General features: G+C 46.0%; 381 protein-coding genes, 5 tRNA genes and 18 pseudogenes (2 of these 404 cut by a window edge). 195 read left to right on the plus strand and 209 right to left on the minus strand.

Going from position 1 to position 461,373, the window contains the following annotated elements; translation table 11 throughout:
• On the minus strand, nt 1-103 hold the start of the coding sequence (locus ACSF8X_RS19905; protein WP_047880685.1) for a hypothetical protein. 122 nt of this gene lie to the left of the window's left edge; 103 of the gene's 225 nt are visible here — the first part of the coding sequence; it begins with the start codon at nt 101-103; the stop codon falls past the left edge of the window.
• Nucleotides 104-198: 95 nt separating this feature from the next.
• Nucleotides 199-939, minus strand: a complete 741-nt coding sequence (gene pdsO / locus ACSF8X_RS19910; protein WP_047880686.1) for a sortase-associated OmpA-like protein PdsO — start codon at nt 937-939, stop codon at nt 199-201.
• 220 nt (nt 940-1,159) lie between these two features.
• Between pdsO and pdsR the strand changes: the two genes are divergently transcribed.
• The 3 genes from pdsR to ACSF8X_RS19925 all read left to right on the plus strand — a co-directional run bounded on the left by pdsR (nt 1,160) and on the right by ACSF8X_RS19925 (nt 5,231).
• Nucleotides 1,160-1,846, plus strand: a complete 687-nt coding sequence (gene pdsR / locus ACSF8X_RS19915; RefSeq protein ID WP_500851205.1) for a proteobacterial dedicated sortase system response regulator — start codon at nt 1,160-1,162, stop codon at nt 1,844-1,846.
• 49 nt (nt 1,847-1,895) lie between these two features.
• Nucleotides 1,896-4,043: a proteobacterial dedicated sortase system histidine kinase gene (gene pdsS, locus ACSF8X_RS19920; RefSeq protein WP_500851206.1), complete on the plus strand. Its 2,148-nt coding sequence runs from the start codon at nt 1,896-1,898 to the stop codon at nt 4,041-4,043.
• 546 nt (nt 4,044-4,589) lie between these two features.
• Entirely contained in the window at nt 4,590-5,231 is a 642-nt protein-coding gene (locus ACSF8X_RS19925; RefSeq protein ID WP_500851207.1) for a hypothetical protein, read from the plus strand.
• Nucleotides 5,232-5,584: 353 nt separating this feature from the next.
• Here the strand turns inward: ACSF8X_RS19925 and ACSF8X_RS19930 are convergent, their stop codons facing one another.
• The 5 genes from ACSF8X_RS19930 to ACSF8X_RS19950 all read right to left on the minus strand — a co-directional run bounded on the left by ACSF8X_RS19930 (nt 5,585) and on the right by ACSF8X_RS19950 (nt 9,709).
• Complete coding sequence (locus tag ACSF8X_RS19930; RefSeq protein WP_500851208.1) at nt 5,585-6,574, minus strand: hypothetical protein; 990 nt, start codon at nt 6,572-6,574, stop codon at nt 5,585-5,587.
• 174 nt (nt 6,575-6,748) lie between these two features.
• A complete protein-coding gene (locus ACSF8X_RS19935; protein ID WP_500851209.1) occupies nt 6,749-6,940 on the minus strand; it encodes a hypothetical protein in 192 nt (63 codons plus the stop codon).
• Nucleotides 6,941-7,152: 212 nt separating this feature from the next.
• Entirely contained in the window at nt 7,153-7,455 is a 303-nt protein-coding gene (locus ACSF8X_RS19940) for a hypothetical protein (RefSeq protein WP_500851210.1), read from the minus strand.
• Nucleotides 7,456-7,574: 119 nt separating this feature from the next.
• Entirely contained in the window at nt 7,575-8,729 is a 1,155-nt protein-coding gene (gene gcvT / locus ACSF8X_RS19945) for a glycine cleavage system aminomethyltransferase GcvT (protein WP_500851211.1), read from the minus strand.
• Between the two features lie 344 nt (nt 8,730-9,073).
• Nucleotides 9,074-9,709 carry a helix-turn-helix domain-containing protein gene (locus ACSF8X_RS19950; RefSeq protein WP_047880691.1) on the minus strand — a complete coding sequence of 212 codons (636 nt, stop codon included), beginning with the start codon at nt 9,707-9,709 and terminating at the stop codon, nt 9,074-9,076.
• Nucleotides 9,710-10,285: 576 nt separating this feature from the next.
• Here ACSF8X_RS19950 and gcvH point away from each other — a divergent pair.
• The 4 genes from gcvH to ACSF8X_RS19970 all read left to right on the plus strand — a co-directional run bounded on the left by gcvH (nt 10,286) and on the right by ACSF8X_RS19970 (nt 14,976).
• Nucleotides 10,286-10,666: a glycine cleavage system protein GcvH gene (gene gcvH / locus ACSF8X_RS19955; protein WP_047880692.1), complete on the plus strand. Its 381-nt coding sequence runs from the start codon at nt 10,286-10,288 to the stop codon at nt 10,664-10,666.
• 103 nt (nt 10,667-10,769) lie between these two features.
• A complete protein-coding gene (gcvP, locus tag ACSF8X_RS19960) occupies nt 10,770-13,655 on the plus strand; it encodes an aminomethyl-transferring glycine dehydrogenase (protein WP_500851212.1) in 2,886 nt (961 codons plus the stop codon).
• Nucleotides 13,656-13,936: 281 nt separating this feature from the next.
• On the plus strand, nt 13,937-14,464 hold the full coding sequence (locus ACSF8X_RS19965; protein ID WP_500851213.1) for an ATP-binding protein: 528 nt from the start codon (nt 13,937-13,939) through the stop codon (nt 14,462-14,464).
• A 161-nt stretch (nt 14,465-14,625) separates the two neighbouring features.
• Complete coding sequence (locus tag ACSF8X_RS19970; RefSeq protein ID WP_038969909.1) at nt 14,626-14,976, plus strand: hypothetical protein; 351 nt, start codon at nt 14,626-14,628, stop codon at nt 14,974-14,976.
• A gap of 33 nt (nt 14,977-15,009) precedes the next feature.
• Here the strand turns inward: ACSF8X_RS19970 and ACSF8X_RS19975 are convergent.
• Nucleotides 15,010-15,225 (minus strand): annotated as a pseudogene (locus ACSF8X_RS19975) (transposase); the annotation flags it as partial.
• Between the two features lie 916 nt (nt 15,226-16,141).
• The gene (locus ACSF8X_RS19980) at nt 16,142-17,098 is read right to left on the minus strand and encodes an IS110 family RNA-guided transposase (RefSeq protein ID WP_500851214.1); all 957 of its coding nucleotides are present in this window, start codon (nt 17,096-17,098) and stop codon (nt 16,142-16,144) included.
• Nucleotides 17,099-17,410: 312 nt separating this feature from the next.
• Between ACSF8X_RS19980 and ACSF8X_RS19985 the strand changes: the two genes are divergently transcribed.
• The gene (locus ACSF8X_RS19985; protein ID WP_025507157.1) at nt 17,411-17,833 is read left to right on the plus strand and encodes an SMI1/KNR4 family protein; all 423 of its coding nucleotides are present in this window, start codon (nt 17,411-17,413) and stop codon (nt 17,831-17,833) included.
• 366 nt (nt 17,834-18,199) lie between these two features.
• Here ACSF8X_RS19985 and ACSF8X_RS19990 read toward each other — a convergent pair.
• Nucleotides 18,200-18,385, minus strand: a pseudogene (locus ACSF8X_RS19990) (IS110 family transposase); the annotation flags it as partial.
• 379 nt (nt 18,386-18,764) lie between these two features.
• Here ACSF8X_RS19990 and ACSF8X_RS19995 point away from each other — a divergent pair.
• On the plus strand, nt 18,765-19,109 hold the full coding sequence (locus ACSF8X_RS19995) for a hypothetical protein (RefSeq protein WP_500851215.1): 345 nt from the start codon (nt 18,765-18,767) through the stop codon (nt 19,107-19,109).
• A gap of 238 nt (nt 19,110-19,347) precedes the next feature.
• On the opposite strand, the gene ACSF8X_RS20000 is transcribed toward ACSF8X_RS19995, so the two are convergent.
• Nucleotides 19,348-19,503 carry a hypothetical protein gene (locus ACSF8X_RS20000; protein ID WP_500851216.1) on the minus strand — a complete coding sequence of 52 codons (156 nt, stop codon included), beginning with the start codon at nt 19,501-19,503 and terminating at the stop codon, nt 19,348-19,350.
• A 107-nt stretch (nt 19,504-19,610) separates the two neighbouring features.
• On the opposite strand from ACSF8X_RS20000, the gene ACSF8X_RS20005 reads away from it, so the two are divergent.
• Complete coding sequence (locus ACSF8X_RS20005; protein ID WP_500851217.1) at nt 19,611-20,240, plus strand: hypothetical protein; 630 nt, start codon at nt 19,611-19,613, stop codon at nt 20,238-20,240.
• A gap of 445 nt (nt 20,241-20,685) precedes the next feature.
• On the opposite strand, the gene ACSF8X_RS20010 is transcribed toward ACSF8X_RS20005, so the two are convergent.
• Together ACSF8X_RS20010 and ACSF8X_RS20015 are read right to left on the minus strand one after the other, a co-directional pair.
• Nucleotides 20,686-21,729, minus strand: a complete 1,044-nt coding sequence (locus tag ACSF8X_RS20010; protein WP_500849947.1) for an IS110 family RNA-guided transposase — start codon at nt 21,727-21,729, stop codon at nt 20,686-20,688.
• A 447-nt stretch (nt 21,730-22,176) separates the two neighbouring features.
• Nucleotides 22,177-23,193 (minus strand): annotated as a pseudogene (locus ACSF8X_RS20015) (IS110 family RNA-guided transposase).
• Between the two features lie 67 nt (nt 23,194-23,260).
• Here ACSF8X_RS20015 and ACSF8X_RS20020 point away from each other — a divergent pair.
• Nucleotides 23,261-23,617 (plus strand): immunity protein Imm33 domain-containing protein, encoded by a 357-nt coding sequence (locus tag ACSF8X_RS20020; RefSeq protein WP_500851218.1) that lies wholly within the window; start codon nt 23,261-23,263, stop codon nt 23,615-23,617.
• Between the two features lie 22 nt (nt 23,618-23,639).
• Here ACSF8X_RS20020 and ACSF8X_RS20025 read toward each other — a convergent pair.
• Nucleotides 23,640-23,852, minus strand: a pseudogene (locus ACSF8X_RS20025) (IS110 family transposase); the annotation flags it as partial.
• Between the two features lie 578 nt (nt 23,853-24,430).
• Here ACSF8X_RS20025 and ACSF8X_RS20030 point away from each other — a divergent pair.
• On the plus strand, nt 24,431-24,799 hold the full coding sequence (locus ACSF8X_RS20030; protein WP_500851219.1) for a hypothetical protein: 369 nt from the start codon (nt 24,431-24,433) through the stop codon (nt 24,797-24,799).
• Between the two features lie 325 nt (nt 24,800-25,124).
• Here ACSF8X_RS20030 and ACSF8X_RS20035 read toward each other — a convergent pair.
• Nucleotides 25,125-26,140, minus strand: a pseudogene (locus tag ACSF8X_RS20035) (IS110 family RNA-guided transposase).
• Between the two features lie 217 nt (nt 26,141-26,357).
• Here ACSF8X_RS20035 and ACSF8X_RS20040 point away from each other — a divergent pair.
• The 10 genes and pseudogenes from ACSF8X_RS20040 (at nt 26,358) to ACSF8X_RS20085 (ending at nt 33,312) form a co-directional block, all read left to right on the plus strand.
• On the plus strand, nt 26,358-26,816 hold the full coding sequence (locus ACSF8X_RS20040; RefSeq protein ID WP_500851220.1) for a DUF2778 domain-containing protein: 459 nt from the start codon (nt 26,358-26,360) through the stop codon (nt 26,814-26,816).
• 357 nt (nt 26,817-27,173) lie between these two features.
• On the plus strand, nt 27,174-27,503 hold the full coding sequence (locus tag ACSF8X_RS20045) for a hypothetical protein (protein WP_500851221.1): 330 nt from the start codon (nt 27,174-27,176) through the stop codon (nt 27,501-27,503).
• Nucleotides 27,504-28,030: 527 nt separating this feature from the next.
• Complete coding sequence (locus tag ACSF8X_RS20050) at nt 28,031-28,810, plus strand: hypothetical protein (RefSeq protein ID WP_500851222.1); 780 nt, start codon at nt 28,031-28,033, stop codon at nt 28,808-28,810.
• A gap of 503 nt (nt 28,811-29,313) precedes the next feature.
• Nucleotides 29,314-29,466: pseudogene (locus tag ACSF8X_RS20055) on the plus strand (hypothetical protein); the annotation flags it as partial.
• 45 nt (nt 29,467-29,511) lie between these two features.
• Nucleotides 29,512-29,799 (plus strand): response regulator transcription factor, encoded by a 288-nt coding sequence (locus tag ACSF8X_RS20060; protein ID WP_500851223.1) that lies wholly within the window; start codon nt 29,512-29,514, stop codon nt 29,797-29,799.
• Nucleotides 29,796-30,257, plus strand: coding sequence for a CsgE family curli-type amyloid fiber assembly protein (locus tag ACSF8X_RS20065; protein WP_500851224.1), 462 nt, complete (start codon nt 29,796-29,798; stop codon nt 30,255-30,257). Before ACSF8X_RS20060 ends, ACSF8X_RS20065 begins: the two co-directional genes overlap by 4 nt.
• 10 nt (nt 30,258-30,267) lie before the next feature.
• Complete coding sequence (locus tag ACSF8X_RS20070) at nt 30,268-30,672, plus strand: curli assembly protein CsgF (protein WP_500851225.1); 405 nt, start codon at nt 30,268-30,270, stop codon at nt 30,670-30,672.
• A 12-nt stretch (nt 30,673-30,684) separates the two neighbouring features.
• Entirely contained in the window at nt 30,685-31,521 is an 837-nt protein-coding gene (locus ACSF8X_RS20075; RefSeq protein WP_500851226.1) for a CsgG/HfaB family protein, read from the plus strand.
• Nucleotides 31,522-31,900: 379 nt separating this feature from the next.
• Nucleotides 31,901-32,461, plus strand: coding sequence for a hypothetical protein (locus ACSF8X_RS20080; protein ID WP_500851227.1), 561 nt, complete (start codon nt 31,901-31,903; stop codon nt 32,459-32,461).
• 20 nt (nt 32,462-32,481) lie between these two features.
• Complete coding sequence (locus ACSF8X_RS20085) at nt 32,482-33,312, plus strand: hypothetical protein (protein ID WP_500851228.1); 831 nt, start codon at nt 32,482-32,484, stop codon at nt 33,310-33,312.
• A gap of 240 nt (nt 33,313-33,552) precedes the next feature.
• Here the strand turns inward: ACSF8X_RS20085 and ACSF8X_RS20090 are convergent, their stop codons facing one another.
• Nucleotides 33,553-34,503 carry a LysR family transcriptional regulator gene (locus tag ACSF8X_RS20090; protein WP_500851229.1) on the minus strand — a complete coding sequence of 317 codons (951 nt, stop codon included), beginning with the start codon at nt 34,501-34,503 and terminating at the stop codon, nt 33,553-33,555.
• 145 nt (nt 34,504-34,648) lie between these two features.
• Between ACSF8X_RS20090 and ACSF8X_RS20095 the strand changes: the two genes are divergently transcribed.
• Entirely contained in the window at nt 34,649-35,461 is an 813-nt protein-coding gene (locus tag ACSF8X_RS20095) for an enoyl-CoA hydratase/isomerase family protein (RefSeq protein ID WP_500851230.1), read from the plus strand.
• Between the two features lie 177 nt (nt 35,462-35,638).
• On the opposite strand, the gene ACSF8X_RS20100 is transcribed toward ACSF8X_RS20095, so the two are convergent.
• Both ACSF8X_RS20100 and rihA read right to left on the minus strand, forming a co-directional pair.
• Nucleotides 35,639-36,076: a hypothetical protein gene (locus ACSF8X_RS20100; protein WP_500851231.1), complete on the minus strand. Its 438-nt coding sequence runs from the start codon at nt 36,074-36,076 to the stop codon at nt 35,639-35,641.
• 247 nt (nt 36,077-36,323) lie between these two features.
• Nucleotides 36,324-37,262 carry a pyrimidine-specific ribonucleoside hydrolase RihA gene (gene rihA / locus ACSF8X_RS20105; RefSeq protein ID WP_500851232.1) on the minus strand — a complete coding sequence of 313 codons (939 nt, stop codon included), beginning with the start codon at nt 37,260-37,262 and terminating at the stop codon, nt 36,324-36,326.
• Nucleotides 37,263-37,497: 235 nt separating this feature from the next.
• Between rihA and ACSF8X_RS20110 the strand changes: the two genes are divergently transcribed.
• Nucleotides 37,498-38,772 carry a mechanosensitive ion channel family protein gene (locus ACSF8X_RS20110; protein WP_500851233.1) on the plus strand — a complete coding sequence of 425 codons (1,275 nt, stop codon included), beginning with the start codon at nt 37,498-37,500 and terminating at the stop codon, nt 38,770-38,772.
• Nucleotides 38,773-39,371: 599 nt separating this feature from the next.
• Here the strand turns inward: ACSF8X_RS20110 and ACSF8X_RS20115 are convergent.
• The 4 genes from ACSF8X_RS20115 to ACSF8X_RS20130 all read right to left on the minus strand — a co-directional run bounded on the left by ACSF8X_RS20115 (nt 39,372) and on the right by ACSF8X_RS20130 (nt 42,264).
• On the minus strand, nt 39,372-40,463 hold the full coding sequence (locus ACSF8X_RS20115; RefSeq protein ID WP_047880169.1) for an NADH:flavin oxidoreductase: 1,092 nt from the start codon (nt 40,461-40,463) through the stop codon (nt 39,372-39,374).
• 222 nt (nt 40,464-40,685) lie between these two features.
• On the minus strand, nt 40,686-41,432 hold the full coding sequence (locus ACSF8X_RS20120) for an HAD-IIB family hydrolase (protein WP_500851234.1): 747 nt from the start codon (nt 41,430-41,432) through the stop codon (nt 40,686-40,688).
• 139 nt (nt 41,433-41,571) lie between these two features.
• Complete coding sequence (locus ACSF8X_RS20125) at nt 41,572-41,904, minus strand: PBPRA1643 family SWIM/SEC-C metal-binding motif protein (protein ID WP_047880167.1); 333 nt, start codon at nt 41,902-41,904, stop codon at nt 41,572-41,574.
• A 171-nt stretch (nt 41,905-42,075) separates the two neighbouring features.
• Entirely contained in the window at nt 42,076-42,264 is a 189-nt protein-coding gene (locus tag ACSF8X_RS20130; protein WP_500851235.1) for a GNAT family N-acetyltransferase, read from the minus strand.
• Between the two features lie 227 nt (nt 42,265-42,491).
• Between ACSF8X_RS20130 and ACSF8X_RS20135 the strand changes: the two genes are divergently transcribed.
• Together ACSF8X_RS20135 and ACSF8X_RS20140 are read left to right on the plus strand one after the other, a co-directional pair.
• On the plus strand, nt 42,492-42,953 hold the full coding sequence (locus tag ACSF8X_RS20135; RefSeq protein WP_500851236.1) for a hypothetical protein: 462 nt from the start codon (nt 42,492-42,494) through the stop codon (nt 42,951-42,953).
• A 162-nt stretch (nt 42,954-43,115) separates the two neighbouring features.
• Nucleotides 43,116-43,367 (plus strand): hypothetical protein, encoded by a 252-nt coding sequence (locus ACSF8X_RS20140; protein ID WP_047880165.1) that lies wholly within the window; start codon nt 43,116-43,118, stop codon nt 43,365-43,367.
• Between the two features lie 55 nt (nt 43,368-43,422).
• On the opposite strand, the gene ACSF8X_RS20145 is transcribed toward ACSF8X_RS20140, so the two are convergent.
• From ACSF8X_RS20145 to ACSF8X_RS20155, 3 genes are all read right to left on the minus strand, one after another.
• Nucleotides 43,423-44,652 (minus strand): DEAD/DEAH box helicase, encoded by a 1,230-nt coding sequence (locus ACSF8X_RS20145; RefSeq protein ID WP_500851237.1) that lies wholly within the window; start codon nt 44,650-44,652, stop codon nt 43,423-43,425.
• An 86-nt stretch (nt 44,653-44,738) separates the two neighbouring features.
• Nucleotides 44,739-45,170: a hypothetical protein gene (locus ACSF8X_RS20150; protein ID WP_500851238.1), complete on the minus strand. Its 432-nt coding sequence runs from the start codon at nt 45,168-45,170 to the stop codon at nt 44,739-44,741.
• Between the two features lie 118 nt (nt 45,171-45,288).
• Nucleotides 45,289-45,465: a DUF3012 domain-containing protein gene (locus tag ACSF8X_RS20155; RefSeq protein WP_338048476.1), complete on the minus strand. Its 177-nt coding sequence runs from the start codon at nt 45,463-45,465 to the stop codon at nt 45,289-45,291.
• 351 nt (nt 45,466-45,816) lie between these two features.
• Between ACSF8X_RS20155 and ACSF8X_RS20160 the strand changes: the two genes are divergently transcribed.
• Together ACSF8X_RS20160 and ACSF8X_RS20165 are read left to right on the plus strand one after the other, a co-directional pair.
• A complete protein-coding gene (locus tag ACSF8X_RS20160; RefSeq protein WP_500851239.1) occupies nt 45,817-46,095 on the plus strand; it encodes a hypothetical protein in 279 nt (92 codons plus the stop codon).
• Nucleotides 46,096-46,262: 167 nt separating this feature from the next.
• Nucleotides 46,263-47,255, plus strand: a complete 993-nt coding sequence (locus ACSF8X_RS20165) for a helix-turn-helix transcriptional regulator (RefSeq protein WP_500851240.1) — start codon at nt 46,263-46,265, stop codon at nt 47,253-47,255.
• Nucleotides 47,256-47,313: 58 nt separating this feature from the next.
• Here the strand turns inward: ACSF8X_RS20165 and ACSF8X_RS20170 are convergent, their stop codons facing one another.
• Entirely contained in the window at nt 47,314-48,588 is a 1,275-nt protein-coding gene (locus ACSF8X_RS20170) for a metal-dependent hydrolase family protein (RefSeq protein ID WP_047878187.1), read from the minus strand.
• Nucleotides 48,589-48,640: 52 nt separating this feature from the next.
• The gene (locus ACSF8X_RS20175; protein ID WP_047878188.1) at nt 48,641-50,098 is read right to left on the minus strand and encodes a pyridoxal phosphate-dependent decarboxylase family protein; all 1,458 of its coding nucleotides are present in this window, start codon (nt 50,096-50,098) and stop codon (nt 48,641-48,643) included.
• 199 nt (nt 50,099-50,297) lie between these two features.
• Between ACSF8X_RS20175 and ACSF8X_RS20180 the strand changes: the two genes are divergently transcribed.
• Together ACSF8X_RS20180 and ACSF8X_RS20185 are read left to right on the plus strand one after the other, a co-directional pair.
• Nucleotides 50,298-50,663, plus strand: coding sequence for a VOC family protein (locus ACSF8X_RS20180; protein ID WP_500851241.1), 366 nt, complete (start codon nt 50,298-50,300; stop codon nt 50,661-50,663).
• Nucleotides 50,660-51,217, plus strand: a complete 558-nt coding sequence (locus ACSF8X_RS20185; protein WP_500851242.1) for a hypothetical protein — start codon at nt 50,660-50,662, stop codon at nt 51,215-51,217. Before ACSF8X_RS20180 ends, ACSF8X_RS20185 begins: the two co-directional genes overlap by 4 nt.
• Before the next feature lie 48 nt (nt 51,218-51,265).
• On the opposite strand, the gene ACSF8X_RS20190 is transcribed toward ACSF8X_RS20185, so the two are convergent.
• The 4 genes from ACSF8X_RS20190 to ACSF8X_RS20205 all read right to left on the minus strand — a co-directional run bounded on the left by ACSF8X_RS20190 (nt 51,266) and on the right by ACSF8X_RS20205 (nt 54,434).
• Complete coding sequence (locus ACSF8X_RS20190) at nt 51,266-52,906, minus strand: methyl-accepting chemotaxis protein (RefSeq protein WP_500851243.1); 1,641 nt, start codon at nt 52,904-52,906, stop codon at nt 51,266-51,268.
• A gap of 276 nt (nt 52,907-53,182) precedes the next feature.
• Entirely contained in the window at nt 53,183-53,545 is a 363-nt protein-coding gene (locus ACSF8X_RS20195) for a RidA family protein (RefSeq protein ID WP_047878192.1), read from the minus strand.
• 93 nt (nt 53,546-53,638) lie between these two features.
• On the minus strand, nt 53,639-53,887 hold the full coding sequence (locus ACSF8X_RS20200; protein WP_047878193.1) for a hypothetical protein: 249 nt from the start codon (nt 53,885-53,887) through the stop codon (nt 53,639-53,641).
• Nucleotides 53,888-53,972: 85 nt separating this feature from the next.
• A complete protein-coding gene (locus ACSF8X_RS20205) occupies nt 53,973-54,434 on the minus strand; it encodes an acyl-CoA thioesterase (RefSeq protein ID WP_500851244.1) in 462 nt (153 codons plus the stop codon).
• 306 nt (nt 54,435-54,740) lie between these two features.
• Here ACSF8X_RS20205 and ACSF8X_RS20210 point away from each other — a divergent pair, with 306 nt between their 5' ends.
• The 3 genes from ACSF8X_RS20210 (at nt 54,741) to ACSF8X_RS20220 (ending at nt 57,335) form a co-directional block, all read left to right on the plus strand.
• Nucleotides 54,741-55,811, plus strand: a complete 1,071-nt coding sequence (locus ACSF8X_RS20210; protein WP_047878195.1) for a US12 family protein — start codon at nt 54,741-54,743, stop codon at nt 55,809-55,811.
• Between the two features lie 185 nt (nt 55,812-55,996).
• Nucleotides 55,997-56,494, plus strand: coding sequence for a copper chaperone PCu(A)C (locus ACSF8X_RS20215; RefSeq protein ID WP_047878196.1), 498 nt, complete (start codon nt 55,997-55,999; stop codon nt 56,492-56,494).
• Between the two features lie 58 nt (nt 56,495-56,552).
• Complete coding sequence (locus ACSF8X_RS20220) at nt 56,553-57,335, plus strand: MBL fold metallo-hydrolase (protein WP_500851245.1); 783 nt, start codon at nt 56,553-56,555, stop codon at nt 57,333-57,335.
• 28 nt (nt 57,336-57,363) lie between these two features.
• Here the strand turns inward: ACSF8X_RS20220 and ACSF8X_RS20225 are convergent, their stop codons facing one another.
• From ACSF8X_RS20225 to ACSF8X_RS20250, 6 genes are all read right to left on the minus strand, one after another.
• Complete coding sequence (locus tag ACSF8X_RS20225; RefSeq protein WP_500851246.1) at nt 57,364-58,707, minus strand: sigma-54-dependent transcriptional regulator; 1,344 nt, start codon at nt 58,705-58,707, stop codon at nt 57,364-57,366.
• Nucleotides 58,708-59,004: 297 nt separating this feature from the next.
• Nucleotides 59,005-59,514 (minus strand): hypothetical protein, encoded by a 510-nt coding sequence (locus ACSF8X_RS20230; RefSeq protein WP_047878199.1) that lies wholly within the window; start codon nt 59,512-59,514, stop codon nt 59,005-59,007.
• 8 nt (nt 59,515-59,522) lie between these two features.
• Nucleotides 59,523-60,197: a C39 family peptidase gene (locus ACSF8X_RS20235; protein WP_047878200.1), complete on the minus strand. Its 675-nt coding sequence runs from the start codon at nt 60,195-60,197 to the stop codon at nt 59,523-59,525.
• 147 nt (nt 60,198-60,344) lie between these two features.
• Nucleotides 60,345-60,926 (minus strand): hypothetical protein, encoded by a 582-nt coding sequence (locus ACSF8X_RS20240; RefSeq protein ID WP_047878201.1) that lies wholly within the window; start codon nt 60,924-60,926, stop codon nt 60,345-60,347.
• Between the two features lie 181 nt (nt 60,927-61,107).
• Nucleotides 61,108-61,443, minus strand: coding sequence for a hypothetical protein (locus ACSF8X_RS20245; protein ID WP_047878202.1), 336 nt, complete (start codon nt 61,441-61,443; stop codon nt 61,108-61,110).
• A 44-nt stretch (nt 61,444-61,487) separates the two neighbouring features.
• Nucleotides 61,488-62,078 carry a hypothetical protein gene (locus ACSF8X_RS20250; RefSeq protein WP_047878203.1) on the minus strand — a complete coding sequence of 197 codons (591 nt, stop codon included), beginning with the start codon at nt 62,076-62,078 and terminating at the stop codon, nt 61,488-61,490.
• Nucleotides 62,079-62,492: 414 nt separating this feature from the next.
• Here ACSF8X_RS20250 and ACSF8X_RS20255 point away from each other — a divergent pair, with 414 nt between their 5' ends.
• From ACSF8X_RS20255 to ACSF8X_RS20265, 3 genes are all read left to right on the plus strand, one after another.
• A complete protein-coding gene (locus ACSF8X_RS20255) occupies nt 62,493-63,518 on the plus strand; it encodes a transporter (RefSeq protein WP_240478272.1) in 1,026 nt (341 codons plus the stop codon).
• 109 nt (nt 63,519-63,627) lie between these two features.
• The gene (locus ACSF8X_RS20260; protein ID WP_047878204.1) at nt 63,628-64,014 is read left to right on the plus strand and encodes a DUF2750 domain-containing protein; all 387 of its coding nucleotides are present in this window, start codon (nt 63,628-63,630) and stop codon (nt 64,012-64,014) included.
• Nucleotides 64,015-64,105: 91 nt separating this feature from the next.
• Entirely contained in the window at nt 64,106-64,465 is a 360-nt protein-coding gene (locus tag ACSF8X_RS20265) for a HopJ type III effector protein (RefSeq protein WP_047878205.1), read from the plus strand.
• A gap of 67 nt (nt 64,466-64,532) precedes the next feature.
• On the opposite strand, the gene ACSF8X_RS20270 is transcribed toward ACSF8X_RS20265, so the two are convergent.
• Nucleotides 64,533-64,865 carry a hypothetical protein gene (locus ACSF8X_RS20270; protein WP_500851247.1) on the minus strand — a complete coding sequence of 111 codons (333 nt, stop codon included), beginning with the start codon at nt 64,863-64,865 and terminating at the stop codon, nt 64,533-64,535.
• Nucleotides 64,866-65,161: 296 nt separating this feature from the next.
• Between ACSF8X_RS20270 and ACSF8X_RS20275 the strand changes: the two genes are divergently transcribed.
• The 3 genes from ACSF8X_RS20275 (at nt 65,162) to ACSF8X_RS20285 (ending at nt 67,443) form a co-directional block, all read left to right on the plus strand.
• On the plus strand, nt 65,162-65,953 hold the full coding sequence (locus tag ACSF8X_RS20275; RefSeq protein ID WP_047878207.1) for a nucleotidyltransferase family protein: 792 nt from the start codon (nt 65,162-65,164) through the stop codon (nt 65,951-65,953).
• Between the two features lie 269 nt (nt 65,954-66,222).
• A complete protein-coding gene (locus tag ACSF8X_RS20280; protein WP_500851248.1) occupies nt 66,223-67,008 on the plus strand; it encodes a RelA/SpoT domain-containing protein in 786 nt (261 codons plus the stop codon).
• Between the two features lie 168 nt (nt 67,009-67,176).
• Nucleotides 67,177-67,443: a Rho-binding antiterminator gene (locus ACSF8X_RS20285; RefSeq protein ID WP_500851249.1), complete on the plus strand. Its 267-nt coding sequence runs from the start codon at nt 67,177-67,179 to the stop codon at nt 67,441-67,443.
• A gap of 104 nt (nt 67,444-67,547) precedes the next feature.
• Here ACSF8X_RS20285 and ACSF8X_RS20290 read toward each other — a convergent pair whose 3' ends face one another.
• The 3 genes from ACSF8X_RS20290 to mrcB all read right to left on the minus strand — a co-directional run bounded on the left by ACSF8X_RS20290 (nt 67,548) and on the right by mrcB (nt 72,373).
• Nucleotides 67,548-68,834 carry an L-cysteine desulfidase family protein gene (locus ACSF8X_RS20290; RefSeq protein WP_047878210.1) on the minus strand — a complete coding sequence of 429 codons (1,287 nt, stop codon included), beginning with the start codon at nt 68,832-68,834 and terminating at the stop codon, nt 67,548-67,550.
• A 489-nt stretch (nt 68,835-69,323) separates the two neighbouring features.
• Nucleotides 69,324-69,863 carry an NUDIX hydrolase gene (locus tag ACSF8X_RS20295; RefSeq protein WP_047878211.1) on the minus strand — a complete coding sequence of 180 codons (540 nt, stop codon included), beginning with the start codon at nt 69,861-69,863 and terminating at the stop codon, nt 69,324-69,326.
• Between the two features lie 122 nt (nt 69,864-69,985).
• Nucleotides 69,986-72,373 (minus strand): penicillin-binding protein 1B, encoded by a 2,388-nt coding sequence (mrcB, locus tag ACSF8X_RS20300; protein ID WP_500852133.1) that lies wholly within the window; start codon nt 72,371-72,373, stop codon nt 69,986-69,988.
• A gap of 256 nt (nt 72,374-72,629) precedes the next feature.
• On the opposite strand from mrcB, the gene ACSF8X_RS20305 reads away from it, so the two are divergent.
• Entirely contained in the window at nt 72,630-73,109 is a 480-nt protein-coding gene (locus ACSF8X_RS20305; protein ID WP_500851250.1) for an exoribonuclease R, read from the plus strand.
• 47 nt (nt 73,110-73,156) lie between these two features.
• Here the strand turns inward: ACSF8X_RS20305 and ACSF8X_RS20310 are convergent, their stop codons facing one another.
• From ACSF8X_RS20310 to ACSF8X_RS20320, 3 genes are all read right to left on the minus strand, one after another.
• Complete coding sequence (locus ACSF8X_RS20310; RefSeq protein ID WP_500851251.1) at nt 73,157-74,860, minus strand: phospho-sugar mutase; 1,704 nt, start codon at nt 74,858-74,860, stop codon at nt 73,157-73,159.
• Nucleotides 74,861-75,105: 245 nt separating this feature from the next.
• Nucleotides 75,106-77,052 carry a DEAD/DEAH box helicase gene (locus ACSF8X_RS20315; protein ID WP_500851252.1) on the minus strand — a complete coding sequence of 649 codons (1,947 nt, stop codon included), beginning with the start codon at nt 77,050-77,052 and terminating at the stop codon, nt 75,106-75,108.
• Between the two features lie 297 nt (nt 77,053-77,349).
• Nucleotides 77,350-79,107, minus strand: a complete 1,758-nt coding sequence (locus tag ACSF8X_RS20320; RefSeq protein ID WP_500851253.1) for a sensor domain-containing diguanylate cyclase — start codon at nt 79,105-79,107, stop codon at nt 77,350-77,352.
• 347 nt (nt 79,108-79,454) lie between these two features.
• Here ACSF8X_RS20320 and ACSF8X_RS20325 point away from each other — a divergent pair, with 347 nt between their 5' ends.
• Together ACSF8X_RS20325 and ACSF8X_RS20330 are read left to right on the plus strand one after the other, a co-directional pair.
• On the plus strand, nt 79,455-81,476 hold the full coding sequence (locus tag ACSF8X_RS20325; protein ID WP_500851254.1) for an exoribonuclease II: 2,022 nt from the start codon (nt 79,455-79,457) through the stop codon (nt 81,474-81,476).
• A gap of 82 nt (nt 81,477-81,558) precedes the next feature.
• Nucleotides 81,559-82,113, plus strand: coding sequence for a DUF1415 domain-containing protein (locus tag ACSF8X_RS20330; protein ID WP_047878216.1), 555 nt, complete (start codon nt 81,559-81,561; stop codon nt 82,111-82,113).
• 478 nt (nt 82,114-82,591) lie between these two features.
• Here ACSF8X_RS20330 and malG read toward each other — a convergent pair whose 3' ends face one another.
• The 3 genes from malG to malE (ACSF8X_RS20345) form a co-directional block, all read right to left on the minus strand.
• Nucleotides 82,592-83,482 (minus strand): maltose ABC transporter permease MalG, encoded by an 891-nt coding sequence (gene malG, locus ACSF8X_RS20335; RefSeq protein ID WP_047878217.1) that lies wholly within the window; start codon nt 83,480-83,482, stop codon nt 82,592-82,594.
• Between the two features lie 11 nt (nt 83,483-83,493).
• Nucleotides 83,494-85,077 (minus strand): maltose ABC transporter permease MalF, encoded by a 1,584-nt coding sequence (malF, locus tag ACSF8X_RS20340; protein ID WP_500851255.1) that lies wholly within the window; start codon nt 85,075-85,077, stop codon nt 83,494-83,496.
• A 75-nt stretch (nt 85,078-85,152) separates the two neighbouring features.
• Nucleotides 85,153-86,334: a maltose/maltodextrin ABC transporter substrate-binding protein MalE gene (malE, locus tag ACSF8X_RS20345; protein ID WP_047878219.1), complete on the minus strand. Its 1,182-nt coding sequence runs from the start codon at nt 86,332-86,334 to the stop codon at nt 85,153-85,155.
• 618 nt (nt 86,335-86,952) lie between these two features.
• Here malE (ACSF8X_RS20345) and malK point away from each other — a divergent pair.
• The 4 genes from malK (at nt 86,953) to ACSF8X_RS20365 (ending at nt 90,585) form a co-directional block, all read left to right on the plus strand.
• Nucleotides 86,953-88,062, plus strand: a complete 1,110-nt coding sequence (gene malK / locus ACSF8X_RS20350; RefSeq protein ID WP_047878220.1) for a maltose/maltodextrin ABC transporter ATP-binding protein MalK — start codon at nt 86,953-86,955, stop codon at nt 88,060-88,062.
• A gap of 73 nt (nt 88,063-88,135) precedes the next feature.
• Nucleotides 88,136-89,059, plus strand: coding sequence for an alpha/beta hydrolase (locus tag ACSF8X_RS20355; protein ID WP_500851256.1), 924 nt, complete (start codon nt 88,136-88,138; stop codon nt 89,057-89,059).
• Between the two features lie 60 nt (nt 89,060-89,119).
• On the plus strand, nt 89,120-89,305 hold the full coding sequence (locus ACSF8X_RS20360) for a hypothetical protein (protein ID WP_047878221.1): 186 nt from the start codon (nt 89,120-89,122) through the stop codon (nt 89,303-89,305).
• A gap of 197 nt (nt 89,306-89,502) precedes the next feature.
• Nucleotides 89,503-90,585 (plus strand): aspartate/glutamate racemase family protein, encoded by a 1,083-nt coding sequence (locus ACSF8X_RS20365; protein ID WP_500851257.1) that lies wholly within the window; start codon nt 89,503-89,505, stop codon nt 90,583-90,585.
• 91 nt (nt 90,586-90,676) lie between these two features.
• On the opposite strand, the gene ACSF8X_RS20370 is transcribed toward ACSF8X_RS20365, so the two are convergent.
• From ACSF8X_RS20370 to ACSF8X_RS20385, 4 genes are all read right to left on the minus strand, one after another.
• Nucleotides 90,677-92,197: a DUF1254 domain-containing protein gene (locus tag ACSF8X_RS20370; RefSeq protein WP_500851258.1), complete on the minus strand. Its 1,521-nt coding sequence runs from the start codon at nt 92,195-92,197 to the stop codon at nt 90,677-90,679.
• A gap of 162 nt (nt 92,198-92,359) precedes the next feature.
• Nucleotides 92,360-95,188: an amylo-alpha-1,6-glucosidase gene (locus ACSF8X_RS20375; protein WP_500851259.1), complete on the minus strand. Its 2,829-nt coding sequence runs from the start codon at nt 95,186-95,188 to the stop codon at nt 92,360-92,362.
• Nucleotides 95,189-95,266: 78 nt separating this feature from the next.
• A complete protein-coding gene (gene malE, locus ACSF8X_RS20380; RefSeq protein WP_047878225.1) occupies nt 95,267-96,448 on the minus strand; it encodes a maltose/maltodextrin ABC transporter substrate-binding protein MalE in 1,182 nt (393 codons plus the stop codon).
• A gap of 143 nt (nt 96,449-96,591) precedes the next feature.
• Complete coding sequence (locus ACSF8X_RS20385) at nt 96,592-97,761, minus strand: potassium/proton antiporter (protein ID WP_240478274.1); 1,170 nt, start codon at nt 97,759-97,761, stop codon at nt 96,592-96,594.
• 527 nt (nt 97,762-98,288) lie between these two features.
• On the opposite strand from ACSF8X_RS20385, the gene ACSF8X_RS20390 reads away from it, so the two are divergent.
• On the plus strand, nt 98,289-99,338 hold the full coding sequence (locus ACSF8X_RS20390; protein ID WP_500851260.1) for a GGDEF domain-containing protein: 1,050 nt from the start codon (nt 98,289-98,291) through the stop codon (nt 99,336-99,338).
• A gap of 35 nt (nt 99,339-99,373) precedes the next feature.
• Nucleotides 99,374-101,401: a sensor domain-containing phosphodiesterase gene (locus ACSF8X_RS20395; protein ID WP_500851261.1), complete on the plus strand. Its 2,028-nt coding sequence runs from the start codon at nt 99,374-99,376 to the stop codon at nt 101,399-101,401.
• Between the two features lie 56 nt (nt 101,402-101,457).
• Here the strand turns inward: ACSF8X_RS20395 and ACSF8X_RS20400 are convergent, their stop codons facing one another.
• From ACSF8X_RS20400 to ACSF8X_RS20410, 3 genes are all read right to left on the minus strand, one after another.
• Complete coding sequence (locus tag ACSF8X_RS20400; RefSeq protein WP_500851262.1) at nt 101,458-103,242, minus strand: alpha-amylase family glycosyl hydrolase; 1,785 nt, start codon at nt 103,240-103,242, stop codon at nt 101,458-101,460.
• Between the two features lie 92 nt (nt 103,243-103,334).
• Complete coding sequence (locus ACSF8X_RS20405) at nt 103,335-104,258, minus strand: MalM family protein (RefSeq protein ID WP_047878229.1); 924 nt, start codon at nt 104,256-104,258, stop codon at nt 103,335-103,337.
• A 128-nt stretch (nt 104,259-104,386) separates the two neighbouring features.
• Nucleotides 104,387-105,712 carry a carbohydrate porin gene (locus tag ACSF8X_RS20410; RefSeq protein WP_047878230.1) on the minus strand — a complete coding sequence of 442 codons (1,326 nt, stop codon included), beginning with the start codon at nt 105,710-105,712 and terminating at the stop codon, nt 104,387-104,389.
• 371 nt (nt 105,713-106,083) lie between these two features.
• On the opposite strand from ACSF8X_RS20410, the gene glgX reads away from it, so the two are divergent.
• The gene (glgX, locus tag ACSF8X_RS20415) at nt 106,084-108,054 is read left to right on the plus strand and encodes a glycogen debranching protein GlgX (protein ID WP_500851263.1); all 1,971 of its coding nucleotides are present in this window, start codon (nt 106,084-106,086) and stop codon (nt 108,052-108,054) included.
• A gap of 36 nt (nt 108,055-108,090) precedes the next feature.
• Here the strand turns inward: glgX and ACSF8X_RS20420 are convergent, their stop codons facing one another.
• The 3 genes from ACSF8X_RS20420 to ACSF8X_RS20430 form a co-directional block, all read right to left on the minus strand.
• Nucleotides 108,091-108,867, minus strand: coding sequence for a helix-turn-helix transcriptional regulator (locus tag ACSF8X_RS20420; protein WP_500851264.1), 777 nt, complete (start codon nt 108,865-108,867; stop codon nt 108,091-108,093).
• Between the two features lie 16 nt (nt 108,868-108,883).
• A complete protein-coding gene (locus tag ACSF8X_RS20425) occupies nt 108,884-109,414 on the minus strand; it encodes a YbhB/YbcL family Raf kinase inhibitor-like protein (RefSeq protein WP_500851265.1) in 531 nt (176 codons plus the stop codon).
• 140 nt (nt 109,415-109,554) lie between these two features.
• Nucleotides 109,555-110,088 (minus strand): dihydrofolate reductase family protein, encoded by a 534-nt coding sequence (locus ACSF8X_RS20430; RefSeq protein WP_500851266.1) that lies wholly within the window; start codon nt 110,086-110,088, stop codon nt 109,555-109,557.
• Nucleotides 110,089-110,209: 121 nt separating this feature from the next.
• Here ACSF8X_RS20430 and ACSF8X_RS20435 point away from each other — a divergent pair, with 121 nt between their 5' ends.
• On the plus strand, nt 110,210-110,833 hold the full coding sequence (locus ACSF8X_RS20435) for a TetR/AcrR family transcriptional regulator (RefSeq protein WP_500851267.1): 624 nt from the start codon (nt 110,210-110,212) through the stop codon (nt 110,831-110,833).
• 68 nt (nt 110,834-110,901) lie between these two features.
• On the opposite strand, the gene ACSF8X_RS20440 is transcribed toward ACSF8X_RS20435, so the two are convergent.
• The gene (locus ACSF8X_RS20440) at nt 110,902-112,539 is read right to left on the minus strand and encodes a glycoside hydrolase family 13 protein (protein ID WP_500852134.1); all 1,638 of its coding nucleotides are present in this window, start codon (nt 112,537-112,539) and stop codon (nt 110,902-110,904) included.
• A 206-nt stretch (nt 112,540-112,745) separates the two neighbouring features.
• Between ACSF8X_RS20440 and ACSF8X_RS20445 the strand changes: the two genes are divergently transcribed.
• Nucleotides 112,746-113,651, plus strand: coding sequence for a LysR family transcriptional regulator (locus ACSF8X_RS20445; protein WP_500851268.1), 906 nt, complete (start codon nt 112,746-112,748; stop codon nt 113,649-113,651).
• On the opposite strand, the gene hppD is transcribed toward ACSF8X_RS20445, so the two are convergent.
• Nucleotides 113,648-114,715 carry a 4-hydroxyphenylpyruvate dioxygenase gene (gene hppD, locus ACSF8X_RS20450; RefSeq protein WP_500852135.1) on the minus strand — a complete coding sequence of 356 codons (1,068 nt, stop codon included), beginning with the start codon at nt 114,713-114,715 and terminating at the stop codon, nt 113,648-113,650. The two genes, ACSF8X_RS20445 and hppD, sit on opposite strands and share 4 nt — an antisense overlap.
• A gap of 317 nt (nt 114,716-115,032) precedes the next feature.
• Here hppD and ACSF8X_RS20455 point away from each other — a divergent pair, with 317 nt between their 5' ends.
• Nucleotides 115,033-116,016, plus strand: a complete 984-nt coding sequence (locus tag ACSF8X_RS20455; protein ID WP_047878237.1) for a CHAD domain-containing protein — start codon at nt 115,033-115,035, stop codon at nt 116,014-116,016.
• 19 nt (nt 116,017-116,035) lie between these two features.
• Here the strand turns inward: ACSF8X_RS20455 and ACSF8X_RS20460 are convergent, their stop codons facing one another.
• Both ACSF8X_RS20460 and ACSF8X_RS20465 read right to left on the minus strand, forming a co-directional pair.
• Nucleotides 116,036-116,515 (minus strand): glutathione peroxidase, encoded by a 480-nt coding sequence (locus ACSF8X_RS20460; protein ID WP_500851269.1) that lies wholly within the window; start codon nt 116,513-116,515, stop codon nt 116,036-116,038.
• 280 nt (nt 116,516-116,795) lie between these two features.
• The gene (locus ACSF8X_RS20465; RefSeq protein ID WP_500851270.1) at nt 116,796-117,293 is read right to left on the minus strand and encodes a hypothetical protein; all 498 of its coding nucleotides are present in this window, start codon (nt 117,291-117,293) and stop codon (nt 116,796-116,798) included.
• A 566-nt stretch (nt 117,294-117,859) separates the two neighbouring features.
• Here ACSF8X_RS20465 and ACSF8X_RS20470 point away from each other — a divergent pair.
• Nucleotides 117,860-118,414, plus strand: coding sequence for a hypothetical protein (locus ACSF8X_RS20470; RefSeq protein ID WP_500851271.1), 555 nt, complete (start codon nt 117,860-117,862; stop codon nt 118,412-118,414).
• 288 nt (nt 118,415-118,702) lie between these two features.
• Here ACSF8X_RS20470 and ACSF8X_RS20475 read toward each other — a convergent pair whose 3' ends face one another.
• The 4 genes from ACSF8X_RS20475 to ACSF8X_RS20490 all read right to left on the minus strand — a co-directional run bounded on the left by ACSF8X_RS20475 (nt 118,703) and on the right by ACSF8X_RS20490 (nt 122,283).
• The gene (locus tag ACSF8X_RS20475; RefSeq protein ID WP_500851272.1) at nt 118,703-118,975 is read right to left on the minus strand and encodes a hypothetical protein; all 273 of its coding nucleotides are present in this window, start codon (nt 118,973-118,975) and stop codon (nt 118,703-118,705) included.
• Between the two features lie 281 nt (nt 118,976-119,256).
• Nucleotides 119,257-120,021 carry a beta cell expansion factor BefA gene (gene befA / locus ACSF8X_RS20480; protein WP_047878242.1) on the minus strand — a complete coding sequence of 255 codons (765 nt, stop codon included), beginning with the start codon at nt 120,019-120,021 and terminating at the stop codon, nt 119,257-119,259.
• A 185-nt stretch (nt 120,022-120,206) separates the two neighbouring features.
• Nucleotides 120,207-120,737, minus strand: a complete 531-nt coding sequence (mog, locus tag ACSF8X_RS20485; protein ID WP_047878243.1) for a molybdopterin adenylyltransferase — start codon at nt 120,735-120,737, stop codon at nt 120,207-120,209.
• 94 nt (nt 120,738-120,831) lie between these two features.
• A complete protein-coding gene (locus tag ACSF8X_RS20490) occupies nt 120,832-122,283 on the minus strand; it encodes an NAD-dependent succinate-semialdehyde dehydrogenase (protein WP_500851273.1) in 1,452 nt (483 codons plus the stop codon).
• Nucleotides 122,284-122,576: 293 nt separating this feature from the next.
• Here ACSF8X_RS20490 and ACSF8X_RS20495 point away from each other — a divergent pair, with 293 nt between their 5' ends.
• From ACSF8X_RS20495 to ACSF8X_RS20520, 6 genes and pseudogenes are all read left to right on the plus strand, one after another.
• The gene (locus ACSF8X_RS20495) at nt 122,577-123,497 is read left to right on the plus strand and encodes a M14 family metallopeptidase (RefSeq protein ID WP_500851274.1); all 921 of its coding nucleotides are present in this window, start codon (nt 122,577-122,579) and stop codon (nt 123,495-123,497) included.
• 201 nt (nt 123,498-123,698) lie between these two features.
• Nucleotides 123,699-125,201, plus strand: a complete 1,503-nt coding sequence (locus tag ACSF8X_RS20500) for a hypothetical protein (protein WP_500851275.1) — start codon at nt 123,699-123,701, stop codon at nt 125,199-125,201.
• Nucleotides 125,202-125,279: 78 nt separating this feature from the next.
• Entirely contained in the window at nt 125,280-126,572 is a 1,293-nt protein-coding gene (locus ACSF8X_RS20505) for an alpha/beta fold hydrolase (protein WP_500851276.1), read from the plus strand.
• Between the two features lie 259 nt (nt 126,573-126,831).
• Nucleotides 126,832-128,700: an ATP-dependent zinc protease family protein gene (locus ACSF8X_RS20510; RefSeq protein ID WP_500851277.1), complete on the plus strand. Its 1,869-nt coding sequence runs from the start codon at nt 126,832-126,834 to the stop codon at nt 128,698-128,700.
• Between the two features lie 223 nt (nt 128,701-128,923).
• The gene (locus ACSF8X_RS20515) at nt 128,924-129,097 is read left to right on the plus strand and encodes a hypothetical protein (RefSeq protein WP_169753891.1); all 174 of its coding nucleotides are present in this window, start codon (nt 128,924-128,926) and stop codon (nt 129,095-129,097) included.
• 288 nt (nt 129,098-129,385) lie between these two features.
• A pseudogene (locus tag ACSF8X_RS20520) lies at nt 129,386-130,145 on the plus strand (TerC family protein).
• An 81-nt stretch (nt 130,146-130,226) separates the two neighbouring features.
• Here ACSF8X_RS20520 and ACSF8X_RS20525 read toward each other — a convergent pair.
• The 3 genes from ACSF8X_RS20525 to ACSF8X_RS20535 form a co-directional block, all read right to left on the minus strand.
• Nucleotides 130,227-130,745: an Hcp family type VI secretion system effector gene (locus tag ACSF8X_RS20525; RefSeq protein WP_047878249.1), complete on the minus strand. Its 519-nt coding sequence runs from the start codon at nt 130,743-130,745 to the stop codon at nt 130,227-130,229.
• 203 nt (nt 130,746-130,948) lie between these two features.
• On the minus strand, nt 130,949-131,212 hold the full coding sequence (locus ACSF8X_RS20530; protein WP_053062410.1) for a hypothetical protein: 264 nt from the start codon (nt 131,210-131,212) through the stop codon (nt 130,949-130,951).
• 172 nt (nt 131,213-131,384) lie between these two features.
• Nucleotides 131,385-133,007, minus strand: coding sequence for a DUF4145 domain-containing protein (locus tag ACSF8X_RS20535; RefSeq protein WP_500851278.1), 1,623 nt, complete (start codon nt 133,005-133,007; stop codon nt 131,385-131,387).
• Between the two features lie 206 nt (nt 133,008-133,213).
• Here ACSF8X_RS20535 and ACSF8X_RS20540 point away from each other — a divergent pair, with 206 nt between their 5' ends.
• Nucleotides 133,214-133,846 (plus strand): winged helix-turn-helix domain-containing protein, encoded by a 633-nt coding sequence (locus ACSF8X_RS20540; RefSeq protein WP_500851279.1) that lies wholly within the window; start codon nt 133,214-133,216, stop codon nt 133,844-133,846.
• A 421-nt stretch (nt 133,847-134,267) separates the two neighbouring features.
• On the opposite strand, the gene ACSF8X_RS20545 is transcribed toward ACSF8X_RS20540, so the two are convergent.
• Both ACSF8X_RS20545 and csm6 read right to left on the minus strand, forming a co-directional pair.
• Nucleotides 134,268-134,438, minus strand: a complete 171-nt coding sequence (locus ACSF8X_RS20545) for a hypothetical protein (RefSeq protein WP_500851280.1) — start codon at nt 134,436-134,438, stop codon at nt 134,268-134,270.
• A 71-nt stretch (nt 134,439-134,509) separates the two neighbouring features.
• Entirely contained in the window at nt 134,510-135,625 is a 1,116-nt protein-coding gene (gene csm6 / locus ACSF8X_RS20550) for a CRISPR-associated ring nuclease Csm6 (protein WP_500851281.1), read from the minus strand.
• A 626-nt stretch (nt 135,626-136,251) separates the two neighbouring features.
• Between csm6 and ACSF8X_RS20555 the strand changes: the two genes are divergently transcribed.
• From ACSF8X_RS20555 to ACSF8X_RS20570, 4 genes are read left to right on the plus strand one after another with little or no spacing between them, the layout of a single operon-like run.
• Nucleotides 136,252-136,578, plus strand: coding sequence for a c-type cytochrome (locus tag ACSF8X_RS20555; RefSeq protein WP_500852136.1), 327 nt, complete (start codon nt 136,252-136,254; stop codon nt 136,576-136,578).
• Nucleotides 136,579-136,589: 11 nt separating this feature from the next.
• Nucleotides 136,590-137,999, plus strand: a complete 1,410-nt coding sequence (gene ccoN, locus ACSF8X_RS20560; RefSeq protein WP_047878252.1) for a cytochrome-c oxidase, cbb3-type subunit I — start codon at nt 136,590-136,592, stop codon at nt 137,997-137,999.
• Nucleotides 138,000-138,003: 4 nt separating this feature from the next.
• The gene (gene ccoO, locus ACSF8X_RS20565; RefSeq protein WP_047878253.1) at nt 138,004-138,612 is read left to right on the plus strand and encodes a cytochrome-c oxidase, cbb3-type subunit II; all 609 of its coding nucleotides are present in this window, start codon (nt 138,004-138,006) and stop codon (nt 138,610-138,612) included.
• Entirely contained in the window at nt 138,612-140,768 is a 2,157-nt protein-coding gene (locus ACSF8X_RS20570) for a c-type cytochrome (protein WP_500851282.1), read from the plus strand. Before ccoO ends, ACSF8X_RS20570 begins: the two co-directional genes overlap by 1 nt.
• An 81-nt stretch (nt 140,769-140,849) precedes the next feature.
• Here ACSF8X_RS20570 and ACSF8X_RS20575 read toward each other — a convergent pair whose 3' ends face one another.
• The 3 genes from ACSF8X_RS20575 to ACSF8X_RS20585 are packed head-to-tail and all read right to left on the minus strand — an operon-like array spanning nt 140,850 to nt 142,892.
• On the minus strand, nt 140,850-141,350 hold the full coding sequence (locus tag ACSF8X_RS20575; protein WP_500851283.1) for an opioid growth factor receptor-related protein: 501 nt from the start codon (nt 141,348-141,350) through the stop codon (nt 140,850-140,852).
• 28 nt (nt 141,351-141,378) lie between these two features.
• The gene (locus ACSF8X_RS20580) at nt 141,379-141,594 is read right to left on the minus strand and encodes a hypothetical protein (protein WP_047878256.1); all 216 of its coding nucleotides are present in this window, start codon (nt 141,592-141,594) and stop codon (nt 141,379-141,381) included.
• A 35-nt stretch (nt 141,595-141,629) separates the two neighbouring features.
• Complete coding sequence (locus ACSF8X_RS20585; RefSeq protein ID WP_500851284.1) at nt 141,630-142,892, minus strand: ADP-ribosylglycohydrolase family protein; 1,263 nt, start codon at nt 142,890-142,892, stop codon at nt 141,630-141,632.
• Nucleotides 142,893-143,262: 370 nt separating this feature from the next.
• Here ACSF8X_RS20585 and ylqF point away from each other — a divergent pair, with 370 nt between their 5' ends.
• The 4 genes from ylqF (at nt 143,263) to ACSF8X_RS20605 (ending at nt 147,598) form a co-directional block, all read left to right on the plus strand.
• Nucleotides 143,263-144,210: a ribosome biogenesis GTPase YlqF gene (gene ylqF, locus ACSF8X_RS20590; protein ID WP_047878257.1), complete on the plus strand. Its 948-nt coding sequence runs from the start codon at nt 143,263-143,265 to the stop codon at nt 144,208-144,210.
• 263 nt (nt 144,211-144,473) lie between these two features.
• Nucleotides 144,474-144,896 (plus strand): hypothetical protein, encoded by a 423-nt coding sequence (locus tag ACSF8X_RS20595; protein WP_047878258.1) that lies wholly within the window; start codon nt 144,474-144,476, stop codon nt 144,894-144,896.
• A 117-nt stretch (nt 144,897-145,013) separates the two neighbouring features.
• Nucleotides 145,014-147,077 carry a protein-disulfide reductase DsbD family protein gene (locus tag ACSF8X_RS20600; protein ID WP_500852137.1) on the plus strand — a complete coding sequence of 688 codons (2,064 nt, stop codon included), beginning with the start codon at nt 145,014-145,016 and terminating at the stop codon, nt 147,075-147,077.
• The gene (locus ACSF8X_RS20605; protein WP_500851285.1) at nt 147,077-147,598 is read left to right on the plus strand and encodes a protein disulfide oxidoreductase; all 522 of its coding nucleotides are present in this window, start codon (nt 147,077-147,079) and stop codon (nt 147,596-147,598) included. The genes ACSF8X_RS20600 and ACSF8X_RS20605 overlap by 1 nt, the downstream gene beginning before the upstream one ends.
• An 84-nt stretch (nt 147,599-147,682) precedes the next feature.
• Here ACSF8X_RS20605 and ACSF8X_RS20610 read toward each other — a convergent pair whose 3' ends face one another.
• From ACSF8X_RS20610 to ACSF8X_RS20620, 3 genes are all read right to left on the minus strand, one after another.
• Nucleotides 147,683-148,195, minus strand: coding sequence for an aminoacyl-tRNA deacylase (locus ACSF8X_RS20610; protein ID WP_240478275.1), 513 nt, complete (start codon nt 148,193-148,195; stop codon nt 147,683-147,685).
• A gap of 123 nt (nt 148,196-148,318) precedes the next feature.
• Entirely contained in the window at nt 148,319-148,837 is a 519-nt protein-coding gene (locus tag ACSF8X_RS20615) for an NlpC/P60 family protein (protein WP_500851286.1), read from the minus strand.
• 385 nt (nt 148,838-149,222) lie between these two features.
• Nucleotides 149,223-150,884, minus strand: a complete 1,662-nt coding sequence (locus ACSF8X_RS20620; protein ID WP_500851287.1) for an amidohydrolase — start codon at nt 150,882-150,884, stop codon at nt 149,223-149,225.
• Between the two features lie 368 nt (nt 150,885-151,252).
• On the opposite strand from ACSF8X_RS20620, the gene ACSF8X_RS20625 reads away from it, so the two are divergent.
• Nucleotides 151,253-152,011, plus strand: coding sequence for a 1-acylglycerol-3-phosphate O-acyltransferase (locus tag ACSF8X_RS20625; protein ID WP_500851288.1), 759 nt, complete (start codon nt 151,253-151,255; stop codon nt 152,009-152,011).
• A gap of 52 nt (nt 152,012-152,063) precedes the next feature.
• On the opposite strand, the gene ACSF8X_RS20630 is transcribed toward ACSF8X_RS20625, so the two are convergent.
• From ACSF8X_RS20630 to ACSF8X_RS20645, 4 genes are all read right to left on the minus strand, one after another.
• Nucleotides 152,064-152,936, minus strand: coding sequence for an alpha/beta hydrolase (locus ACSF8X_RS20630; RefSeq protein ID WP_500851289.1), 873 nt, complete (start codon nt 152,934-152,936; stop codon nt 152,064-152,066).
• Nucleotides 152,937-153,014: 78 nt separating this feature from the next.
• Nucleotides 153,015-153,605, minus strand: a complete 591-nt coding sequence (locus tag ACSF8X_RS20635; RefSeq protein WP_500852138.1) for a TetR/AcrR family transcriptional regulator — start codon at nt 153,603-153,605, stop codon at nt 153,015-153,017.
• Nucleotides 153,606-153,708: 103 nt separating this feature from the next.
• Nucleotides 153,709-153,930, minus strand: coding sequence for a hypothetical protein (locus tag ACSF8X_RS20640; RefSeq protein WP_240478276.1), 222 nt, complete (start codon nt 153,928-153,930; stop codon nt 153,709-153,711).
• Between the two features lie 226 nt (nt 153,931-154,156).
• Nucleotides 154,157-154,510 (minus strand): DUF2750 domain-containing protein, encoded by a 354-nt coding sequence (locus tag ACSF8X_RS20645; RefSeq protein WP_047878267.1) that lies wholly within the window; start codon nt 154,508-154,510, stop codon nt 154,157-154,159.
• Nucleotides 154,511-154,667: 157 nt separating this feature from the next.
• Here ACSF8X_RS20645 and ACSF8X_RS20650 point away from each other — a divergent pair, with 157 nt between their 5' ends.
• The 4 genes from ACSF8X_RS20650 to ACSF8X_RS20665 all read left to right on the plus strand — a co-directional run bounded on the left by ACSF8X_RS20650 (nt 154,668) and on the right by ACSF8X_RS20665 (nt 157,720).
• Complete coding sequence (locus ACSF8X_RS20650; protein WP_047878268.1) at nt 154,668-155,264, plus strand: class I SAM-dependent methyltransferase; 597 nt, start codon at nt 154,668-154,670, stop codon at nt 155,262-155,264.
• 156 nt (nt 155,265-155,420) lie between these two features.
• Nucleotides 155,421-156,317, plus strand: coding sequence for an EamA family transporter RarD (rarD, locus tag ACSF8X_RS20655; protein ID WP_047878269.1), 897 nt, complete (start codon nt 155,421-155,423; stop codon nt 156,315-156,317).
• A gap of 189 nt (nt 156,318-156,506) precedes the next feature.
• Nucleotides 156,507-156,938, plus strand: coding sequence for a globin (locus ACSF8X_RS20660; protein ID WP_047878270.1), 432 nt, complete (start codon nt 156,507-156,509; stop codon nt 156,936-156,938).
• A 23-nt stretch (nt 156,939-156,961) separates the two neighbouring features.
• Nucleotides 156,962-157,720, plus strand: coding sequence for a ceramidase domain-containing protein (locus tag ACSF8X_RS20665; RefSeq protein ID WP_500851290.1), 759 nt, complete (start codon nt 156,962-156,964; stop codon nt 157,718-157,720).
• 52 nt (nt 157,721-157,772) lie between these two features.
• Here ACSF8X_RS20665 and ACSF8X_RS20670 read toward each other — a convergent pair whose 3' ends face one another.
• The 4 genes from ACSF8X_RS20670 to nrdD all read right to left on the minus strand — a co-directional run bounded on the left by ACSF8X_RS20670 (nt 157,773) and on the right by nrdD (nt 163,174).
• Nucleotides 157,773-158,042: a DUF2960 domain-containing protein gene (locus ACSF8X_RS20670; RefSeq protein WP_047878272.1), complete on the minus strand. Its 270-nt coding sequence runs from the start codon at nt 158,040-158,042 to the stop codon at nt 157,773-157,775.
• A 38-nt stretch (nt 158,043-158,080) separates the two neighbouring features.
• Nucleotides 158,081-160,057 carry an EAL domain-containing protein gene (locus tag ACSF8X_RS20675; protein ID WP_500851291.1) on the minus strand — a complete coding sequence of 659 codons (1,977 nt, stop codon included), beginning with the start codon at nt 160,055-160,057 and terminating at the stop codon, nt 158,081-158,083.
• A 454-nt stretch (nt 160,058-160,511) separates the two neighbouring features.
• Entirely contained in the window at nt 160,512-160,979 is a 468-nt protein-coding gene (gene nrdG / locus ACSF8X_RS20680) for an anaerobic ribonucleoside-triphosphate reductase-activating protein (protein WP_500851292.1), read from the minus strand.
• 68 nt (nt 160,980-161,047) lie between these two features.
• Nucleotides 161,048-163,174, minus strand: coding sequence for an anaerobic ribonucleoside-triphosphate reductase (gene nrdD, locus ACSF8X_RS20685; protein WP_047878275.1), 2,127 nt, complete (start codon nt 163,172-163,174; stop codon nt 161,048-161,050).
• A 313-nt stretch (nt 163,175-163,487) separates the two neighbouring features.
• On the opposite strand from nrdD, the gene ACSF8X_RS20690 reads away from it, so the two are divergent.
• Together ACSF8X_RS20690 and ACSF8X_RS20695 are read left to right on the plus strand one after the other, a co-directional pair.
• The gene (locus ACSF8X_RS20690) at nt 163,488-164,651 is read left to right on the plus strand and encodes a GGDEF domain-containing protein (RefSeq protein ID WP_500851293.1); all 1,164 of its coding nucleotides are present in this window, start codon (nt 163,488-163,490) and stop codon (nt 164,649-164,651) included.
• A gap of 157 nt (nt 164,652-164,808) precedes the next feature.
• Nucleotides 164,809-166,260, plus strand: coding sequence for an MltF family protein (locus tag ACSF8X_RS20695; protein ID WP_047878297.1), 1,452 nt, complete (start codon nt 164,809-164,811; stop codon nt 166,258-166,260).
• Nucleotides 166,261-166,320: 60 nt separating this feature from the next.
• Here ACSF8X_RS20695 and glgA read toward each other — a convergent pair whose 3' ends face one another.
• Both glgA and glgC read right to left on the minus strand, forming a co-directional pair.
• On the minus strand, nt 166,321-167,850 hold the full coding sequence (glgA, locus tag ACSF8X_RS20700) for a glycogen synthase GlgA (protein WP_047878278.1): 1,530 nt from the start codon (nt 167,848-167,850) through the stop codon (nt 166,321-166,323).
• Entirely contained in the window at nt 167,840-169,057 is a 1,218-nt protein-coding gene (gene glgC / locus ACSF8X_RS20705) for a glucose-1-phosphate adenylyltransferase (protein WP_500851294.1), read from the minus strand. Before glgC ends, glgA begins: the two co-directional genes overlap by 11 nt.
• A 376-nt stretch (nt 169,058-169,433) precedes the next feature.
• Here glgC and ACSF8X_RS20710 point away from each other — a divergent pair, with 376 nt between their 5' ends.
• Nucleotides 169,434-170,798, plus strand: coding sequence for an alpha-amylase family glycosyl hydrolase (locus ACSF8X_RS20710; protein WP_500852139.1), 1,365 nt, complete (start codon nt 169,434-169,436; stop codon nt 170,796-170,798).
• Nucleotides 170,799-170,906: 108 nt separating this feature from the next.
• Here ACSF8X_RS20710 and ACSF8X_RS20715 read toward each other — a convergent pair whose 3' ends face one another.
• Nucleotides 170,907-171,182, minus strand: coding sequence for a PepSY domain-containing protein (locus tag ACSF8X_RS20715; RefSeq protein WP_047878281.1), 276 nt, complete (start codon nt 171,180-171,182; stop codon nt 170,907-170,909).
• A gap of 301 nt (nt 171,183-171,483) precedes the next feature.
• On the opposite strand from ACSF8X_RS20715, the gene ACSF8X_RS20720 reads away from it, so the two are divergent.
• Nucleotides 171,484-172,875 (plus strand): class II fumarate hydratase, encoded by a 1,392-nt coding sequence (locus ACSF8X_RS20720; RefSeq protein WP_500851295.1) that lies wholly within the window; start codon nt 171,484-171,486, stop codon nt 172,873-172,875.
• A 39-nt stretch (nt 172,876-172,914) separates the two neighbouring features.
• On the opposite strand, the gene ACSF8X_RS20725 is transcribed toward ACSF8X_RS20720, so the two are convergent.
• Nucleotides 172,915-173,754: an EAL domain-containing protein gene (locus ACSF8X_RS20725; RefSeq protein ID WP_053062412.1), complete on the minus strand. Its 840-nt coding sequence runs from the start codon at nt 173,752-173,754 to the stop codon at nt 172,915-172,917.
• A gap of 329 nt (nt 173,755-174,083) precedes the next feature.
• Here ACSF8X_RS20725 and ACSF8X_RS20730 point away from each other — a divergent pair, with 329 nt between their 5' ends.
• Nucleotides 174,084-175,763 (plus strand): RluA family pseudouridine synthase, encoded by a 1,680-nt coding sequence (locus tag ACSF8X_RS20730; protein ID WP_500851296.1) that lies wholly within the window; start codon nt 174,084-174,086, stop codon nt 175,761-175,763.
• Between the two features lie 106 nt (nt 175,764-175,869).
• On the opposite strand, the gene ACSF8X_RS20735 is transcribed toward ACSF8X_RS20730, so the two are convergent.
• Nucleotides 175,870-176,409 (minus strand): hypothetical protein, encoded by a 540-nt coding sequence (locus ACSF8X_RS20735; RefSeq protein WP_047880371.1) that lies wholly within the window; start codon nt 176,407-176,409, stop codon nt 175,870-175,872.
• A 367-nt stretch (nt 176,410-176,776) separates the two neighbouring features.
• On the opposite strand from ACSF8X_RS20735, the gene ACSF8X_RS20740 reads away from it, so the two are divergent.
• A complete protein-coding gene (locus ACSF8X_RS20740) occupies nt 176,777-177,343 on the plus strand; it encodes a type II secretion system protein (protein WP_500851297.1) in 567 nt (188 codons plus the stop codon).
• Between the two features lie 175 nt (nt 177,344-177,518).
• Entirely contained in the window at nt 177,519-178,400 is an 882-nt protein-coding gene (locus tag ACSF8X_RS20745) for a patatin-like phospholipase family protein (protein ID WP_047880373.1), read from the plus strand.
• A 136-nt stretch (nt 178,401-178,536) separates the two neighbouring features.
• On the opposite strand, the gene ACSF8X_RS20750 is transcribed toward ACSF8X_RS20745, so the two are convergent.
• Nucleotides 178,537-178,995 (minus strand): dCMP deaminase family protein, encoded by a 459-nt coding sequence (locus ACSF8X_RS20750; RefSeq protein WP_047880374.1) that lies wholly within the window; start codon nt 178,993-178,995, stop codon nt 178,537-178,539.
• Nucleotides 178,996-179,202: 207 nt separating this feature from the next.
• Here ACSF8X_RS20750 and ACSF8X_RS20755 point away from each other — a divergent pair, with 207 nt between their 5' ends.
• Nucleotides 179,203-179,880 (plus strand): type 1 glutamine amidotransferase domain-containing protein, encoded by a 678-nt coding sequence (locus ACSF8X_RS20755; RefSeq protein ID WP_500851298.1) that lies wholly within the window; start codon nt 179,203-179,205, stop codon nt 179,878-179,880.
• Between the two features lie 34 nt (nt 179,881-179,914).
• Nucleotides 179,915-180,355, plus strand: a complete 441-nt coding sequence (locus ACSF8X_RS20760; protein ID WP_500851299.1) for a VOC family protein — start codon at nt 179,915-179,917, stop codon at nt 180,353-180,355.
• Nucleotides 180,356-180,419: 64 nt separating this feature from the next.
• Here ACSF8X_RS20760 and ACSF8X_RS20765 read toward each other — a convergent pair whose 3' ends face one another.
• The 4 genes from ACSF8X_RS20765 to ACSF8X_RS20780 form a co-directional block, all read right to left on the minus strand.
• On the minus strand, nt 180,420-181,628 hold the full coding sequence (locus ACSF8X_RS20765) for a hypothetical protein (RefSeq protein WP_500851300.1): 1,209 nt from the start codon (nt 181,626-181,628) through the stop codon (nt 180,420-180,422).
• A gap of 9 nt (nt 181,629-181,637) precedes the next feature.
• A complete protein-coding gene (locus ACSF8X_RS20770) occupies nt 181,638-182,393 on the minus strand; it encodes an outer membrane lipoprotein-sorting protein (RefSeq protein ID WP_500852140.1) in 756 nt (251 codons plus the stop codon).
• A 114-nt stretch (nt 182,394-182,507) separates the two neighbouring features.
• Nucleotides 182,508-184,835 (minus strand): efflux RND transporter permease subunit, encoded by a 2,328-nt coding sequence (locus ACSF8X_RS20775; RefSeq protein ID WP_500851301.1) that lies wholly within the window; start codon nt 184,833-184,835, stop codon nt 182,508-182,510.
• Nucleotides 184,836-185,317: 482 nt separating this feature from the next.
• Nucleotides 185,318-186,091, minus strand: a complete 774-nt coding sequence (locus ACSF8X_RS20780; RefSeq protein WP_500851302.1) for a TetR/AcrR family transcriptional regulator — start codon at nt 186,089-186,091, stop codon at nt 185,318-185,320.
• Between the two features lie 266 nt (nt 186,092-186,357).
• Between ACSF8X_RS20780 and ACSF8X_RS20785 the strand changes: the two genes are divergently transcribed.
• The 5 genes from ACSF8X_RS20785 to ACSF8X_RS20805 are packed head-to-tail and all read left to right on the plus strand — an operon-like array spanning nt 186,358 to nt 193,685.
• Entirely contained in the window at nt 186,358-186,879 is a 522-nt protein-coding gene (locus ACSF8X_RS20785; RefSeq protein WP_500851303.1) for a hypothetical protein, read from the plus strand.
• 2 nt (nt 186,880-186,881) lie between these two features.
• Nucleotides 186,882-189,128, plus strand: a complete 2,247-nt coding sequence (gene bcsA, locus ACSF8X_RS20790; RefSeq protein ID WP_500851304.1) for a UDP-forming cellulose synthase catalytic subunit — start codon at nt 186,882-186,884, stop codon at nt 189,126-189,128.
• Between the two features lie 8 nt (nt 189,129-189,136).
• Nucleotides 189,137-191,215: a cellulose biosynthesis cyclic di-GMP-binding regulatory protein BcsB gene (locus ACSF8X_RS20795; protein WP_500851305.1), complete on the plus strand. Its 2,079-nt coding sequence runs from the start codon at nt 189,137-189,139 to the stop codon at nt 191,213-191,215.
• Nucleotides 191,212-192,237 carry a family 8 glycosyl hydrolase gene (locus tag ACSF8X_RS20800; protein WP_500851306.1) on the plus strand — a complete coding sequence of 342 codons (1,026 nt, stop codon included), beginning with the start codon at nt 191,212-191,214 and terminating at the stop codon, nt 192,235-192,237. Before ACSF8X_RS20795 ends, ACSF8X_RS20800 begins: the two co-directional genes overlap by 4 nt.
• Nucleotides 192,234-193,685, plus strand: coding sequence for a tetratricopeptide repeat protein (locus tag ACSF8X_RS20805; protein ID WP_500851307.1), 1,452 nt, complete (start codon nt 192,234-192,236; stop codon nt 193,683-193,685). The genes ACSF8X_RS20800 and ACSF8X_RS20805 overlap by 4 nt, the downstream gene beginning before the upstream one ends.
• Before the next feature lie 87 nt (nt 193,686-193,772).
• On the opposite strand, the gene ACSF8X_RS20810 is transcribed toward ACSF8X_RS20805, so the two are convergent.
• Nucleotides 193,773-194,699 (minus strand): aldo/keto reductase, encoded by a 927-nt coding sequence (locus tag ACSF8X_RS20810; protein ID WP_047880431.1) that lies wholly within the window; start codon nt 194,697-194,699, stop codon nt 193,773-193,775.
• A 316-nt stretch (nt 194,700-195,015) separates the two neighbouring features.
• Between ACSF8X_RS20810 and ACSF8X_RS20815 the strand changes: the two genes are divergently transcribed.
• From ACSF8X_RS20815 to ACSF8X_RS20825, 3 genes are all read left to right on the plus strand, one after another.
• A complete protein-coding gene (locus ACSF8X_RS20815) occupies nt 195,016-195,387 on the plus strand; it encodes a zf-TFIIB domain-containing protein (protein ID WP_500851308.1) in 372 nt (123 codons plus the stop codon).
• A gap of 280 nt (nt 195,388-195,667) precedes the next feature.
• Complete coding sequence (locus ACSF8X_RS20820) at nt 195,668-195,898, plus strand: hypothetical protein (RefSeq protein ID WP_047880385.1); 231 nt, start codon at nt 195,668-195,670, stop codon at nt 195,896-195,898.
• A gap of 139 nt (nt 195,899-196,037) precedes the next feature.
• Nucleotides 196,038-196,520 carry a GNAT family N-acetyltransferase gene (locus tag ACSF8X_RS20825; RefSeq protein ID WP_500851309.1) on the plus strand — a complete coding sequence of 161 codons (483 nt, stop codon included), beginning with the start codon at nt 196,038-196,040 and terminating at the stop codon, nt 196,518-196,520.
• A gap of 107 nt (nt 196,521-196,627) precedes the next feature.
• On the opposite strand, the gene ACSF8X_RS20830 is transcribed toward ACSF8X_RS20825, so the two are convergent.
• Entirely contained in the window at nt 196,628-197,272 is a 645-nt protein-coding gene (locus ACSF8X_RS20830; protein WP_500851310.1) for a CatB-related O-acetyltransferase, read from the minus strand.
• Nucleotides 197,273-198,318: 1,046 nt separating this feature from the next.
• Here ACSF8X_RS20830 and ACSF8X_RS20835 point away from each other — a divergent pair.
• On the plus strand, nt 198,319-198,615 hold the full coding sequence (locus ACSF8X_RS20835; RefSeq protein ID WP_500851311.1) for a hypothetical protein: 297 nt from the start codon (nt 198,319-198,321) through the stop codon (nt 198,613-198,615).
• A 695-nt stretch (nt 198,616-199,310) separates the two neighbouring features.
• On the opposite strand, the gene ACSF8X_RS20840 is transcribed toward ACSF8X_RS20835, so the two are convergent.
• The 3 genes from ACSF8X_RS20840 to dmeF form a co-directional block, all read right to left on the minus strand.
• Entirely contained in the window at nt 199,311-199,460 is a 150-nt protein-coding gene (locus tag ACSF8X_RS20840; protein WP_240478356.1) for an AAA family ATPase, read from the minus strand.
• Between the two features lie 211 nt (nt 199,461-199,671).
• The gene (locus ACSF8X_RS20845; protein WP_047880389.1) at nt 199,672-200,088 is read right to left on the minus strand and encodes a MarR family winged helix-turn-helix transcriptional regulator; all 417 of its coding nucleotides are present in this window, start codon (nt 200,086-200,088) and stop codon (nt 199,672-199,674) included.
• The gene (gene dmeF / locus ACSF8X_RS20850; RefSeq protein WP_500851312.1) at nt 200,076-201,023 is read right to left on the minus strand and encodes a CDF family Co(II)/Ni(II) efflux transporter DmeF; all 948 of its coding nucleotides are present in this window, start codon (nt 201,021-201,023) and stop codon (nt 200,076-200,078) included. Before dmeF ends, ACSF8X_RS20845 begins: the two co-directional genes overlap by 13 nt.
• Nucleotides 201,024-201,247: 224 nt before the next feature.
• Between dmeF and ACSF8X_RS20855 the strand changes: the two genes are divergently transcribed.
• Complete coding sequence (locus ACSF8X_RS20855; protein ID WP_047880391.1) at nt 201,248-202,336, plus strand: linear amide C-N hydrolase; 1,089 nt, start codon at nt 201,248-201,250, stop codon at nt 202,334-202,336.
• A 72-nt stretch (nt 202,337-202,408) separates the two neighbouring features.
• Here ACSF8X_RS20855 and ACSF8X_RS20860 read toward each other — a convergent pair whose 3' ends face one another.
• Complete coding sequence (locus ACSF8X_RS20860) at nt 202,409-203,023, minus strand: GNAT family N-acetyltransferase (protein WP_047880392.1); 615 nt, start codon at nt 203,021-203,023, stop codon at nt 202,409-202,411.
• A 422-nt stretch (nt 203,024-203,445) separates the two neighbouring features.
• Between ACSF8X_RS20860 and ACSF8X_RS20865 the strand changes: the two genes are divergently transcribed.
• Nucleotides 203,446-205,362: a BCCT family transporter gene (locus ACSF8X_RS20865; protein WP_047880393.1), complete on the plus strand. Its 1,917-nt coding sequence runs from the start codon at nt 203,446-203,448 to the stop codon at nt 205,360-205,362.
• A gap of 251 nt (nt 205,363-205,613) precedes the next feature.
• On the plus strand, nt 205,614-206,390 hold the full coding sequence (locus ACSF8X_RS20870) for an alpha/beta fold hydrolase (RefSeq protein ID WP_500851313.1): 777 nt from the start codon (nt 205,614-205,616) through the stop codon (nt 206,388-206,390).
• Between the two features lie 72 nt (nt 206,391-206,462).
• Here the strand turns inward: ACSF8X_RS20870 and ACSF8X_RS20875 are convergent, their stop codons facing one another.
• On the minus strand, nt 206,463-207,197 hold the full coding sequence (locus tag ACSF8X_RS20875) for a beta-ketoacyl-ACP reductase (protein WP_047880433.1): 735 nt from the start codon (nt 207,195-207,197) through the stop codon (nt 206,463-206,465).
• A gap of 301 nt (nt 207,198-207,498) precedes the next feature.
• Here ACSF8X_RS20875 and ACSF8X_RS20880 point away from each other — a divergent pair, with 301 nt between their 5' ends.
• Both ACSF8X_RS20880 and ACSF8X_RS20885 read left to right on the plus strand, forming a co-directional pair.
• Complete coding sequence (locus ACSF8X_RS20880; protein WP_047880395.1) at nt 207,499-208,485, plus strand: LysR family transcriptional regulator; 987 nt, start codon at nt 207,499-207,501, stop codon at nt 208,483-208,485.
• On the plus strand, nt 208,439-209,389 hold the full coding sequence (locus tag ACSF8X_RS20885; RefSeq protein WP_047880396.1) for an alpha/beta hydrolase: 951 nt from the start codon (nt 208,439-208,441) through the stop codon (nt 209,387-209,389). Before ACSF8X_RS20880 ends, ACSF8X_RS20885 begins: the two co-directional genes overlap by 47 nt.
• Here ACSF8X_RS20885 and astB read toward each other — a convergent pair whose 3' ends face one another.
• Entirely contained in the window at nt 209,390-210,727 is a 1,338-nt protein-coding gene (astB, locus tag ACSF8X_RS20890; protein ID WP_500851314.1) for an N-succinylarginine dihydrolase, read from the minus strand. It lies immediately after the preceding gene.
• A gap of 865 nt (nt 210,728-211,592) precedes the next feature.
• Between astB and ACSF8X_RS20895 the strand changes: the two genes are divergently transcribed.
• Nucleotides 211,593-212,507 carry an alpha/beta hydrolase gene (locus tag ACSF8X_RS20895; protein ID WP_500851315.1) on the plus strand — a complete coding sequence of 305 codons (915 nt, stop codon included), beginning with the start codon at nt 211,593-211,595 and terminating at the stop codon, nt 212,505-212,507.
• A 93-nt stretch (nt 212,508-212,600) separates the two neighbouring features.
• Here ACSF8X_RS20895 and ACSF8X_RS20900 read toward each other — a convergent pair whose 3' ends face one another.
• From ACSF8X_RS20900 to ACSF8X_RS20915, 4 genes are all read right to left on the minus strand, one after another.
• Nucleotides 212,601-212,984, minus strand: a complete 384-nt coding sequence (locus ACSF8X_RS20900; RefSeq protein WP_500851316.1) for a hypothetical protein — start codon at nt 212,982-212,984, stop codon at nt 212,601-212,603.
• A 187-nt stretch (nt 212,985-213,171) separates the two neighbouring features.
• Complete coding sequence (locus ACSF8X_RS20905; protein ID WP_500851317.1) at nt 213,172-214,329, minus strand: chemotaxis protein; 1,158 nt, start codon at nt 214,327-214,329, stop codon at nt 213,172-213,174.
• Nucleotides 214,330-214,515: 186 nt separating this feature from the next.
• Nucleotides 214,516-215,439 (minus strand): cation diffusion facilitator family transporter, encoded by a 924-nt coding sequence (locus tag ACSF8X_RS20910; RefSeq protein WP_047880402.1) that lies wholly within the window; start codon nt 215,437-215,439, stop codon nt 214,516-214,518.
• A gap of 159 nt (nt 215,440-215,598) precedes the next feature.
• Nucleotides 215,599-216,159 (minus strand): DNA-3-methyladenine glycosylase I, encoded by a 561-nt coding sequence (locus ACSF8X_RS20915; protein WP_500852141.1) that lies wholly within the window; start codon nt 216,157-216,159, stop codon nt 215,599-215,601.
• 372 nt (nt 216,160-216,531) lie between these two features.
• Between ACSF8X_RS20915 and ACSF8X_RS20920 the strand changes: the two genes are divergently transcribed.
• Nucleotides 216,532-216,816, plus strand: a complete 285-nt coding sequence (locus ACSF8X_RS20920; protein WP_500851318.1) for a hypothetical protein — start codon at nt 216,532-216,534, stop codon at nt 216,814-216,816.
• Nucleotides 216,817-216,967: 151 nt separating this feature from the next.
• Here the strand turns inward: ACSF8X_RS20920 and ACSF8X_RS20925 are convergent, their stop codons facing one another.
• Nucleotides 216,968-217,363 carry a hypothetical protein gene (locus ACSF8X_RS20925; RefSeq protein ID WP_205626105.1) on the minus strand — a complete coding sequence of 132 codons (396 nt, stop codon included), beginning with the start codon at nt 217,361-217,363 and terminating at the stop codon, nt 216,968-216,970.
• A 46-nt stretch (nt 217,364-217,409) separates the two neighbouring features.
• On the opposite strand from ACSF8X_RS20925, the gene ACSF8X_RS20930 reads away from it, so the two are divergent.
• Nucleotides 217,410-218,063, plus strand: a complete 654-nt coding sequence (locus ACSF8X_RS20930; protein WP_500851319.1) for an HD domain-containing protein — start codon at nt 217,410-217,412, stop codon at nt 218,061-218,063.
• 50 nt (nt 218,064-218,113) lie between these two features.
• Here the strand turns inward: ACSF8X_RS20930 and ACSF8X_RS20935 are convergent, their stop codons facing one another.
• The 4 genes from ACSF8X_RS20935 to ACSF8X_RS20950 all read right to left on the minus strand — a co-directional run bounded on the left by ACSF8X_RS20935 (nt 218,114) and on the right by ACSF8X_RS20950 (nt 223,083).
• Entirely contained in the window at nt 218,114-219,304 is a 1,191-nt protein-coding gene (locus tag ACSF8X_RS20935) for a cystathionine beta-lyase (RefSeq protein ID WP_500851320.1), read from the minus strand.
• A 255-nt stretch (nt 219,305-219,559) separates the two neighbouring features.
• On the minus strand, nt 219,560-220,456 hold the full coding sequence (gene secF / locus ACSF8X_RS20940; RefSeq protein WP_500851321.1) for a protein translocase subunit SecF: 897 nt from the start codon (nt 220,454-220,456) through the stop codon (nt 219,560-219,562).
• Between the two features lie 2 nt (nt 220,457-220,458).
• The gene (gene secD, locus ACSF8X_RS20945; RefSeq protein WP_047880407.1) at nt 220,459-222,279 is read right to left on the minus strand and encodes a protein translocase subunit SecD; all 1,821 of its coding nucleotides are present in this window, start codon (nt 222,277-222,279) and stop codon (nt 220,459-220,461) included.
• Nucleotides 222,280-222,438: 159 nt separating this feature from the next.
• Complete coding sequence (locus tag ACSF8X_RS20950) at nt 222,439-223,083, minus strand: hypothetical protein (protein WP_500851322.1); 645 nt, start codon at nt 223,081-223,083, stop codon at nt 222,439-222,441.
• A 148-nt stretch (nt 223,084-223,231) separates the two neighbouring features.
• On the opposite strand from ACSF8X_RS20950, the gene ACSF8X_RS20955 reads away from it, so the two are divergent.
• Nucleotides 223,232-224,113: an NAD(P)-dependent oxidoreductase gene (locus ACSF8X_RS20955; protein ID WP_047880408.1), complete on the plus strand. Its 882-nt coding sequence runs from the start codon at nt 223,232-223,234 to the stop codon at nt 224,111-224,113.
• A gap of 695 nt (nt 224,114-224,808) precedes the next feature.
• Here the strand turns inward: ACSF8X_RS20955 and ACSF8X_RS20960 are convergent.
• The 3 genes from ACSF8X_RS20960 to ACSF8X_RS20970 form a co-directional block, all read right to left on the minus strand.
• Entirely contained in the window at nt 224,809-226,017 is a 1,209-nt protein-coding gene (locus ACSF8X_RS20960) for a NupC/NupG family nucleoside CNT transporter (RefSeq protein WP_047880409.1), read from the minus strand.
• Between the two features lie 605 nt (nt 226,018-226,622).
• Nucleotides 226,623-228,578, minus strand: coding sequence for a monovalent cation:proton antiporter-2 (CPA2) family protein (locus ACSF8X_RS20965; protein ID WP_500851323.1), 1,956 nt, complete (start codon nt 228,576-228,578; stop codon nt 226,623-226,625).
• A 2-nt stretch (nt 228,579-228,580) separates the two neighbouring features.
• Complete coding sequence (locus ACSF8X_RS20970; protein ID WP_047880411.1) at nt 228,581-229,201, minus strand: NAD(P)H-dependent oxidoreductase; 621 nt, start codon at nt 229,199-229,201, stop codon at nt 228,581-228,583.
• Between the two features lie 323 nt (nt 229,202-229,524).
• On the opposite strand from ACSF8X_RS20970, the gene ACSF8X_RS20975 reads away from it, so the two are divergent.
• The 3 genes from ACSF8X_RS20975 to ACSF8X_RS20985 all read left to right on the plus strand — a co-directional run bounded on the left by ACSF8X_RS20975 (nt 229,525) and on the right by ACSF8X_RS20985 (nt 231,506).
• Nucleotides 229,525-230,142, plus strand: a complete 618-nt coding sequence (locus ACSF8X_RS20975; RefSeq protein ID WP_053062559.1) for a hypothetical protein — start codon at nt 229,525-229,527, stop codon at nt 230,140-230,142.
• 304 nt (nt 230,143-230,446) lie between these two features.
• Entirely contained in the window at nt 230,447-230,692 is a 246-nt protein-coding gene (locus tag ACSF8X_RS20980; protein WP_500851324.1) for a hypothetical protein, read from the plus strand.
• Between the two features lie 262 nt (nt 230,693-230,954).
• Entirely contained in the window at nt 230,955-231,506 is a 552-nt protein-coding gene (locus tag ACSF8X_RS20985; protein ID WP_500851325.1) for a GNAT family N-acetyltransferase, read from the plus strand.
• A gap of 76 nt (nt 231,507-231,582) precedes the next feature.
• On the opposite strand, the gene ACSF8X_RS20990 is transcribed toward ACSF8X_RS20985, so the two are convergent.
• The gene (locus ACSF8X_RS20990; protein WP_500851326.1) at nt 231,583-232,077 is read right to left on the minus strand and encodes a GNAT family N-acetyltransferase; all 495 of its coding nucleotides are present in this window, start codon (nt 232,075-232,077) and stop codon (nt 231,583-231,585) included.
• A gap of 512 nt (nt 232,078-232,589) precedes the next feature.
• Here ACSF8X_RS20990 and ACSF8X_RS20995 point away from each other — a divergent pair.
• On the plus strand, nt 232,590-232,898 hold the full coding sequence (locus tag ACSF8X_RS20995) for a hypothetical protein (RefSeq protein ID WP_047880438.1): 309 nt from the start codon (nt 232,590-232,592) through the stop codon (nt 232,896-232,898).
• A 49-nt stretch (nt 232,899-232,947) separates the two neighbouring features.
• Here ACSF8X_RS20995 and ACSF8X_RS21000 read toward each other — a convergent pair whose 3' ends face one another.
• Complete coding sequence (locus tag ACSF8X_RS21000) at nt 232,948-233,439, minus strand: hypothetical protein (protein WP_500851327.1); 492 nt, start codon at nt 233,437-233,439, stop codon at nt 232,948-232,950.
• Nucleotides 233,440-233,631: 192 nt separating this feature from the next.
• On the opposite strand from ACSF8X_RS21000, the gene ovoA reads away from it, so the two are divergent.
• The 6 genes from ovoA (at nt 233,632) to ACSF8X_RS21030 (ending at nt 239,007) form a co-directional block, all read left to right on the plus strand.
• The gene (ovoA, locus tag ACSF8X_RS21005; protein ID WP_500851328.1) at nt 233,632-235,764 is read left to right on the plus strand and encodes a 5-histidylcysteine sulfoxide synthase; all 2,133 of its coding nucleotides are present in this window, start codon (nt 233,632-233,634) and stop codon (nt 235,762-235,764) included.
• Nucleotides 235,765-235,977: 213 nt separating this feature from the next.
• Nucleotides 235,978-236,217 carry a cysteine-rich CWC family protein gene (locus ACSF8X_RS21010; protein ID WP_420835135.1) on the plus strand — a complete coding sequence of 80 codons (240 nt, stop codon included), beginning with the start codon at nt 235,978-235,980 and terminating at the stop codon, nt 236,215-236,217.
• Nucleotides 236,218-236,356: 139 nt separating this feature from the next.
• A complete protein-coding gene (locus tag ACSF8X_RS21015; RefSeq protein WP_500851329.1) occupies nt 236,357-236,695 on the plus strand; it encodes a hypothetical protein in 339 nt (112 codons plus the stop codon).
• Between the two features lie 116 nt (nt 236,696-236,811).
• Nucleotides 236,812-237,261 (plus strand): META domain-containing protein, encoded by a 450-nt coding sequence (locus ACSF8X_RS21020; protein WP_047880418.1) that lies wholly within the window; start codon nt 236,812-236,814, stop codon nt 237,259-237,261.
• A 105-nt stretch (nt 237,262-237,366) separates the two neighbouring features.
• The gene (locus tag ACSF8X_RS21025; RefSeq protein WP_500851330.1) at nt 237,367-238,404 is read left to right on the plus strand and encodes a hypothetical protein; all 1,038 of its coding nucleotides are present in this window, start codon (nt 237,367-237,369) and stop codon (nt 238,402-238,404) included.
• 123 nt (nt 238,405-238,527) lie between these two features.
• Nucleotides 238,528-239,007 carry a CreA family protein gene (locus tag ACSF8X_RS21030; protein WP_500851331.1) on the plus strand — a complete coding sequence of 160 codons (480 nt, stop codon included), beginning with the start codon at nt 238,528-238,530 and terminating at the stop codon, nt 239,005-239,007.
• Nucleotides 239,008-239,055: 48 nt separating this feature from the next.
• Here ACSF8X_RS21030 and ACSF8X_RS21035 read toward each other — a convergent pair whose 3' ends face one another.
• From ACSF8X_RS21035 to creD, 8 genes and pseudogenes are all read right to left on the minus strand, one after another.
• Entirely contained in the window at nt 239,056-240,225 is a 1,170-nt protein-coding gene (locus ACSF8X_RS21035) for an ABC transporter permease (RefSeq protein WP_500851332.1), read from the minus strand.
• Nucleotides 240,222-240,728, minus strand: coding sequence for an ABC transporter permease (locus ACSF8X_RS21040; protein ID WP_500851333.1), 507 nt, complete (start codon nt 240,726-240,728; stop codon nt 240,222-240,224). Before ACSF8X_RS21040 ends, ACSF8X_RS21035 begins: the two co-directional genes overlap by 4 nt.
• Nucleotides 240,729-240,822: 94 nt before the next feature.
• Nucleotides 240,823-241,452 (minus strand): annotated as a pseudogene (locus ACSF8X_RS21045) (ABC transporter permease); the annotation flags it as partial.
• 17 nt (nt 241,453-241,469) lie between these two features.
• Complete coding sequence (locus ACSF8X_RS21050) at nt 241,470-242,459, minus strand: HlyD family secretion protein (RefSeq protein WP_500851334.1); 990 nt, start codon at nt 242,457-242,459, stop codon at nt 241,470-241,472.
• Entirely contained in the window at nt 242,456-243,910 is a 1,455-nt protein-coding gene (locus ACSF8X_RS21055; RefSeq protein WP_500851335.1) for a TolC family protein, read from the minus strand. Before ACSF8X_RS21055 ends, ACSF8X_RS21050 begins: the two co-directional genes overlap by 4 nt.
• Before the next feature lie 166 nt (nt 243,911-244,076).
• Nucleotides 244,077-244,310, minus strand: a complete 234-nt coding sequence (locus ACSF8X_RS21060; protein ID WP_500851336.1) for a hypothetical protein — start codon at nt 244,308-244,310, stop codon at nt 244,077-244,079.
• Nucleotides 244,311-244,416: 106 nt separating this feature from the next.
• Nucleotides 244,417-244,857, minus strand: a complete 441-nt coding sequence (locus ACSF8X_RS21065; protein ID WP_500851337.1) for a ribosomal maturation YjgA family protein — start codon at nt 244,855-244,857, stop codon at nt 244,417-244,419.
• Nucleotides 244,844-246,193, minus strand: a complete 1,350-nt coding sequence (gene creD, locus ACSF8X_RS21070; RefSeq protein WP_500851338.1) for a cell envelope integrity protein CreD — start codon at nt 246,191-246,193, stop codon at nt 244,844-244,846. Before creD ends, ACSF8X_RS21065 begins: the two co-directional genes overlap by 14 nt.
• 296 nt (nt 246,194-246,489) lie before the next feature.
• Here creD and ACSF8X_RS21075 point away from each other — a divergent pair, with 296 nt between their 5' ends.
• The 3 genes from ACSF8X_RS21075 (at nt 246,490) to ACSF8X_RS21085 (ending at nt 250,376) form a co-directional block, all read left to right on the plus strand.
• On the plus strand, nt 246,490-248,925 hold the full coding sequence (locus tag ACSF8X_RS21075; protein ID WP_500851339.1) for a M9 family metallopeptidase: 2,436 nt from the start codon (nt 246,490-246,492) through the stop codon (nt 248,923-248,925).
• Between the two features lie 462 nt (nt 248,926-249,387).
• The gene (locus tag ACSF8X_RS21080) at nt 249,388-249,660 is read left to right on the plus strand and encodes a hypothetical protein (protein ID WP_500851340.1); all 273 of its coding nucleotides are present in this window, start codon (nt 249,388-249,390) and stop codon (nt 249,658-249,660) included.
• A 395-nt stretch (nt 249,661-250,055) separates the two neighbouring features.
• Nucleotides 250,056-250,376, plus strand: a complete 321-nt coding sequence (locus tag ACSF8X_RS21085; RefSeq protein WP_500851341.1) for a hypothetical protein — start codon at nt 250,056-250,058, stop codon at nt 250,374-250,376.
• Nucleotides 250,377-250,489: 113 nt separating this feature from the next.
• Here the strand turns inward: ACSF8X_RS21085 and ACSF8X_RS21090 are convergent, their stop codons facing one another.
• Nucleotides 250,490-251,677: an IS4 family transposase gene (locus ACSF8X_RS21090; protein WP_500851342.1), complete on the minus strand. Its 1,188-nt coding sequence runs from the start codon at nt 251,675-251,677 to the stop codon at nt 250,490-250,492.
• Between the two features lie 421 nt (nt 251,678-252,098).
• Between ACSF8X_RS21090 and ACSF8X_RS21095 the strand changes: the two genes are divergently transcribed.
• Nucleotides 252,099-252,596, plus strand: coding sequence for a hypothetical protein (locus ACSF8X_RS21095; RefSeq protein ID WP_500851343.1), 498 nt, complete (start codon nt 252,099-252,101; stop codon nt 252,594-252,596).
• Between the two features lie 22 nt (nt 252,597-252,618).
• On the opposite strand, the pseudogene ACSF8X_RS21100 reads toward ACSF8X_RS21095, so the two are convergent.
• Nucleotides 252,619-252,759 (minus strand): annotated as a pseudogene (locus ACSF8X_RS21100) (IS110 family transposase); the annotation flags it as partial.
• Nucleotides 252,760-252,793: 34 nt separating this feature from the next.
• Nucleotides 252,794-253,240: an IS110 family transposase gene (locus tag ACSF8X_RS21105; protein ID WP_500851344.1), complete on the minus strand. Its 447-nt coding sequence runs from the start codon at nt 253,238-253,240 to the stop codon at nt 252,794-252,796.
• Between the two features lie 113 nt (nt 253,241-253,353).
• On the opposite strand from ACSF8X_RS21105, the gene ACSF8X_RS21110 reads away from it, so the two are divergent.
• Nucleotides 253,354-254,190, plus strand: coding sequence for a DUF6157 family protein (locus ACSF8X_RS21110; RefSeq protein ID WP_500851345.1), 837 nt, complete (start codon nt 253,354-253,356; stop codon nt 254,188-254,190).
• A gap of 331 nt (nt 254,191-254,521) precedes the next feature.
• Here ACSF8X_RS21110 and ACSF8X_RS21115 read toward each other — a convergent pair.
• From ACSF8X_RS21115 to ACSF8X_RS21125, 3 genes and pseudogenes are all read right to left on the minus strand, one after another.
• A pseudogene (locus ACSF8X_RS21115) lies at nt 254,522-254,707 on the minus strand (IS110 family transposase); the annotation flags it as partial.
• A 454-nt stretch (nt 254,708-255,161) separates the two neighbouring features.
• The gene (locus ACSF8X_RS21120; RefSeq protein ID WP_500851346.1) at nt 255,162-256,298 is read right to left on the minus strand and encodes an Abi family protein; all 1,137 of its coding nucleotides are present in this window, start codon (nt 256,296-256,298) and stop codon (nt 255,162-255,164) included.
• A 232-nt stretch (nt 256,299-256,530) separates the two neighbouring features.
• Nucleotides 256,531-256,662: pseudogene (locus ACSF8X_RS21125) on the minus strand (IS4 family transposase); the annotation flags it as partial.
• Between the two features lie 472 nt (nt 256,663-257,134).
• On the opposite strand from ACSF8X_RS21125, the gene ACSF8X_RS21130 reads away from it, so the two are divergent.
• The 3 genes from ACSF8X_RS21130 (at nt 257,135) to ACSF8X_RS21140 (ending at nt 259,457) form a co-directional block, all read left to right on the plus strand.
• Nucleotides 257,135-258,064, plus strand: coding sequence for a GIY-YIG nuclease family protein (locus ACSF8X_RS21130; RefSeq protein ID WP_500851347.1), 930 nt, complete (start codon nt 257,135-257,137; stop codon nt 258,062-258,064).
• 135 nt (nt 258,065-258,199) lie between these two features.
• Entirely contained in the window at nt 258,200-258,631 is a 432-nt protein-coding gene (locus tag ACSF8X_RS21135) for a hypothetical protein (RefSeq protein ID WP_500851348.1), read from the plus strand.
• A gap of 121 nt (nt 258,632-258,752) precedes the next feature.
• Nucleotides 258,753-259,457 (plus strand): potassium channel family protein, encoded by a 705-nt coding sequence (locus tag ACSF8X_RS21140; protein ID WP_500851349.1) that lies wholly within the window; start codon nt 258,753-258,755, stop codon nt 259,455-259,457.
• A 28-nt stretch (nt 259,458-259,485) separates the two neighbouring features.
• Here ACSF8X_RS21140 and ACSF8X_RS21145 read toward each other — a convergent pair.
• A pseudogene (locus tag ACSF8X_RS21145) lies at nt 259,486-259,728 on the minus strand (IS110 family transposase); the annotation flags it as partial.
• Between the two features lie 522 nt (nt 259,729-260,250).
• Here ACSF8X_RS21145 and ACSF8X_RS21150 point away from each other — a divergent pair.
• Nucleotides 260,251-260,874 (plus strand): hypothetical protein, encoded by a 624-nt coding sequence (locus ACSF8X_RS21150; protein WP_500851350.1) that lies wholly within the window; start codon nt 260,251-260,253, stop codon nt 260,872-260,874.
• Between the two features lie 364 nt (nt 260,875-261,238).
• Here ACSF8X_RS21150 and ACSF8X_RS21155 read toward each other — a convergent pair.
• Nucleotides 261,239-261,379, minus strand: a pseudogene (locus ACSF8X_RS21155) (IS4 family transposase); the annotation flags it as partial.
• 134 nt (nt 261,380-261,513) lie between these two features.
• Between ACSF8X_RS21155 and ACSF8X_RS21160 the strand changes: the two are divergent.
• From ACSF8X_RS21160 to ACSF8X_RS21180, 5 genes are all read left to right on the plus strand, one after another.
• A complete protein-coding gene (locus ACSF8X_RS21160) occupies nt 261,514-262,473 on the plus strand; it encodes a DUF6602 domain-containing protein (protein ID WP_500851351.1) in 960 nt (319 codons plus the stop codon).
• Nucleotides 262,474-263,120: 647 nt separating this feature from the next.
• A complete protein-coding gene (locus tag ACSF8X_RS21165; protein WP_500851352.1) occupies nt 263,121-263,495 on the plus strand; it encodes a hypothetical protein in 375 nt (124 codons plus the stop codon).
• 150 nt (nt 263,496-263,645) lie between these two features.
• Entirely contained in the window at nt 263,646-264,125 is a 480-nt protein-coding gene (locus tag ACSF8X_RS21170) for a hypothetical protein (protein ID WP_500851353.1), read from the plus strand.
• A 124-nt stretch (nt 264,126-264,249) separates the two neighbouring features.
• Nucleotides 264,250-264,582: a hypothetical protein gene (locus tag ACSF8X_RS21175; RefSeq protein WP_500851354.1), complete on the plus strand. Its 333-nt coding sequence runs from the start codon at nt 264,250-264,252 to the stop codon at nt 264,580-264,582.
• A gap of 555 nt (nt 264,583-265,137) precedes the next feature.
• On the plus strand, nt 265,138-265,659 hold the full coding sequence (locus tag ACSF8X_RS21180) for a hypothetical protein (RefSeq protein ID WP_500851355.1): 522 nt from the start codon (nt 265,138-265,140) through the stop codon (nt 265,657-265,659).
• Here ACSF8X_RS21180 and ACSF8X_RS21185 read toward each other — a convergent pair.
• A pseudogene (locus tag ACSF8X_RS21185) lies at nt 265,659-265,781 on the minus strand (IS4 family transposase); the annotation flags it as partial. The gene ACSF8X_RS21180 and the pseudogene ACSF8X_RS21185 overlap by 1 nt on opposite strands.
• Before the next feature lie 116 nt (nt 265,782-265,897).
• Between ACSF8X_RS21185 and ACSF8X_RS21190 the strand changes: the two are divergent.
• The gene (locus tag ACSF8X_RS21190) at nt 265,898-266,365 is read left to right on the plus strand and encodes an RDD family protein (protein ID WP_047878924.1); all 468 of its coding nucleotides are present in this window, start codon (nt 265,898-265,900) and stop codon (nt 266,363-266,365) included.
• A 366-nt stretch (nt 266,366-266,731) separates the two neighbouring features.
• A complete protein-coding gene (locus ACSF8X_RS21195) occupies nt 266,732-267,145 on the plus strand; it encodes a hypothetical protein (protein ID WP_500851356.1) in 414 nt (137 codons plus the stop codon).
• 186 nt (nt 267,146-267,331) lie between these two features.
• Here the strand turns inward: ACSF8X_RS21195 and ACSF8X_RS21200 are convergent.
• Nucleotides 267,332-267,558 (minus strand): annotated as a pseudogene (locus ACSF8X_RS21200) (IS110 family transposase); the annotation flags it as partial.
• A gap of 116 nt (nt 267,559-267,674) precedes the next feature.
• Between ACSF8X_RS21200 and ACSF8X_RS21205 the strand changes: the two are divergent.
• The 7 genes from ACSF8X_RS21205 (at nt 267,675) to ACSF8X_RS21235 (ending at nt 272,655) form a co-directional block, all read left to right on the plus strand.
• Entirely contained in the window at nt 267,675-268,253 is a 579-nt protein-coding gene (locus ACSF8X_RS21205; protein WP_047878926.1) for a DUF4272 domain-containing protein, read from the plus strand.
• 128 nt (nt 268,254-268,381) lie between these two features.
• Nucleotides 268,382-269,095, plus strand: coding sequence for a hypothetical protein (locus ACSF8X_RS21210; RefSeq protein WP_500851357.1), 714 nt, complete (start codon nt 268,382-268,384; stop codon nt 269,093-269,095).
• A gap of 123 nt (nt 269,096-269,218) precedes the next feature.
• Complete coding sequence (locus ACSF8X_RS21215) at nt 269,219-269,653, plus strand: hypothetical protein (protein ID WP_500851358.1); 435 nt, start codon at nt 269,219-269,221, stop codon at nt 269,651-269,653.
• A 73-nt stretch (nt 269,654-269,726) separates the two neighbouring features.
• Nucleotides 269,727-270,053 carry an immunity protein PIM1 family protein gene (locus ACSF8X_RS21220; protein ID WP_500851359.1) on the plus strand — a complete coding sequence of 109 codons (327 nt, stop codon included), beginning with the start codon at nt 269,727-269,729 and terminating at the stop codon, nt 270,051-270,053.
• A 645-nt stretch (nt 270,054-270,698) separates the two neighbouring features.
• On the plus strand, nt 270,699-271,079 hold the full coding sequence (locus ACSF8X_RS21225; protein WP_047878930.1) for a DUF7668 domain-containing protein: 381 nt from the start codon (nt 270,699-270,701) through the stop codon (nt 271,077-271,079).
• Between the two features lie 212 nt (nt 271,080-271,291).
• Nucleotides 271,292-271,774, plus strand: a complete 483-nt coding sequence (locus ACSF8X_RS21230; protein WP_500851360.1) for a P-loop nucleotide/nucleoside kinase family protein — start codon at nt 271,292-271,294, stop codon at nt 271,772-271,774.
• Nucleotides 271,775-272,133: 359 nt separating this feature from the next.
• Entirely contained in the window at nt 272,134-272,655 is a 522-nt protein-coding gene (locus ACSF8X_RS21235; RefSeq protein WP_047878932.1) for a DUF4823 domain-containing protein, read from the plus strand.
• A gap of 122 nt (nt 272,656-272,777) precedes the next feature.
• Here ACSF8X_RS21235 and creC read toward each other — a convergent pair whose 3' ends face one another.
• Together creC and ACSF8X_RS21245 are read right to left on the minus strand one after the other, a co-directional pair.
• Complete coding sequence (gene creC, locus ACSF8X_RS21240) at nt 272,778-274,220, minus strand: two-component system sensor histidine kinase CreC (RefSeq protein ID WP_500851361.1); 1,443 nt, start codon at nt 274,218-274,220, stop codon at nt 272,778-272,780.
• Nucleotides 274,220-274,921 (minus strand): response regulator, encoded by a 702-nt coding sequence (locus ACSF8X_RS21245; RefSeq protein WP_500851362.1) that lies wholly within the window; start codon nt 274,919-274,921, stop codon nt 274,220-274,222. Before ACSF8X_RS21245 ends, creC begins: the two co-directional genes overlap by 1 nt.
• Before the next feature lie 220 nt (nt 274,922-275,141).
• Here ACSF8X_RS21245 and ACSF8X_RS21250 point away from each other — a divergent pair, with 220 nt between their 5' ends.
• Nucleotides 275,142-276,314, plus strand: coding sequence for a cation:proton antiporter domain-containing protein (locus ACSF8X_RS21250; RefSeq protein WP_047878935.1), 1,173 nt, complete (start codon nt 275,142-275,144; stop codon nt 276,312-276,314).
• A 22-nt stretch (nt 276,315-276,336) separates the two neighbouring features.
• On the opposite strand, the gene ACSF8X_RS21255 is transcribed toward ACSF8X_RS21250, so the two are convergent.
• The 3 genes from ACSF8X_RS21255 to ACSF8X_RS21265 form a co-directional block, all read right to left on the minus strand.
• On the minus strand, nt 276,337-276,981 hold the full coding sequence (locus ACSF8X_RS21255) for a hypothetical protein (protein WP_157037821.1): 645 nt from the start codon (nt 276,979-276,981) through the stop codon (nt 276,337-276,339).
• Between the two features lie 242 nt (nt 276,982-277,223).
• The gene (locus ACSF8X_RS21260) at nt 277,224-278,447 is read right to left on the minus strand and encodes an HlyD family secretion protein (protein WP_500851363.1); all 1,224 of its coding nucleotides are present in this window, start codon (nt 278,445-278,447) and stop codon (nt 277,224-277,226) included.
• Nucleotides 278,440-278,829, minus strand: coding sequence for an MFS transporter (locus ACSF8X_RS21265; protein WP_500851364.1), 390 nt, complete (start codon nt 278,827-278,829; stop codon nt 278,440-278,442). The genes ACSF8X_RS21260 and ACSF8X_RS21265 overlap by 8 nt, the downstream gene beginning before the upstream one ends.
• Before the next feature lie 169 nt (nt 278,830-278,998).
• Between ACSF8X_RS21265 and ACSF8X_RS21270 the strand changes: the two genes are divergently transcribed.
• Nucleotides 278,999-280,030, plus strand: a complete 1,032-nt coding sequence (locus tag ACSF8X_RS21270; RefSeq protein ID WP_047878938.1) for an AraC family transcriptional regulator — start codon at nt 278,999-279,001, stop codon at nt 280,028-280,030.
• Nucleotides 280,031-280,046: 16 nt separating this feature from the next.
• On the opposite strand, the gene ACSF8X_RS21275 is transcribed toward ACSF8X_RS21270, so the two are convergent.
• The 4 genes from ACSF8X_RS21275 to ACSF8X_RS21290 form a co-directional block, all read right to left on the minus strand.
• Nucleotides 280,047-280,526, minus strand: coding sequence for a hypothetical protein (locus ACSF8X_RS21275; protein ID WP_500851365.1), 480 nt, complete (start codon nt 280,524-280,526; stop codon nt 280,047-280,049).
• A gap of 193 nt (nt 280,527-280,719) precedes the next feature.
• Nucleotides 280,720-281,229 (minus strand): porin family protein, encoded by a 510-nt coding sequence (locus ACSF8X_RS21280; RefSeq protein ID WP_047878940.1) that lies wholly within the window; start codon nt 281,227-281,229, stop codon nt 280,720-280,722.
• Between the two features lie 369 nt (nt 281,230-281,598).
• Nucleotides 281,599-282,168, minus strand: coding sequence for a porin family protein (locus ACSF8X_RS21285; protein ID WP_047878941.1), 570 nt, complete (start codon nt 282,166-282,168; stop codon nt 281,599-281,601).
• A 161-nt stretch (nt 282,169-282,329) separates the two neighbouring features.
• A complete protein-coding gene (locus ACSF8X_RS21290) occupies nt 282,330-283,229 on the minus strand; it encodes an AraC family transcriptional regulator (protein ID WP_500851366.1) in 900 nt (299 codons plus the stop codon).
• A gap of 195 nt (nt 283,230-283,424) precedes the next feature.
• Between ACSF8X_RS21290 and ACSF8X_RS21295 the strand changes: the two genes are divergently transcribed.
• Complete coding sequence (locus ACSF8X_RS21295) at nt 283,425-284,576, plus strand: iron-containing alcohol dehydrogenase (RefSeq protein ID WP_500851367.1); 1,152 nt, start codon at nt 283,425-283,427, stop codon at nt 284,574-284,576.
• A gap of 151 nt (nt 284,577-284,727) precedes the next feature.
• Here ACSF8X_RS21295 and ACSF8X_RS21300 read toward each other — a convergent pair.
• Nucleotides 284,728-285,339 (minus strand): annotated as a pseudogene (locus ACSF8X_RS21300) (murein L,D-transpeptidase catalytic domain family protein); the annotation flags it as partial.
• 605 nt (nt 285,340-285,944) lie between these two features.
• On the opposite strand from ACSF8X_RS21300, the gene ACSF8X_RS21305 reads away from it, so the two are divergent.
• Nucleotides 285,945-286,643 carry a helix-turn-helix transcriptional regulator gene (locus ACSF8X_RS21305; protein ID WP_240478296.1) on the plus strand — a complete coding sequence of 233 codons (699 nt, stop codon included), beginning with the start codon at nt 285,945-285,947 and terminating at the stop codon, nt 286,641-286,643.
• Nucleotides 286,644-286,800: 157 nt separating this feature from the next.
• Complete coding sequence (locus ACSF8X_RS21310) at nt 286,801-287,463, plus strand: hypothetical protein (protein WP_500851368.1); 663 nt, start codon at nt 286,801-286,803, stop codon at nt 287,461-287,463.
• A 41-nt stretch (nt 287,464-287,504) separates the two neighbouring features.
• Here ACSF8X_RS21310 and ACSF8X_RS21315 read toward each other — a convergent pair whose 3' ends face one another.
• The 4 genes from ACSF8X_RS21315 to ACSF8X_RS21330 form a co-directional block, all read right to left on the minus strand.
• Entirely contained in the window at nt 287,505-288,215 is a 711-nt protein-coding gene (locus tag ACSF8X_RS21315) for an aspartate/glutamate racemase family protein (RefSeq protein ID WP_157037823.1), read from the minus strand.
• Nucleotides 288,212-289,456 (minus strand): S-methyl thiohydantoin desulfurase domain-containing protein, encoded by a 1,245-nt coding sequence (locus tag ACSF8X_RS21320; protein ID WP_500851369.1) that lies wholly within the window; start codon nt 289,454-289,456, stop codon nt 288,212-288,214. The genes ACSF8X_RS21315 and ACSF8X_RS21320 overlap by 4 nt, the downstream gene beginning before the upstream one ends.
• Nucleotides 289,457-289,572: 116 nt before the next feature.
• Entirely contained in the window at nt 289,573-292,386 is a 2,814-nt protein-coding gene (locus ACSF8X_RS21325; RefSeq protein WP_500851370.1) for a hypothetical protein, read from the minus strand.
• Nucleotides 292,387-292,790: 404 nt separating this feature from the next.
• Complete coding sequence (locus ACSF8X_RS21330; RefSeq protein WP_500851371.1) at nt 292,791-293,669, minus strand: LysR family transcriptional regulator; 879 nt, start codon at nt 293,667-293,669, stop codon at nt 292,791-292,793.
• Nucleotides 293,670-293,868: 199 nt separating this feature from the next.
• Here ACSF8X_RS21330 and ACSF8X_RS21335 point away from each other — a divergent pair, with 199 nt between their 5' ends.
• The 5 genes from ACSF8X_RS21335 (at nt 293,869) to ACSF8X_RS21355 (ending at nt 299,426) form a co-directional block, all read left to right on the plus strand.
• Nucleotides 293,869-294,084 (plus strand): DUF1656 domain-containing protein, encoded by a 216-nt coding sequence (locus ACSF8X_RS21335; protein ID WP_053062451.1) that lies wholly within the window; start codon nt 293,869-293,871, stop codon nt 294,082-294,084.
• Between the two features lie 21 nt (nt 294,085-294,105).
• Entirely contained in the window at nt 294,106-294,999 is an 894-nt protein-coding gene (locus tag ACSF8X_RS21340; RefSeq protein ID WP_047878948.1) for an HlyD family secretion protein, read from the plus strand.
• Nucleotides 295,000-295,016: 17 nt separating this feature from the next.
• A complete protein-coding gene (locus tag ACSF8X_RS21345; RefSeq protein WP_500851372.1) occupies nt 295,017-297,209 on the plus strand; it encodes an FUSC family protein in 2,193 nt (730 codons plus the stop codon).
• A 176-nt stretch (nt 297,210-297,385) separates the two neighbouring features.
• Nucleotides 297,386-298,195, plus strand: coding sequence for a sugar-phosphatase (gene yidA, locus ACSF8X_RS21350; RefSeq protein ID WP_047878949.1), 810 nt, complete (start codon nt 297,386-297,388; stop codon nt 298,193-298,195).
• Between the two features lie 334 nt (nt 298,196-298,529).
• Nucleotides 298,530-299,426 (plus strand): hypothetical protein, encoded by an 897-nt coding sequence (locus ACSF8X_RS21355; protein WP_500851373.1) that lies wholly within the window; start codon nt 298,530-298,532, stop codon nt 299,424-299,426.
• Between the two features lie 38 nt (nt 299,427-299,464).
• On the opposite strand, the gene ACSF8X_RS21360 is transcribed toward ACSF8X_RS21355, so the two are convergent.
• The 5 genes from ACSF8X_RS21360 to ACSF8X_RS21380 all read right to left on the minus strand — a co-directional run bounded on the left by ACSF8X_RS21360 (nt 299,465) and on the right by ACSF8X_RS21380 (nt 305,589).
• On the minus strand, nt 299,465-300,352 hold the full coding sequence (locus tag ACSF8X_RS21360; protein ID WP_500851374.1) for a SphA family protein: 888 nt from the start codon (nt 300,350-300,352) through the stop codon (nt 299,465-299,467).
• 215 nt (nt 300,353-300,567) lie between these two features.
• Nucleotides 300,568-301,794: a sodium/glutamate symporter gene (gene gltS / locus ACSF8X_RS21365; protein WP_500852142.1), complete on the minus strand. Its 1,227-nt coding sequence runs from the start codon at nt 301,792-301,794 to the stop codon at nt 300,568-300,570.
• Nucleotides 301,795-302,013: 219 nt separating this feature from the next.
• Entirely contained in the window at nt 302,014-304,116 is a 2,103-nt protein-coding gene (locus ACSF8X_RS21370) for a methyl-accepting chemotaxis protein (protein ID WP_500851375.1), read from the minus strand.
• Complete coding sequence (locus ACSF8X_RS21375; protein ID WP_500851376.1) at nt 304,113-305,156, minus strand: SGNH/GDSL hydrolase family protein; 1,044 nt, start codon at nt 305,154-305,156, stop codon at nt 304,113-304,115. Before ACSF8X_RS21375 ends, ACSF8X_RS21370 begins: the two co-directional genes overlap by 4 nt.
• A gap of 88 nt (nt 305,157-305,244) precedes the next feature.
• Entirely contained in the window at nt 305,245-305,589 is a 345-nt protein-coding gene (locus tag ACSF8X_RS21380) for a hypothetical protein (protein WP_500851377.1), read from the minus strand.
• A 366-nt stretch (nt 305,590-305,955) separates the two neighbouring features.
• On the opposite strand from ACSF8X_RS21380, the pseudogene ACSF8X_RS21385 reads away from it, so the two are divergent.
• The 3 genes and pseudogenes from ACSF8X_RS21385 to ACSF8X_RS21395 all read left to right on the plus strand — a co-directional run bounded on the left by ACSF8X_RS21385 (nt 305,956) and on the right by ACSF8X_RS21395 (nt 308,159).
• Nucleotides 305,956-307,134: pseudogene (locus tag ACSF8X_RS21385) on the plus strand (IS3 family transposase).
• Between the two features lie 101 nt (nt 307,135-307,235).
• A pseudogene (locus ACSF8X_RS21390) lies at nt 307,236-308,018 on the plus strand (IS5 family transposase).
• 15 nt (nt 308,019-308,033) lie between these two features.
• Nucleotides 308,034-308,159: a transposase gene (locus tag ACSF8X_RS21395; RefSeq protein ID WP_500851378.1), complete on the plus strand. Its 126-nt coding sequence runs from the start codon at nt 308,034-308,036 to the stop codon at nt 308,157-308,159.
• A 256-nt stretch (nt 308,160-308,415) separates the two neighbouring features.
• Here ACSF8X_RS21395 and ACSF8X_RS21400 read toward each other — a convergent pair whose 3' ends face one another.
• The 4 genes from ACSF8X_RS21400 to ACSF8X_RS21415 all read right to left on the minus strand — a co-directional run bounded on the left by ACSF8X_RS21400 (nt 308,416) and on the right by ACSF8X_RS21415 (nt 322,582).
• Nucleotides 308,416-308,568, minus strand: coding sequence for a hypothetical protein (locus tag ACSF8X_RS21400; protein ID WP_500851379.1), 153 nt, complete (start codon nt 308,566-308,568; stop codon nt 308,416-308,418).
• A gap of 261 nt (nt 308,569-308,829) precedes the next feature.
• On the minus strand, nt 308,830-309,969 hold the full coding sequence (locus tag ACSF8X_RS21405; protein ID WP_500851380.1) for a lipase family protein: 1,140 nt from the start codon (nt 309,967-309,969) through the stop codon (nt 308,830-308,832).
• A 5-nt stretch (nt 309,970-309,974) separates the two neighbouring features.
• Nucleotides 309,975-310,430, minus strand: a complete 456-nt coding sequence (locus tag ACSF8X_RS21410; protein ID WP_500851381.1) for a DUF6795 domain-containing protein — start codon at nt 310,428-310,430, stop codon at nt 309,975-309,977.
• A 332-nt stretch (nt 310,431-310,762) separates the two neighbouring features.
• Nucleotides 310,763-322,582: a retention module-containing protein gene (locus tag ACSF8X_RS21415; protein ID WP_500851382.1), complete on the minus strand. Its 11,820-nt coding sequence runs from the start codon at nt 322,580-322,582 to the stop codon at nt 310,763-310,765.
• Nucleotides 322,583-322,894: 312 nt separating this feature from the next.
• Here ACSF8X_RS21415 and ACSF8X_RS21420 point away from each other — a divergent pair, with 312 nt between their 5' ends.
• The 9 genes from ACSF8X_RS21420 to ACSF8X_RS21460 all read left to right on the plus strand — a co-directional run bounded on the left by ACSF8X_RS21420 (nt 322,895) and on the right by ACSF8X_RS21460 (nt 333,983).
• Nucleotides 322,895-324,310: an HlyD family type I secretion periplasmic adaptor subunit gene (locus tag ACSF8X_RS21420; RefSeq protein WP_500851383.1), complete on the plus strand. Its 1,416-nt coding sequence runs from the start codon at nt 322,895-322,897 to the stop codon at nt 324,308-324,310.
• 3 nt (nt 324,311-324,313) lie between these two features.
• On the plus strand, nt 324,314-325,654 hold the full coding sequence (locus ACSF8X_RS21425; RefSeq protein WP_500851384.1) for a TolC family outer membrane protein: 1,341 nt from the start codon (nt 324,314-324,316) through the stop codon (nt 325,652-325,654).
• Between the two features lie 11 nt (nt 325,655-325,665).
• Complete coding sequence (locus ACSF8X_RS21430; protein ID WP_500851385.1) at nt 325,666-326,292, plus strand: OmpA family protein; 627 nt, start codon at nt 325,666-325,668, stop codon at nt 326,290-326,292.
• Nucleotides 326,293-326,301: 9 nt separating this feature from the next.
• Nucleotides 326,302-326,982, plus strand: a complete 681-nt coding sequence (locus tag ACSF8X_RS21435; protein WP_500851386.1) for a transglutaminase-like cysteine peptidase — start codon at nt 326,302-326,304, stop codon at nt 326,980-326,982.
• Between the two features lie 10 nt (nt 326,983-326,992).
• The gene (locus ACSF8X_RS21440) at nt 326,993-329,047 is read left to right on the plus strand and encodes a bifunctional diguanylate cyclase/phosphodiesterase (protein ID WP_500851387.1); all 2,055 of its coding nucleotides are present in this window, start codon (nt 326,993-326,995) and stop codon (nt 329,045-329,047) included.
• Nucleotides 329,040-331,274: an ATP-binding cassette domain-containing protein gene (locus tag ACSF8X_RS21445; RefSeq protein WP_500851388.1), complete on the plus strand. Its 2,235-nt coding sequence runs from the start codon at nt 329,040-329,042 to the stop codon at nt 331,272-331,274. Before ACSF8X_RS21440 ends, ACSF8X_RS21445 begins: the two co-directional genes overlap by 8 nt.
• A gap of 290 nt (nt 331,275-331,564) precedes the next feature.
• Nucleotides 331,565-332,617 (plus strand): PTS fructose transporter subunit EIIC, encoded by a 1,053-nt coding sequence (locus tag ACSF8X_RS21450; protein ID WP_047878961.1) that lies wholly within the window; start codon nt 331,565-331,567, stop codon nt 332,615-332,617.
• 63 nt (nt 332,618-332,680) lie between these two features.
• The gene (locus tag ACSF8X_RS21455) at nt 332,681-332,995 is read left to right on the plus strand and encodes a PTS fructose-like transporter subunit IIB (RefSeq protein WP_047878962.1); all 315 of its coding nucleotides are present in this window, start codon (nt 332,681-332,683) and stop codon (nt 332,993-332,995) included.
• A gap of 160 nt (nt 332,996-333,155) precedes the next feature.
• Nucleotides 333,156-333,983 carry an AraC family transcriptional regulator gene (locus tag ACSF8X_RS21460; RefSeq protein WP_500851389.1) on the plus strand — a complete coding sequence of 276 codons (828 nt, stop codon included), beginning with the start codon at nt 333,156-333,158 and terminating at the stop codon, nt 333,981-333,983.
• A gap of 100 nt (nt 333,984-334,083) precedes the next feature.
• Here ACSF8X_RS21460 and ACSF8X_RS21465 read toward each other — a convergent pair whose 3' ends face one another.
• Nucleotides 334,084-334,332 (minus strand): DUF3297 family protein, encoded by a 249-nt coding sequence (locus ACSF8X_RS21465; protein WP_047878964.1) that lies wholly within the window; start codon nt 334,330-334,332, stop codon nt 334,084-334,086.
• A gap of 124 nt (nt 334,333-334,456) precedes the next feature.
• Entirely contained in the window at nt 334,457-334,975 is a 519-nt protein-coding gene (locus tag ACSF8X_RS21470) for a cysteine hydrolase family protein (RefSeq protein ID WP_500851390.1), read from the minus strand.
• Between the two features lie 125 nt (nt 334,976-335,100).
• Here ACSF8X_RS21470 and ACSF8X_RS21475 point away from each other — a divergent pair, with 125 nt between their 5' ends.
• Nucleotides 335,101-336,027, plus strand: a complete 927-nt coding sequence (locus tag ACSF8X_RS21475) for a GlxA family transcriptional regulator (protein WP_500851391.1) — start codon at nt 335,101-335,103, stop codon at nt 336,025-336,027.
• A gap of 84 nt (nt 336,028-336,111) precedes the next feature.
• On the opposite strand, the gene ACSF8X_RS21480 is transcribed toward ACSF8X_RS21475, so the two are convergent.
• Nucleotides 336,112-336,537: a hypothetical protein gene (locus ACSF8X_RS21480; protein WP_047878967.1), complete on the minus strand. Its 426-nt coding sequence runs from the start codon at nt 336,535-336,537 to the stop codon at nt 336,112-336,114.
• Between the two features lie 249 nt (nt 336,538-336,786).
• Between ACSF8X_RS21480 and ACSF8X_RS21485 the strand changes: the two genes are divergently transcribed.
• Complete coding sequence (locus ACSF8X_RS21485; protein WP_500851392.1) at nt 336,787-337,320, plus strand: peroxiredoxin-like family protein; 534 nt, start codon at nt 336,787-336,789, stop codon at nt 337,318-337,320.
• A gap of 107 nt (nt 337,321-337,427) precedes the next feature.
• Here ACSF8X_RS21485 and ptsP read toward each other — a convergent pair whose 3' ends face one another.
• A complete protein-coding gene (gene ptsP, locus ACSF8X_RS21490; protein ID WP_500851393.1) occupies nt 337,428-339,911 on the minus strand; it encodes a phosphoenolpyruvate--protein phosphotransferase in 2,484 nt (827 codons plus the stop codon).
• Nucleotides 339,912-339,916: 5 nt separating this feature from the next.
• Entirely contained in the window at nt 339,917-340,213 is a 297-nt protein-coding gene (locus ACSF8X_RS21495) for a PTS fructose transporter subunit IIB (protein WP_047879027.1), read from the minus strand.
• Nucleotides 340,214-340,587: 374 nt separating this feature from the next.
• On the opposite strand from ACSF8X_RS21495, the gene ACSF8X_RS21500 reads away from it, so the two are divergent.
• Entirely contained in the window at nt 340,588-341,175 is a 588-nt protein-coding gene (locus ACSF8X_RS21500) for a DUF1471 domain-containing protein (protein WP_500851394.1), read from the plus strand.
• 38 nt (nt 341,176-341,213) lie between these two features.
• Here the strand turns inward: ACSF8X_RS21500 and ACSF8X_RS21505 are convergent, their stop codons facing one another.
• Together ACSF8X_RS21505 and ACSF8X_RS21510 are read right to left on the minus strand one after the other, a co-directional pair.
• Complete coding sequence (locus ACSF8X_RS21505; protein WP_500851395.1) at nt 341,214-341,984, minus strand: ABC transporter permease; 771 nt, start codon at nt 341,982-341,984, stop codon at nt 341,214-341,216.
• Entirely contained in the window at nt 341,977-342,621 is a 645-nt protein-coding gene (locus ACSF8X_RS21510) for an ABC transporter ATP-binding protein (RefSeq protein ID WP_047878970.1), read from the minus strand. The genes ACSF8X_RS21505 and ACSF8X_RS21510 overlap by 8 nt, the downstream gene beginning before the upstream one ends.
• 308 nt (nt 342,622-342,929) lie before the next feature.
• On the opposite strand from ACSF8X_RS21510, the gene ACSF8X_RS21515 reads away from it, so the two are divergent.
• On the plus strand, nt 342,930-346,892 hold the full coding sequence (locus ACSF8X_RS21515; protein ID WP_500851396.1) for an AsmA family protein: 3,963 nt from the start codon (nt 342,930-342,932) through the stop codon (nt 346,890-346,892).
• 86 nt (nt 346,893-346,978) lie between these two features.
• On the opposite strand, the gene ACSF8X_RS21520 is transcribed toward ACSF8X_RS21515, so the two are convergent.
• Nucleotides 346,979-347,611, minus strand: coding sequence for a LysE family translocator (locus ACSF8X_RS21520; RefSeq protein ID WP_500851397.1), 633 nt, complete (start codon nt 347,609-347,611; stop codon nt 346,979-346,981).
• A 259-nt stretch (nt 347,612-347,870) separates the two neighbouring features.
• On the opposite strand from ACSF8X_RS21520, the gene ACSF8X_RS21525 reads away from it, so the two are divergent.
• Nucleotides 347,871-349,103 carry a GGDEF domain-containing response regulator gene (locus ACSF8X_RS21525; RefSeq protein WP_047878973.1) on the plus strand — a complete coding sequence of 411 codons (1,233 nt, stop codon included), beginning with the start codon at nt 347,871-347,873 and terminating at the stop codon, nt 349,101-349,103.
• Between the two features lie 193 nt (nt 349,104-349,296).
• A complete protein-coding gene (locus tag ACSF8X_RS21530) occupies nt 349,297-351,144 on the plus strand; it encodes an ABC transporter ATP-binding protein (RefSeq protein WP_500851398.1) in 1,848 nt (615 codons plus the stop codon).
• 103 nt (nt 351,145-351,247) lie between these two features.
• Here the strand turns inward: ACSF8X_RS21530 and ACSF8X_RS21535 are convergent, their stop codons facing one another.
• From ACSF8X_RS21535 to ACSF8X_RS21550, 4 genes are all read right to left on the minus strand, one after another.
• Nucleotides 351,248-352,840: a radical SAM protein gene (locus ACSF8X_RS21535; protein ID WP_500851399.1), complete on the minus strand. Its 1,593-nt coding sequence runs from the start codon at nt 352,838-352,840 to the stop codon at nt 351,248-351,250.
• Nucleotides 352,841-353,134: 294 nt separating this feature from the next.
• Entirely contained in the window at nt 353,135-354,172 is a 1,038-nt protein-coding gene (locus ACSF8X_RS21540) for an oxidoreductase (RefSeq protein WP_500852143.1), read from the minus strand.
• 50 nt (nt 354,173-354,222) lie between these two features.
• Nucleotides 354,223-354,498 (minus strand): hypothetical protein, encoded by a 276-nt coding sequence (locus ACSF8X_RS21545; protein ID WP_047878975.1) that lies wholly within the window; start codon nt 354,496-354,498, stop codon nt 354,223-354,225.
• A gap of 92 nt (nt 354,499-354,590) precedes the next feature.
• Nucleotides 354,591-355,772, minus strand: coding sequence for a hypothetical protein (locus ACSF8X_RS21550; protein WP_500851400.1), 1,182 nt, complete (start codon nt 355,770-355,772; stop codon nt 354,591-354,593).
• 223 nt (nt 355,773-355,995) lie between these two features.
• On the opposite strand from ACSF8X_RS21550, the gene ACSF8X_RS21555 reads away from it, so the two are divergent.
• Entirely contained in the window at nt 355,996-358,866 is a 2,871-nt protein-coding gene (locus ACSF8X_RS21555; RefSeq protein WP_500851401.1) for an AMP-binding protein, read from the plus strand.
• A gap of 25 nt (nt 358,867-358,891) precedes the next feature.
• Here the strand turns inward: ACSF8X_RS21555 and ACSF8X_RS21560 are convergent, their stop codons facing one another.
• Nucleotides 358,892-359,620, minus strand: coding sequence for a COG3650 family protein (locus ACSF8X_RS21560; RefSeq protein WP_500851402.1), 729 nt, complete (start codon nt 359,618-359,620; stop codon nt 358,892-358,894).
• Nucleotides 359,621-360,105: 485 nt separating this feature from the next.
• On the opposite strand from ACSF8X_RS21560, the gene ACSF8X_RS21565 reads away from it, so the two are divergent.
• Entirely contained in the window at nt 360,106-360,309 is a 204-nt protein-coding gene (locus ACSF8X_RS21565) for a hypothetical protein (protein WP_047878980.1), read from the plus strand.
• 155 nt (nt 360,310-360,464) lie between these two features.
• Here ACSF8X_RS21565 and ACSF8X_RS21570 read toward each other — a convergent pair whose 3' ends face one another.
• From ACSF8X_RS21570 to ACSF8X_RS21580, 3 genes are all read right to left on the minus strand, one after another.
• On the minus strand, nt 360,465-361,121 hold the full coding sequence (locus ACSF8X_RS21570) for a Qnr family pentapeptide repeat protein (protein WP_047878981.1): 657 nt from the start codon (nt 361,119-361,121) through the stop codon (nt 360,465-360,467).
• 48 nt (nt 361,122-361,169) lie between these two features.
• Nucleotides 361,170-362,474 carry a dicarboxylate/amino acid:cation symporter gene (locus ACSF8X_RS21575; protein ID WP_500851403.1) on the minus strand — a complete coding sequence of 435 codons (1,305 nt, stop codon included), beginning with the start codon at nt 362,472-362,474 and terminating at the stop codon, nt 361,170-361,172.
• A gap of 69 nt (nt 362,475-362,543) precedes the next feature.
• The gene (locus ACSF8X_RS21580) at nt 362,544-363,761 is read right to left on the minus strand and encodes an NAD(P)/FAD-dependent oxidoreductase (RefSeq protein ID WP_500851404.1); all 1,218 of its coding nucleotides are present in this window, start codon (nt 363,759-363,761) and stop codon (nt 362,544-362,546) included.
• 380 nt (nt 363,762-364,141) lie between these two features.
• On the opposite strand from ACSF8X_RS21580, the gene ACSF8X_RS21585 reads away from it, so the two are divergent.
• Nucleotides 364,142-365,932, plus strand: a complete 1,791-nt coding sequence (locus tag ACSF8X_RS21585) for a chitinase (RefSeq protein ID WP_047878984.1) — start codon at nt 364,142-364,144, stop codon at nt 365,930-365,932.
• 105 nt (nt 365,933-366,037) lie between these two features.
• On the opposite strand, the gene ACSF8X_RS21590 is transcribed toward ACSF8X_RS21585, so the two are convergent.
• Entirely contained in the window at nt 366,038-366,622 is a 585-nt protein-coding gene (locus ACSF8X_RS21590; RefSeq protein WP_500851405.1) for a hypothetical protein, read from the minus strand.
• 179 nt (nt 366,623-366,801) lie between these two features.
• Between ACSF8X_RS21590 and ACSF8X_RS21595 the strand changes: the two genes are divergently transcribed.
• From ACSF8X_RS21595 to ACSF8X_RS21605, 3 genes are all read left to right on the plus strand, one after another.
• Nucleotides 366,802-369,072 (plus strand): marine proteobacterial sortase target protein, encoded by a 2,271-nt coding sequence (locus tag ACSF8X_RS21595; RefSeq protein ID WP_500851406.1) that lies wholly within the window; start codon nt 366,802-366,804, stop codon nt 369,070-369,072.
• Nucleotides 369,073-369,168: 96 nt separating this feature from the next.
• Nucleotides 369,169-369,816, plus strand: a complete 648-nt coding sequence (locus ACSF8X_RS21600) for a class GN sortase (protein WP_500851407.1) — start codon at nt 369,169-369,171, stop codon at nt 369,814-369,816.
• A 171-nt stretch (nt 369,817-369,987) separates the two neighbouring features.
• Entirely contained in the window at nt 369,988-370,527 is a 540-nt protein-coding gene (locus ACSF8X_RS21605) for a hypothetical protein (RefSeq protein ID WP_500851408.1), read from the plus strand.
• Nucleotides 370,528-370,563: 36 nt separating this feature from the next.
• Here the strand turns inward: ACSF8X_RS21605 and ACSF8X_RS21610 are convergent, their stop codons facing one another.
• Entirely contained in the window at nt 370,564-371,502 is a 939-nt protein-coding gene (locus tag ACSF8X_RS21610; protein WP_500851409.1) for a LysR family transcriptional regulator, read from the minus strand.
• 76 nt (nt 371,503-371,578) lie between these two features.
• Between ACSF8X_RS21610 and ACSF8X_RS21615 the strand changes: the two genes are divergently transcribed.
• The 7 genes from ACSF8X_RS21615 to ACSF8X_RS21645 all read left to right on the plus strand — a co-directional run bounded on the left by ACSF8X_RS21615 (nt 371,579) and on the right by ACSF8X_RS21645 (nt 381,986).
• The gene (locus ACSF8X_RS21615; RefSeq protein ID WP_500851410.1) at nt 371,579-371,896 is read left to right on the plus strand and encodes a thiol-disulfide oxidoreductase DCC family protein; all 318 of its coding nucleotides are present in this window, start codon (nt 371,579-371,581) and stop codon (nt 371,894-371,896) included.
• Nucleotides 371,897-372,181: 285 nt separating this feature from the next.
• Complete coding sequence (locus ACSF8X_RS21620; protein ID WP_500851411.1) at nt 372,182-374,173, plus strand: peptidase U32 family protein; 1,992 nt, start codon at nt 372,182-372,184, stop codon at nt 374,171-374,173.
• Between the two features lie 274 nt (nt 374,174-374,447).
• A complete protein-coding gene (gene sigZ / locus ACSF8X_RS21625) occupies nt 374,448-374,999 on the plus strand; it encodes an RNA polymerase sigma factor SigZ (RefSeq protein WP_500851412.1) in 552 nt (183 codons plus the stop codon).
• A 229-nt stretch (nt 375,000-375,228) separates the two neighbouring features.
• On the plus strand, nt 375,229-376,827 hold the full coding sequence (gshA, locus tag ACSF8X_RS21630) for a glutamate--cysteine ligase (RefSeq protein ID WP_500851413.1): 1,599 nt from the start codon (nt 375,229-375,231) through the stop codon (nt 376,825-376,827).
• A gap of 6 nt (nt 376,828-376,833) precedes the next feature.
• A complete protein-coding gene (locus ACSF8X_RS21635) occupies nt 376,834-378,621 on the plus strand; it encodes an ABC transporter ATP-binding protein (protein ID WP_500851414.1) in 1,788 nt (595 codons plus the stop codon).
• Nucleotides 378,614-380,437, plus strand: coding sequence for an ABC transporter ATP-binding protein (locus ACSF8X_RS21640; protein WP_500851415.1), 1,824 nt, complete (start codon nt 378,614-378,616; stop codon nt 380,435-380,437). The genes ACSF8X_RS21635 and ACSF8X_RS21640 overlap by 8 nt, the downstream gene beginning before the upstream one ends.
• Before the next feature lie 76 nt (nt 380,438-380,513).
• Complete coding sequence (locus tag ACSF8X_RS21645) at nt 380,514-381,986, plus strand: glutathione synthase (RefSeq protein ID WP_500852144.1); 1,473 nt, start codon at nt 380,514-380,516, stop codon at nt 381,984-381,986.
• A gap of 89 nt (nt 381,987-382,075) precedes the next feature.
• On the opposite strand, the gene ACSF8X_RS21650 is transcribed toward ACSF8X_RS21645, so the two are convergent.
• The 3 genes from ACSF8X_RS21650 to ACSF8X_RS21660 form a co-directional block, all read right to left on the minus strand.
• Nucleotides 382,076-383,716 carry a methyl-accepting chemotaxis protein gene (locus tag ACSF8X_RS21650; RefSeq protein WP_500851416.1) on the minus strand — a complete coding sequence of 547 codons (1,641 nt, stop codon included), beginning with the start codon at nt 383,714-383,716 and terminating at the stop codon, nt 382,076-382,078.
• A gap of 513 nt (nt 383,717-384,229) precedes the next feature.
• Nucleotides 384,230-385,420 (minus strand): MFS transporter, encoded by a 1,191-nt coding sequence (locus ACSF8X_RS21655; protein WP_500851417.1) that lies wholly within the window; start codon nt 385,418-385,420, stop codon nt 384,230-384,232.
• A gap of 542 nt (nt 385,421-385,962) precedes the next feature.
• Nucleotides 385,963-386,053 (minus strand) — tRNA-Ser (locus ACSF8X_RS21660).
• Between the two features lie 316 nt (nt 386,054-386,369).
• Between ACSF8X_RS21660 and ACSF8X_RS21665 the strand changes: the two genes are divergently transcribed.
• Nucleotides 386,370-386,840: a Dps family protein gene (locus tag ACSF8X_RS21665; protein WP_047878997.1), complete on the plus strand. Its 471-nt coding sequence runs from the start codon at nt 386,370-386,372 to the stop codon at nt 386,838-386,840.
• A 307-nt stretch (nt 386,841-387,147) separates the two neighbouring features.
• On the plus strand, nt 387,148-387,870 hold the full coding sequence (locus ACSF8X_RS21670; RefSeq protein WP_047878998.1) for a YebC/PmpR family DNA-binding transcriptional regulator: 723 nt from the start codon (nt 387,148-387,150) through the stop codon (nt 387,868-387,870).
• Nucleotides 387,871-388,220: 350 nt separating this feature from the next.
• Here the strand turns inward: ACSF8X_RS21670 and ACSF8X_RS21675 are convergent, their stop codons facing one another.
• From ACSF8X_RS21675 to ACSF8X_RS21690, 4 genes are all read right to left on the minus strand, one after another.
• A complete protein-coding gene (locus ACSF8X_RS21675; protein WP_047878999.1) occupies nt 388,221-388,445 on the minus strand; it encodes a hypothetical protein in 225 nt (74 codons plus the stop codon).
• Between the two features lie 133 nt (nt 388,446-388,578).
• Nucleotides 388,579-390,195, minus strand: coding sequence for a cache domain-containing protein (locus ACSF8X_RS21680; protein ID WP_500851419.1), 1,617 nt, complete (start codon nt 390,193-390,195; stop codon nt 388,579-388,581).
• Between the two features lie 143 nt (nt 390,196-390,338).
• Nucleotides 390,339-390,749, minus strand: a complete 411-nt coding sequence (locus ACSF8X_RS21685; protein ID WP_047879032.1) for a VF530 family protein — start codon at nt 390,747-390,749, stop codon at nt 390,339-390,341.
• Nucleotides 390,750-390,876: 127 nt separating this feature from the next.
• A tRNA-Ser gene (locus tag ACSF8X_RS21690) sits at nt 390,877-390,967 on the minus strand.
• Nucleotides 390,968-391,277: 310 nt separating this feature from the next.
• Here ACSF8X_RS21690 and ACSF8X_RS21695 point away from each other — a divergent pair.
• Nucleotides 391,278-391,469 (plus strand): hypothetical protein, encoded by a 192-nt coding sequence (locus ACSF8X_RS21695; RefSeq protein WP_047879001.1) that lies wholly within the window; start codon nt 391,278-391,280, stop codon nt 391,467-391,469.
• A 116-nt stretch (nt 391,470-391,585) separates the two neighbouring features.
• Here the strand turns inward: ACSF8X_RS21695 and ACSF8X_RS21700 are convergent.
• Nucleotides 391,586-391,676: transfer RNA gene (locus tag ACSF8X_RS21700), tRNA-Ser, on the minus strand.
• Nucleotides 391,677-391,848: 172 nt separating this feature from the next.
• Here ACSF8X_RS21700 and ACSF8X_RS21705 point away from each other — a divergent pair.
• A complete protein-coding gene (locus ACSF8X_RS21705) occupies nt 391,849-392,184 on the plus strand; it encodes a hypothetical protein (protein WP_047879002.1) in 336 nt (111 codons plus the stop codon).
• A 68-nt stretch (nt 392,185-392,252) separates the two neighbouring features.
• Here ACSF8X_RS21705 and ACSF8X_RS21710 read toward each other — a convergent pair whose 3' ends face one another.
• Nucleotides 392,253-393,167: a DUF808 domain-containing protein gene (locus tag ACSF8X_RS21710; protein WP_047879003.1), complete on the minus strand. Its 915-nt coding sequence runs from the start codon at nt 393,165-393,167 to the stop codon at nt 392,253-392,255.
• 408 nt (nt 393,168-393,575) lie between these two features.
• Between ACSF8X_RS21710 and ACSF8X_RS21715 the strand changes: the two genes are divergently transcribed.
• Nucleotides 393,576-393,752, plus strand: a complete 177-nt coding sequence (locus ACSF8X_RS21715; protein ID WP_500851420.1) for a hypothetical protein — start codon at nt 393,576-393,578, stop codon at nt 393,750-393,752.
• A gap of 69 nt (nt 393,753-393,821) precedes the next feature.
• Here the strand turns inward: ACSF8X_RS21715 and ACSF8X_RS21720 are convergent, their stop codons facing one another.
• The gene (locus tag ACSF8X_RS21720) at nt 393,822-394,289 is read right to left on the minus strand and encodes a GNAT family N-acetyltransferase (RefSeq protein ID WP_500851421.1); all 468 of its coding nucleotides are present in this window, start codon (nt 394,287-394,289) and stop codon (nt 393,822-393,824) included.
• 321 nt (nt 394,290-394,610) lie between these two features.
• Between ACSF8X_RS21720 and ACSF8X_RS21725 the strand changes: the two genes are divergently transcribed.
• Both ACSF8X_RS21725 and ACSF8X_RS21730 read left to right on the plus strand, forming a co-directional pair.
• A complete protein-coding gene (locus tag ACSF8X_RS21725; RefSeq protein WP_500851422.1) occupies nt 394,611-395,558 on the plus strand; it encodes a DMT family transporter in 948 nt (315 codons plus the stop codon).
• Between the two features lie 99 nt (nt 395,559-395,657).
• On the plus strand, nt 395,658-396,986 hold the full coding sequence (locus ACSF8X_RS21730) for an MFS transporter (protein WP_500851423.1): 1,329 nt from the start codon (nt 395,658-395,660) through the stop codon (nt 396,984-396,986).
• Between the two features lie 83 nt (nt 396,987-397,069).
• On the opposite strand, the gene ACSF8X_RS21735 is transcribed toward ACSF8X_RS21730, so the two are convergent.
• Nucleotides 397,070-397,897, minus strand: a complete 828-nt coding sequence (locus tag ACSF8X_RS21735; protein ID WP_500851424.1) for an AraC family transcriptional regulator — start codon at nt 397,895-397,897, stop codon at nt 397,070-397,072.
• Between the two features lie 601 nt (nt 397,898-398,498).
• Between ACSF8X_RS21735 and artP the strand changes: the two genes are divergently transcribed.
• From artP to ACSF8X_RS21760, 5 genes are all read left to right on the plus strand, one after another.
• Nucleotides 398,499-399,227 (plus strand): arginine ABC transporter ATP-binding protein ArtP, encoded by a 729-nt coding sequence (gene artP / locus ACSF8X_RS21740; RefSeq protein WP_500851425.1) that lies wholly within the window; start codon nt 398,499-398,501, stop codon nt 399,225-399,227.
• A 72-nt stretch (nt 399,228-399,299) separates the two neighbouring features.
• The gene (locus tag ACSF8X_RS21745; protein WP_500851426.1) at nt 399,300-400,052 is read left to right on the plus strand and encodes an arginine ABC transporter substrate-binding protein; all 753 of its coding nucleotides are present in this window, start codon (nt 399,300-399,302) and stop codon (nt 400,050-400,052) included.
• A gap of 7 nt (nt 400,053-400,059) precedes the next feature.
• Nucleotides 400,060-400,734, plus strand: a complete 675-nt coding sequence (gene artQ, locus ACSF8X_RS21750) for an arginine ABC transporter permease ArtQ (protein WP_500851427.1) — start codon at nt 400,060-400,062, stop codon at nt 400,732-400,734.
• A complete protein-coding gene (artM, locus tag ACSF8X_RS21755; protein WP_157037829.1) occupies nt 400,728-401,408 on the plus strand; it encodes an arginine ABC transporter permease ArtM in 681 nt (226 codons plus the stop codon). The genes artQ and artM overlap by 7 nt, the downstream gene beginning before the upstream one ends.
• Nucleotides 401,409-401,595: 187 nt before the next feature.
• Nucleotides 401,596-402,498 (plus strand): helix-turn-helix domain-containing protein, encoded by a 903-nt coding sequence (locus tag ACSF8X_RS21760; RefSeq protein WP_500851428.1) that lies wholly within the window; start codon nt 401,596-401,598, stop codon nt 402,496-402,498.
• Nucleotides 402,499-403,044: 546 nt separating this feature from the next.
• On the opposite strand, the gene ACSF8X_RS21765 is transcribed toward ACSF8X_RS21760, so the two are convergent.
• The 17 genes from ACSF8X_RS21765 to ACSF8X_RS21845 all read right to left on the minus strand — a co-directional run bounded on the left by ACSF8X_RS21765 (nt 403,045) and on the right by ACSF8X_RS21845 (nt 444,435).
• Nucleotides 403,045-404,277 carry a serine/threonine protein kinase gene (locus ACSF8X_RS21765; protein ID WP_500851429.1) on the minus strand — a complete coding sequence of 411 codons (1,233 nt, stop codon included), beginning with the start codon at nt 404,275-404,277 and terminating at the stop codon, nt 403,045-403,047.
• Nucleotides 404,278-404,657: 380 nt separating this feature from the next.
• Nucleotides 404,658-406,793, minus strand: coding sequence for a UvrD-helicase domain-containing protein (locus tag ACSF8X_RS21770; RefSeq protein ID WP_500851430.1), 2,136 nt, complete (start codon nt 406,791-406,793; stop codon nt 404,658-404,660).
• A 5-nt stretch (nt 406,794-406,798) separates the two neighbouring features.
• Nucleotides 406,799-413,209 carry a DEAD/DEAH box helicase gene (locus tag ACSF8X_RS21775; RefSeq protein WP_500851431.1) on the minus strand — a complete coding sequence of 2,137 codons (6,411 nt, stop codon included), beginning with the start codon at nt 413,207-413,209 and terminating at the stop codon, nt 406,799-406,801.
• Nucleotides 413,210-413,701: 492 nt separating this feature from the next.
• On the minus strand, nt 413,702-414,847 hold the full coding sequence (locus ACSF8X_RS21780) for an HNH endonuclease (protein ID WP_500851432.1): 1,146 nt from the start codon (nt 414,845-414,847) through the stop codon (nt 413,702-413,704).
• Between the two features lie 3 nt (nt 414,848-414,850).
• Nucleotides 414,851-415,558 carry an OmpA/MotB family protein gene (locus tag ACSF8X_RS21785; RefSeq protein WP_500851433.1) on the minus strand — a complete coding sequence of 236 codons (708 nt, stop codon included), beginning with the start codon at nt 415,556-415,558 and terminating at the stop codon, nt 414,851-414,853.
• A gap of 2 nt (nt 415,559-415,560) precedes the next feature.
• Nucleotides 415,561-419,001, minus strand: coding sequence for an apolipoprotein A-IV repeat region-like domain-containing protein (locus tag ACSF8X_RS21790; protein WP_500851434.1), 3,441 nt, complete (start codon nt 418,999-419,001; stop codon nt 415,561-415,563).
• A gap of 554 nt (nt 419,002-419,555) precedes the next feature.
• Nucleotides 419,556-420,035, minus strand: coding sequence for a hypothetical protein (locus tag ACSF8X_RS21795; protein WP_500851435.1), 480 nt, complete (start codon nt 420,033-420,035; stop codon nt 419,556-419,558).
• A gap of 28 nt (nt 420,036-420,063) precedes the next feature.
• Complete coding sequence (locus ACSF8X_RS21800) at nt 420,064-420,255, minus strand: hypothetical protein (protein WP_500851436.1); 192 nt, start codon at nt 420,253-420,255, stop codon at nt 420,064-420,066.
• A 431-nt stretch (nt 420,256-420,686) separates the two neighbouring features.
• Complete coding sequence (locus ACSF8X_RS21805; RefSeq protein ID WP_500851437.1) at nt 420,687-423,632, minus strand: ATP-binding domain-containing protein; 2,946 nt, start codon at nt 423,630-423,632, stop codon at nt 420,687-420,689.
• Nucleotides 423,633-423,750: 118 nt separating this feature from the next.
• Entirely contained in the window at nt 423,751-428,760 is a 5,010-nt protein-coding gene (locus tag ACSF8X_RS21810; protein ID WP_500851438.1) for an Eco57I restriction-modification methylase domain-containing protein, read from the minus strand.
• A 1-nt stretch (nt 428,761) separates the two neighbouring features.
• Nucleotides 428,762-431,644 carry an SNF2-related protein gene (locus ACSF8X_RS21815; RefSeq protein ID WP_500851439.1) on the minus strand — a complete coding sequence of 961 codons (2,883 nt, stop codon included), beginning with the start codon at nt 431,642-431,644 and terminating at the stop codon, nt 428,762-428,764.
• A 125-nt stretch (nt 431,645-431,769) separates the two neighbouring features.
• Nucleotides 431,770-438,183: a DEAD/DEAH box helicase gene (locus tag ACSF8X_RS21820; protein ID WP_500851440.1), complete on the minus strand. Its 6,414-nt coding sequence runs from the start codon at nt 438,181-438,183 to the stop codon at nt 431,770-431,772.
• Complete coding sequence (locus ACSF8X_RS21825) at nt 438,184-441,498, minus strand: STY4851/ECs_5259 family protein (RefSeq protein ID WP_500851441.1); 3,315 nt, start codon at nt 441,496-441,498, stop codon at nt 438,184-438,186. It lies immediately after the preceding gene.
• Nucleotides 441,499-441,627: 129 nt separating this feature from the next.
• Nucleotides 441,628-443,127 (minus strand): sigma-54 interaction domain-containing protein, encoded by a 1,500-nt coding sequence (locus ACSF8X_RS21830; protein ID WP_500851442.1) that lies wholly within the window; start codon nt 443,125-443,127, stop codon nt 441,628-441,630.
• Nucleotides 443,128-443,222: 95 nt separating this feature from the next.
• Nucleotides 443,223-443,816 (minus strand): hypothetical protein, encoded by a 594-nt coding sequence (locus tag ACSF8X_RS21835; protein WP_500851443.1) that lies wholly within the window; start codon nt 443,814-443,816, stop codon nt 443,223-443,225.
• 410 nt (nt 443,817-444,226) lie between these two features.
• Nucleotides 444,227-444,303: transfer RNA gene (locus ACSF8X_RS21840), tRNA-Asp, on the minus strand.
• Nucleotides 444,304-444,344: 41 nt separating this feature from the next.
• Nucleotides 444,345-444,435, minus strand: a tRNA-Ser gene (locus tag ACSF8X_RS21845).
• Between the two features lie 741 nt (nt 444,436-445,176).
• Between ACSF8X_RS21845 and ACSF8X_RS21850 the strand changes: the two genes are divergently transcribed.
• Nucleotides 445,177-445,374, plus strand: a complete 198-nt coding sequence (locus ACSF8X_RS21850; protein ID WP_047880808.1) for a hypothetical protein — start codon at nt 445,177-445,179, stop codon at nt 445,372-445,374.
• Between the two features lie 130 nt (nt 445,375-445,504).
• The gene (trxC, locus tag ACSF8X_RS21855; RefSeq protein WP_500851444.1) at nt 445,505-445,939 is read left to right on the plus strand and encodes a thioredoxin TrxC; all 435 of its coding nucleotides are present in this window, start codon (nt 445,505-445,507) and stop codon (nt 445,937-445,939) included.
• 61 nt (nt 445,940-446,000) lie between these two features.
• Here trxC and ACSF8X_RS21860 read toward each other — a convergent pair whose 3' ends face one another.
• A complete protein-coding gene (locus ACSF8X_RS21860; RefSeq protein ID WP_500851445.1) occupies nt 446,001-446,531 on the minus strand; it encodes a copper resistance protein NlpE in 531 nt (176 codons plus the stop codon).
• Between the two features lie 785 nt (nt 446,532-447,316).
• Here ACSF8X_RS21860 and ACSF8X_RS21865 point away from each other — a divergent pair.
• Nucleotides 447,317-447,517, plus strand: coding sequence for a cold-shock protein (locus ACSF8X_RS21865; RefSeq protein ID WP_047880811.1), 201 nt, complete (start codon nt 447,317-447,319; stop codon nt 447,515-447,517).
• Between the two features lie 798 nt (nt 447,518-448,315).
• Nucleotides 448,316-449,635, plus strand: a complete 1,320-nt coding sequence (locus ACSF8X_RS21870) for a peptidoglycan DD-metalloendopeptidase family protein (protein ID WP_500851446.1) — start codon at nt 448,316-448,318, stop codon at nt 449,633-449,635.
• Nucleotides 449,636-449,771: 136 nt separating this feature from the next.
• Here ACSF8X_RS21870 and ACSF8X_RS21875 read toward each other — a convergent pair whose 3' ends face one another.
• The 5 genes from ACSF8X_RS21875 to ACSF8X_RS21895 form a co-directional block, all read right to left on the minus strand.
• Nucleotides 449,772-451,166: a glycoside hydrolase family 1 protein gene (locus ACSF8X_RS21875; protein ID WP_047880847.1), complete on the minus strand. Its 1,395-nt coding sequence runs from the start codon at nt 451,164-451,166 to the stop codon at nt 449,772-449,774.
• A 150-nt stretch (nt 451,167-451,316) separates the two neighbouring features.
• The gene (locus ACSF8X_RS21880) at nt 451,317-452,447 is read right to left on the minus strand and encodes an ABC transporter permease (RefSeq protein WP_500851447.1); all 1,131 of its coding nucleotides are present in this window, start codon (nt 452,445-452,447) and stop codon (nt 451,317-451,319) included.
• Nucleotides 452,444-453,178 (minus strand): ABC transporter ATP-binding protein, encoded by a 735-nt coding sequence (locus ACSF8X_RS21885; protein ID WP_500851448.1) that lies wholly within the window; start codon nt 453,176-453,178, stop codon nt 452,444-452,446. Before ACSF8X_RS21885 ends, ACSF8X_RS21880 begins: the two co-directional genes overlap by 4 nt.
• On the minus strand, nt 453,175-454,704 hold the full coding sequence (locus ACSF8X_RS21890) for an alpha/beta fold hydrolase (RefSeq protein WP_500851449.1): 1,530 nt from the start codon (nt 454,702-454,704) through the stop codon (nt 453,175-453,177). Before ACSF8X_RS21890 ends, ACSF8X_RS21885 begins: the two co-directional genes overlap by 4 nt.
• A gap of 176 nt (nt 454,705-454,880) precedes the next feature.
• Nucleotides 454,881-456,647 (minus strand): SgrR family transcriptional regulator, encoded by a 1,767-nt coding sequence (locus ACSF8X_RS21895; protein ID WP_500851450.1) that lies wholly within the window; start codon nt 456,645-456,647, stop codon nt 454,881-454,883.
• Between the two features lie 187 nt (nt 456,648-456,834).
• Here ACSF8X_RS21895 and ACSF8X_RS21900 point away from each other — a divergent pair, with 187 nt between their 5' ends.
• The 5 genes from ACSF8X_RS21900 to ACSF8X_RS21920 all read left to right on the plus strand — a co-directional run.
• Nucleotides 456,835-457,047: a hypothetical protein gene (locus tag ACSF8X_RS21900; protein WP_500851451.1), complete on the plus strand. Its 213-nt coding sequence runs from the start codon at nt 456,835-456,837 to the stop codon at nt 457,045-457,047.
• The gene (locus ACSF8X_RS21905; RefSeq protein ID WP_500851452.1) at nt 457,037-457,423 is read left to right on the plus strand and encodes a VOC family protein; all 387 of its coding nucleotides are present in this window, start codon (nt 457,037-457,039) and stop codon (nt 457,421-457,423) included. Before ACSF8X_RS21900 ends, ACSF8X_RS21905 begins: the two co-directional genes overlap by 11 nt.
• A 408-nt stretch (nt 457,424-457,831) precedes the next feature.
• Entirely contained in the window at nt 457,832-459,745 is a 1,914-nt protein-coding gene (locus ACSF8X_RS21910; protein WP_500851453.1) for a methyl-accepting chemotaxis protein, read from the plus strand.
• 255 nt (nt 459,746-460,000) lie between these two features.
• Nucleotides 460,001-460,384 carry a lactoylglutathione lyase gene (gene gloA / locus ACSF8X_RS21915; protein ID WP_500851454.1) on the plus strand — a complete coding sequence of 128 codons (384 nt, stop codon included), beginning with the start codon at nt 460,001-460,003 and terminating at the stop codon, nt 460,382-460,384.
• 12 nt (nt 460,385-460,396) lie between these two features.
• Nucleotides 460,397-461,373: the 5' portion of an alkene reductase gene (locus ACSF8X_RS21920; RefSeq protein ID WP_500851455.1), read on the plus strand. 124 nt of this gene lie beyond the right edge of the window; only the first 977 of its 1,101 coding nucleotides appear in the window; the start codon lies at nt 460,397-460,399; its stop codon lies beyond the right edge, outside the window.

Consider the following 461,373-nt stretch of genomic DNA (forward strand, 5'->3'; position numbering starts at 1 on the left):
CATCGCCCTTCAATGAAATTTGCATGGTCATCATCACGGCTAATATTAGTGACATACCCCAGGTAAAGGCCCCCTCAGGGGCCAGCTTGCTTGCCTGTTCCATATTTTCAAACCCTTCTCTTCAAGTTTGCGCTGCCATGCCTATGCGCAGCGCTAACCATAAATTTGACAACAGTGCTACCTACAATGGATTAATGATTAATTGCTTTGCTGCGCAGTCTGAACATGGCCAGACAAGCTACGAAGTGTTACGCGGCGGTCAAAGAAATCACTTTCAAAATTCTGCTCACCAGCCAGCGGCTGCTTATCACCAAAGGCACCGGTAGTTAGTTGATCAGCCGGTACACCCTGCTGTTCCAAGTAGTTGCGCACAGCGGCAACTCGACGCTCTGAAAGAGTAAGGTTTTTATCAACACTACCGCGACGGTCGGCAAATCCAGCCAGCTCCCAGCGAATCGCCGGTGAATGCTTCATAATTTCCGCAACCTCATCAAGCTGTGACTGGAACATAGGTTCAATAGCTTCAGAGCCCGTACGGAAATGCACATTCATTTCCAGTGCAAGTTCAATATCGCGTTGCTCATTGAGCAATTCGTAGCGCTCTTGTTCCAAGCGGGCAATTTCAAGTTGAGCCTGATTATATTTCTGGCTAATACGTTCTAGTTCCTGGTTGCGTGCGGTCACTTCTACCAATTCTTCGTCTTGGGCCTTAATGTAGTCGTCCTGACCGATTGCCGTACCGACAATCCCGCCGACCATCGCGCCGACCACCGCACCTAGCGGACCGCCGACAGCGGCACCCACGGCTGCACCAGAACCAATACCCACTAGTTGCTCTTGCTGGCCAACCTTATAGCTATCATCGTTTGACGCTGCGTTTGCCAAAGGAGAGATAAGTAGGCTTGTTGCGATAAGTGTAGAAATTAGCTGCTTTTTCATTTTGTGTTCCTCATCGATATTGTTTGTTGTATTGGCTGTCTGCCGTTTCGATGAGGTAATTAAACCAAGTCTTTCTGGCAATGCTGAGGACAAAAAAAGGCAATGTAGTGATCAATTGTGGCAAAAAAATGGCAATTACCCTATTTGCCCCACTCCCCCTTTCCAGCTACCTAAATTGCTGTATAGTCGCGATATATAGCCATATAACGACACTATCATTATGAAAAAAATTGCCATTGTTGAAGACGAAACCGCGATCCGCGAAAACTACATCGATGTCCTAACCAAACAAGGCTACCACGTGGTCGGCTACGATAATCGCCCTGACGCCCAGGCAGCCTTCCAACAGCAGATCCCCGATTTGGCGATCATAGATATTGGTCTGAAAGACGAAATCGACGGTGGTTTCACCCTTTGCCAATCTTTGCGCGCTCTATCGGCCACCGTGCCAATCATCTTCCTAACCGCCCGTGATAGTGATTTTGATACCGTGTGTGGTTTGCGTATGGGTGCCGACGACTACCTGACCAAAGATATCAGCCTACCGCACCTCGTTGCCCGAATTGCGGCACTATTTCGCCGTAGTGACCTGATGTCGACCCCGACCGAAAAAGATACCTTGCTCGAACGCGGCCCTTTAACTATCGACCGGAACAAAATGCAGGTTTTCTGGAACCAGAACCTCATCGATCTCACTGTGACTGAATTTTGGATGGTCTACGCCCTCGCCAAGCGACCAGGGCATGTAAAAAGCCGCCACGACTTAATGGACGAAGCGCAAGTTGTGGTTGATGACAGTACGATTACCTCCCATATCAAACGTATCCGGAAAAAATTCATTCAATTCGACGCCGAATTTGATTGCATCAACACCGTTTATGGCATGGGCTACCGCTGGGGGGCATAACTTGGCATCTATCACTCGTCACAAACTACGCTTTGGCATCAGGAGCAAAATGATCCTGATTGCCTGCCTGCTGTTTACCCTGCCGTGGTTTGGCTACAACTATGTGCTGGAAATGGAAAAACTGCTGCGTCAGGGGCAGGAGCAGACCCTGATCGGTACAACGCGGGCGGTTGCAACGGCACTCAACGAGCGTCCGAACCTCTTTAGCGCCCAAGCGAGTTTCCTTCGCTCGGTCGAAAAAGGGCGAGATCTTTATGCCTACGAGCTCTCTACTCCTATCACACTCGATGGCGAGCTCAATGATTGGGCCGACTATGATGGCCAATTGCTCGACTATGGCAGCGATTACATTCAATTCAGTCGCCTGCCCTACAACAGCAATACCCTGACATTTCGCCATGTCGTCGGTAAATACGACGGCTACCTATACGCGGCTTTTGATGTGACCGACCCCCGACTGGTATATCGCCGCAAGGACTCAAGCCGAGTTGATCGCAATGATCACCTGATCATAGGTATGACCTCACCGAAAGGTGAGTTTCATCGTTATGCCATTGCCCCCTACGAAAGCGGCTGGATTAACGCATGGCAAATTGTAGACGATGGCGATACAACCATCCCTCTCTCTCAGGATCACCTCGTTCTTGAAAGCAAAATCCACGGTTTCTGGCGCGCCACAGATAAAGGGTACAATGTTGAGCTACGTATACCGCTGGATATGCTGGGTAACAAATTGGGCTTTGCCTTTTATGACGTCAATAGCCGTACCAACCGGGATATCGACACCATCATAGGGACATCCAATACTAGCCGCGCCAACAAGCTAGGGACGATTCTCGTCCCCTCGCCTGAAATCGAACAGATCCTCAAAGGGATAGGCCACACCAGTTCACGGATCTGGGTTATCGACCGCCACCAGCGGGTGCTGGCACAAACCGGCAATATTCAGCAATCCAATGGTGTTTGGTCATCATCGGTGAAATATGGCGATAACAATGATTCGTGGTGGGCAAAACTCGAAGAAAGCGTACTACACCCTCTGTACTACCGTTATTTGCTCAGCGAGCCCCAACCCTTCCATGACGATCTCAAAGATGCGGCCAAAGTGGATGGTGTCCATATTATTCAGGCGCTCAAAGGACGAGGCTACTCATATTGGCGTCAATCCGATGATGGCAAGGCAGTGATCTTGGCGGCAGCCTACCCAATCTGGCTAGACAATAAAGTGATGGGAGCGGTTGTTGCCGAAGAATCCACCGTCGGTATTCAAACCCTCAAAAACCGGGCAATGGAAAAGCTGCTCAATGCCATGCTGGCGATTATTATCGTCGGTACGCTGACCCTGTTTCTGTTTGCGTCGAAAATATCAGGGCGGATCCGCCGTCTGCGTGACGAGGCCGAGCAGGCTATCGACAGTCAGGGGCGCATTTGCCAAGCCATTACACCGCTCAAGCAGCACGATGAAATCGGAGACTTGAGCCGGAGCATGGCGGATATGGTCAACCGACTCGGTCAGTACAACCATTATCTCGAGAATCTGTCCTCGCGCCTCTCCCACGAATTGCGCACCCCCGTTGCAGTGGTACGCTCGTCGCTTGAAAACTTGTCCATGCACAACCTAGATGCAGAGTCTGAACGCTATATCGACCGCGCCCAAGAAGGCGTCCAGCGTCTGAGCACGATTCTTTCCAGCATGACCGAAGCAACGCGGATAGAACAAAGCCTGCAAAGTGCCGACAAAGAAACCTTCCCTTTCAACGAATTGGTCGAAGGCTGTATGCACGGTTACCAGCTTGCCTATCCGGAGCAAGCCTTTACCGTGAAAACAACCAAAACGATGATCCACGGAGCGCCAGATCACCTTGCCCAACTGCTCGACAAACTGATAGCCAACTCAGTAGATTTCAGCGAAAGCGGCACGCCCGTCGAAGTGACATTAAGCAAGCTCCAACGAACAGCCTTCCTAACCATTCGTAATACCGGGCCATTGCTGCCCGACGAAATGGCTGGGCAGCTGCTCAATTCAATGGTCTCAGTCAGGGAGCAAGAGAACAAAGGCAAGCCACACCTTGGCCTTGGTCTTTATATCGCGCGCTTAATTACAGAGTTCCATGAGGGGAGAATCACGATCACCAACCGTCAGGACAAACGAGGCGTAGAGGTGATTATCGCGCTGCCTTGCCAAGGTGAAGAATAGAGCATAAACCCCAGTAAAATTTTGGCAGGACAAGACGACAATGCCAGACATACTGGCAAAAAGGGGATAAAAAACAATAAAGTTACAGTAACGGAGTGAAGCACTATCGCAGTGCTTTGCTCCATTTACTCACGCCATAACCGCCGCTGAAAAAAGTCCAACGGCCGCAAATATAGCCACAATAATTAATACAACTTCGAAAACCCCATCTCGCATAGACGCTACTCTTCTCAACAACAACACAATACGGCAATTGCAGACCAACGTCGTAACTACCTCTCATCCAATATACGCCCGGAGGCTAAATCCAAGCTGAACAATTTCCATGAGGGAAAACACTGTAAAACCTGATAATTATCACAGAATAGAGCGTTCTAATGCTAAGCAGCGTACGAAATTTCCAGACTAGATCCATACAAATGCATAAAGATATTGTATCGCGCCTAAAATTTCCGGATAAACACAAGCTCTAATACAATAGTCAGACTAAAAACACTCATTAATTACGTTGGAAAATGATTCAATAACCAAAAGGATATGAGCGAAATGAAAAAGTGGCAGCTAACCACGGCAGCCTGTTGCCTCGTTGTATCATGCCAACTCCACAGCGAGCCTTTTCCGCTCAACCAATATAATGCTCTTCAGATACTCGCCAATTTCCATGTCAGTACCGCCGAACTCCCTGTTTCGCTACCTGAAAACCCTGTTACTCTAAATGGCGAAGATCTCAACGATAATCAAATACGCGATGATTTCGAGCGGGCCTTGCTGGAACAATACTCTCAGCCAGAATATGTTGCCCTTGCCTTACTTGCTGCTCAGCAATGGAAAACATTACTGCGCGGAAACCGCATCGATAACGATAAGCCCTTTTCGCCATATTTTGCGATTACTTTGCTTCAACAACTTGAAGCTATTGATACCTGCTATACCAACCTGACTAAAACCCACCCTAACCTGATATCGCCACAGCAATTTTATTTCAACAGCGCTGTACGTAAACAACAACAAACCAAACAACTTGCCGAACTAAAATCAACCGCAGCCAAATTACCGAGCCTTTATCAATACGGGCAATCACAGCGTAAAGCCAGACCATGCTATGTTTTCGGTGAATTGTTAGACGTTGTCTTACCTACTGAGTATGAAGAACTAGACACAGCTCGCTCTTCTCCGAAGGTCATTTAGAGTCGATTAAAATAGGCATTTTTTCAAACGATGAGCCCACAAGTCATATACAGCACACCGCACAATACTCTGCCTTCTTTGCCTCCGAATTAATATGCCTCGGAAGCAATTTGGCCAACGGTGGTAGTATTCAACTATCCATCAATCTGTTCGCTGACTTTTTTGTACTTCCCTCATGTCCGTTTACTCTCTCGTAAACGGACATGAAGGATTAAATGCCAAGCAAGGAGTTATATTTGGCTCTTATGATGAATAACTATTATCTAAATACAACTGCAGCTTTTTGAAATATGAACGACTTATTTCTAAACTCTCTACAGTACTCATCGCGAGTATGACAACAGACGTTTCTTTTAATCTTTAGTGAATGCACCTTCAACTGACCAGCCAGCGGTATAGATGATACTTCTAGACGGCCTCTTCTGTTGTTGAGTATGCTTGTCGATAATCACCTCATCCGCTTTCACTTTACGATACACGTAAGTTGATTGAGTACCTAGACCAATCGAAACTAATCCACGACGTGACTCAATCATCGAGTGAATAGCATCCTTTTTATCCTTTGCTTCCCTTTCCTTTACCATTTGCTGCACATGTTCCTGCGCTTTCCTTTCTATCTCTAATCTGTTCCTAATCTGTCGCTCACGCCGTTCTTTCTTCCTCTGATACGCGTCGGTAGGTTCACATCGACATAACGAATACCCATGCTTGCACTCATTGATTGCCCACGTTCCGCCCTGTGGGTAAGCAGCTTTCATCTTACGGAGAGCAAGCTTCAAATTATGACGAGTAAACGGCGCTCGTCGGTTACGTAGCTTCAAGTAAATGCTTTGATGCCCTTCTGTATCCCTGATACAAAAGTCAACCCTGATCTGATTGAGCACTTTAGGGTTTTCAATGTACATCTTACGACCACAACTGCGAGTTACAATACGGATAATCTTCATATCGCGGATAACTTGCGGGATAGCTTCGTAGCATGGGAACCACTGCTTAAACTTGCTAATACTATTATTCTTTGTCGCAAGGCATCGAGCCAATGCATAATATGCCAATGGAATAAACGTTTCATCAGTATGAATTGTTTTATCAATCCCTTTAGCCTTAAATAGGTTATTATGGAACTCAGACTGAATGGCATAAATCTTATCTGCTTCTGCCCAGTCAGATCTCACTAGATCATATCGTTTAATCATGTTTGCCATGATTGCATTAAGTTGCTTAATACGCCGCGCTTCAATAACAATCAAGTCGCGAACATGGACAAGATTAGAACGCTCTCGCTCAGTCGGATTCATCTTCAACAATGCGCAGACTACGGATTCAATCAATTGGTTGATCATTTGGGGGGATTCCATTTATTCAGGATTTCCAATAGTGTTCCTCTTTCACTTTTCTTTTGAATTCAGAAATTTTTATAGTGAAGTCAAACTTCATCTATCCACATTGGCTCACCTTTAATTTTAACGCTCATTGGGGCATCAATTTTAGCTTATCGTAACCGAATTTATTATCGATCACATAATAAACTGTACACCATTCATTATGCTTATGATGTTCTTTAAATCCACCACATCCAGTAAAATATCATTATCGCTGCGGTAGCACTGATTAACGATTAAAATAACGCTATCTGTTACCGCTTCGATGGCCGCTTGTTCTGCATTGTTTCCCCAGCCAAGCTCTTCAGCTGGGTGGTTAATATTCAATGGCTCTCCATTACAAAACCGCCATTTAGAATTTGGGTGGCTAATGTCTACTGAGTTAGTGGCTATTCATACCTAACGGGTGATTATTTATTGGTGCGGGGAAGACTTTCGATTTTCCCCACATTTCATAAGTAAACTCTCAAGGTTTTTGGGATTCTTGCAGTACCTACCTTTGATAACCTTGATGCAAATTATAGCTCAACCGTTATGACCTATTTAGAGAGGTTCTTAGCCTCTTTAACATTATCATCCGCGGCTTCAGACGGTGGCGACTGCCAGATCTCTTCCGTTAAGCTATTGGTCTGCGCCATCAATTCCTCTTCCTTCTGGGCTATAGCTCGATACTGGGACTCGCACACGGCATGGGTAATGTCATCATCACCAAACTGGCTGGTACACCGGGTCATATATTCATCAAACGGCATTAATACAGACTCGGAAAATACCGGGGCTATCGCAGAACAGACAAACAAGCTAACCCCCAATGTACTGTTCACTATGATTTTATGCTGCATACTTACTCCCCTCTCTTTATACCCAGTAAAGTCACCACACCACTTTTTTGCCACTGCGAAAATGAGAAAAGGAGCCAATCGGCTCCTTTTCTTCGTTGTTATTAACGTCTGTGGAACAATCACTTACCACGGAAATAGTTTTGCGGTACGAAAGGCATCTTCTCCACAACCATCGGCAGTTTCTTACCACGCACCTCCGCAAAGACCTCTGTACCGATAGAAGAAAAGTCACTCTGCACATAGGCCATTGCAACAGGCTGCCCCTTGGTTGGACCAAAGGTTCCGCTGGTCACCACGCCAATCTCATTATTGTCAGCATCGAACAAGCGGCTTCCTTCACGCACAGGCGCTTTCGATAACCCCAGCAAACCAACCCGCTTACGGGCAACATCCTTGGTTTTGATCTGATCCAAAATGACATCGGCACCGGGGAAGCCACCAGCTCGCTCGCCATCGGCACGGCGCGGCTTGCTGATCCCCCATAACAGGCTGGCCTCAACTGGTGTCGTCGTCGTATCAATATCATGGCCATACAAGCACAAGCCACATTCGAGCCGCAGTGAATCGCGCGCCCCCAAACCAATCCACTCTACCTCTTCCTGACTAAGCAACTGACGGGCAAGCCTCTCAGCATCTGCAGCCGGAACCGAAATCTCGTAGCCGTCCTCACCGGTATACCCCGAGCGACTCACTAGGCACTCCACGCCCAACAATTCAATGCCCGCAGCATCCATAAATACCATTTGCCCAACGGCGGGATTCAGTTTTGCCAGTACCTCAGCAGCCTTGGGCCCCTGCAAGGCCAGCAGAGCGCGATCCTCTATCACCTCAAGCGTAACATCATTAGGCAAGCTGGCCTGAATATGGGCGATATCCTGATCCTTGCAGGCGGCATTCACAACAACAAAGAGATGATCACCAAAGTTGGTCACCATCAGATCATCCAAGATCCCGCCTTGATCATTGGTGAAAAATGCATAGCGCTGCTTGCCTACAGGAAGGTCGATAATATCAACCGGAACCAATGCCTCCAGAGCCTTAGCCGCATTGGCACCGTGCAGCCTGAGCTGCCCCATGTGGGAAACATCGAATAACCCCGCCGCTTGGCGGCAGTGAATGTGCTCCTTGCGTACACCCAATGCATATTGCACGGGCATATCGTACCCGGCGAACGGGACCATTTTTGCCCCCATTTCAACATGAAGGGCATGAAGCGGTGTGAGCAGTAATTCTTGAGACGGGCTTTCATTTAAAGACAGTTCATTTACGGACATGCTTACGTTTCTCCATACACCGCCATTGCCCGGCCAGCACAGGTTGCACCAGCGGGTTAACGGTTCATTCCTCAACCTATTGTAATTACTATGTTAAACATGAATGACTGTAATAAACAAAGTTTCTTTTAGGGATTGCTGCCGATGATCACACATTCCCGACCCCGCCGAAAATCACAAAAATTTTACATTAAAGCCAAATATCGCGAGGCTTCGAGACCCTGTCAGACTGAGCGCGTATTACCTATTGTTAAAAATACCTCACCAAATAGCAGGCTGATAACAACCACCCAGTCCGCGAGGCAGACACGCACAAACCGGCAAGCACCTTCTGATAATCAGGCTCAAGATGCCGTCACCCAAAGTATCAACGCATCATGGACACTATTTGATATCAGCATATGGCCCATATTGGCGTCGTAGTAGACAGAATCCCCTTCCAGCAAAACAACCGGTTCGTAAAACTCCGAATAAAAGACAATCTCACCATCGAGCACCAGCAAAAACTCCTCACCGTCATGCCTGATCCAGTCAGGATAATCTTCAAGACTACGCGCCCTGACACGGGACTTAAACGGCATCATTTTTTTATTGGTCAACTGGGTGGCTAACAGTTCATGTTCATAGGTTGTGGTTGGGTGCGCCTTGCCCTGTCCTCGGCGGGTGATATCCCGCCGACCGGTTGCCGCAATTTGCTTTGGCGGCTCAAAAAGCTGTGGAATATCAACCTCTAACCCTAACGCTAACTTCTGCATCGCCTGAAAGGTTGGTGATATCTGCTCGTTTTCAATCTTTGACAGGGTGGAGCGCGCCAGACCGGTTCGCTTGCTGGCTTCCTCCAGTGTCAGGCCACTGGCAATCCGAATTTCCTTGAGCCTTTTCCCCAGCTGCAACGGTTCTATTTTGCTGTTTTTATCAGCATCCTGCGCTTTGACGACACTCATCGACGGATAAATATCAACTGGCTGTTCATCACTCATACCACCCATCCTTGGTTGTGCTTTGTACGGTCATACTGACATAGCCAAGAGGAAACCGTAATACCACCCCTGTGAAAACTATGACCAAATTAGCATATTTGAAATTTTATCTATAATCGGAAACAAGCCCACTTCTTCATCATATTTGTGAGGCATAGCCGCGACCACGATTAACGAAAGATTTACTATCAAACTCAACATCGACACCTTACCGCCCATGCCTTTGGCAACATTTGCAACAATAAAAACACACAGCAACAATTGTAATGTTTAACGAAAAGTTGCACGGATTTTAGAGTTACGGGTGACAAAAGGCAAACGTTTGCGTAAGCTTGGTGGCATTAAAGTACACATTGTTCCACTATTGGAAATTTTTGTGTGATGGGATATTTATAGAACCACATGTTAACCAGTTGTTGGGTTGAAAGCCGCCATACCCTACTGACTGCAAATGGTAACTGATTGACATTCTCATAAATTACACAAAGCACACATAGGCTATTTCACCGCTGCCAAAGCAAGATTGCCGGTGGCAAAACAACAAAATCTGCGAAAAGATTGCGCAAGGAGTTTTACATGGAAAATACACTGAAGTTCACTGATAGCCACGAGTGGGTTCGCGACAATGGTGACGGAACCATCACCATGGGGATTTCCGCCCACGCTCAAGGGCTACTTGGTGATGTTGTATTTGTTGATCTTCCAGAAGTGGGCGACGCTACCGAGGCTGGCGAATCATTCTCTTTAGTGGAATCGGTAAAGGCCGCCTCAGACATTTATGCCCCTGTCACCGGTGAAATTATCGAGATTAACGAAGAGTTGGAAGAGAGCCCAGAACTCGTTAACGAAGAACCTTACGAAGGCGGCTGGATTGCCCGCATCAAAGTGACCGATGCCGAAGAGCTCGGCAACCTGATCGGCGGCGAACAGTACCTAGCCTCTTTAGAAGAAGACTAAGCATACTTCCGGGTCATCGCGCCCGGAAGTTTTATCGCTCTCGCCTCCCCTTCGCTATTGCATCATGCTCTGTGCAATAGCGAGAACAGTTCAGGACAGAACCATGACCGATATGACATTTCTAAAAGCACTGTGTGATGACAAGGAATTTACCGCCCGTCACAACGGCCCGAACTCACAACAACAACAAACCATGCTCGAGGCTATTGGCGTTGCCAGCCTAGACAGGTTGATTGATGAAACCGTGCCTGCCTCGATCCGCCTTCAGGCCCCGATGCAGCTTGATCTGCCGCAAAGTGAAGCGGATATGCTCGCCTCGCTCAAAGCCATTGCCCAAAAAAATGTGATCAACCGTAGCTTTATCGGTCAGGGTTACTACAACACCTATACGCCCAATGTCATTCTTCGCAATGTGTTGGAAAATCCGGGCTGGTACACGGCCTACACCCCTTACCAACCTGAGATCTCGCAAGGCCGACTTGAGTCTCTGCTCAACTATCAGCAGGCGGTGATGGATCTGACCGGGATGGAGCTAGCCAACGCCTCATTGCTTGACGAGGCTACCGCCGCAGCCGAAGCTATGACCCTGTGCCAGCGTGCCAGCAAGAACAAGAGCAACGCATTTTTCCTCTCCGAGGATCTACACCCGCAAACCATCGATGTGGTACGCACCCGTGCCCACTTTATCGGAATCGAACTGATCACCGGAAAACTGGACGATATCGACAACCATGATGTATTCGGTGCTCTGGTTCAATACCCGGGAACGACCGGTAATATCACCGATCTCAGCGCCATTATCGAAAAAGCCCACGCAAAAAAAGCCCTTGTCGCCGTAGCATCTGACCTGCTGGCTCTTACCCTGCTCAAATCACCGGGGGAAATGGGGGCAGACGTCGTTATCGGTTCGGCCCAACGCTTTGGTGTGCCGATGGGATTTGGCGGCCCGCATGCCGGTTTCATGGCAACCAAAGACAAGCACAAGCGCACCATGCCCGGCCGAGTGATCGGTGTCTCCAAAGACAAACGGGGCAATCAGGCACTGCGCATGGCCATGCAAACCCGCGAACAGCATATTCGCCGCGAAAAAGCGACATCCAACATCTGTACCGCCCAGACGCTGCTGGCCAACATGGCTGCTTTCTATGCCCTGTACCACGGCCCTGAAGGTTTGCGCAAAATTGCCCGCCGGGTCCACCACCTCACCGCAATTTTGGCCGCTGGCCTGCGCAATTCAGGTATTGAGCTTGCCAACGACAGCTTCTTCGATACCCTGACCCTAAACACCGGCAAGAAAACCGCCGACTATTACCAGCAAGCCCTTGATGCCGGCATCAACCTGCGCAAGTTTGCCAACGGCAGCCAACTGGGGATCAGTATCGACGAAACCACCAAGATCGACGATATCGAAGATTTGCTGGCGATATTCGCCGGCCAGACACTCAAAGCCTCAATGTTCAGCGACGATATTGCCAGTGACGAGTTTGCCGCCATTCCGACTGACTGCCGCCGCACCAGTACATATCTCACCCATCCCGTATTTAGCCGTTACCACAGTGAAACGCAGATGATGCGTTACATGAAACAGCTTGAGAATAAGGACTACTCGCTCACCCACGGTATGATCCCACTGGGAAGCTGCACCATGAAGCTAAATGCGGCAGCCGAGATGATCCCAATTACTTGGCCTGAATTCGGAGCCCTGCACCCCTTCGCCCCGGCAGAGCAGGCTCTGGGCTATGCCGAACTGGCCGAGAAACTCTCAGCTATGCTGTGTGAAATTACCGGTTATGATGCCTTCTCGCTCCAGCCTAACTCGGGCGCCCAAGGCGAATACACTGGCCTTGTCGCCATCCAGCGTTACCATGAAGCCAACGGCGACGGCCACCGTAACGTCTGCCTGATCCCGAGCTCGGCCCACGGCACCAACCCCGCCTCGGCCGCGATGGTATCGATGAAAGTCGTGGTCGTAGGCTGTGATAATCAAGGCAATATTGATCTTGATGATCTCAAACTCAAAATCGACCAGCACCGCGACAACCTTTCGTGCATCATGATCACCTATCCGTCTACTCACGGTGTTTATGAGGAAACCGTGCAGCAGGTATGCGAACTGGTCCATCAGGCAGGTGGTCAAGTCTACCTTGACGGTGCCAACATGAACGCCCAAGTGGGATTGACCAACCCGGGCTTTATCGGCTCGGATGTCTCCCACCTCAACCTGCACAAGACCTTCTGTATTCCGCATGGCGGCGGTGGCCCGGGCATGGGGCCTATCGGGGTTAAATCACACCTTGCACCGTTTGTTCCGGGCCATGTTCAAAGCAGCACCGGAGAACAGCCACAATATGCCGTATCCGGTGCCGAACTTGGGTCGGCATCCATCTTGCCGATCTCTTACGCCTATATCGCGATGATGGGCAATGCTGGGCTAACCGAGGCAACCAAACTGGCCATCCTCAACGCCAACTATGTGATGGAGCGCCTACGCCCGCACTACCCCGTCCTTTACCGAGGCCGCAACGGGTGGATCGCCCACGAGTGCATCATCGATATTCGTCCTCTCAAGGAAGCCTCTGGCATTTCAGAGGAAGACGTCGCCAAGCGCTTGATGGACTACGGCTTCCATGCCCCAACCATGTCATTCCCGGTCGCAGGCACCTTGATGATTGAGCCAACCGAATCGGAAGATTTGGCCGAGCTTGACCGCTTCTGCGAGGCGATGATTGCCATCCGCCATGAAATCGCCCGCGTGCAGGACGGCGAGTGGGATCTAAAAGACAACCCGCTGGTTAACGCCCCGCATACTCAGGCTGATTTGATGGATGCAGAATGGAACCGCAGCTACAGCCGCGAACTGGCCTGCTACCCGTCATCCCATACCAAAGCCGCCAAATACTGGCCGAGCGTCAACCGTGTCGACAACGTCTTCGGCGATCGCAACTTGGTATGCTCATGCCCGGGGATTGAAAACTATATAGATGGGTGAGGTTTTTCGCCCAGCATTTTGAAACTCAAATAACGTAACTTAAATAGACAAACTTCGGTTTGTCTATTTTTTTGTAATCATCTGTCCCTTCAATTTGTACCTCTTCGATGACACAGCCAGACAACAAAAAAACATAAGCAATAATGATTTCATGCAACCAGTTGACTTAAAAGGATACTGATAAGAAAATCATGCGCAATTAAGCGTGTATTAGGCTGGGGAAAGCGAGCATGCTGTTTAATACACTGTTATGCGATTAGGCACAACTGGGAGATAGTTGTATGAAGTTAGTATGGTTGCATGGAGCGCCAGCAGCAGGAAAGTTAACGGTAGCTAAGGAGCTCGCTGAGCACTTTGGGTACAAGTTGTTTCACAACCATTTGACAGTCGATTTGAGTCTATCAATCTATGATGAGTTTGGTGATAAAGACTTTTTCGAATTCACGAACCAAATTCGTAGAACGACACTCGCGAAAGCCCAAGAAATAGGTGTGCCCCATCTAGTGATGACCTATATGACTTGCTATGAAAGTGACTCCGTGGAAATCAACAAATATCTAGAGTTCTTTGATGACAGCGGTATTGAAGTGTATCCAATTCACTTGAGCCCAAGTCATGACATAATTCGAAAGCGTTCTCAGTCTGAAGAGAGGGTCAACTCTTACAAGCTTTCATGCCCTCAAACGATGGACAAGTTGCTAACTGATATGAAGTTCATTGGTATTAAACACGAAAACACGATCTCAATCGACAACTCAAACTTGCCTGCACATCAGGTGGCTGAAAGAATTGTGGCTTATGTGGGATAGAATCGCATAACAATAAATTTAAGAGTGATTCACAACGCTTGGCGCCCTTACTTCAAGTCAGTTTAGTGGTTATGGCACAATGCGTTAGGTAAGGTGTTAGCGTTGTTCACACCTTAATTTGGCGTTAGCACTCTGGGCGGTAGTTTAACAAAAGGATTGTTATGAACTTTCAAGAAATGTCAGAGCAGGAAATATTAGATATTGCAAATCCTATCATGGACAATTTGATGGAAGCATCCACGAATATTGACCATGAGCGACACGTCCGAGACTTTAACAAGCGGATGCTCAAAATAGTTACCCGAGATTACCTCAATGAAGTCTGTGTAAAATATCAGGCTGAAAAGGGTTTCTTTGCAGATAGAGAGTTAGTTGCCGTGTTTAGGCGACCAGACTCAGCAGCAATAGTTTGGAAACAATATTACACGAAAGCACCCGGTGAACATGTAGCAGAGCTAGTTATAGTTTATGAGGATGGGCGGTTTTTGGTAGACCACGCAATGGTTTTCTAAAAGAGTGCTAACAAACGACTATGGCGTCAATAGCTAATTTCTGGCTATGTTTTCGTTCCACATGACGCCATCTCGAATCATCGAATTTAAGATCACAACCATTTTCCTTACACACGCAATAATGGCGACTTTTTTCGGTTTTCCTGCATCTAAAAGTCGCTGGTAAGTAGCTTTAAAAACAGGGTTACACTGTATCGCAGACATCATAGCCATGTAGAGCACGGTGCGTACTTGTGCTCGTCCCCCCCGCTCGACAAGCCCTTTACACCAGAGGCTGAGGCGATCGGTCTTATTGCCGATATTGGTAATGGCGGCACGAGCACCGTGAACCACAGCAAGGGGATGAGGTCGAAATGCAGGTGTACTTCCACTAAGCACTAACGACTGAGCAACGAAAATCCACTCATAACAAAACTGGGCATGACACTGCCCGGCTTTTTATTTCCAATAAAATCAATTACCTACCAAGCTCAACTATTGAAAGCCTACGATGACGTAAAACCATTCACTGTATGTATAAACAGTTATAATGAAGTCGCTAAAAATGGCCAGCATTGACCTGCTAATAAAGAGACCAAAAATGCTCGCTTTTCCCACAATAGATAGAGATAACGCATTGATATAAAATTGAATTAATACTTCCACTTGGTATTAACGAGGTCTCATTAATACCGAATGCTTACTTTATCCAAGCGAAAAACAGCCATTAAGCAACGATGATTTTATGCAACCTATTGACTTAAAAGGATACTGATAAGAAAATCATGCGCAATTAAGCGTGTATTAGGCAGGGGAAAGCGAGCATGCTGTTTAATACACTGTTAGGAATATAGAAGTTTTGTACGTATTGGTAGTTACTACCAAGTTGAACCAAAAAGGAAAGTAGTATGGATCCAATGGATAAAATCTGTGATGGTTGTGAACAGATGATGTGTAATTGCACTTGTTCTTACTGTGAGGATTGTGAAGAAAAAGAGAATGACTGCACGTGTCCGCATTGTGAGTTTTGTGAAGAGAAAGAGGAACAATGCACATGTACACGTTGTAATAAGTGTGAAGAAAAAGAGGATGAATGTAGTTGCGATATTTGCGATGAATGTTCTGAAAAAGAATTTGAGTGTACGTGTGAGTAAAAATTCCTAACAAACGACTATGGCGTCAATAGCTAATTTCTGGCTATGTTTTCGTTCCACATGACGCCATCTCGAAGCATCGAATTTAAGATCACAACCATCTTCCTTACACACGCAATAATGGCGACTTTTTTCGGTTTCCCAGCATCTAAAAGTCGCTGGTAAGTAGCTTTAAAAACAGGGTTACACTGCATCGCAGACATCATAGCCATGTAGAGCACGGTGCGTACTTGTGCTCGTCCCCCCTGAATGACTCGCTTGCCTTTATAGCGTCCACTTTCTCGATTGATGGGGGCAACGCCAATGAGTGCAGCGGCTTGTTTGTTGGTAATAAACCCAAGCTCAGGAACGTTGCTAATGATGGATGCAGCTGCGACTTTTCCGATGCCGGGAACGCTCTGCAGAAGACGATTTTTGTTTTGATACTCAGGGCATGATTCAATAAGAAATAGGATTTTTTGCTCAGTTTTTTCTATCTGATTTTTAAAGGTCGTGAGCACAGGTTTGATGGTGCTCACAAGATGTTTGGGAAGTGATTGTAATCGGTTTTTCTCCATGGTTTGCATGGTCAGCAGTTGATGACGGCGAGCGACTAAATCACTCATTAAACGCATATTTTCAGGTTTCAGTTGCGTCAGATTAGGTTGAATGGCCTCGCTATAGTGAGCAATGAGTCTAGCATCTAATTTGTCTGTTTTAGCTCGCTGACCAATGGCTCCGGCGAACCGTTTTATATGTATGGGGTTAGCAATAACAAAGGGAAGTTTTGCTTCTGAACAAGCAATGATGAACGGCATTTCAAGACGTCCAGTTGCTTCGACTACAACGCGCTGTGGGACATATTGTTTGATTGTTTTGATGGCCTCTTTGATACCTTTCTCGTCGTTGTTAACAGTAAAAAAGATATCAAGTGGGCGAATGAAAATGTCTAGTTGTGACTTACCTGTATCAACACCGACATGAATGTTTTGATGTGTGCTTGTATTCATAATAAGCTAACTCTTGCTTGCGAAATGCGGGTTCGAGACCCAGTCGACTATTCGAGGTTGATGCTTGGAGTCCTATGCGGCGTTCATGTTTGTTATCGGTCTCTCGATAGAGGAGCCAGCGTTCAAACGAACTGCCGCATAAGAAGCTTTAGTTGCAGCTAAAGCTTGGGTCTCACATTACCCAAATGACAAGCTTATTATCCATACAAACGCTTCAAGACGGATTCGTAAACGCGTGCCATTTTCGCTTCGCTTAAATGATGGCACACGTTTACTCACCACTTAAGCGGGCGTTAACTGCTTGGAGGAATAATGAGATTAGAGCTTCCGGATTTTTTAATTGAAGTGATGGGCTCTCGTATGTACCAAATTGAAGTTGGTAGCTTTTCGCTCAAACAGAAGTCTGACTCTTATGGCAATCATCTAGAGACAGAGTTAGGTCAATTATGTTCATCTAAAGATGAGGTTCTGCGTTGTACTGAAGCTCTAAAAAGTGATTTTGTACCTGATGGTTATTATGGCAGCTCTGAGTTAAGTGGTTATCCTGGTGAGATTCGCGACATTACAGACTTTTCTAAGATAGTCTGTTTTGGCTATTCATCTGATGGCGCACCTTTTTGTTTAGATTTTCGCGACGGTTGTGAACCATCCATAATTTGGTGGGACGACGTCTATTGGCGGCGTATTTCTCCAAATTTTAAGTGTTTTATAGAGCTCTTTAAGGTACGCAGTTAACAATCTGTTTAAGAGTGATTCGCAACGCGTGGCATTTTTACTATGCGTTGAGTTTAGTGTTTAAGGTGGTTGCAGAAGCATCGGTATTGCGCTGCTCACACCTTAACAGGGCTACATGGACTCCCCCGGTTGTCAACAACAGCTGCCGAGAAGATAAGGTTTGGGACTGCCGCTCTACATTCGGTCTGTTTATTGGCTTATTTGCCATGACCCTGATGACACTACGCGGTTGCGGTTCCTCATTCGTTAGAAGGCATCTGACGTGCCCGCCGCATTATCAGGTTTTCCCGCAAGTGGTCTTAACCCTATTTCATCATTGGCTATTGCATTGACCCGGTGAAGGTGTGTTGCTCTTATGCTTGGTGATTAAACAGCGACTTGGTATTCCGTATCGTTGCGCAGTAGCGACCAGATAATACGGGCGTTCTTGGCCGCGAGTGCCACAATCGCCCGTTTTAGCCCCCGCCTCTCGACAAGCCCTTTGCACCAGAGGCTGAGGCGATCGGTCTTATTGCCGATATTGGTAATGGCGGCCCGAGCACCATGAACCACAGCAAGGGGATGATGTCGAAATGCAGGTGTACTACCACTAAGCACTAACGACTGAGCAACGAAAATCCACTCATAACAAAGCTTGGCATGACACTGTCCGGCTTTCTATTTCGAAAAAAATCAATCCTCTACCCTACTCCACCTCTTGAAAAGCCTAGCAATAACCCGCTAAAAATGACCAGCTAATAACGAGACCCCAAATGCTCGCTTTACCCAAGCGAAAACAGCCATTAAGCAACGATAATTTTATGCAAGTTATTGACTTAAAAGGATACTGATAAGAAAATCATGCGCAATTAAGCGTGTATTAGGCTGGGGGAAAGCGAGCATCCTGTTTAATACACTGTTATGTGCAGTTCAATGATAAGAGGCTCTACACTTGAATTATGAATTTCCAGATGAGTTAGATTTTTTTGAAAGAGGCTTTGGCTGCTCTGAAGAGTACAGTCATGATGAGGGCCTATTCTCATTTATCATGCAATACGATAATGGAGATAGCTTAATCTTTACTCATTCACCATTTTATAACTGTTCCGTAAGCGTAAAATTGGTACAGGATAACGTGGTTGTTTTTAATGTATTTAAAGAAAATGTTTCTTCAATCGCTTTCCAAACATGGGGTTCAGAAAAAGTTTTAAGAGTTTATTTCTCTAAAGACGCAGAGAATAATGACTTTCTTGTGTATTTTAGCCCAAAACCAAGGCTACGTTACTCTGAGTTTTGAGCTTGCACATAACACATATGAGCCTTTGGGGTGTCAAGGGGTAAAGCAAACCCTCTTGGCTTCGTAGCAGCCAATATTATCGAACAACAAAGCTGTCTACTTCGCTCTGTCGATTATCGTCGCTTACGACAAACACATATTAAGGGTCTCTTACTGCGGTCTCTCCGCTACCTGCTAGTTTCACGCAGGGCCAGACTGGGCGTCCCCCTAGCCATACATCGATTAACCCGACCAGGCTCTATTCAAAGAGAATAGCAAGCTGTAAGTTGGCAAAGAACGTGAGTACATTTCCTCGAGATATTGTTTTGAGGATCAGGGTGTTGCCATTGGCATCCTCACCATGGATACTGAAAGGATGTTTGGCTAAATCAATGCCATAGATAGAAGGTGACATGGTGGCCTCCGAACGTTTTCTTACTCAGACTCACCAAGTGTGGCAAAGTCTGGATGAGGGGGAGTCCATGTCATTCGTTATGCAAATATAAGCGCAGAGGTAATTATATGGATTTATATGGAGTAGAAACTCGAATAGTCGTAAATAATAATAAGAAAAAGTTTAAAAAGTTAAAGCCCGTTTTTGACGAGTGGTTGAAGCTAAACCGTGACTATATTGAACTTACAGAAAGTAATGACAACCTCTATTGGTATAACGAACGCTCTAATATTAGCGCTATTGCTGGAGCTGTATGGCGGAGAGGTGGGTTCGCTCAAGAAGAGTTTTCTTCTGAGAAGGGCCCAGAGTCCGAGAGAAAAATGGGCAGGATAGATCTGTATTTCCATTTTCAAGGGCAAGATGTACTCTGTGAAGCCAAGCACTTGTTTCTGTACTTACCCGAAAATAATAGGAAGTGTCTAAAAACAAAGATCGAGAGTAACCTTAATTTAGCTTTCGATGACTTGGAAACTACGACTGCTGCCACTGGTTACGAAGACATCGGATTGGCCCTATCTTTTGTTGTACCTTATTTTGTTGATGGGAATGAGATAGATGAAACTGAATCTGAATTAGATGAAACTCTTAAAAGTTTAGACTGTTCATTTTATATTTCTTTTAAAACAACAATGAAAGATATAGTGAATGAAAATAATGGTGTCTATAACTCAGTAATTCTTGTGGGAAAATTCGCCTAACACATATGAGCCTTTGGGGTGTCAAGGGGTAAAGCAGTCCCCCTTGGCTGCGTAGCAGCCAATATAATCGAACAACAAAGCTGTCTACTTCGCTCTGTCGATTATCGTCGCTTACGACAAACACATATTGAGGGTCTCTTACTGCGGTCTCACCGCTGCCTGCTAGTTTTACGCAGGGCCACTAGACATTCATCAGTTAACCCGAGCAGGCACTATTCAAAGAGAATGGCTGCTTCCGCGCCAGTTAGTTTCAGGCTCGGCTCAGGTGTAAGCAACTTTGTTGTTCGTATTGATGCGCAACAATGGGATGGCTAATCAAAGCAAAGGGGCTTGAACAACCAATGCACAGCAGATCCAGTGAAGGCTGAGATGCCTAGTAGAATGGATTCAGCAGCGTGCTAACTATCAGCACCAGTTAGACTAACAGCTCATCCCATTGTGCGACTTATTCGGGTAAAAATCGTCGGTCATCAAACACAGTTTTGTTCCTCAGCATGAAGTAGACGCAACGACCCAGTTTATGTGCCAGTACCGAGAGTGCTTTTGCTTTACTCATACGTTTCTGCAGGCTGTTTAGATACCGACGTGCTTTGTCGTTCCCTCGAAGATAAAGAACAGCGGCTTCTGAGAATGCCCATTTAAGATGTGCGTTACCGATTTTATTACCGCTGGTGCCATAGGTTTTACCTGCTGACTGGGCCTTGCATTTCACGAGTCGTGCATATGAGGCGAATTGTTGTACGGTTGGGAAACGCTCGATATGGCCGATTTCATACAGAATGGTTAGCGCAAGAATGCGACCGATACCAGGTACGGTCTGTAAAAGGTGGTAATCCTGTGCGTTGTGCTGTTTCGCGTTCATCTCGATAAAGTGTTCGAGGCTTGCAAGCTCCTTGGTGTAGAAGGCAATGATGTTAAGATCTAAGTCGATATTTCTATTGACTGATGCTTGATCAAAGCGTTGACGAACTTCATCTCTTGCATAAGGGTAACGAAGTTGCAGGTTAGGTGATGGTTGGTTGTACTGGGTAAAAGTGTTTGATACATGGGCTTTGAGGTCGGCACCATGTCTGACGATTTTAGATCGGCGCCGAAGTAAGTCGCGTGTTGCACGCATCGCTTTGGGATAGACATAAGCGATGGGAAAATTACCGCCCCTTAACAAGGCGGCAATTTTATAAGCGTCTATACGGTCGTTTTTTGTTTTTCCACCGTGTATGGCTTTCATATAGAGCGCATGCCCAAGAACAAAATCAACCGCGTAGTCCAGACAGAGATCGCTAACCCAGTACCAGCAGTGCATGCATTCAACACCAACAACTATTCGGTCTTGGTATGGCTGCAGGATATCGAGCAATTCATCTGGGTCAGCGTTAATTTTTTTATGCAGTACCTTATTGCCGGTGGAATCGAGGATACAGACATAAAGAATGCGAGCATGAAGATCAATGCCACAGTAAAAGTCATGCTGTTGGTTATAAAATCTCATAGAGTCTTCTCCGGTTTGGTTTGTCGCCTACCAGCATAGTCAGAGATGGCTATGCTGGCGGAGAGGGCTCAATGAGTATCAATAAATTTAAGAGTGATTCACAACGCTTGGCGCTTTCACTTCAAGCCAGTTTAGTGTTTATGGCACAATGCTTTAGGTAAGGTGTTAGCGTTGTTCATACCTTAATTTGGCCACATGGACTCCCCCAGTTGTCAACAACAGCTGCCGATAAGATAAGGTTTGGGACTGCCGCTCTACATTCGGTCTGTTTATTGGCTTATTTGCCATGAACCCTGATGACACTACGCGGTTGCGGTTCCTCATTCGTTAGAAGGCATCTGACGTGCCCGTCGCATTATCAGGTTTTCCCGCAAGTGGTCTTAACCCTATTTCATCATTGGCTATTGCATTGACCCGGTAAAGGTGTATTGCTCTTACGCTTGGTGATTAAACAGCGACTTGGTATTCCGTATCATTGCGCAGTAGCGACCAGATAATACGGGCGTTCTTGGCCGCGAGTGCCACAATCGCCCGTTTTAGGCCCCGCCTCTCGACAAGCCCTTTGCACCAGAGGCTGAGGCGATCGGTCTTGTTGCCGATATTGGTAATGGCGGCACGAGCACCGTGAACCAGTAACGTTCTTAGGTACTTATCGCCTTTTTTGGTGATCCGCCCGAGCCTCGGTTTACCGCCGGTGGAATACTGGGTAGGCACTAACCCAAGCCAAGCGGCAAAGTCACGGCCTTTGTCGAACTGCTAGCCCTTGCCGATGCTGGCGATAACGGCCGTCGCCGTGATTGGTCCAACACCTGCAATCTTCATGATTTTTTGTGCATTGTTGCTGTGGTTTACCAACATATCAAAGCAGTGTTCTTAGTCAGCAATGCGTTGGTTGATAGAGAGCAGGTGATCATAGCAGTCGGCTAAGATTGCACGGGCTAAATCCGGTAGTTGATTCTCGGCGTCTTCCAGTACGTGTCCGATATTTGCTTGCAGTGCATGGCGGCCTTTGGGGGCGATGATACCGAACTCAGCCATGACAGCCCGAATCTGGTTAAGGAGTGCTGTGCGTTCATGAACCCAGTTGTCGCGGGCTCGGTGGAGCATCAATATGGATTGTTGCTCGGCGGATTTGATTTTAACGAAGCGCGTTGAAGGACGGGTGACAGCCACACAAATGGCAACTGCATCATTGAGGTCGTTCTTGGCACCCGTCCTGAAAGGCGCCACATATTTAGAGGCCATGATTTTGGCGGTATGGCCGAGCTTGGTTAATTCCCGCGCCCAGTAATGGGAACTACCACAGGCTTCCATTCCGACAATGGCAGGCGGCAAGTTGGCAAAGAAAGTGAGTACCTTTGCTCGAGATATTGTTTTGTGAATCAGGGTGTTGCCTTTGCTATCCTCACCGTGGATACTGAAGGAATGTTTGGCTAAATCAATGCCATAAATAGAAAGTGTCATGGTGGCCTCCGAACGTTTTCTTACTCAGACTCACCAAGTGTGGCAGAGTCTTGATGAGGGGGAGTCCATGTCATTCGTTATGCGTCAGGAGGAAGAGTTGGATAATCAGTTTAAAGATTTAGCAAAGGAACATCCGGAAGCCGGTAGCAAACTAGGAATTGCACTCTCTACCTTAAGTCAGGTTCCTATTAATGGTATGAGAGTCGCTCCCGAAAATGGTACTAATGGTTGGTATATCTGGTGCGGTGAAGAGTTATCTTCAAACGCAGACTTCTTTGACCCGCTACATGTTGAGCATATAGTTAAATACCTACCTCAAGTGCAAGCTTATCTTGGTTTGCCTCCTGGCTACCGTTTCCTAATAGATAACAATGGCTACGAAGATATCTGGTATGACAGCAGCTTGTTGGAAGGAAACGCATAACAAACGACTATGGCGTCAATAGCTAATTTCTGGCTATGTTTTCGTTCCACATGACGCCATCTCGAAGCATCGAATTTAAGATCACAACCATTTTCCTTACACACGCAATAATGGCGACTTTTTTCGGTTTTCCTGCATTTAAAAGTCGCCGGTAAATAGCTTTAAAAACAGGGTTACACTGCATCGCAGACATCATAGCCATGTAGAGCACAGTACATACCTGTGCTCGTCCCCCCGCTCGACAAGCCCTTTGCACCAGAGGCTGAGGCGATCGGTCTTATTGCCGATATTGGTAATGGCGGCTTGTGAACCACAGCAAGGGGATGAGGTCGAAATGCAGGTGTACTACCACTAAGCACTAACGACTGAGCAACGAAAATCCACTCATAACAAAGCTGGGCATGACACTGTCCGGCTTTTTATTTCACCCAAAATCAATCCCCTACCCAGCTCAACTATTGAGAGCCTGCGATGACGTAAAAACCATTCACTGTATGTATAAACGGTTATAATGAAGTCGCTAAAAATGGCCAACATTGACCTGCTAGTAAATAGACCCCAAATGCTCACCCCCACAACACATATATAAGGCATTGATATAAAATTGAATTAATACTTCCACTTGGTATTAACGAGGTCTCATTAATACCGAATGCTCGCTTTACCCAAGCGAAAAACAGCCACTAAGCAACAATGATTTCATGCAACCTATTGACTTAAAAGAATACTGATAAGAAAATCATGCGCAATTAAGCATGTATTAGGCTGGGGAAAGCGAGCATGCTGTTTAATACACTGTTATATGGAAGAAGAATGATGAACTCTGAGGGCTGGCCCGACATATCGTATTTTCATGAAGGAACTAAACGGGCAAAGGTATTCAAAGAGTCAACTGAAGTTATCGATAGGAAAAACTTTAAAATTCTGTGTCGCTCCAAGTCAGATGGGAGCTACTGGTGTCTCGACGAAGCTGACAAGTATCAAACTAGGTTCCTCATTCGGATCTATAACGTTGATAACTGGGACAGTATTAATTCCGTTCCTCAGGAGAAACAGCTATTAATAGACAATCGTGGTGGCTTCTCCTCGTCAAAGTGTATGTGGCTGGGCTGCGAAGACCAAGCAATTAAGGAAAGTGCTTTTTGTGTGCATCATACCTACGATATGGGCGTTAGAGAGTAATTCCATATAACAAGCGCATCAAATATCGCCCCTGCGGGGGCTAGACTCACAAGACACGCTCGCCGTTTATGCGGGCCACATGGACTCCCCCGGTTGTCAACAACAGCTGCCGATAAGATAAGGTTTGGGACTGCCGCTCTACATTCGGTCTATTTGCTGGCTTATTTGCCATGACACTACGCGGTTGCGGTTCCTCATTCGTTAGAAGGCATCTGACGTGCCCGCCGCATTATCAGGTTTTCCCGCAAGAGGTCTTAACCCTATTTCATCATTGGCTATTGCATTGACCCGGTGAAGGTGTGTTGCCCTTTGTTACGCTTGGTGATTAGACCGCGACTTGGTATTCCGTATCGTTGCGCAGTAGCAACCAGATAATACGGGCGTTCTTGGCCACGAGTGCCACAATCGCCCGTTTTAAACCCCGCCTCTCGACAAGCCCTTTGCACCAGAGGCTGAGACGATCGGTCTTGTTGCCGATATTGGTAATGGCGGCACGAGCACCGTGAACCAGTAACGTTCTTAGGTATTTATCGCCTTTTTTGGTGATCCGCCCGAGCCTCGGTTTACCGCCGGTGGAATACTGGGTAGGCACTAACCCAAGCCAAGCGGCAAAGTCACGGCCTTTGTCGAACTGCTAGCCCTTGCCGATGCTGGCGATAACGGCCGTCGCCGTGATTGGTCCAACACCTGCAATCTTCATGATTTTTTGTGCATTGTTGCTGTGGTTTACCAACATATCAAAGCAGCGTTCTTGGTCAGCAATGCGTTGGTTGATAGAGAGCAGGTGATCATAGCAGTCGGCTAAGATTGCACGGGCTAAATCCGGTAGTTGATTCTCGGCATCTTCCAGTACGTGTCCGATATTCGCTTGCAGTGCATGGCGACCTTGGGGGCGATGATACCGAACTCAGCCATGACAGCCCGAATCGGGTTAAGGAGTGCTATGCGTTCATGAACCCAGTTGCCGCGGGCCCGATGGAGCATCAATATGGATTGTTGCTCGGCGGATTTGATTTTAACGAAGCGCGTTGAAGGACGGGTGACAGCCACACAAATGGCAACCGCATAATTGAGGTCGTTTTTGGCTCCCGTCCTGAAAGGCGCCACATATTTGGAGGCCATGATTTTAGCGGTATGGCCGAGCTTGGTTAATTCCCGCACCCAGTAACGGGAACTGCCGCAGGCTTCCATTCCGACAATGGCAGGAGGCAAGTTGGCAAAGAATGTAAGTACTTTTGCTCGAGATATTGTTTTGTGGATCAGGGTGTTGCCATTGGCATCCTCGCCGTGGATACTGAAGGAATGTTTGGCTAAATCAATGCCATAGATAGAAAGCGACATGGCGGCCTCCGAACGTTTTCTTACTCAGACTCACCAAGTGTGGCAGAGTCTGTATGAGGGGGAGTCCATGTCATTCGTTAGCAATACAAATGGCATGAAAGTGATATGTCTATTATTATTTAATTATTAGATGTAGTACGAATAAATTTATTTTATAAGTTTGTTTTGAGCTTAATAAATATATTCTCCTTAATTTTCGCTAAATTATGGAGTAATTATGCTTGAGTTTACATTTGTTCTTAACGGCAAAGAGTTGAGCTCGTTGACCACAGGTTCTTCATCATTCCCTGCATTTTCTGGATTTGGTGCTGATAAAAATAAGAAAATCTCACAATGTAAATCTAGTAGTGGACCAATTCCGGCTGGCACATATTATATATTTGATAGACAGTCAGGTGGTCTACTTGGTCCATTGCGAGACTTTTTTTCGGGTAAAGACCAATGGTTTGCACTGTATGCAGCGGATAGCAAGATGGATGACGAGTTGCTTTGTATAAAAGTAAAAAGAGGGCAGTTTCGCTTACATCCGAAGGGGCCTCTAGGTATCAGTCAAGGGTGCATAGTCGTCGATAATCCTAAAGATTTTGCAACAATTCGTAGTATGTTAAAAAACACATCAACGATAAAGGTTCCCGGGCTTGAGCTGGAAACATATGGGCGGGTAATTGTTAAATGAAAACTATGTTTATTAAATCGATACTGGTTATTGTAGCAACGATTATTACTTCTTTTCTATGGTTACAGTATCCAACATTATTTCCAAGTGTCTCTGAACAAAACGCAATTTTTTTAGTGCAATATTTTGAAACTAGCAATGGAGAGGATCTCGCTGATCTTGAAATGTATCTAGTTTTTGGCTTTTCATTTATAGTTGCGCTTGTTTGTATGCTAGTTGTTACATTGAGTCAGAAATTGCTAACAAAAACATCAAGGTGACGCGTTACACTCGGCGGTTTTGGTATGGAGTCTGGTGCGCTTGGTAAGTTTATCGTGGCGCACCTTATGTCAGCGTTATATGCTTGGGTGAAAAATCATGGAACATAATGAAATACATTGGCACGATTGTGAGTTGCTGTTGATGATTGAAGTACCGTCACAAAATGAATTGATATTAAGAGTTATGTACCCAGTAGATTGGGAAAATGACGTATATGAAGAGACTGATATTGTATTCAGTGGATTCCATTCTCTAAATATCAACGAAATTCCTTTTGAAGGTAATCCAACATTCTTAGGGCTAGAGTCTGTGAAAAGAGTAGATAGTGACTTGTTCAAATCGAGTTGGTTCAAGTTCAACTTAAATACAAATGCTGGTATTCGAGTGATCGAAGCCAAAAGTGTACGCCTTAGAGAACGTATATAACAAACGACTATGGCGTCAATAGCTAATTTCTGGCTATGTTTTCGTTCCACATGACGCCATCTCGATCACATATTTCATTTATAACCGACATCTGGTCGCCTAGGTGAGTAAATACCAACGAACTGTCTTGAAAGTAGTAACTTATTAATTTCATCCTTGCTAATACTTAACAGCCACACTACTATTAACCCATCCATATATCACACTAGTGAATCAAACTCGCCACACGCCAAATATTTGCAGTGAAGTCACTTTAATGATGGTTTTATTATCCAACCACTGACAGTCAAATAAACTAAGACAGCTTGAAAGCTCTATTAATAGTGTCATCTTGAATCAATAAAAATTAATGTGATATTGCTTCACAAGGCATGCGCCAAACGAACATTATCGCCTGACAACATTTTGCAGCAATCTCTCAATATTGAAATCACACATTTTAAAAACATTGCCTAATCAGTGGTTTTCACGCATTTTTTAGATCAGATTCTCCAATAAAAATAATCAACCAAAATAAAGGTGTGATCATGAAAACCAATAAGTCACTTACAGCCTTATTTATTGCTTCCGCACTATCGCTCGGTTTGGCTCAACCAACTCTGGCTCACGAATATACGCTTTCCGCACAAGATGCCGAGCGTTACGGCATCACGGTACCAACAATTAAAGTAAATTATGATGTTCTTCCCTACCAACATATTTTGTATGGTTTCCAGCTACATGTCGAATTAGAGGGAGCAACGTTAAACACGACGAACGTAAACACGCTGCGTGATGCAACTACCCTATCCACTCACAATGTTGTTCGTCCTTATCGCGCAAGCGCAAATACCATCAGCTATCGTATTTCTGGTGAATTAGATCATCGCGCAGTAAATTTCATTGATTTCACCCTCGACAAGAGCGTACTTTCAACAGACCATGATTTGACTATTCGTATTCCTGTAGAAATTGATGTCACTCCGCCAGATACACCACATTCGCAGGCCAACCAAATCGCAACCCTAAATGTAGCCAGTGTTCAAGCCGACGATTTTCTTATCGACTCGAATCGTACGCTGTATAAGATCACGCTGAAAGAAGGTGAGTTCTTGCCTGGCTGTTCAGACCCTATCGCACACAGCATTCTGCGTACCAGCAATATCGATGGCATGGTGCGGATCTGGAAGAAGACCAACAATACGGTCGAGTTTATTGTCGAAGGTGGGTACCACACTCCAATCGTAGGCAATTGGAACTTTGAGCTTGAGCCAAATACCACAACCTTGAACAAGACCCTGTATATTAGTACCCCAGTTCATCACTAAGCATTGCTCCTTGCCATAAATAAAGCACTCGTTCGCGAGTGCTTTTCTTGTTCCTCATTCTCATAACCTATTCACCTATTTGTAAAATGAGACACAATATCCAACAAATTACCAGTCTCAATTATGCGAATATGTTAGTAATTTTCTTTTTTAATATCACTTTTTTGTCACAGTCAAAATAATGACTAATTTATTCTATTATTTTCAGTTACTTATAAAAAAATCTAAATGTAACTTTTTTGCTGCCTTGATGTTTGCTTTTCTTGTTCTAAATTTAAGAATATAAAAACAGTTTGACATGCTAGTAAAAAGGAAAAAACGATGTCCAGCAGTCAATTTCAGCACATTTTTTTCATATGTGATTCAAGTCTTCAATCTTGTCTGTTTAAGGATTTTCTGGAGAAAGTCCTCAATGAAGTATTGAAATATTAACATTTGACAAATTCATCTCTGCCAACTATTGCATACAAAACCAGTCGCTAGTTATTATTGATTATACGTATATCAATGAAAGCAAGCATCAGTCCTATTATCGATATGTAACTGAACACAGATTAGAGACTAAAGAGGTATTAATAAACACCCCTATTGATACAAATCACAAAACATTATTAGGGTGGCCCAATATCACTGGTGTTTTTTACTCTAATAACAACTTAGAAATAGTTCAAAAAGGGATGAAGTGTATACTCGATGGAGAAATGTGGTTAAGTAGAAGCTTAAGCCAGAAAGTTATCCTGTCATATCGTCAGCGATCACAATATAAATTCAATATCAAACCACATACCAATCTGACGATAAGAGAAAAAGAAATATTAGATTTGCTGATACTTGGTGAATCTAATGAACAAATTGCCGCTAGCCTATTTGTCAGCGAAAATACCGTAAAATCTCACCTGCATAATGTTTTTAAAAAGATTAATGCTAAGAACAGGGTTCAGGCATTTATGTGGGCAAAGAATAATTACTACAATGACATGCCGATATGAATAAGTCTTCTCTATCTGTTGCCTTAGCAGCTTTGCTCTTCTCTAGTATCAGTTTTGCTAATGACAATAAACCATTAGAAAACGGTCCACCGCTAGAGAGTAGAGATGGCTTAGAGTCACTCGATAGCTTAACTGAAATAGACGGTATAATAATAGATAGAACACTAACCCATCTGGGTGAACAATTTTATTCTCTGTTCTCTCAAAAAATGAGTGATAAGTTTGAGAATTTAGCAGAAAACCTAACTGTGAAAGAAAGGCCAACAGCACTGAGCGGCAGTATCATAAGCGTATATCATCGCCAGAATTTGATATACCGAACAGCCATCTCACCAGGTCGTTCGCAAATAGAGCAAAAAGTCGATGACACAATTAGCGCCATCAGTACTTATGTTGTTCGCTGGAAAATTGAACGCTACCTGAAAGATACATTTGACGTCGATCATGATGAGATTTAAGGGACCGATCATGAAAAGAAAAATTATCTGTACTCTGGGCATTGCCTGTTTCAGTATTAGTGCGATAGCAACTGAGCTGACATACCGCCCCATAAACCCTAGTTTTGGAGGAAATCCTCTTAATAGTAGCCACCTACTAGGTATCGCTAATGCGATTAACGACCATAAAAACCCCGATTCGAGCAGTATTCTTGATGAACAGTCGGATCTAGATAGGCTTGCGGCTAGCCTAGAATCTCGATTAATCAGCCAGCTATTGTCAGATGTGGGTAATGGTAATACAGGCCAACTGTCAACGGATGACTTCTTGCTGAACATCGTTGATAACAATGGCGAGTTAACCATCCAAATTACCGATAAAGAAACCGGTGAATCTTCAACTATCCAAGTTAGTGGCTTAGTGCCAGATTTATAAAGGAGTACAGTAATGAAAATTACATTCGCAGTTCTGTTCTCATTTATATTAACTGGCTGTTCACTTTCCATGGACACACCAGATATAGATGAAAAGCCAAATTTAATGTCTCGTGGCGCAACTTATAATGATTTAGTCAGCTTACCTTTGCCTCGCGGTAAGGTTTACGTTTCTGTCTATGACTTCAGGGACCAAAGCGGCCAATATAAACCGCAGCCTAACAGTAACTTTTCAACCGCCGTTCCACAGGGTGCCGCAGCGCTACTGATGACATCGCTTTTAGATTCTAAATGGTTTATTCCCCTAGAACGTGAAGGGCTACAAAACTTACTGACAGAGCGGAAGATTATTAGGGCAGCGCAAAAGAAAGATGAAATCGTAGCTAATCATGGTAATGACCTCCCCTCTCTTGAATCAGCTAACATCATGTTTGAAGGGGGGATTGTAGCCTACGATACTAATATCAAAACAGGTGGTGCTGGGGCTCGATACCTCGGTATCGGTGCATCGGGGCAATTTCGGGCTGATCAAGTCACAGTTAATGTCAGAGCTGTTGATGTCAGAAGCGGAAGGATCTTGCTCAGCGTCACCACCAGCAAGACAATCTATTCCCAAGAGGTCCAGACCGGTGTATTCAAATTCATCGACTACAAAGATTTGCTGGAAGCCGAATTAGGTTACACCACCAACGAACCCGTCAATGTCGCCGTTATGTCCGCAATAGACGCCGCTGTTGTACATGTTATCGTCGACGGTATTCAAAATGGGCTCTGGACAACATTACGTGAAGAAGATCTCAACCACCCTATCCTTCAACAGTATATGGAAAGCACCCAGCCCATTATCTAATTCTTATTAAGTTAAGGTCCCACCTTTTGCCCTCCTTGGAGGGCCTTTTCATTTTTAATCTCTGTTAATACATCCAAAATTATGGCCAAAGCTCAAGAACAATCACATGAGCTAAAAAATTTCTCTACTGTTTTTTAATGGATGCTAATAATACACCAAACCAATACACACCTGTTGCAATAACCATTTGCATATGCTCTATCTAAACTTAAGTTTATCTATTCACACTTTTATCATTATTTAGAATGAGCTCTCAATAGTGATAATTAATTCAATAACATTAATCCGCCTTATATAATTTCAATCGATCGTTTAGTGAGAATCCTGTTTCAAAAGCGATAATTAATTTACAAAATAAAGCAACAAAGACGGATGTGTGATGAAACAGTTAAACAAGGCAGTAATCATATACATTGGTCTGTTTGGTTTTCAAAGCCAAGTAAATTCAAGTGACCTTGCGCTAAACGAATTGGGACATATTAACGAAGTTAGTTACGGATTTGATAATTATTCCTACATCAAAATCAACAACGGTAATGATGGACTAGCCACAATTATCCAACAAAGTTTTAGCAATGGTGGAAACAATAAGGCAGCAATTTCTCAATCTGGAAATGAAAACAAAGCAATTATTGAACAGCAAGGTGCGTTAAACAAGGCTGTAATCCAACAAGATGGTAATTACAATCTTGCATATATTTCTGAGACAGGTATTGATAACACCGGGCTCATTTTACAAGCCGGCGATAATAACAAAGCCGCCTTGGTTCAGAAAGGTAATAGTAATAAGGGAGAAATAAGTCAATACGGAAATGACAATACCGCATTAATTGTACAAAAAAGTAATGTTAGAAGTTATTACTCTGAAATAACCCAAACAGGTAACAACCAAACTCATGTAATCATCAACGGTATGAATCGAAATATCGTTATTGAATAATCACGTTTAAGGATAATATAATGAAAAAGTTAGCAATGATTATCGCAGCAAGTATGGCTTCAGGTTCAGCAATGGCTAGCCATTCAGTTTTTCAAAACGCTGCTGGATATACTGACAATAAATCTCACATTGAAGTAACCCGTGATAGTGATTACAATACCGTTGATGTATACCAGTTTTCAATCCCAACAGATGCAGACAACCGTTCTAAGGTCCTTATCGATAAAGATTCAAATCGAAACACCGTTCATGTTTTCCAAGCAGGGAAGAAGAACACTTCTATAGCTGATGTTGATAATGAGTCAAACGACAATATGCTTCATGTAAAACAGAAAGGTTACAAAAACTACTCGTTTGCTGAATCCGATGAGTATTCAGACCGTAATAAAATCACAAATGAACAATATGGTCGATTTAACAAAGCCATTAGTGAAATTGATGATGGTTCAGATGACAACAACATCCACGTTAAGCAAGATGGCAATCATAACTATAGTCATGCTGACATTGATGAAAATGCGGATCATAACACCATTGGTTTAACTCAAGAAGGTAATGGCAACGATTCCGATATCTTTATTGATTACGGTGACAGCAACCATGTTTATGGCCTTTCTAAAGGCAATGATAACGTGATTGATGTTGATATCTTGGGTGGTGGTGCCGATTATAACTATGTAGATATCAAGCAATACAGTGATGACTCTAAAGCTCAGGTTCTAATTGACGATAATGGCTATGGTTATACAGCTCATAACAAAGTGTACATCACTCAAACAGCTGAAGATTACTCTTATGTCGAAGTAAACAATAGCTCAAATGGCAATATGATTAACAACTTACAATTTTAACATTACTTGCAATACTATCTTTGGCAAGCGGCATCAGCCGCTTGCTTTTTTAATCTCCACTTACTGACACCCGAATCGCCTTGATTTTTCGGTAATAGCCATTTGCTTCTCAATTTTCTCAACAAAGTCATCCAAGCCCCCAAATGGATGCGCACTACCACAGCCGACTTTGACATTTGTTCGTGAGCGCGGTTGGGGGGTGAGACGCACTGTCCATCTCATCTCTATGCATACAAACTGCTACTTAGCATGGCCATACATCTCGTCGAAATGAGGGATATTCTTTTCCCAAATTGGCGTACCTTCACCGACTATCGACTTGAGGGTATCAATGAATAGCTTGGTCTTGATAGGCGCGTCCCGGTGCGGGTATACAGCATAGAAAGTTCCAAAATCATCAATATTCAACTGAGTCATAATGGGAACGAGTTTACCCTGCATCACTTCACCCTGAATCATCTGCGCGGTGATCACAGCAAGCGTATTACCACCTGCAGCGCTGCGGGCCAACATTTCAACATCATTGACTTTATAGGCCACATTTAATTGGAAATACTGCTGCCCGCCCTTTTCATCTTGGTAACCAAACTTATCAAACAGCAGCCCCGGAGCGGCATAAATGGTTGCAGGCAGAGATTCAAGCTTATCTATACTGTCAACCGGACCATGCTTTGCCAAGAACTCGGGGGCTGCAACAATCAATAATCGGCTACGGGCAATTTTTCTGGTGATTAAACTCGAGTTCTTCGGCTTCCCAATACGAAAACCGATATCGAATCCCTCTTGAACCATATCGACCATGCGGTCTTCCAGACAGAGTTCGAATTCAACATCTGGATATTGTTGCTGGAATAACGATATCGCATCTTGCACATATTGACGTCCAAACATCGTCGAACTGGTAATGCGCAAAATACCCCGTGGCTCTGCATGGTAGTTCTGTGCCAATCGCTGAGTATCATTCAGCAGTGTACGTAATGCTCTGGCCTGACTAACCATCTCCGCTCCTGCCGCTGTTAGAGAGAGCGAGCGCGTTGTACGATTTAGCAAACGTACGCCCAACTCACTTTCTAATCGGCTAATCTGTTTCGATATAACCGAACGGTCGACATTCTTCTGCTCAGAGACTTTAGTAAAAGAACCACGTTCAACCACATCAAGTAGTAGCAATAAACGACTAGATAAATCCATACAAAACCATTGTTGCTTTTTTAGCACCAATTATATGTCAATTAGATTATTTTTCTTCTCTTATTACATATCTATAGTAGCAACACACAACGGGGAGAGAGCCTTCTCAATAACAAGTAAACCCATACCGATTAAGGAAACAGCCATGAAAACACTGTCTATTACTCAACAAAATGGTATCGCAACCGTCGAAATCAACAACCCGCCTGTTAATGTATTAACTATCGACTTAATTAATGAAATCAATGCATTCGTACTTTCACTACAAGATGATCGTGATATCAAAGTCGTGGTGTTCAAGTCGCAGCATGAGTCCTTTTTCTTGGCTCATCTGGACTTGAATGTAATCAACGGCACACAAGGTGGCCAAGCGGCATCGATCGAGTTCAACCACATGATTGCCAATATCAAGGCAATGAAACAAGTCTCGGTCGCAGTAGTTGACGGCGTAGCACGTGGTGGCGGCAATGAATTTGTAATGGCGTGTGATTTAGCTTATGGCACCGAAAACGCGGCATTTGCTCAGCCTGAAATTCATGTCAACATCCCCACGGGCGGTCAAGGCGCGGTGCAATTTGCTCGACGTATGGGCAAAAACAAAGCGCTGCAAGCATTACTGCTAGGCAATGACTTTACATCACAGCAAGCAGAGCAACTGAATATCATCACTCAGTTTGTCCCCCAAGCCGAAATGGAAACATTCCTTACAGCAACATTAGGCGTAATTAGCCAGTTAGAAGTGCGCGATATCATGATGTACAAGGCGATCATCGCAGCTTCAATCAAAGATGAAAATGCTGGTGCGGAACTGGAACTGCGTTACTTCCTAGAACGTGCGAAAGAACAAAAAACTGCATCAATCATTGAGGCTTTTATGAAACACGGCGGCCAAACTAAACGAGAAGCAAAAGACATTCAGGGTATTTTTGTCGATACCGCAACAGAACTCCATCAATAAAATAAGAGCCAAGCGAGATCCTATGTCTAGCTTGGCTCCTATCTGCCTGTCATTGTTGACCAAATGGCTGACTAGCTGAGTGATAGCACTCAAACCTATTTCACGAATACATTCAAGCACACTGCGGCAGAACATCGAAATAATCACAAAGAAAACGTAATTTATTGAATTCCTATGCTAGTTTGCACTTTTATACTCATCCATCGTCAACCAAATCTGCGTGCTTCCCAAGTTACTGCCATGCCCGCCGATTAAAATACGTTCACCGAAAGAGAACGGTAGCTGAGTGTTCATATTTATGGTCGAATAAGGGCCATCATCTTTGCTGTTTTGAAACTGAGCGTGAATTTCGATATCCACTAAAAATTTACCCTCTGGTAGCTCAGGCGACGGCTCAATATGTAATGAACTCGGGTTATCATTTAATCCAGTAACCGGAAACTCAGCGTAATCCGCCATATCAACAACAATATTATAGTTTTTTTGCTGTTCGCTATGAGTACGCATAATTTCAAGCGTAGCTTGGTAAGCGGGTTGATCTGCCCTTTCAAAGTGCACCTTGTCATTACACAATGCAGCAGTTGAAAACAACATCAAAAAATAGAATGGCCTCATTCTCAAATACTACCTCATAGCACCCACCATCGGGCACTTTATCGAAACAGGGTATACCAAGCACAATTTAGCAGATAGCAACAACTTGAAGTTATGAGACTGAGTTTAAGAAATTAAACGATAAACATAGGGTAAGTAAACATTGGAGCAATAAACACCATGGCAATTGTTAGCTCTATACTGCCGATATAAAAATAGACAAGCATGCTTGTCTATTTTTATCAGAACCTTACCGATAAGGTAAAATTTACTCGCTATAATGCTGCAAGCACTCCACCAGCAAATCAACAAAACCTTCACGGTCGACATCAAATAACACAGTGGCATTTTCTGGGTTACCCGATACTTGGTAGCGATCCACCACGGTCATCCCTTGGGTCAATTTGCCTTCGGTTTCAATCCCTACCCAGCAATCTTTACTGGTAAACAACTCAGGCTTAAGTAACCAGGCTATCGTGCATGGGTCATGAAGCGGTGCCCCTTCCAATCCCCATTTGGGATCACGGTGGTAAATCATGAAAAAGTCGAGTAGCTCAGCCACCACATCAGAAATGGGGTTACCGATATCCCGTACGCGATCAATATCCTCATCAAGGATCTGAGCTCGGTGTGTCACATCCAACCCGCACATGGTAATAGGTACGCCCGAATTAAATACAACATCGGCAGCTTGCGGATCGACAAAAATATTAAACTCGGCAGCCGGAGACCAGTTACCGGTTTCCGCACCGCCACCCATTAGCACGATTCGCTCGATGTTATCAGTAAGCTCACGGTGCGTGGCCAACAAAAGAGCTATATTAGTCAACGGTCCTGTAGGTACAAGCGTAACTGGCTGATCACTTTCGCGAATAATACGCGCCATCAATTCAACGGCATGCTCAGAGACTGCATCAAAGCCGGGATCTGGCAATTTCGGGCCATCCAACCCGCTTTCACCATGAACATTATCAGCAATGATCAGTTCGCGACACAGCGGTTTTAGTGCACCGCCCGCGACAGGAATATCAGTTCGTCCAAGCAGGGTCAAAATGCGCAATGCATTGTTGAGGGTTTTCTCTGGGGTCTGATTGCCAGCACTGGTTGTAACGGCCTTGATATCAAATTCCGACGATGCGCAGGCAAGGATCAGAGCAATAGCATCATCATGGCCAGGATCACAATCAATAATTATTGGACGATTCATTGGGTACTCCTTGTTTTTATAAAAATATTCTATCGCGAATAAATCATCCAAAATGTGAATATGACCAGATAACCACAGTGCAAGAATAAGACCTACTTAGCATTTCTTTGATACAAGCAAACAAATTTGCCAAGCCTCCATTGCATCAGCCATATTTTGAAGAAGCTAGAATGGGCTGCCATGCTTAAGAAATGGCCTCCTTAATCTGTACCGCAACCGACGAGAGGATTAACATTTGCTAGAAAAACAAGTCCGTCATTATTTTTCTGAAAAACTGGGTACCGTCGGGATCAGCAGCGATCCCTATGGGCTGGAAATGACCAGTGTCTTCATTCTGGCCAGTTTTATCACCGCGGGCTTGAGTTACCTTGTTATGCACCATTTGATCGTGCGTACCGTAAACAATGTACTGCAGAAAACCAATCAGCCGCTGAGGGAGAGCCTATCCAAATATAATGTATTCGGAAAACTCTCGTTACTTGTTCCCTTCATGGTACTCGATGTCTTTATCCCCCTCGCCATTGGCCATTACGCCTTGCTCTCCAAAATTGTTGATCGCGTACTGAGTATCATCATTCTAAGCATCATTATCTGGATGATCTTCGCCTTGCTCGATGCGCTCAATGACATTGCCGGTAAAAAAGGCATTACCCGCAAAATGCCCATCAAGAGCTTTGTCCAGCTCATCAAATTATTCACTTTTTTTGTGGGCGTAGTGGTTTCAATGTCAATTCTGGCCAATGAGTCCCCGCTGATCTTCTTATCTGGTCTGGGGGTTGCGACCGGCTTTGTCATGTTGGTTTTCAAAGACACGATACTGGGATTTGTTGCCGGTATTCAACTATCAGCTAACCAGATGATCAGCCTGAACGACTGGATTCAGATGGACTCTCACGGCGTTAACGGGGCGGTTGAAGAAATATCCCTGACCACCATAAAAGTCAGGAATTTCGATAACACCGTCAGCATGCTGCCCGCCTATGCGCTCGTTCAGAATGCCTTCATCAACTGGCAAGGGATGTCAGACTCCGGAGGCCGCCGGATCATGCGTTCGGTGAATATTGACGTTACATCTGTTCGCTTTATGGACGATGACGAGATCGAGTCACTCAAGAACATTCGTATTTTGCGTCAGCACATCTTTGAGAAAATCCGTGAAATCAATGACTACAACGAGACACTCGATGACGAGAAGGACCCGGGAAACATCCGAAAAATGACCAATATAGGGATGTTCAGAGCCTATTTGAACGCTTATCTCCGTGCCAATAAAGACATTCACCAATATATGCTAATCATGGTTCGTCAACTGCAACCTACCGCACAGGGGCTTCCGATACAAGTCTATGCTTTTACCTGCAATACCGACTGGACTTACTACGAAGGTGTACAAGCCGACCTATTCGATCACATTTATTCAATCATGCCGCTGTTTGGCCTGCGCCCATACCAACAATTCACCAGTCATGATGCCGCTTGTATGATGAGTGTTGATACAAAAAGTACATAATAAGGGAATTACTAGACATACGAGATACTTGCTATCTTTAATAATTACACAACTGATATGCGAGCAACTACAAATTCACGAGTTAGAGGACTTGCCACCTATAAAACAGGAATTAGAATAAAACATTCCCTACAATCAGTGCTTAATATGAAATCCACCCTATTGAAAATAGCAACTTCGACTCTATCACTATTGTTAGGTTTATTAATTTATTTTTCTATTTACCCTTCAATTCTTCCTAACGATATAGCAATTAAACATGGTATAGAGCCATCCTTCGTCGATCCAAGATTACTATGGGCATTAATCATTGCGACACCAGTCCTTCTTTGCACTCAACAAAAATATAAATTGCTCAACATTATAGGATGGGGATTACTCACCTTCTTGTTAGTGTCATTAGCCTTACAATAAACCACTTCTTCACATTACATATGAATTCCCGATAATTGAGTACATATATAAATCACATTAGTCTAAAAAATAAAAAACAATGAGAAATGGTGTTAAAAAGGCCATGCGAACACAGCCTCCTATTATATCTGTCCAGCACTCGCACTATTTATAACTCTAAGACACGAGTACTCATCACAAAAGTATCAGCGTTTTTTATACACCACGCAGAAATTGCCGCGTTTTGTGCGACATTTTGAGCATCTTTCGCAATCAACAGGGGCTTGGCTGCCTTCTTTCCAGCGCTTGACCAAATGCGGTTCAGCAAGCAATGGCCGAGACAGCGCAAAGAACTGAATCTGGGTCTTATGTGCAATCTCTTCTATGGCACAAATATCACTCAACCCACCAACAGTGATAATCGGCACATTCACTTCCTGGCTAACCACATCGCCGTACTCATGGAAGTAACCTTCTTGTTGCAGCGTATAGCCGTCAAACGATTCCCCCACCAGCGTGCTGGCATTGCCATGGATATTGCCGGAAATAATAATGGCATCAACACCAATGTCTGCCAGCTTTTGGCAAATCAACCGCGTTTCAGCGAAAGTCAGCCCGCCATCAAAGAACTCGGATGCGGTTAGCTTTACCAATACCGGATAATCATCACCAACAACATTGCGGATAGCGGCATAGATCTCAAGCAGAAAACGCATCCGGTTGTCTAGACTTCCGCCATACTGATCGTCACGGCGGTTGTAATACGGGCTTAGGAACTGATTGATCAAATAGGTATGTGCCGCATGAATTTCAACGCCATCAAAACCCGATGCCTTGGCTCGGCGGCTCGCCTGAGCAAAAGCATCAACGATGTAGTCGATCTCTTCTTGGGTCATCGCTTTGCCTTGCGTTTTGGTGCCACGCTCCGGCACATCGCTTGGTGCGAAAATAACACGTTCACCAACGTTGTAAGTAGTTTTAGTACCGCCATAAGCCAACTGCATGACAATTTTAGAGTCGTGGCCATGCACCAAGTCCGTCAGCTTCTGATATTCTTCAATAAAAGAATCATTGTACATACCCATCATGCCGGCATTGGGCTTCTCTTCTTCGACAATATTCGCATAACCGGTCACGATCAGGCCGACTTCACCTTTCGCCAACTCTTCGTAGACAGCATAGAGTTTGTCTGTCATATGGCCATCTTCTGTTGCCATATTTTCCCACGTTGCGCTTCGTACAAAGCGGTTTTTTAGTGCCATGCTGCCAATACGGGCTGCTGAAAACAAAGTGCTCAAGTCCTGTCCTCTTTTATCATTTTTTTAGGTGTGGCTCATCAGCGTATTAAAAACAAAAAAAACAGCCATACGATAAGCATGGCTGTTTTTTATGCATACGTGATTTACAGCGGCGCACATTACCCGCGATAGCGAGGCAGATCCTTAATCTGGATTAAACTATTGTCACTTTACTCATTCAATATTGGCTAGGTTCAGCGCCCAGCAAGCATTGAGCCCTATCTAAGCACGTCCTTTGCCGTCCCCTGCCATATGCTGCCAATGTTTCAGGCCTTCCAACACCCCTTCTGCATGGGTGGCATGACTTGTGTAGACATTATCGAGATCTGACAAGTGGGCCACTTCCGGATAATGATTGGCAACCAAAATGGCATTGATACCGCTAATCGTCAGCATGGCGGTATCATTGGCGGAATCGCCAGCCACGCAAACCTCCCCCGGCAGCAGGCCGTGCTTATTCATGAGGTGGTGAATCGCCGCCGCTTTGTTGACCCCTTTCGGGGTGACATCCAAGAACCAGTCATGGGAATAGGTCAGATCAACATGAATCGCGTTCTGCTCTAGTACTGCCGCTACCGTTGCGTACTGCTGTTGACTGAGTTTCCCCTCAAACGTGATTTTATAGTCCCCTTGGTGCCGACTATTGATGGCCCCCAGAAAACCCACCTCTTCGAGCACATCTTGAATAACAGGCTTATTCCAGACCGACTGTAACTGATCGCGCCAGAGTACATCTAACACACAATCATGACCGTGGTGAATCTGGGTACCCACATCACTGATAATGGAATGCGGACGGGGGTAGTTATCCTCTTTCAACCCGAGACTGATAGAAGGGAAAGTTCTTCCTGTGGCAATAACAAAGCGCAAGTTCGGCTGTTCGTGCACATAATCAGCAAATTTACCGATACCACTCGCAGCACCACCATGAAGCGTACCGTCGAAATCACATACCAGCATTTTGATCATTAGCTTACCTACTGTCGAAAACTTTCTTTTATCATACGAGTTTGCTTACCCACAAAACGTGCGCAATCTAGACAATAGGTAATTTTGACGGCTACAAAAAAACCGCCATCAGGCGGTTTTCAATAAAAACGTTATACCATTAAGCACAACATTTTTTGTATTTCTTGCCGCTGCCGCAAGAGCATGGATCGTTACGGTTTGGGGTTTTCTCAAACGTCATCGTCTTTGGTTTGTGCAAAACGCCATCTAGCTCCACTGTATTTTCTTCTTGGTTTGCATCAACAACAATGTTCGCAACAAGATTATGCTCAGCAACCAAGGCTTCAATCTCAGCTTTGCGCTCGTCGCTGTTGACCACAACGTTGATTGGCGCTTCTTCAGTGCCAGCCTTCACCACACGCTTCACGTTGTAGCCAGACATCACATGGTTTTGCCGAGTTTCGATGCGGCCTTTGTAAAACATTTTAGACATTGGAGACTCATTAACAGTTGGTATTACAAATAATAGGTCGGTGATTATACTCATCTACGACAATTTATACATACCCAAGTTACCTCAAGCTGCCGGGGGAATGCTACAAAGCCGCCAAACAATAACGCCACCATTCCAGAGAGCGTCAAGCCTAACTCCCACATCCTGAACTCACACGGTAACTGGCGACGTAAGAATAACCCCGCCGACAATTTCGCCGTTCTTTACCGCAACCAAGGTATTATTCGAAAATGAAAAAAACAACCGCATCAGAAAAGGAAAGGCTATATTCATCACGGCTTTCATCGCCTTTTTTTCATCTGCTTTCATCTGGCGTATTTCAATATCCTGATTGGGCACTGCTACTCCTTAGTTATCCATCCGTCACCCATCGTGCAGTCTACATACCCATGCTATTTTTACGTCAAAAAAAGAATAATTCTCCGACCCAACTATCAATAATAATTCCATGCCCCCGTTAACCATCACCAATAGGTTTTCGAGGCGAATCAAATTTTTTTATATTGCAATTAGCTGATATATATTCAAAACTTGCTCCTACGCTATTTCCGTTAAGAGATACCACTATGAGCCAAATAGAGTCCCCTATCGAATCCAACAACGACATAATCGAAGAACAAAAATCACCAACTAAAATATATTCCCCCAACCAAGTTGCCTGCGGCACACTGGGTGGACCTGTCGGACTTGTCTATTTTCTGTATGCCAATTTCCAGACCCTAAACCAAGAAGAAATGAAAAAGAAGACCCTGCTCTGGGGAGCGATTTTCATTGCCATTCTTGTCTTTTGCCTGCCATTTATTCCAGAAGAGATCCCAAGTTCTGCATTCACTGCGGTCTATATTGTTTTGGGGAAAATGACCGCTGAAAATTACCAGATGAAGAAAGAAGACATCATTGCATCTGAAGACTACGAGTTCCACTCCAACTGGCGAGTATTCGGCTTGTCTATTCTTTGCCTAATCGGGAGTATCGTTGTTATCTTTATTCCATTATTCATCATGGCTATGGCAGGGATCATCGCTTAACTATGCCGCTATTCTCGCCGGAGATAACAATGGCTCTATATACGAGTCTATAAGCTATCCTTAAAACTGGCTTGTTTTAGAGCAGTTGAAGGCCGTCAGATTCCATTCAAGCGATAAGCTCGGTAAAGTAGGCACATCACAGCATATTAAAGTGAGAGCACGATGAATTTTGATAACAACATTATCGACAACCTAGAGGAACTTGAAGCGTTTCTGCTGTCGGTAGAAAGTGGTGGCCTTGGCCTAAGTAATGTTGCTGGTGTAGCTTTGGCAACCAGCAATGCTGATGGCCGACCTTTTATTGCCGTTCTTGATGACAAACACCAACTGCTGCTTGGCCGCTGGGTCTCTCAAGAAGTTTATGAAAACGGCAAAGACATGGTTCGTCATGGCCCTAAGAAAAAAATGCACTAATTTTCTGCATTAACACAAACGCCACAGTTCAATACTGTGGCGTTTGTCTTTTCAATTAGCGTTTGTTCTTCTTAACCTGAAACTGCTTGGCACTCGTCTTGCGTGCAGTCCGGCGATTCGCTTGCTTGTCACGCTTCGGTCGCTTACTTTCACCTGTCGACGGTTTGTCCGTAACAGGAAACCCCGCTAGTGCTTGTAATTGCAGCTCACGGTTTACCATTTGGCGAATTGCCGCCAAATACTCGCTCTCACCATGACAAACAAGCGAAACGGCCAAACCATTCTCACCGGCACGTGCCGTTCGGCCAACACGGTGAACATACACAGACGGATTGGCTGGCAGTTCAAAGTTCACAACCACAGGCAAGCGCTCTACGTGGATCCCTCTGGCAAGCAAATCGGTCGCAATAAGTACCTGAACCTTCTTGTCTTTGAAATCAGCAAGGACTTGCTCCCGCTCACCCTGAGATTTATCGCCGTGCAGGGCTGCTACCGAAATACCAGCCTTGGTTAATTTTTTGCACAGAGCATCAGCATTATCACGGGCGCCGATAAACACCAATACCTGCTCCCACCCTTGTTGCTCGATAAGGGTAATAAGGGCCTGTGTCTTGCTGCCTTTGTTCACCAAATATAGGCGTTCTTCAATTTGCTCTACCACGCTATTGGCAACATGTGCTTTAACTACAGCAGGCTTATGCAGAACATTCGCCACGATTTGCTCTAATTGCTCAGGTAAGGTCGCAGAAAACATCAATGACTGGCGCTTTGCGGGAAGCAGCGCAAGAATACGCTGAACATCAGGCCAAAAGCCCATCTCCAACAAGCGATCCGCCTCGTCAAAAACAAGTTTGTCGATTCCGTCCGTTTCAATTGCGCCATCATTGAGCAAATCCAGCAGACGCCCCGGTGTCGCAACTAAAATTTCCGGTTTCGCCGATAACAACTCAAGCTGTTCGGCCTTATCGACGCCGCCGCACAATGCCATAACGCGCAGATTCATATTGTGCGCAACGCTTGCCAATGCCGCTGAAACCTGAATCGCCAACTCTCGGGTCGGCACCATAACAACGGCCCGGTGCATACCGGCATTCAATGCCGCCGATTCAAGCAATGGAAGGCCATAGGCAAAGGTCTTGCCTGTTCCTGTCTGCGCCAGCGCCAGCACGTCGTTGTTAGCTAAAATGGCCGGGATGGCCAGTGTTTGGATCTCTGTCGGCGTTTTGAATTGGCTTGGCAGCGCAGCTACGAGCTTCGCGCTCAAATTTAGCGAAGAAAAAGGCATAGTGTCATATCATCAATGTTCGGGGGCGCTAGGATACGACATTCGCTGCGCAAGGTTAATGGATTTGTCGCCCAGAGCACTTAATATCATGTGATCGTTTTTTCTATATACCATGTTCCATGGCATGGGGCATTGGTCACCTTCCACTCCCCTTCGATGCGATCACCGATAACATTGCCGGTAAAACGATACCCCCAGCGTGGATTGTCAGCGTAGATATCCAATTTACCCTGTGCCGAAACCCAGCCTTTCAATTGTGTATTGTTATACATTAAACGAAACGTCACGTTGCCTTCTTTGATCGTGCCGACAATACGAGTCTGCAGGCAGATTTTATCCCCGCTCACATCAATACGGCGGCCTACCCAATCACCATCAAACACCTTACCAACGGCAAATGATGGCCCACTTGGTGGCGGAACTTGCGCCATTGATACACGTTCGGAACCCGTTGTGCCCTGCATAACAAACATCACCGCCACCAGCCCTACAACCGACAGTAATAGAAACTTGACCATGACACACTCCCTTGTCTTTAAATGTCGTTCATAATCCTTAAATCAATGACTCTGAATGCCGCATCTTACGGTCACTTAGATATAAGGCAGCATGTTGCCATACTGCCTTATACAATCATTAGTTGCTCGAGCGGAAAATACAATTTTTTGCATATTCAGCGGCATCATTAGCAGACCAGTCCCCTTTCGCCTTTTTATCCATCTCCTCACACCACTCAGGGCTTCCTACTTCCGGCGAGCATCCTGTCATACCAATCAGAGCAGTGAACAAACACACATAAACCCACTTCATCATTAGCTTTCTCCATCATTGTCAACATCACTAAACGCCCTCTGTGCTTATGTCTACACGAATGTATTGGCTTTCCATCAAAGTGTAGATTGGCTGACATAATGGCGGCATCACAAGGTCGTTTGTGCATAGTCGTATTCTGGCAAAATTACTGGCTCCGCAGGATGAAAAATACTAATACCGTTGATTGAGAAATAGACATGAATCCCAGCTTCAGAAAATCAGCAGTCATTCTCATGCTAATGACAGCCCTATCGATGGATTCACCCTCTTGGCACTCAATGATAAATATCCCACTCCCAGAGTTTTTATACTTCTTACCAACCAGCCACCACCTATCTTGCGAGAAGCGAAATGAAATCAATCATCACCAAAGTGAAACAGTTCCTTTTAACGCCATACGGTAAGGCTTACTTGGTTTTCATCACTCTCACGAAACTCTACTTGGTGTATAAGTGGGCGCTTAACCACGTAAAATCATTCAGTGCGGATCTATTCGAATTAATGGGCGCATCTGTGATTGTTGGTGAGTCTATCGGCACACTGAGCTTCACGGCTATCTGTGGCTATTTCACCCTCACTACCATAATCAACATATTCCGCTCTACGCCTAAATCTGTTGTGCCGTCTTAATAGCTAATAGATCGTCGCTATGCCTTATAAAAGCCGCATCAGTGCGGCTTTTTTTGTGGTTGAAGAAACAGCCGCCCTTCAGGAATATATGCTACGCTGATCCCCAAGATACTTTCTATTCCTGTCCCTATGGCAATAAACACAGCCGTACGACGATGAGCCAGACAATGCAACCAGGTCAACTGATCCCGCTAATCAAAACCGTCCATGCCGCAACCTTTATTGAGTTACTTAGGAATTTCGAAACAGATATCTACCCGCTCCTGAAAACGGCCGGATTACCTGATGATATTTTGCGCGGCAAGCATGAATTCATCCCCGAAAAACCAGTAAAACACCTACTGGGGCTTATGGCCGAGCGTGCTGAACCCGAACGCTACGGCGATTTGCTGAGAACCCTGATTCAAACCTACTTTATTCCCAAAATGCTACGGCATCTAACGAACCCACAAACCTTAGGGGAAGCCATTTTCCAGTTAAAAACGGCTATTCGCCATGATTCACCCTCGGCCAGTATTGACCTTGAGTATTTCAATCATGTGCCTTGGTTCTGTCGCTACAAGCAAAACGACCATTCCACCGGGTTCCTATGGGCTGAAATATTCTCGATCCTATTCCTCATTGAATTTATTCGCATGGCAGGTGAATGCGACTGGCAGCCCGCCTCTATCGCCATCCAATCAGATGATGCAGGCATTCTGGCGGCGGTGATTAACTGCCCCGAAACGGTTCTTTACGCCAAACGCCGTCTTTCCGCCGTCGAACTTTCCGAATCACTGCTCAACTCACCGTTCAACCTTCCGGCACGATTTGACAATATTCAGCAAGTGCCCCCCCACCAACCCAATTTTATCGAGAGTTTATATCTGGCACTGACCCCTTATCTCGGGCAGCAATCATTCACTATCGAACAAGCTGCGGAACTGATGAATACCAGTGTCCGCACATTGCAGCGACGCCTCTCAGACGAAGGCACCACCTTCAAACAGGTCAGGGAAAACATCATGCTAACCACCGCCTGCCAAATGATGGAAGATAAGCAATTCTCCCTCACTGATATCGCCACCGAGCTGGGCTATGCGGATATCGCCCATTTTTCACGTGCATTCAAGAAACTGACCGGATTTCCGCCGCGAATCTACCGCCAGCGATTTTTATAACCGACATAGCAAAAAGCCAGTCGATTGACTGGCTTTAATGATGTTAGCTCGGTGGCCCTTAGCTTAAGCGGGTATCCTTATAGACTTGCCCCCCTTTGATAACCACCTTTATATTCTCCGCATTGGCGAGAATATCGAGATCCTCGACAGGGTTACCCTGCACAAACAGCATATCAGCGTATGCCCCTTCGCGTAGTACCCCAATCTCGCCTTCCGGATATGGGTCGAGCAAACCTGACATCTTAAGCAGCTCCCCTGCATCTGAAGTGGCCTGCTTCAAGCCACGCAGCGAGCCAAAATATTTCTTGCGTGCTGAAAACTCAGCATTTTGGCGCGCATGTACCTCGGGCGTTCCAATAAGATCAGTACCAAACGCACATTTCAGACCATACTTTTCTACCAACTCTGCCTGCTTGAGCAACCCCTTGCCGACCCGCTCCGTCTTTTGATAAAGAATTTCGCTATCCAGCGGGATTTGACGGTGGGCGATCATCTCGGCGGTCGCATACTGCGGCACCACCCATACCTCTTTGTCCAAGCACATCCGGGCAATATCATCATCCATAAAGGTCGCATGTTCGAGAGACTTAACCCCTTCCTCAATGGCAATTTTCATCGCCGGCCCGGCATGGATATGGCTACATACGTAGGAACCGTAGTTCGTTACCGTCTCGACAATCGCACGCAACTCCTCGCGGGTGTACTGAATTGTATCAAGCGGATCGAATAGCGAAGACGCACCACCACCGCCAAATACCTTGATATGCGATGCACCCATAAAGATTTGATCACGCGTCCGCTTAAGGCACTCCGGCACACCGTCCGCCAAAATCAAATGCCCCTGACGCATAAAGCTGGAATCTTCAATCCCTTGGTTGAACACCGAACGCTGGGCTCGGTTCTGACGATAATCAGCATGGCCGCAAGTTTGCGAAATCGCACCATAACTTGGGTAAATGCGAGGGCCAGGCACAAAGTCACTGTCGATACTCTGCTTGAGACCATAGCAATTGCTACCCACATCGCGCACCGTGGTAAAACCGCGCTCAAGCATTTGCTTGGCGATTACGGTGGAACGAATTGCCACTTCCTCTGCTGTCATTTTATCCAGCGCCAAAAACGTATCAGACATGGCAATGTGGGTATGCGCATCAATAAGGCCGGGGATCACCGTATAACCCGTAGCATCAATCACCTTATCGTACGCAACCGCAGGATCCTGCTGTTGAGCGATCGACTGGATCCTGCCGTCCTCAATACCGATATAGCAATCAACCGTCAGCGTCTCGCTGATCCCATCAAACAAAGAGACATTCTTAATCAATACTTTCATTGTCTTCTCACTTTTCAGGTGAAATCAATTTATTCAACAGTACGCAACCGACTCAAATCACCGCCGATGCGCAAGCGGCATCAATTTTTTCCAATTCAATATGATAGGCCTCGATAATCTTCTCAGCCGATGCATCAATATCAGCCACAGTGGTATGGCAGTTAAGCACCGAGAAAAGCATGGTTTTCAGCCCCTTGTACCCAGATGTAGACGGATAACAAAAACCTTCTTGCTGTAAACGATGGACAATGCGTGCCGTCAGCACATTGCGAAACTCATCATCGCCTTTACCGAACTGAGCTGAGAATCGATTCGAGACCACATCGTTTAGGATGGTAATGCCGTCAACATTGCGTAGACGGTCGGCCATACGACGGGCCAAATCACAACAGGTATCCAGGTGGTCTTCTATTCCCTGCCTGCCAAGGGCCTTAATCGCCGCGTAAACCGGCACTCCACGGGCACGGCGCGACGCCGCGATACCAAAGTTAATGGCGTTGCGATCCGGCTTGGCAATGGCATCTGTCAAATAGGCCCCCATACTGTTGCCCCCCATCGCCTCAGCCAACAGGCTCGCATCACGCACAATTACCACGCCACTGTCATAAGGCATGTTGAACCACTTATGACCATCGGTATCCCATGAGTCGGCTTTTTCAATTCCTTTTAGCATCGGCTTTTGCTTTTCGCTCGCCGCCGACCACAAGCCTATCGCGCCATCGACATGCAGCCAGGCATTCGGGTGACGACTGACACAAGCGGACAACTCCTCGAACGGATCATAGGCCCCCGAATCAATACAGCCTGCCTGAGCACAAACCAATGTCGGGCCATCACATTGTGCAAGCACGTCCGAAATGGCATCAGGAATAATCCGTAGATTCTTGTCTGTCGGGATAGTCTTGATATCGCACTCGCCCATGCCAATCATCCACAACGCTCGCTTGATCGTTGAGTGGATCTGGTCACTCACCACCACGTTGATCCGTGGGGCGTCATAGAGTCCTTTTTTGGCGACATCCCAACCCGCCCGTTTCAGCAATGCATTGCGGGCAGTAATCAAGGCGGTATAAATCGCCTCCTGGGCGCCAGATGTAAAGCCTACGCCCGCAGTGTGCGGCAAGCCTAGCAATTCAAGTAACCACTCGGCGGCAGTTTCCTCGGCAACGGATGTCGCCGGGCTAGACACATAATATGGAACATTCTGATCCCAAGCGCTCACCAGCCAGTCAGCTGCAAGCGAAACCGGAAAACTACCGCCGATCGCGTATCCGAAATAACGCGGGCCACCTGACCCAATCAGACCCTGTTCGATATTCTCAGCCAATTCATCGATCACCAACTTGGCATCACTCGGTGTTTGCGGCAACGGGCCCCCAAGACGCGAACGCAATTCATCACTGCCGATCTGCTTGTCGATTGGTCGCTCTGGTAGCGATTCCAAATAGTCCACTGCGTGACCCATAGACGAATTGAGTAGTTCTCGATATTGGGTAAATTGATGGCTCATGACGTACCTCACTAACAATGAAAGTTACCGTCTAAATTAATGATTCTCTCCTCAATTACTTACCATTTCACGCCAATCCAACGCTAAAGTTTTGCGAGTTAATTCATCGTTTTGAACGAGCAAATGACCATTTTGTAGTGCTGATAGTGTTTATTGGGCATTATTCAAAGGGGTTCATACGGGTTACACGGAAGTCGAAATGGAATTTACTCAAACAGGCATTATTCTAAAAACGGAAAAGTACAATCACTGCGTCCGTTTCTATTCCAAAATACTCGGTCTTTGCCTTGTATCTGAAAAAATTGAAGGTGAGTTCAGAATGTCTGAATTCAACTTTGGGGGAAGTTACCTGTTAATTGAAACCGGTGGTAAGGCAAGCCTTGAAGAAAAAAGCTCGACCGAAAATCCTACCGTATTAAGATTTGATATTCCTGATGCCAATATTGCTATTGCATATTTGCAAAATCATGGGGTTCAAACAGCATATTACACCTATGATTGGGCCAATATCATTATCATCATTGACCCAGATGGTAACCGTATTGAGTTAAAGGAAACAAAATGATCGGTTACCAACGAGACCAGTTAACGCTTCTTCTGTTAATGAATATAATATTAACAACCACATTACTGCCTATTGTGTGGGTATTTAGCAAGCAAACCCGCTATGAGTTCTACTTAACAAAACTATCTAACTGGCTGCGTATCGCCGGTTTATATCGGTTAGCGATATATTTTAGCAATAAGGTATTTAAAAAGACAAAATCACAAGATAATAAATTCTGGGCGACTCACGCTCTAGCAATATCGTATCAATATGCTGGTGATCTAATTTTGGCAAAATGCTACTTCTATGCCGCTCGCGAAGATGCCAATGAATACCAAATGGGATTAAGCTACTATTATCATGGTAAGTTTATGGTCGAAATCGGTGAACTAGATCTGGCTCAAGACTATTTCCGGCAAACCATAAGATTATGCTCAAATAACAACAATGATAATTTGCTCAAACAAACTCAAAGAGCACTAACAGGGCTTCACGAACTACAACAAACACTAAACCATCCTTATGTACACGGCGAAAACACACCTAACTCGATAGCACATAATGATACCTAAAAAAATAGTGAGCCATTATGGCTCACTATCTAGGGTGCGTCCCTCAACTCAGTATTTAAACAGGCTCACAACGTCTTTAAGCTGATCCGCCTTGCCTTTTAACTGGTTGACCTCCAAGACAGAACAGCGGGTCGATTCCTTGTTTTCATCGGCCTTCTCACTCAAAGAGGTCACATTCAAAGCCAAATCTTCAGAGGCTTTGGCCTGCTCATTCACCAAAAGAGTGATTTCAGCCATCCCATCACTGACTTTGCTTATGTTCGTCTTGAAGTTTTCCAGTGACTCATTAGCCTGATCGGCAAAACGCGTGCTTTCATCTACACCAATCACTGCATGATGCATCATATCTGAGGCATCTTTAGTATCCGTTTGGATAGACGCAATCATCGTCCCGATCTCAATTGTTGCCGTTGCCGTTCGCTCTGACAACTTCCTAACTTCGTCGGCAACAACGGCAAAACCCCGCCCTTGATCACCGGCACGAGCAGCTTCGATCGCGGCATTAAGCGCCAACAAATTGGTTTGGTCTGCAATATCCTTGATCACCTCAACAATCGAGTGAATATCCTCAGCCTGCTGATCCAACTTTGCCAATTTATCAGTCATAATTAATGCTTCTTGCTGAACAGCTTTGATACTGTTTAGTGCAAGATTAATTGTTTTGACTGTACTCTCGGTCAAATCACCAAATTGTGACATTTCTCCACTAGCAGCCACAACGATCCCGGACACACTCTGTGAACTGGCAGATAATTCCTCAACAGCCGTTGCACCAGCGCGAACATCATGTGCTTGAGCGTCGTAACGGTCAGACACCTCCTCCATCAAATGTTCAAGTTCGGTACAATTATTGTTTACACTATTAACCGCTGTGTCGATATCTGTGATCTTCACCTGCAAGGCAGCCATGAATGTATTGAATGCCTTGGCCATCATGCCAATTTCATCACCGCTTCGAATACTCAAACGGCGCGTTAAGTCCCAATTGCCATTCGCTAAAGATGTTAATGTATCATTCAGCACATATACCGGATGAGTTATCTTGCGGCTAAACCACGCTGCAATAATAATTGATACTAATAGAAGAATTACAGCAAGAATCAGAGTATTAGTTATAACTCTTTTTTTCATATTAGCGATTGCAGCAATCGAAACATCGGCACCGATTACGTGTAACTCACCGTTCGAATTCCTAAACGGAATAAATATAGACCTGAAAACACCAAATTCTCCTTGGTATTCTTCATATTGAATCTGAGATGTTTCAAATGCTTTACGCATCATTGCTGGTACAATTTCGTACTCTTTATGATACCAATTTTTATAATCTCCGCGACCAATTTCATCCGGTGATTTATTAACAGATGTATAATAAACCCGACCATTCTTCATATAAACTGAGTAGATATAGTCCAAACCAACTTTTTGGTTAAAATCAGTCAGTACCGACACAATACGATCATAATCATCAGCATGGTCGTTATTCATGCTTAAGAAGTCATCACCAATTATAGCTTGAGCCGCATAAGCCGACGTACGTAACTCAGAGTCATATGCTGAATAAGCTCGTTTCACTAATGTATTATAAGAGATTACGGATAACACACTAATAATCAATATTGCAACGAATAAAAAACAACCTGTAAGTTTGAATTGAAGAGAACGATTATAAAAAAGCATAGAATTCATGTTTATATTTATTGATATGATTAATTATACGTCCGTTTTTATAAAATGAAAGGTATTCAGGCCTTGATGCATACCAAACAGGTTTTATATTTCCTTTCCGTAATACAATAGCAACTCAAAGCGTATATTTGCTTCGCCTTATTAATAATATAAACACCTTTACAAACAAATTGAAAACACCCAAACCCCAAAATACAAAAAGAGCAACCATTCAATTACAAGTTGCTCTTTAGGTATGTATCAGGTTATTTATCCCAATGTGATATATTTGGGCTGTTACTTATATTTATCGCCAGCAGCAGCTACAAATGCCATTTCGACAAGATAATCAGGATCCGCTAGCTCGGCTTTAACACAAGCACGGCTCGGAGCACAACCTTCAGGAAAGAAGGCATCCCAAATTTCATTTAATGCATCGAAATTGGCAAAATCAGTAACATAAATAGTTACCGACAAAATTCGCGATTTATCGCTATCAATCTTTGCCAAATTTGCTTCAGCCTGAGCAAGGATTTGTTCTGTCTGTCCTTTGATATCCGCTGAGGTATCGGTATCTGCCACTTCAACAAAATGTGCAATACCATTAAATACCGTGATATCAGACCAACGCTTACAAGGGTTAATACGGTGAATAGTCATAACTGCTCTCGGTTAGTGATTTAACCGCGTTATTTTAATAAAAAAACACCTTGTCACACAGTTTTTTCTCCTGCAACGCGGTGTTTGCTGCTGCTAATAAATCGCTTTGTCCGGATCAACTTCACCATATAGGGTATTGCACACATCCCCCAATGCGGGTTCTAAGTAATCTCGTATAGCATCAATGGAATCAGCCTGCCACATACACTGGCAGCATTTCTGGTAGTCATTAACGATGGTGGAACATAATCTCATCCCAGCGGGGGCTTCGCTGATGGCTACATCTGCCTTACGCCAGAATCTTGCAGGATCTGTTATCTCATGCTCAATCACTATATACATGTGCATCGCCCCTTGAGATTCGTATCATGACATCTCACTACACCAGTCTCACTGACTCGACAATATAAGGATACAATCAGCAAAGTTACGATGTCAGGTCTGTCGTGTCCTGACACACCAAATCTGGCTGAAGTTTCTCAATCTGTCCGCGTAATGTGTGACTTATTTCTGCCTTTCTGTGAGTGTTGAAATCAAACATCACTATATCCGCTTGCCCATACGTTGTAATTTGCTGCTGCTGGCGGCTTACAATAATGTACTCCATCGTAAAACGGTCTTTATCCAAAGCGCTGACCCGACTTCCAACCAGTAAGGTGTCCGGATAGGTTACCGGCAAACGATAACGGCTCTGAGTACCACTAAGAACGGGTCCAACACGGCTTTCCTTCAACTCTTCCATTAAACCAATATGGGTGAAATAATCTAACCGTGCCGTTTCAAAATAGCGAAAGTAAACAACGTTATTAACATGCTGCAATGCGTCCATCTCACCCCATGCTACGGGAATTTCTGTGATCACAGGGTATCCATCCAACAAGCTATCCATATTCGCCTCCTTGCCTTTTACTGAATTCTTAAACGTTTGTTTGAATATTAGTCCATAATTCGCACTCCCCCAAACACCCCATTATATTAAATGACTAGCACATTGATGATGTAACACACAGGTCAGCGTCTACTTTTTAAACACAAATGAAAGCCATGTGTAAATTTTCAACGTTAAACAACAATAAACTTGATTTTATAAAGGATTACGTAGGCTTTTGCGGTATTCTAGCAGCCCAATTTTATCCTGATGCCCAATGGCGGCGTCAGGAAAACCAAACAGGCGCCGAAGGGCCACATACACACTATGCTTTACGACAATAATCTTCCAATCCGCTATCCGAAAGGTAATTTCGCCATGGCGACGGTGTACAGTTTCACCGGCGCATCAATTCTGGCCTCTATCATTTTTTCCCTATTGCTGTTTTTGTCTATTGACGAAGACCCAATGATGCAAATCCTGTTCGGCGGACTCGCCGTTATTTTCGAATTAGGCAAATTTTTTGCCTGGTACGAATTTGGCGAACGTCGTGCACGCCGCAATTACACCGGTGCTTTTTCTGCATTTGCCTTTTATGCCGTATTAGCAGCAATCTCTATTGGTGGTTCGGTTGGCGGTATCAACAGCGCAACGAATCAGGCGCAAAGTCATGTCAATGTTCAGCAGAGCAAGATCAACAACTACAACATGCAAATTGAGGCGATTGAAGATCAAATCAAACTCAACAACGTCGCCGCTGAGAAATATATCCAAATGGAGCGTATCGCTACTGGTGTGACCCGTATCCAGAAAGAAAATGACAAACTGCGCGAACAACAAATGGCGTTGGCAGCAGAGCGCGACAGTCTACCGGTTGTCAGCCAAGGCTCTGTGATCGGCCTGATCGACAGCTTGGCTAAATCACTGCACATTAAGACCCAAACCGCCCAACTCGGCTTGGTGATTTTCCTTTCTGTTTTGCTGGATTTCTTTGCGGCTTTCTTTGTTGGGCTAATTGGTGAAGAGCTGCGTTTTCGCAACCAATTCAAAAACAACAATACGATTACCATCGATAGCTTTGCTAATTGTGAACCGAAAGAACCAGAGTTACTGACTCATTACTACCAAGGGTCTGATGAAGAGTTCTCAGCCGGTGATGAGCAGGCAATGACAAAACAAGCACCTGAACCTGTCGAGCCTAAAAGCCTCTATGAACAGGCTATCGATGCACTAAGCCAAAACAAGGTTAATTGCACCAAACGTGCTGTTACCCAATATCTGAAAGTAACCAACGAAGACGTCGATGAGCTATTCAAGCGCTTTATGGATGAAGGTATTGTCAGCAAGAAACCGAATAACCACTACCAATGGCACGGCGTAGCTACTTCTGAAAGCTAACATTTCGCATCACAGACAAAAAGCCAGAGTCGTACTCTGGCTTTTTTTTTGATGTTACGCAGTGAATCTTTATCACAAACAAGCAAACAAACCATTAACAATTAATTTAATTTCGCTTGATTGCTGATATCATTTTGATATTGGCACACATACCCATCAAGAATATATAAATTGAGAATAAACTCATGAAGATACTGAAAACGTCGATTCTTTCAAGCCTATTGCTACTTTCTGCAACTGTATCAGCACATGAATATAATGCAGGTTCACTGACCATTGACCATCCGTGGTCCAAACAAGTACCGCCATCATCATCCGTCGCAGCCGCCTTTTTTGATATTGAAAACCACACGAATAAAAACGATGAGTTGATTGCGGCTAGTTCTCCAATAGCAAAAACAACCGAACTACATGCTCATATACATCAAGACGGCATGATGAAAATGCGCGAAGTGCCTGCGATAACAATACCCGCCAATGGCAAAGAATCACTCAAACCCGGCGGTTTCCACATTATGTTTTTCGAATTGGCAGAAGTACCGAAACTAGGTGAAACCTTCCCGCTGACATTGACCTTCAAACATGCCGGCGAAGTAGAAGTAAATGTCAAAGTAGAAAAAGCAACATTCACTCCTAATAGTAATAAACAACCAGCAATGAACAGTGAACATGCACATCACTAAGATGATCCTGTGACAATACATCAGGCCGCGCTGCGGCCTGTTTGGGGAGATTGCCGCTATGCTCGCTCTTCACCAGATCCAAGGTTATATCCAAACAATCTATCTCGCTGAATATCAACACGGGCTACTTCTTCTCGATAGCGGCTGTTATGCTGACGTACCCACCATATGCAACTTCATTGAGACGCAACTCAAACGGCCAGTACATGATTTAAAGCTCACCGTAGTTACCCACATGCACCCTGATCATGCCGGGGGAGCAGCCAAATTACGGCAAGTAACCGGCTGTAGCATCGCCATGTGCCGTATCAAAAAACACTGGTATCAAGGAATAGACGGTAAATTAATGTTCCTAACCGATATTCTATTAGCTAAATGGGTCGCCAAACGACTCAAGCGTCCAACAAAGCGGCTGTTGTTCTCCCCGTGGCTCAAGGCGGATTTTCTACTAGACGACAATGAATATCTCCCCTATTTTCCTGACTGGAAAGTCCTCTTTACCCAGGGCCATACCGATAGAGACTTATCACTTTACCACCTGCCACTAAATCGCATCTATGTAGCAGATCTTATGGTCAAAGTTAAAGAGCACTATATTCCGCCTTATCCTATCTTTCATCCCACCCGCTACCGAGCATCTTTAGAACGTATCTTTCATCTAGCGCCTTCATCATTGTTACTCGCTCACGGGGGAGAAATAAGGCCCAGCCAATCAATCCAAACTCATATCCTGACACTGATCCCACACAAGCCAATAACCCATTGGCATTCAGTCAAGAGTAAGCTCTTCAAGGTATACCACACTCTCTTGGCTTCAAATAAAAAAAGCCCTCTGTCATAGAGGGCTTTACGTTACGTCGTCACTTCAATTAATCACGGGCGTAACCGTTATTGTAATGCCGAACGTCCGGCACAATATTATGCTTATTCAACAAACGATACATGGTTGCGCGTGACACCCCCAGATCCTTAGCCGCCGAGGCAACTTGACCGCGATGGGTTTCCAACACCGCCACCAAAACATCCTTCTCAGCTTCATCTTTAATATTACGCAAGCTTTGTTTCAGATTCGCTTTGCTCGGCAGATCAAAGTGCTCCGCCCTCACCTCATTACCTTCCGCTAGCAAGGCCGCTCGTTTAACCTGATTAATCAGTTCACGCACATTACCCGGCCAGCTATAACGAAGCAGCAACTGTTTTGAATCCTCAGAAAATGTCGATGCCATCGTGCTATATTCACGCGCAAATTTCGTCAAGAAGGTTTCAGCCAAAAGGAAAATGTCAGACCCCCTTTCGCGCAGAGTCGGAACCTTAATATGAAAAACATTCAAGCGGTAGAACAGCTCCTTACTGAAATCACCGTTGGCAACAGCAGCTTCTAGATCTGCACTTGAAGAGGCAATGATGCGTATATCCGCCATATCCTCTTCTTCAATGCCTTCCATGGTTGGTGCTGTGAGGTACCCCAACAACACTTCCTGAAGCTCTTTTGACAATTCGTCCACATTGTCGAGCATCAAGGTTCCATTGAACCGCGCCCCATCCTCTTGACGATAGGAGCCATCAAGCAATGCCATTTGCTCATCATGACGGTTCAGCGCAGCACAGTTTACACAAACAAATTGGGTATTCTTACGTTTAGACAAATTATGAACAGATTTAGCAATCAGTTCTTTGCCCGTTCCATTTTCCCCTGTTAAAAACACATTGACCTCGGTCATTGCTACCCGACGGACCATATCTCGTAGTTGCTTGATTGATTTAGATTCGCCAAAAAGTCCCATATCGTGCTTAGACGTTATTTCAACCCAAGAACTGGCTTCAATCTGCAACATACCAAGCTGATGCCCTATCGTCGACAACAGATGGCTTCCCGGAACGGGAACAGAGAAATAATCGATACAGAAATTATTAATAAATTGACAAATAGCATCTGTATTTAATTGCTCTTTCTTTATAATTGCTATCCACTTAACTTGTTTGGTTTTATTTGCACGCAAAGAAATACTATTCAAACTAAAATCGTTATTACTTAAATCAACAACACAAATACATGGGCTATACTCCTCGAGAATTGAATCTACAGTCCGTAAATCATAACAACAATGGGTTTTCCAACCTGATTGTTCCAAGAGCGCAATCCAAGGTTCGTAGTTACAACCAATTGCAACCAAACGACCGTCAATTGTTTTGTTTTGACTTTGAGCCACCATCTAAGTCACCTTCTGTCAATTTATACTTATTATCGATGTATTAAAAATATAGAAGAGCTTTAACTATTTTGCAGCGTATCAACAGTAAGAAACCTTATATAAATCTAGTACATTTTAACTAAACATATAATATAAATATAATTATCAATGACTTATGAAAATCAAAATAGTTATATAAATACTGAACTTTTCATCGTCACTTAAAATTCTAACAAAACAAAAAAGCACTACATAACATGTAGTGCTTTCAAAAAGACAAAAAAGTTACATTTAAACAATTTTTATTCTGCAACAGGTTTAATAACCACTGAAAAAGATCGCATTCTCTAATCGGTTATTAAATAAGTTTTGCTGGTTGAAACTCTTGATGTCCGCCTCAATATCTAATACCGTCTGCGTACTAATATGCGTATTATCAGCCGAGTTTTGGACCACATAACCGGAAACATCACTACTTGGTGTCCCCGTGACAATATTATTATCACCTATACTAACCACTTGAAGTGGATCTGAGTGATCATAGGTTCTACTTCCATCCTTGCTCTGTAATATACCATTATTGAATGTAAAATCAGCAATATGGGTAGACAGAACTGTTTCGCCATTAATTGCTGTATTTATGGATAATCCAATACTGATGATATTATTATCTAAAGATACAAAACCACCCCGCATAGATGACATTTCATCATCTGACAAACTTGTCAGACCCAAATTATCAACACCTATAAAATTAATAGATGCTTGTGCAATTATTGCTGTACTACTTATTGCTGAAGCGATCAATACACGAGTGAACTTTCTCATACAAGCCTCTAATATTCATTCGCACCAGGCAGAGTAATACTGAATGTTGACAGTGAATCTCTAACAACAGCCTCTGACGATGGTGAGGGGGTATATATATTATAGTTATCATCGGTAATAAAACTCTTCCTGCCAACTTTGGCCTGATTCTTTACCAACAATACTGCCCCTTTATAATATGATTTAAAATCTTCAATAGGCATAGTCAGCGTCCCTCTAGAAGGGTCACCAAGTATGACATTCTTACTATTCATACCTTTAATTACAACAAAGTGCATATATCCATCAAAATTTACAATTGTTATTGCAGGTATACGAATTTTGTTAAATTTTTCAAGTGGGATATTATAACCATCTGCATCCAACCCTACAGATATTAGGTATTTTTTCATATCCAACATTGAAAAACCTTGTTTTTCTATTTTATCTTTGTCTCCATTTTTGAACATATATTCAAAAATAACATTTTCATGAGCTTCTATTCCGTAGTGAAATTGTAGTAATGAAGCAACAGCAGCAGATCCACAACTAAAGTCATATTGCTGCCGAAACACATCACCGAATAATTGCTCTTGATAGCTTTTAACCTCAACATTAAACCCGCCGCGATTCGGAAAATAATCAAGAGCGAATACATTCCCCGAAACAACGAGGCTAAGAAGCATCACTATATTTATCTTCATGCGCTTTGCTGCCTTATTGAGATAACAATTAACCTATCTAATTCAAGATTAAGCCATCAAAGACCACTTGCTTTATCATTTTCGATACATTAACCCAAACACTGATCTATACACCGAAAAGAAGAAAGGGCCTTTCGGCCCTTTATCTTAGTAACCACCAGTACCTGGCGATACACCTGAGCCAACAAGCGCTGCGTTTGTACTTGTACTTTGCTGAACCATTGAGTTATTACCCACGTTCTGACCAGCAATGCTGATACCTGATGCAGAATTGTAAGCCATGCCCATGGTGTTACTGTGATCGACCATCACATCACCAGAACTACCTTTACAACATGCTCCACCATAAGTCACTTCTGTATCCATCACAGTGCCATAGATAACACTTGAGGCGATGTAGTCATTAATTTCTTTATCAATGTCAACATCAATCGACTTATCCCAGCTTGAGTTATTTTCTTTGTGTTTTTCATAAGTATTGCCGACATTTTTCATCAGCAATTTATCATCGTCGTAGTAGTAATCTTTCTTATAATCAACGCTTTTCTCGTAATTCAGCTCTTTTTCGACGCTAACTGTTTTGTTCTTGCTACCTTCAATCGTTAGGTCACCGTCGTAATCATCATAGCCGCCGTAACCACCACCATAACCGCCACCATAACCCCCATTTGCAAATGCCATTGGTGATGCAATCATTGCTGCTAACAGCATAACTTTTGTATTACGCATAATATTACTCCAAACTGTTGTTTTTTAATTATATTCACAATTCTACTATCAATAATTCTTACTATATCGAGGAATTAGCAAAAATCGAATGAAGAACTGTTATGCCCTGCGAAATCCAATAATAATAAATTATACATTTATAAGTTCAGTTATTATTTATCATCAATAGATAGACTAACAATCACTTCAATGTCAGATTTACAACGGTTGCATTTTGTATCAACACATTATTACCTGTGTTTTGAACGATATTAAACACACCTGATGAGTTACTTAATGAACCAGCATCAATTATATTATCACCAGTAGTATTGTTATATGCTGAGTTACTTGCAACATCACCTTGCATATCTGAACTCGCATGGATATTATCGAGCTTTAACTCATATTCACCACCTCGAGACACAGATAGAGTATCATCCGAAAGTGTTTGCGAGCTTGCTAGAATATCCAACTCATCGGCAGCTATACTACAAACGCTGAATAAAGAAGCTGCAACCAGTGTTAAATATTTCATGGTATCCTCCTGAGGGCTGATGACCAGCCCTCAGTAATAATAAATTATTGACCGGCTAACATCGCATTGGTACTTGCACTTTGTTGAACAAGTGAATTATTACCTGCATTCTGACCGGCGATATTAATACCCGATGCCCCAGAGAATGCACCTGTCATGTCGTTATGATGAGTAACTTGCAATGAAGATGGTGCTGACGGACCGTAACCACCACCTTTTTTACCGTAGTAACCACCACCATTACCCTCGCAGCAACCTGCACCATAGGAAACTTTACTGTATGACACTACACCATCAAGATCTGATGAGGCCATGTTAGTAGTATGAGTCAAATCAATATCCCAATCTTGACTATAATCATGATGGCTATTGTCAACATACTCATGTTTCTTGGTATTATTGACGTTCTTCATTTTCAAAGTATCGTCATCAGAGTAATAGCTTTTTTCAACATTGTAATCTTTATCAATATTCTTAGTTAACGTTTTATCAATGTCTTTATTATATGAGTCAGTAATTGTTTTATCGTTTCCATCATCATAACCGTATGGGTTATATGGGTCGTAATATGAATTTGCCAGCGCCAATGGAGAAGCGATAACTGCTACTAATAGTGCGATATTTGTTTTACGCATGATCTTACTCCAAATGTATTGAGTTCTTTTTTTATAATCACTCGCACGTTTCCGGCGAGATACCTTAACTATAGCGATGGCAAGTTTTATTCATGTATTATTTTTAATAAAAAGAAGACAGGAAAATAAAAATAATTCTGGCTCGTAATATGCCGTGAAATACATTTCAAATAATGAGTAACTGTCTCATTTTTTTAAAACATAGAATCACTCATTAAATATCAATTTTAATACCCCATCTCAATAATTAATCAGCCGGGCACGTGTTCTCAACATTAAGACGTTGATTGATATTCTCACGATACCATTCATTCTCATAGCGACTATGATTTTCTTATTAGAAAAACAAGCTGTGTCATTACTCATCCGGTGTTATGTAATGGCTTTTTGGGAAATAGACTAAGTGAGGGTACCGTGAATAGTTACTATAACTGTGGCCTGATTACGCTGCTTACCCTATTGGCAGGGCCAGTAGCGGCAGATGATTCATCGAATGCCAATGAAAAGCCCCGGGTGGTACAAACTGTCGCCGACCTACTTGATCCTGACCTACCCGGCGTTCTTACCCCCAAAGGCTCTTTTGTTCTAGACAGTAGCTTTTCGTTTACCCAGAACTCATCCAATACCGTTTCTGTTATTGGTTATACCGTACTGCCATCTTTACTGGTTGGCTTAATTCAAGCTAGTGACACGGATCGTACGACCCTAACCCTTGGCCTTAGTGGGCGCTACGGAATCACAAACCGCCTAGAAGTTGAGGCCCGAGTACCATGGGTATACCGCTATGATTCTATCTCTAGCCGAAACTTCAATGGAGATGGTAGCGAGGAGCCAGAAACACGTACCTTTAGTGACAATGATCTCGGCGATATTGAAGCTGCATTCAAATACCAAATCAACATGCTAGAAGCCCCGTATTGGATTGCAGGATTGAGGTTTAAAACCACCACCGGCAGTTCACCTTACGAAGTTTCAGCAAATGACCAACTCGATCTCGAAGAGCTACCAACTGGTTCTGGCTTTCCTAGTATTGAACCGAGTGTCACGATGATCATGCCTATCGATCCTGCTGTTATTTATGCCAGCCTAAGCTACATCTGGAATATAGAAGACGATGTCACCATCACTGATAGCAACGACAACACGAGCAACAGAACGATTGATTTAGGGGATACCATTGGCTTAAGTGCAGGCATGGGCTTTGCCGTAAATTCTAAATTTTCATTTAGCTTGGGATTGAGCCACAAGACTATACTAAAGTCGAAAATCGATGGCAGTACCGCTCCTGACGCCAAACTACTTCAGTTGGATTCAATCTCAATGGGGGCCAATTACGCCATAAACCGTGAAACCACGCTAAATGTCGGTGTCAGTGCGGGCCTAACAGCCGATGCACCTGATTTCCAGCTCACCGTCAGAATCCCCTATACCCTCAAATAACGTCGCTATCGACCTCCCTGCCCATCTTGGGCAGGGATAACTCAATGACTAAAGTCTAATTTTCCTCTATGCTATGACGCTATTACTATGTGTCACAGGAAAACAAGTTATGTCCGCGCCATTAACACAGTCACAAATCGATGACATTCTGGCTCTTGATGCAGAAAAGCGCTTTAAATATCTGGTTAAAGAGGTGGTTTCTAACCGTGAAATCTGGATTTTGACCGATGAGCACGGCTGCGTAATGCTCAATACCGACGAAGAAGACGGCGTACCTGTATGGCCGAATAAAGAATTCGCAGAGCTATGGGCAACAGGTGAGTGGGAAGAGTGTAAAGCCGAAGCCATCTCACTTAACAAGTGGCACAGCCGCTGGACGTATGGACTGGAAGATGACGAACTAGCTGTAGTCATTTTCCCAGACCAAAGCGAAGAAGGTTTGGTTATTTCACCTGAAGAGCTTGATTTTGAACTCAAGCAACAGGCTCGTAAGTAACAGGTCCTAACATAGCGATACTAACAAAGGGGGGAGCATATCTCCCCTTTTACCCATACCAAAGTCAATACTTTGCACAGGAGAAAGTGCCATGGAGGCGTTACTCAAGCAATTGAAACACACACCCGAAGTGGTTAGTTTCGAACAGGTAATGGCTATTATCAACGAGCATTACCACTACCAAGCAACTGATTTTAGCAATGGATTAGGCAGGGAGACCCTGCACAACCTTGCCGGTATAAATGAAGGATCATGCCGAATTTTTGCTTTTGCCAATTTGCATCAGCTATCAGAGGCAGAAACACTAGCATGCTTTGGTGATTATTACCGTAAAGATGTGCTACCCCACCCTGATCGCAACGACCATAAAAATATTCGCCTTTTCATGAAATACGGTTGGCAAGGTATTCGATTTAACACGCTTCCCCTAACAGAAAAAAAATACGCATAAGACAGTAGGGGGGCCGTCTCTTCTTAAGGGCTTAAGGGCGAGTTATATTCGCCCTAATCAGCGAAATTTACTTCAAAGCCGTTTGGCACACATTACATTTCTTCGGCGGAGCCGTGAAAAATGGGCTGCGATTAGGGCTGGCGCAAGACGGGCAGAACTTTGTGGATCGAATCGTTAGCACGGTTAACGGCACCATAAAGAGCGCTATCCCAACCATATATACAATCGGAGGCTGCATATAGGCAATCACACTCGCAATGGCCATATTGCTTCCCGTCGTGAAATACGGCCATAACTTACGCTTCTTATCCGCATCTGTGCCCCTATGAAAGAGCATATAGCTTACCACTGTCATTAAAAGCCAAGCTGCTCCCAGCATGATCAACGCATCTTGTTGCATGAGTAACCTTTATTCCTTTGTTGATGAATAGACTCGAGCTGGCTCAAGTTGCTATATCCTACCATTAAATAATCAATTCAAAATATTGGCTTGGTGATCAGCCTCACATTGAAAACCTCAACGATGGGAAGGCGGTCACAACCTCACTGATTTATAGGTATTTTTCGCCTTTATTCATATTGAAATTCCCCCTTTCGCCCAGATATCTTAAGTGTCAGAGAGCGCTGGCGGAATGTGTTGTTAGCTTGTGCTCTTCATTTTGCTACTACTGTATGTGGCATGATTAAGGAGTTTTAATGATCCCTAAATCACTGTTTAGAACATGCTTTGTTCTACTATGTGTACTCGGACGTGGCCCTGTTGCCAATGCATCAATTCCGCAGTTTACTGATTCAGATATTGAACATCCTTCACCAATTCAAGGAAGTAAAGACAAATTCCAGCACTCTCTTAGCGGTCTCTACGCCATCCCATCTGCTGCCGCCCATGAACTCAAACAACCCTATGCTGATTTCGATACCCTCTACAGCAAAGGTGAAGTTGCTCAAGCTGAACTCAAACAGCTTCTAACGCAAATTAGCCTACATACCGACACCAAACCTATTTTGCCGGGGATTAAATCCAAGCAGCGAGCAAAATTCAAAGTGGATACCGAACTCAACGGGCATGCCGATAAACTCACGGATCTTGCTCGTGGTAGCCTTATCGCTAAAGATATTCCATCGCTAATTGACGCATTCGAATTACTCGGCCATGAAGCGACAATTATAGAAACAAAAAACCGCTTCAAATCTCCGGCGCCATCAGGCTACCGTGACCTGAAAGTTCTGATTTCACTTACCAATAGCCAAATCATTGCAGAAGTACAGCTTCACCTTGAAACCATCGCGGAGATCAAGAATGGACCTGAACATGAAATCTACGAGACCATTCAGCAACTTGAGCGCTTGGCCATTGCAGAAGAACGTGAACTCAACGAGTTTGAGTTGGCGAGGATCAAACAGCTCCGAAGCACATCTCTAACTATGTACCAGCATGCTTGGCATCACTACCTACAACCAAGTGGCCTTACCGCCCAGGCAAGTTAGCCAGTCAATCATTAGGGGAGCATAAGCTCCCCTTCTTTTAATAAAGCCAATGGATTTTACTGTCAAACGTGCTCAATATCGCATTTATGCACATTATCCAAATCCCCTAAAGACCATAAGCAGTTAATTCATCTGGCGTTCAGATAACTCTGGTAGTCTTGCTGCCATAGACAACACAACCTCTACGACTCTTTTTACTGCTGCTTATAACGCATGCGATTACCGTTTACGTAGAGAGCCTACATATAGGTTCCCCTAGGAGTTGTTTAATGGATCTGAAATCGGTACTTCGTACTTGCTTTGTCCTGTTCTTGCTTAGCCGTGGTACGGCTATTGCAGCACCATCGACATCGAATTGTGCAAGGCTCGATTATGAAATATCGCCAAAGCAAGCTGAAGCAAGCAAACAGTCTTTTCAGCGTAGCTTAAGCGGTCTATACAGTATCAATAGCTGGCGACAGGCTAATATTATGCAGCCATATGCGCACATCGATCAGCTATATCAAGTTGCCCCTAAGGCCCAACTTGAGCTGGCTACCTTGGTAAAGGAAGTCGGCATGATTTCTAAGACCACGACGGTATTGCCTGACGTTAAGTCCAAAGATCGTGCAGAGGCGAAAATCGCCAGCGAGCTTAACGGAGACGCATCAAAAATTACAGATTTGGCACGAGCATCCATTGTTGCGGATAACATTCCCGAGTTGGTTCAGGCTTTCGAGCTAATTGGTAAAGAGAGCCAAATTGTTGCGGTAAAAAACCGCTTCAAGCAGCCGAATGCTTCTGGCTACCGTGATTTGAAAGTGCTGGTAGAGCTGCCGGAAAGCAAAATGATTGCTGAAATTCAGTTGCACCTCGATGCCATCTCTACCGTGAAAAATGGTGATGAGCACGCGATCTACGAAGAAATCCAAAAGATCGAACGAAATGCGACCGATCAAAGCCGCGAGCTAAGCGAATTTGAAGTAGCGCAAATAAACAAACTGCGCACCACATCGAAAACGCTGTATCACAATGCATGGCAGAAATACCTGCAACCTAACCGCATTGCCGTTTAACCTTCCCCCTAAGGCCGCCTGTTTATATCCGCAGCGGCCTTCTTTTTCCATCACCGTACCCGTTGTTCATCGTAAAATTGCTATAAAGCAACGACTCACACTCTGTTGCTTGCAATATAGGCACTCTGGGCATATCTTCTGAGAAAGGTCTTAATAAGGACAGCGGCAATGCAAGAAGAAGAGTATCAACCAATCCCTTGCGGAAACTATGACTATATTGAACTTGCCTGTGTATACCACTATGACGTACTTATTACCTGTATCGATCATAGTGTCTATCAGGGGATCTGTATGGATACACAAGCCCGGGCCGATAAATCTGAATGGCTACTGTTAAAACACGGTGAAGATATTCTTCCTATCCGAATGGATCATCTGGAGAGTATGAAAGTTTTGAGCCCCGGCGCACAGTTTAGCGAGGTGCAATTTAACTAGCGCAATGTATATCTTCTTCAGATAGCAAAAAGGGCACGCTAGGTGCCCCTTCATTGTCTGGTTAACCGCCAATATGGCTTAGCAACTATCTAAGCGGTTCAGTCTTACTTCTGGACCATAATTTCAAGAATCTGTACATCCGTTTGAGTCATTGCACCGTTTGCCAATGCAGACATATTACGGATAGTCGCATCCACATCGTCGGCCACAATTCCTTCGTTGCCTGTAACGCGGATACCATCGAGTGCCATCAGGGCTGCCTTAATTGCGGCGCTGGCCGAAGAAGACACTTTCATTGCACAACTTGTTTTGGCGCCGTCGCAGATGATACCGGTAATATCACCAATCATGCTGCAAATTGCATTGCTGATATGATTGAACTGGCCGCCAAGAAGCCATGTCATCCCTGCTACCGCTCCCATCGACGCCGTTGTCGCACCACAAAGGGCAGATAGCTTGTTTTGGTAACTCTTGATATAAATGGCCATTAGATGAGACATCATCAGCGCACGTAATACCGTTTCGCGGTCAGCCTTAATGTGTTCAGCCACTACGACCACTGGCATTGTCGCGGCAATCCCCTGATTACCCGAACCTGAATTACTCATCGCCGGTTTCATTGCACCATCCATTCGGGCATCTGAAGCCGCGGATGTACGACGCAAGATATCCGTCATCAACCCACCAGAGATCAAGCCACGATCCACATTGCGCTGGAACGTCGCACCAATTTGCAACCCATACTTGCCTGTCAGCCCTTCTTGAGACAAGGCTTCATTCAGCTCGTAGGCCTGAGAGATAAACTCAATATCAGCAAGAGGTGCATGCAAGGCGAAATCATAAATATCCTGCGCCGTCGCCTCATCAAATACGTTGATCTCCGGCTCGCTCACTGATTTCTCTGCCAGCTCGGCAGAAAAACGGATTTCACCATTGACGGAAACAGAGACAACCTGTGTATGAGAATCAGCAATAATCACGGTAGCAGAATGCTCGCCGGCACCTACTGTGACCTTGGCAAAAAGGATATTGGGCACCTGTGCCACGCCAACCGACACCGCTTTGGCATCAAGCATCTGCTTGGCTCTAACGACATCTTCTTGGGTGATAGATTTCAGCACTTCCAGTCCGGCATCGGGATCGCCAGCCAATGCACCCACGGCAGCAGCGACAGGCAAACCAACCATGCCCGTTCCCGGTACGCCTACCCCCATACCATTTTTCATTAGGTTAGGTGAAACATGCACATCAATATATGCAGGCTTACATTGCAGTTCGCGCGTTGCTATCGCAGCGGCAAGCGCAACAGACACAGGCTCTGTACAACCTAATGCAGGTACAACTTCGCGTTTTACAGTATCGATAAATCCAGACCAGAGGTGCTTTTTCATTGCTATCAACCTATACAATTTGCAGGGGCTGGCTACTAGAAGACAAAATGAGAAAGCAGTAGCCATGTTATTGTTATGGCTGCTAATTTACACCATCATCAGGAGTATATTTTGCTCAAAAATCCTATCAGAAAACGAATTTATAGAAAATTTTTCTCTAAACGCTCAAAAATGATAACTAGATTCTTCCTCAACTGTCATATCACAAATCATCAGAGTTAACAGATTGATTAAACAACCGAAATCGCTGTCAAACCATACCAATTCCACTCTGAACAAAATAATCAGCTAACCCGACTGTCATTTTCCACTGCTACTCCCTCTGTGCTCACACAGACTCTAAAAGTACCATGGTTGGAAGTAACTCCCTTACGACGAATGAGTTAGATGAGTTCGCAAGTACGGTGAGACCCAAAAAGGAAAGGAAAAAGCAAAGAGAAAGTAAATATAAAAGACAACAGCAGCACTTGGCTGCTGTTTTCAGGAATTTTATGCAACTGACTGCTGCGTTTCAGGCAGCAATTCACTGACAATGCGTTTTAACAAAAAGGTTTCGCGCTCAATCGACATCCCTTTTTTCTCGCTGTTTGCCATTGTATGTTCATTGTGGGCAATAGCATCGAAGATATTAATCCACACCGGTTTCATACCGTTGTTGACCTCGTAATCCTCAAGCTTAGTTTCACCCAACTCAGGATCAATGACACAAACAAAGCAGTAGGACTCCATGTGCATAATGTCGAAATCCGTTTTATACCAAGGACGATATTCCTCATACATACCGAATTCTTCAATATCACGAATATTACGGGCGCCCGTCTCTTCTTCCAGTTCACGAATCAAACCGGCAACTGCATCTTCCCCTTCATCAATACCACCGCCTGGCAGTGTGTAGTCATGATAGCGCTCGGTGTATAGCATCAGAATGTCGGTCCCGTTTAGGATAATGCCTCGAGCCGCTTTTCGATGAAACATCGTCCCATCAAGGTTCGCCAAATCAGGATGCACAGTTGATTTCAATAAACGCATAGCCGGTTTGTCTCTTCTTACCTACAACAAAGCGGTGAATTGTAGCGATCCATTTAGGTTCGCGCAATTCACCGCTCAATATTCGTCTTGTTCCATCTCCTACACGGAAGGAACCACCTCTTTTACCAAGTAAACAATCGCTTGAAGAAGTTTTCCACCTTGTCCGCACACCCCTGCTTTAGGTTTCCATTGGGATCCCATGCTGGTAGGTGTGTTTGGCCAACGCAGCTTTGCGACAGCACGCCGTACTTATTCTGGTAATAGTCAAAATCAGTGATCTGGGCAGGCTTACGCAACACCAAGGGCTCCGGGTCTCGGTGCTGGATATAGTCGGCATACAAGTGCAATGGGCCAGAAGAACCGGTCAGCTTCACCGCCTTGTTATCATCACGCCCCATCCAGATGGTAACAACTTCCCTGCCGTCAATACCCACATACCAGCTATCGCGGCCTTTGTCGGATGTACCGGTTTTTCCCGCAAGTCGGGAAGACGGCAAGACATTGTTCAAGTAACGCCCGGTCCCCTCAGAGACAACGCGCTGCAAACTGTACATTGTCAGCCAGGCAGCCTGCTCAGACACTTGCTGCGACGATACAGGCAGACTCTGATACAGTACGTTGTCGTCCTTATCAACCACCGCGCTCAATGCTGTCAAATCGCTCCTACGGCCTTCATTGGCAATTGTCTGATACATCTGCGTCACTTCAACCGGGGTCAGGGTAAATGCCCCCAGCAACATTGATGGTAGCTCCGGAATTTCATTCTTATCGATACCAAGGTGATCCATGGTATCTATGACCTTATCCAGACCCACGGCCATCCCCAGATTCACCGTCGGAATATTGTATGATTTCGCCAAAGCCCGATAGAGCGGCACTTCACCACGGAATTTTCGATCATAGTTACGCGGTGACCAACTCTTCCCCTTATCATCCCGCAATGTTAGCGGACGATCTGTCAAACTCGTTGCCAATGAAAAACGTTTCGGCATCTCCAAGGCCGACAGATACACAGCAGGTTTAACCACCGACCCGATCTGACGCTTAGCATCCACAGCACGGTTAAAGCCATCGAAACCCGGTTTGGCACCGCCCACCATGGCACGAATTTCACCCGTTGTGCGGTCAGCAATCACCACCGCAGTTTCCAACTCGTTACCCGCACGTGATTCTAGCGTCGGTATCACTTTATTGACCGACTTTTCAATCATGGCCTGTGATCGAGGATCCAATGTGGTAAACAAACGCAAGCCCTGCCCCGGCTTGTAATCCTCTACCTTCTCGCTCAGTTCGCGCTCAAGCTGGCCAAAATAGGCAGGCTGCTTGTTGGCAATGATCCCCTTCGCCTGTAAATCCAACGGTTTGTTAATCGCCACCGAGTATTGCTTTTCATCCAACACCCCATTGTCAGCCATCAACTTCAACACCAGATCGCGACGGTTTTTCGCACGCTCAGGATAACGCCATGGATTATAGTAAGAAGGGCCTTTTACCAAACCAACCAGCAAGGCCAGCTGATCGGTCCGCAGCTCCGACAAAGGCAAACCAAAATAAAAGCGAGCACCCAAGGCAAAACCATGTACAGCATCACGCCCACTTTGGCCTAGGTAGATTTGGTTTAAGTAGGCATCCAAAATCTGATCCTTGCTGTAACGATAATCAAGGATCAAAGCCATATAGGCCTCTCGGAATTTACGCCACAAGCTGCGCTCACTCGTTAGAAACAGGTTTTTCGCTAATTGCTGCGTCAAGGTACTGCCACCTTGTACGGTACGACCCGCTTTGACGTTAGCAACAAAAGCACGAATGATCGCGGTCGGCGACACCCCGTCATGTTCGTAGAAATCACGATCCTCAGTAACAATTAAGGCATCGATCAGCGCTTCGGGCATCTCCGCTTTGGCTTGATAGATCCGCTGCTCGTCTGACTGTGCCTCAAGCATACCAAGTAGCTTAGGCTCTACCGCAAAGATCCCCAGTTCACGGTTAGAATCCGCGTCGCTAATCTTACGTACTTTAGCGTAGTCAAAAGTCACGACCACATGGCGTGCCGGTTGTTCACCGTCACGAAAATCAAACGGACGCCGAATAAATTCAACCTTCAGGCGGCTGGTACTGTATTCCCCGGGTTTAGAGGGTGATTTGACCTTGCGGTAATTAAGCACCTCAAGCTCTTGAACAAGATCGTCATAGAGCACAGGCGACCCAGGTTCAAGCGTTAGCTCTCGCGCATAGACAACAGACGGCAACTGCCATAACTGCCCCTCGAACTTTGCTGAGATTTCATCGTTGATATCGAATCCCATCTTGACCAAACCCGCACTGGCCAGCAATGTTCCGCCTAGCAAAGAGTACTTGACCCACTTGCCAATACGGCTTGGCTTCTTCAAGGTGTTTGCGGAAGACGAAGTAGGTGCTTCGTTATTTTGGGCCGATGTCGGTTGCCCTGCGGATACTGCTTCCTGCTGATTCGCACCGGAGTTATTAGGATCATGCTGATTACTCGGCATCTGTTGCTTGGCCATAATTCACCGTAGGTCTTATATCAATCATTCGCATTGCGAGCGAGGACCTCGTCGATACGAGGCAGATAGCAGCATAAAGCGGCAAGGCGCAAGACATTACCCCATGCCGATAACCCGATTGTCATGGTTTTGTCAAAGCCAGAGTCACCTCACACTACTAGTATTTACTTTCAATTTCTTACACAATAGCGCCCAAACGACATCAAATGATTGCAAGATCCACGCACTGAGAAGCAAAACTATGGAACGAGATTACACACTAGAATGCCTGATGACGATGCCGCGTCACGAGCTGGAGGAATTCAGCCTTCGAATCGTCAACCGCATGGTTCCAGAAGACGTAATGAAAGAACTCTTCAATTTTGAAGAGGAAGAAGTCAGCAGCCAAGAGCGTATGCTATCGGCACAATTTGATGCCATGCTCCGCATGAATGCTATCGCATTGGGTGAGGTCCGTAATATGTTTGCCGAATCGGACAATGCCGAGCAAAATATCGAGCGTATGTCTCGATTACTGCTATGGCATTTTTACGCTATGTCATTCAATTTGGAAGAAGCTATTTCTCTTGAAGACCATTGCGCGCAAGTCGACAACATTCTAGCTAACCCACCTAAAGATACTTTCGGTTGGGTGAAGACACTCACCGAACTGCTTCATACATACGCCTCGATGCATGAAGGCACTGACGAAGCAGCGGCACATTCCGAGGCCAACCAATAAAACAAAAAGCCGATGGATTAACCATCGGCTTTTTTTCATACCAAGAATTAGAGTGAAGCCTGATGTTTGTCAATCAGCGACGCCATTGCCTCCTGCGCGCGCTGCTGTACATGCTTGATACTATCCTCATGGCTCATAGCCTCAACGACCTCGTAGTAACATTTCAGCTTGGGCTCCGTACCAGAAGGCCGTACAACAACCCGCGACTCGTCATCGAGATAATAAATCAACACATCACTAGATGGCAGATCGATATCCTCAGTGCGACCATCGGCAAAGCGGCGGACTCCCAGCTTCAAATCTTCCGTCATCTCCACAGCCCGACCCGCAATACATAGCGGAGGATCAGCTCGCAGCTGATCGCCAACAGAGGCTGCCCCCGGTGCTAGCGCAATGCTACGCTGCTCATTGAGATAATAACCATGTTCACGGTAAATGGACTCAAGTCGATCCCAGACAGTATGCCCATTGGCAGCAAGTTCTGCCGTCATTTGTGCAAAAGCAACTAGCGCCGACAATCCGTCTTTATCCCAAACGGTGTTGCCAACGGTATAGCCCAGTGCTTCCTCATAAGCGAAAAGGAACTGCTGCTCTTGGGTCTGTTGCTCCATGGCCACATTGGTCAGCCATTTGAATCCGGTCAATGTCTTATAAAAACCAGCCTCCAAAGCCGTCGCGATCTTCTCAAGCAAGCTAGAAGACACGATTGTCGTGCCAACCAACTGCTGCTCAGGTACCGAGTGGGTCAACAAATAATGACCGAGTAACACTCCCACCTGATCACCTGTCAGCATCTTGTACTCACCGTCTTCGGTTCGCACGGCAACGGCAAAGCGGTCTGCATCAGGATCATTGGCACAAGCCAATATCGCACCATGGGCTGACGCTTCTGCGATAACCATATCCATCGCCCCCGGTTCTTCGGGGTTAGGGAAATTAACGGTCGGGAATCGGCCATCAGGCTCACGCTGGGCAGCCACACTATACACATGAGCAAATCCTGCATCAGCTAACAAGGTTTCTGCCATGTCCGCTCCGACACCATGCATCGCTGTATAGGCAAGGCTAATATTGGCCGGCTCTGTATGGTTTGCCAAATAAGGGCTGTTATTCTGCGCTTTACGATACGCGGTAAAATAATCGTCATTGAGCCATGTAAGTAAGCCTAGGCGCTCAGCATCTTCAAGGCTATTCACCGGCAACACTTCTTGTGATGCAAGATCTATTTGTTCTGCAATACCCGAGTCATGTGGCGGGATAATTTGCGCACCATTGCCCCAATAAACTTTAAAGCCATTGTAAGCCGGTGGGTTATGGCTTGCTGTCACCACAACTGCAGCAGCAGCATTAAAATGGTGAACCCCGAAAGCAACGACAGGCGTTGGTGCAACCTTAGCGGTTAGGTAAACGTTAATGCCTAGAGCCGTCAGCATGCTTGCCGTATCCTGGGCAAACTGACGTGAGTCAGGGCGACCGTCATAACCGATGACAACCCCCCTAGATGCCGCACTATTGACCGTATCAAGCAAATAGCGTCCCAGTCCGATCGCTGTTTCCTGAATCACGAGCCTATTCATTCGGTTAGGGCCCGCACCCACGATTCCCCTCAACCCAGCAGTACCAAAGGCAAGCCGAGTTGAGAATCGGTCCTCAATCTCTTGTTTATTATTATCATCAAGAAGTTGTTGAAGCTCCTGACGAGTAACTGGATCAGGATCTCGAGCCAGCCAAGTTGATACATCAGTAATCATTGCGGAACGTCCTTTCTTTAAAACTGCAACTAGTATAGACAACAGCCTTCTCCAAGCGACTTCAATCTAAGAGATTCCACCAATGGGCCTCTGAAACTCAGTCTATGGATGGCCGCTATACTACTGTACGTTACCAACAACTTACATGATAATAATTATCAATACCATCAATATTAACGGTTTACGTTTCTTTTGGACAAAAAAAATCCAGCCCTAAGGCTGGATTTTCTAAATCAATCGAAAAATTAATCTTCGAAACGAGGCTTACGATCGCGGCGTGGGCCACCGTGGTTACGCTCACCACGGAAAGTGCCACGGTTGTCACCGCCACGGTTGCGGTCGAAACGACGCTCGCCACCTTCACGGTTACCATCACGATTGCCATCGCGGTTGCCGTCACGGTTACCACGGTAACCACCACGGTTGCCATCACGATTACCGTCACGGTTGCCACGGAAACCACCACGGTTACCGTCACGGTTGCCATCACGGCCTCCACGGCGGTGCTCACGAAGTACGTCATCTTCAACAACAACAGCTTTAACTTCGTTCTGACGGATGCGTAGCTTCTTAAGCTGTGCAGCAACGTCTTCTGGCATCTTCTTAGGAAGCTGAACATAAGTGTGCTCAGGAGCCAGCTTGATAGCACCGATGCTATCTTTGTTCAGGCCTAGTTCGTTAGCGATTGCGCCTACGATATCTTTAACCTGTACACCTTGCTCACGGCCAACCTGTAGCTGGTATGTATCCCAGTCAGCAGTGTTGAAAGTACGACGCTCACGACGCTCACCACGTTCGCCACGCTCACCGCGGTCATCACGACGACGGTCACGACGCTGCTTATCACGCTCGATCGCAGCAACCATTGGGTCTGGACCTTTGTAGAACAACGGACGGTTGCCCTGCTGGCGCTGAAGAAGCATCGCAGCTAGAGTCTGAGTGTCCACTTCGATAGTTTCCTGAAGCTTCTCGATCAGCTCAACAAATGCTTCAAGGCTGCTTTCTTCTTTCTGAGCAGCAAGCTCTAGACCTAGGCGGTTCAAGCGTGCTTCTGCAACAGCATCACGAAGTGGAAGTTGGATCTCTTCCATGCGAGATTTAGTCACGCGCTCGATAGTACGCAGCATGCGGATCTGGTTAGTACGAACAAGTAGGATCGCCTTACCATCACGACCAGCACGACCGGTACGACCGATACGGTGGATGTATGATTCTACGTCGAATGGGATATCGTAGTTAAATACGTGTGTAATACGTGGCACATCAAGACCACGAGCAACAACGTCTGTCGCAACTAGGATATCAATCACGCCACGTTTGATATGATCAACGGTACGCTCACGTAGTGACTGAGGAATATCACCGTGAAGAGCTGCAGCTTTGAAACCACGAGCAGATAGCCAATCAGCCAGACGCTCAGTATCCTGACGAGTACGTACGAATACGATAGACGCATCAGTATCTTCAGTTTCAAGAAGACGCATCATTGCTTCGTCTTTCTCTACACCTTTAACAACCCAGAACTGCTGCTCAACCTGAGCAACTGTACGGTTTTCACCAGCAACGTCGATGCGAGCAGGGTCACGAAGGAAACGGTCAACGATCTCTTTAACCATTGGAGGCATAGTTGCAGAGAAAAGAACACGCTGAGCAGACTCAGGAGCCTGTTCCATGATCCAAGTTACATCGTCAACGAAGCCCATCTTCAGCATTTCGTCAGCTTCATCAAGAACGAAAGTGTGTACTTCGTCAAGGTGCAGACGGTCGCGAGTGATAAGGTCCTTAACACGGCCAGGAGTACCAACAACAATGTGAGCACCTGACTTAAGTGCGCGCATCTGATCAACGATTGATGCACCACCGTAGATTTCAAGTACCTTAAGACCGTTAACGTTCTGGCCTAGGTTCTTGATTTCTGCCGCAACCTGAATCGCTAGCTCACGAGTAGGCGCCATAACGATCGCCTGAGGCTTATGCTGGTTCAGGTTTAGTTTGTTAAGTAGAGGTAGAGAGAATGCTGCTGTCTTACCAGTACCTGTCTGAGCTTTACCCAGCGCATCAGTACCAGTTAGAAGTAGAGGAATTGACGCCGCCTGAATTGGAGTCGGCGCAACAAAGCCCATTGAGTCAAGTGCGGATAGTAGTGAGTCAGCCAGTTCTAGCTGGCGAAATTCTGTAACAGATTCTTGCATTGGGATCCCAATAAATAATCTAACTAAAAACGGGGCCCCTACTGCTATATAAGGTTCTGCAACAGCAACCACAAGCACGGGCCTCGACATATGAGGCGCGCATTGTGCGCCATTACTTGATAAAAAGCCAGAAAAAATTGAGCGAGGTCACAAATTAACTTTCAAGGACTTATTATTTATACAAATAGCTTAATCAACTAGCCTAGCTCTCTAATTTATAAATATATTTTACCAATAAATAGAAAAATATGACATTTAGTTTATGAATTATAATGCAAACAAACAGGCAGCCAACGACTAAAAGCGGTTCAACGTCAGATCACAACATGTTACCTGAGCTCGCCCTTGTGCTTTTGCGCGATACAGTGCAGCGTCAGCACCTTTGATCAGCACGCAGGAATGTTCTGATTGTGCCATTTCAGCACTCCATTTTTCATATTCTCCCGGTTCAGGCCTATGCGATGAATTTACAGTCGCCTTGCTCGGCCGAATCACACAGCACCCTGCACTTATGGTCACTATGCCCGCATCACTTGCCTTATGTTCTATGGCCAATGCGGCCACCCCATCAACCATTGACTGTGCGAAAGCCACCAGCTGTTCCATCGACATGCCCGGTACGACACAGACAAACTCTTCACCACCATAACGCGACAATACTGCATTTTTATAAGGTTGAATTTGCGATTTGAACAAAGCCGCAATTTTCTTCAAACATGTATCACCATGAAGGTGACCATAGCTATCATTGAAAGCCTTGAAATGATCAACATCTAACATCACCAGCCCAAGCATTGAATTGTCGGCTTCTGCAGCGCGCCAAAGCCGCTTGTACGACAGGTCAAAGAAACGCCGATTTGCCACACCTGTCAGCCCGTCTTGCATCGACCAACGCTCAAATTTATGGTTGGCACGCTCAAGGGCCTTGTTTGATGCCAACAGTTCTTCCGTGCGGCGCATGACCCTCTCTTCCAACTGCTGGTTGAGCTGTTTCAATTCTTCGTACTGACGACGAATCACAATTTGTTGCCCAAGAGATGCACCAAACAACTTGAAAATCTCTTTCTGGTGTTCGGTAATTGGCCTTCGGTTGATCAGGTTGTCCGCCGCTATCCAGCCAATACAGCAATCGCCATTCCACATAGCAATCATTGCATTCCACCCGGTCCCAACCTGCTCTGTACCGTAATAGAGCGGCGCATCTTCTTTCACCACCACATAATCTTTCCGACTCAAGGCTTCATTGACCAAAGGGTGATCCGGAATCGCACTGCAGAACGAACGGCGGCACACCAAATTACCTTCTGGATCCGTTCCAAACGTCCCACGCATTTCATTTTTATCAAAATCGATCAGAAACACAGCCATACGATCAATACCGAGCTTCTCACGACCCAACTTCACAGCAGTTTGATAAAAATCATCATTTGTCTCAGCTTTGGCCAAGCACAAAGTCACCGTATGCAAATTCTTGAGCAGCTCGAGATAATGGTTCAATGACTCATTGCGGAGTGCTAGCTCTGCCTCAACATCACGACGACTTTGATGCTGCTGGAGAACCTCCTGCATCAAAATACGGGCGCTAACATCCGAAGCCAGTACCATCAGCAGATCTTCAACTTCTTGCTTTCTAGCTTCCAGCTCACCCAGCTCAAATGTCTCGGCACAGATATAGCCCACAGCCCTATCATGCATCCGAATCGGCAAGACTAACTGATACCATTGTTCAAAATGCTCAGGCGACACATTTTTATAAGAGTGATTGATAGGGGTACAGATAAACCGCCCACCGTCCCTCGCCTGTCGAAGAGAGAGCAATGGCACCCCTTTATATTCATCAAGACTTAATGTGGGGCAGTAAAATCTAAAATCCGTCCCTGTTCCGCTTGCTATGATGCGCGTCTCATTTTGCTGCTCGATCAACAAGGTCATCTTTTGCAGGTGGAATTCTTCTTGAATCGTTTCCAACAGTACTTGACACCATTGTTCCATATTGGATTGTCGAACTAACTTGTCGACTAACAGTTCAAGAATACTGTTTTTTTTATTGTTCATTCTCTACCTAGCCAGGTCCCGTAGATAAGCCTTGTTTTATTCATCTAAACAAAGGCTAAAAAAACACGCTGATATCCCATCGGGAAAACATGTTGTTCACGCTATATACCTCCCCTTATATCTTATTGCCCGACTCTTTGCTCGCGAGCAGTTTCTATATTTTGATCAAAGTAATAGCTATAACCACATCATGAGGGACTAATTTCGCAAAGTGCAACAAGTATCACACATCAAACTGTGCAACATTACCTAGTGGGTACGCATTTTTATCTCATCATCTGCTGATGCTTGGTTTTAGCGACTGAAATCTTTATAGTGTCAGGGTCAATAACCTGAGACCGGGCATAATGTTTCAAGATAATCCTTTACTCGCACAGCTAAAAAAACAGATCCAAGAAACCCTGCCAAAGAAAGAAGGCAGCATCAAAGCAACGGACCGTGGCTTTGGCTTCTTGGAAGTGGACAATAAAGAAAGCATCTTCATTCCACCAAACTACATGAAAAACGTCATGCACGGCGACCGTGTCATGGCAGTTATCCGTACCGAAAAAGAACGTGAAGTTGCCGAGCCACAAGAGCTACTGGAGCAGTTCATCACACGCTTTATCGGTCGCGTTAAACTTATTCGTGATCGTCTGCATGTTGTGCCTGATCATCCACAGCTAAAGGACGCAATCAAGGCTCGCCCAGTCAAAGGCCTGAATCCTGAATTGCTAAAAGAAGGCGATTGGGTTGTCGCTCATATGACCCGCCACCCTCTTGTCGGTGACAACAAAACGTTTTTCTGTGAAATCCGCGAAAAAATCACTGACAGCAACGATAAGATTGCACCGTGGTGGGTAACGCTTGCACGTCATGACCTGCCAAACGCAGAGCCAGCACCGCAGGAAAACTGGTCGATGCTTGATGAAGGCCTTGAGCGTCAAGATCTCACAGCTCTGCCTTTCATTACGATTGATGGCGAATCAACCAAAGATATGGATGACGCCCTGTACACGGTAGTGAACGATGATGGCAGCTTTGAGCTGACCGTCGCGATTGCCGATCCAACCTCCTATATTGCCGTTGGCGATAAGATGGATGACGAGGCTCGTCAGCGTGGTTTCACGATCTACCTACCTGGCCGTAATATTCCAATGCTTCCTCGTGAACTCAGCGATGAGCTATGTTCTCTTATGGAAGACGAAACACGCCCAGCTATTTGCTGCCGCGTAACCGTGGATCAAAACGGCGTTATCAGCGATGACATCACCTTCTTCGCAGCATGGATCAAATCACAAGGCCGTCTTGCTTACGACAACGTTTCAGATTTACTTGAAAATGGCCATTGCGATAATTGGACACCAAGCGATGTTATCCTTGAACAGGTAAAAGCACTACAGAGCTTTGCTAATGCACGTAGTGACTGGCGTTCAAAGAATGCTGTCGTCTTCCCAGACCGCCCAGACTACCGCTTCGAACTCAGCGAAGATAACGATGTCATCGCTATCCATACTGATCCGCGTCGTACAGCTAACCGCATGATCGAAGAAGCGATGATCACTGCCAACATCTGTGCGGGGCGCGCGCTGAAAGAAAAATTCGGGCTGGGTGTCTACAACTACCACAACGGTTTCAATCCAGAGAAAATTGATGCCGCAATGGACTTCCTCAAAGACGCAGAAGCGCCGTTTGAGAAAGAGCAACTGCTGACGCTTGAAGGCTTCAGTGCTTTGCGCCGTTGGTTGAACTCTCTAGATTCAACCTACCTAGACAACCGTCTGCGTAAGTTCCAGGCGTACAGTGAAGTCGGCAATACACCAGCCCCACACTTTGCGATGGGTCTTGATGTTTACGCGACGTGGACATCACCGATTCGTAAATACGGCGATATGATCAACCACCGCTTGCTAAAAGCACTGATCACTGGCCAAGAGCCTTCACAAAAGCCGGATGACAGCGTAGGCGAAGAGATTGCGGGACATCGCCGTAGCCACCGCATGGCAGAACGCGACGTGGCAGACTGGCTATACGTTCGCCTGCTGAAAGATGCGGTGAAAGCAGAAACGGTATTTACGGCTGAAATCTTTGATATCAACCGTGCGGGTATGCGTGTTCGCCTGCTTGAGAACGGTGCGGCCGCGTTTATTCCGGCTCCGCTGATCCTTGACAACAAAACGCGCATCGAATGCAACGGTGACCTTGGCATTATCAACATCGACAAAGTGAAAGAATACCAACTGGGTGATCACTTTGAAGTAGTATTGGCCGAGGTACGTGATGCTACACGCCAGCTTGTTGCCAAACCGGTGAAGCAGTTCCCTGCCCCAGAAGCAGAGAATAAGCCTGAGCAAGAAGCACCGGTGACTTCTGAAGACAATGCCGCTTAAGCGACCGTCTTCAATACGCTAAACTCTAAGGGCCAGCAATGCTGGCCCTTCTTTTATTCATAACTATAAGTAACTGTCAGCTATGTCAAAAACCTGCCCCATCACGGCTGCTAAAGCCACTGAGCAATGGCTCGAAGATGTCGTCATCGGACTGAACCTTTGTCCTTTTGCGGCTAAACCGCAGCGCAACCAGCAAATCAAAATCCACGTCAGCCAATCGAACGACGAAGCAACGCTGCTTGAGGAAATCTACGGACAACTGCGCGAACTCGATGAAACGCCTGTTACAGAGCTGGAAACAACGCTGGTTGTCACTCCCTATCTTTTCAAGGCATTTGACGACTACAACCAGTTTCTCGACCTTGTGGATGCACTGCTCATTCAATGCGGTTACGAAGGAACATATCAGGTCGCTAGCTTCCACCCTGATTATTACTTTGCAGGAACACATCCCGATGATGCAGAAAACCTAACCAACCGCTCACCGTATCCTGTTTTCCACCTGATCCGTGAAGCCAGCATGGAAAAAGTTCTCAAGCACTACCCAGATCCAGAAGGGATACCAGAACGAAATATAGCTCGAGTAGAATCTCTTACTCCGCAAGAAATTAAGCAACTGTTTCCTTTTCTGAAATAACCTTTGCTACTCATAACTTATTTTTGTTATGACATAAAAAAACCCGAGCATAATGTTCGGGTTTTGTTACCAATAAACCTACTTATAAAAATAAAAAGTAAGCCCAGCTATGCAGTAACGCCAATAAATCAAGCTCATCAACTTCCTAACAGATCGGCGGCCAAACCAACGTTAAGATCAGAGCTAGGGAGATGCTTGCAAGTGAGAACAAGCATATTTTTCTTATTTATAAAACACTCAAGATGCTTTATACACATTATCTTATCAGTCCTTGAATATAAGTAAAGACTACACTCGTTAATTTACCCAATAAAATAAACACTTGTGTACTGATAAATAAAGACATTATGCAACTTAACGACGGATATTATTAACTAGCTAAAATATACCCCAATGATATATATCAAAGTCAATTCACAAAAACAAAAAAAAGCCTGCATATGCAGGCTTTTCACTTATTGATTGGAATCGTAAATTATTAACCCTTCACGCCACCAGACGTCAAGCCGCCCACCAAAAACTTCTGGGCCAGCAAGAATACGGTCGTAATTGGAATGGCAGACAATACAGCGGCAGCGGCAAAATCACCCCATAGGTAGTTCTGCGGGTACAGATACTGCTGCATACCTACGGCCAACGTATAATTATTGACATCCGTCAGAAGCAGCGACGCTACAGGCACCTCTGTCACAACACCGATAAACGACAGGATAAAGACAACGGCTAGGATTGGCACAGATAGCGGCAGCAGCACTAAACGGAATGCCTGCCATGGTGTCGCGCCATCAAGCGCAGCCGCTTCTTCCAAAGATCCATCAATCGTTTCGAAGTAACCTTTGATTGTCCATACATGTAGCGCGATACCGCCAATATACGAGAAGATCAAGCCACCGTGCGTATTAAGCCCTAAGAACGGGATATACTGGCCAAGACGATCGAACAATGCATATAGGGCAACCAGTCCTAGTACCGCAGGGAACATCTGAAAAATCATCATCCCCTTCAGGATCACACTCTTGCCTTTAAAACGAAAACGGGCAAAGGCATAAGCACTGGTTGTTGATAGCGCAACGATAATAACCGACGTAATACCTGCAACTTTCACTGTATTCCAAAGCCACAGCAGCACAGGGAATGGCGGAGGTGTCACACTGCCATCACTGTTGGTGACCGAAAACCCTAGCGCAAGACGCCAGTGGTCAAGGGTCGGATTGCTAGGAATCAATTCACCGCTGGCAAAGTTACCTTCACGTAGCGAGATAGCAACGATCATCAGTAGCGGGAAGATTGTCGCCGCAAGGAACAGGCAAAGTCCGATATGCGTTGCCCAAACCCGGTACTTCAAAGATTTTGGTTGAACCATTGGCATGACGTCTCTCCTTAGTCCTGCTCAAGTGCTGTTTTGGTAAATTTAAGATTAAGCAGTGCCATACCGCCGACCAGCAAGAAGATAATGGTCGCAATCGCACCCGCCAGACCGAAGTCCTGGCCGCCGCCGCCTTCAAAGGCAATACGGTAGGTGTAGCTAACCAGCAAATCGGTGTAGCCTGCCGGCTCTGATGTACCGACCATATTAGGACCACCGGATGTTAGAAGCTGAATCATTACGAAGTTGTTGAAGTTAAATGCAAAGCTAGCAATCAACAGTGGCGTTAGTGGCTTGGCTAGCATAGGTAACGTAATGGTAAAGAAATTCTGAATCGGGCCGGCACCATCAATCGCAGAGGCTTCATACAGATCATCAGGAATGGATTTCAACAAGCCCATGCAGAGGATCATCATATAAGGGAAGCCCAGCCACGTATTTACAATGACCACCATCACTCGGGCCATAATAGGATCTGAGAACCACGATGGCTTAATTCCAAACACACCTTCTAGCAGCATGTTTATCTCACCAAAACTCTGGTTGAACAGACCTTTGAAGATAAGAATGGAAATAAATGACGGTACAGCATAAGGCAGGATAAGTAGCACTCGGTAAATACCACTTCCCTTCAGTGGTTCCCACTGCACGATACAGGCCAGTACCATACCCACAGCCAGAGTCAATGATACAGCCAAGAAAGCAAATACAACCGTCCAGATAAAGATGCCAAAGAAAGGTTCTTTGATACCGTCATCGGTCATCACACGTTCAAAGTTCTTACCGCCAACGCCCACAACAAACCCAGGAGAAATTGGCTTATCGATAAATTTGCCATCAGCATCAACAGGCTGGTAGAAACCAATTTCCATGTTTGGCTTATAAAGCTGCTCGGTACGGTTGTTGTACAGTGACTCGCCATCTTGCTGAAGCGTAAACAGCGGCATTTCTGCAGCAAATTTACGTAGACCGCTCATACGGATCTCTTCACCGCTTGGCATGGCCAACTCAACCTTGTTCAAGTTGCTGCGGTTAGCAATAATGGTTTTGATGATCTCTTTTTGCCCTTTCACTGCACCAACTGAATGCAACTTCATCGCCACATCAGAAGGTGGATTGGACAAATCGAACACATCTGATGCCAGTAGCCCGCCATCTGCCTTAATGATCAACTGGTGGCCATTGTCGACTTTGTAAAGATCAAAGCCATAGCTAGAGCCCGACAAAAATGTCCTTTGCTGTAGCACCGACTGGGCTCGCTCAATTGACAATTGGTTATTCGCACTGTAGTTAGTAAAGGCCAGTCCAACAGTATAAATCAGAGGGAAAATAACGAAGACAAGCATCCCGGCGATACCTGGATAGATATAGCGGTGCTCGTACGTTTTGTTACTACCGAAAATGTAAAGAGCCAGTGCTGTTAGAATAACGGTAAGAAGCGCAAAAGGTATTTCCCCTTGTGCATACATCAACACAGTAGCATAACCGTTAACAGTACCGATCATGCCGAGTAGCGACCATTTCAGCCACTTTCGATAATTTAATTTTGGGCTTTCCTTTGCGGTTTCCAAAAGCCCTGCACCTTGAACTGACTGCATCTCAGCACCTTGCTAGCAAAAAGACAATGAAGTGTGAAGGGAGGCATCCCCCTCCCTTCGGGTGTACTTATTTAATTATTTAAGCATTTGTTTCGCAGCTGAATCCAACGCGTCATTCACGCTCTGGCGACCGTCAACGATATTCTGGATTGCATTACCTTGCGCATACCAGAATGCTGTCATTTGAGGGATGTTTGGCATGATCTCGCCGTTCATCGCGTTGTTCATTGTCGCCGCGATACGTGAGTCCTTGTCCAGTTTCTGCTGGTAAGATTTCAAAGCAACAGCACCTAGAGGCTTGTCGGCATCAACCTTCGCCAGACCTTCATCCGTCAGCAGGTAGTTTTCAATAAACTCAACTGCCAAATCACGGTTAGGAGAAACAGCACTGATACCAGCCGTCAACACGCCGACGAAAGGCTTAGATGGGTTACCATTGAGCTTAGGCAGCAGAGTAACGCCATAGTTAATGCCAGACTTTTCAATGTTGCTCCAAGACCATGGACCATTGATTGTCATTGCCACATTGCCTTTGTTGAACTCAGACTCAGAGATGCTGTAGTCCATGTCAGCAGAAATCACTTTCTGGTCAACAAGCTGCTTAATGAAAGTCATACCGTGCTTAGCACCGGTATTGTTGATGCCCACATCTTTTGCATCATAGCCATTGGCGGTGTACTTGAATGCATAACCGCCATCGGCAGTAATTAGCGGCCAAGTGAAGAACGGTTCGCGCAGATTCCACATGATGGCTTTCTTACCATCTTTTTGCAGTTTCTTATCCAGCGCCGCAACGTCTTCCCAGTTGGTTGGAGGCGTTGGAACGAGGTCTTTGTTATAAATCAGAGAAAGTGCTTCAACAGCAACAGGGTAGCCAACATACTTACCATCATACTTCACCGCATCCCACGTAAAATCGATGATCTTGTCTTTCATCTCAGGCGATGGGTTGATTTCTGACAGAAGGCCAGCCTTAGCATAACCGCCAAAACGGTCGTGAGCCCAAAATACGATATCCGGGCCATCGCCAGCAGCAGCAACCTGAGGGAAACGCTCAGCCAGGTTGTCAGGGAACGCAACCGTTACCTTAACGCCAGTGTCAGCTTCAAATTGCTTACCCACTTCTGCCAAACCGTTGTACCCCTTATCACCATTAATCCAAATGGTAAGTTGGCCTTCTTCAATGGCCGCGTGGGCACTGAATGAACCAAGAGCTGCTAGGGTACATAATGCGACGGTGCTGAGGACTTTCTTCATTATTAACATCCTTCATGATTGTTATGTGGTTTGCGTAACGACTGTAATGCAACGCAATTTTCAGGGTGTATCTTCCACCAGGGCTACGCATCTAGCATCCTCCTGCTGACTACGCCCCCAGCCACAAAGACTCAAAACCGTGATCTCCATCGTCGGAGCAAGTGACGGAGATCTAATAATGAAGCACAGTTGTGATACGGCGCACATGGTAATTGGATTAATCCGTGTGTTCAGCCCCCCAAATTTCAAAGTGTGATCTGGGCACTCCTCCCCCCCTCATCCCCCCAACAAATTTATTCATAAGGAGGATGTTTTGCCGCTGTCGCTAGGCAAAAATAACACCATACCCAATGGGTAGTTGAAGATGCTTTTTACTGTTCTGCTTTATGTGCAGTATCCACAGTAGCCACTTTTATTAGACGACAGCACCGTACTTTTTCTTGGGGAAGTAAATAGTGCGGATTAAGTCGAGGTAGCAGCTTCGTTATCATGAATAATGATGCTGCTACCCGTTTTTTTGTCATCATATCTTCAGCACAATGAATTCTTTACCGACAAGGCCCAGAACGCATAAGATCCGGCCTTGCTGGCAACAACAAACTTAGAGGAATAGGCTCGATGGCGAGTGTTACTTTACGAAATGTATGTAAAGCATATGGAGAGAACCTGATTTCCAAAAACGTTGATCTCGATATTGCCGAAGGCGAATTCGTGGTCTTCGTAGGGCCATCAGGCTGTGGTAAGTCTACGCTTCTACGTTGTATTGCAGGTCTAGAAGATATCACCTCAGGTGATCTTTATATCGGCGAGCAGCGCATGAACGATGTACCACCATCGGAACGCGGTGTCGGCATGGTATTCCAATCGTACGCACTCTACCCTCACCTTAACCTGTTTGACAACATGTCCTTTGGTATGAAGCTTGCCAAAGCAGACAAGGGCGAAATTAAGAAGCGTGTTGACCACGCGGCAGAGATCCTGCAGCTAGGCCACCTGCTAGACCGTAAGCCTAAGGCTCTGTCTGGTGGTCAGCGCCAACGCGTTGCCATCGGCCGTACGTTGGTATCCCAACCAAATGTCTTCCTGCTCGACGAACCGCTGTCCAACCTTGATGCGGCACTTCGTGTACAGATGCGTATCGAAATTGCCAAACTGCACAAGCAACTCGGCTGTACCATGATTTACGTTACCCATGATCAGGTTGAAGCAATGACCATGGCACAAAAAATCGTGGTGCTAGATGGCGGGTACGTTTCGCAGGTGGGTAAGCCACTTGAACTCTACCACTACCCGCAAAACCGCTTCGTTGCCGGTTTCATTGGCTCACCGAAAATGAACTTCATGAGTGTGTTCATCGAACAGGTTGAAGACGAGCGTGTTATGGTTCAAATGGCCAATGGACATGCCTTCTGGATCCCTGTTGATGGCAAAACCGTTACCAAGGGCGACCGCATGTCAATGGGCATCCGTCCCGAACACCTCGTTTCGGCAGAAGAAGGCGACGCCGTTGTTGAAGGTACAGTACAAGTTGTTGAAAAGCTGGGTTATGAAACTCAAACCTACCTGCAGCTTGATCAAATGGATGCTGATTTCATCTACCGTCGTCCTGATACTTTGGATGTTGAAGCGGGTGACAAGTTCAAAGTGGGCATCCCTGCCCATCGATGCCACCTGTTCCATCGCGATGGGGCTGCGTGTCGCCGCCTGTATCAAGAACCAGGCGTATAATAAATCACACTCGTATTCCCAAAGGCGCTGTTTTCAGCGCCTTTTTTATATTCAAGCAACGACGATACCCTCCATGACTATTGACCCTCGCACCAAACGCTATGATCCTTCGCGCATGATCATCATGAATGATTTTGTGATCCCCCAATTAAACCGCAAGCGCACTATTCGTATTTACTTACCCGATGGCTACGAACAATCACAAAACCACTATCCCGTAATTTATATGCATGACGGCCAAAATGTTTTCGAGCCATCACTTTGCATCAGCGGTATGAGCTGGCAGGCAGGAGAGAGTATTGACGCCGTCCAGCGGGAAACCTCATTCTCTGGCGCAATTATCGTTGCGGTTGACTGCAGCGGCGAACGTGAGGCCTTTGGCCGCAGGGATGAATACTCACCTTGGCCTTATCACCCAGAGCCAGAGCTTACAAACTGGGAGCAAAGTGCCATTCCTCAAGGTGGCGATGGAGAGAAATACTGCCAGTTTATTGTTGATACCCTGAAGCCTTTCATCGACAACCAATACCGGACATTGCCACAACGAGAATATACCAGTATCGCGGGGAGCTCTATGGGCGGGCTAATCAGCCTGTATGCCCTGCTGCGTTATCCATCGATTTTTGCCAATGCCGGCGTGTTTTCACCTGCTTTTTGGTTTGCCAGTCAGGCCATTCGCCAATTCATTCACGATACCCCCGTCGAGCACCCCGTCAACATCTACATGGATATCGGAACGGCAGAGAGCAGCGACCACAACATAAGCATATTCCCCCATATTTATCAAAAACACGCCGCTGCCATTGCCAACCAGCTTTCTTCACACAGCCCGAAGATTAACTGCCAGTTCCACATCATTGCCGATGCTATCCACAGTGAATCAGCCTGGGCGCTTCGCTTTCCTGCAATGCTGGCGTTCTTCTTCCCCGGCATATCGCACGATTCCCTCCAAGAGCTGGATTCGAGTATCTTTCATTCCTACACTGAAAAAGGGTGATCGTTTCAGCCGTGGGTAACGTAGATTAATCGGCTCTTTCTCGAAATGGAGGATCATACAATGAGCAGCCATGACAGAATTGAAGACATTGAACAGCGTATTGATATGGCTTACCAAGAGGGTGACTTCCAGCAAGCCAAAGCTCTTGAAGCTAAACTCCGACGATTAAGGGGGGCAAGCAACAACAATTACGATCAATGTGAACCGTATTCACTCGAAGGCAGGGTCTATATGGATGACGACTAAGTACCCAGTATGACTCTCTCATTCCCCCTACCTCAATGAAGGTAGGGGGACTGCTCTCTCTTCCTATTCAAAAGTGTGATCCTCTTCAGCCATTCGATTTACTGTATAAATCTACATCTGGAATCAGAATCCAAATCAAAGAAAGCATAAAATTTCACTAATACACTGCCCACAGGACATAATAAAAAGGAACTACAATGGGCGCTACCCATTCACCACGCATCGGGATCATTGGTGGACTAGGCAATGAAGCCATGGTCGACCTGTTGAAAAAAATTCAGACTGTTACCCACGATACGCCACCAGCATTCATTGCCTTTGGCAATTCACGTCTGGCCTATAAACCGGAAGAAGTCGGCAAGCACTGGCAACCAGAGGATCTGCCAGAACAGCGACGGGTTGATACCGCCCGCTACACGCTTCGGCTCATGCAGCACCTCGGTGTCGATTCGCTAGGGTTAGCCTGTAACTGTGCACATTCTCTGTTCAGAGAATTACTGCAAGACATCCCCCTGCCGTTTGTTGACATGCTCAAGCAGACTGCAACCACCCTAGAGGGAACATCAAGCAACGTCCTTGTCATGGGGGTTGATAGCCTAATACATTCGGGCCTCTACCAAAGCGCGTTGACCGAAAAAGGCGTGACCTCCACCAGCACCAATCCAGAAAACCAAAAAAAGGTCATGGCCGCCATATATGACCCGGAGTTTGGTATCAAGACAGCCAAAATCACCGAACAGGCTGAACGCCTGTTGTGTGAGGTTATTACCGACGAATGCACTCGTCAGCAATGCAAGCTGGTTGTATTAGGATGCACAGAACTCCCGCTCGCCCTTACCTCAGAGAGTTGCCAACGCTTCAAACAAAATGGCTGGATTCCACAAAATATCGACGTCATTGATGCCTCCAGCGTACTAGCACAGGCTTTGGTGGATGCTATCTCGCCGCAGAATTCAGAAAACGAGGGTAACGGTCTAGCCCAACCGCTCAGCCTCTTTGCAGGAAATAACCTTGACTGGTTCCCACCATTAACCTTCAAAGTTAACAGTCTAGAGCAAGCCATCGATATACAGCAGGCCATTTTTGACTCTTGCTGTGACTACCTTGCCAAGCAAGGCAAAGGCATCACAGGTAGTTATTGGCACCTTCCGACCCTATTCTTCAGCCAGACAGAAACGGATATAGAGCAATCACTCTCAGAATTAGGCATTACCGCACATTCCGGTGGTTGCCAACTTTCTGAGCTAATGGACAACGTGCTTCCGGCATTTTATTCATAGCCAATTACCGTATCCATAATAGGCAAAAGCCGGTCTTTTTATCGACCGGCTTTATATACCCCAAATCGCTCGTTTTAGTTAACGACAGACCTTATTTCACTTCTGTTATATCACTAGGCTTCCAGCTACCGTCATACCAATGTTCAAGCGGGCCATACATCCTTAAGATGGCAAACCACCCTTTTTCGGGTACCGTCTGGATCCAGTTCGCGTCCTTTCCGTCAGGCGCGGTAGGACCAAAGTACAGGTCAACCGAACCATCAGGGTTTTCGATCATTTTGTCACGCTGGTCATTCTTGCTTGGGAACGGCTGGCTCGTTTGGAGTTCTGACCGGGTCTGCGTATCGTAGACAACCACCGACCAGAAGTTCTTCGCAGGAACGTTTGCCGGTATAGTCAGTCTATAATTTTTACTGCCCTCAAAGAACTCACCCTCACCCGTCTTGTCTACAATGGCATATTGCGAGCCTTTACCTACCATTTTTAGCGCCATTGCGGGAGTATTGACCGTGGCCATGTAAAAGAAATATGTTCTGGCATCTAAATTTCGCCCCCCGTTCCCCCCATCAATTAACCATTGATAATCTTTGCCGATAAATGCCGTTTTCCAGTTACGGTCATCCCAGATATATGCATTTTCGGTCCGGGGATTGAACATCAGCGCTCGCGCAGTCGCGTTACCGATCGCCGCCCCTTCTTTGAGGATCTTCCGCATCCGGTCATCCGGCTCAAACGGTTTGCCTTTCTGAATACCAATTGTCGCAATTAACCCGCGCAGTTCAGGGTCAATAAATTCAACCGGCTCTTTATCAATAACAACCTTAATCTCATCGTAAAAATGCTCGTCATTGGCATGAATGGTATTAAATGACTTGCCACTCCCGGAAACGAAGGTCATCTTTGGCGGGTTGTCTTTCTTGGCTAATGGGTAAATCTTCAGCCCCGAGTGATAGGCATCCACCGCGGCATCCGTCTTGCCATCTTTCAAAAATCCACGGGCAATAAACCAATTTACATAGCTGGTGGACCGAGACACATGGTATCCCTCAGGTATATCCCCCTCATAGTTGGGAGGAAGAATCAGATACTTACCACCTTTTCCACGATCTGGCCCTACAACCCCCATGTCAGTTACAAACCGAAAGAAGGCATCATTGACCGTTGTCGGCCCCATCCCCGGGGGGATTTCCACCACTGTCGGCCCATCTTTTTCAAGATCAAGAAAGGCTGATGCATACACCGTATCCGTGTTGCCGGTCAGAAACAGGGGATTGGAATCCATTAAGTTATCGAACAACATCACCTGATGGGACTGTTTCACCCCCATCTTCTGATGCCCGATCCGTAACGCTTCTAACGATGCCATGGGAATCGCATTCAGGAAAACTTCCGTCGCGCGCATTGTATCCAGATTATCGTACAACCGCTCCATGGTCTGCTGGCTAGGTACACCGTCTTTGAAGTGCAGAACACCGAGGTGGGTTTCAACCTTATCCGGCGTCATAATGCTGGCTGGAATCTCGGTGTTATACACGCTATTCGCTGCAAGTACGGATGAAGAAACCAATATACCTGTCAGCAAAGCAACATATTTCAGTTTGGCCTTTAACATTTGCATTCTCCACGTGACGGTCATATCCAAGCAACCTCAAGAGGCTAAAGGTTGTACAAAACCACCTTATCTAACGTTAGAAATCAATATTGAGTTTCGCGATTATCAAATATAAAAAAACCTGCCAAAGCAGGTTTTTTTATATTGGGGTTCAAACAATACTCAGTCCACTGCGCTTTCCAAGCCTGCAGACTGTATCGCCTCTTGCAGAACATGGCGTCCAGCTAGCATTTCATGCTGACGATGGTAATCCGGTTGGGCAAAGGTCAATTCACCAATCTCAGCAACAAAACTGGCCTGAACACAATCTAACGGTACTTCCACACCGTCAACCGTTGCATAAATTGCCTCGGGATCAAATACCACCACCGCCGGAAGTTGCTGTGGTGCCAGTTCGAGTTGGTGCTTAGACTTATTCGCTGCCGTCAGTACGACACAAATCCCCACGTCATCAGACTTCAGGTAACTCAACTGATAAGTCTGTTTGCCATTACAATATTGGTACTGAAGATTCAACTGATTATTCCTACCAAAACGCAATTCGGCTTGCACCTCATGCCATGCTGACGGCATGCATGGCGATAGCGTCACCTTTCGTTCAAGCAACTGCGGTGAGAAACCCAAATAGTCCTGATAGCCATTACGGGTGAATTCAGAAACTGACCATGCCTGAGCATAAGTCCCTGACGTCGTGCGCTCTCCATCACTATTGAGGAACGCATCGAGGTTCTCGCTCATTGTTCCACGATGGCCAATATGCAAAATCTGATCGGCCAAGTTTTGGGTTAGTTGATAAGCAAAATCTGAATAGCCGTAGCGGATCAGGCTAGACACCGTGAACCCTGCATTCCAACCCCAAATCGTGCCATTATGATAGGCCGCATCCTTATGGTATTCCTCACGATTAGCATGGAATGGGTGGAAGATCGGATCATCTTGTGCCAATGATGTGATTCCCCATGGGAACAGCAAGCTGGACACGGCATGTTTCACTACCTTGGCACCCAGCTGACGATCCAACAGGCTGCCGTCAAACGGTACTGTTAGCGTCATTAATTGATTAGAACGGTTTTGTAGATCCCTGCGGCCATCGTCATACAGGCGATCTGCCAATACCTGCTGGCCTTGATCCCAGAACAACAACTCAAAGCTCTGCTTCACCCGCTCGGCCATTTTCAGATAACGTTCCGCATTCGCGGGATCTGCATTCAACCTCGCCAACTCAACGGCAACCAATAGACTGGTATACCAAAGCGCCTGAATATCATTGGCTCTGTTACCTCGGGCAGACCATGGGATACGCCCTTCCAACTTGGCATCCATCCAGGTATCTGGATCGCGGTGGGTCATCAATCCGTAACTATCAAGATAGTATTTTTCAATACCATCGATGTACGTCTGAACAACTGGGTAAATCGCCTTAGCATAGTCGATATCACCGCTGTAGCGTAGATAATCCCAAACTTCTCGAACCATCCACGGTGTACCATCGGTCGTGTTGTAAATCATATTGGTCAGGCTGGTCACACGATTCGGGATCCGGCCATAATTCACACTCGATTCATCCACCAACTGCATGGCGGAAAAGTTGTCGATAATTGCCTTGGCGTCATGAAAGTCCCCATTGACCAAAGTAATTCCCGGTAAAGCGATGAACGAATCACGCCCCCAACAATCTTTAAACCAAGGCAGTCCAGCCCAAATCCCCATTCCATACTCATGGGAAACAAATACCTTTCCTGCAGCCTTTGCCCACATCAGTGCGCGGTTGTATTCGAGATCTGACGTCCACAAATAAGAATGGGTCAGCATATTGTAGACTTGCTGCTGGTGGCAAATAACCCCATCAAGCTCGACTAACTGCCTGGCTTGCGCCTCAGCATCGGCTTGCGTCTCAGCAAAGGCCAAATAAAGCGTAAAACTGGTCTCTTTGGATTTGGTGCACAAGTATGGCTTAACGTGGTGGCCACTCAGAAAAACCGTATCTTTCAGCTCAGGCCGTTTTGTGAAGGTCATCTCTTCAAAATTAAACGGCTTGTCAGCACACAAGGCAATAAACGATGGTGTTCCCGGCTGGCGCAATTCTGGTGATAACGCATAAACCACACCGTATTCAAACAAGCTAACCGTTGAAGCATCAATGGCCAAATTCAACTGTGGAAGGATCGCAAGCTCAGCCGGAGTCGAGCTAGTTACCTGTATTGCAGCACTTCTGCGACCACTGCGCTCACCGGAAATCAGCATCATGGTTTCGGTAGCCTGAGAACCACCCTGACAATATGAATGCGTCACACCATACGGCAGCAAATCCGCGTGACTAGCCTGCTCTTTGTTGTTCAGACAGCCATCAACAAAAGAGGCATAAGTGCCCAAATACCATCCCTGCTTGTGGCGGTATTTTCCTGCGGCAACAAAGGCATGAGTTCGGCCATCATAATAACCATCAATATTGTCGCCAAATACATAAGGGACACTCTGGGTATTGCGAATGGCCAGTTTTTCAAATAATACCTCTGGCTCAAGGACATTTCGTCCTTTGCCCACCAGCTTATCGCTCCCCCCCCTCACATTGAAATCGGCACGAAAAGGCGATCTGGTCGGCTCGCAATCATCCATATCCCCGCCTTGAGTCAAGGTCAGTTCATACTTCTTGCCATGCACGGAAAACGCTAAGGTGTACAAGCCTGTTTCTGGTGCATCAAAAACTAAATCATTTCCGATCCCTTTCGCCGGAATTAAACGCTGCATTTCACCAAGGTAACAATTTACTGCCTTGTACTTATCAGCAGCAAAACACAGTGCTTCTGTTCCCTGCTGATCAGAAATTTTGAAATTGTGGCTGTCAGCCGACAGGCACACTACTGCTTGATATACGCCTTCACCAACATAAACCATTGGTGTGTCGTCACCCCACCCATTGAACGTACCTTTTACATAAAGGCTTTCTTTAAACGGTGACGTACTGCATTTACCCATTGTTGTCTTATCCATATAACGATAAACCTAGAAACAACAATGCGCAGCTCCTCGTTGGATACTGCGCATTATTCATTTACTGCTAATAATTCATTAGCGAATTTGTGACGCAGCGGTATCCAGAGCTTCTTTTACCGTTTGACGCCCCAATAGGGCATTTTCAATAGCGGCACCTTCGGCAAACCAATAGGCTGTCATCTGTGGGATATTTGGCATAATCTCGCCATTCTCAGCATTGGTCATGGTTGCCGCAATACGGCTATCTTTTTCAAGCTTCTGCTGGAAAGATTTCAGCGTCACTGCGCCCAATGGTTTATCGTCATTTACCTGCTTCAGACCATTATCTGTAATCAAATAGTTTTCAAGAAACTCAACAGCCAAGTCTTTATTTGGGCTGGCCGCATTAATACCGGCACTCAATACCCCGACAAATGGGTTGGACTTGCCGCCATCCAACGTTGGGAAAACCGCAACGCCATAGTTAATACCTGATTTTTCTAGGTTGCCCCAAGACCACGGACCATTGATTGTCATGGCAACGTTGCCTTTATTAAACTCGGCTTCCGATACGGCATAATCCATATCTGGATTTACCACCCCTTTCTTGGCCAAATCAGCAAGGAAGGTCAAGCCAGCCACTCCCGCATCATTGTTAATACCAATTTGGTTTGGATCAAAACCTGTCGGGGTTTTCTTAAAGGCGTAACCACCATTGGCTGAAATCATCGGCCATGTAAAATAGGCATTCTTAACATCCCACATGATGGCTTTCTTGCCTTTGGCTGCCATTTGCTTCTCAATGGCATATAACTCTTCCCATGTTTTTGGAGGCTCAGGCAATAAGTCTTTGTTATAAATCAGTGAGGGAGATTCAAGCGCGATTGGGTAGCCTACCAACTTACCTTCATAAGTAACGGCATCCCATGAGAAATCCACCAATTTATTTTTGAATTCATCAGAAGGCTTCACTTCCATCAGCAAGCCAGATTTGGCATAACCGCCAAAACGGTCATGAGCCCAAAAAATAATATCAGGGCCGCCGCCTGTTGGCGCGACTTGCTGAAATTTTGCCTCTAACGATTCAGGGTACTGAACATTAACCTTGATCCCAGTGTCTTCCTCAAACTGGCGACCGACCTCAGCCAAGCCTTCATAACCCTTATCACCATTAATCCATACAAGGATCTCACCTTCTTGCATAGCAGACGCAGACATAGGCAGCATCATGGCCGCAGTTAAAGAGCACAGAGCAAAAGTTTTCATTACACGTTTCATGGCTTCATTCCATTGTTATTTTAACTTTGAAACCACCTTACCTCCCCCCCTGCAGTGATGAGCATCCTCCTCCCCCCTACGCCCCACCCTCTTTATATCGGCACTGTGAATCAGACCACATTTAGTGGCAAAAAAATAAACAATCACTTTTCGACAAGATTGAGCCATCTAGCCATTGGTTCAAGTGCCCACCCTTGTACCAACACAGAGATCAGAACAATGAAAAACACCATATGCATCATCGAATTCGCACCTTCCACCCCAGCAGAAGCTGGGATCAATGCAAAAACAATCGGCGTAGCACCTTTCAGACCGATACTAGAAATAAACACTTTTTTCTGCCAGCTAGTGCGTCTAAATGGTAAGTAACTGATGAATACCGCTAACGGACGAGCAATCACAATAAGCGCCGCCGCGGGTAGTAATGCAGCTTGTAAGTCAGCGACAAGATCTCGCGGAAAAAACTGTAATCCAAGAATAATGAACATCAATGCCTGAGCAAGCCAAGACAAACTGTTAAAGAAATGCTTACTGATCTCCTTTCCGCGCAATAGCTCATTGCCAATAATCACACCCGCCACATATGACGCGACCAGAATATTACCTCCGGCCAATTCACTACCGTAAGCAGCAATAAAGAAGCATGACAATATGAAAACGGGAATCAGGCCATATTCTTCCAGCTTGATTCGATTGAGCAAATAGACGCAGCACTTACCAATGCCATAGCCAAACACCAACCCGACTAGGATTTGTTGTGCAAGCTCAACTGCAATCATATTTGCAGAGACTATCTGCTCAGAACTTAACAGCATCTCTGTCAAGATCCCCACCAACAACAGCGCGACCGGATCGTTAGTCGCAGATTCAAACTCAAGCACTGTATCAGTACTTTCCTTTAGCTTTAATTTTTTAGATTCAAGAATGGAAAATACAGCCGCAGCATCGGTTGATGATACGACAGCGGCAAATAACAAGCAGCTCAGTACATTAAAGTCTGTAATAAAATGTAAAATTACCCCGAGAATGATAGTGGTCAGCAGCACTCCCACTGTTGAGAGCATTCCCCCCTCTTTATAAGCAATGCGTATACTCGCTAATGAAGTATTTAAACCACCAACAAAAACAATAATATTCAGTGCCAACGTGCCTACAAACGATGTGACCGCAAGATTGTCATAAACAAAATCAAATTCACCATTTCCAAACAGTAAACCCACACCCATAAAAATCAATAATGAAGGTAGCCCTAACGTCTTTGACGGCTTATGCAACAAAATTCCGACAGCGATCAACACCGCCATTCCTAACATAATCATTCCGCTACTCAATCGACTTCCCTCTTGTTAATGGTTGGCAACACCTCAAATATAACACACCAAATCAACACAATCGGTTAACACAAACTGACCAATCAACAAAATAAAAAGAAAAAACACATACCTACCAGACATGCTGCATTCCTTGTCGCACTTTGAAAAGCACATCAAGAAATCTTATTTTTCACTACAATTTGATTTTTTAATTGACGAACATACAAAAAATTATACACTTCTACTCCCGAAATCCGTGTATAACAACAATGAAAAAAACAATAAGTCAGTGTTTTGAAAGATGGGAATTATTCTCATTTTTTAAAGTCAGTCTATTTTCTCTTTTGACTATCTCAATGTTTTACCAGGGTTTTAATATTTATCATATTGAGCGTCTACACAATGAGATAATCAGTAATTATTCACAGCTTTATTCTATAAGCCGTAGATTCTCTACATATTACAACAATACAGACACCATACCTCTGACAAAAGGTCTACATAAAAGAAACAATGTCAGTATCATTGTGAGTAAAGATACGAATGTAAAAGTGCTCTCAACAGGAATCAATAAATTAAAATCTGAATTAAAGACTATAATTCCTAATAGCCTTTGGACGATTGCTGTTTTTGAAAACCCAGCTTATTACAGCCATTATGATCCTTTACGTCCAAGCTATCATAGTTTCTTTGATAGCTATGATCTCAACTCTGTTATGACGAGAATTGTTGAAAAAGAAAACTTAAGCAAAAGCTATCAAAATTTCTATGGATGTAATTTAAAAATCACAGATTCATATACAGAACAAGAAACAGGAGAAAGGATAAGAACTATCTACTATCCTGTATTCAACAATAAAAACCTTAACTCACTATTGGCGATTGATATAAAAGAAGAACATATCAAGAATATGATAAATCGCTATAATTTAAAGCATCATACAACAATAAACAATGGACAAAGCAATAATGTTTACCACTCAACATTCTTATTACCATGCTCAGATAGCAGCCCTGTTAAAATAGGTATTAGCTATATTGATGTTCTAGAGAAAAGCTTTATTCCATCTGTTTTTGTTTCAGTATTAATCACTATTGCTTCATTAATTGCTAAGCAACGTGATCAGTCTTTCAAACGGGATAGAATGACTAATTTTTATCGTCGTGACTACTATGAATCACGACTGAAAAAAATGCGTTCATTCTCAATGCTTATTATAGATATCGACCATTTTAAAACAGTGAATGATACCTATGGACACAGAAAAGGTGATGAGGTTATTACACAGATAACTCGAATCATCAATCAACAAATTAGAAATGATGACATAGCCATTCGCTGGGGTGGCGAAGAGTTTATTATTATATTCCAGAATATGACGCCAACAGTTTTACAAGAAAAAGCGGAATGTATCCGAGAGAGCATTGCAAAAAATAAAATTGCAGGACTTTCTGTCACAATATCAATCGGTGGCATACATAGCACCAATACAACATTCAGCAATGCCTATAAGCATGCTGACTCTGCTCTTTATGAATCTAAACACCGCGGACGCGATAAGGTAACCATTGCATGATTAGCTATTTCCTATCGATTAAACAAAAAACGATTTTGGATAAGTTATTCTATCTGTTTTTTGCATATATAATGGTTCTTTTTAGTTTCCACCTCAGCCATTTCTCCCACGGCTTGCTATCACAAGTCCAACTTTTGTCGATCACCTCAGGGGTGATCATTGCTGCGACATACCTATATGGCCGCACGGGAATCATTGGTATCTTTCTTGGGCTGCTGACCTACTATACCTTTATCAAAGCCTCTCATAACGGGGTCGGCTACCTGTATAGCCTAGTGATCACGTCCTTGCTGATCATCTCATTGTCGCTGATCGAAAAGCTTCGCAACCATCACTACATTACTCGATTGATTTTTAGTTTCTATGTGTTTATCACACCAGGGTTTTGCTCGCTTGCCTTAGCGATATTTACCCCTCATAGCTTCAATACCGCACAAGCTCTCAACCTATTTTTGACTGACTCTATTGGTATATTGCTAACCGCCCCTGTCATTGGCTTATTCTTGATTGCCTTGAACAAACATAAAGAACCAAGGAGTCTTCTCCGCGAGTTCAGTCATATTTCAAAAAGCAACTTTATCTACAAATCACTGATTGTTTTGGCTATTTTCTTTGTTTTACTAAATAAGGAAAATATTACCTATTCCTACATGACTTATTTGTTTTTGCTGCCATTGGTTATTATGGCTGCCTTTAACTTCTCAGAATTGACTCAAATACTATTGATTGTCATTGGATATAGCTTACTGATTAAAAATGATGTTACAGCAGATCTATTACTGCTAAACACCAAGTTAACTATCTTCTTTATGTTCTCTTTGATTGTCTACATCATGCTGGACTTCAAGGTGTCCCTACGCAAAGAAACCGAGCGATTTACTAAAAACCTCTACTTTGATAATCAGAGTAATTTTGGGACATTCCAAAAGCTTGATGACGATACGTTACACCGTCGTGATTTCGTTGTTGCAGCTATCGATCTTAGCCCGATCTTTAAATATCCTTTAATTAAAAGGGATAAGATCCTTCGCCAAATAGCAAGCTATATCAATAAATCGACCAATTTCTACGATCAAAGTTATGTGCTCTATGATGTCGCGGCACTGGTTATTTTGCTCGAGAACAACTTACGCGCAATTGGACGATTAGATAAACTGTCAGAAATGCTTAATGCTTCATTAGAAGCCGACCATGTGAATTTTCATATCGATAAAATTTTCTTCTGCCGATGCAAGAAAGGAAACCGAATAAAGCAGACCATTAACCAGATTCATATGAATTTACGTTTAGCCGAACGTAACAATTCACATACTATGGTTGACTGTGATCATAGCCGATACACTAACTATATTACGTTACTTGATAATTTTAATCCTAGCCATATTCAGATCTTACGCCAAAACTATCAAGGTCTCGCTCATGATCGTACGTCTTGCTTTGAGTTATTGTCTCGCTTTACCGTCAAAGGAAAGCCACTCAATACAGAGACCATGTTTTTTTGCGCCCAAAAGCTCGGTCATATGGAAATGCTGGAAAAGGCCATTGTCCGAAAGATGTTTGAGTATATTCAACAGCTTCCGATTGACAGCTTTGACTATGGTGCCATCAACCTATCACCCGATTTTCTGAGCTCAGATCTCTCTATCGATACACTGCTACATATTGCGCATGAACTCAACGTACCATTGGACAAAATATGTATTGAAATCGTAGAGTCAGGCTCAATCAATGATTTCGATGCACTGATGAAGAACCTACTAAGACTGAAGCATGCCGGTTTCAAAATTGCGCTTGACGACTTCGGTGCTGGGCATTCCACCTATAAGCAATTGCTCAATATGCCTATAGATACAGTGAAAATTGACGGTTCACTAATTAAAGACTGCCATAATGATCCAATAAAGCAGACGATTATCGAAAACTTACGCGCGATTACTACACTGTCTAAGATCAAGCTTGTCGCCGAGTGTGTCGAAACTGAAGAGGAACAACAGTGGCTCCAACAAATCGGCGTTGACTATCTGCAAGGTTACCTTATTCATCGGCCATCCCTTTCATCCTAATACGTCAAAGCGCAGCCCAACGGCTGCGCTTTGTCTATGATAATCATCACGAGATCTTAGCGATCCAGAATCACAACCGAGCTCCCAAAAGGCGGTAGAGATAAAGCCAAACAGCCTATACCTGCTTCAACTTTTAACATGACCGTTTTGTTGCCATTAAGTGCATCCTGACAACTATATTCTCCATCATCCAATTTCCACTCGGCAATCACGCCTTCTGGCAAGACGACCGGCAAACTCTCTTTGCTATCCGGATCAAAGTTTGCCACAACAACCATCAGCTGCTCTTGACTATAGCGAGCAAACGCAAACAAATTACCCTCATACCCCCTACCTTGCTGACGATTAGCTGTCTGCAACTCGACATAATGCCCTGCTGCGGCGGGACTCATCACTGACAAGTTAAGCAGGCACTGATAATACGACCGCAAATCACGCTCTGCATCTGTCAACAGCCCACCATCAAATGCACCATGATTCATCCATCGTTGATGGCTCGGTACGCCAATATAATCAAATATCGATGTTCTTGACGGCTTACCAAAACCCGCATCTTCCGCGCCAGGCTCACCAACTTCCTGACCGAAATAGACCATCGTCGGCGAAGTGCTTAGCAAGGTTGAAACCACCATCGCCGGCTTGCCTTTTTCCGCACAGCCAGCAAATTCTGGGCTCGCCACACGCTGCTCATCATGGTTGTCCAAAAAGTGCAGCATATGATGTTCAATATCCTGCATACCGGCCTGAACATCGACAATGGCATCGGTACTCTGTTTACCCTGAATGATATCTTTGAGCGTATCGTACAGATCCACCTTGTCATAGAGGTAGTCCATTTTGCCTAAGCGAATATAATCTCGATACAAATGAGGTTGATACACTTCTGCCATCAGAAAAGTATCCGGATTCACATGCTTGATAGCAGAGTTCATATAACTCCAGAACTCAACCGGCACCATTTCCGCCATATCATAGCGAAAACCATCAACGCCTTTAGCCAGCCAGTACAAAGCAATATCGCGAAATTTCTGCCATGAATCGGGGACCGATTGCGTCAACCAAAACGCATAGTGTTCTTGATGCGTGCGTTCCTCATAGCCAATAGGAAGTTCCGCGAAATCCTTGCTACCATCAGGCCTGATCCCATAGTTTACCTTGACGGTTTCATACCAATCGTCAAATTTGGGTTTTGCCAGACGCGAACCGTTGCCGGTCCACTTCGCCGGGTATTCCACGTATGGGTCAACCATCATCGGATGCGTCTCACCGCCCAATGGCAAATAACCATTTTCGAAATCAGGCAGTTCAAACGCCTTTCCAGGGATATAGTAAAAATTATTGTCGCGGTGGTAGGCGACCGACGTATCATCCCCATCACCGAAATCAACAACGCCCTCAGGGTTAGTCACCCCTTTATAGCGCCGCGCAACATGGTTTGGCACAATATCAATTATTACCTTCAACCCGTTGGCATGGCTTCGCTCAACCAGAGACTGGAACTCCTCCAAACGGTTAGCCGGGTCAACCGCCAAATCAGGATTGACGTTATAGTAATCTTTCACTGCGTAAGGAGAGCCCGCACGACCTTTTATCACACTCGGGTGATCACTAGCGATCCCGTATGCTTCATAATCAGCGACCAGCGCATGATGAGGTACACCGGTATACCAGATATGGGTCACACCCAGTTTTTTTATTTCACTCAAGGCCTTATTAGTAAAATCATTGAATTTACCAACGCCATTTTCCTGCAACGTTCCCCATGCCTTATTATTCGTTTCCGTATTACCAAACAAACGGGTAAACACTTGGTAAACGACAAATTTTTTCTTCTGCTGCATTATTTCCATCATCATGATCGGCTGGCCACTTCCCATATAACGACTGTGACAAAAAAGGGTGGGCACTGCCCACCCTGTATACCCAAACTACCTTATTTTTGAATCAATTTAATGAAAGTGTTTTCTGCCGTCGCAGAGCCTGCACGTTTAGCTTCTTCCATTAATTTCAGCGCTCGTTGAATATCCTTTTTCTCAACAGCCAACTGAATTTGATTGTTATAAAACGCTTCTGTTTCCGGCAACATTGCTGGACTATTTACAGCTGACGACTGTTGTACTGCCGTATTACTCAACACCATGCTGGCTGCAGGAACTGTAGCTACAGCTTCAACGGATTCGGCAGTCTCTACCGGTTGGGATACCGCCTTCTGAGGCACCGTTGTATGAGAACGGTACGAACGTAGAGCGAGTGGTTTGAGATCGAGTTCCAAGCTACCAAACTTTTGGTGCTGAATCGTCGGATCCGTCACCATCGGACGAGCCAAGCCCAGCTCTTCGGCCCGAACTCTTTCTGGATGTGGGATCTGAATTGAACCTTCTCGGTACGCCAGTGGCGAGTACACAACTAAATAAGGCGTCGTCGCTTGATTCATATCAAAACTCTTCCGATAGCTAGACAGACGCAGCATATCCGAAGGCTTCACCTCAAAATCACTCAACTCATAACTATCAACAACTTGGAATGTCGGGCTAAGGAGTAGCACTTTCGGTGCAAATACCCCCGTGCTCCGCATCCAACTTTTAAGTTCAACCCGCATCCGCTCAACGTTTTCAGGCAGAACAAACCCGGTAAAATAGCTCTTACCCTCGGCAAAGTTCCCTACTTGTGAATATTCATCAACAGCAAAATCAATACTGTCACCATTCATCGGAATCCATGCAAATTCACTGAATGTCTCGCAGCACGCTGGCTGGGTGATTGTGACATTTTTAACTGCCTGTTCAGCTGGGGAGGCTGCGCATCCGGCAAGAGATGCGATAAGCAGTGCTGCTAGCGTAGTTTTAATTATTTTCATATTCTCTCCGTTCCCTATTGTGGGCTTATTCGAGCTATCGCTATACCCATATTCCCTCATTATTTATCGCTATGGAAACATGGGTATAGCCAAAAGGCAGCCCGAAGGCTGCCTTGAGATAGAGCGATTTAGAACCAAATTTCAGCATGAACACCGAATACGAACTGGTCTTTCTCCCCCGCTTCCGTGATACCGATGGCACCGGCTGCGGCTTCATCGCTAGTACCAACCCAAGTCACGTAAGGCTTAAGCTGTGGACGGCCGAAGTAATCAGCATTAACAGTAAAAACTGACGCTGCTTCAAGGGTGTAGAAGTCAGTTGCGCTATCCTTACGGCCCCATTGGTTGCCGTTTAGATCTTCAACAGCCCAAGAGCCTGTAAATTCCCAGCGGAAGTTATCGTTTACCTTGTATGTTGGGCGAGCTGCGAAAATATAGCGAGTCACTTCATCGGTACCATTGCCAGTTAGACCCCAATCCATATCTTTTGGTGCCCAGTAGGTCAATTCAGTACCCATCTGCCAGTTATCGCTAATATTCAACACACCGTAAGTAGTGAAGAACAAAGACTTAGAATCTTCTAGCCAAGCACCGCTCCAGCCACCGAAGTTCACACCACGGTTAGTACCTAGACCTTCGCCGTAAGCAATCGCTGTTTGTGACCAACCATCAAGGCCGTAGTAGTCGCGGTTGTAAGTAACAGACACACCGAAACCGCTATCTGCATCATTGGGTGCCAGCGCTTCATCGGCACGGGTCATTAGCTTAGCATCGAAATCGAAGCTGCCGCCCAGAGCTTTCACGCCGTAGTAGTAAAGGTCTAAAGAAGAAACTGTGGTACGCTCACCATCTACTGGACGATCTTCAGATGCAAATCCAGCTTCAGGATCCGCAGCGACAATCGCGATACCCGTCTTATGGCCAGAGTCTAGGTTCATCTCGAAACCCGCACCCATACCGGAAGATTGCTTCCAGAATTCACCCGTTAGAATACCCGCCGCACGGTTCAAGAAGCGACGACCAGCCCAGATTTCAGTACCTTCGCCAAGGTAAGGTAGATTGCCAAGAGCAACGTATGCCTCTTTTATTTCAAGCTGTGCTTTCGTGTTTGCCTTCTCTGCACCGGAAGAGGTGTAGTAGAAAGAGTCGCCATTGCCATATTCGGTACGCGTTACGAAATCACTGTACACACCGTTTGCAAACTCCGTGTGCTTCTTCAGTACAAATTCAATCTGGTTGGCGCTCTTACCTGAAGTACCTGCGGTACGGTAGTCAGGCTTGCCCAGCTCAGAGTCAAATGACTGTAAGTCTTCGTTGAAACGGAAGTTCATAGAGCCGTAGCCGTGGACTTCCCAACCATCGGTCAGGATATCAGTGGCAGATTCAGCAGCTACGTTGTATGAAGTTAGCGCGGTAAGTAGAGCCGCTGCTACAGGTACTAACTTGTGTTTCATAGGAATGTCCCTTTTTATATTTTTATGCCGACTGCTCTCTAGCAATCTTTCGGAACTCATATTCAGGGCAGATACAGTTTCACACATCCTCCCGACTGAGGGATGAGACAGGAGGATGATTGGGGCGTAGGAAATAGGGATGAGAAAACTTTCGTGATACGCCTCACGGACTATAGGCGTAATAGTGTAAGAAAATTACAAAACACAGCATAAAAACACGAGTGCTATCACCTATTTCTCCCCATAGTGAAATAATATAATTTTTTGGTGATATTTAATTTTTACCAAAAAAAATCATTCCTTGACTCGCTGAAAAATAGCGTTTTAATAACAGTTCGAAATGAATAAAATTCATCAATGAGACGTACAGAATGTTCGCTAAATTAGCCCGCCCCTTTCCGCTTGGGGCTACATTATGTGATCAGGGTTGTAATTTTTCTATTTACCACCCAGAAAACAAGCCATTAAAACTTGTTTTATTCAAAAAAAATAATAAACCTCATATTATTGAACTACAGAACAACTATCAAAATATCTATTACACTTTTGTCCCAGATATTAAAGCAGGGCAAGTTTACGGCTATTATATTAAAGACAAAGGCGAAGAACGCCTTATTCTTGATCCCTACGCTCAGGCACTGGACACCATCGCCCACTACACACCGCCGTTCACCGCTGAGCAAAGCTGGAAATTTGCCAAATCGGTCGTCGTCGATCACAGCTTTGACTGGCAAGGCATTCCTGCCCCGCATATTCGCCACGAAGAAACCATTGTCTTTGAGACCCATGTAAAAGGTTTCAGCAAGCAGCACCCTGAACAACCACACCATTTATCCGGAAGTTACCTCGGACTGTGTCAGCCATCGATGGTGGCGTTTTTCAAAAAACATGGGATAAACTGCCTGCAATTGTTGCCTATCACCTCATGCATGTCGGAGCCACATCTGCTCAAGATGAATAAGGTGAACTTCTGGGGCTATAACAGCCTGTGCTTTATGGCACCGGAACCTCGCTATGCAAGCCAAGATGCCGTAACCGAGTTAAAAACCATGGTACGCGAACTCCACCGCCACGGTATCGAGGTCATCATGGATATCGTCTTCAACCATACCGCCGAGGGCGGAGAAGGCGGCCCCCATTTCCATTTCAAGTCTCTGGATAAAAACTATTACCAACTGGATTCCAACAAGAATTTCAAGAACTATACCGGCTGTGGCAACACGGTTAATCTCGTCCACCAGCCAAGCCTAAATATTGTCTTGGACACCCTGCGCAATTGGGTTACTCATTATCATATCGACGGTTTCCGGTTTGACTTAGCATCAACGCTAGGCAGGTATGGTGACCGCTTTAATACTGAGGCGGCCTTCTTCAAGGCTATTGCCCAAGACCCCGTACTACGTGAGGTGAAACTCATCGCAGAACCATGGGATATTGGCCCTGATGGTTATCAGCTTGGCAGCTTCCCTCGGGGTTGGAATGAGTGCAATGACAAATATCGCGATACCGTAAAGAGTTACTGGCTCTGCAAGGAAAACAACATTAAGGAGTTCGCAACCCGGATTATGGGCTCGCGAGATTTGTTCAGTGCCGGAAAGTGGCCAGACAAACTCCCGGTCAACTTCATTAGCTATCATGATGGTTTTACCCTGCAGGACTTAGTCTCCTATAATCGCAAGCACAACTATGCCAACGGCGAGAACAACCGTGACGGTCATGGTGACAACCGATCCAATAACCACGGAGCAGAAGGCAGGACTGAAAACTATGCTGTACTTTGCCGCCGTGAACGGATGAAACGTAACTTAATGGCAACCCTGCTGTTTAGTTTCGGTATCCCCCATGTACTTGCAGTAGATCTGCTCTCCCATAGCCAAGGGGGCAATAACAATGCTTACTGTCAAGACAACGAAATCAGCTGGGCCAACTGGGCGTTAACCAAAGAGGGGGATGAATTCCTAACTTGGATCAGTATGATGATCCACAAACGCCAAACCATTATGCCCGAATTTATCAAGGCCTTTAGCGGCCACGACAGAGGGCGTCACCGAGTGATCTGGAAACGCTCTGACGGCCATAATATGACCGGAGAGGATTGGCAGGGTATAGAAGCCTTCGCCTTGATGCTAGGGCTCGATAAGGATGGCGATGAATTATTGTTCCTGTTCAACAATTCAACCATTCCCACACGCTACCGCCTGCCGGTAGGAAATAAATGGGATATTGTCTGTGATACATCAGAGTCTCAGCACAATTGCCGCCAAGCACAAACAAGTTACATGCAAAGCGCACTGTCGATGACCATTCTGCATCGCCGCGGTACGGCCTTGAACCAACCTTAGCCCTCCAAGGATAGCCGTCGGTGTAAAATCCGACGGTTACAGCGTTTTCCTGTACTGAGTTGGAGTAAGACCAAATTGCTGTTTAAAACGGGCAGAAAAGCGCGCTTCTGATTGGTAACCACAGGCCATCGCAACATCCAACTGGTTTGGGGATTGCTGGAGCAATGTCAGGGCATACCCCATCCTCACTTCCGCCAATACTTTTCGAAAACTGGTTCCTTCGGCCGATAGTTTTCGGATCAACGTTGCACGGCTCATGGACAAGTGCTCGGCGACCAACTCAACTTTATGTTCATCTCCAGGGTTTACACTTAGATAACGCGACACCCGCTCCCACAATGTCTGCGGCTCACCAGGAAACAGTAAATGAAGTATACCGGCATGCCTTAGCTCGGCATAAAATGCATATAAGAACTGTCGCTGGGTCTCGAGCGAAAAGTGCTTCTCTTGCATCGCAAACAAAATATCAAAACAATATGCCAGTTGCTCGGTAACGGTTGCCCGAGGTTCTTGGGCCTGCGATGCCGCACCTGCCATACTTTCCCGTACCCATTCTTGAGGTGGCGCCTCAAAAAAAGTCAGGGTTTTAGAGTGAAATGCGGCCTGTTCCGGAACGTTAACGAAAGTAAGGTACTGACAGGCAGGGATCATTAGCCACTCAGCGGAGGTATACTTCAATGCACTCTCGCGCCACCAGAGTTGTTTCATCCCATTCTGAACCCAGATAACGGTTGGCGAATGCATCAGTACATTTCGCAAAGATTGCTTACTGAGCCCCCGAAACTGACCTGACTGTACCAATACTTTCGCCATCGTTATCACTGTTACCTTATTCGTTAACGTAGGTCGCTGTCAGCGTTGCTTTATCCAATGCTTTACTGTTCAGCATAAAACCGACGAGCGCATTTGAAGCCCCTTTAGGCAAATCCAATTTAGCCATAGGCAATGCCCACACCGTAAACTGATAACGGTGCATGCCATCACCCTTCGGTGGGCATACGCCACCAAAACCTTTTACGCCATAGTCATTATGAAGCTCCGTAGCACCGGGAATCTTCGGTGACTCGCCACGCTTTAGGCTCTGCTGCGAAGCAGGAATATCAATCGCCATCCAGTGCCACCAACCGCTTCCTGTAGGCGCATCAGGATCATAGGCCGTAATTGCGAAGCTCTTAGTGCCTTCGGGAGCACCGCTCCAACTCAGTTGTGGCGATAGGTTATCCCCAGAGCAACCAAAACCATTGTACGCATAGGTATCCGCCATGCGGGAACCTTCTTGAATATCTTTACTGGTCAAGGTCATCGCCGAGCTGGTAAATGAAACAACGGCAAGTAGAGGTAACAAATATTTTGCTTTCATCAGGATTCTCCTTAGTTAGTCGAACCAAGTGTAATTTGAAATAACGCCACATTATTACCTCAATAGCTCATATTGACTCAATTTGAACTTAATTTGAGACTTTCTGCAATGCGCATAATAAATGCACTGAATAATGTCACCTAACGCTGACGTATGTAGTGACTCTGTACAATGGCTTCAAGGAAAATATCGCTTCCTGCCAATTTGAAATTCTGTGATTTTGCCAACTCCCCGAACAACGGCGCTCCGCCCCCGAGCAGTACGGGGATCGTAGTCAGGATCATCTCATCTATCAAATCATCGTGGAGAAACTGCTGAATAGTTATCCCGCCATCAATATACAGTTCAGCAAACCCTCTTTGGTTAAGAGTTGTCACAACCTGTTGCAAAGGCCCTCTTACCAACTCAATTTTATCTTCATAACCCGCAGGCACTTGAGTTAAGGTATTACTGAGGACAAAGACAGGCTTGGCATATGGCCACTCACAATCAAAACCCGCAACGGTCTCAAAAGTATTTCGCCCCATAACCAGAGCATCAACCCGCTCCATCAACGGGCCAAACCCCATATCCACGTGTTCAGGGTTCGGTACGGCATGCAACCAGTCCAAACCACCATTCTTATCGGCAATATAACCGTCTAGACTCGTTGCGATAAATACGATATTCGCCATCTTTCTCTCCAATTCGACCAAATGCAGTACCGCTATACTGGCGCCTTGCATCTTGGCGCTTGTTTGTCATAAAATAAATTCTACACTGTAGAATTTATTTAAAGTCTAATGAGAGAGCAGGATGAGTGTCAAGGATAAAAAACGCGGTCGGCCAAGCCGCAAAACATCAACCCTAAGTGAGGCACGAATCATCGATACAGCCAAATCATTGCTATTGGCCGATGGGAAAATACCCAGCATCCGAAAGCTCGCCACAGCCTTGGATGTCGATGCAATGGCGATCTACCACTATTTCAACAGCAAAAATGCCCTACTTGTGGCGATAACCAGTTCATTGGTAGATAGCATTTACCAACCAGGCAGCACCTCCCCAATAACCATTGACAATTGGCAACAGGAGCTACATACCCTCTCTGCCAGCTATCTATCCCTGCTAACCCGCTATCCGGGCTTGCTGCATACTTTCCTTTCTATGGATGCCAGCAGTCCAGCGGCCATCTTTGCCGACAGATATGGGTTAACGATTGCCCCCCTAGCGCTTTCCGCAGAACAAACCAAGTATGGTCTGGACTTGCTGGCCGATTATTTACACGGCTTTGCGTTTGCCATGGAATGCACGGCAACAGTACCCTCAAATTCTTCCACCCCTACCCAATTAATACCGATGCCAGATATGATCACCGGGCCATTACAGCTCTATTGTGCGGGCTTGCTTCATATCGCAGCCGATAACCAGCAGCCATAAAAAAACCGACCTAGATGGTCGGTTTTTCATGGAAATGATGGAGGTCTCAATACTAGACTGGCTCGTATTTATGCTGGCAACAACACCGCAAACGACTCATAGGGCTTCAGTGTTACCTGTGTCGGCAGGTAAGTATGAGCCTCATAGTTATGAATAACAGGCTCAACCTCAACACCGCACAAATGTGCAGGCATATCAATGTCTACAGCCTCGCCACTGAAATTACTCAACACCAGCAGACGTTGGGCATCATCGCAGCGCAGGTAACCAAATACTTTTTCATGCTCTTCAAACACGGGCTGGAAGTCACCGTACACAATCACGGGCATTGATTTGCGCAATGCGATCAGTTTTTGATAATGGTAGAAAACCGAATCCTTATCTTCTAGAGCCTGAGCAACGTTGATCTGCGGGTAATTCGGGTTGGTACTGATCCATGGCTGAACCGCAGAGAACCCGCCGTTATCTGAGCTATCCCACTGCATTGGCGTACGGCCGTTATCACGGCTGTTTTCATGCACTGCTGCCAACATCGCATCAGGAGAAACACCGTTTGCAGTACGTTCTTTGTAGAAGTTCAGCGTTTCAATATCACGGTAATCTTCAATGCTATCAAAGGCCACATTGGTCATCCCAATCTCTTCCCCTTGATAGACGTAAGGCGTACCTTTCATCATATGCAGGGTCGTTGCCAGCATTTTGGCAGACTCAACCCGGTACTGCCCCTCACAACCATACTTAGAGACAATTCGCGGCAAGTCATGGTTATTCCAGAACAGGGAGTTCCAACCTTCATCTGCCAGTTCAACCTGCCACTTGGTCAACACTCGCTTCAGTGCAGGCAAATCAAGCGGAATAGGCGTCCATTTGTCACCATTCTTCCATGTCAGGCTAATGTGCTCAAACTGGAACACCATCGAGAATTCTTCGCGCTCAGGATTACTGTAGAGCTTGGCTATTTCCGGGGTCGCATCCCATGTCTCACCAACCGTCAGTACATCTTTGTCGCCGAACGTCGCCCTGTTCATCTGCTGAATCAGCGGATGCAAGCGCGGTCCGTTCCCCGTAATCTTGTTATCGATCTCCTTACCGATCAAATCAATAACATCCAAACGGAAACCACCTATCCCCTTGTCAATCCACCAGTTCATCATCTTATGAACTTCTTCCTGAACTTTCGGGTTTTCCCAGTTCAAATCTGGCTGACGCTTCGAGAAAATATGGAAGTAGTACTCGCCGGTTTGCTCATCAAACTCCCATGCGCTTCCACCAAATACCGAGCCCATTTCATCGGGCACGCTGCCGTCCGCGTTGGGTTTTCGCCAAATGTAGTAATCACGGTATGGGTTGTCCTTAGATTTGCGGGCTTCTTTGAACCACGGGTGCTCATCAGACGTATGGTTGACAACCAGATCCATAATGATACGGATATCACGCTGCTTAGCCTGTTCCAGCAGTTCGTCCATATCTGCCATTGTGCCGAATTCAGGCGCAATGTCTTGGTAATCAGAAATATCGTAACCGTTATCATCCATCGGCGATTTGTATACAGGTGATAGCCACACAACGTTTACGCCAAGCGTCTTGAGGTAATCAAGTTTGCTAATGATCCCTCGAAGATCACCCATCCCATCATTATTGCTATCGCAAAAACTACGGGGATAAACCTGATATACAACGGCGTCATGCCACCACTTCGGAGCCATCTTCATGCTATTACCTTCGGCATTTGATATTTAGATTACCGATATCTTATTGCGCCAACCTGCCATTTAAAAATACAGAGCCCGTCAACAACCATAGATAAAACCTATATCAAACGAAAATTAGACGATCGAAATCACATCTTTCAACCTATTACTTTTGCTATGATTTTCACAATTTGTGATTCAACGCATATTCCGTGATTACGATGGACAAACACTACCGTCAATTTTTGACCATTGCCGATACCGGCAACATCAGCCTTGCCGCCGAGCAAATGGGGCTCAGCCAGCCGACACTCACCAACAACATGAAAAAACTAGAATCAACACTCGGAGTACCGCTGTTTATTCGCAAATCAAAAGGGGTAACGCTAACCGAATATGGCCTCGTGGTGCAGGAGCAGATGCAGGCCATGATGCGCCGTCATGACACCATGCTAGATACGCTATCTGATCTCAAAGCACGCAAGACCAGAAAAATAAAAATGGGTACCGGTGATGCCTGGTGGGAGATCTTTGTCCGCCACGTTGTGCAGCAGTACAGCTGCGATCATGGTGGAATATCGTTGCAGATTGAATTCGGTAATCACCTGAAATTAATGGATATGCTGCTTCACGGCCATATCGATCTGTTTGTTGGCCATGAAATCGATGGACTATCACGCCGCTGTCAGGTGAGTTTTACTCCCCTGCTTCAGGATGAAGAAGCCCTCTTTGTCCATCGGACTCACCCTTTGCTCCTAAGTACGCAGTCACACCAAGATACATCGCTATACCCTTTGCTGTTGGTTACACCAGATCAAGATACCCACCAACATCTGCTGGAAAACCCCCTGCCCAAACAACAAGAAAAAGAGCGCAAACAGATATCTGAACGGATTGTATTCGAAATTCACTCACTGAGTGCAAGCCTTGATCTTCTAGCAACCAGCAAGGCCATCATGCCGTACAGCAGCACCATGACATCTTACTTCAAACAGTTTGATATTGTACCGCTGCCACTTTCTGCCCCAGCACAAAGAGGTAATGTCGGGATCTATCACTTGACCGACCCACTGCCCGCACACGTACAGGCATTTAAAACACTGATGTCGGAATATATGACGAGTTAATCAACCTTGATCACACCTCGGCGAATTTGATCCAGCTCGATCGACTCAAACAGCGCTTGGAAATTACCTTCCCCAAAACCCTGGTTGCCCTTGCGCTGGATAATCTCGAAAAAAACCGGACCAATCACAGTATCGGTAAATATCTGGAGCAAAATGCCGGACTCATCACCATCGATAAGGATCTTATGACTTTGCATTGAAGCGATATCTTCGTTGTGCTCGGGAATTCTCTGGTTAATCGCTTCATAGTAGGTATCTGGCGTATCCATAAAGGTGACCCCCGACGACTTCAAGGCCGCGACCGTTGCAAAAATATCATCGGTGCTCAAAGCGATATGCTGAATACCCTCACCGTTATATTGCCTGAGAAACTCAGCAATTTGAGACTGATCATCACAAGACTCATTGATCGGAATTCGGATCTTCCCACACGGTGCCGTCATAGCTCGCGAAACTAAACCTGTCGCCTTACCTTTAATGTCGAAATAGCGAATCTCTCGGAAATTGGCAATACGCTCATAAAACCTCGCCCACAAATCCATATTCCCTTGCTTAACATTATGGGTCAGGTGGTCTATCTCTTTCAGACCGGCGTCGGCTTGTGCCAGTTCATTGATAGCATCGGGATAATAATCAAAGTCAACCTCGTAAATATCATGGTTCCCATAGCGATCAACTAGATAAATCAGGGATTCTCCTATCCCGTATATTGCCGGTATATTAAGTTCCATCGGCCCTGCTTGTGGCGCACAGGCTGTCGCCCCCTGCTCTACGGCATACGCCAGAGCTCGGGTAGAATCCTGCACCCGAAAAGCCATCGCATTGACACTGGCACCGTGTATTCCGGCAAATCCTTCGGCTTGCGAGTGTGACTCGCCATTTACAATAAAATTGATATCCCCCTGCCGGTACAACCACACCGCCTTGTGCTTATGCTTGGCTATTTCGGCAAAACCCATCTGTTTGAAGAGCGTTTTCAGCGCATCGAGCCCTTCATTGGTCGGTGCGGTATACTCGACGAACTCGAAACCATCTGTACCTAGTGGATTTCCAACCATACCCATATCCGCCGTTATGTTTGTACCCAAACTATTTTTAGCCTAAGCAGATTCCAGCCAGCTTGAGAAACGGTTCTCAGCAAAAACGACGCGCTAATGTAAAGCATGATCGTAACATCAACTTGCCAGCCATATAAATTCGCGGCTAATCACAGGATATGTCTACGCATTTTCAATGAATTAAGTCTAAACTTTTTAAGGTGCAATTTGGCAAGATTCAGAGCGAGTTCGACACGTTTAATACCGGTTCGCAGGCAAAGGAGTCCTTTGCTCGAACATCAGACTCGGCCCATTCCCGTTATTTATGTCACCAGAGGTACCGAATGTCTGTAACAAAACGCGACCAACTTAAACTGCCCCAACGAAAAAAAACAAAAATCGCATTAACACCGTCTTCCGAAATCTACCTTCCCACCTTTGACTACCTAACAAATGAGTTTCAACATGCCCGCAACCATGAACGAGGCATAATCCGCAACGATGACGACGAATTTATCCATCAATATCGAGTCGCGCTAAGAAAATGCAGAGCATTAATCAGCCTGCTCAAACCACTGCTATTCGAACAGCAACAAGAGATGCTGAAAAATGAACTAAAGACGCTAATGCAATACACCAATACCATCCGGGATCTTGATGTTTTTCTAGCGAAAATGGACGAATACTTTTTTATACTCGACCACCAGCACCACAACGGCCTAACCCGATTTTTCGACCAACTTCAAGTGAAGCGAAATGCCGAGCACAAACAACTTAAAGAGTGGCTAAAGTCAGATAATTACAAGCAACAATGTCAATTGGTAAGCGGCCTACTCAATGAAATGGAGCTCCGTCAAACGGATTCAGGACGACAGCATTCAGAGATCATCGGATACAATACGCTATGGACGCACTACAAACGGCTCGAGCGCCAATGCAATAAAATAAACAACCATGCAGACGATGCGACGCTCCATGAACTGCGCATCCAATGTAAAAAATTTCGCTATCTTCTCGAGTTTTTCAGCCCCATTCTGCCCAATCGAACTAGCAAACACCAAATTGAGCAATTAAAACAACTACAAGATGAACTCGGAAACTTCAATGACAGTGCGGTGCAACTTGCTTTTTTTAAACTGTTTCTCAAACACCATGACTGCAGCCGCCATCAAAAACGGGCTATTGGTGAATTAATAAGGCTTACAGAAATTATCCATTGCAATGCAAAAAAAGCGACCCTGAAGAAACTATTTGATTTTCGACACCCCGACAAACTGGCGTTGTATGGGACACTCAACCAAGATATAAAGTTATCGCCAAGTCAATAACTTGGCGATAGCTGGCTCGTTAGCGTAGCGCTCGAACCACATCGTTTTCCAATGCCTCGGGAGATTTAGTCGGTGCAAACCGTTTAAGAGGCTTACCGTCCCGACCAATCATAAACTTAGTAAAATTCCACTTCACTTTGCTACCCAGCATACCGGGCAACGCCTTTGTCAAATACGCGAAAATAGGGTGACTGTTTGGCCCATTCACATCAATTTTTTCGAACATCGGGAAATCAACCCCATAATTAAGCTGGCAAACCTGCTCAATTTGTTCATTATCCCCGGGCTCCTGCCCACCAAACTGGTTGCAAGGAAAACCAAGTACCACCAAACCTTGATCTTGGTACTTCTCATACAATGCCTGCAACCCTTTATACTGCGGGGTGAACCCACATTCACTGGCTGTATTGACGACCAATACCACCTTTCCTGCGAAGTCTTCCATCGTAATCTCTTCGCCGTTGATTTTCCTTGCACTGAAGTGATAAAAATCTGACATAGCTTTCTCCGTTATTTGCTTTTCATCAGGGATACAGATTCACCATCATCCAGTGTAAAGAATTTTTTTAGAATCAGCTCACCAATTTTCTCGTGCCAGTTATCATTCAATACCCCATAACACTGATATTGACCCTCAAACCACAAAAATTGATCATCTTATAAAAGCTAACCTCTACCGTCTCAAGAACATAACACAGCACTAAAAAAGGCTAAGCATGCCTTGTACACGCTTAGCCCAAACAACTTATCTGTTGTATTACATCAAACAGAAAAATGATTTACTTTGATTCTTTAGAGTAATAAATATCGTACATTAGCTCTTTGTTATCAGGGGTACCTAAAACCATTTCACCAGATGAAATATTGAAAATATATTGTTGCTTTACCTCTGGGACCTCACCAGTCCAATCTGGCCAACTCTCCGGCGAAACATTGAGAGTAAGATGGTAAGCCTCTTTGCCATCTGATGTTTTAACTTTATCTCCGATGGTATAATCACCAAACCATTTATCGCTTTTTTCCAGCGCAACAGTACAAGCCTGATCATCATAGGATGACATAACTTGCGTATATTCACGGCCTGAAAAATCAAAGCTATCTTGTACATAACTGATGAAATTGCCGTTCTCATCAGTTAACGAATGACAATTGCTAACCCATAATCCTTGAAGATCTTTATGAATTACATTGCCACTTCCATTATTACCAGAATCATCGCTATTACATGCAGATAACAACAACACTAAGGCTACACTGCATATTTTCTTCATTTTCATCTTATTCCTTACTACGAAAATAATAACAACTCATATCATTTCAACTCGAATGAAAAAGACATCAATATCTAATTCACCGATACACAAAGCAACCTTGAATTTTAATTCAAGGCAAGTTCTCTCTATTCAAATCAAGATGCAATCTAAATGATTAATGCATTAAAATTCTAAGTTTTACTCCTGTTTGATATCGTTCAAACAGCAAGTGCAATCAAAACTTAAGAAATTAAATGACATTTGAAAGTAATAACATTTCTCAACGACTGGCATTTTGCGAGAAAATAACACGCTGTTTTTTATTTTTCCGTGATAGAGGACATAAAATGTATTTTAATACTCTTCTGTTACCAATTATTTTTACCGTTTGTTGCACTCTGAAAAGCTTCTCCCCCACTTTTTACACAAGCACAACCCCTCCTGATTGTCGGCCTCTGTGCATATTGTTGGGCATAACGTCTTCCATCTTGTCACCTGCACCTTGATATAAAACCAATATATTCTCGCTGAAACAAAATTTTTGAGTTAGCTTGGGTATACTAGCGATTGACAAAAAATCAGAGCCAGAGATGAAAACACTACAGCAGGTACTTGAAGACAGCGGCCTTGCCGAACTGCCATTAACCGAAAAATCCAATGACTACATCGCTCAATTCATTGCGCAGCGAGAAGACTTTTTCCAACGAGTCTGCCGCGAAAAAGCCGATAAATGCCCATATGGACTCAGCCTCGGATTAATGACGCAAATGATACATGCCGCCCTCGAAAACTATCAGGTAACGCACACGAAAACCGCAGAGCTTCGCACTCTCATTACCGATCATGTCGGAGATGTGCATGCTGCAAAATTTACGACGATGAATGATGTAGAGATTCAAACCCTTGCTACAGTATGGCTTATGGTACAAGGGGCCAATGGGATTGACTTTAGCTACGCCAACGAACAGGCTGAGATGCTATGTTCCGTACTGGACAAGCAGTCTCCAACTACCGGAGATAACCCAATACGCAGTCAACTCATGCAAGCATATTATATTGGTGTTGAACATTTACGACCGGAATATCAGCCGACATCATTATTAGCTAGCTTATCTAACAAAGTAAAAGCATTATTCAACACCTGATGCTGCATTCCCAATGCGATCTAAGAGGCAAGACTATACATAATAAAGACAGGTCTCCTCGCGAGTAGTTCAGCATATTCAGAAGCATATACATTGAAATAACGTGGCGATAAGTGCTTACCACCAAACCTATTTCACATTATGACTACATGTTTTACAAAATCGATCATTGATCACATTTTAACCAAGAAGTATGATTCACACACTTCAAATATGTTGTTCCTTATTGATCGATTGCAACGCCTGTCACGGATCTGATAGGCGCTTTTTTTTCCGAACCACACCCACCTACTGCCACTTACCCCGCATCATAATCGCGCCTAACGACGTGAAAAAAATTCCGACAATAGTGATATGCTGGTATTTTTTTTTGAAATCATCAAGATGCTGGTCGACATGGAAATTCGGTAGAACTTCATGCCTCGCGGCATCAAAAAAACCACCCACATCCATGGCTATTTGGCTATGGCCAAACAAGCTTCCTAAAGCCACTGCGCCCACCAGCAGTGAAGCACATCCCAAAATTAAAGTGACAAACCCCCACGTCCTTTTGGCATCCATTGCCCCGCCTCACCCTCAGATTAACAAAACATTATTCACCATAGCCGTGAAACAACATCTGTTTACAAGAGTTGCCTTTACCCGCGACGATGAACTGCCTGAATAATATTTTATAAAATAAGGATTTTCCCAGCGGAAACCATTAATGAGAGAAGTATGAACAAGCGCGGTGAATAGAAACGCTATTCTTGGTAGGCATCTAATTTTTCAGAGTTTTATTGAGGTACGCCTCAAAACTACCGAAACTGCTGGTAGCAGTCCCGGTAGGCCTATTACCGAATTCAGTGGGTAAGCTCTTCATCTACCCAATATTTCGAACCCGATATATTCATATCTAGCAATAACCCTTTTTCGTCCAACTGGTAAATAGCCATTCCACCGTTGTATTTTGCGCTCAATTCAGCACTTTCTGTTCCAGCAACAACCCCTACCTCCGAGGTGGCCTCCCAGCCCTGGGTAACGAAACCATCGAATGCGGCCTTGTCTTCAAACAAAATCACTTGCTGATAAAACTTGCCGCCGAACCCGGCAGCCAATCCAGCGCCGAACATCTTCATATATGTATGCTTGCTTGTCTGGCGATTGACCGCCACACCAGCACCTTGGTTTGTATGAAGCAACAAAGAAAACTTCCGTGAATCAAACACGGCATAACCATAAGCCTGATCGAAAAGTAATTTCGCTGAAGGTTGATCATTAAACAAACGGATCAATGCCGTATCCGCCATTGTATCAAGCGCCATCCTGGCTTCTGCCGGGGTTTCAGGCTCCAGCATTTCATTGAGTTTTTTGTCTGCCACGGCAAGCCACTCTTTTCCTTTCTCGGCAGATTTATCCGTCCATTCTCCGGCTGTATTGAGGGCATCATCGCCCCACTTCGCGACACTCTCCCAAGTTTCCTTTGAAAAATCAGAAACCTGATCCCACACTTCCTTGGAGCTGTCACTCACCGCCTTTCCAAGATCAGACGCACTCTTCTTGATCTCATCCCAACCTGCTTGAGCTGGGGCAACCGCGAGCATAAGCATTACGGCAATGGTTTTCATTTTCACAACACTATCCTCAAGCTATATATCCATGTTTCCTTAGATATTAGGGTATATTCTTCGCTGATCTCAAGATTAAGGGTTCAAGGATCTTTAAGATAACGTGAGAAACCGGCACAAAAAAACCGGTCTTCGACCGGCTTTTAATGTATAACATCATCAAGAATAACGCAGTGACTGCCGCATTACTTCTTAGGGCGGAAAGGCTTAATAACTTCTTCGTTGCATTCCAAGTATGGCCCTTCCATCAGGTCAATACAGTAAGGAATCGCAGGGAATACCGCATCAAGACACTCACGGATCGACTTCGGCTTACCCGGAAGGTTTACAATCAGGCTGTCGCCACGCAAACCTGCTGTTTGGCGAGACAAAATCGCCGTCGGCACAAACTTCAGCGACTCTGCACGCATTAGCTCGCCAAAACCCGGCATCATACGATCACAAACCGCTTCAGTCGCTTCAGGTGTTACATCACGTTTTGCAGGGCCTGTGCCGCCAGTTGTAACAATCAAGCTACAATCTAATTCATCGGCCATCTTGATCAACGTTGCTTCAATTACATCCTGCTCATCAGGGATCACTTCATAAACCGGCTCCCACTCAGAAACAAGGTAATCATTCAGGGTCTCGATAATCGCCTTGCCTGAAATATCTTCGTAAACACCTGCACTGGCGCGGTCGCTTACTGTGACAATACCGATTTTTGCTTTAGTCATTGATGGTTCCTTACTGAGCCATGTTTATTTATCAACGCAAGTTTAAGAAATTATGCTCGTTATTTAAAGTTCTATACCAATAGTTAGCACCGATTCAGAACAGGCCGCCCATCAAGGTATATTTGGTTTCCAGGTAGTCATCCAAGCCCTGTCGAGCCCCTTCCCGACCCAGCCCCGAACTCTTCACACCACCAAATGGCGCAACTTCGGTGGAAATCAGTCCTTCGTTGATACCGACCATACCGTACTCTAGCGATTCGCTAAAGCGAAATGCCCGAGCCAGATCCCGAGTGTAAGCATAAGCCGCCAAGCCTGATTCCGTATGATTGGCACGTCCGATAACATCTTCGTCATCATCAAACCGGAACAAAGCTGCAACGGGACCAAATGTCTCTTCTGTTGCAATCAACATATCGTCATTCGCTTCAAGCAAAACATGCGGCGCAATAAACAGGCTTCCTTCATTCCGAGGCTCACCATGCGCAATGACAGCGCCTTTCGCCACCGCATCATCAACATGATTCTGAACTTTGCTTGCGGCAGCCTCATTGATCAACGGGCCTATCGTCACATCAGGCGCAAACCCATCGCCCACTTTTAGCTGGCTTACCCGCTCTACCAATAACTGGCTGAACGCGTCATAGACACTGTTTTGTACATAGATTCTGTTTGCACAAACGCAGGTCTGGCCGGCATTACGGAACTTGGCAATCATCACGCCGTTAACAGCGGCTTCCAAGTCAGCATCGTCACACACGATAAATGGCGCGTTACCGCCAAGCTCCAGTGCAAGTTTCTTAACGGTATCGGCCGATTGCGCCATCAACAATTTGCCGACGGCCGTTGAACCGGTGAAGGATATTTTACGCACCACCGCACTTTCTGTAAGGGCAGAGCCAATAGCAGCAGCATCGCCCGTCAGAACACTGAACAGCCCTTGGGGAATACCGGCTCTCTCAGCCAATTCGGCTAACGCCAATGCCGTCAGCGGTGTTTCAGGCGCGGGTTTGAGGACAACTGCGCACCCAGCAGCGAAGGCCGGGCCGCATTTGCGGGTGATCATAGCCGCCGGAAAATTCCATGGAGTAATCGCCCCCACAACACCAACTGGCACTTTTGATACCAAGATCCGCGCATCCTCCTTATGACTCGGGATCATCTCGCCGTATGCACGTTTGGCCTCTTCGGCAAACCATTCGATAAAGCTAGCCGCATAAGCAATCTCGCCTTTGGCTTCGGCAAATGGCTTACCCTGCTCGCTGGTCAATAGTGCTGCCAGATCATCACTATGCTCGGTAACCAACTCAAACCAGCGCCGTAAGACCTGCGAACGGTGTTTGGCCGTTTTCTTTTGCCATTGCTTTTGTACCAATTCCGCCGTATGAATAGCAGAGAGCGCCTCATCCCGGCCGAGTACAGGCACACTGGCAATCACTTTACCCGTAGACGGGTTAACCACCGGACTAGTCTGCCCATTCAGGGCCTCGCTCCACTTACCACCAACGTAGCATGCCTGTTTCAATAATTTCGGATCTTTTAATTTCATGATGACACTACTCCTAACCACTCTGACAGGACATACCCTCGAGGCATGCAAAATGAATCAGATCAGAGGATATACGCTCAACTTGATGAATAACAGGTATTGATAAACAAGTGCCTATCTCATAACCAACCTCTTCATCCTGAACGTATTTGTGAGAGTGAATACTTATGGTTATTTCACACTGGCACGGAACGGCAATGCGCTGAGAACACCCTGCATCATAAGGCAACTTGGGTATATAATGCTGCAATCTCAAGCTACCTCAGCTTGACAGTACACAGAGAAGGAATCCCATGAAGAGCTCACACCACTACTCTATCGGCACACCGGGCCAACCTTGGGGGGACGAAGAACGTGCCCAATGGCTAGCACAAACTACCATCAAACGCTCTTACCGTGATGATGTGATCAGCAAGATTGAAAAACTGGCTGCACGCTTCGACGTCAGCCAATATGGCCAGCTCAGCTACGATGAGAAGCGCTATCCGCTATTTGTCATCAAATCTCGCCAATGGGATGCCAGCAAGCCCACGGTACTGATCACCGGTGGCGTACATGGTTATGAAACCAGCGGTGTGCACGGCGCTCTCCAATTTATGGACACCGAAGCAGAAAACTACCAGACGCATTTCAATATTGTCACTGCGCCGTGTGTGAGTCCTTGGGGTTATGAAACTATCAATCGCTGGAATCCCAATGCCATTGATCCTAACCGCTCATTCTACGAAGACAGCCCAAGTGAAGAAGCCGCCCAAGTGATGGCTATGGTGGCTGGGCTAAGCACTGACATTCTTGTTCATATCGACCTGCACGAAACAACAGATACCGATGAAGAGGAGTTCCGCCCAGCTCTTGCAGCACGAGACGGCGAACCATACATTGAGGACAGCGTACCAGATGGTTTCTACACTGTCGGGGACACGGAAAACCCTCAGCCAGCATTCCAAAAGGCAATCATCGATTCGGTACGCCGCGTAACTCATATTGCCCCACCGGATCAGGATGGCAATATCATTGGTAGCCCTGTCACCCAAGAAGGGGTCATCAACTACCCACTGGTAGAGCTGAGTCTGTGCAACGGCCTATCTGCTTGCGTATACGGGACAACCACAGAAGTCTACCCAGACAGTGAGCGAGTCACGCCGCAAGAATGCAATGATGCCCAAGTTGCTGCTATTACCGGTGCATTGAACTATGTGATCGCACAGCGCTGATCGTTGCCTTCCCTCAAAACCGCATGGTGACTCCGTGCGGTTTATTTTCCTCCTCTCACAACCGCTCTACACGCCGCCCTTGCCACAACCTCATTACAAACCCACAAAAAGACTCACAATGAAACAACAAGTTGGTTATAGTGTGGCTATCAAATTCGTATTTCGTTCAGGATAGTTTCCGCTCACAGATAGGATATCTCTATGGCATGGGCTATTTCGCCTACGACTCTCCGCTTAATGATCTGCTTAGCTACCCGCTCAGCCTTCATTTTCGCTTTGTCCCTGCTAATAACAGCATGTGCTTCCCATCCCCCAGTGGTTCTTCATGGCAATACGGTATTAGAACAATGCCACCAGCAGCTATCCCGTTTTAAACAGGAGGTAAAGCGCCAAGGCGTTAACGATGTTCAATATACCGAACACCCCCATTTTCCCTACTTGTCGTTCGACCGGTTTAGCCAATCGATTCTCAATCATGTAAGCACGACGCGTGACCGCCACCAGTGGCTGGCATATACATCCCGCCTTGCCGCACTCCAACGAAAAAGCGAATTTCAAAACCTGAAGGTCAATCCTGGCTTTCAACTTGCAAAGTTAGATAAGTGCGCCGCAAAACTCACTCAGGAAACAAGCGACAACCCACAGTTATGGCTCGAACTCACCGCGCATGCCCCACACATTGCATCCAATTACCAACCATGGATGAAAGCCTTCGGCTTCTACCCTGTAGCAAGCCACTTGGCACTGCCAGCAATAAACCAAGAGCGATACCGAATTCTAGGCCATTTCGACCAGCCACCCGCATTCCCCACCACGCACTATCTGCTCGGCGACAACATGCAACCGCAGTTGCCACAACAAACTATACGCCGCTGGTTTGAAAACGCACGCCATGAAAGCAGCCTATTCTGGCCGCAACTCTCTGCGGATCAGATACGCAGTCTTCATGCCCATTACGCCCCTTTGGTAAGCATCGCCACCCAGTCCCGCGATGACCGCCCCGGCCGAGTCACAATGGATGTTCACTCAACACCAACCGTTGATACCGCCAAACCCTCCGTCTATTGGGATCACAGCTACACCGAATTTTACGGACAAACCTATCTCCAGCTACATTACAGCCTTTGGTTTCCTCGCCGAACACCTACCCGCCCACTTGATCCTTACGCGGGCCCATTCGATGCTCTGCTGCTTCGGCTGACCCTTGATCATCAAGGTAACCCCATGATCTTCGATAGCATCCACCACTGTGGCTGCTACCACATGGTGTTTGCCCTCAACAACACTCTTTCCCCCAAGCCACCCTTGAAAAACATCGAACCGCCTATCCAAAAAATACGTGTCAGGCCCGATAACAAGAAGAGGCTCCATATCAATCTCACCGAAGGGGAGCACATGATAGCTGGCGTCGAGTGGGGCAACACCGAATTGCAACAGGCTCGTCCCCTTTCGCCGCTGTCATACCATGAATTAAGAAGTATACCAACCACCGACAACCAGCATCACAGCCTATTCAATTCTCAAGGTTTGGTTGGCAATAGCGAACGGTTGGAACGACTCTACCTCTGGCCGTTTGGCGTTCTCTCTGCAGGTGCTATGCGTCAGAAGGGACACCATGCCATCACATTTATCGGCGAGCGGCACTTTGATGAACCCAATATGTTCGAGTCCTTTTTCCTGCCTCCGCAGACAGGAAAACCGTGACGTAAAACCTAAAATTTCAACATGCTAAAAACAGGCCAGCAATATAATATGCATGTTTTGCCAAAATGGAGACACACTATGGATGCCCGCTTTACTGATGGGAATACGGTGTATTGCCAGCACCGCTTCGAACTTCCTCTCGATCACAACCACCCTGACAGTGGCAGCATCACCCTGTTTGCCCGGGAAGTTGTGGATATCAAACGCCAAGACGAAGACCTGCCTTGGTTGGTTTACCTTCAGGGCGGCCCGGGCTTCCCCTCGCCACGACCAGAAGGTCAAAGCGGATGGCTAAAACGCGCACTACAACAATACCGAGTGCTGTTACTCGACCAACGCGGTACCGGAAACAGCTCCCCAGTCACCCACCAGACCCTTGCCCATATGGACGGGAAACTACAGGCTGACTACCTGAAGCACTTCCGTGCCGACAATATCGTGCGCGATGCAGAAGCCATACGCCAACAACTCGGAGTGACGTCATGGGCATTGTTGGGCCAAAGCTTCGGGGGATTCTGTGCCCTGACATACTTGTCTTTCTACCCTCAGAGCCTGAGCCGGGTTTACATGACCGGTGGCGTACCACCTATTCACGGCCACCCCGATAAGGTTTACCAAGCAACTTACCAACGAGTCTGGGACAAAAACCAAGCCTTCTTTGCACATTTCCCGCAAGCACAGATGCACTGCCGAAAAATCGCCGACTATCTGATCGATAATGACGTAAGACTCCCTAACGGCCAGCGCTTTACCGTAGAACAATTCCAACTTATCGGCATCAACCTGGGCCGCAGCCACGCCCATTTACCGATGTACTATTTGCTTGAAAGTGCCTTTGTCACCTGCAACGGCAAAGAGACTCTCAGCTACGGCTTTCTCAACGCCATGCTGGCAGAACAGGCGTATCAAACTAATCCTATCTATGCCATCTTGCACGAATCGATCTACTGCCAGCAGGAAGCATCCCTATGGTCAGCCCAACGGGTACGAGAACAATACCCTGTGTTCAACTACCAAAAAGGAGCACCATTCTACTTCACCGGGGAAATGGTCTACCCGTGGATGTTTGAGCAACTTGATTGCCTAAAACCGCTCAAACACGCCGCCGAACAACTTGCCGAAGAAACAGACTGGCCGGCCCTGTACGATGCAGATACCCTGTCACGCAATCAGGTACCCGTTAGCTGTGCCGTCTATGCCGAAGACATGTATGTAGAAATGAACTACTCATTAGAAACATTGCAAGGGATCCCGAACAGCAAAGCCTGGCTCACCAACGAATATGAGCACAACGGCCTGCGCGAAGACGGCGAGCGGATCCTCGACAAACTCATTGCCCAAGCAGACTATATTGCCAATACCACACGATAGCACTCTATAACATCACGATAAAACGCCGTCAGTTGTACGTCGCCAGTTAATCATATCGCTGGCGACCATTCTGGCGACCATTCCTCCTACAGCGTTATCTCATTTTCAAGCAAACCGCACACATTGCCGCTGCGAGACGGTCTCTGTTGCAATAATTAACTTAATCACTACTAAATAGTGAACAACTAACCCACCACGCGATACATCAAGCGAGTACACTTGAATAACAGCAAAACACTTAGGATGGTTGGCTATCATTATGTCTTCACGTTTATTTTTCGCCGCCTTGCTGGCCCTTATCAGCACATCACTTCCGGTTCATGCCGCCAATGCACAGTTCGAACAAGTCTTTGCCAGTCGTCAAACCGTTGAGAAAAAGATCGTTCTAGGCCGAATCGAGTTCGTTACCCTACCCGGAATCACTGAACTTAGCGGCATCGCATTACCCGCTAAAATTGATACAGGGGCAGATTCCACCTCTATTCACGCCACGAATATTAAAATCACGGCAACAGATCCTGAATTCGATGGTTTATCTGGCGAGGCATTACTGAATGCCATTGCTAGCCACTATGATGCCCTCAACACTACCGCTCTTCGAGATCGTGACGACAAAACCAATATTATGGTGACTTTTGATCTGACCAATCCCATTGACGGAGACACAATCACGCTGACCAAACCACTGTTTCGCCTGGCGATGATAAAAAGCCGTGGGGATGGCCACCTTGCCCGCCCCGTAATCAAACTCAAGTTGGATATTGCCGGCACCACTGTCGACACCGAGGTCAACTTGGCCAACCGCAGCCGCTTTTCCTATCCCATCTTGGTAGGAAAAACCTTTCTAAAGCAAACCGCTTGGGTGGATGCCGGATTTAACTATCTTCAGGCGCAGCACAATGCCAAACTGATCGGCAGCAAAGAGCAAGCGAAAATCAACGATATCCCTGTCAATGTCAGCATCTCGTTCAAAAATCGCTACAGCATCCTTCATGCTAAAAAGGTTAAAATCGATAAGCACAAGCAGACGGTGACCTTTCAACTGACTGGTCGCAATAAACAGTCCCAATCATTAACCTTGCCTATAGACAGGATGCTAACATTCAAAGACGGCCAGCGACCGCTTGTATATGTTCCCGTAACAATGGACAACCACACTTATCCTATTCAGGCTTACCTACGCGATCGAAGCAAATACAGCAGCCAGCTAAGACTGGGGACAGAAGCTCTCAGCCAACACTTCATGGTCCATTTAGGCAAGCAAAATCTCTCCGAGAAACCTTTAGAACTAGCTATTTCAGCAGCCAAGGAAAAATCGACCTTACAGATCAGTGCTCAAGAAAACCTAACTATAGATGGTAGTCAGTATCAAGCCATCCCCTCTACGACTATCAAGACACCGCTATTGAATGTTAACCGCATCGACGAGAAGCGTAATGAATTCGGTGAACAGGTCAGCTACCGAACTACAGATATTCACGGTCGGGTAAAGAACATAGAAAAACCCCTAAAGCACAAGCTACGTATTGGTAAAGAGATCCGTCCAGTCGTCGGTGCTGAAATAAAGCTGCCAGATAATCTGCTTCTGAAAGATATCGCCTTGTCAGCGGAACACGAGCACACGGGCTATAGTGAATTTGAAATTAGTCCCGAATTGATCCCGGGAAAAATTATTATCAACACCCGCACAACATACCTGCTCGAAAAAACAAAGCCGGTCAAAGCAGGTTACATTGAGCAAGTGAAACTAGCAGGAATGAGCTTCCCAGCCAAATTGGATACCGGGGCCGATATCAGCTCCATTCATGCCACCGACATCAAACCTTTCGATAAAGATGGTGAAAAATGGGTGACATTTACCTACCGAAATACCCAAGGTGACACGCACACGTTCACGAAAAAGGTGCTCAAGGAAATGCGGATCAAGGCGCGAGAAGGTGAAGCCTCAAAAGTAAGGTTAGTCGTGCCGTTAACCGTGCAGCTCGGCAAACTAAAGTACGAGGTGGCCGTCAACCTACGGGATCGCAGCCGTTTCAAATACAGTATGATTCTGGGACAGAACTTCCTCCAACACAACATCATCGTCAGCAGCGACAAACAATACATCCTCACCCAGTCAGGCCGTTAATGCTCTCCTAGGAAAGAGGGGCGATTACTCTCCTCTTTCCCCTCGAATCGCTTAATTTCATGCTCGGATAGCTTATTTAGCGATCCAAACGATCAACAACCAAAGATCAAGGAATAACCTCGCAGCATCCTTTCCAGATCAAACTTTTGATGATTAAACCAACACCCTCGCAACATTTGGCTAGGCTTAAAGTGAAGATCAGTAGATAGACCGGAGGCAAGCTATGGACTTCTATGACAAAATGCATCTTCGCGGCAAAGCCGAAGAGGATCTCTTTTTCGCACGCCTCGACAAAATCCTGATTGATGCAATGCACGAAAAACAGGCCAAAGAGCAAGCCCATCAAGATCATGGGCACTTGCCTGAACAACCATTTGAGAGTACTGACAACAACTAACCCACACTTTCCCTTTGTGCTCTGACAATGTGTTGCAAAATACGCCGATTGAATCATCCATCGGCGATGGTTGTTCTTTACAGTTTGTTACACTTCCCCCTATTGCTGAAATACGTGTCTGATGGTCTACTCAAGCCATCTAAGCAATAGAAGGCAATATACATTAATGGACGACCCCTTCAGTCGAACGACTATTTTTACTCCCTTTACTCATGGCTCTGTTTCAGACCATTCTTCTCATGATTTACCCACTGTTATTGCGGCAGCCTCATTCTCAGAGGTGACCCAATGATTGAGTTATTTCTCCAGCCTGAAACATGGTTTATTTTTGCAACACTGTTCACCCTTGAGATTGTCCTTGGAGTAGACAATGTCGTATTTATCTCCGTGCTGTGTGAACGCCTACCCGAGCACCAACGTAAATTTGCCCGCAATTTAGGTATCGCCCTTGCGGTCATTGCCCGAATCGGCTTGGTATTTTCAATTAGCTGGGTTATGTCGCTAACTCAACCACTGTTGAGTCTGGGTGAGTTCGCCTTTACTGGCAGGGAATTGATCATGATTGCCGGGGGGGGCATTCCTCTTGGCCAAAAGCCTCAAGGAACTATGGATTTGGCTGACCGCTTCCGACACTGCGCATGCCAGCAAAGTGAGAGCAAGCATTACCTTAATTTTGCTTCAAATTGTTGCTGTCGATGCGGTTTTCTCTATGGACTCTGTCATCACTGCGGTTGGACTGACGGATGATGTTCCGGTAATGGTTGCGGCGATTCTTTCCTCTGCCGTAGTCATGGTATTGTGCGCCGAGAAAATCAACGATGCGGTCATGCGCTATCCCGGGCTCAAAACGCTCGCCCTGCTGTTCTTGGTACTGCTAGGAGTTATGTTGATGGCTGAAGGTTTCGCCATCCACTTCAACAAAGGTTATGTCTATTTCGCCATGGCTTTCGGTTTAGTAATGGAATGTTGTCACATTAAGCTCAACAGCAAAATCAACAAACCAGCCATCAAACCGATACAGCCTCGCCTTGCACCTGCGCAATACTAAGCCGAAAAAGCAACCTCCCAGCATTCGCTGGGAGGTAAAGCATCAATCACGATTAGGCTGCACCCGACAGGGTGAATAAAATCAAGCCTCAAGCGGCGCTCGCCAGTCATCAGCGCCCGATGTGCCAGACACAGTATGTTCCCAATCAATCTTACGATAAGCCATAGATACCTCTATAAGCTGAGTAAAATCAGATTTCATAGGATCCTGACAATGAGGCATTTGACAGTCGATATCAACGATAGTGGCATCTGTCAGCGTCGTGGTAAAGAAGTGTTCTTGCTTACCTTCTACGGATGTACGGTACCAGCGCAATTGTACGTTCGGTAACATTTCACCCGATGCAAGCGCGTTATACATCAACGGGATAGATTTATTCAGCGCCACCGTAAACTTAAATGGCTTATGAACACGCTGGCCTGCAGGCTGCCCTGATTGCGGATCCGTCGGCACGGTAACAATATGATCAAACGCCTGCACCAGCATCTCGTCTTCATGGCCTTCCACATAAATGTTACCGACAGAATCAGCAGTGAATGAACCCGCAGTGATATTGCCCTGAGTGCGGCCCTGAATAGATATATAGCAAGGAGTTGGCATTGTAATATCCTTTTTCAATGGAATAGTTGCGAAATTGCACCATCAATAACGCGAAAACCATGCCAACCACCGATAACAATACAAGCAATTGATTTTATTTAATTTAATAAAAATAGACACTGAGTAACACAACCATAAGAAGCAACTTATTGCCCGCCTCAAGCAATAAGTTGCCCAATAAGCAATATCTTGCCCAGTAACACTTAATCCCCGTAAGGGGCAAAGTTAATGCCATAACCATAGGCATCATTTTGAGCTGCTTGCTTTGGCTCGGTTTTATATACTCTTAAGTCACCACGCACATCGCAACCAGCATCTCGTCCAATTTCAGACACCATATCGAAAATCTGCTCTTCGGTTTCTACCCAAAGGTTCACCGACATAAACACACGCCCGTTACGGCAATCAAAATGCCGATCCAAATTATGCGCAACACCTTCTGTAATCACGGTGAAATGCGAAAACATCGATACCTCCCTGTCAAAATGTATGCCTAAGTACTCTCATACTTTAATCGACCAAGGTATTCACTTTCCACATCGATATATTAAATTGAGGCAGAACCCTCTGTTTAATGCAAAAAAAACGAGCCAGCTTTAACTGACCCGTTTTTCCTCAATCACATAATCAACCAAGGCTTTACTTTCGACGGCTTTTTTGGGCAAGTTTCCGCTTATTCTTTGCTTTTGCCTTTTCTTCCGCGGACTTCGTTCGCATGCGGCCACCGGTTACAAATCCAGTCTTTTTGAGCAGTGCTTTACCCTCACTGGAATTTATATATGCACGCGCTTCGCTGTGACCTGCATCAGCCGATTGTTGCAACAACAAGTGCAGCGGTTCAGGAATCGCAACATTACGGTTTTGTTTAAACGCCTCAATAGCTTTCATCGCCATTGAAAACTGAACCTGTGCAAGATCATCCCCTGAAGCAACTGTCGAAGCGACATAACGGTAAATTTTGCGTAACTCGTCATAGTGACCTTGGGCGGCACAAACTGCATCGAAAAGCTCACGCTGATAAAAAATGCAATCAGGTAAGTCTGAATAGCTCGCCACCATTTGCTTAACCATCTCATCAGGCGACAACTCCTTGTTACCCCAGCCATTTCCCTGCTGAATAGCAACAATAAACTCAATGCCTGGGGCACGTTTAGCGACAGCAGTAATCACCGCACTGCGCAAGGCCTTGACTGCCCCCTCACACTCTGGCGTTTGCCGTAGGCTCTGCAATTTCTCAAACGCATCAAGAGTAAACGCAGCCACTTGATTGACTTCAAGCCCTTTAGCAAGCCACGTTAAGTAACGAGACTTATCACGCTGGCTATCACGTTTTTGCAAACAGCACAGCGCCTCATGAAGGCCTTTATCCGCAGCCTGCTCAATCAATTGCCAACCACGAGTCTGCTCACTATTCTGCTGAAGGTAGAGACCAAAAGCCAAGGCAGCCTGCCCGTCATCATCATGCTCAAGAGCTTTTTTAAAACACATTTTCGCATCTCGGGCTGATGTTTCAGGCAACTTACCGGAAGCGTAACTCTTGGCCAATAGCAACCAAGACTGAGGTTGACCTTGACTGTGTGCCTTTTCCAACCAGTAGGCAAGATCGCGTTGCCAATCAGCATAAATAGTTTTAGACCACCATTTATTCGCCCCTGTCTCTACCTTGCTAGCTAACTGCTCGTAAAAATGCTCAGCCAAGGCATAGCTCGCATCACGCTGGCCAGACAGAGCTTGCTCGACCAGTTCAGATAATGCAGACTCCGCAGGTTTTATCCACTCAGATGTAGGAGCAACCTCAGAGCCCCCTAGTTTACTGGCAAGGTATTTCGCCACATCATGCAAATCACGCATCAAATTTTCCATGCGCGACGCTGAAACACTCAACTTTGCAACAAAGTGGCCATTGATTTCCGTTAAGTGCACTGACCGGTTGCCCGCCTCACGCAGTGTGTGCATAACGTCAATCACCCAAGACTCAACCTTTCCGGATGTCTCCAGCATATTGATTTTGTTACGTAACTCTCCATGAACAGGCGGACGTAGCCGCAAATATTTCCCCAATTCATGGCAAGCTAACTCAACAAACAATCGCATTTTGGCCAAACTTGCCTGACTATCGCTATACAGGTACTTTTCTGCCTGTACCGCTTGCTGATAGAGCTCTATAAACTCATAGCGCAAAAAGTCAAAGTTGCCCGTTGCCATTTTTTCATGCGAATAATCATTAGCCATCATATTGAAGTTACACACCATACGAACCATCACATACTCTTATCTTCCAATATTGTCGTAATCATAATGATTATAATGTTAGCCATGCACTTTATAAGCTTGCGAACATCAACTTATATTGAGTAGATCATGGCAATCTAAATCCTCACAAGCGATAGTATTTTACCTTGCCTAGAATATCTTCACCGTTTACAATATCAGCCCAATTTTATACCTAGTAAGAATTTAAATGTCTGATGAAAACAGATTCTAAAACACTTATCATTGGTAATTACTGCTGGAGTGTTGGTTCTCGCGCTTTATACCATAAGAAAGATTTAGATAATGGAGTTACAAAAGAATCTTTGACGTTAACTCAAAAGCAATATGATTTACTTCTTTGTTTGTATAATGCTCACCCTGTAACAATGGATAAAGAGTCTATTGTTAATGCGATTTGGGGTTCTAGACCTATCTCGGCTGAAAGTTTACCGCAAATTATTACTCGCACACGCCAAATACTCGAAGATAATGATAAATCTATTATTGTTAACAAACCAGGTGTAGGCTATATGCTTAATTTTTCAACTTATGAAAATGTTGAAAAATGCATTATAGATGAGGCGAGTAAAGCAGAAACACACGAAAACGAGACTAAGACAAAAAATCCCTTGTGGCGCATTGTTTTCACTGTACTAATCATAATGACGATTTTTCAATCATGGCGATTAGGTTCGGCAATTCATTATAAAAACCTCTACATGGATATGATATTTAACACGCCATACCCATACACCGAGAAAAAACCAAACAGCAAAGACATAATAGTAACATTAGATAAACATGAATGTATTTATACCCAAGGAAAACAATTACTTTCCTGTAAATAAAATATTTTTATTAATAATATTGATCGCTGTTAACATTTGCATTTATATTGCAACGCAATCTCAGTCATCACGATGGATTGGTACTGTTGAAATACCATCTCATCATTGGTTTGTTAACACAAATCAATTTATGAACACACTAGATTCAAATGCTACTTATTTTTCATTAAAAGATCGCCTCACTGAAGGTAAGAGTATTCATTTTCATTATGATTTTGAAAGAATAGGTGACAATAAAATTTTAGTCATCAATGAAAAAATGCAAACTAAAATACGTAGAAATCGTAGTTACTATTTAGACGACCAATGCAGCTTAATGTTTAGCGGTCGTGATAAGATGACCGTATATAATGTTGCTCTTAAATGTAAATATTAACATATGGGAATTGGATGGCCGTACTATTCCGGCCTACCATGTTGTTCAATCTAAATAAATGTTATTTACATAATTTACAGAAGATGTGTTTTCATTTCTTTTATGCTTACGTTCCACTGATAGCATTTCTGTTAAAAATCGTTTTTTAACAGAATGCAAATGCAAATCGTGCTGTTTTTTTATCTCAATCCGTAATTTAGTTTTATTATCAGCCACAGCTGATTCTCCTAACACTTTGAATGCTGTTTACTATGCTTGATGAAAAATTCACATTAACAACGATGTAATTACAAGTCAGTCACAGTGATATCTTGCGAGATCCAGTACTCATTTCCCCCCTTCACCCGCTTTGACTGAATTTGTACTTTTTCATAAACCTCTACGGGCAGTGCTTTTCTTAATTTACCATTAATTACACTACGAATAGGTTGAATGAACTCTTTTTCCATCGGCTTCAGTCCAGACAAGTTCTTATCTCGCCAATCCATCTCATCACATAGACCAAAGGTTTTATAAACTCGCTGGTCACCTTTCATTAAGCTATATGTAGATAAAAATGCCATACTTGGTTCAATACTGTCGATAAAACATCGGTCTACGAGAACCTTTTTCTGATTCTCTCGAGAAATATACTGGTACAACGCTAACTCTTTCGCAGTCAGTTTGATATCAACCCCCAACACTGAAAGGGTTAGTGCATTGTTAGATAACTGCACAGAGGCAACCTGATCAGCGGCATTCATCCGGGCAACTGTTTTGGTAAACGATGCTTCTTCTATCTGACTAATCAGATCATCTTCGAACTTCTTACGCATACGAACAAAAGGAATTTCCGCCAATGTAACCACTGCATCCTTGGTGTTTAACAGGCTATAGTCCGTTTTACCGACAATAAAATTGTCTGTTTTCGTCGGGTAATAAAAATCGGGGACAAATTCAAATTGATCATTAACAAAGACGTGGCTCAGCGAATCTTGTTCACGACCAAGCAAAGACATCGCATAGCCCATATAGAACGCCATCGTTTTGCGGCCCCCTGCAATTGATGCATGGATAGCGGTATTCGCATCCGCCGTCAACTCTGCCACCTTACGGGTGATAAAATTCGCCATGTAAGACTGGTCTTCTTCCCCCTTGGCATCAAAAACAGGTTTGCCCTGCTCGTCTTCAATCAGCCAAATATGGCTTTCATCAAACTTAACGGCAGGCATGCCGTACTCATCATATAGCGCCTGCAGATGCCCACGCGTGAACAAGCCATCGACAAGCATATGTTTAGCATTTTCAGTTGTGATTACGTAGAGTTCGTCTGGATACGTTTTACCCTGAGTGTATAGCGCATATAAGGTCTCTGTGATGACCTGAGGCGTTGCACCTGTTGTACAGAGAAGAATATTTTTCATTATTGTTAGTACCTTGATATAAACCAGTTGTCAGGGATTTACCGTCAATCTGGTATCCCATACCACACCAACGTAATCATTTTGATTCTTACACCAAACCAAATCAATGACACAATCATACTACTCAAAAGCAGTAGATGCTAGTTCATAAGCTTGTGAAAATTCAATTTACTGCTCACCCTGGTATAAGTTGTGCCGAAGCCGAAACTCGTTTTGAAAAAGCGAGGATATGTCAAATAAGTCCGGCAAAAGAGTACTAACAGGCATAGAGAAACTAAACTTACAAACAGCTGATATTAAATCTCACTCATAATATGAAATTGACATCCTCTCAAAACAGCCATTCCTAAATACTTTAAACATCAAAGCTTTACTAATTCACAATTACTAAACGCTATCTTTCACCAAAGACATTTCCCATGAAAAAACAAATGCTTAATTGATTATATTTTTTGTAATTGACCTATAATCAAAATTTTCGCTGCCCCATAACAGCCCCAAACCACCTCCCGCCCCCTATGGCAATCTCCACCCACCGCAAACTCCCAAACCAACGCTATACTTTCTTTTCATCTGCACTCTTTATCATCCAATGGAGGTATCGCGTGATCAAACATTTGGCAAAGGTGGTTCCTCTCGTTGCTGTATTTGTCTGTGGCGGTGCTCTTTCCCCGTTCGCCAACGCCGACGACCAGTTTGAAATAGGCAAAGAAAAAGCCAAAGTGTGTATGACTTGCCATGGCGAGAACGGTATTTCCAGCATCGAGTCCTACCCTAACCTCCGCGGCCAAAAGATGACCTACCTCATCACTTCTTTAAAGAGCTATCAATCCCGTGAACGTTCCGGCGGATTGGCCGTTCTGATGCACCAGCAGGCAGATGCTCTGTCTGAGCAAGATATGGAAGATATTTCCTATTACTACTCAAAACTGGGTTCAGACAATTCAAACTAAGTGGTGGCTTCATGACTGAGATATCGGCGCAGTACAACGTGAAAATAGTGAAATATTTCGTTGTTGCCGCTATGGCATGGGCTGTCATCGGAATGACCATCGGGGTGATTCTTGCCGCGCAGCTTTATTGGCCGGTTTTGAATTTCGACTCCCAATATATCCAGTTCGGTAGACTAAGGCCGCTGCACACATCAGGGGTAATTTACGGCTTTGTCGTCAATATGCTGATGGGCACATCACTCTACATTGCTCAGCGAACCGGTAAATGCGAGCTGTTCAACCAAAGCCTTGCATGGATGGTGTTCTGGGGCTGGCAACTAATCCTGCTACTGGCAGTTATCAGCCTGCCGTTGGGTTATACCACCTCAAAAGAATACGCCGAGCTAGAATGGCCCATCGATCTGCTTATTGTACTGGTATGGGTTCTTTATGCCGTTTTGTTTTTTGGTACTCTGGCTAAACGCACGACCAAGCATATTTTTGTTGCCAACTGGTTTTTCGCCGCCTTCATCATCGTGATCGCGATGATCTTTGTCGTCAACAACCTTGCCCTTCCCGCCTATTTCATGAAGTCCTACTCTGTTTTCGCGGGAGCGCAAGATGCCATCGTACAATGGTGGTGGGGACATAATGCCGTCGGTTTTTTGCTGACCGCCGGTCTTATTGGCATGAACTACTATTTTATTCCCAAAGCTGCCGACCGACCGATTTACTCCTACCGCCTTTCTATCATTCATTTCTGGGGGCTCGTCGGCTTTTATACCTGGGCCGGGACTCACCATCTCATTTACTCTTCCGTGCCGGTCTGGGTGCAGAATATCGGGATAGTCATGTCTCTGATCCTCTGGCTACCGTCTTGGGGAGGCGCATTCAATAGCGCAATGACCTTGCTACAAAACAAGCAGAAGCTCAAAACAGACTACATCATGCTGTTTTTCTTCTCGGCAATTATCTACTACTGCTTGGCAACGTTCGAGGGCCCACTTTTAGCTATCCGCTGGTTCAATATGATTGCCCACAACTCCGAATGGGTCATTGGCCATGTCCACTCCGGCGCGCTTGGCTGGGTAGGTATGTCAGGCATTGCAATGTTCTACTATTTTATCCCCCGCCTGTGGGGCAAAGAACAGCTATGGTCTAGCAGGCTCATAAAATGGCATTTTTGGTTGGCCCATGCTGGCGTGTTGCTCTACGCCGTTGCATTGTGGATCGCGGGAATCGGCGAAGGCTACATGTGGCTGGCGCAGAGCGATAACGGTGAGCTGATATACAGTTTTGTCGAGGCCATGAACTTCAAAGCCCCTTGGCTGTTCCTTCGCTTTGTTGCCGGTGTCCTGTTTGTTCTCGGACTAGTACTGATGGTTGTCAATCTTGTCAAAACCGTGCGAAGCCCAGCGGTTTTAATGGCCAAGGAGGCATAAGTCTATGAGTGCCGATTTTACCAAATCCGTCTTCATTCTGATCATCACCACCATTGCCGTCGCCGCGTTTTCACTGTTGGTATGGGTTGTCCCTAACCTGATGGAGAGCGATAAATTACGCGCCCAAAGCCAAGCCAAGCCGCTAACGGCCATCGAAGTAGCCGGACGGGATATTTACATCAGTGAAGGTTGCCATGTTTGCCATACCCAAATGGTACGACCGCTTGATCCGGAGGTTAAGCGCAACGGACGTCCAAACCAAGAATCTGATGATATTTATGAATTCCCCAACCTATGGGGTTCAAAACGTACCGGCCCGGATCTCACCAATCTAGGCCGTAAATACTCCGACCAATGGCATGCCATTCACCTGATCAACCCTCGACAAGTCGTTCCTACCTCAATCATGCCTGCTTATCCGTGGTTGTTTGAACAAGCACTAACCGGCGATGAAATTGAAGACAAAATGGAAGCACTTCGCACTCTCGGCGTCCCCTACAGTGACGAAGATATTGCCAATGCCCGATTGCAAGTCAGAGGGAAATCCAAAGGCGAGGCTTTGATCCGTTATTTGCAAAGCTTAGGTGTTGATACATCAGAGGGGGCATACTAATGAGCATGTTCTGGAACCTGTGGGCAATAATCCTCACCCTCATCTTCCTCGCTTTGATGCTATACGTCATCGTGAAATACTGGCGTTCGAATCACACCGCGAGTGAAAAGACCGTCATCGGTACTTTTGATGATATTAAAGAGACAGATGCTCCACCACCCAGATTACTTTTCACGGCATTCTTTATCGCCTTCGTTCTGTCTGCGGGTTATTTGCTCCTGTATCCGGGCCTTGGTAATTGGAAAGGCTTAATTGATTGGCAGCAAAGTGATGACAAACTCAGTAGACCAACCACCAGCTTGGACGATCAATTTGAAAGCATCAACGATACTGGACTACTCAATCTGGCCAAGCACCCGGATATTGTCGCATCAGGACAAATTCTGTTTCAGACCCATTGTGCAGCTTGCCACCGTAGCAACGCCCAGGGTGCCAAGCATTTCCCAAATCTCATCGATAATGTCTGGCTCTACGGCAGTTCGGACGAAGCCATCATCCACTCTATAGAACTGGGGCGAAACGGAGCAATGCCGGGCTGGGTTGATGTCCTCAACCCGGATCAAATCGCAAAAATGTCCTACTATCTGGCCTCGCTCAACCAGCGTCATACCGATGTCCCTCCAGTCAAGGTGGAACTGGGCAAAAACTTATTTATGCAATACTGCGCCTCTTGTCACGGTGACGGTACCATCGCTAATCAAGCAACAGGAGTGCCCATGCTCTCTGATGCCGTTTGGCTTCATGGCGGCAGCATCAAAGAGATCCAACATACTATCCGCAATGGGATCAACAATGTGATGCCCGCCTTCGGCAAACAGCTAGCCTATAACGAAATTCTGGCGCTAGGTGCATTTATCACCAAAGCGCGTCTGGATGAAGACGCCAAACTTGCCAAACTCGATAAGGACGCTGTTAAACGCGGTGAGTACCTTGCCCATGCCGGTGACTGTGTGGCCTGCCACAGTGCGGAAGGGGGACAACCTTTTGCTGGCGGACTTCCCTTTGTCACCCCCTTTGGCACTGTATACTCAACCAACATAACCCCCCATGTCAGCGAAGGGATCGGCAACTACAGCTACGATGATTTCAAGGCGGCTTTGGTGGACGGCAAAGGCCAGCACGGTTATTTGTATCCTGCCATGCCCTATACCTCCTACCAGTATGTCACCGAACAGGATATGAAAGATCTGTGGGAGTATATGCAATCCATCACTGCGGTATCACGCCGCAATGATCAAAACCAAATGATGTTTCCCTCTAATATCCGGCTAGGGCTGCTTGGCTGGAATTTGGTCTTTATGGATACCGCACCATTAGATTTAACCTTGCCTTCCCAGCTAAATGGCAAAGTTAATGATGTCGAAAAATGGCAACGGGGGAAGTATCTGGTGGTGGGGTTCGGGCATTGCTCTGAGTGCCACAGCCCACGAAATATCGCACAGGCAATAATCAGTGAGCGAATTTTCCAAGGTAACATTATCGATGGCTGGAATGCGCCTGATATCACTGTCACCGAACTCTATACCGACGGTTGGGATCTCTCCTCCCTCACCGATTTCCTGCATACCGGCCACTCTAGCAAAGGGTCTGCGTTTGCTGGCATGGCCGATGTTATCAAAAACAGCCTGAGCCTAATGGACCGCAGCGATATCGAAGCGATGTCCTATTACTTGCTTGCTGGTGACACCCATAATTTTTTGGCCGATGGCGCAATACGCCTCAAACCATCAGGCTTTACTGAGGATGCCTACCAAAAGGCTATCTATACCACTTACAACCAGACCTGTGGTGCTTGCCACGGTGAAGACGGCAAAGGCCGACCACCGATCGCCCCAACCCTTTACAACAACGGTATCATCATGCACCGCGATCCATTTAATACTATCGCTGTTACCATCCGAGGCCTACAACCAACCTATCTCGATAAAGACCGAAACTTTATGCCAATGGCCAGCTTCGAGGATATCCTATCAGATCAAACGCTTGCTGATTTAATCACTTTCGTGCGCCTCTACCTTGGTGCACGAGAAGAACCGGTAACAGCCGAGCAGGTCAAAACCGTCCGTGAGAAACTGGAGAAAGCTGGTTACACCGGAGGCCTGCATACCACACCGTACATGTACGAACAGCGCGATCCTGGGGTGGATGTGGAATAACGGGTATTCTGTTAGATCCCAATCAGAGTACAGCACACTAAAAACGCCTGTGATAACAGGCGTTTTTGTAAGCCAATTGCTCTATTGTCGTAATGCGTGATACCAAAAATCCATCGTTTTACTTGATACTGTGCCATGCTTTTCAGCTTCATTAACACAAGCCCTACAGAACGACGCTGCAACATTGTGATTGCCCAATAAAGACAAACTTCGGATTATCCGGCTAATACGTAATTGATTATGATTGTTCGGCTTAAGCCATTCATGACTTTGAGGCGCTAACTCCCCAGTAACATGAACCATCTCGCCATTGCGCGCCATGCCATAGTATTCCAACATCATATCCAGTGCTTGCAAATGGCGATTACGCAAATCGATATGATCTGAAAATGCCATACGATCTTCGTCTGTCACCAATGGCGCATGACGATTAAATTTATGCCCCTCGTCCATCGGAAACAACATCTGAATATACTTATGATCATGCTCTAACCAAAAATGGTTATGAGCTAGTAATTCATTAATGTACCGACCAAATACATCGGGCACTTCGTTGCGGAAAAAACGGGTGATAACACTCATAAACGAATAAAACCAATGATGAATAAGTCTAGCAATCCTTTATTTTCCACACGCCATTTTTCACAACTAGGGCTGAATGATATACCTTATGTTGGCATTTTGGGCATACCGATGAAGAACACTTATCAATATACTCTTCATCGAAATCATCCAGATCTAAATTCACCGAACCACGCATCCAATCTTGGTATATTGTTCCGCACTTTTCACACACAACTTCAATATCTTCAATTGGCATACTCATGCTTATTTTCCTTTTCTTTTATTTAATAGCCCAATTTAAGCAACTAATTCTTCTAATCTATCAAGGCAGGCACTTACGGCACCGTTGGCAACCGAGTCTTCTATCAAACCATCCATAAATCGCTCCCGTCGAACCAAGCTAATGAGCCAGCACAGTGACTGCCGCATTGTTGCGTCGGCAAACCATACTGAAGGAGGGAGATCGTCATACCAAGGCTTACTTGCAAAAATCTCATCGTAATTAATTTGGTCTATCATCAAATCATAGTGATACACCAGTCCATAAATATTAACCCGACCAACGTCACCCAAGTCGATTTGACGCTTCACCTCACTAATAAACCCCTTGATATGCGCTCGTTTGGGGCGACGCATTAGCCACAACGCGATATCTTCAATATGATGTCGCCATGCTAATTTCTGCCGCCAATGCACGGGGATGGCCGCTCCGCCATAATAGGCGCCCGCCAACTGCCCATAAATAGCAGCCGTAGTATCGGCATCCTCACCCAAATTAGCCGCAAGCAAGGCGCCTTGCTCAAAACTCGTGCTGTGGGCAAAGCACCATAGCGCCGCTTCCAAAGAGGCAACCACAAAACCAGAACCATGAATGCCATCACGCGTTTTATCGATATAGCTCCCTTGCGCGATATGACGGATGTCTGAATGACAGTCCGGCCTCAATGCCAAATAATCCGCCAATGCATGCTCTAAAAACATCTGCGGGCTTTGTTCATCCGCGGTATTAAGCAATCGGTGAATAAGCATAGTCATTAACTCACACGCTTGAACACAACGACTTTCACCATGTGTTGTACGGCTACTTTCCGCCGCCGCTTCCATCGCCACCGATACGCACTGATCCCGATAAAACAAGGCCAAAGGTGCGATGCGCATCAAACTACCATTTCCGGCACTGTACTCATCCGTGACGCCACTGTATGCCTTACCGGTCACTTGATGCCTTACAAGCGCATTACGTACTGTATTGCCAATATCAAAACAGCGCCCCGTACATGAGTTCTCACCGTGCTGGTACCAGCGGGTATAACGCTCTAGCTGATCCTTGAGGTCATTGCCCCCCTTCTCGATCAAACTATCCGCAAGGCATAGCATCATCGCCGTGTCATCTGTCCATTCGCCGGGGTTTAATCCAAAAGGGCCACCACCGACAATATCGGTCAAAGGGCTATAGCTATCCTTGGGTTTAAACTCCAACGTCGTCCCCAAAGCATCACCACATGCCAGCCCAAGAAGCGCACCTCGCCCTGCCAATAACATCTTTTCTTCTTTTAGCATCTTGCCATTCCAAGCCAAAATCTCTCATCAATGCTGGCGACAAATGACACAGCACTATACTCACCACTGAATAGTCCAGCTCAGATAATAGTAATACTCATTTTGAGTACATGGGATTTAATAAGCTTACGATTTATGGCTCCCATCAATAATTTTATCCCCCTCCGCTGAATACATAATCATCATCATAGCCCTGTAAAAAAGCCGATCACCGCCAAAACATTTTATGTATCACACCCAGTAGGTTACACTTCACAACAAGTCTGCAAGTTACGGCAAAGCCACGGCTATCGTTTTCTTGCCCTATTTGAATTCCGCCAGCTACGCATTGGTTAACCCCATGTGGGCGAGCAAGCATAGAGTTTTACCCATGAGTAACACAATCCAGTGGTTTCCGGGCCACATGCACAAAGCCCGTAAAGAGATCGAAGAAGTCCTGCCGAAAATCGATGTGATCATCGAGGTACTGGATGCCCGCATTCCGTTCAGCAGTGAAAACCCGCTGATCAAAACCTTCCGTGAAAAGAACAACAAGCCCGTTGTGAAGGTATTGAATAAACGTGATCTGGCTGATCCTGAAATGACCCAACTGTGGATCGAGCACCTTGAGAAAGAGCAAGGTGTAAAAGCAATGGCTATCACCACGGAAAACATCAACGAAGTCCACAAGATCACCGAGCTTTGTCGCAAACTGGCCCCTAACCGCGAAGAAATGGGCAAAAACATTCGCACCATGATCATGGGGATCCCTAACGTCGGTAAATCCACCATCATCAATACCCTAGCTGGCCGTGCAGTTGCTGTAACCGGTAACCAGCCAGCGGTAACACGTCAGCAGCAGCGCATTAACCTGCAAAACGGTATCGTGCTGTCGGATACCCCGGGAATTTTGTGGCCGAAAGTGGAAAACCCACACAGTGGTTTCCGCCTTGCCGCTACCGGTGCCGTCAAAGACACGGCAATGGACTACATCGATGTCGCATTCTTTACTGTTGAATATCTGGCACAGGCATACCCTGAACTGCTGAAAGCACGTTACGATATCGACGAAATGCCAGAATCCGAAATCGAAATGATGGAAGAAATTGGCCGTAAGCGCGGCTGTCTGAAATCTGGCGGCCGCGTGGATCTGCACAAAGCGTCCGAGATCCTAATCAACGAACTGCGTAACGGCACTCTTGGCAATATCACGATGGAACGCCCAGAAATGATCACCCAAGAACTTATCGATGTAGCTATTGAAGCCGAGCGCAAGGCCGAGGAAAAAGCCAAAGTAAAAGAAGAACGCCGCAAGCGTTACCTTCGCAACAAACGTTAATTGGTTGTCTATCCATTGCCTATCAAGCCACACTATCCAGTGTGGCTTTTCTTTAGCTAATAACGTACAGCCTGAGTGTGAAATTTTTATTTATAACAATCGCTTCTCATAAAATAACACTTTTCTTTCAAGCTTTTTTCGGCTCTATCTCTGATCACCAATTTACAGTGGTCGACATAAAAAGATAAGATTCAAGAAACTTATCAGCACACTGCTGGTCTGTATATAGCCTGTAACCATTACTCCTCCGCCAAGAGCCATAAATGCAACTGAACAGACAACATATCAACAATACCAAAATCACCCTATGTCTGGTGCTGTTTGTGGTATTGCTCTGTTCAGGACAACATGCCGGTATACTGCAAAGCTGTAGTGATATGATGGCCCAAAACAGCGCCGAGCCCCCTGTTTTCAATTCTGCTCTGCCATCAGGAAGCGCAGCAACCCCACTTGCTGACATTACCTCGAAAGCACATGAAAACACCGAGGATGGCTCAGGCTGTTCACTGGCGGAAAAACTGCTTCAGCATCATCAGCAGCAAGTTTCCCAAGCTATTGTCTGCTCAATGCTCCTGCTGCTGGTTATTGCGATCATAGCAAGCCCTGCCCTGTCGTTTCCAATCACCACCGAGCCCATAGCCCCCTCACGACGGCGACACTTAACCTTGTGTGTCTTCAGAGAATAAAAAGCAACGCCCCTCGACTCAGTACCATATGCTTTCTCAGTGAGAAGGCCCGCTATTGCTTTTTTCGGAGATACTCCATTGAACACATCGAACCACTGGCGATTAACGCTTTCCGCCATGATCATTATTTTGGTCGGCCTGCTGCTACCACTGGCCACCCAAGCCGCGACATATTCTACTGGTTGGTTGCAAAACCCGGATCATCCGCCCATCCAGCTAAGGTACATGCTTACCGGTCAACACGATACTAAGACAAAAACAGTAGAAGCCCTGCTCGAAGTCAAGCTAGAGGGTGACTGGAAAACCTACTGGCGCAGCCCCGGCGAAGGCGGTGTCGCCCCTTCTATCAATTGGGACCTATCCACCAACTTGAACCATGCTGACTGGTTCTGGCCAATGCCAGAACGCCATCATTTCCTTGGTGTGGAAACCCTTGGCTACAAGCACCGTATTATATTCCCAATGACACTGCACATTGATGATATGGCAAAGCCTGTTTTTCTATCGGGCAAACTCACCATGTCATCGTGTACCAATATTTGCGTGCTAACCCACTACGACATCTCGCTCGGTTTCCAACCCAGCCAACTCACGCTGGATGAGCCGGCCATGCACCTCTACAACCAGGGCATGGGGCAAGTGCCCAAGGCACAACCTAGTGTCAACGTTGAGGCCCTGTCATGGGACGCCAACGCGCAAGAGCTCACTATCGTCGCCAACAACCAACTTGGTTGGCATGCTCCTGATCTATTCGTCGACGCCAACGACAAAGAAATGGGATCCGTCTCATTCCAAACCCCAAGCATCACGGTTGATGGTCAGCAACTGCTGGCAACAATGAAAGCCAGTAGTTGGTTCGGTATTCCGGACTTACTCGGCAAATCGTTAAATATCACTTTCAGCGACAACGGATTTAGCGCAGAGGAAACCGCTGTTGCCAATGATCTACCTGTCACGCAGGAACATTCAAGCACTCTGGCAGAAACCATCGCTCTGGCACTGTTGGGCGGCCTCATCCTCAATATTATGCCGTGTGTACTGCCGGTTCTTGGTATGAAACTAAGCAGTGTTATCGCCGTTCAAGGATTGGCAAGGCGCCAGATACGCCTGCAATTTATCGCTTCAGCAGCCGGTATCCTGTTTTCGTTTTGGCTTCTCGCTGCATTTCTCGCCCTGCTAAAAATATCCGGGCAGGCACTTGGCTGGGGCATCCAGTTTCAAAGCCCATATTTTATCGGGGCAATGGTCATGGTGACTGCGGTATTTGCAGCCAACATGTTAGGGTTATTCGAAATAAGCCTGCCTAGCCGCTCTACGACTTGGCTGGCAAGCAAAGGCGATAATTCCTATCTTGGGCACTTCATCCAAGGCATGTTCGCCACCCTACTGGCAACCCCTTGCAGCGCACCATTTCTCGGCACGGCAGTTGCCGCTGCCCTGGGGGCAAATATCCTCACCCTGTTTGCGATCTTCACCGCACTGGCCATCGGCATGGCGTCCCCTTGGCTGATCATCGCCCTATTTCCGAGCCTAGCCAAGCAACTTCCCAAGCCCGGCAAGTGGATGGACTATGTCAAAACCCTGTTCGGAGTGATGATGTTAGCCTCTAGCGTATGGCTGCTCAGTCTGTTGGGTAACTTTATCGGGACTTCATCTGTCGTGCTTTTGTCTATCACCCTTGCTACGACCCTGCTATGGCAGCTAGGCAGGAAGAGAGGAAGACAATCGGCAGTTCTGGCCTTGAGCGGATTGATTCTTGTTTCTGGCAGCGGCCTTATCGCAAGTAGTTTGATTACCGACCAATGGGCAAAGCCCCTACCTCAGGATCATGCATGGCAACCGCTCGATATCGATTCGATACACCAAGCGGTCAATGCCGGTAAAACCGTCTTTGTCGATGTCACTGCCGACTGGTGCATCACCTGCAAGGTCAATAAAGTCAGTGTATTACTTCAAGATCCCGTCTTTTCGGCACTGGCGGACGACAATATCATCCGCATGCGAGGGGACTGGACCAAACCGTCCCCTTATGTCACCCAATATTTACGCGCCAATGGCCGGTACGGTGTGCCGTTCAATATCGTCTACGGGCCATCCGCCCCACAAGGGATCGCCCTGCCGGAACTTCTTACCAAGGAATCGGTAACCGACGCACTCAAACAGGCACAAGGAAAGCAATAATGGCCACTAAGACTCGCAGCGCTAGAAAGATACGGAATTGGCTGGGCGAAGCCATAAAAATACTGGTGTTCATCATGGTACTCACCACCGGACTCGACTATTGGCGGGGTAAAGATATCGCCACAGGCATCCCCCCGCAAATGGAAGGCAAAACGACCACCGGTGAATTCATTGACGTTACAGCCCTCAGCCAACAGCAGCCTGTTGTGTTGTATTTCTGGGCAACATGGTGCCCAATATGCAAATTTGTCAGCCCTGGGGTCAATTGGCTGAGCGAGGACGTTACTACGGTTTCTGTGGCATCGACATCGGGCGATGACCGTACGCTCAATGCCTACCGTCGCCACCATGACTTTCAATTTCCCGTCATCAACGACCAAGCAGGGCATCTCACCCAGCAATGGGGGATCAATGTGTTTCCTACCGTTGTTATTCTTTACCAAGGTGAAATAAAAAGCCTTACAACGGGCTTTACCACCCCTATGGGGATTTGGCTAAGAACCCAGTTAGCATACCTCTAAAAAAATAAGCCCGCCCCTGAAACCAAGGGCGGGCTATTCGTATTCTCACTCACTTGTCGGAAGGTCGCGACCGGTCAATTCTCGTCACTCCCACTCCCAATGGCGTCCATCATGGGCTTGGGTAAACAACATCCGAAATCCGCTAATTTCCTTGTGATCAATATCATTCATCAACTTGTTAAATTGCGTCTTATCGATATGGATCAGGTTTTCATGGTCACCCGACTCAATATAGAGATCGTCTTGAGCGAACAGCATCTCATCCACCAGCATATTCACCCCATACGCCTGACCTAATGGCGGCACGGCGCCGGGCTCACAATCTTGGAATACCTTACTCAATTCATGCTCACCAATAAGATAAAACGGCCGTCCCATCATTCGACTGACCTTGTCAATCAATACCCGTCGATTTGACGGAACAACGGCCATCAACAACTCGCCCTTCTGATCCTTAAGCATAACGGCTTTGGCTACCTGCGCAGTAGGTACATGTGCCGATACCGCTGAGCTAAACGATGTATCCGTGTGCCGATGGTGTGTCACATCAAAATCGATATTGTGGCTATTGAGAAACTGCCCAACTGTCAATGCCATACCCATAGATCACCTCCTAGTTAGCTCGGCAGATACAATACCGCCGACTAAATGGGTATACCTAGTATGAACAAAGATGGGCGATCTCGCGAATACTCAAAACCACGACAAAATTTGAATATATTAAAGCCGGCGTGCCTGCCAATAAACACTCCGCCAGTAAGGATTTTTCAAGCTTGAAATAATGACTCCCTGAGAAGTAGAGGCATGAAGAAATTGTGCATCCCCCAGATAAATACCCACATGACGCAACGATCGCCCTGTTTTGAAAAAGACCAAATCACCATGCTTTAGCTTATCAATCGCGACCCATTGCCCTTGTTTGGACTGAGCCTCAGTCGTTCGCGGCAAATCATGCTTGAAAAGTTCAAGTACTCCTTTTTGAACAAATGCAGAGCAATCGATCCCTGCCCTGGTCGTTCCCCCCAAACGATAAGGAGCTCCACGCCAATAACGATAGAAATTATCTAAATTTGCACGTCCCTCCAAAGGTACGCTCAAGGGAATAAAATCATAGCGTTTCGCAGTGACAGCTTGTGAAGAGAGATCCGTGGCATTCTGAGATGAGTTATCGGGCGTCGATGAACAACCGGCTAGCAACACGGTGACTATAATGGGGGAAAATCTTCTTATCACTGTCAATACCTGCTCCAGTACTCACCTGCCGGCCTCAATGCTCAGACATTTTTGTGGTACTTTTATTCCTAAAAGGGATAGTAGCAACCATTCAAAATCACAGCCAGTACTGAGAAGAATTTTGACATTCACTGATGGAAAATCATTCAAAAAAAATGGCTGACCATCGCACCGGTCAGCCATGAAACTCCACACAACAGAAGAGATAGAAACTCGTATTCACAAAAAAGGGCAAACAAACGAGTTTATCTATCGGGTCTATTTATCGCCTTATTACGTTATTATATCCAGTTGTTTTTATTACCAATAATAACATGTGCGAACCACTTCACGCATTTTTTGAAAGCCCCAAATAGAAGTGGTTAATTCAGCCCAAACCTAAACTGAACGCCTAGCCTCGATTCTCATCACGATAAGTAATTTCACCTTGCAACATAGTCATCAACACCTTTACCGATGCAATATCTTCAACTGCCAGCTTACTCAAATCTTGCTCTAGCAAAATCAAATCTGCTGACTTACCCAACACGATACTGCCTGTAATAGCATCAATCCCTAATGCCTTGGCCGGTTCAATGGTATAACTGTCTATCGCTTTATTTACTGAAGCAATACCAAGCTGGTTATCAAGCATTGCTTCACTGATCCGGCGCAACGGCATAACCTGTTCATTACCATAGCTTTCACTACTGAGTGAAACACTCACTCCTGCCGCATGCAAACGTCGCAATGATACCGGTCTTAGCCCCTGTTCGATCAAATTATCCCTAATCACCGGAATTTCATGGTGCTCCGCTTCGTAAAAAGTCGTCGCAACATCCAAACGTGACAGCATACGTTCGGAATCAGGATGAATAAACTTCATATTGCTAAGGGTATACCGGCTGTCGTTATTCATATTCCTGACATTCTCCAGCGAATATAAAACCGCTTTTATTGCCTCATCCCCTTCTGCATGGAAAAATGCACCATAGCCAATTTCACTCAAACGCAGCAACCAGGCATTAAGCTCGGTAGGGGAGAAATAAAACAGCCCACTCGCCTCGCCGTTCAGATAAGGAGGCTGATAACGCCCAGACACCCTCGCCGTTTTAAGACCATAATTTCCATCAACTTGAACACTTACCTGATTGATGATAAGTCTGGATGTGAGTTCATTACGGAAAATCAACCTCAATCCTTCTAACTGCTCGTTAATAGCTTTATATGGCGATAGACGTGGCCGAACCGATACCCTTATTTTCAGTACGCCCTCATCATCGAGATGCTTCCAAAAGTTAATTCCCCCATAAAGCCAGAAATTCCCCGCATCACCAAGAGTTGTTACCCCATTGCTTTCCAGCGGCACTACCGACATTACATATTCTTCACTTAGACCACACAGGTGAACCCTGTGCGACCGCCACGCCTGCTCCATTGTCAACTCAGCCATCGCTCCAAGCATAACCCCAGTTGGCTCGTTGTTGTGATCTCGCAGTATCTTTCCGCCGACAGGGTCGATGCTGTAGTTATTAATCATCATCAACTCAAAAGCTTTCGTGTTCGCCCAGACCAACGATGAATGCGGCTCTGCAATCACGACTGGAACATCCGGAAAATACCGATCAAGCCACTGCCGCGGCGAATACGGCGAGAGATCCTTAAACAACAAGCCGGCACCATGCCCAATAAGCCACTGCCCCTCCTCGAGTTTATCGACGACTTCACGGCAGACTTCTCGACCAAGCTCTCCTTTTTCAGGTTCTAACAAACAGGCAAAGCGAGAAAACACCACATTATCAAGCAGGTGTCCGTGCAACTCGATAAACCCCGGATAGAGTGCTCGGCCATGCGCCCGGATATGTTGCGTATCATCTCCAATCAATGGCTGGGCATTGGCCATTGACCCCAAATAGGCAATTTTCCCTTGTTTTATCCCTACCACAGTTCCTGCAGGATGCTTATAAACCGAGCCTCCCGATATCAGTATATCGAGCGCTTGAGCTGAGGCCGCCAAAGGGGCAGATGTGGTTAACATCACCAATAGTACCCACATCATTAATCGTTTATTCATATCTTCTCGTCGAATAGTCCATAACTATACCCAAGCAACCTCAAGCAACTCGTTGCAGCGAAAATGCAGTGCTTACTCAACAAAGCGAAGCTTATCGACTTGATACCTCTTTCTTGCCAAAACAATGCAGAAATAACCAAGAAAACTCACCTAATAAAACCTCCCCGCAGGAAAGGAAGCGCTATTTAGCCCTTACTTTTGAGTATTTTATAATAGACAAAGCGCATACTGAACAAATGCCGCATTTTTTATAGTATTCCGTGCGCACTGTTAACAAAACGCAACAAAGCGGCATATTTCAACTGGTCATACAACTTAATTAATCCCATAATGGTCATAGTTTTGACTTAGCAAGCAAAGGAGTTAGCGTGCTTTCCATTATTCGTGTCGTTATGGCAGCAATCTTCATCATCTTCACAACACTCTTTGCATCCCTATATTGCTGCCTATTCAAACCCCGAAACCCCAGTCATGTTTATGTATTTTGCCGCTGGTTCAACCAACTCCATAAACTTGTCGGCCTTGAGCTTATCCACCGCGGAAAAGAGCGAGTCACAGGCGTTCCCAAAGCCGTCTATATATCAAACCACCAAAATATTTTTGATTTCGTCACCTCACCGGGCATGCTGATGCCCCGCACCGTCTCGATTGGCAAAAAGAGTCTGTTATGGATACCGTTCTTTGGCCAACTCTACTGGATAACCGGCAACATTTTAATTGACCGAGAAAACAAGTCCAAAGCACGCAACACGATTCAGCAAGTCGTAGAAGCTATCCACAAGCGCGATCTGTCAGTATGGATGTACCCCGAAGGCACTCGCAGCAAAGGCAGGGGTTTGCTTCCGTTCAAGACTGGGGCATTTCGAATGGCCATTGAGGCAGGCGTGCCTATTGTTCCCGTCTGCGTTAGTTCTATCCACCAAAAAATCGACCTCTCACGCCGCAACAATGGAATCGTTATCGCTGAAATGATGGATCCTATTGATGTATCTGGCTATAAAATCAACGAGGCGCGCGAACTTGCCGATAAATGCCATGAACTCATGGCGGCTAAAATTGCAGAACTCGATAGGGAAGTTGCAGAACGCGAACAACAACTGTCCTCTCCCCAAGCGGACGTTGCGTAATTTACTCGCCATGAATACAATAAAGGCTTGCAGATGCAAGCCTTTATTGTTGTTAACCCACCAATGGCAAAGGGGTTATCTGCTCGGCTAACCCGTCAAATGCCTGCATCAATGGCTCACTTTGCATGATCCTCCCATGCCCCAATCCCTCCGTTGCCACCAAGGTAACATGAGGCAACGCGGCCGCCTCTTCTGACAAGGAAAATGAAGCAAAGCGATCACCACGATCATGCACAATAACGACAGGAGCACGATGCCTTTTCAACTGCTGCTGCGGATCAATATCCGCTAGCGGGTAACCATACTCATCAGCAACTTCGCTGACGACCTCATCAAACAGGCGCATTGAATAACCAGACTTCTCAACCGAAATAAGCAAATTCTCGGTGTAGTTCAGCACAGGTGCCACCAACAGAATGGGCTTACCGGCAAGTTGAGGGTGACGACTTTCCAAGACCATTGCAGATCCCATACTATGGGCAACCACACCAGTGATATCAGGCTCCTGATCCAACACACAATTTAGCGCCGCAATAAAACCGGGCAAATGGGCATGACTGCCGGCGCTTTCACCATGAGCTATGTTGTCGAAAGCCAATGCGGTATAACCGAGCTTTGCAATATGGGCCATCAGGGTAAAAAACTGGCTAGATGCCCCTGACCAACCATGACACAACAGCCAAACCGGCCCTCGCCCCAAGCGATAGGTCATTAATTTTCCTTCGGTGGTCTCAATACTTGCTTTAACCAATCCCTCTGGTTCAACCACACCACGATCAAAACGATCAGGCGTCAAAAACAGATTACGAGCCACTTTGCGGGCATGTGATGGCGCAAGGCGGTGATGCAGCCTTGTCACCCAATTAATGACCTTTCGTTGGTATTTCTGGCCCTGCCCCTGTTTAAAATAAATCTTGCTGCTCATTACTTTACCTTTTTGCCAACAAAATAGAACGAGCGTGCTTTTTTTGTTGTATTAAACATTCTTTAACGACGCATACAATTAGTTGCGCCAACTTGCCAATAACTCGTCAATCCCCAGCCAAAAGCGCCGATGTTCTCCACACTCTAAGTCCAGGGAGCGGAATAAATGACTGCTCAAGTAGACCCCGTACAAACGATAGACACATTGCCAGCTATCCAAATCTGGCGAAAACTCACCTCGCACTATCGCTTTTTCAATCTGCCGTTGTAAATAATCCAACCAGCGTCGAGTCAAGCCGATCAACCCTTGCTGAATCACATCATGCGTCTCTTGTTTGTCCTTCCAAGCATCAAGAAACATACAGCTACCTTGAAATGAGTTATTCCAAGCCAACCAATACTGACACAGTAGGCGGATTTTCTGCTCAATACTCTCAGGGGAGGCTTGCCGTGCGGGTTGAATCACTCTAGCCACAAACTGCTCCCCCGCATATTCCAGCACCGCTAATTGGAGGTTTTCTTTGGCATTAAAGTGGGAAAATAAACCACTTTTCGACATCCCAGATGCTTTGGCCAACTGGCCTATTGTCAGGCTATCAAATCCGTCTACACTCGCTATATCAAAAGCAGTCTTTAAAATATGCTCGCGGGTAAGTTCTCTTTTGCCCATGACGTCAACCGAGGTAATGATCTTGGCTCTATTTTTAGCACGATCGTACTTTTTCATCCAGTAGCAATTTATCAATTGATGAATCAACTATGCTGCTAAGCCGCTAACGCTCAGAAAAACGGAACAGGCTATCAACTCGATGCGGGCAACGGCCGACTTGCTCAACCATCTCTTCTGCTTGCTTAAGCGAGTCATAACTACATGGCACACCATAGGTATCTGTTAATGGGTACTCATTACCTTCTGCATCTATAAAATTAATAGCCCAGCCCGCACTTAGAAAGTCATGGACTAAACGCGCTTCGACTATTGTATTGTTTGCCATCAGTTGGCGACATTCCGATAACACCATAGCTTACCTCACATTGCAGCCCTGCATATCAATACCTCGGCATACCTGTACTGGCCATCGACTTATTCAGGTTGCCGTTTCTGATAATGATCATTATAGCAAGCCGCCACGATGCTCACGAACTCTCGTAAAGCCAGAATACCTGTACAAAAAAAGCTGCCAATATGGCAGCTTTTTCTACAGGGTACGCTGTGGCTAATTACAGGTACATTTTTGCCACATCAGCAGGCTCTTTTTCTACGCCTTCAAGTTGGTTGTTCCAGTTCAGGCCAACCAGTACACCGTCCTCAGAAAGCGTGATCATCCAATCTTCAACAAATACATCAAGAGGGATCTCAACCGCACTAAACTCTGCCCACTCATCAGCACAATGCTCGCTAGCATCTTCTTGAGCTGACCAGAATGGCATCACTTCTGAGTTTTCAAATTCACTAGAGTCAACAGAAAGCCAATCACCTTCCTCGTTGCAAAGGCCCCATACAGTCAGAGTCTCTTTGGTTTCGGTTACAAACAATTCACAGTTTGCATTAATGTCAGCAGTTAACTTAGTCATGAATATCTCTCTTACATCGTCAGAATGACGCATTCAATAGGTCTATCATGATATCAACATTTTCAAACAGACTGTATCAATTTATCCACTCTGCTTGGGGTTCTCCGCATCTTGTATATACTTGAAAAAGCAACACACCCACAGAGAGGCCTTTGCTATGGCAACAGTTGACTGGCTGTCACACCTTAACAACCATACCCTACTTGCCCCTCGTTCCCACCTCATTGAAGCCCATGAGTTCCTCGGAGGCTCCGGTGAGGGAAAAGTTGCTGTCGATTGTGCCTGTGGCTCCGGGCGAGACACCTTATACCTGCTTGAAAAAGGCTACCATGTCTATGCCTTTGACAATGATGTCACTCGCCTTGAGAGCCTTTGTGAACATCCGCTTTCCGGCGCAAACTCACGCCTTGTACTATCTGTCAGCGCTTTTGCTGATTTTGTTTTCCCAAGAGCACATCTGATCAACGCCAGCGCTTGTCTATTTTTCACAACCCCAACAGACTTCGCTGTTTTGTGGCAGAATGTTTATAAAAGCCTTTACAAAGACAGTATTTTTTGCGGACATTTCCTTGGTAGCGAAACTCTCGAACCCGGAGAAAAACTCCCGATCCTCACTCACAGCCAACAACAACTGGAGCAGTTATTCAGCCAGTACTACATTATCTCGTGGAAGAAAAAACAGGAATTCTCAGCCAATTTAACAGGCAAAAAACGGCTCTGGCTTGTGCACACCATCATTGCTATCAAGAAGTAATATCAAGGCTGATTCCATTCCCCTACCAATCTTTGTTTTGCCGTACAAATCTCTTTTGCTCTGCATGAAATCCGTGTCAAAATAACACCAACCTGCACATTTCTCTCGCAGGCATCCCTTTTATATCATTTACATTTAACTTGGTCTTAGTTGTCGATGCAAAGTCACCGTGCTGGCAATGCCCTAGCTGCGTTTTCATTCGTGCTATGGGGCATTTTGCCTTTGTATTACCAGTTCCTGCCACAGGCGAACGTCAACGATTTGCTGGCGTTACGGATTTTGTTTTCTGTCCCCTTCATGCTATTGGCCATGATGATACTCCGCCGGCCATTGCCTGCTCTGTCAGTTATTTGGCAAGACAAGCGCTCTTTGAGCATGTCAGCTGTGGCTGGCTTACTCATGTGCGTATCATGGTATGCCTTTACCTGGGCGATGACCCACGGACAAGTACTGGCCGCCAGCCTTGGTTTTTTCATCAACCCTATCTTCGCTATTGCTCTGGGGGTCTTTTTCCTAAAAGAACGTCTTAGCCAAGCTCAGAAAATTGCGGTTATTTTGGCTATCGCCGGTATTGCCTACCAAGTTTGGCACTACGGCACGCTACCTTGGCTTGCCTTAATCATGGGAAGCTTCTTTGCACTCTACGGACTCGCCAAAAAACATATCCGCTATGATGCATTGACATCCGTTACCCTAGAAGCGGCAATACTGTCTCCTTTTGCGCTGCTATTTATGGCCTATGGCGGTCTGTCCGGTACCAGTACCGCACTCAACAGCGACTGGCAAACATTACTGCTTTACATCGGATCCGCCCCTGTCACTCTGGCTCCGCTTATTTTCTTCGCTTTGGCAATCCAACGTACCAGCCTAACTATGGTGGGCCTGATGCAGTATATCGAACCTTCAATACAATTTTTGTTGGCCGTATTCTTATTTGGCGAAGTCTTCGATCAAACTAAAGCAATCAGCTTCAGTTTCATTTGGCTGGGGCTTTTACTATGCAGCCTCGAGGCGATCAGCCATAGCTTCAAGCGCCCTCGGCTCAGCGTTTAGTTCCTAATGCGACCTGCTCCTCAATCAGCAGGTCGCACTGCCTTCTTCCGCTTTACTCCTTATCTCTTTTTCGTCTCTTGATATAGCCGAACTGGTGTTGTGCGCACTATCACTCTCTTCGCACAGGAAATTGCATCTATTCCATAAAATTCCATACTTATTTTTATAAGTTGCTAATGGAGAATGAAAATGGATTTTCATCAGATATTCAATGACAGCTATCAGCGCTGTCAGCGCCACCCCCAATTTTTCCAGATCTTTTACCGCAACTTCTGGCAACAAGAAGAGCGGTTCCAGAAGATGTTCGAAAATGTAGACATGACACGCCAGATAAAAATGCTCAAACTATCAATACTGATGATTATGCTGGCATCTACTTCCGAAGAGGCGAAGGACAATATCCGCCGATATGCACGCCGTCATGGTCCAGACGGTATTGGAGCGCAACCTGAAGACTTTGATATTTGGATTGACAGCCTACTTAAAGCAGTCAAGGAATGTGATACCCATTACAACAGCGACATCGACAAAGCCTGGCGAACGTGTTTCAAAACCGGCATGGAAATAATGAAACAAGAAACCCAACTGGCTCACACGGGTAAAATAACCCAACAGCACTAGATCTATACACCGGGGGGGAGAGGGTGAATCCACATGCTCATTGGCAACAATGGCTCTTAATAACCAGCGCCATTTCTCTAGCAGTACTGGCATTGATTTTTTCGCCGATTCATCAGAGCGGCAATTTCTATGCCTATGCAGATCAGCGCGCCTATCTTTCCATCCCAAATTTCTGGAATGTCATCACCAACCTCCCCTTCTTGTGGGTCGGGTGGCTCGGTATCATGACCGCAAGCCGACGCAATGCCTCCAATACGCCTGAACGCTATAAGGGTTACACACTCTTTTACTGGGGGCTTATCGGCACCTTTGTCGGTTCAAGTCTCTACCATTTAGTACCGGGGCCCTTCACCCTGATGCTGGATCGCATTCCCATCACGATCAGTTTTATCAGCCTCTACTGCGTGGTACTTGCTGAATATATCTCACCAACCATAGGCAAAAAGCTACTGCTCCCCTTACTTGCCTATGGCGTTATATCAGTAGGATACTGGTACATCACCGATCTGGGTCCAGAGAAAGGCAATATGGCGGCTTATGTGCTGGTTCAGGTTATCCCTATCGTTCATCTCCCATTGATATTATGGTGCTATTCGGATCGGTATGGCCACAGCAGACTGTATGCCCTCGCACTAATATTATATCTCCTCGCAAAATGGACCGAATCCAGCGACGAGATACTTTATGACCTTCTCGGCTTCAGCGGGCATAGCCTCAAGCACCTATTTGCAGCGTTGGGTGGGTACTGTATTTATTTAAACTGGCGGCCTAAATTGCAATAAGCACTATAAAAACAACAAAGCCCTGCAATGCAGGGCTTTGTTAATACCGCGATCAGTCGTATTTCTTACCGACACCACGATTTTCTTTCTTGGCAAGGGTGATTTTACCGAAGCCTAATTTCTTGAAATGATTATCACGGTAATCACGAACCGCTTTGCTACCACTAGAAACCGCTTCAACTTGCTGTTCCATCTTAAGGAAAGCAGTCAGGTCAATACCCTCAGCCGCAGCAACGGCCTCATGAATCGTACGATACTGTGAATAGGAAAACGTTATGGTTTTCTCTTCTTGCTTGTAGGTATAGATAATAGTGCGGGACATAACGCCTCCATCATTGAAAACCGGAGAATGTACCCTGTTTATGCTTGAGAGGGAAGCCTATCGCCATTATCGAAGACAATTCCGTTCTGCAGCAACTCGGCAAGCGGCATTGGCTTATGATAATAAAAGCCCTGAACCACCTGGATCCCGCGTTCCCGGATAAAAATCAATTCATCTTCCGTTTCTATCCCCTCGACCACTATGTCTGCATTAGTGATATTGCCAAGCTGCACCACAACCTCAAACAGACCTTTCCCTCGCTCCGTGTTCAAGTTTGTCACCAAGCTCCTGTCAATTTTAATCTTGTCAAAATCAAAACGGGATAAATACGCCAACGACGAATAGCCTGTACCGAAATCATCCAATGCCACTAATATTCCCAATTCCTTAATCTCATTGATGATCTCGGCAATTCTCTTCTCATCACGAATCAACAGCTCTTCCGTGACCTCGATTTCCACTTGATGGTAGTTCAACCCGCTGCTTTTAACTGCGGCTTTCAACGACTTAACAAAACCCTTCTTGAGCATGGTGTCAGCCGAAATATTAATAGACAAATTAATATGCTGAGAATCAGGCAGCTTCGCAATGTCTGATACGGCACGCTCTACCACCCATGAATCAAGCTCGGGCATCAGCCCCAACTGACCAAACGCATACAAAAAAGAAGGAGACCGCAACTTACCATCATCACTAATATGACGAATCAGTGCTTCAACCGCGACCACCTGACCCGTGTGAATATCAACCTGTGGCTGATAATAAAGAATAAAAGACCCACTTCGGTATAAACCTTCAACTTCTTTTTGTGCGCTTATATTAAGCTGCATCGACGGAATAAAGCTCGTTAGCTTGGAGCTGCCTTCTATGCTATCGCTAGAAAAGAAACGATTATTGATCACTGAGGATAAGTCTAACCCGACAGAATGCCGATCCATGATCTTAAAAAACGGATAATAAATAACCATCCCCAACACAATCAAAATAAATTGGAATACTGCAACCGACCATGATTCGCCCGATGCAAAATAACCATTCACTATCGGCGGCATCAACCAGCTATGCACCTCGCTTAAAGGGGCAATATACCCCATACTCGTTGCACCGTATGCCAGCACAAAGCTCAGCAGGGGCGTCAGCAAAAAAGGGATCATCATGACAGGGTTAAAAATAATAGGCACCCCGAACAGAATAGGTTCATTGATATTGAAAATACTCAAAATCAACACGGTTTTAGCTAAAAGCCTATACCCTTTACTCTTGGCAAAAAAGAGCATACAAAACACCAAACTAATCGTGTTGCCACTGCCCCCCATACCAGTAAAGAAATCATAAAAATTTGTACTGATAATATTGAGATCCGTCCCAAAATTCTTCCAGTCAGCCATGTTGGCCGTGCTGATCTCAAATAACTCGGTTTTGTACATATGAAGCACATTGTGGCCATTTACCCCAACGCTCCACAACAACCCGCGGAGAAACTCATAAATCAAACCATCAGTAAAGGATGTAGGGTCAAGTCTTGGCAACAAAATATACGGCTGAATGTAATAACTAAAACATGTAGCAACAATTTGGCAGACAACCAACAAGGTAGCGAGCGTGACGATACTGATGGTGATAATATTGACGGAGTGATCGGCAACACTATGTTCCCCGCGGACCTTGAACAAAGGAAATTTATTCAACCGCGCAATAATAAAGCAAGTCGCATAGGCCGAAAACAGCGATAACGCGAAATTATCAGGCAAAGGGATGACCGGTGACAACAATCCCCACTGCTGGGAAACAATGAGAAATGCGACCAAAGAACAAGATATCGCTGCGGCTTTAGGTAACCTCTGAAGCGTTGAATAATAAGTAGCAAGATAGATATTAAGCAGAATTGGAAACATATGCCCTGTCATCTGACCGACATAACCAATTGTCAAACCCGTTGAGGTATAACCCAACTTTTCAGCAAGAAATGCAATAAGGTTGAAAAATGCAGCAATAAGCGCGACTGGCAACGCCATAATGAATACATTACTCATTGCCACAAGATACTGATTCGAAGATAGCCTAGAAAAAAGTGAACTCAAATCCTAATTCCATTACTTGATGATGGCTCACTAAATACCCACATATTAGTAATAATATTACTCAGTCGCACAATCAATTAACCCGTGTTTATCATCACTTGAATATCATAAAAAGCAAGGAGAAAAATTAATCATTACAACATGCGTCATTAATTTGACTGTTTCTCTGAAAATTTCATCTTCGAGTTACTTATTCCAGTGATAACACATTAACCTATCACCAAAATATGGAGCTATTAGCATAAGCAGACCACTCACCCTCTGGGTATGAGATAGAAGTAAGTGAATACAACAGAAGAAAAGAGGAGATAAAGAAGAGAAAGGAAATAAGGCTCACTCGTCATTCAAGCAAGCCAAAAAGGAAATGCCGAACAGTTGCGACTGCAACTCACAGCTTAAAGGTATGGATAATCTGGTTTGAGCTCCCTCGCCACAGTAGCTCCGGATCATACAGATCTTGCTCGAACTTACCGTCAATCAAGGTATCAACGTACGCCACCACTGCTTTTTGGGCGTCCGTTAAATTAGTCAGCTCGTACCCTGTCCACATCCAAATGTCTTTGCCCTCGCACTCTTCGCGCACTCGCTTTACCAACTTGAGTATCGCCTCTACGTTGGCGGGATGTAACGGGTCACCACCTGACAGCGACAGCCCACGACGCTTAATCCGGGTATCGTTCAGATCCGCAATAATCTGGTCTTCCAGTTCCTGGGTAAAAGGATGCCCAGAGGTAGGATTGAGGGTCGATTTGTTATAGCAGCCACGGCAATTATGTTCGCAGCCTGATACAAACAGGGTACAACGCGTACCGGGACCGTTCACTACATCTACTTGGTGGTATTTGTGATAATGCATGCCTTTACTCCAAAACAAAAAGTGCCGAACAAAATCGGCACTTTGCAGTCGTCTAACCCGTGGTGTGATCACATGTGTTTCACACGACGTTTAACTTCTTCTTGCTTACCGAAGTTAAACGGACGCGCATCTGGGCTGCCTAGGTAGCCACATACGCGACGTGTCACTGAGACTTTCTTCGAGTCATGGTTGCCGCATTTAGGACAGGTGAAACCTTTGCTGGTACAGTCAAATTCACCGGTAAAACCACAGTCGTAGCATTCATCAATCGGTGTATTGGTGCCGTAGTAAGGAACGCGGCTATAGCTGTAATCCCAGACGTTCTCTAGCGCTTCTACGTTGCGCTGCATGTTCGGGAACTCGCCGTAACAGATGAAACCGCCACTTGCCAATTCAGGGTATGGCATTTCGAAATCAATCTTATCGTACGGGTTCACCTTCTTCTCCACATCAAGGTGGTAGCTGTTGGTGTAGTAACCCTTGTCAGTCACATGATCCAGCACACCGAATGCCTTGGTATCCAATGCACAGAAACGTGTGCATAGGTTTTCAGACGGCGTGCTGTACAGGCTATAGCCCCAACCGGTTTCTGATTTCCATTCCTCTACAGCATCTTTCAGGCGTTTAACAATGGCAATACCTTTCTGGCGCAGTTCTTCGCTGTCATAAATATGCTCACCGTTAGCACCATACAAGGCATTGATAGTTTCATGGATACCGATGTAACCCATAGAAATTGAAGCTCGGCCATTTTTGAAGATATCCAGCACTTCATCTTCTGGGTTCAGACGTACACCCAATGCACCTTCTGTATACAGGATCGGTGCTACACGAGCTTTCACGCCACGCAAGCGGTCAATACGTGTTTCCAATGCACGGCGAACCAGTTTCATACGGGCATCAAGGATCTCGAAGAACGTCGCTTCATCACCTTTTGCTTCAATCGCAATGCGCGGCAGGTTCAAACTCACCACACCCAGGTTGTTGCGGCCTTCATGTACTTCCTTGCCATTTTCATCAGTCCAACGGCCCAAGAAGCTGCGGCACCCCATAGGTGCCTTGAAAGACCCTGTAACTTCAACCACTTTGTCGTAGTTAAGGATATCTGGGTACATACGCTTAGACGCACACTCAAGCGCAAGCTGCTTCATATCGTAGTTCGGATCCGATGGCTTGTGGTTTACGCCATCTCGGATTGAGAACAACAACTTAGGGAAAACAGCCGTTTTCTTGTTTTTACCCAAACCTTCGATACGGTTTTGGAAAATCGATTTCTGAATTAGCTTCGACTCCCAGCTGGTACCCAAACCGAAATTCACGCTCAAGAATGGCGTTTGACCATTGCTAGAGAACAGCGTGTTGATCTCATATTCCAATGACTGGAATGCGTCATACACTTCTTTCTCTGTCAGTTTCTGCGCATACGCCTCTGGGTTTGGCACTTCCCACTCTTTGGCTGTCGCCAAATGCTTACGGTGGCTGGCTGTTACATACGGAGCCAACACCTCATCCAAACGGTTCAGCGTTGTACCACCGTATGTATGGCTGGCAACCTGCGCCACGATTTGCGCAGTTACCGCCGTCGCGGTCTGAATCGACTTCGGTGTATCAATTTCCGCATTACCCATACGGAAACCGTTAGTCAGCATATTTTCCAAGTCAACGATCATACAGTTGAACATTGGGAAGAATGGCGAGTAATCCAAATCATGGTAGTGGATTTCACCGCTTTCGTGCGCCTGTACAATATCACGAGGCAACATATGATGCTTCGCGTAATGCTTAGACACAATACCCGCCAGCAAGTCACGCTGGGTTGGAATTACCTTACTATCCTTGTTAGCGTTTTCATTGAGTAGGTCGGCATTGCTCTGCTCTACCAGACCGGTGATTTCCGCGCTCAAGGCACTTGCCTTTTCACGCTGAATATCACGATCATGTCGGTATTCAATATACGCCCGAGCAACCGCCTTGTGTGGACCTGTCATTAGATGATTTTCTACTGCATCTTGAATCGCGTGAATCTCCACTTCGTCGTGGTCAGCAAACTGCGACAGTACCTGCTCGGCCACTGACTCAGCATAGCTTTCTTCCATCACTTCTACAGATACGGCCGCGCTCAATACCGCCTCTTTAATACGCTTGGTATCAAATGGAAAACGGCATCCATCACGCTTAATCACAACAGGTTTCACACACGACTCCTACAAAATGACACTGTCACTAAACCACTATATATAGGGTTCAGTAAACAGGCAGAAACAATATGTGGGGTATTAGGCGAGAAATCGCAAAAGAAAACTTTGATCTAGATCAGATTTTAAATAAGAGCGAACAGGTTGCAACCGATGTTTTTGCCAATGTCTCAATTTGAAAAAATTCATCTAAAACCACCTTTCAAAGTCAACACTTTTATTGCATAAGATCACGAAAGAAACTCAAAATAACACTTGCTTTATGAGGGTCATATACACTAGGGTCAGAACAAATTTTCGAACCGATAGTGATATGGCTTTTCATTCCAGAAACGAACGAATCAACTACCGTGCTCAACAACTTTTGTACCAAGCTGCCCGCTGGGTTTCATGGTTATCACTCATGCTGCTTTTCTTTATGCTCACCAGCCTTTGGCTAAATAGCATTGAAGAAAGTCCTCCGTATATGCTCACCAGCTACCTGCTGTACGGTAGTCAGACACTCCTTGCAATTGGTGGCCTGCGATTATTTTCCGACCATACCCCACGGCCGCCGCCAAATTCACGAGCAGACAACGGGAAAAACAAGCTCATTCTTTTCGCCACCCTGTTTGGGTTAAGCTGGACAGCTTCAATCTTCCATCTCGCTTGGTTGGGTAATATCTTTACCAATGCGGAGATCCTCGCCGATCTCATCATAATGATGGCGCTTCTTGGCTTCTTTGCGTCTAAATCTGCAACATACATTGTTATTATCCCCGTACTCCTCGCCAGCACCTATGCCACCCTAAACCAAGGCGACGGCAGTGTTCTGCTTCCTGTACAAAAACTCATTGCAACCATACTTATTGTGTTCAGTGGCCGGCGTATCCTCTACCACTGGTTTATCAGCAATGTGAACAAAGAGCATGACAAACAGCTACTGATCGACCAGCTCGATCAGCTCGTCACCCGAGATCAACTTACCGGTATCCATAATCGACGCTTTTTTGAATATGAATTAGAAAAGGTGTTTTATATCAGCAAGCGGGACAACCAGCCGATGGCCTTGCTAATCATCGATATTGATCACTTTAAGCAATACAACGACACGTTTGGCCACCCTCAAGGTGATACCTGCCTAAAACAAGTAGCTACGATTTTAGAGGCGGCACTATTGCGCAAAAGTGATTCCGTTTCGCGGTATGGCGGCGAGGAATTTATCGTTATCTTGCCAAATACAGCCCCCGACGGCGCTTTGGCTGTCGCGCACCGCATCCACCAGCACATCGCAATGGCATCGATACCCCACCCAGCCAGTCAGACTGACGCCTTCGTCACGGTAAGTATTGGTTATGCCTCGATGAACGATGAAAAGATCAGTGCCAAGCTCCTTGAACGTGCAGATCTCAACCTCTATACAGCCAAACAAAGAGGTCGAAACCAGAGTGTCGGAGAAATTCAGGCAGAACCCAGACAGTACAGCCATGCACTATGAGAGATCTCGCTGTCATATTGACCTTACATGGCTTACCGTGCCCACCTCAATGGCGGGCGGGAGTTCATCCGTGCTGAGATAACATGAAATAACACACTCGTTCTGCTTCCTGCATATGGGTATATACTTGGTTAATTGTCGGCTGGGTAACCTGTTTATGCATCACGTTAGACGTTATCACTTTATCTTCGCCCTGTTTGCTAGCCTCTTTGCTTCTGGTGTCGGCAATGCTTTTGAGATCGCCACCATCCCCGAAGATAAATATACCGGTGATTTCAGCGTTATGCAGGATGTAGGTGTTATAAGGATATTAGTCGCCGCTGATCTCGGCTTCTATTACTTGGATAACGGCCAACCCAAAGGGATGGTTTCTGAGATGTTACTGCTGTTCGAAAAGTACCTACTAGAAACCACCAAACAACGGTTTCGGCTCCAGATCATTCCACTCCACCGTGATCAACTATTACCGGCCCTGCTCAACGGCGTCGGTGATATTGCTGCCGCCAACCTGACCGAAACAAAACGCCGCAAGAGAGTCGTCGACTTTAGCGTGCCAATATTGACAGATATCAGTGAATATTTCGTCACCCATACCTCTCATCCTCGAATACGTCATATTGAACAATTGTCAGAAAAGAGTGTCTGGGTCAGGGCGAGTTCTAGCTACTACCAAAGCGTACGCAAAATCAACCATCAACTTGAAAAGATCGACAAAGAGCCCATGTACGTACACTTTCTCGAGGAAACGTTGCAAGACTACGAGTTGTTGCAAATGATCCAGCAAGGCTTGATCCCCATGACTGTCATGGATTCTCACAAAGCAGAATTTTGGGATCTCGTTACCGACAATTTGCAGATCCATACCGAATTCCCTCTCCGAAAAAATGCCAGTATCGGCTGGAGCTTTCGCAAAGACAGTCCCCACCTAGCCAAGATCGTCAACGGGTTTATCGAAAAAAATCGCCGAGGCACCCTCAATGGCAATGTCATTTTCAACCGCTACCTCAATAGTAAGGCATGGTTCCAGAAGGTTGTCAGTCCCTCCAATATCAAGAAGTTCAAGTCGCTTGAAGACCGGTTTATCCACTATGGCGATATGTACAATATCAATTGGCTGATCATCGCAGCCCAAGCCTTTCAGGAATCACAGTTCGACCAGTCCAAGCGCTCCCATGCCGGTGCCGTCGGCATCATGCAAGTGCTTCCCTCTACAGCACGAGAGCCCTACATTAATGTTCGCAACATAGGCAAAATTGACAATAATATCCATGCTGGCGTCAAATATATGGACTACATACGGGAAAAATACGTGGCTGATGATGAAACCGACGAGTTAAACCAGCTTTATTTTGCCCTTGCCAGTTACAATGCCGGCCCCAATCGAATAAGAAGGATCAGAGGAGAAGCCGAAGAACGAGGCTACGATCCGACTAAATGGTTCAACAACGTGGAAATTCTTGTCAGAGAGCAAGTCGGTATGGAACCAATTACCTATGTCGGCAACATCAATCGCTACTTCACCATCTACAAGCAGATCTTTTCATTACAAAACGCCGCAGGGCAACGCAGCGCAAAAACACCTAACTTGAGGTTTCTACTAAGCCGCTAACGCCGCAACAAAAAAAGCCCTCTGTTACAACAGAAGGCTTATCGTTCGTCTTCGCTATCGCTAGCTGCTAAGTGCTGCCTGATTCGCCGACACCTTTCCCAAGGCCGTATCCTCTTCGCCGTTGTACATCCGGACATACTGCTCTGCAACATCTTGCCATTCAAAACGGCTCGCCATCGCATTTTGCTGCAATCGCTTAATTTCCTGAGGATTCTGGCAATATAGCAACAAGCTGCGCTGAAGCTTAATCAGCAACGCTTCAGGCGTTGGAGCCTTAAAGATAAAACCAGTTGCAACTTGAGGTGTCTGATCATAATCGATCACCGTATCCACCAGACCGCCGACGGCTCGGACAATAGGCAATGTACCATAAGCCAAGCTATAAATTTGATTCAAGCCACATGGTTCAAACTCAGAAGGCATCAAGAAGAAATCCGACCCAGCTTCGACACTATGAGCTAGCGGGTTATTGTACCCTTCAACAAAAGCCAGTTTCTCGGCATACTCCTCGCTCACATCACGCAGTGATTTCGCCAATACCGGATCACCACTTCCCAGAATAACAACCTGTACATTGTTAACCAGAAAATCGCGCAAGATGGGTAATAGATAGTGAATGCCTTTTTGCTCTGTCAGACGACAGACCATCCCGTATACGGGAACATCAACCACTGGCAAACCAACCTGCTGTTGAAGATCGCGTTTACACGCCTTCTTCCCCCTTGCCAAACTGACTTTGCTCGCCTTGAAGTTCTGCTTGATATACGGATCCGTTTCAGGATTCCAATCACCATAATCACAACCATTAACGATACCATAGAGATCAGCCGCGCGTTGCTGGAAATCAGCAGCCATACCGTGCGAACCCAATTCCGTTAACAGCTCGGCGGCATAATTGGGACTGACAGCATTCACTTTGTCTGCATATGCAACCCCAGCTTTCAGCATACTGATATGCGAATGATCCTGCTCAAGCTGAAGATAGCGGCGCTGAATCAATTCAGGGATCAGGCTATATTGGTCATAATTAAAGACCCCTTTGAATACCGCGTTGTGAATCGTAATCACACTCTTGGCCTCTGCAAAGAAAGCGCTATTGGCATAACGGGTTCTAAGCAAGAAAGGCACTAACCCCGTATGCCAATCATTACAATGGACAACATCTGGCTGGAAGGCCACTTTCTCACATAAATCCAGCGCCGCAGCACTGAAAAACGCGAAACGCTCGCCGTTATCTTGATAACCAACATTTTCTTCGGCATACAGTGCCGGACGATCAAAATAAACCGGGGCATCAACACTATAAACCGTAACATCGCCGCTATGGAGTTGATGAACTCGGTAATCCACACTTTTAGGCTGAGTTTCAACACACAAGGTGGTTTCCAGCAATTGGACCGATTCAGCGCTCTCTTTGATCTGGCGGTAAAACGGCACAACGATACGTACGTCATGCCCTTGTGCTTTTAGCGCGGCAGGCAAAGACTTCGCCACATCCGCCAAGCCCCCTGTTTTCACCAACCCATCAACTTCTGAAGCAACAAAAAGGATTTTCAGAGGGTTAGAAGTCGATTTTTTCTTAGTAACCAATTTTCGCTCCTTTCGGTATCACGACAATTCCATCGTCTGACACATGGTACTTCTTGCGGTCTTCTTCCAAATTCTCACCAATCACGGTGCCTGGAGCTATCTGCACATTCTTGTCGATAATCGCACGACGTATAGAGCAATTTGCCCCAATCTTCACATCACCTAAAATGATTGATTCCGTTATCGTAGTGCAGTGATCCACATTGGTACGGAAACCCAACACTGACTTATGTACACGGGCGCCTCGAATATAGCTCCCTGCCGAAATCATACAGTTATTGATATCAACCTTACACTCATCACTATCAAGCACTGTCGCTGGTGGCAATGGCGGATAATAGGTATGCAACTGCCACTGGCTGTTATACAAAGAAAATGGTGCATCTTCGGCCAGCAAGTCCATATGGGCCTGCCAGTATGACTCTATCGTACCGACATCACGCCAGTAACCCGCAGATTTCTCACCAGGAATCACATTAGTCGTAAAGTCGTAGACAAACACTTTGCCCTGTGGGAACAGTTTAGGAATAATGTCCTTGCCGAAGTCATGGCTAGATGACTCGTTCAATGCGTCTTCTTCCAACTCTTTACACAGCACATCGGTTTCAAAAATATAATTGCCCATTGAAACCAATGCAGATTCGGGATCACCTGGGATGGCTTTAGGATTGGCTGGTTTTTCTTCGAAGCCCACCATACAACCCTGTTCATCGACTTCAATAACACCAAACGCACTCGCTTCGCTCAATGGCATACGCAGTGCGGCTACAGTTAGGTGGGCCTGTTTTTCAATGTGAAAATCAAGCATCTGCTTCACATCCATTTTATAGATATGATCACTACCAAAAATACACACCTGATCCGGTTCTTCTAGCTCGACAAACCGTAAATTCTGATAAATCGCATCAGCAGTGCCGTCATACCAACGTTTACCCATCCTCATCTGAGCGGGTATTGGATCGATAAAACGCCCCGTAATCCCCGAAACGTTCCAGCCTTTCTTCATATGCAAATACAAAGATTGCGACTTGAACTGGGTTAACACGTAAATTTTCATCAAATCCGCATTAAGAAAATTGTTCAACGCGAAATCAATGAGACGGTAACTGCCACCAAATGGCACTGCAGGCTTCGTACGCGTATCTGTTAATGGACGTAAGCGTGACCCTTCGCCACCTGCCAAAATCATTCCTAAAACACCAGCCATGGTGTACCTCCGTGTTAATAAGCAACCGTAGACATATATATCATATGAGCATGCCTATTGAGAATGCCCCAAGCAGAAAAAATGTTGATTTTTTTCGAAAATAACCACAATAACAAATAACTCAAATAGCATCAGGGCATACAAGCAAACAATTGCCGCCAGGCGGTAACATTGATGGGTAACTGGTAACATCGCTACCACTGGTAATTTATCACCCCATCACACATTAACTCCCCCCACCACAGAAAAGAGGCGTGACTCTCTCCTCCCTCAGTCTACTCCCCCAAATGGTCACCAAGAGATGAATACTTTTGCACCGCCAATCGCTAGACTCCAACCGTTCAAACTAAGGAGAGTTCTCGTGACACACCCAGCCATGACTAACCATCAATCACCTGCAACCAACGTGATTCTTCATGCTTTTGACTGGCCTTACGGCGATATCGCCAAACATGCCGCAGCTATTGCCCGAGCTGGATTCAAGGCGGTATTGGTTTCTCCACCGATGAAATCCCACAAGAGCGACCGAGGCACGCCTTGGTGGCAACGCTATCAACCTCAAGATTACCGCGTCATCGACAACCAGCTAGGAAATACCGATGACTTCAAGGCAATGATCCAATCGCTAAACCAGAATGGACTGCACACCTATGCCGATGTTGTATTCAACCATATGGCCAATGAATCATCGATCCGGGATGATCTTTCCTACCCATCATCAGCAACCATTGCCGAGTACCAAGCACAGGCAGATTACGTTGAAAAAATAAAACTCTACGGTGATTTATCCCAACCGATTTTCACTAAGTCCGATTTTGTCACCGCGTTCCCGATCAAAAACTGGCGAAGCCCGTGGGAAGTTCAGCATGGACGTATTAGTGGGGGGAATACCGACCCGGGGTTGCCTACGCTAAGAACGAATGACAATGTAGTAAAACAACAACAAAATTACCTAAACGCCCTAATGCAATTAGGCATAAAAGGCGTGCGGATCGATGCTGCAAAACACTTAACTATCGATCACATTAATAGACTATGGGGTAACCAGATTCCTGACGGGCTGCATATTTTTGGCGAGATCATTACTGATGGTGGAGCAAGCAAAGAAGAGTACAACCTCTTTCTTGCCCCCTATTTACAACATACCCCCCTCGGAGCCTATGACTTTCCTTTATTCCACACCATTTACAATGTGCTAGAAAACAAAGCACCAATGGCCGATCTGAGCAATCCATATTCGGTGGGTGAAGCGCTCGCGTATGACAGAGCAATAACCTTCGCGATCACTCACGATATCCCCAATAACGCAGTGTTTCTTGAACAAGTCATGTCAGAAACAAACGAATACCTCGCCTACAGCTACATTCTGGGCCGTGACGGAGGGGTACCGCTGATATACAGCGACCTAAACACCAGCAATATCGTTAACAGCCAAGGTAATCCACGATGGCAAAACAGTTGGCAGAACCCTGCTCTACAGGGAATGATCGCCTTCCACAACAGAATGCATGGGTTGCCGATGGCAATCATGGAGGTGGGTATCGACCACTTGGTATTCAGCCGTGGCGATGAAGGGATTGTCGCTATCAACCGTGGTGATATCGCGCTCAAGATAACGTTGCCCGAAGGGCAATACTACGAATTTATATCAGGTACGCCGTTAATGGTAACGAATACAACAGGCAGTGTAGTGCTGGCAGCCAAACAAGCAATGATGCTATGCCGCTCCCCACACCACTAAAGGCAAAGCCGTGGTAGGCCTATTTATTCAGTAACCACGGCTTTCTTATTGATACTTCCGACCCGGTTCAAACAGAGGCCTCTGCTGGATATACAAAGGATGTAGAGGTCAGTCACGCTCAACCGATAGAATTCTACCGCTAAACAAATCTAACTCTACCTCCACACGCATCCCATCAGGATTTCGCGCCTCAATCTCTATCTCATGGTCATCTTGTTCAACTTTGATTTTACGAAAATCATAATACCCCTCGGCCTGCAACATACGCATCGCCTTAGGTACAGTCAGTGCTGGCGCTGACGGCGGCTCAACCGGATCAGCGTGAGCAGACATTGCCATGATTGACCCCATCACCAGTCCCATAATGGCTATATTACTTTTCATGGCTGCTCCTGCATTTCCCAAAACATATCGCTATCATATCAGAACAAGCAAACTATCCCTTGCACGACAAGATTAACGTGAAGGCAGTCACGATACTATTCTTACCCGTACATCATACTGAGATAAAACTCTCATTTTCAGCATAATACCTGTTCGAATAAGTATCTGGCCTATCCGCGAGAATTAAAACAACAAGACAGGGTACTTAATTACCGATCCCTTTACCGCAACGTGTCCCACAGCGCAAACTGGCAGGGTTTCCACTAAGATATTTCTATCAGCCAGCCTTAGAGACAAGAACATGCCGTCACGTTACCGGACAGAAAAAGACAGCATGGGCGAGATCCAAGTCCCGACCGATGCGCTTTACCAAGCACAAACACAACGTGCAATAGAAAACTTCCCGCTCAGTGGCATTCCTCTCCCAACACGGTTTATCCATGCCGTCACCTACATAAAACAGGCTGCCGCTCGAACAAACATGGATCTCGGACTTATTGATAATATCAAGGGACACGCCATTATCGACAGTTGCCAGTCAATCTTAGAGGGCCAGTACTGCGACCAATTTCCCGTCGATGTCTTCCAAACCGGTTCTGGTACAAGCACCAATATGAATGTCAACGAAGTCATCGCAACCTTGGCAAATAGGATCGCCCCACTCGCAATCAGTGCCAACGACGATGTCAATATGAGCCAGAGCAGTAACGATGTGATTCCCACAGCAATCCAAGTGAGTGCCACATTGGCATGCCACCAGTGCTTAATCCCCGCCTTAGAACACTGCAAGACAGTAATCGCCAATAAAATCGCGGCTAATCAAGAAAAAGTAAAAACAGGCCGAACACACCTGATGGATGCAATGCCGATCACCTTCGCCCAAGAACTCGAAGGCTGGTTTACACAACTCGACAAAGCCCAATTGGGGATTTGCCACAGCCTTGAAACGCTACGCGGCCTTGGTCAAGGCGGTACTGCGGTAGGTACAGGCATCAATGCGTCACCTGAATTTGCCATCAATTTTGCCAACAATATTTCTGTTTCGACTGAGATTGAATTTCATGTCAGTGACAGTTTTTTTTATACTATCAGCAGCCAAGACGCCGCGGTTTCCCTATCGGGGCAACTCAAAACAACCGCTGTCGCGCTGATGAAAATATCCAATGATTTACGCTGGATGAACTCAGGGCCACTGGCTGGGCTTGCCGATATCCAATTACCGGCGCTACAGCCAGGTTCATCCATTATGCCTGGCAAAGTGAATCCCGTGATCCCCGAAGCCACCGCTATGGTTGCCGCACAGGTTATCGGCAACGACGCAACAATCACCGTAGCAGGCCAATCGGGTAATTTTCAGCTTAATGTCATGCTACCCGTCATTGCCTATAATCTACTGCAAAGCATTGAGTTATTGTCCAATGCCTTGACCACTCTCGCCGACAAGGCCATTGCTGGTTTCACCGTGAACGATGCGCATATTCAGCATTCACTATCCAAAAATCCAATTCTGGTTACAGCGCTTAATCCAATTATTGGTTACTTGAAAGCAGCAGAGATTGCTAAAAAGGCATATAGAGAACATAGAGACATTCTCGATGTAGCAGAAGAGGAAACGACATTGAGCAAAGAAGAGTTGCTAGCATTGCTCAATCCCAAAATGCTTACACAAGGAGGTGTGATTGGGAAAAAGTAACCCTACTCAGAAAATAGCCGCAACTAAAATCGTGAAGCATTACACCGCAGACAAAGCAAACTTAATCGCCAGATTGACAAACAGCTGTTGCTCTGAGTCTTCAGCTACTGTGTCCACGACAGCCGGACGACCAATATAATACCCCTGAAGGTAATCCGCCTCTAACGCTTGCGCGTTAGCGAAATCGACCGCATCTTCAACCCCCTCAATAAGTACCTTAATACCCATGCTCTTCGCCAGAACAATGGCATCTAATAAAGGGGCTTTCCTTCCCAAGCGATACTGTTGCAACAACGAACGATCTGTTTTCATGATATTAGGGCAAAGCGCTCTGACCCGCTGCTCTGACGACCCATCCACCCCATAGTCATCGATAGCCAGCTTTAAACCCGCAGCTTTCAGAGTGCCTGTCGCCACGGCTAATTGCTCGTCGCTGTCATAATGATGCTCCAATATCTCGAAATAAACATGACCCGCAGGGATACCCAATTGCTGAATACGAGGAATAAGCACTGAATTCGTCGAATTTTGGTGTTCACTGTCCATCAACGCCGATGGCGTCATGTTTAGGAACAGGTATGATGAAGGGTAAAGGGTGGCAAAATTCCTAAGGTGAATTACTCTGGCCAAACGATCAATATTTATCATATCCGGTGACGGAGGCCGGTATGATTTGAAAACCTGCCCAGTATCAAGAACACGGCCAGTTTTGTCTTCTAGACGTAATAATGCTTCATAGCCAAATAACTCCCCTTTTCGAGTTACAATAGGCTGAAATGCACTTTTTAAATCATATTGAAGATAATTAGCTTGGTGTCCAAATTCTGTATGCACTAAATATCTTTCAAGCTCCTCTCGTGTCCTTAATATTTTGCTCACTGGTTGAAATCCATTAACACAGGTATTTCAACCATAACGGGATAATTTTTGTTATAAATAAAGTAAATTCAACATTACAATTCAAGTCACACTTTTATAATGCTATTGCGTAAAATTAATTCATTATATCGACGCAAAATGGCTTATTAACATTTATCTTAACCATCACAGCGTCAATTTTCCGACTATCTCAGCGATGCCCTCTACATGATTGCCACAACCGCTCCTTCTCGGCAGTGACTAGTGCGATCAAGATCAAATAAAGGTAGAATGCCCCGTCTGCCTCACGGCATCCCCATTAGCAACTAACCGGTAAACGTCACACTATCATGCACTCGCCAGAACATTGCTTTACCCCGTTCAAAGCCTCTCTTGAGAATATTGAACTACCTGAACGTTTCACTTTTCCGTTCTACTACGAACCTCATCCGATCAGCCTGCTGGCAGCCCAAGAATTGCAGCAACATCTGCAGACACAAACAGACTGGGAGCACAACTTTGGCCTAGAGGGAAAGACTGAAACCGCTATCGGAAAAATGTTTGGGGTGCTTGTAGTAAAAAATAAACTCGGCGAATTAGGTTACTTGTCTGCGTTTTCAGGGAAAATGGCCGATAAAAATCTGTTGCCTGGCTTCGTCCCCCCTGTTTTTGACATGCTAAGAGAAGGCAGCTTCTTCCTTGATGGGCAGGATAAGATCAATATGATCAATGCCCAGATCAAAGCCCTAGAAGCCGATCCTCTGCGTAGCCAATTAATGGCCAACGTGAAAGAAACACGTCATCAGGCAGAGACGTCACTCGCCACACACCGAAGCATGATGGTAGAAAACCGCAAAAATCGCAAAATGCAACGCGCGGCCAGTGCCGAGATGAGTGTAGATGATCGCAATGAACTGAAAAAGCAGCTGAGCCAACAGAGTGTGGTGGAAAAATTGCAACTACGCGATCTAAAACTGCATTGGGAAGCAGAGCTTGCCAGAGTCACTGCTGAGCTAGATGCACTCGAAAATAACATTACCCCTCTGAAACAAGAGCGCAAGACCCTATCGGCCACCTTGCAGAAGCAGTTATTCGCCCAGTATCGCTTCCTCAACATTCGCGGTGAAGAAAAAGACCTTCGTGAACTGTTTGCCAATACCACCGCCGTTATCCCACCAGCGGGGGCCGGCGAGTGCGCTGCACCGAAACTGCTGCACTACGCATTCAAGTTCGGGTTCGAACCCATTGCACTGGCCGAATTCTGGTGGGGATCCTCACCTAAATCAGAAATTCGCCGCCACCAGCATTACTATCCTGCCTGTCAGGGGAAATGCCAGCCTATTCTAAGTCATATGCTAGAAGGTATGCAGGTTGATGAAAACCCACTACTGACCAATCCAGCAGAAGGTAAACAGGTAGAAATTATCTACCAAGACGAAGACATGGCCGTCGTCAACAAACCAGCCGAATTTCTCTCAGTGCCGGGCAAAACCATTGAAGACTCGGTATACCTGCGCATGAAGCAGCATTTCCCGCAAGCGACTGGGCCTCTGATTGTCCACCGTCTGGATATGTCCACATCCGGCCTGATGGTAATAGCTATTACCAAACGCGCCAACAAAAGCCTCCAACGGCAATTTATCCAACGTACCGTCCAAAAGCGCTACTGTGCCCTGATTGATGGCGTTCTCGAGCAAGACTCCGGGATCATCAACTTACCGATGCGAGGCGATCTTGATGACCGCCCTCGCCAGCTAGTATGTTTCGAGCACGGAAAGCCAGCCGAAACCAAATGGGAAGTCATTGCCCGCACAGAGACCCACACCAAAGTTCACCTGTATCCGAAAACAGGCCGAACCCACCAACTTCGAGTACACTGTGCCCACCATCAGGGCTTGAATATGCCTATCATCGGTGATGATCTCTACGGGGTTAAGGCCAATCGACTGCACCTGCATGCCGAAACCCTTGAGCTTGAGCATCCTATTACCCATGAGCCAATGCGTTTCAGCGTCGAGGCTGATTTTTAACAACAGCCTCCCTGGCGAACCTTAATATAGAAGAAACCACCAACAAAAAAGCCCCGCCTAAATCTGCTTCAGGCGGGGCTTTTTTCTTTAATTTGGCGAGAAACTACTAGGCTGCAGCCGTTTCAGTTTCTTCTTTCTTATTTGTCAGTAACTTATAAGACATAATGCCGATAACTAACGCTTTGATGATCATCATCTGCGGGTTACCGTAGTAACCGACCATGCCAACAAAACCAGAGATAAGCATCAATACGCGATACTTACGCAAACATGTCATATACATGGCTACCAGAATCACGGCTAAATCAGCAAACTGGAAACCGACCGTCAAACTCGGTTCGGCAATAAAAGATGACACCGCTGTATAAAAGATATAACCGATCCCGACAGTCATCATCGCCGCAAGCACAAACAGTAACTCACGCGATACATTCATGAAATCCTTGGCATATCGGTAAGCATTAATACTCGCGACAGAAAGATTCAGAATCACCTTTGCGTGCCATCCCATCAATACCGCCCAAACGATATCATTCGCTGATGAGCCAAATGCGGCAAAGCGAGTCGCCTTCATGCTATTGAAAATAGTCAAGGAAATATAGAAAGCAACACTGCTCCAACCCAATGCTTCTGTAATAAGTTCCATTACGTAAACCTGTCGGAAAAAAGATGTGCCAGATAGTAATGGTGAAAGCGCTCTGGTACAAGCAACAATTCATCTCCCTAGCCACTCTTTACCAGCAGTAAATCCCGCGAAATACCCAAGCAACATAACCGCCATCCGTATCACCCTGCCACCTTGACGTTGGAATTATGACACCATCACATTTCATCACAGCGCACCTCCCCAAATAAACCTCAATGAGTCACCGCAAACCCAAAAATACACACCTGAATAGCCCGCGACGTCAAAAAAACATCACAAAGAATATAATATTTCACATTACCCCTATTGCATCAGGTAGATACCTTGGACGTATAATGCATCAACAAAACAGAATCCGGGAAACGTCATGAAAAGCAAAGGTTTTACTTTAATCGAATTAGTCGTTGTCATCGTCCTCATCGGTATTCTTGCCGTCGTTGCAGCACCGCGCTTCTTGAATATTCAAAATGATACACGCACTGAAGTCTTGAAAAATTTGGCGGGCTCAATCATGTCTGCTACGGGCTCGGCCTACGGTAAATTGGCAATAGACGGTTTAGAGCACTACTCATATGTCTCCAACCGCCCAATCACTGACGGCAACGGCATTCAAGCCGACATTCCCATTGCTGGCTGTGAGATTGGCGCATCCGGATATTGCGTCTTCCGCTACGGGTATGCCGATGCCGATCCAATGACCATCAGCAACCTTGTCAAAGGCGTTGAATTCCGACGTGGCGACGGCGGCGATTTCGCCTCTATATATGGTCACCTACCGGGTGAGCAGCACATGTCATACATCACGTTCAAAGACAACATCAAAGACCTGGGCGATCAGATGGAAGAACTGAAAACCAACCAGTGCTATATCAAATATGCGTCAGCACGAGAAGACGGGGATCTTCCAACCATTGAGGTGGTACCGTGTAGCTGATTCCCCCATCTTCCACAGGATTCAACGTACATCTTATTTTAAATTGCGAATACCCCAAGCTGCCTTCGGGTGGCTTGGTTGTTTGGTTTTGCTTATCGCTACAATAAGAAAAATCGAATACAAAAAAGAAAACCAGCAGCGTATTCTTACCTGATGATAATGACATGGGGATAATATGAAGATTGAAAACAGCCGGGCATTGATTGTAGAAGGCGGAGCCATGCGCGGCATCTTTGCCAGCGGTGTACTCGATGCCTTCATGGATGCCAATTTCCAACCCTACGATTTTGCCATCGGTGTATCGGCTGGCGCATCTAACTTATTAGGCTACATCGCCAACCAGCCAGGACGCAGCTACCACGTCATTACCGAGCTGGCTACCCAAAAGAAATTTTTCAGCCCTGCCCGTTTTATCAAAGGCGGCGATCTTGTTGACATTCAATGGTTATGGACCGAGGCAAATAAACAATTTCCCATCGACCAAACCGATGTCTTCCACTCGATCCCGTTTTGGGCAACCGTCACAGATGTTCGAACCGGCAAAGCCAATTACCACAGGATCAGCCCGGCGAATATCCAAGATGCAATGATCGCAACAGCCGCATTACCCATTGCCTTTAAGCACCCACCATGCTTTTCTGGCGGCTGCTATACAGATGGTGGTGTTGCCGACTCTATACCGGTAAAAGAAGCGTATCGCCGAGGTGCACGTGATATTACCGTCATTTTGTCGCACCCCCTCAATTACCAAATGCCGAAGGCTCGGCATCCGTGGCTCATCAACAAGCTGCTGACACCTTATCCCAAAATCGCTGATGCGATGGCCCACCGGGCCGATAACTACAATGCATCACTGGCGTTTATCCGCAATCCACCAGAAGGGACGATTGTCAGAGTTATTGCCCCACCAGATATGTTTTCAGTCAAACGGCTAACGATGGATACCAAACAACTCAACGAGGGTTATATCATGGGAATGGAAGCTGGCAGGCAGCACATCGCCGCCCTGTCTGGCAAACATGGGCTGTCAGACGAAAATTGCCACTTCTGCCTATAAGCCACGCCCGCTAGCCAATGATTCTCACAGATAAAACAAAGGCCACTATGGTAGTGGCCTTTGTCAGTATCTATGTACTAGGAACCGTCACAAGCAAAGAAAATGCTTACGATCTCCTCACTTCACCAAGGATCATCTAGTCTTTGGGGATCGTACTAAGCGCATCAAGCGGCAACCAATTCACCGTTACGCCAGCCTGCTGGAACATTTCCTCACTGATTTGAATTTTTTCACCCCAGCGAGACAAAAAATCTTCCGTTTGTTCAGGGCAATGCACGGTCGCAATACCTGTCTGGATAATTTTCGCAGCACAGTTCGGGCAAGGGAAATGCGTTACCCAAATATCACACCCAGCTAAATCACGCTTGGCAAACAAAATCGCATTCTCTTCGGCATGCAATGTTTTGAGATATTTCATATCGCGATCATCTGTCGCGGCGCTATCGGATATACCATGTGGGTAACCATTGAAACCCACCGACACAATACGGTTCCCCTGAGTAATGACCGCCCCTACCTGAGTGGATGGGTCTTTACTCCAAGAGCCCACCAACTCGGCCATTTGAAAAAAGCGCACAGCCCACTTAGATATCATCTTTTTTACCTATTGTTATTTATTTATGCCATTTTGCATAACTTCCTGCCTTCCCTCAACCCCCTATACTCAATCACCGCTTGTAAAATCGAGGAATCACGACCTAACCCAGACGATGGTCTATCCTTTCGTATAGCCTGAACACCTTGACGGCACACCGCCAATAAGAGCGCGGAGCCGCCAACAATCACGTATCGAGAGGAGCCCATGGTCAAAGCATTACTCGTTCTAACCAGCCACGGTGCAATGGGAGAAACCGGTACCCAGACCGGTTTCTGGTTATCCGAACTCACCCATCCCTACTTCGCTTTGCGAGATCAAGGCATTCCTGTCGATATCGTCTCTATTCGTGGTGGCGAAGTCCCTGTTGATCCCAAGAGCTGGGACGAAGAGGACAATAACAATGCACGTTTCCTGGCCACTCCCGAACTTGTCGACAGCCTAAAAAACAGCACGGCCCTGTCTTCTCTCTCGCCATCTGAATATCAGGCGATTATATTTGCTGGTGGGCATGGCACAATGTGGGATTTCCCCGACAATGAACCGCTTCAACGAGCAGCCATCACCATTTACCAACAAAACGGGATTATTGCCGCGATCTGCCACGGCCCTGCGGCATTGGTCAATCTAAAATACGCCAACGGTGACCATCTCATCGCCAACAAGCGTGTCACCGGTTTCACCAATGAAGAAGAAGACGCCATAGGCCTGACAGGAGTTGTCCCCTTCTTACTTGAAGATCAGCTAAAGATGGCCAATGCCCATTTTGTCAAAGCCGACCCTTGGTGCGAAAACGTCGTGGTCGATGGCAAACTGATCACTGGACAGAACCCACAATCCGCTTATGCCGTAGGTGAAGCCGTTGCAGAATTACTGTTAGAATAGCTTTTTGCTCAGCTACTTAACCATAGGAAGCACAATGGAATATCTACATACCATGGTTCGCGTTAGTGATCTCGAGGCGTCGCTGGATTTCTACTGCAACAAACTCGGCCTGATTGAAACCCACCGCAAAGACAGTGAAAAAGGGCGATTCACCTTGGTATTTCTCGCCGCGCCACTCAATGTCGATACCGCAAAGACGGCGATGTCTCCGCTTATCGAACTGACCTACAACTGGGAGCCGGAAAGCTATACTGGCGGCCGAAACTTTGGCCATCTGGCGTTTCGCGTTGACGATATCTACGCATTGTGCAGCCACCTTCGCGCCAATGGCGTTACCATCAACCGTCCACCTCGCGATGGCCACATGGCTTTTGTCCGCTCTCCTGACGGTATCTCTATCGAATTGCTACAAAAAGGCGAGCCGCTAGCGCTTGCCGAACCTTGGCTATCGATGGAAAATACCGGCGAATGGTAACAATGCGCCAGGCCATCCTCAGCGGCTGAGGATGGCCGATTCTCAGCAAAGAAGACACAATGGGTTAGAAATAATATGAAAGTCCCACCTCTACATAATTATCCCTGCGCAAACCATAAACAGGATCACGCTCGTCATCAGCATCAAAATACCACGCGTTGATATTCCAACGCCAAGCACTCCCCAAACGGCTTGATGCCTCTAACCGTGCTGTCTGTGAACGAGCATCATCCAAATCTTGACTCACCCCAAACAACACTTCCGTGCCTGCTATATCATTGAGAGCCCAGCGCACGCCAGCAAAAATATCATTTTGACCAACAACCGAGGCTTGCTTCTCCCTGCTATCATAAAGATATTCGGCCAGTACCCCGACATCCCAAGCCGTATCGGCCACACCCACATAGGTATACTCAAACCCCGCCGTCACGGCACTATGATCGTCCAGACTAAACCGTCGAAGCGCCTCTAGCTTCCACAGCCAATCCCCCCACAATCCTTGCAAATCCACACTCAGCTGATCCATCTGAGCATAAAAAGGCACTAGGGGCCGCTGCCAATCACTACCCTCAACCAAGAAATAAGGATCTCGGCTCGTACCGTGAAAATAACTCAGCCCAATATCCCATACATCCCAGCTCACGCTATAACGGGCAGCCAAATCAACATGCTTTTTCCCCCGTGACGATTCATAGCGCGCCTCATCAGTGTTCACCCCTGCAACCGTCAGCCGCCCATCAGATCCTGCAAACGTCCTCTCGCGAAAGTACGGCAGCACAAACAACTCCCACACCCCCAGATCAGCCAAATAAGCAAAATGCACCATTGGCTGCCCCAATTTTGCCTCGCCATCAACCGACTCAACCGCATCGGTTTGGTTAATCACATCAACCAAATGCTGAGATTCCGTTACCCCCCAGAAAACCTTGCCGATCCCTGCCCGCAATTCCAACCGCTCGCCATAATAGGCATAGATCGCTTCTCGCAGATCAATATGGCTTCTTTCATTATCCATCGCATCCCAGCGGGCAAACGGTACAAGGTTAACGCTCTGCGTACCCTGCCCCCACTCCCAATACCATTCGGGTTCAATAACCACTGAAGGCTGTACGGTGTCTTGCCCGTGAGTACCGGTTGCAAAGAACTGGCGGTGTTCAACCGCAAGCCGACCTCTCATCTCCTGCGGTAGCCACGTTGCTTCTCCTGCGGCCTGTGCTACTAGCGGTTGGGTAAACGCTATCAATGCCGAGAGCCAATACCCCTGTCGTGACATCCCCATCACCTACCTCGACCGCTTCAGACTTTGCTGGCTAAAATCTCTATCGGTAAGCCCGGTATTGAACATTAGCTGGTGGGTGCTCAGTACCGTTTCTTTGCCTGTCTGGTGGTTGACCATCGTCATCTTGTGAGCACGCCAGTACTTGCCGAGATACTGCTGGTACTGCGAGAAGATCAATGTTTTCAACAATGCTTTGCGGCGATCATAAAACTCCATTTTCAGCGGACGGTAGTGGGTCTTATCCAGCCACACTAACTGGCGGGTATAGCCGGAATATTGATCGGTTGGGATCTGCTCGATTAAATAGGTCGACTCCCCTGCTACCGTTTCGTCACCAAGATAATTGAAGGTATATTTCTCCAACTCGAATGAGCTGAGATCCTCATAGGCAAATTCACTGCCCATAAACGGGCCCGACTTATTGCGAGAAGAAATCCGCTTCACCCGTTTCAAGGCTGGCATATATAGCCACTGATCATCAGCCTTATGGGTATGGGAGTAATTGAGAAACGCCGTGCCCTTAACGTCACGGGGCTCATCAAATACCGTCAACCCTTTATCGCCATCCCCATCAACCTCTAGGCTCTTTATTCTCAGCTTTCGATCACTGGTCTCCCCCTGGGCATTTTTCAGCAACATGCTCAGCTCTGAAATCGAGTCTCCCCATCCAATGTCTCTCGCTTTGCGCTCCTTGGCTATAGCCAGTCCCTGATCGATACCCGTCACTTGCTGGGCGATAACCGGCATGGCAAATAACATACCAATCACACTCAACCACACTATTGGGTTCCACATTTGAGCTCTCCTTCCTGTCTTATATCTTCATTCCATCACCTGCGAGTAACATCGCCACCCGCAGGGCTGATACAGTATCTATAGCGACGCAACTAACGCCGGCTTGTCCTTTTCGGTTTCGCCTTGATAGGCCTTGCGGTCAAACATCAACAGCAACGCTGGCAACAAGAAAAAATCAACGATCAATGCCACCATAATGACCAGCGCACTGAGCTGCCCCAAATCTGAATTCAGCCTAAAGCTCGACATCCCAAGCACGCTAAAGCCAGCCACCAGCACCACGGTCGTGATCCACAGTGCTCGTCCAACAGTGCCGAAGGCATAGCGAATCCCGCCTTCCGCATCGTGCCCTTGTCGCCGTGCATGTTGGTATTTAGTAAGAAAATGGACGCAATCATCGACCACAATCCCCAGAGTCAATGTCACCACCACCGACAGCCCGAGGTTGATCTCGCCGGATATCAACGCCCAGATCCCAAAACCAACCACCGCCGGAACCAGATTCGGCACCAAACTGATCAACCCCAGCCGCAGCGAACGCAACGCCACAATCAGCAAGATAGAAATCAGCACCAAGGCAATCGGCAAGGTCTTCAACATACTCGCCATATTCACCTCACCAATATGAGAGAACATCAATGTCGGACTCGACGCTACCACGTCATATTGAGGCGCATTGTCGGCAAACCATTGGTAGATCCGCGCCTCCAGCGCCACCATTTCCTTGCTATTGAGGTTTTCCGTGGTCAGCACTAGCTTGACCGAGGACTTGTCGATATTGATTTCATTATTCAAATCAAGCCCATATGGCAGGGACATCTCGTAAAGCAACATATATTGCGCCGCCAAGTCCTGCTCATTCGGCAGGCGATATTGCTTACTATCATCGCCATGCATGTTCATATTCAAGCGCCGGTATGTATCGGCCAAGCTGGCAACATGATCCGTTTCGGGTTGATCCCGTAACCACCGCGTAAATCCATCCAGTGTCTTGATAAAGGCGGGGCTATTCATCCCCTGAGGCTGACCTGATTTCACCGCGATACTGATATTGTTCATCCCGCTGATATTGGCCGCCATAAAATCAGCAGCCTGACGGAAGCTATTGCTCGTATCAAAATATTCGACCGAATCATCCTCGATTTTGTTTTGCACCATCAGAAAGGCACTCGCCACAACCACTACCAATGAAACCGGCAAAATCAGGCGGTGAAAGCGGATCACCACATTGGCAAAGCGATCAAGAGCACGCGGGGTGGATGATTGGGGGTGTGGGCTGATTCGCAGCGGCAAAAGCATCATCAGTGACGGCAGCACCGTGAGCACCAACAACAATGCCAGCATGACCCCCAACGCTGACAACGTTCCCATATCACGCAGAACTGGCGAATCAGAAGCATTCATCATCATGAAACCAACAGCGGTTGTCACCGAGGTGATCAGCAATGCCGTAAAATTGGCGCTCAGGCTATGGGCTATCGCCTCGCGCTTTGCCATACCCTGTCGCATCGACTGATACACCGCCGAGAGAATATGAACGCAATCCGCAACCGCCAGTGTCATGATCAACGTCGGAACATTCACACTCCCAGTATCCAAATAATGCCCACTCCATCCCAAGATCCCTAGTGTCGCGGCAACCGTCGCTATAATCACCAGAAAGGTGGCAAACACACCCGACACAGTGCGTAGCATCAGCCCGAGAAACAACAAAATAATCAAAAGCATAAAAGGAATAAGCGTCGTACTGTCGATCTGGGCGGCTTCGGCAAACGCCGCATTCAGGGCAATCACCCCACCGAGATGAAAAGTCACTGCGGGATAATCAGCCTGATACTGCACGATCAACGCATCAATGAAATGTTTGATTTCCTGCACTTGCTGTGTCTGGTTGCCAGCTGGCATGTTCAAGGTAATATTGACCACTGCCACCTTGCCCGAACGGGAAATCAAGGCATCACGCAGGCGAGGTTCAGCCAATGCAATGTCTTTTACATAGGCAATTCGAGCCTCAGTGAACGGATACAGATCCAGCAACAGATCTTCCACCAGCAAATCATCGCCATCGGCAGAGGTATGCTGGTAGTTAGCGATTGAATCAACTCGACTGGAATAAGGAGTCTGCCATGCTGATTCAGTGAGATCCCTGACCAAATTCAGATGTTCAGGTGTGAATATTGAATCCTGCACCGCCACCACAACAGCTAATGAGTCTGTTTTGGTGAATGTGGCTTCTATTTCTTTGAATGCCGCCAACTGCGGATTGTCGGCATCAAAAAAGATCTGATAATCGCCCCGGAAAAATAAATTTTTACTGCCAAATGCCGCAAGTACCACCAATACCAGCGGCATCAACAGCACCAACTTGGGATACCAAACTGGCATGTGCAAAAGTTTACGTTTCATCACTTTCTCCATTTGTGACGTACCGTGTTATGCCCAGCCATCACAACCACACTCGTGAAAGCATAAGCGGTTTGGCAACAAGTCCTGCTCCCTCTTGTCACCGCCAAATATTGACGATTTGTCACAAATGAAGATAAAAAAACCATTCAACAAATGGTTATTTATATTTATGACGAACCGTCAAAATTGACCTTTCGTCATGTTAGCGCAAAAAACAATCACAACAAGTACATTTTGGCCGTATACTCAAATTCGGAAGAAAGCTCGGTAGTTACTCTCAACACAGCGTCATTCAGAGTGATTAATGAATAAATATGGTGGGAATTCAGTAACTAATAGAAAGGTCAACCTACCCTTCCTTCTCTCGCTAACAAAAGCAGAGGGAGAGTAACGCCACAGTCAATAACAAGGTAGATATCTACGACTAAGAGTAGACGAGTTGTGTTTATACCCGAATTCCCCAGTCACCGCTTCAACACAAGCTATAGAGACGGAGATATTCGCTGCCCAAGTTGTGCCACCTCGTCGGCGAACACTTGCTGCTCAATACGCAGCCATGAGGATTTATAGTCAAACTCGGATGCCAACGGGCGCCAGTTGACACCATCAAGCAGCAAGTTGACGTTGCACAGTATCGAGTCCAAATCAGCGATACGCGATACGCAGCACGCTTCGGTGGCATTATTCATCAGAGCGTTTGAGCCAAACGCCATCGACCAGTTCGCAAACACCACATTCTCTTTACGGTAGCCAGCAGGAAGAACCAAGTCCCCGTTATCCAACCCTTGCTGCAAAAATGCATCGCCAATCGCCACCATCTGCTCTTCAAGTACATTGAAATGCTCAAGCCGGGCAGGCGCTGTTTTCTCGATAACAAACGGCGTACGGCAGGTAAGCACACACATCGCCAGAACAGGTTCAAGACGGGTAAATAACGAATAACCGACATGCATCGCCAGCACTTTTTCCCGGCTATTGCCGTCAAAGTCCAGAGCCCGACGAAACAGCAAAATCTCTTTTTTGAACGCCATAATGCCCAGTGCCGTCACCAGATCTTCTTTGCTGTTGAAGTGATTGTAAATAGTACCTTTCGAATAGGGGCTATCCGCCGCCACCTTATCCATTGTCAGGTGGGCATACCCCTCTCTTTCGACAACTTTCTTTGCAATTTCTAACAGCTCAAATTCCCTGTCGATAATCGCCTGCTGCTTTTTACTCAACGCTTTCGCCACAACCATGCCGTTATTTGCATCCATTGTTCTACCTGCAACCCAATACTTACCTGTTGTTTTATAGCATGAAATGACTATATCACCTATTTCACGCCAACCTACAAGTAAGCAATCAGTAACTGCATCACATCACTATTTTGAAGTATCAAAAAATTTTGCATTTTAATTCTCAAAATTAAAACCAGATCTTCATGGAAAATCTAATTCATTGTTTTATCAAAATTAAAAAAACGAAAAAGCATGGTCATATTCTTGCATAGCTCCATCTAGAACAGCACAAGGAGCATATAATGAACGTGACGCAATCATTTTGCATCGCTGTCGGGATTATCGGGCTGAGTGGATGTCAGCTCACGACCAGCCAACCTGTCAGCCATACTTTTAACGATCCTGTACCTATCCACGACTACCAATTACCCGTTTTCCCGCAGGGTATGACCTCGCTTGGCAACTATCGCCAGCAACGCAACCAAGATATTTGGTATTGGACCGAGCTGGAAAACCATACCTTCCAGCGCGGCGAAAATCTCATCGTCCAAGTGATTGCCAACAAGCCGCTCAGCCAGCCTCCGGCACAATTTTCCTTTTCCCTTCCAGAAAAACCCGGTGAACGCAAATACAACAGCATCGGGGCCTACCAGCACTGGGTTAGTGTCATGCCCAATGGCGATCGTTGTACCTACTCACAACAACACACCAAACGGATGAACAAATACCTCTCTATCTTTATTCACCACTGCGCGCCGGAAGATCAGCATAACCTGAGTTGGCTCGACAATCTCAAACCCAGCTTTTTCCTAGAGGAACGTTAATAATGAAGCACCTAAATGCACTCTCCGGTATGAAATGGCTGGCCAGTTGCCTTCTCACCGTTGCCGTGTTGTATCTGGCAACCATCGAGGTCGCAGTGGAAACCCACTTATGGCTGTCCGTTTCCGCCCTGCTGGTTGTTCTGCTATGTATGACATCGAGCGAAAAAAAATACCTCAACCTTGTTATGCTGCTGACAGGGGCCTTCATTTCCCTTCGCTATATATGGTGGCGCTACGATGAAACATTACCGTGGGAAAGCAGTCTCGATATTCCCTTTGCCCTCGCCCTGTTTATTACCGAAATTTACGGGATCAGCATCTACTTGATTGGGATGTTCGTGAATGTAAAGCAGCGTAATCGCAAGATTATTCCCATCGACGAAAAACAAGACATTCCGTCAGTGGATGTTTTTATCCCAACCTTCAACGAACCTCTCCATGTTGTCGGCCCAACGATTGCCGCCGCCAGCCAACTTCACTACCCAGGAACAGTCAATGTATGGGTATTGGATGACGGCGGAACTGCGCAAAAACTTAATGCACAGGATCACCACCAGGCCAAACAAGCCCGTGAGCGAACCAGCAAGCTCAAGGCACTTTGCCAGCAACTCGGCGTGGAATACCTCACCCGCCCAGACAACAGCCATGCCAAAGCCGGCAATATCAACCATGCTCTTGCCCACAGCCAAGGCGAGCTGGTACTGATCCTTGATGCAGACCATGTCCCAAGCCGAGACTTTCTGGTCAACACCGTCGGCCAGTTCCAACACAATTCCAACCTCGGTTTTGTCCAGACCCCACATTTTTTTGTCACCCCCAATCCTATTGAGCGTAATCTCGGGATCGAAGACAAAGTGCCTGCTGAGAACGAAATGTTCTACAACCGGATCCTCAAAGGGATGGATTTTTGGAATGCGAGCTTTTTCTGTGGCTCAGCGGCTGTCATTCGCCGCAAGGCTCTAGAAGATGTCGGTGGTATTTCCACCCGAACCATTACCGAAGACGCCGATACTGCAATCAATATCCATGCTAAAGGCTGGGATAGCGCCTATATCAACAAAGCGATGATTGCCGGGCTATCACCGGATACATTCGGGGCCTATGTCACCCAACGCTCGCGCTGGGCTCAGGGAATGATCCAGATTTTCATGCTAAATAATCCCCTGTTCAAGCGTGGGCTGTCATGGCCGCAAAAACTCTGTTACCTCAACTCGACAAGCTTTTGGTTCTTCCCGCTATTTCGCGTGGTTTACCTGCTAGCTCCGCTGGCATACCTACTGTTTGATCTCCAAATTTTCGTCGGTAATGCCGGGGACTTCGTCGCCTATGCCATCCCGCATCTCATCATCAGTATTCTGATTAACCAGCACCTGTTTGGCAAAACCCGTAATACCCTGTTTTCAGAGTTTTACGAAACTATTCTATCCCTATTTCTGTTCCTGCCGGTCCTGTCGGTCCTTATCAGCCCTCGCAAACCCAGCTTTGCCGTGACTCCCAAGGGCGAAACGACGGAGAATACTCATTTCTCCGGCCTAGCACCTGCCTTGCTAGTCCTAACCATCGTGCTCACAGTAGCCGAGTGCTGGGGACTTTACCGTTATTACCATTTCCCTATCGAACAAGGACAGCTCGCCATCGTTCTGGTTTTCAATACCCTGAACCTTCTTATCAGCCTGCTGTGTCTGGGATCCACCCTTGAAAAACGCCAGCGCCGCATCGAACCTCGCATACAAAGCAACGTTCAGGCACATGTCGCGATCAACAACAAGCAATCAACAGCCACTATTAACAATGCTTCACTCAGCGGTGCCAATCTGACAATCCATAATTTGGATGACAACCTGCAGCATGGGGATATTGTCGAACTAACCTGCTACGTCGCCAAACCCAAGCAATCCCAATCTGAAAAAGCACATTTGAAACCCTACCGATTTGCCATGCGAATCCATCAAGCGACATATCTCGCCAACGGTCAATCTGTCCATTGCGAACTTATTGATAAAAATACTCAATCATTAGCCGTTTTCACAGATATCGCCTACGGGTTCAGTCGCCGCTGGGAAGTCCGTCGACAGTTCGAAGAGCAGCAGAAGAAAAGCATTCTTCATGCTCTCGGCAACTTCATTCAGTTATCTGTACGAAGCCTTACCACGGTACTTAAAGCCTCGCTGCACAATCAACGACCGGATCCAGCCAAACCGGCAGGAAGCCCGAAAGCCACAGACTCAACACAGGATGTACGCCAATGAAATCGCTAATGACGTCCCTTCTGGGCCTGCTGTTAATGACGTTTAGCAGCCTGCCACTACAGGCAGAAACAACGTCTTCGTCCTATACACCGCTTGAAACGGTCACTGTCCCGCTCAACATTCTATTGCCGCCAGGCCGCGATACCACTCTGCGGGGACAATGGGACAAAATCAGCTTTCCGCTAACTATTTTGGATACCCAAAAAGCGCAAGAAATCAAGCTATCGCTAACCATGACCCATTCAGGAAAAATCGACATCGCTAACCTCTGGGTGAGCCTTGGTCAAAAAGCACTCGCAAATATCCAACTCCAACCGGATGGCAATCCGCAGCAGGTTGTCATCTCCCTTACCCCCGACTTGCTCAACCGCTACGGAAATACCCTGACCGTTGCCGTCCGTCATCAGCTACCAGGATCACTCAGCTTAACCGAACAACGAGTCAATGCTGCCGAAGCAGTCACCGAACTGTTAGCCAACCAATCATTCTTTGAGTTCAGTTACTATCCAACGCAAACATCGCCGACCCTTGAAAGTGCAGCAGCACTGATCAGCAGCGGCCAAATGCATGACCAGCCGGTACAGCTGATCAGCCTATTACCCGATAATGCCCAAGGGGATTTAACAATTGCAGGCTTGTTGGTACAAGGGTGGACATTGCGAAGTGGAAGCAGCGACTATCAGTACCGCTTTTATACCCGCAACAATGAACACAGCGATTTTAGCCACAAGAGCAAAATCCAACTGATTTATGGCCTACCAGATGCGCTGGCAAAACATGCCAGCCTGCCACAAAACTATCTGGATGCGATTAACGGGCCCTATATGGCCTTGCACTATCATCAGAAGCAATGGCGGATCATCGTATCCGGCCGAAATGAACAAGAGCTGCTTGAGTCCAGCAAACTCTTTGCTAACCCGGCTTTTCATTTACCGAATCAAACCTACGGCATGATCGCCGCACAAAGTACCAATGACCAGCCTCAGGTTGCCAGCGACACCGAATACCCTGTCAACCTTTTTACCCAGCAGCAAAGATTTGGGGATGAGCCATTAACCATTCCGTTAATGATGCCAGCGAATTTTCTGGTTAACAAAGAAGAGCAATCTCACATCAATCTTGTCCTAACCCATCCAAAAGTTGCACCCGGTGAAGCGGCGATGGTCATTCGTGTCAACGGCGACTATGCCAACAGCATGCCTCTACGGGCCAGCTACTGGCGCAACATGCAGCATTACCGCCTCAGTTTCCCGATGAGCATGCTTCGCCCAGGGTTAAACAACATTAGTATTGAGCTTTACGGCCCTGAACAACAAACTGTACCTAGCCAGACTGGCAATATCACTCCCTTCATTGCCCATATCAGCGATAGCTCTGCGGTTCAGTTCGGTGCATGGGTCAATTACCTCACCAGATATGAGCAACAGTTACCCGCCGATCAGTTGTTATTCATCACCGAAAACAATGGCAGTGATGCTCAAGTGACACTCAATTATGCCCAAAACAGTGATTTTGGCGATGTCTGGCAACTGCTAAGTCACCTTGCCTTTCAGGCCCGCCAGCCGATGACCGAATTGCTGGTTACCGACAGTACCACCCAATTACGCCCGTTCAACCTCAACTTCAATGTTGGCACCAGCGGTGACACGCTCCCCCCAGCCCCCAGCGATACGAATAGTCTACTTAACCGCTTGCGCAACAACTTGCTCTCCGACATGGCAGAAAGCACAACGGGTGAGCCCATCAATAGCCAGAGCCAATTTTTCCAGTATCCCGGCCAATCAACACAATGGGGGCAAGCAGGAAATAGCTTCGCTACCCTAACGACACTGAGCAACGGATGGCGCAGCATCAGCTTCACTACCGCAAACGAACAGGCTCTGACACAAGAAATGGCCATCTATCTCAGCCAGCCTAGCAGCGCAGTAACCGGAACCATCGAGCTAACGGTGCCAAGCCGAGCGACGGATCGTCAGTTACTTCGCGCCGGATTTATCGCCCATCCACTCAGCATGCCGTTCCTGCTCTTTACCCTACTGCTCGCATTGGCATGGTTCATGTTCCGAGGGCTGGAGAAAAAATCATGAAATGGCTCCCTCTTGTACTCGCGACGGTGCCACTACTCAGCCATTCCTCGGTTTTCAACAGCGTTCATGGCTGCAATATCCGGGAAGACTCGGACATGTGGGCGCTTTACAAGCAGCAGTTCGTCACATCGGACGGCAGGGTAGTTGATAACGGCAATAACAGCATCAGCCACAGCGAAAGCCAAGGCTACGGCATGGTCATGGCAACCTTCTTTCATGACCATGCCAGTTTCCGTGCCATATGGCGCTGGACGCAACAAACCCTCCAACGCGATAGCGATCAACTGTTCTCTTGGAAGTGGCAATCTGCCACACCCCATATCCCGGATCGCAACAATGCCAGCGACGGCGATATCTTTATCGCCTGGGCTCTGCTAAAAGCCGAAGAAGTATGGCCGGGAAACCGCTATCGCGAACAGGCAGCAGCCATCATCAACGCATTGGCCGATACCCACCTTGTGACTTTGGATAAACACACCGCACTGCTGCCCGCAGGCTATGGCTTCGAGCATCCATCATCGACTGTGGTAAACCCTTCCTATTGGGTTTACCCGGCCTTTAACGACTTCGCAAAATTCAATGCCCGCTGGCAAAGTCTCAACGATGGAGGAATGAAAATTCTCGAGAAAAGTCAGTTCGGACAACATGCCCTCCCTTCAGACTGGATCGAATACCGCAATAACCAATGGGAGCCAGCCCAGCAGTTCCCTCCCCGCTTTAGTTATGCCAGCTACCGCATACCGTTGTACTTGATCTGGGGGGGATACGACAACGCCATCAATGACCACTATCGTAGCTGGCTCAAAAAATACAACCGCGCGTGGGTCGATGTGGAAACCAACACCATGGCGAACTACCGAGCCCCAAGCGGCGCAAATGCCATTGCTGCTCTGGTTCAGCTCAGCAACGAGGATTACAAACATCGCAGTGTCCTTCCCGAACCCACTCTGTCGGATGATTACTACTCTGCCAGCCTGATCATTTTCTCCCATATTGCTTTTTACGAGAGGTATTGCCAATGAAACTGTCATTACTCCCCCTGCTTCTCGCAGCCCCGGTGCTTGCCAACGAGCAGGGCCATGTCCAACTCCTCGAAAGCCAAGTGTCCGTTAAGATCAATCCCCCCCAAACCTACAGCGGCTATGACGAAAGTCCAATCTGGGAGATCTTAGAAAAAGAAGGCTGGCAAGCCGCCCAGCAAGCTGCTTCCAGCCAGAATGTATCAGACAACCTCAACGGAGAAATCAGCTATCAGGCCGCACTGAGCCAGCTCAACCAGGCAGTCGAAAGCCGAAATACCCCGCAGGCCCGTGCACTGTTGGCGGCAAACCCGCAATGGTCTAACTGCGAACGAATCCAATGGGCATGGCTGGATTTACAGTTCGAAACCCAATCAGGATATGGCCCCAAAGCCAAACAAAAACTCACAGCCCTTTTGCAAAATTGCCCCCAGCATGCTTTAGCGACTACCCAAAAAACGCTGGCATGGACCCAGTCTCGCCACGGGACAGATATCCTCGCGCGATACCGCAACAGTAGCGGCTTTGACAGCAATGCCTATAGCAAGCTGACCTACCAAGTGAATTTGAACCAACTAGGCAAACGCCGTCTTTCGTCCCAGCAGACTCAACAGGCTAGCCAGCAAATCAGCACCATCAAAGACGCCAAGGGAGCCGAACTGCTTGGCTGGCAATACCTACGCCAGAAGCAACCCGCCAAGGCGCTATCCTGGTTCAACCAATCCATTAATTGGTCATCGCAACCCAGCCGCAAACAAATTGAAGGGAAAATCCTCAGCTTGCAACGTATGGGACAAACAGACGATGCCGAGCAGCTCAAGTCGAAATGGTCAAAACGCTATCCGGCTCTGACCAAACTCAACCAAGGCCAAGGCTCACCAGCACTTGCCAAAGCCTGCAAAAATGATCCTCAATCCTGCCTGAAGCTGTTGGACAAACTCCCATCGCTAACCCCACAACAACAGGCCCTTGCGGGCTGGCAATGGTACAAACTCGACCGTCCAATGACCGCAACCCGCGCCTTTGAGAAAGCCCTAAAGACCCTACCGAAAAATGATAAGGACTACACCAACACCCAATATGGCTACACATTGGCACTCAACAAAGCCGGATTCGAGCAACGAGCCGAATACCTTGCCTATAACCTGCCCGATCCTAGCCAGCGGATGCTCTACACCAAACAAAGAGAAGCCAAGGCGATTCTCAATGCCTATGAGCTTCAAGACTATGCCTACGTTATTGATAAAACGAACCAATTTGAAATGAACTATGGCAAGGATGTGGGTATGGCCGAAATCAAAGGATGGGCGTATTACAACCAGAAGCAAACGACCAAGGCGGTAGAAACCTTCCGTGAACTGGCCGATGCCTACCCCCACGACGAAACTTTCAGCGATGCGCTTAAGACCGCTGAGTGCGCCCAGAAAAAAAGCTACAAGCACTGCTGGTAGAAAAACAAAAAGGGCCTTCACGGCCCTTTCTCTTCTTTCTATGCTTTATTGACTATTGCCATGCAACTATCGTCAATCACATAACGACTATGGCACACCGTGACCTTTCGAGGCTACCCACACGCGATACCATTGCTCACGCGTCAAGGTAATAGAAAGGGCATCAACCGCCGCCTGCACGCGCTCTATCTTACCCGAACCGATGATCGGCAATGGCTGTGAAGGCAGTCGACGAACCCAGGCATAAATCACCTGATCGATACTTGCGGCCCCTACTTCGTCGCGAATTACCTCAAGCTCGGTACGAACACGCACAGCCTGTTCACTGTTACCGGAAAAAATATCCCCGCCAGCCAGACATGACCACGCCATCGGCTTGATCCGCTTCATCTGCAGCATATCCAGCGTGCCATCATGGCATACATCAAAATTCAGCGGGTTAATCTCAACCTGATTGGTAACAAGAGGCGCATCAAGACGGGACTGCAACAATTCAAACTGCGATGGGGTAAAGTTAGAGACACCAAAATGGTTAACCTTGCCCTGTTGCTTAAGCTCGCCAAATGCCTCTGCCACCTCGTCAGCATTCATAAGCACATCCGGACGGTGGATCAGCAGTACATCGATATTCTCGACATTAAGGCGTGCCAGAGAATTATTGACCGACTCAATAATATGAGCCTTGCCGGTATCATAATGGTTGATTTTACGATCTGGGAACAGGCCTGAGCACAGCTTGATATCACACTTAGTTACTATCTCAATCTGGTCACGGATGCTCGGCTCTATCGCCATTGCCTCACCAAACAGCTGCTCGCAATGATAATCACCGTAAATATCTGCATGATCAACAGTGGAAATCCCTAGCTCAATATGCTGCTTAAGGAAAGTTAACCGCTGCTGCGGGGTCATATTCCATGCACCAAGGCGCCAATAGCCTTGAATCAACTCGGAAAACTGCGGGCCCATTTGCCCATCTCGGATCTGCGGCGCAATATCTACTTTAGCCACCATCTTGGTACAACTCCATGTCTTGCCGAGATCAGCCATAACGACCAATCCTGAATGTATAAACAGCCCCATCCTAGGCACATTTCCTATCAACTGCAATGCCAGATATATCAAAAAAGCGGGCGAAACCCACACTACATACCTATAGCGCATTCCAAAATAACATCCGGCCCCTGTTTACTCCTAGCGGACAGAAAAGACAGGAAAATCAGCCAAAATAGGCAAGCTTGAGCATATATGTCGCAAATTAGCACCTTGAATTTTCAAACCTATGCATTTCAGAGTAAGTTGGGCGAAACATATTTCGCAAGGAGCTTCCATGAAATGCCCTAAATGTCACAACCCTTTCGAGCACATTACTACCGCAATGGGAGACATTGAACGCTGTACCGCCTGTAAAGGACTATGGCTAGATAGCTATGAAATTGAAGATATGAAACCTCTGGCCAAAGATATCGATATCGGCCATAAATCACTGGGGAAACGCTTCAACGAAATCGACAAAGTTGAATGCCCGGTATGCCCCAACAATTCCCTATTGCGCATGGTCGATGCCAAACAACCACATATCTGGTACGAGAGCTGCCCGACTTGCAAAGGACGCTTCTATGATGCTGGTGAATTTACTGATCTCGCTTCCGTTGATCTTACGGACTTCTTCAAACGCTTCTTGGTAAAAGCACGCACGTAACATTACCGTATAACTTAACCACCCAAAAGAAGGCCTCTCGGTAGATCGCTCTCGTTTACTATTCTATTGAGCATATTCCCAAAGAGAGGCCACACTAGCGATAAGGGCTTTATAAATAATTATCAGAGACATCTCCCATCTTGCCTGCCACCAATCTGCATCTCAAAAGAAAAAATTCCCTCTGCTTGCAAAACTCGCTGATGACTTCAGCAATGATCCGATAACAGTGCCATGATGATGCTGTTTTCTTATTTTGAACATCAGCAAAAGGATTTGCACAATGATTCAAGCCTACATCTTTGTTTTCAAAACACTACTCTGCCTAACTATACTCGGCATCGCTGCTTTTGCGCTCGGCAACATTGCCGGGCAGTGGCTCTATGGCAATACAGTAGAACTGACGGCCTTACATGTGCTCGCCATCATCATCGCCCTGCCGACAATCAAACCGTTTATCCGGCTATTTGAAAAACAAACCAATCATCCACCCATAAATCCAATCGTTCAATAACGGAAAATACAATGGGAAAACGATTCGGACGAGAATCTCCCCTAAACATCAACAAAAAGAAGCGCAATCTCTTTCTAATTGGCGCATTCTGGGGTATTTTCCCGCCCATTATTATTAGGAGAACAAAAACGTTACCGCAATGGGTCTAAAAGCCTTTACTGAAAACGACTACTGGCAACTCACCGAATGGATTGACTCCGATGAGCTTAACGTTCTTTGGAGCGGAAGCACATTCCAGTATCCACTAACCTTCCGCCAGCTCGATTTGCATTATTCCAAAAAGGAAGTCATTCCCTTTCTGTTTACAGTTGATGGGCAACATGCCGGATTTATCGAACTGTTCAAGGTATCCGACACCAGCTACCGGCTATGCCGAGTCTTTATTGCCGAAGACTACCGCGGCCAGCAGCACAGCAAGCAGATGATCAATACTGCTATCCACTATGCGCAGAGTAAACTCTGTGCAACCGATATCACCTTGAACGTGTTTGCCCACAATACACCCGCCCTTCGCTGCTACCGCAAACTTGGCTTTGTCGAATATCAGGCAGAGAGCCCCAACAAAACAAAACCACGTACGCCAAACCGCTGGCAACCCATCACTATGCGGTGGCAAAACTAGCTACTACCACCTAGCAAAACGCCCGAATTAATCGGGCGTTTTGAAGAGGCAAGCAAATTAATCGCTGCACATTACGTTCCACTAACAATCAGAAAAGCATTGTATGGTCATCGCAGCCTATTTTCCTCATCATAAGCGAAAGCTGCACATTTCAGTTGTTGAATATCTGAAGCACACAAATATCTCCTAAGGACCTCAAATTTTTCTACTGGCCACTCATATATTTTCAATTGCAATAAATCATTGATAACAGTACGATCAAATCGGTATTTAACAAATTTAGCTGGTAAACCACCAACTACACTATATGGCTCAACATCCTTTGTCACGACGCTATTAGCGGCCACTATCGCGCCCTCACCGATACTTACACCTGGCATTATCATTGATCTCATTCCAAGCCATGCACCATCACCAATATGAGTGTCACCTTTACCTATATATGCTTCATCGATAACATCCATAAATGGATATAAACAAAACCAATCCGCTCTATGAGTATGATTTCCGCCCATCAATATAACGACTTCAGCAGCAATACAAACATAATCGCCAATATAGAGTTTGTCGATATCCCACCGTGGCTCCCAATTACGACTAATTTCATCACCATGCAGATATCGGACGACCGACTCTTCAAATCCCTTATCCCAGCAATCACTGTAATAACTATGTGTTCCCTTTATGATGATATTGGCGTTCGTTACCACCTTATGCAACAATTGAAATTTTGACCAATGTTTCTTTTGCATTCCTAACCTCAAACTAATGTTATATATAATTAATCTATAAAAACATTATAATCGTCAGTGAATTCTCGGCTGTTTTAACAAAGGAATTAGTTGCATAATAACACTCTATAAATTTGAGCGGTAAATGATAGCACATAATAAATCATATAAATGCCACTTATCCAGATTTTGGCATGGGTCATTCTGACTAGATTCAAGACTATACCTTGTCACTCTCGCTGCCATATCGACCTTGCTAGCTATCTTTTATGTAGCGCTATGCTTATGTATCAGCGATGAAATTATCCGGGAGTATTTCTATTACTGCGATATTCTTCATACGATTTTTTTATAAACTGTAACCTAGCAATATCATTATCTTTCAATGGAGCCTTACCAAGCTTTCGCAATAAGTCTTTATACATATAACCAGACCGAAAAAATAAGGTCTAATCTCGATAAAGCAAAGTGCTGCCTCGATAGCCTGAGGATCACCGTGTAGTATAAATCCACCAGGAAAAGCTAGAGTATCGTAGTTGGAATGGAATTCTTCACATGCAGACTGCCACTCCCTATATTTGTGAATGTTTTTCTCTCGACTCTTAAAAGTTTCATGAACTCTCAAATGAAGAGCATTAATTATTTTTTCATTTCCCTTAATGATTAAATTAAAATGTCCCTTTTAAACACCTAACCAATGAGATACACCAACCATATTTAATAAATGTTATCATCAAACAAAGTGACACTCAAATATACATAAGAAAAGTGCTAACTGCGTGATACATCTCCATATCTTCTATAGCATTCATTACATATATCAACATTTCTTTGATATGAATCCATAAAATAAACATTACCCACATCAACCAACAAATTTTGTTGTTTAATATTGTTCTCCACTTAATTTAGATTAGTTGGTAATATATGGAAATAAGAATTAGAGTTAGTGGGCTTAGCATTAATATCCCTAAACATCATTTGGATTTAATCTATTTTCAGGTTGTTATATAGAGACACGGCCTAATCATGGTAATGCTCTCGCTCATATTTATAGCACTATAGATATGCTATCTTTTGGAAATGAATCATGTACAGTTTTTGTAGGTCATGTTGTTACAGACTGGATCAAAGTTACCAAACAAACATCTATTGATAGACTAAAACATGAATTTTTGTTTGGTAAAAAGACCGGCATTGAAATAAAAATATCGCCTTTTAGTAATGGTAAAGTCGATATAAATTTTAAAATTATTGATGGAAATAGTGATTCAATTACGGTAATTGGTAAATATCACATTAATGCTTTCCAACTAGCTACAACAAAAATATACGGTAAAATACGCTATCAATTTATTGCATAAAAGAGTTCTGGATTATGCTAAAAACAATTAACAAATCAATCATTATCATTCATGTTTTTTTACTCTTGGGAATGTCTTTCATCATCCTTTCAAGAGATGAATTTCAAGAAATAAGTCAATCTCTATTTCCTCATTCAAATTTACTGATGAATTCATCATTAGTTGATAACGTTATTAATTACTATGGTCTTTTAATTCCATTCACATTGTTATCAGTTATAGTTATTGTATATAAACAAGGACTAACAATGAGTAAGCAGATAATTATAAACACAGTTACTTTCACAATATCGGCTGTATTTTTAGTTTTATTAATTAATGCATTGTATCCTATATCACCATAATAGAAATCAATAACTGTGTCGTAGCTGACATACATAACACAATTACTCAAACATCAAAAAGACGGCGTTGTTGACAAAAAGAACTATCCACTAGTACTATCGAAATTAAGATAATAATTTGCTGCATGAGGGCACTAATTTCATCGATTATAAAATTATAGATAGTCACAAGTTCTAAATAACAAAAATAAAAATGTATAGTTATGCTTTTAGTCAACAACGCCCAAAAATATTAGTGTTGTTATTTCGACAAATTTCTTGAAGCCATAACGAATAACATGGACTCCCTTCCATTAGACTCTGCCACACTTGGTAAGCCTGAGTAAGAAACGTTCGGAGGCCGCTATGTTACTATAATAATCCCATTTTTAGTGGCGCGAACGCCTTATAGAGATTGGACTTGCCGCTACCGTTGGCACCTGTGATCACATTTAGCGGTCCCAGTGGGATCACCAAATTAGGAATGGAGCGATAGTTATTAATCGCCAAGGCCGTGAGCATAATATTCCTTGTTTATTTATACAAAGAGATCGTAGCATACACAGTGGTTACACCAAAACGCATCAGTATGATGCGCATCGCATCAGTTCAACATTGATGCAAAACCTTTGGCAATAAGCACCACCAGCAGATGCGGCCAGCGAAAGCCAAAAACGTAGACAAGGTTGCACTTCATCACGACTAGGCATATCGCTGGGTAATTAAAGCAGAATTAGAATTCTTGATTCATTTTTTCAAGACACTCAACCAAAATAGCGGCATGTTCAGGCTCAATATTTCGAGTAAGATCTTTCACCAAATCCAAGTGTAATTGATTATGGAGTCGGTGAATTTTCTCCCCGTCACCAGTTAAACGCACGACAATCGAACGGCGGTCATCAGGATGGGCATCACGCTCAATCAAGTTGGCATTCACCAGCTTCTCAATTTGTACCGTCAAGGTCCCCGTCGTGATACCTAATTTTTGCGCCAGCTCTTTCATCCGCATCGCACCATGTATACCCAGCACCTCAATAGTGTGGATTTGTGCTAGCGAATAACCGGTTTCTTTTACAACCGACATCTCCCAAGAAGACATCTTGTCATAAAACTCCGTTAACAATTGATTCAGCGGTTCTAACTTGTACATAGGGTCGATGAGTGCATTTCAAGAGTAAGATGATGAATCTTATCAAACTCCGCCAACAATTGTTTATAGTCATCAATTGTTTTATTGCTATTGGACTCAATGATAATCGCCGCTGAATAGTGATGAGCACTAATACGCCACACATGAATATCTTTTACGTTAGCATCAGGTGATAATGCCGCCACTATTGATGCCTTGTAATCCTGAGCAATGCTTTCATCCAAAAGAATGGGTGATGTCTGCCAAATCAGAGCTAGTGTCCATTTGCCAATGACCACCGCTCCAACCATCCCCATTGCGGCATCAAGCCAGTTCCAGCCGTAGATCTTCCCCATTACCAAGGCAACAATAGCCAATACCGATGTCAGCGTATCTGCCAGAACATGCAGATAGGCCGCTCTCAAATTATGATCATGATGGTGTGAATGCCCATGCGAATGCCCATGCGAATGCCCATGCGAATGCCCATGCGAATGCCCATCATGATGATGATCATTACCATGAAGAAGGTACATACTCAGCACATTGATCAACAAACCGATAAACGCGACACCGATTGCTTCGTTAAATTGAATGGGCTGCGGATTCACCAATCGATGAGCAGACTCAACCAGCATAAGTAGAGCCACAATCCCCAAGGCAATAGCACTGGTATAGCCGCCTAACACACTCACTTTTCCAGTACCAAACGAATATCTATCAGTACCAGCGTGTTTCTTCGCATAACGATACGCAAATAACGTAATACAGAATGCCGCCGCATGAGTCCCCATGTGCCAACCGTCAGCCAAAAGCGCCATCGAACCAAAGACGGTTCCGGCCACTATTTCAGCAACCATTGCCGTAACGGTTAGCAACAAAACGTAAAGTGTTCGCCTTTCCCCTTTCTTGTTGTGCTCAGAGAAGTAATGTTGATGTTCAGTTGGGAAATACACGGCGACTCCATTTGTTTGATTATCAAATTATTTGATAGAAGGTTAGTTTGATAATCAAACAATGTCAACGATACGCCTTATAACCGAGTCATGCCTAAGCAAGGGTTACAGCTAAATACTGTCTGTTTTTATTGCCAGATAGTGACAATAAACAATACAACAAACAGCTACCTTAAATGTTCAATAAAGCGTATATATGCAGTATTCGCAAAAAGGATGAAACAATGAAACTGAAGTTAGCCGCGGCGCTTGTCGCATCTTGCCTTGCCTATACCGCCAGTGCCTGCACCGGTATATCTCTGACCACGACCAACGATGATTATATTCAGGCCCGGACAATCGAATGGGGCGAGAACGATCTCAACAGCAAACTGGTGATCTCGCCACGCAAGCATAGCTATACATCGGTTCTGCCGGATCAGAAAAAAGGTCTTACTTGGGAGTCAAAATATGGCTTTACCGGTATTTCAGTCAGTGATGATCGCTTCATTGCAGAAGGGGTAAACGAGGCGGGGCTATCGGCGGGGCTGTTCTACTTCAAAAACTACGGCTCGCTGGCCAAATATGATCCAAGTAACGTGGCCAATAACATTACCGACATGGACTTTGTACGCTGGATGCTCTCCCAATTCAGCAGCATCGATGAGGTCGAAAAGGCCCTTGCCCAAATCAAGATTGTACCGGTTTACATGGACGACAAAGGCAATCCGTCCCCGACTGCCCACTGGCGGGTTGCCGATAAACAAGGTAACAATATCGTGATTGAAATCATGGATCACGGACAGATCCACATCCACAAAAACATCGCTCAAGTTCTGACCAATGCGCCGGATTACCAGTGGCACCTCACTAACCTGAACAACTATATCAATATGCATCCGGGTGTCAGCAAAGGCCAACAAATCAATGGTGTTAACGCTTTCTCGTTTGGGGTCGGTTCGGGCGCACTTGGCCTACCTGGCGATATCACCCCACCGTCACGCTTTGTCCGCGCGGCATTTTTTGTCAACACAGCACCAGACCTTCATTCCAGTGATGAAGCCGTATCACAGGCATTCCATATCCTGAACAATTTCGATCTGCCAATTGGTATTGAATTCAACGAGAAGAAATACATTCCGGATCTGCCAAGTGCGACCCAATGGACATCGGTTATCGACCAAACCAACGGCAAGCTGTACTACAAAACAATGCGAGACAGTACCATCAAGCAGGTTGATCTTGGCAAGATCAATTTCAATACCAGCAAGGAAGTTACCCGCCCTCTCGACAAAGGCAGCTTTCATGTTCAGGATGTGACACCAACGCTCTAATTTTGGCTCTGCCATCAAAAAGCCCGCTATCTCGCTATAGCGGGCTATTTGTCTGTACTAGCTTGAATATCTCTAACTAGCGCTGGCATATTGTTCCGCCGTCATCCCTAGATACAGGCGGTCGTCAAACCCATCCCGGAGCGGATAATAACCCACTGAACGCCCTTCATGGACATAACCACATTTCTCCAAAACCTTCGCTGAGGCAATATTCTGACCATAGCAGCTGCCTGTCACTTTATAAGCGGCCATCTCATTAAACGCGATATCCGTCATCAACTGACACAATGCAGTGGCAATGCCCTGCTGCCAAGCATGCGCAGGAAGCTGATAGCCCATATCGTAGTTACCCGGCAAGAACATCATTTGCGACAATCCGGCCATCCCCATAAACCGGTCATTGTCATCTCGAACAACCACAGTAGGATGACGCGGCCATTCCCCCGAGCGAATGGCATCTTGGGTCTCGGTAATAATCGGCATAAAAAAGGCCTCATAGACTTCAACCGGAGCCGGTGCAAAGAACAGATACTCGATAACCTTGGGATCATCGAGCATCTTCACAAGATCGACCATATCGCGATCGGAAATCAGTGTGACACTCAGGCTAGATTTCGCCCCCTTTTCGGTATCACAAATGCTTTGAAGTGGCACGGCTTCGCCACGCTTTAACGCAACATAATTCATGGTATAACTCTAAAAACAAACCTCAGGCTATCATAAAACCTTATACCATGAATGTATTGGACAAATGCGACAACAAGGTCCAAACATACGCTCACAATCAAATTCAATAATATAGACGAACTATACCTAGCCGTAGTCCACAGTCCGTAGTTCACACTTTGACAAAATTATCGCCCATCCAAACCAAACACCACTGAGCATATATCAATCACATTTAGTTCAATTATCACTCAACACAAGCCATTCCCTACTCTACTTAGTACCAGAAGTAATTTACAACCAGAAAATATCGGCAAAGAAAGAATAAACAAATGTTTCATTCCAGATTTTAATTGTGACCATAAATCACGCAACTTGTTATCAGCTCGTATTAGCAAGATCATTTAATTCACAAACAAGGATTTATATTTGCAGGAGCTAATATGTTTGCGAAAAAACATTTTGAGCTAATCGACAAGCCAACGTTTTTTGGCGCGGTTGGTCTACTCATATCCGTCGTCGTACCGCTTCTTCTCTTTCCCGAACAAGGTGCGAAATGGATTGCTATCGCGAAAACCTTTATGACCGATAAGCTGGGTTTTCTTTACCTAGCATTAGGCGTGGCGGCTTTCTTCTTTATGATCTACATAATCTTCTCTGATATTGGTCAGATCAAACTTGGCGACCCCGACGAGAAGCCTGAATTCGCAACCGCCTCATGGGCAGCAATGCTCTTCTGCGGTGGTATCGGTGCCAGTATCTTGTTTTGGGGGACGATCGAATGGGCTTACTATTACCAATCACCACCATTCCAGCTTGCACCGGGAAGCGATGAGGCTATCCAATGGGCGGCTACCTACGGCCTGTTCCACTGGGGGCCTATAGCATGGTCTATCTACTTGGTTCCAGCTCTACCCATTGCCTACTTCTTCTATGTGCGGAAACAGCCCGTACTGAAAGTATCGGCAGCCTTGATGCCAGTTATCGGTGAAAAACGCAGCTTCGGCTGGCAAGGCAAACTGATAGACGTACTGTTCATTTTCGGTCTGCTTGGCGGTGGCGCAACCACTCTTGGTCTTGCAGCCCCCATGATCACCGAAGGTGCCAACTACCTATTCGGCGTTCCTCAAAATACCCCGACCCAAATTGTCGTCTTGATGCTTTGTACCGCTATTTTTGCCTATTCTGCCTATGCCGGAATGGAAAAAGGCATCAAGTTCCTCAGTAACATTAACTTCTGGGGCGCGATGGGGCTATTGGCGTTCGTTCTGATCTGCGGCCCGACTATTTTCATGCTGGAAACAGGTCTGGATGCACTTGGCCGTATGCTATCCAATTTCTTTGTCATGGCGACCTGGGCTGAACCTTTCGGTGGCTACGGCAACTTCAAGGATACCCACTTCCCTCAGGACTGGACCATTTTCTACTGGGCATGGTGGCTTGTCTTTGCGCCTAGCATGGGTCTTTTCGTCGCCCGCATCTCTCGCGGCCGTACTATCAAGCAAATGGTGACCGGCTCTATCTTCTTTGGTTCTATGGGTTGCTTCCTGTTCTTCATCATCCTTGGCAATTTCGGGCTGTCGCTGCAACTATCAGGCCAGCTGGATGTCGTAGGTATCCTTAACGAGCACGGAGCAAACAAGGCAATCTTCTCGATTCTTGAGCAATTGCCATTCAGCACCATAGTGATCGCCGTCTTTACCCTGCTGTGCCTTATCTTCACAGCCACGACTTTCGACTCTATCTCATTCATCCTTGCCTCGGTTGTACAAAACAACGTCACCGAAGATCCAATGCGCTGGAACCGTCTGTTCTGGGCTTTCGCGCTCTCTTTCATGCCATCTGTCCTGCTATTTATGGGCGGCTTGGCCACGTTGCAAACTGCCGCTATCGTCGGTGGCCTTCCGCTACTGGTAATCGCTGTGATGCTGATGATGTCTGCCGTCAAGGCTGCGACTCTCGATCTAACCCTCCAAGAGGGCTATGTCGATCCCGTCATCAATATCGAGGAACTGCCTGAAATAGACCCTTGGTCACAAGAAGGCCAAGCGTTCGCTAAATTTGAAGAACTGAAAGAAATCGCCCAGGCAGCCGCTGAAGCTGAACGAGAAGCACTGTACAAGGTATGGAAACTGAAGAAGAAAATTCGCGAGCATGCCATTGCCAATGGCGAATCCAGTTTCGATACCAACGATGCCCCTGAAGCCTTTATCGAGGAGCTACGCCAACTGACCGACGAGGCCATGACAGCCAAAGAAAACAAGATTGCTGCGTCAGAAGAAGCCCAAGAAGCACGTAAGGTGTTTAACGAATGTATTCGTGAAAAAGCAGAAGAGCAGGAAGAACAAACAGCTAGCTAACGCCATTCATTATCACGTAAATCAAAGGCCATCAATTAGATGGCCTTTTTTCTTGAGCAATACCACAAAGTTAGCCATTAGTTCTAGTCTGGCTATTGGGTTAGCACGGTATACTTGCGCGTCTATTTTGCACTTATCGCCTGCTTTTCCCCCACATCGTTACGGAAACAACGTATCTGACATAACCTTACCGATACTCTTTCCGTTAGGAACATCCAATGCAGGATATTTCAACTTAAAGAGGAATCAACATGGTTAGCCTTTCTTCCGGGCAAGCAACTTTTATCGACATCGACGATGCCCGCCTAGCCGTTACCCAGCACGGTAACGAAAAGGGAGAACCGCTTATATTGCTTCACGGGGGATTGGGCTGCCAGCATGACCTACTACCCCTGCACCCCTATATTCCGGCTCACTATGCCGTCTTCAGCATTGATCTTCGTGGACATGGCCAATCAACGTTAGGCGATGTCCCCCTAAGCTACGCACAATACCAGCGCGATATCGAACAAGTGATCGCAACCTTGAACCTCGATACCTTCTCGATTCTAGGCTTTAGCGATGGAGGAATCGTCGGTTATCGTCTGGCCGCAGCCAACCCAAGCCGAGTGAAAAAACTCATCACTATTGGCTCGCAGTGGCGCCTTGAAAATAATGACCCTTCAACAGAAATTCTAGCTGGACTCACAACCGAAGATTGGATTGCCATGTTTCCGGACAGTATAGAACGCTACTTTTACCTCAATCCTATGCCTGATTTCGAGAAACTCGTTACCAAAATTAAGACACTCTGGTTAGACCAAAGCAACGATGGGTACCCACATCACTACGTTAGCAAAATACAATGCCCGACACTGGTCATACGCGGAGATAAAGATTTCCTATTTTCACTAGAAGAGGCCACAGCGTTACAAGCTCGACTTAATGACAAGGCTTCTTTTATGAATATTCCATTTGCGGAGCACGAAGTCCACAAAGAGCAACCGAAGCTATGTGGCATGGCCATCAAGCAGTTCCTCACAACCTAGAACATGCAAACAAAAAGCCCCGGCAGAACTACCTGCCAGGGCTTGGTCGCTAATCAGCAGCGAACAATATGTTTAAATGACCAAACCGCCGTCAATTTTCAGTGTCTGGCCAGTAATGAACGATGAGTGGTCGCTGGCAAGGAACAATGCACCATTGGCAATATCTTCCGGTTTACCCATACGACCCAGTGGGGTTTTCGATTTCATTGCATCCAATACTTTTTCAGGTAAATCAACGGTCATTGGGGTTTCAATGAAGCCAGGGGCGATACAGTTAGCACGTACCTGTGCGCCTTTGCGAGAAAGCTCTTTAGCCCAGCTCTTCGTCATGGCAATTACGCCACCTTTTGTCGCCGCATAGTTCGACTGACCGATATTACCGTCGGTGCCCACAACAGACGACATTGTAATAATAGAGCCCGCACCCTTTTCTACCATGAAAGGCGCGATAGCCTGAGTCATATTAAACACGCCCTTGAGGTTGACGTCGTTAACGAAGTCCCAGTCTTCTTCGCTCATTCTTTCAAGCAAATTATCTCGGGTAATACCGGCATTATTTACAAGCACATCGATATGACCGTGTGCTTCTTTTACCGTTTCAACAAACTGAGCGATAGCAGCGCGATCACACACATTAAGTTCCACAGCAACAACATTCGGATATTTCGCAGAAAGTTCATTCATTGCGGAGGCATTCATATCACATGCATAAACTTGTAATGCATCATTATTTGCAAAGGTTTCTACAATACAGCGACCAATACCTTGCGCCCCACCAGTCACGATACAAACCTTATTATTCAACATCATTGCAGTATTCCCTTAAATTAAACCAAAACATTCCAATAATCAGCTATGGCGATTGAGCTCCACTCAAGCGCATGAATAACCTTATTTTCCATACCAGTTTAGAATATTCGTACTAAATCGATTACCCCCATTTACGAAAATCACCTTTGCAGATTCAGCGCAATTTCCAATGCAATTCGTCGATCAACTTCACTTTATTTTTGCATAAAATCCCGCAAAATGATGAGTTTACCTTAGTCATAATTCGGCGGTTTTGCTATAACAGGATAAATGATAAGGACACTATCAGGGACAGGGAATGCTCGATAAAGTCGTTCTGTTTTTACATGTTGTAAAAACAGGTTCAATCAGTGAAGCCGCTAAACTCAATAATATCTCAGCCTCTGCTGCTAGCCGCTGGCTTAACGAGCTTGAAGAAAAAATGGGGGTTAACCTTCTTAAACGTACCACCCGAAAAGTAACCCCAACCCAAGCTGGGCTGCGTCTCTACGAGCGCTTTTCTCTTATTCATGCTCAAATCAATGATGTATTCAATGAAATACAAAATATGAGCAATGAAGATCGCGGCACTATAAAAATCGCCTGTACCCCTTTGTTTGCCAAACATTACCTCAGCCAGATTATCGGTGAATATGTCCAAATCCACCCGTCTATCAACTTTGTGGTTTTAGAAACCGCCTTCGAAGTGGATCATGTCCATGATGTTGACTTCGCCATTCGTGCCAACGCCACCTACCGGGGTTTTCAGGAAAAAGACAGCCTACTGGTCAAGCGGACATTACTCAAAGAGCCACTGATGGCATGTTGTTCACCCGAGTACATCGAACACCACGGCATACCCAATGTGCCCGATGATCTTTTGCAACATCAATGTTTGTATGCCACAACTTTAGTAGGCGGCAACCGGTGGATTTTCGAATTTAACGGCGAATACAGCTCCATTGAAATCGCACAGACCGTTGAGGCCGATGACAGTGAGATCCTCAAGAAAATCGCGCTAGCAGGGGGTGGGATCGCTTATCTGCCTTTTAGTCTCATTGCCACTGATATTCAGCACCAACGATTAGTCCCTGTATTAGAAGACTATATCAGCAGCGAATTTGAACTGAACCTCTATTTCAAGCCACGCAAATATATGCCTGCTCGCTGTGCCAATTTTAAAGAGTACCTGATCCTTCGCGTGCCGGAACTAGAAGAGCAAAAAAGACAAAAACAACAAAAAAGATTAGGAAGCACACATGATCTCTCTTCCCAACGCACTAAACCTATGGCTAGCCCAATTTAATTCTACGCTGGCCCTCTCCCGAGCCCAAGGCATTCATCCAACCCCTGAACAGGCAAGGGAAGGCTTAGCTCTGATCACGGCCAAATTCACCACTAATCACTACCTGATCTCACATGTCACCTCGTCAGCCATTGCTGGCAACGGTAACCAAAATGCAGTTCCTTGCCGCATCTATCAACCAGCCCCTGACGAGCCCCGTCCGGTTATCCTATTTCTGCATGGCGGCGGACACATGTGCGGCGGCAACGATGTATATGATCCGATTGCTCGGCGCATCGCTTTTCATACCTGCCATACCCTTGTCAGCATTGATTACCGCCTTGCCCCGGAGCATCCATACCCTGCGGGCCTTGATGACTGCCAACACGCCCTCGACAATATCTGGAGCTTGCTGGATAACCTCCAGATCCCCTATCTCAAACAACTGATCCTTGTCGGGGACTCAGCCGGAGGTGCATTAGCAGCCACACTGACTCAGCGCTGTCTGTTCCCCACTATCAATAAACTGATCATGATCTACCCCAGCCTCGACTACACCTTCCGCAGCCAATCCATCGCCATATTCGGCAAAAATTACCTTCTGGAAGCAGACAAGATGAGCTGGTATTTCGACCAATATTTTCAAACGTATGCGCCCGACGTGCGGCACAATGCCTCGCCACTATGGCAGGCAATCGACGAAAACCATCCCCCAACACTGATTATCACGGCCGGTTTTGACCCGCTTCAAGACGAGGGGTTGATGTATGCCGATAAACTACGCGACCGGCAAATCCCCTGCTGCTCACTGCACCTGCCCGATACCCTCCATGCCTTTCTCAACTTAGAAGATCTCAACCCGCTATGCTGCTACAAGGCGTATCAAGCAATCGAAAATTTTGTGTCAGTACCGATTTATACCTAGCTACTCCATTTGAAACGGATAGACAGAGCCAAGCTGCAAAATTTGGGTAAGTTCATCCAAGGCGGTTCTCGACTCAAACAACAGCATGGGATCGGCCAAATCATCCCATGCCAGTCTATCGCGGTAATGGCGATCGACCCAATTGTTGAGTTGGGTATATAACGTTCGAGTCAATAATGTTGCTGGATTAACTGCCGCCAATTCCAAGTCGTTCAGAACAACGCGCAACCGCAGACAGGCAGGGCCTCCGCCGTTTGCCATACTCTGTTTCAAATCAAAAACACGAACTTGATCAATCCCTTGTCCGCTATCACACAACCCCTCAATATAATCCCATACCTTCTTATGCTCGCGGCATTCCTGCGGGATGACCAGCATCACCTCTCCATCAGGCAAGGTTAATAACTGCGAATTAAACAAGTAGCTTGATACGGCATCATCAACACTCACCAAGTGGCTGGGGACCTCAATAATATTGAGCTTACCGTCGAACTTGTCAGAGAGTGCCTTGTACACTGTACCCTGCTCCTCAAACGCCTCTTGGTGACAAAAAAGAAGATCCCGATTGCCCACCGCAATCACATCGTTATGAAACACCCCGCGATCAATCACAGCCGGATTCTGCCGGGCAATCACAACATGATGATTCTCAAGCTGATGCAACCGCACCAGCGCTTCACACGCCGCCTTTGTCTGCCTCGCGGGATAACGATCAGGTCGGCGGACTTGCAAATCAAACGTATCTCGACCAAAAACAAAAAATTCGACGCCTTTCTCGCCATAATCCCGGCAAAATCGCGTATGATTGGCAGCGCCTTCATCAGCAAAATACTCACTGCGGGGCAACGCTTGATGATGAACAAAATAACGCGGGTCAGGAAAGGTGGCCTGCAAAATCCGCCCCGTCACTATATGCTCCAAAGAACGGTGAAATTTGCTGACCAAATTGGCTGGCGTAAAATGCACCTTCCCGTCAGCCGTGTCCGCCGAAGGTGACACCGTAGCGGCATTGGCCGCCCACATGCTTGAGGCCGAGCAACATGCCGCCAGAATATGCGGCGCTTGTCTTGCGGCCGCGGTTAAAACAGAACTATCTGAGCCACTAAACCCCAGTTGGCGCAAAGTAGCCATATCTGGCCGCTCCTGGGGTGCCAACACACCCTGCTCCATCCCCAACTCAGCCAACGCCATCATTTTATGCAGTCCCTGCTTTGCAGCCTGCTTGGGGTTTGATGGGGTAAATTGACTATTCAGCGAGGCCACATTTCCCTGCGACAACCCGCTGTAGTTATGGGTAGGGCCAACCAAGCCATCGAAGTTAACTTCACGTGCTGCCATGATTGCACCTCCCGCGGCTATACCTGCCCACACCCCATCACTTCGTCAATAGACGCATGGCATAAAACTGTCATAGAAATACCGCAAGAGTTCCAGATAAGTTACGCCAAAGCGTCATATTTCAACCTTAGCATACAAAACGCAGGTACTGACCCAGCCATGAAGCATGAAGCACTGACTTGTATAAAGCTGTCGGTAACAAGACCATAAAGAAAACGTAGAGACCAATTATAGCAATGAATGTAAACGCTTCAGTATGGTTGCTTACCACAAGATGACCCCTATCGCAGCTGTACAAAAAAGCAGCCAAACCTCAACTGCATACCCATCTCTAATACCCCATTGCGATATATAGTAAAAGGATAAGGATATTCGATTTTATGGAGGCAACATGGACGTTGTTAATGATATCGTATACATACTTTTTACCGCCAAATTTATGATGTATTGGCCTACAATGCGGTTTGATCCACAACCAAAATTCACCCGTACCATGACGACACTGATGATAGGGAGTGTCCTGTGTCGACTTTACACTGACTTTCACTTTCTTGCCTTACTGCTTAGCGTATATGGCTTGGTGCTCTTCCACATACAGTGCCACGCTTGGATGCAATACATCATTGGAAAATCAAAGCATCAAATTTGATGGCGCAGGTTATTTTTGAATACTCTGCAGAACAATATTGAATAGTACGTTAGGTAGGATTAAGCACGGCATAACCCTGTAAAGTCACTTTCCTTAGAATGCTTGAGGATTGATGTGTTCATCATTACAGACATCACACTTTTGTACTGTGTTTATATACAAGGTTTACTGTTGCTATACCCTACGCGGCGTATAAATATTCCTTAGAGCAACAAAATGATCAATCACTTAGAAGCAGGTATTCGCCCTTTAGTCGAAGGTTTCATTGCCAATGGCAAACCTTGTCCATCAACGCAGAATATTGCTGACCGACGTGCCGGATATATTGGCAGTACAGTATTAGCAGGCAGTAGTCCAAGCATGGTAGAAGAATTTGTCGATGAGCTAGATGGCATCACCATTAAGGTATACAAGCCTAGCACGGATACTCTTTTACCTATCACGGTCTATTTTCATGGTGGCTGCTTTATCAGTGGCGGCTTTGAAACACACGATGCCCAGCTTCGCAGCCTCGCGCACCAGTCCAACACGCTGGTGGTGTGCATCCAATATCGACTAGCACCGGAACATGTGTACCCTGCCGCTCATGATGATGTTTATCAAGCGGTATTGAGCATCAAAGCGCAAGGACAAAAATACGGCGGCAATACCGAACAAATAGCCTTTGTGGGTGACAGTGCGGGTGGCCAGCTAGCGCTTGCGACCACACTGCACTTAAAACAGCATCAATCCTGGTTACCACAACAGCAAGTTTTAATTTATCCAATGTTGGATCCTCACGGGGCATCTGAAAGCTACCAGCAAAACGGCACAGACTACATCATCACCGCAGGCATGCTGTTGTCTGGCTTTGAGATGTATATCCCTGATGGCATGGACATCAAACGCCACCCAGAATTAGATATATTAAGTGCTGATTTCAGCAAATTACCAACCACCACCATTATCACAGCAGAATTTGATCCACTCCGCGATGAAGGTGAGCAACTTTACCGTTCATTGCTTGCACATGGCGTTGATGCTTACTGTGAACGGTACTTAGGTGTGATCCACGGATTCTATCAACTATCTGGCGTGAGCCTTACAGCGCAACGTTGTATTTCGTCAATTGCACGACAACTTATGAAATAGGCCGCCACGAAATAAAAAACCACCTCACTGAATATTAAGGTGGGTTTTATTTTGCTTGTTGGCGAAGGGACTCGAACATGGAAAATGCACCGATTACTCCCACTCAACGACGTGCCCTTCGTCATACACACCATCGCTATAAGCTGGGGAGAAGGTAATAAAAATATTGCTTTTAGCTATGGGTAATTGCTCTGCCAGACTGGATGCTATCACCTCAAGCATCTCAGAAATTTGCTCTTCGGTATTAAAATTTGGTGCCACTAAATGCACGACAATGGGATGGGAATTTTGCGGCTGGCAGTTTGCCACCTGACCATTGTGAGCAAAATGATTGGGAGGCAGGTATTCCCAAGCCACCATCACATGATTGAGCGGAATAGCGCACTTGTTGGCAAGTTGCTTTGACAACTCACCCAATGTGACCGGGATATTAACCTCTTGGGCAAAAGGCAATGATTTTATCGTCAACAATGGCATGGCGAGTTCCTCACGTGCAGTGTTATGAAAATCATAGCCATAAGGTACATTTATTGACTATCTCACTACTGAGACAATTCATTTTTATCTAAACCAAAGCACTTTATCGCAACTAATGCGCACATAAAAAAGGGGCATACACCCCTTTGCTCTTTATAACAAATCCATATGGATTAGCTCACGAATGTTAGCCGGCAGAGGCTCGTACAGCAGAGCGCTTGCCCAACATATACCCCAGCCCCAACGGCGCGAAGAAAATCACCACGATAAACAACACGAAGTACAAGATGGTACTTTTGATCAACTCGATCAGCTTCGTCATCGCAAGATCAACCACTTCCTGTGACGCCTTATTGATATCTTGCGTAAACTGCGCACGCTCCTGACTCACAATCAACGCGATTTCTTGGCGCTCCCGTGCGACCATTGCTTCCAGTGCTTGGCGTTCAACACTTAGCTGCACGAGACGCTGCTCGGCCTTGCTATCAATATCATTGACCAACGGCTGTAGCTCCACCGCCATTTGTTCCGCAAGCTGACGCATGTACTCTGGATTATTATCGATAAAGTCTTTAAACGCATCGGAAGAGGCTTTCAAGCTGTTCAATGCGACATTAACCTGTTCGATGCTAGCGGTACTATTAAGCGCCAACAGTTGGGCTTTCCAGGTCATGATCTTTGGGGTCTGCTCCGACACCAAACTAAGTCGATCCGACACATCGCCGATAGCCTCAGGCATGGTACCCAATGTCGTCACAGCCTCTTCTGCATTGATTTGGTTGGCCGTCAACCAAGCCCGATAGGCTGGTGTACGGATCATACTGAGATCCGCAAATGGGTATTGGGCAACAAAAGTCTCGACAAAATGTTTGCTCTGCTCAAACACCGATTTTTTTAACAATGTTTGTGCTAATTTTTCCACCTCTTTCGCTAAATGCTGCGAGACCGCTTGAGCCTCAGAGCTCACAAACAACGCCTTGCCTGCACCATCGGTGTAAAACTGCGCCATCTGTTTTGCGAAAACCCAAGTATCAATTAACGAGGCCATTGGGGATACCTGATATGCTGCCGACTGCAGTCCCTCCTCGGCATTGATTTTCCACAACAACACATAGGATTGATTGATACTGTCTCGCGCAGGATAACGGCTATGCAGCACATCGGCAGCCTGCTCGACCTGAGCGAAAAACTGTTGCGCATACTCGCGTGTCATTATTCGCATATTGAGCTCTTGTTTGGTCAAGGGCACTGTCTGGCTGTCTATTTTAACTTCAAGCAAAGAGCAGCCGGAGACAAGGCACAGCAAAACAGCTGTCACCCAGTAACGAAAACGAAAAATAGCCATGAATTAACCTAAAAATACAACTGAAGGAATTAGATGATGAAGTGACCGCCGTGATTAACCGCGGTTCAAAGAACACAAAACCGCCACTGAGTTACTCAGCAGCGGCTATATTAAGAACTGTGGTGTCTACTGAACGATAAGACGTCCTGCACCACCCAATGCTATGACAGATAACTGAACCAAGACTTACTGACAGTCCTTATTCTCGCAGCAAGGATTAACTACCCGCTCAGCACAGGTGTAAGGCTCGATATGGATAATCACATCAACAACCTCATCCAGCTCTTTCAACAAATGAGATTTAAAATTCTCACTAATTGTATGCGCAGCTTCTACGTTTAGGGTTGGATCAACAAGCATATGAAAATCAAGCAAAATACTGCTGCCCGTACGACGATTGCGTATCGCGTGCACTTCACGGATATCCGGATCCTGCTCTGCATAGTGCAGAATTTTATCATTCAGTTCACTATCAGCCTCGGCATCGGTCAATTCATTGATCGCTGGCCACAGAATCTCAAACGCCGCTTTCAGAATCATCGCCGTAACGATCAAGGCAGCAACCTGATCAAGATAATTTAGATCTGGAATAAAAATGTTGGCAATCACAGCAACAGCAACGGGTAATGAGCTCAAGGCATCCGAACGGTGATGCCATGCATTAGCGTGAAGAGAACGGCTTTTGATGAGCTTCGCCTGAACGATGGTCCAACGATACAGCACTTCTTTTACTATGATGGATGCCATTGCAGCCCAGAATGCCAGCATACTTGGCGGAGTCGACTCCTCATGCCCCAAGGCGCTCACTGCATCCCAACCAAGACCTATACCGACCAAAGCCAAAAGCACCCCGATAAAAATATTGGTCAACGTTTCAAAACGCCCATGCCCATACGGATGCTCTTTATCTGCAGGGGCAGTCCAATAACGAGAGCCAATCAAGATAGCAGTATCAGTGATGAGATCCGAAAAACTGTGGACACCATCGGCAACGAGAGCCTGGCTACCGGTAATCTTACCAACCGTGATTTTCAAAACAGCGAGAATCACGTTGGCAATAGAACCTACCCACGTCGCTCGGTATATAACTTTGATAGGATTATCAGACATATCGTTTTCTTAGTAGCGTTTAGATTTAACGAAGATACAGCCTTCCAGAATATCATAGGCTTATGACTATTCACTATACCCAAACACTATCAATAAGCGCGTTTATGCCAGCAACCGCTCCCTCAACAGACATCTTGAATGACGTTTGCTTGACTGGCATTAGCTATCCACTCGCTTGTCCTTATTTGCCATATGATAATAAGGGCAATCAACGAGATGATCATTAACCATCCCCACAGCTTGCATAAATGCGTAGCAGATGGTTTCCCCAACAAATTTGAACCCTTTCTTTTTCAAAAAACGGCTCATGGCTTTTGACTGCTCGGTAGACGTTGGGATCTCAGCCATCACTTGTCGTTGATTGATGACCGGCTGATGATCAACAAACTGCCATAATGCATTAGCCAGACTACCATATTCTTCAACCAATGCTTTCGCAGCCTTGGCATTGCTAAAAACCGACTCGATTTTCCCCCGATGTTTAATTACATCAAACTGATCAACTATTTCATCTACCCTTTCTATTCCAAAGCTCGATAAAATATCTAAATCATAGCCATTAAATGCTTTTTTATAAGATTCTCGACGTTTTAATATTGTATACCAGCTTAATCCTGCTTGTGCCCCTTCTAATGTTATGAACTCAAACAAATATTTATCGTCAAAATTAGGACGCCCCCACTCATTATCATGATAAATTCTTTCTATGTCATGTTTCATCGCCCAAGCACAAATATTTCCCACCTAAAAATTCCTCCACATGATAAAGCGATTATTCGCTTCGCGACGCACAATAAGGCCCATATACAACCTATCTCATTGTAAATTAAACCAAATGATCGTACTCAAACTTTAACAATTTGGATATTGAGATTATATCAAAAAGGAATTACCGTACACCCATCAATCAAAATGCTCATTGATTGATAGGTAATTAATTAAGCTAGAGAAATAAGGTGCTTATATTTTCAACACAATGTTACACAGTTCACATCTTGAATATGTTCATCATTACTTAAATTGAAATATATGGCCTTAGTTCCATAATAGAACAATCAATATGATTTGTATTGATATAATAAAAGGACTTTTATGAGACACATCGACGATTTTATCGATCAGCTCGAAAATGGAGAGAACCCCTTCAATATCTGGGTTTATTCCAGTAAAGGTCAATATAGTCAGTTTGGCACCCAAGGGAAAAAAATTCGTACTCCAGGCTTGCAAAAAGCATTACGTAAGCACCTACAAATTGTTGTAGAAGTGGTTAACGATGCAGAGCAAGAAGCCTACCTATTGCTTCCTGAAGTACATGCTGCCGTGCCTGTCTCGTTTGCCAACGGACAGATCCAACAATTGACAAGACCGACCCACTAAGTGACATTTGCCATAACAGCGAACGATAGCAAGATGACCCGGCTAGGTTAATTGAATATCGCAACTAGGCACTTAGTTAAAAACAGACCCCATCGGGTCTGTTTTTATTACTGTTGAACAATCAGGCCATCAATGACTTATCCAAGACAACTCACTGCGGCAAGTACTGGGAACTGGATGATTCCCCCTCCGTGAGCTCTGTAGCAATGCTATTCGGATAGGGCGATGAACCATTGATCAACGATGTAGGCATGACGACCCTCAACCCATTCTTGCACGCTTGGTTGCCTTCTCGCCAACCTTCATCAAAACGTGTTTGACTTCCGGCCAAAACAGAATCAGTACGTGACTGCGTGTTAGCTACGCCTTTGGCATACAGCGCACTTTCGCAACCCTGATTGTAACCATAATGGTAAATGCTGTTGTACTTTACATCGTATTCATAGGGATCGGGAAACAATTGGTAATCCTCCCATTCGCTGCTACTGCAACCTGCCATAAGCATCCCAAAACCGATCACTATGCAGAGATACGCTGTCTTTTTCATTACACCCTCATTATGATTGGCACGCATGTATCATGAGTATAAACCAATGACAAATATCAACCTGCAACAACTAGAACTTCAGTGTGCCGCATTTATCAAGCAACAACCACAGGCAGACAAAGCACATGACATCCAACATCTTCGCCGGGTTGTAACCGCCGCTAAGCAATTTGCACGTCAGGAACAGGCCGAGCTTGGCATTGTCATCCCAGCCGCCTGGCTACATGACTGCGTTACGGTTGCCAAAAATCATCCCCAACGCCACCTCGCCTCAACCCTTGCCGCGGATCATGCCATCACATTTCTGACATCCATTAACTACCCAGAGCAATACCTAAAAGCCATCCACCACGCTATCTGCGCACACAGTTATAGCGCAGAGATCCCTGTCGAAAGCCTCGAGGCAGCGATCGTTCAAGATGCAGACCGTATTGATGCCCTCGGAGCCATTGGTATCGCACGCTGTATCCAAGTCAGCACGCAATTTAATGCTGAGCTATATTGTGCGGACGAGCCTTTTGCCAACGTGCGTGAGCTAGATGAGAAGCAATATTGCATCGATCACTTCTTTACCAAGCTGTTTACTCTCACCGATACCATGAATACCGACGCCGCTCGGCAAGAGGCCAACCAGCGTACCGACTACATGAAAGCTTTCTTAAGCCAGCTCGGTCATGAAATCGGCACACCGTTCTTATAGGAAGGCCTTCAAGCAGAAGTCGCAGATCTAACGAGGATGGCTATAGGCAATTATTGCTGGGCCAAAACAACATTCAGCCGCTCAAAGCCAGCCTCGAGATCACGAATTAGATCATCCACGTTCTCCAAGCCAATGTGCAAGCGCAACATTGGGCCGGCAAAATCGTGTTTTTTGGCGGTTCTGAGCCGATTAATGTTTTCGTTGGCTAATATCAGACTTTCAAATCCCCCCCACGAATAACCCATGCTGAAATGCTCCATCCCATCAAGCAATGCCGTAAGCGCCTCCGCATTACCTCGGTTAAGCACAACAGAAAACAGCCCACTACTTCCCTTAAAGTCACGCAGGAAAAACTCATGTCCATCACAATCAGGAAATGCCGGATGCCTCACATGATCCACTTCCGGACGCTCAGCAAGCCACCGTGCAACCTTCAGGGTATTCTCCTCATGCTGTTTCAGGCGCACGCCTAATGTCCTGAGCCCTCGCATCGCCAGATATACGTCATCAGGAGAGGTGCACTGCCCCATTAGGTAACTGTGCTCTCGCAGTTGATCCCAGCAGCGTTCATTCGCAACGGCCGTCCCCAGCATTACATCGGAATGACCGACAATATATTTGGTCGCAGCCTGAATAGAGATATCCACCCCATGATCAAAAGGCTGGAAGTTGATCGGCGATGCCCAGGTATTATCCAGCATCACGACCAAATCATGCTCGTGCGCAATACGCGATAGCGTAGGCACATCTTGCACTTCCATCGTAATAGAACAAGGCGATTCCATAAAAATCACTGTCGTATTGGGCTTAATCAAATCCCGGATCCCCTCTCCGAGCATGGGATCGTAATAGGTCGTTTCCACCCCCATTTTTGCCAATACCTTGTCACAGAAATCACGGGTAGGCTCGTAAGCCCCATCCACCATCAACAGGTGATCACCCGCTTTAACAAACGACAGAATTGCATTCGTGATTGCGGCCGTGCCGCAGGGGTACAGCGCGCAGCCGACCCCGCCTTCAAGCTCAACCATTGCGTCTTGAAATGCAAAATGTGTATTGGTGCCACGACGGCCATAGAAGAGGGTTTTATTGGCACGGTTAGCCGTCGCTTTCTTCATCGACTCAACAGAATCGAAAACAACCGTGGAAGCACGGCTAACCGGTGGATTAACCAAAGACTGGGTCCATTTCGCAGAGCGACCCGCGGTGATAATTTGAGTTTCTAATGCTTTCTTGGCCATGCTTATCTCATTTCCTTGTCCTTCGCCCTGATACCATACTCAGAGCCATTCCATAACAAGAAAGTAACACAGATAATCAGGCAATGGATAGCCATGACCTCGTCAGGTGGGCAATCCCTCTATTTGCTATAGCGGTCAACAAATACAACATACCGCACGGACAACAGCGGCACACGAGAGCTTTTTCCAACCAAATAAAAAGGGCGAGGAAATCCTCACCCTTTTCAAATGCTCAAATCATTTAGCACTTGGCCATTATGGCTCTTCAGTCACCGGCTTCAGCATGTAGTGCTCGCCGTTCAAATGGAACAGCTCCGGCAATACCGTACCCACTGAAATGGATGACCATGTACCGGTCATGATACCGATGAACATCGCAATAGAAAAACCTTCTAGTGGGCCACCACCAAGCAACCATAGCGCACCGACAGTGATCAGAGTTGTACCGGATGTCACCATAGTACGAGAGAACGTAGCCGCAATCGCCTCGTTGTTCACTTCCTGAATCGGCTTGTTCGGCTTGGCAATCAAAATTTCCCGGATACGGTCGGCAATAATGATTGAGTCATTGAGCGAGTAGCCCAGAATCGCCAATACGGCCGCCAATACAGTTAGGTTGAACTCCATTTGTGTCAACGCAAAGAAGCCCAATACGAAAATTACGTCGTGCGCCAATGCAAACACAGAGCCTGATGCCAAACGCCACTCAAAGCGGTAGCTCAGATAGCCCAAAATACACAAAACGGCAATCAACAGTGCCAAACCGCCTTGCTCTGCCAATTCCTGACCGACCTGCGGACCAACAATGCTGGTATTCAATACATTAACCTTACTACCGATATCAGCCAGTGCATTAGCGATATCAGGTGCTGTACCTTGATTCGGAATAGCGTAGCGCAATACCCAGCGACCTGGTTCACCCGCAGTAATGACAGAGACATCTTGGCCTAACGCTTTATCAAGTTGGGCATCAAGCTGGTGGCTAGTTACAGAAGGCGACAGTTGTACCTCTGTAACAATGCCGCCGGTGAAATCCAATCCCCAGTTCAGTCCCTTTACCGCCAAGGCACCAATAGAAAGCAGCATCAGCGTCACAGACACCACGCTGGTAAAATAGCGCCACTTGGTCGCGTTCTTCATTGTAATCAACATAATTAAATTCTCACCTCACGACGTGAATCACGACCCCAAACCAAATTGATAATGGCTCGGGATGCAAAAATACCGGTAAACATACTGGTCAGAAGACCCAATCCCAATGTCAGAGCGAAGCCCTGAATCGGACCGTTACCGATGGCGTAAAGCACAACAGCGGTGATCATTGTGGTGAAGTTTGCATCGAAAATAGTACTTATCGCACTGCTAAAGCCACGGTCAATGGCTTGGGCAAAACTGCGACCTTCGCTGAGTTTGTCGCGGATACGTTCGAAAATAAGCACGTTGGTATCAACGGCCATACCTACCGTTAGTACCAAGCCCGCGATGCCCGGCAGGGTCAGTACCGCACCAGGGATCATCGCCAACAGGCCGAACAGCATGATCATGTTACAAATCAACGCGACGTTCGCTACCCAACCCAAGCGACGGTACCAGAACGCCATGAACAACAGCGTCATACCCATACCCAAGGCCAATGCAGCGAAACCATTTTGGATATTCTCAGCACCCAAAGTAGGGCCAATGGTGCGTTCTTCAACAATAGTTACAGGTGCAGTCAATGAACCCGCACGAAGCAACAATGCAAGCTCCTGAGCATCTTCAATCGAACCCGCACCGGTAATACGGAAGCGGTTACCAAGCTGGCTCTGAATGGTAGCCACACTGATAATCTTGCTGGTCTGAACCGCTTTACCGCGTGAATCTCGGCTGTATTCGCTAAAGGCAGTCGCCATCGGCTTACCGATGTTATGGCCAGAGAAATCAGACATGATCTTACCGCCAGAGCTATCCAGGGTAATATTTACTTCTGGCATGCCCATTTCGCCAAAGCTCGCACGGGCATCAACAATGTGGTCACCGCCCAAAATTGGCTTGCGCGCAACACGGACATCACGGCCCTGCTCGTCCGGCAGAACCATAGTGCTGCCGCTGCCCAATTCACGCACTGGGTAGAATGCCAAGCTTGCTGTTGCACCGATAACGTTTTTGGCCGCCGCTGGATCCTGTACACCAGGCAATTCAATACGGATACGGTTTTCACCCTGACGCTGAACCAAGGCTTCGGTAATACCCAGCTCTTCGATACGGCTGCGCATCGTTTGCAGGTTTTGCTGAACGGTAAGATTACGAAGTTGTTGCTTCTCATCTTCTTTCATCACCAACTCTAGGTTGCTGCCCGAACCATTTGTTGCCTGCCACTGCGGGTAGCTTTGGCGAACAAAGTGGCGCAACTGGCCATTTGCCTCGTCATTTGGTAGACGAATAACCAGCTTGTCTGTGCCGTCAACCTCAACCCGACCGTTGCGGATGCCATCTTTACGCATCTGCTGGCGTAGTTCATCACTTAACTGATTGGTTTGAGCCTGAAAGACCTGATCCACATCAACATCAAGCAGGAACTGAACACCACCACGAAGATCGAGGCCAAGCTTAATCGGTTCGAAACCCATGTCTTGCAGCCACGCCGGAGCGGCGGGAGTCATCGCCAAAGTCAGTTGCTTGTCACTGCCAGTGCCCATCAAATCACCAAGAACAATGCGCGCCTTGTTCTGCATGGCCTCATCGTCAAGCACGACAATCGTTTTATTCGTTTCTTGATCGATGCGCTTAACCGCAATGCCGTGCCCTTCAAGATCCTGCTTGATGGTCACCATATCCGGAACGGGGGCACCTTTGTTGGAAATTTGGACTGCCGCATTTTCGCCGTACCAGGTAGGAATTGCGCTCAGTGCCATAATCAAAATAGACACCACAAGCACCACGTACTTCCATGCCGGATAATGGTTCATTAACCGGTGATTGCTCTGTTTTCTCATTTAAATATTCGCCGTTTAATCCAACTGCACCGATAGATAAAAAGCTGCAGTTGCATTCTAGTTGCCATCGGCACTAGAACGTACATATCTCGTATTCTGCTTACGGGTACCCGCAGCAGACATCGCTTTAAATTAAGGGCTATGCCCTAATGCAATAAATTAAACGTGCAGAGAACGGTGATGTTTGAAGGTATACAAGCGATTGCTGTCCTTCCAGCCAGCAATACGCCCGCGAGAGGTATTGGCCTGAAGAACCCAATCTTGGGAAGGGTGGAAATCAACCCGGTAACCGATAGTCATACTCGGTGCAGGTTCAATTGGCAATTCTATCGCCAACTGGTAAAGCGGATCGCCCTCTTCTTGTTCATGGCGCAACAGATTTGCCATACGCGAGGAGGCACTGATAGCGGGATCAAGGCTCCGGCTATCAGAAGAATGTTGATTGCCCGTTGTTTCGTTAAGCGGGTAACCATCGCCCGAATAATGGTCTTCCAGTTTGCACTCGCTATGCCACAGCTTAACAAACTGGCTGCTATCAGGCTCAGACTGCGGTGAATCATGGCTTGCGGCAAAGAAAACATCAAACGGGGAGGATTCACCAATATGCTGAGTATAGGCTGGTGACATTTGTGCAGAAGTGCTATCAGCCAACGACATGCCAGAACCATTGTCGACAATGGCCATTTGCACAGCAACCGTTGCTAAATTTCCTGCATACACCGCCGGTTCAGGATTAGCGTGGCTAATTCCACTCAATCCTAAACTTATCATCAACAGCAATACACGAAGGAAAATCGTTAGCATACATTACATAAAAACCTACTAGATGTGGGCATAATAGGAGCGCTAATTGCAAGACACAAGCAATTATTACGCCGATGATGAAAATTATTTTTGTAAAGCTTGTGCCTATGTGTATCTTGGTTACAACAATGTCACAAGGATACTTTCAATGACACAATTTAAAATCGCCTTCATTGGCCTTGGTACCATGGGGTATCCTATGGCAGGCCACCTTGCTAATGCTGGCCATGACGTTACTGTCTATAACCGTACCACCGCCAAAGCAAAACAATGGACTGACACATATCCGGGGGCATATGCACTGACCCCTGCCCTAGCGGCAGCTTCCGCAGATTTTGTCTTCACCTGTGTCGGTAACGACGATGATCTTCGAGAAGTCTACTGTGGTGAACACGGTATCCTCAGTACAGCAAAGCCCGGTACTGTGCTCATCGATAACACCACCGCCTCTGCTGATGTTTCTCGCGAAATTGCCGCCCATGCAGCCGAAAAATCTCTCGCCTTTCTCGATGCGCCGGTTTCCGGCGGTGAAGCTGGCGCCGTCAATGGCTGCCTAACCGTAATGGTTGGCGGTGATCAAACCACCTTCAATAAAGCCAAACCGATAATCGATTGCTTTGCCAAGGCCACCACCCTCATGGGAGAAATAGGCTTTGGTCAAATTACCAAAATGGCCAACCAGCTGTGTATTGCTGGTATTTTACAGGGACTTTCTGAAGCAATAACCCTAGCCAAAGCTGCCGGGCTGGATATTGAGCAAATGACCGAGGTGCTCAAACATGGCGCAGCAGGTTCATGGCAACTGGAAAATCGCGCGGCAACCATGGCAAAGGATGAGTTTGATTTTGGTTTTGCCATTGACTGGATGCGCAAGGATCTGGGGATCTGTTTTGACGCTGCAGACAAACTCAATATCGAGCTTCCCCTCGCCAAGCAAGTTGATGCCAAGTACGAAGAATTGCAGCAACGGGGCTATCAGCGAGCCGATACCTCTGTCCTTATCAAGCAATTCGATACTGATAAACGCTAACTTCTGCACAATGCCGGCTACTTCAATAGTCGGCATTTCAATAACCTACAGCGCCTAATTAACTGAAATATATACGCATTTCATTTGATACCCACATGATACCATATGCACATCCTTACTGTGGTACTGTTTATTGCAATAGATTCATCACCAAAGAGCCTATTTCTACATTGATGAAGCATAGGGTTCAATAAACATTATTCAACCATGTAAGGATACGATATGAATATAATACCTCAACTTCCAATAATTATTTTTATCATCAGTATTATCTGCCTGTTTCTGATATTAGATGATTACGTATGACTAAAGATCAGCGACTAGCCCGACAAATTATCAAGGAAAACAGCCAATCTATACTGTACAAAACAAAGATGAGTCACACACCGAACAATAAAACAAAAGAAAAATGCAATTAAAATCAAATGCTTATATCTAAGACACAAAAGGAGAAAAACAAAAGTTGATTTGTAAGCAAGAAGACAGATCACGAGATAAGCCACTGAGAGGATAAGAAATGTTTACCTTGGCTAATATACCTAATATCATTACTTTAATTTTAATGATTACCATCTATCTTTTTTTATTCAATTTTAAATGATGGTTAACTCAGTAATATTAAGAACACATTTTATCATTGTCCGAAATATAAAAAAGCCGCCTCATAAGAAGCGGCTTTTCCTGTTTGTTACAGCTTACAGGCTAACAAAAATACCAGCCAGAGCAGCACTCATCAGGTTTGCCAGTGTTGCTGCCAATACCGCCTTGAAACCAAGGCTAGCAACATCACTACGGCGCTCAGGAGCCATTACACCAATTGAACCAATCTGGATAGCAATAGAACCGATGTTAGCAAAACCACACAGTGCAAAAGTGATAATAACTTGGCTGTGCTGAGACAAGGTCTCTTTAACGCTAACAAAATCTAGGAAAGCGACGAACTCGTTCAGAATCATCTTCTGACCAATGAACGAACCAGCCTGCAGCATTTCAGATGCCGGAACACCAATAACGAAAGCCAATGGCGAGAACAAGTAGCCTAGAAGCATCTGGAAAGTCAGGTTTTGAATACCAATCCAGCTGCCGACAGTCTCAAGACCCGCGTTCGCCATCGCAATAACACTCACGAAAGCAATCAGCATTGTACCGATTGCAACAGCAACCTTCATGCCGTTCATTGCACCAGCAGCTAGCGCGTCGATCGCATTGCTGTGGTCACTCTTTGCCATTTCGATATCGGTTTGCTCAACCGCTACACTTTGCTCTGGCACCAAAAGCTTGGCCATCAACAAACTACCCGGTGCAGCCATAAAGCTTGCAGCAATCAGATACTTCAGATCCACACCAAGGCCAGCATAACCACCCAGTACACTACCCGCGACAGAAGCCATACCACCTGTCATCACGGCAAATAGCTCAGAACGTGTCATTTGTGGTAGGAATGGTTTAACTAGAAGTGGGGACTCACCCTGAGAAAGGAAGATATTACCAGTTGCAACAAGAGATTCAGCGCGGCTAGTGCCCAATGCTTTTTGGATGCCGCCGCCGATCACTTTAATGACCCACTGCATCACACCTAGATGGTATAGAAGGGAAATAAGAGCACTAATGAAAATAACAAGAGGAAGAACGCGAATTGCAAAAATGAAATTACCAGTGGCCAGATCACCAAATAGGAAACGGATACCCTCATCGGCAAAACTTAGAAGACTGGCAACACCGCTACTCATTGCACCCAACATCTTCTGCCCTAGTGGTATATACAATACCAATGCCGCGAATCCGGCCTGGAGCAACAACGCACCACCGACCGTACGCCAATTAATGGCTTTTCGGTTTTCAGATAGCGCGTAGGCGCACAATACCAGTACCAGAATACCGGCAATACTAATTAACAACTGCATTATTTCGTCCTGTTGCTTTGGGTTCTTGATGAAGAAGCGAAAAATGAAGGTGTCACTTTCTGTACTACAACGGGGAACATCGCCTTCGGGGAGAAAGCTGAAAAGAGGGGAGCTAAGCCATAAGGCCCAGTCAAGGTTAAATTGTCCGCCCAAGTGCAATACATATAAGTCACCTAAATTAACAAGCTAAACTAATGCCGGTCCAACTCCGTGGGTCGTTCACTTTCCATGGTGACAGCTTGTAACTAAGGTGGCTGAACTCTAAGGTTCTGACCGGAGTCGGAGTATATAGAGATACAGATCACATTAACAACCCCCTTGCGCGATTTTTTTTGTGATATCTATTCGCTTGTACAAATATCCAACAAATGTAAATATTTGTGTCCACGCGCTAATCAATAGCCTACCGCCCCTTAAAATACATTAGTTTTACTAAAGCAAACGTTTACCCTGCAAGCGAAAGCGTTTGCGCAAATAAACCAAGAGAAGGGAAAAACAATTCTCTTTCCAATAGCAATCGGTTCACTTAATCCGCTCACGGATAATGAGCATAAAAAAAGTGCAGATCACTCTGCACTTTTTGGGGAACTTACCGACTCAATGGATCACTGACTTGATGGCTTTGCCTCGTCCAGTTCTTGCTGCATTTCAGCAACCGCATCAAGATAGCCTTTCGGTGGTGGTGTCCATCCTCGCTCAGAAGATGCATGCTTGTCATGCCTGTCAGCCTTCATCACGTCACTCAACGCGTCTTCCAACTGCATGAACAATTCCCGATAGGTCGCATTGAACTTACTGTCCTCTGTATTCTCTTTCCATGCCTTATAAAGCACTTCTTTACTGCGCGTTTCCGTTTCTATAAATGTTTCGCGTAATTGCTCGGCTCTGAATGGATGCACCCCCAAATCCTTAAGGGCCTGAGTACCGAGCGTCAATGCGGAATGGTAAGTCTCACTGATAATGAAATCTGCCCCCGCGCAGCGAAGGGAATAATGGTGACCACGGTCATAAGCGCGAGCCAAAATACGAACATGGGGATAGGTATGCTTAACATATTCCACCAGCTCCACCGCACGCTCTTGTTCATCAATGGCAACAACCAGCAGCTTGGCTTCTTCAATACCCGCGGTATGCAACAAATCCGGTCGAGTGGCATCGCCAAAATAACTTTTGATCCGAATAGAACGCATGTTCTCTATCTGTCCGGCTTCATGGTCAAGAACGACTGTCTTAACACCATTGGCCACTAACAGACGGTTGACAATTTGGCCGAAACGACCAATGCCCGCGATAATCACCGAGCCCGTTTCATCAATTGCATCTGCTTCCCGCTCATTGGCCTGCTCTTCAAAGCGCGGCAAGATCACTTTATCAAATAAAATGAAAAGCCCAGGGGTCAGGAACATCGAAATAGCGACCACCAATGCCAGTACCTGTGCGATATCCTGCGGCAGAACATGGTTTTGCACTGAATAGCTCAATAATACAAAACCAAATTCACCAGCCTGAGCAAGGCTCAATGTCAGTAAGTAGCGATCGCTTCCCTTTACTCTAAAAATAAGAGCAAGCACGAACAATACCAATGCCTTGGCAACCATCACAGCCAAAGTGATACCAAGCACCATGCCGATATTGTCTACAAGTACCGAAAAATCGATCCCGGCACCAACCGTAATAAAGAACAGCCCCAGCAGCAAACCCTTGAATGGCTCAATATTGGATTCTAATTCATGACGAAATTCACTGTTTGCCAGCACAACACCGGCCAAGAATGTCCCCAGTGCCGGTGACAATCCCACCAGACTCATCAAAGCAGCAATACCAATCACCAACATCAATGCCGTTGCAGTGAAGATCTCGCGCACACCTGACTCGGCGACAAAACGAAATAGCGGCCGGCTAAGAAAATGACCACCAACAACCACCGCAGCAATTGCGGCAATAATTACCATCGCGTAAGCCCATCCCGGTAGACCAGCCACCAAGCTCAACTCCTCATGATGGCCTGCGGCTTCTGCAACCACTTGTTGAGACTGAGAAACCAACTCCGGTAATGCCAGCAACGGGATCAATGCCAGCATCGGAATCACGGCGATATCTTGAAACAACAACACCGAAAAGGCATTACGGCCCCCTTCGGTTCTCGATAACCCCTTTTCGTTAAACGTCTGCAAGACAATTGCCGTTGACGACAGGGAAAAAATCAAGCCAATCGCCAGTGCCACCGTCCAAGCCGTACCGAAAAACATCGCCACGCCCATCACAATGGCAGTGCTGAGGGCCACCTGCAGCCCGCCAAGCCCGAGCAAGCGGTGACGCATATCCCACAGCATCCTCGGTTCAAGCTCAAGCCCCACCAAAAACAGCATCATCACCACACCAAACTCGGCAAAATGCTGAATGTCCAATGTCTCGTCGCCAACCAAACCGACAACCGGCCCGATCACCACACCAGCAATGAGATACCCCAAAACCGAACCGAGACCAAACCGTTTTGCCAACGGCACAGCAATCACCGCAGCGCAAAGATAGATAAAGGCCTGAATAAAATAACCTGTCATTACTATGCCTCCCTAATCACGGCGGACAAATCATCATTCAAGCGCGATGCCGCCCCTGCCGCTATCAAGTCCAAGCGATCATCACGCAGGGCCAGCAACACATTTTGCCAATCATCCAAATGCTGCCCAATCCGCCTTTCTTCTGCAGCCGTCCGGGCACCGAACAATGCAAAAGGAGCAAGATAGCGCATCCCCGTCAAAGCCGCGGTCTGCTCTAGGGGGTGCAATAACTCCCGAACCGAAAAATGATTATAGCCGTCGGCACGATAAGCTGATTCTGCCCCGCCCGCAGTTAGCGCACATAGGAACGTCTTGCCATGCAGTGCCGTTCCGTCTGTCCCGTAGGCAAAACCGTATTCCAATACAAGATCTTGCCACTCTTTCAAAATTGCAGGCGTTGAGTACCAATACATAGGGAACATGAAGACAATGACATCATGCTCTCGCAACCTCTGTTGCTCTAGATCGATATTGATTCGAAAAGTTGGATACTCGGCATAAAGATCAACCAATGTCACGCCATCATGACCACCTGAAGAATGAAACAGAGGCACATTGATCTCTGAACGATTCGGCGAAGGATGGGCGAATAAGATAAGAACCTTCTTCTTTACAGTTGACATAATGCTCCTTAACTGCCTGATATTCTTTTTAGCTATAGTGACAAATTTTTATTCCCATGTCAGGCCAATATTCATCCCGATGGGTATCAAACATGACTCCTGAACCACTCCGAATAAAAAATCACCTTGCAGAGCACGAATATTTGTAACGCAAGCCCATACTCAAGGCTGATCCCACAGACAAACAAGGTAACTAGATAGCCAAAGCAAGGAGCAAGGAACATTCACCATCGGCAATCATCAACAACCAAATCATTGATATTTTTGCCAATAAATGGAAAACTCCGCGCAGAACTATTGTCGAAAAATAACCAGAGATAACTATGAACGGCACACAACATCATGTTTTATCAGGAAAATCAGAAGCTCTACGTCGCCTCTTTCGTACTGCTGCATGTGTTGTCGGCCTAATCGGCACAGCAGGTATTGCCAGCTATCCTAACCATAGCTACGGGAACGAGTTTGTTTCCAATATCAAACTACTTAACTACACCGATAATTATGGCAACATCTCACTACGTGGCGCCGGTCGTATTTCACTGCCAGACCCACTTATTGTAAAAGGCAATCTAAACTTAGAAATGTCCCGCCTCACGGCTTTACCTAATAAGCTCACAGTGAAAGGAAATTTGGATTTAGCCTATAGCCATATCACGCAATTACCCTCGCAATTGGCTGTTGGTGGATACATTAATCTCGCCCACTCCGCGATCACTTATTTAAATAATGGCCTACATGTAAAAGGGGATCTCAGTCTCATGGGAACAAAAATTAAAAATTTGCCACCCTATCTATACGTAGGTGGAAATCTGTATTTAGCTAATACCGCTATTACGGAATTACCTAATTATCTTGTCGTGGGAGGGAATATTTATCTTGGCGGTGCGAAAGTTTCATCTATTCCAGAAACGGCGCAAATTAGCGGTTACGTATATCAATAAACACAATAAAAAAATTAGGCCAGAAACACTGGATCACTAGGTGCTTCTGGCATCTTCTTTAGCAAATTTAATGGTCAATCAAAATATTGGCTTTGAGCCTAGATACAATTATTTTGATTTCATTTTCAGGCTGCTAACCTGTGACTTGTGATAGAACCACTGACGGCGGCTTCTATTTTTCATCATTCACCTCTCATTTATCCAAAACGAGTAAGGTTGATATTTCTCAATACTTAATACCGTTCTTACTCATTTAAACAGTTTTACTTTACCCTTTCGTCTATTACATCCCTATGACATTAAGATGAAAGTAAAACGTCACTACTCGCTACAAACAACAATAGAACAATCTCAAGCGCTTTGTTTTCTCAAGCTTGGTTATTGCAATGAAGTTGGGGAGTTTAAAGAACTGTTGGTGCTAGAAATGAATATAACGCAGACTTTTTCGGAGTCAATTGTTTTACTGATTTCACCTCTTTTTGTTACCAACGAATTCAATATAAGAGGCACAGGATACTTTTGCAATCCCTACTTTGCAAGTTTTTTGTGATCTAGATTTACTTCTTAAGCACCAATAGGCACTAACTGCTCATCAAGGCGTTGAAAAAAAAGCATTTTGTCTAGCAAGTCACATTTACACACCCGCCTTATAAAATAGGCAAACTAACTTATCTTTATTCGCAGTCCCATCACACAATCGCATTAATTGCATACGCCTTGCACAATATTCACGCTGTAATTTGATCTAGGTACTGGTCAAAAAATGTCAACAAGGCTTAACTACGACTAGATACGACTAAAGAGGAATAACAATGACTCGCCAACCATTACTGACAACCCCCAGGCTAATCCTCCGACCATTTCAACTGGCCGATGCCACCAAGGTCCAAGAGCTTGCTGGCAAGATCGAAATCGCTAATGGCACCATCAACATCCCTCACCCCTATCCTAATGGCGCAGCAGGTCAATGGATCGGTAGGCTGTTGGCTGGCTGGAACAGCGGCCAATCCGCCATTTATGCCATCACTCTCAAAAGTAACGAACAGCTCATCGGGTGTGTTGGCCTCCACAACATCGAATCCCAAAGTGCCCAAATCGGTTACTGGATCGGCCTGCCTTTTTGGGGCAACGGTTACTGTACCGAAGCTGCAATCCGAATCGCCGAATTTGGATTTAACAAGCTCAATTTGGATTTGATCTATGGCCAACACTTCAGCCGAGAACCTCATCCAGGAAAAGTCTTGGAAAAAATAGGCATGAATCACGTAATGACTAAACAAGATGCAATTAGGGTCAATATGATTTCAGAAAACATCGAATACTATGAAATGCGCAGTCCTATCTCGGCTGCGGCTACCGCCTGATACCAACAGCTATACTTACTAGCATTATGCAGGGTTTAGATGTCCCTGCCCTTCTTCTGCATCATCGATCTTGATGTTAAATAGCTCTCTTTATCCGTGCCATGTTATACACATCCACATACTCACCATCTCTAAAAGCGTAATTACAAGCTGTTCCTTCAATAACAAACCCCCATTTTTCATAAAATGCAATGGCAGCCGTATTATCCGTGTAAACACTCAACTCTATACGAGTTACCCCCAACCAGTTTTCAGCAAGATCGATGGCCGCTTCAAGTAATTGATTGCCAATCCCCTGTCCTTGATAGTTTTCCCGAACACCAATTCCGATACCCACTACATGGCGCCGCCGTGGGTTGCTATTCCCCCAAATTCCAATCTGGCCAGCAATTACCCCATTCACCTCCGCAACCAAACTGTAATGATGGGCCGGCTGAGAATCCAACCTTTGCTCCCATGTCTGAATCGACGGAAACGGCAGCTGCAATGTCCCTGCATACACCGATGGACAGGCATATATATCCCTAATTGCTACCGCATCACTTTTTTCTGCATGCCTTATTGTCGCCATCTTCTCGCTCTCCTTGCGCGTAAAATTCAGCCCTTAATCAACTTCCATTATGCGTTTTATAAAATACTCAAAATTCACTCTTATTTTATAACGTTAAATTAATCATCATATTAGAGCAATGATCCATAGAGGTATAAACAACGTACTAGCAGTGGATAATTTCATTAAAGTGAAAAAATCAATACTAGAACTTAAATATCAATCATTAACGTCAATCATATGGAATATTTAACCATGAATTGACCCGTAATTAACTATAATTACATTGGGCTTGATAATGAGGAATTAGGCTTCAACCGCCAACTCTCAACACCAACCTACGAGTTTATACTCAGTGAAAATTTAGTCTATAACATAACACTTTGATTTTTATGCAGTATCGAATACTAGTCACTTTTTTGAAAGATAACGACTCCTTTCAGGTCTATTATTCTGAATGTGATGCGCATCACAATAATAATCACAAAAGCAAACACATATGGCATCAGCCACTGATCAATGAGGTGAAGATTATGTCTAGCTTGAAAGTACTAACCGCTACCGCTGCAATTGTAATGTCAACATCTGTATTCGCAGATATCCGTGTTGCCGATACCCATAATGGGGCATGGGTTACCGTTACTGAAAACGGTCAACCTGCAGCCAATGCATCGGTATCTGTCGCGAATGTACCTCAGCAACGAAAAAGCTACAAAACAGATGAAAACGGCCGCGTATTTATTCCTTTAACTCTGCAAAACTCTCGCTCTATCAAATACAAAGCCCGTACTGAGAATGGTAAAGAATCATCACGGTTCGCATTCCATTCAACCAACAAATAATCACCTAACCCTTTCATAAAGACCCTGTTACGCAGGGTCTTTCCCTTGTCTACCGAGCATAATCCCGGCGATTCAAATCACGCGCCAATATCAGTGCCAACCCCATGATCTGAAGAAACAATGCCAGATTTCTCAATATTGAGATGCCCTCCATTTTTCCCGCATGCAGCTTAATAAGTCCCTGATTATCAAAATACAACGTATTGATCTTTTCACGTTGAGATTGCTGTAGCCTATCAAACTGCTGCATCAGGTATGGGATCTCACTCATCGTTAGCTTGATGGTTAAATCCGGCAATACGTTAGCAATATCCTGCTGTAACACCTCGCGAACCGGATCTGGCAATGCCTGTCCTGCCATATCACTGACGGCTAACAGAACCAGGGTATGCTCACGCTTTCGCTCTAGGGTTTCTATCTGCTGCCATACTAAATTAATCAGCTTGTCATTGGCTTGTTGCTGCTGCAAAAGGTCGTTAGCCTGCCGGGTTGCACCATCAATATAAAAATTGGTTAATAGCGCTGAAATAATATTCAGCATTAATCCCATCCCCACCAGTATCCAAGTAGGTATTGTCCACTTACGACGATATCTTGCCATCTCTCACCTGCCGAGGTTTGCCTTTGCTATGCCCACCTATCAGATCAACATGAAACAAAAGCCGATTGGTGACAATCCAATTCACTGTCTATCTTTAGGTTTTAGGATTAAATCAAATGGAAATACAAATAGATGAATGAACATCTACCTTACGCGACAAAAACTGTCCTCTTATCCGGGAGCGATAGCAACCAAAAACGCCAAGAACTCAAAAATGCCTTCAATCACACTTGGCAGCTCTACGAATCCCTTTTCTCACTCATCAACGATGAGTCAGGTTACTACCTTAAAGCGGAGCCATTGCGCCATCCGCTCATTTTCTATTTTGGCCACACTGCCACCTTCTATATTAATAAACTCAAACTAGGCAAATACATTAACAAACGCGTCAACAGCCACTTCGAGTCAATGTTTGCCATTGGGGTGGATGAAATGTCTTGGGACGATCTTGACGACAGCCACTACAACTGGCCGAGCGTTGCAGAGGTGAAAGCATACCGCGATGAGGTTTGCAGCCTTGTCAATAACGTTATCGATAACATGCCTTTGGATCTGCCAATTACCGCACAATGCCCCGCATGGATAATCCTGATGGGGATCGAACATGAGCGGATCCATTTAGAAACTTCATCGGTTATTATCCGCCAGCTCCCTCTTGCCAGCATCACCCCACACCCAGACTGGCCAGCTTGCCAAGACAGCGGGCCTTCCCCTGACAATTGCTTCCTGTCCGTTACTGGTGGCAATGTGATGTTAGGAAAAGAGGCCGATGCCGAGACCTACGGCTGGGATAACGAATACGGTAAGCAATCCTTTCAGGTTGAGCCGTTCAAGGCCGCAAAATACCTAGTCTCCAACGAAGAATACCTCGAGTTTGTCAATGACGATGGTTACCGCCAACATCGATACTGGAGCGAAGAAGGCCAAGCCTGGCTGGCCTATACCCAGGCTTTAATGCCCCGTTTCTGGCGTTACCACAACAACCGCTACTTCCAGCGCAACCTAACCGAAGAGATCCCACTACCATTAAATTGGCCAGTGGAAGTCAACCAGCTAGAGGCCAAAGCTTTCTGCAACTGGAAAGCCGAACAAATACAGCGTTCCATACGGCTACCTACCGAAGCCGAATGGCACATACTGCGGCAAAGCATCACCAGTGACTCCCCCCATTGGCACGAGCCTCCGGGCAATATCGAACTGAGCTATTTTGCGTCGTCCTGCCCTGTCGACCGCTTCCAGTCCGAAGGGCTCTGCGACATCGTTGGCAATGTCTGGCAGTGGACTGAAACCTGTATTGATGGCTTCCCCGGCTTTGCCGTTCACCCGCTCTACGATGATTTCTCCACCCCGACATTTGATGGCAAACATACCCTCATCAAAGGCGGTTCATGGATATCAACCGGCAATGAATCCACCCGGACATCACGCTACGCGTTTCGCCGCCATTTCTACCAACATGCCGGTTTCCGCTATATCGAATCCCAGCAATCGCCCGATAGCATGGCTTCTCTCAATGTCTATGAGACCGATGAGCTGATCTCCCAATACCTAGAATTCCACTATGGTGATGAATACTTTTCAGTCCCTAACTTTTGTATCAACGGTGTCCAACAATGCCTGCGGGAAATTCAACTGACCCATCACACAAAAGCACTGGATATTGGTTGCTCTGTCGGCAGAGCCAGCTTCGAGCTGGCTAAGATATTTGACCATGTTGACGGTATCGACTTTTCGGCCCGGTTTATCCAGCAGGCATATTCACTAACCGAACAAGGAGAAAAACGCTATACCATTAAAACCGAAGGCGACTTAGTCGAATTCAAAAGCGTCACCCTCGAGGAACTCGGCTATCAGTCACTATGCGATAAAATCCATTTCAGTCAGGGGGATGCCTGTAATCTCAAGCCCCAGTTCACCCATTATGATCTGATCTATGCCTCAAACCTGATTGACCGCCTGAACGATCCCAAACAGTTTCTGAGCACCATCCACCAGCGGATCAACGAAGGCGGATACTTGGTCATCGCATCGCCCTATACTTGGCTCGAAAGCTATACCGACAAAGACAAATGGCTTGGCGGGATCAAAATCAACGGGGAAAACTTCACAACACTCGACGGACTGACCGAAACCCTAATCCCCCACTTCGAGCTGGTCGCCGTCAAAGAACTTCCATTCGTGATCCGAGAGACCAAACGCAAGTTTCAACACAGCCTGTCGGAAATGACGATTTGGCGCAAACGCGACCGCCCAACCCATCAATAATCGCTCCTATCACGCGCTTATCACGCGCCTACGCATCATCATGCCGGGCGCGTTCATTCCTTCGGTCATTGGCAACTCGCCCGCTATGAAGTAGTTTGACACTATGCTAATGTTACGCTGTTTTTAGCCGTCCAATTCGAGACCATCATGAAGACCCCTTGTGTTGCAAAATGCAAAAATAACAACGGTATTTGCAGCGGTTGCCACCGTACAATGAAAGAAATTGAGCTGTGGCGTACTCTAAATGACAATCAGCAAGAAAAAATCATGGGTGAAATCCGCGGTATCGCCTCCACTCACTTGTGCAGTCAATGCGGTGAGCCCGCCCATTGCGATCTCAGCGCCGGTCGTTCTACCTGTTGGTGCTCCACCGTTGCCCCGAGGGATACCTCCGGAATTGATACCGAAAAATGCTTGTGTCGCAAATGCCTCGAAAAGCTCCCTCTTCTATAAATATTCCTGAACCAAACTCAATGAAACGCCATTAATTTACATATACCCGAGCAATAAGCTGATTTATCAGCAAACATACAGTTGCCTATACCACCAGAGCAATTATAATCACGATTTTCCACTTATACTGGGGTGAGCAATGCGATATAAAACAATAATTATGGGCTTTGTTCTCGCCCTTAACACTTTCAATGCGTACAGTGCATCAACAGATGATAATGCCCTTCCGGACAACGAAGACATCTGCGAACAACAGTTGACCCGGCTGCTAAACCAAAAACAAATGGTGTTTAGTGATCGCAATGCAAGCCCTACCGTGCGCAGAGATGCGGAACGCGCTATTGATGGCTCGAGGAAAATATTCAGCCAAGGCGGCAGCTATTGCGAAGCCAAAAATGCGCTCGAAGGATACCGTCCAGATAAAAACCAAGATATTAGCTTCAGAGATGGTGAAGTTAACTATTTTGGCCGCGGTTAGCCCCAATGACAGTTTTTTGTACGTTAAGGTTATGAAATAAAAATGCTACTATTATACCCAAGTAGCAACACCTGTTGCAGAAATTAAGATATCCAGAGCTCCTTGAAGGTGATTTTATGAAAAAGTGGCTGCTCCCGTTACTCGCCATCCCATTATTTCTAACGGGTTGTGAATCTGAAACCCCACAAGGATTTTCCGTACAAAATATCCAGCAAAGTTGGGTGTTGACCAAGGTTGATGGCAAAGATGTCACGATCAATGAACCACGGACGATCCCAGGCATGGCCATTGATGCCGACTTGAAAGTATCAGGCTTCAGCGGCTGTAATCGTTTTTTTGGCCAAGCAGAGATCCGTGACAGCAATAAATTCCGCCTTGCTAACATGGGGGCAACAAAAATGGCCTGTATTCAAGACGACCAAGCCACCATTGAAGCTGTTATGACCCAATCACTGCAAGAATGGAATAACGCATCACTGGAAAATAATATTTTGACGCTGACATCCGAACAGCACATTCTGACATTCATGCCAGAAGCCATTACCGATAATGAGAATGACCAATAGCGCATTTCCTATGTTATGCGATATATCCACACCTCCTTCTCACCGTCGGCCTCATAGCCGACTTTACGCAGCCTTCAGGCTGCGTTTTTGTTTTAAGAGCCCGCGATGAAAGTCACCAAGAAACAGGCTGCCACCCTAAAACAGGCAATCTCCTATTGGCAGCAAGAAGGCCTAATATCAGAGCCTCAAGCTGCATCACTCAACACAAGCTATGACATTGTCGGTTTTAACTGGAAGTTATTGGCCGTCTACTCCTTCTGGATTGCCATTACCTGTCTGGTCATTTCCGTCGGTGTACTATTAGCTGATGATTATTTACTCATGCTCCTGGCAAAGCTCATTGATACACCTGCCAGTGTGCTGGCCGTTATCAGTGCCGCCATTGCTGCGTTTGCCTTCCGCTTCGGCTTCAATCGCCGCATTCGTTCACCAGATAAGCAAGTAAGCAACGAAGCTCTCTATTTTTTCGGGGTCTTATTCACCTCGGTATCTGCTGGCTTCATCCGCGAGACAACACTATTCGAAGGGGTACACATTGCCTGGTTCCTACTCGCATTGACCCTGATTCTGGCCGTTCTTGGCTTCAGGCTACGCAGTATGCTTATCTGGTCTTTTGCCTTGCTATTCTTTGCCGGATGGGGAATAGAGCAAACCAGCGTACTATCCAATGAAAACGGCTACTTTCTTGGCCTCAATATACCGTGGCGAATGCTCATACTGGGCGGCATTGTTCTGACCGGTGCCAAATGGCTACAGGGTCATCCCAAATACCATCCCCTTTATGAGCCCAGCCGCTTCATCGGCCTGCTCTATCTGCTCTCATCGCTCTGGATCATATCGATTGTCGGCAACTACGGCGACGCAGCATCATGGGCGAAAGTAGCCCAAACAGAATTGTTACACTGGGCACTGTTGGCCATCGCCAGTTGTATCGGGCTGCTCATCTATGGCATCCGTACCAATGACAAGCTCATAGGCGGTTTTGCCATGACGTTTTTGCTGATTAACCTATATACCCGTTATTTCGAATACTTCTGGGATTCAATGCACAAGACACTGTTCTTTGCCGGGCTAGCCTTGAGTTTTTGGCTTATCGGCAGCAAAGCCGAAACACTCTGGCAGCTAAGTACCAAGTCTAAATAAACGGCAAGACCAAAGGATTAATGGGCAAAAAGGACGCGGATGTTAGACAGGCATATGCTACTATCACAGCAATATATGCTCAGGCAGCGCCAAAGTGCTTGGATATAAGTGGAGAAAATAAGAATGAAATCAAAACGATTAATTGCGCTTTGCTTGGCAGCCGGTACCTTGCTGACAGGCTGCTCCGACAACGAAGTCGGGGATGTTTCACTAGGGATGTTCACCTTGAAAGACATCAAGATCGGGCATTTGAAAGATGAGGTGGTAACTGGTGTTACCTGTCATATCGCCTCGGTTGAAGCGGATCTTAGCCTGTCTGACCCAAGCGACAGCTCTATCTCCTGCCGCCAAACCGGCGATATCACACCGGAAATGATCGCCAAGATCGACAAGAGCAAATCGGGCGAAGTGGTCTTCAAGCAATCGAAGAGTATTTTCTTCAAGACCATGAAAGTAAGACGCATCTATGATCCTGAGAATCAGACGCTGCTCTACTTGTCCTACACCACCAAAGAGACTGACGGCAGCTTCAAGCACAGCCTGTCTACCGTGCCGCTGTGGGGCACCAAAGCCTATGTGGCGCCAACAACCCAGCAGCAATAAACAAAAACAGCCCCCTCAGATTGCATCAAAAGGGGGCTGCCTCTTTAATTAAGATAATTTAATCGGTGTTTTTCCGCGCCGTTTAACCCGCACGATTAACCAAGTGGCGATCACGCCGTAGACAACAGTTTGCAACCATAACTGCCCCCACCAGCCAATAACCTGATTAAACTCGGCCCCCATTTGATTCAACCGCAAAAAGGCATTGATGGCCGGCGTTGATGGCGCCAACTGGGCCAATACCACGATCCCGTCTGGGATCATTTCAACAGGCCAGATGAACCCCGCAGAAAAGACCAATGGCAATGAACTAAGCAGCACAACCACCGTCGCCAACTCCCGCCTTGGGATCAACTGGCCAACAATCATTCCCAAAAAAATAACCGCCAACAAAAACGGAACGGCGATTAGCACCAAATGATATATCGAGGCCAGGCGGCTAATACCGTAATACTCGAAGCTAAACCCAAAGTAATACATCAACAGCGGGATATAGATCAGCGTAAAACAGATACCGCGTACCAGCAGAACCCGCCATGCCGGATACTGCACCCAATACCCCGTATGGCCCGCTCGGTAATACTCCCCTTGGCCGCCACCAAGCAATGCAACGGCAATCAGCAGCGTCTGGTGCAAAATCAACACGAACACCGCTGGCACGACATAATTAATGTAACCCATCGTCGGGTTAAACACCGGCTGGGCATTGAGCTTAATCGCTGTATAGTGATCCGCGGCAAGCTCTAGGTTCTCACCGCCCATTACCATACGGGCAACTTTGGCCTGAGCCCCCATGGTTCCGCCGGCACTGGCCAACCCCTCTACAATCGTACCGTATACCAAGAAATACGCGGCATCGCCGGCATAAGCCAGCGTCGGGCTTTTGCCCATCAGCAAATCGCGGTTGAAATGCTCAGGAATCAACAAAAGCCCCTGCACCTCACCTGCATTGATCATGGTTTTGGCTTCTGCCAACGCGCCCGCATGGGCGGCAACCTTGACCTGCGGTGTGGCATCCACCATCCGCACCAACTGACGGCTCAATTGAGTATTATCAAGATTGACCACCACAATCTGCTGCTCGCGCGGCAGTTGCTTGATATAAGGCTGTGGGTACAAAAACGAGTAAATCAATACCCCACCGAACACCGTAAAGAGCAACGATTGGTTGGTAAAAATTGCTCGCAACTCAAACTTGAACAAAGCGCGCCAACTCATCGTTCGCCTCCTTCCGATACCGTTTTGCCCTCTGATACAACAGGTTGACGGTTAACTGCAGCCAGAGTTTTCAATCGCAGCCAGGCGACGATAAATAACCCCATGAAAACCAACAACACGGCCAACTGAGGCATCGCTTCTGCCCATGATTGGCCATGATTGACCTGATGCAGCTGAATATCGAGATAATGCGATACCGGCAGCATCGCCCGCCACCATTGGGCAAAGGCAGGCATATCAGTAACCGGGAAGGTCACCCCAACAAAGGCAAAGGCCGGCGCGGTAAAGCCCGCCGCAAAGCTCATGGCCTTGGTGGCATCCAACGGCAGCAGATAAAACAGGCAGGCAACACCTTGACAGGCTAGAACCATCAAAACCTGAGCCAGCAAGATAATGCCCCAATGCCCATGCATCGGCCAATCCAACACACCATAGAGGAACCAGAAGAAAATCTGCCCCTGAAGCGCAAAAAGAAACAGGTATGATAGCAACTTGGCAACCAATGCCGACAGCGGCTGCCCCCCCTACCCATGCTTGTATCGTGCCGCTACGACTCTCGGCTGATAATGCCATCACCATGGTGATCACAATGGCAATCTGCCAAATGGCCGGAATGGCCGCCGCCACCAAAAACTGGCCATAATGACTGTTGCTGTTATAGAGCGGGGTGATCTGAGAACGCAACGACAGCGCTTTGCCCAAGGCCTGCACCGGAACGGGGCTTCCCGTCGCCATGTTCTTCAGCGTTTCAACCTGCGCGTTCAATGTACCTTGCGCCTGCAATACCGCGGAGTTGATCAGCTTTCCGACCAAAATATACTGACTGTTGTACCAAACCGTCACTGTGGGTGACTCCCCTAATTTGGTTTGCTTCTCTAGATTGGGGGGAATCACCAACACGGCATAGACATCACCGCCCTTCAGCGCACGGCTACCCTCATTAACTTGCATATAGGAGGATGCCACTGACATCACCGGGCTGGCATCATAAGTGCGGATCAGCTGGCGCGATAGCGTGCTGTTATCCAAATCAACGACACCAATCGGCAGATCACGGGCTATGCCTGCTGAGAAGATCCCCCACATCACGGCACACAGCAGTAACGGCAGCCATGTCACCATTGAGAGTATCCAGCCATCGCGGCGAATCAACTGCCATTCCCGCAGCAAACGTGCGCCAAAGCTAGGCTGCACATCAGCTTCCGGTAGAGTTTGTTGTGTATACATAAAGCCCACCGCTACGATTATTGCGGGTCAATCACGACACTCATGCCTACGCGCAACCCTTCGATCGCCGTTACCGGACGGGCCTCAACCTCAAAGGTACGCATATCAAAGCCCTGACTGGCATCCGTTGTCCGCCAAGTCGCGAAATCCCCCATCACTGCCACATGGCTGACCTTAAAACGGTAAGCCTGCGAACCAAGCGCAGGGATCTTGGCACTGAACTCCTGACCCGGCTGGTAATGACTCAGGCTGTCTTCACGAACATGGAACACCGCCCATGCATCGTTCATATCAACCACGCTCACCACGGGGAATCCCTGTGGAGCCAATTCGCCTTCATGCAGCAGCACTTGGGATACTTCACCATTGAACCAGCTGGCAATTTGGGTATCCGCCACGTAGGCTTCGACTTCTGCCACCGCACCCGCTGCCATTTTTGCCTTTTCCTGTGCCGCACGTTTGGTTTCGGTTCTGGCCCCTTCTTGTGCCATCGCATACATCTGGTACGCAGCCTGCTCGGTGTAGCGAGCCGCCTGCCACTGGGTAAAGGCTTCGTCGCGCTTCTGTTCGGCCACCACCCCTTCTTTATAGAGGTTATTGACCCGCTGATAGGTTTTTTCCATTAGCGAGGCGGCAACCTTGGCTTTGCGCCACTGATCACCCGCCGCCTGGATCTCCTGTTGGCGGGCTCCTTTTTCAGCCTGCTCGGCCAGTGCATCGGCAGCCTGCTCACCCGCCTTTGCCTGCATCAACTTGGCGTCGATTTCCGGGCTGAGCAGGGTAAAGATCAAATCCCCTTTGTTAACCATGTCCCCCTTGCGAACCAAAACCGTATCAATACGGCCAGGCACCTTGGAGGAAATATTGTATTGCTGGGCCTCGATTTGTCCCTGCATGCGCACGGGTTCAGGCTGGTAGGCATCCCAAAAGGTGTAACCAAGCCAGCCGACCAACGCTACCGCTGGAATTGCCACAGCTAATGCGGCTGAAGATTTGGATTTACTCATGACTGAACCTCTACACCTTGGTATTGCTGGTATTGTTTGAATTGATTGATGTTACCGCTCACCGCAAGCAAGCGAGACAGCGAAATAACATATTGATAGGCCGCAGCGGCTCGCTGGGTACGAACACTGGCTATGTAGAGCTGGGCGTCGACAACATCGACCGACGTCGATAGCCCTTGATTGAAGGCGAGCTCCCGCAAGCGCAAATTTTCTTCCGCCAAGGCAAGGCTTGATGCCAAACCGTTATACTCTTCCAGCGACTGCAAAGCTTCACGGTAAGTCTTCTCGACCAAGACCGACAGATCCTGCTCGGCTTGTGCACGCAAATGCGTCACCTGAGTCACCGCACTGCGAGCTGCCTGCACCTTGCCGGAACGACCGCTGTTATCGAGCAGCGGGATATTCACCCCGACACCAACGGCCCAATCGGGGGCTGTCTTGGCAGCCAGCGTATCTTCTTCATGCAATTGGTAATTACCATACAGGTAAACTTCTGGGTAATATTTACCTTTTTCGGCATCAATCAAAGCTGATGCCTGCTTTTTCTTGGCATCTAGAATATAAAGCCCAGGATAACCAGCCAGTGTCGCCTGAACAAAGCCATCAAGCGGAGGTAGCGAGACATTGGTAAACAAAGCCGTCGATGGCGTTGCCGGTTGTGGGAGTTTAAGTAGTTTGGTCAAGGCTACTTGGGCAATTTCCAAGCCCCGCTCGGCCTTTTGCCGCTCGACTCTGGCCTTGTCGTAAGCCGCTTCTGCCTGCAACCGCTCCACTTTGGCAATTTGACCTTGTTGCTGGAGTTTCTTCGCGTGCTCAAAGTGCTCAAGTAAACCGGCTTCGACATCTATTCGTGTTTGCAACACCTGCTGAGTCAAGGCAACACCAAAGTAAAATTTCGACAAATCCTCAAACTTGGCCTGCTGTTTCATTGCCAGCATATATTTAGCTTCTTGAGTTTTGCCGCTTGCGGCATCCTGAGCGGCAGAAATACGACCGCCGGTGAAAATAGGCCAGATAGCCCGAATAGAGCTTGAAAAAATATCGCGTTCAGTAAGCTGAGAAGTAAATAGCGGGTCAAGTTTGCCTGCGATCCCCAATTGCCCCAACAAAGGCCCAAGAGCATCACCGGCAGGCATACTCTCGAGTAAATCAGAAGGCTTTATTTCAACTGGACTATCAAGACGCGTATAATTCGCCGATGCGGTGATTTTAGGCAGGTAAAGATCTTTGGCTGCATCTTGCAGGTGCATTGCACGATCAATATTCGCCTGCTCGGCTGCCAAGGCATCGCTTTCTCTCAGAACGACCTGCCAAGCATCCAAAAAACTCACTGGCTGCTGGCGAGTCTGCGCTACCACTGCTGACTGGGCTGGCGGGGCTTCCGCCAGTACTGATACAGGCATCGCTAATGCCGCACAGCATGTCAGAAGAACTAGGGGCCTTACTCTCATTATTCTACCTACTTACCTACAAAACCGCGTAGCTGCTATTTTAGAGTGTTTGCTCTAAAAAACAACATTCATAATGGTTGGTTATCCTTGGTTATAGACGAGCTAGTAGATAAAAAGGCACCTATCTTGACATGCGTTAAACAATTTATGCGTAGTATTTTTATTCTTAGCTAAAGAAATCGTAAATAGATGCAGCTTTGATTTCGATACCAAGCGGATCATGGCCCAACAAAGCAACGGCCCCGGTATTGTTATTAACGGCAATCAACCAGCCGTCTTGCTTGCTGCCAATAGGAACGTAAAACTCACCGTCTAATTCTGCATCTGAAAATGCCGACGTTAAGCGTGCTATTGTCTGCTGCAACGTATCGACAGCCTCAGGGCTTTTAAAAAAGTCCATGTACATTTCAGGATCAGGATAAGAATCAGAAGCCGATTTCTCGTTAACGATTTTAACCGACGGAGACCAGAAACAGCTGAAATATTCATTTAAAAACCATTGATAGTCAACGTACTAATGGCTTTTTATCCATGATTACGCACAACACACCGCCAACGGAATAGGCAACAAGATCCCGCCAGTCAAATGTCGCGCCAAGAGCAATATGCAACGGTGATGATGGTTCAAGGCCAAGCCACTGTACAATTTTAAAATACTGTCCAAGCTCTACCATAAATGCTACCGATACTGTAGCGATAGCCAGTATTCTAGATGGTAGATTAATAACCGAAGCAAAGAAATAATAAAGCCATATCACCACCAACACATCCCCCAATGTCGGCCGTACAAAACTATCGCGAACATAGGCAGCAATAACCACTAAAACGAATAACATCAGCATACTGAGCAATGCATACTTCAATGAAAAACGAAACAGAGGCATGGTTACCGCTGAAGAGCCGCATACGCGGCTCTTGTTATTATATAATTCTTTAATTTTTCGCATCTTCACTTTTCTCGTTAGCAATCGCCTCTGATATTTTTTGGCTACGCTCATACCAGTTGATATTTCTGGTTAATACCATTACCAAGCTCAGAATAACAAAACATAGCAGCGTTCCCATCAACAACGCGTAGCTTTCAGCCTGAAGCAGGCCAAACAACATGGCATATAGCAACAACAAAGAAGCCCCGAAAACCATACCATGCCTGTTATTGCCCAGCATCCCGCCCACGTACACACTCAACAAACCCGTTGAGGCCAATGCCGAGATAACATAAGCCCAATTAAAGCCCATATGTTCACTCATCGAAATCAACAACAGATAAAACAAGGCCAGCGCCAATCCTACAAAACCGTATTGAACCGGGTGAAGCGGACGAGACTGAAACAGCTCTAGCAAAAAGAAACTGGCAAAAACCAACGTAATAACCAGCAGCGAATAGTTCACAGCGCGGTGTGACTTCAGATAGTGATCAACCGGATCAATCAAATCCACGCCCATTTGCCGCTGCTCTAGCTCATGGCATGATGACGCTGACGACATACAATTTTCAAACAGCTGAGAAATATTGGTCGAAAAGTTGTTGCTTGCCCATTGTGCCTTGAACCCTGTTTCAGATATCTCCGACGAGACAGGCAGGTAATCACCAATAAAACTTGGATGTGGCCAAGCCGATGCTAATTCAATATTCGTTCTGTTACCGATTGGCGTAACTTGTAATTCTCCCATCCCCTGCAACAAAAAATTCAGATCAAAATCCAGTGGCTGCGCGATGTCTAACTGACTGAGATCGAGCACACTATGAAAACCCTGTGGGAGCTGGTTCAAACCTGTACCGGGGATCAATTCAAATGCCTTGCCACCTAGCGTCATATCATCCAATCGAATTAACCCTCGGCTATCGCGGATACCAACAACCATGCTGGCCTTGGTGATCTCATATTGGCTAAGCGCATCCAACGGGGAGAGATCAAAGGTTCCCTTCAATGCTGTCTGGGCCTTATATAACCGCGCACGATAAATACCCCGGTACTTTTCAAAGCTGTCTAAATACGCGTTCATATCAAACGTTTCTGGCAAAATGAACTTACGGCGCTCTAGCAAGTTAACTTTGCCCTCAACCCATACAGGCTCGTTATAGATAACACTAATAAAAGGGCCGATAATACGTTGCTCACCACTGCTACTGCGGCCGATTTCGTGCCTCACCTCATCTTGGCGGTGCGAACGTTCGGAAATAAGCCCGCTGACCATAGATACCGGGATCTGCAACAACACAAACAAAAACAACACGAAACCAAACTTCGTGCCGAGTTGATTGTTGAATATTTTTTTCATTGTCCATTCTCCTTAACTGATGCCCATAATCTAAGGCAGCAACTTGGAGAACACATGGAGCCAATGTGGAGTTTGTGTGGATTTCATGGCGTTTAATTCCATGATAAATAGATAATTAGTAGCCTCTTTCAATACTCCTGTTTTTTCCTGATATGGGCTCAACATAACCAAAATTTAGAGTAAATAGTCTATTTTTCTGAACTAACATCATAAATTTGATAATGCTAGTTGCACTTTATTGCATGCAAGGAATATAAAAACCCGCTTACACATATAAGTTACTAGTGAGTATTCCTATGTCTCATACCCGCCTCTTCCCTCGCCATCGTTTAGCGCTGGCTTGTATGCTTGCCAGTGTTTCCGGCTCCTCTTTTGCTCAAAGCCAATGTGATATTCCCGCTCTTCAGCAAACATCCGATCTTGTGTCTTCCATTGCTGCCGCCGATTACGATTGCTACAGCGCTTGGTTCTCGGCCCCTGCCGATACGTTGAACGATATCTACAGCGAAGCGAATTTGAGCCGCATCCAGATCGCACTGGACCAAGAAATCACCCGTTACCGAGGTAACGCAGAAGAGGCGCGTAAACTAGAGAATCTCGGTGAGTTTATTCGTGCGGCTTACTACATTCGTTACAACGCGCAAGCCCCTGACTTCTCACAAGCACTGAGCCAGCGATTTGCCCAATCGACCAACGCGTTCCTTGCCAATCCCCATGCATTAGATCAAGGCATGGAGCAAGTCGGTGCGATGAAGAGCCTGACACTGATGGTAGACAACGTTAAGCAGCTACCGATAACAATGGACTCAATGCTGCAGGCATTGACGCACTTCAACCGCGAAACCGCACAAGACGGCCAGTGGGTAGACGGCTTGAACAACCTGTTCCGCTCAATGGCCGGACATGTGATGAACGATGCATTTTACCGTTATATGGCCAGCCATACTCAGCATATCGACACACTGGCCGCATTCGCCCGCGACAATGCCTGGGCACTGGATACCGATGCGAGCTTCATCGTGTATAACGCGGTACGCGAAACCGGCCGCTTGCTCGCCAGCCCAGACAAAGCCACCAAGCAAAAAGCCCTGGCGGTAATGCAGCAGATCATGGCCAGCTACCCGCTAGGTAGCGATCATGACAAACTTTGGCTGGCCGCCGTAGAGATGATGAGCTTCTATGCACCGGAAGGCCTGAATGGGCTGGATGTCGAACAGGCCAAGCGTGATCTTGCCGCTAACGTACTGCCGAACCGTTATGACTGCCAAGGGCCTGCCATCATCCGCTCACAAGATTTGACCGATGCACAGGCACTAGAAGCATGTAACGTACTGGCCGCAAAAGAAGCCGATTTCCATAAAGTCGCCAATACCGGGCAGCAACCGGTCGCAGACGACAACAACGACCAAGTGGAAGTGGTTGTGTTTGCCAATAATGGCAGCTACGTGGATTACTCCTCCTTCTTGTTTGGCAACACAACAGACAACGGCGGCCAATACCTAGAAGGCAACCCTGCACAAGCAGGCAATATGCCGCGCTTTGTGGCCTACCGTTACGCCAATGGCGAGGAGCTTTCGATCCTCAACCTAGAGCACGAATACACCCATTATCTGGATGCCCGCTTCAATCAGTACGGCTCGTTCAATGACAACCTTGCCCACGGCTACGTTGTTTGGTGGCTGGAAGGCTTTGCTGAATACATGCATTACAAGCAAGGCTACGAAGACGCGATTAACCTGATCGCCAATGGCAAAATGAGCCTGTCCGATGTGTTTGCGACCACCTACTCTCACGATACCAACCGAATCTATCGCTGGGGCTACCTAGCCGTACGCTTCATGCTGGAAAACCATCCACAAGACGTTGAGAGCCTGTTGGCGCTCTCCCGTTCGGGCCAATACGCTCAATGGGCACAGCAGGTACAGCAGCTAGGCAAACAATACAATGCAGAGTTTGACCGTTGGCTGGATACCGTGACAAGTACCAGCACACCAGAGCAGCCTAAACCGAATCCAAACCCGAACGAGCCAACCGTGCCTTCTGATCAGGTAGCGATGCTAACTGCCAACCAGAGCATTGTGCTAGGTGGAAAGGCATACAGCGAGCAGTTGCTCTATGTGGATGTGCCAGAGAAAACCACTCATTTCAACGTCACCATTCAAGGCGATGGCGATGCCGACCTTTACATGAGCTACGACAAAGAAGCGCATTACTACGACTACGAGTTCAGCCAATACGGCAATGGCAGCAACGAAGCCGTTACGTTTGAAACCGACGCTTCAGGCTACATCAAACCCGGCCGATACTTTATCAGCGTCGCCGGCCGTACCGACTTCAACGCGGTAACCTTGGTCGCATCGGTAGAGACAGAGACAACTACGCCGCCGGCACAAAGCCAAGACGATTTAGCGCCTGTTATGCTGGAATCGGGCCAAGCTCAAAACCTCACCGTGCACCAGCAACGCTACGCGGCAGTTTATGTTCCGCAAGGTGTTGAAGAAGTGCGTGTATGGCTGACAGACAAAAACGGCGATACGGATAACGGTAACGTTGAGCTCTATGCCAGCCACAACAACTGGCCAACGCCAGAGGAGCATGAGTATGTCTCGAACTACTGGGGCAGCAATGAATATCTCCAAATTCCAGTCACCGAAGCTGGCTACCTGCATTTTTCGCTCACCGCAGAACCACAGCAAGGGGATGAAGTCGAAATGCTGGTGTACTTCCACTAAGCACTAATGACTAAGTAACGAAAAGCCGGGCATGACACTGTCCGGCTTTTTATTTCGCCCAATATCAATCCCCTGCCCGGCTCAACTCTTAAAAGCCTAGCGATGACGTACAAAACATTAACCGCACGCATATATAGCTTTAACGAAGTCGCTAAGAATGGCCAGCATTGATCTGCTAATAAAGAGACCCAAAATGCTGCCACTCCCACAACATATACAAATAAAGCATTGATATTATAGTGAATTAACACTTCCATCTGGTATTAATGAGGTCTCATTAATACCGAATGCTCGCTTTACCCAAGCGAAAAACAGCCATTAAGCAACGATTACCTTACGCAACCTATTGACTTAAAAGGATACTGATAAGAAAATCATGCGCAATTAAGCGTGTATTAGGCAGGGGAAAGCGAGCATGCTGTTTAATACACTGTTAACAGTACAAGGTAGCTCGAGAATCGGATGTCTAACAAATCTATCTTAGAAAGATTGCTGGTTGAAATTGAAAAATACGAAGCTTCACCAAAAGATCTAGATGACTTTGCGGCTAGATTTGCCAGTGCAATAGAAGCCCTTGAAGCTATTCCATATTCTGTACTCCAGGATTCTAGAGATTGGCAATACCTTATTGAAATGGAAGGTTACTTTGGGGAAGAAGGTTTTGAATCAGAGAATGAGGTAGCCATCCATAAATTAAAAAATTGGGTTAGAAAGCTTATTCAAAAGTACAGTTAACAAGTCGCTTAAAGTGGACGCAAAACAGTTGGCTTGCGCTCATTCTTCGCTAATTTAGCCAACAATTTTTGCGCCCATTAGCGAGGCGTTATGTTTTACTGGATAGTATCATGAAGTGAAAGTCCTTGTGCCTCTGTATCTAGGCTATATAATGTACAACATAGTCAAAATTAAGCAGGAGGGATTTGCTATGAGTGACTCGTTTTACAGACCATACTTCAACCCGAGGACGCAAAACTGGACTTACGGAGCTTCAGCCTGTATGGGCCGCATTAAAACTCATGGCGGTATGGATAAGATCAAGCGTAAGATAATTGAAGACGCTGTAGAGATTACGACGCAACGTCTGTTGACTGAGGCTGATTTAGACCAAACTGGAACCAATTAGCAACGTTATGGGTAAAGTCATACAACTTATACCAAAAAAAGAAGCTGTAAGCAGAAAACTCCAGCTACCCACAGCTTCTTTAATTGATGAGATAGATGCGTTAGTTACACAATCGTTACTTGATGAAGCAGATGCTCATGACTTGATTCGTCCTCAGAAAATTATTTCCTCTCCTAAGCTGACAATTATTTCAATTAAGAATGAGTCGCCAATAAATGAACGCTTTGTAATTGGTATGATTGATCAGCACCTGATACTTCTTATCAAATTTGGCTTTGTAACGAAGAAACGTAAGCCTAAAGCACAACTCAAAATAATAAAAACATAACAAAAACATCAAGTTGACGCTTTTTACTGCGCATTTTGGGTATGGAGTTCGGTGCGCTTGGTGTGTTTAGTGGGGCGCAACTTATGTTAGGCGCTGGAGGATCCCCACAAAATTCACGCATGATAACTGCTTCTTGCCATCATAATTAGCTCTTGTTGTGCCCAACGTAATGTTGAGTTTGTGATGTGATATTCAAGTCGTCGAAAGACCTCTTTTCCGAGTCTGACAAAGGATAAAACTCGCCTCTTTTTTATCGTATTAGCTTGGAAGTGGCGATGCCAACCAGCATGTTCAGCAGCAATACCAAACCACCAATAGACCATGAAGGCGAGAAGACCGATCAGCAGCAGGATATCGAGACGCTTTGGGTCGTTGGTTCGACTTTGTCGCAGACCAAAGCCATATTGAGGGCTTTTCAGATCCCGGAAAGTCTCTTCAATTTGCATACGTTTTTCATAGAGGCGGACGATACAGCGGGAAGAGAAGATATCGGTAGGGATGTTTGTTGCGAGTAACCAAGGTTCTTTCGCTGATTTTCTATGGACAGCTTGTGCTGTAAAGTGCTCTCTACCTCTGGGTCTGTCTTGGCGTTTTCTGGATGTTTGTTTTTTGAAGAGATGTAGGTGGCAGAGTAATGGTTTTCGTTTTGCCAGTTGGGTCAACCCTATGTACTTGGGTTTATTATTTGCCTTTTTAAACAGTTGCTTAATGTGATGCCATTGTTTGTTATAAAAGGCATTTACATCACCGCGAACGCGTCCTAGATAGCACCAACCCATAGCCTCTACCTGTCGAAACCAGGTGTTTCTGAAACCAGCATCTGTGACAATGATGGGGATGACATGCGAGGGTAAAACGGCTTTAAAGTTATCAAGAAATATCTGGTGACTGCGAGGAGAGTTGTATTGTTTAAAGGTAAAGGATTGCTCGAAAAGGGTAACGGAACGACCATCTACAGCAACGGATGCCCTGAGTTCCATGAGGCGTTTATATTCCCGGATATCTGCCCAATCAACAAGGACAATCGGCTGTGGATTTACCGAGCATATTTGGTGGCAGTGCCAGCGGTAAATATCTAGCCTGTCTCGGTGTAGATGAGAGTTTCCCAATAAACGGTCAACCCGCTTTATACAGTGCTTGGCTTTTGCTTTAGAAGGTAGTGATCTGCCAAGTAATGTAAGGGTCAGCGCATCGTTATTTAGTAGTGCTTTCACCGAATCCATCAGTGAGTTGAGTCGCTTTTTGTGAATGCTAGGGCATTGTTCTCTAAGGGAGTCGTGTAGTATTTGAATATCACGCATCTTGTTTTCTTCTTTTGTTTTTGTGGTGAATTCATTAGATCAGAAGGCAGGATGCGTGTCTACTTATTGAACAACAAGAGAATTTTGTGGGGATTCCTAAGTGCCCAGCGTATAGTGGCCAAATTAACTATGCCACTACAGTTAGGGATTGTGAGCAATGGTATCGATATTAAATTTACTGAAGATGAAGCTTAGGTTCTGTTTGAATTTGTCCGTAGGTTTACCGACACAGACAAATTAAGCATTAAAGATCAGTCAGAATAACATGCTCTTTGGAACCTTTGTTGCACCCTTGAAAAATCACTTCATCAAGCAGAAAATATTGAATATGAAGAACTCGTTAAGCAATGTTGCGAGATGATGAGTAATTACGCATGAAACGGCGTTAGAAAACAGAGGGGTTATGAAACGAAGACTAAGTATGCAGAAGTTTTTTAGGTTAATTAGAGAAGAGTTATGTTTTTCGTTTTTATTGGGAAGCGTACCGATGGGTCTAACAGCGGTTACAAATACGAAGTTTGTTCCTACTGATTACATTAAGCAACTGTCTCCATCAGATTACGTGTTTTGGTACTTTTGCTCGTTGTTTGTTCTACATATCATTCTATCCTCAATACTTAAACATTGGGGAAAACCTACGATCGAACGCAGGCCTACCACTAATCTATTACTTAAAAGAACAGAGCAATTGAGTGCAGGTATCCATGGCGTTTTTAGAGCATTAGCTGGATCACTTCCGGTTGGTTTATCAGTTATATTAGCCGAAGCTGGCTTTGTGAATGGTTGGGAAACTGTTAGTGCTTTTACATTTGGATTGTCTGGTCTAATTTTAATTGCTTGTATAGTAATGGCATTTTTAACAGAAAGTGTTACTGATAAAGACTTAGGGTATGACTCTCGTTCGGTAGAAGTTTTCTAACAAACGACTATGGCGTCAATAGCTAATTTCTGGCTATGTTTTCGTTCCACATGACGCCATCTCGAATCATCGAATTTAAGATCACAACCATTTTCCTTACACACGCAATAATGGCGACTTTTTTCGGTTTCCCTGCATCTAAAGTAGCTTTAAAAACAGGGTTACGAAAATAAACAAGACACCCATACTTTTGGGGGCTATGATCCCGAACTCTGCCATAACAGCCCGGAGCTGGTTAAGGAGTGCTGTGCGTTCGTGAACCCAGTTGTCGCGGCCCGGAGGAGCATCAATATGGATTGTTGCTCGGCGGATTTGATTTTAACAAAGCGCGTTGAAGGACGGGTGACAGCCACACAAATGGCAACTGCATCATTGAGGTCGTTTTTGGCTCCCGTCCTGAAAGGCGCCACATATTTGGAGGCCATGATTTTAGCGGTATGGCCGAGCTTGGTTAATTCCCGCGCCCAGTAATGGGAACTGCCGCAGGCTTCCATTCCGACAATGGCAGGCGACAAGTTGGCAAAGAATGTGAGTACTTTTGCTCGAGATATTGTTTTGTGGATCAGGGTGTTGCCTTTGCTATCCTCGCCGTGGATACTGAAGGAATGTTTGGCTAAATCAATGCCATAAATAGAAAGTGACATGGTGGCCTCCGAACGTTTTCTTACTCAGACTCACCAAGTGTGGCAGAGTCTTGATGAGGGGGAGTCCATGTCATTCGTTAGGTAGCTGTCTAACTCTACAAAAAGCAAGAAGAATGATTAAAGAAGAACTAATATTAATTTCGCCAGATTCTAAGTCTGATGTTGCCGTTGTTCCTAAAGAAGGTAATTCAATAGCGAGAATCGCTTATGAGATTTTGATAGAAAATCCGTACAAGTATACAGAAGCTGAGTATCATCATGAGCTTCATGTTGTTCGTCGCAATAAACCCGATTTGAAAGTTAGCTCATATAATATAAAAAGATCACCATTATTAAAAAAGTTTGGTTGGGGTGTTCATAAAAACGCCAAAGGTAAAATGGCGTTAATTCCCGCAAACTCTGAAGAATATCGAGAGTTATCTGTTCGTATTCCAACATCATATGCATCTAGAAATGAAGCAAAAAAATCTAATGATACGGATATTGATAAAAACTCTATGCCTAGCAACCTAGAGCAAGACCTTTCATCGATTCAATTGGATTTAAATACAAGTGATACTGAAAAAAATAGCTTGATTAAGGCTCGGATTGGCCAGGGTAAGTTTAGACGTGACTTAATTACTATGTGGCAAGGTTGTGCTGTAACGGGTTGCAAAACAAACGAGTTACTAGTTGCAAGTCATATAAAACCTTGGCATGCATCAGATAATCGTGAAAGGTTAGATAAATTCAATGGCTTGTTGCTTATGGCAAATATAGACAGAGCATTTGATGCTGGTTTAATAAGCTTTGATTTATCAGGAAAAATAATTATATCCTCTCAATTTGTCGATTTTGACGTTGCTGGCTTAAATCAAAGCATGAAGATTACTTTAGCTCCTGAGCATGAAACTTATATGCAATATCACCGCAAGCACGTATTTAAAGCTACATACAAGCAATCAAGGTGACCCGTTACACTCGGCGGTTTGGTATAAAGTCAGGTGCACTTTGCTAGTTCAGTGCGGGGCACCTTATTGCAGGCTACATGGACTCCCCCGGTCGTCAACAACAGCTGCCGATAATATAAGGTTTGGGACTGCCGCTCTACAGTCGGTCTGTTTATTGGCTTATTTGCATGACCCTGATGACACTACGCGGTTGCAGTTCCTCATTCGTTAGAAGGCATCTGACGTGCCCGCCGCATTATCAGGTTTTCCCGCAAGTGGTCTTAACCCTATTTCATCATTGGCTATTGCATTGACCCGGTGAAGGTGTGTTGCCCTTTGTTACGCTTGGTGATTAAACAACGACTTGGTATTCCGTATCGTTGCGCAATAGCGACCAGATAATACGGGCGTTCTTGGCCGCTAGTGCCACAATCGCCCGTTTTAGGCCCAGCCTCTCAACAAGCCCTTTGCTCCAGAGGCTGAGGCGATCGGTCTTATTACCGATATTGGTAATGGCGGCCCGAGCACCGTGAACCACAGCAAGAGAATGAGATCGAAATGCTGGTGTACTTCCACTAAGCACTAACCGCTCAGTAACAAAAATCCACTCATAGTAAAGCCGAACATGACACTGTCCAGCTTTTTATTTCGAACAAAATCAATCCCCTGCCCTACTCCACCTCTTAAAAAGCCTAGCGATAACTCGCTAAAAATAACCAGCATTGACCAGCTAATAACGAGATCCCAAATGCTCGCCATCCCCACAAAAGATAGATATAAGACATTGAAATAAATGTAAATTAACACTTCCACTTTATATTAACGAGGTCTCATTAATACCGACCGAATGCTCGCTTTACACAAGCGAAAACAGCCATTAAGCAACGATGATTTTATGCAACTTATTGACTTAAAAGGATACTGATAAGAAAATCATGCGCAATTAAGCGTGTATTAGGCTGGGGAAAGCAAGCATGCTGTTTAATACACTGTTAAGTTTTTTCAATAATTTCATCAAGCTCGTAAGAGTAATTTGTCAATTCCTCAACAACATCTCTTAAACGGGCTTTGTCTTGAGCCGCAATCTCATTAAGGTCAAATTCACCTTTAAAAGTAAGAAGCGTGGCTAATCTATGTTCAAATTCCTCAATGGGTGACCTTTTAATGACGATAGGTATAGACGTAATGGTTTCAGTAAATAATTTTCGTGGAAAACCAGCCTCTGGAAATCCCATAGATCTATATGTAAAACCTGGAATTTCTGGCTTCTGATCGATAAGATCGGCAATACGGCAAATCCATGTTGAACTTGGGCCAATTTGCTTTAATAAGAACCAAATGATAGCAATTATTCCATAGAATTTATTTTTTTGGCTTTGGCCAAGATCTAATAGGTTAAAGTAGCCTTTGCGAGGTATTGATAATGTACGGGGGTTCGAGCGGTTACAAAGGCGAGCATGGTGAGCGCACCTATTGCGTATACCATTAAGATTGATTAGCCAGTTATCAAGCTCTTTACGATTATCAAGGCCCAGACGATTACAGATAAGGTCTTGGTTTTTACCTGACAGTATGCTATAAAATTTTGATAGGGCACCAAAGTCCCATGCTTCTGCAGCGACCCAGATTGGAATAGGCTTTCCTTTTTTTCTGTGGTCTTCAATACTGTCTTCTTTACTTTCCTTTATTAGTCGATTATGACGGTTGAGCCAGTCGTCGTAATGTATCTTGGCATCTGCCTTAAAAGCACTTTTAGAAAATTGCTTTTTGTCGAGATAGGCGACTGGGTCGATTCTACCGATTTCATGCGCAATGATCGTACGCAGGTAGATCTCTATTCTTTCAAGAGCGTCAGTAAATTCGACTCTCAATCGTTTATCGAACAAGTAAAATTCAAAGATATTTTCAAAATACGTGTTTGCCTGAAACTCGTTTTCATACTGAATTTTGTTTTCAACAAAATTGAATTTTCGTGATGTATGCCAATAACCTGACAGCCTGTAGTAACCAACTTGCGTTAGTTTCCGTTGAGCTCTCAATGGATCCTTGATTAACATTCCTCTATCAGTCAGGCGCTGAATGAGTTCGTCATATTCAAAAAATGGTTTAACTTCAATAGGTTCTGTCATGTTATAAATTACAGGCAAAAAAAAGGCCAAGACGTCACTGATGCTAGATCAGGAGGGGACATTGGCTCTGTTGGGTGGGGATTGTACGCCGTTGGTAGCTGTTGTCAATAAAAACTTAACAAGGCCATCAAATTGATGCATTACACGGCGCATTTTTGGTTTGAAGTTTGGTGGGTTTTGCAAGTGCAGTGGGTGCACAACTTATGGCGGCGCTGGAGGATCACCACAAAACTCACGCATGATAACTACTCCTTGCCATCGTAATTAGCTCTTGTTGTGCCCAACGTAATGTCGAGTTTGTGATGTGATATTCAAGTAGTCGAAAAACCTCTTTTCCGAGTCTGACGAAGAATAAAACCAGCCTTTTATTTATCGTATAAGTGCGCTCATAAACCCAGTTATCACAGGCACGATGGATTAGCGCGTTGAAGGACGGGTGACAGCCACACAAATGGCAACTGCATCATTGAGGTCGTTCTTGGCACCCGTCCTGAAAGGCGCCACATATTTAGAGGCCATGATTTTGGCGGTATGGCCGAGCTTGGTTAATTCCCGCGCCCAGTAATGGGAACTACCACAGGCTTCCATTCCGACAATGGCAGGCGGCAAGTTGGCAAAGAAAGTGAGTACCTTTGCTCGAGATATTGTTTTGTGGATCAGGGTGTTGCCTTTGGCATCCTCGCCGTGGATACTGAAGGAATGTTTGGCTAATCAATGCCATAAATAGAAAATGACATGGTGACCTCCGAACGTTTTCTTACTCAGACTCACCAAGTGTGGCAGAGTCTTGATGAGGGAGAGTCCATGTCATTCGTTAGGCATCAATGGAGTTCAACATGAATTGGCGGTTTCTAGGTTCTTTGGCGGAAGCTCGAAAGTCGGGATGTAGTGGCGTTTATCTCATTGTTCATCAGGGAGTTTTTGAACGTGTAGTTTATGTTGGCGTTAGTAATAATGTCGGTAGAAGAATTAGTGAACACTATGAAGGTTACTTAAGAGGTAATCGAGCTATTTATAATGCTGGTCATAATGATGATGTGTATAAATTTATGTCAGCCTACAAGCTCCATAATCATATAAAGTACTATCAGGAATTAGCGAATCAGTATAAAATTTGGGCTTCAACAACAATCGACTTAAGTACTCCTATAAATCTTCTATCAGAAAAGCAACAATTCGGTTTTCAATGGGAAGATATTTTATTAAACAAATATCTTCCTCAGTTAGTAGTTTGGGCGCTTCCACTCGCCAACTATACTTATGAAAAAGCGACTAAAATTGAGAGTGTTATTCAGACTAAGCTCATAAGGGCTTTTGACTTAAGAGGTTTTTTCAACCTTAAGCAAATTAGTATATTAGGGAAAATTGAACAACCTAGATTAACAAAAATATCTCAATGTATTGAATCTCCGAGACTTGATTCGGCATCTCAGGTTATTTTTAACAACTTGCACATAGCGGGTGTACCATTAGAAGCTCACCGAATATTTTCTGTGCAGCTAGATAAAGAGATTAGCCAAAGAGTAAAGGAGAGAGAAGCTAGGTTACTCTCAAGGCAAAAGAAAATTTTGCGACATGAAAACTATGGAAAACCTTGGACGCTAGAGGATCAAGAAAAATTGCGAGTAATGTTGGTCGATTTTGAAATGACCCCATCACAGATGGCTTCTCACTTAGGTAGGGATCCTAGAACTATTGCTAAACGTATCAATGATAATGACAAACTCTCTCAAGGGAAGTGGAGACAAGACTTAAAGTGGCTCTAAATGCCATACAAGCGTTTAAGGCAGATTCGCAACGCTTGGCAGTTTCGGTTTGAAACAGCATTGGTGTTTACGGCACAATACTTAAGGTGTGTGGTCGCGTGCTTCACACCTTAATTGGGCGTTACGTGGTAGAAGATGGATCTCCTTAGAAAAATTGTAAGAGTCTGGGATGTTCTAGAGGTTCCCGAAGTTGTTTCGGTAGATACTTATGACGATGAGGGGGCTGAATCTATATTTTCAGGCTCTCGTTTTGATGAGCATTCTGATGAAACAATAAATTGTCATCTACCTTCATTTACTTTCATGACCAATGAATCGTTTCGATACTACTTCAGCAGCCTTTTGATAACGGTTCTAGGCGATGGTGGTGAATCGACTGAGGCTTTGGCGTTTCATCTTGAAGCACCGAAGGGAGACGTCAATCGCTCTAGCTTTGCGCAAAAGATTGGAGGGTTTAGTGTTGAGCAGCTTGAGTGTATTCAAGAAGTGCTGGCAGTACTAATAAATCATGGTGATATGTTCGATGATGATTTGGCTGTGACGTCTGTGCGCCAGCTACTCACGTAACCAGGCTGTTAAGTCGGAACTCAAATAGTTGGCTGAGTTTCGCTTCGCTACACGATTATAGCCAACTATTTTCGTCCGCTTACGGCGGCGTTATGTTCATATGAGTAAGAAGTAAAAATTAATGCAGAAGAAAGAAACATCATGTGCTTGGTGGCTTGTTACCCCTACATATAAGTATGCAGAATACAGTAAGAATGCCCTTATCGAAAAAGGTGCAAGTTCCACAGAGCTCTCAAGTGCTTTAAAAAAGTACAACATGCGATACTTTATATCTTCATTAACGATCTGTTTAGCGGTTCAATTACTATCAATATTAGAGTTTAAGCTGTTTCCTGTTTACGGGTTTGAGTCTCAACCAGTTATTAAATACATATACTGGTTCATGATTTTTTTGGTTGTTTGGTCTTTTTTGCTCTCAAGAGCAATCGAAATAACCAAAGCATTTTTGGGTGACGCAATTGATAAGTTGAACGGTGACTTACCTAATAGTGACTTAAAGTATGGCGAGAGGTTAAAGTTAGCCTTGACCAGTTACATTGAACTAATTATTAACTTTGGAACGCTGTACTTCTTAATGCCAGTGTGCTTTTTTAAGGACTTTTATAAATTCAACTCCATACTCGAAGCTATCTACTTTAGTGGTGTTACCATTACTACTGTTGGTTACGGCGATATAAGCCCAAGCATATGGTTTCTTCAATTTTTAACAGTGTTCGAAGTGTTGTCTGGCTTTAGCTTGATAGTTGTTTGTTTTACTATTTATTCAAGTCTTGCTCTTTCAAGATCCCCGATTTGTAAAATATGTGCGAGAAAACTTGGAAAATGAACATAACAAACGACTATGGTGTCAATAGCTAATTTCTGGCTATGTTTTCGTTCCACATGACGCCATCTCGAATCATCGAATTTAAGATCACAACCATTTTCCTTACACACGCAATAATGGCGACTTTTTTCGGTTTCCCTGCATCTAAAAGTCGCTGGTAAGTAGCTTTAAAAACAAGGTTACACTGCGTCGCAGACATCATAGCCATATAGAGCACGGTGCGTACTTGTGCACGTCCCCCCTGAATGACTCGCTTGCCTTTATAGCGTCCACGGCTTCAATGCCAGTTAGTTACAGGCTCTACTCAGGTAAGCAACTTTGTTGTTCGCATGGGTGCGCAACAATAGCTGGCGGCAAATTGGCAAAGAATGTGAGTACTTTTGCTCAAGATATTGTTTTGTGGATCAAGGTGTTGCCATTGGCATTATCGCCGGGGATACTGAAGGAATATTTGGCAAAATCAATGCCATAGATATAAAGTGACATGGTGGCCTCCGAACGTTTTCTTACTCAGACTCACCAAGTGTGGCAGAGTCTGGATGAGGGGAAGTCCATGTCATTCGTTATACGATTAGTCGAGAGTGTAGGAATAATGGGAAAGTATTCGGATCATTTGTCCAAAAGAATTAATACGTGGGGACCAAAAGAGGGTTATTGTGCCATTTGCAGAAAGCCCGCAAAACTGACTCGAGAGCATGTCCCACCTGCAAGTTGTGGAAATGTCAGTAAAGTTGTTGTCCGTTCACTAAATAGCTCCGAGGACAAAAGGTACACGACTACTTCTCAAGGAGGCTTGAATTATCGTACGACGTGCTCTAGCTGTAACAATGATTGGTTAGGGCAAAAATACGATCCTGCTTTGGCTGAACTGTTCAATGAGGTTAAACTTTTGGCAGAGTCTGTTTCCAAGGGGTACTTGTCATTACCGCCATGCAAAACCTACTTTGTAAGGCCGCAAAGGTTAGCGAGGTCTGTTATTGGGCATATTTTAGCAGGTAATGCTGTAGACATTGTTCAGCAAGACACACCGCATGCACCGATGTATCAAGTAATGACTGATTACTTTTTTGACGAGACATCCCCTTTGCCCGATGAACTCGAAATTTACTACTGGTTTTATCCTTTCAACGATATTCGCATTGCTCGAGCATTTGGGAGTAAATTGGGGGCAGCAGAGCCAATAGTTGGTGACTTACTAAAATTCTTTCCATTTGCGTTCTGGGTAACTTGGAATCAACCTAAAGACATTAACTTGAATCTAGGTAAATTGTTGCCAACTCGAGACTTATCGATTGATGAACCTTCGCAGCTAACTATAAATTTTGATAGCTATCCACCAATCTATTTTCCGGAGGCTCCTCAAGAAAATGGTATGACAGTATTTAATTCTAAAATGGTTTCGGTGGGTACAAAGTAAAAATCGTATAACACATATGAGCCTTTGGGGTGTCAAGGGGTAAAGCTGTCCCCCTTGGCTGCGTAGCAGCCAATATAATCGAACAACAAAGCTGTCTACTTCGCTCTGGCGATTATCGTCGCTTACGACAAACACATATTGAGGGTCTCTTACTGCGATCTCACCACTGCCTGCTAGTTTTACGCAGGGCCACGGTTAACCCGAGCAGGCACTATTCAAAGAGAATGGCTGCTTCCGCGCCAGTTAGTTTCAGGCTCGGCTCAGGTGTAAGCAACTTTGTTGTTCGTATTGATGCGCAACAATGGGATGGCTAATCAAAGCAAAGGGTCTTGAACAACCAATGCACAGCAGATCCAGTGAAGGCTGAGATGCCTAGTAATGTAAGGGTCAGCGCATCGTTATTTAGTAGTGCTTTCACCGAATCCATCAGTGAGTTGAGTCGCTTTTTGTGAATGCTAGGGCATTGTTCTCTAAGGGAGTCGTGTAGTATTTGAATATCACGCATCTTGTTTTCTTCTTTTGTTTTTGTGGTGAATTCATTAGATCAGAAGGCAGGATGCGTGTCTACTTATTGAACAACAAGGGAATTTTGTGGGGATTCCTAAGTTGCAGGCGTTATACGTAATTTTTGGAGTTAGGATGCCAGACAAAGTTAAACATGAACTTGTTGATTTCATGGAAGCTGTAACAACGGGTATTCAAAATGAATACAAAAGGATTCAACGCAGGGTTAGCGAAGATCCTGGGACAGCCGGAGATGAGGGCGAGGAAAACTGGGCTGAACTATTAAGAAATTGGTTACCATCCAACTATGAAGTTGTAACTAAAGGAAGAATAATCAGTAGTAAAGGTCAAGCAAGTCCTCAAATTGACATAATAGTACTTAAACCTTGTTATCCTACTTACTTGAAAAGTAAAAAGCTATATTTGGCAGGCGGTGTAGCCGCAGCTTTTGAGTGTAAATTAACGTTAAAACATCAACATATCAAACAGGCATTCTCAACAGCAAATAAAATAAGAGAATTGTTAGAGACAAAAACTAGCTCTCCTTTAAAAGAAATGAATTCTCCAATTGTTTACGGGATTTTGGCGCATTCACATAATTGGAAATCTGAGGGTGCTACGCCGATTGAAAATATAAATAAAGCTGTAGAGCAATATGATAGAGAATTTATCACTAAACCCGCAGAGTGTTTAGATTTCATTTGTGTTAGTGATTTAGCTACATGGTCAGTTATGAAATTCCCTGCATTTATGAATGTTGACACTACAAAGTCTCCTCCAAGACCTATTAACCATCCATTTCCAATTACGCATTATGGTGTTACTCATTCAGGAATGTTTCAACAAGGATCAGAAGCAAACTCGACTACAACACCAATAGGTGCTTTTCTGGGACTGTTACTAAATAGAATGTCGATTTATGATTCACCCTTAAAAGATTTTGCACATCATTTTAGGTCTACTGGTGTTTGGAATGGAACGAGAACTATTTGCTCTCGAACTTGGACTCTATCAATCTTTTCTGATGAGGCTCAGAAAGAATACCATGAGAGAAACTTAAGTGACCCTAAGGTGTATTTAAAAGAGTTTTTGTAACGTGCTGAAATTACGTATAACAGGGCTACATTGACTCCCCCGGTTGACAACAATAGCTGCCGATAAGATACGGTTTGGGACTGCCAATCTACATTCGGTCTGTTTGTTGGCTTATTTGCCATGACCCCTGATGACACTACGCGGTTGCGGTTCCTCATTCGTTAGAAGGCATCGGAAATGCCCGCCTCTCAACAAGCCCTTTGCTCCAAAGGCTGAAGAGATCGGTCTTATTGCCTATATTGGTAATGGCGGCCCGAGCACCGTGAACCACAGCAATAGAATGAGATCGAAATGCTGGTGTACTTCCACTAAGCACTAACGACTGAGCAACAAAAATCCACTCATAACAAAGCTGGGCATGAGACTGTCCGGCTTTTTATTTCGCCCAATATCAATCCCCTGCCCGACTCAACTCTCGAAAAGCCTAGCGATAACTCGCTAAAAATGACCAGCATTGACCAGCTAATAACGAGACCTCAAATGCTCGCTTTACCCAAGCGAAAACAGCCATTAAGCAACGATAATTTTATGCAAGTTATTGACTTAAATGGATACTGATAAGAAAATCATACGCAATTAAGCGTGTATTATGCTAGGGGAAAGCGAGCATGCTGTTTAATACACTGTTATAACTCAAAGGTATTCCAGTGAAATACAAGCTCATTAAATCAATGATACATAACTTCACTCACTCGTTTGTTGGTGGTTGCAACTATGTTGATGACGCTTTTATCTTTGAAGATTTATTTAAGCTTGCAAGGCTTCAAAAAGGTGAAGTTGTCACTGTCACATGGCACCCAGTCAAAACTGAAGAGCTGTTTAAACTTACACCACGAGTGCGTAAATCTATCGGTTACTACCGTGACTGGTTTCCTAAACATGCTGCAAGCCATGGCGTTTCGTTAGAGCACTTAGCTGAATATCGTACAGAAGTCTTTATGGCAAAAAATCATCAGATATACGTAAGAGCCGTAGCCGTCGATGATCGTGGAAAAGAGTATTCATGCTATGTGAGGTCATGAGTTATAACAAGGCAATCAAGGTGATGCGTTACACTCGGCATTTTTGGTTTGAAGTTCGGTGCATTTTGTTAGTTTAGTGTGGGGCAACTTATTGCGTACGTTACATGCTTTGGACAGAGTTTAAGTATAGTTTCAATGAGTATCAAAATAATGAAATTGTCTGATTTAGAATCATTATTTATTGAAGAGCTAGAAGCATATATGTCTGAGTGGACATATGTTAAAAGTCAGCGGCAATTTAAGAAGATTGTAAAAGGAAATACTTGGTATTTTCATATCAACTGTATTAAGCATGTGTCTGATTTCGATGTTGTTGGTGACGTAGCTATTGAATTTAAAGCAAAAAAGGAAAGGATTTGTATTGTCGGTGCTGAACTTGGAAATATCAGCGGTGTTGGGCAAAAGAGGTTTCCTGTTGCATCAGAGTCGCAAGCTAAGGAATCTGCTTTAGAAATATATAAGTATTTTGAAGAGTATGGTTGTAAATTTTGTCGTAAGTATAGTGAACCTCATAATGTCATTAATACACTAAAAAATGGTGGTAAAGAGGCGCTATTGATTAGTCCATTTGTAAGCAACCATAAAGAGCAAATTATTAGTCTAACAAACCCTATTAAAATCAGCATGTAACAAGGCCATCAACACTCGGCATTCTAGGTATGAATTTGGCTTTAGTTTTGCGGTGGTCAATTAAATCTTGTCGTAATGTGTTGCTGGAATTTTATGGCAGGTCGTTAGGTGTTAGGAGGTCAAATTGTCAGAAAAAGTAATTTTTGCAGACTTTGCAAATAATGACTTGGTTGAGTTTAAGTATAATGTCGACCCTTGGGACTCTACGTTGAGCGCAATTGAAATGGTGTCTCACGACCGGAATGGCATGTTCAAAAGCTTCAAGTTTGAAGGTGTGTCTAACCTAGAAATTGAAAAAGGCTTCAGTGGATATCTTGGTGGTACAGCGATTATAGATATCAGTGGCCGTCAATGGGCGCATGCTCAAATAGAGGTTCATAACTATGAGTCTGACTCAGGGATTTCCTTTTTGGCTATGAGCTTTTCAGTTTCAGAAGTCTCGGAGGCATACACCTAACAAACGCAATAATGGCGACCCGAGCACCGTGAACCACAGCAAGGGGATGAGGTCGAAATGCAGGTGTACTTCCACTAAGCACTAATGACTGAACAACGAAAAGCCTAGCGATAACTCGCTAAAAATGACCAGCATTGACCTGCTAATAACGAGACCCCAAATGCTCGCCCCGCAACGCACAAAGATAAGACATTGATATTATTGAGAATTAACACTTCCAATTGGTATTAACGAGGTCTCATTAATACCGAATACTCGCTTTGCTCAAGCAAATAACAGCTATTAAGCAACAATGATTTTATGCAACCTATTGACTTAAAAGGATGCTGATAAGAAAATTGTGTGCAATTAAGTGTGTATTAGGCTGGGGAAAGCGAGCATGCTGTTTAATACACTGTTATCTTTTGCTCGAAGAATTTAGTCGGAAGTTGGTTAAATGGACAAGAAAGTTTAGATTTATAATTTTGTTTCAGTTTCATGTGTGATGATATTAGAGTGATAATGGACGGTGAATCAATTGTCACTAAATTAAGATTGTTATTTTAGGTTATAAATATGAAATCATGCTTTTTTTTGATGTTGGTACTTTTTAGTAGTTTCTCTTTATCTGCTGAATTAATTACAAAGAATGTGCTTAATGGAAGAGTGTCTTTACTGATTCCACAACAATTTACTCAAATTCCGGATGATATTTTAGAAATTAAATACCCTAGTTCCCGGAGGCCGACAGAAGTATTAAGTGATGATAGTGGTAGTATTTCTCTAGCATTTAATCATACAAACACAGTTATGGAATCTTCCGATATTCCTGAATTTCATCATGCGATTTCTAAAATGTTCCATAACTTATATCCATCAGCTAAATGGTTTCGAGATGAAATTATTGAACGCAATGGCAGAAAATTTATTGTATTGGAGCTTATCACCCCTGCAATGGATACAGAAATTCATAATATCATGTACGGAACATCCGTTGATGGTCGATTATTATTCATTGCCTTTAATACTACCATTGAGCAGTCAAAAGAGTGGCTTCCTATTGGTAAAAAAGTTATGGAATCACTGACAATAAAATAATAATTACTCCTTGCCATCGTAATTAGCTCTTGTTGTGCCCAACGTAATGTCGAGTTTGTGATGTGATATTCAAGTCGTCGAAAAACGTCTTTTCCGATTCTGACGAAGAATAGAACCAGCCTCGCGGACTCCGAACGTTTTCGTACTCAGACTCACCAAGTGTGGCAGAGTCTGGATGAGGGGGTGTCCATGTCATTCGTTAACTTGCGAATAAAATTTATCTAAAAAGGAAACAATTATGGAAAATATACAAGATAACTCGTATCGATTGGCTTCTCGATGGTCACGAATAGGAGCTTCGGTTGTAGATGGGTTAGTACTTGGTATTGTTCTGCTACCTTTGGCTTATTTTACTGGTGGCTTTGACGGACTATCTCAAACCCCTCCAGTAGAGCCATCTTTTGGGTATAAGATTGTAATGGCAGTCTTAGGCTTTGGCTTATATTGTGCGGTTAACTGGAAAATGCTGAAGCAATCTGGTCAAACAGTAGGAAAGAAGGTCTTAAACATTAGAGTCGTTAACATCGACGGAAGTCCAGCTAAGGTTCAAGACCTCATATTTAAGCGTTATGCATTTATGTTATTTCTTGTGTATATCCCTTTTATTGGGGGACTTTTGAACTTGGTTAATCTAGCAATGATTTTTGGTAAGCAAAGAAGAGCACTGCATGACCGAGTTGCCAAAATGCGAGTAATCTCAAATTAACAATTAACACATATAAGCCATCGGGGTATCAAGGGGGGAGATCTACCCCCTATCCCCTTGGCTGCGTAGCTGCCAATATAATCGAACAACAAAGTTCTCTACTTCGCTCTGATGATAAACCCTCCCTAAGGGCTGACGAGATATTTGCAAACGTTGCAAGAACCTTCGAGCTTGATATTGTTTTTAAGATCAATGCATTGCATACAGGATATTCACCGTGGATACTAAAACTATTCTTGGCAAAATCAATGCTATAGATAGAAAGTAACATGATAGCCGCTGAACGTATTTTTACTCAAACTCGCCAAGAGTGGCTGAGTCTAGATAAGGGAATTTCATGTCATTCATTAAGTTCATGGAGGATAAATGGGACTAATACTCGGGCCAGTTATTATTTTTTGGATGGTATCTTTCTTTTACTCTTGGCGTATGGGATATATTATTTTTATAGATAAACCATTCTTTCCCTATATAGTATCAGTGATCCTCATCGCAATCATCGTGGCTTTAATATATGTTTTTATCGGTTTGTTTACGTTTAAAGATCACCGAGAGCTTGCAATGTTTGAAATACCCTGGTTTTTTCTTTTAAATAAACATTCATTCCTTATATTTGTTTCATCTATGTTAATTTACTTTTTTGGAGGAAATATCTTTAATGGCGATATACCAAAAACCATAATTTTTATTCTTGCATTTTCGATCTCTTTGGGAAGCTTAGTTGGATGTTTTAGTGCTAGTGCATTTATGCAAAAATACAATATATCTGAGACGCATTAATAAACTTAACACACATTGAGGGTCTCCTACAGTGGTCTCACTGCTGCCTGCGACTAGGCCTAACTTGGCGTCCCCTTGGCCATACATCGTAGCAAGCACGATTCAAATAGAATGGCTATATCAGCGTTAATTAGTTTCAGGCTCAGGTGTAAGCACTTTATTGTTCGCGTTGGTGCGCAACAATGGGGATGCCATGATCTTAACTATATGGCCGAGCTTGGTTAATTCTCGCGCCCAGTAATGGGAACTGCCGCAGGCTTCCATTCCGATAATGGCAGGCGCAAGTTGACAAAGAATGTAAGTACTTTTGCTCGAGATATTGTTTTGTGGATCAGGGTGTTGCCATTGGCATCCTCACCGTGGATACTGAAGAAATGTTTGGCTAAATCAATGCCATAGATAGAAGGTGACATGGTGGCCACCGAACGTTTTCTTACTCAGACTCACCAAGTGTGGCAGAGTCTTGATGAGGGGGAGCCCATGTCATTCGTTATGTGTCACCCACTAAATCATAGGATTAGATAATTCCATGGAAGAGATTGAAGAGGATATCAAAATTAGAACCTCCAAAGAGGTTGCAGAGCGGGTCCTTGGATTAATTGCCTCAGTAGGAAAGGTACACTTTCCAGAAGAAAATATTAAATGGATCAAAAATAATAATATTGAACAATATTTATCTACCTTAGAATCTGAATTCATTAACACACCAAGACCAGACCACCAAGATCTAGTCAACTTCTCTTGGAGAGTGGAGGCACTTGTTTCTTTACTCTGGTGCTTGAAAGGCTTGGATGAAATGCCCGCTTTTGATGAACAGTTTGATATTTGGGAAAATGAGCTAGTTATTAAAGCTGTTAGCAATACAAACGAATTTCTCAACTGTGCAGAATTAAGAGACAGCGAAGCCATAGACAATATGGAGTCTTTTTTGTACCACCAACATTGGCGTGTTAGAGATCGAGATCTTGGTTTTAACAACGACCGACCAGGTGAAGACGATCCCGATATAAACGAGCTTGATTCTGGTATTGTTTACGAGCGTCGTTACGGCATGAGTTGGGTGTCAGGCTTCGGCGAATCATGGGATGACGTACCAACAGACACATAACAAACGACTATGGCGTCAATAGCTAAATTTTAGCCATGTTTACCTACTCGCGATTAGCGTGGCTGATCATGAGGGCTTCGGTAATGGTGAACTGATAGATATCACAAGCACAAACTGATACGGCTGTTATGTCTAAGGTAGCAATGACAAACCAAAATTCGATATTAGGCGGTTTTATCATAGTAAAGGTAAACCCAGATAGTTCTGGATTGAAACATTATGTCAGTGTTTCTGCTGATATATGCCCACAGTTTCCAGGCGTAGCCGGATTCTGGTGGAATGACTATACAAATCGTAAACAAGAAGATTATTTAATCAATACTGGTATACCCATAGCACGTTACACAGAGATTAAAGAGTGGGCTCAATGCGCTTTTGAGATCAAATTCGGCTGGGTCAGCATATTCTATGCGCTTAGCGACGCAAAAGAAGCAAAACGTCGATTTTTTAGAAATGACCCGTCTATTCGAATCATTGCCATCGGTTTTTCAGCCCAAGATTCTATTGACCTTCTCGATGGTTGGACTCCAGATAGTAACAAACCCATTATTGGAGAGCGAGCATTACTAAAGATGCTATTTTTGGGCAACAATATTCCGGAAAAATGGCCAACGTTAGGGTATGAGGTAGTCGAATGCTCATCAGGGATGCTTGGGGAGTCCTGGATGATACAAGATGGCCTTATCGAAAAATGCGCCATTGCAACCGGCCAAGTAATACCTGAAACAGGATTGTGTGAAACGTTTGAATCTGCGGAACTATGTAGAAAATACATAGAAAAAAGTGGTATAGCCGATGAGGAAGGGCCATGGTTTTCAATACAATTGGTAGATTGCACATAGGACCATGAATAGATTATATAGCAGAAAAAACAGCTTCAAACGACAACAGCGAATCGACACTTAAGGATTAAATGTGCAACAAAGCACCCATTATGTCATTTCCAATAAATTTTAGGAATATACATGTTTCGAACATTAATACTTTACAGCATAATTTTCATTAGCTGTCCTAGCTTCAGTTCATTTGAGATAAATGGCACATATAAGCAATATATAGAAGATGGTATTTATTCAACATTAACTGTTGAAAGAAATGACCAAAATAGTGTATTCATATCACTTGATTGCCAATATGGCCCACCAAATTTCAACTCTGGAATCGTAGTAAAAACGCTTTTAGCGTTAAATGACAATGCTGTTCGTTATAATAAAGTATATATTGATAATGAACCTTGCATAATTGATATAAAATTTTCTGAAAACAAAGCGATTGTTTCTCAAACTGCAGGACATGGCGCAGTCTGTGGTTTTGGTATGAAAGTAATATGTGACGGGGTCTTTACAAAAAATCCACCATTAAAAACGAACATCTCACTCCATAGTAACAATAATCGATGATTCATTGGATTTATTGTTGACTTGATAAAACGTTAATAAGAAAATTAAATAAAAGTAATACTATACGTAAAATATGAATAAATTAATTAATCACTTAAGAACGTTGTCTACTAGTGAGCTCGATGAAATATTAGATAAGAGAGACTCTGATATTTTTGATTGCGCTTGGTGCTCTGCAGATGCCGCAATACCTGAACCTGCAACGAGATTCAATACGAATAATATATTTATAACGTTATCAGAAGCTACTAATAGCCATGAGATTTGTTCTTACATTTCGGATGATCTTGAGTTAATTCATAAAGCCAAGGTTGCTTCTTATAAATCAGAATTTATTGATTATTTAGAAAAGAGCTACGAAGAAGGAGCTATTCCATGCGAATGGAAAACTAACGTTTAGCCAAAAACCAAACTCATAAAGTTAGGCAAAGCCTGGATATTGCTATATACCTAGCAAAATGCTTTCTTCGAAGAAATCTATCTCATTAATTTCAAGAGCCAGATTCTTTTGCAAATTTCACAGAAATACCAAATAAGTATAAAAAAGTAATATCTAGTAGTATAAAACAGACTATCACCTATAGTTTTAATATCTAAAAATGACAGTCACTTAGAGCTCACACTAACAAGAGTATTATCTCTGCTTGAGAGGCTATATATTCATAATCAAGAGTATAAACACAAAACTAATACCAATAGAAAATCTATTCCCTGAAATTATGGTTGGTACACCAACTCCAATGATTTTTACTGATGAACATGTCGTTAAGTTGGCTTACATCGATACTGAAGATTATGTGGCATTAGTTACCTTTGATCATTACTTCGAATTTCGTATGGGTATCCGGCAGAAAATGCTATATCTAAAAACCTTCTTGGGGAGAACCAAATTATATTCGCAATCTATCCACTTCCCATGAACGTAGATTTGACTGTATTAAAAGTGGTTACGGGATAAAAACATGCGTTAATTACCCTAAAACAAGCATTAATAGATGAAGTATGCAACAATAGCTAAAATAGCGTTGGACGATAAGGAGTAAAAATGACCAATGTGCCTATTATAAAGGATGATGAAAATCAACATCCAATTCCCAGTGCTTGGCGACCTATATTCTCAAAAGTTATAAATTCTTTTGTTAATGGTACCTATATGCCCTCTTTAGGATTTGAAAATGTTAAGCCGATTACCAAAGAGACCGCAGAATATATAAAAGAAAATATAGATGCCTATGGAGAGACATTAATTCCTCTACCCGATGAAGCATGGGAATCTTCAGTTTGTATGTGGATGGGAAATCATTGGGATGTACTTATCGATCTTTGGACGGCTGACGCAGGCGCGAGTGATCTAGTTCTTGGGGCAAAAGTTTTAGAGACAGATGGCGGTCATATCATTGAAATTATTATGGTTTATGTACCTTAAAAATACATTCACTATGCCAATACGAGTGTGATATTCACTTGGCCAGTATAGATGCTCCAATTTATACAGTACTAGGCGAAAAATTGCAAACTCTACACGAATCTTAGATCTTGATATTATTTTTTGGTTCACCATCTTGCCTATATAATATTGGCCGTGGATACTTATATTTAGCACAATCAATATCATTGATTATAAGATAAAGAGGAATTATGACTAAAATCTATTTCATCTGTGGATTTATTGGTTCAGGTAAAACGACCTATTCCAAAGCTCTTGCAGAAAAACATGGAGCCTTTAGATTTTCCATTGATGAATGGATGATCCCTCTCTATGGCGAACATATGGAACGCGAGGTCTTTGATAACCGACTGGCTACTCTTCAAGGCTTATTCAAAGAGTCTGCAATACAACTGTTTTCTTTAGGTGTTCCAGTTATTTTTGACTTTGGTTTCTGGAGTAAAGCTGACCGGGATGCTTTTACTGATTGGGCATCAAATGTAGGTGTTAGCTGTGAAGTTCATTATCTAGATGTTCCTTTCGACACTTGTAAGCAGAGAGCATTTTCTCGTAACTCAAAACGGAATGGTAAGTCTTACGAAATGACACCGGAAATGCTCGAATTATTCTGGTCTTGGTTTGAGATTCCAACCTCAAGTGAAAATATCGTGTGGGTTAAGTCAATACCTATCTGAAGTATTGAACAAGCCTCCTCCCCTCTTACTATGTTAAGACTTTGAATTATTATGAAAATAACCGCTATTATCATCATGATGATATCGATCTATTTAAGCTGAAAACCCTACTACCTCAGATTTTTTCTACAAGCCGGAAATTAGCAAAAAAATAAACATCTTTAATCATGATATTATTGGTGCATCAAACTGTTGCCTTTGGTATCCTCGCCGTTGATAATGAAGTGTTATATCAAAGAAAATCGATATCGCAGATAAAGAGTGATCTTGATAACTTATCAAGATTTTCCAAGTATATCAATATCTGGATATGAGCTAATCCTTGTCATTCATCATGCATTCAATAATATTGGGGATATATGAAAAAAATAATTATAGCCGCATGTCTTTCATCGCTTTGGGGATGTGCAGATTCACATAATTTAAATATTGCTGAATCAAATGTATCAACAAAAATTAATTCAACAAATTCTATCTATATTGCACTATCAAAAGATGGATCATATGGTAATCATTATTATACTGGTTCAGGTAATATGTTAAGCAAAACCATTCAATCAAGTCTGCTTAAAAGACTAAATAACGTTGAAATTGCAAAACAACCAGAGTTATTTAATGATGCTTTAATTTCTGCCAAACAAGGTGGCTATGATTATTTATTCTATCCAACAATAATGCATTGGGAAGATCGTGCAACAGAATGGTCAGCAAAACCGGACAAGGTGACAGTAAAAATTTCAGTTATTGATGTTGATACTCAGGCAGAGATTAAATCAGCTATTGTTGATGGAAAAAGTGGTCTAGCTACCTTTGGTGGTGATCATCCACAGGATCTTCTTCCTATTCCAGTTGAAAAATTCACAACAGCACTATTTAATTAATTCATTGAATAAAAAATAATACATAACAGATAAGGATAGGTGCTCAACACCTATCCCCACAACTAACTCTGAATGTTCCCGCTTGCTTTTATTCTTCCCAGTATAGGGCGGAATACCCAAATCTAAACAGAAGGAAAAAACAAGGTAACTTTTACACCGTTATCTTGGTTAGCTATCTCAAGTTGCCCTCTATGCAACTTGACAACCTGCTCAACGAAATTTAGTCCTAACCCCGTGCTCTTCATTCCATTTTCACGGGCCAATGAATAAAAACGCTCCGTTAACCGCGACATAGCATAATCAGGGATCTGCGGGCCGGTATTACTCACAGACAGTGCCACACCCTGTTTGGAACGTGTTGCCTGCCATTCAATGACACCACCTTGGTAGACAAAATCCAACGCATTATCCATCAAATTAAACAGGGCCTGCTTTAACAGAAAACTGTCACCGAGCACCATAGCGCCTTCATCAACCGCCACGTTGCAGATAATTGCCTTAGCACTTAGCCGAGCATCGGATGCCTGCACCACCTCATCCACCGCATCATTAAGGGAGATCGGTACCAAGGTTTCAAGCTGCGGCCGTTTTTCTAGCCGGGCCAATTCCAATAGCTTGTCGATCAAAGACTGCATACGATCGCTCTCGCGCTCGATATTATTGGCGAAACGGGCAATTTTCTCTTGTGGCAGTGGCATCTGCAATATTTCGCTCGCCCCCTTGATTGCCGAAAGCGGGCTTTTTAGCTCATGGGTCAAGGTTTGCACGTATTCCTCGACATACTGCTTGCCATCGAGCTGGTTGCGCATGTTTTCCAACGCGTCACTCAGGGTGTCGTACTCATAAAAAATACGGAATGTCGGCTTGGCCACTTTTTCACCCTGCCCCATTTTCAGCGCGTAATTTTCAAGCTTATTCAAGGCACTGTGCGTACGCCACGCAAACAGTGCACCGGCAACCAGAATGATGACACTCATCCAAACTAGCCAAAACAGAACATTGCGCTTTGAAAGATCGATAAAAGGCTGGATAGAACGGTTAGATTTTGCCACCGTCACACTGCCGATAATTTCACCATTATGATAAATCGGCGCGGCAACATGCATAACAGACGACAACGGATCATTTGGATCTTCAGCCGTGCTGCGAGCACCATACTGACCTCGCAGCGTCAGGTAGACATCATTCCACTCCGAATAGTCCTTGCCCACGTCTTTCTGCCATGAATCGGCAATCACTATGCCGTTTTTATCGGTAATATAAATCCGGTGGTTGATTGTATTTTTACCCACATCCCAAATTTTGGCCTGCGGCTCACGATTGCCATAAGCGGTTAACAAGACGGCAAAACGGCTTTCAGCAATGCGCCCGCTGGCTACATCTTCCTCTGCCAGTACTGCCAGCAGGTTCGCCATATCCACCAGCGTTTCTTCCGTTGTTTGGCGGACTGTCGGCTTCAGTTCATGGATCACCGTTTTGCTTACCATGTAGGCTGTTATTACCACCAAGATGAAACAGAGGAAAAACAGTCGTAACCCTAGCGGGATCCTCGGCCAGCGCGTCATCACTCACCCTTTACACTGTAAAAGTAACCAAAACCACGCTTGGTACAAATGCGGTCAGAAAGCCCAAAAGGCTTGAGCTTGTTGCGGATAGCCTTGATGTGAGAATCAATATTACGCTCATAAACCGCTTCAGGGGCCATGTCGGCGGCAATCATCAACTGTTCACGGCTGAGTATATTGGCCGAAACGGACACCAGCCGATCCAGTATTTTATATTCGACGGCGGTAAGACCTAACATCTGCCCATTGACGCAATAATCAAACTGCTGCGCCACCAGCACATCTGCCTGAACGCTATCAGGCCGTGACTGAGGCTTCTCAGCAGATACAGCCGCGCGTGATTTAATCCGTAGCTTGATCCGCGCCAGCATTTCTCTCGGACTGAAGGGTTTTGTCACATAATCATCGGCCCCGATTTCCAAACCGACAACCCGGTCGATTTCATCATTTCTCGCAGTGAGAAAGATAATCGGCACATCGGAGAACTCGCGGATAGTCTTGCACAGCTCAAAGCCATTGCCATCCGGCAAACCGACATCCAGCACCAACAAAGCGATATCGTTCGCCCTCAGATATGCCAATCCCTCACCTGCCGTGGCAAACCATGCCGGGTGATAGCCGTCCATTTCCAATACGTGGATCAGGTTCTCGGCAATAGCCTGTTCATCTTCAATGATGACAACCGTTGATTTTTCACTCACTGATGCGCCCCGCCAAACGAATTCTATTATTAGTAAAACAAGCAGTTATCTGCACTGTTATTCTGTGAGGCCAAGACTAGCGGATTACCCGACGCTTAGCAAAGGCGTCTGCAGCGCTTTCAACCCAGTTATCGACATACCCTTCAAATAAAAAAGACCAGACACCAGCCCCCTATCATAGACCACACTGTAATAGGTGAATGTATAGAAACGGTATGCCATGCAAATCGACCTCGCCTCCTTGATATTCCAACTCTGCGCTATCATTATCAGCGCGGCGCTTCTTGGCACCTTGTTTCTGTATGCGCGGCAACCGATCATCCTTGCCTACTTTGCCGCTGGTATCCTGATTGGCCCCCAAGGGCTCAACCTCATTACCGATGCCGACAATATTACCCAAATCGGCCATCTCGGCGTGATCCTGCTGCTCTTCCTGATCGGACTCAATCTCCAGCCCAAGAAGTTAATCCTGCTCTTTCAGGAAAGCGCCCTGATCACCCTCGGGACTTGTGGATTTTTCTTTGCTATCACCCTCGCCGTATGCTTGATTATCCAGCTGTCATTGACAGACTCGCTCGTCGTTGCTGCGGCCATGATGTTCTCAAGCACGGTAATTGGCCTTAAGCTTATTCCGACAACTACCTTGCACCACAAACATATGGGGGAGGTAATGACCAGTATTTTGCTGGTGCAGGATATCCTGGCTATCTGTGTCATCATTTTTCTGAACATGGGCGATGGTAATGCCATGTGGCTGAGTTTTGTTTGGATGCTCGGCAAATTTGCCCTGATCACCACCTTAGCTTTCGTCGGGGTCCGGTACATTATCCTGCCGTTGTTCCAACGTTTTGATGTGATTCAGGAGTACAGTTTTGTCACCACCTTGGCGTGGTGCCTGCTATGGGCAGAGCTTGGACATCAAGTGGGGTTGTCTTATGAGAGCGGGGCATTTATTGCGGGAATTTCTATTGCTGTCAGCAAGGTCTCTCAAGCCATCGCGGTTCATCTCAAACCGTTGCGGGAGTTTTTCCTTATCCTGTTCTTTTTCGCCATCGGTGCCAAGATGGATATCTACCACAGTAACTTCTATACCTTATTGGGCATTGGGTATGGCATTGGATTAGTCGCAATCAAATTCTGGGGATTTACAACGGCATTCAAGCAGGCCCATGAAAAAGGGCCGTTGACCAATGAACTCAGCGCCCGCCTCAGCCAAGCCAGCGAGTTTTCTTTTTTAGTGGCCTATGCGGCGATACAAGCCGAAATCTTATCGTCAAACGCAGCGACCTTTATTCAGATCACCACCATGACAACCTTTATCATTTCAACCTATTGGGTGGTCAAACGCTTTCCCACCCCAATTTCAGCAGACAAAAAACTACGGCAGGATTAGAACCTCTCATCCTACGTCTCTATTACTGGTACGTTACCGCTAAGACACCATCGGACACCACCAGCTCAGCCACTTGTGAACCAGAATATTGTGTTTTGTGCATACCGTTCAGCAAATCTTGCACATTCGTAATGCCGGCTTGCTGGGCACGTCGGTAGCTATTGTTATCAACCATCATATAACGGCGTGATACACGGTAATCGTAACGGTTAGCCAATGCAAAAAGCTGGCTATCGAGGGTCTGGGCATCAAGCGACTGCAAGCCCGCCAGAACATCCAATCTCTCATCAGCTACCTCCAGCGAGACAAACACAAACCCTTGGCGGCGAAGAGAGGCTAGTACCGAGGTGTAAGTCGATACGGAAAGTGGATACTCCACCACCAGCCGAGATGCCTTGTTCCCGTCAAAATACACCCGACTCTGGCCATCCCGGATCCCGAGAGGCAGATCCTGATCGAAACAGTACACTTGGGTGCGCTCGCCTATCGATGGCGATGGCTGCCCGTCCCCCGCCAGCAATAGCGAACACTCATAGCCATCTGCCACCGTGGCAACCTGTTCGGGACTGTCCCCCGCCCAGATTCCGGCCGCCAATTCCCCTGCCATTGATACTGGCGCAAAAAAATAGCCAGCCCCTATCCAAAAGGCTGTTTTCAATACTGTCATGTTCCGCTGCATTGGGCGTAATCCGTTCCCTAACTTTGCCAACTGGCCGCTACTCTATCCCTATCCCCCTACAAGCTCAAGAGACTATCTCCGCTATGACTAGACAGATAAAAAAAACTGCAACCCCCATAAAGAAGATTGCAGTACTACGGTCAGCATTAACGTAGAAAAGAAAGCAGTGTTCATACCCAGCGACGCCTAGATGTTCTGCTCGACACCTTTAGGTCACTGGGGAGTATCTATTACATCGACCACACGTAGAATATTTGTGATTTCATACGGATGATAATGCCGCGTATAACGTCGAGGAACTGCAAGAACGCGATAGGTTTTTCGGCACTGATCCAAGCCAAACCGACAGAGCCTACCGGGATGTCGTACTCTCCGGATTCAAGCAACTTCAGTCTCACGAAATGATGCTTGTTCATCGCATTCTGGCCCGTTGTCTGGCGCACATTATCGTCTCGGCCAATCAAGTTCCCCTGACTTTCACCGGTCGCTTCGATAATGCCCTCCACCTCAGCGCTGAAAATCTTGCCCGGGTAAACCGCCGAGGTAAATTCAGCGCGCTGGCCGACTTTGACATTGCGTATCGCCTGGTGGTTAACCCGCATCAATACGTACTTCTCATCGGTGTACATCTGGATGCGAGGCACAACCCCGACATACTGGCCTTCTCGCATGATATAGTTGGTCAAATAGCCATCAGCTGGCGCATGAACTTGGGTATTGTCCAAATTCCATTGCGCCTGAGCGACATTCTCTTGCTCCTTGGCAACATCAACCTCACGGCTACTAACCTGCAACTGGGCTTTTTCGTAATCCAACATGGCTCGATTCGCGACTACTCGTGCCTTGTCGATTTGCGACTGCAACGTCACCACATTGGCCTTTGCGACTTCTACCGCCGTTCGCTGCTCATCGATCTGAGTTTCGGTAATGGTATGCTTAACCGCTTTGTTCTGTTGCAGGTAACGCTGCAAGGTTGTCTGCTTCCATTGCAAATCTTCTTGCTCGGCGACCAGCTTGTTTTTACTGATCTCGATATCTTTCTGCGCCGCCTGATAGTTCTCATGCCCGATCCGCACATCTTCCTTGGCTATCGACAACGCCACCTCGGCGGCCTGATACGCCGCCTTGGCTTTATTGAGCGCAATGCGATAAGGTTCGTCGTCCAAGGTATATATCAGCTCCCCTTTGGTGACACGCTGATTAGGGCGAACAAAAATCTCATCCACCTGACCTTTGATCTGGGTCGACCCCGGACGCAACTGAATATGCGGTGCCTGTACCACCGACCCACCGGACATATCCATCGGGGCAAAGGTAATCAAACCAATCCAAACAAACACCAACCAACCGGCTCCACCCAGATAGGCAAACGACTTGGTAAATTTATTCCACGGCATGCCAACCATGCGCAGCAAATAGATAAACAATGACCATACAGCCAAACCCTCAAGCATTCTCCGCCTCCTCTTCACGCTTCACCGCATAATCAGCGGCCGTATGGCGATGCTTTATGCTAGCAGCATCAGGTTGCTCTTCTTCTGATTCGTCGCCATGCCAGATATCACGGATGCGACGAAGCGCCTGTTCACCATCGACAAAGGCGATAATCACTGCAAGCACCCATACCCAATGCCAGATAAATCCAATCCAAGTCAGGGCTGTTATCAACCCCAACTGGTGATGCTCTTTCTTGTGGGCTTTCTGGATAGGTAACTCATGGATACGCCAGAAACCATAAATTGCAGCCCCCACCGAACCGACTAGAATAATGGCAGCGACAACATGGAGCGCTGTATCTACCCCGCTATCAACAAAAGGCATGCTGACGAGACTCATAATGTTCTCCGAATATTAAGCAATGTTATGAATATAATACGTTGTTTTTATGAGGCTTATTGTCTGTGGAAATGTGATGGGCGTACTTATCGTGGATTGTTTTGCTCAAAAAACTACAAATATTGATGTAATCTATCCATCAAATCATTTCTATCTGTAAGCACTTGTTATGCCGGCTCCCCAACCCATATTTGACGCAGCATTTACCCGCACCTTGTTTTTGAAGCCCTTCCTTCAGGCAGTCAACAAACAACTCGGGGTCGATTACACCCAATTAGGGATCCCGGCATCCCTCGCGGCCGAGCCGATGGCCCTTGTGCCCTACCACGATGTCAACCGCTGGCTTGAGCAGATCGAAACCGAGCTGGGCGATCCCAGCTATGTGGCCAAAATCGCACCGTGGCTCAAGCTCGACAACATGGACAGGCTCGGTAACTGGTTCCTCTCTACCCCTGAGCTGGCGCTGTCGTTCCGCCGTATTAACTACGGCACTTCATGCCTACAATCGGGAGCGACATTTCACGGGGAACTATCCGGCAGACTGATAAAGTGGTGTTACGACAACCATTTTTCGAGCGGAAGAGGCCGACTTCATGACAGCTTGCGGATCGCCATCATGCTGACCAACACAGTGCGTTACTTTATGGGCGAAAACTATTCACCGCTGAAAGTGGAAATTAGTGGACCCCGCTGTGACGCGGTGGCTTTTGAGGAGTATTTCGGTTGCCCTATTCGCTGGAATGCACCCAAAACCAAAGTCTGGATCGATATTTCTATTCTGGAACACGGAAATACCCAACCATTCCAGTTCAACCGTCCCATTATGCTATCCAACCTCGATATGGACGAGTTTCTCAACATGCCACAGCCCCACGATGCCGCCAAGGTCATGTACGAGATGATCAACTATTCGCGCTACTACGGTTATCCCTCTCTGGATTTCGTCGCGGGGAAATTTCAGCTCTCCAAGCAGCAGCTACAACGGCGGTTACACCAGTTTGGCTGGAGCTTCACCTCAATTACCAGCTATGTGCTCTGTAATCAGGCCATTAAATATATGCAAACAGGCATGCCCGTCAAAGAGATCGCCCAATCCCTTGGCTACCGCAATGTACAGAGTTTCAGCAAGGCATTCCAACGCCAGCGAGGACAGACACCGCACCAGTATCAGGAAACCCTGCTGGAGCGGTGTCGTTTTTAATGATGGGATTCAATGACTAGGCGCGTCGAACACAGTTGAGGCTAAAGCGCTGGTCGGGGGTTATATGGTGCCGCATCTCAAACACAGCGTGGTTTGCATCAACAAATTTAGGGGAGAAAAAGATCCGATACCCCATCAAGTCTCGACGCGCATCGGCATTGAAAGGATCTATCTTGTACAAGTCAGCCCGCAGCTCACGACTGAGCTTAGTGGGCTTAAGTACGTACTCATCACCATTATGGAAATACTGGTAATCGACGTTAAGCAGAAACTCAAGCGCCACGCTATTGTTCTCGCTCTGCCTAAACCACTCTTGGGACGCGATCGTTCCACCAGCATCAAAACGATAGGTTGTCCATTCCACTAAATCGCTCTCTTGGGCCTGTTCGCGGCTACACTGCCAAGTCCCCCCTTCGAGGGTATTGGCTTGTGCATTTACGGCCCCTAGCAATCCTACGCATACTACGCCGACTGCCCGAATGAAATTCAGCCCCATCCGTGATTCCTAATGTTCTGTATTTACAGACAGTTATAGCACTTAATCATACACAACAAAAGATAAATGACACCTAGGAATAGCTTAGGCTACCCAGAAAAAACAGGATTCGGGCTGTTCAAGCACCCTTAATGGAATCAGCGTCTAACAAAAAAAGGGAGGTTACCCTCCCTTCACTGACAACCCGTGTAAATCAGAATCGGTAATCGACGGACAACACAACCTGCTGAGAATAATCCAACCGGGTATTGTTCTCCTCGTAATCTTGGTCAAGATAACGATAAGTGACATCCGTTGACCACTTGTCGTTAAATTTATACATCGCACCTACCTGACCGCCCCAGACAAAATCTGTCGAACTTTCATTACGGACTTTGTTATCTGCCACACCCGCTGAAACACCGGCGAACAAATTCACTTTCTGGTGCACCGGCACAAGATAATCATAAGAGGCCAAGAACATATTTTGCGATGACTTATCCATATAACTATAGGTACCCATCACGCGGTGATGATCATTCAAAATCGCACCGCCACGTAACTGATAAGTCGCATCTTCGCCATTAGGGGCATCAGTACCTTTCAGTTTGTCGTTTTGGTAACCCACACCACCACCAACAAACCATTGCGTATCTGCAGCAAATGCTGGGGAAGATGCCATAACTGCCAAGGCTAAAGTCGAAATTGCTGTGATCTTTTTCATGTCTAACTCCTTTCCCCCTGCTCAACGGCCTACCATTAAGCCAATTCCTAACAGGGAGCACTCTGTGTTTTGTACCGTGTTGGAATTACGATACACCCAGAACCTTAATCAGAACTTAAAATAAAAAACATTGTTTTAAATCTTAACTCAACCTGAATATACCAATATAAAGAATTGTAAATTCAAGATTTAATTCATCTAAACCGCGCGGTACGATGAATAACAAGATATGCAAGAACATCCGATGGTCGCACTGGCACAGCATTCATGCCTACGGCAACCTTCATGATCCTTGGTAAAGCGGGGGGAGAAACAAAGGGCCTGATGGCCCTTTGTTTTGAAGATAATTATCGCCACGCGATATAGATATCAGAACTTATAATCGACTGACCACACCACCTGCTGGGTATAATCAACCTTTGTCATTCCTTCATTGTAGTTCTGATCCAAGTAACGGTATGTCAAATCTGTCGACCAATTGTTACCAATGTTGTATTGAGCACCCACTTGACCACCCCAGACAAAGTCTGTCGAGCTGTTGGCCGCAAAATCCGTTTCAAATTTGTTATAGGCCATTCCCGCACTCACACCGGCAAACAAATTGATATTTTGGTGTACTGGCAGAAGATAGTCATAAGAAGCCAAGAACATTTGCTGCTTCTGCTTAGTATCCAAACCGAGAAGGGCATGCTCAAACTTGTCCTCAAAATAGCTATAACTACCGGTAATACGGTGATGATCGTCAATAATCACACCACCGCGCAACTGATAGGAGACATCTTCATTAGTCTTCTTGTGCTCATTAAGGATCGTCTGCTCTACCCTGTCATTCTGGTATCCAATACCACCACCGACAAACCACTGGCTGGAATTGGCAAAAGCTGGGGCTGCGGAAAGAGATGCAATGATAAGAGTTGAGGCTACCGCGTACTTTTTCATAAATTCATCCTTAGTCAATGATTATCAATCATCAGGCAAATCGTCATTGCCCTGTGTTTTATGAACACTGTACACGTATAATCTGAACCAAAACTTAACCAATAAAACAGTGTTTTATATGTAAGTAAATATGAACAACCTGCCTGTTTTGCTTCAAATTTCTAGGAAAATCCGATATGAGCTGCTTGGCTTGGCGGCACACCAAAATAGCGCTTGAACTCCCTACTAAACTGAGTCGGACTTTCATACCCAACTTTCAATGCCGCCACACTGGCTGCCATGCCGTCTTGCACCATCAGGGTTTTGGCCCGGTTCAAACGTATTTTCTTGATATATTGCAAGGGCGGATCGGTCACAACTTGCTTGAACGACCGGTGGAATGCCGACACGCTCATCCCGGCCATCTCAGCCAGTTCATTAATCACCAGCTTTTGGTCATAGTGACTTTGGACATGGTTGATCACCTTGGAGACCCTTGCCAGGGCGCTATCTTGCTTGCAGTAATGGGCAAGCAGACTTCCCTGCTCGCTACTCAGCAGCAAATAATACAATTCGCGAACAACCTGCCTGCCGAGTACCTTGGCATCCACCGGACTTGCCAAGCACCCTAGCAGACGGCGCAAACAATCACGAATAGCAGGGGTTATTGGGGTTACGGCCACCCCTCTGTTCTGCTCTTGAGCCCAAGCTTGCCCCTGCTGTGAAAAATGCTCCACGGTATCAACCAACTCTTGAATAATCGTCAGGTCAAAATCAATATCCAACCCGACCAGCGGCGCCTCCTCAGAAGCAAAGGTCTCACAGGCAATCGGGTATGGTGTTGCCACAATCAGGCAATTTTCGGTATCGTACTCAAACTGATAATCATTCAAATGCCCGACCTTGTTCCCTTGCAAAATCACCACAATACCTTGCTGGTACATTTGCGGGGTCATACGGTGATAACGATTTATCCGAAATAAACGTACTCCAGAAACAGCGGTTTCGACAATTCCAGGGCCTTTATCTAGCTGATAATACCGACACAATGACTCGCCAAGCTCTGCACAATGCTCAATCACAACGGCTATATCCCCTCTTTATGCGTATGCTATCACTATGCTTAATCAAGTAGAAATAGGCAAGGATAAAACAGGATCGAGCATGCCATTATGTCTCTTGCTGGCATAGACTATTGGCAACAAGCTCAGAGAGGCTTTTGCGAAAATCGCACTGTCATCCCTCAATCCAGTCACTCGATACAACGGAGATATCGCATGGACAAGTTTACCTACCACAACCCAACCCGCATTCACTTCGGCGAAGGACAAATTGCAGCCATTGCCAATGACATCCCTAAAGACAAAAAAGTGCTGGTTGTATACGGTGGCGGCTCAATCAAACACAATGGGGTTTACGATCAGGTTGCCAACGCATTGAGTGGGCATCAATGGGATGAATTCAGCGGTATCGAGCCTAACCCGCAGTACGATACGTTGATGCAGGCTGTAGCCAAGGTCAAAGAGGGTGGATTTGATTTCCTACTTGCGGTCGGCGGCGGTTCTGTCGTTGATGGCACCAAATTCATCTCTGCGGCAGCCCGCTTCGCAGGCAACGACCCATGGGATATTCTGGCCAAACAGCAACCGGTTGTTGATGCTGTGCCTCTAGGATGCATCTTGACCTTGCCGGCAACGGGCTCAGAAAGCAATGCTGGCTCTGTAGTATCACGCGGCAAAGACAAGCTATTTTTCATGTCACCACTGGTCCAGCCTATTTTTGCGGTACTTGACCCGAGCACAACCCTCAGCCTATCTCCTCGACAGGTCGCCAACGGGGTGATTGATGCCTATATCCATGTGATGGAGCAGTACTTAACTTTCCCAGCCAATGCCAAGGTTCAGGATCGCTTTGCTGAAGGCCTGCTGATGAACCTGATTGAGGAAGGCCCTAAAGCACTCTCAACGCCAAATGATCTGGCTGTTCGCGCTAATATTATGTGGTCTGCAACTCAGGCACTTAACGGCTTGATTGGTGTCGGTGTACCGCAGGACTGGACAACACATATGATTGGCCATGAACTAACTGGTAACTATGGCATCGACCACGCACGAACTCTCAGCATCATTCTGCCCGCGGTCATGAAACAGCGCCGAGCTGACAAGGCAGAGAAACTATTGCAATACGGCGAACGCATTTTCGGCATTACCGAAGGTAGCAACGACGAGCGTATTGATGCCGCTATTGCAAAAACCATCGACTTCTTCAAAACAATGGAAGTTCCAACTTGCTTGGCGGATGTCGAACTAGATAGCACCGCTATTGATCCCGTTATGGAAAGCCTGGAAAAACACGGGATGACCGTGCTTGGCGAGCGTGGCAATGTCACATTGACCGAGAGCCGAGCCATTTTGGAAACAGCGCTGTAATCACGAATAACGACACACTATCTATGACGCCCCGTACTCCTTCCCGGGGCGTCTAACGCCTGATAGCAATAAATGATTCTGTTTGCTCTGTCTCCATCGGCTCCACACGATTAGAAACCGGCGTATTCCTTTCTTGATTCAATCTATGTCGCCGACTCGCCAAGACAATACTTCCCCCTTTAATCAAGTCAATAATCTCTCGGGTCTGCTCAGGAGGAAGGGCCGGACATCCCCAGCTCCAACCGATGAAGTTATTCTTTTCAAGAAAATCAGGAGAGGCGTAATCTGCCCCGTGAATAACAATCAGCCGATCGCGGGCATTATCATTCATACCTTCAGAAAGGCCATCCAAACGCAATGAATAGCCATACTTTCCGTAGTATGTTTCTGCTGTTTTATAGATGCCTAATGATGTTTGGCGCGAGTTAGCCGTATTAGAAAAGCGAGTCGCGTATTTTCCCCCACTTTCAATACCGTGGGTCGTATATGTTTGATATCTTAACTTTTTGCCTAATAAATCAACAACATAAAACCTACGCTCATCAGACGGGCGATTAAAATCAATAATCACCAAGTTAGGGTTGGCTCCGGATCCCTGCGTCAGGTATGCCTCAACCCCTTCCCGAAACAGAGGGTAATCGATCACAGGTTGCAAACCGGCACCTCGGTAGACATCCTTGGCTAACAGGTCAACCTGTTCACTGATCGTGTTTGCCAACAAAGGCTGCGACACGAGAGCAAGCAACAATAATTTTTTTAGCATTTTTACAATCAATTGTGTGATTATTTTGTTCCATCCTAGATAAAATAATCTTAACAGACACACACAATGATCACCCTAAAATTATCACCTTTATGGCCAACCTGCCTCGCCGCGTCATAAATGAACAAAAAAAAGTGGCATATGCTCATATTATCTATCACCTGCCACTGAGCTTATTTTTACGATATGGGAAAAACACCATTTTTTTAAATAAAACGTATAAACCATGATATGGCGAGATATCACAGTTTCACTAAATAATGACACCTCGGGCATTTCCAAATAGTCGAACAATATAACTTTTGAATAATTGATCGCTTCCGTCTAAGCATTTGAACATGACAATGCGGGCACATTTTAAATTCCTCCTTGGTATCCAATGACATAAGTCTGCCTATGGCAGAGCTACAATATGCTCATATTTAAATCTACCCCGACAAAGGGGTATAATTCAGTATCATGTAAGTATCAAATGCAACCTGTTGCTATTAAACAGATTTAAACCAGAGGTTGGCGTTATTGCATTTTCAAATAAACAACTTTATTCAGTAAAAAGGGGTAATTACCCTACTTTTTTTTATCCATCCTCTTGGTAGAATGTTTCAGTGAAAATAGATAGCAAAACATATATATCTGTCATGATTGACGTGATGGAACAATACTCTCACCCGGCCGGACTAAAATCTAAAGACGGTGTTTTTGCGTACGCGAATTCCGCATACCGTGCATTAGTTAATGCGCCAAACGATATCGCAGGGCTTACTGATAGTGAGATTCCATGTGATACCGCCCAATTTGCAGCAACCTTTTTAGAACAAGACAAAATTGCTATACGTGAGAACAAAACCATTTCAACCATTGATATTCATCAATATGCTCATGGTTTTGACGCATACACTTTTGACAAACGCCCTATCATCATTCAGGGTGAACCTTGGGGCATACAGTTTCAGGCTCGAAATCTACGAGAGGTTGTCAACCTAGCCACCTTCGCAGAAGTCTTTGCACTGGACAACAACACAAAGTCGTTCAGTACGTTGGCACCCGAAATGATAGCCTTAACCAACTCACAAGAAATTGTCTTGTTCTGGTTGTTAAGGGGACGCCAAACCAAGCAAATTGCCCAACTGATCCACCGTACACCTAAGGCTGTAGAGAAACAAATTGCCAATTTAATCGTCAAGTTTTCCAGTGTCGGTGTTACAAATCGAGCTTCTTTGGTGGAATATGGCAGACGAGGCGGGTGGCTTTCCGTAATACCACAACAGCTATTCAAGACACCTTGCTCTATTGTCATTAACTAGCCAAGTCTAAGGGCTTGGCTAAGTTCCTCACCCTCTCGTACCATTTACAAAAAAATCAATAGTATCAGTAAACTAATACCAAAATGATACTGATTCATCGCTAAAATCAGATTAAAGTCTATGTAGAAAAACAACACCTTATCGGGTTAAAGAGCATATGATGGTTAGTTTTAGCGGCATCAACAAGTATTGCGATGCTATTGAGAACATTAATATCAACAGAAAGTCTCCTCATCGGCTCTTTATCGAATACCATACCTGCGAGCAAACAACACGCACCGGCTCTCCTATCAACAACTATGCTTTCTTACTTTTCCAAGGTGCAATTTCCCCTTTCAATCATGATCCCCTTTGTATTTTTCACGCTATCAGTGCCTCCGTCACTGGATACAGAACCTACATCGAATCTGATATCGATTTTTCCCGGGGCACATTCACATTAGCACTAACGCAATACTCAGAGTTTGGGCAAGATATATCCTGCTATATCGTTTTTTGCGAAGGTGAAATTATTGAAAAACAATTCTGTGATCTTGAAATATTAAAAGTTACAACCAACGAAAATAGTTACCATTTTAGAATAAGATACTACGCTCTGCCTCATACTCCAAATAATGAAGTAAATCATGCCATCATCATTTATGACGTAACAGGCCGTTCCCGCCAACTTGGAATGAAAGTAATTCCGCCTCATAGAGAAGAACAATACCAAACGCTTACTGTAGAAAATATCCAATATGGCTCGCAACTTACTATCGGCTATTATCGAGATCCCCTTTTCAATACCTGTACTGCCAAACATCGCATCATCATGGAATAAAACACGAAATAAAAAAGGAGGGCTTCCCCTCCTTATCAAAATCAAGATATCCCATTAACCTTGGGGTAACTTATTTGGCTCTGCCTCAATTTATTTAAAACTAATAATTCCAAATACTTAATAGCACAATGATTGGGATCTATGACGGGAATATAACAACTTAGCTCTTCAGACAACACTCTACTTAACGGCTCTGCGTAACCAACAAACCCTGTGCACCCAAAGATGATGGACTCAGCCCCATTACTTTTTATGGCTCTCAAGGCATGGCTAACCAATAGGTCAAAAACTCTTTCTTTATTGTCGAGATCATAAACACCAAGATCCAGAGCAGATATCGTTGCCAAATTGCCCTGAATACCAAACGCCCTGACATGCTCATTTTGCAAATCGTGCGTGCCGCGAATGGTTAGAATGGCATATTTCTGGCTTAGCATCATCGCAGTATATGCACTAGCCCTAAACCCGCCAATAACGGGAATATCAACCAATTCACGCGACTGCTCCACCCCACACATATCCATATCGGTAACAAAGACACCATCATAATTCTTGGCTTCCTTGCCGATTAACTCAATTACATGCGGAGCATTAACCGCCAAATCCACCCGTGACTGGATACAAGAGGTACCTTGATTGATATTCTTCACATCGATTCGAGTATCCGGAGCCACAACCTCTTTCACACTTGCAGCTATTTCAGCATTAAAATGATCGGTATTAACCGGTGTTACGACGAGTAGACGCATCATTGACCTCCATTTTGACAATGATCTACAAATGGCGAAACATAAGTAGTGATCGCAGGCTTAATACCCAACTGCTTACGCATGGTATTAATTTCATTAATGAACAGCTTCTGTAAGGCAGGCGTATTCATACCTTGCGCCGCCTGAACCGCAAATACATGGACATGCATTCCCTCTTTGATCTCGGTATTGCTTAATGTGTGTCCGTCCGTCGTTACGTAACATATTGAGTCAGGTCCCATTACTGCTGGCTGGTAATCACAGCCGCTTTCTTTGGTCTCTAACAAAAGCGTTTCATTTTCAGCAACCGCACGATAAATTCGCCCTCGTCCGCCATCCTCGTGCATAATGACTTCAATCAGGTCAAACCCTTGTTCCGTATAGTTCTTTGCATGCACAACGGTTGCGGTTGTTACTTTGATGCCACCGCTAACAGCTTCAATTTGTTTCGCTAAACTTTCTTTTTCCGCCAGTCTAATCGCCGCCCCCAATAGACGGGCCCTCTCTAGCGAACCCGATACATAATAACCTTGTTGACTCGCTTGAATAGCTTGTCCTGAAATCGCAAAGCAACTCATGGCTGATCGTTGGTCAAATCCCTGATCATCACTAATAATACCGTGCATCATGTCATTGAGATTACCCAAATCATCAGTATTAATAACCAATTGTGCACCACCATCAGCAATTGTTGTCTCAGAGACAAGTGCAACGGGAGAAAGTCTCGGTGCGCCTGGTACATTCTGAGCCGGGCCAACCATCGGCAAAACAGGCACTGCACGGCCGCAACCATCCATATTCATAATTGGTATGTTTTTTTGCGCCGCCAACAACATGGCCATCCCGTACGTCAATGTTCCTGTTTCAATAGCAATGACAGACTGAAACTCTAGAGCAGGGCTAACTTGGACACAATCAAAGGTCGTACTGCGAAGCTGCAAAACATGCTGCATCACTTGCTGGTGAAGATCAAAAGCCCATTGCGGGGAGTGTATAAAGCCATCATCACAATATTTCTGAGGTGAACCAACCGCACCAACAAATGGCGCGTAAAATCCTGCTCTTCCAACTTCAGGATCATCAACATCAAGGTATGGAAGAGCCTTCAACCCCTTCTCGTCCATCACTCTCTTGGTGTCTTTCAGCAAAAGTTCACCGTTGATGTAAGCACCACCTCCCCCACTGGCATAAAAATGTGACCCGCGAATAATATCTTTCAAATCGTCGTACGAATAACCCTTCATCAATAGTCCTTATTGTTATTTCAGTTATCCCCTTGAGCGTAACCGCCTCTGAATATTTATTGGTATCAAATCAGTATCAAAAAACAATAAGGTGACCTCACGCAGCTGCATTGATTTTAATGCTCATACATTTCAATCTGCCGCTTTAGCAAAGGGGTACAAGCTTCATGAGCAAGAGCCTGAGAAATATATTCATCGTTATTTTTAATTTTCCCCATTAAAAATAACATATCCGGCACATAACATTGCGCGCCTGTTTCCGACGCGTCTCGAACAGACTGCTCTATCACCTTAACAGCTAAATCATACTGACTATCATCAACCAGTACCTGGGACAGAAGCAAAGAATACATTGACTGAGTCAGACAAAAACCAGAGCTAGACAACCAGCGCTGATACCCCGTTACCAAGGTCTCAATATGACGTGGAGATGGGTCCAGTTGATACGCTGCCCAGCCTTCAATTATCGATCCCATTCCGATATAAAATGGAAATCCATATTCTCGTGAGATATCAACCAGCTCCCGCGCATACTGGAGGGATTTTTCAGGGTTTTGCTCATGCCAGTAATACCATGCGGCTCCCTGAAGTGCGATGGCTATACTAAATACGTGCCCGCCCTTTCGACTTTCGTCCACCATATCCAGCATCATCGATTCGCAGTTTTCCAAACCCAATTGCGAAGCCGACAATAACTTAAAACACCATGCCAGCATCCGTGGATCATGCCCAGCCAGCTCAAGACTGCTTTCACGCAACTCATCATCGCAACACTCAAGTGCCCGCGAGCTATACTCGTAAGTACGCTGAGCGTCGCCAGCCCAAAAGCTAGTATTGGCAAGGGCAGCCAAAGACAGAACCCGCCCAGCATCATCATCAAGCAACTCGGCCAGCTCCAACGCCTTGTCGGCGTAATATATAGCCTTATCAATATCAAGACGGGTCAGGGCAACTGTCCAAACGCCAAACAGCGCATTAATTTTTCGGTGTTCGCTCTGGGAAATATCGCATTTTTCGATGATCCGATTATAAAGTTCGATCAAACTCGGAGAAAACCAGCCGTAACGAACCTTATAAATATTGGCGAGGTAGAACATCAAATCAAGCTCAAGATCGACACACTGTGCTTGACTCACAGTCCCCGTATCAAAACCCTTAAGCCGCAGATTACCCAGCAGCTTTTCTGCCGCTTTAATTGCCCCTTCAGCGTCACTGTACAGCCCTTCTGCCAATTGCAGATTACCGCAGCGCCCCAAATAATAAGCCGCTTTAAAATCTAAACCCGCAGACAAGAACTGATCAGCCAACCATTGGAGTCCCGTCAAATTATTGGGAATGTTTGTTTTTTCGAAATATTCCGCTAACTGACGATGAAGGTATAACTTCTCACTGCTTGCCAAACTTTGTGATAGCGCATCAGCGATCAAATCGTGGGCCACAGTAAGCTGGTCAACACCATAAGGTATAACAAGGTGGGTTTGATAGAGTGTTGATATATCAATTTTTTCAGATAATAAGGCCCGAATATCTTCTAGCCTTAGCGGTTTATTCGCGATCGCCAATATCTTCAATACATTTCGATCTTCCTGCGATAGCACAGCTAATTGCTCTTCGAACAATAACTGCAATGTATCCGGAACCGTCGCCAAATCATGACTTGACAGCAACAAGGATAAATACAGCGGGTTACCTTGGCATTTTGACACTATTTTTTCTGCCATCTCCTCAGGTAGATGCGAACCAGAATACTGAGAGACCAAAAGCCTACACTCACTCGCAGTTAGTGCGGGGAGTATCAAACTTGCATCAACCTGAATATGCCGTTGAACACGGGCCTTGTCAGCCACCGTCGCCGTCACTATAACAGTCAACACCCGGTCGGCGATCTCAACAACAGCCTCATGCAAAATCTGCATTCCTTGCTCACTCAGCAAATGGACGTTATCTATAAAGACAATATCAGCACTACCTTGTTTTAGCTCTCTGATAACATTGGATTCATTCTTCTCGATATCAATCCAACCAGTTATCAAACCATCTTGCTGTATCGTCTCGCTAAGCTGATGCAAAAAACACGTTTTACCAATCCCCTGCTCCCCCCAGATCCCAATCACTTTGCTCTTATTGGTAAGAATACTTTCAGCAATTTGTCGTTTAACTTGCTCAAGCTCAACATCGCGCCCAATAAAATAAGGGCCAGATGGCAGGCTATTCATTACATCCAGTTGCCACCAATCAGGTTTTACTGAGTCATTCAACGCCGTAAAATGAAACTGCTGTAAATGCAAAGCTCTCAGTGATTCGCTCACAATGAAAGTGTTGTACGGCATATCATGGCTGGTTTCGATTAACGCCGTTAACTGCTTTTTATCTAGAAAAAATTGCGATTCTTGACATAAAATTGTGGTGACATTGACTAAGCAACAAAATGGACTCAATATTGATGAACGCGATTTTATTTCGTTAAAAAGGTCAAACATACAAGATAATGTTTGCTTTGATTGAGAAAAATTATTTTTATCTTGAATAGCACTCGAATAACGTCCAAATGCCGCAACGATATAGGTTCCATATTTCTCTATCAGCAATGGCTGGTAACTCTCAATTCTTGCCAGTGCATAGGAATAGACTTCAACATCAGAGGCTTTGAAAAGTGCCACCACACCAAGCCGCTCTTGACATGTAGCACTCTCTTTCTCTTCACTATCAGGCAGCATAATAAGGTCATTAACTTCAATGCCATAGAAAGCCGCAAGATTTTTAGTCGTTCTATAATTTACTACCTTTCCTGTCTCAGCTCGTTTTATTGTAGCAATAGAAATTCGCAAGCATTTCCGTTCGCATGCATCTGCCAAGGCCTCTTGACTTAATCCATATTCTCTTCTTAATGACTTCAAATATTGACTATTAAGAACCTGCTTACCATCCATTCCGTAAACCTTTTTATTCTAAAAACACCACAATTGTAATTTAAGCTAGCTAGAGCATAACGACATTTAATCTGAACTCTGATATTCGATGAGCTCATATGAGGATAAATAACCATCTTGTAAATACCACAATGCTATACAACATAATAAAATACCAATCACTACAATCAAAATAAGTCACATTAACTTGATTTAGACCACGTAAATTCAATGTAACACTCATCTATTACACTGAAATTTTATAATGCAAACGAGACATGTTGATTTATTTACTTTTAAAAAAAGTAAATATGAGATTTAAAAACAGAACAAACAAATCCATTGCTAATAGCTGAATATACTTACATTACCTCAAGAATACAGGATTCAACACAAGCTATCTTGAGGTAACTAGGTGTACCTAACTACTCATTACTGACTCGACTGAGTGCATCTTTTAAAAATGCACTAATTAGTGTCAGCCTTGCGGTATTGCGTAACGACGGCTTGTAAAGCATAAACAACTCAATTTCTGGTAATTTATAATCAGTCAAAATCTGTATCAATTTCCCCGTAGACAACGCCTCCCTAACTTGGAAAATCGGCTGCATCGTGATCCCTGCGCCCTCCAATGCGGCTGCCATCATCGCCTGCCCGCTGTTCATCGTCAGTCGCGACGATACCAATGGCGAAAAACTTTGCCGACCGTGATAAAAACACCACTTATAAGCACTATTCAAACCGCTCGGCTGAAGGCATTGGTGATTTTCCAGTTCCATCGGATGCGATGGCACACCGTATTTAGCTAAATATTCCGGAGAGGCGCACACCACCATTTCAAAACTGCGCAATTTGTTGGCGATCAAGTACTCATAGCCATCCACCCGATCGCGAAAAATAATATCGTACCCCTCTTTTTTGATATCCGGCTGGTTGTTGTCCAATATCAGCTCAATTTCCAACCTCGGGTACTGCTCGATAAAGCGGGCTAAGGCTGGCGAGAGTGCTTTTATTCCAACATTCACCCCAGCACAGATCTTCAGCTTCCCACACGGCTCATTCATATTACGATAAATATCTTCCTGCGCAGCTTTGAGCTCTGCCAGAATGGTCAAACAACGCTGGTAATACTGCTCTCCAGCAGCCGTCAGGCTTTGAAAGCGGGTTGATTTCACCAGCAGTTTGGCACCCAACGAGGCCTCCAGAGCACGGACATGCTTGCCTACCATTTGGGCACTTATCCCAAACTCATCGGCAACTGCTGCAAAAGATCCGAGCTCAACGGACCGTACAAATATTTCCATACTGGTGATTCTATCCACGTAGGCCCCACCCCCAATTAACAACAATTACGCTCATTTTTCGAGCTTGATTAGAAACCGTGAGTTTCGATTGTATTCCCTTAATGGATATTTATTCCAGCTAATTATGTGATTAATATCACAGCATTATCACATTGGCCCTTCTGGCCACCTACCCCGCGCTTAAGAAGAGAACCTGACTGTGCTGAATGCTATCCCCAAAGAAATTGCCATCGGCGATATCTACCTCCCCCCGTTGCTCGTTGCAGGCTTTCTCGGGGTTGTCTGTACCTCTTTGACAGCCCGGCTATTAAACAAACTGCAATGGCATCGATATGTCGCCAGCCCTCCTCTGGCCGAACTCTGCATCGCCATTGTTTATACGGTCCTCATTGGTACCTACGTTTTCCCTTCTTAACCTGTTATCGAGATTATTGCTGTGAATAAGCGCGTTTTTGTTACCTTCTGCCTAATGATTCTGGCAGCTACTGCGATTGGCTGGAAATACCAACAATACATGACGAACCCATGGACCCGTGATGGCCAGATTCGAGCCCAAGTGGTCCAGATCACACCGCGAGTTACCGGCCCTATCGTCAAAATCCATATCACAGATAACAGCGAGGTTAAGGCCGGAGACTTACTGTTTGAAATCGACCCTCGCACCTATCTTGCCGCCCAAGAAAAAGCTGAAGCCAGTGTGGCTCAGGCCGAGGCACAGCTGCAAAGGGCACAAGATGAGGCTTACCGTGGCCGATCTCTGGCTCGGCGTCAGCCCGGTGCGATCTCACAGCTAATTCTAACCCAGCAAGCCAATGCCGTTCAGGCGGCCAAAGCCGGGGTAATGGTCGCCAAGGCGGCTTTTGAAGAAGCTAAACTCAACCTGAGCTTTACTAAGGTAACAGCGCCAGTAGACGGATATATCACAAACCTCAACCTGCGGATTGGCAGTCAGGTTGTTGCCAATCAGCCTGTAGTTGCGTTGGTTGACAAACACAGTTTCTGGATTGAAGGTTTTTTCAAAGAAACAGATATCAAAGACGTGAAACCTGGTGAAACGGCAACCGTTACCCTCATGGCCTACGGCAACCAACCGCTAGCGGCCCATGTAGAAAGTATTGGCTACGGCATTGCCCACAAAGATGGCAGCACCGGCGTATCACTGCTACCGAATGTCACCCCAACCTTTCAGTGGATCCGACTGGCCCAGCGCATTCCGGTTCGCATTAGCCTCGATACCCTACCCGATGATATCGAACTGCGTGTCGGGGCAACGGCATCGATCATGATTCACAAACACCCTGCAATTTCGCTCACCACACTATTGCCGTAACCTGCCGAGGAAATGCCATGATAAGCCAACGTTGCAAACTGCCTATCAAGGTAGCCACTGCGCTCACCCTCGCCATTGTCAGTGCATTGTGGCTTGGATGGGACAAACCCTACTGGGCCGCCTTTGCTGTTATTGTCATGGCTGCCACTGAAACCAGTGGCCATTCGCTGAAAAAAGGCCGCCACCGTATTCTCGGCACCTTGCTTGGCGTGGGGATGGCCTTTGTCCTTGTCGGTTCTTTCGCGCAACAACCCTTGCATTTTCTGTTGTGCTACACCGCTTTTGCCGCCCTGTGCGTCTACCAGCAAACCAATCCGCGAAATGGCTATGCCTGGAGTATCGGCCTGATGGTTGCCACTCTGGTTATCGTCATGGGCAAGCTTTCCGGCGATCTCACCTTCACCATTGCGGTGTTGCGTATTCAGGAAACCGTTCTCGGGGTGTTCTGTTTTACTTTGGTATTCAGCTTGATGTGGCCGGCCTCAAGCCGCATCGTATTGTTTGATACTCTCAAAGGTTATTTCGATACCCAAGCACAGCACATCGACACTGCCATCGCCAACCTTGAGAGTACTGGGCAGCTTGGTGAAGAATATTCTTTCGGCAATAGCCTCAAACAGCTAACTCGCTTTGAAGATCTCCTTCAAGCGGCAAAAGCCGATAGCTATCAAATCAGTGGCGGGGAAGCTCAATGGCAGCAACTCCTCGCCCAGCATAGCCAGTGGGCCCTATTATGCGGGCACCTGTCAGAAGCCAACCATATGCTCAGCAAGCCGCTTGCTCCGGAACAGAGCGAGGCTGTTATCCAGCTTTTCAATAATATGAAAAGTCGCGCCCTCTTGGCCTCGTCATTGCTTGCAAACAACCGCGATCAGAGCCAACAGGCTTTGCCGCCCGACAACAGCGCCGGCAGCAATCCACCTCCGGCGCCAATTGCCCTGTTCAAAATGGCTGCAAATTCCAGCGAACAACATGGTGCGCTAAGACTGCTTGAAAAAGTACTCAATGACATGGACTCCTTGCACCATGTTATGCTCCAGACACTGCACGAGGCCGTTTCAGGCCAAGTCCAAAATGGTGACACTACAACGGCCTCATCACTGAACAAGCCGTCTTGTAATCATTGGTCATTAGCCATTGATCCTGAGCGAGCGATTAATGCCCTGAAAGCCAGCATCATGATATGGATCTGTATTGCTCTGTGGATTTATGTGCCTATGCCTGGCGGAGCGATGATCGTCATGCTGGGGGGGATTCTGGGTAGCGTGATACTCTCACTACCCTTCGCCAACACCCGCTCAATCCTGCTGTATATGATTGGCTGGTCAAGCTTCGTTCTGCTGCAATATGTCTTCGTTTTGCCGCATCTGACAGAAATCTGGCAATTGGGCGGGTTCTACTTTCTCAATGCCTTTGGTATTTGGTATCTATTCAATCAGCCCCAGCAGATTTTCCATCGCCTGTTAGGTACCCAAAACTTGGTTCTGATGAGCAACAGTGCGATGAAGCTGGTACCGAGTTACGATATCCAGTCAGCCCTGCTCCAGCTACTGATCATTAGTATCGGAATGCTGGTCATATTTTTTGTTAACCACGGGGTATTTTCCGGTGCACCAGAACGCGTTTTCCTGCGTCAGCTCACCTATTTTCGCCGTTCTTTGCAAAACGGATTAAAAGCTCTGCTAGATACATCATCAGGCTCGATAGTCACCCTGTCAGTTCCCTCACCACTGAGGGCCGTTGCGATGGCCGATAATGCCAGCAACCTCATTAATTGGCGGGTATTCCCCGATATCGACAAGAAAGACGCCGACAAACTGATCAGCCATGCGTATAGTCTTTGTGTCCAGTACCGGGCATTTTCGGACAGCTATCGACAATGGCAGCAGCAATCATACCATGCGGGGATCGATCGGCTTGTCCGTCGCTCAATTGAAGATATGGCTACCTTCTTGAATACCACCATGATCAACGAATCATATTCCGATCATGATTTCGCCTTAAAACAACTTCGGAATCACCTGCAAACGTACTTGTCCGGATTCAGCAAACAATCTGTTCTACAATTTGCATTTAGCAACCAAGACGCCGATGAGTGCTACCTGCTACTGACCTCGCTGCAGCTATTTGTTGAATCACTCCAGCACATTAATCTAGATATTCAACACAGCAACTTCTATAACCTCAAGCTCTCCCCCTTTGCTATCTAGAGGCCAAGAGCCCCCTATACACCACAATGCCATCGGGGATGACTCGGTGGCGATTGAACTTGACAAGCATCAAGCTGATCTGAAAAGTCACTCCAATATCACGGAATGTTGTCGAGTTGATCACAATAATTGATTAAGATGGTCGCTCTACAAATTTTCACCAATGGATGTATTTCATGTACAAACTGGTTGCCCTTGATATGGACGGAACCCTGCTTACCTCGCAGAAAACCGTCAGCCCTCGAACCAAACAAGCTATCCAAGCAGCCCGTGATAACGGCGTTCATGTCGTATTGGCTTCTGGTCGTCCGCTTGAAGGAATGACCCGTTACCTTGATGAACTCGGTATGACAGAAGATCACGATTACGTCCTGAGCTATAACGCCTCGCTCGTTCAGCGAGTCGCCAGCAAAGAAGTGATCCGCAAACAAATTATGACCGGCCGCGATGCAAAGAACATTGCAAGCCTTGCCCATGACCTCGGCACCTTTATCCATGCCTTTACCCCTGAACGAGGCTTAATCACCCCAGAAAACAACCCGTACACCGAGCACGAGTCTGAAATCAACGGGGTCGAAACAACCGTGGTTGACTTTGCAGAGCTTGCCGATGACGAAGAGGTTATCAAGGTAATGATGGTGGCGGATCCGGATATCCTAAGCCGTGCCATTGCCCAACTGCCTGAAGCCCTTTACAGCAACTACACCGTTGTCCAAAGTGCGCCTTTCTTCCTAGAAATCATGAATCCTAATAGCAATAAAGGCACAGGTGTTGCCATGCTTGCGGAACATCTTGGCCTTGATGCTAGCCAAGTGATCTGTATGGGTGATGCCGGTAATGATCACCATATGATCGAATATGCTGGCCTGGGTGTGGCAATGGGTAACGCCACAGATGAAACCAAAGCCATTGCCAACCACATTACCCTGAGCAATGACGAAGATGGCGTTGCGGCTGTTATCGAGCAGTTCATTCTGAACGCCTGATCCCTCGCCTCTTTTCAAGGCACAGCGGCCTTATTGCTACTGTGCCTTCACTCTTTGAACTTAGTGATTAATCCCTTCCTGTAAGCCCTCCCAGCTCGAAATCTATACATCGCAAACATACTCAAGAAAACGCGATTCTACGAAAGCATGCCCACCACACTCCCCTATATGGCGTGATCTCGATCCAGCGTTTGTGATATTTCATCTCAAATCATTTAAATAAATATGCTTGCTGCCGCCTTCAAATTTGGACTTGCTCAACATATTTCTGCCCAAGCAACTAGGCAGACAAAGTCCCACATAATAGAGTCACACTGTTAGGATATTTATAAAAATGAAAAAAACACTGCTTGCTACACTGCTGGCGCTACCGATGACCGTTTCGGCAAGTGATGAGACGGTTTACCTGCATTACGACAATACACTGGATGGTGTAATCGACTATCAGGAAAACCTTCAGCTGAAGATGGATCTATCAGGCAATACCATTATTGGTAAAACACAGTCCGGCGAAATGGTTTCCGGCATGGTAGAAAACAAGAACAGCCACTATATCGGGTCAGGTGAGAAAGAACGATTCCAGTTCGAAATCCATAACGGCGAAACAAGAAACTGGTTTGTAGGTAACGTATCTAACGAGCACTGGACGGGTAACTGGTTCGGTCCTAACGGTGAGAAAGGTGATTTCACCCTGACGACGCGTGTGCTTACAGATGACATTCCTACCTATTCTGATATCGCCAGTTTTATGCCTGATGAGGTTTTCTACAAACCGAATAGCCACGCGAACGTTTTGACTGACAGTTTTCTTCAGGACGTAGGAGGCCTAGAGCCACACTTCACCAACAGCGGTGATTTCAACCTAAACCTGTCTCAGGGTCTGTACCTTCAAGCCGAAGAGGAGTACTACCATGAAATGCCAATGTCTTTCACGATAGATTTCAAAGAACCAATGCGCCTAAAAACATTCCGTCTTGGTTCGGCTAACCTGACTGATGGTACACGCTTGAAGACATTCAGCTTTTCTATCTGGAATCGAATGACAATGGAGTGGGAAGAAGCCGGTCGCTTTGAATTCCCTCAAATCTACGGACCATCATACCAGCGTCAGGAATTCACACTTCCACGCACCTTGTACGCTGACCGTATCCGAATTTCGGCACATAGCTCACACGACACATCTAACGGAAAGAACAAAGTGCTGATGTGGGGCCTATCGTTCCAACGTTAAGCCATATCCAAGCGCGGCATTGCCAATGCCGCGCTTACTTAGTAAATCAGCTGCAAACGTACTGAAAAGCTATCCGAGTCAGGACGATTCTGAGTAGCAAACGGAAAACGCCATTCCATATCAGCCGCCAATTGTGCCCCCGCCAACTGTGCTCTGTACTGCAACACTGGACCGAGCCCCAAAGCGCGCCCCTTAAATGCCCCCTCTAGCGCACCGCTTCCACTATCCCCTTCCACCTGTTGATAGGCAAATCCAGTGATACCAAGCCCGACCATTCCCCCAAGCACCAGTACACTCTGCGTTAGAGTTGACTCCAAAAACACTTGCGTCCCAGTATGGTAATCCGTTGCCGTATTGGTGGTATTGATATTCATGCCCCCGTAAACGCTGAACATTTGCCCGGTAAACGGCTGCATATAATACAAACCGATAGCTGGCTCGAACGTCCAGTAGTGTCGGCCCGGATTGGCTGTTCGCTCCCTGTCATAATTCCCCGTTGGGGTATGAACCGCAAACCGGATATCAGTCCGCCAGTGATCGCTCCAGCCATGCGTTAAGATCAATGGAGCCAATACGATATCCCCCAATCCGGATGCGCTGTCGGTAACCCCCCTTCCCGCGCTACGGACCGAGAGGTAAGGTACACTTAAACCAGTGCTATATGTCCAACCATGACCGGCATCCACCCCGGTATTCCATATCATATCGAGGCGATATTCACGGCTATCCACAGCAAATTGCGTCACACTCTTTCCAGCTACAGGCACAACTTGCTCACTGGGAAATTCACCTTGGGTATCAACATAAGCAAACTGAACCGCAATGCTGCCCTCACTCGGCAGCATTGCCATCGCACGACTCAAGGTACCCGGAACATAATGACCGACACCTCCCTCTTCGGCCCGGCAAGGAAGTACAGTTGCCATACAGGCCAACAAACAATATCGATAACCATAACGTGCCATGTGGCATCGAACCAATGAGGAAGCTCTGAACGCTTGCATAAACATCCTGTTATCTGCCGCTACTCTGTACAAGCATAGCTTGGCATTGGATATATATCGCAACAGCACTCAGCCTATCTAACCCAAATGGCCTTTCGATCCATTTAAGCTTATTGATCGCTTCCCTCACTCAATGACTAAAAATTGGCAAGAAAATACGGGATCATCAACGCATTAACCAAATCAATAAAAAATGCGCAAACCAAAGGCACAATAATAAATGCAAGGTGGGAGTTACCATAACGTTGAGACACAGCAGACATATTTGCCATTGCCGTAGGTGTTGAGCCCAGCGAAATACCGCCGAACCCCGAACAGATCACCGCAGCGTCATAATTCTTACCCATTGCAGGAAAGACCACGAACAAGTTAATCAGTACCGCAACCGTAAACTGCGCCGCCAAAATGGCAAATATCGGCCCAGCCAAATCAATCAAGGTCCATAGCTGCATGCTCATCAGCGACATTGCCAAAAATGTGCCGAGGGAAATATCCGCTATCAAGGCAATCGCGGGCTTTCTTGCCGGCCAGTGTGTACCTGTCATTCGGCGGATACCCGTCCCGTGTACCACGTTAGTCATCACAATACCGGCAAACAGGCAAGTAACAAAAAGCGGCAACTGCAAACCTGCACTATCAATCAGGCCATTGAGGATATAGCCCAAAATGACACAGATATGAATGGAGAAAATGGCATCAAGAAAATCAAAGCCACTGATATGCCCATTGTCACTCTCTTCGGTTACGCCGACATCCAGGGCTTCTTTTTGCTCAGGTTTGAGATTATGTCGCGTAATAAGGAATTTGGCGATAGGCCCGCCCATTAAACTAGCTAAAATCAGGCCAAATGTTGCACAGGCAATCCCTATCTCCATCGCGTTGCTGATACCATAACCTTCGGAGATCCTCGGTGACCACGCGATTGTCGTACCATGCCCGCCAATCAAAGAGACACTGCCACCCAGCATACCGACCGCACTATCGAGCTCGAAAATAGCAGCAACCCCAATCCCTGTCAGGTTTTGCACCACCATATAGCCTATTGTAATCGCTAGCAGGATCACCAATGGCAGACCGCCTTTAAGTAAGTCCTTCAAGCTGGCATTGATCCCGATCGTGGTAAAGAAATACACCAGCAATACATCACGGGCGACAAGATTAAACGATATCTCGATATCCGTCGCCATATAAACCAGTGCAATCAGTACCGAAAACAAAATCCCGCCCGTTACCGGCTCAGGAATGCTGAACTCGCGCAATGGTGCAAACCGCTGGTTAATCTGACGACCAACAAACAAGACCAAAATGCCTATTGTCACCGCAAAAAACGAGTCAAACCGTAAAATGCCACTTACCCAATCCATTTCCATATTCAATATCCTTGTTGTAAGTCTATATCTAACCTATCAAACAAAGATAAACATCACCTGATTAATTGTTCATAATTTGCACTGACACCCACGCGGATACTGACTACGACAGCCCTAAGTTCTCGAATTTACAGCGAAGAGATTGTAACGATTGGCCGCCAAGGGCTAAAGATAGCGGCGACGACGTCGCCGCTAGGAAAGGTGAAGTTAATCCTAATACTTAAATTTATTTAGCTTATCTTCAACCTCACTGGTTTGCTCCAATATTCCTTGAGCTTCCTGATTTGATGTCTCTGCTCCTTGAGCTGCTTTGATGGTTATCTCGGTGATCGCATTGATATTACGGTTAATATCTTCAGTCACTTGATGTTGTTCCTCAGAAGCCGTAGCAATTTGACACATCATATCTTGGATGGTTGACATTGAAGCCATTAAGGACTCTAACTCTACGACGACCGTTTTGCTGCTTTCGATACTGTTCTGGGTAAAGGTTTTACCATTGGCAATCGTCTCTACTGTCAGCTTGATTTGACCTTGGAACTGGTTAATCATCTGCTGAATTTCTTCCGTAGAATTTTGCGTTTTTGAGGCCAACTGACGAACTTCATCAGCAACAACGGCAAAACCACGTCCGGACTCACCGGCCCGAGCTGCTTCTATCGCGGCATTTAAAGCCAGCAAGTTGGTTTGATCTGAAATACTACGGATCACATCTAGAATACTGCGGATTTGATGGCTCTGAGTTTCTAATTCAATAATGGTCGAAGAAGAACGCTCCATTTCCTCGCCTAATTGATTAATGACGCTAGCGCTGTCATTAACAACGTCACTACAACGCATAATGACATGATTTGCTTCCTCAACTGAACTTGCTGTGGTCGCAACACTATTGGCCACTTCACTTGCCGTAGAAGCCATTTCATTAATTGCTGTAGCAACTTGTTCCAGTTCCTGACGTTGCTGCTGTACATCTTGATGTGATGCTTCAGCAATACCGGCAGAACGATTTGCCGACAGTTTCAAATGATCGACAGAACCTGCGATATCACGGATCATACTCTGCAACGAAGCCATCAGAGTATTAAGCCCCTTCATCAGAGCGCCCGTTTCATCTTTTCTCGTTACATCCAAACGGAAGGTCAAATCACCACCAGCCTGACCGAGCTGCTGAACAATGTTTACCACTTGCTGGATCGGTGTAGAGATACGTTTAGCCAGTATGTAGAGCATGGCAAGGGCCAATACCGAAATCAACAGGCCAGCGATGAACTGAGCATTAAGGAAATCACTGAACGACGTCCTAAGCTCTTTTTGTAATCCATTAATGTCTGCAAACAGATCCGCTTTAGGTATGGTAATTGACAACATCCACGGGGTATTGGTGTCTCCTACCGTAATCGGTGTGACTAAGTTGGAATCCTTGTCCGTCTCATTCCATGATTGCTTACCCGCTTGAAGCTGGCTTTTTTGCTTAGCCCAGTCTGGCAACACAGCTCCGAGCTGAGCACTCGAGCTGGTATCACCCGCAACAACACCACGATAAGTAATAATACTGACATGAGAATTTGGCCCAAATTGGTTCTGTTTCAGACTAAGTGCCAACTCATTGATAAAGTTTACCGATAAATCGATACCAATCATGCCGATAGTTTGACCATTGGCCTTGATCGGGGTAACTATATTGGTCATTAATACCTGTTTACCCTGAACATTGTATACCCACGGATCTATCAGGCAGCTACTTCCGGTCTCAAGCGGGCAAAGATACCATTCGCTGACGCGAGTCCCTATTTTGGTCTGCTCTTGGCTATAAAACCGATCCGAATCGACCGATGAAGGCTTTAATTGGTTACCGCTATCACGGGTCCAATACACGTTGAATTGGCCTTTACCATCGATGGCTTCATAAAACGCATCCTTTCCATCCCAGGCGTCGGGTTCAAAAGCGATATAAGCCCCTAAAAACTTCTGGTTACTCGCCAGCAAATCACGCACAGCCAATGACAGATCTTCACGGCTGATCTTAGTCTGACCATGCTCACCGCTCGCCATACCAGATAACACACTGGCTAGCGCTTCAACGGAGTCCATCGCGACAGATAGCTGGTTTTGAATCTGTGCTGAACTGTATTTGCTGGTATATTCCAGCTGCTGAGTCAGCTGTTGATCAGAAAACGCATACGTTTTGTTGTACACCATCTCTTCAAGCTGACTGGCGTATTTTTGACCAACAAGCAGTACCGCAATAAGCGATATTAATAGGCAACTTACGGCACCAATAATGATTTGATGGCGTATAGATTTAAGTGAAATCACAACGGCTCCCCAGCTTTGATAAGATCGGCCGCATGCTTAGCCATGACTTTATGCATTGCGGTTGTCGGATGAAGGCCATCCCAGAATAGATTATGGTTTGGCTGGGCGATCACAGCCCCTGTCGCATAGCTATAGGCTTCATCAGTCACGTTGGTAATAGTGACATCCAGTTTTGCATCACGGTACTCACCATGATTTTTCACATCATCAATCACCTTATTAAATACGGCGAACGTATCATAATAAAAGATCTCAGTATCAGAATGGCTTGCCGCCAGCTTTTCTAAGCCTGTTTTCAATGCTTGGTTGTGTGACTGGATAAACGGAACCGTTATGTCCTGTCGACCTGCAAACCATGGTGCATCAACAAAATTGGGAATGTTGGCAACAAGAATCTGTTTTGCCCCCGCATCAATCAAGGATTTGATATCAGCAAGAGCGTAAGATGCCGCTTTGTCACCCGTTTGGTTAAGATCACCGAACAAGGTAAACCACAGATTATTGGTTCCGCTCATATAGCTAATCAGCTCATTGCCTTTGAACTGGCCTTTATGGGCAATACGTTGTTTAATTTGCTGACCACTGTTTGTCAGCACGTCTAGGCCTGAAGAGGCAGTAAATCCATTGGCCGCATCAATATCGATAAAATTCCCCAAGCCAGACATCGCACCACCAACGGCCCAGTTGGTCCCTAACAAGGGCGCACTTTCATAATGGTAGGTCACGATTTTATCATCTTGGTTTTTAAGAACTACCTTGCTTTCGATTTTCCCATGACCTCGTGTCGGCATCGGCATCGCAAGGAAATCGGCCAAGTATTCAGTCCAAACGAGACCATTGCTGAAATGGCCATTAAAATTCGGCTCAGAGGCACGAATGCCAATTTTTCCTGAGGTTTTCTGGTTCATATCGACAGTGATCATATGTTTGTTGCCGATATCGGACAGACTATCACCAAAGTTTGAGATGGTATTGAAATCTGCAGCATGCGTGTAGAGAGGAATAAGTGTAGCAAGTGTCGCTAAGGTAAATTTATTCATGTTTTTCTTATTTGTTAATTAAATAATATGAGTCATTTACATGACGAGGGTATTAAACTTTTAATTCGATATTAAATTGAGCGCTGAATTACGAGGGGACAACCTTCGCTATATGAGGATAATGCACAAACAGGTTATCGCTGTTTACAATACAAACCAACGCAGATAACAATGTATACCTATAAGATATACCAGAGAGGAGGGGAAAACCTTTATCTGTAACAATGATTGTCACATTAGAATAAGAATATTTAGCAATAATAATTGTAGATAATGTTGCAAGAAAACGACTATTTTGTGCTTGAACTTGCACTCTCATGTCTTTTTTCGGCATTAATGATTGCGCATTAAGAGCATGAAAAATAAAGCCAAAAGAGGCTAAACCCTTCGAAATACTTGCCACAATTAACGCTATTACTCGTACTTTATCCATAAAGAAACTTATTCAAGCTAAATGTCTAATAATTAACTATCGACCATAATGGATTTAACTAAAGAAAATAATAGTTAAAAACATATCATTTCGATGAGTTAATTCCACCGAAAATATGACCATTGGGTATAAACCCGCAATTCAGTTCTATATGTTAATTTCCATAAAATTATCGCCAGTATACAGTGATAATGGCTATTATTATAGGGAAGGGTAAAGGTTAAGTCTGATTTTCTCTATAATACACCAGATAAACCGCTCCCTATAGGGGGTTAGTGCCTATATCAGTAGATATGTAGTGGCATAGTTAATTTGGCCACCTGATAAGAGGTGATATCATCACCTCAGAAGTTAACAGGTGACGCAATGACAAAACGCAGTAGAAGAACATTTAGCCCCGAGTTTAAACTTGAAGCCGCGCAGTTGGTTCTTGACCAGGGCTACTCGGTAGCTGAAGCAGCCAAGGCAATGAATGTCGGTAAATCCACCATGGATAAGTGGGTTCGCCAACTCAAAGAAGAGCGGCAAGGAGTTTCACCTAAAGCTTCCCCGATGACGCCAGAACAAATCGAGATCCGTGAGTTAAAGAAGAAACTGGCTCGCCTCGAAGAACATAATGAAATATTAAAAAAGGCTACAGCTCTCTTGATGTCCGACTCGCTGAACAATTCTCGCTAGTAGAGAAACTCAAGCAGAGCCACAGTGTATCTACACTTTGTGATGTGTTCAGCATCCATCGAAGCAGTTACAAATATTGGTCTGGCCGCCCCAAGGCGATTAATTCTGATTTCGTCGAGTTATCTAGCGAAGTTAAAGCCGCGTACCGCATCAGTAATGGCTCTGCGGGGGGCTCGAACTATCGCAGAGATCGTTACGGCAAAAGGCATACCTCTGAGCCGTTATCGTGCTAGTAAGTTAATGAAAAAGCTTGGCTTAGTGAGCTGTCAGTTGCCTAAGCATGCTTATAAGAAGGCTACTCAAGAACACGTTGAAGTAGCTAATAAATTAGACCGCCAGTTCGCCGTGACGGCGCCGAACCAAGTCTGGTGCGGTGATGTCACGTATATTTGGGTTGGAACGCGCTGGGCTTATTTAGCCATGGTTATCGATCTCTTTGCAAGAAAACCCGTCGGTTGGGCAATGTCTCTATCGCCGGATACCAACTTAACGGGTAAAGCGCTATCAATGGCTTTTGAGGCAAGAGGAAAGCCGAAAAATGTTATGTTCCATAGTGATCAAGGCTCGCATTACACCAGTCTGAAATTTCGGCAACTACTCTGGCGATATCAGATTGAGCAAAGCATGAGCCGTCGGGGAAATTGTTGGGATAACAGCCCGATGGAGCGATTCTTCCGAAGCTTAAAAACAGAATGGGTACCATCAATAGGATATGAGAGTTTTGCCCAAGCACAGCGTTCAATCACACAGTACATCACAGGATATTACAGCGAGATCAGGCCACATCAATATAACGGAGGTCTGACGCCAAATGAGTCAGAACGGTTATTCTGGAATGACTCTAAAACTGTGGCCAATTTTACTTGACCACTACAATAATAACGCTAATGTGATCAAAATATGGTAGTAATTATGGCTGGACATCAAATCCAAAGCCTTGGAAACTCACAGATGAAATGTAGGCAAAGATTGAACCGCTTATCCTCAAACCAAAAGACAATCATCCATTAGGTACTCACCGTAAAAGGGTTGATGTTCGTGCAACAATGTCAGCGATTTTATTTGTTATGTCCACGGGGCATCAGTGAATATGCTCTCAATAAAACAGGGATTGGTTCATCAATTTCAGCCTATCGTCGGTTTCAAGAATGGCGTGATGCAAAAGTATTTGAGCGTCTTTGGCAAAATGATTTGGTAGAGTGCAGAAAGCTCAATAGAACCGATTAGTCGTGACTTTCTATAGGCAGCGCGATAACAAAAGCACCTTTAGCGGAATCAAAAAAACCGGGCGAAAGCCAACAGATTGAGGGAAGCAAGGAGTAAGGCGTAGCCTTTTAACCGATACAAATGGTTTGCCGTTAGCAATTATAGCTAGCTCCGTCACTCTCACTTTGAGTTCCGTTGATAACTTGGGAGCAGGTCATCCATGTCTCAATAAATAGCATTTGTATTTAGATAAGGGTTATCAATCACAAAAGCTAGAGAGAACTAATTACTCGGAAATTCGTCCCTCACGTTCGTCCACGAGGCGAAGAAAAACAAGATAAGACAAACTCAATAACTCCAGAGTCGAACGTAGCCACAGTTGGGTAAATCGCTTTCGAGCGATTATTAATCCGCTGGTCAAAAAAGCTAAAAATTATGAGGCCATGTTATATTTTGCCTGTGGCCTTATAGCCTGGAAAAATGCCTATCAGGATCGGCTCTTAATGATCCCGAATACCCTTTTAGGTGGTACAGTTACCGCCTAGTTTTAAAGGTGCTTCATGACAAAACAACGTCGCACTCTTTCTGCTGAATTTAAACTTGAAACTACTAATCTGGTTCTGGATGACGGCTACACTTTTGCAGAAGCCTGCCGCTCTTTGGATAAGAGTGAAAATGTCCTTTAACGATGAGTAAACCGGCTAAAAATGGAACGTGATGGCCAAATACCATCGAATAAGTACTAACCCCTTAGCAACAAAAAATTCAGGATCTAAATGATACTACCTCGCAGCTATTATTGATTAGCATAATCACTGTCTATTTAGATCAACGATGACAGCCCATCCGGATACCACTTTAGTTATCAAAGCACCGGATCAAGCTTACGAGCTTAGAGAGAAGCCAACAAATCTTCTGTTCCTCTCACAATATAGGTGTCAATTATTCCGCCAGCGGTTGTGCCGGTATCAAACCAAACAAATGCTCTAAATAACTACCATAACCAGTAGTGGAAATACGTCCATCATCACCATAAACTTGATATGGTATATATGCAATTTCTGATGCAATCCTAGGTGATAGAGTAGCCATCATATTTCCTCATCAAGTGATTATTTATACACATAACCATTCAAATTACATCTACTTGCAATTACAAACTCACGACCATTTTTATTATGTTATTTCCAAAAAAGAAACGATATTCTTTTGAATTAAGTTCACAATTTAAATCTAACAATTTATTTGTTATAAAATAAAAAGTTAAAAATACTCATAGCGAACAATAAAACCATCACTATATATCACAAAAATTGAAAATAAGGATTTATAACGATGGTTTAAGTCGTTCTAAGGCTACTTAGTTAAATTAAGTGCTTTTTCAACATAAGACTTTAATTTTTTGATCAGCCTTGAAAAACATTGCTTTATTACAGAATAAGTAATATTGGAAAGATCAATGGCAACACTACCAGACATTACATTCATATGACCAAGAATACCACGAACATCTTCCTCGTACTTGTCTTTGATTTTTGCAATTTTATCCATCGTTCGAGCTAAAATATCCCAACTAGTTAAACCTGCAGTTAAAGAAGACATAATAATATGGCCAAAACCACTTACTCGAAGCAAAGTCATAATTGCTGAACCTAATTTCTCAATCCAACTACTATTAAATTGTGCATTATATCTATTAACATATGAAAGTGTTACAGGTCGACTTAGATAATTTATTGATGCAATTTGTAAACCTTTCCAATCTTCAACATTTGCAGTATTCATATATCCAGGAACAGATTCCTCATTTAAACCATGAGCACAAAAATACATTCCTGAACTCGCATCTAATCTGTATTCATCACCTCCGTGATAAAATGGCCATAATGGTACCATAGGCACGGGATCTGCTCCATGCGTACAACGATAAGATTTAGAAAATTCACGGCGAGAATACGGCAAAAAACCAACTCTTGGCGCACCAAAAGTATATAAGTGTACACACAATTTATGCTGTTCTTTTATCCAGTCAGCAGCAAGTGAAGCTAATGCCCCACCTAAACTATGCCCTACACAATGAATAGCTTTAGGAGCTTTATTGTTTTTTCTCTTGTACTGTAAAAGATAGCTTGATAACTGTGGTTTTATACTATTAAATAAATTGACAAAACCAGCATGAACAGTGCAACCGCTCGGAGAACCTGCCAAGCCCACGTTACCATCAGATAAAATGTCACCGGCGTTAATTTGGGTACCTCTAAATGCGATTACAATCGTATCAGAAAACTCTTTTTTTCCCTCTCCAATCACGGCATAATCTGAGGTCTTGCTTCCAAATCCAAGAAATCCACCAGATGATCCTTTGAATACATTCTTACTCGTATCAAAACTAAATACCTTTTCAATCAATGGGTCAACAAAGGCTAATGTATTATTATATACTTGGTAAGGTATGCTAGCAATTTTAGATGCTTGACGCGGTGATAAAGACTTCATTATCATTAGTTTCCATGTATTTCTGATTCTTTGTATCCAAATAGTGAACATTGACTATAAACGTATTTAAGTACGCTACTATTCTCTATTTCAAAACCAAAATACCTCAATGGATTTGTTATGTCGCAGTTTAAATTTTTCATGTTATTCCTTGCAAAAGGATGAACTTTATACTTTGAAAATACACCATTCCATATTACTATTTCTTCACCTCCTATATTTGCAATTATATAAACCGTAACTCTAACTTCATTCAACTCTGAAAATATTGACTTTTTCTTAGGCCTAAGAATAGATTCAAATTCAAACTCTCCATCATCATTCGTCACTGTAGTGATTTCTTGATTTACATCGGCTGAAATCATACCAAATTTAATTTCTTGATTCTTTATTACCTCACCATTTCTACTTAAAACCCCATAAATATAAGGTGAGAATTCATTCATATCATCTTTAGCCAAACCTTCATCTCCAAATGTTGAATCAATGAATTTGAATAGCGAAAAAATAAAAAATAAAACTATGAATAAGCTCTTCAAATTATCAACCGAATAATAAAAAATACATTATATTTTATTCTTAGCAGATAAATAACTCCATACGACAAAATCACAAATGCGATCTATAGCAATAATTGTTGTAAGAGTCTAATTTGCTATTTACATTTCTTGTTGACGGCTTCATATCTATACCAAATTAGCGAATTCAACTCCGAAGTGTAAGACTCACTTATGCAGTCTCCAATAATTCATTAAAAAATCGATGAATACCTTACCCAGCCATATAACCTTATCTAATCCACGATAAAGGTATTGTTATTAAACAACTGGCTGACGATCTCTGCCGAAGTTGACCCCGTATCCAGTCCTAGCCCAGCTACATCAATATTTTCCAAGATAATTTGCTGGGAACTGGCTGCAACTGTTGCCACATCCAACTGTAATGACTGCGAATCAACCACAGTAGCTGCAATGTTATTGATTAAACGATCAAGGTCACTACCGCCATCATCGGGGAGTATTTCTGCGATATTCAGCTGATCCAGGCCAATTTCCATATCCTTGACAGTATCAACACTTGTTGCACCGGCAGTACCGACATCGCCCACCTGCCAAACAAAAATATCAGCAGCACCATCTCCCGTACCATTAAGCTCCCCACCCCATAATTGATCGTTGCCCGCACCACCAAATAACTGGTCACTGCCGGTGCCACCAACCAAGATATCATCAGCCAGCCCACCAAAAAGTCGCTCATTGGCACTACCGCCAACGACCAGATTCTCGCTATCTGAGTCCCCCGCACCAATGTCATTGCCAGTGGTGGTCAGATTATCCATCCGAATCCCGATAAGCAGCTCAGTCGACTCCGCCTCGCTGCCATCACTTTCTTGTGAGATCCCCACTACAGTCAATGTATTCTGCCCCTCAGGCAGATCAGCGACAAACACCCCATCCAGCTCGCTTGCCGCAACACGCCAACTACCATCACCGTTATCCACACCGACATTAGCCCCGCTAGTATCCACTAATCGACCATCACCCAAATTACGCACTTCGACAAACAACGCCTCGTCGGCATCGGCGGCGCTCACCGCTAGCCCCAACAAGGGCACCAATATTCCCAACGCTGCGCGCGTATCTGCCATTTGCGGCACTGTCAGCGCCAAGATCGGGGGCTCAGCTTTAGGGGTCACCGTAATATTGATCGTTGCACTTGCCTGCTGCGGCCCACCCGCGCCGACATTACCATTGTCGTTCGCCGTAACAGTAACACTATCCTCTCCTTTGAAATCCGCGACGCCCAAATACGTCACCCCAGCCGCCAACGCCGTATTGATATCCGCCAAGCTACCATCTAGAGTCACAGCTCCTGTACCGTTATCTGTTATCGTTACGCCTGCGGTATCCGCAACGGTCAATGTGCCGTTTCCAGCAGTCAAACTAACTGTCATAACGCCACTGGAACCTGCCTCATTGAAATCAACATCTGATACCGCAATTCCGCTAATCACCAGCGCCGTATCTTCCTCTGTCGTCTGATCCGGGACATCGGTAATAACAGGCGGATCATTAACTGGGAGTACGGTAATCGGCACATCGTCGCTATCTTGCAGCGGCCCTCCCGTTCCCGTATTGCCTTGGTCATTGCTGACCATCTGAAGGCTGTCATCACCATTGAAATTAGGATCAGGCTGGTAATTAACCCCTGATGAAAGCAGCGTATTAAGCGCCGATAACGCGCCTTCCAAAACCAAACTATTGCTTCCATCCCCGGTCACCGTTATCCCGGCCAGCGGCGAGCCGGGCGGTACCAACAAAATCCCGTTCGCTACGGAAAGAGTCACCGTCATTATGCCTACGCTAACCTCATCAATATCAACATCGCTCACCTGCAAACTGTTAATCAGCAGCACACCGTCTTCATCGACGGTAAGCGAAGCCGGTACCTGGTTGACCGGCGCATCATTCACCGCGTCGATATCCAAGGTAATCGTGACAAATGCCGCAATCGGATCAGGAGCAACATCTGTTTGATCCACCGCTCGAATTTCAATATCCAGCTGTCCGTTCCAATTGTTACTATTGGCATTACCGGGAACAAAGACCAGCTCCGCCAGATCCGAACTGGCCACCGTGACCAACCACACCCCGCCGCCTTGATCACTCACACTCCCTGCCACCCCTGCAGGCAAGGCAATCTGACTGGAATCAGGCACATTACTCAGCTGAATCTGCAAGGTCTCGGGGGGATTTTCTGTCACATTGGTCGCCGTGCCGGTATAACTATCGCTGTTGTCCAACGCCTGAATATTAAGGATTAGCGGAATATTTTCATCTTCAGTACCAGACGCTGTTGGGGTGACATCGGTATCAACCCGATCGGCAATGGGATTAACCACGACATTGAACGTTGCAGTATTTTCCTCAGGTAACTCGAGACTGTCCTCTTTCGAGAACACCACAATCCCGAGCTCAACCGAACCACTGAAATCCTTAGGGGGGATCAAGCCCAGCCCAGACAGATCAAACGTCGTGCTGCCCACGGGAACGGCGACGCTCCACTCCCCGCCACCGTTATTGGCAGCGCCATCGATAATAAAGCCCTCGGGAACATTGACGATTTTGATCGACACAATAGACTCTGAGCCATCAATATCAACCACCTGACCGCTGATCCCGGCAAAACTTATCGCCCCACTGTCCTCATCCCCAACAATAGGGTTTTCCAATCCGCTGAACTCCACCTCGTCGTTAACAGCAATCACCTCGAACACCACATTACCGCTAAAATTAGCCGTATCTGTCTGAACTGCCGCCCCGGGCGTCTGATCATATTCAGCGGTATCAACAATGGTCAGCGCCACCGAAAGACTCACTTCACCACTGAAATCTTGTGGTGGAACATAGCGAACATCAGCTAGCTGGGTAATATCGGTAATCGTCAGGCTAGTTACCTGCTCTCCAGCAGCATTGAGCAAAAAGCCCCCAGCACCGCCCACATCAATGACCACCTGCTGTAAGGTTTCCAGCCCTTCAAGTGTCGTGGTGCTGATATCAGCGACAGTGGCAGTAATATCCAACACTATCGTGCCATCCTCATAGGCGATCCCGGGATAGACAACCTCCGGCTCTCCGTCTTCTGCTGGCTGCCTGTCAGCATCGAGCCCCTGTGTCTCTACGACCGTAACCCCGATATCCGGTACCCGATTAGGGTCACCTGTCCGGTCCGGTACATCGACGACAGGATCCACCCGGACAGGAATGGTATCCGTCACCTCCTTGGTATCACCGCTCGCCACATCGGTATTGACATATTTCACATCCAGCAAGAAATCACCGGCAAAATCCTGCGGTAAGTTGAGGCTGATCCCGGTTAAATCCAAACTGCCATCCGCTTGCGGCGTTACCTTGATGACGTATTCATTGGTTACGAAATTGAAATCCATTCCAGCAATCGTCGCCCCCGATGGCAGGCTGGCCGCACTAATCACCAATGAAAATTCATCATCGGGAATATCGCCACCCGATGTATCCAGACTGACAATCTGATTCAGAAAGCCCCCCAGCGCGACAACTGTATCCTCCTGTCCGGTTACAATTACATTCTGGTCAACCACTATCTCCGCCGCCAGTTGATCGTTGAGCACATTGTTCTGAAAATCGATAGTCAGATTGCTAGTCACCTCAACAATGGCACTGACATCACCATCATCACTCAAATCCTGAACTTCTGCCGCCAGCTGAACCGTCACAGTATCGACAAATCCTTCCGGCGCCAGAATCTGAATGTCATCCAAACTCCCATTCGGTACGGTCCAGCTCCCGTCACCGTTATTGATCGCCCCGATCACCACAAAGGCCACATCAGGATCCGGGAAGGTGATCACTATCGACAGGATCACCTCGTCACTACTGGGATCGAGATCCTCAAACACAATCTGACCATCCGACCCCGGCCCCCCGGTCAAATTCAGGCTGCCGTCAGGCGAGACAATGTTCTCGACAAATTCCGTCCCTCCCGGCAGCAATACCCCAAGCTCCGCATCCGGCTCGACAACGGCGCGAATAATCACATTCAGCGTGCCGTTAACCACCTTGGTATCTGTGGCTGGCGAGTCCACGTCCGTTTCGCTGACTGTCACTTCAGTGGTAATCGCCGTCGGCCCCGTCAAATTAAGATCTGAATCAGGCGGTGCCAACAATTGCAATTGTGCCCCTGCTAGCAGTTCGGCCAGTTGAGCCTGAGTAATCGTCACACTGCCTGTTGCATCAATGACCAACGGGGTAATTGTCCCGCCATTATCGATCTGCAACTGGTAACCCGGCTGAATATTTCCCAGCACCAAATTGGTGATCACCTCCTTGCTGTCAGTCAACGAAGGTTCCCAGTTTAGGGGGATGAACGCATCTTCCAGCCCATTGCTCTGGCGGGTATAGTCCCCAGCATCCACAACAGGCTCGATATGGATCACCAAATCAAACTCGAACTCCCCCTGATCACCGTCGTTTTCGGTCACGATGATACTGGCATCCAGCACAATATCTTCTGTACTGTTCTCCGGTGGGCGGATCGTAATTGCCACCGGCTGGCCGGGCGTGCCGATATCTTCACCGGTTAGCTTCACCTCATAGCGCGGCAGCCCGGTGACCGGATCGAAACCGACAAAGACCAAGGTCTGCTCATTGCCCTCGGCATCAAAAATGCGGGTTCCGTCTGGAATATTGGATAAGACAAACGTCAGGGTTTCGGAATCATCGAGTGGCGCATTGATTTTCTCGCCTGACACCAAGCTAAAATCTAGCACTGCCGCATCATCTTCATCGATTGTCGTCTCGATCCCCGAGTTGGGGCCACCAACAATATCGGTCCAATTACTGCCACCAAGCTCAAAGTCCGGTTCATCCACCACCCCGGTCAAGGCGACTTCTATGAACTGGGCCGGTGTCACCAGCACATCCTCAACCGTTGTGACGGTGCCATCCTCAAGGGTGATATCAACTACATCCTTTACGACCCCTTCCACCTTGATGGCAAAATCAACATTGCTCTCCGGCACGGGGATCAACTGAACTTGATCCAGCTCTTCATACAGGATTTCATAGACCCCCGCCGAATCGGGCACCAAAGCGACCCCATTCTGAAGCAACTGCGCCCCGACCGGTAATTCAGAAATACGCACATACAAGGTTTCAACACCAAAATCATCATCAGTGTCATCCAACTCGGTCAGCTGGATCAAAGGAGCCAAGGCGATCGCTTCATCTTCCAGCGAAGACACCCGCTGCACTTTGAGCTGCGCGTCATCGGCCACCGGAAGCACGTTCACCAACAGGGTTTCCGCCGTCTGCGCCGTTTCAAATGCGGGGACAAAATGCCCCAGCTCGCGACTTTGGGCCGTTAATGTCAGGCGTATATCTCCGCTGAAATTATCAGCCGGATCCAAGGCGACCGAAGAGGCCGAAGCAACCGGCACTTCAAAAACCCCCGGTGAAACTTCCGTGATCCCATCCCCGATAATCTGTCCTTCGCCTTCGGTAATGGTTATGAAATAGGTCAACACCTCAGAACCGTCAGTATCTTGCAGAAAAGCCTGAAAAGAATCGGCAAGGCTGATATTCGGCCCATCTTCAAGCCCGTCGCCGTAATAAGTCACGGTATTGGCCGCAAACGCCGGGGCATCAGCAATACCCAGAACGCTGATGGACAGCGTGCCATTTTGCAAAGGATGGTCAACCCCGTCAGTGGTCACCACTTGGGCGGTAACAGTGAAGTCGAGCAAGTTGCCGGGCTCGGCAAAGGTGGAGTAATCGGCATCAGGCACGAAAGTCACGCCCTGAAGATCAAAATTGCCGTCGCCATCAGGATCAACAAAGGCAGCTGGGGGGATCTGCACCTGCCCCCCCGTCGGAACTAGCAAAGTACCATTAAGATAAAAATCACCATGCGGCTCAGACGGAAGCACAATGAACACCTCGCCAATCTGCTCGCCACGATCCTCGTCACCGATATCAATCGTCATATTAACGGGGATCCCCTGCGTCGGATCCCCTATTGTTTCATCCGGATTTCGTCCCTGATCTTCAACCCCCTGCGATTCCTGTACCACCAGCGTCGGCTCTTCGTCAGTAATGGTGATTGTCAGCGTGCTCTGGCTGATATCGTTATCGCCGTCCGTCACCTCATAACCTAGATCCACGATAATTGGTACTTCGCCGTGATCGACATCCGGCAAAGAGACGAAAAAAACCTGCCCTTCAGCACTAATATGAAGTTGACCCAGTAACTGGCCGCTTTGGTTGACGTCAAAAATAAAGAAGCCCTGTGCATCAGGTGTTCCGGTAATGGGCTGACGTACCCCGTCTATCACTACCGCCGTTACAGCAGCATCATCGGCTCCTTCCTGTGATACCGTCAATATATCCAATGTCGCTGTTGTACTGCCTTCCTCTATAGCCTGAAATGCTGCATCTACCGTCTGGGGAATATCGTCATCCACCGTTACGGTCAAGGTCGCCGGTGCGCTACTGTCGCCATCTTGATCCAGCGCCGTTACCACAAAAGCCAACGATAACTGGGTATCATTCTGGGGCTGAACATGATCCAATGCCCCCAGCAAGGTAAAGGTGAAGTTACCATCAGCGGCAAAAACCAAAATAAAAATCGTGCTGCCGTTAACCTGCCCCTCATAGCGGTTGTCTGCGGTATTGAACACCAAGGTGACCTGATCACCACCTGCTGTCAGAGTGCCCGCATTGGCATTGTTGAATGCGGTCACATCCACTTGATAGCCGATGATTTCATCCGAACCGCTATCAAAGATTATCTGCCCGCTGGCTGCCTGCTCATCGCCTGACGGATTCGAACCGGGATGAAACTCCCCGCCCGCGTCAATATCGCTTTCCTTGACCAGCAGCGCTGGGATCGCCTCGATAACCGGGTCTTGCCCATCGCTGATTGTGGTTGTGATCAAGGCGGGTGACTGGAGCGAATCACCATCGGTATCACGGAGCTGAAGCGGCAAATCAAAAACCAAGGTATCGTTAATTTGACGAACCAACCCGGTATTGTCGGTGCCATTATGATCCAGCGGCTTGAACTGGGTAACCGTCACCGAAACATCGATATCCTTGCTGCCAGTGACCTGCACCGCACTCACCACGGCAGTCAAAACCGTCTCGCCCCCGGCTGCCAACGTAAGGGTATTCCCGGCCCATGTTGCCGTTACCGCCAACCCGCCTGCGGTGACCTCGCTGCCAAATTCCGCCAACAAGGGGGCAAGCTGAGCAGGATCAATAGCCAATGAAGCAGGATCAAGACGATCCACACCCGCACTAACGCGGGTTACCGTTGATCCTGACACCGGATAAGGCTGATCACCTTGGCTCGGACTCAGATCCCCCTCGCTAAAAGCAATGGCACTGGTATTACCGCCCGCAGGATCCACACCATCCTCGACGGTTACAGTAATCGTGCCCGTCGCCGAATCACCGTCACGATCCTCTACCGCAACGCCCAACACCAAGGTATTCAAGTTCGTCACCACATCTTGGTCAAGAGGCTGGCTTTGTGTGACAGCGTAACTACCATCAAGGGCAATCGTCACTGTCAGTACCTCAATGGATGGATCATCGGCACGCACTAGCGTAATTCGGTTTCCCGCCACCGTGACATCGGTCGCGAAACCATTGCTTGTCAAGCCATCAAATACCGGTTGGCTAGGTTGGAATATCAGGGAGATGACATCGTCACTGCCGGGGATCACCGCGATATTGCCGCTTCCCGACGCAATACCCTCTGCCCCCTCGTTTAACGCCAACCCTGAATCAGCGCCAAATGCAGGATTATCACCATCGGCCACCGTGAGCGTCACCGTCCCGCTATTAATATCCCCATCATCATCGACAACCTCAACATTGAGTGGCAATTCGATGGTATCACCATTGAGGTGATCCAAATTGTTACTCAACGTCACCGTATACGTACCCGTCGGGGTCATGACCACGGTCAATACCGGTTGCCGGTTACCGTCGACAACAATAAAGGCATTAAGTGTACTGCCGCCGACAACCTCGAACTGAACAGGCACCCCATCACTCAACAGGGAATCGAATGCCGTTTGCTCGGTCAGGAAATTAATCGCCGCCACCGCATCGCTACCGACATCAACGCCTATCTGGCCTTGGGTCGGCGAATTCAAATCTGCCGTTTCATTGAGAGCCACACCGCTATCAGCCAGCAACGCCGGTAACTCGCCATCAACCACGGTGGCCGTCGCCGTCACAACAGTCGCCAAACTATCACCATCAACATCTTGGGCAGTCACCGGTAAGCGCACCACGATTTCATCGCCGTTAACTGCAACAAATCCGCTGTTATTGCCACTCTGATTGTGATCAAGCGGGGCCGATTGGGTCAGCGTCAAAGCCAATTCCACGTCTTGTCCATTGGCCGCCTGAGTAGCCAGCAAAGTGATCGTCAACACTACCGTGCCATCAGCCAACTCACCCTGCAATATGCCTGAAGCCGGATCATAGCTGAACACCAAAGCGACACCGCCCCCCGAAGTCAGCTCGGCTTCTAGTTCGGTCAAAATAGCAGTCACATCTGCCGGATCAATCTGTACCGATTCAGGCACTAAACGATCGGCTCCTGCCTGCAATAATTCCGTTTGAGTCGCTGATATAGGATAACCGCTCGGTTCAAGATCCGGCTCGACCACCGTCACCTCGACCGTATTGCCTCCCGGCGGATCATCGCCATCCGTCACTGTCACCACGATTTGCCCCGGAGCCTGATCGCCATCATTGTCAGTGACGACAACATCCAGCGGCACTTGTAGGCTTTCACTGTTACCGTGATCCAATGTCCCGCTCAGGGTAACCGAATACTGGCCATCAACCGCCAATGTCACCACCAAAACGGTATTGCCTAGCCCATCCACCAAGCTGATTTCAGAGCCGCTAGGCGTTCCGCCCACCACCAGACTCACCGGGCTGCCATTGCTGGTCAGATCCAAGGGCGGTTGAATAGCAGCAAATAACAAGCTGGCAATATCGTCACTGCCCTTATCAATGGCAATCGTCCCGGTAACAGCCTGACCTTCGTCTTGCGTTTCATTAACGCTGACCCCCGAGCCCGATTCCAGCGCCGGGAAGACCCCATCATTTATCGTGACTGCCACGCTAGCCGGTTGCACCAAGGCATCACCGTCGCTGTCCGTCGCCTGCAACGGCAAGCTCACCACAATTTGCTCGCCATTGGTGGTGATATAGGGCGAGCTTACTGTCGAATCAAGGTGATCAAGCGGCTGCAGTTGGGTGGTCACAACCGAAACCGCAACATCATTGCCATTCGCAGCCTGTACAGCTGTCACAACAATACGCAAAACGGCACTGCCATCAGGCAAGTTGGCCACAAGTACACCAGATGCTGCATCATAGCTCACGGCCAATGCTTGCCCAGCCGAACTAAGCGCCGCCTGCAAATCGGCAATAATTGCGGTCAGCTGAGCGGGGTCAAGCGTCACGGAATCCGGCAGCAGGCGATCGGCCCCGGCCACCAGTATCAACGTGGCTGTCACGCTTTGCGGATACTGGTTGGGTTCTAAATCCGGCTCTTCCATCTCTACGGCCGATGCTTCCCCGCCAGCAGGATCACTGCCGTCCTGCAAGGTCACCACAATCTGGCTATCGGCAGAATCGCCGTCGTCGTCGGTCACCCGCACCGCGATGGGCAACCGCACCAGATTGCTGTCCACTGGCTGATCAAACGCATCAAATTGGGCAACCTGATAGCTACCATCCAAATTGATAGTGACCACCAGCAAACTTGCTCCCTGACTATCAGTGACAACCAGCTGATTCTGCTCTATCCGATAATCAACAGGGCGGCCATTGCTACTCAACCCACCGATAATCGATGCCAGCTCGCTGGTATCCAAAAACACCACGCTCGAGACCGCATCACTGCCCACATCCACTGGATTGCTTCCGTTGGCCTCCGATACCAGCCCCGGCGGGGCATTATCCGGATCCGTGACCGCCGCCCCGCTATCCTGCCCCCATGCCGGGAACACCCCGTCATTGATCGTTACTGTCAGCTCGGCTGGCTGATCCAGAAAATCACCATCGGTGTCATTGGCTTGTATCGGCACCAAAATCACTATCTGCTCGCCGTCAACACTCACATAACGGTTATCGGCTCCGTCCGCGAGATGATCCAGCGGGCGCAATTGAACCAAATCCGCCGTCACCGAGATCCCCAACCCATCGGGGCTCTGCACCGCCGTCAGCGTCAGGGTAACGACAAGTTCGCCACTGGTCGTTGCTCCTGATAGCACCCCGTTCGTCGCATCGTAGCTAAAACTCAATGCATTGCCGCCAGTACTCAGAGATTGCGTCAGGGCAGCGAGCAAATCTGCCAACTGCAGCTCATCAATCATCACCGTTGTCGGATCCAGCCTGTCGATTCCCGGGGAGATATCGATAATGTCTTGCCCGGTCCCGGGATAACCATCAGGCTGCAAATCCGGTTCGGTAATAGTAATTGCACCCGTTTCGCCCCCCGGTGGACTATTGCCATCAACAATATTAAGCACAATGCTGCCTATTGCCGTGTCGCCATCGAAATCCGTGGCAACAACCGCCAACTCAAGCACCAGCTCCGCACGATTAAGCTCATCGATTGGCTGCATTAAATTGACGACATAGGAACCATCAGTATTGATAGTCACAGTAAGTACCGACTCACCACGACTATCCACCAGCAACAGCTGGTTGCCGTTAACAGTCAACGTGGTGGCAAAACCATTGCTGGTCAGCCCCTCGAGATCGGGCTGCTGCGGGTTAAATACCAAGGTATTGATTTCATCACTGCCAACATCCAAGGGGATAGCCCCTGCCAACTCGACCCCCAGCGAATCAGCCTCATCAATCAAAGTACCGGGATCCGAACCAAATAGCGGATCAACACCGTCAATAATTGCACTGGCTATAACAATCGGGCTATCCAAGGCATTGCCAGCCAAATCAGCCCCTTGTATCGGCAGGGAAACCGTAATGACATCATTAATATTTGATACCAAACCACCCGATGATGCGGAAAGATGATCAAGGGGTCTATCAAGCTGGGTGGTCACGGTCACATCGACATCCCGCCCAGTCGAGTCAGCGGTCAACAGAAAGGTCACCACCACATTGCCAGCGCTTGTACCGACAATAGCATTGCGTGCGGGATCAAATTCAAAATCAATAGCTTGACCACTGGAGGTCAGCTCAGCCTCCAATTCCGCCAAGAGTTCGGCCAATTGCTGAGGGGCAAAAGTAAACGCTGCGGGATCTAACGGCAGCGATGCGGCGGAAACTGTCACCGTCACAGAAGACGTAGAAGGATAGGTATTGGGCTGAAAATCGCCCTCAGTCAGGACCATGCTCCCTGTTTCTCCTCCCCCAGCAGCAAACAGCGGTGGCGGATCATCGGGCTCATCAAATTCTTCGCGCTCATAGCGCGTATCAAAACCTGCCTCAGTCAGAGTACTGTCGCCGTCGTACTCGACCACCACAAACCCACCGTTGGCGGTTTCGCCAGCACCAATACCGGCAGCGGGTGGCTCGAACAAGGCTGTTGGGTCTTCCCCTGCCAGAATCTGTGCTTGCAGGCTCTCAAGCTCTTCCGCCGTCAGGGCATTGGCAAACTGTTCGGCACCATCGGGAAAGGCCTCGGCCGCCAGAGGATACACCACCACGTCATCGCCTTGAGCTCGGCCTGATACCTCCGCCGCTTCCGCAAGCAAAGCCCTGCGCTCGGCATCACTCGGGGCAACACGCACACAGGTAGGGCATGGCCAATCGACCAGCTCCAACTTGCCGTTTTTCATAACGACATAGAGGGTTCCGGGATCAGCAAAAACAACGGCACCTGCAACAGGCACCTCAAGTTGATAACCTGCGGGAACAGCCACCACTTCACGATCGGGCAATGTGACAACTGCCGTCCCCTGTTCAACCACCACCACTGACGAATCCGATCCGGTTTGCGCCGAATCAGCAGACGAGGAAGCAGACCACGGTTCAGCCGCTGCCGTCGGCTGGATAGAGGGAGATTCAGCCATATAGAACAACTCTTCTAGCAACCTAAGCCAAAGCCTGCCCTTAGTTTTACCGCCAAACCTATTCCTACCGCTGGCGCGAGCAGTGCCGATATCCCTCCAGTCTAGTCTCAACAACAAGCCTGCCATCACAAACCATAAACTGTTCTCAGGTTTGGGAATTCCCAATCTCGTTACGCCAAGGACCGTTTTGCTCCTCTACGCTTTCCCTTGCCCCCATCCGTTTAGCAGCATTATTAGCTAGCGGCAAACGCTCAATCACAGGCAAATAGCGATCCCCAATTACGTTTAAAGAGGTGCAGCGGACACAGCAGTATGAAGACAAACAGACAGCCCGACCATGACCCAGCAATTGCACCTGAGCATCGGGCATTCGTCCCGAGCGAGCATTATGCTGTGCTTCTCCAGCCAGAAAAGCGATCGCAGCTTATGGTGTGGGTCATTGCGGCCTTTTTGATCTCGGCAATCCTATGGGCGGCCAATGCCAGCCTCGAACAGGTGACACGCGGTGAGGGTAAGGTGATCCCCTCCTCGCAGCGGCAGATCGTACAAAACCTCGAAGGGGGAATAGTCAAAGCGATTCTGGTTAGCGAAGGCGAAACCGTAACGGCCGGACAACCACTGCTCCAACTTGACGATACCCGTTTTCGCTCCGATTACGCCGGTCAGAGTCAGGATCTCATCAGTCTCGAAGCCGATAGCATCCGGCTCAACGCCCTGCTTACGAGTATCCGAACCCGCCCAATCGACAAATCACCGGGATCATTGTGGCGAAAATCGGTCATCGTCACGCCTAACGAGCTGGCATTTCCCAAAAACTTGCAAGAAGGCCATGACAAATTGCTCCAGCGCCAACGAAATGAATACCGCGACAAACTGGCTACCTTGGGCAACCAGCTCGATGTGATGGCCCAGCAGATCCAGCAGCGATCCCGCGAACTGGATGAAGCACGAGCCCGCCTTGCAAACCAAAAACAGAGCTACTACCTTGCCAGCGAAGAGTACAAAATCACCAAGCCCCTTGCCGACGAAGGAGTAGTGCCTCGGGTCGAGCTGCTTAAAATCAAGCGGCAGGTCAACGATACCCGCCGGGAAATGACGTCCACCGAGCTACAGATCCCAGCCATGAGGGCGGCCCTGAACGAAGCCATCTACAAACGGCTGGATATCGCTCTCAATGCTCGCTCAGACATTCAGGCCGAGCTCAACCAAACGGCCGACAAGCTAGATAGCCTACGCCAAACCCATGTCGGGCTTGAAGACAAGGTATCACGTACCTTGGTGACCTCTCCGGTCAACGGCAAGATACAGGCCATCCATATCAACACCTTGGGAGGCGTTATCCAGCCAGGAATGGATCTGGTCGAGATCATACCTACCGAAGACAGCCTGCTGGTGGAAGCCAAAATCGCCCCGAAAGACATCGGCTTTCTCCATCCCGGCTTGAAAGCCACAGTCAAATTCAGCGCCTATGACTTCACCGTCTACGGCGGATTATCGGGCACGCTCGAGCATATCAGCGCCGATACCCAGATCGACGAGGAAGGCAACAGTTTCTACCAAATCCGGATCCGCACCGACCAGCACGCATTTCAAGACCGTCACGGCAAGCCATTGCCAATTATCCCCGGCATGCATGCTGTAGCCGACATCATTACCGGCCATAAAACCGTCTTACAATATTTACTCAACCCCGTGCTCAAAGCCCAGCACACGGCACTCAGGGAGTAACCTATGCATATTTCATCCCCTGTTTTGACCTCCACTCGGCACAGAAGCGCTATTTACTTGCCGCTACTGGCTATTAGCTTGCTGCTCTCACCTCATCTGGCAGCCCAATCACTAGAGCAAGCGGTTGCCGAAACACTGGCCAGTAATCCGGAAATCAAGCGGGCCTACAATACCTTCATGGGCCAGAACCAAGCCAGCCGAGCTGCCCTTGGCGACTATCTACCTTCTGTCGATATCGAAGCCAGTGCCGGTTATGAGAACTATGACAACACCACCAACAGTACCGGTGACTACAACCCGCTTAATACCACCATCAGCCTACGTCAGCTAATCTGGGACGGCTCGATTACCTATCACAATATCCAGCGCACAAAAGCCGAGGCCGAAGCCCAACGCTACCAACTGCTTGCCGATGCCCAAGACAAGGCGTTGCGTGTCGCCGAATCCTACCTGTCAGCGTTGGAGGCACAGGAAGTTCTGGTGTTGTCCCAGAAAAATTACGACATCCACCAACGCATATTTACCGATATCAAAAAACGAACCGATGCAGGGATTGGCTCCATTGCCGATCTGTCGCAAATAGAAGGCCGCCTCGCCCGCTCACGCTCAAACCTTATTGCGGCCCAGAACAATCTACAGGACAAAAATACTGAATTCTTACGCATCGTAGGCAGTCCTCCCGTTAATCTGGAAAAACCCGAGGTGGACCAAAACTATCTGGCGAATACATTAGATACCGCACTCAACGAGGCCAAAGCCAACAACCCTGTACTGAATGTCGCCAAATACGATATTGATGCCGCAACCTCGCAGTACAAGCAAGCCAAGGGAGATTTCCTGCCAACCTTTTCCGTGGAGGCCTCGCAAGAGTGGGGAGACGAGCTTGACGGTACGCCCGGCCATACCGACGAATTCAAGGCCATGTTGAAAGTAGAATACAACCTCTACAACGGCGGAACGGATCTGGCCGAAAGCCGTCAGGCGGCCTACCAACTCAGTGAGTCCAAAGATGTTCGAGACCGAGCCTACCGTTTACTCGAAGAGAGCACTCGCCTTGCTTGGAGCGGCATGGAATTGGCTATCGACCAAACCCAATACCTCCAAGAACATGTCGATGCTTCCGCAAGAACCGTTATCGCCTACCAGAAGCAGTTCCAAATCGGGCAACGCACCCTGCTTGATGTCCTCAACACTGAAAATGAGCTGTTCGAAGCCCGCAAGGCTTACCTGCAATCGCATTATGCCGGCATTTTGGCTAAGTACCGGGTGCTCAATGCCACGGGAAAATTGCTCGACGAAATGCGCGTTGATGTACCAGACAAATGGACAACATCGGTGCGCTAGGAGGTGAAAGCATGCTATTAACTCGTCAACATCCCGCCAGCACACGGCTTATCAACGCCATACTGCTAATTGTCGCTCTATTGGGCAGCGGATGTAGTACCGAGGCTGAACCGCCCCCCATTGCCAGTCAATCGCGCGATCTTCTCGATAACGACAATGACGGCGTCATCAACGCCCGTGATAAATGCGCGGCAACACCCCATCAGGCCATTGTCGACAATGATGGCTGCCCGACCTTTGTCAAACACAACGAAGCCAATGACCTACATATTCTGTTTGCCAATGACTCCACCGTGATCCCTGATAAATTCCTATCTGAAATCAGCCGAATGGCGGCATTTTTAAGCCAGTACCCCGAAGCTAGAATCGAACTCAAAGGCTATGCAAGCCCTGTCGGTGGTCATGACTACAATCTTGATTTGTCCAAACGCAGGGCGGAAGTTGTCCGCCGCCATTTAATCAACCTTGGTGTCGCTCCAAAGCGCATCATCACAGTCGGTTTCGGAGACAACGAACCGGTCGCGGCAGCGACACCTGAACAAACCAATACCCTCAGCCGACGGGTAACCGCAAGGGTTCGGGGTTCACAGGGCCAAGTACTCGAAGAGTGGACGGTCTTTTCACTCAAGGCAGATTAGGTCGAGTCAATGAAAGGGGGAGTCATGATAATACTAGTCGCACTCATTACCCTGCCATCACGCCTCCTGCAGGCTGACAACAACCTTAGCGACATAGATAAGCTCCCTCCAAAATTCGAGCAGGTCTATGGCAAACAGGCTAAAAAACGGGCCAGTCGCTGGCAGCAGCTTCTTCATGCCATCCGCCGCCAAGAACCACTCCAACAATTAGAAGCGGTTAACCACTTTTTTAACCAAATGGCCTTTGTGGATGATCTGGTGGTTTGGGGAAAGCGAGACTACTGGGCAACCCCATTTGAGTTTCTAGGTGCCGGAGCCGGGGACTGCGAAGACTACAGCATTGCCAAATATGTCTCGCTGCGGGACTTGGGGATCGCCGACGACAAATTACGCCTCATCTATGTCAAAGCCCTGCAGCTCAACCAGTTCCACATGGTGCTGGCCTACTATCCTACACCTGCATCAGTGCCTTTATTGCTGGATAACCTGAACCCGGAAATCAAGCCAGCGACCGAACGGCCTGACCTTCAACCTATTTACAGTTTCAACGGTAGCAAACTATGGCTAATGAAATTGCGGGGACAAGGGGAACACGTTGGCGATGCCAGCCGGCTCAAGCACTGGAATAACCTACGGCAGCGATTCGACAATCAACAGTTCGCTCAACCGCGCCTTCAGCGAAATCACTAGGAGCGCGCCTATGCCCCTTTACTATCGACTCTTCATCTGGATGCTGCTGCTTTTCCTGCTGCTATTGGCCGGTATCTTTTACAGCCAGCTCACCACAACCCGTAGTTTCCTGATCACTCAGCAGACCGCTGAGATCGACAACGCCACTCATGCCGTTGGTCTGGCTGTCACCCCTTATCTGGCCGACAACGATCGCGTAGGCACCGAATCGGTCATCAATGCCATTTTCGATGGTAGCCTTTACCAAAAAGTCTCCCTCGAGATCTTCAGCGACCAACAGCAGATCACCCGCGAATACCCTATCGCACCAAGCAATGTACCAAGATGGTTTCAGCAAGCAGTACCGATCCCGACCACTACACGGCAGAATACCCTGACCAGCGGTTGGTTACAGCTCGGCAAAATTACCGTGACCAGCCATCCAACCCTTGCCTATAGCAAATTGTGGCAAAGCAGCCTAGAGCTCCTCACCACCTTCGGGATCTGCTTTGTTATCGGAGTCCTGTTGCTCAAATTGATGCTCGATCGACTGGTTAAACGCCCGCTGGCAATCTTGCAGCAAAAAACCCGAGCTATTGCCGACAACCACTTCGGTTCACCACTTCCTGCGCCGGCAACCTCGGAGTTCAAGGCTCTGACCGATGCCTTCAATCAAATGAGCACGAAACTCCAACGTCAGTTCCACCAGCAGTCCCAAGAAGCTGATTTGCTGCGCAAGCGGGCTTACCAAGACCCTGACTCCGGCCTCGGCAACCGGCGACGGCTCTTGCTTGAACTGGCCGAATGGTTGGACAGCGAAACACCTGGGCATATCCTGATTTTTCGAGTAGAGGCAATCCGCCTGCTTCGCCACCAACACAAATACCCCACGGCACAAACATTGGTAAAAACCATTGGCGATCACCTCCGCGCTTCCACATCCGCGCTATTCCCCCACTCTGAATACCATCTCGGCCGCCTCAGCCACACCGAATTCATGCTGATCAATACAGGGGGGACAGTGGCCCCGCCCATTTCTCAAGCCATCCGTTGTGCCCAGCAGATTAGCCATGCACAACAGGTTTGTTGCCCGGATAGCCCCGATCCTATTTTTACCGGCGTGATCACCAAACAGGCTTCTGCACCGCCAATCGCGACATCCGTTCCTGAACTGCTCGCGCTGTGTGACAATGCGCTCTCGCAAGCCCAGCAAAACAGTAACTTTGTCGCCGTTATCAGTGACACACAAGGCCTTGTTGAATCCGGTGGCATATCACAAAACCCAGATATCTCCAATCAAGATCGGTTAAGCCCCCAGCAAGCCTCCGAGTTGGGATACGGATGGGGGAAGCAGAAGTGGCTAGAAATCTGCCAGATGGCTATCGCCAATGACCAGTTTCGCTTCACTTACCAAAACGTCGATGACCAGCATGGCCATAACCTGCACCGCGAATTGTTTGCCAATCTCACCCATCACAACCACAACTACCCAGCGCGCCTGTTCATGCCTGCCCTGGCCGCACTTGAGCGAACCAGCGAACTCGATTGTTATCTTTTGCAAAAAGCCAGCCGTTACCTTGCCCTCCCCCACGAGGAATCACGCTTTGTCGCCGTCAATCTCGCCTTACCGACTATCACTGATACCGGTTTTATCCAATGGCTAGACAACTTCCTTGATAACAACCCGATCTTCAGCCAGCAGCTTATTATCGAACTACCAGAACAAGCATTTATTCTCGAAACTGCCCAAACCAAACTGCTGTGTGATGTATTGAATAAACATCATTTTACCTATGGTATCGACAACTATGGCCGCCACTTTGATTCCATCGGCTACCTGCGCCATTTTCAGCCCCGCTACGTCAAGATTGACTTTATCTATACCCGACAACTCGACGATGACATTCAGCAAGATGCCCTGCGCGCGCTAATCCAAACCGCGCACCACCTTGATATCACCACCATTGCCACCCGAGTTGAAACCAAACAACAGGCATCAACCCTTGCCGCATTGGGAGTCTCCGGATTTCAGGGCTTTGCCATTCATCAACAGGAAAATACGCGCGGGGAGACGGACAATGCATGATCCATTACTGGCAGCACTGCGCTATCTCTGCCAATATCATGGTCAACCCCATTCGACAGAGCTGCTGCTTGACGGCTTGCCTATCGAACACGGTCAGCTTCCACCATTTCTGCTGCCACGGGCAGCACAAAACGTCGGCCTCGAGGCGCACGAAGCACAGTTATCACTCCCCGAACTGTCCCCGCTGCTGCTCCCCGCCATTGCCTTGCTGCGCAATAACACCGCCTGCGTAGTAACCGAAATTGACCATAAAAAAAAGCAGGCACAAATTAGCGGGCACACCACTCTTGAGGAAACAAGCCGCCCAGCTGATGACAACCATCAAGAAGGCGGTAACACAAAATCCACCGGGCACTGGATCAGTTTTGCCGAACTTGAAAGAGCCTTTATTAACCGGGTTTTTCTATTCAAACGGCCTTTCCAAGGTGACGAGCGCAGCCAGCAACACAGCACCGCGCCCCAAACAAGCCACTCTCCAAGCTCCCGCTGGTTTTGGCAAACCCTGTGGCAATCCAAGGCAATCTATCGGGATGTACTGGTCGCATCGTTCCTAATCAACTTATTTGCTGTCGCCACCCCGCTGTTCACCCGCTTGGTTTACGATAAGGTCGTTCCCAATCAGGCATTCGATACCCTGTGGGTACTCGCCAGTGGTATAGCCATTATTTTCGGCTTTGATCTGCTGCTCAAAGGGCTTCGCAGCTACTTCCTCGATATCAGCGGGAAAAAAGCCGATCTCCTGATGTCAGCAGCGATTTACCGCAAAGTAATGGGTATCGAAATGGCCGCTCGTCCTCCTTCCGTCGGTGCATTTGCCCGCCATCTACAAGAATTTGAGTCAATTCGGGAGTTCTTCACATCGGCTTCCCTCTCTGCGTTGATTGATCTGCCTTTTGCCCTGCTCTTTCTGGCTGTCATCGCCTATATTGCCGGACCACTGGCGATCATTCCGACCGTCGCCATCGCCCTGCTTGCCCTTTACAGCCTTGCTATTCAACGTCCGCTCCGGCAAGCCATCGAGCAGGGCACCCAGCTTTCGACCCAAAAAAACGCCAACCTTGTCGAAAGTCTGGCAGGACTGGAAACCCTCAAGCTGCTCAACAGCCAACCCCAATACCAACACCGCTGGGAGCAAGCCGTCGCCACCATGGCTGGTTGGTCTGTCCGCTCCCGCCGCCTGGCGGATTCCGTGCATAACCTCGCCGGCTTCACCCAACAAGCTGTCTCTGTGGGAATAATAATCACCGGGGTATATCTTATTGCCGCCGGACAGCTCTCCGTCGGGGGGCTGATTGCCGTATCCATGCTGGCCAGCCGGGCAATCGCTCCGATGATCCAGCTGTCACAACTTTCTACACGTTATTTTCAGGCCAAAACGGCCGTCGAAACCCTAAGTGCTATCATGGCATCACCAGAAGAAGCGTCAGCCGTTACTTCGGCACAATCCTCAGTATCCCAAGCTGGTGAAAAACAGCCCCCTACCTCACGCCATACCCAGCAATTCCATAGTCAAACGACTGTCGCGAAACAAATCGGGCGAATCCAATTTGACGACGTCTCCTTTACCTATCCCGGTGCTGATTCGCCAGCCTTGCAACATGTCAGCCTAACTATTCGTCCCGGCGAAAAAATCGGAATTATCGGCAAAATCGGGGCGGGGAAAACCACGTTGCTAAGGCTGCTGACCCGTCTTTATGTCCCTGAAGCCGGTAATATCCTGATTGACCAACATCACCTAGCCCAGTTTCATCCCGGCGAATTACGGCGACACATCGGCTGCATGACCCAAGAGCCCACCCTGTTCTTCGGCACGATTCGCGACAATATTCTGCTTGGCCGCCAGCATGTTTCAGAATCGGATCTCACCCGAGCCTGCCAACTCTCCGGTGTGGCCCTTTTTACCCAATCCTCCCCTTCCGGTCTCAACCGGCAAGTGGGTGAAAATGGCCAATACCTGTCCGGCGGGCAAAAACAAGCCATCGCCTTTGCCAGAGCCATTGTCTCCCAACCGCCTTTGTTGATCCTCGACGAACCGACTAGCAGTATGGACAACCGTGCCGAGCAGCAAATCAAACACACCATTGCTGACATGGAACGTGATACCACTTTATTGTTGCTCACCCATAAAACCACCATGCTGGATGTTGTCGATCGCCTTATCGTTCTTGAGCAAGGCAAAATTATTGCTGATGGCCCAAAGGACATTATTCTCAGCAAGTTAAAATAACGATCAACCGCAAATAAATAACAAGTTTAAATTCACAACCGAATCATGAAATAAAAAATAGACACACGTGAAAGTAATTAAAAATATGACTTAAAGCACAAAAAATATATTTACCCACTCCCACTGTGATGGGCTTCTCACTCATTTCAAGATGCAACATTTCTCCAGTAAAGGATATGAATATCCAATATTCAACCTATCACTGAGCGCGCATAATCGTCAGCAACAACCAAGGACAGATTCCCGTCCGGAATAACATCTATTAATTAACTATTCAAAAGGTCTTGAGTATGAAAGTGGAATTTTCAGAACTTAAAAGGCACCTGCTAACAGGTACCAGCCACATGTTGCCATTCGTTGTTGCGGGCGGTGTATTGCTTGCACTGTCAGTGATGCTCAACGGCAAAGGTGCCGTACCGGAAGGTGTTTTCCTTGAAGGCCTTTGGGATATGGGGATCGCAGGTTTCACCCTGTTTGTACCTGTACTGGGCGGCTATATCGCTTACTCTATCGCTGACCGTCCTGCCCTTGCGCCGGGCATGATCGGCGCTTATCTAGCCAACCAGGTTCAGGCCGGTTTTCTTGGGGCCATCGTGGTCGGCTTCATCGCCGGTTATGTGGTACTGCAACTCAAGCGGATCCCGCTATCTAACAAACTGAAAGCCCTGTCTACCTACTTTATCATTCCTATTGGCGGTACTTTCATTGTCTCTGCGCTGGTTGTATTTGTGATCGGTCAGCCTATCGCCGCCTTCATGGCGATGATGAACGAAGGCCTGCAGTCAATGGCTGGCGCCTCTAAAGCCGTGCTGGGTATGGTACTTGGCGGCATGACCGCTTTCGATATGGGCGGCCCAATCAACAAGGTAGCCACCCTGTTTGCCCAGACTCAAGTCGGTACTCAGCCTTGGCTAATGGGCGGTGTCGGTGTGGCTATCTGTGTACCGCCGCTAGGCATGGCACTGGCAACCTTCCTTGCTCCGAAAAAATACACCCCTGAAGAAAAAGAAGCAGGCAAAGCGGCCTCTATCATGGGCTGCATCGGTATCACCGAAGGTGCTATCCCATTTGCTGCCAACGACCCAGCCCGTGTTATCCCTGCCATCGTCGCTGGTGGTATCGTCGGTAACGTTGTCGCCTTCATGGCCGGGGTACTCAACCATGCACCGTGGGGTGGCCTGATTGTACTGCCCGTTGTCGAAGGTCGCCTAATGTACGTCGCCGCGGTCATTGCAGGCTCTGTCACCACAGCCCTAGTTGTGAACTTCTTGAAAAAACCAATCGAGAACCGTGATGCTGACAAACAAGCCGAAACAGAAGAACTCGAGCTGTCATTCGATTAATACCGACTCAACCCTATACAGAATTCATACAGAATAAATACCGAACAAAGAAGAGAGAATATTATGAAACTTATTGGCGTAACTTCTTGCCCATCAGGCGTTGCCCACACTTACATGGCAGCCGAAGCACTTGAAACCGCAGCCAAAGCAAAAGGCTGGGAAGTTAAAATTGAAACCCAAGGCGCAATCGGTATTGAAAACGAACTGAATGCCAACGATGTTGAAACAGCCGATGTGGTTATTCTGACCAAAGATATCGCAATCAAAAACGAAGAACGTTTTGCCGGTAAAAAGATTGTTCGCGTCACCGTTGCCCAAGCGGCAAAACAGGCTCCTGAAATTATCACCAAATTAGAAAGTATGCTTGCTCAGGCATAATTGAGTTTGGCGAAGTTACTCCCGGACAGTAGCTTCGCCTTTTTTATTTCGCCAACTTACTTCAAAAATACAAAATTAATTTCAGGACGCTCAGTAAATAGCTTGACCACATTATTACTTAGACGTATACCCAAGTCACATATATAAAGCCGATCAGACTATGTACCATATCATCACCGAGTCCCTAAACACATTCAACGGCCAACTTATCCACCTTTGCACGAGTGAAAATACTCCTCCCGAAGGCGCTTACCAAGTTAACTTCAACCGCCTTGAAATACTGCTCGACGGTGATTACGATCTCATTGTTGACGGCAAGTATGACCACCAACCCATCACACTTAAGCCCAACGAGATGATCTACATCCCGGCTAACTCCTGGAGCAAACCGACATGGAACAAATCCTGCCGGATGATCTCGATTCTTTTCGGCCGAAGCCAAGTGGGATTTAGCTATATTGAATATGTCAAAGGGGAAGGATTTGTCGAGGTCGTCAAGCACTCCATGCCGCTGCCTTCGTCCATGAGCTGTGAACTGGTAATCAATGCTCTTAGTTGTATCGGTGATGACAAAAAAGCCGAAGTAATGGCCAACAGTCTGGCACAGGCACTGATCTTATACTGCCGAGCATTATTAACTGCCCCGCAGCAAGAAAAAACGAGCCGAAGCGAAAGACTCTACCGCAACATCTGCATCTATGTTCAAGAAAACTTCCACAAAGACATTACCCGCATCACCGTAGCGGATCGCTTTGGTATTTCATCAGCCCATGTCTCGCGCCTATTCAATCAAGAAGGTAGCGTGAAATATGCAGACTACGTCACTTACGTACGCCTTGACCGCGCCAAGTTCATGCTAAAGACATACAGCTTCAAAATAGACGAAATAGCCCGTCGCTGCGGATTCAAAGACACCAACTACTTTTGCCGGGTATTCAAACAAAAAACCGGTAAGACACCCAGCGAATACCGTTTGAACGCCGCTTAATGACTTGCAACCATTCACAAGCGAGATCTGCTGACAATAAAAAAGGGCCCACACTACGTCGGCCCTTTTTTGCAATCAGAGTAAGCTATGCAACTACAACTTAGCAGTAGTAAGCTTCAACTGTGCCTTTCAGCGTGATAAGAAGCGGCTGACCACGGCGGTCTAGTGCTTTTGGTGAAGGGATCTTGATCCAACCTTCGCTAATGCAGTATTCCTCTACATCGAAACGCTCTTTACCGTTGAAACGGATACCGATGTTGTGCTCGAAGCACTCTGCCACGTGGTGCGGGCTGCGAGGGTTACATGATAGGTGATCAGGTAGAGCTGGTTGCGCTTTAGAATCAGTCATTTTCTTTCACTTCTGGAAAATAAAAAGTGCGCTATTGTAGACAATATAAGCCCAAGCCTCAAGAGAAGCGGGAATTATTCCCGCCCCCACACATTAAATCATAACGCTATGATTTAATTGAAATTTAAAAACATTCTTTGTAACCGGCCAACGGAATCCGGGTCGACACTGCATGCAATGCAATATTGTGGATCATTTCATCGACTGTTGTACAACAGTCCGCCAGAATGGAAACCTGATATTTTTCCGCCGCCTTAGATATCGCCGTATGCGTCACGCAGTTCTGCGTCATCATGCCGCAGACAAGCAATTCATCCACTCCGTACTGGGCCAGCAAGCCCTCCAGGTTTGTTCCTTCAAAACTGTCTGCGTAGTGCTTGATGACAACATCTGCATCTGGTGCGGCCGCCAATATCTCAGAATGAATCGCCGCCCCATCGGTACCTTGATTGAAAAACGGCGCGACACCAATAGCGGGATCCGCAATATGCTGAATATGGATAATTTTCACATCATGCTCTTGCGCTAACTCAATCGCGTTTTTGATGTTACCTAATACCAAATCAGTGTTCCAAAGCGGGAATTTACCACCTGGGAAATAGTCATTTTGTAAGTCAATCACCAACAAGGCTTTCTGGTTCATACAAGGCTCCTTTGTGTTTCAAATTTTGTTTCATCGCATTCAATACACACAGTATGGCCGATTGAGGATAATCTAAGCAGTGTCTACAATGACATAAAACATGCCAAAACGGACAACTTGTCCCCATGAGCCAAATAACAACCATTACTATCGCTATCTGCCATTACCCGTCAGCACTTCGCTCAGCAATTTATGGATTGGATGAGCTCTTCATGCTGGCAAACCGCGTATGCAAAGAACACAGCCTTCGCTGTCAGTTCGTACCCACTATCATTGAAACATTTGAAAATCATGATGAGACTTATCAGATCGTAATCTTACCGCCCAGTATGTCAGGGGACTATTACCGTCACCCCAATACCGAACATATTCAATGGCTCAATGAACAGCACCGGAGCGGAAGTAAACTGGCCTCAGCCTGTGCCGGCTCCTTTATTCTTGCTCATACCGACACCTTGCAATCCCGCGCTGTCACCACACATTGGGGGCTGGCTGATGATTTTCGGCACACCTTTCCAAACCAGCCTCTGGATATAGACCGAATACTGATCGATCATGGCGATATCGTTACGGCTGGTGGCATGATGTCGTGGCTTGATCTTGGCTTGGATATCATCGCCAAGCATGCTGGAGAATTTGTCATGCGCCAATTAGGCAAGATGCTAGTTGTCGATACCGCCCCACGAGAGCAACGGTACTACCAGCAGTTCATTCCATTAACAACCCATAACGACCATGTCATAAGGCAAGTTCAGCAACACATCAACCTGCACTATTCCAGCTCACTGACTGTCACCCAGTTGGCCAGTCTCGTGCACCTGGGTGAACGCTCTCTGCTCCGTCGTTTTCGTCAGGCAACCCACTATTCACCCAATGAGTATTTACAACGGCTAAGGATACAAAAAGCCTGTGACTTGCTTGAAGCCAGCCAGTATCCCTTTGAACATATCGCCCATCTGGTGGGCTACCAAGACAGTACCGCGTGCCGCAAGACATTTATAAAGATAATGGGATTAACCCCAAGGGCATTCCGCCAACGGTTTAATGGTTGAGGCTGCACGGGCTCCAAAGACAGACGCCAACAAAAAAGCCCACCACGGTTAAACCTTGGTGGGCTTGTTTCATTCAAAACACGATTACATTACGCACTTTTGAGCTTCTTTCGCTTTCTCAATGCTCTTTTCAATCAGTGTTTTTGCATCTTCGTTACTGATAGTGACCATCACTTTGTCCATCAGCTTTTCAGCTGTTGACTCAGATGACGCTTCCACCAAGCAGCTGTAAGCATTGGAAATGTGCTCATGAACTTCTGTTAATACTTCAGGATCACTGAAATCAGCATTCAGTGCTTCGTCAACAGACTCGGCAAGCTTTTGTGCCGAAGCCGCGGCATCACCCAATTGTTCTAAGTTTAGCTTGCTAAGATCAACAGATTCCATTTTCTCTTGCATGGTATCAACAGCATTGTTCGCCGCTTTCTGAGCCTGATCAATCACTTGATTAGCATCATCACAACCAGACAAAGCCGCAACAAGCATCAAAGATGAGATAATTTTCTTCATTTTATTCTTCAAATACAGATAGTTAAAATTGGCACGCTAATTACCAGCCATACCAGATAACGCTATCCTATTTCAGTCCAAATTCTTAAACAAGCGATAAAATGTAACGTGACATCATGCGCACAGATTTTCCACTCGATCTATTCCAAATAAGAATGAGTGGTAGTCGAATAATCACAGTTTCAGTCACTTATATTCAAGCCTAACATAGGGATACTTACTCCAATCTATGCACAAAAGGTATTGATAATGACTTCCGGCAAATTAAAGGCAGGCTGTATTTTTCCGGCCATAGCGCTACCGACCCTAACTGGCACCGACGTGATCCTCGGTGTTCCCCAGCAGGGCGCAGACTGGCAAATGGTTGTGATCTACCGAGGCCGACACTGCCCGCTATGCACCCGCTACCTCAACGAGCTTGAAACGCTGCGAGAACAATTTAGGGCTCTAGGGATCGATATTGTTGTAGCCTCTGCTGATAGCGAGAAGCAATTACGTACGCATATGGATAACTTATCGGTTAACTTTCCTATCGGCTATGGCCTTAACATCGAGCAAATGCAACAGCTCGGACTGTATATTTCCCATCCTCGCTCAGCACAGGAAACCGATCATCCATTCGCTGAACCGGGCTTGTTTGTCATAAATGAAAACAATGAGATACAAATTATTGACATTTCAAATGCCCCGTTTGCCCGACCAGATCTAAAAACATTGCTCGCAGGCTTGGCATTTATTCGCAACCCTGAAAACAATTATCCGATCCGTGGAACTTACCTATAAAGCCCCCGAGGAATAATCGATCGAACTTCCACCAATCTCCACCAATAGCAAAATAGCGGCCTTCATACGAAGGCCGCTATTGCTTATGCCAACAAACATTGTCGCGCTTATAGCGAGAGCTCTGATTGCAAGAACGCAATCATTTCTGACTCTGTGGTCATTTCTTTTAAGGTGTTACGGAAACTCTCATGGATCAGCTTACGCGCGAGACCGGAGAATATTCGCATATGCTGATCGCCTTGCTCCTTGTTAAGGGTCAGCATAATCACAAATTCAACGTCACTATCATCACTGTCTGCTGTCCAACTTACTGGCTTACCCAAACGCGCAATTGAAATCGATGAGTGCTGAATATTGTCAGATTTGGTATGTGGAATAGCGAACCCGTTACCCAATCCGGTAGAGAACACCTCCTCTCGAGCCCAGATATCGGCTTCTAATTCATTGACCCTTACAGTACGGCCACAAATCCCCAAGTTACCGACAAGTGCCTGAATAGCTTCTTCTTTGCTTGTAAAATCACAATCTAGCAAGACACATTCCGTCGCCAATAACGGCTTGGCCTCTTGGCTGCGCTCGAACTCATCGAGCAAGGCTTCAACTTCGGCAATCGTCGCACAATCACACGCCTGCTGGAACAATGCCTCACATTGCTTGCTATCTAGCTGACTCAGCAATGACTTCGTTGGCACAATGCTTGGCGCTGCCATGCTGAGTTCATCCAAACCCGCGCCCACCAACAGAGGCAACACTTTCTTGTTGGCCCCCAGCTCTCCGCATAAGCCGACCCATTTCCCGTATTCATGGGCACCAACAACCACCTCACGCAACAAGCGGAGGAAAGACGGAGCAAGACTGTTGTACAGTTTGGCAACATTATCGTTATCACGATCGACGGCCAGAAGGTACTGGGTCATGTCATTCGAGCCAATACTGAAGAAGTCAACTTCGCGGCAGAACTGATCCATCATGAAAGCCACTGCCGGGATCTCAACCATGATCCCCAGTTCAAGCTCACCAAAACCGATATTTTCAGATTCCAATTCCGCTTTCACCAATGCCAGCTGACTTTTTACCCAGCGGATCTCCTCAATACTCTGAATCATCGGGATCATCAGCTTAGTATGGCCATGTTGCGCCGCACGCAACACAGCGCGCAATTGAGTACGGAACAAGGTAACAAACTGAGGATAAATCCGAACAGCCCGGTAACCCAAGAACGGGTTGTGCTCGGCAGGCAAGTTGAGGTAATCAATCGGCTTATCGCCGCCGATATCCATACTGCGGATAATCACTGGCTTATCGCCTGCCGCATCAAGTACCTGCCGGTAACACTCGAACTGCTCGGCTTCATCCGGCGCAGAGGCGCGATCCATAAACAGCATCTCGGTTCGGAAAAGGCCAATCCCTTCTGCCCCTAGAGAAAAAGCCGGTTCGGCCTCCACTGTACAGGCAATATTGGCCGCTACTTCAACCAATTTACCGTCTTTGGTCATGCCAGATGCTGCCAGAAACTCATGCTGGCGCTCTTTACCTAGCTGCGCCAACTTAAGGGAACGTTCAAAATAGACGGCGACAGCCGGGGTTGGCGCAGGCGCAACAACACCCAAATTACCATCAATATATGCCAACTCGCCCTCATAGGCAGCACAGGTATCCAAGTCAATGCCCGCGATAGCCGGGATATTAAAGGCACGGGCCAAAATTACAGTGTGCGATGTTGCCCCGGCGTTGGTCAGGATCAGCCCTTGCAACATGCCGCGATCTAAACCAAGGAACTGACTAGGTGTCAAATCACTGGCAACCACAATCGATGGCTGAGACAAGACAAAATCCGTCTCTATCTCAAGATGCGGGTGAGCGGCCACCAACAATTGCAGAGCGATATCCTTGATATCCAGCACCCGCTCTTTAAGGTAATCCGAGGATGATTGCAGCAGGGTATGACAGATAGACTCGACCGTTGCTAGCACAGCTTCGGCAACCGTCTGGCCGTTGGCAACCAACCCCTCTATCTGACCGACAAATGCCTCATCCGCTAAAATAGCCAAGTGGGCCTCGATAATCGCTTTTTCTTCACCGGTGGCCGTCTGAACATTGTCAGCCAACTGCTTTCGAACCTGATCGGTGGCTTGCTCAAAGCAAACACTGGCCTCAGCCTGAGCAAATAGAGTCAGATCCATATCACTGAAACGTACCAACTGCCCCTTTGCAATCCCTGCCGACAGACGCTTGGCCTTGAGCAAAACGGGATTATGGCGAAGCAAAGACTGCGGCAGCACTATGTCAGATTCGTCCATCACCACCAGCTCAGCATCGCAATGGGGAAATTCCTCCCGCAAATAAGTCTCAAGCATCGACTGAGCCAGCTCGGCGTCCCCCCCCTCGATGATAAGCGAACAAGGATCATTAAACAGAGTATCGGTACCCACTAGCGACAATACGCTCTTTGCCGATCCACTGTTGCCATTACGCAGGTTCATTAAAGTAATATCACTATCAAACTGACAGCACACAGTTTCCAAATGATTGGCAGGGCGTGCGTGAATCCCATTGGGCAATTCACAAATAAAGGCGACTTCTTTCTTCATGATGTTCACTTAAATTGTTTCAAAAGGAATTCAGGTTTATTGATGGCGTCTTGTACCGAAACGAGAACTGTTTTTTTTCCTTCAAACCGTTCGCTTTCGCTTAGTTTTATTTCTGCAGCCAACAATATGTAATCAGCATTATCAAAATCTCGTTTTGATAATTTATTTTCAATTCCCATCGCGCCTTGGGTTTCAACCTTGATCTGAATCGACAGGGCTCGGGCAGCGTCGGTCAATCGGTCGGCAGCCATATAACAATGTGCAATCCCTGTGTGGCAGGCGGTTATAGCAACAACTTTCATGAGCATGACCTAGCGTTCTTTAACATACTGTCATGCTATTACAGGAAGGCAATCACCTATAGATGATTTTTATCGCATTTACTGGATTATTATTGCCTCAATGACAGAGTGTGAAACGGATCACCCAGAATGCATAACCACAAAATCAAACCCTTTAAATCAAATACTTAAGGATGATAAAAATTGTCAGTTTAACTTCTCTAAATTGGAAAATATAAGCACGCAATCGAGCAATACACGCTCCAATCCCTTCAACTAGAGCACAGAATAATCACTTGTGCACATTAATGAAATTGAAGATTTATCTGGATAAATAATTTAACTAAAATACCCCACAAGCATTGCGCTATTCCAATATAAGAGTCGTAGAATTAATGAAAAAACTCACTATTGCAGCAGCTATCATTTTGTCACTGACTGGTTGCACACGTAAAATTCCCGTAATGCCAGAAGCTAAACCTATTAGCGCTATTTCCGAACTAACGGCTATCACAATGAACTGCCAAATTGTCGATGTGTATACCCTTGAAGATGCACACCCAAACAATCTCGTTCCTGAATTAAAGAATCACACTTATCTTTCAGGCGGAAACCGTTACCATATTACATCCGTTATTGATACACGTAGAGGCAGACCAAGCAGTGTCATCGCAAATATCTATAACTGTGCGACTGGTGAAACAAATAGCAAGCCGTCTGGCCAAATTGCATTGCTTCCAGGTGCCCACACCGTACAGCCAATTGCATTTAGCGAAATTGAAAACAACACTTGCAAGGTTCTTACTAGCTACGTTGTAGAAAAGACACACCCCAAAAATCTTGAAACAGAACTCGCGAACGAAACATATATGCGTGGCGGGAACCGCTTCCATATTACCAAAATCATCGCGACGGATAATGGCCAACCAAGCTCAGTTGCCGCAGATATCTATCGCTGCAAGCACCAAACAGTACACTATTAATAGTATTCCCCGGCTCTGTAGCCGGGGAATTTTCCACCTCATTTCTGAAATTCACCGTATACGTTAAAAGCGGTTTTGCTGGCAATAGCCAGTGTCGTGGCTACAGACAAAGACGCGGAAATAAAAATCGCCACCATAATGACCAACTGGTATTTCACGGCTAACAATGGCTCGGTTCCCCCCAGAATTTGTCCGGTCATCATACCCGGCAAACTCACAATACCTAATGTTGTCATTGCCGCCAATTGCGGAGCCAACGCAGCTTTCACTGCCTCTCGGATAAAAGGCCCTCCCGGATTAGGCGCACCCATAGCCAAGTAAAACTGGTACTCTTCAGCACGATCTTTCAAGCTACTGTACCAGCGCTCCAACGCCAATACGTTGGCCGACAGACAGTTACCCAGCAGCATTCCCGCCACTGGAATCAAATACTGTGCCTGCCACCAAGGTTCGGCTTTAATCACCCCCGCCAGCATCAGTGGCAACACCCCCAGCATCGCCACTAAATGGCCTATCAACACAGCAGGGAGAAAACGCTTGGCACTTACCCCCGCCCGTTTGCAAATACTGCTGCCGGCCACCACTACCATGACCGACAACCAAAGACTGTTCAGCCACGGGTTCTGAAATTCAAATAGGGTTTGCAGGTATAGGCCAACAATAGACAGCTGGATCGTCATACGCAATACTGCGGCAATCAAGCTTTTACCCAACCCCAATTGCCAATAACGAAATAAAAACAGCGGAATAATAAACAGGGTATAGAACCCCGCCAGTGCCCAATGGCTAATCGCTAAGGTCTCACCCATTCCGCCCCTCCATTGAATAGACAATATCGGCCCCTGCCACCCACGCAGGATCATGAGAAACTGAGACCACCATCAAGGAGTACTGGCGAGTAAGAGCCGCCAATCTATCACGACTAGCGGCATCTAAGGCCGAGGTCGGCTCATCCATAATCCATAGCGGACGTTGCATCAGCACAGCGCGGGCAATGGCCAAACGCTGTTTTTCACCTCCGGATAGCGTATTAACAGATTTTGACTGCACGGATGCCAAATCCAACTGCTCCAAAACCTGCAAACACTGCTGCTCTGTAGGCTCTACCACAGATGTGGCCTTCAGCCGCCATGGCAACCGTAGTACCGAATAGACATCCTCCGCTCCCATCACTGGCTGCTGGGGGAGATAGCAAAACTGCTGGCGCCACCACGACAAATTGGCTTCGGTTACCGCCTGTTGCTGCCACACTATCCGCCCAGCAAGCGCCGGTCTCAAGCCGCACAGAACTTTCAATAAACTTGACTTACCACAACCCGACGGCCCACTAATTGCCAGATGCTGCCCCATGGCCAATGTCGACGTCAGGCTCATGCTGGAAATGGCTTCAAACCCTGAAGATAATTGCTGAATAGACAGAATCATACTTGGTGAATCACTACTCATAATCCCCCCTTTATCAACCAGTTTACTGTTCAGGAGTTATGATTCAAAACGTTAGTCTTGATAGTACACATTAATGAAACTGATAACGTCCCACCTTCTGGCAAAGTGTCAATTTTCCATCAAACAACACCTTCACAGCATGAGATGTGCCAATTTTTCGTCAAAATATGCTGAAAAATTATCGATTTAGCTTTTTCCATGGTATCTTATCGCAATAAAACAGCATCCAAATAACAACAAGTAGTGATACTGCAGAACATTTCACGAAGAAATGAGATATCAGTACCACAGCATCCTACAGAATTTGCATGAGCCCAGAAAACACAAACCACAACGATAAAGTTTCGACTCCCGCCCCTACCCGCGAGTCGAAACGTAACCTCCGCAAGATCGCCAAATGGGCTGGGATTGGTGTTCTGACACCTGTCGCACTCTGTGTTGCGACTCTTGGCTATGGTATTCATCTAGATCTGACGCCTTACCGCACAACCATTAGTGAATGGCTAACAGAAAACCTGGATCGCGAAGCCCGCATCGATGGCGAGATCAAGCTCGTTTTATCATTCCGTCCCGAAGTACAATTCAACGGCATCTCCATCGCCAACACAGATGCTTTTAATTGGCAGCCATTGCTGAAGACAGGCTCAATCCATGCTCAAATTGGTATTTTGCCTCTGCTTGGCGGCACATTGTCTGTTGACCATCTTGAGCTTGATACTATCGAGTTGAACCTTGCTAAAGACAGTGACGGGGACGCAAACTGGCTAATGGGCAACCTTGATCGCGATAACCAAGCCAGTTCGCAAAATAATGATGCTCAAACCCGCTCACCACTCAAGCTGGCAATTAATAACAAAATTTCAGCCCACAACCTGTCATTCGTATACCAAGACCATTCTACCGACACCTATTTCGACTGGTATCTCGACGACATGCTGCTGGCACCCATCGATAACCAATGGCAGCTAAATGCAAGCGGCAGTATCATCGGCCAACAATACAACCTTGAGCTTATCGGCGATCTCGAGCAGTTGCTCAACGAACAATACGGCAAACTACAGGCCAAAGGAGAATTTGCCGGAGCCAGCTTAAACATTGATGCTGATGTTTTACCGATCAATCAAGGGATATCTACCGCCGATGTGAGCCTCAGTTGGCAAAACACCCAGCCAGTTGCCAATTTACTGGGTTTAGATCTGCAATATTTGGCCCCGCTTAATATCACTACCAAGATATCAGCATCGGCCAACCGCCTAAAAGTCAGCGAGTTGGCGATCGACAGCCCGATCACCCACGGCAGTGGCTTTTTAGATATTGCGCTTGGCGATCACAACACTATTGACGGCAAACTAAATATACCGCTTATTGATCTGCGCCCTTGGCTAGAGCCCAAGCCAATAATGATGCGGGCCTATAGCAGTACGCCACCTCAACAATCGCCGCTTCAGCGTGCACTGGATCAATGGCTGGTCAAAACCACTACCAACGTTGAACTGTCGATTGACGAAGTAAAAGGACTTGGCACATCCATCGAAAACCTGTCATTGCAAGTCAACGGCAAGGCTGGCGAACTCCATGCACCAATGACCGCTGATATAGCCAAAGTTCCATTTAGGGGCTCGGCAAATATCAATGCCACTGACTGGACGTCTACCGTTGATGTCACGCTCGGTGCCGAAAAGTCACCACTGGGAGAAATGGCACGTTGGTTAAGCGGTATGGGCTATGCGCGAGGCCACCTCGAAAGCGCCAAACTCAATATCACCACCCAAGGCACCAAACTGTCTGAATGGCTGGAAAACTCACGGGCCGAACTTAATATTGATCAAGCCGAGGTCAAGTGGGGTGGTGAAGCCTCATTCGCTATTGATAAGGCCAAGCTCATTGCCGGGCTCAACGTGCCGTTCAAGTCCGATATTCAAGGCCAATTGATGGGTATTCCCACCCGTTTCAAAGTCAAAGCCGGCACATTTTGCGATGTACTTTCTAATCGCGATTGGCCGACCCAAATATCATTGAACAGTCCAGCCCTGCATGTCAGTGCGGAAGGTTTACTTAAACATACCCGATGGGAAAAGGATAGCTGGTTCAATCTGGACATCCAAAGCAAGGACGCCAAATTGTTGAGCCCCTGGCTAGGTACAACCGCTGATATTCACGGCCCAGTCAACATCACCGGCAAGATCCGCTACCATGATGGCTGGATAAAATTGGCCATGCCTGATTTCAACCTGCTCAATAGCAAGGGGAACATCAACATGGCATGGCGGCCAGAAGGCGAACGTCCCTACTTGGACTTTGACGCCAATTTCAGCGAGCTTAATTTCACCCAGTTCGGCCAATTCATCAATAATGATGAGTTGCCGCAGGTAGAGCAGACGGTTCCGACCCAAGGGGTTAACCTTGATGTTCCTTTGCTGCCAAATGATATCGTGATTGCCGATGCCGATGTCAATATCGGGGTAAAACAGCTTATATGGGGGAAACAGCATCTCGAGGCTATCTCCTTCAAAGGCGAACTGAAAAACGGCAGAATGAGTAATGCACCGTTTAAAAGTCGCTTTGCCGGCAGCGACTACAACGGCTTGCTCAATTTCGGGATCAACGCCAATACCATTGATGCCGCCCTCGATGTCTCTGTAGAAGATCCTGATATCGGGGCCGTACTCCACCAATTCAACATTGCCGATGATTTCGATATGCGTCTGGACAGGGCCCAGCTGGCGCTCAGCATTGAAGGCCGCTCAGTTCTTGATTTGATGGAGAATACCAAGGTTGATGCAAGACTCCTGGGCGGCTATGCCAATATCGCTGATAGCTACACAGGCAAGGCCCTGAAGATTCAACTGGATGAGGGTCGCTTTCAAAGCGGCCCTGACACCGATACCCAGTTGGTGATTGACGGCACAACAGCAGGGAAAGTCACTCAGATCGCCCTTAACTCGCTATCGCTCAAAAAAATCAACGACGGCCGAGAGACACTCCCTGTTGATCTTGCCGTTAACCTTGGCGACATGCGCTTCAAAGCCCACACCTCCCTTTCTCTGCCCATTGACCCACAAGCGCTCAATCTAGATATCAGTGCTTATGCGCCGAATCTCGACCAGCTCGAGACATTCACTAACATCGACATGCCGCCCTATGGCCCGGTAACTATCAATGCCAACATGGCGATGGATAAACGGGGCTATCACCTCAACAACATGCTGGTTCAGGTCAATAACAGCCAGCTAACGGGCCAAGGGGCATATCTGCCGCCACTCAATAACCAAGGCAAGCCACAGCTAAACCTCGCCCTGACCGCGCCATTCATCCAGATGGATGACTTCAAGGTCGGAGACTGGGCAGCATGGCAAAATGATAAAATGCCCGTTGAGGAGGGAAAGACCACGCCGTCGCTTGCAGCCAATACCTCCGACTCACCTACGTCGATAATCAGCCCAGCAGGGCTTGATATGCTCAATGCCCGCTTCAGCCTTGACGTTAATGAGGTTCGTTCTGGCGATGATTGGTTGGGTGCTGGCAAGCTCGACTGGACTGTGAAAGATGGCGTATTCAACTTGAAACCGCTGTATATCCAGTTGCCGGGTGGCAGCATCGACCTTGCCAGCACCATCAAGGCCAAAGACGATATGTTCGATATTCGTTTTGACGGCCATGTCGAGAACTTTGATTACGGGATACTAGCCCGCCGCCTTGCGCCAAAGAGCGGTATGCACGGCACGTTTTCGACTCAGTTCCAGCTAACCAGCCTAGCAAATTCGCCCGATACCCTGCTCAATAACGCCAATGGCTTTATCGGTGTCGCCGCTTGGCCAAAAGCATTCGAAGCGGATTTAATTGATCTGTGGGCGGTTAGCCTGACCGATGCCATTATTCCGAACTTCACCAATAATGATCCTTCGGTACTCAACTGCGTTGCCGCAGGGATAGATATCAAACAAGGGACGATGAAACAACGTGACTTGCTTCTTGATACTACCCGTATGCAAGTCAATGGCCTGTTCAATGCCAGCTACGCCGATCGCGACTTTTCGCTCTACCTGCGGCCACAGTCCAAGCGGGCGCAAATTTTCAGCTTGCAAACACCAGTCGAGGTTCTTGGTAAATTCGAGCATTTTGATTTTTCTGTGCCGCTATCGGCAATTTTGGAAACCTCGGTTCGCTTTACCACCAGCCCTGTTATCTCCCCGATCCGTTGGCTGGTCGAAAAACCAATCGCTCCCGATGGCAGTGCCCAGTGTCAGCTTATCTGGCAGGGCAAGCATTAGATTGCGCCCCCTCCCGCTTCCCCCTGTATAGACATCTCGGCTCTCAACAGATTGTCGCACAAGGGGGAGCTAGGGGGAGGAAAAGATTAACTGCTCATGACTTTAAGGCCAAATAGCGTAAACAACCCACCGGTAAAGAAATCAATCTGGCGAGTGGCGCGGCGATACAAGGTCTGGGCACCCTGCCGAGAAAAGCCGAACAATAGTACTAGGTGCCAACAGAATGTGATTATTCCCATTAGCAGCATAGTGACAAAGGTAAGAGAGAGCGTCATATCGGCCGGCATCGCAACCGAAAACAAGCTGACGACAAAAAGACCGGTTTTCGGATTCAGCATGCTGGTTAGCGCCGCCTGACGTAACAAAGAAAAGAACGTCAACGACAAATGAGAACCGGCAGCCCATGGCTGATCTTTAAAAGACCAAGCAGCTCGAATTTTACTGATACCTAGATAAAGCAAATATGCCCCACCGGCCACTTTTAGCGCACTGAACCACCATGGGAATGTCTTCAATATCAGTAAAAGCCCCGAAGCACCTAATAAACCCCATACCATCACCGCAAGGCTAACGCCGATTACGGCACCGAAAGCCAGACGCGGCGGATGCGACAGGGCGCTATTAATGGTCAAGATAACATTGGCACCGGGTGTCATCGCAGCAATTGTCCATATAGCTACGACATGGGCGATCACCGAAACGTAATCGACAGCAATCATTACAACATCCTTATCAAAGGTTAAATCCGGAACTAATTCGCATGATAAACAGAACTGAAAACTCGGCAAGCCTATTTCAGCAAAGATGCCAGCGACGCCACTACTCGACGAGGGTTCGTCGGCTAAGCGACGCCACCACCGTCCGAATTTGAAAAATAAGATTGCTTAAAATGAGTCATTTATGACTCAAACTTAAATAAATCCTAATAGATAATTAACCGATTTATCACTAGATACCCAAGCCCCTAGGATCATGGTAATGGAACAAAAAATACTGGTTGTCGAAGATAGCCGTCCCTTTCGACGAGTCATCGAAAGTGAATTAAGGAAAGCCGGCTTTACCCCAGTGATTGCCTTCTCCATTGCGGAGGCTGAAACGATCCTGGATCAGTCGACAGATTTTCTCTGTGCCATTCTAGACTACTGCCTGCCTGACGGTCAGGATGGCGAAATTATCGATCTCTGTTTGGCTGTGGGCGTAAAAGTTATCGTGCTGACCGGGAAAATGGATGAACTCACACGTGAGCGGGTTCTGGCAAAAACTGTCATAGACTATATCCCAAAAGATAACCCATCGTGTATCAGCAATCTGATTCCGATCCTTCATCGCTTGGCAACGAACAACCAACATCGGGCACTAGTCGTTGATGACTCGGTGACTGCACGCAAATACATCCGTAGCCTACTGGAAAGACAATATATCGATGTTATTGAGGCTAATGGGGTTTCTCAGGCCCTATCGATTATGGAGCATGACAAAAGCATCACCTTGGTGATCACCGATTATGCAATGCCCGAGCGCAACGGGGTCGAACTGGTCAAAACTCTCAGAAAGCAATATCATACTGGCGAACTAGCGATCATTGGCCTATCAGCCAGTGATGAAATAGCTCTTACCGCTAAGTTTCTCAAAGCGGGCGCCAATGATTACCTCAAAAAACCCTTCAACCAAGAAGAGTTCTATTGCCGCCTGCACAGCACACTGAATATTCTGGATGCCGAACGCCAACTCTATCAAATGGCCAATCAGGATTACCTGACCCAGACGTGGAACCGACGGTATTTTTTCGAACACCCCTTGGCCAAAAATCATCATATGCCACGCTGCTTGGCTCTACTTGATATTGATAACTTCAAGCTGATCAATGATACCTACGGTCATCATATTGGCGATTTAGTCTTGATTGAACTGGCACAGCTTCTTCAGCGCTATTTCCCCGATGCCATTGTGGCACGTATTGGCGGCGAAGAGTTTTGCGTCCTATACGGCAATGCCTCCCAAATCTTCAAACAGCGCCTTCAAGCACTGGTATATGATATCGCCCATACCGAGCTTTCACTGCTTGGGCAAAATATCAACTTCACGGTCAGTCTAGGTTTGGTTCACGCCGAAGCCAATATCCATGACCTGCTCAAGCGAGCGGATAACTGCCTATATAAGGCCAAGAACGACGGGCGAAACTGTCTGGTATGCGAGCCTGAGCATCACTAGCCCATCGAAGCCCGGCTATCATTCCATAACTACAGCCCCACTCTGCATAAACAAGCAGCTAAATTCATAAGCTGCTTGTTCGTCCAATTCATAAACAACACCATAAGCAACAAAGCCAATAATGGCTTACGCTAACCTATACGAACCGCTAAAATGTACTGCTAACTGTGCAGCCTGACTGGACCTTACTGGTATGTATAAACGTTTTGAATCTTTCACCCGCGCATTCCCGCCGGATGAGCCTACCCAGCCGCCAAAAAGCCTCTTTGCTTTTTGCCGCCATTACACCCGTGGCTTTGAACTCCCTTTGCTTGCCATGTCGCTTCTGAGCGCCCTTATCGCCATTGTCGAAGTCTCGCTATTCGGCTTCATGGGACAACTGGTCGACTGGCTGACGGCCCACAACCCCGATACATTTTGGGCCGAAGAAGGCAGCAAGCTCATCGGCATGGGCCTGGTGATCCTGCTGGTTGTTCCGGTTCTGATCACCCTACACTCACTGGTTGTCCACCAGACCCTGCTTGGCAACTACCCGATGTCCATCCGCTGGCTGGCACACCGCTACCTATTGCGCCAGAGCGTCTCTTTCTACCAAGATGAGTTCGCCGGTCGGATCGCAACTAAAGTCATGCAAACAGCACTCTCTGTTCGTGAAACCGTGATGAAACTGCTCGATGTATTGGTCTACATCACCGTTTATTTCACCTCGATGGTAGTGATGATTGGTCAGGCCGATGCCCGCCTTATGCTGCCTATGCTGTTGTGGCTGATCGGGTACATTGTGATCCAGCTATACTTCGTTCCCCGTCTTAAGCAAGTTGCTACCGAACAGGCCGATGCCCGCTCGCTGATGACTGGCCGAATCGTCGACAGCTATACCAATATCCAAACCGTCAAACTTTTCTCGCACACCAACCGCGAATCCGAATATGCCGAGCAAGGCATGAATGGCTTTATGGATACGGTATACCGCCAAATGCGGCTGGTCACCGGCTTCAATATCTCAGTAGAAGCCATCAACTACCTATTGGTATTCATTATTGCGGGTATGTCGATTTGGCTATGGTCGAGCTCAGCAATCAGCATCGGTGCCATTGCCATCGCTGTCAGCCTCGCGCTGCGAATCAACGGTATGTCAAAATGGATCATGTGGGAAGTCGGCAGCCTGTTTGAAAATATCGGTACCGTTGTGGACGGTATGAAAACCCTATCGAAACCTATTGCGATTGAGGACAAGCCCAATGCTCCCGATCTTCAGGTGAGCCAAGGCGGTATCGAGTTCGATAATGTCAGCTTCCACTACGGCGAGCAAAAAGGCGTCATAGAAAAGCTCAACCTCAATATCAAACCGGGTGAAAAAGTCGGTTTGGTGGGCCGGTCAGGGGCTGGTAAATCCACTTTGGTCAACCTACTGATGCGCTTTCACGATGTGGAGTCTGGCGCGATTAAAATCGACGGCCAGACTATCTCTGCAGTCAACCAAGATTCCCTGCGCGGCCAAATCGGCATGGTGACTCAGGATACCTCGCTGCTACACCGCTCGATCCGAGAAAATATCCTTTACGGGCGTCCCGACGCAACCGAAGAGGAGCTATTGGCAGCCACCAAACAGGCTCACGCCCATGAATTCATTGCCACCCTGAGCGATCCGCACGGCAACGTCGGCTACGATGCACAGGTCGGGGAACGAGGGGTCAAACTCTCTGGCGGCCAGCGCCAGCGTATCGCTATTTCGCGTGTCTTGCTAAAAGACGCACCGATCCTGATCCTTGATGAAGCCACCTCGGCGCTGGATTCCGAAGTCGAAGCGGCTATCCAAGAAAGTCTCTACCAGCTGATGGAAGGGAAAACCGTCATAGCCATTGCCCATCGTCTATCGACCATTGCCGCTATGGACCGCCTGATCGTGCTAGACCAAGGCCAAATCGTCGAGCAAGGTTCACACCACGAGCTCATCGCCCATAACGGAATCTATGCCCAACTTTGGACTCACCAAACGGGAGGTTTCATTGCCGAAGAAGTCGAGGTAAAAGAAGCCTAATTCGTTTGCAATAACGCAAAAAGCCCCGCTATCAGTCACTATAGCGGGGCTTCTTTTAATATTCTAACTCCTAACTAGATCTCGCAGCCACCGCCATCAATACTCACAAATCACTATAGTCCCTGTAATCCCATGCTGCACTGGAGTATTTGGTATATTGGGCCACCGCATTATTTTCACCATCTTCCGAATATCTCTGTGAATGCCACCGTAATTCACGCAGCCAGCACTCGCGACATTGTTGCCACATATTCGGCGTATTAAAGGTACTGCGAAGTGATTGCATTGCGGGTCCATTCCACACATCATTAAAACAAGATTCGCCATCCAGTGAACCCACGACTTCACCATAATGCTTGCCGCACGATGTAACTTCGCCATTACAACCAATAATGCCAGTTCTACACATCCACGTACATTTTTCAGCCAAATAATCTGGGTCTATAACCGAGAAACCACCAACTTTATCTTCATATCCCAACGTTTCACGTACTGTGATAGCTTCAGGAATTGAGGAAACACCCCTTTGCTCATCCATTAATGGCGGCCCTTCAAAGCGAATTCCGCGGCTATTTAGTTCATAGTATGCTTCTTTAAGGTATGCATTAGTCTTTTCAGGTTCACCCAATAACGATAGATGCCTGTCCTTTTCTCGGAATAAAACTAAATGCCTAATAGCAAAATAATCAGGATTATACTTTTCAGAAGCACGAATAAATTCTGGCAACTCATGAATATTATTCGACATTATTGTCCAATAAAAGCTTAACCTAGGCCTACGAGCTAATTTAGCATATAACCTCAAATTGTGAAAATATTCAATATTTTCAATAACCTTTTTTAACGACGAACCACCTCGGTTTTGAGCATGTACTTCTGCACTATTTCCATCAATTGAAATACAGAGCTCATCAACATATGGCAAAAATTCTTTCGTTATCCTTTTTTTTATGAAATGACCATTCGTCACACAGCTTACTTTTACCCCATACAATCTTACTAAGCTATCACACTGTCGCCACAACGCATTACTGACCATGGTCGGCTCACCACGGCCAACAAGGCTTAACGCTGTAATATGAGGAAAGAGCTCATGCGCAATTTTTTCAAATAGCAATGGCGACATTTCAGAGCGTTTATTATGAATATCATGTACTTTAGGTGTGCCATGGGAACTACAATGAGGACAGTGTAAATTACAACGAGGCGTTAACTCCAACGACAAAGATTCAGGCAAATGAGTGAGACAACTTGGAAAAGATGATTCACTCTCAATAACCTTCTCTCGAACTTTCTGTCGATTATGCCTCCATATTGCATCCAAAGTAAGCTTCGGATTCTCATTTCCAATAACCGTACGTAAATTTCGAATATGACAACTACCTTTACTATAAGGTAATCCATCAATTCTTATAGATAGATAACCCGACTCAATAACCTCTTCCGGTAATCGCAATCGAATATGTTCATATTTACCCCGATATATAGGCTGAAAACATATCACTCTTGATTCATGAAATGATTGGCTCGGGTTACTATTAAAATACATTTTGCTATATTTATAATGCTCACTTTGCTCAAACGTAAAGTCGATATTAATTTCAAAATCAATATATTTATCTTCAGGTGATAATGATAGCGTTTTATACAACCGCTGCTTACCTGAAACTTTTTCAAAAATATTTCTAATTATCACCACAGCATCCAATAAAAACTTAATTAAAATATTATATGCAGAATGAAGGGGATTAGTTATTTATTTCATTAAACAATTAAATATTAATCTAGGAATTAACAAAAAAACATAATATATATTGACTTGCTCTACATGTTTCATATCAACGATTTCTAGAAAACGTGTTGATTGATCTCTTCTCTATATTGCAACTTTTAGCGTAAAACCACTATGCCAGCAAAATAGTACCTTGATAAGAGACCAATCTATTCTCACTGAAACGCGCGTCTTTAGGTCACAGGAGAATCACTATCACTACCTAACGATAACGATTTTACCGCTCTGGCTACTTTCTAATGCCATCTCAATTAGTCGAATATTCCAGAGAGCATCCTCGGCGGAAACCGGTACGGGCTCGCCATGTCGAATGGCCTTTGCTACCGCACGAAAATAATGCTGATAGCCGCCACGCTCAGTAGCAACGGGCTCGATGCCCTCTTCGGTGTACAAGCGACCGTATTGCTCAGGTGTTTCATCCGCCCAATCTTTAGCTACCGGTAAGACGCCAGCTTTCAAGCGATCTTCTTGCGGATCCAATCCCTGTTTCTCATAAGTGCCTTTGCTACCTTTTACCGTAAAACGACGATTCGGCCCAGCACTGTGCAAGTCAGCATGCAAGTTGGCTATCATATTCGGGTAATGCAGCACCATGTCGACATAATCAACTGTCGTTGCACCGTCTCGGGTAATCAGACACTGGGCAGTTATCGCTTCTGGCAAGCCAAACAAAGCCAAGGCCTGATCAAGCAAATGCGGGCCAAGGTCAAATAGGATACCACCACCATCCGCTGCCAACTCACGCCAGCGCTGACGTACTTGCGGCCTGAAACGGTCAAAATGCGACTCGAAGCACTTCACATCACCCAGTTTCCCGGCCTCAACCAATGACTTCACTGTGAGGAAATCGCCATCCCAACGGCGGTTATGGTAAACGCTCAACACCAGCCCTTTTTCAGCCGCGAGGGTAATCAGCGCCTGACCATCGGCAACCTTAGTCACAAATGGCTTTTCGATAACTACGTGCTTATTATGCCTCAATGCCAATTCGGCCAAGGCAAAGTGCACATCATTCGGAGCGGTAATGATCACCAGTTCGGCATCTGATTCACAAATCAAGGATTCGGCCGTCGAATAACAGCACACGGATGGATAATCCTGGCTAACCCGATCCCCTTTACTACTGCTGATCGCAACCAATTCAAATTCCGGCAAACTAACGATAAATGGCAGGTGAAATGTCTGGGCAGAGAAACCGTAACCGATAACAGCCGTTTTAATAGGAGGCGTAGAAATCATTGGATATTCCTTTGATTAATAATACGAAAGCACATAGAACGTCACGCTTAGCGGCGCTGACAGGTGGTACACCCCCGACACGCCGAGCGGCTGTAGGGGTCCAATCTGCCACGCTGTACCTTGCAGTAACCATTTTTGAAGGCACGACGCGCCGAGAACCAATCATCGGGTTTGGCCAACAACACATAACCGTAGCAACGCTTCATTAATTGAGTCCGATACTCTTCAACAAAACGGCTATCAAATCCGATATCGAAGTACTCAAATGCCTGTTCAATAGACGTAAAACTAGCAATAATTTGTTGAATATCAGGTTTGCCCATCAGACGTTCATGGCTCCACGTTCATAGTAATTGGGCATATTGAAGTAACACGAGGATAAAGTACAGGCCTCGATAAGAGGCCTGTATAAGCATTATTCATGCTTTGCACATGCATTCGCTTGATAAAATGTCGACAGTGTCCCGCCGGCAGCCATATGCTCTTTGAGGGCGGCCTTCTGGCTTTCTAACTCCGCACTGGGCTGGGCCCACTGCTCCGGAGGCAGGGACTGCGACCACGCTTCGATACTTGGCGGGTAACTCGCCATACTGAATTTTTGATCCCATTGGGACACCCAATACGGCAGTTTCCAAAAAGTCAGAATATGGAACAGGTAATACCCCACCATGCCAGGGTAAGAAAGATAAGGTGTAAAAAAATCCACCTTGAACCAATGTTTGGGGCCTCGTTGGAAAAAAATCCAATTCACTTCCCGCTCATTCTCAAAGGTTTTGGTAGTTTCAGGTTCTGCGGGCTTGGCCCAATTCTCAGCTGGCTCTTCCATATAACAGCGGATCACCTCCCAGGTGCGCTGGGCCTCGCTCACCAACATCACCGGCTTTTTCAGCACCCAGTAATCCTTACCGTCAGGCGTGGGGATCGCCATCCCAAAAGTCGCGCTATTGACTATCGCATCACCGGTAAACCCCTGATGGGTTCCGCACCATGCGACCACCTCTTCCCACGGTGCAATAACCGGGGTATCGGAACCTTGTGGGTAATAGCAGACCTCCCGCCGCTGGCGGTGGAAGCGAATTGGTCGCTGGCGGGATTTCTGCCACGTGGTTTGCACCACGGCAAACCAACCGATTAATTCAGTAAAACATAATAGTCCCCAAACAAATAGCTCAGTTCTCATCAGCTCTATAAGATAGTACCAAAACATCCCCTCCGTACCATATCGATTACCATTTAGGTGAGCGGCCAATAAAAAAGTACAAAGTATAGTAAGAAATAAAACAGAGTTAATGAATTGCACCACTTGCACCTGATAGGCTTTACCACTGTTGGACTGGCCAAAATCCATATACACATCATTCATGGCAATAATTTGATTGGACTCCCCTATCCCTCCCTTGCCTATCTTGGCGGTAGGCAAGGGCTTGGGGGCAAAGAACAGCACTTCCCCGCCAAAGTGGGAACGCACCTCACCCGCTTGGGGGGGCTGGCTAACCAAATCGACATCTTGCGAACCATCACGCAATGCCTGCTTCATTTTGCGCTTGGCTTCAATCGCCTTTTGCTCTTCCTCGCTGGGCCGGTATCTCATGATCATGGCAGTTAACTCTCGATAATATTAGTGGTGTAAATAGCCACGAATGCACAAAACAAGTTTCAAACAAGGAATAACAAAATATAAATCAGGTGACGAACCTCCCTTACCCACTACGCGACGCAATCCTCCAAATATCTTCCATCAACATGAAAATACATCCACAATTACCGACGTTTACTACACTTTCTCTATACTCAGAAGAATAAGAAGAGGGACTTGTGTTATGGATAATTCCCCAGAACGAACGGCAGAACAGCTGCTCAGGCTAATTACAACACTCATTGCTGAAATGGATAGCGGCAGCTCGACAAAATCGCCGCCAAGGATGACGCTCGACAGCCAGTTGGATCAAGATTTGGGGTTCGACAGCCTCGCCAGAGCCGAGTTAATCCAACGAACCGAGCACGATTTCAACGTATCACTCCCTTCCCAGACCCTAGCCAATATAAATACCCCCGGCGATTTACTTGATGCCATCCTCGTTGCCCAGAAAGCCCCCGTAACCAAAACCGCCAACCTAGAGAGTGTTTCGCTCACCGCCACCTCTGAATCGCCCGACGAGGTCACCACCTTGCAGGAATTACTCGAATGGCATACCAAGCAACACCCCGAACGCCCGCATCTTCATGTTTACCAAGATGCCGATACCATCGAGACCATCAGCTACCGCGAGCTCTACCACAACGCGCTACGCTATGCACAAGGGCTACACGCTAAAGGCATCGAGCCGGGAGATACCGTGGCCATTATGCTGCCTACCTGCAATGCCTATTTTTACAGTTTCTTTGGTATTCTGCTGGCAAGGGCAATACCCGTTCCAATCTACCCACCCGCCCGTCCCTCGCAAATTGAAGACCATCTGCAGCGGCACAGCAAAATCTTACAAAATGCACAGAGCAAGCTGCTGATTACAATCGCTGAAGCGAAAAACATCTCTCGGCTACTGCGAATGCAAGTGCCGTCTATCCAAACCATTGTTACACCCGACGAACTCCTCTTGGGGCAGACAACTGACGCTCTCCCCCAGCAGCCAACCAATGCTCAAGCCCAGCCGCATGAGATTGCTTTTTTACAATATACTTCCGGCAGTACTGGCATCCCCAAAGGCGTCACCCTCACCCATGCCAATTTGCTGGCGAATATTCGGGCAATGGGCAAAGCAGTCAATGCCAATTCCAGCGACGTATTCGTCAGTTGGCTGCCGGTTTACCATGACATGGGGTTGATAGGCGCATGGCTCGGGAGCCTTTACCATGCCATGCCGCTGGTGATCATGTCTCCATTACTGTTTCTTTCCCAACCCAAACGCTGGCTGTGGGCCTTGCACCATCACAAGGCCACCCTGACAGCCGCCCCCAATTTTGCCTATGAGTTTTGCATCAACAAGGTACCCGATAACGAACTGGAAGGACTGGATCTTCGCACCCTGCGCCACTGCTGGAATGGCGCAGAGCCAGTCAGCCCGACCACCATACAGGCTTTTTCAACCAAGTTTGCCGCCTATGGATTGGTCGCCGAGGCCATGACCCCCGTATACGGCCTCGCCGAGTCATCGGTCGGGCTGACCTTCCCCAACCGTGTTCGCCAACCTCGCATCGAATGGATTGACCGGCAAGTTCTGATGCAAACAGGCACAGCACAGGCAAGCGACACACTACCGATCACGAATAGCCCCAACGCCGAGCAACAAGCGCTGATCGGCCTTGGCCACCCACTACCCGGACATCAGATCCGCATTGTCGACAACGCAGGCAGAGAGCTACCGGATCGCCAAGAAGGAGACGTCGAATTCAAGGGGCCATCATCAACGTCGGGGTATTACCGCGCCCCCGAAAAAACAGCAGCGCTTTATCATGGTGAGTGGCTAATAACTGGTGATCGCGGCCTGATTATTGATGGCGAGTTATTCCTAACCGGGCGCAACAAAGACATTATCATCAAAGCGGGACGTAATATTTATCCGCAGGAGCTTGAAGCAGCAGTCAACAAACTTGACTGGGTACGCAAAGGCTGTGTCGCTGCCTTTGCGTACCAAGATAGCAAAACCGCCACCGAACAATTGGTTGTCGTTGCCGAATCCTCGCTGTGCGCCAAAGGAATGGCGGCTGAAAGCGAACAAATCAACACATTGCGGGCGGCTATTCAATCCCGTTCGCTGGAACTTCTGGGCGTGCCCGTCGATGATGTTGTGATCTGCCCGCCCCATACCGTCCCAAAAACCTCCAGCGGCAAAATCCGCCGCTCGGCTTGCCGGGAGCTCTATCAAGACGACGCCCTCGACACACCACAACGCGCAGTATGGCTGCAAACAATAAGGCTGGTCGGTAGTGGGCTCCGCCCCACATTGAATAAGTTCGGCAGAATCGCCAGAGAGTGGATTTTCGCGTGTTATATGTGGTCTATCATGGCGTTGCTTGCACCATTAGTCTGGTTACTGGTTGCCATATTGCCTTCGCGGCAGGCGTGTTGGGATGTAACCCGATGGGGTGCCCGCACTCTGATTGCCCTAACCCGCACCCCGCTTACCGTACATGGGATTGAACATATCAAACCGGCTGATCCGCCGAAAATTTTAGTCGCCAATCATGCCAGTTATCTCGATGGTTTGGTACTGCTGGCCAGTTCCGGTATTGCCCATCAGTTCGTCGCCAAGGCCGAGTTGCTACATAATCCGCTGGCCCGTATTTTCCTGAAAAAAATCGGCACCCAATTTGTCGAACGGTTTGATACCCAAAAAAGCCTTGAGGCTAGCGAGCAACTCGCCAAGCATGCCAGCAAAACCGATCCGCTCACCCTCTTTCCGGAAGGGACTCTCTACAGAATGGCAGGCATCCATGACTTTCATTTGGGGGCTTTCCATATTGCTGCCCAAAAAAACATTGCGGTGATCCCCGTTACTATCAAAGGCACCCGCTCAATGTTACGGGATAAATCCCTATTCCCACGAAGGGGTAGCCTAAGCGTCACATTCAATCCGCCGCTAACACCTCAGGGCAATGACTGGCAAGCAGCCATTGCCCTGAGAAATAAGGCCCGTTCACATATTTTGGCGCAGAGCGGTGAGCCCGATCTGCTAGGGGAAAAAAGCCGATAGCCGACTCTCGTCATGAAGGTTACTGCTATTTCGCCGCTGGTGTACTGGTTACATCAACCGTGCCTTTGTGCAGATCCACAAGTGCGGTGTAGAGCACATTGGCATCCCCGTGGTGACGGAAGGTAAAGGTATACTGGGTATCCGGCGTAAAAAATGTCTCCGCATCTTGCGGCTGCAAGTCATAGCCGTCTTGTTGGTATAACTCGGATGCCATCACCATCCCCATCGCCGTACGCTCACCAATATCGCGCTCCACCACTGGCTGCAATGATGGGTTCGACGGGTATGACTGGCTATCATGTGACATCAGACGGTATGCCCCATTACTCCAAACAATAAAATCACGCCAGCCATTTTGTGACGTCTCAGTCAACAATACCGGTGGTTTCACCACGGTCATACGGTTCAGAATGTCTCCATCGGCATCCAGCAGATACGATGTACAACCACCGCTGCCACAGAACAAACCGCCTTGGAACATCACAAAAATCTCCGGTTCACCGTCCCCGTTAAGATCAGCCTGCCCGCTTTGGTAGCGGATACCATCTTCTGCCAATGACAGCCCTTCAGGCTTCAAAATGCTATCATCCACCAGCTTGTCGACATCCACTTCACTGTCTGAAAATACCGAAAATGGCATTGTCACATTGAGATAGTTATTGTCCTCATTGCTGCCCGAGGTACTTTCACAGCCAGCCAACAACAGCAAACTTGTTGCTGCTAACACAGAACCAATCAATCGTTTTTTAATCATAACCAGCCATCATCTTGTTATTTATACCCAAGTTACCTATAAGTTCAGGGTCTTGGACACTGTCCCATTAAAATGGTTTCTAAAAGAATACGCCGCTACTCTACCATGTTCACGCTAGAGTGCCTTTCCGCTTCATCGCCACTCACCGTATCCTTTAGCGCTTTTGCCACTGGGCTCACGGTCTTACCGTGACTAAACACTCAATAACGGCTCAAAAAGCCAAGGAATCAAGCCATTTCATCCCACAGATGCAAAATTTGAGCAAGATTATTCACTTTTTTGTGTCGTTTATGATTTTGATCAACAAACAAGAAACAATAAACGCCACATGCTAGTCACGGGACTACCAACAATGCTATTACAAAGCCTGTGTTTTTCTGATGTCACTTTGTACGGTACCGTTTGGGTACCGATGTAATAAGAAAAAACGTATAAAAAGCAATACTGACAAGATGTTAGTCGCTGAACGATAAGGAGTGTTAATTATGTTGTGCCCTGATTGCAAACAGCCGATGGCCAAAACCAAAGACAACCAAAACCATTGTCTTGATATAAACTGTCCACCGTCTCGAACTCAATGCCCTGAATGTGAGTCAGCCAATACCGAAATCGTCAACAAAAGCATCAGCGATGCCTCGCTATGCTGCAAAGATTGCCAAGCCACCTGGACGATTTCCCGCAGCCAATAGACGCTCCACTAGCCGGTTCTCTCTTTGCCTACCGGTCTAGCCTGTAAATTTGCCACAAACAAAGAAGACAAGCCGCAAAACAGCTTGTCTTCCTATCCGATTCAATTGTCCTATATCCGCAGCACTGGCATAAATCGTAGTAATAACTGGGGCAATTACCCCGGTACCACGACCACACCGATATTTTCCAGTAACTGCGACTGCTGCCAGTCGCAAATCATCACATTAGCCATATCAACCCGACGAATATCCAAACCTGTCAGATCCACATGGCTCAAGTTTGCTCCGCTAATATCAAATTGCCCCCATGCATCCTGCGAAAACTCGCCATTGGTCAGATCCGAGCCCCTAAACGATGCCCCCACAAGGTTCGCACCGTTCCAACGATTTTCAAACAACTCGCACTCTTCTAGCTTAATATCGCCCAAATCGGCGTAAGACAAATTACAACGCGTAATATAGGCTGAGCAGAAAAACGTATTATGAGTGATGTAATTGGCAAACCGCGCCCGAGAGAAACACGCCCCTTTCAGCTGGCTGTCGCGTATTTCAATACCGAACAACTCGGCTCCCGTGAAATCAGCCATACTCAAATCGCACTCTTTGAAGCTGGCCTCTTTCAAATTAGCGTAACCAAACTGGCAACCCTCATGATCACCACGCTCAATAAACTGGCAGTGTTCAAAACTTGCCTCGCTCAAGTTAGTCCGCCGAAAGTCACAGCGCACAAACTGGCACGAGTCAAAACGGGCCTGTTGTAAATCCTGACTGGAAAAGTCATGCTCGTAAAAGGTTTGGTTTGCAATCGACATGGTTATCTTGAGTTGTGAATTTGCTACCAAGGGTAACGTTTTCACCCATTAAATAACATGCGCCAATCGAGGTTTATCTTTTTCAGCTCCCCATTGGTCGACAACCAAGGCCGCCACCAGATCCCCCTCGACATTGACCGCCGTGCGGAAGGTATCCAATGGCCGTTCGATGATCAGCAAGATAGCAATCGCCTCAAGCGGAATTCCGGCCGCCAACAATACCAGCTGCATACCGGACATCGATCCCGACGGCATCCCCGGTGCTCCGACGGAAGAAACCATCGCCATAATGAAAATCATCACCAGCCCCGATGTTGTCAGATCGATGCCAAACAGCTGAGCCAAGAATATCGCTGCAACTCCCTCGAACAAGGCCGTGCCATCCATATTCATTACCGAGCCCAATGGCAGCACCATACTGCTGGTCGAGGAGGAAACGCCCAGCTCGGTTTCGGCACTACGCATCGCCAACGGCAACGCCGCAGCACTCGATGATGTAACCAACGCCATCATCAACGGGGAGGATATCGCCCTAAACAGCTCAAATGGCTTGATACCGGTTACCGCATAGGCAATAGAAGGCAACACCACGCCCCCATGCACCAACGTCAACACCAGAACCAACAGCGCGAACATCGCCAATTGACCGAATAACGCATCGCTACCCGCCACCGTAAATTCAAACACAATGGCAAAAATAGCCAATGGCGACATCCGAACAATACCGCCAACTAATGTATTGATCCCCCGGTTCAGGCCTTTAATCAATTCAAACAGCGGATGGTTGCTCGGCAAAGAAACCAACAGTGCAATACCCAACATGAACGCAAACACGACAATGGCCAACAGGTTTCCGCTTGCCAAGGCGGCGACGGGGTTGATCAACGCCATATTCAGTAACTTAACCGCGATAGCACTACCACTAGCAGACTGTTCGCTGATCAGGGTAAGGCCATCTGCCGACGGCGGCGCTGCCATCAATGGCTGCCATGCGGGTAACAGCAGCGATGCCCCCAAGCCCAGAGTGATCGCCAATAACGTTGTAAAGCTGTAAAACAGCAGGGTACGTGCCCCCATTGCCTTTAGCCTCACCACGCTGCCTATATTGCTGATCCCCTCAATCAAAGACAGCATCACCATGATACCGACAACCATTTTGAGCAACCCGATATAGACCGTTTTGCCCAACATCACAATTTGATACCAGCCCTGGTGGGTTATGTTGCTATCTGCACCAATCGAGTCGTTAAAAGAAGGGAAAAATAAAGATGTTACGATCGTAGCCAATAGCCAGGCCGAGAAGGCCGCCACAATCAATTGCAGCGGCAAAGAGCGGCGTAATTTATTCCACATTAACCTTGTCTCACACTGAAGGTGCGGCGGTACACAGCATTTATGCCATCCCGCCGCTATTTTCGTTATTTAAATATTGCCTTTGTAGTATGGGTTGAGCAGGCATTTCACCCGCTTGAGCACGACAAGTGCCGTAACCCGCCCCCAGCCGAACAACACCCGCTGATGAAGCCTGAAAATAGTATCGTAGAGGTTACGCACAAAACGTCCGCGTAGGATTAACTTACCTTGCATCAACGTTCCGACCGCATAACTATGACCGAGCGCCACAACCATCCCGCCATCCCGGAATACAAATGGCTGCAAGGTCGCCCCTTTTGCCAGGCGATAAAACTGATGGGCCAAGTGTGCGGCAGCCTGATTGGCTGCCTGAGCCCTCGGGGGGACAAAAGTACCATCAGGCTGAGGGCACTCGGCACTGTCGCCCAAGACAAAAATATCACTATCGGTTACCGACTGAAGCGTTGCGTCGACCTGTATCTGATTGATTCGGTTGGTCGCGAGCCCATCAAGCCCCGCTAGCCAATCAGCGCACTTGATCCCTGCCGCCCAAACCATCAAATCGCCTTTGAACCGCGCACCCTCCGATGTCACAAGGTAACCGTGTTCAGCCTCCTGAACGCGTACTCCAGTGAGTACAGTGACACCTTGATTTTCCAGTTCACGCTGCACTTTTTCCGACATACAAACAGGGCTGGCTGGCAGCACCCTATCAGAGGCTTCAACCAAGGTAACAGTCAATGATGTTGCCTGCTGATATCGGGAAAGCTGGCGATTAACCTTCGCCAACTCGGCTGCGAGCTCGACCCCTGTCGCCCCCGCACCGACTATCACAACCTCCTGTTGCTGACCGGATCGAAGTAAAGTATTAACTCGCTCCCATACTTGCTGGGCTTGGGCTGCCGAATCTAAGAACAAGCAGTGCTCACTGACCCCAGGGGTTTTAAAATCATTGCTGACAGCACCGACAGCAATCACAAGATAGTCATACTGCATCTGCTGCTGGCCGTCCACAGAACGATCCAAACGGATCGTTTTCGCTTGGCGATCAAGCCCCGTCATAGCAGCCTGCACATAACGATAACCAACGCAGGCCGAGTGCTGGGCATAACTAAGACTATCGAGTTCATTGTCGAACGTTCCGGCAGCAATCTCATGCAGCCGAGGCTTCCATAGATGATGCGTAGCCGGCTCAACCAATACCACAGAATGCAGCCCGCTACGTCCCAACCGAGTCACTAACTCCAAGCCGGCAGCTCCGCCCCCGACAACAACAATCTTAGACATAGCGTGTCCTATTCATTTCGCACTACGAATAGCGCCTAGTTCAATATAATTTCCCGCCCTCAGGCAGATAAGATGTGCCACATTATATTGATACCAAATGAAATGATAATCCGCTAAAAATACAAATTACTATTACACAAGAGAAACAATCAGCCGATTAATTGCATCTCGATATTGATCAAGACAAAGCCGTTTCCAGCATATTCAAACAACAACCTCTATCCCTAAGAACTGCGACCCTCCCCTAAGTTCTGGCGCAAGCAATTATCACTGTCGCATCGCTATTCGTGAATAAACTCGAAACCGCAAAAAACTAAATTGGGCGTGCTTCATTGCCAGCGAATAATACGTTGAACATTACCTCAATAAGGACCATTACCATGCAAATTTCATTAAAGATGAAAGAGCTTGGCATTATGGTTGGCTTGGCGCTTGCCGCCACCTACAGCAGCCAATCGCTTGCCAGCGAAATTGAATGGGTAGCAGGGAAGACAAAAGTAAACAACGGCGACGTTGTAGTTTACCAATCCCAGTGCTTCAAAGCCCAAAACAACCCGGGCACGTGGGAAACACCGCGCCCAAGTAGCTGGTTCTGGGAAAGTGTGACCTGCAGCGGCACAACCAACCCAGACCCGGGGCCAAACCCAACACCGGATCCAGATCCTGATCCAAACCCGAATCCAGATCCGGACCCGAACCCAAATCCTGACCCAACGCCAGATCCAACGACTGCGATTCCGTGGGTTCCAGGACAAACTGATGTTAAAAATGGTGATGTTGTCGTCTATGACAATGTTTGCTATACCGCCAAAAACAATCCGGGTAAATGGGAATCACCTTCTGCCAATAGCTGGTTCTGGGATGTCACCGACTGCCCAACCGATCCAAATCCTAATCCCGACCCCGATCCTGACCCAAATCCAAACCCAGATCCGGATCCCGACCCGAATCCAAATCCTGACCCAGATCCAAACCCGAATCCTGACCCAGTACCGGGCGAATTCACCATCATTCCTGATGGCAAGGGTGGCTTCCTCATCCCACGCTCCGAGCTAACAGCCTATGAGGCTAGCCAAACCAATACCGAGCTATTCAAGTGGGTACGCTCTGATATCGAAACTCGTGACAACGCCATTGTTGAAGCGGTTGCGCCAATGAAATCAAGCAACCCTGAAAACGTTCAACGTGCAGAGATGATCGTGGATGAGGCAATGTGGGAGTTCCTGTTCCCGCTCCGCAATGAGCAATACACCTATACCCGCTTCTTGCAGTCTATCGCCAAGTTCCCGGCATTCTGCCGCACCTATACCGACGGCCGTAATTCAGATGATATCTGTCGCCGCTCACTGGCTACCATGTTTGCCCACTTCGTGCAGGAAACCGGTGCCAATGCGCCAAACTGGGAAGTCACCCAAGGTGTACCTCGCTGGCGTCAGGGCTTGTATTACTTGCGCGAAATGTACAAGGACGAAAACGTTCATGACATGACCTATAGCAAGTGCTCAGGTTGGCAGGGAGAGCGTTGGCCATGTGCTCCGCAAAAGAGCTACTTTGGCCGTGGCGCCAAGCAACTAAGCTGGAACTACAACTACGGGCCGTTCTCTGAAGCCATGTTCGGCGACAAGAACGTACTGTTAGAAAATCCAGCTCTGGTTGCTGATACCTGGCTGAACCTCGCTTCGGCGGTGTTCTTCTATGTCTACCCTCAGCCGCCAAAACCAAGCATGTTGCATGTTATTGACGGCACATGGCAGCCAAATGCCGCCGACAAGGCAGCAGGTATCGAACTTGGCTTCGGTGCAACCATTCAGATCATCAACGGTGCATTCGAATGTAACAAAGGTGCTGAGGACTACCGAGCCCAAAACCGTATCGACTACTACAAGTTGATTTCAAAAGAGTTGGGCTTGGATATTTCCGGTGAGAAACTCGGCTGTGCCAACATGAAACCATTCAATACCGATGGTGCAGGCGCACTCATGATCACATGGGACAAAGACTGGGGCTACAACGCCAACACCCCGGGCAATCAGAGCTTTATGTGTAAACTTGTTCCTTACCAATATGCCTATAATGCCCTCTATGAAGGCGATTATGAGAAGTGTGTCGAGCATCACTTCAACGTACAGGCAATTGATGAAAATGGCCAAGTTATCCCTGAAGGCAAGTAGGGAAAACAATAGGTTGGTAATACATTTACCCACCTAGGCCCAATAAAAATGGCCATGGTAACTACCATGGCCATTCCTTTTGCATTTACCAATCGTCGCTCTCTGTTACTCGACGACGCGCTCATAGGTTTTCTGCATCTCATCAGGCGCAATGCCATAACCACCATCGGCCAAATAGCCGTCTTTGTATACCGTCATCCCATCTTTGTTCCAATCAACGGCAATGACGGCAGTTTCGCCATCGGTGCTGCCTAGCAAGGTCAGAACATCTTCGGTAATCGGGATCGCCTTGATCATTTTCAGGCGCTTGAACGGCATAAAGGTATTAAAACTTGGCAATTCACCATAAGTTTCGACCCACTTATCCTGAGGAACCAGCCATTCATTGAAAACGGCCCCGCTCACCGGCAGGGGATTGCGCGCAATAACAACCGTCTCGGTAATGGTATTTTCCGTTTCCAACTTGGGTTTGCCATCGCTGCCGGCCACATATGTTGGCATGACTGTACCCAATTCAACTTTGTGTGGTAAACGGCCATAGGTGACAGCTTTTTTGCGAAATTGGGGCGCTTGTTCAAACTGAACCATGACTTCAGGAATAGACTGAAATGATACCGGTGCTGCATCAGCCGCAGCAACCGCTGGCATTGATGCCACCCAAACAGCCGCAGCCAGTAAAAACGTTTTCATTCGTTATCTCAATATTCTTTTGATTACTAGGTGAATAATATACCTGAGAGCACATATACCAGCACGAAATATCTTGCCATATTATTGCCACAATTTGCCCCAATTCATCTTTTTTGCTCCCCAATATCGCCTGTTTTGTTTGATTAAATAGACCAAAATATTCAGGGAGCCGAACAGTCATGGCACATTCAAGCCTCAATCATCAACCCAATACAGCATCACAATACCAACACCATAATCGGTGTTCTCGCCATCATAGCCACAACTGGATGGAGCGAGGCTGCCTTTGGATCACACCAATCATTTTGCTGCTTTCCTTCAGCCTATCCGCATTTGCCAGTCAGGACAATGAGTGGCATCCGGAATCATCACCATCGGCTGCGCATGATATAGGACTACTGTTCGAAACCCCTGAAGGCATCAAAAATGCCCCCTTGCTAGATACCTCTGTTTCTATGCACATTGCGGGTTTAATCAGCCGTTCGACGGTACGCCAAACGTTCACCAATCCCTCTCAGCAATGGATTCACGGGCGCTATGTTTTCCCGCTACCCCAAGATGCCGCTGTCGACCATCTCAGACTATGGGTTGGCGAACGTGTTATCGAAGGAGATATCAAGCCGAAGGAACTAGCCCGCCAGCAATACCAAGCTGCGCAGCAATCTGGCAAAAAAGCCAGTCTAGTGGAACAGCACCGTCCCAATATATTCTCTACCCAAGTGGCCAATATTGCCCCGGGCGAAACAGTGATCGTAGAAATCGAATACCAGCAAAGCGTTAGTTACGAAGGGGGGCTATTCAGCCTGCGATTCCCATCGGTCGTCGCTCCCCGCTATATTCCTCACCCAGTTGCAGACATGCCACAAATAACCACGACCCATAGCGAAGATAACTTTGATAGTCACGGTTGGGGAACAGCTACCGTCTCTGATGCTGCCGACATTACCCCCCTCTACCGAACCGCAACAAAAAATGATGCAGCCCCCCACCCAGCGGCTAATTTGCCACTACAACTTACGATATCCTTGGCAGCGGGCTTGCCATTGCAGCAAATCGACAGCCCTAGCCACACCATCAAAGTAAGCCCTAGCGACAACAACCAATACCACATCACGCTCAATGATGGGGCTATTGCCGATCGGGATTTTGTCCTTAACTGGCGACCGTCACCTAGCCAAAAACCACAGAGTGTCTTTTTCCAGCAACGCGGAAACGATGGCAAGCGCTACGGCCTGCTAATGCTGTTGCCTCCGCAGCCGAGCGAACAACTGCAACACCTGCCACGCCACCTGACTTTTGTGCTCGATATTTCAGGGTCGATGCACGGCGAATCCATCAAACAGGCCAAGCAAGCCTTACGTTTTGGTCTGAGCCAACTCAATGCTGACGATACCTTCAATGTCATTGTGTTTAATCACCATGCCCGCACATTCAGTGATTATCCACTCATTGCCTCCCCAGCCAATATCCAGCAGGCACAGTACTTCGTCAGCCAACTCGACGCTGACGGCGGCACGGAAATATCCACGGCCCTGAACCTTGCCTTTAATCAGGAAACCAACAAAGACAAACTAGAGCAAATCGTCTTTATCACAGATGGCAGCGTCGGCAATGAGGAAAGCCTATTTGAACAAATCCGACGCCAGCGCGGCGAACGCCGCTTGTTCACTGTTGGGATAGGATCGGCACCCAATGGCTACTTCATGACCCGTGCCGCTATGATCGGCAAAGGAACTTATACCTATATCGGCCAGATCAGCGAGGTAGAACAACAAATGAACCAGCTTTTCTCTCGCCTACGCCATCCCGTTATGCGTGATATCGGCCTGCGCTGGAACGACGGTACAAGTGTCGACCATTGGCCTCAGCCACTGCCAGATCTCTACCTCCAGCAGCCTCTTGTGGTGTCTTTCATTATCCCTGAAGGGGCAAGCCATCTGGAAATATACGGCCTTGGCCAACATCAACGCTGGCTGCACACCCAAGAACTGCCACCGGCAGAGCCGCACGCGCCATCACCTACTATCGCGAATGACGACCAACGGCAGCCATCTCTGCAACCAAGCTCTCGCAATGGTATTGACGTGCTGTGGGCCCGTAACAAAATCAGCAGTATCAAACTCAACCCACACCTAACAGCTCAGGAAAAGCAGAACCAAATCACCGCCATCGGCCTTGATTATCACTTGGTCACCGACCACACCAGCCTGATTGCGGTCGACAAGACACCAAGCCGTCCCAGTGACAGCATGGCGCAGCAAAAATCCGTGCCGCCACACATGCCAAAGGGATGGGATATGGCGTCAAGATCACTGGCACAAACCGGGCTGGCCAGTACCTCACTGATGGCCTTCGGTCTGCTGTGCCTACTGCTGGCGGGGCTAGGCTTTCGCTCTCCTGCGCAACGGAAAAAGCACCAAGCGCAGACACCGACAGCCCTTGTACCCTAACTAAGCCCATAACCTATGACCCTTAACCGATAACAAGCTAATCAGGCGCGCAAACACCTTGCGCGCCACCGTTTACCAAGAGGCAAAGACAACGCTATGCGCCCCCGACATCTGCTGAGCAAGCTCACCCTCAACCACCACAACATCAAAACCTTGGGAGTCTGCCTATTATTGTCCGTCGGGCTCATGAGCTTCGGTCGGGGGGCATATATCCAACTAAAAGCCTATGTAGCGCAATGGCTGATAGAGTCAGCATGGCAACAACAGCAACTCACTGGCATCCCTCATAAACCATGGTCATGGGCCGATACCCATCCAGTCGCCAAGCTGATGCTTCCCGGGCAGTCACCGCTAATGGTACTAAGCGGTGTCAGCGGCCGAAATTTGGCTTTTGGCCCAACACTACAACTCAATACCGCCGCCCCGTCGGACCATTATTCAGCCAGTAACAGCCACGGCAACGTTGTGATTTTCGGCCATAACGATACCCATTTCCGCCCACTCGGCACGCTCAAGCAAGGCGATCGCCTCTCTTTGACGGGTGTTAACGGGCAAACCATCGACTACCAAATCACCCAGATGGCCATTATTGACGAACACCAAGTCCAAGTCGCACAAGACACCACCGAGGCAGTATTAACCTTAATCACCTGCTACCCCTTCGACAGCCTGTCTTCGGGCGGCCCCCTACGCTATGTTGTCAGGGCCGAACGCATTGCCCATCTCAATTCAGGTATCCGCTAGTAAAATCACAGAAACCATCATCGACAACCTATTTCCCTGAGGTATATTTTGACCTTTATCAATAAAGCCTTGAGTATACATACCCTGTTTATTCAGCAAAGCGCATAATGGGATAAAATAACAGCGACAAATACCAACCACCGTCGCCGTTACCCGCCAAAGGAGGTTGATATGCGCCCTACACATTTCAAATGGTTACTTCATGGCATAACCCTTGCCCCTTTGGCCCATCTCGTCATTGGCGTCCCGGTTTACTTCATTTTATTTGCCGGTTCCTTCATGTATGCCATCGGGTTGTTGCTCTTCATCCTTGGCGGCCTGCTCCCCTTCGAATTCGTCCAATCAGCCGCCATGACCTATACCGTGTCGGGCAAATTACTGGTTGGCATGACATTCTATCAAGGCTGGCCTGTCCCCTTGTTCAGCCTTATTCCTGCAGCCTATGTCATACTACTTGTTACTGTTTATCATCGGCTTAAGGGATCAAACTTTCAGCCTTGGATAGGCTATGACATAGACACGCTCTGGCGCACCATTTTCCTATCACTAGTGCTAGGTATTGGGGGATTGCTGACCGGCGTCGGGCTCAACAGCGCTATGTGGCTCTCTGGATGGGGGACAACCGGATACCTACTCTACCGTATCTGCCATTTTTATGTGCCGCTTTGGAGTCGGCGTTTGCGTCAACACCTTGCCTCACATTGTGAATAAGCCCGTAAGAGAAGCGCTAAACGGTTTTGTGCTGCCCTACGTCCTTTTTCCGCCCTGCTGAGCACTGGTAATAATCAGCTCACGCAACCAACGGTGACTTGGGTCATTATCAAAATGCCGGTTCCACACAAGCGCATAACATCCCGGTATAAACGTCACCGGTACATCCAGCATATGCAGTTTAAAATCTTTGTTCATAACACCGACGTACCTAGCAGGCGCGCACAGGATCAAATCGCTGCGCTCACACAACCCCATCGCGCTTTGAAAATCCGTCATTGAGACGGCCATATCTCGGTGCCGCTGATGATCGAGCTGTAACACATCATCCAGCAGCCACTTGTCAATTCCCCCAAACAAAACCTGTAGATGGCGGTATTTCAAGAACGTATCGAGATTCCAATCTTCCTTCAACAATGGATGCCCGTGGCGCACCAGACACACTGGATAATCTTTGACGAGCTCAGCGTAATTCAATGACTCTGGCAGGTTATCAAGATGCAGGGCAGAACGGGGATCCCATTCGCGACAGCTGATTGCCATATCTATATCGCAGCGCAACAACTGCTCTTCACTGGTTTGCGACCATGTATGGGTAATCACACTCACCTTGGGGGCCTGCACCAACAAGTCGGGCATGAAATATGGGAAGGTCAGCGAATAGGCAGTCTCCACCATATGGATCTTAAAGATCCGCTGGCTCTGGCTCGGATCAAACACCTTCGGCCGGGTAAACTCTTCCAGCTGACGGATCACCCCCCGCAATTCGGGTGCCAGCTGACGCGCACGCGGCGTTGGCCGCAATCCAAATGCCGTTCGCTCAAACAGCGGATCATTGAACGCTTCGCGAAGCCGCCCCAATTGCTTGCTCACGGCTGATTGGCTCAAATGCAATTTGGCCGCAGCCCCTGTCACGCTCTGTTCTTCAAGCAGTACTTCCAGCACCCGCAGCAAATTATAATCAAATTGTGTCACTTGCTAGCCTATTAATAAAAATCCAATTTGCAATAGAACCCGTATCTATCCTGTAAACAATAAAAGGAAATAGCATATGAACAAAACACTATCCCAAGTATCAAGTACTACGCCAAAAAACCTAACACTTTTTTTTGACAGTAGCTGCCCACTCTGCACCAAAGAAATGCATTTACTTAAACAAGCTGACAGCAATAACCTCATCGAAATCGAAGATATCTTGGCTTCTGATTTTACCCAACGTTATCCAGATATTGATCCCGTTAAAGCCAATATTATTCTACATGGCAGACTCAAGGATGGCAGACTACTGTTAGGGCTCGATGCCACTGCCAAAGCGTGGGCACTCACAGGCAAAAAACATGGGTACAATGGTTCCGATTACCTCTCATAAAGCCCATTGCCGATCTTGGCTACAAAATTTTCGCTAAACACCGGTATCGAATCTCATACCTGTTAACCGGAAAATATCAAACACCACCGTGTAAAACTTGCCTATTATCGGGTAAGCATTCCGAAAAGAGATACTAACAAGCTATTTCACTTACGCTTCACAGTAGCTCTATTCCTTTTATTGCTTACTACCCATGATAATTCCCCTCTCACTGCATTTTTTGTGGCACACGGGTAGCAATAACCCGTACTATACGCCCTCGTTTTTTTGGTGAGAGGCAAAATCGTGAAACGCGAACAGTTCGAGTTACTCGCTCCGGGTGGGGATGTTGATTCAATCAAAGCGGCTATTGCCGCTGGGGCAGATGCTATTTACTGCGGGCTAGATCGTTTCAACGCCCGAAACCGCGCGGCCAATTTAACCATCGACAACCTGAGCGGCGTTCTGTCTCTTGCCCACCAGCATAACTGCAAAATTTTTCTGACCTTAAACGTACTCATTCTGGAAAGCGAAATTCCAGCAGTAATGCGTTTGGTCAGCCAGCTGGCAACAACCGACATTGATGGCGTGATTGTGCAGGACCTTGGCTTGGCTTACCTGCTGAAACACCACTTCCCGCAGTTGGATGTGCACGCCTCAACCCAATTAAACACCCATAACGAAGGACAAATTCTGTTCCTCAACCAACTGGGCACCAGCCGGGTAAACCTGTCTCGCGAACTCAACATTGGCGAAATCAAACACCTTGCACAATTTGGCCACCAACATAATGTACTGATGGAAGTTTTCGTCCACGGTTCATACTGTATTGGCTTTTCTGGTTTGTGCTATATAAGTTCAGCCCGAAACGGGGCGTCGGGTAACCGTGGTCGCTGTAGCCAGCCTTGCCGCGAACAATATGAAACCACCAATACTGGCAACCAATACCCGCTTAACATGAAGGACAACTCGGCCTTCAACGATCTCGAGGCCTTGGCCGATGCTGGCGTTTACTCGCTCAAGGTTGAGGGGCGGATCAAAAAATCTCACTACGTGTACACCGTTGTTGATAACTGGCGCAAACAAATCGACCGCCTATGCGATGGCGCCCCCCTCTCTCGCGATACTACCGAGCTATATACCGTATTCAACCGCGATTTCTCCAATGGCTTCCTGTCTGGAGAAATTGGCAAAAACATGTATATCGACAACCCGCGAGACCATGCTGCCAAGCACTTTTCAACAATCTACAAGTGTACAACGGACGAAAGCATTCAGGCGGTCAAAAAGAAACTCTACAACGACAAAACGGCCATCATCGAACATGTCCAGCAGCAAACAGCCGATTTTGACATTACCAACAGCAAGAGTGGCAGCCTAAAAGGGACCATCGATACCCCCGTATTGCCTCCGCTTGAACAAGCCGCAACCAATGACGCCGCCACACGTCTATCTGTGCTGATTTCATCGCCTAATGATGCCTTATTGAGCGAGAATGATAATATCGATGTCTATTACCAGATGCCGATGGGACTCAAGGCCGAATATGCCACGCTGGTCGCGCTATTCGAACAATTCCCTCACATGAAACCTTGGTTCCCTGCCATTCTGATTGGCGAGGACTATGCCGCCGCTGGAGCATTCCTTGAAGCGCTGCGCCCTGACCTGCTGATCACCAACAACTCAGGAATCGGCCATATAGCCAAAACACTGGGTCTGGAATGGATCGCCGGACCGCAAATGAACAGCACCAACTCGTACACGCTCAAATGTTTGCATCAAGAATACCAAGCCTGCGGGGCGTTTATCTCTAATGAGCTGAACATGAAGCAGATGCGACATATCAAGCGCCCGGCGGGCTTCCGTAATTTTTACAGTATCTATCATCCAAATACTTTGCTGACCAGCCGCCAGTGCCTGTTCCAGCAAACCGAAGGATGCCGGAAAATCAAGGTTAATAACGGTTGCCTGCGCCGCTGCGACAAGCGCACCTCCATCATTAACCTAAAAGACAATCCGTACGTTATCCATAAACAAAAAGGCAGCCACAATAGTCTCTATGCCGAGCATAATGTCTTGAACTTGGCGATCCTTGATGATCTGCCAGAGCTCTTCACCGACCTACTGATCGACCTACGTGACATTCAAACTGAAACACAGGTCGCCCTTGAAAAGCCAGTACTCGTTGAGCTGTTCATGTCTGCTATCAACCGCTCTGCGGAGACTCAACAGGCCAAAGCCCATCTTGCCGAGGTCATCTCTCCTACCTTGAACAAGCAATACGACAAAGGCCTATAGGCACACAATACTACGGTGCATAGATAACACCACCATGCCCAGTTTGGCTGGGCATGGTATATCTTCCTTCCATTCTGCTCCGCGCGCTTACTGGTCAAAAAAACAAGCTGACGTACCTATTCACATCCACACTTAAAGCATCGCAAAACGTAAGATGGATATACCTACAAAATTATTTTCTTTTCTTGCATCTTTTTTCCATCTCAAACGTCTGATACAAGACAGTATGCCCAGTAAAGGTTCAGCTCGGCACGATATATTGAGGTTCGATTCCATGTTATCTGAATGGCAAAATCACAAAGCGCAGCTAAAGAGCTACATCAACAAGCGCCTTGATGATACGGATGCTGTCGATGACATCTTGCAAGAGGTGTACATCAAAGCCAGCACCAATCTTCACCAACTCAAAGCTAGGGGAAGCCTAAGAGGCTGGCTCTATCGTATTGCCCATAATGCTATTATGGATTTCTACCGCGAACGGCAACCCTACGAAGCATTACCCGAATACATTGCCGAAGAAGAACTGACCACCAGTGAGAGAGCGCGGCAGGAAATGGCAGAAGCTCTCCGCCCCCTGATTGAAGAGCTGCCTGAAAAATACCGGCTTCCACTCCAAATGGCAGAGCTCGAAGGCATGTCACAACAAACGATTGCCGATACGCTAGGACTATCGCTCTCTGGTGCTAAAAGCCGAATCCAGCGCGGCCGGATCAAGCTGCGTGAACAATTCATGGAATGCTGCGACATCGAGACCAGTAAAAGTGGCGTACTCGACTGTACCCCAAAGCAACCGGGTTGTACTTCCTCACACTGCAAATATGGCTGATTCATACAGATAGCCCGACGCCTGCTGGCTATCTGTTCCCACTGAAACACACTTTTTTCATCTTTTTTGCATCTTTTTAGCCGTTTGAGCGTCTTGAATTCAAATAGCGATTATTTTGCCAGCCCCTTCACGGATTGATAGGACAACGGAATACACCAGTATTCAGCTGGCTTGCATCAGCATCGCCTCGGCCCTCTCCTTTGGCGATATGATTTTTGTGAAGAGAACAATGCAAACAAACGAATTACACAGCACTAAAGCCGCACTGGCTTCATTTTTTGATGCCCAGCAACCACAACCATCACTCTGCGAAATTCGACGCGGTATCGAACGCGAAGTTGTGCGTACCACACCACATGGGGCTCTATCTAGCCAAGACCATCCCGCCGCCCTTGGCTCGGCCTTGACACATCCGTTCATCACCACAGATTTTGCCGAAGCGCAGATTGAACTCGTGACCCCAGCATTACATGACAGAAATGCGACTTTTTCATCACTTGCCACCCTACACCATTTTGTTGCCGACAAGCTCCCAGCCAACGAATTTCTGTGGGGGGCAAGTATGCCCCCTGCTCTCCCAGCCGACGAAAATATTGCTATAGCCAACTATGGCAGCTCCAACACCGGACAGCTCAAAAGGCGCTACCGTGAAGGGCTGGCTAACCGCTATGGCAAAAGAATGCAGCTTATTTCAGGCATCCACTATAACTTCTCGTTGCCAACAGCATTCTGGCAGGCCTTGCACCGCCATACCCGAAGCACCAAGCCCCTTGAGGCTTTTATTTCTGAGCGCTATTTTCACCTGATCCGAAACGTACTGCGTCACGGCTGGGTTGTTCCCTATTTGTTTGGTGCCTCACCGGCCGTGGACCAAAGCTATGTCAAAAACAAAAAGCACTTTCTCAAACAATGGGATAACGCTACCTATTACCTGCCTTGGGCAACATCACTGCGCCTAAGCAATATGGGCTACACCAGCAGCGAGCAGTCACGCTTCCCCGTGCGCTTTGATAGCCAAGAAGCCTACCTCTCGGATTTATGCCATGCGCTCACCCAACCCAGCGAGTGCTATACCCACCTCAATGCAGAGCAACAACTGAATAGCTCGGTATTGCAACTGGAAAATGAACTATACGGCTCAGTACGCCCGAAAATCGTCAGCGACGAACTACGTCCGCTCTATGCCATGTGCCATCACGGCGTGCAGTACATTGAACTTCGCAGCCTTGACAACAACCCCTATTTGCCATTGGGAATTGACGAAACACAGAGCCACTTTCTCGATGTTTTTCTCACATACTGCGCCTTGGCACCAAGCCCTGTACTCACTGATGAGGAACGCCGTATCATTGTCCAACGACAGGAGCTTGTCGCCACTGAAGGCCGCAGGCCGGGCCTGACGCTTCCTACAGTCAACGGCAATGCTGCGCTGACCAAACTCGGCAAAAATCTGCTCGACGGTATGGGCATTATTGCCGACCAATTTGATCTCGCCATGACAACCGATATTCATCAGGCAAGTATCAATAGAGAATACGCAAAGTTTGAAGACAGCACCCTAACCCCCTCTGCTCAGATCCTTTCGGATATGGCTGCAGGAAATCTGTCGTTTCAAGCACTAACCCAGCGACAATCCCTACAGCACATGCGAACCCACAGCCAATTCTCAGCAGAGGTAGCTGAAATAGACAAACTGCACCGGTTAGCCGCTGAGTCCCTCATCAAGCAGGCCGACATGGAAACACAACTCGACATTGACTTTGATGACTTTGTTGCCCAGAAAAACAATCTGCAGTGTGACTGCGATACACAAGGGGCTATCGCCTAACCTATTATGATTATTCTTTGGAAACTGCGGGGCTACATTCGCCTGTACGCCCGCCAATACCTTGTTGCCTTCTTGGTCCTACAAATCGTGGCATTGCTGAACCTTGTCCCGTCATGGTTGATCGGCCGTATTGTCGATAGTATCAATACGGGGAAATTGACAGCCCAAACCTTAGGCCTTTACCTTCTAGGGATCATCTCTGCCGCCATCGCCATGTACGGGCTTCGTTACGTTTGGCAAAGCCGCCTCTACGGCGCATCAATTGCTATCACTCGCCTGTTAAGGCGGGAGCTCTTTGACAAGTTTGCGGCGCTCTCACCCGCGTTTTACTCCCGTCGCAGCACGGGTGATCTCATGGCACACGCCACCAACGATCTCAATGCCGTCGAAGAAGCAACTGGCATGGGGATCATGACCTTGGTTGACTCGTTTATCGCCGGGCTTACTGTCATTTGCGGAATGATTTTTGTCGTCAGCGGTGAGCTAACAGCCATCGCCCTGCTGCCTTTCCCGCTCTTGGTTTTAATCACCAAACGCTATGGTATCCGTCTACATCGGGCCTTTGGCCAGGCTCAGGCAGCCTTTTCCGAACTTAACGAGGAAACACGCGAAACCGTATCGGGTATTCGTGCCGTGCGCTCACATGGGATCGGCCAACGTCAGGAAAAACGTTTTAACCAAACCCTCGATAAAACCCTGAATGCCAACCTCGCCGTTGCCAAAGTAGACGCCGCCTTTGCCCCAACCATCCAGCTTATCTACGGCCTGTCATTTGTAATATCACTGGGCTACGGTGCATGGCTAATCAATCAGGGGGCCATCACCGTCGGGCTATTCACCACCTTCACCCTGTACCTCGGCCAACTGCTTGGTCCTTTTTTGCAATTTGGCTGGCAGTTCAACGTCTTCCAGCGTGGCAGCACTTCATGGTTACGCCTTGAGTCACTGTTCTCCGAAAACGAAGACGTAAAAGAAGGCTCGCATACCCTGCCAGAGCATACCGAAGCGGCACTCGATATCAACATTCGCGAATTTGCCTACCACGGCATGCAACGCCGTGCCTTGGAGCATATTTCGCTTACCGTACCTGAAGGAGGCTTTATCGGCATCACAGGTCCAACCGGTAGTGGAAAAAGCACCTTGCTACAGCTGATTCTTCGCCAGTTTCCTCTTCACGCCCCCTCTTCAATCCAAATAGGCGGCTACCCGACTGACAGCCTGACTTTTGAGTCGTTGCGTGGTGCTATCGCTTGGGTGCCACAAAAACCGTTCTTGTTCTCGGGCACAATTGCAGACAACATCGCGCTGGGCAATCCCAATGCCTCTAATGCCGATATCGCCCATGTCGCGGACATGGCCGGAATAAAATCGGAAATCATGGCAATGCCTGCTGGCTTCAATACCGAACTGCGCGAAGGCGGCAGCAATCTTTCCGGCGGGCAGCGCCAGCGCATCACTCTGGCAAGGGCGCTTCTTTCCGATGCCCCCATTCTGCTGCTCGATGACCCGTTCAGTGCGCTAGATATGAAAACCGAAGTCATCGTACGGCAGAATCTGAAAAAGTATTACGCAAACAAAACGGTATTGCTGGTAACCCAGCGGCTACCTAACCTAATTGATGCCGACCATATTCTGGTTCTTAACGAAGGACAGATCCTCGAACGCGGATCGCACCATGAGCTCGTTGCCAACCAAAGCTGGTATGCCCAAGTCTACCAGCGCCAAAGCCAACTTGATCACATGCAAAAAACCACATTGACGACGCAACCAGTTACCGGAGAATGCAATGCCTAACACCCAACCGAATTCAAGGGACGCGGCAGACAACTCATCGCTTTTCCGTCGCCTTGCCAGCTACGCATTACCCCACAAAGGACGCTTTTTTATCGCCTTTGCCATGCTAGCGGTTGCCATATGTGCCGAAATGACCATTCCCTGGCTGGCCAAAACCATTATCGACGAGGTAGTGGTTCCGCAACAATTCGAATGGCCTCACTTGATGCTACTGGCCGGGCTGGTCATGGTTTTCTATATGATCTCGGCACTGTTTGGCTATTTACAGGCGATATCCTTTCGCCATAGCGCACTATTGGTGATCAACGATGTCAGAAGGCAATTATTCAACCATGTCCTGAGCTTCCCGATCCGTACCTTCGACAAACTGCCAGCGGGCCAACTGGTGTCTTACATCACCAATGACACCGAATCCATGCGAGACATGTTTGTATCGACCATTCCGACCATTATTCAGGGCAGCTTGCGGATTCTGGCCATTTTTATCGCCATCGCGATACTCGACTGGCGCTTAATGCTACTCAGCTTGGTACTGATCCCTGTATTGCTGCTCACAATGCATCTCTACCGCAAAATATCCATGCCGATATTTGATGGTATCCGAACTCAAATTAGCACAATTAATGGGCGTCTCAACGAGTCGCTGCAAGGCATGGCATTGATCCAGGCATTCCGCCAGCAGCAAGCATTCAGGGAGAAGTTTGATCAGGAAAACCAGCGTTGGTTCGAATACCGTACCCGCTCTATCGCTATCGACAGCCTAATGCTGATCCCGCTCACCCGATTGGTTTCCACGCTGACCGCAGCAGGGATCGTGGCGTGGTTTGCCGGGGCATCACTCAATACCGTGGTTGAAGTCGGTACCCTCTACGCCTTCCTCAATTATATCGAGCGTTTCTTTGACCCGTTCCGCCAACTGTCGATGGAGCTTCGCAAACTACAAGTTGCCACGGTATCTTCCAAGCGGATCTTCGAGTTGCTGGATGACGAGTCGGAACACGCTCGCTACCCAACGGATTTTGTCTCCGTACCTGAACAACCCGACATTGAATTTCGCAACGTAAATCTGAGTTACGATCAAGGCCACCAAGTACTTACTGATGTCTCTTTCACTGCGAAAGGCGGTAAATCCACCGCTATTGTCGGCCACAGTGGCAGTGGGAAAAGCTCGGTAATCAACCTATTGATGCGTTTTTACCAGCATCAACAAGGTGAAATCCTTATCGGAGGCCAGCCTCTGGCTTCAGTGCCCGAAGAACAGTTACGACAAATTTTCGGGTTGGTTTCGCAAGACCCCACTATTTTCAGCGGATCGATACTGGATAATATCAACCTCTCACAGGCTGTTTCAGACAGATCCAAAGCGATTGCTGCCGCAGAGCATGTCAAAGCCCACCGCTTCATCAATCAGCTGGCAGAAGGGTATGATCATCATCCTGCTCATGGCGGGGCCTCCTTGTCTGTTGGTGAACGTCAGTTATTGGCCTTGGCCCGCACGCTTTCGCACAGCCCCCAGATCTTCCTACTTGATGAGGCAACGGCCAATATCGACAGTGATACCGAAGAAGCGATAAAGGCTGCGCTAGAAAATGTTCACGATGGCCGAACCGTCATTACAGTTGCCCATCGCCTGTCCACCATCCAAAATGCCGATCAAATTTTAGTGATGAACAACGGCCGGATAGTCCAAAGGGGCACCCACAGCGAACTGATTGCAATAGCAGGTGACTACCGTGATCTCTACCTCGCCCAAAAGGCCCAAGAAGAGAGCGATCACCTCAGCAGTACATTAGGTCTAGCCGAAACCGCCGTATAACAGCCGCATATGTAGATATGCCAGCCGTTAGCGCCAGTTACGAACAATTAGAATACGTTTAATGAGTAAAAACACCATGAATACCCAACACAGTCCCCTCATTCCCCAGCAAATCATCGAGGATGTTTGCGAGTGGGCAATCATGCATGGCATCGCCTTTCGCAATGCTGATAATAGTGCCAGACACTGCCCGTTTAGCATTGCACCTATGGCAATGGAACGTGAGGTATACCGGCATCTGCTCAATGTTACCCCGCTGATCACCAAGCTTATCCATGCCGTTTCCGAAGATCATGACTTTCTGCAAGCCTCGCTGAGCAGCATGGCCAATGCCGACCCGTTCTTTGGCAGCCTCATGGCACTTCACCAACAAGCTCATGGTACGACAAGCAACAGACTCAACCCTGCTCGCCAGCCACTACTGCTGATGCGAACTGATTTTATGGATGACAGATATCACGGGGCCAAGGTCATCGAATTCAACGGGATCGCCGCTGGCATGGGGCCATTCGGTCAACGAGCTGCCCAACTCCATAACTACGTGCAACAACAATGGCCGAATACCTATCAGCAATGGGTCGAAGAAGGTTCGGCGACCCCAGCGGATAATCATGGTATGGAACAACTGGCACTGGCCATCACTACAGCCGCTCGTGCCATCAAAGCAGAGTTCAGCGGCGATGAGTACACCGAACAAAAACCGACATTCCTGATGGTGGTACAGAAAGACGAGGACAATGTATACGACCAGCACCTGCTTGAAGTTGAGCTTCAAAAGCATGGCATCAGAACAGTCCGGCGTACATTTGCCCAGCTCAGCACCCAGCTTTCTAGTGGCAACAACCAGCGCCTACTGCTTGAAAACATCGGGGCGATAGACGTCGTCTACCTCCGGGCTGGCTATCAACATTCCGATTACTGCGCCCCCGAGCTAGACGAGTCGGTTTGCTGCCAGGCCCTAAGCCAAACCCGCCTGCGCATTGAACAGCATCGCGTGGCGGTGAATGCCACATTCAGCCAACAACTGGCAACCAGCAAATCAATGCAAATGCTGCTGACGATGATGCCTGCCGAGGAATACGCCCGTTGGGGGCTGAATCTGAATGAAGCGCAGTTGATCAAGAGTGTTCTGGCCGAAATGAAACCAGTCAACACCAAGACTATCGAGTGGTTCAAAACCGAAGCCAAACAGGATGAATGGGTATTGAAAAACCAAGGAGAGGGAGGCGGCCATTGTATTTTCGGTGCCGCAATCAACGACAAACTCAATACCCTTTTGCCTCAGGAATATGACGCGTGGGCACTAATGCAGCGACTATACCCCCACGAACGTGAAACACCGACCGTTGCCGTCCGCGACAGCCAGCAGACTCTGGTCAAGGATTTGGTCAGCGAAATTGGTTTGTTCACCGCCTATTTCAATGGTGAACCCGTGACGGAATTTGAAGGGTATGCCGGTTACCTTATCCGCAGTAAACCTGCTAGCGAAAACGAAGGAGGGATCCATAGCGGCAAGGGCATTTTGGATTCACTAACGCTGCTCGATTAACATACTATCCCCTAAGCGCCGCTCCATTGGCACTCGGGGGATAATTATAAACTCGGCGAACGGAAAAATATCCCGTTCGCCCCGAGCGACTACACTCGGAAAAACGCCACTTCCTGCTTCAACTGCGACGACAGCTCACTCAGTTTCTGGCCGGCTGTTTCATTATTCGTCATAGAACGAATCGAATCTGATGACATATCCGAAATTTGGTTCATTGCCGAGACCAACTCGCTCACCACAACGACTTGTTCATTGGTTGCCGTAACAATATCGCGAACCCGACTCAACGTATCCTCAGCCTGCTGTTCGATACTAACCAGCAAATCACGCGCATCAGATGTTTTTTGCTGGCACTCTTCAACTTGTGGCTGGGTATCGGCCATCGCCGTCACACTAACGACCGTTTGCGCCTGCACCTCTTTTAGCATCGTAGCGATCTGCGTTGTTGCCTCTCGGGTACGCTGAGCCAAATTCCGAACCTCATCGGCAACGACAGCAAAACCACGCCCGGAGGTACCCGCACGCGCCGCTTCAATTGCCGCGTTCAACGCCAACAGGTTAGTCTGCTCAGAAATATCGCTGATCATATTAACGATTCCACCAATATCTTTGGTTTTGGCTTCCAGCTCTTTTACTTGTAGTAGCGTACTGTTCACCGCATCAGTCACAATCGTCATTTGCTGCGCAACGGAAACAACCAGCTCGCGCCCTTGCTGGGCGTTTTCGGTCGTTGCCACTGAATTCTGCTCAGACTGATTAACAATATCTGCGATCTGGTCAATACTCTGATGCATATTGTCCAGCTTGCCGACCATCTCCTGAGTCATAGCGGCTTGTTGTTGAGCTGAGTTCAATACATTACTCGTACCGACTGACACCTCTTCAACTTGCTCCGACAATTGTTCTGATGCCAAACCTATATTTCGTACGGTCTGTACCAACTTTTCAGACATAGCTGACAGCGAATCAAAAATACTCCCTTTTTCCCGCTGGCCATAATGTTCTGTCAAATTACCACTCGCCATAACTTTAAGGGCATGCTGGGCTTCATAAGGCTCGCCGCCCAAAGAACGACGGAAACTACGTTCAATAGCTACACCGACAATCACGGAGATCACCAAGGCAATCGCACTCAAACTCAACATCAAATTTTGGAAGCCGCCAGCGACAGCTCGGGCATCTGGCGTCATTTTCTGGTTCAAGGATTCTTGGTAATTAATAAATCGGTTTACCGCATCCAACCAATCAATAAAGGCTGGGCGGGCTTGATCCAAAACTTCAGCAGTAACAGCCTTACCTTGCTTTTTATCCGCGATAATCTTGTTGATGATAGGCAACGTCTGTTTTTTAATGCGCTCAATATCACGAAGAATTGTCTGCTCTTCTGCAGTAAACACGACATTATTAGCAATCATCGTGTTCATCTTTCGCTCAGAGTCATTATAAAATTGCTCAAGCCTTGCAATTTCATTGGTTAGCGCATCAATCTCCTGACTATTTCGTGCCAAGGCAACGTCGCGAATCGCAATCGCCCTATCATGGACACTGCCTCGATAATCGATTGCATAACGCTGTTTCACTGAATTCACATCGGTGATTTCAGACAAGGTATGATCCACGAAATTCACTTTTTGAATACCCAGCGTAGTTAACAGCATCATCAATGACACCAATACGCCAAAACCGACCGCAAGCCGTGTTTTTACTTTCAATTTTGAGAAATTATTCATATCTTTCTTATAATAAACAGAAATACCCCCTCCTTTGTTGGTATTTCTGCGCCTTTTTATTCATAGGCTACAAAAGGGATATCATCTGGCCGCTGCACGGCACCCGCTGATACCTGCTAATTTGCTCATCTAGAATGTCATTTCTACGACAACCTGACGAACTCACCAAAAGTGCGTGTATACTTTCAGTACAATTATTATACCTGACAATAACATCGAGTAAATCACAAGCGACTGCTATTCATATAAAAAGTGGTATAAAAAGCAACAAGATAACCCCAACCGTCATATGCAACAAAATACAATTAAACAGCGTGTTTATTATGAATAATTCGATACCAATATCATTTCACGCAATGCTATGGTCGTTTTTATGATGCTATGTAACATTTACATCGATTAAAATATTAAAATAATAATGATAATTTATGGTATTAAATAAGCACCACGTGCATTTAGTAAAATAAAGCAACGCAATATAAATCACATTGCTTTATTTAAATCACACAAGAACTAAACCAGCTCCTCAACCGTACTATCACGGCTGAGCATTAAGTAAACTAAAGCAATCACCAAGAATAATAACAACACGCTATACACCCATATACCAATTTCAGCATACAGCCCGGCTCCCATAAGAGGCCCAATAATAAAACCCAGTGACATAGCAGCCTGCAACGTTGCTGTGACTTGCCCTTGGAGCTGAGATGGAAATGCCAAAGACGCTTTACTGATAACCCCTGGATAAGCAAATCCAAGTCCTACACCTAAAATTGCGAATGCCATCATTACGCTCACAAGATTCGTGGCAAAAAAGAAAATCGCCAAAGCCAGCAATAGTGCTGATAAACCAACCGCAATCATCTGGCTTCCTGTAAATCTCCATTTCTGAATTACCCCTCCCTGACACACAACCGAGGTAACCGCACTAATCATGAAGGCAATACCCACCCACTGCGCCGTTTTTACCGCATCGAAAGAAAGCAAATCTTGTAGCGAAAAAGCAATTGTCTGCTGAATTGCTGAAAAAATAGCATATATCACCACCATCAATACAATAAATGGCCGCATTCGAACATCGTTAAAGCGGAGGGTATCCCGATTTCCCGATTGATTTGGCTGAAACTTCACATCTACAATTCGGCCTACTGCGAAAGGTAATGGCAACAGCATGATCAAGGCGCTAAAAACGATCGGAACCAATATCCCCGCAGAGACCATTGCACTCCCTACCGCAGGGCCAATAATCATCCCCAAACCAAACATCATACCGATCATCGCCAACTTTGCCGGCCGTTCTTCTGCCGTCGTCTGGGAGATCAAATGCGTTTGCGCGGCAGGCATTATCGCGGCAGAGAAAAAAGCAAACAGGCAACGTGTTAATACCAATAACATAAAAACAGCGATGACCGGCATTGTTGAGCCTGTTGCCAGCCATAATACAAAGACAAAAGCCATATTGAAGATTGCATAGCCCGCCACACCAAGAATCAATGACTGCTTACTCCCCGTCTTATCGACTCGCCGCCCCCACAGGGGGGATGCAACAAAAGACACAAAAGCAGCAGCGCTGATCACCATCCCTGCCTGCCATTCTGCCATCATCAGTTCGCGAGCCAATGCCGGAAAAATAGCAAAAACAATAGATTGCCCAGCACCCACCATCAATATGAAAAAATAGATAAAACTAAATTGATTAAACATATACCTAACCCTGATTACCCAATAGTCCTAACCGCACCAATTTTTTAGTTCGGATATTCTCAAAATATTGAGATATTTCACTTTCAGCGCCATGTAAGTTTCATCGACAAAGAAAGCCAATATCATCACTTGCAGGTAATGCTTTTCAGGTAGGTCCAATAGCAACAATATCCATATAAAACCTCATTCCTACTACATCAGATAGAGATTTTAAATGAAAATAATTATTATTTGTATAATAAATAAGATCGCACAAGCCAATCACTCATGGTTCAATCTACAAATGGGATATCTATCTAAATTAATCTGTTACCTTGAACGTAAATTTCAGAGATAAAAAACCGGTAGAAAATACCAATCACGGTAGCCATTGGTCATAAATAACGTAGGAAAAGTTTTGATCATAAGGTGGTGGCAATGTGCTTTGGTTTCGCCCAAATAAAATGCAATAGGGTGAACCCTGTCTAGGGCTCTACACCCTATCCCATTGTCACAAATTTTAGATGTAAAAAAGCCGACAATTAAGTCGGCTTTTTTGAAAGTGGCGGAGGGATAGGGATTTGAACCCTAGATACGCTATAAACGTATGCCGGTTTTCAAGACCGGTGCTTTCAACCACTCAGCCATCCCTCCGTAAGTGCGGCGTATGTTAGTCATTCTGATTGACGCTGTAAAGCATTAAATGATGATAACGATCCAGATGAATACTTTATAATCAATCAGTTAAATGTTGGTGATTTTTACCACACACCTTTACATCATTCACTGTTACCGACATGATAAAAACAACATAAATTGCCAAGGAGTGTGCCAAGCGTGCATAGGTTTTGGCTATTTCACTAATAGCTACAGCCCACTTTTGCTTACCTATCCTTCATCGTAATCTACTCCCAACGAAACAGTGAAGATTTCACTAACAGTATTACGTGAAGCCTATGAGGTAGGAATTATGGAAAAGAATCTGATCGGCCTTGATAAAGACCAAACTATCGTACTCTCTGAAGCACTTAACAAATTGCTGGCTGACTACCAACTTCTATATATGAATGTCCGTGGTTATCACTGGAACATCAAGGGTCGTAACTTCTTTGAATTACACGCAAAATTTGAAGAAATGTACAACGATCTTATCTTGAAAGTTGATGAGCTGGCAGAACGTATTCTGACTTTGGGTTCTCGTCCTGTTCACGGTTACTCAAAATACCTAGCCCTAGCCGAAGTGCCAGAAAAACTGGACGTCACTGATGGCACAGAAGCCATACGTAACATACTGGACGCCTACAAAATCCTAATACTCAAACAGCGCCGTATTCTAGCAAGCGCCAGTGAGCTAGGTGACGAAGGTACAGTCGCGCTAATGAGTGACTACATCGGTCAACAAGAAAAAGAAACTTGGATGCTGAACGCATACCTTCAGTAATCACCCATCCTAGTTTCCCCTCCCACAACGCCTCGCTATGAGGCGTTTTGGGTATATTAGGTTCTAGTGTTCCTCATACCATACTGGCAATCTGTGGTTTCAATTTATCGCCTTATGACCATTTGCGCTTTTTTTCGCCTGAAACTTGTATAAAAATTGATTACTTGCACCACAATCAGCAAAGAATCTTGATCTACCCCAACATTCATGCCCCCGCAAACGTTATTACCCCCTAGCCAGCTCCTATCGGTTACTGGTAAAATCCGCAGCCAACAGAAATCCCAAATTACAGAAGAGAGTGATTCCTATGGGACGCAGTTTCGAAGTCCGTAAAGCCTCTATGGCAAAAACTCAGGGCGCAAAAATCAAAGTTTATTCAAAATACGGTAAAGAAATTTACGTAATTGCGAAAAACGGTGGTATCGACCCTGACAGCAACCTATCACTGAAGCGCATGATTGAAAAAGCGAAGAAAGATCAGGTTCCTAGCCACGTTATCGAAAAAGCAATCGACAAGGCGAAAGGCGGCGGCGGTGAAGATTTCGCAACTGCTCGCTACGAAGGTTTTGGCCCAGGCAACTGCATGGTGATCGTTGACTGTCTAACAGACAACAACAACCGTACATTCATGGACGTACGCCAGTGCTTCGTGAAGAACGGTGCAAAAATCGGCTCTCCAGGTACATGTTCTCACATGTTCGAGCACCAAGCTGTATTCCAGTTCAACGGTGACGACGAAGAAGCTGTACTTGAAAACCTAATGATGGAAGATGCAGACGTGTCTGATATCGAGTGTGAAGATGGCGTAATCACAGTATTCGCTCCTCACACTGAATTCTTCAAAGTGAAGAATGCACTGATGGCAACAATGCCTGACGTAACCATCGACGTAGAAGAAATTTCTTTCGTACCACAGACAATGACAGAGCTATCTGGCGATGACGTTGCGAAGTTCGAGAAGTTCCTTGACGCGCTAAACGATTGTGATGACGTTCAGAACGTTTACCACAACGCAGAGATCGCTGAATAATTTCAGCCCTCTCTTGAAAATCCCCGGTTCAGCCGGGGATTTTTGTATCTATCCCTCATCATATTAGCCTCTCCCCTCTTTTCTTAGCCATTATCCGGTTTGGCTACTGTTTATTAGAACATTATCACAACAGTCGCATATTAATTGAGATAAAATCAAAACGTTAGCAAAGAACTTTTCACGTCTGCTAAACGATAGGCAAAAAAAACCACCACAATAAGTGGTGGCCAAAACAATAGCTAAAAGATACGATTAATTGCCTATTGAGCAACCCCTCTTTTATATAGCCTTATAGTCAACAGGTAAAACAAATCTATTTGATGGTTACAATAAGATATTAAGCAATAGATTTATAACTGATCGATATATCTCAACAGTTCGTTAGGTGAACATTGCTTCAACGCAATTCTTCGCAACAAATCAGCACTTGCCTTGTCTCCACCGAGACAACGCTGGATTGACTCATTAATCATTTCTTCTTCAACGCCATCATAACAGAGTGCCTCAATCCACTTGTACTCAACAGAATCCAAATTCAATATTGTCTCGCGGCCAATGGTCATCCTTGCAACCATAATTCCTCCTAAATAGCCGACAGGCAATAGCACATTACAAAATTATGGCGCCAAATTATATGCCCTCAAACACATATAATGAATGATTGTCAAACTGCGGGGCTCCCTACAGCCCCGCATCTCTATACCAAGCCTAATCAACGAATGCGTAACGGTTCTTACCACTTTTCTTCGCTTGATACATCGCGGTATCGGCTCGGTGCATCAAGGCTTCAAGCGAATCCCCTGCTCCCTGATATAAACTGCCTCCAACGCTGGCATTCACTTGTATGAAATGCTGCGGCAAGACTTCGACAGGGCAACTTAACAATTGCAATAATGAGTCTGCATAACGCTGTGGGTTTTTCACATGCTGGGTATGAGACAGCAGAATCGCGAACTCGTCCCCCCCTAAACGGGCTAATAGCGCCTTATGGCCAAATACCTCTCGCATCACCGATGCGACATGCTCCAATGTCTTATCTCCTGCAGCATGGCCATAATGATCATTGATATATTTGAAGTCATCCAAATCTATATAGATCAGGCAAGCACCTTCATTGTTCTTTGCCTTTAACTTCAGTATTTTTGTTGCCGTTTGCTGAAAAGCATCTCGGTTAACGAGTCTTGTCAAACAATCGTGTCTAGCCAAAAAATTTATCCGCCGATTGTCGATGTACACTCGTAACTGATATTTGGCAATCAGATAAGAAAGCACCAAACTCAACAGCACCCCAACAACCATCAGCAGACGGCGGTGTGTCACCAGATTGGATAAATCAGCCTGATTATCAAAAGGAACAAAAGAGACCAACTTCCACGCTGTCGATGCATTGTCGGCTATATGGTATTCCTGAAAACAGTAAGGGTTGAAACGTCCATCGGGCCCCACAGAGACAATCGTCACAATTCCCAGTTCTGTCTCAAACTGCCCTTTATTGGTTTCACGTAAGTGAGTGGCAAAATCAGGAAACTGACTATATATGGTGGCTTTATCCTGATTTTTAAACATAAAGGAAAACTCAAGATCTGGCCGTTGGTTATTGAACAAAAAATCCCCGTCTTTGTTCACCAACATATAATTGGTTTGGTTATCCAAATTAAAGCGTTTGAGGCCATTCATTAAATACCGAGCGAGATAATTGATGATCAACACGCCTTGTTTTTTACCATGATCGTCAAAAACCGGTATCGCAAGCCGGATCATCGGCTTATAGGGTACTTCAATCTGATTATGCTCTACATTCAAATCCAATGGTGAGATATAGATACCATGACACTTTAACTTAACAGCTTCTTGAAAATAATAACGGTGCGCTTTGTTCTGCAGTTGATCCTCTGAGACCGCACGAGCATGGCCATTGTTGAAATTGACCCGTACAATCTCATTACCCCGTATATCAAGGTATCTGATCTGATCGTAAATTTCTTTACGCTGACTAACGATTTCCAATGCAGAAGCAAACGCATTAAGTGCTGCTTTTCTCGCATCAGCATCTTTCAAATCAACAATCTGATAGATTTTGAACTGAGAAAGGAGATCAGCCAACAAGGCTGTTTCTTTGGCCACGTAGAGCATCTCCCACTCTATGTACTCTTTTTTTCCTTCCAGCAAAGCCTGTTGCTGCACCTTGATATTGCTCTTGGTCATCGCCATTTCAGAGCACGTATCGTAATAAAATAGGGAGAAAAAAACCGAGAATAGAATGATGAAGGCAACAAAGTATCTTATGAGAAAATACTTTAATTCTGGAAAGGCTAGCTTTTTCATTGAATGCGCCAGACTGATAACAATATCGACAAGCTAGCGATTATAGTGATACATGTCTCATAATGATAGAGAGATATAAAAAAGCCAGCCCATCTCAGGCTGGCTTTCACTACCAAATATACTACTGCTGCAGCGTACTAGGCCTACCGGCGGTTAAAACGACGTTTCGACGCTCTTTCCTTATGTGCGGATGCCGCTTTTGCCTGTGATTGCAAAATAGACTCAACGGTTAATTCCATCGGCTCTCTAGGCTTCAAACCGTGTGGAAACGTACGCGATCTAGGCGGCATGCTGTATTCAACATCCGATGATTTCGGCATACGCTTGAAGCGGTACAAATAGAAGTTCTCTACTCGCTCTCTCGCCCACTCTGTCTTTTTCAGGTATTTGACACTGCTGGCAATACTCGGATTGGTATGAAAACAATTCATACGCATTGCAGTATCAAGAATGACCCAACCGTAGTGGTCTACCAACTGTTTCAGCATGTCTTCCATCTTAAGGCCGTGCAATGGGTTATTCTGCTGCAACTCAATTCGTTCTTGATCTGACATGGTACGTTCAGTCATGAAGCATTCCCTCATTGTTAGTGGCTTATTAGTCGCAAAGCTCTTCGCCTTATCTGAAAGCCATGATTCAAACGAAAAAAAGCCGCTGTAAATACAGCGGCTTTTTTGAATGTGGCGGAGGGATAGGGATTTGAACCCTAGATACGCTATAAACGTATGCCGGTTTTCAAGACCGGTGCTTTCAACCACTCAGCCATCCCTCCGTAAGTGCGGCGTATAGTAATGAGTTCTCTGCTTTGTGTAAAGCACTTATTTTCCCTCGCATCGCCAACCGCCCACTTTTAGATCAATCCGACGATAAATACGCCCACTAGCATCGTCTGTTTTCACTATTTGATTATCACAGAATATTTAGACTGCAGATCAGCATAATAAACGCACAATTATGATCTAGATCACGATACAACACCGAGCCCACATATAGGGTAAAAAAACATACCGCACTCAATTCACCATACCCAAACTTACAAATTCCTGTGAGCTTGGGTATGGAAAATTGTTGGAGTTAAGGACATGGAAAAGCTGGAACTAGCCAAAGGATTATTTAGACAACCAATGACACTGAACGAACTCAGACTACTGGATCAACTAGAACGGCAAGCAGAAGGAAAAGAGCGGCTTTTCATCGCATCACTGTGGGATGCTGCCTATGCCAATGTTGACCCTATCGTATTACATCAAGCAAGGGTTGAGGGGCTGTTGTAGTGGCTTCGCCCCAATGAGATGGCATAGGTGAATCCTGTCTAGGGTTCTCTACCCTACCTCATTGTCACAAATTTTAGATGTAAAAAAGCCGACAATTAAGTCGGCTTTTTTGAAAGTGGCGGAGGGATAGGGATTTGAACCCTAGATACGCTATAAACGTATGCCGGTTTTCAAGACCGGTGCTTTCAACCACTCAGCCATCCCTCCGTAAGTGCGGCGTATAATAACGATATGATTTCATGTTGTAAAGCCCTTAAAAATCAACCGCTGGTTATACGACCAATCTGCTTTTATAATGATTTATAAAGTTTGTTTTACGTTTACAAAATCGTATATTAAGTCCAGCACGACGTATTTTTATCGTGATAAGGATATCAGTATGACAATCGTTCAGGCTTCTCTCACCGTTCCAGCACACCTCCTTCCGGGAGGGATCCAGCCCTCTGCCGCGGAATTTGGCTTTAGCAGCGTCACTAAGACCCGAATCAAGCATGATTCACCGCTAGGCCTTACGCAATTTGTTTTCCACCGACCGAAAAGAATACTTGATGATCAGAGCTTCGAATCTGCCATTCATCAATTCATGCTCCACCTTGCCCAAGGCACACCGTGCCAAGTCGAAAAATCATTTACCCACAGCCATCAGCTCGAATGCCTTAGCTACCACATGAACGAAGGCGAAGTGATCCGCTCCGAAGCCCAATGGCTTATTTAACCCCCTTGTTGTAAGCAGACATAAAAAAAACGCTGCACGTAGCAGCGTTTTTTTGTTCTTCAGGACCATTAAGCGATGGCTGATTTCAACTTGCGGCCAACAGACACAACAAGCAACACAACCGCACCACTAAATAGGCCGACAGCCGCATTAACAAATGCAGGCAGCATCATGGCACCACCAGGAACCACCGCCGCTTGCTGTGCCAAATGCTCTAGCAAAACATGTGAATGTGGCATGCTGTGGACGACAATACCACCGCCCACCAAGAACATGGCGATAGTGCCGACAACCGCCAGGAATTTCATGAGATATGGCGCAGACTTAATCAGCATAGTGCCAAAACCGTATTTCAAGGTACCCGGCTTGCTCTTGTTGGCCAGATACAACCCCGCATCATCAAGCTTAACGATACCAGCCACAAGGCCATACACACCGATCGTCATCAATACCGCAATCACACTCACCACCAGCACCTGCGTCAACATGGTTGAGGTTTGAACTGTACCCAGCGCGATCACAATGATTTCAGCTGACAATATGAAGTCTGTTCGAATCGCACCCTGAACTTTCCGGCGCTCAAACTCAACCAGATCTTCGGCTTCATCCATTTCAGCCAACACCGCCGATTCTTCAGAATGATGAGAATGCAGCAGCTTTTCGACAATTTTCTCGAAGCCCTCAAAGCACAAGAACAAACCACCGATCAGAAGCATGGGAGTGATCAACCAAGGCGCAAAGGCACTGATCAATAACGCGGCCGGAACCAGAATCATTTTGTTACGAAAAGAGCCTTTTGCTACCGCCCACACCACTGGGATTTCTCGCTCAGCCCTCACACCAGCCACCTGCTGGGCATTCAATGCCAAGTCGTCTCCCAGTACACCCGCGGTTTTCCTTGCCGCTACTTTACTCATGACGGCAACATCGTCGAGCACGGTTGCAATATCGTCAAGCAAGGTTAATAAACTCGCTCCAGCCACTTGGCACCTCGTTATAATTTGCTTTGCCCAGCTATTTTGGTCTGCTTATCCCAGAATAGCCCAGCTCGTTACTACCGATGAGATCATTATCAAGGTGTCCTTACCGCACTCTCCAGTGGTACTTGCTCCCTAGCCACCTACCAATATTGGTAACCCTTTGGCAGCATTGATAATCCCCAGTAAATTGTAACAAGATATTACCACCCTTTGCCTGCAATGAAATACTATTTCGCCATATCCTCCCGAAAACATGGCCCCACTTAACAGGGGAAAAACATCCCATTTACTCACGCAGGCACCCGATTTTTATTCCAGTACAACAACGTTGATTGAATTTTACACAGCGATGACATGATTAAAGACTCTCGCTGATAGAGTCGCCCGCCCACATTCAGGAGTGAAATCGCTATGCAAAAAATCATTCTTACGGCATTGCTTATCATTGGCACCCTCACTATCACAGGTTGTCAGCTGACCCATATAGAAGGGGAGCTTGATGGTGTCACGATTAAAGCCAGCTCTAACGATAATCACGGTCATGGCCATTTTTGTCCGCCAGGGCAAGCCAAAAAAGGAAATTGCTAATGCACAAAATACCCAAGTCACACCAGCAACTTGGGTATTAGCATTATTCGATGGAAATAGGGATGCGTTTTAGGCAATGATCTGGAACTGCTGCCGGGTAACAGGCCCCCAATAAGCGTCTTGATAGGTATCCTCCTCGAAGCGCTCATGGGTATATACCCCAATGGCCCGACGCCAGAATGCGACGGCATGATCCGCCCCGGCAATCTGCTTGCTGACCCACTGCCCTGGCATCATGGCAAACAGCGCATGGGCAAATGCTTGCCCGACACGATTTTTGCGAAACACTGGCACGACATAAAAATCACACACTTCAAAATGGCCTGGGGCCGTCTCCGCTATAGCAGCCAAGCCAGCGGGTGCATTGTCGATATACAGCAAGAACCCTTTCACGTTGCCCCCGATCAGCGTATCCATGAAGAACAGCCCCTGCTCATCAGGCACCTTCCCGGTATAGACCGAAAACTCCGCTTCATAAGGTTGCGATAGGTTTAGGTAGACTGGTAGCGTATCGGTATCGACATTGATTATTTCCACAGCGTACTCCTACTCTCACTGAGAAAGACAACAACACAATGTCCCAACACTGTAGCACGCAATAACCAACTCCATTATCCCATTCAAGCTCAAAACACTATTACCACCAGACAATATTGCGTTTTTATTCACCCTCCAATGCCACCGACGCATAGCGCCAGCGCAAAATATCGATATCGTGAAACAATTTTGATAGCCAATAGTGCGTTTATGTCAAAGCGAACGATCATCTTCAGGTTATAACAACAAAAACAAACAAAACGTGTCGTCAACGCGTCTTGCATAAAACGGAACATACCCTATTCAACGGAGATTATGATCATGAGCTGGACTGACAATGCCAAAGTTGTTGGCTTCGTATCCGCCTTCGGTGCGGCCACCCTAATGGGTTTTGTAGGATTCTTCGCCCGCCACATCAATGCACAGGGTGATGTTATCGCCTTCTCGCGCATGATGTTCGGCGCAATCCTATTCTTCTTTATCCTGATGCGACTAGGGCGATTGTCAGACTTAAAGAAGTACAAGCTCTCGCCATCCATGATCGCCAGCGGTTTCTTCATGGGAACCTGCCTGTCGGCCTATGTTGCCGCCACCCAGCACACCTCTATCGCCAATGCCGTGTTCTTCATCTACGTCGGCCCTATCATCTCATCGCTATTGGCCATCATCTTCTTGAAAGAGCCACTCAAGCCCATCACCTTATTTGCAATCTCTGCGGTGTTTGTCGGGATGCTGCTCATTGTAGGCTTGGTCAAGTTCACCCCTGGCGGTATCGAAGTCGGTATCAGCTTCTCCAAGGAAACCTTCTTCGGTGACATGCTGGCATTGGCATCCGGTGTCGGCTATGGCCTGTTCCTGTTCTTCGGCCGTTACCGTACAGATGTCCCCGGAGATGTACGCTCATTCTGGAACTTCGTCTTCGCGGTCGGTGGCATTTGCATGCTGTTCATCTTCACCAACCCTTCTGTGGCGCAAATGACCGCAACTGACTGGGTTTGGTGGATTGCCATCGGTATTGTATGCGGGTTCGGTGCCCTGTCACTCTGCACCATTGCCACTCGCAACCTACTAGCTGTCGAATTCGCCTGTGTTTCCTACTGGGAATGTGTGGTCGCCTCAATTATCGGTATTCTGATTTTCAACGAGCCACTGTCCATGGCGCAGTCTATCGGCGGCTTGCTGATTATCCTCGGCGGTGTCAGTGAAATGGGGCTGAGCCTCGTCAACAACCTTAAAAATAGGCATAAAGCCAAAGTGGTTACGCCATAACAACCAAACCCTGCTGCATAACTTGCAGCAGGGTTTTTCATTTTCCTTGGCAATACAGCCACCCCAGACGTTATGTCGTAAGCAACGTTAGGAGATTTTATGGCTACAACCCTCTCACCGGGTACGTACCCGGAAAACAAGGATGACTCCCACCGGGAGCTCAAACGAGCCGCGACGGCCAGTTTCATCGGCAACTTTGTCGAATGGTTCGATTACGCCTCATACGGCTACCTCGCCACTGTCATCGCCGTTGTTTTTTTCCCCCAAACAGATAAGACATCCGGTCTTCTTGCCGCCTTTGCCGTCTTTGCCCTGTCATTCCTCGTCAGACCCCTTGGCGGCATATTCTGGGGCCATATTGGCGATCGCTATGGACGCAAAAATGCCCTGTCGGTTTCCATCATCATCATGTCCTGCGCGACCTTTTGTATCGCACTTGTTCCGTCCTACCAGAGCATTGGACTGGCCGCCCCAATCATCTTGCTTATCGCCCGTCTGATCCAAGGGTTTTCAGCCTCCGGTGAATACGCAGGTGCCGCCACATTTCTAGCTGAGTATGCCCCTGACAACAAACGCGGGCTTTATGCCGCTATCGTACCGGCCAGTACAGCGGCAGGGCTCTTATTCGGCGCGCTGTTTGTCTCAATGCTATACACATTGCTCAGTGCCGAACAACTCAGTGACTGGGGCTGGCGAATTCCATTTTTACTGGCAGCACCATTTGGCCTAATCGGACGCTATATCCGAGTGCACCTTGAAGACTCACCGAAATTCAGACAAATGGAAGAAGAAAGTGCAAACCGGCAAAAAGAAAGCCAAGTTCCTCTCAAGCGCCTCCTCTCTCACCACCCCAAAGAAATATTAATCGCGTTTGGTGTTACCAGCCTTAATGCCGTCGGTTTTTATACCCTGCTTAGCTACATGCCGACCTACTTATCAGCTGAATTAGGGCTTGCCGAAACCACCTCGTTCTTGATGTCCACCCTGACCCTCTCTGTTTACATTGGGTTGGTGTTCTACATGGGCGTACTGTCTGACTCACTAGGCAGAAAACGTACCCTGACTTACGCCTCAATTGGCTTCATTGTCCTCACCGTACCGCTGTTTTATTTGATCGGCAGCCAGTCATTGCTGTTAATTGTTATCGCACAGATCCTGCTGGTATCTATGCTGGCCATGAATGACGGGACGCTAGCCTGCTTCCTGACCGAAATATTCCCAACCCCAATGCGCTACAGCGGCTTTGCCTTTACATTCAACTGCGCCAACGCCTTGTTCGGCGGTACAGCCCCCCTCATTGCGACTTGGCTGATTAATGTCACGGGATCGCAAATTGCCCCGGCTTACTATCTGGTACTGGCGGCTATTGTCGCCTTGATCGCAATGTCATTTAGCAAGGAAACCTGCGGCAAGCCCCTTTGTGATTAACTGCCAAGAATATTTTGAGCAACACAACAGATAAAACGACAACAAAAACCAAAGAGCCACTGCATGATTGCAGTGGCCCTTGGCTACAACACCGGCTGCCCCTGAGCAAGCCGATATTCACTGGGGGTCGTGCCGAAACGGTCACGAAATGCTTTCGAGAAATGGGAGGCAGACGAGAAACCGAGGATATCGGAGATTTCCTGAATGGACTTTTCTTGTGTCCGGAGCGACTCACAGGCTAAATCCATTTTTCGCTGGAGGATCCAGGAATGGAACGGCATACCGGTATTTTTTTTGATAATCCGATTGAAAGTTGAACGCGACATGAAAAACTTCTTGGCAATATGGTCAATATTCCAATTTCTTGCGGGAGAATTCGATAACATCACATTCAATGACGCGCACAAATCGATTTCTTTTTTTGATTTTCTCCGCAGTTCACCGTCATACACACCGCTACGCTCATTATCCAACAAGCAGATAATTTGAATGACTTCACTCAAATTACTCAGCTCAAATTCATTTTTTATATTGCGCGACATTTCGATGATTTTTTTTGCTGCCTCGCCAGAAAAAACCATGTTGTTTTTTTCAAACTCATAGAGCTTTTCTATCGGTGACACATAAGGTGTTTGGGCCACCATCAAATACAGGCGTTGCAGGTTAATCTGCAAACTTCGGCAAGGGCTGCTATCAAGAGGACGGGAAACCAAATGCCGGGTCTGTGGGGGGATATAGACAATACTGCCAGGCTCCGCTGTTATAGCATGGTCTATATCAATCAACAGTGATAATGGCGAATCATCAGTGAACAGGATTTCAGCAAACTCGTGATAGTGCGGGACACACTGCGGTTCGGTATCCAGTGCAACAAGGAAAAAATCATTGTCAATATTACTGTGAGATCGCATCGGACGCTCCCTGCGTTGAGCAGTTTCAATATCGGAATAACATACCAATTTGACAATCAAGAGCGGTGAGCAGCGTCAAACATCCTTTCGATGCAACTCGAACAGTATTAATAATAATGCGATCTATCACACTTTCTGTTAATGAAACACGATGCAACACATGAAAAAATGAGCGATAGATATACATTGCTCGGCATACTAATGCCAAACAAAAGAAGCTAAAACGCGTTACCTTTGTGAACGAAACCGATGAGAATATGCAAAAAAGAGCTCGGCAAGCCGAGCTCAACGTCATGTTTGAATACCGACATGACAACTGAAACGTAAGTGTTTTTCCGCGTTTAGACACGTAAAAACCCTTAGGCATCCCTCATCTAGCTGTTCCTTCATCGCTACAATTATGAACACCCCGTAAAAATGAAGCATTATGATTTGGACAAGATTATTTATATCTCATCCAAAATAGTTTTCGTTGCCATAAAATAACTAACCACTATCAAAAAAAGCTCAAGCTAAATTCAAACTATATATTCAAGAGAAAAAAAAGCCTTAAATAAAACCTAAGAATAGAACACGCATTTTTGCGGATTAAATATCAGAGGTGATTATGAGGCTCGATAATATCAACTGCTTCTATGGGACGAACCAGTGCCTATTTGATGTCAGCCTTAATATAGAAAAAGGCGATGTTCTGGTATTGCTTGGCCCCAGCGGCGCAGGAAAAAGTACCTTACTGCGCGTCTTCAACTTATTGGAGATCCCCAAAGCTGGCGCAATGCACATTGATGACCAAAACTTCCTTTTTGATCTCCCGGTCAACCAAAGCGCCATTTCCCATTTGCGGCAAAAAGTCGGCATGGTTTTTCAGCAGTACAATCTCTGGCCCCATATGACCGTACTCGAAAACTTGGTCGAGGCTCCTATCAAGGTCAAGAAAATGCCCCGGGAACTCGCCAATGCCAAAGCCGCCGAACTGATCAAACGCCTGCGCCTTTATGATTTGGAATCACGCTACCCACTCCAGCTATCAGGTGGGCAACAACAGCGTGTATCGATTGCCCGGGCCTTGATGATGGAGCCTGAAGTACTGCTGTTTGACGAGCCTACCGCCGCCCTTGACCCAGCTATCACAACCCAGCTTATCAGTATCGTCAAAGAGCTCTCGGCCACCGGTATCACCCAAGTCGTCGTCACCCACGAAGTAGAACTGGCGCGCAAAATTGCAACCCATGTGATTTATCTCGAAGGCGGCAAGATTGTTGAAATGGGCACGGCCGATTGCCTGTCGTCTCCCACTACCGAGGCCTTCTCTCACTATCTATCGCACTGAGTTAACGTTTTGGCACAGCACAATATAAACACCATTCAACAACACGGACACAACACCAACAAGGAGCACAACATGTCAGGATTTCCATTCCCCCCTTTAGGCAAAGTGGTATTGCTAGCACTGTGTACCGCTCCGCTTGGCGCGACAGCGACAACGCAGGACACCGTCAAATTTGCCATGAATGCCACCTATCCGCCTTTTGAGTTCACCAACGAAAAGAACGAAATCATTGGCTTTGATGTCGATATCGCCAATGCCCTGTGCGATAAAATGAAGATCAGCTGCAGCTACCACAACCACGCGTTTGACAGCCTGATCCCCAGCATCAAACTTCGTCGCTACGACGCGGCAATCTCCGGAATGGACATTACCGCCGAACGCCAGAAACAAGTCGCCTTCAGTGATCCCTATTACGACAACGCTGCCGTCTTTGTTTCCGTCAATAGCGTGACCGATGCACAAGCCCTTAAAGGTAAGAGAGTCGGGGTGCAAAACGGCACAACTCATCAGAAATACATCAAAGATCAGCTTCCTGGCCTGATCCCGGTACCTTATACCAACTATCAAAATGCGTTCATTGATATGAAAAGCGGACGTGTCGATGCCGTCTTCGGCGATACAGCCGTCATTAGCGAATGGATGAAAAAAGACAGTACCTTGAACATGATCGGCCAGCCTATTACCCATAGCGCCTATTTCGGCCAAGGCTTCGGGATTGCCGTCCATCCGCAGAACCAAGCATTGCTCAAACAGCTCAATACCGCCCTTGTTGAAATCAAAGCGGACGGTACTTACCAAGAAATTTACAACAAATGGTTCATGTAACAGGTGAATGCTTATGTCTGGATATTATCAGCAGTTATTTCCGGCAGCATTGATGACTATCGGGCTGGCGCTGACCGCGCTGGCCTTCGGCCTCGTCCTTGCCGTCAGTATCGCCGGAATGGAACGCTCCCGGTTGAAATTCGTTGCCGTACCAATCAAAACCATCATGATGTTGCTGCGGGGTCCCCCGGAGCTACTGGTCGTCCTGTTCATCTATTTCGGTTCCACACAAGTACTGTTCCTGATCACCGGAAGTTATGTCGAATTCCAGCCTTTTTGGTGTGGGGTGATGGCACTGAGCCTGATCTTCGCCGCCTATGCCTCGCAAACGCTTCGTGGCGCGTTCAATGCAGTTCCCGTCGGCCAATGGGAGTCCGGCATTGCCCTTAGCTTGCCCAAGCATGTGATATTTTTCCGACTCATTTTGCCGCAGGTTTGGCGCCATGCTCTACCGGGGTTGGGGGCTCAATGGCTGGTGCTACTAAAAGATACCGCGTTGGTGTCACTCATCGGGGTGAACGACCTGATGTGGCAGGCACAACTTGCCTCTTCGGCTACCTTCCTACCATTCACTTGGTTCGCCATGGCCGCCTTGATCTACCTTGTGATATCCATCTGCAGCCAATGGTGCCTAAAGCGCATTGAATCGCGCGTCACCCACTTTGAGAGGGCTATATCATGAGCGACTATATTCGCGAACTACTCAATGGGCTACCGATCACCCTGTCGGTGACAGTCGTCGCCCTGATTATCGGGCTGGCACTGGCCCTGCTCATGACTCTGATCCTGGCCCTCAAACTTCCTATTGCACACTCCCTCACTAAGCTCTACCTGACACTTTTCACCGGCACGCCTCTATTAGTACAGATATTCCTCATCTACTACGGGCCGGGACAATTCGCAATCATCCGAGAGAGTGCATTATGGCCCCTGTTCTCCTCACCTTGGTTCTGTGCAACGCTGGCGCTAACCCTCAACTGTGCCGCCTACACAACCTTGCTGTTCCACGGGGCATTAAAACGCATTCCAAGCGGCCAATGGGAAGCCTGCGAGGCATTGGGTTTTAGCCAAATACAAACCCTCGGCATCCTAGTGCCTTATGCGTTACGACGCGCCTTTTCCGCCTATTCAAACGAGGTCATCATCGTACTGAAAAGCTCATCGCTAACCAGTACCATTACCCTGCTCGATATCACCGGATACGCCCAGCAGCTCAACGCACAAACCTATGACACCCTTGCCGTGTTCGGAGCCGCCGGCATACTGTATCTGGGTATGAACGGGATCATCGCTCTGGTGATGCTCAAAATCGAGCACAGGATCCTCGCTTTTGAACGCACCGGCAGTACGGCTTAACCTCAGATCGGCACTAGCAACCACGCAAGCATTCTCTCAAGGGATATTAAGGGGCTGTTTATGGCCCCAACTCTCTATTAAACCTGTGATGCTCATCCAATCAAATATCACATTTCGCCATTGATACCCTAGTGATCAACGGTATCAACAGAGAGAATAGAAACAAGTAAAGTTTGAGGTCGATAATATGTGCCAACGTGTTATAGCGAATACGCCAAAATTTTTGCTCTTTGATTTACAGGCGGCGAAACAGACAGAACACCTGCTATTTTGCGCTGATTATGTGCTTGTCTGGCCCCGCACCACAAGCTGCTCTCTGTTTTTGGGGGCAACCGTCCATAAACTTTCCCCCGGCCAACTTGTTCTGCTAACTCCCTTCTCACCCCATCGCTTTGAATTTCAACCCGCCGACAAAAACAACATAGCAGAAGAGTGCGACGTCCTTCATTTTCGCCTTAACGCACTGGGCCAAACATTTATCGATAGCATCCAATTTAGTGATATCAAACTGATGCTGGAGAATGCCCGGGGCGGGTCGATATTTGATATTTCACCTAGTTCCAGCGTACATACCTACCTTAATGCGGTGAATAATTCCTATGAGTTTTCACAAGTGCTTAATTTGCTGGGTTTACTAGAAGCGCTCTCAAGGCAGAGCTATTCAAGCTTGAGTGATTGTAATTTTGACATCGTCAACAGCCAGCGCATTGAAGACAAGGTTCGCATCGCACTAAAATATATTGCAGATAATTTAGCCGAACCGCTTTCTGTCGCGACTGTCGCCAACCAAATCCATATGGCCGACAGTACCTTCTCACGTTTTTTCCACGCCAACCTAGGGATCACCTTCAAGCAATATCTTATCGAACAACGTGTCCGTCAGGCCGCACGCTACTTGGTAACCACCGACTGGAGCATCGCACACATTGGCACCGAGGTGGGCTTTTCGTCCTTATCTAATTTCAATGCCAAGTTCAAAAGTGTCATAAGGGTTACCCCCCGTGAGTACAGGGCCAGCCACCTAAACAAGCACCACTATGTTGCCACTCACCGTAGCGTTGTCGGGCAACTACAAAATCAGTTAGCTTAAGCGCCCAAACGGCGCTTAATCATCCCCACCATCGCGAGAATCATAGTTTTCCATATACCCGCTGTTATTCTCATCATCATTGTTCTCTTCGCTGGATATTGAACCATCGCCCCATAATATGGAAACAAGAAAAAATAAAAGCGATAAGACTATACTTACGAAAAAACAGCTGATAATAAGATCTGTCACCGGCAATGTTTTTGGGGCATTAGAAAAAGTCAGAACGAGAAGTGAGATAAAAAAGCACTAATAAAAACATAAACACTATTTTGTTTCCTAGCTATCCGTGATTTTCTCATGTACCTCCCCCTGAAATTAACAATACAATAAATGGCTACTTCTCCAACCTAACTCAACATTCATCATAAAAATATTACCGAAGACATATTACTTAGCAATAACCTATTGCGATCTAATATTACTGGAACATTTTCTTATATTTCATCCTTAATGTGATAGATCGGATTTTTCCAATCCCTATTTTATCTAAACAAAAAAACCGGAACCCATAAGGGTTCCGGCGTCTTCGGTAATATGGGATTGTTATTAGTATTCCCAATGCTCGATGCTGTGAGAGCCTGTGAATTGGTTCGGGAAGTAATCTTCACGAGTACCTTCACGCCATACGTCAGCCGTTGCACAGTGTAGACCACCGCCGAAGGCATAAGCATCACGCAGGTCAACCGGAATAACTTCGAAGCCAAGTTTATCGAACTGTTCCATCTGACCGGTTTCAGTGGCTTCAACACACACTGTCTTATGGTCAAGGATCAGCGTATTCATTGACAACCAGGTGCTTGAGTAGCATAGCGGTGGTGGGTTATCCCAAGCAGGAGAAACCGCTTCAACAATCTGCCAATCGTTCTTCTCAAAGATTTCACGCTGCCCTTTGAACAATGGACGGTGCGGGTTAAGCAGCATCAGCCCTGGACGTAGTGGACAGAAAGTTGCATCGATGTGGATTGGGTGATTATCTTCAAAGCTCAGAGTATGAACACGGTAGCCCTGTGGCTCATACTTACGCTTAATCCAGCGAATACCGGCCAGGTTAGTGGTCAAGCCGTGCTGTACGAAGATATCTTTACCCAGACGCATCACGTCTGCAGCATCAAACAGGATATCGGTTTCTTTGGTTGAGTACTCTTTACGCAGTGAACGCGCCATGGTTTCTTCATCAGACAGGAACTCGTACGCAGCTACGTAGTCCATGCGGAAGCTATCGTCTGAAAGACGTGGGCGTGGAGCCTGCTCAATCAAGCACTCAGGGTCAGATTCGAAATATTCACGTAGCAAATCAACATAAGCCAGATATTCGAAGTAACGGCTGCGGAAGCTCATCGGTGCCATCAGAATGCTCTTACCCATGGTAAGTAGGCAGTCACGAGGAGGCATACAACCGAAACCAGAACTGATAGTAAAATCAGGGGTAGTAATACGCTGGTGCCAATCAACGGCTCCTGGGCGGTCTACGATAATGCCGCGATTTTCTAGGATCTTGGCAAAGCCATTCAGGCATTCATTAGCTCGGTCGATAGTCTCTTGTGTACGACGACCAGCCTTGCCACCGCGCATTGGAGAGTCTGCTGGAATTTTTTCGTTACTAGCAGGGCATTGTTCTGGAATATGCTGGTTGTCGGCAATACCTACAATCACATGCTTCAGTGGGTCAAAATCGTTATAAGATTCTACTTTAAGGCCTTGACGCACATATGGCACACCGCTGTCTTTTCTTTCAAGAGGTGACGAAGCATTTGGATATAGATCGTTGGATACACTCATTACATAATCTCCAAGAGAAGTAATACGAACAACATAATAGGTATATTAATAACTCTCATTCCATGAAATATATAAGTGGTATGATCGTTAAACAAATCCATCTAATATACTTATTAATCATCAAATAGCCGATTTATATATAACAAACATGAATCTATTTAAATTTGAAGCGCTTTAATTTGTCTTGCCCTTCAATGGTTATAATATTGCCGACAGAGCATAATTAAATATAGTCATTTTATGCCGACAAGTAACTATTCCATGCTCTTTCTGCACAGTGACGATCACTAACCAAGGCTGTGTCACGTCAGTATCTGTCCATAGACATCCAGTGTGGTGACAGGATGTCTATGATTTAGAAATAATTTTACATGTGAAATTTATAGAAGAAGATCTGCTATGTAAGGGCTTGGTTTATTAGATGACGTTACATATAAGCCCTTAATTGCACGAGTTGCTGCCACATGGAGCAGTGCTCGTTCATTAAAGTCATAATCTCTTCTTTCTACAGGGTCTTCCGTCAATATCTGCTTGAGTGGAACGACATCCTGATTTACACCAGTGATAAAAATGTATTGGAACTCTAAACCTTTAACTCGGTGCATTGTAGCAACACGTAAACCCGGTTTATCACTATCCGAGCTATCTGTCGCTAGAGAATAAGTCTCGATACCTCGCTCTCTTAATGCTTTTGCATAATTATCTCGTACAAATTTTGTACGTGAGACCATGCAAATATCTTGCAATGGCACTTCGGCTTCAATCAACTGATCAAGTTGATACTTGATAAAATCAACTTCGTCATCAAATGTCTTATTTAGCTTCAAGATAGGAACATTACCGTGGAACAATGACAAATAATCAGACGATGTATCCAGCTCGCCATCAAGATTATCCACTGCAACATTCTCTAATATGCTAGTTGCAAAACGACGTGTTTCTTCAGTCGTTCTGTAATTAATCTTAAGTTTCTGCGAACGACGTCCACGAACATTAATCCCACATCGCCCCAAAACAACTTTGTTGCGATAAATTCGCTGATGGCCATCGCCAACAATGAACATATCGTTTTCTTGCTCAGGGACAATTGCACGAAGAAGTGTAAACGCCTGACTTCCCATATCTTGGGCTTCGTCGACAATTATTGAAGTGTACGGCAACATAACTTTCTGTTCATTAACGATGTTAATCGCATCAAGCATTGCATCATTCATTTCACGAATACGTTTACGATTCATCTGATTACGGAACTCTTCAAAAACAGGCCAGATTTTTGCTCTCTGAATTCTGCTCAAGGGTGTTCCTCTGCCTACTCGACTAATTTTAAAATAGTCAGCTTTTGTTTTAACACCGTTCGCCTGTACTATATGCCGCCACTCTTCTTCATAAAACGATTCTGGCAGCCCTAGTTCTGCTGATGCCTGATCTAATGCGATCTTCCAACAATTTTCGCGTTCTTTATTAGTTTCATACACAACTTTATAATCATAATTGAACCTTTTAAGAAAACGAGTTATCCAGCCATCTATATTTGTGACTTCAATACGTGCCATTTGCTCTTCAGAAGCAATTTTTTTCAAATTCGCTTTAATATCAGCAGCTAAGTTACGCGTAAATGTTGTAAACAGAATTTTTCCATTTGGAGATTTTTCCAACTGTTCCGCCAACCAAACAGCTCTGTGCATTGCAACAACCGTTTTACCTGTTCCTGCACCACCTAATACTCGAGTAGGCCCTTTAGCTTGACGAGTAACAAGCTTTCTCTGACTAGGATGAAGAAAAACTCGCCACTTTTCTAGAGGGGCATTCATCATATTTTGAAGTTCGAGATCATCAGTCACAACACGGAAATTTCGCTGAGTTGCTGTTCTATCCAACGCAGCTTCAAAATCCGTCGTATCTACGGTTTCTTCTCCTACGTCATTATATGATGCAAGCAACTCGTCATAGTTTTCACCGGATGCCAACAGATATAACGGTTCGTAAGCTTCAGAGGGTAAACGAGATTCTAGCTGCTCAAGTTCTTTTTCTGAAATCACAGCAAGGACTGAACCAACAAAACTATCTGGCACACCAAGAGCCATAATCTGCTCTGCCGAATAATCAGCAAACAGAGCTCTTTTAACATCCTGAACAACCGGTTTCTCAACACTAACAGCTGTAATATTGGTTACATCAATAATCTGAATTGCACCGGTTGATGGGTGGATCTGACAATCATGTCGCCGCGCCCAATCATAAGCATCATCATGATGAGCAACCCACATAAGCATGAACAGGTTGCCATTTTCTGGTTTTAACACAATCCCCCTGTATGTATTGTCAATACGTACAGAATGAATATTTGCTGTTTTAGCATCTCGAATTTTTTCGTAATTAATTCCTGAACTTGTGGGGTTCTGACGGAATTTGCTAATAAATTCTTGTACTTTTTTTTGTTGCTTCTTAGGGATTTTCGCAAACGCAACTAAAAAATCACCGGCAATCGCTACCTTTGGCATTTCAACCACTGTCATTGATATCACCCCATTAGGTCTTTTATGTTATTCATAGTATTTTCATCGACTTCGCCAATCATCGAAATCCAACCTTGCCCTTCAAAAACAGCGTGGTATTCATCCATCTCAGGCAAAAGTAATACAATTTTGTTATCAGGCCATGCAAGTTCTGCATCTGCAATGATTTCACCCGCACCGTCTTTAAGCTCAAAACCCACAACAGGAATAGGCATACCCATTTCAATCATCATCTCAACAGCTCCTTGCTCTAAGATCTCTAATTCTAAGAGCTCCTGCCAAGCCTCATCCTGTTCGGCTAACATCACTTGTGGAGCATTACCTTTATCAGATTTATTTATATCCGATACTGCCAAGGGTTTCTCTAATAAAGCATTGCGCGAGGTAAACGAAAAATCTGATAGAAATTGCCCTACATTAACTAGTTTCCAAAAACCGTTTAATGCATACTCATAACCATCTTCAATTGTATACCTATCATCAAAACAGACATGAAGTCTCATAACAGACTCTGCATAATCAAAAGGTTCTTGCCCTTTGATCTGTTTTTTTACAACATTCACATAGCTTTCAGCAGGTATCACAGCTGCAACTTCGACCAATTTTTGTGAGGTACCAATCGCATCTAATAAACCACCAAAGAAATAGGGTTTGTCTAGGCACAGCTCTTCTTGCCTCTGTAAGGCTGCATTCTCTTTCATTTCATAGACAAATTTATTCTTAATCGATATATCTTTCGAGCCTTTAATAGATAGCCAATAAAAGCTGTTTGCAAAAACGGCTTCCTTAAAATGTGCTAATGTCGTCACAGGGATATGCATCCACCTTTTTAATAAGTCAAAATTATTACGGTTATCATATATATTTCGTAACGTTTCATAATTTCGCTTATTGAACAAGCTGTAATGAGCCTCTTTTTGTTTAATTTCAGATCGGCAAAGTCCTAGAAATTCCTTTAAATGTTTAGCATTTTGATTTACAAGATCGTGCCATCCCAACGTCCAAACATAAAACTTGTTGCTGGCAAGCACCGCATTTCGTTTTGCAACATCCTCATGAACCGTATTGTAATGATGCTCAAAACCATCCAAGTAAATAGCTAAAGGCTTAACTTGTAACAACTCAGAAGCTGGGTAGAGAACAAAATCAGGCCGTGTATCAATGGCAACACCGTCCTTTTCCCCCAAGTGTACCTGAGGAACTAAATGCCAAGAAATATCTGTACTCAACTTTGAAGAAACAGTCCATCCCGCTTTACCATTGATAAAGTCTTTTGCAATGATAAACTCTGTGCTGGCCTGCTGGAGTGTTTCGATAAACAAACGCTCCAATTCAGACTCCAACATTACGTTTATTGAAATATCAGACAATGAACGAATTGCCTTAAGCTCGTGCTCGTGCTCTAGTATTGTTGTTAATAACTTACGCGCATGATCACGGGAGATCGCACGCATTTTGCCTCGATCCCTGTATGCATAAACACACTTATAACAACCATCTTTATCTTCTAGATTGCACTCACACTGATTAATATGATCAAGTGCGATTCTTAGCAGTTTTAATAAATTTCCTGCATCCTGCATCAACTCTTTTAATGCACCTGTACCACCAGGTACTGAATCATAAATCACCAAATAATGACGATAACTTTCACCTGCATCTTCTGGCTCTTTGTAGATAGTTCCCTTGATATGATCCACACTACCTTTGAAGTAAGATTTCATCCCCAACTGTAAAGCAGCACTCAATGATGCTTCGGTGATTTCACCTGCCCCATAATTACTCACAGGGAGTAAAATGCGAACAGCTTCCGACTCTAGCTGGCGATAAAGATACAAAAAATCTTCGTATTTAGCTTCTGATGCACTATTTTTGTATTTACAGCTAATATCATGATTGTCTGGTGTATGCTCTTTCTGTACAACACCGCAATCTGAACATACTTTAAATCCCGTCTTTTTTTTCTTTTCACCAGCGACATAGAATTCTGTGGCGTCCTCTGATGCACTACCAAAATTAATATCTCTTAATGCAACACGACTTAAATATTCAAAACCAAATGGAACATCTGCATTATCAACTTCATAAGCGTATTCAACGTCATCAGGCTTAAAAGAGACAAGTAGCTGGCGCTGGAAAAAAGCTGGTGTTCGTGTATCCGCATCATCTGAAATACGAGCATCCCGTACATTCGTACGAGCATAAACTTGTCGAAGTTTTAATAACCTGATCTTTTGTTCAGCATCCCCCCACCCTGGGTGCTCACACCTAGGACAAGATGAAGACTGATCTGCTTCTAGCAATTCACTATGGTTGCAGTGACTGCATACACGCCATGTCTCAGGTTCCGACACCTTCATATCAATTTGCTCGATTTCAACTTTGTGCCCACCAGCATAAAAATGATTTGTCGGCGCTAATTCTGAAATCGCAGCCGCTGCGGGACGTTCATATTCAAACGTCTTTGTAACATACTGGCTTTGACCATCTTTAATTTCTACAGCCTCTTTCTTACGCCACAGTACGGAACGAAGTGTTATACCAGCCTCCGGAAAAGCATAATTAGGGAGAAGCCCTTCATCTGTCATAAAGTTAAGCGTATCTTTACCATTAATCTCCCGTACAAGCGTCAGCAGTGCATTTCGCTCATTATCAAGCTCATTAAGATCATCTTGATAATTTTTATCTTTAACTGGTGATTCTTTAAGCTTATCTATCGCTCGTTTTAATTTACTTGCACGATTAATTAAAGACTTACGATCTTTTACAAGTAACTCTAAGCTTTGTTGTATTTTAGCAGATAATCCGTAATGCTCATCATTACCTAGAATAAAGTCCCGAAGTTTTTGTGTAGAGCCCTCAGAGAGACGGTTAAAAACAACAATAAATAAATTGAATAAATCCTTTTTATTCTCTTCTACATATTGAAGGAAATTAAACGGATAACGGTCCATTTGTTCCCCTTCGCAAGCATCAAGCATTTGCTTAACACGCTTAGCAATATGCTCGCTGCCAATACCTGTTTTGATCCAACAATCCATACAAAATGCGGTAAGTTGTCGCTCTAAAATTGCTGATGCATCCAGAAAAACACCTGGCGCTGAAACACTACCAGACATCATATCTAACGGATCTTGATAGAAATACAGGTCATGTGGGTTACCAGCCGCTACGGTCAAATTAAAGGCATTTCCATCCTTTCGACCTGCACGGCCAATCCTCTGCAGATAGCTTGCCTGAGCCGGCGGAACAGAACACAGAAGTACGGATGATAAGTCGCCAATATCGATACCCATTTCTAACGTTGGTGTCGCTGACAATAAATTTACAGACCAACTAACGTTACCCTTGATAAACGAGTTTTCTGTCTGTTCTCGAGTATTTCGCTCCAACAACCCGGTATGTTCTGCAGCATTCACTCGATAAGCCTGCGAAAAAGACCATTCTTTAGGTTGTACTTCTTTCTTATTAGAATACCCACCACCACAACTATCGTTATGGCAAGGTTGATTTAACCATGAATGAACAGAAGCCTCCGGTACACAAACCGAATCAGTACATTTGTCACAACCAAGAATAACAACCTGATTAGTTAAAATTAATGCACTTGGCTCAATACCCCATACTGAATGGCCTTTTGATTCAAACTCTTTGACAATATTCGCACTCTTTAATGCCTTCAATAACATTGTGTATATTGTCATGACATGAGATGTGATCATCACATTGCCATCATTAGCAAAACATTTTACCAACCAGTTCTGATACCAACTATTACGCGATTTTGAACCCAGTAATTGATCAAAACGTTTATTTTTTCCAAAAGTCAAAAAAGCTGGAGTCCGCGTCTTACTACCCCAGTTTGGCATATAGCGAGAAGTTTGCTTATCGATTTTCGTCAGATAATACGTTTCCCCACCATCGCGAATATAGCTTTCTAATGCTTCATGTACGATCGCGCCTCTATGGCGCATTCTATGAAGAACACCTAATGCAAAATGAACAATATGCGTATCATGAATTCCGCAAAATTCATTACCTAACTCATCCTGTAAATCAACATGCAATTTGGATAAAGCTTGTAGTAACTCATCACTACAAATATCAAAAGTTACTTCGGCTGTCCTTTCCAAAGTACGCCCAATACTCGCTCTCATACCAAACTCACTACACACTTCCCAATTAAGTCGCTTTTCCACCCATCGTGGCAATGCGCTATCATCAGCTAAAGAGCCCAATTCACCTTCATCGATCATCATTCGATAATCATTGAGCCACTCCATGTTTGGTGCAATAAAGTTAGCAACAAAAGATTCCCTTGAACCAGACTGCTGGTGTGCTTCTCTTACCACTTGGTCAGCAAAAGCAGCTAAGTTCTGCCCTTCAGCATATTGAGCCACGTTGCCAATATGGCTGCGAACCATAAGAGGCCACGTTCTGGCAGCAAAGAAGCCTGCACGATGTGCTGCATCCTGTACTGAGTCCGAAAAGGTAATCAGTTTTTTATTTTCGTTATATTTACTGCCGTAAATCTGATTAATTGCAACACTTGATAATGTAGCAGCTTGGGCTCCAATAATTGAAAGCCCATTTTTACTATTACAGTGCGGACAGCAATTACTAAAATGAGGGCCTTTCTTCTCACTGGTCTTCACCAAATCAGGCATAAATACTCTGACCAGATCATCATGTCCACACTGCTTACATTCCTCCGTTTGGCTATCTTGGTTCATCGTCAGGCAACGTGTACACACCCGACGGATAACCCCTTTTGCAGGAGGATCAGTCTCTTCATTGATAGGTAACGTCACTCGGACACTGTGATGACCAGCAAAGAACAAGCGATAGAATACATCAAGCTGAGTTTCCAATTGTTCACTATAACCATTGATGTACCCCCCCCAGCCAGTAACGTGACAGTCTCGGCAATTCACCACAGGTAAATATTTTTCAGGCAACTCATCTGAAATATCATCACCAAAACTTAGCTTTGGACGACTTGATACACTCGCAACAAGGCGTCTTAACTCCCGTAACCATAACTGATGACGAACTTGCAAAAATGGCAGAACAGGGCGAGGTTTACCTATTGCGAGACGTGCAGAATGCTGCTGCTCACTTTCACAAATCTCTCGTCGAGCAATCGATACTAAAGCGACAAAGCTCTGAACGACATGTTCAGCATCATTTTCGCTGATAGCGAAAGCTGGACTTATAGCTGCAACAATAGATGACAATGGCTTTATCTGACCATTCAACATTTGTAGTAGTGAATGAAAAAATCGGTGAGACATTAATGCCTTACCTAATTTAATCCGACATAAACGACCAGCATCTGATTCAATATCATCAGGCAGTTTATCTTCAAAACTTGGAAACCAAAACTCAACTTGCTGATTAATGTAACTGACTTCAGATTCAAAATTGATTGGGTTTAATTGTTCAAAATCATCAAAAGGAGGATATGTAAACTCCGAAACTTCCGCCTCAGCAAGGTACTCGTCATATCGATAACGATCTTCTTTAACCACTGAATCCTCTTTGAACTCAGAATCAAAAATATCGCGGGCATATTCAATGAGCGGTTCTAATTCCTCACCGACAGTGGCGGAAGTACCGACACATGCAAACTGTGTAGTATCTACTTTTAGATGGAACTTAAGCCTGCGAATCAGGCAAGCCAAATCAGAGCCTTGAGCACCATCAAAAGTATGTAATTCATCTACAACTAGATAACGCAATGTTCCTTCATGATTATGCTCCCAAAGGCTCTGATCTTCGGGGCGCATCAGCAGGTAGTCCAACATCTTATAGTTAGTCAAAAGTATGTCTGGTGGATTTTTTCGGAGCTGGTGTTTACATGTAATCACCTGATCTGCTGACATGCTGGTTACAGCATCCTCTTTTGCCTGACCACCAACGAACAACCCTACTGATACCTTGCCCTTTAAGCCATCATTATGATAAATCGTAGAAGCGAATCGTTTTGCCTGATCGGTCGCTAGCGCATTCATCGGATAAATGACTATCGCTTTAACCCCTTGCTCACTACTTCCAGCACAATAATTTAACAATGGATATAAAAAACACTCTGTCTTACCCGAACCCGTTCCCGTAGCAACCAATGTAGATTGAGGATACAGTTGCCCTAAACGCTGATACGCAATAGCCTGATGTGCATATGGCGGAAATGGTAAATCAAAATGGTCAAAAAAGTGTTGTGACAATTCACTTTGCCTAAACGGCAGCTGTACTGATAGATATGGCCCTTTTATCAAATTACTTGTATTGCTCAAAAAATCGCCAACCATTGAATAGTCATCACTCTCAAAACGCGGACTATTCATCGTAAAGGCGGATTTTATGTATTTTTTCAGGCTGTTTACAACCTGACTACTGATTACTGAAGGCAACATATCTAATTTTCCACTTGAATGATCACGATGATTTTATGTAAAAACTCAAAAAATTTATACCACTTAATATTATATCTATCTGCTAATTAAATAGATTAAAAGTCTTTTACTTGTACGCAAGAGAATGATTGAACCGTATAAGGAACTCTTTTTTTAGAACGACAGTATTTACAATGACTTTGTATGCCTTGTTTGTTCTTGCTATTGACTCGCGCACTGGAACAACCAAATGCTTGTGGTGAAGGGTAGTAGACGTGATATCCAGCTACCGTAGAGCAAGCCGGACATGATTTCAACATTTCATGAGTTTGTTGATTTAGTTGATATAAACTTCTTGACAAAACCTTACTACAGTACTGACACATAGCTACCTCCATTAATGCTTAATTAATAGAGGCAACTAACAAGCCAACATATAACTAACTGATAAAAATAGGAATAATCATGAAATCACTCTCTTTTAAGTAAAAAATATTACCAAAGGTAAGGTTATCACTTAAGTTGCGGAAGCAGCTTCTTAGCATTAATCAAAAAATCCTGCACACTGATTGCAGTCCACCCGTTTTCATTGGCAACGGCCAAATCAACCGACGAAATCGCAACACCAAATTTTAAACGAGGCCATGCAAGTTCAAGTAACCCAATGACTTCTTGCTCACTGTTTTGAATATCAAAACCTGGCTCAGGTAATCTAACCTTTGCTTTTTGGCAATGATGAAGCAGGCCATGAACCGCAGGATCTGTCAGTTCAAATATATCATCCCAATTCTCAATATCATCAGTGATCATCTGCTCACGACGAAGGTTCGCTATCAATTGGCGAACATCATGCATGATGTAAAAGCCTTTGACATTTTTTTCTTTACTTAAACAGTCAGGGCATAATCCCATCAAATTATGTAAAGAGTTATCATGCTTAATCCCATTTATATGGTGCACATGGTAATGATGTTTATACTTACTGGCGCTTAAATCTACATTACACTGCTCACAGGTGTATTTATTTTCCACTTTATACTTAGCAGAAATTCTTCCCCAGTCATCCGTATATTCTTTACGTAAATCACTCGCTTTACGCTGAGGCATGTGTGGAAAAAAAGAACTATATGTTGCAAAAAATCTCGACATATCGAAATTCTTGAACACTTTGTCTTTATTATTTCCATCACCCGTTGCATAGCCTTGGTAGTTAAGGGCTCGAATACAGCTCTTACATACCTTCAACTTGGATTTACCTTCAATATCCCTACCATCAATATAATGTGTTCCGGTCAGAAGAAACTCACCACTTACATCATTAGTTACGACATAACGCTCAAACAATCCCTGAGTTCGCATCCCTTTTAACTTAGCACAATCAGCCACATGATATTTAGGCCCACTAACGTCTGGATTATTCAAAGCTGCCACAACAGAAGTACCGATATCACGAATATAAAGTAAAACCTGACGGCCTTTGTAGCTGAGTAAACCCGTTTCCGCGTCTACATCTTTCAGCTCAACGACTTTACCTTCCCCAAGCTCTATATCAATGGGATCGATATGACTTGGTGTATATTCTAGATTGAATTGCCCTTTCTTTGGACTCATCAACTCTATGGCTGCACTTAATGCAGCCATATCAAATGTTAATTTCAATGCTTAATTCCCCAGAATTTTTCTAATCTGAGTATCTGCATTCGTCAATACACGAAAACTAACTCGACGTGATTTTTCTTCATCCTCACGACCATCTTCGGCGAATACTAACTTCGATGATGAATAACCCACTGCTGCAACATGGGCTTTTACCCATTCATATTGATTCATGCGAACAGAAGGGATTTCAATACCATATTGGAGTACAGCTCTCGTCCGGCTCTGTGATAATCGCATATTATTAAAGTAGGCCTCTTCATCACTGCTGCCATGATTCCACCGGCTTGATGTATGCCCCTCTATACGTATTTCTTGGATACTGTTCTTGAAATCTTCCATGACCTGCAAGTAACGAGGAAAAAAATCATCAAGAATAACTTTAAACTCTACTGTCAAATCTGCTCGGCCATTAGCAAATAGCACCTCAGGAGAGTTAAAGTTAAAACTTAAATCATCCCGATCAATCGCAGCCCCCCACTTCTCCAAATCACTCTGAAACTCATCAATTAATGCGTTATAAATAGCCTGTTGATTCTCTTGATAAGTCACTGCAACTTCTTTAATTTTATCTCGCTCAATCATCGCTTCCCGCATCAATGATATCGATACGAATAGAAATACCATCATCAAGCCAGCCATCAGATCCGAAACCGACATCCAATGATCGCCACCCTCATCATGGCAATTTACGGAACCAAACAAACGATTCATGATTACACAGCCATTTTATTCACAGATTGAATCACTGACTTCATTTCATTTGTTAGCTTCGTATAGTCACGTGTAAACTGCTGTGTAACCGAAGCTAGACCTTGTCCCATTTCATTAATTACACGGTTAATTTCTTGCTGCATCTGCAAATCTAAGACTTCAACCTGTTTTTCAACGGCCTGACCTGTTTGTCCAACACTTTCAATGATTTGCTCTTCAAGACTTTCAAATGTACGTTTGATCTCACGAACCTGCGCCTCAAAGACTTCCTCAAGTACACCTTCTAAGCGGTTTTGCAACTCAGCAATACCTTGGAATACGCTTTCTTGTGTTTGCTTCGTTTGTTGCGCCAATTGCTCATTACCGGCAACAAGAATATTCGATGTTTCTTTCGCCTGACGGTTTAAGTCATTCACCATGTCACTAATATTGTTATTCAATTCACCCATTGCAGCGCGTAGATGCTCTTGAATTTCACTCGCGCGCAGTGCCACGTGTTCGCTCATCGCATTCAGGCCATGCGTCGCTGAACCAATATTCGACGAAATATCATCTGCACTTTGAGCCAGTTTTTCACTCAGCTCATGTGCTCCCTGCTTCATTTCCTCAGAAATAGCAGAGGCTCCCTCACTAATTTCTGTTCTCATTGATTGAATGCTGGTAATTGCTGATGAAGTGAATGTTTCCAATACCTTACGGAACTCTTGGCCATATTGTTCAATCATCTGATTCGATTCTGCATTCATCTTATCGAAGGTAACGGAAGTCTGCTTGACAGAATCCTCAACTTTGCCCATTGCTGCTTCTGTCTGCTCAATCAGCTTGCTACCCATCACTTCAATGCTACCCGTAACTTCTTCTGTAAATACATCCACCGCACCTTTCACACCTTCATTCATCATCGTGACATTTTTGGTTGTCGATGCTTCAAGTTGTGCCGTCAGTTCAGTATGCGTTTCTGTATAGTTTTCGATCAGACCCTGGGTTTCAGCAATCACCTCTTTCACATGCTCATTCGCAACACGCAGTGTTTCACTGTTTGTTTCACTGTACCTATCAATGGTCGCATTCGCTTCGTTCGCCAAGCGCACATATGTTTCACTCGTCATATCAACCGCATGAGTGACTTTAGCCATTGAATTTTCAGTCTGCTCAATCAGCTTGCTACCCATCACCTCAATGCTACCCGTGACTTCTTCTGTAAATACATCCACCGCACCTTTCACACCTTCATTCATCATCGTGACATTTTTGGTTGTCGATGCTTCAAGTTGTGCCGTCAGTTCAGTATGCGTTTCTGTATAGTTTTCGATCAGGCCATGGGTTTCAGCAATCACCTCTTTCACATGCTCATTCGCAACACGTAGTGTTTCACTGTTTGTTTCACTGTACTTATCAATGGTCGCATTCGCTTCGTTCGCCAAGCGCACATATGTTTCACTCGTCATATCAACCGCGTGAGTGACTTTAGCCATTGAATTTTCAGTCTGCTCAATCAGCTTGCTGCCCATCACCTCAATGCTACCCGTGACTTCTTCTGTAAAGACATCCACCGCACCCTTCACACCCTCGTTCATCATCGTGACATTTTGGATTGTGGAGGCTTCAAGTTGCGCCGTCATTTCAGTATGCGTTTCTGTATAGTTTTCGATCAGGCCCTGGGTTTCAGCAATCACCTCTTTCACATGCTCATTCGCAACACGCAGTGTTTCACTGTTTGTTTCACTGTACTTATCAATGGTCGCATTCGCTTCAGTCGCCAAGCGCACATATGTTTCGCTCGTCATATCAACCGCTTGAGTGACTTTAGCCATTGAATTTTCAGTCTGCTCAATCAAGGTATCACCAATCGCCTCAATGCTTTCAGTGACTTCCTCTGAAAAGTCATGCACAGCTTCTTTCACACCCGTTGCCATAGCCGTAATATTCTCACGCGCTGATTGTTCAAACTGTTGTGTTAATGCACCGTGAGTATTAGTGAAGTTTTCAACTAAACTTTGCGTTTCAGTGATTACCTCTTTCACGTGCTCATTGGCAACACGCAAGGTTTCTGTATTCGTTGCACCAAACTTATCAATGGTTGCATTTGTCTCGGTCGCCATGCGCACATAAGTATCACTAGTGGCTTCAATGGCTTTCGTTACTTTGCCCATTGCTTCATCTGTGCTTTCAATCAATGCATCACCAATTGAATCAACACTATCAAGCAAATCTTCACTCGCCTGTGTCAACGTTGACTTCAGTTCCGCATTCATGAATTGAATATTTTGTTCAGCCGATTCATTAAACTGTGCCGTAGCACTCTTATGGCCTTCAACAAAACAATCCATCATTGCTTTTGATTCACCAAGCATTTGCTCATAATGCGTTGCGGCTGATTCAACCGACTGACCAATGACAGACATCGTCTCATCAAGCTGCTGCTTGATCTGCGGCATCGCCTCAACGGCTTGATCACGCAGCTCTTTAAAGGCTTCTAGACGCTCTTCCAGTTCCAATACTTGCGCATGACCCAGTTCCATCACGGAATGCAGTTTCTCCATCGTTGTTGGAATCGCATCTGCACGCTCACTGATGTGTGCTACCGATTTTTCTGTTGAACTGATCGCATCTACACCCAACTGATACTTATGCGCCATCTCTTCCAGTTGAGTACGATAATTTTCCTGCCAATCAACCAACTTTTTCACAGATTCGTCTAGACGCTTAAAGTTTTCACCAAACTGCTCGGTCAAGCTGTTATTAAAATCCGTGATCACTTCTTTCAATGCATTAATGACTTGTTCAGTGGCAGACTTTGACAGCATCTCACCAAATTCATCCATTTTCAGCCATAAACGATCGCTAAATTGAGTATGGGAAGACTGCATTGCCACCAAAGAAGATACGATTTTTTGTTGGTTTTCGTTGCTTTCCGACAACTGTCCCTTAATCAATTTATTCCCATCATTTACATCGCTTCTTAATAGACGTACTTGGGAAGACAGTGATGAATCTTCATCTCCACGAATAGAGTCCACCAGTGCCTGTGTCACATTAAGCTGTTGATTCATAACTGAATAGATATCATCGGGTCCAATGGCACCATCTTGCACTTGTTCTTCTTTTTGAATGAATGGCGTAAATAACTTAAATAAAATCGTGGCACACATACCCACCAAACTGGTTAAGAACGCAGTTTTGAGGCCCATTAACAACAATTCAATACTGCCATCAATATTTTTGGGGTCGAACTCCATCAAGCCGACAACAATCCCTGCAAACGTGCCTAAAATACCTAATGATGTCATTAGATTAGGCGCACCATTCACAAATCCACTGGCTTTACCTAAAAAGGCTAAAAACACGCCAAGGGCAAAAACAGCACCAATCGCATAAATAAACAGATCGGAAAAGGCATTTGCAGAAACAGAGGCAATCATGCCAGATAGAAACTCGCTCATTCTTTAGACAATATATTCTGAAATAAATTAAAGGGTGCGCATTAGGTCAACTAAAAAATCAGAAGCAAAAATCCGATTTTAACAAAAACAAAGCTTACTGAAACAATGCGGAAATATTAAAGGTGAATATTAACAAACCTGATATAAACCATTGGTTTCACAAGCTTGTGAAAAATTCTTAGACTTCATATTATGAGTCGTTTTGGTTCCTGAATCGTCGATCAACTACAAAGCAAAAGACGCCAGATAACAACACAATAGCGCCAGATATTTCTCTAAGTGCATCTGTCAATGCTAGCCTAAGGTGCTCAGGCTCTGTAGTGTAACCATTGATCCAGTATCCTTTTAAGATTATGCTCGTTCCGATAAAAATAAGATACAAGCCAAATAAGGAAAGATACTGTTTCAGGAGAAATCCTTTTGCGTGAATCATCACTGACTTAATTGTTATTGCCATCTATAGTTGTCTTTGAGTATTGAAAGAATAGTAAACTAGTGTAGGATTGTATTAAAGTTAACCATTGCAACGTGTAACTACATTTACACGAATAAACCTATCGGATAATTAACCCACCAATTTTTGCAACACACTTTTTTAAATCTTTTGGACTGTGTTTCCACTGACAACCCAACAAATTAATATACTTCGATCTTTCGTCGCTTGTGAGAACTTCAGCTATCAAGCATGAACTTGCTTCGTTAAAATCAATTGGTACATAACACACTTTTTCGTAATTACCTTTTATCTGCATGCACTCTAGTTCGATCTTATTTCCCCCAAAAGGTAAGGTTGCTATTTGACCTAGCGTATCCATTTTTGTTGCAGGCTTTATAATGCTCAGCATCCAGCCACATTCATAAGACTTAGTAATTTCAATAAATGAATCGCCATCGCTTGCATAGTTTACTATTCTATTACTCCCTTCTACATACCAACCTTCTTTTTTTACACCTGTAATAAACCCTAATATTGCGGCAAGTACAGCGAAAAACATTGAAAAAATCATTGCAATAAGGCCAAGGATTAATCTCATTTTATATAAACCTTTACTAATTTTTCATTTACATATTGGCGATAAAAAATATCAGCTCTATCCCTGTTGTCCAAAAGCAGGCTTTTCTGAACATAATATCCTTTTGACTCAATAGCCCCCGACTGGGCAGTAGTATGTACTTCAATGTTGCAAAAGGTGCGATGATAAGAAGCAAGAGCGTACTCAAAATAGCCATTGGTATGGCAAGTAAAAATTTCACGGGTGGATACCTTATTTTAATATGAGTATGGTTTACTATTGTTCAAGGGAAATACAGCACCTAATCGTTGACTTGAAAATGCGTACCTGCCTCCCTAGCATTGCGATCTTTTTATACAATCACAATCAATTAACAACAAAAAACCAGAGCACGCAGGCTCTGGTTTTGGGGGATTATATGCTTATAAAGCACTTATAATCGACTTACATTTTGTATAATTATCACTTAAAACGACGCTCAAAGTCGGCCCACACCACATCATAGTCGCATTCACGATCGCACTTGTCGAATTCGATGGCACGCTGTCCTGGGCCTGATAAACCTTATGTAAGAACCGGAGTTTCAATACTCCGGCTGAAAATGATTAATTACTATTCTGATTGATCAACTTGTCAGTTTCCATCACCAGAAGTGTGAGAAAAAGTCATCTGCTAAATTGATTCACAGGCAAAACAATCCATTACATGTTCTGGAACCTGTTCTTTATCCCCAACTACTACAAGCTGTTTTCTAGGCCTAGAAACCGCCACATATACGCTATTTCTATCAACCTGATTGTTCCAATCAACTCTTTCTATTCCAACAAGAACAACGGTATCAAACTCCAACCCTTTGATATTTTGAGGACTCGAGAAATGGACTAAATATTTTTTGGATAAATCCACTCGTTCAGCGACATAAGATTGTCTGAAATTTTCAGCAGCGAGAACATCACGAAGTCGGCTTTCTAGTTCAACAGCCATCTCATTTGTTGGGCAAATGACGGCGATAGTTCTACCTCTAGGCAGCTTTTTAATCACCTGAACGACATCATCATCACAACTTTCGAACGTGTTATTAATAAACTTTTTAGCACCGCCAACTCTCGACAATCGGCGCATTTCATCAAGGTTAGAAATTGCCATTCTGCCATCATCTTGTACCAATGCTCGGAATAGATGAGATGTCGCTAATAGCTGGGGCTGCTTTTCTTGGCGTTTATTTTCTTTCAATAAAACAGAATCGACACTCGTTTGATAAGGGAAACATTTCTGAATATTTCTCACTTTCCCACTAAGTAACTGTTGTTGCATATCACCCACCATGGTGACCGCATTATAATCTGGATGAGCTTGAGCTCCCATCAAAAAGATCTGTATTTCAGTGAAGTCCTGAACCTCATCAACAAATACAGAACGATAATATGTCGGTTCAGCTAACCTCGAAGGCAAATTTTTAATTGTTTCTAAATTCGCTCCGCGACTCATAACATATGCGAGTGCAAGAATAACGTCGATATCATGATCCGCCAATTGCTTGTCATTGATTCGCTTAGCGGGCAATGACACAGCTTCACCCGATTTTTCGGCTAACGCTAATGCCGATGCATACAAATCAGAGAAATGCAGATTGTTAAAGAGTCGATTTTTAAGCTGACGGCGGAGCTCTTTTGCCAAAGTGGTTTTTGTAGAACCTGATTTTGAATTTTTTTGAAACGTAGCATGGAACGGATTACTCATTAGTGCTGGACGAGTTTGACCTCCAACCTTGACAAATAGCTCGTTTGTTACGGCATAAAAATCTATGTCTTCTTCTTTAACAATAAATACCGCATATCTCTTACCACTCTGCTCACATGAAAAATGCGCAACGGCGGATTTAGAAACCTCATTTTCTATACTCTCAGACCATGCAATATCGCTTTGCGCCTCTTTAATGGTAACGCCGAATTGATCCTTTACGACATCACTAGAACGAATAAGGTTTTTTAGATCAGATGCATTAGAAACAACAAAATTTTGAATTCTCTCTTGTTTGCTGTAGCGAATAAATGTCCCATTCACACTTCTCAGTATTGACAACGCTTGCTTACGAGACTGAACTTTTTGCCACTTGCCTTTTCCAGTTGATATCCATTTACTCTGAGGATCAAACAGTTGATTTTCTAAACGTGAAATCACTGCATTTAGCTCTAGCACTATTTTATCCAGACCAAAAGCACTGGTATTACTTTGGATATGCTGGGCCAAAGTACTAGCAGATTGCAAATAAGCTTCCTTGCACATATCGACAAGTGCGGAGGCGTCTTCATAGGGGAGCTGAGGCATCAAAACTAACGACTCTGGCATACGCAATGAACTGGCAACCTTTATCATTCGTTCAGCGATAACTTGTGTTGCATATCTATCAACCAACTTAAGCCACTCCATGGTGGTCTCTGAATCAAAAGAGTAATCAAGTGATGCTAGGTAGCGGTACTTTGATTGGGATGTCTGCTGGTCTCCTGATTTCCGTGATGACCATTGTTCGACATCTCGAAGTTGCTGAAGATTATGCTGTAACTCTTTGTATTCACATATAGGTAACTGTGCCAACCCAAGTTCGAGACATGTTGCTTTTAGATACTGCACCAACTCTCCTGTGCGAACAAATCCCACACTACTTTCCTGAGAGAAGAAAGTGGTAGACTCGATGACTTGATCACTTGCGCCAAAAGCGGCATCACACAGTGTTTTTGCACGCCCCAGAGCTGCACATGTCTTTCCTGACCCCGCAACCCCCTCAATAAGCATGGGTCCTTTAGAGACAGAGCAACACATTACGTCTAATTGCTCTTTCGTTGGATTCAAGTAGAAATAGTTACTCAGACCATAGTATTCATCAATCTGATCGTCTTCCATTGCGTTAACAGAGCAATAATCATCATCTTCATCTAGCAACTCATTGGAGGAATCAAAATTTTCAAAAAAGTCTAAACTTTCAAAGGTATCAAATTCAACACCGCCTTCTATTTCAACGTTGTCACCCTCTGTAGCCACTTGGTTGCTATCGAAATGCTGGTCTCTTGAAAACCAATTATTGAGCGACTTCGATAGGTTACTGACATGGAACATGTTTTCATCAGTGCTGTACAAATCTGGAAATACGCTCCTTTCCATACTTTTGTAGTTGAGAATGTTATCTTCGGCTTCCTGACCAAAAAATCGCGAAAGCGTGCGAACTTCTACGACTTCATAGGTTCCCCAAGCAGGACTCTTACCCTCAAACCCCAAATAAGCCTGACGACATAAGTACCCCACTGGAGAAAGCGGCGTCGCCAAGTTGCCACTTGTCATCGCGAAATCGGAATTGGCCTGAGATACACGAAAAGAGATTTTTCCTTTTTTCTCTGTTTCAACCGTAATGACTTTACCAACAGCGTGTCGCCTAAATTCCTCATAACCTTGAAAGCGGCGCTGGGCATCAACGCCAAAAGCCCCCCGCTTTCGAAGTTCATCAATTTTGCCAATCATCTCTTCCAGTTGGTAAAGTTCTTGCTCTACCGCGCCCTTAGTTTCCTGAGCAGTAGATTCCGACACTTCATTCATTTGCGATGGCAATAGCCACTCTTGGCGCATTCTTTTTCCTCTCGGGTTCACATTCTTTTGGTCTTTTATGACGAATACTTTCCCTGTAGAAACAGGGAAAGTAGAAACCTTCTCGACGAGATATTACTGAGAAGGCCATAAATAATTATTACTGCTTAAAGCGCCGTTCAAACTCGGCCCACACCACATCGTAGTCGCGTTCACGGTCGCACTTGTCGAATGGGGCGACGTATTCGATTGTACGCTCTACTGGACCGCCTGGTTGAGTGTCATCCAGATAGGTTTTGTATACCTTGCCGGATTTGAGTTCACGAATATCTTCCCAGCCTAGTTGCACGTTTGCGTCTGTCAGCGGATCATCTTCTGAGCCCAAACCTTGGGCGCGATTCTCGTATACACCGTTTTCAATCGTGGTTGTAAACCCGTTTTTCTTATTGAACTTACGGTCTAAACCTACACCGACCAAGCCTTTTGATGCGGTAAACACAATACGTCCGGTTTGGTCGTACCAAGTATCCGCCTCATACTGACGCATCACTGGGAATTGAACACGGTAGATGGTTTTCAGCTCTTCCAAGGTCATTCCCAATGCCATTGCAACCAACACATCAATTTCTACCAATGCCTGACGACGAGCGTAATCGGTGCGAAGTGCACAACCACGATGCCATTCTTGGGTTAAGTTTTGGAAGAAGCTGTTTGGAAGACGGCAGTCATACTTTAACCACTCAGATTTAATCATGGATTCTTCAAAGCAAGTATCCCACAAATTACTGTAGAAGCTAGATATAGAGTTTAGACTCAGTGCTCTAACCAGCAAGTTTTCTTCCAAATATTCCTTATATTTAGGGTAAGCTAGAAGATTTAAGTCTCCACTGGTGAAGTTGCCTTTACCTGTTGATTTAACGTAAAAATCATAAGGTATAGATGACATTGAACCGGTCATCAGCACCATGTCTTTGATATTTTTAAATGCAGCTGAAACAGCAGCGAAAATATGGCTGCTACTCTTTGGGATAATACACGGAATTAACGTGCGCTCTCCTGATTGACTGAGCATCTTCCTAAATATTAAACGATAATAATCCGTCACCGAACGAGGCTCTGGCTTTTCTGTCGGTTTCGCACCATTTGCCTCCCATGCTGCCAAATCAGCCTCATCAATCCAAGGCACTTTCGGGATCCGACGCAGGTATTCATCGGCATCACACGCTGGAACATAGTTAGTACGTGGGAGGTAGTTGTCTAGCATAGTTTGCAAATCAACCGTGTCGTAGTGACCCTTTTCCGTACAAATTGCTCTTGGTGTTTTATAGATTGGCGTGCCGACATAGAAATGAGGCCCAGACAATACCCACTCTGATGCATCACTAGGGAATTGAGTATCCCTTTTTATAGTTTTATCTTGCTGAGCATAAGTCTCATCAAACATCACTGTTGATGTGTAGCTATTGATTAGGTTGCTTAAATGTCTTGGCTGCGCCGCAAACTTTTCAAGTACTGAAATCAACTGTGATGAATGTAATGCTGGTAGGCGCGCTTCAAGCTTAGGCGTTCCCTCTTCATCATAAAGAGACGCAAACAGACTTAATCTGTTCTCATCGATTCTGAGAATACGCTCTTTATGACCAGACTCGTCCCAGTCACCGTCATCATTTTTAATACCACCAACACTGCCGTTCCCATCATGCTCAAATGACAGTTCAATTGTTTTTGGCAAAAATAAATTTGCTATATTTAAAAACTCGACCTTAGCTTGTTTACATGACTTGAAGATATTCAAGCTATATTTATTTCGATGACCAATTGGAAAAAGCATGTGTTGATTTTGGAACTGCGCATGAAGCTTTAACCTAGGAAAGATTTCCGCTCTTAATTTCCCGCCTTTAGGATCATCATAAACCCCTTCGGGATGTAAAAAACCACACATCGCTTGTCGCCCGCCGATTCGCCATGCTTGAGGCAAGAAACATTTGAACAAGTTGGTCTGAATACCCTTCAGCTCTGGATAATTCACCAATCCATTAAGGAAGTTTTGCGTGGCTGATGCTTCTTCATATTCTGAGAAATAGGCTTGCTCTAGCGCAGGCATTCGAAGCAATGTTTCTTCACGCAACGTATTCAACTTGGATGCCGAAAACTTACGCAGCACAAATTGCGGCTCATAGTCACCCATGATGCCGCCTTCTTGCCATTCCACTTTCAACCATGGCGGGTTACCGAGAATCAGGTCAAAACCACCGTTATCTGCAAAAATGTCAGCAAACTCCAGTTCCCAATGGAAGAATTTATAACGCGCTGCTAATTCATCCACTTTACGCAAACGCGGGAACACACTATACAAGAAGTCTTTATTAACTACCCCACCACGGCTGGTTGAAAACAGATCTTGTGTTTGTTGACTGCCTTCAGAGAACATAGCCATTTGGCCTGAGCCTTCTTCGGTTACTACGGAATCCGTTACCGTGTAGCCTTCTAGCACCTGTTCGATTTCACCCAGGTATTCCGCACGGCTTGGTAGATCATTGGCGTTGTCGATTGGCCAGAACCAAAGTGCACACCAATAGTCCATCACCATTTTGAGGCGTGGATAAACGGCCGAGCCTTCATGCTGAGATTTTTTCAGCAACGCATCTTTGCTGTGAGTAGAGCTAAGCTGCTCTGAGTGTTCAGACTCTGGCCACACTTTTAGGCTATCGGTAACAATGTCACGCTCTTTTCTACGCTGCGCGGTATGCTCTTGCCACAATTCATCAATTTTGCTTGAGATGCGTAACAGTTGGGCTTTTTCATTTGCCGTGAACGATTTAACGAACTCTTTGCGCCAGTTAGTGATGGTTTTGATTTCACTCTCTTTGAGCGATTTCACCACCTTATCACTGTAGTCCGCCATACCATTATCTGGCAGCAGGTAGTGGTACACCTCTTGGTCTTGACGTGAATCACTATGACCTAACCGTTGCGGCTCGATGTTGAGCCAACTTGGGTCTTTGGCTTTTTTGTAAGCAAGATCGCTGGTTGAGAACACCTGACGGCGCGCACCAATCAGCGAGTTACCGTTATAGAGCTGATACCCGAACCAAGGCACAAACGCTTCATCACTGATAGCATTCAACCACAGTGACACTTCTGCCAGCTCAACCGCAACTGGGTTTAAATCGACGCCGTAGACGTTGTTGTCGGCAATGAACATCTTCACACGTTGCAGTTCACGGGTGTATTGCTCTTGCGGAATGCGTTTGTCTTCGGCTAACTGTTTCAGTTCAAGGTACTTTTCAGCCAGTTGGTTGATCGCTTCGTTCAAGAACGCCGCACTACCCATTGCAGGCTCGCACACTTTCAACGTGAGGATCTTGTCTGCTTTTTCACTTGCGCTTTCAAGCGGTTCAATCTGCTCTTTGTACAGCTCTTTCAGTGCGTATTTCACCAAAGATTGAGTGAGCACTTCCGGCGTATAGTAAGAGGCCGATTTTTCACGGTCACGCCCCGCCATGCGGTAGATAAAGCTGCCGCGAGCGTGGCATTTTAGTGAGCCATCTTTGTTGAAGACTTTTTCGCCCTCTTTGTAATCCGCAAGCTGCTCAGCAGTCACAAAGTAGCCCGTTTCCAGCTCGTTGACTTCTTCATTTTCTTTCTTCACTTCGTACAAATCAGTTTTAGCGAAGAAGCCACGGTACGAAAGCAGTGCTTCATACACCGCACCTAACTGGTTAATACCAAGTTGAGCATAAGAGATACGACCGCGACGCTTGTTTTTGCCTTTGCCCGGGCGGCTTAACGACATCAACTCAATAATGCGTTGCAAGGTTTCGTTACGAAATACGACTTTCGCCAGGTGTGGCATACGCACAGCATCAAACAAATGGCTTTCCAGCTTACGGATAGAAAAGCTGTTGATCAGGGCATTTTGTGCATCATTATCAAACAGGCTGCTTTCCTGCTCACCGTATTTCTTTGATACTCGGCCATCTTTCTTTTGCTTACCCGTAAAACCTTCTGACACCAGACGGAACAACATTTGTAAGCTGTCATGGATATAACGACCATTGCGTGATTCTTCGGTGGTTAACTCCACCATTTCCAACTCACGCAAGGCTTCAAGACTGTAACCTTTCAAATAGGTATCAGAATCTGTTGGCGCATATTGCAGCTCTGGGCGCGCTTCAATATAAAACAGGAACAACATGCGATACATATAACGCAGGCATTCCAAGCTCAACTGATTCGGGTCAATGTCATTTTTACCGTCGTAGGTATAGCCTTTTTCAATCAGCTGCTTGGCGGCTTCATCACCTAAAAGCTCAATTGACTCACGCAGCGCATATTTAAGATCTTCTGACACGGCAAAAGCATGTTTGTGAGAACTTTCATCGAGATTATCCAGCAGGTTTTGACCTTGCTCTGGGCAAATCGAATCTTTGTGTAGCAATGCTGCCGTCGCTTTCAGGGTATCTGCTTCTTTTCGACCAAGGATCTCTTCAATATCAAAACGCAGCAGCCGGTTTTGTGCCCACTTGGTACGATCCAGCAATAAACACTGACGATTACCCAGCAGTAACACCCAACGTGGCGGCTCTTGAGCGCTGAATACTTTTTTGGAAATCAAAGCCTGCCAAGTCAGCGGTTCATCATGGTTGTTACTCGTTAACTGCTTGCGGTGTTCTTCAGCCACGCCAACCAATTGTGATGGCAACAAAGGCAATGACAGCGGATCGGCACAGTCATCATTAGAGAAGTCATGCGCTTCCACAATCCACAATAACGGTGAACCATTAGCATCTTCATATGCTGATAATACCGGCAGCTCACCCTCTTCAATCAACACCTGTGTTGGCTTTATTTCATAACCCAACGCGGCCAGAATAGGACTCCAACGGCTACGCTGATTAGCCAGACGCTTGGTTTCTGATTTCACCTCTTTATGCTTGTTCAATTCACGGAAAAAGTCCCCGGCCAGGCTTCGCAGTGCTTCATGAGGCGCACGGTAACCTTTTGCCGGGTTGCCGCCTTTATCACGCTCAATACGTTCGGCGTCACGGGCATCTGCCTCTTTTTGCTGCCACGCTTCCAGCACGCCTCGAATATCCGAGATAAAAATTTCACTCAGGTAATGGTGTGAGTAAAAATCGTTTTCGTTGTTAATCCCAACCAGTGCCATCTTAGTAACCCTCGGAGCCTGTCAGTACTGCCACTACTTGGATGTATGGCGTTGATTCGGTTGTCATGGTGTCTTGGATCCAATCCAGATATTCATCAAATATTTGTTCAATTTCACGCTGACGTTGTGCTTTGCGATCCAGTACAATTTTCTCGGCTTGCTTACTTTCACCGAGATCAAGCTCTAACTGACGCATCTGTTTATTTTTCAACGCATCGAGCTTGCTCATTTGGTCGTTCAGTTTCTGGTTTAGCTTGCTCTCAACCTCGTCACGCATCGCTTGAAATTGTGGTAAAGCACTATCAATGGCCCGTGCCAGCAAAGCCTCCTGACGCTCGCCGTTACGCTCGCCCCCTGGGTTTGCCAAAGAACTGATATGGAAAGGATGTGCCTCAACAAAACGCTCAAACGTTTCAATTCCTACCAATTCACCGTCCTCGAAGCTAACCACCAGCCACGGGTTAACCATTGGATGTGACTTACGGTTCGGGAATAAACCCGACAAGATAAAGTGATCTTCATACGACTCAAACAGTTGTGTCATACGCATTACCGGTGCCTGATGACGACCAAAGGCACTCATCATTTTATCGCCAAGCCATTGTGCAACAGGGTTAATCGGCCAGAGATATTGAATAGCAGGCCATGCCGTTTGCTCACCACGACAACGGACGATTTCATGATTAATCACGTCCTGATTGTTACTCAAACGCAGGGTATATTTATTGTCTTCGGTCGGCTGAATTTCTGGCGGCAAAAATTTAAAACGCTGACGGAGATCTTTCGGCGCAAACAGCTCCAGTACACCATTTGGATCTGTATCAAAAATCAAATGATTATGAGGATCATTATGCTTCAGATACTTCAATGCCTGTTGGCAATATTGCAAGTCATCGGCGAACAGGCTGATTGCATCCACCTGTCCCGCTTCATTGTCACTGACTGGTGAGTCATCAAAGAAATCAGCAAAAATATCATCATCACTCTCGCTGGCATTGCCGTCATAGAAGCTATCTAAGTAAGAGGCTGCATCAAAATCCGTCTGCTCACTCAACATCTGATCGGCAACTTGTGCTTCTTCTTCTTCCTGTGAGTAGGCTTTGGTAAATTCTGAGCTGTCACCAATATTTTTCTGAGCCTGCTCGTCTTTTTCAATCAGCACCTCCAACACCCGCATATCACCACGAATCCGTGCATTCTCACACTGTGTAAGCAGATAACGAATTTGCGGCTGATACTGCTGACCATAACGGTCAATACGACCATTTCGCTGTTGGAAGACCATGAGCGACCATGGCACATCAAAATGAACCATCTTGTGGCTTAAGTGATGCAGGTTGATACCTTCAGACGCCACATCAGAACAGACCAACAAACGCAACGGAGAGTGCTCTTTACCGAAATCTTCAACCACGTCCATGATGTCAGTATCTGACATGCCACCATGCAGCTGTTGAATCGCGCCGTCTTTCAGGCCGAGATCGGCTTTCAAGTTGTTATAGAGGAAATCTAACGTTTTCAGGCTTTCAGTAAAGATCACCAAGCGATCATCCGATTTCGCTTTCTTCCATTTCAGATCGTTATTGATCGTTGTCAACAGTGACTGGTACTTACTGAAGCTGTGTTTGTCGATATTGCGTAACGATGCTGCCAATCCTTCCAGTTCTGCAATATCGTCCTGAAAATCAGGATCGTTCTTTTTCTCTAACCGCTGAATACGATTTTCAACGGTTGACAAACATGCCATCGGACTGGAAAACAGCGCTTTTTCAAGTGTTACTTTAAACAAGCGGCTGCTTTTACGCCCGCTATCCATACTTTTCAGCGAGCTCTCAACCAGGCGACGATACACTTCTTCTTCTTCAATCGTCGCTTTTGCATAAACGCGATCAATATGACGCTCAGGAAATTCTCCTGCCATCTGATCTTTTACGTCTTTCTTAAAACGACGCACAATCAGATTTTTGTCTTTAAAATCGTCGTAGCTGTATTCACTGGTATTAGCAATTGCCGTTGCATCCAGCATGTTCATCAAGCTCGCAAAGCTTTCAGGTTTACCATCGTGCGGTGTGGCCGATAACATAATCAGTGAGTCACTGCGACGTGACAATAACTTGGCCAGTTTACTACGCTGTGAATGACTGCCACGCTCAGCCACATTATGGGCTTCATCGATAATGATGATATCCCAATAAGCATTTTCAATGTAATGGCGGTATTCCACATCCTGTTTCAGTGTATCAATAGAGATAATGGCTTTATCGTAATAATGAAACGGGTTGTGGTTAGTCGGAATACGGTTACGCACTTTCTGCAAACCCGCAGAATCAAGACGCGTTAACGGAATAGAAAAACGGCTCCAGAATTCTTTTTGAAACTGTGTCAGCATTGACTTCACAGCCAGCACCAAAATGCGCTTACCTTTGCCACGCCGGATCAATTCCGAGACCAAAATACCGGCTTCCAGTGTTTTACCCAAACCAACAGCATCAGCAATCAAGATACGCTGACGCGGCTGTTGCAATACCATTTTGGTTGGATCTAACTGGAATGGCAGCGGATCCATTGCCGCTTTATGACCAAGATGCACACTTTCATCTGTTGGTACACGCTGGCGCAGCATACTTTCGATGTAAAGTTTAGATGCACTGTAAGCCGGTGAGTCATCCTCCACCAGCATGGTGCTTTTGGGATCAAGGATCTCAATATGCTGTTCTAATTCCGTCAGGAAACGGCCTTCTTTGCCGCGAACCAGTTCAGAAATGCCTTCACAGGTAATAAGGTGTCCGCCATCTGAACTGTGATCCACTTTTTGGATCACCCATTCTGCATCACGGATGACAATACGCATTCCTGGCGCATAGTGTGATTGATTTTGTGCCATTATCTTCTCTTTTCGGCCTGCAATATATGCAACGTTGCTATTGCCTACATAGTATGAAAGTTTAGGTACTGCCTCCATGACGGAGGCAGTAAATATAACTCGAACGCTGTTTTTATAAACGACGGTTACTTAAAGCCAACAATGATGTAGCTTGAAAGGAAACTTGGCGCAGCCAGCTGGTACTTCATACCCGCTAAACGCTCCACTTGCTGCTCACAATCGCTAAAGAAATCAAACTGGGTGTACCCTTCAATTTTCCAGAAACCTAACCCATAGTCGAAAATCACATAGCCTTTCGTGCCATCCAAAAACTCAATTTCCAGCTCTCGGGCGTGAGCCACTTCCCCTTTGCGCGGATCTCCGGCAGAAACATGAATGTCACCATTCCAGCTGGCTCCCAGATAGCCATCAGCCAGCATCGTCTTCAGTACGTTTTCTCGATCGCTGTCTTCACACCAATCATGGAATATTTTCTGTTGGAAACTGGTGCTGTTTTCCAAGCTATTAGCGCAAACAACCAACGTTGCATTATCACACTTTGCCAACTCATTAAGCTTGGTGACAATTTCACCAAAAATGCGCACGGTCGCAGGACTCTTCAGAAAACGGTCGTTGTAACTCACCGTTTTAATTGCCATCCCACTTTTTAGCTTTGTCATTAACGCAGAATGATTTTCTTCAATAAAGCGCCAGAATGTTGCACCGAAATCATCAATCGAACTATCAAGCTGATGTTGGAATGTCACTCGCACATCACTGGTTGAATCAACAGGCTGCAGGGCTTCAAACATCACATTTTTGCCTACAATTGCCATCGCACACTCAACCTGAGAAGCAGAGACAATCACCCCTTCAGTCGCGATGCCCCATATTTCAGACAATGATGTGTTGATTGTCTTATCGGCGGCCCATACGGTATAATGTGACCCTTTGTCGAGCCAAACAATGCGCTTGCCGTTCTCTGTAAGCAAGTACTTGTCATCCACAACCTTGAGCTCTATCGGATTCCCCGGTAATTGCTGATAACTGGCCAGCTGTGCTTTAACCGTATCATCTAACTCTGCAACATCGGTTTCAGAAAGAATTAACTGTACTTTGCCATTGTAATTCACCGCATAACGGAGCAAATCTTCAACCAATGGCCAACGGTCCAATTGCCACGTTTCCGTATTGCCAGACAACAAAATACCACAACGGCGTACATTGCCCTTGCCTAACTCAAGCCGTAAGCGATCGACCATAGGAAGCGTTTCAAATTGACTGTCTTCCCCCAGATACTGATGCTCTTCAGAGAGTTCAAAGCGGTTTGTCATTAATGGGCTGACCCATGGCATCGCCGCATTGTGATTCAATTTATCGACAAAGAACTGAGTATCGTAACTTAGCAAGCAGTGATGACATGCACTGTCACAACGGCATGTCAGTACTTCTCGGGCTTTTTCAAACACGGCTTTCCAACCATCCGTCATTTGAATGGAATAACCCGCGCCCCCCGCCGATTTATCGAAAATAAAGAGAGAATAAGTAAACTCCCCTTTTTCATCTTTGGCCTGCTGAACCGACACACCTAACTCAGAGGTTTCAATCCCTAAATGGCGAGCCAGTCCTTCACGCAGCGATACTGCCAATGACCACGCTTGTGTCTCATTGCTTAACGAAGCACCGTCAAAATCACGCAACTGAATTTCAATCACGTCTGTTTGCGCACTGTAACCCAGTTGTAAGTCTGACATGACTTTACCGTGACATAGTTTGGCTTCTTTACCTTCACCATCGTTGGTTGATTTACCACCACGCAGTCGATAGTGGGTATTTTGGAGATCTTGGCGTACCAATGACTTCGCTTTTCGCCCTTTCATAATCTGCGAGTCGGCACGACCACAGCTTAAGCACACAGAATATCCAAGGTTAAATTCACCTTCGGTATAGTGATAAATTTCACCTTTGCTACTGAAACGATATCGTCCCATTGTTGGATCCGGTAACGGCAGCCATTGTGAAACCGGTAACAATACCCGTGGTTGTTTGAATGGCATCTGACGTGGCTGATTCACGTCATTATGCGATTCATAACAAATGTCTGTCGCAAAACCGATAGGCTGCAAATAACGGTGAATATCGTCTTGCTTCAACTTCTCACCACAATGACTACACGCCGTTGGCCATGTTTGCTGTGTGGACCCCGCGCCACAACTTGCACAATGCCAGAAATAAGGAAGATGCTGAGAATCTCCCGTGAGCTCTTGTCCACTAGCCAACACTTTCCCGAGCATAACGCCACCACTGCGGAATACTTTACCCCCCAGTACTACATCAGCACCTGGTGCGTATTCTCGCAAAGCCGTTGGCAAATCGCGACTTGGTAAGCTTGCGAATTTTTTCGATGACCGCTGCTCTGTTTCCTGGCCTGCGACATCTTTCGTATCACTTGACGAAATGCGTTTAAAACCAAGTTCTTCAATTGTCTGGTAGTTAAAGTTCACGACCCCAACAGGGAAACCATGCCCTGGCAAAAATGCTTTTGTTGCGAGTGTCGAGAATAAATAGGCTCCTCGGAAATCCCGTAATTGGAACATCACCGATTTACCGGCAGGCGTACCTTCCCAGTTTTTATCTTCTGCCGCCAATTGCTTGGCATTATCCAGCATGATATCCAACTGCTCTTTCCAACGTTCTTCCACATAACGAATCGAGTCTAAGACTCGCGCAATCAATGCTTTGACCGACAAGTGTGCCAGTGATGTACCTTTTACAATACGTTGAACATCTACTGTCCATTGATTGCGGCTACTCTCCTGTGCTAACTGCTGCAGCCAGAGAATAAACTTATCGCAATGACTAACATCACCTTCAAAGAACCATTCACAATTTAACTTAGTCGCATCTTTGGTTTTCTGGTGCAAAAAGCTACCAAGCGCAAATGCATTAACGTGACGCTGTACAATGGCATCACTTTGCAAACGTACTTGTGGAGGCTGACAACTTACCGTAAATGGCCATAATGTATTGTGATAAACCTCCATGCCATGAGCTGTATTTTTACAAAGCGTAACGGCGGCGGCGGCGGTTTCACCTCGACGCCCCGCACGACCTGCACGCTGTAGGTAGTTAGCAGGGGCAGGAGGCACATTATTCATTGCCACTAAAGACATACCACCAATATCAACCCCCATTTCCATGGTTGTTGAACAGTTAAGCACGTTGACGCGCCCCTCTTTAAATAAGGCTTCATTGGCTTTATTAACATCAGAATTTTGTTGTGCCGAATGCTCTTCAAGGCGATACCACGATTCTTTCATCGCAATACGATCGCTTCGGTTCGGCCACATATTCGCCTCTCGTGCTGCCAGTACAACCGGATTGGTTTCAAGCCATTCAAACCGTTCTTCTTTTGGCACAAGGGAGTCATCATCATTACGCCAATGCTTTTTCGGCAATAATGGCATATCAACCACTGTCGCTTTGAATACATCCCGTAAATCTTTGTTGGGCAAATACGGCGAATAGCCACAGAGGGTCACATCCAAAGCCTTTCGGGTATATGGACAAATCCACACTTTTTTGGGCGCTGCAAAGGTCACCTGTGACTTCAGATCAAGCTGATAACCCGATTCAAGCGTATGCAAAAAAGGCTTAATATCATCCCATGCTCGTTTCATCAGTGCATTAATTTGCTCTTGCCAAAATTTTTCTTCTGGCTGGATTTGTGGGAAGGCGGCCAATAACAACTTGATGATACGGTTGTAGCTATGCTTGCGAATTTGAGGCCATAGCAAATCCCGTTTTTGCTCAGCATTTTCCACTCCTGGGCCTTTCAAGATCTTTCTTGGAAATTTAGCCCCCATCCAACGTTGATAATGTTCATTATCAAAAAACACGGCACTGTTTTCACGGATATAAAAATCAAGGATGATTTTCAGAAGGTTACGCCATTCTGCAACCTGTTTATCACTCTGTGTCACCAGCCCATGCCACTCAGTGGGAACCGTAAGTACTTTTTCTAACGCTGGGTATTGGACGGAAACCAAGCCGAGACTTTCTAATGACCATGTTTTCTTTGGTCGACGACCAAACTCGGTATATAGACAAAAATCCGCATATTGCTCTTTCCCAAGATTTAGCCCCGATAACGTATTCAGACGGCCACGCATAGTGTCAAAATCCGAACGACTATTTGCAAGCTGCTGGGCCATCTTTTGCCAAGTCAATGAGGATGCTGATACTTTCCCTGAGCCGGAAAGTAATTTTTGTAGCGGATCTACATATTGCATCATTCCCATCATACCTAACATAGCTGGCATGCCTTCTACAGCGGTTCGCTGCTCAGCAGGAAGATCTTCACCATTAACCAGTTTTCGCAATGATTGTGCTGCCATTGCCATCATTGGATTTTGCTCGAGTTGACAACACAGCTCTTCAACCTGTAGCAAAGCATCACCAGACGCTGATGCTGCACTGTCAGGATCGGTAAGTTCATGGTAAGTCAATGTACGTAATGTATTACGATCGGCATCCTGCTGGAGACGGGCAGAAATACGAGCTGTGCCTTGACGAGAATCGGTAAATGTGAGTAATCGCTTACCTTGGCTCGGCCCCATTCGTTCAGTTTTATCCGTCGGTGCAGGTGAGAACTCCAACATTGTTGGGATCATATCCCCCAAGAAGAACGGCGCACCAAGACGAGCGTAACGAAATAAACCACCATTTTTAGCTTCTTTTTCACCACAACATCCACAACGAAAATGGCTACGAGTATCACCATCGGATTCAGATTGAATAGGGCGAAGCATGCTAATACTTACCGCATTTCCTTCTTTAGGGGATAACAGTCCAAAATTACTGGCTTGTATACCCAACTGCCAGGGCTCTCCCCCCTCACCAATTAATCTTTCAAATCCCGTGCCGCCCACCTCATTATCTGCACTTTCATCTTCTGGCTGATCGAGGTCTAGCACAAACTCATCTTCATCAAGATCAAGCAAACGAGGACGCAGATAGCTGCTTCCTTGATGTAACTTTTCCTCGCAAGCCAGATATGACGACCCACATCCTTGGCAACTCACTAATTCAAAAATAGGAGCACCACAGCCACAGGTGTTTTTTAATTCAGTATAAACCTGTCCAAAATGCCATCCATCATCTTGTAGAACCGATGATTTTTCAGAGCACGTTGAATTACTGCAGGCCCACAACCCCGACGTCGTCCTTTGATACGCATGCATACGAAGAGGTGTAAATGCTTCCTCTTTTTTAGCACTCGTCATTAAATCAAGTGTTTGAAGCACCTGTTCTTTCGTAATTAAAGGCTCGATAGACTTGGCAACATGATGTAATTGAGACAACTGAAAAGCAGGCATTGCTTTCAAGCCAAACTTCGCCAATACTTTTTCATCATTAGCAAACACCTGTCGCAGAAGGCGTGTGAGCGCATAATGATTTAACTCATCATAGAGTGCCTCTCTGGACAAGGACTTGAAATACGCCAACTTATCAAACGGAAAGTCAATACTGGCCGAGTCAATCTCCGGCAACATCGGGATATCTCGATAACCACGAACTACTTGTACTTTCTCATCAATTTCACTCTCAGAAACACCTGCAAGATCTGCAAGATAAAGTGCTAACTGACGATTCCCTTTCTTTGTGTCTTCACCGATCGTTGCCGATGTGGCAATAATTTGAACAGGATAATCAGTACCTGGACCTACACCAAATGCTTGCATCACACGACGCAATAACAAAGCAAGCTCGGCGGCTTGAGAACCTACGTAGGTGTGAGCTTCATCCAGAACGATATATTTGAGCATACCTTTCGACTGCTCAAGAATAGGTTCATCTTCTTTACGTACCAGCATGTACTCAAGCATAGTTGCGTTGGTCACTAAAATTGACGGTGGATTTTCCCACAGCTCTTCACGGCTGAGAACTTGCTCTGGCTTAAGCAGCTGATCCTCCTTAACTCGTGAACGGTAACGTTCTGTTTCACCATTAAATAATGCAAAACGAATATCGCCTTTAAAATCCTTGGTCCACTTAGACAATCGTTCCTGCTGACTGTTAATTAATGCGTTCAATGGATACAAAAAGAGAGCTTGTGTCCCAATCAACTTATGTTTTTTCTGTTTTTGCTGACGCACCAGATCTTCAAGAATTGGCACCATAAAACATTCTGTTTTACCTGAACCCGTACCACTGCTCACTAACGTTGACTTTTTACCTTCAAGAATCGACTTCCAGGCCGTTAGCTGATGTTTGAATGGTGAATCAATACCTTGTAGGACTTCGACCAAATGCTCAGAGAGTAAATCGCCTTTCAAAGACGACATGGTTTCCTCAGCTTGTTGCCAAGGAAACATAGGCTCAAATACAGGATCTGCCATCAAAGCACCTTCAGTACCCGGTGCTGCAGAAAAGGTTTGGCGAAGGTAATTCGATAATGGCTTACTTTTAAAAGCGTATTGACTAACGACTGAACGCTCTGCTCGTTTTTGTAATTGTTCTAATAGTGGCGCAAATTCTAGTTGTATTTTCTGTTCCATTTACTTCACCAAATTATTCTGGAAATAGTTAAAGAGTGGGCCAAAATGCTCTGGCGCCTGCTGGTACGCTAAATTGAGCAACGGCTGCAGCAACTTATAGCTTTCAACTTCTTTTGAACTTAATAATGTCAATGCTGCCCAGACCATGACATGGTTTACTGGAGACTCAATATCTTTAGAGTACTTATCTTTCAACCAATAAACATTCACCGCATCCTGTAGTGGCTTATTGGATTTGAAAGCGCTTAAATAGATTTCCTTAGAGAATCCTTCCAGCCGAGAAATACCATCAACCAATCGTGTTAAATCCTGGATGGCTTTCGTTGCTTGTTCATTGGTTGCCATTTCAATACCGGCCAACGCTTTTCCACTTAATTGCGATAGTTTCGATAAAACAAGATCAAAACCTTTTCTTGAACGCCAATCACGAATAGCGAGGGATCGAATCATTCCCTCCATCATTAGCAGCATTGGACCAGGCACATTCATTTTATCTTGACAATCAGATGCAAACGAGTCGATCACGGTTTCCCAATCAGCGAGAGGTATTCCCCCCCAACAAAATCCTAACTGATTTTCAAGTTGCCAAATCTGCTCATGCATCCCTTTGAACATTGCGTTGAATAGCAAAGCCAGTAGTAACTTCTCTTTGTTAGCTATTTTCTGCAATATTGGAAAACTCTGCGGATGAAATTGACGAAATTTCAACTGCCAATCCAATAAACTAAACCATTCCATTGATGAAAGAGAGAGTTCTAATTGAGAAATCAATTCATCTGCAGCATTAATATCAAAGAAAGCACGATGAGCAAGTGAGAGATTATTAACTTTTTCATCACCAACTTTAATAACAATTTGATTAGTTACAATTGACTCGTCAACTTCACCATAAATCAACCAAACACCTGGTTTATCCAACAAAGGAATAATACTTGCTCCTGTTTCATCACAAGGCAATTGTTCAGGCTCTTTATCTAAATCCGTAATGTCTAACGCAGAAAAACTCACCAATGAATTAGACTGACTAGATGTATTCTTAAAGAGAAGTTTCGTTTCACTCAAATAAATAGGCTGTGGGTAAACCGAAACTGATAGTGTATTTTCTTTACAACCCGCAGAAAAAGCCCTCAGTGTTACGACCCCATCTTGAGGTTGCCCCGACAGTAGCCCTTTTAATGGCGCTTGAATAGCATTCAAACAAAACGCTTTTGTTGTTGTATCTTGCGGTTGCATCAAATACTTTATTTTCAGTAAATTATTTTTGTTTATCTCTAATTTCGTGTTTTTTTGTTCTAACTCTAACCAAAAATGTCCATCTTCACCTTCGGTGTGAATACCTTCAGCCCTTACACCATAGAGTTGATCTACGCCTACATAATCCTCAATGCCAACAGCACTACTGCCCGTGAAACGACAGCCTTTTGCTGGAAATGGGATATGAAGTTCAACAGGTTCACAACTAGGCCAACACAGTTTCAGCTTCAGCGGTTGGTGATATTCTAACTTGGAACAAGCTTTGATTAGATATGTACCTTCGCTGCCTTCGACCAATAAGTTCGCATATTCACCAGAATTAAGATCTTGTATAGAAACGTTTCCTAAACCAGAAAACTTTATGATCCCACTATTATCAGAAATAGGTGTTAGTGATAAATGAGTATTCGCAGGTAAAATGACACAACGAGTACTGTGCATGACTTCACCATTAACCATCTGACGGATTTCAACTTTACCTAATGGTGCTTGATCACTAAATTTATACCATGTAGCCATCCCCCCCTTAAGTTTCCGCCAGTATAAATCGGCGCTATCGAGAAGACTGTAATCAGCCCCATTAACTTGATAAATTATTGGTTCACCACAAAAAATAGGATATTTACACCCAATATTTTTAAATGATGTTCGACCAAAAAGAAAGTGTGGAGCCTCTTCACAATCTTGGCTTGTGCGTACAGTACAGTGCTGCCCATCCTCTAACGTCACAATATAATCACCTTTAATAGGTAGAAGATATCGATCACATTCATTAATAATTTGCGGAATACCAAGCTCACCGTCTAAATCTAATGTTAAAAAACAATTCTTCATTGGCATTGCTATGTAGACTTGAGATGACGTAGTTGAAAGGCTACCGGAGCCAATCATTCTTAACGCATTTGAGTCATCATCAAGCGGGTCTAGTACCCAAGGTAAGTCATCAGGTAATGCAACACCACCAGATGGAACATAACTCCCAATCAAGTTGTTTCCATCAAAGAGATCAAGACGAATTTCTCTCAGGGCTGCACTACCTGTTATCAACTTATTAGAATCAGGATACTTCTCCACAGACCAAGTCTCATCTTCATTTCTGCTTAATAGAGCAAGATCTGTACTCTGTTGATTTGAAATTCCCCGTAATAACAATCGAGTCGCAGTTGTTGATACAGGAATACTAAAACACTGTGCCAACGCACCGTGCTTTAATGATAAAGGAAGCTTATATTTAGCCTCGCAATGCCAGCACTCTTCATCATCTTTAATCCAATCACGCTGAATTTTCAACGTTGTGCGAAATGACGAATTTTTTTCATCAACGCTAAATACCGCTTTTGCTAACTCTTCAGCATCATGCTCACTCAATACAACAGGTAATTGGGTGTACCAATCAGGTGAAGCAACTTTAATTTTATCGACAATGTTCTGACGATATGCCCCCGATTTTTTTGCAAAAAAATTCAGCTTGTCACAAAACTCACCCGCTAAGGTAAAAACCACATCATTTCTTAATGAGTTTGGTAAATAATCTTCAAGTTGTTCAGCGATATCCGCCGCACATAATTGAGAGTTCGTGTTCTGACGAACCCCTGATAGTACCTTTTTAAAGTAATCAACCAGCGTACCTTTGTTGTTCACCATCATCTTTAATGGCAAACCGCCTTCTAACACTAATGTAAGAAGATAAGCCGGATTATTACCTTTAACTCGTAAAGGACGTTGCCAAAATGTCAGGCCCTTTTCTGTCAGATACGTTAAGGACGAATTGGAAATTTCAGGCCACTGCAGGGCACTCGTGATATCATTCCAACGAACATGCCCTGTCATATGATTACGCCGAACCCACTCTGCAGTGTAGAGGCAAAATGCCTCATGGACATAAATCGGGGCTCTTTTCCCATGCGTCATAAACTTACCCATATTGGTAAGCAATTTCTCAATATCTCGGTATTGCTTATCAGTACAGCGATAAGCGTACAGAGGTTTACCTGTAGGCATTGTATGCCCATCTTTAATAAAAACCTCTTGTAGCAACTGATAGAGTGGATTTGGCGCCATTAATTCTTCAACCGTTCACAAATTTATCATTTTAGATAGCTAATATCATGCCAACTTATTATAAGTTAATTATCATGCACTTATCTATAACCGTAGTTATTAATGGTAAATTTTATTACCATTTGTAAATTAAATATCAAGACCTACTTTCCTTGCCCAATTTGAAAGAGTCTGGTGGTTTTGAATCCCAAGTAGTGCTGCCGCCTCTTTTTTCTTAAACTTCGTTTGTATCAACGCTTGTTCAATATAAGATTTTTTCAAATTAGCCACATATCCATTCAAATCAAAATTATCAGGTATAAAGTTAACACTTTGATTTGCTTTTGATATATTTTGATCTCGGCGGATAATAGCCGAATTAATTTCACTATCCCCAACCACATCCCCATCAAACCAAACCGATGCTCTCAATAATGTCGTTCTTAATTCACGTACATTGCCTGGCCAAGGATAGCGATATATTAATTGTTTTGCTTCATTACTCAATGTTTTAGATATGTATCCAGGCTGATCAGATGCATCTGCATTTATCTCATTCATCAAAATATCAGCCAGTGGCAATATATCTTCTTTTCGGTCACACAGAGCAGGAACATTAATTACACCAACCGCTAATCGATAAAATAAGTCTTCACGAAAACTACCTTCATCAATCATAGCTAAGAGATCCCTATGTGTGGCTGCAATCACTCTTACGTTGACTTTTGTCGGCCTATCATCACCAACTCTTTGAATTTCACCTTGCTGTAGCACTCGGAGTAATTGAACCTGTGCATTCAATGACAGCTCACCGACTTCATCCAAAAATAGGGTGCCATTATCTGCTTCAGAGAAATACCCTTTTTTATCTGCTATTGCACCTGTAAACGCACCTTTTTTATGACCAAAGAAAGCTGATTCGATCAAATTTTCAGGTATTGATCCACAGTTCACTACGACTAGTTTATTTTTAGAGCGAAGGCTAGTTTGATGTATTGCATTTGCAATAACTTCCTTTCCCGATCCTGTTGGCCCTTGAATTATGACAGGTACATCTCTAATAGAAATTTTTTTTGCTAGATCTACCACCATTTTCATTTCATTGGAATTAGAAACAATATTATCAAATACCGATGATGAATATTTAGCCATCAGTTTTTTTAGCGATGAATCTTTTGCAGCAAGATAATGAAGCGATAAATCAACGGGTAATTTTACCTCTTGAACACCTTTCTGAACTGACGACTGGACACATTTTATATTATATACTCCTTTTGCGAGAAGCATCGAAACTGTTGCCATTGCTGGAGTACCAGAACTGATTCCAATCGTAATTATAGATGAAGATTGGGTCAGATATTCCAATACTTCATTTACAGCATTATAAATTGAGAAATGATCTATTGGACTACAAACATCAACCTCAATAATATTTATCGTTGTCAACTTATATCTATTTTGATTTAAAATCTGCCCTTCTAACCAACACTGATACTCTTCTATTTTTCCATTGATCCTAGTGGATAATAAGACAACATTATCAAATGCAACATCCGCATCTAGCAAACACTGTAAAATTGCACCTTGCTCCCCTTTCGTATTGGCTTCTAAATCATTGAACCCAATCCAACTTACAAACACTCGATTCATTATACCTCTAGCTTTAACAATCAATTTAAAACACAAACAAATATCAGAAAATAATTAATGAAATTAGGCAATGTAATAAAATAAAAACATTACAATTATTCACATAAATCCCGATAAACAATAAAAATATCCTCACTATGAATATTAAACGGTCGACTACGATTAGAATATTGAATACTATCAACTCTTACTTCAGTTAACGGAATACGCTTTTTTTCTTTACTTGAATCATGAGTGAACAATGTATCCAATTTCAAACTTTTAATCACAGTCCAATGTGCATAATCAAACAATTGATGTTCATAGCCAAGAATAACAACACGCCCTTCTTTCTCATTCGCAAGACACAATGTATCTAACACTAATTTTCGATCACGATACTTATCATGGTTCCAATATGGAATCGAAAATTTAAATGTATACGGCTTACCTGTTTTATTATCAATAAAGATATACTCATTATTTAAATAATCTATAACTCTACTAAGAGTATTTTTTATTGTTCCACGCCGAGTTCCATTAACAAAGCACATCGGATCACCATCAAGAATAAATTCATACATAGTTCGATTAAATAGTTCTTGCTGACATAATTCAGGCTCTAAACAATGTAGAGCATTAACAATTGCATAAAACCCACATGCACCATCTAAGTCCCCCTGAAGAGCTGGTCTTTTCTGTACACTCATTACTATTCCTTAAACGTTATTAATAAAATGAAAGTTTTTTATCTAGCTACACTTTGCAATTACACTGCCAACAATAAAAATATTAAATATCATTAAGTTAACCAAATCTACGATTCACGATCGTAAAATAATTTACCAAATGTAAAAGTGATATTTATCACTTTATTATGCTCAAATTTCCAAGATATCCGTTTGAGAACTTAAAATTCACTATTTCAACGTAGGTTTTATCGTAACTAGCTCGAAAATGATGCCTATCGTAGTCACTAAGTGTTGTAACCACACATTAGTCATTACGAATTTTTTAAATAAAGAAAAAGATTGTTAATCCGTAGCAATGGTAAGTAATCATTACTACTAAATAGCAGGCACAAAAAAGCCCCGTCATTTCTGACGGGGCTTCGTTGTAGTGGCGGAGCGGACGGGACTCGAACCCGCGACCCCCGGCGTGACAGGCCGGTATTCTAACCAACTGAACTACCGCTCCAATTCTGTATGAAACTCGGCTTTCGCCCAATCTCAAGAATGTGGCGGAGGGATAGGGATTTGAACCCTAGATACGCTATAAACGTATGCCGGTTTTCAAGACCGGTGCTTTCAACCACTCAGCCATCCCTCCGTAAGTGCGGTGAATAATAAGGACTTCTTTGTATCCTGTAAAGTACAAATTTCACAAAAAAAGCCAACCGCATAATATCAAGCCACAATGATCACCAATGCAGCATCACTATCCCATGCAAATGCACCGGAATGCATTTATCACTGCCAGTAAACCAGCTTTTACCTGCCATATATAGTAACGGGGCTAAAATACTGGCTTGATCTTGCTACCAATAATTACCCAAACAAGCAGGCAAGTAGCAAAACAAAGAGCAGCAAACCACCCATGGCTTTCAAGAGCAACGTCAAACGGGTCGTTCCCCCCTTCGGTGCTTGATTACAACATCCCATAACTCCCCCTCTTTATTCTGTATCGCCAAAATAATGCTTCCAGCTACAGGAAGGTCAAGCCTGCTATCTCTGCCCCGGTTGTTTACCCACATTTATTCAGCCACAACAGAACATCATCACCCACAGACCACAATACAGGCAGAGTGATTAATAAGCGTACATATTAGGAAGATCGGCTATTTTTCGCTATTTACTGCTGGTGTAGAAAACTTGAACAAGATCCAACAGCATTTTCACTGGGGAGGAATCTTCAACACTACTCTTGTTTTATCCCTTCTCAAAGCAAGATTTCATTCATTTCTCACAATTATGGGACATATCACAAAGTCATCCGATAGTGCTTAACCACCCAAAAATCGTTTGATAAAGATAACGCAAGGTCGACGCAGGGTTTTATCAGGAGGTAATTGTGTCTATCAATTCTATCGACCATAGTGAAATTGCAGACGTGTCATCAAAATGGGACTTCAAAGACGAAACAGCGTCAAATATTTCCCGGAACAAACGCCAACAAGCCGAAGCACGACGTCGGATTGAGATGCTCCGAGACATCCGAGCCTGTGGCTTGACCATCGAAGAGGCCAAGGAACTCGGATTGATACACTAACCTCATAACCTTGTAATAGCAGAGCAAGGCTTGATAGAAATCGTCTATCACAACAATCTGTTATTCCTACTTTCCTAATACTTGGGTAGTCGTTACATTAGTGCGTAACAAAATAGAACGGAACGCAATTATGACTTCGATGACTACCCGCTGCCCTCACTGCAAAGCGATGAACCGTATCCCTACCGAGCGCCTAGATGATGTCGCGACTTGCGGCGTCTGCAAAGAGCCACTGCTTGACGGCAAACCCGTTGAAGGGACATCAGATAACTTCCTGTCATTATTACAAGGTGACAAGCCTGTAGTTGTCGATTTCTGGGCACCGTGGTGTAACCCTTGTGTCGGTTTCGCTCCTGTTTTCGAAGATGTCGCCAAAGAACGTAACGGTGATGTACGCTTCGTAAAAATTGATACCGAAGCCCAGCAAGCACTTGCAGCCCAATACCGAATCCGTAGCATTCCAACCATCATGGTATTTAAAAACGGTCAACTCGCCGACACTATCAATGGCGCACTACCAAAAGGCCATTTCGATCAGTGGCTTGATCAAGCTCTGAACAAATAACGGCCAGCAGCCCTAAAACAAAAAAGAGCGCCTACTGGCGCTCTTTTGCTAAACAACAAACTTACTGTTTCTTCAACGTATAGTGATCTGCCAATTCACCAGTAACGCGATTGCCTTCGCGATCCAAACGGAACAGTTGGTTCTCCCCTACAAAATATTGAATCGGCTGATCGCTGATCCCCGGCAAAGCTATCGTATTACCGGCTGCATTCCAGTTAAATGTACCATCATGCTCGAACGTCCCGTCTTTTTTACCTAGGTAGACTTCCGTCAAGTTAAACGTACCATCCTGTCCAAGTACCAACTCGGTTTTAATTCCCTCACAATCTGCACATGGCAAAATACCGGTATACGTTCCATTCCAATCCAATGCGTTTTGGGCATTATGCGCACTATCAACAACAGGCTGCTCGGCTTGCTCTTTTTCTGTCACGACAAGATCTACGGTTTCGCCCGCTCCATCCTCTACAACCGTCGTTTCAACCACCGCCTGGCTATCATTTGATTGTGCGGCAGGGTCATTTGCGCCCTGCTGATCACAGCCAGCCAAAACAAAGCCAGCAGCTACCAGTGCAATAAAGGTTTTTTTCATGGTGTAATCCTTGTGAATACAATCTCAATGCGTGGACAAAATTATAGCGCGCCTTATGTTGGTATAGCGTCATATAAACGTAAGTATTACGTCAGAAAACCCAGACAGCCTGCGAATAAAGTACAACACCTTCTCGCTACTACTGCATTTTTGGTCTGCCAGAAAAGAACGTCCCACATAAAGCCATGTCGAACGGTCAATCAATACGGTCAAATAAACATCGCTTGATTTATTGCACAGAAAAAAACACGCATTATACCAATGCCATTCAACGCCAAGCCACACACCCAATAAAACCATTAAAAACAGTGTGATAAGTTTAATTTTTATTTCAACACTTTCATTTCAAGTAACAAAAATCGATAAAAGTCACATATTTTTGCAATTTGGTCTGTTTACAAGAATCAAATTTATAGTTAGTGTTGATTGGTCTGTTACTCAGACCTTTAACCGATCTTTCATTTTCCACGTCCATGCCTCACTTCTCGCCAAAGTCAGCTGCATCCTCAACGTAGAACAATGATCCCCCCCTTGCAGACATATGTTGCGAATGACTGCAAGCGTTGCCGTGAGTTAGGTGAGCTCCGGTAAACAATTAGGAAGGTTGTTGAGTAACTCAGCCCAATGTGATGATTACAAGGGCTGGTTTTGGAACTCGGTATGATTCATTGCCTCTGGCTAAGAACGCACTGTTAATACTCAATTTATCCCAAAACACCTGCTCTGGCATTTAGCCAAGACAAGCACAAGGTGCCAACCGCAGGTAATGGGAAAAGGAAAACACCATGAATGCACAAACAGGTATTATTCGCAGCTTTAACCCAGCAAACAACACAGGCATGATTACCTGTGATCTGGGTGGCGATATCAATTTCTCAGCTTGCCAGATTACCAGCCTACAACAGCCTGAATCTGGTAGCATGGTTGAATTTACCGTGGATGATTCAAACTGCGCACTTGAAGCAGTAAACATCCGCTACCTATAAGCGTTATTCTATTACTGATACAGCAAGGCCGCGATGGCCTTGCTGTTTACCTGCCTTACCAACCACTTCACTTACTTCTTTCATCGTATCAACGGTCAATTCGTCCTTCTTCAAGATAAATTTGTCCCCTTATCATCGAGCTCACATCTATATACAGAATTCAAAATAGACTGAATGTACTCAGATCCATCCTCAACCGTCGTTCCTGACAATAACTTACAGATAATTCTGCCTTTATGTAGAACTTTTTCCTCATAGACTTGTCAGAAAGCAGGTGCAGAATATGCGTGATGATGCTGATATTAACGTTGAGTATGTCAGATTTATGCTTATGACTTGTTTTCGCTCGTTTTGTCACATTGCGTGAATTGATGCAGTAAAAAACATTACACAGGTCACGTTTTTTACATATTTCGTGTACTAAAAGGTATTTTTCTGTGGTTTGCATCGGCTTTTTTACACAAAAAATTTCCTTGTATGGCACACTAGACTGAGTAAAAAGTGAAAAAATAATATCTTGATTGAATTTTTCAGTGTAACGCTCATGTGTATCATTTTGAGACGATACCGAAAATAGAGCCACTTTAGGCAATCAATCGTGCGATTGATAATTTAAAAGAATTTTGCAAGGAAGCAACCAGCATGAGTACAACGTACCTTCGTCATGCTTCCTTGCTAGGACGTATAGTACTGCGCACGTTTCACACAAAACGGTTAAACGTAACTTTGGAATTTGCCATCACGGACGGCAATCAACACCAAGCCAGTACTGACTAAACTAATAAAACGAAGAATGCCATGATATCTAACAAACCTTCGGTGCAATCCAAAAAGTGGATGCCGGCTACAATTTTGGGGGTTGCCAGCCTCTCTTTTATCACATTGGCCGTCTTGTTCAGTACCCCGTCGCAAACGGACCGCACTATCCCCCTGAATCTTGTTAGTTCTGCCCCGTGGGCACCGACTCAAAGCGATAATCCTGCCCATATCGAACAGCCTCGTTTTGAATACACGATCAAAAAGGGCGATACCCTCAGTGGTATCTTTTCTCGCCTCCATGTGCCTATTGCCAGCATGCAACAATTAATGGAAGCTGATCTCAACCACCTTAAAATCGATACCCTTCAGCCAGGCAATAAACTGCGTTTCTGGTTAGCTGATGGGACCAACCAACTTGAACGTCTAGAGCTTGAATTCAACCGAGCCCAAATCGTGGCCTACAAGCGCGTTGATGACAATGGCTTTGAAATTGAAGAAATCAATATTCCTGGTGACTGGGATGATCTTATCGCCACTGGGGAGATCCACGGCAGCTTCTCAGTCTCTGCCGAAAAAGCTGGCCTCAATGCCACCGAAATTTATGAAATCACCAATTTACTCAAAGACAAAATGAAATTTGCCCGCGATCTTCGTGCTGGTGACAACTTCGAAGTGATTGTTTCCCGTCAGTCGGTAGACAAAGAGCTTACCGGCCAACATGAGATCCGCGCTATTCGCATCCACAACCGCGGCCAAACAATCTCGGCCTACCTACACAGCGACGGTAACTTCTACGATGCTAAAGGCGATAGCCTACAACGTGCATTCCTACGCTACCCTTATGATGCCAACCGCAAGTACCGCATCAGCTCAAGCTTCAACCCTAAACGTCGCCATCCGGTAACTGGGCGAGTTTCGCCACATAACGGCGTTGACTTTGCCACACCGAAAGGCACCCCAGTGTTATCCACCGGTGATGGTGTCGTGATCCAGACGGTCAGCCACCCTTACGCTGGGAAATATATCGTGATCCAGCACGGTACAAACTACCGCACCCGCTACCTGCACAACAGCAAGATTCTGGTTCATAAAGGACAGAAAGTCTCCCGTGGACAGAAGATTGCATTGGCTGGCGCAACCGGCCGTGTAACCGGTCCTCATATCCATTACGAGTTTCTGATCCGCAACCGCCCGGTCAACCCGATGACAGCCAATATTCCAATGGCCTCATCCGTACCGAGCAAAGAAAAACGCCAGTTTGAGGAAACGGTCGCCCTGTATGACCAAATGATGGACAAGCCTAACCAAGGTTTATTTACCCACACCAATACAAAAGCAAAGGAAAATGCGGTGCAATAGGGTCTGCCATTGTGACCAGCAGGTTACTCTAGTGAACTAACACACTCGATAACTGCGTGAAAATTCCAGCACATTACGTTACCTCAAAAACAAAAAAGCCACCGAAAGGTGGCTTTTTTCACATAACAATCAGGTACTAACGACTCTTCAATGAGGCTCCATTGGTGGCGATTACCTGCTTATACCAACCAAAACTCTTTTTGCGCATCCGGGTAAGCTCACCACTGCCGTCATCATGGCGGTCAACATAGATGAATCCATAGCGTTTGCTCATTTCTGCCGTTGAATTGGCTACCAAATCAATCGGGCCCCATGATGTGAACCCCATAAGCTCCACACCATCCAATACCGCCTCACGAGCCTGAACCAAGTGGTCATTGAGATAGGCGATACGGTAATCATCCTCAATCTCCCCCTGCTCATTGACTTCGTCACGGGCACCCAGACCATTTTCAACCACAAACAAAGGCTTTTGATAACGGTCATAAAGGAAATTCAGCAAAATCCGCAATCCTTTAGGATCAATCAACCAGCCCCATTGGCTTTTCTCTAGATAAGGGTTCGGCACACTATCGACAATGTTTCCGACTTCTTTTTGCTTGGGATCAGCACTAGCACACCCACTCGCATAATAGCTAAACGAGATAAAATCGACACTGGCTGCCGCAATCGCCTCCAAATCCCCCGGGGCCATAGTAATCTCAATACCATTTTCCCTAAAATAGCGCAGCATATAGCCCGGATAGCGACCACGGGTCTGAACATCCCCGAAAAACAACCATTTGTTGTTTTCATGCATAGCCGCAATCACATCATCCGGATTACAGGTATACGGGTAGTTAATCGCCCCCAGCAGCATATTGCCAATTTGGGCATCAGGGATCATCGCATGACAAAGAGACACCGCCTTGGCATTTGCCACCAGCTGATGGTGAATGGCCTGATAGATTTCAGCTTCTGATGCGGCTTCATCCAACCCGACCCCAGTAAACGGGGCATGAAGAGACATATTGATCTCATTGAATGTCAGCCAGAGCTTTACCTTATCCTGATAACGCTGGAACACCGTACTGGCGTAACGCTCAAAAAAACCAATCAAACGACGATCTGCCCAGCCACCATAGTGTTCAGCCAAATAGTAAGGCATTTCATAATGGGACAAGGTGACAAACGGTGTGATCCCATGATGGGCTAGCTCATCAAAAATCCGGTCGTAATACGCCAGCCCGGCCTCGTTAGGTTCTGCCTCATCGCCATTTGGGAAAATCCGGCTCCAGGCTATCGATAGGCGTAAGCAGGTAAACCCCATCTCCTTGAACAACGCGATATCTTCCGGATAGCGATGGTAGAAATCAATCGCCAAATCCTTGATCCCCGGCGTTCTCTCGTCACGGCTTTGATGCGGACTCAAAATACCATTAGGGAGCATATCTGACGTCGACAGCCCTTTGCCATCCGTCTCAAATGCGCCTTCGACCTGATTGGCTGCGATAGCGCCGCCCCACAAAAATCCGGCTGGAAAGGTTTTCATTGCGGTTCCTTCAATGTACATACCAGTAGAAGTATAGTTATACCCTAATCGCATGATCGCTACCGTGCGCGCAGACGCCATTTTACCGCTATCTAAGAACACACCACCCAGACGCTTGTTTTGCTTGCCAATCGCAGATGTTTTATCCAACTAGCCGAAAATAAACGCCTCTCGCCGCAGCAGCTTGGCCATTGCCAGCACCAGCAGTGCCGTTAGAGCCAGTGTCCCTCCAGCCTGAACCAATACGGCCACGGTGCTAATCTCTTGGCCTCCCACAAATTCAAGCAAGGTATAGGTCTGGCCGACCAACGGCCAATATTCAATGCTCCCGCCGGCAACATTGAACATCACCGCACTGATCGCCAGCATCGGCACAATCAAGGCAAACGTGACATAGGATTGGGCCTCTTTGAATGACTTGGCCAAAAATGACGTCAGCATCAAAAACGACGAACAAAGAAACGCCAACGGCAAGCCAATCACAGCCAGTACCAGTACCATTTCCGTTCCAATCTCAACCTTCATGCCCAGCTCATCCCACGGCGCAAACGGCAAGATGAACTTCGTTGACAACACGCTGAGCAAATAACCGATATAAGACATCAACGACACGCACAATACCTTGGCAATAATAATCGTCTGTGGCATGACCGGATGACTGAGCAATAACACCAACGTCTCTTTCTCCCGCTCGCCAGCGGTTGTATCAATGGCCATGCTCAAACATGAAATAAACAATGAATAGATGAATAAAAACAAAATCATCCCAACAAAAAGCGCACCTTTATCCTGACTCGACGAGATATCTTTGACCTGAATATCCAGCGGATTGATCACGATAGGGTCTACCCCCCTCGAGAGCAGGCGCAGCGAGGCGACCTCCGCAGAATACACCTGCAGCAAGGCTTGCACCCGCGACAATTTCCCCATCAATTTTTCATCCGAAAAATCCGCCACAATCGTCACCGTGGCAGGCTCTGCGCTATGCATCTGTTCTGCATAACGATCGCCGATCACCAAGGTAAAATGGGCGTCATCCTCCGGGACATGCTCGATCTGATAGTTATTGAGAAATGCCACCAGATCCGGGGCTATGCCCTTCCCCACAATATGAATTTTCGTTGCCGAGTTATCCCCTATCATCGACATTCCAAAAGAAAATCCCAACACCGTCAAAAACGGCGCGCCGATGGCAAAATACAAACCTGCCAGCAACGTACGCGAACAGCGCGTGGCCTGCCTCCACTCTTTGACAAACAAGGCCCTGAGTATCGTCATCATGCCGCGATCCCCTCTTCCGTACCGATAATCGAGATAAATGCCTCTTCCAATGTTTCCTTGCGGGTTGAGGCACACAGCGACGCGGGACTGCCACAGGCCACGACCTTCCCCTCGGTCATCACCACCACATGATCACAAAGTGCACTGACTTCCTGCATCACATGGCTTGAAAATACGATGCAGTGCCCTTGTCGCTTGAGGTTATTCAGCAACTGGCGCAACACACGGGTACTCATTACATCCAGCCCTCGGGTCGGCTCATCCAAAATAATATTCTGCGGCCGATGGACGATAGCTTGCCCCAAGGCGACTTTCATCCTCTGGCCTTGGGAAAACCCCTTGGTTTTCCTATCGGCAATCGAAGCCATATCCAGCTCGGAAATAACCCAATCTACGGCAGCCTTAACGTCCGCTGGCCGCAAGCCACTGAGCTGGGCATTGAATTCTAGATATTCACGGGTGGTCAGATGCTCGTAAAGGCTGAAAGGATCAGGAAACAATCCCAACCGCTGCTTTGCCGCTATCGGATCATGATGAACATCGATACCGTCAACATACGCCTTGCCCTCATCTTGCTTCAACAAGCCGAACATTGTGCGAAGACACGTCGTCTTGCCCGCACCGTTAGGCCCGAGAATACCGGTGATCTGGCCATCAGCCGCACTGAAACTCAAACCGTTAAGCGCCTGTATCTCACCGATGCGCTTGGTCAACCCTTCAACGTTGATCATGATGCGTCCTCCTTGTTGCGGTTTTTTTCTTGGGTAAACCGTGGCTCGGCACTGTTGGGGCTCAGCCAAAACTTACGCGGCTGGCGGTTGTCGATACAATCCGTATCAAGCTCATCGAGCTGCTGTTTATCAACAAAATCGGCAATAATGCCATTGGCACAGGTTTGCAGGGCAAGGCCGTGGGAAGAATACGGCGAGACGAGGTGCAAGGAGTTAGAAAAATCCGTTTCGAGCGGCTTCGCCCATTCTGGTGGGGTCACAGGATCATAACCACCAGATAGCATCAGAACCGGCACTTTCGATTCAAACCGTTCAAATTCAGCCGGGTCAACCAAGGGGATCTGCCACTCGCGGCAAAAAGCCTGATACAGCGCCAACGACTGGCGAGCGCCATAGTCATTATCGTGCGCCATCTGCTGGCGTACGGTGTCAGTTGCCCTTCCCCAGTCCTCCGCACAGACCACCGAGGCATGCATCCCCATCGACATGGTCAAATTCTGGTTCCATGAAGAAAGCAAACCAACAATGGCGCTAAATTGCTGCTTGGCGGCGCGGTCAATAACAAAAGGCAGCATCGCCCGCGATGAATCGGCATAGAGACCCGTGCGGATCAGGCTCTCCCACTTTGTTTTCGTTAAACGTACGGTGCCTATCTCACCACTGATGGGATGCATGGTTTCGATATCAACAACTTGATCAACCAATGAACGGCTGATGCTTTTGAGCTTGTTATCGAGATCAGGGAAGAAACGGTGACAATCAGGGTCCGCCGCACATTGTGCCAGCAGGCCGGATACACTTCGGGCAACATTGCCGTCGCTATTCAACAAGCTCTTTTCCAGCGGCATCACCGCATCCAAGCTTACTGTCGCAACATGATCAGGGTACTTTTTCAAATAGAGTTGGGCGACACGAGTCCCGTAGGATACGCCATAGAGATGCAGTTTGCGGTACCCAAGATGCTGACGCAATGCGTCCAAATCCGCTACCGCATGTAACGAACCGTACTGGCTGACATCGGCTTTAATTTCCTCTCGGCACGCCTTGGCGAGGGCAGGATAATCAACGGCACGATCATCAAAACTCAAGTCGGACATCTCTTCGCCCGACTCGCAGTTCAAAGGGTTGGAGCGCCCCGTTCCCCGTTGATCCAGCAGGATAATATCCCGACTCTGGCGGATGGCATAAAATACCTTATCAAATACCCCAGCGTAATCCGACACCGCCTGGCCGGGTCCCCCAGCAATGATCACAAAAGCTTCGTCGGGAAATTTTTGCTTATGTGCTGGCAAGACCGAATACGAGAGTTCAATTTTCCGGCTCGTGGAATCGCTGCGGTTTTCGGCAACAGGTAAGGTATTACAATGGACTTTTTCCCGGATACCCTCTAGATGGCAATTTCGCTCATAAGTCAGATCATGTGGCTGATCGCTACGGGCCAAAACCTGAAAGCTGCCCCAAGTCCCCCCCAGCAACAGCGCTGCGCAACTTAGGCGGGCCAATGTACGTCGATATGCCTGACGCATATTTCATCCCCTAATTATGTGTAGGGAATGAAATATCACAAAACTAACCCAACCAGACAATGAACCTAGAATGTAAATACAGCCGATATCACAATGAAACAACCCGCATATAACCCAATTACCTCACGATACCTCATTGAGATGTCGCTTAGGTCTCTGTGCACACGAATAATGGCTCAATCCTCAGACCAAACATCCCTCAATTCCGGCCACCCCCACACATTGATTGCCACCCCTTTCAAAACATCATCAAAATTGAGCACTTGCTGATGATGGAATATCGGCAACAAACGGCCATCGGCTATCAATGCCGTTGCTATTACCTCCAACTGATCAAGGTAGTCAGGTAATTTCTGGGTCTGGCGAATTCGGGTCAATTCACAACGCAGCCACTCTATTTCAGAAGAAGCCAAGCATTGATACAACACTGGATTAGAAAGCATCCACCGAAATGCCGAGGAAGGCCGGTTGTCATCAAAATTAAGGCTGGTGATCAGCAGATCCTCACGCAATGCACCTTCCTGAGCCATACGGCTGAACTCATCAAAGGCATAAACCGTAATATCACACTGCACACCCACTTGCGCCAATAAATGCAAAACCGTCTGTGCTGCCGCCTGCAACGCCTGCTGCCGATAAATACCGATACTGATCCGCGCTGGCAGCGAAGGCTCAACAAGGCAAGGACTGGCCACCTTCAGCCATTGGGGCAGCAAGTTATAAGCAGGCACGACATCTATGGCACTGTTGGTATGCCTAAATTGATCCACCAACTCATCGCTGGCAAACAACTGGGCCAAATAGCGACGCTGCAGGGCATCAAGATCTGCATGCCGGTTAACCAATGCCAACAAGCAGCCATCTTCAAGCCGGCTTCGCTGACGATGATCCGGAGCCTTGCTGCCGCTTAACGACAGATAGTTCGCACAGGTCCCCCCATCACCCACCATGGCATCAGCCAGCGTTGCTTTGCTGGCTGGCCCCTTGGTATCCTCGCGCCCCACCAAGGGGGCTGGCACCTGCCAAATTGACACCGTATCGGCCAACGCCCGATAACCGTGATAAGACCCGTTGGCTTCCAGTTTTAACCGTTGCCCAGAGTGTTCCTGCACCCTAAACACCCCGCTTCCGACAATTGTCGGAGCCGCCTCCAGCTGGCTGACAGGTTGAATGGCATATCGGACATCCGCCAATAACCCGGCAAATCCCCAATCAGATTGATTGAGGGTAAATACAACGCATTGAGAACTAACCGCCTCGATACTGACAACGTGCTCAAGTTCCTGCCGATAAACATCCCGCTGCTTCAAACGGCTAAACAACGCCGCAACAGTCGTGGCATCCAACTCGCTACCATCATCGAACACTAGTTGTGGCCGAAGATAGAAACGCCATTGCAAGGTGTTTTCATCAAAGGCCCAATGATGAGCGAGATCCGCTGTCACATTGCCAAAAGCATCGCATTGAGTCAGACAGCTATAGATCTGGCGAAGAAAAAACCGCTCGCTGTTTCTGGCCGCGTAATGAGGTAACAAAGGAGAAAACGCACGGGTATAGGTTAGCTGAATATGAAGACGTCCCTCGCGACGATTAGTACCGGAGGTCTTTTTCAGCAGCTGGCCAAACAGCGCCTGATCATTGTCAATTAACGCCAAGGCTCTTTCATATTTTCCCTCAGCGATCATCGACTGGGCAATTTCCGCTTTAAGGGAAGGCAAAGAGTAATTCAAGTACAACCCGGAACGCTGATTACGACCAACCTTGGGAGACCATGCCAACCACCCCAACGCCTGCATCTCCCTGAGCAATGTCCGGCAATACCGCGAGCTGGTAAACATCGCCTCGGCCACTTCATCCAGCGTGATCGCAATATCTTGCCGGACCCCAAGCACACACAACCGCGAATAATATAAAAACTGCTTACTCTTCAACAAAACCGGCACCTTTCAGCCCAAAGCTGTTCCCTGTATCAGCCAATTAGGGCTTATTTTGCCAGCTCACCGCTAAATACGGCAATTAATAAAAATATTCCGTCAGTTTTTCACTTCCTTGTTTTGCATGACAATACCTCTATAGAACGAGCCACAAGCCCTTCTCTTGTTATCGATTGGCAGCCATTAAGGAGGTTGTATGTTCAAAGGAAGTACCAATCAGACAAACATACGCATACAAGCCCGTGCGTTATCCAACTACTTTCAAGAGCGGTTAATCGCAAGCCGCAACGCGCTCGAAAGAGAGTGCATCATCTATACCCAAGAGCTACTGGCGTTATACCAATGGCCAGATGAAAACGCAGACAACAAAGAGAAAAAGAAAGAGAAAGAAAAAAACAATGAAAATTGAACATATCGCTATTTGGTGCCGGGATCTGGAAAAGATGAAACACTTCTACCAGCACTATTTCAATGCCAGCAGTAATGACAAATACACCAACCCCAAAAAAGGGTTCTCGTCATATTTCTTGTCATTCCCGGAAGGGGCGAGAATCGAACTGATGCATATGGCAGAGAGGACAACAGAAGCAGACAGTATTGAAGGACTCACAGGCTATGCCCACCTCGCCTTTTCCGTGGGTTCTGAAGCGGACGTCGAGCGGATGTCAGCCCAATTCGTCAAGGATGGCTTCACCGTGATCGACGGGCCACGCCGGACAGGTGACGGATATTACGAATGCGCGATTAGAGATCCAGAAGGCAATACCCTAGAAATCACCGTTTAACCCTTTGCTCATTTTTACCTTAGTCGGCAAGGCTTCTGAATACCCCCAAAAAGAAACGCCACATTCAAGGTACCGCTGTATTCCGTACAGCGTTTTTTTATTTTCGGTTGCCGATATGCCACCACATAAAACTCTCATCGTCATCAAAAGCAATTTTTACCGCCAAAGCCGCAGTTATACCCATTGGGAATTTAATTCAATACCGCTAATCCCTCCTCGTAAGAAAAACGATTGCACGTTCATTTTTTGGGCTAAATATCACACTTTATTACAATTTATAAGATCACTGAAAATCATACTTTGCGGTTATATTACGCCGCCCTTGCGTGTGCGCGATGGAATAGTCAGCCGGCAATGGTAAGCAGATATGGACAAAAACAAGAAGTGGCAATAAGAGTAAACAATAGAATGATACCTCTACGCTTAAAAGATATTAGCTTCCGCACATCCGTCATGCTGCCAAGCATCATGATGGCGGCATTGATTATGGCACTTTCATGGTGGCTCTACAGCGGCCACAAAAACAATGAGCGCCAATTCCAGCAACAACGCGCAACCGAAATCGAACACCTTAAAATTGCAACGGACTTTGCCTCCCAAGCTTGGATTGCCCGAGTAACCTTTGTGACCACTTGGGCAAATCCACGCGATCTCAATGGCGTTGCCAAAGCAGAATCAGCGCTTAGCCAATTGGATGAAATGGCAAAATCGTTTGATGCGACAACCGAAGTGGGCCGTAAAATCAAAACGCTCATTCCTACTTATGTTCAACAAACTAAGCACATGTTCGACTATTACCGCTTGGTAGACAAAGCGGTAAAATACGGTGTGCTAGGTTCTGGTGATAAATTCCGCAAATTCGGCCAACATGTCGCCACCGCCAATTACTCCCAAGCATGGAAGCTAAAAGCGACTGAAGCATCACAAAATCTGATCACAGCGGGCCTGTGGTACAACGGTTTTGTGGCGGGAATGCGCATCAACTACCTAGACAATGCCCTTGAACAAATCACTTCCGCCGTTAATATCCTAAAAGAAAATCAAGCCGATCCCGCAACGGCTGAAGTCTTGGCTGCGGCAAAACGCTACCAAACAGCGATGCAAATGCTCGATAGCGGCATTGACCAATACCATACCGCGCTAAAAGCGGTAGTCGCGATGGGCGATGAGCTAACACCACTGCTGTCAGAGCTACAAAATGTCTTGGGTGAATTCGGCTATAACTTTGCCGATGCTAGCCTTCAGAAAACAGACGACAGTAACACGCTGACTATTCAAGTACTTATTGCCGGTCTTATCGCTGCCTCTATCGTTGCCACCTTGATGGTAAACCAGATGAGCACCCAGCTCTCTGTCACCATGAGATCAGCAGAAGCCATTGGCAACCGAGATTTGAGCCAATCAATTGTTGATGACGGCAAAAACGAATTCGGCGAACTTTCCCGCTCGCTGGACAAGATGCGCGTCAACATTCAAACCATGCTCTCTCGCATTGTTGAATCCAGTGCACAACTGAGTACGGCCGCCGAAGAAGTGAGCGCGATCTCGGTACAAACCTCGGCCAATATGCAGGATCAGCAAAGCCAGCTCGATTCGCTGTCCGCCGCCATGGAAGAGATGCGCAGCACTTCGCTTGATATTGCCAACAATGCCGAAAACTCAGCAACGGCAACCAACAACGCGGCACACAATGCCAAAGTCGGGGGCGAATCAATCTCTGATTCCATCAACCAAATCCGTTTGGTTGAAGAAGAAATGGGTAACACGACAGACAGCATCCACCGCTTGGTAGAAGAAAGCCAGCGTATTGGCTCTATTGTCGATGTGATTAACTCTATTGCTGAACAAACCAACCTGCTTGCCCTAAACGCCGCAATCGAAGCCGCCCGCGCGGGCGATCAAGGCCGTGGTTTTGCGGTCGTTGCTGACGAAGTTCGTTCGCTGGCAACCCGTACCCAAGCCTCTACCGAAGAGATTGGCAACATCATCAAGCACCTGCAGGAGCAGGCGGTCGCTGCCGAAATGACGATGAACGAAAGCGTGGTGAAAATTGCCAGCGGTGTTGAATCCGTCAACCGCAGCGGCGAGGTTATCGAACAGATGAACCAACTGGTTTCCGAGATCTTCGATATGAGCAGCCAAATCGCCAGCGCCACCGAGCAGCAAACTGCCGTATCTGACGAGTTGGGGATCAACGTTGCGGGGATCACCAAGGCAGCCAGCGAAGTAACCGAAGGCTCAACCCAAACCTCGCGTGCCTGCGAAGAGCTATCGACACTGGCCAACAACCTGCACAGTATGACCTCGCAGTTCAAAATCTAAGGGAATCGCATCAGCGTTACACTCCCTTATAGCAACAGCAGGCAACAACGAACAAAGCACCTTCGGGTGCTTTTTTATTTTCATCGAAAAACCCACCAACCATAACGTTTTGCTATCAAAGTTATAAATTATGATAATTTAATTTTTGGCAGAAAAAGGCCTATCTTAGTGGTCATCAACGAGCTATCCCCTGCATAGTTCAGCCTTGAAATGCTACGGCATTTGACCCGTTCAACATGTCAACGAAGGTTCGCCATGAAATTTCTGCACACCATGCTTCGTGTTACCGATTTAGATAAATCCATTGAGTTCTATACCAAAGTGCTAGGCATGAGCGTTTTGGACAAATTCGAAAACAGCGAATATCGCTACACCTTGGTTTTCGTCGGCTACGAAGGCCACAACAGCGCAACCATCGAGCTGACCTACAACTGGGATACCGATCACTACGATCTTGGCAATGCATTCGGCCACCTTGCAATTGGCTGCGACGATATCTACGCAACCTGCGACGCTATCAAATCAGTGGGTGGCAATATTACCCGCGAACCGGGACCAATGAAGGGAGGCGAAACCCATATTGCCTTCGTCAAAGATCCGGACGGCTACCAAATCGAACTTATCCAAGTCAGCAAATAAGAGGACCAGAGTATGAGCAATGCACTTTTCCGACCTATCACACTGGGTTCGCTATTACTGAACAACCGTATTGTTATGCCGCCAATGACGCGCTCTCGCGCCAGTCAGCCGGGCAATGTCGCCAACGATATGATGGCAACCTACTACGCACAGCGTGCAAGTGCGGGCCTGATTGTTGCCGAAGGAACCCAAATATCTGAAATGGGTCAAGGCTACGCTTGGACACCGGGCATTTACACCCAAGAACACATTGCCGGATGGAAAAAAGTCACCGATGCTGTACATGAAAAAGACGGGGCTATCTTTGCCCAGCTATGGCATGTTGGTCGAGTGACCCACCCGGATAATATCGGTGGTAACCAACCCATCTCATCATCGGCACTGAAGGCCGAAAACGTCAAGGTCTTCATTGATAACGGCACCGATGCGCCGGGTTTTGTCGAGGTTGTCGAACCGCGCGAAATGACCAAGGAAGACATCAAGAAAGTCGTTGGCGAATACCGCCAAGCAGCACTCAATGCCATTGAGGCCGGTTTTGACGGTATCGAACTGCACGCGGCGAACGGTTACCTAGTGAACCAGTTCATCGATTCAGAAGCCAACAACCGTACCGACGAATACGGCGGCTCAATCGAAAACCGCCTGCGCTTTTTGGGCGAGGTCGTTGAAGCAATGACCGATGCCATCGGCACCGACCGTGTCGGTGTTCGCCTTGCACCGTTTACCTCGCTAAACGGCACGGTAGATAAGACGCCCGTCGAGACCTACACTGCCGCCGCGAAGTTGCTCGACGAACTCAACGTGGTCTACGTACATATTGCCGAAGTGGATTGGGATGATGCACCAGACACACCCGCCGAGTTCAAGCAGGCAGTACGCGATGCCTACAAGGGCGTGATCATCTATGCGGGTCGCTACAACAGCGACAAAGCGAGCGAAGCTATCGACAGCGGCTTGGCGGACATGATTGGTTTTGGCCGTCCGTTCAT

Source organism: Photobacterium panuliri (assembly GCF_059920555.1).

Coding starts and splice junctions, on each gene's coding strand:
- astB (WP_500851314.1), bottom strand. CDS start 210,727: ATGGCAGCACGTGAAGTTAACTTCGATGGCTTGGTTGGCCCTACCCAT.
- ACSF8X_RS19985 (WP_025507157.1), top strand. CDS start 17,411: ATGAGATTAGAGCTTCCGGATTTTTTAATTGAAGTGATGGGCTCTCGT.
- ACSF8X_RS20540 (WP_500851279.1), top strand. CDS start 133,214: ATGAAAACAGATTCTAAAACACTTATCATTGGTAATTACTGCTGGAGT.
- ACSF8X_RS21760 (WP_500851428.1), top strand. CDS start 401,596: ATGTGCCAACGTGTTATAGCGAATACGCCAAAATTTTTGCTCTTTGAT.
- ACSF8X_RS21380 (WP_500851377.1), bottom strand. CDS start 305,589: ATGGATAAAGTACGAGTAATAGCGTTAATTGTGGCAAGTATTTCGAAG.
- ACSF8X_RS21105 (WP_500851344.1), bottom strand. CDS start 253,240: ATGTCACTTTCTATTTATGGCATTGATTTAGCCAAACATTCCTTCAGT.
- ACSF8X_RS20240 (WP_047878201.1), bottom strand. CDS start 60,926: ATGCGTAATACAAAAGTTATGCTGTTAGCAGCAATGATTGCATCACCA.
- ACSF8X_RS20675 (WP_500851291.1), bottom strand. CDS start 160,057: ATGGCGTTGCCAGTCGCGCTTATTGCTGCATTTTTCAACCTTATTGCA.
- ACSF8X_RS20805 (WP_500851307.1), top strand. CDS start 192,234: ATGAAACTGTCATTACTCCCCCTGCTTCTCGCAGCCCCGGTGCTTGCC.
- ACSF8X_RS21640 (WP_500851415.1), top strand. CDS start 378,614: ATGCCTAACACCCAACCGAATTCAAGGGACGCGGCAGACAACTCATCG.
- sigZ (WP_500851412.1), top strand. CDS start 374,448: ATGTTATCTGAATGGCAAAATCACAAAGCGCAGCTAAAGAGCTACATC.
- ACSF8X_RS21825 (WP_500851441.1), bottom strand. CDS start 441,498: ATGGCGCCAAATCCACTCTATCAGTTGCTACAAGAGGTTTTTATTAAA.
- ACSF8X_RS20875 (WP_047880433.1), bottom strand. CDS start 207,197: ATGTTGAATAATAAGGTTTGTATCGTGACTGGTGGGGCGCAAGGTATT.
- ACSF8X_RS21885 (WP_500851448.1), bottom strand. CDS start 453,178: ATGATCAACGTTGAAGGGTTGACCAAGCGCATCGGTGAGATACAGGCG.
- ACSF8X_RS20585 (WP_500851284.1), bottom strand. CDS start 142,892: ATGCTAAAAGAAGAAAAGATGTTATTGGCAGGGCGAGGTGCGCTTCTT.
- ACSF8X_RS21875 (WP_047880847.1), bottom strand. CDS start 451,166: ATGAAAACCTTTCCAGCCGGATTTTTGTGGGGCGGCGCTATCGCAGCC.
- ACSF8X_RS21050 (WP_500851334.1), bottom strand. CDS start 242,459: ATGAGTAAATCCAAATCTTCAGCCGCATTAGCTGTGGCAATTCCAGCG.
- ACSF8X_RS20715 (WP_047878281.1), bottom strand. CDS start 171,182: ATGAAAAGTAATATAGCCATTATGGGACTGGTGATGGGGTCAATCATG.
- ACSF8X_RS20735 (WP_047880371.1), bottom strand. CDS start 176,409: ATGGAACTTATTACAGAAGCATTGGGTTGGAGCAGTGTTGCTTTCTAT.
- ACSF8X_RS21415 (WP_500851382.1), bottom strand. CDS start 322,582: ATGGCTGAATCTCCCTCTATCCAGCCGACGGCAGCGGCTGAACCGTGG.
- ACSF8X_RS20135 (WP_500851236.1), top strand. CDS start 42,492: ATGAGCCAAATAGAGTCCCCTATCGAATCCAACAACGACATAATCGAA.
- ACSF8X_RS20060 (WP_500851223.1), top strand. CDS start 29,512: ATGTGGTTAAGTAGAAGCTTAAGCCAGAAAGTTATCCTGTCATATCGT.
- ACSF8X_RS21570 (WP_047878981.1), bottom strand. CDS start 361,121: ATGTCGATTGCAAACCAAACCTTTTACGAGCATGACTTTTCCAGTCAG.
- ACSF8X_RS20815 (WP_500851308.1), top strand. CDS start 195,016: ATGAAATGCCCTAAATGTCACAACCCTTTCGAGCACATTACTACCGCA.
- ACSF8X_RS21905 (WP_500851452.1), top strand. CDS start 457,037: ATGAAAATTGAACATATCGCTATTTGGTGCCGGGATCTGGAAAAGATG.
- ACSF8X_RS20470 (WP_500851271.1), top strand. CDS start 117,860: ATGAAAACACTACAGCAGGTACTTGAAGACAGCGGCCTTGCCGAACTG.
- ACSF8X_RS21565 (WP_047878980.1), top strand. CDS start 360,106: ATGTTGTGCCCTGATTGCAAACAGCCGATGGCCAAAACCAAAGACAAC.
- ACSF8X_RS20330 (WP_047878216.1), top strand. CDS start 81,559: ATGTCAAAAACCTGCCCCATCACGGCTGCTAAAGCCACTGAGCAATGG.
- ACSF8X_RS20140 (WP_047880165.1), top strand. CDS start 43,116: ATGAATTTTGATAACAACATTATCGACAACCTAGAGGAACTTGAAGCG.
- ACSF8X_RS20405 (WP_047878229.1), bottom strand. CDS start 104,258: ATGAAAATAATTAAAACTACGCTAGCAGCACTGCTTATCGCATCTCTT.
- ACSF8X_RS20030 (WP_500851219.1), top strand. CDS start 24,431: ATGATGAACTCTGAGGGCTGGCCCGACATATCGTATTTTCATGAAGGA.
- gshA (WP_500851413.1), top strand. CDS start 375,229: ATGCAAACAAACGAATTACACAGCACTAAAGCCGCACTGGCTTCATTT.
- gcvP (WP_500851212.1), top strand. CDS start 10,770: ATGACCGATATGACATTTCTAAAAGCACTGTGTGATGACAAGGAATTT.
- ACSF8X_RS21635 (WP_500851414.1), top strand. CDS start 376,834: ATGATTATTCTTTGGAAACTGCGGGGCTACATTCGCCTGTACGCCCGC.
- ACSF8X_RS19950 (WP_047880691.1), bottom strand. CDS start 9,709: ATGAGTGATGAACAGCCAGTTGATATTTATCCGTCGATGAGTGTCGTC.
- ACSF8X_RS21605 (WP_500851408.1), top strand. CDS start 369,988: ATGCGCCCTACACATTTCAAATGGTTACTTCATGGCATAACCCTTGCC.
- ACSF8X_RS21170 (WP_500851353.1), top strand. CDS start 263,646: ATGAAATTGTCTGATTTAGAATCATTATTTATTGAAGAGCTAGAAGCA.
- ACSF8X_RS20515 (WP_169753891.1), top strand. CDS start 128,924: ATGGACTTCTATGACAAAATGCATCTTCGCGGCAAAGCCGAAGAGGAT.
- ACSF8X_RS20045 (WP_500851221.1), top strand. CDS start 27,174: ATGGAACATAATGAAATACATTGGCACGATTGTGAGTTGCTGTTGATG.
- ACSF8X_RS20465 (WP_500851270.1), bottom strand. CDS start 117,293: ATGAAAATGAAGAAAATATGCAGTGTAGCCTTAGTGTTGTTGTTATCT.
- hppD (WP_500852135.1), bottom strand. CDS start 114,715: ATGGGTATGGTTGGAAATCCACTAGGTACAGATGGTTTCGAGTTCGTC.
- ACSF8X_RS20290 (WP_047878210.1), bottom strand. CDS start 68,834: ATGAAAAAGCACCTCTGGTCTGGATTTATCGATACTGTAAAACGCGAA.
- ACSF8X_RS20745 (WP_047880373.1), top strand. CDS start 177,519: ATGAAGATTGAAAACAGCCGGGCATTGATTGTAGAAGGCGGAGCCATG.
- ACSF8X_RS21545 (WP_047878975.1), bottom strand. CDS start 354,498: ATGGGCAAACCTGATATTCAACAAATTATTGCTAGTTTTACGTCTATT.
- ACSF8X_RS20910 (WP_047880402.1), bottom strand. CDS start 215,439: ATGTCTGATAATCCTATCAAAGTTATATACCGAGCGACGTGGGTAGGT.
- ACSF8X_RS21015 (WP_500851329.1), top strand. CDS start 236,357: ATGCGATATAAAACAATAATTATGGGCTTTGTTCTCGCCCTTAACACT.
- ACSF8X_RS21180 (WP_500851355.1), top strand. CDS start 265,138: ATGAAATCATGCTTTTTTTTGATGTTGGTACTTTTTAGTAGTTTCTCT.
- ACSF8X_RS21470 (WP_500851390.1), bottom strand. CDS start 334,975: ATGAACCAGAAAGCCTTGTTGGTGATTGACTTACAAAATGACTATTTC.
- ACSF8X_RS21830 (WP_500851442.1), bottom strand. CDS start 443,127: ATGAATCGAGTGTTTGTAAGTTGGATTGGGTTCAATGATTTAGAAGCC.
- ACSF8X_RS20930 (WP_500851319.1), top strand. CDS start 217,410: ATGACAAATATCAACCTGCAACAACTAGAACTTCAGTGTGCCGCATTT.
- ACSF8X_RS19965 (WP_500851213.1), top strand. CDS start 13,937: ATGAAGTTAGTATGGTTGCATGGAGCGCCAGCAGCAGGAAAGTTAACG.
- ACSF8X_RS20270 (WP_500851247.1), bottom strand. CDS start 64,865: ATGCAACAAGATGCGTTGATCATGCTGGGAGCAGCTTGGCTTTTAATG.
- ACSF8X_RS21600 (WP_500851407.1), top strand. CDS start 369,169: ATGCGCCCCCGACATCTGCTGAGCAAGCTCACCCTCAACCACCACAAC.
- trxC (WP_500851444.1), top strand. CDS start 445,505: ATGACTTCGATGACTACCCGCTGCCCTCACTGCAAAGCGATGAACCGT.
- ACSF8X_RS20975 (WP_053062559.1), top strand. CDS start 229,525: ATGAACGGCACACAACATCATGTTTTATCAGGAAAATCAGAAGCTCTA.
- creD (WP_500851338.1), bottom strand. CDS start 246,193: ATGAAAAAAATATTCAACAATCAACTCGGCACGAAGTTTGGTTTCGTG.
- ACSF8X_RS19980 (WP_500851214.1), bottom strand. CDS start 17,098: ATGAATACAAGCACACATCAAAACATTCATGTCGGTGTTGATACAGGT.
- ACSF8X_RS20370 (WP_500851258.1), bottom strand. CDS start 92,197: ATGTTAAAGGCCAAACTGAAATATGTTGCTTTGCTGACAGGTATATTG.
- ACSF8X_RS19925 (WP_500851207.1), top strand. CDS start 4,590: ATGAAAAAGTGGCAGCTAACCACGGCAGCCTGTTGCCTCGTTGTATCA.
- mrcB (WP_500852133.1), bottom strand. CDS start 72,373: ATGCCGAGTAATCAGCATGATCCTAATAACTCCGGTGCGAATCAGCAG.
- ACSF8X_RS21375 (WP_500851376.1), bottom strand. CDS start 305,156: ATGAATAAATTTACCTTAGCGACACTTGCTACACTTATTCCTCTCTAC.
- ACSF8X_RS21210 (WP_500851357.1), top strand. CDS start 268,382: ATGTCTAAGGTAGCAATGACAAACCAAAATTCGATATTAGGCGGTTTT.
- ACSF8X_RS21890 (WP_500851449.1), bottom strand. CDS start 454,704: ATGCGTCAGGCATATCGACGTACATTGGCCCGCCTAAGTTGCGCAGCG.
- ACSF8X_RS21255 (WP_157037821.1), bottom strand. CDS start 276,981: ATGACAGTATTGAAAACAGCCTTTTGGATAGGGGCTGGCTATTTTTTT.
- rarD (WP_047878269.1), top strand. CDS start 155,421: ATGCAAAGTCACCGTGCTGGCAATGCCCTAGCTGCGTTTTCATTCGTG.
- ACSF8X_RS20810 (WP_047880431.1), bottom strand. CDS start 194,699: ATGGTGGCTAAAGTAGATATTGCGCCGCAGATCCGAGATGGGCAAATG.
- ACSF8X_RS20825 (WP_500851309.1), top strand. CDS start 196,038: ATGGGTCTAAAAGCCTTTACTGAAAACGACTACTGGCAACTCACCGAA.
- ACSF8X_RS21405 (WP_500851380.1), bottom strand. CDS start 309,969: ATGAAGTCTTTATCACCGCGTCAAGCATCTAAAATTGCTAGCATACCT.
- ACSF8X_RS21325 (WP_500851370.1), bottom strand. CDS start 292,386: ATGGATGGTAAGCAGGTTCTTAATAGTCAATATTTGAAGTCATTAAGA.
- ACSF8X_RS21275 (WP_500851365.1), bottom strand. CDS start 280,526: ATGGGGCTGAATTTCATTCGGGCAGTCGGCGTAGTATGCGTAGGATTG.
- ACSF8X_RS20495 (WP_500851274.1), top strand. CDS start 122,577: ATGAAGAGCTCACACCACTACTCTATCGGCACACCGGGCCAACCTTGG.
- ACSF8X_RS20895 (WP_500851315.1), top strand. CDS start 211,593: ATGATCAATCACTTAGAAGCAGGTATTCGCCCTTTAGTCGAAGGTTTC.
- ACSF8X_RS21420 (WP_500851383.1), top strand. CDS start 322,895: ATGAAGACAAACAGACAGCCCGACCATGACCCAGCAATTGCACCTGAG.
- ACSF8X_RS21320 (WP_500851369.1), bottom strand. CDS start 289,456: ATGAAGGGTTATTCGTACGACGATTTGAAAGATATTATTCGCGGGTCA.
- ovoA (WP_500851328.1), top strand. CDS start 233,632: ATGAATGAACATCTACCTTACGCGACAAAAACTGTCCTCTTATCCGGG.
- ACSF8X_RS20320 (WP_500851253.1), bottom strand. CDS start 79,107: ATGAACAATAAAAAAAACAGTATTCTTGAACTGTTAGTCGACAAGTTA.
- ACSF8X_RS20120 (WP_500851234.1), bottom strand. CDS start 41,432: ATGATCAAAATGCTGGTATGTGATTTCGACGGTACGCTTCATGGTGGT.
- ACSF8X_RS20125 (WP_047880167.1), bottom strand. CDS start 41,904: ATGTCTAAAATGTTTTACAAAGGCCGCATCGAAACTCGGCAAAACCAT.
- ACSF8X_RS21455 (WP_047878962.1), top strand. CDS start 332,681: ATGAAACTTATTGGCGTAACTTCTTGCCCATCAGGCGTTGCCCACACT.
- ACSF8X_RS21090 (WP_500851342.1), bottom strand. CDS start 251,677: ATGCGTGATATTCAAATACTACACGACTCCCTTAGAGAACAATGCCCT.
- ACSF8X_RS21505 (WP_500851395.1), bottom strand. CDS start 341,984: ATGGGTGAGACCTTAGCGATTAGCCATTGGGCACTGGCGGGGTTCTAT.
- ACSF8X_RS20990 (WP_500851326.1), bottom strand. CDS start 232,077: ATGGCGACAATAAGGCATGCAGAAAAAAGTGATGCGGTAGCAATTAGG.
- ACSF8X_RS20325 (WP_500851254.1), top strand. CDS start 79,455: ATGTTTCAAGATAATCCTTTACTCGCACAGCTAAAAAAACAGATCCAA.
- ACSF8X_RS20775 (WP_500851301.1), bottom strand. CDS start 184,835: ATGAAACGTAAACTTTTGCACATGCCAGTTTGGTATCCCAAGTTGGTG.
- malE (WP_047878225.1), bottom strand. CDS start 96,448: ATGAAACGTGTAATGAAAACTTTTGCTCTGTGCTCTTTAACTGCGGCC.
- ACSF8X_RS20385 (WP_240478274.1), bottom strand. CDS start 97,761: ATGTTAGGAATGGCGGTGTTGATCGCTGTCGGAATTTTGTTGCATAAG.
- ACSF8X_RS21035 (WP_500851332.1), bottom strand. CDS start 240,225: ATGAGTTGGCGCGCTTTGTTCAAGTTTGAGTTGCGAGCAATTTTTACC.
- ACSF8X_RS20935 (WP_500851320.1), bottom strand. CDS start 219,304: ATGGCCAAGAAAGCATTAGAAACTCAAATTATCACCGCGGGTCGCTCT.
- ACSF8X_RS21190 (WP_047878924.1), top strand. CDS start 265,898: ATGGAAAATATACAAGATAACTCGTATCGATTGGCTTCTCGATGGTCA.
- ACSF8X_RS21160 (WP_500851351.1), top strand. CDS start 261,514: ATGCCAGACAAAGTTAAACATGAACTTGTTGATTTCATGGAAGCTGTA.
- ACSF8X_RS19930 (WP_500851208.1), bottom strand. CDS start 6,574: ATGATCAACCAATTGATTGAATCCGTAGTCTGCGCATTGTTGAAGATG.
- ACSF8X_RS20525 (WP_047878249.1), bottom strand. CDS start 130,745: ATGCCAACTCCTTGCTATATATCTATTCAGGGCCGCACTCAGGGCAAT.
- ACSF8X_RS20305 (WP_500851250.1), top strand. CDS start 72,630: ATGGAACGAGATTACACACTAGAATGCCTGATGACGATGCCGCGTCAC.
- ACSF8X_RS21095 (WP_500851343.1), top strand. CDS start 252,099: ATGCAGAAGTTTTTTAGGTTAATTAGAGAAGAGTTATGTTTTTCGTTT.
- ACSF8X_RS20455 (WP_047878237.1), top strand. CDS start 115,033: ATGTCTGTAACAAAACGCGACCAACTTAAACTGCCCCAACGAAAAAAA.
- ACSF8X_RS20005 (WP_500851217.1), top strand. CDS start 19,611: ATGGATTTATATGGAGTAGAAACTCGAATAGTCGTAAATAATAATAAG.
- ACSF8X_RS21705 (WP_047879002.1), top strand. CDS start 391,849: ATGACAATCGTTCAGGCTTCTCTCACCGTTCCAGCACACCTCCTTCCG.
- ACSF8X_RS21075 (WP_500851339.1), top strand. CDS start 246,490: ATGTCTCATACCCGCCTCTTCCCTCGCCATCGTTTAGCGCTGGCTTGT.
- ACSF8X_RS20215 (WP_047878196.1), top strand. CDS start 55,997: ATGAAGATACTGAAAACGTCGATTCTTTCAAGCCTATTGCTACTTTCT.
- ACSF8X_RS21270 (WP_047878938.1), top strand. CDS start 278,999: ATGCCGGCTCCCCAACCCATATTTGACGCAGCATTTACCCGCACCTTG.
- ACSF8X_RS21745 (WP_500851426.1), top strand. CDS start 399,300: ATGTCAGGATTTCCATTCCCCCCTTTAGGCAAAGTGGTATTGCTAGCA.
- ACSF8X_RS20100 (WP_500851231.1), bottom strand. CDS start 36,076: ATGAGGCCATTCTATTTTTTGATGTTGTTTTCAACTGCTGCATTGTGT.
- gcvH (WP_047880692.1), top strand. CDS start 10,286: ATGGAAAATACACTGAAGTTCACTGATAGCCACGAGTGGGTTCGCGAC.
- ACSF8X_RS21135 (WP_500851348.1), top strand. CDS start 258,200: ATGGATCTCCTTAGAAAAATTGTAAGAGTCTGGGATGTTCTAGAGGTT.
- gltS (WP_500852142.1), bottom strand. CDS start 301,794: ATGGATTGGGTAAGTGGCATTTTACGGTTTGACTCGTTTTTTGCGGTG.
- ACSF8X_RS20435 (WP_500851267.1), top strand. CDS start 110,210: ATGAGTGTCAAGGATAAAAAACGCGGTCGGCCAAGCCGCAAAACATCA.
- ACSF8X_RS21450 (WP_047878961.1), top strand. CDS start 331,565: ATGAAAGTGGAATTTTCAGAACTTAAAAGGCACCTGCTAACAGGTACC.
- ACSF8X_RS20180 (WP_500851241.1), top strand. CDS start 50,298: ATGGAATTTACTCAAACAGGCATTATTCTAAAAACGGAAAAGTACAAT.
- ACSF8X_RS20220 (WP_500851245.1), top strand. CDS start 56,553: ATGCTCGCTCTTCACCAGATCCAAGGTTATATCCAAACAATCTATCTC.
- ACSF8X_RS20230 (WP_047878199.1), bottom strand. CDS start 59,514: ATGAGAAAGTTCACTCGTGTATTGATCGCTTCAGCAATAAGTAGTACA.
- ACSF8X_RS21000 (WP_500851327.1), bottom strand. CDS start 233,439: ATGCTGAATATTATTTCAGCGCTATTAACCAATTTTTATATTGATGGT.
- ACSF8X_RS21585 (WP_047878984.1), top strand. CDS start 364,142: ATGCAAATTTCATTAAAGATGAAAGAGCTTGGCATTATGGTTGGCTTG.
- ACSF8X_RS20640 (WP_240478276.1), bottom strand. CDS start 153,930: ATGGCAAACAATACAATAGTCGAAGCGCGTTTAGTCCATGACTTTCTA.
- ACSF8X_RS20750 (WP_047880374.1), bottom strand. CDS start 178,995: ATGATATCTAAGTGGGCTGTGCGCTTTTTTCAAATGGCCGAGTTGGTG.
- ACSF8X_RS20985 (WP_500851325.1), top strand. CDS start 230,955: ATGACTCGCCAACCATTACTGACAACCCCCAGGCTAATCCTCCGACCA.
- ACSF8X_RS21515 (WP_500851396.1), top strand. CDS start 342,930: ATGAGCCCAGAAAACACAAACCACAACGATAAAGTTTCGACTCCCGCC.
- ACSF8X_RS20800 (WP_500851306.1), top strand. CDS start 191,212: ATGAAATGGCTCCCTCTTGTACTCGCGACGGTGCCACTACTCAGCCAT.
- ACSF8X_RS21225 (WP_047878930.1), top strand. CDS start 270,699: ATGACCAATGTGCCTATTATAAAGGATGATGAAAATCAACATCCAATT.
- ACSF8X_RS20085 (WP_500851228.1), top strand. CDS start 32,482: ATGAAAAAGTTAGCAATGATTATCGCAGCAAGTATGGCTTCAGGTTCA.
- ACSF8X_RS20295 (WP_047878211.1), bottom strand. CDS start 69,863: ATGCGTTTATTGAAATCAACTGTGCATCCTGATTTGGCGAACCTTGAT.
- ACSF8X_RS20420 (WP_500851264.1), bottom strand. CDS start 108,867: ATGGCGAAAGTATTGGTACAGTCAGGTCAGTTTCGGGGGCTCAGTAAG.
- ACSF8X_RS21030 (WP_500851331.1), top strand. CDS start 238,528: ATGAAATCAAAACGATTAATTGCGCTTTGCTTGGCAGCCGGTACCTTG.
- ACSF8X_RS21810 (WP_500851438.1), bottom strand. CDS start 428,760: ATGGCACTGGTTGGGATTAACAACGAAAACGATTTTTACTCACACCAT.
- ACSF8X_RS20905 (WP_500851317.1), bottom strand. CDS start 214,329: ATGGCTATTTTTCGTTTTCGTTACTGGGTGACAGCTGTTTTGCTGTGC.
- ACSF8X_RS20720 (WP_500851295.1), top strand. CDS start 171,484: ATGCCGTCACGTTACCGGACAGAAAAAGACAGCATGGGCGAGATCCAA.
- ACSF8X_RS20500 (WP_500851275.1), top strand. CDS start 123,699: ATGGCATGGGCTATTTCGCCTACGACTCTCCGCTTAATGATCTGCTTA.
- ACSF8X_RS20355 (WP_500851256.1), top strand. CDS start 88,136: ATGACTATTGACCCTCGCACCAAACGCTATGATCCTTCGCGCATGATC.
- ACSF8X_RS21430 (WP_500851385.1), top strand. CDS start 325,666: ATGCTATTAACTCGTCAACATCCCGCCAGCACACGGCTTATCAACGCC.
- ACSF8X_RS21355 (WP_500851373.1), top strand. CDS start 298,530: ATGAAAAAAACACTGCTTGCTACACTGCTGGCGCTACCGATGACCGTT.
- ACSF8X_RS20050 (WP_500851222.1), top strand. CDS start 28,031: ATGAAAACCAATAAGTCACTTACAGCCTTATTTATTGCTTCCGCACTA.
- ACSF8X_RS21765 (WP_500851429.1), bottom strand. CDS start 404,277: ATGAGTGTATCCAACGATCTATATCCAAATGCTTCGTCACCTCTTGAA.
- ACSF8X_RS20145 (WP_500851237.1), bottom strand. CDS start 44,652: ATGCCTTTTTCTTCGCTAAATTTGAGCGCGAAGCTCGTAGCTGCGCTG.
- ylqF (WP_047878257.1), top strand. CDS start 143,263: ATGAGTAACACAATCCAGTGGTTTCCGGGCCACATGCACAAAGCCCGT.
- ACSF8X_RS20365 (WP_500851257.1), top strand. CDS start 89,503: ATGGGCGCTACCCATTCACCACGCATCGGGATCATTGGTGGACTAGGC.
- ACSF8X_RS21025 (WP_500851330.1), top strand. CDS start 237,367: ATGAAAGTCACCAAGAAACAGGCTGCCACCCTAAAACAGGCAATCTCC.
- gcvT (WP_500851211.1), bottom strand. CDS start 8,729: ATGTCCGTAAATGAACTGTCTTTAAATGAAAGCCCGTCTCAAGAATTA.
- ACSF8X_RS20075 (WP_500851226.1), top strand. CDS start 30,685: ATGAAAATTACATTCGCAGTTCTGTTCTCATTTATATTAACTGGCTGT.
- gloA (WP_500851454.1), top strand. CDS start 460,001: ATGAAATTTCTGCACACCATGCTTCGTGTTACCGATTTAGATAAATCC.
- ACSF8X_RS20410 (WP_047878230.1), bottom strand. CDS start 105,712: ATGAAACACAAGTTAGTACCTGTAGCAGCGGCTCTACTTACCGCGCTA.
- ACSF8X_RS20855 (WP_047880391.1), top strand. CDS start 201,248: ATGAAACTGAAGTTAGCCGCGGCGCTTGTCGCATCTTGCCTTGCCTAT.
- creC (WP_500851361.1), bottom strand. CDS start 274,220: ATGACGCGCTGGCCGAGGATCCCGCTAGGGTTACGACTGTTTTTCCTC.
- ACSF8X_RS21860 (WP_500851445.1), bottom strand. CDS start 446,531: ATGAAAAAAACCTTTATTGCACTGGTAGCTGCTGGCTTTGTTTTGGCT.
- ACSF8X_RS21140 (WP_500851349.1), top strand. CDS start 258,753: ATGCAGAAGAAAGAAACATCATGTGCTTGGTGGCTTGTTACCCCTACA.
- ACSF8X_RS21475 (WP_500851391.1), top strand. CDS start 335,101: ATGAGCCAAATAACAACCATTACTATCGCTATCTGCCATTACCCGTCA.
- ACSF8X_RS20770 (WP_500852140.1), bottom strand. CDS start 182,393: ATGTTATTTGCCATGCCGGTTATCGCCCAGCAAGTGACGGGTATCGAT.
- ACSF8X_RS20000 (WP_500851216.1), bottom strand. CDS start 19,503: ATGTCACCTTCTATCTATGGCATTGATTTAGCCAAACATCCTTTCAGT.
- malG (WP_047878217.1), bottom strand. CDS start 83,482: ATGCCAATGGTTCAACCAAAATCTTTGAAGTACCGGGTTTGGGCAACG.
- ACSF8X_RS21805 (WP_500851437.1), bottom strand. CDS start 423,632: ATGCGCCAAGAGTGGCTATTGCCATCGCAAATGAATGAAGTGTCGGAA.
- ccoO (WP_047878253.1), top strand. CDS start 138,004: ATGAGTGCCGATTTTACCAAATCCGTCTTCATTCTGATCATCACCACC.
- ACSF8X_RS21265 (WP_500851364.1), bottom strand. CDS start 278,829: ATGAGTCTCGTCAGCATGCCTTTTGTTGATAGCGGGGTAGATACAGCG.
- ACSF8X_RS21460 (WP_500851389.1), top strand. CDS start 333,156: ATGTACCATATCATCACCGAGTCCCTAAACACATTCAACGGCCAACTT.
- ACSF8X_RS21195 (WP_500851356.1), top strand. CDS start 266,732: ATGGGACTAATACTCGGGCCAGTTATTATTTTTTGGATGGTATCTTTC.
- ACSF8X_RS21315 (WP_157037823.1), bottom strand. CDS start 288,215: ATGATGCGTCTACTCGTCGTAACACCGGTTAATACCGATCATTTTAAT.
- secF (WP_500851321.1), bottom strand. CDS start 220,456: ATGTTGATTACAATGAAGAACGCGACCAAGTGGCGCTATTTTACCAGC.
- ACSF8X_RS20595 (WP_047878258.1), top strand. CDS start 144,474: ATGCAACTGAACAGACAACATATCAACAATACCAAAATCACCCTATGT.
- ACSF8X_RS20510 (WP_500851277.1), top strand. CDS start 126,832: ATGTCTTCACGTTTATTTTTCGCCGCCTTGCTGGCCCTTATCAGCACA.
- ACSF8X_RS21615 (WP_500851410.1), top strand. CDS start 371,579: ATGAACAAAACACTATCCCAAGTATCAAGTACTACGCCAAAAAACCTA.
- ACSF8X_RS20445 (WP_500851268.1), top strand. CDS start 112,746: ATGGACAAACACTACCGTCAATTTTTGACCATTGCCGATACCGGCAAC.
- ACSF8X_RS21205 (WP_047878926.1), top strand. CDS start 267,675: ATGGAAGAGATTGAAGAGGATATCAAAATTAGAACCTCCAAAGAGGTT.
- ACSF8X_RS20200 (WP_047878193.1), bottom strand. CDS start 53,887: ATGTATATAGTGATTGAGCATGAGATAACAGATCCTGCAAGATTCTGG.
- mog (WP_047878243.1), bottom strand. CDS start 120,737: ATGACTAAAGCAAAAATCGGTATTGTCACAGTAAGCGACCGCGCCAGT.
- ACSF8X_RS21435 (WP_500851386.1), top strand. CDS start 326,302: ATGAAAGGGGGAGTCATGATAATACTAGTCGCACTCATTACCCTGCCA.
- ACSF8X_RS20620 (WP_500851287.1), bottom strand. CDS start 150,884: ATGAATAAACGATTAATGATGTGGGTACTATTGGTGATGTTAACCACA.
- ACSF8X_RS21500 (WP_500851394.1), top strand. CDS start 340,588: ATGAAAAAACTCACTATTGCAGCAGCTATCATTTTGTCACTGACTGGT.
- ACSF8X_RS20880 (WP_047880395.1), top strand. CDS start 207,499: ATGCTCGATAAAGTCGTTCTGTTTTTACATGTTGTAAAAACAGGTTCA.
- ACSF8X_RS20285 (WP_500851249.1), top strand. CDS start 67,177: ATGCAAGAAGAAGAGTATCAACCAATCCCTTGCGGAAACTATGACTAT.
- ACSF8X_RS21425 (WP_500851384.1), top strand. CDS start 324,314: ATGCATATTTCATCCCCTGTTTTGACCTCCACTCGGCACAGAAGCGCT.
- ACSF8X_RS21480 (WP_047878967.1), bottom strand. CDS start 336,537: ATGAAGAAAATTATCTCATCTTTGATGCTTGTTGCGGCTTTGTCTGGT.
- ACSF8X_RS21775 (WP_500851431.1), bottom strand. CDS start 413,209: ATGTTGCCTTCAGTAATCAGTAGTCAGGTTGTAAACAGCCTGAAAAAA.
- ACSF8X_RS21595 (WP_500851406.1), top strand. CDS start 366,802: ATGGCACATTCAAGCCTCAATCATCAACCCAATACAGCATCACAATAC.
- ACSF8X_RS21870 (WP_500851446.1), top strand. CDS start 448,316: ATGATATCTAACAAACCTTCGGTGCAATCCAAAAAGTGGATGCCGGCT.
- ACSF8X_RS21465 (WP_047878964.1), bottom strand. CDS start 334,332: ATGACTGATTCTAAAGCGCAACCAGCTCTACCTGATCACCTATCATGT.
- ACSF8X_RS21345 (WP_500851372.1), top strand. CDS start 295,017: ATGATAAGCCAACGTTGCAAACTGCCTATCAAGGTAGCCACTGCGCTC.
- ACSF8X_RS20600 (WP_500852137.1), top strand. CDS start 145,014: ATGATCATTATTTTGGTCGGCCTGCTGCTACCACTGGCCACCCAAGCC.
- ACSF8X_RS20280 (WP_500851248.1), top strand. CDS start 66,223: ATGGATCTGAAATCGGTACTTCGTACTTGCTTTGTCCTGTTCTTGCTT.
- ACSF8X_RS20760 (WP_500851299.1), top strand. CDS start 179,915: ATGGAATATCTACATACCATGGTTCGCGTTAGTGATCTCGAGGCGTCG.
- ACSF8X_RS20400 (WP_500851262.1), bottom strand. CDS start 103,242: ATGCAGCAGAAGAAAAAATTTGTCGTTTACCAAGTGTTTACCCGTTTG.
- ACSF8X_RS21520 (WP_500851397.1), bottom strand. CDS start 347,611: ATGATTGCTGTCGATTACGTTTCGGTGATCGCCCATGTCGTAGCTATA.
- ACSF8X_RS20245 (WP_047878202.1), bottom strand. CDS start 61,443: ATGAAATATTTAACACTGGTTGCAGCTTCTTTATTCAGCGTTTGTAGT.
- ACSF8X_RS20710 (WP_500852139.1), top strand. CDS start 169,434: ATGACTAACCATCAATCACCTGCAACCAACGTGATTCTTCATGCTTTT.
- ACSF8X_RS20535 (WP_500851278.1), bottom strand. CDS start 133,007: ATGGTTCGTATGGTGTGTAACTTCAATATGATGGCTAATGATTATTCG.
- ACSF8X_RS21665 (WP_047878997.1), top strand. CDS start 386,370: ATGGAAAAGAATCTGATCGGCCTTGATAAAGACCAAACTATCGTACTC.
- ACSF8X_RS20660 (WP_047878270.1), top strand. CDS start 156,507: ATGGATTTTCATCAGATATTCAATGACAGCTATCAGCGCTGTCAGCGC.
- ACSF8X_RS20530 (WP_053062410.1), bottom strand. CDS start 131,212: ATGTTTTCGCATTTCACCGTGATTACAGAAGGTGTTGCGCATAATTTG.
- ACSF8X_RS20360 (WP_047878221.1), top strand. CDS start 89,120: ATGAGCAGCCATGACAGAATTGAAGACATTGAACAGCGTATTGATATG.
- ACSF8X_RS21715 (WP_500851420.1), top strand. CDS start 393,576: ATGCAAAAAATCATTCTTACGGCATTGCTTATCATTGGCACCCTCACT.
- ACSF8X_RS20190 (WP_500851243.1), bottom strand. CDS start 52,906: ATGAATTCTATGCTTTTTTATAATCGTTCTCTTCAATTCAAACTTACA.
- ACSF8X_RS20490 (WP_500851273.1), bottom strand. CDS start 122,283: ATGAAATTAAAAGATCCGAAATTATTGAAACAGGCATGCTACGTTGGT.
- yidA (WP_047878949.1), top strand. CDS start 297,386: ATGTACAAACTGGTTGCCCTTGATATGGACGGAACCCTGCTTACCTCG.
- ACSF8X_RS20950 (WP_500851322.1), bottom strand. CDS start 223,083: ATGCTAACGATTTTCCTTCGTGTATTGCTGTTGATGATAAGTTTAGGA.
- ACSF8X_RS20160 (WP_500851239.1), top strand. CDS start 45,817: ATGAAATCAATCATCACCAAAGTGAAACAGTTCCTTTTAACGCCATAC.
- ACSF8X_RS20840 (WP_240478356.1), bottom strand. CDS start 199,460: ATGCTCACGGCCTTGGCGATTAATAACTATCGCTCCATTCCTAATTTG.
- pdsS (WP_500851206.1), top strand. CDS start 1,896: ATGATCCTGATTGCCTGCCTGCTGTTTACCCTGCCGTGGTTTGGCTAC.
- ACSF8X_RS21555 (WP_500851401.1), top strand. CDS start 355,996: ATGGATAATTCCCCAGAACGAACGGCAGAACAGCTGCTCAGGCTAATT.
- ACSF8X_RS20170 (WP_047878187.1), bottom strand. CDS start 48,588: ATGAAAGTATTGATTAAGAATGTCTCTTTGTTTGATGGGATCAGCGAG.
- ACSF8X_RS20315 (WP_500851252.1), bottom strand. CDS start 77,052: ATGCAAGAATCTGTTACAGAATTTCGCCAGCTAGAACTGGCTGACTCA.
- ACSF8X_RS20010 (WP_500849947.1), bottom strand. CDS start 21,729: ATGAGATTTTATAACCAACAGCATGACTTTTACTGTGGCATTGATCTT.
- ACSF8X_RS20835 (WP_500851311.1), top strand. CDS start 198,319: ATGCTATCTTTTGGAAATGAATCATGTACAGTTTTTGTAGGTCATGTT.
- ACSF8X_RS21835 (WP_500851443.1), bottom strand. CDS start 443,816: ATGAGTGTACAGAAAAGACCAGCTCTTCAGGGGGACTTAGATGGTGCA.
- ACSF8X_RS21730 (WP_500851423.1), top strand. CDS start 395,658: ATGGCTACAACCCTCTCACCGGGTACGTACCCGGAAAACAAGGATGAC.
- ACSF8X_RS20260 (WP_047878204.1), top strand. CDS start 63,628: ATGTCCGCGCCATTAACACAGTCACAAATCGATGACATTCTGGCTCTT.
- ACSF8X_RS21795 (WP_500851435.1), bottom strand. CDS start 420,035: ATGAGATTAATCCTTGGCCTTATTGCAATGATTTTTTCAATGTTTTTC.
- ACSF8X_RS21130 (WP_500851347.1), top strand. CDS start 257,135: ATGAATTGGCGGTTTCTAGGTTCTTTGGCGGAAGCTCGAAAGTCGGGA.
- ACSF8X_RS21110 (WP_500851345.1), top strand. CDS start 253,354: ATGATTAAAGAAGAACTAATATTAATTTCGCCAGATTCTAAGTCTGAT.
- ACSF8X_RS20185 (WP_500851242.1), top strand. CDS start 50,660: ATGATCGGTTACCAACGAGACCAGTTAACGCTTCTTCTGTTAATGAAT.
- ACSF8X_RS20150 (WP_500851238.1), bottom strand. CDS start 45,170: ATGGTCAAGTTTCTATTACTGTCGGTTGTAGGGCTGGTGGCGGTGATG.
- ACSF8X_RS21510 (WP_047878970.1), bottom strand. CDS start 342,621: ATGAGTAGTGATTCACCAAGTATGATTCTGTCTATTCAGCAATTATCT.
- ACSF8X_RS20920 (WP_500851318.1), top strand. CDS start 216,532: ATGAGACACATCGACGATTTTATCGATCAGCTCGAAAATGGAGAGAAC.
- ACSF8X_RS21735 (WP_500851424.1), bottom strand. CDS start 397,897: ATGCGATCTCACAGTAATATTGACAATGATTTTTTCCTTGTTGCACTG.
- ACSF8X_RS21725 (WP_500851422.1), top strand. CDS start 394,611: ATGAGCTGGACTGACAATGCCAAAGTTGTTGGCTTCGTATCCGCCTTC.
- ACSF8X_RS21575 (WP_500851403.1), bottom strand. CDS start 362,474: ATGTGGAATAAATTACGCCGCTCTTTGCCGCTGCAATTGATTGTGGCG.
- ACSF8X_RS20090 (WP_500851229.1), bottom strand. CDS start 34,503: ATGGATTTATCTAGTCGTTTATTGCTACTACTTGATGTGGTTGAACGT.
- ACSF8X_RS21085 (WP_500851341.1), top strand. CDS start 250,056: ATGGGTAAAGTCATACAACTTATACCAAAAAAAGAAGCTGTAAGCAGA.
- ACSF8X_RS21010 (WP_420835135.1), top strand. CDS start 235,978: ATGAAAGAAATTGAGCTGTGGCGTACTCTAAATGACAATCAGCAAGAA.
- ACSF8X_RS21055 (WP_500851335.1), bottom strand. CDS start 243,910: ATGAGAGTAAGGCCCCTAGTTCTTCTGACATGCTGTGCGGCATTAGCG.
- ACSF8X_RS20865 (WP_047880393.1), top strand. CDS start 203,446: ATGTTTGCGAAAAAACATTTTGAGCTAATCGACAAGCCAACGTTTTTT.
- ACSF8X_RS20570 (WP_500851282.1), top strand. CDS start 138,612: ATGAGCATGTTCTGGAACCTGTGGGCAATAATCCTCACCCTCATCTTC.
- ACSF8X_RS20580 (WP_047878256.1), bottom strand. CDS start 141,594: ATGAGTATGCCAATTGAAGATATTGAAGTTGTGTGTGAAAAGTGCGGA.
- ACSF8X_RS21330 (WP_500851371.1), bottom strand. CDS start 293,669: ATGGAAATATTTGTACGGTCCGTTGAGCTCGGATCTTTTGCAGCAGTT.
- ACSF8X_RS21550 (WP_500851400.1), bottom strand. CDS start 355,772: ATGATCATGAGATACCGGCCCAGCGAGGAAGAGCAAAAGGCGATTGAA.
- ACSF8X_RS21770 (WP_500851430.1), bottom strand. CDS start 406,793: ATGACAGTGGTTGAAATGCCAAAGGTAGCGATTGCCGGTGATTTTTTA.
- ptsP (WP_500851393.1), bottom strand. CDS start 339,911: ATGAAGAAAGAAGTCGCCTTTATTTGTGAATTGCCCAATGGGATTCAC.
- ACSF8X_RS20730 (WP_500851296.1), top strand. CDS start 174,084: ATGCACTCGCCAGAACATTGCTTTACCCCGTTCAAAGCCTCTCTTGAG.
- ACSF8X_RS20165 (WP_500851240.1), top strand. CDS start 46,263: ATGCAACCAGGTCAACTGATCCCGCTAATCAAAACCGTCCATGCCGCA.
- ACSF8X_RS21655 (WP_500851417.1), bottom strand. CDS start 385,420: ATGTTTAATCAATTTAGTTTTATCTATTTTTTCATATTGATGGTGGGT.
- pdsO (WP_047880686.1), bottom strand. CDS start 939: ATGAAAAAGCAGCTAATTTCTACACTTATCGCAACAAGCCTACTTATC.
- malK (WP_047878220.1), top strand. CDS start 86,953: ATGGCGAGTGTTACTTTACGAAATGTATGTAAAGCATATGGAGAGAAC.
- ACSF8X_RS20080 (WP_500851227.1), top strand. CDS start 31,901: ATGAAACAGTTAAACAAGGCAGTAATCATATACATTGGTCTGTTTGGT.
- ccoN (WP_047878252.1), top strand. CDS start 136,590: ATGACTGAGATATCGGCGCAGTACAACGTGAAAATAGTGAAATATTTC.
- ACSF8X_RS20235 (WP_047878200.1), bottom strand. CDS start 60,197: ATGAAGATAAATATAGTGATGCTTCTTAGCCTCGTTGTTTCGGGGAAT.
- ACSF8X_RS21285 (WP_047878941.1), bottom strand. CDS start 282,168: ATGAAAAAGTACGCGGTAGCCTCAACTCTTATCATTGCATCTCTTTCC.
- ACSF8X_RS20375 (WP_500851259.1), bottom strand. CDS start 95,188: ATGGATAAGACAACAATGGGTAAATGCAGTACGTCACCGTTTAAAGAA.
- ACSF8X_RS21260 (WP_500851363.1), bottom strand. CDS start 278,447: ATGCTTGAGGGTTTGGCTGTATGGTCATTGTTTATCTATTTGCTGCGC.
- ACSF8X_RS21250 (WP_047878935.1), top strand. CDS start 275,142: ATGCAAATCGACCTCGCCTCCTTGATATTCCAACTCTGCGCTATCATT.
- ACSF8X_RS21880 (WP_500851447.1), bottom strand. CDS start 452,447: ATGATGACGATACTCAGGGCCTTGTTTGTCAAAGAGTGGAGGCAGGCC.
- ACSF8X_RS21900 (WP_500851451.1), top strand. CDS start 456,835: ATGTTCAAAGGAAGTACCAATCAGACAAACATACGCATACAAGCCCGT.
- ACSF8X_RS20870 (WP_500851313.1), top strand. CDS start 205,614: ATGGTTAGCCTTTCTTCCGGGCAAGCAACTTTTATCGACATCGACGAT.
- ACSF8X_RS20250 (WP_047878203.1), bottom strand. CDS start 62,078: ATGCGTAAAACAAATATCGCACTATTAGTAGCAGTTATCGCTTCTCCA.
- ACSF8X_RS21785 (WP_500851433.1), bottom strand. CDS start 415,558: ATGAATCGTTTGTTTGGTTCCGTAAATTGCCATGATGAGGGTGGCGAT.
- ACSF8X_RS21445 (WP_500851388.1), top strand. CDS start 329,040: ATGCATGATCCATTACTGGCAGCACTGCGCTATCTCTGCCAATATCAT.
- befA (WP_047878242.1), bottom strand. CDS start 120,021: ATGAAAACCATTGCCGTAATGCTTATGCTCGCGGTTGCCCCAGCTCAA.
- ACSF8X_RS20070 (WP_500851225.1), top strand. CDS start 30,268: ATGAAAAGAAAAATTATCTGTACTCTGGGCATTGCCTGTTTCAGTATT.
- ACSF8X_RS20440 (WP_500852134.1), bottom strand. CDS start 112,539: ATGGCTCCGAAGTGGTGGCATGACGCCGTTGTATATCAGGTTTATCCC.
- ACSF8X_RS20020 (WP_500851218.1), top strand. CDS start 23,261: ATGTCATTCGTTATGCGTCAGGAGGAAGAGTTGGATAATCAGTTTAAA.
- ACSF8X_RS21230 (WP_500851360.1), top strand. CDS start 271,292: ATGACTAAAATCTATTTCATCTGTGGATTTATTGGTTCAGGTAAAACG.
- ACSF8X_RS21525 (WP_047878973.1), top strand. CDS start 347,871: ATGGAACAAAAAATACTGGTTGTCGAAGATAGCCGTCCCTTTCGACGA.
- csm6 (WP_500851281.1), bottom strand. CDS start 135,625: ATGAAAAATATTCTTCTCTGTACAACAGGTGCAACGCCTCAGGTCATC.
- ACSF8X_RS20065 (WP_500851224.1), top strand. CDS start 29,796: ATGAATAAGTCTTCTCTATCTGTTGCCTTAGCAGCTTTGCTCTTCTCT.
- ACSF8X_RS20995 (WP_047880438.1), top strand. CDS start 232,590: ATGTCTAGCTTGAAAGTACTAACCGCTACCGCTGCAATTGTAATGTCA.
- ACSF8X_RS20205 (WP_500851244.1), bottom strand. CDS start 54,434: ATGGATAGCTTGTTGGATGGATACCCTGTGATCACAGAAATTCCCGTA.
- ACSF8X_RS20430 (WP_500851266.1), bottom strand. CDS start 110,088: ATGGCGAATATCGTATTTATCGCAACGAGTCTAGACGGTTATATTGCC.
- ACSF8X_RS21020 (WP_047880418.1), top strand. CDS start 236,812: ATGAAAAAGTGGCTGCTCCCGTTACTCGCCATCCCATTATTTCTAACG.
- ACSF8X_RS20460 (WP_500851269.1), bottom strand. CDS start 116,515: ATGTCAGATTTTTATCACTTCAGTGCAAGGAAAATCAACGGCGAAGAG.
- ACSF8X_RS21440 (WP_500851387.1), top strand. CDS start 326,993: ATGCCCCTTTACTATCGACTCTTCATCTGGATGCTGCTGCTTTTCCTG.
- ACSF8X_RS20650 (WP_047878268.1), top strand. CDS start 154,668: ATGGCAACAGTTGACTGGCTGTCACACCTTAACAACCATACCCTACTT.
- ACSF8X_RS20885 (WP_047880396.1), top strand. CDS start 208,439: ATGATCTCTCTTCCCAACGCACTAAACCTATGGCTAGCCCAATTTAAT.
- ACSF8X_RS20960 (WP_047880409.1), bottom strand. CDS start 226,017: ATGCAGTTGTTAATTAGTATTGCCGGTATTCTGGTACTGGTATTGTGC.
- ACSF8X_RS20785 (WP_500851303.1), top strand. CDS start 186,358: ATGAACGTGACGCAATCATTTTGCATCGCTGTCGGGATTATCGGGCTG.
- ACSF8X_RS20740 (WP_500851297.1), top strand. CDS start 176,777: ATGAAAAGCAAAGGTTTTACTTTAATCGAATTAGTCGTTGTCATCGTC.
- ACSF8X_RS20225 (WP_500851246.1), bottom strand. CDS start 58,707: ATGGTGGCTCAAAGTCAAAACAAAACAATTGACGGTCGTTTGGTTGCA.
- ACSF8X_RS20275 (WP_047878207.1), top strand. CDS start 65,162: ATGATCCCTAAATCACTGTTTAGAACATGCTTTGTTCTACTATGTGTA.
- glgX (WP_500851263.1), top strand. CDS start 106,084: ATGTTCGCTAAATTAGCCCGCCCCTTTCCGCTTGGGGCTACATTATGT.
- ACSF8X_RS20605 (WP_500851285.1), top strand. CDS start 147,077: ATGGCCACTAAGACTCGCAGCGCTAGAAAGATACGGAATTGGCTGGGC.
- ACSF8X_RS21395 (WP_500851378.1), top strand. CDS start 308,034: ATGACAAAACAACGTCGCACTCTTTCTGCTGAATTTAAACTTGAAACT.
- ACSF8X_RS21590 (WP_500851405.1), bottom strand. CDS start 366,622: ATGAAAACGTTTTTACTGGCTGCGGCTGTTTGGGTGGCATCAATGCCA.
- ACSF8X_RS20310 (WP_500851251.1), bottom strand. CDS start 74,860: ATGATTACTGATGTATCAACTTGGCTGGCTCGAGATCCTGATCCAGTT.
- ACSF8X_RS21685 (WP_047879032.1), bottom strand. CDS start 390,749: ATGTCAGATCAAGAACGAATTGAGTTGCAGCAGAATAACCCATTGCAC.
- ACSF8X_RS21790 (WP_500851434.1), bottom strand. CDS start 419,001: ATGAGCGAGTTTCTATCTGGCATGATTGCCTCTGTTTCTGCAAATGCC.
- ACSF8X_RS21650 (WP_500851416.1), bottom strand. CDS start 383,716: ATGAATAATTTCTCAAAATTGAAAGTAAAAACACGGCTTGCGGTCGGT.
- ACSF8X_RS20155 (WP_338048476.1), bottom strand. CDS start 45,465: ATGATGAAGTGGGTTTATGTGTGTTTGTTCACTGCTCTGATTGGTATG.
- ACSF8X_RS20475 (WP_500851272.1), bottom strand. CDS start 118,975: ATGGATGCCAAAAGGACGTGGGGGTTTGTCACTTTAATTTTGGGATGT.
- artQ (WP_500851427.1), top strand. CDS start 400,060: ATGCTTATGTCTGGATATTATCAGCAGTTATTTCCGGCAGCATTGATG.
- rihA (WP_500851232.1), bottom strand. CDS start 37,262: ATGAATCGTCCAATAATTATTGATTGTGATCCTGGCCATGATGATGCT.
- ACSF8X_RS20040 (WP_500851220.1), top strand. CDS start 26,358: ATGCTTGAGTTTACATTTGTTCTTAACGGCAAAGAGTTGAGCTCGTTG.
- ACSF8X_RS21645 (WP_500852144.1), top strand. CDS start 380,514: ATGAATACCCAACACAGTCCCCTCATTCCCCAGCAAATCATCGAGGAT.
- ACSF8X_RS21675 (WP_047878999.1), bottom strand. CDS start 388,445: ATGGTTGCAAGGATGACCATTGGCCGCGAGACAATATTGAATTTGGAT.
- ACSF8X_RS20265 (WP_047878205.1), top strand. CDS start 64,106: ATGGAGGCGTTACTCAAGCAATTGAAACACACACCCGAAGTGGTTAGT.
- ACSF8X_RS20845 (WP_047880389.1), bottom strand. CDS start 200,088: ATGTACAAGTTAGAACCGCTGAATCAATTGTTAACGGAGTTTTATGAC.
- ACSF8X_RS21530 (WP_500851398.1), top strand. CDS start 349,297: ATGTATAAACGTTTTGAATCTTTCACCCGCGCATTCCCGCCGGATGAG.
- ACSF8X_RS20820 (WP_047880385.1), top strand. CDS start 195,668: ATGATTCAAGCCTACATCTTTGTTTTCAAAACACTACTCTGCCTAACT.
- ACSF8X_RS20610 (WP_240478275.1), bottom strand. CDS start 148,195: ATGGCATTGACAGTTGGGCAGTTTCTCAATAGCCACAATATCGATTTT.
- ACSF8X_RS20955 (WP_047880408.1), top strand. CDS start 223,232: ATGACACAATTTAAAATCGCCTTCATTGGCCTTGGTACCATGGGGTAT.
- ACSF8X_RS20695 (WP_047878297.1), top strand. CDS start 164,809: ATGCATCACGTTAGACGTTATCACTTTATCTTCGCCCTGTTTGCTAGC.
- ACSF8X_RS20980 (WP_500851324.1), top strand. CDS start 230,447: ATGAAAGTAAAACGTCACTACTCGCTACAAACAACAATAGAACAATCT.
- ACSF8X_RS21910 (WP_500851453.1), top strand. CDS start 457,832: ATGATACCTCTACGCTTAAAAGATATTAGCTTCCGCACATCCGTCATG.
- ACSF8X_RS21235 (WP_047878932.1), top strand. CDS start 272,134: ATGAAAAAAATAATTATAGCCGCATGTCTTTCATCGCTTTGGGGATGT.
- ACSF8X_RS20670 (WP_047878272.1), bottom strand. CDS start 158,042: ATGTCCCGCACTATTATCTATACCTACAAGCAAGAAGAGAAAACCATA.
- glgC (WP_500851294.1), bottom strand. CDS start 169,057: ATGGCTGGTGTTTTAGGAATGATTTTGGCAGGTGGCGAAGGGTCACGC.
- ACSF8X_RS21295 (WP_500851367.1), top strand. CDS start 283,425: ATGGACAAGTTTACCTACCACAACCCAACCCGCATTCACTTCGGCGAA.
- ACSF8X_RS21680 (WP_500851419.1), bottom strand. CDS start 390,195: ATGAAAAAGCTAGCCTTTCCAGAATTAAAGTATTTTCTCATAAGATAC.
- ACSF8X_RS21220 (WP_500851359.1), top strand. CDS start 269,727: ATGAATAAATTAATTAATCACTTAAGAACGTTGTCTACTAGTGAGCTC.
- ACSF8X_RS20780 (WP_500851302.1), bottom strand. CDS start 186,091: ATGGATGCAAATAACGGCATGGTTGTGGCGAAAGCGTTGAGTAAAAAG.
- ACSF8X_RS20195 (WP_047878192.1), bottom strand. CDS start 53,545: ATGACTATTCACCGTATTAACCCTTGTAAGCGTTGGTCTGATATCACG.
- ACSF8X_RS21310 (WP_500851368.1), top strand. CDS start 286,801: ATGATGGTTAGTTTTAGCGGCATCAACAAGTATTGCGATGCTATTGAG.
- ACSF8X_RS20970 (WP_047880411.1), bottom strand. CDS start 229,201: ATGTCAACTGTAAAGAAGAAGGTTCTTATCTTATTCGCCCATCCTTCG.
- ACSF8X_RS21360 (WP_500851374.1), bottom strand. CDS start 300,352: ATGGCAACTGTACTTCCTTGCCGGGCCGAAGAGGGAGGTGTCGGTCAT.
- ACSF8X_RS21400 (WP_500851379.1), bottom strand. CDS start 308,568: ATGATGGCTACTCTATCACCTAGGATTGCATCAGAAATTGCATATATA.
- ACSF8X_RS21560 (WP_500851402.1), bottom strand. CDS start 359,620: ATGATTAAAAAACGATTGATTGGTTCTGTGTTAGCAGCAACAAGTTTG.
- ACSF8X_RS21280 (WP_047878940.1), bottom strand. CDS start 281,229: ATGAAAAAGATCACAGCAATTTCGACTTTAGCCTTGGCAGTTATGGCA.
- ACSF8X_RS21485 (WP_500851392.1), top strand. CDS start 336,787: ATGACTTCCGGCAAATTAAAGGCAGGCTGTATTTTTCCGGCCATAGCG.
- ACSF8X_RS21495 (WP_047879027.1), bottom strand. CDS start 340,213: ATGAAAGTTGTTGCTATAACCGCCTGCCACACAGGGATTGCACATTGT.
- ACSF8X_RS21820 (WP_500851440.1), bottom strand. CDS start 438,183: ATGGAACAGAAAATACAACTAGAATTTGCGCCACTATTAGAACAATTA.
- ACSF8X_RS21695 (WP_047879001.1), top strand. CDS start 391,278: ATGGAAAAGCTGGAACTAGCCAAAGGATTATTTAGACAACCAATGACA.
- secD (WP_047880407.1), bottom strand. CDS start 222,279: ATGAGAAAACAGAGCAATCACCGGTTAATGAACCATTATCCGGCATGG.
- ACSF8X_RS21060 (WP_500851336.1), bottom strand. CDS start 244,310: ATGGACTTTTTTAAAAGCCCTGAGGCTGTCGATACGTTGCAGCAGACA.
- ACSF8X_RS20795 (WP_500851305.1), top strand. CDS start 189,137: ATGACGTCCCTTCTGGGCCTGCTGTTAATGACGTTTAGCAGCCTGCCA.
- nrdG (WP_500851292.1), bottom strand. CDS start 160,979: ATGCATTATCACAAATACCACCAAGTAGATGTAGTGAACGGTCCCGGT.
- ACSF8X_RS20210 (WP_047878195.1), top strand. CDS start 54,741: ATGCTTTACGACAATAATCTTCCAATCCGCTATCCGAAAGGTAATTTC.
- bcsA (WP_500851304.1), top strand. CDS start 186,882: ATGAAGCACCTAAATGCACTCTCCGGTATGAAATGGCTGGCCAGTTGC.
- ACSF8X_RS21065 (WP_500851337.1), bottom strand. CDS start 244,857: ATGCGAAAAATTAAAGAATTATATAATAACAAGAGCCGCGTATGCGGC.
- ACSF8X_RS20635 (WP_500852138.1), bottom strand. CDS start 153,605: ATGGGCAAAAGAGAACTTACCCGCGAGCATATTTTAAAGACTGCTTTT.
- ACSF8X_RS21580 (WP_500851404.1), bottom strand. CDS start 363,761: ATGTCTAAGATTGTTGTTGTCGGGGGCGGAGCTGCCGGCTTGGAGTTA.
- ACSF8X_RS20755 (WP_500851298.1), top strand. CDS start 179,203: ATGGTCAAAGCATTACTCGTTCTAACCAGCCACGGTGCAATGGGAGAA.
- ACSF8X_RS20645 (WP_047878267.1), bottom strand. CDS start 154,510: ATGACTAAGTTAACTGCTGACATTAATGCAAACTGTGAATTGTTTGTA.
- ACSF8X_RS20095 (WP_500851230.1), top strand. CDS start 34,649: ATGAAAACACTGTCTATTACTCAACAAAATGGTATCGCAACCGTCGAA.
- ACSF8X_RS21080 (WP_500851340.1), top strand. CDS start 249,388: ATGTCTAACAAATCTATCTTAGAAAGATTGCTGGTTGAAATTGAAAAA.
- ACSF8X_RS20575 (WP_500851283.1), bottom strand. CDS start 141,350: ATGAGTGTTATCACCCGTTTTTTCCGCAACGAAGTGCCCGATGTATTT.
- ACSF8X_RS20425 (WP_500851265.1), bottom strand. CDS start 109,414: ATGAAAGCAAAATATTTGTTACCTCTACTTGCCGTTGTTTCATTTACC.
- ACSF8X_RS20925 (WP_205626105.1), bottom strand. CDS start 217,363: ATGAAAAAGACAGCGTATCTCTGCATAGTGATCGGTTTTGGGATGCTT.
- ACSF8X_RS20915 (WP_500852141.1), bottom strand. CDS start 216,159: ATGAAACATGACATAGAAAGAATTTATCATGATAATGAGTGGGGGCGT.
- ACSF8X_RS20765 (WP_500851300.1), bottom strand. CDS start 181,628: ATGTCACGACAGGGGTATTGGCTCTCGGCATTGATAGCGTTTACCCAA.
- pdsR (WP_500851205.1), top strand. CDS start 1,160: ATGAAAAAAATTGCCATTGTTGAAGACGAAACCGCGATCCGCGAAAAC.
- malE (WP_047878219.1), bottom strand. CDS start 86,334: ATGAAGAAAGTCCTCAGCACCGTCGCATTATGTACCCTAGCAGCTCTT.
- ACSF8X_RS20505 (WP_500851276.1), top strand. CDS start 125,280: ATGGATGCCCGCTTTACTGATGGGAATACGGTGTATTGCCAGCACCGC.
- ACSF8X_RS20830 (WP_500851310.1), bottom strand. CDS start 197,272: ATGCAAAAGAAACATTGGTCAAAATTTCAATTGTTGCATAAGGTGGTA.
- ACSF8X_RS20860 (WP_047880392.1), bottom strand. CDS start 203,023: ATGAATTATGTTGCGTTAAAGCGTGGCGAAGCCGTGCCACTTCAAAGC.
- ACSF8X_RS19940 (WP_500851210.1), bottom strand. CDS start 7,455: ATGCAGCATAAAATCATAGTGAACAGTACATTGGGGGTTAGCTTGTTT.
- ACSF8X_RS20630 (WP_500851289.1), bottom strand. CDS start 152,936: ATGAGCAGCAAGATTTATTTTAAACAGGGGCAGGGCCAGAAATACCAA.
- ACSF8X_RS20965 (WP_500851323.1), bottom strand. CDS start 228,578: ATGACAGGTTATTTTATTCAGGCCTTTATCTATCTTTGCGCTGCGGTG.
- ACSF8X_RS20175 (WP_047878188.1), bottom strand. CDS start 50,098: ATGAGCCATCAATTTACCCAATATCGAGAACTACTCAATTCGTCTATG.
- ACSF8X_RS20900 (WP_500851316.1), bottom strand. CDS start 212,984: ATGCCATTGTTGACGATAAAATCATTGCCTTTTGCCCAAGAGGTTAAT.
- ACSF8X_RS21865 (WP_047880811.1), top strand. CDS start 447,317: ATGAATGCACAAACAGGTATTATTCGCAGCTTTAACCCAGCAAACAAC.
- ACSF8X_RS21120 (WP_500851346.1), bottom strand. CDS start 256,298: ATGACAGAACCTATTGAAGTTAAACCATTTTTTGAATATGACGAACTC.
- ACSF8X_RS19970 (WP_038969909.1), top strand. CDS start 14,626: ATGAACTTTCAAGAAATGTCAGAGCAGGAAATATTAGATATTGCAAAT.
- malF (WP_500851255.1), bottom strand. CDS start 85,077: ATGCAGTCAGTTCAAGGTGCAGGGCTTTTGGAAACCGCAAAGGAAAGC.
- ACSF8X_RS21215 (WP_500851358.1), top strand. CDS start 269,219: ATGTTTCGAACATTAATACTTTACAGCATAATTTTCATTAGCTGTCCT.
- ACSF8X_RS20690 (WP_500851293.1), top strand. CDS start 163,488: ATGGCTTTTCATTCCAGAAACGAACGAATCAACTACCGTGCTCAACAA.
- ACSF8X_RS21815 (WP_500851439.1), bottom strand. CDS start 431,644: ATGGCACAAAATCAATCACACTATGCGCCAGGAATGCGTATTGTCATC.
- ACSF8X_RS21670 (WP_047878998.1), top strand. CDS start 387,148: ATGGGACGCAGTTTCGAAGTCCGTAAAGCCTCTATGGCAAAAACTCAG.